This is a genomic window from Pseudomonas sp. PDM10 (assembly GCF_014852295.1).
Classification (GTDB): Bacteria; Pseudomonadota; Gammaproteobacteria; order Pseudomonadales; family Pseudomonadaceae; genus Aquipseudomonas.
Map to the genome: position 1 here is coordinate 1 of NZ_JACVBJ010000004.1, position 461,373 is coordinate 461,373.

A 461,373-nucleotide genomic window follows, 5' to 3' on the forward strand; every position below is an offset into this window, starting at 1 on the left:
GTCGCGTCATCGGGATTGGTGGCATCGGGATGCACCACGGCGCGCAGCTGGTCGAGGGTGACGTCACCGTTGGCGGCGACGCTGACCGTGAACACCAGCAGGTTGGTGGTGGCCGTACGGCCTTCGACTACACCGCCGTTGAGCGACAGGTTGACTGCCTCGCCGGTGGCCGTGTCGGTCAGCCCCGAAGCACCGGCCGTCATGCCCAGCGCATAGGTCAACGTGCCGGCGCCATCAGCGCCAAACGCCGAGCTGAAGTTGGCGGTAAAGCTCTGGGTGGCGTCGGTCGCCAGTACCGTTTCGTCTACCGTCAGTATGGGCTCGGTGCCGGTGGTGCTGATGCTCGGTCCATCGTCCTCGAACACCAGGTTCTGGCCGATGTTGAGGGTCGCCTGGGCACTGTCGCCGTCCTTGTCGGTGATGGTTGCTGTCAGGGTGACCAGATCGTCCGAGCTCAGGCTCGTCGCATCATCGGGATTGGTGGCATCGGGATGCACCACGGCGCGCAGCTGATCGAGGGTGACGTCACCGTTGGCGGCGACGCTGACCGTGAACACCAGCAGGTTGGTGGTGGCCGTACGGCCTTCGACTACACCGCCGTTGAGCGACAGGTTGACCGCTTCGCCGGTGGCCGTGTCGGTCAGTCCCGAAGCACCGGCCGTCATGCCCAGTGCATAGGTCAGGGTGCCGGCACCATCAGCGCCAAACGCCGAGCTGAAGTTGGCGGTAAAGCTCTGGGTGGCGTCGGTCGTCAACACCGTTTCGTCTACCGTCAGTATTGGCTCCGTGCCGGTGGCGCTGATGCTCGGGCCGTCGTCCTCGAATACCATCTTGGAGCCGATTTCGGCGATCGAAGTAGAAGCCTTGGTCAGCGTGAAGCCGCCGATATCAAAATCGGCGTGGTTATTGCCCCTGGCGTCGAGGGCCGCCCCGTTCTCGATGAGTACGCGGTTGTGATCCGAGGTTGTGGTGTATTCAATCTGGTAACCGGCCAAGACGCCTGTGATGGTTGCAACCCCGGCGGCAGAAAAGCTGATGGTAATCGCCGGATCATTCACTGTTCCGTCTGAATTCTCGATCACCAGCCCGGTGCTGTTGTTGATGACACGAACGTTGGTGATGGCAACCGGCGTATCGTTCGCATAGCCGTTGATGAAATTCACGCCAGGTTCAGCAGCAGTGCTGAATGCGCTGATTTTTACCACAGCACTCTTGCCGCTTTGCAGTTGCACGACGTCGAAATTGGCCGAGGTCGTATTGTAGACGGCGGTAAAGTCGATGTTGGACTCAACATCTGCTTCGGTCTGACTAAGGTTGGGAACGGTCACATCCTGCCTGGCGCCTGTGACGAACGAAAAGCGGATGCCTTCCTGTTCCGTAATCATCTGGTTGTTGGTGCCGATGGTGGTCGGGCCACCTCCCTGGCTGGTATTGATTGTGTCGCCAGTATTTATATTGGCACCGCTTGACTGGTCTGCGGGGTCTTTCCCGGTGGCGATGATGGTGGGATCCGTGATCCGCACGACACCACCGACAGTTTCAGTTGCCGGGTTCAATTTCGTGAACATCAGGAACAGGTTCTGACCGGAAGGGGCATTGGCCAGACTGAAATCCAGGTCCTGAGTGGCGCCGATGAAAACCTTATCCAGCAGATTGAGCGAATCATCGGGGTTAGTAGCATCTGGATGCTTGAGCGGTTGGTATTCCACTGTCCAGATCTTGCCGCCGGTGACCGGCGATCCGGTTTCTTCAATGTAGGCAGCGAACACGATCGCGCCATCTGCGCCCCCGGCTCGGCCCAGAAGGATGTTGTTGTTTGTGTCCGTATAGAGAAAGATGCTGGTGCCATCAAGGGTGTCCAGTCCGCTGTCCACGCCATTGAGGGGGGCGCCAGCGCTGTCGACGAAGCGGATATCGGTAATGCTTCCTCCGCCGGTGAAGGTGAACGCATTGGTGCCCGTGTTGCCCGCGGCACCGGTATAGCCACTCAGGGCCGCACCCGTTGCGGTACCGGCTCCAAGTGCGGTCAAGCGGGTAGAAAAGGATGCGGGCAGGGATGCCACCAGAATGTCGTTGTCGTCAGCGTCTCCTGCAGGGGTTGGCGTGGCGGTGGCGTTCTGTAACCCGGCCGTCTCGTCCAGTACAACGTCCTCGCCGGTGATTGCAATAGCCATGATTGTTCTCCCGAGCAATTGCGGTCATTGAGGTCTGATCATTGACCTCTACAACTATGACCAAGCGCCCGGAATTGCACATTGGCCGATACTCCCAAACGGGGTGGGAGTTTCGGCCTAGTGTCCTCGTCGGTAGTTTGTCGCAGGGTGCCCAGGTTGATGCGAGCGTGGGGATGTCCTATTGGAACTGCAAAAATGCGAGGGTGGTTTGTGCCACCCTCGCATCCTTTCACACGCGCGACGCCTCAGACGCTGCCAATAACGATGTCGCTAGTCAGAAGATCGACCCCCACCAAGGTGATGGTCGTGACCTGTCCGCCCGTTTCGGTAACCGTCACGATGCTGTCTGCGCCGCTTGTGTCGATCTGGACACCGGCGTTCTGATCGCCGTTGAGCACCAGCGTGTCTCGCAGATTTGCATCTGCATCGAAGCCGGTGACCTGGTACTGGTTCTCGGTGAATGACAAGTCGACGTTGAAGGCATCCCGCTCACCGCCCGTGCCTACCAGCGTGTAGTCGAAGGTGCCGGTCAAGTCGTTGGCGAACAGGTTGGCGTCGAACGTACTCGTCGCCGAGTCCCCATCCCTGTCCGTTACCGTCGCGTTGAACGACAGCTGGATATCGCTGGCCAGGCTCTCGGTCTCCTGAATGAACTGGATCACCGGGATCTTGATGTCGCCTCGGCCCATCGTGAGCTGAACAGCGTCGATCAGCAGCGAGCCTTCTTGCTCAATGAGGAAGGACACCTGTCCGCCTGCCTCTGGAGTCAGGGTATTCACCTCGGTGAGGTTCGAAGTCGAGCCGTCCTCGTAGTAGATCCTGTAGTACAGGTCCTCGGTCGCTGTGTTGTAACCCGCCACGGAGTTGTCGATGAAAACCTTCATTCCCGTCAGCAGGGTCTCGGGATTGATGACGAAACTTTCATCGGTAGCGCCGATTGCCACCAGATTGTCTCCCTGGAGGACGTTATTGGCGACGCCGATACCGGACGTGCTGACGTTCATGGCCCTGGGGTCGATGTACGAGGGCAGGGGGTTGGTTTGTAGCTGGGCTTCGGTGGGGTCGGATGCTCCAAGCCCAATACCGGTCAGGATGTCCGAAGTCGACGCAAGCGCCTTCGCGGAAAAGAACACAACCTCCTCGGAAGCCGAAGGAATAGTCGGGTCATTCGTCTTCGGAATTAACAAGGTGCGCACTGGGTCCGGACCGCCGGCAGCGAGAGAGCCATCGGCAGTGCTGAGCACGACCGTCGAACTGAAGCCTTGCACCAGATCCAGTGTATAGCTGCCATTGGCATAGGCGGTCAGCGTGTAGTCGACGCTGGTATCCGCGGTTGCGGCGTTGTTGTCGAAATCACCGGTCAACGTCCCTGCAAAATGGTACGCGCCATTGCCGTCCGGTGAGGGTGACTGCTCGGTGAGCGTGCCGGTCCCGGTGGTGGTCGTGTTGTCTGGCCTGACGAGGGTGAACTGGTCATTCACCAACGAGATATCCAGACCGTTCGCATCCAGTCCGTCGGCGCCGGCCGAATGACTCCAGTACCCGGTTTGTGGCAGAACGCTACCGGTGCCGATCAGGTTGCCAAAGGCGAGTGCAGGGCCGTCATCTTCGAAGATCATCTTGGAGCCGATTTCGGCGGTCGTAACAGCGGTTTGGAGCAGTGTGAAACCACCGATGTCAAAATCGGCGTGGGTATTGCCCTTGGCATCGAGGGCCGCTCCGTTCTCGATGAGCACGCGGTTGTGGTCAGCCGTTGTGGTGTATTCAATCTGGTAGCCGGCTTTAACGCCGGTGATGGTTGCAACCCCATTAACATCAAAACTGATGGTAATAGCGGGATCATTCACTGATCCGTCTGAATTCTCGACCACCAGCCCAGTGCTGATGTTGGTGACGACCACATTGGTAATAGCAACCGACGTATCGTTCGTATAGCCGTCGATGAAATTCACGCCAGATTCAGCAGTAGTGCTGAATGCGCTGATTTTTACCACCGCACTCTTGCCGCTTTGCAACTGTACGATGTCGAAATTGGCCTTCTTCGCATTGACGACGTCGGTAAAGTCGATGTTGGCTTCAACATCTGCTTCGGTTTGATCCAGGTTGGGAATGGTCACATCCTGCCTGGCGCCGGTGACGAACGAATAACGAATGCCTTCCTGTTCCGTAATCATCTGGCTGTTGGTGCCGAAGGTGGTCGGGCCACCTGCCTGGCTGGTGTTGATCGTGTCGCCAGTGTTTATATTGACGCCGTTTGACTGATTCGCCGGATCCTTGCCGGTGGCGATGATGGTGGGATCCGTGATCCGCAAAACACCACCGACATCGACAACTGTCGGGTTCTCCGTCGTGAACATCAGGAACAGGTTCTGACCGGAGGGCGCACCGGCCAGACTGAACTCCAGGTTCTGACTGGTTCCGACGAATACCTTATCCAGCAGATTGAGCGAATCATCGGGGTTCGTAGCATCTGGATGCTGGAGCGGTTGGTACTCCACGGTCCAGATCTTGCCGCCCGAAACCGGCGATCCGGTTTCTTCAATGTAGGCCGCGAACACGATCGCGCCAGTTGCGCTCCCGGCTCGGCCCAGAACGATATTGTTGTTCTCTGTATCGGTATAGAGAAGGATGCTGGTGCCATCAAGGGTAAACAGTCCACTGTCCGCGCCATCAAGCGGTGCGCCAGCGCTGTCGACGAAGCTGATATCGGTAATGCCGGACGCGTCGGTGAGAGTGAATGCATTGCTGCCAGTGTCGCCCACGGCGCCGGTGTAGCCACTCAAGGCCGCACCCGTTGCGGTACCTGCCGCAAGTGCGGTCAAACGGGTAGAGAAGTCCGAGGGCAGGGACACCACCAGAATGTCGTTGTCGTCAGCGTCTCCCGGTGGGGTTGGCGTGGCGGTGGCGTTCTGCAATCCGGCCGTTTCGTCCAGCGAAACGTTCACGCCGGTGATTCCAATAGCCATGATCTTTCTCCAGGGCAACTGCGGTCATCGAGGCCTGACCGTTGACCATTGCCCGCAACTATGGATAAGCGCTGGAGATTGCGCATCGGCCGATTCTCCCAAACGGGATGGGAGTTTCAGCCTAGTCGTCCCTGTCGATGGCCTGCCGCAGGGTGAGCAGGTTGAAGCGATCCGTGCGGATCGCCTATTGGAAGTGCAAAAAAAGCGAGGGTGGTTTGCGCCACCCTCGCATCCTTTCACGCGCTCGCTGTATCAGGCACTGCCATGAACAATGTCGGTACTCAGAAGATCGACCCCGACCAAGGTGATGGTCGTGATTTGTCCGCCAGTTTCGGCAATCGTCACGATGCTGTCTGCGCCGGAGATGTCGATCGATTGGACAACGGAGTTCTGATCGCCGTTGAGCACCAGGGTGTCTCGCAGGTTGGCGCCCGCATCGAAGCCGGTAACCTGGTATTGGTTCTCAGCGAATGACAAATCGACGTTGAAGGCATCACGTTCACCGCCCGTGCCTACCAGCGTGTAGTCGAAGAGGGCGTTGGCCGCGTCATTGGCGAACAGGTTGGCGTCAAACGAACTTGATGCCGAGTCCCCATCCTTGTCCGTCAGCGTCGCGTTGAACGTCAGCTTGACATCGCTGGCCAGGTTCTCGGTTTCCTGAATAAACTCGATCGTCGGGATCTTGATCACCCCCAGGCCCATCGTGAGTTGAACCGCATCAATGAGTTTCGGGTCCGCTGTATCGATGACGAAGGACGTCTTTCCTCCAGCCTCCGAGGTCAGATCAGCGGCAAGCACCTTCGTCTGAGCCGAAGTCGTGCCGTCATCGTAGAAGATCTTGTAGTACAGCTCCTCCGTTGCCGGGTTGTACCCCTGCACCGAGTTGTCGATGAAGACTTTCATGCCCGTCAACAAGGTCTCGGGATTGATGACGAAACTCTCGTCACCGGCATTGATGCCTGCCGTCCCGTTGCCATCCAGGTTGTTGTTGGCAATGCCGATGCCGGAGGTGCTGACGTTCATGTTCGCGGTGCCGATGAATGCAAACCCGCCGGCTTCTATTTGCGTTTCGGTGAGGTCGTGCGCTCCCAGTCCGATGGCGGAAAATATGTCACTTGAGCTAGTGGTCGCGTTAACACCAAAAAAGACAATCTCCTCAGATGGCGAAGGGATAGTCGGCGGATCCTGCGCCGGGATTAACAATGTGCGCACGGGATCCGGGCCGCCGGCACCGAGCGAGCCGTCGTTAGTGCTTTGGACGATCGTCGAACTGAAGCCTTGCACCAAATCCAGCGTATAGCTGCCATTGGCATAGGCTGTCAGCGTGTAGTCGACGCTGGTATTCGCCGTGGAGGTATTGTTGTCGAAATCGCCGGTCAACTGCCCTGCGAAGTGGTACGCGCCGTTGCCATCCGGAGAGGGCGACTGCTCGGTGAGCGTGGCGGTCCCGGTGGTGGTCGTGTTGTCTGGCCTTACGAGGGTGAACTGGCTATTCACCGAGATATCCAGACCAGCCGCACCCAACCCGTCGGCGCCGGCCGAATTATCCCAGAACCCGTATTGCGGCAGGACGCTACCGGTGCCGATCAGGTTGCCGAACGCAAGTGATGGGCCATCGTCCTCGAACACCAGGTTCTGGCCGATGTTGAGCGTCGCCTGGGCGCTGTCACCGTCTCTATCGGTCTTGGTTGCCGTCAGCGTTATCAGATTGTCCGCCGACAGAGTCTTCGAATCATCGGGATTGCTGGCGTCGGGATGCACCACCGCGCGGAGCTGGTCGAGCGTGACGTCGCCATTGGCGGCCACGGTGGCCGTGAACACCAGCAGGTTGGAGGTGGCCGTGCGGCCTTCCACCACGCCACCGTTGAGTGACAGGTTCACTGCCTGGCCCGAGGCCGTGTCCACCAGCCCGGAGGCACCCGCCACCACGCCCAGTGCATAGGTCAGCGTGCCGGCACCATCAGCGCCAAACGCCGAGCTGAAGTTGGCGGCAAAGTTCTTGGTGTCGTTGGTCGCCAGGACGGTCTCGTCCACCGTCAGCGTTGGCTCGGTGCCAGTGGTGCTGATGCTTGGCCCGTCGTCCTTGAACACCAGGTTCGACCCGATGTTGAGCGTCGTCTGGGCACTGTCGCCGTCCTTGTCGGTTATGGTCGCTGTCAGCGTCACCAGATTGTCCGCCGTCAGGCTCTTCGAATCATCGGGATTGGTGGTGTTGGGATGCACCACCGCGCGGAGCTGATCGAGCGTGACATCGCCATTGGCGGCCACGCTGACCGTGAACACCAACAGGTTGGTCGTGGCCGTACGGCCTTCCACCACTGTGCCGTTGAGCGACAGGTTCACTGCCTCATTCGTGGCCGTGTCCACCAGTCCGGAGGCACCCGCCACCACGCCCAGTGCATAGGTCAGCGTGCCGGCCCCATCGGCGCCAAACGATGAGTTGAAGTTGGCGGCAAAGTTCTGCGTGGCGTTGGTCGCCAGGACGGTCTCGTCCACCGTCAGTGTCGGCTCGGTACCGGTGGTGCTGACGCTCGGTCCGTCGTCCTTGAACACCAGGTTCTGGCCGATGTTGAGGGCCGCCTGGGCGCTGTCGCCATCCCCATCGGTCTTGGTCGCCGTCAGCGTCACTAGGTTGTCCGCCGTCAGGCTCTTCGAATCATCGGGATTGCTGGCATCGGGATGCACCACCGCGCGTATCTGGTCGAGCGTGACGTCGCCATTGGCGGCCACGCTGACCGTGAACACCAACAGGTTGGTCGTGGCCGTACGTCCTTCCACCACTGTGCCGTTGAGCGACAGGTTCACTGCCTCATTCGTGGCCGTGTCCACCAGCCCGGAGGCTCCCGCCACCACGCCGAGCGCATAGGTCAGCGTGCCCGCGCCATCGGCGCCAAACGCCGAGGTGAAGTTGGCGGCAAAGTTCTGCGTGGCATTGGTCGCCAGGACTGTCTCGTCCACTGTCAGCGTCGGCTCGGTGCCGGTGGTGCTGATGCTCGGCCCGTCGTCCTCGAACAGCATCTTGGAGCCGATTTCAGTTTTCGAAATAGAGGCTTGGACCAATGTGAAGCCACCCACATCAAAATCGGCGTGGTTATTACCCTTGGCGTCGAGGGCTGCCCCGTTCTCGACGAGCACGCGGTTGTGATCCGACGCTGTGGTGTATTCAATCTGGTACCCGGCCAAAACGCCGGTGATGGTAGCAACCCCACCGGATAAGGTGATACCAATGGCCGGATCATTCACCGATCCGTTTGAATTCTCGATCACCACCCCGGCGCTATTGAAGACGCGAACATTGGTGATGGCAATTGACGTATCACCCGCATAGCCGTTGATGAAGTTCACGCCAGGTTCAGCAGCGGTAGTGAATGCACTGACTTTTACCACGGCACTCTTGCCGCTTTGCAACTGCACGACGTCGAAACTGGCCATCTTCGCATTGAAGACGTCGGTAAAGTCGATGTTGGACTCAACATCTGCTTCGGTCGGACTCAGGTTGGGAATGGTCACATCCTGCCTGGCACCCGTGACGAATGAAAAACGGATGCCTTCCTGTTCCGTAATCATCTGGTTGTTGGTGCCGAAGGTGGTCGGGTTGGCCGCCTGGCTGGTGATGATCGTGTCGCCAGTGTTGATATTGGCGCCGCTTGACTCGTCTGCGGGGTCCTTACCGGTGGCTATGATGGTGGGATCCGTGATCCGCAAGACACCCGCGACATCGACCACTGTCGGGTTCGCCTTCGTGAACATCAGGAACAGGTTCGCACCGGAGGGCACACCGGCCAGACTGAACTCCAGGTCCTGACTGGCTCCGATGAACACCTTATTCAGCAGATTGAGCGAGTCATCGGCGTTCGTAGTATCTGGATGCTTAAGCGGTTGATACTCCACGGTCCAGATCTTGCCGCCCGAAACCGGCGATCCGGTTTCTTCGATATAGGCCGCGAACACGATCGCGCCGGTCGAGCCACCGGCTCGGCCCAGAACGATGTTGTCGTTGTCCGCATCCGTATAGAGAAAGATGCTGGTGCCATTGAGGGTATCCAGTCCACTGTCCAGGCCATTGAGCGGTGCACCAGTGCTGTCGACGAAGCTGATATTGGTAATGCTGGCTCCGGGGTCAGCGGTGACGGTGAACGCATTGCTGCCCGTGTTGCCCACGGCACCGGTATAGCCACTCAACGCTGCACCCGTTGCGGTACCGGCACCCAGTGCAGTCAAACGGGTAGAGAAGGTCGAGGGCAGGGAGGTCACCAGAATGTCGTTGTCGTCAGCGTCTCCCGCAGGGCTTGGCGTGGCGGCGGCGTTCTGCAACCCGGCCGTTTCGTCCAGCGTAACGTTCGCGCTGGTGGCCACGACGCTTAGACCGCTGTCCGTAAATGACGTTGTCGCCACTGTGTCGTCACTCGTACCGAACACACGATCGTCACCCGAAGAGGTTGCGGTGAGCAGAAACGTCGCACCAGCCGAGTCGTCTGGATTCACGTACCACGAGGTCGTGACGCTGCCGTTGACTTGGCCGTCAAGATCGCCGGCACCGCCGTCGGTCACATACCAGGGCTCGTGTCCCTCGCCGGTGTCGGTATCGAGCACGTCGTCGGGCGTACCCCATAGGTTATCCGCGCCGGCGCCGGTGGCGTGCTCCACTTCGAGCTTCACTGTGCTGCCGGCGGCGAAGCCGCTAGTGGTAATGGTGGCGGTGCTACCAGGCGCGTAGTCGCTCAGGTTGGTGGTGACGGTCGGAGTATATGGGGGGGCGTCGCTTGCGTTGACGTCATGGCTGATGGGTAACGGAACGGCACCGGTGTTATCGGCCTGGTTACTTGTTAGCGATGAGTTTTTCTTTTGATTAGCCATGATTTTCTCCAGAGCAACTAGTAGGGCCATCGAGGCCTGACCGTAGACTTTGTACTGCTATGGCTTGCAACTATGTGTAAGCGCCGGGGATTGCGCATCGGCCGATACTCCCAAGCGGGGTGGGAGTTTCAGACTACTTGGAAGAGGAGCAACGGGATGAGGACGTACTACCGGTGCTCAAAACCGCCCGGGCTTTAACCTCCAGTGCGTCCAGCAGAATTTGAGCCGGCTGAGGCGGCCGGGTCGGGGGCAGCTTTTTTTGACGGAGGTACACGACGTCCTGCTTGCCGAAGCGCTCGTCCATTTGCTGTGCAACATTCCCGCCCGTCACCCACATGCAAACCCCGCCCGTCGAACCGGCACTAACCCGTGGTTGCGCGGTCAGTAAATGGCGCCTGTAGCGACGAGGATCGTCTCTGATAGCGGCACATCAGGTTGCGTTTAGTGTTTTCTCTAAAGCCTTAGGGCAAAAAACCAGCGATGGATTGCGTCTTGGACCGACTATTTCTTTTGCGGGCGACACTCTATGGGTTTGCTTCTCGATCCGCGTCATGACATTGATGCCGCTTTATTAAGCTATCGCCGGGTGTTCTGGTCGCTGGCCCTGTTCAGTGGGGTGATCAACCTGCTGGTGCTGGTGCCGTCGCTCTACATGATGCAGGTGTACGACCGGGTCCTCACCAGTCGCAACGAAACCACCTTGTTCATGCTCACCTTGATCGCCTTGGGACTGTTCATGTTCAGCGCCCTGATCGAGTGGGTACGCGGTGAGGTGATGATTCGCATGAGCGCGGGTCTGGACGATGCCTTGGGCGAGCGGATTTTCGACGCCGCCTTCGCCCGCAGTCTGCGCGAGCACAACGCCAACCCGGCGCAGGTGCTCACCGATCTGGCGACGTTGCGGCAGTTGATCACCGGCCAGGGCCTGATCGCCTTGCTCGATGCGCCGTGGTTGCCAATTTTCCTGCTGGTGGCGTTCATCTTTCATCCTTGGTTCGGCGTGCTGACGCTGGTTCTGGCCCTGGTGCTGATCGGTCTGGCGCTGTGGGGCGAGTTGGCGACTCGCACGCGTTTGGGCGAAGCCAATCGCCTGGGCGTGCAGTCGTCGATCTATGTAAACAGCACGTTACACAATGCCGAAGTCATCCAGGCCCTGGGCATGCTCGGGCCGTTGCGCCAGCGTTGGAGCCTGCTGCAGCAACGCATCATTGCTGCCCAGGCCCATGCCAGCGACCGCGGCGCGCGTATCACTTCGATGACCCGTTTCGTGCGCATCTCCGGACAGTCTCTGGCTCTGGGCCTGGGGGCGTTGCTGGTGCTTGAAGGCCAATTGTCGGCGGGCATGATGATTGCGATGTCGCTGCTGCTGGGGCGTGCCCTGGCACCCGTGGAAATCGCCATTGGCTCGTGGAAGCAATTCAACTCCGGCCGCCAGAGCTACCAGCGCCTGAGCCAACTGCTGGCCGAGCATCCGCGCGAGCGTCTGCGAATGCCTTTGCCACCGCCCACCGGCGCAGTGCGTTTGGAGCAGTTGTATGTCGGCCCGCCCGGCGCCTCGCAACCGATCCTGCGTGGCATCAATTTCAGCCTGGCCAAAGGTGATGTGCTCGCCGTCGTCGGCCCCAGCGCCAGTGGTAAATCAACCCTGGCCAGGGCGATGGTCGGGGTATGGCCGGCGTTGGGCGGTTCGGTGCGCCTGGACGACGCCGAGATCAGTCAATGGTCCCACGACGCCCTGGGCCCGCACCTTGGATACCTGCCCCAGGACATCGAGCTGTTCGACGGCAGTGTGGCCGACAACATTGCCCGCTTCGGCGAGCAGGATGCCGACAAGATCATCGCCGCCGGGCGTCACGCCGGCATTCACGAGATGATCCTGAGGTTCCCCAAGGGTTACGACACACCTCTGGGCCCCGGCGGGCTTGGCTTGTCCGGTGGACAAAAGCAACGCCTCGGGCTGGCTCGTGCACTCTATGGGCGCCCGTCGCTGATTGTGCTCGATGAGCCCAACTCAAACCTCGATGAAGCCGGAGAGCTGGCACTGGTGCAGGCCATCAGTGCGATCAAGGCTGCTGGCAGCACCGTGGTGCTGATTACCCACCGGCCTAATGTGCTGGCCGTGGTCGATTACATCCTGGTGCTCAAGGACGGCACTCAACAAGCATTCGGTTCACGGGACCAGGTGCTCAAGGCATTGATGCCGGGGCCAAGACCGGCCGCGGTCAAGGAGACTGGCGAAGATGCATGATCTGACCCCTGAGCAGAGGCTGAGCGTGCGCAGCGCCACAACATTGCCCTGCGCCAGTACCGACGCCGGAGGCGCGGCACGCTATGGTGTGGGTTTCCTGGTCCTGACGCTGGGCGGCTTCCTGCTCTGGGCCTGCCTGGCGCCGCTCGACCAAGGGGTCGTGGGCAGCGGCACCGTGGTGGTGGCGGGCGAACGCAAGGCTGTGCAGTCGTTGGTCGGTGGGGTGGTGGAAAAGCTGCTGGTCAGCGATGGCGACCGCGTCAGCCAGGGGCAGTTGCTGGTGCAGCTCAATACGGTGCAGGCGCAATCGCAACGGGACGTGACCCTGGGCAAGTTGCTCAACGATCGCAGCGTCGAAGCGCGGTTGATTGCCGAGCGCCTGGGCTCGGCCGAGATCCAATGGCCCGCTGAACTGCTGGAACATGCCGATGAGCCGCGGGTCAAGGCCGCCATGGCCTTGCAGAGCCAGTTGTTTCTGACTCGCCGCGCAGAGCTGGGCAGCCGCTTGCAGATCATCGAACACGAAGCCGTGGCATTGCAGCAGCAATTGCTCGGCTACGAAGGCGTCAAGCGCAACTACGACACGCAGATGCGCTTCCAGCAGCAGGAGCTGGAAGGCCTGCGTGATTTGGCCCGTGAAGGCTACGTTCCGCGCAATAAACTTTTCGAGGCCGAACGCAACGCAGCGCAATTGGCCGGGCAGATTGCTTCCGGGGTGGGCGATGTGGGCAGGACCCGCCAGGCGATCAACGAAAGTCGCCTCAAGGCCTTGCAGGCGCAGCAGGAATTTCGCCGCGATGCCGAAACCCAGCTCAGCGAGGTTTCTGCCGAGGCGGCAGGTTATGCCGATCAGATTCGTGCCTTGCAGTTTGAAGTCGACAACGGTGCGATCCGTGCGCCGGTGTCCGGGCAGGTCATGGACGTGAGCCTTCATACGGTCGGGGGCGTTGCGCAGGCCGGCCAAACCCTGATGCAGGTGGTGCCACTGGATGCGCCGATGGCGATCACCGCGCGTTTCGAGCCGCTGATGGCCAATAAGTTGCGCCCGGGGCTGCCGGTGCATGTGCATTTCACCGCGCTGCAACGGGTGGATACGCCGACGGTCACCGGTACGGTGACTACGGTGTCGGCGGACCAGTTGATCAATGAACAGACGCACCAGCCGTACTTTTCCGCCAAGGTCGAAATCCCCGCTGACACCGTCGCCTCGCTCCAGGCCGCCGGCCTGCTAGTGCGCCCCGGCATGCTCGCCGATGTCACGGTGGTGACGGGGGAGCGCACCTTGATGAATTACCTGATGAAACCTTTGCGTGAACGCTTGCTTGCAGCCTTCAAAGAGGAATGAGCATGACCGACCGTTGTCGCTATCGCTCCCGTGCGTTGCTGGGTTTGTATATCAGTTGGGCCGCGATCAATCCCGTATGGGCCGCCGAAAAAGGCCTGAGCCTGACCGCGGCGTACGACGCCTCGCGCGCCAATGACCCGACCGTGCAATCAGCGACCCATGCCTTTGATGCTTCGAAGCAGGAGGAGGCGATTGGCCGCGGGGGCCTCTATCCGCAAGTGTCGTTGACGTCGCGCTACGGCTACGGTGGGCGTATCGATGGCGGCGACGACCGCAGCTACGTCAACAGTAATGATTACCAGGCAAACAACGTCACTCTGGCGGCGCAACAACCGCTCTATGACAAGGGACGCTGGGCGGCGTATCAGGAAGGCAAGGCGCGGGGGCAGTTGGGTAACCAGCTATTCGACGTTGCCGGCCAGACCCTGTACGACCGGGTCGCCAAAGGCTACTTCGACGTCGCTCGGGCTGAAAACGAGATCAAGTTGATCAACCAGCAAAAGGCTGCCATCAGTGGATTGGTGACGCAGAGCAAAAAGCTTTATCAGGGCGGCCAAGGTGCGATCACCGATATTGATGAGGCCCAGGCGCGGCTCGATCTCGTCGAAGCCCAGGAGACTGAAGCCCAGGCCCGCCGCGTGGCCGCGTTGCGGGCATTGTCCGGTCGCGCCAGCGTGCCCATCGATGACATCCAGCCGATGCGCGAAGAACTCGCCGCCGGTAGCCCGATCCCGCCGGAGCAGGATTTGCCGTACTGGACGGCGGTTGCCCGTGACGCCAGCCCCGAGCTGGCAGCCCGGCTGGCAGCGGTGAAAGTTGCCGAGGCGCAAGCCGACAGTCAGCGCGCCGGGCATTATCCGACCTTGTCGCTGACCACCCAGCTAACCCGCCGGGAAACCCGTCAGTACCAGGAACTCGATCCGCGCCAGGACAGCTATTACGTGGGGGTGCAGCTGGATATTCCGTTGTATCGCGGCGGGGCGGTACGCGCCTCGGTGGCGAAGGCCGAAGCGCAATTGGCCGGTGCCCAGTCCGACTACGATGTGCAGCGTCAACAGTTGGCCGAGGACATCGAAGCCGATTATCTGGGCGTCGTGGCCGGGTTCACCAAGAGCAAGGCGATGCAGCGGGCGGTGGAGTCCAATCAGCGGGCCCTGACCTCGACGGAAAAAGGCTTTCAGGGTGGAGTGCGTTCCACGGTGGATATTCTTGATGCACAGCAGCGGGTGTTCCAGGCCCGCCGCGACCTGCTCAACACCAAACTCGACATGCTGCAAAGCTATGTCAGCCTGCACACCCACACCGGCCAGATGAGCCGCGGCGTCCTGGAGCAGGTGCAGAACCTGTTCTGAGCCGCGGGGTCGCGACCAGGTTCAAGACTGATGCCTATGTGGCGAGCAGGCCCACACACATTTGATCTGTGGTTGTCCTCGATTTTTGTGGCACTGCCAGTCCCCTGTGGGAGTGAGCCTGCTCGCGATAGCGGTGGGTCAGCCTGCAGCAATGCTGAATGTGCCGCCGTCATCGCGAGCAGGCTCGCTCCCACATTTGATCTGCGGTTGTCTTGGATTTTTGTGGCACTGCAAGTCCCTTGTGGGAGTGAGCCTGCTCGCGATAGCGGTGGATCAGCTTGCATCAATGCTGAATGTGCCGCCGTCATCGCGAGCAGGCTCGCTCCCACAACGTCAGGCTGTAAAGTCGCTGGCGTGCAGCTCCTTGACGCCCACCAGTTCGAATTCGAACTCGGGGGTGGCGTCGGCGTTGACACTGCCGGAGAGAATGCCATCGGCAAAGCGCAGTTGGCCGGTGGCGTTGGCGGGGTCGAAGGCGTTGCTGCCGATGAACGTGAAGGCGTCGATATTGGCGGTCAGCGGGTTGGCGTCCAGGCCGGTGAAGTCCAGATGATCACCCTCGGTGGTCTTGAAACCGTTGACCACATCGCGCAAAGCCCCGACGCCCATGTCCGACAACGCACCAAACGCGTAAGTGTCCGCGCCAGTGCCGCCGGTGAGGTTGTCGGTGCCTGCACCGCCGATCAGCCGGTCATCGCCCGAACCACCCACCAACGTATCGTTGCCCGCACCACCGTTCAGAACGTTCGCGGCGCTGTTGCCCGACAGACTGTCGGCGTAGGCGCTTCCCGTCAGGTTTTCGAAAAATTTCAAGGTGTCGAGCCCGGAGCCCACGGTGTTTTGTTGCGCTGACGTCGAGAGGTTTACGGTAACCCCGGACAGGGCGCGTTCAAAAGACACTGTGTCGTTGCCATCGCGTCCGTCCAGCACGTTGTTGCCGGCTCCGGCGAACAGCGTGTTGTCCAGCGCGTTGCCCGTGCCATTGGCGGCGCCCGTGCTATCGATATACAGACGCTCGACGTTGTTGGCGAGAGTATGGGCCGCCAGGCTGCTGTGCACGCTGTCGATCCCTCCAGGCACTGCATTGCTGTTGGTCTCGATCACGATGTCGTCGGCGTTGTCGACATAGTAGGTGTCGTTGCCATCGCCGCCGCTCATGCTGTCGGCCCCTGCAGCACCATTGAGCACGTTATTGGCGGCATTGCCGGTGATGAAATTTTGCCGCTCATTGCCGGTACCGTTGATGTCCGACGTGCCGGTGAGCACCAGGTTCTCGAGATTGGCACCCAGGGTCCAGCTGACCGAGGCCTGCACCGTATCGATCTGCGAGGTCGAGGTGTTGGTTTCCACGACGCGGTCGGACGCGTTATCGACCACATAGATGTCGTTGCCATCGCCACCGGTCATGGTGTCGGCGCCCAGGTGACCATCGATCGTGTCGTTGCCCAAAGTGCCCACCAGGGTATCGGCCTGGTCGGTGCCGGAAATCATGTTATGAGCGTTGTCGAAAATGTCCTGCACGCTGTTGTTGTCGTTAGGGTTGCCCTGGAAGCCGAGATCACCGGCAATGTAGTCGGCCAGGCGCTGGCCGACGATCTCCGCTGACTCCTCGTGCAGGTGCCAGACGTCGTCGGGATACGCCTGCGGATCGACTTCGTGGCGCAAGGGGAGGTCGGTGTAGTCCACCGCCAGCTTGACGTCGGCACGCTCGGCAGCGATGGCTTCCTGGACGGCGCGGACATAGCCAACCCCCTCGACGATGGAGGCAATCTTCTCCTCCGAATAACCACGGATACGCGCCGCGTCCTGCTCGTAGTGACCGGTTTCCATCAGGTACACGCTGAAGCTGCCGAACTGGGTATGCAGGTAATCAAACACCTTCAGGGTCGCGGCCTTGTAGGCCGCTGCTGCCGCTGCTTTGTCCGTGGCGCGGCCGATCTCCTGGGCAGCTTCCTCGCCCTGGCCCCAAATGATGCCCATGGTGACGTTGTCTATGGATTGCAGTTCGGTGAGCTGGTCCCGCAGCAGCGTCACGGCGCGCAACAGCGCAGGCCCGGGTTGGTTGGTGTCGGTCAGCCACCAGCACAACTTGAGTTCCTCGGCGCTGAGTGTCGACAGGCCAGTGACCGTGCTGCCGCCCACCGCGATGTCGATGCCGTTGCCATCGGCGTCGTTGAACTGGCTGCGCACGTCATAGGTGGTGTAGCGGTCCAGGTCGTTGACCAGCATGGAGGTGCCGGACTGATTGTCGTCCTCCGTCATGCGCAGCAGGCGTGCGTTGGATTGGCCTAGGGTGGGCAGGTAGAGGATGTCCTGCTGGGCGCGCTCGCCGAACACGAAATCACTGGCGGTCAGGGTATTGAGGTAGTTGCCGCTGAGGGCGATTTCGAAGCGATTGCCATCGGCGTCGGTCTCGGCGGATTTGATGTAAGTCTTGTCGCCGGCCGCGTTGAGGGTCATGTACAACGTGCCATTGCTGCCATCGCCGAGGCCGAGAATGCCAAGGCCCGAGACATCGATCTTGTCGACGCCAACGGTGAAATCATAAATCGTGTCGGTGGCCGTGACACCGCCGGTGTCGTAGTCGCGGTAGCTGTCGAGTACGTTGGTGTAGCGGAAGGTGTCGGCACCGTCGCCACCGTACATCGAATCACGTCCGGCGCCGCCATCGACGATGTCCGCGCCGGTGCCGGCCTTGATGGTGTCGTTGCCACCGAGGCCGAGGATCAGGTCTGCACCCGCTGTGCCATTGAGGGTTTCGGCGTTGTTAGTGCCGGTGATGGTGTTGGCGGGCGCATCGGCCACCGCCAGGGCGAAGCTGTCACTGACCGATGCACCGGCCGGGTCCGTGGCTTTGACCAGCACGTTGTAATTGCCGGAGGCGGTGCTGGTCGGCGTACCGGTGAAGGTCAGGTTGGTGGCATTGAAGCTCAGCCAGGCGGGCAGGGCGCTGCCATCGGCCAGGGTCGCGGTGTAGCTGAGGCTGTCGTTATCCGGATCGGTAAAACTGGTGGCCGGCACCGCGTAGTTGAACGGGGTGTTTTCGGTCGCGTTCTGATCCAGCAACGCCGTTGCCACCACCGGCGCATGGTTGACCGTTGGCGACGTGGCGAAGACGAAATTGGCACTGGTCAGCTTGTTGAGGTAGTTGCCGTCCAGTGTCACTTCGAAGCGGTTGCCATTGGCGTCGGCGGTCAGGGACTTGATGTAAGTCTTGGTGCCGGTACTGTTGAGCACCACGTACACGGTGTTGTTCTTACCATCCCCCAGGCCGGTGAATCCAATGGCCGAGAGGTCGATCTTGTCGGCGGTGATATCGAAATCGGTGATCACGTCGCTAAGATTGGCACCGCCGGTGTTGTAGTTGCGGTAACTGTCCAGGCGATTGGAGAACGCAAAGATGTCCGCGCCAGTGCCGCCGGTGAGGGAGTCCATGCCGGCACCGCCGTCGAGCTTGTCGTCACCCGCGCCGCCATTGAGGCTGTCGTTGCCCGCCAGGCCGAGCAGGGTGTCGGCCGAGTCGCTACCCAAAAGCGAGTCGCTGCCGGTGGTGCCGGTGATCACACGATTGAAGATGAAATTGCTGGCGGTCAGGGTGCTGGCCAGGTTGCCCGAGAGAATCAACTCGAAGCGATTGCCGCTGGCGTCGGCATCGTAGTCCTTGATGTAGGTGCGGTCGTTGCTGGCGCTGTAGCTGACCTGCAGGGTGCCGCCACGGCCATTGCCCAGGCCGGTGAAACCGAGGCCGGCGAGGTCGATCTTGTCCTGGGTGACGTCGAAGTCGGTGATGGTGTCATCGAAGCTTGCGGTTGCGTTGCGGTAACTGTCGGACTGAGCGACGAACCGGAACGTATCGGCACCGGTACCGCCGGTGAGTTTGTCGATGCCCGCGCCGCCCACCAGAATGTCGCCACCAGCACCGCCATTGATGGTGTCGTTGCCGCCAACGCCATAGAAAATCTCGCTGGCGGCACCGCCCAGCAGGGTGTCGTTGCCAGCCGTACCTTGCACGGTGGTCATCGGCACCGTGGCACTGACGTAGCTGCCGTCGCCATAGACCAGCGTGGCACCGTTGCTGGTGTGGCTGATGGTGTTGCCGATGATGGCGTTGCGATCGGTGCCGTCTTCATTGCGCTCCGCAACACCGTAGGTCGACAGATTGCTGCCGGTGATGATGTTGCCCTGGATCGTGTTATCGCTGCCGTTGAAGTACTTGCCGGACACGCCCAGGGTGTCGTTGTAGGACTGGATGATGATTTCCGGTACGGGGTTGCCCAGGGAGTTGTTGCTGAGCGTGTTGTCGATGATCTCGACGTGGTTGCTGCCATAGATGCGGATCCCGGCGCTGGTGTTGTCGTGGATATCGACGCCGCTGACCGTCACCTCACTGGACATTTTGATCAGCACCCCTTCGGCGCCGTTGCCGTACACCTCGCCACCGGTGATGGTGATGTTGCTGGGGGAGGGAATATCCTCGCTGCCGCGCTGCACCACGATGCCATTGCCGCCGTTGTCGTAGGCGACGTTGTTGGTCATGGTGAAGTCGTGGGTGCTGGTAACGACGTTGAAACCGTGGCGGTCATTGTCGTAGGCGACGTTGTTTTCGAAGGTGCTGTCGCTGAGGAAGTCAGCAACGAAGCCGTCCAGGCCATTGCCGTGGGACACGCTGTTCTTGATGACCATGTTGACGGTCTGCTCGTGGGGGTCGAAACCGTACCCGGAGCAATCCTTGATCTCGACGCTGTCGAGAGTGACGTTGGAGTCGTAGCCTGCCTGGCCGGGAATGTAGCCGTTGAACCAACCGTCGATCTTGCCCGTAGTGTGATCACGGTTGCCGTCGATGGTGAGGTTGCTGACGCCAAAGTCATGGGTTTCCTCGCCATAGGCGGAGCGGATGACCCCCGTGATCTTGGTGTCGGAGCCGTCAGCCACTTTGACAGTGGTTGCGCCCATGCCATCGCCGTACAGGTAGACGTTGCTCTTGAGCATCAGGCAGCCGTCGGAGGGTTCCACACCTCCCGAAACGATATAAGTTCCGGTCGGCATATACACCTGCCCCCCACCTGCGGCTGCCGCTGCATCAATGGCACTTTGTATCGCCGCCGTGTCGTCGGTGATGCCATCTCCTTTGGCGCCAAAATTTTGTACGTTAAAAATCATGAGCTTATCTCCGTATCAGCCTAAAACCTCGAAAGATGCCAATATTCCATCGACAGCCACCGTGTTATGACCTAGCGGAGCGCAAAAGTTGTGACCGCACATCGGGGAGGTGTCAAAAAACCGAACAAACTGATCAGTGGTTATGCGGTATTTCGAGAAAACAACGTTCTGTTGACGCTCATTCAGCTAGCGAACAATCCCGCTCCCACAGGTTCCGCGATTACTGGCGTCGCGCTCGAAAGCCCGGCCGCCGCAAACAGAGTCAGAAAAAGTGGACTGAAGCTTCAGGGTTGGCTTGTCTCGCAAGACCCGACCGTTGAGCGGTTGAAGGCGATAGCGGGTCAAGGCATCGACAGTCGGGCCGATAAGGCCTGTAGTCGTTGTACCGCCTGGAAGCCCTATGAAAAGCAAGCCACTTGCCCGTCTGCCGCAGAAGCAAACCTCCAATCTTTCCCTGACCCGCATGTCTTTGATGGCCTTCTCTTGTCTGTTGTTATCGATCTTCCTGTTGGCCAGCACCTTGATTGTTTACATCGCCTTCGAGCAAAACCAGGACGCCGAGCGCCGCAGTCGCTTCTATGCGGAAAAGACCGTGCAGTCCCTGGAGAAGTCGGTTCTTTTGACGATCAAGGACTACGCATTCTGGGGCGATGCCTATGAGCACCTGCACAGGAAGGTGGATATCGACTGGGCATTTGTCCGCCAGAATGCCGGCTCGTCGCTGTTTAAGGACTTCGGGTTTGAGGGTGTGTTTGTGATCGATCCGACCGATCGTACGGTGTACTCGGTCATCAATGGGCAGCTGGTATCGGTCACCGCTGAAGACTGGCTGAAACAACCCATCACCGCGCTCATCGAACGTGCACGCATTGATGTCGAAGGCGAAACACCCATCAAGGCGTTTCTCGATGTTGACGGCACCCCGGTGTTGGTCGCTGCCGCGCCCCTGACGCCTGGCACCAACCTCCAGGTCGAAACGGATGACAGGCCAGCCTCAATACTGTTGTTCGTCTCCAGGCTCGATGCTGCCCGATTGAGCACCATGGCCAGTGATTTCGGGATTGCTCAATTGCGCGTGGCCCCAGGTGATAGTGCAGCGCTCGGCACATCGTTTTTGCGCCTGGGGGAAAGCGGTACGGCGGGCACCCTGCAGTGGACACCGGCGCAACCGGGGCATCGGTTGATGATCGTGGTGTTGCCGCTGATCGGTATCGCGGGGTTGATTATCGGACTGATGACCTGGCTTTTTCAGCGCCGTACCACGGCAGCTGCGCAAGTGATGGATGCCAGTTACACCTCCCTGCAGGTCAGTCGAACGGCGTTGGCGGCCAGTGAGGCGCGGTTTCGTGATGTCGCCGAGGCGTCCTCCGACTGGATTTGGGAAATCGATACCGGGTTGCGCTTCACCTACCTGTCAGAGCGTTTCGAAACCGTGACGGGACTGCGCAGGGCCGAGTGCCTTGGTCGTCCTATCGATGACTTGCTGGTGTCTGATCAGGGCCCACTTTCCCAGTGGTTGAAAAACCACTCGCGACGGGCCAACGCCATCTTGCAATGCAGTTATCTGTCAGGGGACGGGCAAGCCAGGATTTTCCGTCTTTCCGTGCGAGAAATGGAGGGGCTGGGCTATCGCGGCACGGCCAGCGATATCACCGAAGAAGTGGCGGCCCGCCGACGGATCGAATACCTGTCGCAACACGATGCGCTGACGGGCCTGGCGAATCGCGCCCGTATGCAGGAATTCCTCGATGGCAAACTCAAGGCTGCGCCGACCCTGAGTGATCCGTTGGTCATGCTCAGCGTCGACCTGGATCGCTTCAAACCGGTGAATGATTTGCTCGGGCATGCCGCAGGCGATCAGGTGCTCAACGAGGTCTCCAAAAGACTAGGGCAGTGCTTGCGCTCCGACGACCTGGTCGCGCGAATCGGTGGCGATGAGTTTGTGCTGGTGGTGGCGAATATGGTTTCTCAGGATGAGGTAGAGCACCTGTGCCAGCGCTTGATCGATTGCATCGAACAGCCGTTCCAGATTGATGAGCATGAGGTGTTTATCAGTGCCAGCATCGGCATTGCCATGGCACCGGCTGACGCCACCCTGGCCGACGAGTTGCTGCGCTATGCCGACATCGCGCTGTATGAAGCCAAGGATGCTGGACGCAACACCTGGCGTTTTTACGCGGGCGACATGAATGCTCGAATTCTCGATCGGCGTCAGTTGGAAAGCGATCTGCGTCACGCGATCAAACATGATGAGTTGCGTCTGCACTTTCAGCCGCGCTATCAGATTGCCGGCAGGGTCATGGCCGGTGCCGAAGCGCTGGTACGCTGGGAGCACCCGGTGAGAGGGCTGTTGTCGCCCGACGTTTTCATTCCCATTGCGGAAGAAACCGGGTTGATTCTGCCGCTGAGCAACTGGGTACTGGACACCGCTTGCAGGGCCGCGTCGACCTGGCCCGAAGAGCTCTTTGTCTCGGTGAACCTGTCGCCGACAGAGTTTCAGCGTGGGCAGTTGGTGTCCAGGGTTCAGGCGGTGTTAACGCAGACCGGTTTGAATCCAGCCCGGCTGGAATTGGAACTGACGGAGAATGTCATGCTCGACGACGCCAAGGGCGCACTGCAGATCATGCACGACTTGAAAGCCTTGGGTGTGCGCCTGGCAATGGACGATTTCGGCACTGGGTACTCGTCATTGAGCTACCTGCGTTCATTTCCTTTCGACGGGTTGAAGATCGATCGCAGCTTTATCTCCGGGCTGGCCGCCAGCGGTGACGATCAGTCGATTATCGAGGCCATCGTCGGGCTGGGCAGGGCACTGTCGCTGACAGTCACGGCGGAGGGGGTGGAAACGATCGAGCAACTTCAGGCCTTGCAGGATGCCCGGTGCGATGAGGTTCAAGGGTATTTCTTGAGCCGGCCTATGGATGCGCAGGCGATTGGACACTTGATTGGCGTCCACGCGAAGCATTCAGGGCTGCGAACGCTGGCCGAAAGCGCTTTCGCTGAAAGTTGACACGTCAGCGGCGCACGCTTTACTGCACCAGTTGCTCGACCAACTCTGGCGTCACGTAGTGCGGCCCGTCGAACAGGTAGAGCGGATATCCGTCATAGGCCGCCAGTTGCGGCTTGAGCTCGGCAGCGGTCGCAGAGCGGAAGCCGCCACCAAAGTTGGGGCGGAAGGCTTCAACGATGATCCGCACACGATCTTTGCCCAGGCGCTGGCTCAGCGCGTCGGCGTAGGTTCGCGCGACCGGTGCCGTGCGGGCGTACACGCCGACACCGTCCTGGAAGAACACGCCGATGTCATCCGGCAGCCATTGCTTGAGCCATTCGGCGGTGGCGACGGGGCCGATATTGGCACCGTCATAAACGCTGATCCACAACGGTCGCGGCAGCTTGGCCAGCAGCGCGGGCAGTTCTTTGGCACGGGTCCAGCTGGGGTCGACTTCAGCCGGGAAATACCAGCCGGTCACGTGTAACGGCGTAGGCAATTTGGCGATCCGTTCCGAGACGGCGGCCAGCTGTTCGATGTTGTCCCGTGAGCGGTTCTCGCTGAAATAACCCGCCAGTCCCAGGATCACATCCTGCGCCCAGGGTGCCTTGGCGATGCGCGCCCAATCGGGCAGCACCGGTACGGCGGGCAGGCCAGTACCGGGAACGAAGGCCTGATCGTCGACAACTGTCCATTGCACCAGCAGCTCACGCGCTCCCAGTTTTTCCCAGTGTCCGCTGATACCGACGGTCTTGTTGTCCGGCTGCCAGACGATGCCGACAAGCCCCGGGGCCAGGGCCTTGGTCTTCGTCACGTAGAGCATGCTGGTGCCTGCGCCGACGGTGACGGCAAACAACAGGGCCGCAACGGTCGCACGACTGGCGGTGTAGCCGAAAATGTTCACGGAAGTGCCTTTTGGAGACGTTGATGCCATTGGCTCAGCGAGGTGACGCCTTTGGCGTTCCAGTTGGCTGCTGCATCAGGGCCCAGGTGGAACTGGCCCTCGTTGAATTGCCAGACGATCACTTGCGGCTTGTGTTCGGCAAAATCCGCCGACTCCAAGTATTGCAGCAGCGTAGCCCACGGACCGACGTCGCCGGGGTTCCAGGTCAGTGCGACGGGACGGTCCAAGGCATTTGAGAGCTTCTGCGTAAACCCCAGGTAAGGCTGGACAAAGCTGTTGCCGATCACTTGGACCGGTGCCGGCGCATCGTCGATCAGCAAGTCGTTTTCGGCCTGATGGCGAACGGTGTAGATGTCGCGACCAATCGCCTTGCGCTTGATTGCGGGCAGAAAATTACTGGCCAGATCGCCGAACGCGCGTCTGTCGAACCATTGGCCCAGCGCCGCGCCACCACCGGGGTCACCTTGCAGGCGATAGCGCTCGGTAATCAGTTGCGCCGTGGCGTCTGCGGTGTTTTCGGCGCTCCAGGCTGTCCAGTGGTAGTCGGCGCGGTAAAACGCGGTCTGTTTGCCTTGCTCGGTCCGGTGCAGGATTGGCTTGATGTTCAGCGTGGTCAGGCCTGCTTGGGTCAAGTCGTTTTGCAGGTGGTCATAACGCTGCATCACGGCCACGCTCAAGGGTTGATCGACGGGCAGGCGCTGAGCATAAAACGGCGCTTTCATCGGCACCACCAGCACGACCAGCCCAATGTGTTCGCGTTGAAGTTGCTGCTGGAGTTCCCTGACCAGGGCAATGCTGCGGGCAGTACCGGTGTTGTCGACCTTGCTCAGGCTTTCCCAGGCCGGGAATAACCAGCCATCGTTGCCGGTGATCACCGCCGAGGCTGCTTGAACGCCGGTGCCTGACAGGCTCGACAGCAGGCCAGCGATCATGGTGGGCATCGACAATCGACGGATAAAACGTTCGGGTCTGGATTGAAGGTTCATGGGGCGGTCTGGTCGACAAGGCCAATTAGCCTTGGAGCCTGGCGGGAGCCGATCAGGAACAGGCTATAACGATCCCCGGCCTTGAAGGGCGCCAGCTTCAACGGCAGGCTCGCATTTTCATTGCAGCTGGCGACCAGCGTCGCCTGCACCGGGTTGATCGTGCGCTGGGCTTGTCCGTTGAACGGCAGCTGGTTGAACACAGGAGCACCGTTGGCGAGTTTGACCTCGGCCTTGTCGCAACCGTTGGCCAGGTTGTAGACATTCAGTTCGGCGCGCAGGTCTTTACCGCGCAGCGGCGGGTCGATGACCAGGCGTGGCGCCCGTGCCGGGTCGCTGTCGAGAATCAGCGTGACCCACGCATTTTTTGGTGCGCTGAGGCCTTTTATCTCGCGACCATTGACGGTCACGTGCAATGGCTGTCGCGAGTCCACGACCTGAAAGGGACTGGCCACTGCGGTCTGTGCGGCAAGGGCAAAACCCGGGCCTTGGCCCACCTGGACCTGCATGGCGGTATCACCGGGATTGACCACTCGCACCCAGGCGGAACCCTCGGGCAGTTTTGGCGCATACAGCTGGGCGATTTCAGGGGCGGCCTGTGCCCACATAGGGACCAGGCCAAGACCTAGCCACAAACACATTCGAACGTTCATGCAAGTCCTCAATAGGAATAAGTGAGGCGAGCGAACACGCCTTCAGCGCGATCATCGCCCAGCACCTTCACGCGGTACTGCAAAGAAAAGTCCACATAGGAGCGGGGGGCGTTGTACGCATCTTCGCGGAACCAGTATCGGACGTTGTTGCCGATACCAACGCCGCCGGCCTTGCCCGATGATGAGTCCGTGCTGCCGTCGGTGTCCGTCTTGCTGTTCATCTTGGAGTCGTAGTCGAACGCGGCCACGACGTGGGGGAAACTCACCCAGCGCGAGCCTGCGCCGCCGATGGCGTAGCTGCGACCCACCTGCCATTCGCTGTTGAAGTAGTCACGCGAGTCGTTGACATAATGACCGGCTTCAGCGAACAACTGCGAGGTCCACCAGCTGGAGGCATCCACCCGCAGATCGGTGCCGATGCTTGAGCCGTAGCCCAGACGCACCAGCCAGTCACCGTCGACGTCCGACGACCCCAAGGGGAATGTACGCTCGACGGCGGCCATCACGTTCAGCGATGTGAAGGGTTTGATCCGGACACCCACGGCGCCTTGCAGCGCATCGAAACCGGTATCCGAATCGCCGTTCTTGCTCCACAGCGTGTCGGTGATGCGTCCGTAGAGTTCGACAAAACGTGCGTTGCGATAGCCCAAGGGACGCCAGGAAAGCTCGGTGCTGTTTTGCAGGCTGTCATTGCTGTTGCTGCCGCCACTCGGGGCTGAGCTCAGGCCACTGCTCGAACTGTTGCCGCGATAACTGGTGGTGTTGGTCAATCCCCAGGTGCGCGACACATCGGCCACCGCGCGACGGGTGTCGAACAGCTGCTGCGGGGACATGTCGAGTTCACCGGCATTTTTTGCGTCGATGACTCGTTTGAAGTAGGTGACGGCTTGCTCGTCGTCATTGACCCGCATGGCGGTGTACGCCGCATCCTGCGTTGCTATCGGCGTGAGTCGGGTGTCGGCATCGGCCTTGCGGAAGGACGTGTGGGCACCGTCATCGTCGCCGGCCTGGACCGACAAATAAGCGATTTGCAGGTCGCTCATCGATTCCAGCTCGCCCGTGTCCCGCGCTTGTTGCAACCGTTCGCGCGCGGTTCGGCGCTGGCCGATGGCGGCATACAGACTGGCTTCTTCGTAGGCGGGAAGGCTGGCGAGTGCCAGTGCCTGGGTAAAGTCCTTGCGCGCCCCGGCATCGTCACCCGATTGCTGACGCAGACGGCCGCGCTGGGCGAGCAGACGAGCGTCATCGCCCGTGAACTTGAGACCTTCGCTGGCTGCCGCGATGGCTTCGGGCACACGTTTCTGATCACTCAGGGCGCTGACCAGCAGTCGGCGGTACGCCGGATTCTGTGGTGCGCGGACAATGGCTTGGTTGGCCAGAACCACCGCCGAAGCGGCGTCTTTGCGGGCCAGGGCCGCGTAGGCTTGGCCGGCCATGTCGGTTCCGCCATCACGCTGGTTGCCCGGCCAGATATCACAGACCAGGCCGAAAGCCGTTTCCTGACAGTTCAAGGCCGGAGCAGGGAAGTGGGCAATAACGTTCGCGCCGTTGTTTTGCTGCCGCAACGCCAAGCGGGCATTGGTGCGTCGGCGGGCCACTTCACCGCCTTCATCGTCGGCCAATGGCTGCAGATGATCGAGCGCTTGCTGAGGCTCGCCGTGGGCCAGTGCGGCATCGGCGGCGAAGAAGCGAATGTCGCGGTTTTCCGCTTCCAGCAAACCATCGATGGCCAGGGCATGCTTCAGGTCAGCCTCGGCCGCTTGGGTTTTACCCTGACGATCACGGGCGTAGCTGCGCAGAATCCACGGAGCGATTTCCCCATCGTCTTGCGCCAAAGCGCCTGACGCGGCCTGTTCGGCCCCAGGATAATCCTTGGCCGCGAGCAGGGCACTGATCAGCAGTTGCTGATTGGCGCCGATTTCCGGAGCCCAGGCGACGGTTTTTCTGGCCTGGTCCACGGCCAGGGACACCTGGCCTTGCTCCAGGGCACGATAACCCTCAACCGCCAGCGGAGCGGACAATTGACGACGAATCGCTTCGCGACGCATCAGCAAGGTATCGTCATCCGGGAACACCACAAGCGCCTGGGTGGTGGCTTGATCCGCTTCCTGCAAGTGCTGCTGGCGTTGCAAGGACTCGATCAGCAGCAATCGGTAATCCATGCGTTTGGGCGCTTGGGCGATGGCTTTGCGTGATGCCTGGGCAGCCGTGCCGAAGTCATCGCGATCGTAGGCCTTGAACGCCTGGGCCGCGGCGCCGAAGCCGGGGGCCTGACGCGACTGTGGGTAGCGTTTGGGATGATCACGCAGTTCCTTGTCGCGCTGAGCCAGCACAATCAAGGTGTTCAAACGGGTGATGTCAGCCCGCTGACGCAAGGCCTCGCGGGCCTTGGCGATGGCCAGGTCGTAATCTTTGCGCGCGTAGGCGCTGTAGGCCTCGTTGGCAGTGACATAGGCCGGGCCAGTCAATGGCAGCGGCAACGTCTCGGCAAGAGCAAGCCCAGGTAACAGGCTTAGCCCCGTGGCCATGAGGGTCAGGAAGGGGCGTTTCATGCCGGAAGCTCCGCAGGGTAGTGGCTGTGCTGACGCGCCACGGCCTTTTCGATGGTGGCGCGGGGCAGCACGCCGCTGTCGACCAGATAGTCGCCGATGCGTCCGTGACGCTGCGGGCGGTACTGCAACATGGTGCGATTGAATACGTCGCGATCCAGCAGGCCCATTTCGATCAACAAGTCACCCAGCAGTGGCGCGCGGGCATCCGGCACGGACTGGCCTTCGCGCACGTTCAGTTGACGTAACTGCGCGACGATTTCGCTTTCCCGGGCAATCAGCTGCACCGGTTCGCTGCCCAGTACCTCGCTGACTTGTTGCAGACCTTCGGCCGGCAGCGGGCTGGCCACGGCAAGTTGTGCTCGGCCGTCGGCATTCAAGCCGACCGGCACTACGCGCCAGCGCAGAGCGAATTCATCGTCCAGGGTAGGGGGCGACGCCTGTGCCTTGTTGGCCACATCGAACACCCGCGGCAGATCGTTCTGGAAGGCGATGGCTTCCGCCAGTGTCTCGTCGTCCAGCCAGCCATTGCTGAGCAAGATCCGTCCCAATGGCATGTGCCGGGTTTTCTGTTCGTGAAGAGCGCTTTGCAGGTCGGTTTCGTTGATCGCCTGCCAGGACAGCAACACGCTGCCCAACTTGCGCGGTGCGAAGGCAACCAGGTCGGTCGACGGGAAGTCGTGCATGGTTTTGTCCCACACCAGTTTGCGGTTCATTACCTTGCCGACGATGAACATGCGCCAGGCGCGTGATGCAGCCATGAAGTTGACAAAGTTGCCCACCACCATGCGCGGGATGGACAGCAATCCATGCTGCCAGCCGTACAACACGGTGGTGAAATAGCAGCGGTGCGCGATACGCCAGGCCAGCGCGATACCGTTCGCCAGCAGCAGGTATTTGATGAAGCCGTTGGTTTCAAACGGCGTCGGGAAGCTCACATCCCACAGGCCACTCTGGCGCAGGATAACCAGGCCCAGCAGCTGCACCAGAATCACGTAGGCGATGATGCTGACGAACGCCGTCACCACGCCCTTGCGGTCACGAAACAGCAGATAACGGTTGGCCAGCGAGCCGTTCCAGCCCATTTGCTCCCAGCCTTGCAGGCCGATGCCCAGCGTCCAGCGGGCTTTCTGGCGGAATGCGGTACGGAAAGTATCGGGAAAGAATTCCCGCACGCACAACGGCATCTTCAGGGTCGATTCGTAAGGTTTGCGAAACCAGGATTTACGCAGCACGCGAAACTGCACCGGGAAGCGCACGAAGATCGCGTTCATGCCGACCTTGGCCAGGCGTGCGCCGACGTCATAGTCCTCGGTGAGGCTGTCCGTGTTGAACGGCTGGTTCTGGGTTTCCCCGGCCAGCACTCGCAGGGCTCGGTGGGAAAAACAGGTGCCAACCCCGGCAGACGGCACCGTGTCGGTCATGCTTTCACGCACGACCAAGTCCTTGCCATGCCATTCGGCGAATTCGTCCATGTAGGTGCCCGCCACCCATTCGTACCAGTTGCGTTCCAGCGAAACCACGGGCAGCTGAATCATGTCCTTGCGCGGCAGCAAGTAATTGAACAACCGCAATTCCAGCGGGTGCAGTACGTCCTCGCTGTCGTGCAATACGACGCCGGCGAAGGTCATGCCGTGGGTTTTCTCGTGCAGGAAGATCGCCTGGATCACCCAGTTCAGGCAGTCGGCCTTGCAGGTCGGCCCAGCATGCGGGACTTCCACGCGATGCAGCTGCTTGTAGCGCCGACGCATGCGTTCCACTTCATCGATGGTGCGCTGGTCATTGATGTAGGTGCCGACGAAGACCACATAGTTCTGGTAATCCAGGGTCGACACCATGTTCTCGATCATCGGTGCGATGACGTCATATTCCAGCCAGGCCGGGACCATGATCGCCAACGGCTGTTCATCCCGGGCCATCAGTTGCTCGGCGGTCAGCGGCCGGTATTTGCGATCCACGGTGAACTTGCGAAACAGGCGGCGAGACCAGTACCACAGGTCAATGAACAAATCGTCCAGGCTGGAGATCAGGATCAGCACCGCGATCACGATGGTCGAGATTTCCAGGAAGCTGTAGTAGTGGGCCAGCCAATAGGGCCAATAAAGCGACGTCATCGGAAGGTTCCGTTACTGGCGATTGCGACGGGCGTTACGGCCGGCCAGCAACAGGATGAGGGCCAACAGGATTCCACCCGGGATCAGCCACAACAGCGACGGCTTGCGCCAGGCGTCCAGGCCCTTGGGTTCTTCGTTGTCGATCAGTTGGCTGCCACTTGGGTCCTGAGTGTCGAAGGTGGTCAGTGCACCGTTGTCACCGAGGATGGCCACGTCGCCGCGGGTCAGCAGAATCTGCCTGGCAAAACGGGGCGCGTCATTGCCCAGGGCGCGATAGACCAGACCGTGCTGGCCGCCGGCATCCACCACTTGCAACGAGGCCAGGTGGTTGAGGGGATGCACGTCCAGCAGCACCTGATCCTTGTGATTGATGCGCAGGCGACCCTGCTCATCGACCTGCACCGACTCTTTGCTGTCCTTGACCGGCAGCTCGAAGGCGAGGAAGGCTTTGTCCGGTGCGACCAAGGCTTTCGGGTCGGCACTGACGTTCAGTTGCGCCCGCAGCGGCGAAATACCAGCGGCGTCAGCCACCGAAATTACGTGTGGCAAGCTGCTCGCTGGATGATCGAGGTAGGCCTGTGGCACGAGAATTTGCGCGTCCATGGCAAAGCGCGCGGCCATGCCGGAGAAGTCATCACCCAGGGCCGTTTTATCCAACACGATGTGGCTGGTCGGCAGCACCGAGACCGGGAAGGCCTGTGGCGTTTCCAGGCAACGATCACTGACCGGCTGACGCTGGAACGACACGCGCAAAACGTTCTTCGAACCCAGGGCGTAACGAGGGATTCGTGCTTCGATGCGTTGCTGTTCACCGTTGGCCACGAGCTGTTGCGCGCCAATCAGGTAATCGTTGAGAAACAGCGAGGCCACCGGCGCGGTGTCCGAGGCACCGGGTGCGGCAGACACATCGACTACCGCCTTCACCGGCAGACGACCGTCGTAAGCCACGCTGCCTAGAGGGAACGAAGTGCTCCAGTCGGATTTGGCCAGCACGTCAATGGCGCCGGGGTTACCACCCAGGCGCGACAAGGCCACACGACCGTCGGCGCTCAAGGGCATTTGTGCTTCGCTGACGGTCAATTGGCGGCTGCGTGCCAGTGCGTTCCAGGCCGTGCTGAACAGGGCCAGCGCCTTACCGGTTGCTTGCGGCGCGATCATTAGCACCGGGCGGGTGCCCAGCAATGCCAGGCGCACGTTGTCAGTGCCGGTGGCGGCCAGACCTGCATTGATATGCCGCTCACGCCATTGCGTGAAGGCTTTGGCGGCTGTGGCGTCGAGGCCTTGAACCTGGCTCTGCAGCGCGTCCAGCGATTCGTTGACGGCTTTGAGCAGTTGCGGGTCGTTGATTGCCAGATCCGCCTGGACGCTCGGCGTTTGCCCCAACATCAACAGCGCACCGATTTGCGCCGGGTTGGCCAGCACGAGCGGGCCTTTGCCATTGAGGCTGGCGAACGCTGGAATAGCCAGCAGTTCGGCCGGGATGCGCAGGCTGGTCAGGTCGACTGTGTCCTGTACGGCGGGGAAGGGCAGAACGCGGCTGTGCTTGCCAATCCGCTCCAGCGCGACACCGAGACGCCAGGCCGCATCGTAGCTGTCGGCGGACAAGGTGCCCGGCGCGACCATGATTCCCGGCTTGCCGGGCAATGCCGTCCAGGCGGCGCCGACGTCCTGTAACTGGCTGGCGTCGTAGCTGTAATTGAGGCGGGTGTCCGGTTCGATACGCAATACATTGCCGATCGCGCGTTCGTCTTCGCACAGCACACGGGACACGATTGACGACCAGGCAACTCCGAGGCGCAACGAGCCGTTTTCGCGTGCTTTCTTATCCACGCCGAGCGTGACGCTGGCGTCACCCTGGGGTTCGCTGAGCCCTTGCGCGCGCACCGGATAACCGTCCAGCGACAACAGCAGCGTGTTGCGACCGCCCTCGCCATTGAGGTAGCTGGCGTCGAAATTCAGTGTGGCATCCGTCAGCGGCACGCCCGCCGGCACGGGCAGATACAGCTCGCGTCGGGCGTCGGTGGAGCCGAGGATGATCGGTGCATCGATCCCCAGATCGCTCAAGCGGATCTCACGCTCTTGTCGCGTGTCGGCGTTGAGTCGGTTGATCGCCTGGGTGAGCGGGCTGTCCGCGGCCAGGGCGAAAGTCGGCATGAGCGCGAGCAGGCTCACGCCACAGGCAAGGGCGCTGAGCGTGCCCGTATGGATGGCAACGGAAGACTTCATTCAGGTAGATCTCGAGCTGATAAGGGGAGGAGCGGTTTGGTTTATAAAGATGTGAAAGCCGGGAGACTTTTCTCGGGTACAGCTAGCCCTGACGGGTGGTGCTGGAACTTGGGCAATCGCACCCCAGTGACGACGAAATCATCGACCGAGCGCCCCATCAGGGCATCGACGATGCGCGCACTCGCCTTGCCATCGCCGTAAGGGTTGGCCGCCTGGGAGCATCGGCGCCACAGCAGGTCGTCATCGAACAGTGCATTGACGCCAGCAATGATCGAGTCCGGCGAGGTGCCGACCAGCCGAACGGTGCCCGCGGCGACAGCTTCGGGGCGTTCAGTCACATCGCGCATGACCAGCACCGGTTTGCCCAACGACGGCGCTTCTTCCTGCACGCCACCGGAGTCGGTGAGGATCACATGCGCACGTTGCATCAGGCGCACGAAGGCCAGGTAGTCCAGCGGCTTGATCAGGTGCACGTTGGGCAAATCGCCCAGCTGCTCGGTGACCGGGCCCATGACATTGGGGTTCAAGTGCACCGGATAGACGATCTGGATATCCGTGCGCCGGGCCAGATGGCTCAGGGCCTTGCAGATATCCAGGAAGCCTTCGCCGAAGTTTTCCCGGCGATGCCCGGTCACCAGCAGAACCTTGCGGCCGGCTTGCAGGAACGAGAACTGTTGGTCCAGGCTTGCCCGCAGGTCAGCGTCTTGCTCAATGCGCCGCGCCGTCATCTGCAAAGCGTCAATCACCGTATTGCCGGTCACGAAAGCGCGACCTTGAAGACGTTCGTCGAGCAGGTTCTGGCGTGATTCGTGGGTCGGTGCAAACAGCATGTCCGCACTGAGGTCGATGCAGCGGCGGTTCATTTCTTCCGGCCATGGGCTGTAGATATCGCCGGTTCGCAGTCCAGCTTCGACGTGACCAACCGGGATGCGTCGATGGAACGCAGCCATTGAGGCAACCATGGCCGAAGTGGTGTCGCCGTGCACCAGCACCCGGTCCGGGCGGGTCATTTCCAGCACGGGGTCAATCGCCCCGTAAAGCGCCGCGGTCAACGAGTTGAGCGATTGGTGCGGCGTCATCACATCGAGGGTGTAATCGGCCTTGAGGTCGAACAGATCCAGCACCTGCTTAAGCATGCTTTGATGTTGACCGGTGATGCATATCTGCGAATGAATGCCTGGTTCCGCAGCGAGGGCTTTGACTAAAGGCGCCATCTTGATGGCTTCTGGACGGGTACCAAAGATCGAAAGGATTTTAATCCTTGAATGATGGCGAGCGATGATGTCTTCCTTGCGCAGTTTTAGTGCGCAGCACAACAACGGCCCAAGTTTTATTGAACTTTAGCGCGCCATCGTTATTTGAATTGAGTAAAGACCGGGATAATCAGCGTGAGATCTGATGTTCACTTCATGTGAGGTGGTGCGCTGCCCAAGAACCCGGAACCGGCCGGATTATTAGCATTGATAGCGAATCTTTCAAAGCGTTATATGTGCAATTAGTTTTAATGATTAACGGTTGAAACTTTTATGTTTGTGATCGGTCTTGTTTAGTTTTTCCATGATTTCAAGAAGGTTTTTTCTGATTATTACTATTCATTTAACTCATTGTTTTCTATGACTATTATTTATTTTATCCCCGTTCGTCAACTTTAATGAATTATTCATTCATTATAACGGTCGCGATCAATGCGCTTGCGATCTGGCTTTCTAGCGTGAGGGTTATGATAGTCACTGAACTGACGCCTGTATATTGTCATGATGCAATAAGTGTTATTTCGGACTAATAAATGAACTTTTCCTCTGCCTTCAATTATTGATAAGCCCTGCGCCTATATTGGTCAGGCAGATAACTCGAAGAAGGGGATCTTTGAGGCAGGCATTTTGTACCGGGATTGCGCATGTGGCGCCGGGGCGAGGATGCCGGTTACCTCGGCGCAAGGGTAGATTGGGTATTCCCAACCACCGGAGGATGCGCAAGCAAGTCTGGTCCTGCTCTGGGGTGGGGAAGGGCAATAAAAGCATCTCAGCCTGCCGGCAGGCAGCATATGGGGCTGCTAGTGTTAAGTCCGCATGCCGTCAAAGTCTCTGCAGTCGGGTAGGCGTGAGCCGCAGTTTTGTTCGTGACCAAGCCCTGCCGCTGTTGGTCGTTGGCAGCGGTGTAATCCAAGATCTACCTGATCCATCGAATGGCACTTAATCGAGGAAAAAATCATGGCGAAGGTACTGGTTCTCTATTACTCAATGTACGGTCACCTCGAAACGATGGCTGGCGCAGTGGCCGAAGGCGCACGATCCGTCCCCGGCACCGACGTGACGCTCAAGCGTGTCGCCGAAACCATCCCGGCCCAACAGGCAGCAGCCATTGGCGTCAAACTTGACCAGAAGGCTCCGGTGGCGACACCTGACGAGCTGGGCAATTACGATGCCATCATCTTTGGTACACCGACGCGCTTTGGCAATATGGCGGGACAGATGCGCACGTTTCTCGACCAGACCGGCGGACTGTGGATGAGCGGCGCGCTGGTCGGGAAAATCGGCAGTGTCTTTGCGTCGACCGGCACCCAGCACGGTGGTCAGGAAACCACTATTACGTCGTTCCACAGCACACTTCTGCATCAGGGGATGGTCATCGTGGGTGTGCCTTATACCTGCGCAGGGCTGACCAACATGAGCGAGATCACCGGCGGTACGCCCTATGGCGCGACCACCCTGGCAGGCGCCGACGGTAAACGGCAACCGTCACAAAATGAACTGGATATTGCGCGTTTCCAAGGCAAACACGTCGCTGAGCTTGCAAAAAAGATCGCGGGTTAACGCAGCACGTCAATGGGCACATGCTGCAGGACAGGGGTCCAGCTTCGCTGGCCTGTGTAACGCCGTGGCGGAGTTTTCAGAGGAGCGACGCTCTAGCGAGGCCGCTCCTAATCCCGTTAGTCAAACTGACTCATTCGCCTTTTGCCTGACTGGGAAGGTTCGGTGGAGCAATCAGCCGGCAAGATACGTTAGAGTGTTCATCAATGTCTGTTCAGAAGGGCCCTCCACTCGATTCGCATAGTCGCGCCAAGCGGTTTCAGCGAACGTACCGGGCAAAAAAAACCGTATATCAATCGTTATGTGAAGAATGAATCCTCCGCTGTTTATTTCTCTAGATGGGCCCAAGGGAGCCGGCAAAACCACACTGTTGGAGGCCGTTACGAAAGCACTGAGGGCAGACAACAAAAAGGTGATCCGACTTTGCGAGAGAAAAAGCGATCCCTACAGGGGGGAAACAATGACCCTCGTTAACAAACTCGTCAGAAATCCCACCCGGGATTTGGAGTTGGAGGTTTGTGAGCGTTTTGCTGATAGCCGTACCTGGATTTCCCAGCACGTGCTGGCTAAACAGCCACCAGGCAGCATCATCCTGATCGATCGCTGGTACCCGTCTGATGCCGCGTTTCGCCGGATAGTCCCGTTTACTGAGATTCTACAGTTGAACATTGATCGGAACGTGCGAGTGCCAGACCTGCATGTCGGGGTTGTCACTAATCCTGAAATTTCATGGGCAAGGGCAGCGGCACGACGGCGTGGGTTGAGCAGTACGGTGATCCATAAGCTGGAAGAACATGTCGCATGTACCCAAGCGTTCGAGCAAGCGATTGCAGATCACGACTGGGTTTTATGCCGAAATGAAGGAACGATCGAAGACGCAACGATGCAGGTGATTTCTGAGATCTATAGAGTCCTTCGATGCGCCACAGCGGTCGCGGGCTGACGCTTTGATCTGGGTGCCTGTCATCGATTGCGGGAGATGTAATGCCAAGAGGAAAGCGGACAGGACCTATACGCAGCTATAGAGCAATACATGATTTAACATAATATACATTACACGTAACAAGATATTTCAAGATTAGCCCGGTTGTCGTCGTCACTTAAAAATCAGAAAAATCATCTTAAAAAAATATTCTCGAAAATTCATGGACCTAGGAAGTCACGAAAATGATTCTTCGTGGTTTCAGCATATGAAGTAATCGGTGCTGTCCCACTCAGTACATTGGACTTAACCCATGCACTACATCGATGAGTCCCATCTGACATTTTAGCTCTTCGCGGCCTCACGTGAGCATGCATGTCGTCGGAGCCCGCAGATCTCGGAAGAAATCGCGTGAAATTGCCCTAGATTCGCGTGATCGTGCACCGTATGCGAATTCGTCTGTTCGTTTGATATAAAAGGTCTTTTTGGTAACAGCTTGTTCGTTTACGGCATTGCTTACGCCACAGGTCCACATGCAAGCCTGCAAGCACGTCGCTGTGTGAAATCTGCAGCGTTCAGCGTGGAGTTGGGCACAGATTTCAAGGGCTGCCATGCGTCGTAAAGACAAACGCCGGTTGATTTACATGCAGATGCTGCAGGTTAGGTGGTGCCACCTTGCGATTGAAGCCTGTGGAGCTTTCCTCCCACCAAATACCCTGGAAGTTCGCCAGAATTTGGCTGGAAGAAAAGCTCAGTAAAATGCTAGTCCGGTACCATTGTTAACTACAATTTTGACTTGTTAACTACGGTGGTTAACAAGTCAAAAAACAAGTTTACAGAGTAATACTGAACCTGCGTGTTAGCCCTTGATTCTCCTGGCGCGCCTGGAAATTCAAAGCTCCGTAATGCTGTTCGAACTCCGGGGTTTGCCAGTCGAAATGTATACCCCTATTATCACTTGTGTTTCACTGTCAACAACGACCGTAATCATCGGATTCGGTAGGCGTTTTCTCGCCTTATCTACCAATATAACGTCGAGCTCAAACGTGCAAATTTCAACAGGCTTTTCCATTGCATGGCACCCTGTTAGATTAGGTTGGAGCTCATCAGAACGTCATGAAATGTTATGTCTGACGAGTATTTTGTGCTATTGAGGATAGTCTATGCACTACCAACCGCCAGAGGCACTTTAACAGTCTTTATATGGGGAACATTAACCAACTCAACTAAACATCTATTTAGTTGAGCTAAGTTTGGATTGGCTTTAATCGCATTAAAGCATTGTGCAACACCCAAAACCGCCCTCACCCTCCATATCCATCACTGAAATACCAAACGCCCGATGCGGTGCATCGGGCGTTTGGTTTAAACCGATGTAACACTAAATAATCAGCGCAGCGGCAGTCCCTTGGTTTCTGGCATGCGCAGATAGACCATAGCACTGATGGCGCTGATCACCGCTAGGTAAATCCAGAACAGGTGCCCATAGCCCCAACCGGCCATCGCGGCCATGAGATATGGCGCGGTTCCACCAAACAACGTCACAGACAACGCGTACGGCAAAGCGATACCGGTCACGCGAACTTCAGCCGGAAATTGTTCCGCCATGGTTACTGCAGAGGCTGCGCCGAAGCCTGTCATGATGACCATGGAGATGGTTTGCAGGATGGTCACTTCCGTCAGGCTGATGCCGACATGCAACAGACCGAAACTTGGCCACGCCCAGATTACCGAAGCGACGGCGAATGCGATCAGAACCGGTCGGCGACCGACTCGGTCAGCAAGTTTCCCGGCAAACGGCAACAGCACCAGTGACACCCCTACCGAGATCACGCCTGCAAGCAATGTGTCACGGATCGACATACCGGTGATTAGGTGGACTTGCGAGGGATAGCTCACCATCCATACATAGTTCAGCAAATTGCCAGCCATGGCGATGCCGATCACCCGCATCGCATCTTTCCTGTGGCTGAAAAACAGTTCACGCAAAGGTCGTTTCTTGACGTTGCTCGCGGCGCGTGCCTTAAAGATTTCAGTCTCGCGCACCGACAGACGGATCCACAGCGCGATCAGTCCCATCAGGGCGGCAATGATAAACGCAACGCGCCAGCCCCAGTCGTTTAACGCAGCGTCACTGCCCAGTGATGCCAGACCAAAGCCCAAGAGGAACGAGACCATGGTCCCTGCATTGATCGCGAACCATTGCCAGGAACCGGCGAATGCGCGGCGGTGTGCAGGTGCCGACTCGATGAGGAACGCCGAAGCGGAACCGAATTCACCGCCAGCAGAAAACCCCTGGACCAGGCGCGCGAAGACCAGAATGATCGGTGCGGCAATTCCGATGCTGTCATAGTTGGGGCAAAGGCCGATGACCAGCGAGGCCAGCGACATCAGCAGAATAGAAAGCGTCAAACCTTTCTTGCGACCGTAGCGGTCGGCTACTTGGCCGAGAACCGCACCACCGATAGGCCGCATAATGAAGCCGACGGCAAAGATCGCCAACACCGACAGCAAGCTGGTAAGACCATCTCCGGCCGGGAAGAACTGGCGGGCAAGGATGGAAGAAAACGTGGCGTAAATAACCCAGTCGGTGTATTCGACGATGGTGCCAAGCGTTGCGGCGACAATGGCCTTTTTTTCGCCATAGGTTAGTTGTCGGCCCTGAGCGTTTGCAGTGGCGCCTGATGCTGGCTGTGGCGTCAGTGCACTCATTAAACTATTGTCGTTATTCATTTCTATGGCTCCCGTGGGCGCTATTATTATTGACCTTTAGTCGCGGCCTTGTTACGGATTAATACTGCTATTTACACCTCTCCAAGTGAATCGAGATTTACGCCCTGTATCGTTGACTAATTCTCAATGCATAGGCGTCTATTCAATATTTCAGACTGTATTTAAGTCGATTGACCTTTGCTCAACCGCCAACGCCACAAAACTCAGTTGAGCAATATGCGGCCGCTGATGTAATAGGTATTCGTAATGGAGTTTTAAACAATAAAGACGAGCCTCACTGCAGTTTCAGAGGAGACACACAATGTTTGTAAAAGTTAACAGCTTCGTCGACGGCCGTTCCCTGGCGCCGACTGACGGGCAGTATGTCGACAAGATCGATCCGCGCACAGGTGCCAAGATCAGTGAAGTCGCCAGCAGCGGGCCGAAGGATGTGGCGCTGGCAATCGAGTCGGCAGCCTCGGCGCTGCAAAGCTGGCGCGACATGCGCCCCGCCGAACGAGGGCGCATCCTCAATGAATTCGGGCGCATCATCCGTCAAAGCGAAAATACGCTGGGCGTGCTGGAAAAGGCCGATACCGGCAAACCCGGAAGTGAGATGGCGGCGCTGATGGACCTGACCGCCCAGTACTTCGAGTTTTATGGTGGCATCGTCAACGTCATGGACGGGGATGTGATCAACCAAGGCCCCGACTATCACATCTATACACGCCGTGATCCCTTTGGCGTGATTGGCGTCATCCTGCCTTGGAATGCCCCGCTCCACCAGGCAGCGCGCGCTATCGCGCCCGCCCTCGCTACCGGCAATACCGTGGTGGCCAAACCCTCCGAACACACCTCTGCCTCGCTGGTGGAACTGGCGCGCATTGCCGTGCAAGCCGGAGTGCCTGCCGGTGTCTTCAACGTCATCGTGGGTAAAGGCAGCGTGATCGGCCCAGCCATGGCGCATAACCCACACATCCGCAAGATCTCTTTTACTGGCGGCCTGCGCGCTGGCCAGGAATTGGGACACATCGCCGCCGAACGCATCCTGCCGCTGACCCTCGAACTGGGCGGCAAATCTGCCAACATCGTGTTCGACGACGCCGACCTCGATGCGGCCGCCAAAGGCTCGACCAAGGCATTTACCTGGAACAGCGGCCAATGGTGCGCGGCAGGCACGCGGTTGCTGGTCCAGGAGAATATCCATGACCGCTTCGTCGACAAGCTGGTTGCCGAGGTGGGTGCCCTGCGCGTCGGACCGGAGGATGACTCGACGTCCGGGCCGATTACCACTCACGCGCAGTTCGAGAAGATCCAGAGCTACTTCGCCATCGCCGAGCGCGAGGGGCTGAAGCCGGCAATCGGCGGCAAGGTGGCCACGCGAGCGGGCTATGAAAACGGCTGGTATATCGAACCGACGGTCTACACCGGTGTAACCAACAATATGACCCTGGCGCGCGAGGAGATTTTTGGGCCTATCGTCTGTGTCATTCCCTTCAAGGATGAAGCCGATGCGCTACGGATCGCCAACGACAGCGAATTCGGCCTCGGTGCCGGCATCTGGAGCCGTGACATCGGCCGGGTGCATCGGGTTGCGGCGCAGCTGGAGGCAGGCCGAATTGTCGTCAACGAGTACAGCGGAGGTTTCGTCCAGACGCCTTGTGGTGGATTCAAGCAAAGTGGCTACGGTCGCGAGCAAGGCATCGACGCCCTCTCCCACTATACCCAGCTCAAATCTGTGATCATTCGCCTTTAAATCCCTTCCAAACAAAAAACAAAAGGGCGCAACCATTGGCTGTGCCCTTTTCGTTAACTGTTTACCAGATCGGCAGGGAGTAGCTGAGAATCAACCTGTTCTCGTCGATATCGCTGGCAAAGTTGCTGCGTGTGCTGGCGTTCTTCCATTTCACGGCAAGGTTTTTCAACGCACCACTCTGAATGACGTACGCCAGTTCTGTGTCCCGTTCCCACTCCTTTCCAGCCTGAGCCCGGTTGCGCACACTCACCTCGTCGCCCGACAGATAGCGGGTCATGAAGGTCAGGCCAGGAATGCCAAGCGCTGTGAAGTTGTAGTCGTAGCGCAGCTGCCAGGAACGCTCATCCTGATTGCCAAAATCATTGACTTGCACCAGGTTGATCAGATAAGCATCGGTGCCATTGAGGTTGGCGAAACCGGTAGCGCCGCTCATACGTTGATACCCCAGTCCCACTGAATGTCCGATCGCGCTGTAGGTGAACATCGCGCCAAGTGCGGAGTTTTCGACGTTACTGCCGCCCTCCTCGAGGCTACGCGCCCAGCGGATATCGGACGTGAGCGATTGTCGCTCGGTAAGCGTCAGCTTGTGGTTTAACGTCAGGTAATGCTGCTGGTAGATGCCATCCAGAACGCCGTAGTGGTAGGCAGTACTCAATGCCGGCGTCCAGCGATAGGTCACCCCTGCGAAATCGAAGCGCTCACTACTTGTCTTCCGGCCTGGCCGGATATTGCGTGCAGCGCCGTTGAACACCGTCATGGGCTCATTGTCGCTTGAGTTGCGCAGGTTGATACGGTCGAATCGCCCGAGATCGACGGTCGTATTGCTCAGGTCGGCACTGTTGAGCCAGGCACCACGAAAAGTCTGCGGCAACAAACGCGTGTCGTTGTACATCGCCACAGGCAGTTTGGGCATCAGGGTGCCGGCTTTCAGCGTGCTTTGCGCCATGCGTACCTTGGCAGTCAGCCCCAGCTTGCTGTATTCATCCTGAGCGCGACCATCGCGGTCGGTAACGAGCAGACCCGTGCCGGTCCGTGATGGGCCCGAGTCCAACTTGATGCCGAGCATGCCCAATGCATCCAAGCCAACGCCGATCGCTCCGGGCGTAAAGCCGGATTCATAACGCAGGACAAAACCCTGGGCCCACTCTTCTGCCTTGCTTTGCACCGCACCTGATTGGCGAAAGTCGCGATTGAAGTAGTAGTTGCGTAAATCCATGCTGGCTTTGCTGTCGGTGATGAAGTCCGCATAAGCCGGCGAATGCACAGTGCTGACTGCGCCGCACAATGCCAGTCCTGAGGCTCGGTTAAAATGCTTGCGATGGCGCGTTTTAGCGATCTTCATAAATGGATCTCTTATTGTTGTCGGAAGCCGCAACACGACCAGATGGCGCGTGCGCGCCGATCGTAGAAATCGCAGCCCCGCGACGACAATCGATTAAAACGGGCGCCTGCCTTGAGCTTTTATCAAACGTTCACTTTATTGTTGGGATGCGCCGGACAATTAAATACACTCCGCGTCCTCGTTTTTTCCAATACAGTAACTTCCAACAACAAGAGATGACTTCCATGGACCGACTGCCGCCACTGAATGCCATCCGCGCGTTTGAGTCCGTAGCGCGTCATTTGAGCATCACCCATGCCGCCGATGAGTTGAATGTCACGCCGGGTGCGGTCAGTCGGCAGATCCGCGCGCTCGAGGAGTTTCTCGGACTCGACCTGTTTGTCCGGGGGCACCGGCAAATCACCTTGACCCCCTCCGGCGAACAATATTTCCGTGCGGTGGCCAGGATGATCGAAGACTTGCGGGGTGCCACGAAGAAACTCATGTCTCCGCCCTTGCGTCGTCAAATCAAGGTGCGTGCCTACACCACGTTTGCCATGCAATGGTTGATACCCAGGCTGGCCAGCTTTCACGCCGAACATCCCAAGATCGAGGTGTTGTTGACCGCATCGCTCGATCCGGTCGACTTTTACAAGGAAGACATCGATGCCGCTATCCGTCTTGGTTCCGGCGAATGGCCCAATTGCAATTGTTACGTGTTGAGCGACAACCGCCTTGCACCAGTCTGCAGCCCTTTGCTTTTGCAACACGGCCCGGGCCTGAACACACCCGCCGACATCGCGCAATACACCATGCTGCATTCGATCGCCAGACCCGAGGACTGGCGCTACTGGCTGGAGGCATGCGGTGTTAGCCGAGGCGTGGATGCGCTTGCCGGCATGTCATATCAGAGCTCTTCGATGGTCTATGCCGCTGCCGCCGGTGGCCAGGGCATTGCCATGGCGCAGTTGTTCCTGGTCGAGAAAGAACTGCGGGACGGCACCCTGATCAGGCCTTTCGAGCAAATTGTCGACATGGGCGTGTACACCTATTATCTGCTCACGCCAAAGCACCGCGAAGAAAGCGATGACACGCGGGTTTTTCGCGAGTGGATCCTCGAACAGGCACGTTTGACCCGCGAAGGCGCTTGACTTTTTTTCAACCAAAACAGGCCAATAACTCCTTTGTCGCAGGGAAATCGGCGCACCTAGTATGGTGTCTTCCCAATAATAAGGTCGACACGCCATGAGCAATCTTCCTAAGCATTGCGACTCTGCATCGAACGAAACCATCGGTTTTATCGGGTTGGGCGCAATGGGTCAGAAAATGGCCCACCACCTGCTAGACAATGGCTATGGCCTAAGCCTCTTCGATCCCAACCCGCAAGTATTGGCACCCTTGCTCGCACGCGGAGCGCGCAACCACGCCAGCCCCCGCGAAGTCGCCGATCACGCCCAGATCGTACTGATTTGCGTGCCGACCCCGGATATCGTCGAGCACGTGGTGCTGGGCGACAACGGGGTCATCCACGGTGAACAGATGAAAATCCTGGTGGACCACTCCACCACCGGTCCGAGTATGGCCAGGCGCGTGGAGCAGGCGCTGCGTGAACGCGGTATCCAGGCATTGGACGCGCCCTTGGCCGGTGGCGTGACAGGCGCAGTCAATGGGACCCTGTCGGTGATGGTCGGGGGTGACAAGACCGCTTACCAACAGTGCGAGCCGGTGTTCGCCTGTTTCGGCAAAAAAGTCGAACATATCGGCACAACGCCAGGCCTGGGCCAGACCTTGAAACTGGTCAACAACATGATCGTTGGTGCCACTCTGGTGGCCACCAGCGAAGCACTGCTGTTCGGTATCAAGTCCGGGCTCGAACCTGGGCAGATGCTGGAGATGCTCAACGCAAGCACCGCCCGCAGCTTCAGCAGCGAACAGATACTGGCCGGTACCGTGATGCAGCGAGAATTCGATTTCGGCTTTCGCCTGGACCTGATGCGCAAGGATATACGGCTGTTCCTCGCCGAGTCGGAAAACGTCGGCACACCGGCCTTCACCTGCGCAGTGGTCAAGCAGTTCTTCGATCAGGCCATGAGCGAAGGTGACCCGGCCCGCGACATGACCCACGTAGTCAAAGTGCTCGAAAAAATGGCCGGCGCCACCATCGACGGGCATACCTCATCATAGCCTCACCCTCCTCCTTTTCTGGATGAAGGAAAGCTGTCTTCGCTGACTGGTTTCAAGGCGTAAAATAAACCAGGCGGAGCGGTAAGGCCGCCTGCGTGGGCGTCTCTCAATGCGTCCCTCTGCCGCTCCTGGTTTGATTTTTTCTCAATTCAACCGCGTTTTTATATCGTTTGTCGCCCATTGAGGCGTGCCCGAACATACCTCCAGACGTTCGCTATCGAGCGTCAATAAAAACAGGAGGTCACATGAACAGTCCGTCACCTATCTGGGCATCCACCACACCGCCCGGTCTTGCTGCCTCGCGACATCTTGGCACTGACGAAATCTTCTTTCCCGCGGTACCTGCCGATTCGCCCCTGGCCGATCAGTTCCAGGACACCACCCTGAGCGTGGAAGGCCGCGTGTACAGCTTCACCATCATGCACCCCAGCCCCAAGAGTGGGCTCAACCCCTTCGTTCTGGCCTACGTCGACCTGCCCGGTCCGGTCCGCCTGTTCGGCCGCCTCAATGGCAGCAGCGGCCGTCCGTTCATTGGCGAAAAATGCCGTGTGATTGCCGACGAGACTTTTGGCTACGTATTCGAATCCCTGGAGGTACGTCCATGACCCAGATGCATGTAATGGGCGCCGCAATGACGCCATTTGGCCGCCACGTGGGTGTGATGGCTCCGGAGCTTGCCCAGCGAGCGATTCTTGACGCGGTGGCCGACGCCGGCATTGCCCTGGCCGACATCCAGGCGGTTTATTGCGCCAATGTGTTGGGCGGGATGATTCTCGGCCAGGTGATCCTGCGTGACCTGGGCCTCAAGGGCATTCCGGTCTACAACATCGAAAACGCCTGCGCCAGCGGCGCCACGGCGGTCCACCTGGCTCGGCATGCACTGCTGGCCGGGCAATACGAGCGGGTTCTGGTGTTTGGCATCGAGCAATTGACCGCGCTGGGCGGCGGCACCATCCCCATGCAGCGCAACGATCGCATGACCGACCTGTACGCCACCGCCGGTATGGTGCTGCCTGCGGTGTACGCCATGCGTGCCACCCGTTTTATCCATGAGCGCGATGCCAAACCAGCCGACCTCGCGGCTATCGCCGTGAAAAACCGCCACCATGGTTCGCTCAATGAATATGCGCAGCAGCGTACCGAAGTCACCCTGGAACAGGTGCTGAGTTCGCGGATGATCGCCGACCCGCTGACCCTGTTGCAGTGCTGCCCGTCGCAAGTCGATGGCGCTGCCGCAATGGTGCTCGGAACGCAGCCTGGACCACAGGCCAAAGCCGTCAAAGTGCTGGGGTCGATCGTTGTCTCGGGCATGCGCGAAACCGGCGATGACGACATTCTCGATGCCGAAATCACCGCGCGGGCGGCACGCATGGCCTATGAGCAAGCCGGTGTGGCGCCCGCTGACATCGGCGTGGTCGAACTGCATGACGCCTTCACTATCGCCGAATTGCTCTATTACGAAGCCCTCGGCCTAGCGGCGCCGGGCGAAGCCGTGTCGCTGTTGCACTCGGGGGCTACGGCGCTTGGCGGCCGCGTACCAGTTAACCCAAGTGGCGGTCTGCTTGCCAAGGGGCATCCGCTGGGCGCTACCGGCGTCGCGCAAATGGTCGAGCTGACCTGGCAATTGCAAGGGCGCGCCGGCAGTCGTCAGGCTGGCACACCGAAGTTGGGCCTGGCGCAATGCACCGGTGGCGGTATTGCTGGCGTCGATCACGCCGCTTCTGCCGTCCACATTCTGGGAGTTTGAGATGAGCACTCGAAATTTCACTGCCACACAGGTCGCCGCGATCACCGGCGCCGCTCGCGGCATCGGCCTGGCTATCGCCGAACGACTGGCGCGTCAAGGCGTATTTGTCTATCTGTTGGACCGCGACGAAGCAGCACTCGCCGCAAGCGTTGAGGCCTTGACGGGGCATGGTTTGAAGGTCGCTGGCATTGCGCTGGACTTGACCGAAGGTGAGGCTGTCACTGCGGCGTTTGCACGGATCCACGAAGCCCACGGGTCGCTCGACTTTCTGGTCAATAACGCCGGTGTGGTCAGGGACAAGCGTTTCCTGAGCATGACCGAGCAGGACTGGGACCTGGTCGTCGATACCAACCTGCGTGCCCAATTTCTGTGCTGCAAGGCCGCCCTGCCGTTGATGCTGGAAAAAGGCTTCGGCCGTATCGTCAACATGTCCTCCAGGGCCTGGCTCGGCGGTTTCGGCCAGGCCAACTACTCGGCAGCCAAGGGCGGCGTGGTGAGCTTAACCCGCAGCCTGGCCATCGAGTTCGCCGCCAAGGGCATTACTGTCAACGCCATCGCGCCCGGCATTGTCGATACCCCGCTGTTCCAGAGCTTCGCCCCTGAGGTTCAGGCAAAACTCAAGGAAACCGTGCCGGTAAAGCGCATTGGCACCCCCGATGACATCGCCAACGCCGTGGAGTTTTTCCTCGACCCAGCCAGTTCCTATGTGACCGGACAAACCTTGTATGTCTGCGGCGGACGCAGTCTGTCGTCGGCCAGTGTCTGAGGTGAGCGCCATGTCAGTTTCAATGCAAATACAGGGAGCGATTGCGCTGATCACCCTTGATCGCCCGCAGGCCTTGAATGCCCTGGACCTGGACTCGCTCCAGGCCCTTCGCGAGCACCTGGAGCATGTGCGCGACAACCCTGCGCTGCGTGTCGCCGTTATCACCGGCGCCGGCGAGCGGGCGTTCTGCGTCGGTGCAGACCTTAAAAGTACCCGCTCTTCGTCCGCCTCATATGCCCAGGCGCTGTTCCTGGCCAATGAGCCTGCTGCCGATGCCGGTCTTTACATCCGCTTGATGGACCTCACCGACCTTGATCTGCACAAGCCACTGATTGCCGCTGTCAACGGTCACTGCCTGGGCGGTGGACTGGAGCTGGCATTGCAATGCGACCTGCGCATCTCCAGCAGCAGCGCCTCCTTCGGGCTGCCCGAGGCTGCCGTGGGCTCTATCCCTGCAGTAAGTGGTTTGCACCGGCTGATGCGGGCGATACCGGCGGCCCCTGCCATGCAGATGGCCTTGACCGGGCAACGTATCGATGCCCATCAGGCACTGACTATCGGCCTGATCTCCGAGCGGCTGGACAGCCACCAGGCATTGCTGGCGCGCGCCATGGAGCTCGCCGAACGTATTGCACAGCAGGCGCCCCTGGCCATACAGGCACTGCAAACCCTGTCACGCAGCACAGCGCACCTCAGCGACCGCGATGCCCAGCGTTTGACCGAGTTGTATTGGGGGGTACTGCGCGATACCGAAGATCGTATCGAGGGGCGTCAAGCCTTTGCCGAGAAACGTGTACCTCACTACAAGGGCCGCTAGATGGCCCAAGGAGCGATCATGCAATTGCACAATCCCTTTCTTCAGGGTCTGGGCGTCACGTTGGTCCGCTGGGTGCCGGGAGAGGCTGAATTCCAGCTGCACATCTCCGAGCAACATCTCAACCGCCAGGGCGCCTTGCACGGCGGGATGATCGCCACGTTGATGGACGCGGCTTGCGGCTATGCCGGCCTGCACACTGGCGAAGGCGAAGCAGAGATTCATGGACTCACCGCGATGTTGAACATTGCCTACCTGCAACCGGCATTCGAGGGGAGCGTTAGCGCATTGGGCCGGGTTCGCCGCGCCGGCAGGAGCCTCTACTTCGCCGAAGCCGAGCTGCTGTCCGACACCGGCGTACTTCTGGCCACCGCCCAAGGGACCTTCAAGAAACCCCGGGCGTCGATCCGCGGAGGTAATCATGTTACGTAACGCACTGGACGGCCTCACCGTCCTCGATTTCACCCAGATCGCCGCAGGCCCTACGGCGACCATGCTGCTGGCCGACATGGGGGCGCGGGTGATCAAGGTCGAACCCCGCGAAGGAGAGTTGGGGCGCACCCTAGGGCCGGCCTGGGTGGGCGAAGACAGCGCGCTTTACCACGCTTTCAACCGTGGCAAGCAATGCATCGGCCTGGACCTAAAGCATCCCGACAGCATCGAGGTCATCAAACGGCTGGTACTGCAAGCCGACGTGCTGATCGAAAGCATGCGCCCGGGCGTGATGACCCGGCTGGGCCTGGGTTATGAAACCCTGGCCGCGCTCAAGCCTGACCTGATCTATTGCTCAATCTCGGCCTACGGCCAGGAAGGTCCCTATTCGGACCGGGCGGGTGTCGACGGGATTCTACAAGCGGATTCCGGACTGATGAGCCTGATTGGCACGCCAGGCTCGGCCCCCTGCAAAGTGCAGGCTCCAGTGGTGGACGTAGTCACCGGTTACATGGCCTGCATGGCCGTATTGGCCAAGCTACACGCCCGTCAGCACGATGGGCTGGGCGGCCATCTGGATGTCAGCCTGATGAACTCGGCGCTGGCACTGCAACAGTCGTCCATCACCAGTTATCTGAGCGATGGTAAGTTGCCGACTCGCATCGGCAGCGGCGCACCCTACTCGGCTCCCAACGAAGCCTTCCAGACCGAGGATGGCTGGCTGATGGTTGCGGCCTACAACGGCAACCGCTGGCCGACATTGTGCAAGGTGCTGAACCACGAAGAATGGATTACCGACCCACGCTTCGTCAGCTCCGCGCAACGGGTCATCCACCGCGCCGAAATGTGCGCAGCACTGACGGACGTGTTCATGAGCAAGCCAACGGCTCATTGGCTGCAGGTATTGCATGAAGCGGACATTCTCTGCTCGAAGGTGGCCGACTACAGCGATCTGATGAAGCATCCGCAGCTCGCCAGCAATGGCATGCTGGTTGAGCTCAACCATCCTGTACATGGCGCCGTGCGCGTCCCGGGGTTTCCCATCAACAGCGTGCAGGCTGCGCAAACGCCCTATGCGCCAGCCCCGCAAAACGGTGAACATTCTCGCTCGGTGCTGCGCGACTTTGCGTTTTCCGAAGCGCAGATCGCCGCGCTGGAGGCATCGCAGGCGTTGCACTGTAGCGAACCCCTCTGATCGCCAGTGGCTAAACCCCGGGCCCTTTCTTCGCGATGCGCTGAAAGGGCCCGGGTTTTTTCTTTTCTGCAAAACACTCCGTTATTGAAACTCGCTGCACATGTCACGGGCTTCTTCACGGTTTACGATGCATCATGGCCGACCGCCACAAGTACTGCTCGGAAAGCTGGGCCTGGATGGCCATGATCGCGGGATCCGCTTGATCAACTAAGTACTCGTCGAAGCAGGATTTCGGGTCACGATGCTGCCACTGTTTCAGAGCCCCACTGAATTGCTGGCGTCCAAGGACGGCGCCGGGCCGATCGACCTGATCGGGTTTTCCAGCCTGGCGGGCGTGCACAACGAAATACTCTACGACCTACTCGAACATCTGTGTCGGCGGCGCATCGACGTCCCCGTGGTGCTGGGCGGGATCATTGCGCAATCGGGACATCGCCTCACTCACCAAGCAGGGTGTCAGTGCCGTCTTCGGTCCAGGGGTCGATGTGCTGCCTAACAGTTGATGAGCCTTGTCGAGCAACAATCAGTTCAAGCCAGCGAACCGAATGCGGAAAGGTTCAGCGACGCCGAAACAACGGCCGCGGCTCAATCACCGAACGCCCATACAGCACGCTCATACCAGCCAGTCCTTTAAGGGCATCTTCAGAGGATTTGTCTTCACGCACGGCAAAGCTGGTGAAACCGCACTGGCGCATGTGGCTGAGCTGATCGCGCAGCACATCGCCGATTGCGCGCAACTCGCCCTCCCAGCCCAGCCTCGTGCGCAGCAGATACGCCTGGCTGTAGCCGCGTCCGTCGCGAAAGCTGGGAAAATCCAGGGCGATAAGTGGCAATACATCCAGCCACATTTCAAGGCTTTCCAAATCGTCATCGGGGCCGAGCCACACGCCATCCACACTGATGTCCTGCAGCGTGTCCTTCTCCTGTATCTGGCGCCAACGCGCCAGTGGCAGGATCAGCGGGCCGGCCGGGAGTTCGCCCTCGATGTCGCGGATCAAGGTCCACTGGTCATCCAGAACATGGCGCGCACCGCCTTCGCACAACATCAGCAAGTTGTTCATGCCACGGCCTCCGCATGCTTGGGGTAGACCCGCTCCTTGAACGGCTCGATACCGATGCGGGAGAAGGTATCGATGAAGTTTTCATCGACTTCGCGATAGTCGACGAAGGTGTCGACGATGCGCTCGATAACATCCGGTATTTGCTCGGCGCTGAACGACGGACCGATCACTTTGCCCAATGCCGCGGCTTTGCCCTGGGCGCCACCCAGGGTGATCTGGTACCACTCCATGCCGTTTTTATCGACCCCAAGGATGCCTATATTGCCAATGTGGTGATGACCGCAGGCATTCATGCAGCCGGAAATGTTCAAGCTGAAATCACCCAGGTCATGCAGGAAGTCCAGATTGTTGAAACGCGCCTGGATCGCAGCGGTAATGGGTAGCGAACGAGCATTGGCCAAGGCGCAAAAATCGCCACCGGGGCAGGCAATGATGTCAGTCAACAAGCCGGCATTGGCGACCCCCAATCCCTGCTCGCAGGCCAGCGTCCACAGCGCGAGCAAATCGCTCTTGCGCACGTCCGGTAAAATCAGGTTCTGCTCATGAGAGATACGTATCTCACCGAAACCGAACAGCTCCGACCAGTCGGCCACCGCCTCCATCTGCACTGCCGTCAAGTCGCCAGGTGGTGTGTCCGCCCCGGGTTTTGTCGACAGCACGACACTCACGTAGCCGGGGACTTTATGCGCTTGGGTATTACGCGATACCCAGCGTGCAAAGTCCGGAAAAGCCATCAGATCACTGCCAAAACTCAGTTCGGTATCACTCCGCGATTGATACGCTGGGACGACAAAGGCACGGGCGACGCGCTGGTATTCGACTTCAGTCAGTTGCGCGGGACCATCCTTGATCTGCTGCCACTCCTGTTCGACTTCAGCAGCAAAGGCTTCGATGCCCAGTGACTTGACCAGGATCTTGATTCGCGCCTTGTACTTGTTGTCACGTCGTCCGTGGCGGTTGTAGACCCGTAGCACCGCTTCGACATAAGACAGCAAATGCTCCCAGGGCAGGTCCTCGCGGATCTGCTGCGACAAGATCGGAGTGCGCCCCAATCCACCGCCGACCATCACCCGCAAACGCATATGGCCTGCTTCGTCGGCATACAGGTACAGGCCGATGTCGTGCATCATGATCGCCGCACGATCCTGTTTTGCGGAACAGATGGCAATCTTGAACTTGCGCGGCAGGTACAGAAACTCCGGGTTGATCGTCGACCACTGCCGCAGGATTTCGGCCAAAGGTCGCGGATCCATCAGTTCATCGGCCGCGACGCCGGCAAAGGCTTCGGTGGTGATATTGCGCACGCAATTTCCCGAGGTCTGGATCGCATGCATGTCTACTTCTGCCAGATGCTGCAGAATCTCGGGTACCTGATGCAGCTCGATCCAGTTGTACTGCAGGTTTTGCCGGGTGGTGAAATGCCCATAGCCGCGATCATAGTCGCGAGCGATTCGCGCCAGGGTGCGCAACTGCCGCGCCGACAGAGTGCCGTAGGGAATTGCGACCCGCAGCATATAGGCATGCTTCTGCATATACAGACCGTTCTGCAGACGCAGCGGCAGAAACTCGTCTTCGCTCAACTCGCCCGCCTGATAGCGTTCGACCTGATCGCGAAACTGCTCTACGCGCTCCAGCACCAGTGCACGGTCGTAGTCGTCGTATTGATACATGCTCGGGTCCTCATCAGTGTTTGCCCTCTCACACGGGGCAACTTCGATGGGGCCAATATGCGCTTGCGCTGATATTCATAACAGAAGCAGATTATGCATAAAAAACCGGATCAGATCTGGCGCAATCCATCCGGTACTCGTGGCATATCTGATATCGTTTTCTTTAAAGATTGCTGTGTCTGTTTTGACGCGGAGCAACCGCCACATCCCCCTCCAATACTCAAATCAATATGAGATGGCTTTGAATTGCATTTCTAATGCCATCAATGAACCGTGCACTCCCGTAGATATACGAAAATTCGTAATCCCCGGCCGTCCAGGCGGTGATGAGTTTCCTCGTGTCATGCGTTGAAAACTGAGTCAGTACACAGTAAAGGATGTGCATTTTTACGGACGGCGTCCGCACTTTTCCAGGCTGGCGAGCGGGCCCGTCTTGCGACAAAAATGGGGTATCGAATGCCCGATCACTCTTTTTATGCCCTTCGAGTATGTCAGTGACAGGCCCGCACCGAAAACCAGCAGTGGGTGTTTCCGTTTTATTGGCCATCGCACAGATTATGGTCTGGGGTGGTTCATTCTTTTTAATGGCGATGCTGGCAGGGCCGGTGGTCAAGGACACGGGCTGGTCGCAGCAATGGGTGTACGGTTCACTTTCGCTAGGGATTCTGATCTCAGGGCTGCTGGCGCCGATGGTCGGCCGCGGGGTCGCCAGGACCGGTGGCCGACTGATTCTCGCAAGCAGTGGCCTCATCATCGCGCTGGGCCTGGTCTTGCTCGCCAGCGCACCCAACCTGCCCTGTTTTTTTCTGGCCTGGGTGGTGATCGGTGTCGGAATGGCTGCCGGACTCTACGACCCTTTGTTTGCCGCTCTGGGACAACTCTATGGAGACAACGCGCGCAGCGCGATCACCCGGATCACGCTGATTTCGGGGTTCTGTACCACCATAGTCTGGCCGCTGATTGCCATCCTCATCGAGCGCTTCGGCTGGCGTGAAACCTGTTTGGTGTACAGCACCGGACTTGCGCTGCTGGTACTGCCGATCTACCTGTGTGTGTTTCCCAAACACGTCCCCGCAATACAAACAACAACGGCTCACCCACGCATCGAACAAGCTCTATCGAACGTAGCGCAAGAAAAGATGTTCAAGCTACTGACGGCGGGTTTCATCCTGGCCTCCGTGATCATGACCGCGATTTCGGTACAACTGATCGCCGTGCTACAAGCGCAAGGCATCTCGCTCGCTGCAGCCCTGGGTATTGCCGCACTGCTCGGACCCAGCCAAGTGGGTGCCCGCGCTATCGATATATTCATCGGCAGGCAAACTCACCCGATCTGGAGCGCGTTAGGCTCTTCGGTTCTCGTCGCGCTTGGTCTGGGGTGCGTGATCCTGTCACCCAGGATGGCAGCATTGGGTATCGTGCTTTACGGCGCTGGCAGTGGCATTCGTTCCATCGTTCGCGGCACCTTGCCCCTGGCGCTGTTCGGTACACGTATCTACCCGATCATACTGGGCCGAATTGCTCGTCCCACATTGATTGCGCAAGCATTGACACCTTTGGCTGGGGGGTACTTGCAGGAGCGCTACGGCGCAACGGTGACCATGATGGTCCTCGGTGGCCTCGCGCTAATCAATGTCGTTCTCGTGCTGATGTTGTTGATTGAGGTTCGCAAAGCGCCGAAGCCGAACGAAACCAGCGCCTGATTGACGGATGACGTGGTCCATGGGGTTGTCAGCTTCGCAACCCCATGAACCTTGATGGCCCACTCATGGGAAGCGCGATCATCATCCCGCTTATATACCTTGGCCTCCGGACACTTCAATCCGCTGAGCGTTGACCCAGCGATTCTCCTCAGACAACAAACTCGCGATCATCGGTCCAATATCGTCCGGTAGCCCGGTGCGGCCGAGCGCGGTCATATCCGCGAACAATTTGTTGACCTCAGAATTGTCGCGGACGGCGCCGCCGCCAAAGTCAGTTTCGATTGCGCCTGGCGCCACAGTGTTGACCGCAATACCTCGGCCACCCAGTTCCTTGGCCATGTACACGGAAAGTACCTCGACCGCGCCCTTGACGGCTGCATAAGCGGCGTAGCCGGGAAAGGAAACCCGCGTCAACCCGGAGGATAGGTTAATGATACGGCCGCCATTGGCGATCATTGGCAGCAGCGCCTGAGTCAAAAAGAAAACGCCCTTGAAATGGACATTGACCAGCCCGTCGAACTGCTCCTCGGTGGTCTGTTCGATCAGAGCGTAATCACCTTGACCGGCGTTATTCACCAAATAATCGAATGTTTCGCGCTGCCAGATCTCGCGTAATGCCTTCTGAAGCTGCCCAGCGAATGGCGCGAAACCAGCAATTTTCCCGGTATCGAGTTGCAAGGCGATCGCCTTGCGCCCCAAGGCGTTGATGGTGGCGCCACTTCCCTTGCTGCTGCAGGCGCTGCGCCAAGGTCATCTCATCGGCCTTGAGCTGGGCGGCGAGGTCTGGGTTCATGTCGAATGGCAAATTCACGGTCATTTTCACATGGAACAGCATGATGCTCTCCTCAGGTTTGATGAACGGTAGGTGGCTAGTTGCTTTATCGCTTTAGAATGGTGTTTGACTCACACTAGCGTTGGCCATCAAGTGAGCGCACGACCGCGTCGCACGATATCAGTCGATGGGCGTCCCCCTGCTCTTGCGCATGTTGCTGGCCCCAATCCTGGAGCGACGAAATCAGAGGTTCAAGACTCAATCCCAATGGCGTCAACGAGTAATCAACGCGTTGCGGCTCTTCAAGAGAGGTTTTTCGCCAAACAATGCCGTGTTGTTCGAGCGCCTTGAGCTGCTGGATAAGGACTTTCTGCGAGATGCCGGTAATTTGAGTCTCTATCTCGCACGTTCGCTTGGGACCCTCCAGCAATACATGGATGATGACTGCTTTCCAGCGTCCTGAAATGATGCCAAGGGTTCGCTCGATGGGTAGGCGGGGAAGCATTTTTGTAAGGGTCATAGGGCGATTTAATCTTGCATACCAAAGGGTGTGTAGATAGGAGAATAAGCTCTAACTAATCTGGTTCTCCAGTCCACTTTGGAGATAATTCAGATGTCCTCCTTGTTCAAGGCCTATGCACTAGGTACCCGCAAGCTGCAAAACCGCATCGTCATGGCCCCGATGACCAGATCACGCACCTCCACCGGGGACGTCCCCAATGCGCTTATGGCGGCCTATTATGCGCAACGAGTGAGTGCTGGCCTGATCATTACGGAAGCTACCGATGTCTCGGCGTATAGCAAGGGCTACGCTTGCACTCCCGGCATTTATACAGCTGAGCAGACTCAAGGTTGGCGCCTAGTTACCGACCGAGTCCATCTCCATGGCGGTACGATCTTTCTGCAAATCTGGCACGTCGGCAGAATGGCCCACCACACAATGCTGCCTAACGGAGAGGCGCCGCGTGGTGCGACCGATGAGCGGGCAGCACAATCCGATGTATTCATCTACGACAGCACAGGTGCGGCGGTTTTCGTTCCCGCGGATACTCCGCGCAAGATTGAGACCGACGAGGTCGCAGGACTGCTCAATGAGTTTACGCTCGCCTTCAGAAACGCGAAGGCTGCCGAGTTTGATGGTGTGGAAATTCACGGCGCCAATGGTTATCTCTTCGATCAGTTCATGAACTCGACCCTAAACACGCGTACTGATCAATTCGGGGGGCAGACACCTCAAACGCGAACGCGTCTGCTGCTGGATGTGGTCGACATTGCGATTCGGGAACTAGGGGCCGATAAGGTTGGCGTTCGTGTCTCCCCATTTGGAAAGTTCAATAGCATGCCCTCTGATCCATTCGCAGAAGAAACTTTGCTTTACCTGAGCAGCGAGTTGAATCGCCGTGAAATTGCCTATCTGCATGTCGTCTACCAACCGTTACCTGCAGGCAACACTGTGGACAGCGAGTTCAACGAAATTAATCTCAGTGACGACTTGGTGCGCGAGGTGCGCAAAGCCTTTAAGGGAACATTGATCTGGTGTGGAGGATTTGACCAACAAGCGGCTCAGGCGGCAATGGATGACGGTTGGGCAGACCTGATAGCTTTCGGCAGACCTTTCATTGCCAATCCTGACTTGGTGGATCGTTTGAGAAACAATTGGCCGCTTGCCGAGGCTCCTCATTCCACCTTCTATACGCGCGACGGTGAGAAGGGCTATACCGACTTTCCATATTTCGAATAAGTCGTTACGCGTCCGCCAAATCACACCTTGGCTGCGAAGTCGGTAGTAGAAAGTATGGTTCAAAGAGCTGTTGGGGCCGCATCAGTGATCCCAGCAGCCACTTACCGACTATCCATTGGCATGATAGAGATGCCTTGAGCGAGATGAAGGCGTTCTTGTCGCATAAGCGCCCGCTTGAAAAGGCTAGAAATGGTGTCCTCTTTGCACTCAAAGCAGGCAGGAACCACAGCTTTTGCATCCCAAGATGATTCTAGGGAGCTTGAGCAAGGTAACGAGCAAAATTATAAATCACTGCTTTGGTTCAGTCGGCGTTAAATCACAGAGGTTCAGGCACTTGCGATCAGCGATAACAGGCGTGGCTCAATAAATGACTTCTTCTGCACTGCTTGGACTCCATTCTTGATCGAGACGATTTCGGCCATCAGCGACAAGGCTATTTCCGGCGGAGTATGACTACCAATATGTAAACCAACAGGCCCATGCAATCGAGCAATTTCATCCTCCGTCAACCCAAGCAACAGTAGGTTTTCTCGACGTTTGAGTGTGTTAACTCGAGAGCCAAGCGCGCCGATATAGAAAGCATCGGACTTCAGTGCTGTCAATAGTGCCATGTCATCCAACCTTGGATCATGGGTGAGCGCGACGATGGCAGTATGTGCATCAGGGACGATAGCTTGCACGGCATCGTCAGGCATTCCCGGAACAAAGCGGGCTCCTTCGTCCTCCCAGCCATAGGCGAACTCTTCTCGCGGATCGCAGATAAGGACGTCGAAATCCAGCATTCGAGCCATAGACGCCACATAGCGGGACAGTTGTCCAGCGCCAATCAATAGCAGACGCCAGCGCGGCCCATAAACAGTTTTCAGTCGTTTTCCGTCGAATTCAAGGAAATCATCGCGCGTCGCAGCACCCAACTTCGACTGACCTGTGCTTAGCGACAGTTCACGACTCACAATTTCGTGGTTTTCGCAGCACGCCAACAGTTCTTCGACCCAGGACGGATCAGTTATCCGTTCTTCGGTTAACCGTAACGTGCCTCCGCAGGGCAGTCCAAAACGGGCCGCTTCTTCCCTGCTCAATCCGTAGGTGATCAGTTGTACGGGAACATTGAGCACTTCATGATCCCGTTCTGACTGACGACGCGCGATCAAATCATCTTCAATGCACCCTCCCGACACTGACCCGATCACCATGCCATCTTCGCGCAAGGCTAACATCGCGCCTGGTGGACGGGGTGCACTTCCCCATGTCTGGATGACCGTATAGAGCCAGACAAGATGTCCGTCGCGCCGCCATTGCAGGACGTTTTTCAAGACGTTGAGATCGACGCTGTCCATGGGGCCTCCGGACATACTTGAAAGATAGAGACTTAATTCAGGGTGGGAATGTGGCTGAAAGCCCGCGCTGAGCACCCAGAAAAAACACTCGCTGCTGCATCACAGCAGCGGGTAGTTTTGCCGCTATTGCGGGCAGTCAAACACTAGTGCTTGCGGTATGCCCCAACGCGGCCAGCACTTTGGCCTCGGTGAAAGGTATTGACCGCAGACGCACTCCCGTGGCGTCGAATACCGCGTTACCGACTGCCGCACACACCACGGCCGCGGCAATTTCACCTACGCCCAGCGGAGGTTCCGTGGGACGTTCGATCAACTCAATTTCGATCTCCGGAACTTCCGGGAATGTGAGGATCGGATAGGACGCCCAGTCGCGGCTGGTCACGGTCGACTGATCGAACTTGAGTTCCTCTCGCAAGGTCCGGCTGAGGGTTTGCACGATGCAGCCTTCGATCTGGTTGCGGGTCCCGTCGGGATTGATCACCAGCCCACAGTCATGAGTGACGTAGAACTTGCGCGCAAGGATCTTGCCGGTTTTTCGGTTTACCTCAACGTCCGCCACCATGGCCACGTAGGTTTTCGACAAGTCGTATTTGACGTAGGCCAGTCCCCTCCCCCTTACCGTCTCGTCGGTACCGGCCGGGCGAGGATAAGCCCCTGCCTGCCACTTCGATATCGTTGCCAAACGTTGCAACACCTCGGCACCACGCAAGTCGGTGGGATCGATGCTTTTGAGACGGATCGTCATCGGATCAATTCCTTCAACTGCTGCAATTTCGTCGAGAAAACTTTCGTTGGCAAAAGTGTTCTGCATCCGTCCCGGGGAGCGAATCCATGCAGGACGAAACGGCGTATTGGCCAAGCGGTGACCTTGAGTGAGGATATTGGCGAACCGGTAAGGAATGCCTGAGTTTCCCATCACGCCGCCCGGTGAGATGAAGTCTTCATGGGGCATGTCGCTCAGGTCGGCAGCGATTAGCGCCACCGTACCCGGTTTGCCGTCCGGCACGAAGAAGTCGCTTTGCCACGCGGTCAAATGGTTGTCAGCGTCGAAACCGGCCTGCATATCGATGAGCGTCGGAGGCCCCTTCGGGTCCCACCCGTGTTCATCGGCACGCATCCACTGCACGCGCACCGGCTTGTTCATGATCTTCGCCAACAAAGCTGCATCTGCCGCGGCGTCCTCATGACCGTTGCGGCCATAACAACCGGCACCCTCCAGGTAAATTGCACGCACGTTTTTTGGATCAAGCTTGAACATCACCGCCAATTGCCGGCGCAAGGCATGGGTACCCTGTGATGCAGTCCAGCAAGTCAGATCACCGTCCTTGAACTGGGCGATGGCACACGAAGGGCCGATGGAGCCATGGGTATGAATGGCGAAATCATAGGTGGATTTCAGCGTGCGATGTGCGCTGCGCAAAGCCGCACCGGTGTCGCCCAACTTGCTGGAGACTTCGGTATTCGTCACGGGTGTAGCACGCACATGCTCCCAAAGCTTTTCCTGCTCGGGCAGTCCAGTCCAGTTCGTCCACGAAGCGCTGAGGGTTTTAGTCGCCTGTATCGCTGACCATTCCGTCTTGCCCACCACTGCCAGGAAATTTCCTTCGCGCACGACTTTCAATTGACCAGGAATGTCCTTGACCGACGCCTCATCAACGCTGATTAGCGTTGCCCCCATCGCTGGTGGCCGAATGACCCGGGCATGGAGCATCTCCGGCACCTTGAAATCCTGCATGTAGGTAAAGTCACCGGTGACTTTTGGTGGAATATCACGACGCGCCGCGGACTTACCGATGCTCCGGTATTGCATGGCATCTTTGAGCACCACGTTCGTCGCGATGGGCAAGTTCAACTGATCGCCGCCAACCAGTTCGCCATAGCTGAGGCCAGGTGCCCCAGGTGCGGTGGAGATCACGCCGTTGGTGACTTGCAAGTGATCAATGCCGACCTTCAAGCGCACGGCAGCTTTAGCTATCAATGCCTGACGGGCAGTCGCCGCAGCCTGGCGAATCTGCAACCCGCCATTGGTGATCGACATGCTGCCATATGTGGTGCCTTGATCCGGGGTCAATGCTGTATCACCCTGGATGATCGTGATCCGTTCAATCGCTACATCGAGTTCTTCGGCGGCCATTTGTGCCAGCGCGGTTTCAACGCCGGTACCCAGATCGACTTTGCCGGAGAAGACTGTGACCTGACCGGTTTTATCGATGGCTAAAAATCCGTCGACCTGATCGAGGTTAACGCTTTTTTCCTGAGTACCTGTTTGAGCAAGCAACTGAGCGGCTTGAGGTAGCAGGCTAAAGCCGACCACAACCGCCCCACCCTTGAGAAACCCTCGTCGACTGCTTGAGATATCAAACATGTTGGCCTCCCTGCATCGATTCGGAGGCGCGTTTTACCGCGCGCAAGATCCGCACATGAGTGCCGCACTTGCATAAGTTATTGGCCAGTTCCTGGCGGATTTGTTCGTCGCTCGGTGTCGGGTTACGACGCAGCAACGCCGCCGACTGCATGATCATGCCGTTGATGCAGTAGCCGCACTGCACTGCTTGTTCATCGATGAACGCTTGTTGCAGAGGATGCAAGGCGTCGCCTTCGGCCAAACCTTCAAGCGTAGTGACGCTGGAACCTACGACGGCGGATACAGGCATCAGGCAAGACCGCAACGCCTCTCCATTGAGCAATACCGTACAAGCACCACACTGGCCCAAGCCACAGCCGAACTTGGGGCCATGAAATCCAAGCTCATCGCGAAGAGCATATAGGAGTGGCATATTTGGATCATCAACTTCGACTGTAACTGTTTTTTGATTCACAACCAGCGATAGTGACTGACTCATGGTGCTCGCCTCTCTGCAAGAAAATGCCTGGTGACGTGCGCTCAATATACGCCTCACCCACCCAGCTGTTCACAACTTGTGTTTCAGCTGAAACCGATTAAGTTGCGATGATTTGTTCATTTGACCTCCTGTTGTATCCGCCAGCAGCAGATCGTTTCAGGAATGGTCGAACATCAAGCGTGACCGCTCAAACGATATGAAGAAAGGAGTCAGTTGACAAAATATCAACTCAATACTGAGGCGGATGAAAAAAGGCAGGAGTTGCCTCGCGCCTTTTTTTGTGGGAATGAACATCACTCGATCAAGCGACCCTCGCAGACATTGCCAAGCCGCCCAGCGCCAGCAGAGCACTACTGGCAATAAAACAGGCCAAGGCAGTCACTCCCATTTCCAAACCAAAAAATTCAATGAGATAACCCGTGGCCACTGGAATGATGCCGGCTGGTATGTAACCGCCGATATTGAATATCGCATTCGCTTCAGCTCGGCGATTGGCCGACACATTATCGGCAATCAGTGTCAACCCGCCTAATTGCCCCAGACCTTGACCCGCACCGGCAAACAAAGCGCCTACCAGAAGCCATGCAGCAGAGCCAAAGTGCAGCGCAAACCACAGACTCAGCATGCTTAAAATCGTCGAGAGGCCGCTGAGCAAAAACATTTTTTTAACGCTGAATGGCTTCATCGCAAATTGCACGAGCACCGCGGTAAGAAACATGAAAAACGCCATCACACCACTCAGGAGGGGTTGATTGGTATGTAAAAATGTCGCGAGCATCTTCGGTCCCAACGAAAGCACAAAAGACGTAGCTGTGATCCCAGGCCCGAAAAAGGTCACTCCCAGCAAGACAACGCCGATGCTCTGCTTTGGTATAGAGGGAAGCTTGGGACGGAACGTTCCTGTACCCAACTTGCGATGGGGTTGGCGAAGAACGGCGACCAGCGCGAGCAACAACAGCAGGATTTCAGTGCTGAAGACCAGGCGAATCGGATCCGCGCAGTAGTGGGCTATTACCCCCGCTAACAAAGGTCCCGAGCCCGCACCCGCGACCATGGCAACAGACGCCATTAACGACGCGAAATGCTTACGGTGGGACGAGGTCTGTTCAACTACATTGGCCATACCCGCAGAGACGACGATTCCTACTGATACGCCTGTCAGGAAGCGCGCAAGCATCAGGACGAAGACGCTTTGAGCCGCCTCAAATAACACTGCGGCTGCGATGGCTATCACAATGCATGGCAGCAACATTGCTTTGCGCCCATAGTGATCCGAAAGTTGTCCAGCAACAATTAACGTCATTAACAACCCGAGAATGTAACATCCGAAAATAACAGTCAGTATTCCCGAAGCAAATCCTAATTCATCCTGCCAAATTCCATATAACGGTGTTGCAGCATTGGAAAGTATAAATATTGCCGTGATTACCCAGGCGGCCCGCATGACGCCCAGTGTGTTGTCAGCTTTCACTTCGATATTCATCGTTAACACTCCGCATAAATTCCCGTAGTGGAGGGAGCATAAACAGTGCTCTTTGACTTACATATGCCCACGCGCGCGGAGTTCATGTGCAAATTTTCACAAGCGTGAGTGTTGAGTGTTGATAACGAACCTCAGCGAGGCCAAGCGAGTGGGATCTACTAAATGATTTCCCAAAGAAAAACCCCGGCAATAATGTCGCGGTTGTGGTTTCAGATGCTTATCCCCGCCCTTTTCCAGGCTCTTTTTCGTTCCGTAATCCACTGACGATTGGTTTTTTCTCAATCTTCCAACGCCATAAAATCAGTTGAACAAACCTCTGCTTGCTTCTGTAATGAAATTCACCCTGCCTGCATCGTCTGCCGCGTAACGACGATAAAGGTTGACCCGACACTGCTCGCTTGTCGCCTCGAATTGCGAGATTTCATTCAGAGAGAAACGACCATGTTTGAAAAAGTGAAGAGTTACGTCCACGGGAGATATGCGGAGCCGGTGGAAGGCGCGTATGTGGACAAAATCGATCCGCGCAGCGGGCTCAAACGCAGTGAAGTCGCCAACAGTGACGCACGCGATGTCGAGCTCGCTATCGAATCCGCATCCAGCGCATTGCAGGCATGGCGCGATATGCGCCCAGCTGACCGTGGTCGTCTACTCAACGACCTGGCTCGCATCATTCGGCGCAGTGAAAGCACCTTGGGCGCGCTGGAGAGTGCAGACACTGGCAAGCCGCGCAGTGAGATGTCAACGCTAATGGATCTCACCGCCCAATACTTCGAGTTCTATGGCGGCATCGTGAATGTGATGGATGGCGAAGTGATCAACCAAGGCCCGAATTACCATGTTTACACTCGGCGCGATCCATTCGGCGTTATCGGCGTAATTCTGCCGTGGAATGCCCCGCTCCACCAAGCTGCACGAGCAATCGCGCCAGCGTTGGCCACCGGCAATGTCGTCGTTGCGAAACCCTCCGAGCATACCTCCGCATCATTGGTAGAGTTGGCGCGCATTGCCGTGGAAGAAGCTGGAATACCCGCTGGCGTTTTCAACGTCATCGTTGGAAAAGGCAGCGTCATAGGGCCGGTCATGGCCCGTCATCCTGATATTCGCAAGATCTCCTTCACCGGTGGGTTGCGAGCAGGTCAGGAACTGGGGCATATCGCCGCAGAGCGCATTCTTCCACTGACCCTGGAATTGGGCGGCAAGTCAGCCAATATTGTCTTTGACGATGCTGACCTCGATGCTGCGGCAAGGGGTTCGACCACTGCCTTCACATGGAACAGTGGTCAATGGTGCGCGGCCGGCACGCGCCTGCTGGTACAGGAAAATATCTACGATCGTTTTGTGGAAAAGCTAGTCGCCGAAGTCGCAGTGCTGCGCGTCGGCCCGGAAGATGACGCCACTTCAGGCCCCATCACAACTCAGGCGCAATTCGAAAAAATCAAAAGCTATTTCGCCATCGCCGAACGCGAAGGTATGACGCTTGCTATCGGGGGCAAGGTGCTATCCCGGCCAGGACTGGATGAGGGGTGGTACATCGAACCTACGGTCTACACCCACGTCACTAACGATATGACGCTGGCTCGGGAAGAGATCTTCGGACCGATCGTGTGTGTCATACCGTTCAAGGATGAAGCCGACGCCTTGCGCATTGCCAATGATAGTGAGTTTGGATTGGGGGCCGGGATCTGGAGTCGGGACATCGGGCGCATCCATCGCGTGGCAGGCAGACTGGAAGCCGGGCGAATCGTGGTCAACGAGTACAGCGGCGGCTTCGTGCAGACGCCCTGTGGTGGTTTCAAACAAAGCGGATATGGGCGCGAACAGGGTGTTGATGCCCTGTCTCATTACACTCAATTGAAATCAGTGATTATCCGTTTGTAAGAACGGAGGTCGCTTAATCGCCCTCAGACAGACAGGAGATTCCCATGCTGTTTCACGTATACATCCAGATCAACATTCCACATGACGCGGACCAGGAAAAAATTCGAAACCTCAGCGCCCAGGAGGTCAAGCAGGCGCAAGAGCTTCAGCATCAAGGGAAGTGGCTACATCTATGGCGGGTCGCTGGGAAATGGGCAAACGTCAGTGTTTTCGATGTCGACAGTATCGACGAGCTTCACGCAATCCTGAGCGATCTGCCGCTGTTCCCCTTCATGGCGCTCGACATAACACCGTTGTGCAAACACCCTGCGGCCATAGGGTAAGGCAAAACCTCATTGGGAATTTTTGCTGAGGTGATAAGCAATCGTGCCGAATTCCCAGGCAAAGCGCACCTCCGCAAGATAGACCTTGTCAACGCCAGATAAGGAACCTGATCATGATAAAGAACCTGATTCCTGCCCTTTGCCTTGTCTGGCTGAGTGCTGTACTTGCGCCTGCATACGCAGCCAACGACAGTACGCTCGTCAGTACCGGTGAATACCTGGCGAGAGCCGGAGATTGCGCCGCCTGCCACACTGTTCCCGGAGGCAAGCCATTTGCCGGCGGGCTGAAAATGGTGACGCCCATGGGCGCCATTTACTCCACCAACATTACCCCTGATCGTGAATCCGGCATTGGTCGCTACAGCGAGGCCGAATTCATACGAGCGGTTCGCGAAGGCGTAGCCCAGGACGGCCATCGCCTTTATCCGGCCATGCCATTTCCTTCCTATGCGAAAATCAGCGACGAGGACATGCATACGCTCTATACCTGGTTCATGCAGGAAGTCCCCCCCGTCGCCCAGGCCAATACAGCGTCGGACATTCCCTGGCCGCTTAGCATTCGCTGGCCATTGATGTTCTGGAGTTGGACGTTTCTAGAGGATGAACGCTACACCGCCGTCCCGCAGCAGTCTTCAGAATGGAACCGCGGCGCTTATCTGGTCCAGTCCCTAGGGCATTGCGGTGCCTGTCACACGCCGAGAGGAATCGGTTTTCAGGAACTGGGGCTGGATCAAAACAGCCCTCGCTACCTGAGCGGTGCACAGGTCGACCATTGGTTCGCTTCCAATCTGACCGGCAATCACAACACGGGGCTAGGTCGCTGGGACATCCAGGACATTGAAAACTTCCTGCGCAGCGGCGCTAATCGGCACGCGACCTCGTTCGGCTCAATGACCGAGGTGGTCAACAATAGCAGCCAACACCTGACTGAACAGGATTTGCGTGCCGTCGCGGTGTACCTGAAATCCCTGCCCGGAGCCCGTGACGATGATGGAGCACCCTTTCAACCGGGAGCGGGCCTGGCAACCAGCCTCAGTGGCAATCGTGGCAGCCTGCTCTACGCTAACCATTGTCTTCAATGTCACGGTAGCAACGGCCAAGGTCGAGCGCCTTGGCTGGCACCGTTAGCGGGGAACCCCAATGTGCTGGAGCCGGATCCATCATCGTTGATCAACGTCACCCTTAATGGCACCCCCTTCATCGTGCTCCATGGCATCCCCTACCCCTTCCCCATGCCCGGTTTCCACGCCGCGCTGAACAATCAAGACGTGGCCGACGTGGTGACTTATCTGCGCACCGCGTGGCACAAGGAGGGTTCGAGCGTGACGGCTGAACAGGTGAAAAAAATCAGGGACGTGACGCAAGGGGTACATTGATCGCGATCCAGCCTACTGCGGCTCACGCGAGCAAGACGCGCGACTGCCTCTAGCGAGTGTTTTGCCGCAGCCAAGGCTAATGCCTAACCTGAACCAGTTTTCGACAGAGCATCGCCACGGGATCGGTGAGGGATCGATCCGTCACCGCCTCACTACCCATCGCAATGATGACCCCTGAAAGCATCGACAGCATGCACTGCGCGATCAGGTCGATATTGCACACTTGAAACAGTTCCTGCTCAATGCCGTGAGCAATAATCTCACTGAGTTCGCCCACATAACGTGCGTGAAGCTTGATCAGTTGGCACTGTGATGCTTCATCGATATGGCGCATTTCCCGCTCAACCAAACGCTCTTCACATCCGAACTCAATACTGCGGCGCAGATGAAACAGCACAAATGCATCGAACTGGTCCAGAACGCCTCCAAGTGCAGGTTTGAAGGCTTGCCAGGCGTCGAGCCGCTCCTGCAACACCGACGTCAGCACCTGTTCAAGCAACTCCCGCTTTCCGGGGAAATGGTAGTAAAGACTACCTGCATGCACCCCGAGCGTTCTGGCCAATGTGCGCATGGACATGGCGCTGTAGCCTTGTTCGAGCATCAATTGGGTGGCGACTCGCACGATTGCCGAGTCGCACAACACCGGCCGTTCTTTAAGGAGCGAATTCATTCGTCACACCGCCCATGCCCACTCGCTATGCATAGGCAGGCAACTTGCTCAATCCAAAAAGCACCTTGCGCAAGAGCCTTCGGCATCTGAAGCAAAATTTCCGGTTAATTTGCATGAGCCAGTACCTGACGAGCGCGCTGTAGCACTGGCGCGTCAACCATCTGTCCATCGAAGCGAAACGCTCCCCCTTCCTTTTCAGCCGCAGCAAGGACGTTACGTGCCCACTCCACCTCACGCGCCGCAGGGGCGTACACCGTTGCGACCACTGTCAGCTGAGCAGGATGTATGCACAGCAAACCATCAAACCCCATACCCCGTGCGCGATGTGCTGCCAGAGACAACCCGTGCAAATCACTGATATTGGCAAACACGGTGTCGATCGGCGGCGCCAGGCCCGCGCTCACGCTGTGCAACAGCAGTTGAAAACGAGCCTGATCCATGATCGTTGCGCTTTCTTCAGCGCCCTTCATACCCAAGTCCAGAGCCAGGTCCAGGCCCCCGAAACTCAAGCGCTCAACGCCTTTGGCCATTGCGATGCTCTGCAACGCAAGCAGGCCTCTGGCACTTTCAATCAGCGGCCACACGGGTTTGCTACAACGCAGGAGTGCCTCGACCTGAGCATCCGACTCGGCTTTGGGCAAGATCACACCGATAACACCAGGGTGCGCCGCGCAGAAGTCAATATCGGCGGCGTGCTCACAATGATCGGGCGCATTAATGCGCACCATCACTTGCGCTTGCGGATGACTACGCAGAAACGCTGCCAGATTGTGGCGAGCCTGTTGTTTGAGAGACTCCTCAACGGCGTCTTCAAAATCGACAATTACCCGGTCTGCGCCATAAGCCAGCGCCTTTGAAAACCGGTCCGGTCGACTCCCTGGAACAAACAACGCAGTGATCACCGACGGTAAGTTTCGTCCACTCATATCACTGCCCCCCGCTTCATTTGCGCAATAGATTCGGCCGTATAACCGAGCTCTTCAAGAATGGCTTCACTGTGCTCGCCCAGCGCGGGGACAGGGTCCATGCGAGGAGCGAACGCACTGTTGATGCCTGGAGGCAGCATTGCTGGAAGCAACCCTGCGGGGCTGTCAATCTGTACCCAGCGTTTGCGCGCTTTTAGTTGTGGATGGTTCCACAATCCGGCCATATCGTTGACGTTGGCGCTGGCAATCTGCGCGCGGTCCAGCCTCTCGACAATTTCCGCTGCCTTCAGATCGGCAAAGGTATCTACGATGATCTGCCGTAAAACCTTGCGATTGGTGGATCGCTGAACGTTGGCGGAAAAACGCTCGTCGAGTTTCAGGTAAGGCATCAGCAACACCTGGTCGCAGAAAGTTGCCCATTCGCGCTCATTTTGCAGACCGAGCATCACCGCTCCCCCGTCGCCAGCCGGGAACGGTCCGTAGGGGTAAATGGTGGCGTGAGAGGCGCCGGCACGCGGTGGCGGCTGAGCACCGTCGTAGGCGTAATACATTGGAAAGCCCATCCATTCAGCAAGACTTTCAAGCATGCTGACATCGACCCGACTGCCAAGCCCGGTGCGCCCGCGCAACAGCAACGCGGACAATATGCCGCTGTAGGCATACATACCGGCCGCGATGTCGGCGATCGAACACCCGGCCTTGGCCATCTCATCCTCGCCTGCCCCCCCTGTGACTGACAAGAAGCCGCTCTCGCTTTGAATCAACAAGTCATACGCTTTCTTGTCCGAGTAAGGCCCGCCCTCCCCGTACCCCGAGATGTCGCAGACGATAAGCCGCGGATACCTGTCGCGCAGCGCTTCAAACGACAACCCCATTCGCGCAGCCGCACCTGGTGCCAGGTTTTGCACCAGGACGTCGGCCTTGGCAAGTAAAGCGTCGAGTACACGGTCCGCCGCTTCTGCCTTGACGTCCAACGCGAGGCTTTCCTTCGAGCGATTGCTCCACACAAAATGTGATGCCAAACCGTTGGTTCGAGTGTCATACCCGCGAGCAAAATCGCCAACATCGGGTCTTTCAATTTTGATCACTCGCGCGCCCATATCCGCCAGTTGGCGCGTACAGAATGGCGCTGCAATAGCGTGTTCAAGGCTGACAACCGTGATCCCGTCCAACGGACACGTTGCGTTATTGTTTTGATTCATTAACGACTACTCCAACAGTGTCGACAGGTTGTCGGTGTACTGCAGCGCCCAGATACGTTCGATCAGCTGATTGATCTGGTCGGGTGTTCGTGCTTCAGAAAAGCTCAGCAATCTACGGAATTTTTCTTCCAGTTCGAGGCGAGACAGCGTGTTTCCCGGATCACCTTTAGGCTCATCGCATTTGCTGAGAAACACCCGGCCATCTGTTGTGGTGACTTGTACTCGACCGAGCCACTGCTGCGGGTAAGCGCGATCGACTTCCAGATCCAGTTCCATGCTGACGTTATTTGCAAAACTCGCGACATCCAGATCGGTCAGCGCTAGACGATCGAACTCAGTTAACCCTGCCTTTGCGTGAACGGCGATTAAACCCAAGACCGTTCCCATGGAAAATTTCGCCTGATGGACAGTCTTGGGCACTACTACGCGCCCCAGCACATCAATGGCCGCCTGATGGACGTGGGTGACCACCTTGGCAATGTTTTTATGGGTAAGCTCGTGTTCGCGCATCACGTTCTGCAGTGCGTCAGCAGCAGGATGGGTGTGCCGACATGAGGCGTGGAATTTGAAAGAGGTCTCAAGCAATGCCCATCGGCTACCAAGGCCGTTCGACAATTTGCCTGGATCGGCATCACTGGACATTCCAGCAGCCAAGCCTTGATCGCCTTCCAGAATATTGCGCGCTCCAGTAAGCCCGTCTTGAGTTAAATAGGCCGCGAGCAAACCATCTGCGGCAGCCTTAGCCGTGTGTAATTGCTTGGAGTCGGCGGCATCGCGCAAAAACTCCCAAAGCCCGGCCGCTTGAGTGCCGGCGGTACCCAGAAGATTTATAAATTGCTCCTGGTCGAATCCAAGCAACTTGCCCACCCCAACCGCCGACGCCAAGGTCCCGACAGTCGCTGTAGTGTGGAAAATACGATAATGCGAACGCCCTAGAAACTCACCAATGCGGATGCCTGCCTCATAGCCCGCAATCGACGCTAAAAGCAAGTCACGGCCCGACTTCCCATGCTCTTGCGCGGCGGCTAACACCGCCGGAAATACGACGGTTGCAGGGTGCAGTACCGAACTGTTGTGTAAATCGTCCTGCTCAACCAGATGCGACGAAGCGCCATTGACCAACGCCGCAAAGTACGCGGAAGTGCTGCGACCGTTGACGACGATTATGGCCTTGCCTTGCGTCGGTCCCATTGTTTCTGCGTAACGTTCAAACAGCGGGATCGGGTGCGCGCCCTGGCTCGCAAATGCACTGCCGAGCCAGTCAAGAAACAGTTCCTCTGTGCGGTTCAACACGTTGTCGGGGATGTGGGAGTAATTAAGATCAGCGAGAAAATTGGCTAATTGTTGTGTATGGCTCATGGGCTGACTCCCTTAAAAACTGCGAGGCAGTTCGAGCAAGTGCTCGGCTACGTACGACAAGATCAAGTTGGTGGAAATCGGGGCGACCTGATAAAGGCGTGTTTCGCGGAACTTGCGTTCAACGTCATACTCACAGGCAAAACCGAAGCCTCCGTGGGTTTGCAAGCAGGCATTGGCGGCTTCCCAAGAAGCTTTTGCAGCTAGATACTTGGCCATGTTGGCACTGGCACCGGCGTTAATGCCGCTGTCGTACTCTTCACAAGCACGCCAGCGCATGAGATCGGCCGCTTCGATTTCGATATGCGCTTCGGCAATCGGAAACTGGACACCTTGGTTTTGCCCGATCGGGCGCCCAAAAACCACGCGATCACGGGCATAAGCACTGGCTTTTTCAATAAACCAGCGGCCGTCTCCAATGCACTCTGCGGCGATCAACGTCCGTTCGGCATTAAGGCCGTCAAGGATGTACCTGAATCCTTTGCCCTCCTCCCCAATCAAGCTGTCGAGCGGCAATTCCAGATTGTCGAAAAACAACTCGTTGGTTTCATGATTGACCATGTTTGCTATCGGCTGGACAGTCAGGCCGTTTCCGATGGCTTCGCGTAGATCGACCAGGAAGATCGACATGCCTTCCGACTTCTTTTTCACTTCCGCCAGGGGCGTGGTCCGCGCCAGCAGGATCATCAGGTCGGAATGCTGGATGCGCGAGATCCAGACTTTCTGCCCATTGATTACATACTTGTCGCCCTTGCGAACGGCCGTCGTTTTGATCTTCGTGGTGTCTGTCCCCGTAGAGGGCTCAGTGACCCCCATGGATTGCAGCCGCAGTTCACCTGCAGCGATTTTGGGGAGGTAATAACTTTTCTGCTCTTCGCTACCGTGACGCAGGAGCGTAAACATGTTGTACATCTGCCCGTGCACGGTGCCGGAGTTACCGCCACAACGGTTGACCTCCTCGAGAATCACCGAGGCTTCGGCCAACCCCAGGCCAGATCCGCCATATTCCAAAGGAATCATTGCGGCCAACCATCCGGCGTCAGTCAGTGCTTTGACAAACGCTTCCGGGAAGCCCTTGCGCTCATCGACCTCACGCCAGTAAGCGCCGTCGAACTCCGCGCACAATGCCTGGACACCTTCCCGAATTGCGTTGAGTTCTTCATTTTTGTTTTGCATTGCAATCACTCTCAAAATGCCAGCAAGTGTGTTGGCTCACTCAGTCAAAAATCAGATCCGCGACCTGCGCGATCCCGCCTTCATTGCTCGCCCATAACTGCGCGTGGTTGGATTCAACTAGTGTTCCTCCAACTTCAAAGAGTTGGGGAGCGATCAATGGGCGTACGCCACGAAAGCTGAAGGTGCGCAGTTGCGCAGTGGGATGGGCGCGTAAAAATGCATGCAGATTCAGTGTGGCTATGAGTGGGCCGTGGACGACTTTTTCGGGATAGCCTTCAACGTCCACGACATAGGGAACGTCGTAATGAATACGGTGCGCGTTAAACGTGATGGCCGAATAACGGAACAACAGTACGGCGGTAGGAGAAACGGATTCATTCCACTGGGCTGCCGGCACTGCATTGCCGGGTGCCAGATTCGGTGCGCTGGCCTCGCGATACACAATGTCCTGTTCTTCGCGAATGCACAGGTGTCCGTTTTGGAAAAACTCGTGCCTTACCGTCACGAACAACAACTGGCCGCTGCGCCCGACTTTTTCTTCGATATGCGTGACGGTCGAGAGGCGGGACGCCTCAATACCGGCAAGCAGCGATTGAAAGAATTCGACGCGGCTGCCGGCCCACATTCGATTGCGATTGTCGGCAGGAGGCAGGAAACCGCCGCGGGCTGGATGTCCGTCTGCCCCCAGGCCAGACTCGGCCACGGGGTCCTGAAAAAAGCACCAGTGCCACAACGCTGGAAGCGGCGCGCCGGGCATTATCGGCTGCGCACCAAAAGTTGCCGCTACGCGCTTGATTTGTCCTGATCCCAGATCATCCACCGCCTGTTCAGTCTTGCCAAGCCAAGCGCTCAGGTCCTGATTACTCATGAAATGTGCGTCCTCGATTATTCGGTCGAGGCCGATAATGCGAGTGGCCTGGCGTTCTGTGAATCTACTTTTATTTAACCCGGCGTTAATACAAAATTAACGCTTCAGCTAGCAGGAAAGGGCTTTGCCGATGCACTTTGATTTGACCGATCTGCGGTTGTTCATACACATCGCAGAAGCCTCCAGTCTGACTCAGGGGGCGCGACGAGCCTTCATCTCGCCTGCCGCTGCAAGCGTGCGGATTAAGGCGCTGGAATCGCAGTTGAACAGCCACTTGTTGTATCGCGACAGCAAGGGTGTCGATCTGACGGACGCCGGGAAGAAGCTTTTGCAGCATGCGCGATTGATCATGCGTCAGGTCGGTTACTTGAAAACCGAGTTCGCCGAATTCGGCACCGATTCTTCCGGACACATTCGCATTTTCGCCAATACAACTGCTGTCACTGAGTTCCTTCCGGAACTGCTGGCAGGATTCCTCGCTGCACGCCCTGGTGTGACGGTTGATTTACGGGAGCGCCTATCGCGCGACATCATTCGAGGGGTACTTGATGGCTCAACGGATATCGGCATCATTGCCGGCTCTGTTGCGGCGAAAAACCTTCAAGTGTTGCACTTCAGTACAGACCGACTGGTGCTTGTGGTACCCAAAGAGCACGAGCTGACACAACGCAAGCACATAAAATTGCGTGACACTGTGGCGTTCCATCACGTCGGCTTGCAAGAAGGCAGCACGCTCCAGGCGTTTGTCCGTGACCAGGCCGAGTTGTTGGGTGAAACCCTGGTATGGCGAATTCAGTTGTCGAGCTTCGAGGCAGTTTGCCGAATGGTTGAGGCGGGTGTCGGCATTGGCGTCATACCGGAGTCGGCCGCCATCCGTAACAGTAAAACCATGAATCTGGCCATATTATCGTTGGACGAGCCTTGGGTCGTTCGCGAACGCAGCATCTTGGTTCGTGACATAGAAGCATTGCCCGGCTGTGTGAAGGCGTTGATCGCGCTATTGCAAGATCAGCATTGAAGGCGCCCTTCGCAGACGCGATCAAGAAGGATGAAATCTGGAATGTCAGGTCAGGCTAGTGCCAGACATTAGTCCTTCAGTCAGCAACGACACCAAAGGCTGGACTAAATGTTGAGTGCGAACATCATCTCCGATCACAGCCACTTCAGTGGTGGGCAGCGTTGGCAATTTTTCCGAGGGCTCGACGATTTTCATCCCTTCTTGCAGAAATGAAGTGCCAAGGGCGGTGATACCCAATCCGCCTGCTACGGCTGCTTGAACGCCAATAAGATTGCTGGCCAGACAGGCCGAAGTCCACTCGCGCCTTACCGAAGCCATCGCCTCGATCATGATCGCGCGGTACGCGCATGGCGGTCGCATCATCACCAGGCGCACCGGCCGCGATGCTTCAATTTCATAATCCTTTGCGGCAATCCAGACCAGTGGTTCACGCCAGATGATTCTGCCTCGTTGGGCCGTGGCGCTGATCTTGCGTTTAGCGATCACCACATCCAGCAGTCCTGCTTCGTGGTCCGCCAACAAGTCGTTGCTGAGGCCAGTGGTGAGTTCCAGCTGAATATCCGGATAGAGTTTGCTAAAGCGGGAGAGCAGTCGTGGCAACTGGGTAGGCACCAGGTTCTCAGAGATGCCGAGACGCAGGACATTCACCCCCTCTGGCTCCCTGATTTCACGGACGAAATTGTCAAAGTGCACCATCATTTTGCGTGCGCCAACCAGAAGACGTTCGCCCTCCGGGGTCAGGGTCAATGCACGACTGGTGCGCTCGAAAACGCGCATGCCAAGTACTTCTTCCAACCGGATGATTTTCTGACTCACCGCTGATTGCGATCGTGCAATCACCTCAGCCGCCGCCGTGAAGCTTCCCGTTTCTGCGACTGCGATAAACGCCCGAAGCAAATCGATATCAACGTCGCCCGCTTGCATGATGAATTCGCCTATCAACTAGATGCCATTAACTTTATGCGTTTGAATTATAGATAGCAAACTCCGAACATCGTGCTTGTGATCATCCCCCAGGGACGTTCACCGATTAATCCGGCGTCACCACTGAATGGGACGCGGAGCCAAAATTCCAGGAGATAGAAAATGCCTGACAATAAAGCTGTAGAAATTGTTGAACGCTTCTGGCGCGAAGTCTGGCAGGCGAAAGATCCGCAGGCCGCCGCGCGCTTTGTTGCTGAAGACTTTGTCATTACCTCTGGCGGGGTCGATGTCGTCGGCCGTGAAGCCTTTATTGAGTGGATCGGCGTCTTTCTGTCGAAGATCGAAGATTTCACATTTGGCAGCATCGAGACCTTCCAGAACAAAGAAGGTACTCGCGTGGCCTCACGGTGGAAACTAACCGGCAAGAACAAGGGCTTCATAGGTGCTCGCTCGTGTAGCACACCTTTCGAAATGCTCGGTACTGCGGTTTGGGAAGTACGCCCAGACGGTCTGCTGGCGCACAACTGGGTAGAGCGCAATTCGCTTGAGGTTCATCGCGACGTTATCGGTCTCTGAGGTCGAATCGCTGCCTCAACACTCGGCTTACCTCCCTCGGTTTCGTCCACGCAACGTACGGAGGGAGTCTTGATCAACGAGGTTATTGCAATGAAAAACCTGCTTCCATTGGCAGTTCTGGTGTTCTGTTCCACAGTCATGGCAGGTCAGTCAACAGATGAACGCCATGTAGAAATTGAACCGTATCGCTACGCAATGCACCTGGACATCGCCAGTGTGATTTCGATTACGACCCCAGCGGATAAGTGCAATGCCGCTCCCGTGACCATGATCTACCGCGACTCCAGTGGACACATCAAAGGGCTTGAATACCTTTCGTTGTCAACAGATTGCGACGCCTTCGGCGGTTAACGGTTACACCCGCGCATCAAACGACTTCGGCTCCTTACGCCTCACCGCTTGCATTATAAAAACAAGAGCAAGCCCCCTCTCCGCCCCTGCGAGTACAAACGAAATAGTTAAATCGCCGAGTAATCACTCGACGAATTATCTAACGAATCACATCGCGAGCAGGCAATGTCACACACTATTTTCTTCGCTTTATGCGGCAGGTACTCGCGCATCCAGCACAGGTTCCAGGCGAGGAGTTCGTACCATCAAGGTCATGATCAATATTCCGATCAACAACAGTCCGGTAACGGCGAACAACCCGTTCGCAAAACTGCCCGTAGCCGTCTTGATCGCGCCCATCATGTAAGGTCCGACAAAGCCACCCAGCATCCCGATCGTGTTCACATAAGCGATCCCCCCGGCGGTAGCGCCGGCCGGCAGATAGCTCATTGGCATTGCGAGGATGATCGGCATTGCAGAGAACACACCGAGCGCTGCCAGTGTCAGCCCGAAAATACTCAGGCCAAAATGGCCCTGAACAAATGGCAACATCCCAAAACCTACCGCCGCCAGCAATGAACACGCAGAAATATGAATACGCCGCTCGAGTCGCTGATCGGAATGTCGTGAAATCAGGATCATTCCGATCGTGGTGAAGGCGTAAGGCACGACGGCCCACATGCCGATCTGCGTCGCGGTGGTCAAGCCTGCTTCCCGCAACATCATAGGCATCCAGAAGTTGACGGCGTTGTGGCCACAAACGATGGTGAACCAGGTCAAGGCGATCAAGTGGATCGGAGGTTCTCGCAGAGCGGCCAGGAAACCTCTATCGACTGCCGGCTGGAAACTCGCCAAATGCCGTATTACTTTGGCCTTTTCGTCGGGTCTGAGCCACTTGCAGGTACTCGGGCCATCAGAGAGCAACGCCAGTGCGATGAGGCCCAGCACGATGGACGGAACTCCTTCTATGACAAACAGCCATTGCCAGCCTTGCAGCCCGGCAATCCCATGGAACGCATCCAGAATGACCCCTGACAACGGCGCCCCTGCCACGCCAGCGATAGCCGACCCGCAGAGAAAAATCGCGGCCATTTGAGCCCGTCGGGCCGGTGGAAACCAGAACGTCAAGTACAGCAATACCCCCGGAGCGAAGCCGGCCTCAAAAGCGCCGAGCAACAGGCGCATGAGATAGAACGAGGTGGGACTATGAACGAGCATGGTGCAACACGACACAAAACCCCAGCCGATCATGATTCGGGCGATAGTGACCCGGGCACCCAGACGTTTCATCAACAAATTGCTGGGTATCTCGCAGCACACGTAACCGAAGAAAAAGATACCCGCCCCTAGCCCGTAGACGGCGTCGGAGAAACTCAGGTCGGCTTTCATATGTAATGCAGCAAACCCGACGTTCACTCTGTCCAGATAGGCGAACACGTAACAGACGAACAGAAACGGCATGAGCCGCCAGGCAATTTTTCGGTAAACAGGATCGTTGTCATCGATCAACGCCATGGCGCCTTGAGCGACGGAGGATTGGAGTTGCATGGATCGAATCTCCTGCAAATATTGTTATTGGAAGTGCGCAAGAAAGATTTCATCGAGTCAAACTCGGGGCTGCGCTTTTAATACCCCGCGACATGGATTTCAAAAAGTAATGCTTGCTGCGCAAGCAGCATAAAAATTCACGCAAGTTAGAAAAACTGGTATCCGCGAACAATGCGAATTCGTAAATTCATTTAGAGTTCGCGGCGTACAGTTGATACGGATCAGGTGTCAACGAATGAAACGATCGGCATAGTCAGCGCCTAACCCGACACTTTCATAATGCTGACGGGCACTTTCCAGTTTCGTATAAACGTCTTCGTAATCCAGTGCATTACCGTAGGGATCTACATAGACATAGTTGCCGGTCACATGAAACAAGGTAATCATTTCGGTGACCTCTTCGGGCACTACCAGCGTATGGGTTTCTCCAGGTGGTTCAAACGCGTAGCTCCCTTCGGTGGCCACCCATTCGTGTTCGAGGTAATGCCAGTGGCCCCGTAAAGTAAACGCGTGCACCGGCCCACCATGGCGGTGGCGGGACAGTACACCTGAGCGCCGCACCCGGGTGAGGTTGACGAAGTAGCCGCCAGTCAGGCTAAGAATCAATGGCCGAAACCACACACCTTCGGCCTGGGGTACCCACTCGCGTTCATCGCAGTCGAGATTGAGCGCACCTGCCAGCAAAAAGTCGGCTGGCATACCGGCCGGCTGGTCGAATTGATAGGGCACCTTGGATCGATCACCACGATGAGAAGTCATCACAGGCCTTGCCAAACTTTGTTCTTGTACAGTCATTTTTATTCAACCTCACGGTCAGACATTTACCAGATTGCGATATCGCTATCGCAGACACCATCAAGTCGGCAGCAAACGTGCAACTTGATAACGATTGAGCGCACTTTCAATCAATGCAACTCAAACAACAGGGCAAGAAAGAGGGTCTTGCTAAAACGTGTTATGTAATCGTCCAGCACAAGCCTTTGACGCGGCTGCTGAGAAAGTCATTAAATACTTTGATTCGCGGACTTAAGTATTTACGGTTCGCGTAAATCAGACTGACTGATTCTTTTGTTCCGGTATAAAACTCGGACAGCACAGGGACGAGACGACCTTGACGAATATCCTCGCCAATATGAAATCCGGCTAACTTGACGACGCCCGCCCCTTGCAGCGCCAGATCTCGCAACAGGTCACCCTGGCTGAATGACGCGCGACTGCGGAACGGCACCTTGATCAAGCGACCGTTTTCCCGAAACGACCAGGCGCTCCACTGACTATCGAAACTGAACCCGAAGCACTGATGCTCCAGCAAGTCCTGCGGATGGAGCAGAGGCGCCTGACGGGCCAGGTATTCGGGTGAAGCGCACACAATCCATTCATTGTCATTCAGACGTTGGGCCACGCGGGAAGAGTCAGGCAGGAACCCACTGTGAATCGCCACATCCACGCCTTGCTCAAACAGGTCGATGTATTGCGGCCCCAGCTGAATGTCGAGATCAAGGAGCGGGTAAGTGGCAAGAAATTCAGGTAGCCACGGCATTATCTGATGCTTTGCGAACGTGGTCATCGTATGCACGCGTAGCATGCCACTGACCCTGGTGGGCAATCGCTCGGCCAGTGAGTCCGCCTCGCTCATGGCATCGACGACGGCCAGTGCACTTTTGAGGTACGCCGCGCCCTCCTCCGTCAGCAGCAGTGCCCGAGAACTTCGCACAAACAATCGCACCTGCAAGCGATCTTCCAGTCGTGAAATGAGCTTGCTGACGGCCGAGGGGGTCAGATGGCCGGCGCGGGCTGCCGCGGAAAAACTGCCATGTTCGGCTGCTCGGATGAAGGCGAGCATTTGGGAATAGTTGTCCAGACCTCTCCTCCTTTTCTTATTAGTATCGGCCACGGAGCCGACGGCTTTGGGAGCACATGGGTTTAAACTATTACATCTCTGAATCTATGGATACGCCGCGTTATTCACACCGGATGTGAATTTTGTTCACAACAAAAACCCATGGGTATCCATCAGCCAGTCGATTAGCTGTGATCAGTTTTATGCGTTTGCCAAGGGGCCGGGCCGCTCAAATACTCAAGCGGATTACAATAAGAGAGCCCCCCACATGGTTGATGCACTGCGTTCTCAAGACTCGCCTTACTCATTGTCATTCAGTCAGGACTGTATGGAGGGTCGCCTGGCCCCCTTTGCCGATCTAGCGGTCGAGCCTCTGGCCGTCCCGTCAGATCGCTCGGTGGTGCATGTCACCGATGAGCTCAATCGTTACATCGCCTTGATCGAACATCCTTATGGGCGGCTCAATCGGGTCATTGCGCAAATGGCTGGGTTGCTGATTCTCGGGCAAGCCAGCAATGGCTTTTCGACCTACGCGCAATTAGCCAACACCCCCGAGCAAGCGCTGATCGAAACCCTGGATCTGCTGGCCCACCTCAAGGTGCCAGTCACGGTGGCAGTGCATTTCAAACACCTCTCACTCGCGGCCAGCAACCTGCTGCATCTCTCTCGAGCCTTGCATCACAACATCACTAACGCTACTGCTTTCAAAACGCGCGCCCCCGAATGGCTGAGCGAACTCAACAAGGCCAACGCACTCTTGCGCTGCATCGCCATCCCGCACGCAGGGCTTATGCCGGTGGACCTGCAAAACACCTGTTTTTGTTGTTCGCAGCAGTGAAACCACAGTCAATCAAAGACCAATAAAAGAGGCTGTCATGTCCCCCTACTCGATCTGGATTCTCGAATACGCCCACATCCCTGATTTTCCAGTCAGCGGTATCAAATACGGCATCCATAACGAAGGTGTTCGAAAGTTGCCGTACTGCTACGTGCTGATCAAAGGAAATGGCCGGACCATTATGGTGGACATCGGTTACAACCATCGTGACTACGGTCAGGCCCTGGCTGGGCAGTTTGGCGTGACTAACTGGCATTCCGCGCGAGAGGTTCTGGCTCAGTGCGATGTGACGCCCGAAGACATCGATACCGTGTTTGTCACACACGCGCACTTTGACCATTTCGGTAACACCGATGCCTTCCCCAATGCGCGGTTCTACCTTCAGGAACGAGAACTGTCGAAATGGATCTGGGCCATGGCCCTGCCGGATCGACTGAACTGGACGCGCACGGGTCTTGATCCCTCGGATATTCTCCGTGCAGTGGAACTGGCCCGCCAAGGACGGCTGATTTGCGTAGATGGCGAAATGGAAGATGTAGCGCCTGGCATTGATCTACGCGTTGCATTCGACAGCCACACCTTCGGCTGCATGTGGGTACATGTGCGCAACGATCTGGCAGCGGTCGCTCATAACAGCTGGGTGTTGGCCGGAGACCTTGTGTACGTCTACGACAACATGGTGGCCAATCCGCAGATCATCAACAGTGATATCACTGGAACGCTAGACTACCGTCCCGTTGGCCTGGCGCAAAACAGCAACACCAACTTGGTGCTGGCGACCGAGGAAATGCTCAAAGCGGTCGACTATGAAGTCAAGCGAGTCATCCCTGTACACGAAGACCGTTTGAGTGAGGTTTTCCCTACCCGCGTGACGGACAAAAACCTGCGGATCATGCAAGTCTGTCTGGCAGAGGGTGAACAATCTCGCGTCTGATCACGCCGGCCTCATTACAGACAAAAGCCGTCTAAAAAGACGGCTTTTTTTATGTGTGTAGCGCTATTTCAACGCCAGGCTGTAGCTGAAAATCAAGCGATTTTCATCGGTGTTGCGCGTGTAATTGGAGCGCTGAGTCGCGTTCAGCCATTGCACTCCGACATTCTTCAGCGGACCGTCCTGCACGACATAGGTTATGTAGGTGTCGCGCTCCCACTCCTGGCCTTCCTGATTCATGTTCACCACCCTGGCTTGGTCACCCTGCACATAAACCGTGGTGAACGTCAGCCCAGGCATTCCCGCAGCGGCAAAGTTGTAGTCATAACGCGCGCGCCAGGAGCGTTCCCTGGCGCGGGAGAAGTTACTGACCTGCAACTCGGTGAACAGGTAACTGACCGTGCCGTCAATCAACGGATAGGCTGTATCGCCCCACTGTTTCTGATACCCGCCACTGACGGTATGACCGTCGATGGAATACCCGAAATTGGTGCTGAGCGCCTGGTTATCTACATGGCCTCCCAGTGCCGCGCCAGCGTCGCTGCCGTCAAAGTAGCGTAGCTCTCCCAATAGACGACCAGGGCCCAATGGCGTGTTGTATTTGAGGCCCACGAAACCTTGTTGGTAGATGTCCTGGAGTCGGCCGAAATGCAAACTCGCCAGCAGATCCCGGGTGATTTGATAGTCGGCCGCGGCAAACTTGAAATCGTCAGAGCGCGCCGCGCTGGAGTACTGTCCGGATTGGCTGGTGATTCCCATTTTTTCGAAATCGGTAGAGTCGCGTTGCTTCACTTGACTGATATGGCCCAGGTTCAACGTCAGGTTTTCGATGGCTTTGCTGGTCAGTTGCTGGCCTTCAAAAGTCTGGGGGAATAGACGACTGATATTTGGCTGTATCACCGCGATGCCTGCGGGTTGGAGGCTACCGACGAATAGTTCGTTGCTGTCAAAGAGGCGCGCCTTGGCCGTCAATCCCAACTTCGAATAGTCATCAGCAGCGCGTTTGGCGTAGGGCTTGCCTGGATGATCGGACACAGCCTGGCGCGCCAGTATGCCGGTACCCGAACGCTCAGGCGCCGAGTCAAGCTTGATGCCGAGCATGCCGATTGCGTCCAGTCCGAACCCGAGCGGCCCATCGGTATAACCGGATTGGTATTTCATAACAAAACCTTGCGCCCACTCCTGGGCCTTGGAGGGCCCCGTGCCGTCTCGGTAATCGCGATTGAAATAGTAGTTTTTGGTACTGAAATTCAAGCGGCTGTCTTTGAGAAAGTCGGCTTGGGCCAGGGCCGGAACCGCGGCCACTATGCCCGTCAAGCAGACAACATTCATTCTCGGAGTCATGTTTTGTATACCTGTTTTATTGTTATGGGTACGTCGTATATGAATAAACACACTCGGTTTTCAGACGTGCGAAACCGTCAGGCCAGATCTGAAGATCCGGCCTGTTCGCTTTAACAGAGGTCTTATTGCCTATCAGCGATGCCGAAAGACTGGCAATCGTTTCTCAACGAATGCGCGGGCACCTTCTTTCTGATCCTGGGTCGCGAACAACGAGTGAAACGTGCGACGTTCGAAACCGAGCCCTTCGCTCAATCCGGTTTCATACGCTCGATTCACACACTCTTTAAGGAGCAACAAACTCGGTAATGAACGCTCGGCAATTTTCTTCGCGATCGCACTGACTTCGTCCAGCAACTGCCCCGTGGGCACCACTCTCGATACCAGTCCAATAGCCTCGGCTTCTTCGGCACCGATTCGACGGCCCGTCAGGCACAGATCCATGGCTTTTGCTTTACCGACCCAGCGCGATAGACGTTGAGTTCCGCCCGCACCGGGTATCAACCCCAGAGATATCTCCGGCAACGCGAAACTTGCGTTGTCCGCGGCCACGATCAAGTCGCACATCATCGCCACTTCGCAGCCTCCGCCCAGCGCATAACCGGCCACTGCAGCGATCATGGGCTTACGGCAGCGGGCAATTCGGTCCCATTCGCCAAGAAAGTTATTGACGCTGGTTTGCGGGAATTCCTGATTGAGCGCTTCCAGAATATCTGCCCCCGCAGCGAAAGCCTTGGTGCTGCCGGTCAAGACAATGCAGCCGATGCTTTCGTCTTCTTCAAAACAATCCAGCGCCTGGGAAATTTCCAGAATCATCTGGGTGTTCAACGCGTTCATTGCCTCGGGACGGTCGAGCGTGATCCATCCGACGCGTTCGCTCCGTTTTACGCGCACGTAGTTAAAAAGGCCTAAGGCCACCCTGTCTCCCATTCCAGTCTCCTGCGTTGATCGGCTGCGTCAGCCGTGCTTATCGGGTACGTTCGAGAATGCTGACGTAATTGGCCACAGCGGCCCCGCCCATGTTGAAAATCCCCCCCAGCCGCGGTGTATCGGCCAGCTGCAGGCCCGGTGATTCGCCGGCCAGTTGCATGGCGGTCATGACATGCATGGACACCCCGGTCGCGCCGATTGGATGCCCTTTGGCTTTCAACCCACCGGACAGATTCACCGGTAATCGCCCATCCGGCTCTGTCCATCCTTCCAGAATGGCCCGGGCGCCCTGACCTGGCGGGGTGAGCCCCATCGCTTCATATTCGATCAGTTCGGCAATCGTGAAACAGTCATGGGTTTCAACGAAATCGAGGTCGTCGAGTGCCAGACCGGCCATGCCCAGCGCAGCTTGCCAGGCCTTGGCAGCGCCCTCGAAGCGGGTGATGTCTCGGCGACTGATCGGCAAGTAATCATTGACCTGTGCCAGCGCACGAATGCTGATCACCCGCTCTGTTCGTGCCGCCATGTCGTCGCTGACGAGCACCAACGCCGCAGCCCCGTCAGACACAAGCGAGCAGTCCGTGCGACGCAACGGAGCAACGACATATGGGTTGCCAGTGGACACCTGGTGACAGAAATCCACGTCCAGATTTTTACGCAAGTGAGCCAATGGATTGAGACTGCCATTGCGATGGTTTTTTGCCGCGATGTGGGCAAGTGCCAGGGATTGATTGCCATAGCGGGCGAAATACTGCTGGGCGATACCCGCGAACAACCCGACGAACGAGGCCTCGGGGCCGCCCTCCTGGGCTACGTAACTGGCCGAAACCAGTGCCTTGCGCACGACGTCTTCAGCGACCGCAGTCATTTTCTCGACGCCAACCACCAGAACCACCTTCGCCTGGCCGGACATGATCAGGCTGGATGCCTGTCTTACCGCTGCGGAACCCGTGGCGCAGGCATTTTCCACTCGTGTCGAAGGCTTGTAGCGCAAGCCGGGGTCGGCCTGCAGAACCAGGGACGCCGGAGATCCCTGAGGATCCAGCCCCTGGTTGAAGTGCCCTATGACAATCTCATCCACATCCAGAGCTTCAAGACCCGCATGTGCCAAAGCGTCCACAGTAACCCGCGTAATCAGCGATTCAAGCGTGTCATTCGCTAGCTTGCCGAAGGGGGTGTGAGCCCAACCTATGATATTGCCAACCATGTCAGGTTCTCCGTCAATCGTCATTTCAGTCCGACAATATTCTTAATCGGTATCGTGAATATGCGCAACAGGTGATTTTATCGCTTGACGTTCAATTTTCGGTCCGACAATAATTCTCCCAGGCTCAACATCTGGAAGACAGCAGTTATGGTCGAGATCGGATTTACTCCCACTGTCCGGCGTCAATATCCCGAGGGCGTTGCACTGAGGTCAGAGTTGGCAAGCCAGGCGCTGGACTGGCCAACCATCGAGCGTTATCTCGCTGGCCATCGTTTGCAGATGGATCCCGGGGTCGCCCCTCGACAATTGTCGGGCGGCCTGGCGAACCTGAATTTCCTGGTACGCATCAACCATAACTGGATGGTGCTGCGTCGCCCTCCAGCCGGTCCGTTACCGCCGGGCGCTAACGACATGCAGCGTGAGCACCGGATCCTTTCTCGACTCTGGAGAACATTCGCATTGGCTCCGCGCAGCCATCACTTCTGTTCTGATGCCGCCATCGCCGGTGCGCCGTTTCTTTTGATCGACTATCGCGCCGGACTTTCTTTGCGCGGGGACAGCATCCAGCCACTGCCTGCGACCGAAAACACAGGCCATCAACTGTCAAATATGCTGGTGGAAACGCTCGCGCAATTGCATGCGGTCGACCTCGCCAGTGTTGGGCTGGAAGCGCTCGGTCACCCGCAAGGCTTCTTCAGGCGTAATACACTTGGCTGGATCAAGCGCGCGCAATTGATTGCCAATGGCAGCTTGAGCTGCCCTGCCCAAACCCTCGCTCAATGGCTGACCGATGTCCCCGACCCTGCAGCGGGCAAACCGGTTTTGCTGCACAACGATTTCAAGCTGGACAACATTCTGATTGACCCGCAAACCCTGCAGCCCCGCGCCATCGTTGACTGGGACATGGGCACCCAGGGCGATGCGTTGTTCGACCTGGCCACGCTCCTGAGCTATTGGAGCGAACCGGACGATCCTTCCTGCATGCACCGTCTGGCGCAAATGCCGACGCTGCAACCGGGCTTTGCCAATCGCGAAGCAGTCGCTAATACCTACAGCGCGCTGACCGGACGCGGCCTGGAAGACTTGAAGCCCTACCGGGTCCTGACGATGTTCAAACTGGCCGTAGTGTTTCAACAATTGCACCGCCGCCACCTGCTCGGTGAAACCAAAGATCCGCGTTACGCCGACTTCGGCCAACTGGCCGAAGACCTCTTCGAATTCACCCTCACTATCGCCAACGATAAAATCCTCTGAGGACGTTGCTATGGACTTCACGCTGCCCGACTCACTCGTACAGTTGCGAGACAAGACCCGCACTTTCATTCGAAAGGTGGTCATCCCCTACGAGAAAGACCCGCGGCGCACTGCCCATGGGCCCAGCGACGAGTTGCGCGGTGAATTGATCGCGCATGCCCGCGAAACAGGCTTGCTAAGTCCCCATGTCGATACTGCTTTGGGTGGCCTTGGTTTGCCGCACATTGGTCGCGCCGTGATTTTCGAAGCGGCGGGTTACTCGATGCTGGGGCCTGTGGCGTTGAACTGTGCCGCACCCGATGAGGGCAACATGCATTTGATGCAAGCGGTCGCGTCCACCGAGCAAAAGGAACGCTGGCTAAAACCTTTGGCAGAAGGCAAAACACGTTCTTGCTTTTGTATGACCGAACCTTCACCGGGGGCTGGTTCTGACCCGACATTGCTCAAGACCACGGCAATCAACGACGGCGACGATTTCGTCATCAATGGCCGTAAATGGCTGATCACCGGTGCGGACGGTGCGGCGTTCACCATCATCATGGCCCGCACGATCGTGGACGACGTGGATGTCGGTGCCACCATGTTCCTGGCTGACCTGCCCAATCCGGGTTTTCGCATCGAACGCGCGCTGGACACGCTCGATTCATCGTTTACCGGCGGCCACGCTGAAGTCAGGCTGGAGAACATGCGGGTGTCCAAAGCGGACGTGCTTGGCGAAATCGGTGAAGGGTTTCGCTACGCACAGGTACGCCTGGTTCCGGCGCGCCTGACCCACTGCATGCGTTGGCTGGGAGCTGCGCAAAGGGCCCACGATATCGCTGTGGCCTATGCGCAGAAACGCGAGGCCTTTGGTCATCCTATCGTCGCTCACGAGGGTATCGGCTTCATGCTGGCCGATAACGAGATCGACTTGCACACCACCCGCTTGAGCATCTGGCACACAGCCTGGTTACTCGATACCGGCGAACGCGCCAGCGCGCAAAGCAGCATGGTCAAAGTGCATGCTTCGGAGGCCATCTGGCGAATCGTCGATCGTTGCGTACAAGTGCTCGGCGGTATGGGTGTCACCGCCGATACCGAAGTTGAGCGGATCTTTCGTGATGTCCGCGCATTCCGGATCTATGACGGTCCGTCCGAGGTGCATCGCTGGAGTATTGCTCGTCGTCTGGGGAGGACCGCTCAATGAACCAGGCCCTTCTTACCCCTGCGGCCGTGTTCACAGACCTCGCGGATAAAGTGGTGATCGTCACCGGCGGTGGCCGGGGACTGGGGCGCTCTATTGCCGATGGGTTCGCGAAGCAAGGTGCGACCGTGATTCTGGTGGGGCGTAATCTCGAGCAATTGAATATCGCCGCCAGCGAGATTCTTGAGGCCGGTGGCAAAGCCGCTGCATTTGTGGCTGACATCGCCGATGAAGACAGCGTGTCGACCCTGAGCAAATCAGTGTATGAAACGTACGGCAAGATCGACGTTCTGGTGAACAACGCGGGCATCAACCCTTGGTACAAGTCTGCGGAAAAAACCACCCTGCAGGAGTGGCGACAGATCCTCGACGTCAACCTTACGGGTGTGTTTCTTACGTGCAAGCACGTCGGGCAATTCATGCTCGACGCAGGTCAGGGTTCGATCATAAACATCACCTCAGTGGCGGGTCGTGTCGGCTTGGCTAAAACCACCGCCTATTGCGCTGCCAAGGGCGGGGTCGAAATGTTGACCCGCCAATTGGCCCTGGAGTGGGCACCTAAAGGCATACGAGTGAATGCCGTTGCACCCGGCTATTTCGCCACTGACCTGACTGAAGGCCTGCGCACCCATCCGGTGCTTGGGCGCCGGGTGTTGGATCGCACCCCCATGGGACGTTTCGGCGAGCCACAGGAAATTGTGGGCGCCAGTCTATTTCTGGCCTCTTCGGCAGCCGCCTATGTCACCGGTCATTCAATGGCCGTTGATGGCGGCTGGACGGCGTGCTGAGCGAGGAATCCACGATGAAACCTGAAGGTATGGCCCTCGAAGGGTTGAAGATTCTGGACCTGACCCGTTTGTTGCCGGGAGCGTTCTGCACGCAGATGCTGGCCGATCTTGGCGCCGATGTGATCAAGGTCGAACAGCCGCTGACCGGGGATTACAACCGTGCGTTCACGCCACTGAACAAAGTGGAATCCGGTTCCTTTCTGCTGCTCAACCGCAACAAGCTAAGCGTCACGCTCAACTTGAAAAGCGAACCGGGCAAACAGATCCTCCTCGACCTGGTGCGTGAGTCGGACATTTTGATCGAGGGTTTCCGTCCCGGGGTGATGCGCCGCCTGGGACTGTCCTACGAGACGTTAAGTGAGATCAATCCACGTCTGGTCTATTGCGCCATTTCCGGCTACGGCCAGGATGGTCCCGACCATCTGAAAGCCGGGCATGATCTCAACTACATGGCTGAGGCCGGTGCATTGCAGCTATTCGGTAGGGCCGGTGAAGGGCCCATCGTGCCAGGATTGTCGATCGCCGATGTGGGCGGCGGCTCACTGATGGCCACCACTGGCATTCTTGCGGCACTGCACGCCCGTCACCGTACAGGGAAGGGTCAACTGGTGGATGTGTCGATGCATGACGGGGCGATTTCCTGGCTGGCCCTGCATGCGGCCGACCTATTGTTCGCTGACATCGAGCCCAGAGGTGGCGAGCGCCCTTTTATCGGCCAGGCCCCTTGCTACAACGTCTACCTCTGCGCCGATGGCAAGTATTTCGCGCTGGGGCTGATAGAGCAGCATTTCTGGCTGCGTTTTTGCGAGCATCTGCAATTGGATCAACTCAAGGATGAACAATGGCCAACCGGCGACCGCTGCTTGTTGCAAAAGCAAGTGCTGGCCACTGTGTTCGCCACCCGGTCTCGTGATGCCTGGGTCGACACTTTCAAGGGTATCGACCTGCCTGTCGGGCCAGTGCTCGATATCGCCGAAGCCCTCGACGCACCGCAGGCGCGTCATAGACATATGCTCCAGCACATTGAACACCCTGTGGAAGGCTTGATCCCGCAGCTGGGATTTCCGGTCAAGTACTCGATGACACCCTGCTCCCTTAGAAGCCCGCCGCCACTGCTGGGTGAACACAATGAACGGGTACTTGGTGCGCTTGGCTACAGCAGCGTGCAACTTGATGAGTGGCGACGAACGCAGGTGATTTGATCCCGCTCAATGCTGCTGACGAACAAGAATAATGAAGCTCGAGGAGAACAATCATGGCCCGCAATATGGTTCATTACACCCAGACCTACCGGGACTTTCAATGGGCGCTGCCGTCGACTTTTAACTTCGGCACAGACGTTGTCGACCGCTACGCGCGTGAAGCCGATGGTCCCGCACTGATCTGGGCCAATGCTACAGGCGAGGAAATCCACCTCTCCTATTCCGACATGTCACGCCTCACCGACAGGTTCGCTTCGGTGCTGGCCAAACGCGGCATACGCCGAGGCGATCGGGTGTTGATCATGCTCCCGCGCATTCCGGACTGGCAGGTGGCGATGGTCGGCTGCCTGAAGTTGGGCGCGATTCCGATCCCTTCCGTTGAAATGCTCACCCGCAAGGACGTCAATTACCGCGTCCGTCACGCCGAGGTGCGCGCCGTGGTGGTCCGGGCCGAACATGCGGAAAAGTTCGTCGATGTGCTGAATGAAGTACCGGTCAGGTTATCGCTGGGAATCGCCCCGGGTTTCGAATCCTTTGAGAACGCGATGATCGAAGCCGACGGCGCTTTCGAAACCGCCGCATTGTCTTTGGACGATCCTGCCATTCTGTATTACACCAGTGGCTCCACCGGTGAGCCCAAAGGCGTGTTGCACCCCGCGCGCAGTCTGTATGCCTGGCGCGAAGCTGCGAAATACTGGCTCGACCTGGATCGCAGCGATGTGATCTGGTGCACCGCCGATGTCGGTTGGAGCAAGGCCGGTACGTCTATCCTGTTCGGCCCATGGAGCGCCGGGGCCTGCACCTTTTTCTACGACGGCCCGTTTGATCCCGCGCAGCGCCTGGCGTTACTGGCCAAGTACAACGTCAGCGTCTATTGCGCGCCCGGCACCGAGCTGTTTCGCGTGGTGGATGAAGATGTGGCCAGCTTCGACCTATCACGGCTGCGCCACACCGTATCGGCCGGCGAGCGACTCAACGCCTTTGTGGCAGAAAAGTGGCACAAAAAAACCGGCATCCAGGTCATGGAAGCGTTCGGCCAGACCGAAACGCTCATGACCCTGGCCAACTATGCCTGCATTCCGACCCGTGAAGGTTCGATGGGCTTGCCTTTGCCGGGCAGCGATGTCGACATCATTGACGCGCAAGGGCGACGACTGCCTAGGGGCAGCGAAGGCGATATCGCGGTGCGCGTCCCCAATCCGCTGCTGATGCTTGGCTATTACAAGGATGAAGCGCGTACCCGCGAGTCTTATATCGAGGCGGACGGCGAGCGTTGGTTTATCACGGGAGACATCGGAAGCCGAGACGCGGACGGATACTTCTTCTACAGTGGCCGGCGCGATGATGTCATCAATTCAGCGGGTTACCGCATCGGCCCAACCGAAGTTGAAAATGCCCTGCTCTCTCACCTGAGTGTCCTTGAATGCGCGGTCATTGGAACACCACATGAGGAACGGGGTGAAATCGTCAAGGCTTTCGTAATACTGCGTCCGGGTATAAAGCCGAGTGAGGAACTGGTCCGACATCTGAAAGAACACGTCAAACAGATGACCGCTCCCTATAAATATCCACGTGCCATTGAGTTCGTCGACGCGCTGCCCAAGACCCAGACAGGTAAGATCCAGCGCAGCGCACTCAGGGCACTTGAAAAAAAGAGACTCACCCTTGAAGAACAGTCCATCCATGGCACGTCCAGTTAATAGCGACCCGACAGAGTCCAGCTTCCGCATGGTGGCTCGAACGATCGAGCAGCGGATTATCTCCGGGGAAATTACGCCCGGGGACATCCTGCCGGCCGAATCCAGGCTTGCGGAACAGCTGGGCGTCAATCGTTCGACCATTCGCGAAGCCATCCGCGTGCTGGAACAGAACGGGTTCGTCAAAAGGGAACCGGGACGACGCAAGCTGATTACCTCGATTCCCCATTCGGGAGATATATCCCAGCGCCTCACCGCGACCATGGTGCTGAACCAGGTGACGTTTGAGGAATTGTGGGAAGCGATGTACGCCCTGGAGCCTGCTGCCGCAGCCGCCGCGGCGGTACGCGGCAACGACGAGGACTTCGCTGCCATCGAAGCCAATCTCGCCGCGACACGCCAGGCGTTGGAGGACAGCGCCAGCCTGGTGGAGTTGGACATCGAGTTTCACGAACTGGTCGCCACGGCCACTCGCAATCGTGCCATTCAAATGGCCCGTGCACCGTTGAGCACGCTGTTCTATCCGCCCTTTTACGCGGTGATGTCACGTCTTAATGCGGGCCAGCGGCTTTTGACCGCACATGAGCAGATATACAAGGCGATTCGTGCCCATGACGCAGCGAACGCCCGAGAGTGGATGGAAAAGCATATCCAGGATTTCGAGCGTGGGTACGAACTGGCGAATCTGAACATGGCCAGCCCGGTGCTGATGCCAGAACGATGAGGTCACCATGGATATAAAGCAGCCGCCCCTGAAGGCGCACGACGCGGAACTCAGTGCCCGGCAGGTCATTACGTCCCGTCGCTCCGTGCGCGCGTTTTTGCAAACCCCGGTGCGACGGGAAACAGTCGAGCAGGTGTTGGAACTCGCCGCGCGTGCACCGAGTGGTTCGAACGTCCAGCCGTGGCAGGTGTGGGTGCTGACCGATGCGCCGTTAATCAATCTCGGTCTTGAGCTGCAGTCGTTGGCACTTGCCGGCAGCGACGATCAAAAGGAAAAGCCACAAACTCATCACGTCCGTGAGCCCTATCGCTCCCGGCGGCGCAAAGTCGCGCGGGATCTTTACGAATCGCTCGACATCACCCGTGATGACACACAGGGAATGCTCAGGCAGACGTCGCGCAATTTCATTTTTTTCGACGCCCCGGTCGGTCTGTTTTTCACCATTGATCGAGACCTCGATAGCAACCGCTGGCTCGATTACGGCATGTTTTTACAGAACATCATGCTCGCGGCAAAAGCCTACGGGCTAGACACCTGCGCCCAGCAGGCCTTTGTGAAATACGAGGCCGTTATCGCCCGGCGCCTGGGCCTCGCCGACAGTCAGAAACTGGTCTGCGGCATGGCGCTCGGCTACGGCGATTTGACTGCCGCGGAAAACACATTTGTTGCCGAGCGTGCACCGTTGCAGGCATTCACGCAATTCGTCGACACCTTGTACTAAACCAACCCGGGAGCGAGTGGATGGATATCGTCAATAAAGTAGTGATTGTCGCGGGTGGCGGCTCAGGCCTTGGCCAAGCCACGGCCATGGACTTGGCCGAACGAGGAGCCAAAGTGGTGATCGTGGACCTCAACGAACAAGCCGTGAACCAAGTGGCCCACGCCGTCGATGGCATGGCGGTCGCTTGTGATGTGGCCGATGACGACGCTTCCCGTGCCGCCATGCGACGAATCATAGATACGGTGGGACTGCCCACGGTGTTGGTCAATTGCGCAGGTGTTGCGCCGTCTGCGCGGATCATTTCCAAAAAAGGTCCGGCGTCGTTGGGTGATTTTGAGCGTGTCATCCGCATTAACCTCTTGGGCACCTTTAACTGGTTACGTCTGGCGGCGGATGCCATGAAAGACAACATCCCCGATACTGACGGCGCACGCGGCGTCATCATCAATACCGCCTCGATTGCTGCCTACGAAGGCCAGATCGGCCAAAGTGCTTACGCCGCATCCAAAGGAGGTGTGGTGTCCCTGACCCTCCCGGCGGCCAGGGAGCTCGCCCGATATGGCATTCGTGTAACGGCCATTGCCCCAGGTTTGTTCGGCACGGCGATGCTTGAATCGATTGATGAAGAAATCAAAGATCGACTCATCGCTGACATTCCGTTTCCTCATCGCTTCGGAAAGCCCTCCGAATACTCCGCGATGGTCCGGGCAATTATCGAAAACCCGATGCTGAACGGCTCGGTGATACGGCTGGATGCCGCGTTGCGGATGCAAGCGCAGTAAGCCCTCGCACGCAACGTCATCACACGATGCGGATGGCGCTTAAACATCACATTAATCTGTTATTCGATAGCCACCTTTAAACACTCACAAGGCCGTGAACTTGAGAGTTCGACGCTTTAACTAGCGAAGGAGTTCGTGCACCCGAAAAACAGCAGCCATTGATTTAAACGATTATTAAACCAGCGTTAATGCTCTCTCGTTCCTCCAATAATAATTGCCGGAGACAAACTAATGCACCCTGAAAACGCCATCGGACACGCCGACCAACTAGATGCCACTTATCGAAAAATAACATGGCGCTTACTTCCCTATCTGTTTATCAGCTACGTATTTGCCTACCTTGATCGGGTCAATATAGGATTTGCCGCCGTACAAATGAAGGCCGACCTTAACTTCTCGGACGCGGTATATGGCCTGGGCGCGGGAATGTTCTTCGTCGGTTATTTCATGTGCGAGATACCCAGCAATCTGTTGATGAACAAAATAGGCGCACGTTTGACCATTGCCCGAATCATGATCTGTTGGGGACTGGTGTCCTGCTGCACAATGCTGGTGACCAGTTCGACATCGTTTTACCTGGTGCGATTGCTACTCGGGATCTTCGAGGCCGGGTTCGCGCCAGGAGTCCTGCTGTATCTCACGCTCTGGTATCCGCCTGCCCGCCGGGCGCAAATGGCTGCTATTTTCCTCAGCGGCGCTGCCATTGCAGGCGTTGTTGGGGCACCGATTTCCGGATGGATCCTCGACGCGATGGACGAAGCCGGCGGCCTGCACGGCTGGCAATGGTTATTCATGTTGGAAGGCGTGCCTTCGGTGTTGCTCGGCGTCTTGGCGTTGTTGTTATTACCTGATCGTCCTTCAGCCGCAACCTGGCTCTCTCAAGAAGAAAAAGCTCAGATCACCGCCAAGCTTGCTACACCGACATCGAAAGCGAGCCACGGCTTCATCGACGCGCTTCGCGATCCGGTGATCTATTACATTGCTATCGCGTGGTTTACCGTTATCTGCGGGATTTATTCGGTGTCGTTCTGGATGCCGATGCTCATGCAGGACGCCGGTATCAAGACCTCAACCGAAATCGGACTGTGGTCGGTCATTCCTTACGGAGCTACGGCCATCGGCATGGTGCTCGTTTCGCGACACTCGGACAAAGCCATGGAGCGTCGTTGGCATGCGGCTACCTGCGCTCTGTTAGGAGCGGTAGGGCTGGCTCTTTTACCATTCGTCCATGGCAGCTTTCTGTTGACGATGTTGTCGTTGACCCTAGCCAGCACCGCGGTGTTTTCGGCCATGCCGATCACATTGGCGATGCCCATGTGCTATTTGTCCAGCAAAGCTGCGCCGGGCGGCATCGCATTCGTCAACACCATTGGCCTGCTCGGCGGCGTGGTGAGTCCGTACATGCTTGGCTTGATCAAAACCAACACCGGCAGCCTGGATAACGGTCTGTTCGTCATCGCTGCGATGCTCCTGATCGGCGCCGTGTTATTGGTGGGTTTTGTACGTCTTGAACCGCGGATCACCGCCGTGGTGGCCTGAGAACTTCGCTGAATTCTGCGAAAAGATAACTGCATCGAAGGATGCAGTTGTCACGTTTAAACTCCCTTCTTTAATTTATCAATCAGCCCGGTGACTAGCTGCAATAAGAATTATGCGTTTGTCTGCCTGGGCCAAAAATCAAATACTTCATTTTACCCCTTATATTTTATGCTCGTGCAGGAGTATTCCGATGGGCTACACCATGACAGAGAAAATACTGGCCCGAACTGCGGGCCTGGCTACAGTCAATGCTGGTGATGAAGTTCAAGTAAAACCAGACTTCGTACTGGCATACGACTTCCCGGGTTACACTGATCGCTACTTCAAGGAAATGGAAAGCGAGTTCCAGGTCATACAAGTAAAAGAACCTGAGCGCTTTGGTGTTTTTATCGACCATATGGTTCCCGCTATTACGCCGGACGAAGAACAATTCCACAAAGAAACCCGCGACTGGGCGACTCGTAATGGAGTTGAAGTGTTCGAGCGTCGGGGTATCGGCCATCAGGTCGCGGCGGAAGTCGGTTATGCCGTACCGGGCGCGTTGGCGGTGCATTTCGACCCGCATATTTCACAACTGGGCACCTTCGGCACACTCGCCCTGGGTATTCACCGAAACATGCTGGAAGCCTATGTTCAGGACACCGTTTCCCTGCGTGTGCCCGAGACGGTACGTGTCGACTTCATCGGCCAATTGCAGCCAGGCGTAATGGCTCGCGATGTGCTCAACCATCTGGTCAAAACCCTGGGGCCCAGCGCGTGCCAGTTTTGCGTAATGGAACTGGCAGGGAGTGGGCTCGCCAGCCTGTCGGTGGAAGGCTTGCAGACCATCACCGGGCTGGCCATGTTCACCGGGGCGATTTCCGCGATCGTCGCACCGGATGCCGTGAGGCTCGATTACGCCCGTTCCAGGTCGCGCAAAGTGCTGGAACCGATCTACAGCGATGCGGATGCTCGCTACCGGGCGGTCCACACCATCGACCTTGGCACCATCGAACCCTTGATAGTAATTCCGCCAAGCTCCGCGGGTACCCGCGATCTGACTGACTATCTCGGCCTCGATGTGCATGTCGGCTACCTCGGTTCCTGTGCTTCTGGCCGTCTCGAAGACCTGCGCATTGCTGCGCAAATTCTCAAGGGCCGCACGCTGGCGCTCGGGTTTTCACTCTACGTGGTGCCCACCAGTCAACAGATCATGGCGGCCGCAGCTAAAGAAGGGTTGCTGACCACACTGGTCGAGGCCGGTGCATTCATCTCCTCGCCCAGTTGCGATTATTGCTACGGGCGCATCGGAACCATGAACGCAGGACAACGCGCAGTCTCCACCGGCACCTTGAATGTTCGCGGGCGGATGGGCAGCTCCGACTCCGAAATCTATCTGTGCAGCGCTGCTGCCGTGGCGGCGGCCGCCATTGAAGGCAAGGTTGCCGACCCTCGTCATTACCTTTGAGGATTCGTCATGAGTTTGGTCAATTTGCGCGGCCGCGTTGCCTATGTATTTGAAGTAGAAAACTTCGATATCGATCAAATCGTCGGCGTCAAAAACATCCGGATAAGCGATGCCGAGGTGTTGGCCAACGTGGCCATGAACGCTTACGACGAGCATTTTGCCGAGCGTGTGCGGCCGGGTGATCTATTAGTCGGCGCAGCCAATTTCGGCTACGGCCATCCGCACTATCCGCCAATGATAGCCATGCGCAAGCTGGGCATAACAGCCGTCATCGCAGAATCTTTTTCCCCGGGTTACTGGTGGGGCGAGATGGCCGAAGGCTTCGCACAAATCGAGTGCCCGGGTATCACCCGACTGGTGAGCCGCTGGGATGAAATAGAAGTGGATTGGAAAGAGCGCCGGGTCATCAATCTCAGTCGAGGCACTGAACTGACTTTCAAGCCATTCAGTGCCTCGGATTTATTGGTTCTCGAGGCTGGCGGGCTCATTCCTTACCTCAAGCTGAAACGTCAATGCCCCTAGCGCCGTCCCTTTTCAGGAGAGTTGAAATGCATGCAAAGAAAGGCTTTTACCCGCTGACCGAGGCCTTCAGCGGTCCAAAGGCGTTAGTGATACCTGGGGCCTATGATGCCTTGAGCGCCATGCTCGTCCAGGCGGCAGGTTACCCGGCAGTCTACGTTGGCAGCTATGCAACAGCCGCAGCCGGATTCGGACTTGCCGACGTCGGCGTGTTGACGCTCGAGGAATTGGCCCGTCATGCCAAGTCTGTCAGTAGCGCCGTCAGCGTTCCGGTGATTGCCGATGCCGAGGGCGGTTTTTTCGACCCTGCCAATATCTGGCGAACAGTACGGGCGTTTGAAGAGGCTGGCGTGTCGGCCATTCACATTGAAGATCATGCCGGTGGAAAACACACGGATCTGGAACAAAAACTGGTTCCACTTGAATTGATGCTACAGCGCCTGCAAGCAGCCTTGGATGCTCGACGCAACCCTGAGTTCTTGATCATTGCTCGAACTGACGCCATCTGGGCCACGCTTGACGTCGACGAATGCGTCGAACGTTTAAAAGCATTCGCCAGTATCGGAATCACCCACTTTTTTGCCAACGGTGCAGATCCTGCGACCCTGCGGGAAATCAAACAGAAAGTTCCCGGCAAGTACATCGTGATCAATCTACCCAGCGTTCGTCATCGTGATGAATGGGACGGCGCAGCGGATCTAGTTATCGATTACGGCTTCTGCCTGCTGGCAGTGACCAAGGCGCTTCAAGTTGCGCTGAAACAATACAAGAGCGATCCGGATGCGGATCGATCGGACCTTCTGCTCGAAGACTTCGAAACCTTCGAACGTCGTTTGGGATATGCCGATTTCACCGAACGCGCCCTGCGTTATACGAGCAATAAAAGCTGATTGCCCCTTACACCATCGAACTTGTCCCTTCCGATGGTCGACACTGTCGGAAGGGTTGGATTTTCCTCCCGGAGCGCTCATGAACCCGATGGCGTATCTAGTACTCTGCCTACAACTGTTGACACCGCCCCATGCTGCTCGTCCTCCGGAAATCGTGATGGATACGAGAACGATCCTGCCTTGGGCGGGCTTCGGTGATCCTCCAGATCCCCAGCACCCGGAGGCACGATAAACTTTGTTTCAGCCATCCACGCGGCTAGAAGCAAACGCCTCTGGCCTGCTCACACACGCCAGAGGATTTGGTGGTCTGGCCTACCCCGCCACTGAACGTCGTTTCCGTGAGGTGCCTTCAAGCGCTCCTTCGATAATGTGCTGCACCAGGTACTCTGCGTCCCGCGCTACACCCGAGAAACGTCCTGATCCCCAGGTGTACAACCACGGCAATCCAAGAAAGTACAAACCAGACTGTGCCGTGACTCCGCGTTGGTGCCCGGGATGGCCACGCCCATTGAAGACCGGTGCCTCGACCCAAGTGAAATCCGGACTGAAGCCTATACACCAGATGATGCTGGTGATGCCCTCGCTCACCAGGTCCAGTTCGCTACGCTCCTGCACGGGTACCCAACTCGGCTGGTAGTGCTCGCCGGGAGGCGCATCAATCCCGTGTTGCTCGATGTACTTGTCGATCGAGCCGTTGATCCGGTTGTACACCGCATCGGCGCTGTCCAGATTCTCGGTCAGGTTGTTGGCGAATTGCAGGCGCGTGCCTTGCAAGCCGTCGAGCCGACCGAACAGCTCCATGCCTTCGCGGGCAAAGTTGCGCAGGTCAATATCACGACCACCATCGCGACCGGTCACGTAGTGGTTGGTGTTGTCGCGCACGCCTTCACGCAACGGATGGGTATCAACGCCAATCTCGTAGTAACCCATTTCCGCCAGCCAATCGACTACGTCCTTGCCCCGGTAGAAACGTGCGCAACGTGGCGCATCACCGACAGCCAGATAGACTTTGCGCCCGGCCAGGTGCAAGTCCTCGGCGATTTGCGCACCCGACTGCCCGGAACCAACGACCAGCACATTGCCGACGGGCAAGGCCTGCGGATTGCGGTATTGCTCGGAGTGAAGCTGATGAATGCCCGCCGGCAAGCGTTCGGCCAGGCGCGGGATGATCGGTGTGTGATAACCGCCCGACGCGACAATCACCTGATCGGCGGTGAATTCGCCTTGCGAGGTATGCACCTCGAAACCACCTTGGGTTCGAGGCACTACGCGCTGGACCGTGACACCTTCACGGGCCGGAGCATTGACCGATTTGACGAATCCGGCCAAGTATTCGTTGATCTCGTCCTTCTTCATGAACCCATGAGGATCGCTGCCGTTGAAGCCGTCTGTGTAACTGTAGCCCGGCAATGCGCATTGCCAGTTGGGCGTCACCAGACTGAAGGCATCCCAGCGCTGATTGCGCCAGGTGTGGGTCAGGCTGTGTTTTTCCAGGACCAGATGATCGATGCCCTGCTGTTGCAGGTAGTAGCTGGCGGATAACCCGGCCTGACCGCCGCCGACGACGATCACGCTGTGGTGTGGAGTTTTGATTGAAGTGAGGTGGCTGGTCATGGGTGCTCCAGTACTGGGTAACGAAAAGGGTTAAGGGAAAAATCGATGAATCAGAATGAGCTCCAGCCCGCACCGATCACTTGGCCTGCGCCTTCGGTACGCATGCTCAGAATGTCCACCTGGCCATCGGCGAGGGCTGGATCGACCAGGTAACTGGCCTGGCCCTTGAGCGAACTCAAGGTGTCCATCGCCGAACTGCAATAGAAACCCTTGACCTGCTTGACCCGTTCCGAGGCATTGTCCAATGCGCTTTCGATGAGTTGCAGAAAGTCCGTCAGCGGGTAACTGGCGCCCTCCTCAAGGTATTGATAGATCACGGTCGAAGGCGAATAACCGGTCGCTTCCCGGCCATTGGGCCAGCGGATTTTGAAATTGACGGCGGGCATGTCAGTGCTCCTGTTGATTGAGTTTTAAAGGGGTCAGATCGAGATGGGGATAGCTGAATCCGGTAAACGGCTGCTCGCGCAGGTTCCAGAAGTCGCCGTGTTGTGCGCCGGACTGGACACGCAACGTGCCGCTGGCGTTGACCAGGCCAATGCGTTCGCAGCGCACGCCTTCAAAGGCAAAAGCGCTCTGCACCTGCGGCCAGTCACGCTCATCCAGCGTCATCAAAAAGCCATAGCTGGGAAACACCTGAAGCCAGCGAGCGAGGTCGGCATCCGCAGGACAGGGCAGTGCAGATAAATCGATGGTCGCGCCGCAGCCGGTGGTGTCCAGCAACATCAACAGGCTGCCGAGAATCCCGGCGTTGCTGATGTCTTTGGCCGCCTGCAGCAGCCCGGCTTCGGCCAGGCGCGGCAGCACTTCGAGCTTGCTGCGCAGGCGCTCGGCCGGTACGCCTTCGAAGGCCTTCCAGTACGTGCTGTCGGAATGCCAATGGCCGTCAAGGTCCACCGCCATGGCGATTACCTGACCGGGAGCGACATGCAGGGTCGACAGTAATTTTTTCGCGATGCCGGTAATCGCTACCGCCAGCGCAGCCGGATTGCCCGCCGTGAGGCTGGTGTGCCCACCGGCCAGCAACAATCCATACGCGTCGCAGGCCGCACGAATACCCGCCAACAGCGCTTTGGCGGCCGCATCATCGTGATGCCAATAAGCATTGACCACCGCCGTGGCGCGTCCCCCCATGGCGGTGATGTCGCTGACATTGGCCATGACCGCCGACCACCCGGCAAACCAGGGCGCCGCCTCGACGAAGGCCGGCAACATGCCTTCGATGGCCAGCAGCTGAAAATGCTCGCCACAGGCAATCGCTGCCGTGTCATCGCCGGGCAAGGCGTAAAGCTGTTCGCGGGTCAGCGCTTGCGCCGCACTGCCGATAACCGCCGCAGGTTGCTGGATAGCCTGTTTCGAGCGCATCGCTGGGGTGTTGCGCAAGGTCTCGAGCAGCGCGGGTAAATCAACGACGTCAGTCATGGCGAGCCACCTTCAGCGCACGTAACGACACCTGGCGCGGCATCAACGGGTAGCTCGGCAAATCCGCCTGCATCAGGCAATGCGGCTGGCCGAGCAATTCCAGTTGTTCGAGAGTTTGCCAGCTCAAGCCGTGAAAGTAGGTTTCGTTTTGCGTCTGTACAGTGGCGCGAAACACCTCGCAACCCAAGTCCTTGGCCCGAGACACCGCTTCATTGACCAGCGCCCTACCAATCATGCTGTGCCGCCGATACGCCGGCGCTACGCACAAGCGTCCGCCGTACCACAAACCCGGCTCTGGCTGATAGATGCGCACCGCACCGACCACCTGATCAGCGATGCCGCAATTGCCGGCCAAGGCGACGATGGCGATCGCCTGGAAATCATGGCTGTCTTTGTCCTGCACCAGCAGTTGTTGCTCATCGGAAAACACCGAGCGCCGCAGGGCGAAATAGGCCTGTTTCTCCCACTGTTCGCTGGCGGGTTTGACCAGCAATTCACCGGCACGGAACGGTTCGAACGTGCTGTCGACCAAAGCAAAGGCGAGATTCAGCATGGGTGTTCTCCGGCTTATTCGTAGCTTTTCAGGGCCGAGCACGCGCCACATTTGGCGCAACCGGCGTTGATCTGATCGGAGTGCAGACCGTGACGACGCAGGCTCGCGCCGATCTGCGGATAGAGCCGGGCCATCATCGCGCTGTCGGGTTTCGGGTGATGAGCCAACGGTGTGCCATCGATGGGTACGAACGGCACCACGAACGGGTACACACCCAGCGCGCATAAACGCTCGCTCATTTCACTGATCGCTGCTTCGCTGTCACCCAGGCCGGCGAGGATGTAAGTGCTGACCTGGCCCCGACCGAAGACTTCGACCGCCGCACTGAAGGCTTCGAAATAACGGCTCAACGGGACTTCGGCCTTGCCCGGCATGATCCGTTGGCGCACTTCATCGGTGACTGCTTCCAGGTGCATGCCGAGCGACACTACGCCGCTGTCGGCCAAGCGTTGGAACCAGCGATCGTCGTCCGGCGGCTCGCACTGGGCTTGAATCGGTAGAGCGACCACAGCGGTTACCGCCGCGGCGGATTCACACAAAATCGCCGCGCCACGGTCCGGGGTTTGTGGAGTGCCGGTGGTCATCACCATGTGCTTGACGCCGTCGAGTTCCACCGCGGCTTTTGCCACTTCGGCCAGTTGCTGCGGACGTTTTCGGGCAATGGTCTTACCCGCTGCCAGCGACTGGCCGATGGCGCAGAACTGGCAGGAACTGGCGCGGTCGTTGAAGCGGATGCAGTGCTGCAACACCGTGGTCGCGAGTACATCACTGCTGTGCAATGTGGCTATTTTCCAATAAGGGATACCGTCGGCAGTGCTCAAACCATAGAACTTCGGCACGCCTGGCATCTGCACTTGACCGACATGCAGGCCTTCGCGAAAGATCAGCGCCTGGCTGCCATCGGCGCTGGGTTGCGCTTGATAGGGTGAATCCTGCGAGGCCTGATTGAGGATCGGCACCATCATGGTCCGGCTGCCAAAACTCAGCGCCTTGTGATCCGACGGTCCCGCGCCACCTTGCCGGGACAAGCCGTTCTGCGCAGCCGGCCAACGCACGCCATGGCATTGCAGTTCAGCGAGCAATTCATTGGTTTGCATGGTCGGACTCCTCGTCGGCCACCGATGCAAAGTGGCCGCCGCGCTCATGGACATGCGCCGTGGGCGTGCGGTCGATCAACAGGCTGAGCAACTCTGGACGGCTGTAGTGCCCGACCGAATCCATCATGCGTTTTCGCTTGTCGATCAGTGCCAGATCAAGGTCGGCAATCACCACGCCTTCGCCGGAACGCAGCGGTTCTCCGAGCAATTTGCCTTCGGGAGAGACGATGGCGGTGAAGCAGCCACCCGAGATCGGGCCGAGGCCGCAACCGGTGTCCTGCATGATCTGGCCCTGCTGATCGGCATCCAGCCATGCGGTGGCGTTGACCACGAAACAGCCGGATTCCAGGGCGTGATGACGGATGGTGACTTCGATTTGCTCGGCAAAAATATCGCCCACCAAGGAGCCGGGAAACATCGCCGCGTGGATCTGCTCGCCGTCCGCCATCAAGGCGTAACGGGCCAGCGGGTTGTAATGCTCCCAGCAGGCCAGCGAGCCTATGCGCCCCACGGCACTGTCGATCGCGCGCAGTCCCGAACCATCGCCCTGACCCCAAACCATGCGTTCGTGGTAGGTCGGGGTGATCTTGCGTCGATGCTGAATCAGGCTGCCGTCGGCATCGAACAGTAATTGCGCGTTGTAGATCGTGCCGCCATCGCGTTCGTTGACGCCGATGGAAACGACCATCCCCGCTTGCTTGCAGGCCTCGCCAATCGCCAGGGTGGCGGCGGACGGAACCGTAACGGATTGATCCAGCAATTTGAGGTGCTGTGCGCCCATGGTGAACGCCGGCTGCACGAATGAGAAATAGGGGTAATAAGGCACCACCGTTTCCGGGAATACGGCGAACTGCACGCCTTGTCGACCGAGGGCGATGATCTGTTGGCAGATCTTGTCCACGGTGCCTTCGCGGCTGTAAAGCACCGGGCTTATCTGTACGGCGGCTGCGCGAATAATGGCCATGATGGGTCCTGAAGTCAGTAGTGTTCGGAAGGTGGACAGCGGTCCTGTGGGAGCTGGCTTGCCTGCGATTCAGGCGGCGCGGTGTATCAGCCACACCACCATCGCGAGCAAGCTCGCTCCCACAGGGAGTTCTGTGCTGTCAGGCCGTCCAGGTATCGATAATCATCGCGCCCTCACGGCGCATCAGCAGGCGCAGGTCCATTACGTCCAACGGATTGATCGGGCGGATGCCTTCGATCAGGGCTTTTTCGGTCTGCCCGTACAGGGCTTGCAGGGCGAAGCGGCAGGCGTAGACTTCACCGCCCTCTTCCATGAATTGAATGAGCTGCTTGTTGACCGCCAGGTGACCGGGGAAGGCTTCGGCACCCAGCGTCGGGAAACCGCGCTGCACACCCAGTTGCACACCCGGCCCGTACAGCAGAATCTTAGTTTCGAAGCCTTTGCGCAGCAGGCGTTTGGCCTGAAGCATATTGACCAGGCCAATGGAGCCCTCGAAGGCGATGGTGTGGAAGGTGATCAGGACTTTTTCGCCGGGCTCGGCCTTGATGTCTTCGAAGACTTTCTCTTCGTAATTGACCAGGAAGTCGCCGTCTTTGTAATGGGGGATGTCCACGGTTGGCATAGTGTCGCTCTCCAGTTGCTTCGTGCTTGAACGCCAGCCTGTGTTGGCTGCCGGGTTACAGGAGAGAGAGCGAATGCCGTGCCAGGAAATAAAATTATTTTCTGTGCAGTGGTAAGTGATTGATTAGGTTACGAATGATCATCTGATCCGGTTTTATATTGCGTATCTGATGCTATCGGTGAATCACGCATTCCCGTAGAAATACGAATATTCGTAGCAGCCAATCACGAGACTTCGTAGCCATGACTGAAACAGACTCTCTCAGCGGCTGGGCCGATCTGGCGTATTCGTCGCGGCACATGGTGTTCGAGCATTGCGCCGAGGCCATCGCGCTGCTCAACCCGTTTTCTGATCGGCTGGGTGACCTGAACATTGCTGCCTGTAAGTTGCTCGGCTACCCGCGTCAGGAGTTGCTGGAACTGCCGGTGAGCAAGCTGTTCGGCCATCAATTGGCCGACCTGATCGTGTTCACCCAGGCAGTGATGGACAAAGGTCGTGGCTGGACCGAAGAGTTGAGCTGCAACTGCAAAAGCGGCGAGCGCATCGAGCTCGAAATCTCCGCCACCACCTTGCAGATCAAGGGTGAGCAGCACTTGATTCTGGTGATGCGCGAGTTGAGTCATGAAAAGTACCAGCGCGACCAGGCGCATACCGAGCGCACCATGCGCGGCGGGCTGATCGAGTGGCGCAACATTCTCAACCTGTTTCAGGAAAGCGAGCGCGATAACCAACTGTTGCTCAGCTCCGTGGGCGACGGCATCTACAGCATCAACAGCGATGGCCTGGCCACCTTCGTCAACCCGGCCGGCGCGCGCATGCTGGGCTGGGAGCCGCAGGACATGATCGGCAAGAACATCCATCGCATCCACCACCATACTCACGCGGACGGCAGCCATTACCCGGTCGAAGAGTGTCCGATCTACAAAGCCGTGCGCGACGGCGTGGTTCACGAAGGACGTCAGGAGGTGTTCTGGCGCCGAGACGGCAGTTCGTTTCCGGTGGAATTCACCAGCACTCCGGTGATTTCCGACGGCCGAATCGTCGGTGCGGTGGTGGTGTTTCGCGACATCACCGAGCGGCGCAGCACCGAAACCCAACTGCAAAATGCCCTGGATGAACTCAAGGTCCTCAAGGAGCGGCTCGAAGAGCAAAACGCTTATTTGCAGGAAGAGATTCACATCGAGCACAACTTCCGCGAGATCGTCGGCCAGAGCGAGCCGATCAAAAAAATCATCAAACAGATCGACGTGGTCGCCCCCACCGATGCCAGCGTGTTGATCAACGGCGAGTCGGGTACGGGAAAGGAACTGATCGCTCGCGCCATCCATCAGGCCAGCCGTCGTAATGCCAGCCCGCTGATCCGGGTCAATTGCGCGGCGATTCCTGCCGAACTGTTCGAAAGCGAATTCTTCGGGCACATTCGCGGTGCCTTTACCGGCGCTGTGCGAGATCGCGTCGGGCGCTTTGAACTGGCCGACGGCGGTACGCTGTTTCTCGATGAAATCGGCGAAATCCCGCTGGAGCTGCAAAGTAAACTACTGCGGGTTTTGCAGGAAGGCCAGTTCGAACGGGTCGGAGAAGAACGCACCCGCAAGGTCGATGTGCGGATCATTGCCGCGACCAATCGCGATCTGCGCCAGGAAGTCGCTGCGAAGCATTTTCGTGAAGACTTGTATTTTCGGCTCAACGTTTTCCCGATCCAGTCTCCGGCGCTGCGTGAACGTCCGATTGATATTGCGCCCCTGGCTGCGCACTTTCTCAAGCAGACCGGCAAGCGCCTGAACATGCCAGGGCGGCGCCTGCGTAACAGCGACATCGAGCGGCTGCAAAGCTACTCCTGGCCGGGAAATATTCGCGAACTGCAAAACGTCATCGAGCGCGCCCTTATCACCTCCGTCGGGGCGGATCTGAACCTGGACTTGCCCGACGAACCTAAAACCACCGTCACCCAAAAGCCTTCCCCCTCGCCCCAGATCATGACTGACGCGCAGATTCGGGAACTGGAGCGCAACAACATGCAGGCCGCGCTCAAGGCCTCCGACGGCAAACTGTTTGGAAAAGGTGGCGCAGCCGAACTGCTGGGTCTGAAACCCACGACCTTGGCGTCGAGGTTCAAGCGGCTGGAAATCAAGTTGGAGAACTGATTCGATCGTGGGCATGGTTTGGCACTTGACCACGCAATCTCGTAAAAGCCTCTACGAAAATTCGTATTTCCACGTAATTACGTAATTTCTGCGACGCCATCAGCGATGCCCAGGCGTATCGGACACTAAAAAATAATATTTATTATCAAATAGTTAGCGATTAGCTTGAAACCATCAACGTGCTGGCACGACCTTCGCTTCTGAGTGCTGCAACCGATAAGCCAAACGGGCCATCGATAACAGCAGATCCAGGATGCCTACCATGCCGACAACCTCTGCTTTCACCGTCTCACGTTCAGAAACCTACCTGGCTTCGATGCCCAACCTGGCCTTCACCGGCCTGTCGGAAAATTGGTTATTGAAAGAATGCGGGCATCAACATTGGCTCGCACTGGCCCAACTGCATGATCGGCCTCTGCCTGACTTCGTCGATGAGCAAGGGCGCATCGCCTATGCCGCGTTCACCGCAGTCAAAACGTGGAATTTACAGCTGGAAGCCATCATCGAGAATCGCTCGTTCCAGATTCATACGCGGATCGGGCGCGGTGGACAGGCCCGGCATTACAGCGAACATGAGGTTAGACTGGGTGATCGCCTTGTGGGGCAACTGGCATTGCTGTCCACCTTTGTGAGCCGTCACGTACCGGGCGATAATCGCAGTGTCAGCAAAGCATGTTTGAACGGCACTCAAGTACCCGTGACCCCGCTACCTGAGGCGTTGCAAGCACTGCACGCCGACAATCGGCGAATACGCAGCGGCGACTGGCGCAGTCATTTCAGCATTGACCGTCAATCAACCGAGGCGCGCGTATTTGATTTTACGCCCTGTCCTGACATCGACTTCAACGGTGCCGACCTCCTGTACTTCGCCAACTTTCAGGCCATGGTCGAACGTGCGGAATGGGCCCTATTGGGACTGCGCCGCCCCGGCCACATTCGTCAACGCGAGCTGCACTTCTACGGCAACCTCAATATCAGCGACAGCATGCAGCTCAGACTGCACACCAGCCAGTCAGGTCATCGAGAATTGCACTGGTGTGAAGTGTATCGTCGCAGCGACCTCTTCAAGCTAGCTGACATTTTCACCCGCAAAATCCACCTCTCCGATTGCAGCCGACCATGAGCCATACTCCTCTCTGGCGGCCCGAAGGCCTGCGACTCAAGTCCGTGTACCACGGCAGTGACCTGGACGGTCTCGAGCACCTGCACAGCCTGCCCGGCAAAGCGCCTTTTGTGCGTGGCCCCTATTCGAGCATGTACCCGGAAAAACCTTGGACCGTGCGCCAGTACACCGGATTCGCGAGTGCCGACGCCAGCAATCAGCGTCTGCGGCAACGTTTGTCCGAGGGCGCAACGGGTATATCACTGGCCTTCGATCTGCCGACTCATCGCGGTTACGACTCAAGTGATCCGCAATGGCAGGCGGATGTCGGCAAGACTGGTGTCGCCATCGATAGCGTCGAGGACATGGCTGAACTGCTAGACGGCATCGCTCTGGACCAGGTGTCGGTGTCACTTACCATGAACGGCGCAGTGCTGCCGGTGTTGGCAGCGTTCATCGTTGCCGCAGAAGAATCCGGCGTCGCTGCGACTCAACTCAGCGGCACGATCCAGAACGATATTCTCAAAGAGTTCACGGTACGCAACACCTACATTTTTTCGCCACAACCCTCAATGCGCATAACCACGGACGTGATCGGCTACTTGAACGAACACGTGCCGCGGTTCAACCCGATTTCGGTGTCCGGCTATCACTTTCAGGAGGCCGGTGCGGATGCGGTGCTGGAGCTGGCATTGACCTTGGTCAACGCCAGAACCTATGCCGAGGAGGTGCAAAAAAGCGGGCTGGACCTGCAAAGATTCTGTGAACGAATCAGTTTCTTTTTCGGCATCGGCAACGACTTTTTCACCGAAATCGCCAAGTGTCGCGCGGCCCGTCTGCTCTGGTCCGAAATCACCCAGGCCCTGGACGTGCAGAGTGAAAAAGGCCGGGCACTTCGCATGCACTGCCAGACCTCAGGCTGGTCGCTGTGCGCTCAGGAACCGCTCAACAATGTCACGCGGACCACCGTCCAGGCCATGGCCGCGGTATTTGGTGGCACGCAGTCTCTACACACCAATGCCTGGGACGAAGCCTTGACATTGCCCAGTGAGGCGTCGTCCAGGTTGGCCAGCAATACCCAGCATATCCTGCAGCAGGAAACCGGGCTTTGTGATGTAGTCGATCCTTGGGCTGGGTCCTACATGATGGAATCACTGACAGCAAAAATAGCTTCGCTGGTTCGTCAACGAATCGCAGAGATTGATGCCCGGGGTGGAGTGCTGCAGTCGATAGAGTCCGGTTGGATCAGTCAGGCCATTCATTTGCAAGCCATGGCCACCCAGGCACGCCTTGACGGCGGGATTCAACGGCGCATTGCTTCTAGCGAACAAGTACAGACAACGCAAGAAGGAACGTCCGCCATTAACAGCCAGGCACTGCACGACCGTCAGTGCCAACGCCTGAGCCACTTGCGCCTTAGGCGCGACACTACTCGAGTTGAAGCCCTTCTGCATTCGATCACTGAGTGCGCACGCTCGGGCCAGGGCAATTTGCTGGAGGCGACCGTGGCGGCCATCAGAGCTCGGGCGACGTTGGGTGAATGCACCCAGGCACTGGAAATGGTCTGGCCACGATTTCGGCAGGACCTGAGCTTTCACCGCGGTCACTTTCGCCCCTCCGTGTGCAAACAACCTGGTTGGGCACGGGTCGCTGCGCGCATCTCGAACTTTGCCTCTCACCATGGGCGGCCGCCCAGGATTGTTCTGAGCAAGCTGGGTCAGGACGGGCATGACCGTGGGATTCGGCTAATGGCTGCGGCGCTTTCCGATGCAGGCTTACAGGTGCGTCTTCTGCCGCTGTTTCAAACGCCGATTCAATTACTGGAATCGCTGGAAGACAATAGCCCGGTGGACTTGATTGGGGTTTCCAGCCTGGCCGGGGCACATCACGAATTACTCACTGAACTGCTGAACCTGTTGAACGAACGCGAACTCGACGTTTCGGTGGTGGTGGGAGGAATCATTCCGGACGCCGACGCGCGACAGTTACTGCGCTTGGGAGTCAAAGCTTGTTTTGGTCCTGGCCAGGACGTGATTGAAATTATTGAACAGCTGGTCGATCTACTAGCGCCCCCACATTCGTAGCGCCTTACATAAACTTGACACCCCTTGGGCACCGCGTATTTACCCTACTCCGCAAGATTCAGCACGGGATAGCGAATGGCCGCTGACTCGTTTATTGACCTTAAACGATGAATACAAACTGCCAAGTCGACTGCGTCTCCACAGGAAACGCAAATACGCACTTTGAAAAATGAATGAATATGGAACTTCACTCATCACTGACAACAAGCGATCGGCGGCAACAAGTTAATCACTCAGCTTACAAGGTAATTGAGACTTGTTACATTGAGCATAAAAAAACTGTGTCAGCGCGACATCAACCAACCTCCTTATACAACTAATGACATGCTTTAATCATTATCTCGCATAACTTGGAGCTTAAAGATGGAGTCAAATAGAATGCATTGAGATTTTTCTCCCATTTGATAACGCGGATGCCATTATTGACCAAGCTACCGTTTTGATTTTTTTGCAATCGAGAATGGCAAAAAACTCAGTTGTCTGTATTGGGTGAGCTGGCTAACTTGGACGACAGATCACCGCCCGAGTTACTCCCTAAACTATTAGGAATATGAAAATGCGAATTGCCGTCCTTAATGATATTCACCATGCCTACGAAAATACCGCTGGTATCCGCCGATTGCGTGAGCACGCTCAGGTCGAAATCTTCACTGGACCTATTAGCGGGCCGAGCGATTTGAGAGGTTTTGATGCGGTCATTGCCAATCGTGAGCGGACCTTGTTCACTGCGGAGTTTTTGGAGCAATTGCCTGATCTTCGTATTATCGCTCAGACGGGCAATCATGCTTACCATATCGATCTGGAAGCCGCGCAAAAACTGGGTATCGTGATTGCCAAAGCGACTGGGGGGTTCTGCACCAGTGCGGGTGAATTCACCTTCGGATTGATGATGGCATTGATGAGAGAAATCCCATGGGTCGACAACGCGGTCAAAAATGGTGATTGGCCGACGCCCATGACGCGAGTTCTGCGCGGCAAAACGCTGGGCATTGTGGGTATGGGCAATATCGGTCGTTACGTAGCGCAGGTCGCCCAAGTGTTTGGCATGAATGTCGTCGCTTGGGGCCCCAGGCTTACGGAGGAAATCGCTACAGCGGTTGGAGCCAAGGCATTGGACCTGGATGAGTTGATGAAGCAGTCCGACATCGTTTCGGTTCATGCTACGTTGGCTGCAGAATCGAGAGGCCTGATTGACGCACGGCGTTTGGCCTTGATGAAACCATCAGCCTACATTGTCAATACCGCACGCGGCCCCATTATCGATGAAGCCGCGCTTGTGCACACTCTTGCAGAAGGTCGTATAGCTGGCGCAGCACTGGATGTATTCGATCAGGAACCCCTGCCTAAAGGGCATGCCTTGACTGGCCTCTCCAATGTAATCCTCACTTCCCATATCGGCTGGCCGACCGATGAGATGTATGCACAATTCGCTGACGCCGCTGCTGACGCTTTGCTTGGATGGAAGCAAGGCATTGATGTCCCGCGCTTCCTCCCTCACCACTAATTACTCGTCCTTCCCCGGGGCCGATCGGTCCCGGTCAACAACAAGAATAAAAGGAAGAGGTTTCGATGCTTACTATATTGATTTTATTAGCGATCCTGGCGTCCATCGGTATCGGCTATTGGCTAAACGTCAACACCGGACTCTTGGCGATTGTATTCGCCTATTTACTCAGCGTTTGCATACCCGGTACATCGCTGAACGATTTGGTCACACTCTGGCCTACAAAACTGTTCCTAATCATCTTTGGTGTCACGTTTTTCTTCGGATTTGCGATCGCAAACGGCACACTTGAGCAAATAGCAAACCGGGTCGTCTATGCGACACGCAACCGTCCTGCGATGATACCCTTTGCCTTATATGTACTGGTAATGCTGATTTCTGGCATGGGACCAGGACACTACGCAGTATTTGTTTTTCTCTCCCCCCTGGTTATGGCAGTCGCAAGCAAAACCGGCATGAGTCGACTGCTGGGTGCTGTGATCGTCGTATGCGGCGGAATGGCCACTACTTTCAATAGCATTAGCCTCGGTGGTCGAGTAACTCAAGGAATTTTTGAACAAATGGGCTTCAACACCCCCACTGCGGAACTCTTTACACACCAATTATTGTTGGATTCACTAATCGTACAAACTGTAATATTTGTTGCCGCCTATCTGTTGCTGCAAGGCTACAAAACCCGATGTTTGGTGGCGGATGCTCCGCCTCCATTAGATGCAGTGCAGCGTAAAACGGTCGTTCTTGTGCTATTCATATTGGGACTCGTCGTTATACCTAGCCTTTTGGCTGTAATTATCCCTGGACAAGGAATCCTCATAACTGTCAGATCAGCAGTAGATCCAACGTTCATCTCAATACTGGGTGTCGTCTTGGCGCTGATGTGCAAAATCGGAGATGAACGCATTGCCTTGGCCAAAGTGCCGTGGTCAATCATCATATTGCTGTGTGGAATGGGAATGCTCATCTCCGTAGCAACGAAGGCTGGCACCATCGACGTTTTATCTCAATGGTTGGGGTTACATGTCGGAAGTAACTCAGTGGTTTACGCCACCGGAATCTGCGCTGGGATCATGAGCTTTTTTTCAAGTACGCTTGGTGTAGTCATGCCAACGTTATATCCAATTGTACCGGGCCTGGCTGCACAGACGGGCGTGGGTCCAACAGTGCTATTTTCCGTCATTACTTCCTGTGCAATCATGACTGGGTTCTCGCCGTTTTCTTCTGCAGGCGCCATGGCACTGGCAGGTGTCCAGGAAGATGCCGAGCGCAGCAGACTCTTCTATCAACTCTTCATGGTTCCGCTGTTAGGCATAATAGTTGTATTCGCATTGGCATTTCTGAGAGTTCTGGGATAAGCAATACTATAACAGATACTTGGAGGCACGATGGTGATGGCCGGGCACGAGTGATGGTTCCTTTGTGCAAAAAAGCATAGAACGTGTGCAGGGATGGGGAATTTTCAGCATGTAGGTGTTTCATCAGAATGATCACAAGCCGATATGACGACGATCATAAAGGTGAACAATGTGACTTCTGGAGAAATATCATGAAATTTATAACCACCCTTGGCACTCTGGTGATTGCAACCGTTAGCGCTTTTGCTTACGCAGATCAGGACACCGTGCCCACCACCACCCCTTACAGCTATGCAATGAAGCTCGATGTGGCCAAGGTGATTGCCATGGATGAACCTGATTCCGCAACGTGCCAAGTGATCGAGGCGTATATGACCTACAGTACGACCGCAGGGAGTGTGCAACGAATCAGTTATCGAAAATTTGCCCAATCGTGCAACTTTCAGAACTGATGCTGTTTGTGAACCGCTCAATCGGCAGCCTAGCCGTGGCAATGTGGAGTTGTCACGTGCCAGGCAAGCACCATAATCCGGCAAAGGACGTACGTGATGTTTGATTGGGAAGATCTGCGCTACTTCTCGGTGTTTGCTCAAGAACAGTCGTTATCCGCAGCAGCACGCAGGTTAAAAGTTGATCACGCGACAGTAGCAAGGCGAATCAGTGCACTGGAATCGTCATTGAATCTTAAATTGGTAGACCGTCGGCCCAGGTCCTACGTGCTGACAGCGGACGGCGAACGAATTGCCATTTTGGGCAAACGCATGGAAGTCGAATCCTTTGCAGTGGAGCGCAGTGCATTAGCGGGTCAGGTCGGGGTTGTCGGAGAGGTGACAGTCAGCGCACCGCCTGCGTTGGCCTGTTCATTAATTGCTCCGCACCTAGGGAAACTTCGTCAGCAATATCCTCAACTTTCTCTGCAACTGCTAGGCAATTTAGGCAGCGCATCCCTCACTCGTCGGGAAGCGGACATCGCTGTTCGCTTGAGCCGCCCTACAGAGCCCGACTTCGTCGCGCGAAAAATCACAACCATTCCATTTGCCTTGTATGGCTCCGCCGATTATCTGGATCGGACACCCGCCGATCAGATGACCTTCATCGCCTATGACGAAAGCATGGAGCAAACCACTCAACAGCTATGGTTGATGAAACAGGCCGGTGATCGCCCAATTCTGCTACGCAGCAACGATCTGAACATTCAGGCAATGGCAGCGAAAGCAGGTGTCGGACTTGCAGCACTACCCTACTTTCTCGGCGAACAATATTCACTGCGGTCCACCGCCATTTTTGGGCCGGGACTAGAGCGCGAAGTATGGCTGGTGACTCATAGCGACATTCGTAATAGCGCACCAGTGCAGTCTGTGATGACCTTCCTGACCCAATGTCTAGCCCGGTAATACATCACTGTCTAGAGTATTTACACCGCCGATTAGCGACTTTAACTAATTCCTCGAGAGACGACTTCAACAGACAGTCTTTAGTCACCATGATCGAGAAGAGATGCCGTCATGAGTACTAAGACCTATCCCTCCCTAAGCCCCACAATCACTGCGTGAATCTACGTTGTGATTGCCTCGATCATCACTGGTGGCGGATTGGTTGAGATTCGGAAGCGAAGTCATTCCGACGATTTTGCCAGAGCAGCCTAAAAGCGACGATAGGCTCATCGGACAATTACACGGCCTGGGCTGGAACGGCGGTTGGCAAACAAATAAACACAGTGCAACTGCACCGCACGGAACACGGTGATCACCCGCCAGACCGGTTTCGGTACCGGCGCGTCTGTCCATCGTCCCGGTGGCGAGCCAGATGGAGTCGATGTAGATCATCGCTACTGGTCTCGACGAAAGGTCGCGCAGACAGCCGCGCTTTCGGTCGGCCAGTTCACTTTGACAGTGTCACGCTGGTGTGGGATTTCAACGCAGATATTCGGTGATGCAGCTTGCGAATTTGTTCCGGCTAACTGCATGGGGAACGGAATAAAAACAGTTTGCAGTTCCGTATTTTTTGCGCTTGCACTCGAATCCATTTGTGGACGAGGTTCGCGTTGAGGCTATCGCTCAGCACGACACCGGCAATCGAGACACCGGTCTGAGCGCACTCTCGGATAGAGTACCAGCTTAAAAGGCTAGAACTGGTGTCCACTTAAGTATAGATGCGCAGCTTGCGCTTTGTAGGGCTGGGTAGATGACTTGCCGGAAGGATACGGGACCTAATTTACCGATCCTTCCTGCATTCACACGTGTATGAAATTAAAGCAGTCGTGCCAAATCACATTTCGAAAATCACTGGCCTGCGTCGAAGAAAATTAAAGCGCTGCATTGGGTGTTCGTCCAAGTGTGCGTTCATATTCAATCTGTGCTGTCTGTTCTGAAAACTCTCCCGCCCATCTAGATACCACCACGGTAGCCACACTATTACCGATTGTATTGCAGATTGCATTCGCCATGGACATAAACCGATACACTCCAAAAATCAATGCGAGCCCCTCGACCGGCAACACCCCGATCGCACTCACCGTTGCCGCGAAAACGACAAAGCTGCCGCCATTGACTGTTGCTGCTCCTTTGGATGTCAGTAGCATAATCGCTAGAATCCCTAGTTGCTGGTCCCAGCTGAGTGGAACGCCATACGCATTGGCAATGAATAACATGCAAAGCGACATGTAAATAGAAGTGCCATCAAGATTAAACGCGTAGCCTGTTGGCAGCACCAAGCCAACGCTCTGCTTGGAGCAGCCAAATTTTTCAAGCTTTTGCAGAAGACGAGGTAGGGCACTTTCTGACGAGGCAGTGCCTAAAACGATTAGGATTTCGTCCTTGATGTACTTCAAGAATCGCCACAGGCTGAATCCGGACATACGGCATATCACACCTAAAATAACGAAGATAAAAAAGGCGACAATGACGTAGAACATAAGTACAAGATTTGCCAACGACATCAACACTGCACTGCCGTTACTCCCGACGGCGTAGGCAACGGAACCGAAGGCTCCGAGTGGAGCAAGTTTCATAATCAAGTTGATGAACTCAAAGAAGCATTCAGAGATCCGAGTTAATCCGTCGTCAATAAAGTTTCGACGTTCCGGCTTAAGAGCCAAAAGGGCGAAGCCAAATACGACAGAGATAACGAGCACCTGGAGCATTTGCCCACCTGAGAACGCCCCCACAAAATTATCTGGAAAAATTCCAAAAAAGAACTCCATGGTCGATGTGGGGGCATGGGCCTTGGCCACTGCCGAGTTGGCCGCCGCCGTTGCAGCGCTACTGGGGTGGGCGCCATGCATGTTGGCACCGATATCGAGCAGATTGCCCCACAGGAGTCCTATGGATAATGCGATCGTTGAAACAACTTCAAAATAAACTATCGCCCTCACGCCTACCTTACCGACTCGTTTAATATCTCCCGCGGAAGCGATACCCTGAACTACTGTAAAGAACACCAAAGGGGCCACGGCAGTCTTTATTAGCTTTAGAAAAATATCTCCAAAGATTTTGAACTTAGTCGCTAGTTCCGGTGAGAGGAACCCTAAAGCGATACCCAACCCCATGGCAGCGACAACCTGAAAAGTCAGGTTTTTGTAAATCGGTTTTCTTTTTTTTATGGTCATGCAAGTAGTCTCGTTATTTTTGTAGTTGGAAAGTTATAATTAATGGCAACAGATTAAGTCCTGATCTCTGATCTCGACGACCAAGGCAGAAATAGTCACGCAGCGACTCAATTACAAAGTTAACGCAAGCTGCAGACAATCGAGTTTTACGCATCACAAGGTTGAGGAAAAATCAATCTAGAGGAAGAGTGGTTTATAAAGAGGATATTTTAACTCGATCCTAGTCGGTTGAGATTTTTTCAAACGAATCAAGACTTTAATTCGCTTGAGCTTTCGTGAGCATTGCTGGATTCTTTCCTAGGGTAGTTCGCACTTATGATAATTGGCTCGAACGTATTAAAAGATTGCGGCGCATGATTCTGATTCGGAAGAAATTCGAATTCAGGGGCATTTAAGTAGCTTGCGCGTTTGATAATTTTGGTTTCGGCAAACTTCTGAAAAGCGGGAAATCACATTTCGGTTAGGGTATTATGGAAAATAAAAAAGAAAATATCACCTTTGAGTTGGCTTCTTTAGCAGTTAGCATCCGGTTAGAAAATATTCCCCCACACGTGCTGGGTATTGCTCGCCAAGCTGTACTTGACTGGCTGGGTGTGAGCATAGCCGGTGCCGATGAGTCAATTACAGATAAGCTTGTCGAGTTTATGGTGTCTGAAGGAGGTCTCCCTCGCTGCACTCTTATAGGCAGTCTGGATCGTCTTCCAGCCTCTGCGGCGGCCTCGATCAATGGCACGGCATCGCATGCGCTAGACTACGACGACGTAAATTTTTCCGTTCCTGGCCATGCCTCCGCGCCAGTGCTTGCAGCGGCGTTAGCGCTTGGCGAAGAAATCCATGCCAGCGGTGCACGCCTATTGGAGGCGTTTATTGCCGGTTACGAAATTTCCTGTCGAGTTGGCCAGTTGATTGCACCTAATCATTATTCGAGCGGCTTTCACGCGACAGCAACAATGGGCTGTTTCGGAGCTGCTGCGGCGGCTTCTCGTTTGCTAGGACTTGACGCGGACGCTACGTCACGGGCACTGGGAATTGCATCAACTCGTGCGGCAGGGTTGAAGGCAGCATTTGGATCTTCATGCAAGGCGCTGCAGGTTGGAGAGGCTGCACGTAGCGGTCTTGTAGCCGCGATGTTGGCTCAGAAAGGGGTAGATGTGCCGGAGGACATGATAGGTCATCGCCTTGGCTTCGCCCGGACGCACTCGTCCGATTGGGCTGAACTTTGCGCACTGAGGTCTCCTCGTTATGTAGCGGACTTCGCTGTGAAGACCACGGACGAAGCGCCTGTTTATGACTATCATCTGGAAACTAATCTTTTCAAATACCACAACTCATGTTACGAGACTCACTCAGCTATTGAAAGCGCACTCTACCTCGCTCGCACTGAGAATGTAGAGGCCTCCAATGTTGTTGCGCTAGATATTCGCGTGAACCCACATTGCGACGATATCTGTAATATTGCTTGTCCTTTAACGCCGCTGCAGGCCAAATTCAGCCTTAAACATACGGTGGCGATGGCCTTGCTCGGAAAAAACACAGCAGACCCAAGTGCTTTCAATGACGAAAACGTAGCAGATCCACAGATTCTGGCTTTGCAAGAATTGACACAAGTGATTTTCGATCCGGGATTGCGAGTACCGGAAAGCATAGTGCGCATCAAGTTGCGAGACGGACGTGAAGTAGAGCACAAACATGATTCGAGCCGTCCGGAAAATGACCTCAACGCGCAGAAAAAGCGGCTCACTAACAAGTTCCGGGCATTATGTGAAGGGCATCTTCCTTTATCAAAAATTGAAGAAATAGAACGGAATGTTTTTGAATTAGAGTCCCTAGTTAACATTTGCGAGTTAGTACGCCTAACGGCTAGAACTGCGCGTTAGCGCTAACATGATTGCCAAAGATGCAAGGAGGTATTGTCACAGAGGATACTCCCTGCAGGCAACGGGGCGATAAACAAAAAGAATTTCAAGAAAAAACACGCCTAAGAGCTAATGCCGGTTAGTTAAGCTGACTGGCATTTTTGTTTTTGATCGGATACTTCGGGGAGGGGGGAGCCGGAAAGCCCGAGGATAAAATGCGCTCTCCCCGGTGATGCGACAAGACATAGTGTGGGGCTGAGGCATGCAATTCGGCGAGATATTTGGGGATGCTCCCCGAGCGATCCGCAGAAACGCCGTTGATAATCCCCAGGATCGCCCAAGTACACGCAGTGAAACTCAGTTCACACGGATGGACGCCCGGAGCGTTTCAATCAGCTACTCCGATCCACAACAACTGACCGCGCTCCAGCTCTGCATGGTGGCGGCACCGGCCGTAAAGTACCGCCCCAAATCACCACTTCGCCCTCCGCAGGCACTAACGCTCGGCCCTTTTCACCCTTCTTTTTGGTTACACCTGAATCCTTGGTTTTTGACATACACAATCACTTGGAAAGATGCCTGCGACGGCGCAGTGAAGATATAAAAAAAAAGGGATCAGCAAGCGCGAGACACTGGCCTGCGCAGTACCGATGGGTACGGGGTAACTCCGCTGCAGATGCACTAGGACTCAGCTATAGATCTCTTTCCTAGCGCCAAGTCGACGCGCAATACTGGAGCCAAACCAAATCCTTGTAGTGCGGGGGGGCAGCAACTCAGGAGGGAGTTCCCGGACATGGCGGTCTTCGCTACGGATCGGCGCCGGTGACGCTTTGGTCCCACAAGTCGAAATCCCTCGCCTAGAAGCAATTGCATCACGTACGCGCGAAAATCAGAGGCACCTAGCCCGAGTTGAGCCCAATTTGTGAGCAGGCACAGCTGGCTGAGGAAGCTTGCACCGAGGGGGACGCTAATTGTTGTCGCCATTCACCCCAAACACCATCTCCACCGCCGTTTACTGACCGCTGCTGGTGTCTCAGCTGGTTTTCAGCGGCGCTTTGCGTGGACGTCTAGGGCGCTCTGCAGTAGTTGTACTCCGGTTGGCAATGCCCAATTGTTCGCCCAAGGTCTCTGCGCGGGCGTGCGCCGCAGCGGCTTGTTCGCGAACATTGGTCAACTCCGCTTCGGCGCGCTGCAGGCGCTGTTGTAGGACCTGGTACTGTCCAGCCGCGCCGGCGCCCGCCTGACGGTTCTGCTCCAATTGTTCGCGCAGGACATGGGCTTGAGCTTGGGCGGTGGCGCGCTGTTCGCAGACTTCGGACAGGTCTCGCTGGCTGGTGAGCAACGTCTGCTGCATGGCCTGCAAGCGGCCATTGGCCTCCTTAAGCTGAGCGCTCGCCGCTTTGCTTTCCTCGCGGGCCCGATCGACCTCGCGGTGCGCACGATCTTCGACGCCACGGACGTAGGTCTCCTGGGCAACGCGCTCCTGCTCGACCTTGAGCCGCTGCGCCTCAAGTTCCTGCTGCAATGTCTGGTTGTGCTGCTGAACTTCGCGGCGCTCGTGCAGCAAGCTTTCACGCTGCTGTTGCAGGTCCTCGATCTGCGTCTGACGCTGCGCCAACAGCAGTTCCAGGTCGGCCAGGCGCAACTCGGCTGACTGACGCCCAGCCAAGGACTCGGCCGCCTGCTGGCGATATTGCACCGCGTCCTGACGCGCCCGGTCTTCGACCGCCGCCACCCGTTCGCGTTCTGCGATCAACACCTGACGTTGTTCCGCTAGCGCCTGCTCGGCGACACCCTGCGCCAGGTGAATCGCCTGCTGCCACACCGCGACAAAGGCCTGCGACACCTCACCCGGCAGTGCCGGCAGGCGGGTCTCGCCATTCAGACGCTCGGCCAGGCGCGCCCACCATTGATCGAGCAAGCCGCCGACCCGCGCCGGACTGCCGCGCCCGAGCTCCAGGCGTACGCGTTCCACCGTCGGCCGCTCGCCGCGGGCCAACACCGCATCCGCGGCGGCAAATACGTCGTGTTCGGGTACCCCTACTGCCATGGCCCGCCTCCGGCTATATTAGGTCTGATAATAAAAGATTATCCGACGTTATTTTCTGAATAATGGATTTATCATACGTTGAACGTATTAAATATTACAGATCAACTGCCCTTGGTCGACGAAACCCCACTGGATCTGCTTGTTCTCGCCGAAAACTCCCAGCACGCCGCGGCGGCGTTTATCGCCGCCGGCACCGCGGCCAACACCGTGCGCAGCTATCGCAGTGCCCTCGCCTACTGGTCGGCCTGGCTGCAACTGCGTTACGGCCAAGTACTCGGCGATGCGCCACTCCCCGTCACCGTGGCCGTGCAGTTCGTCCTCGATCATTTGGCCCGGCCGTTGGCCAACGGCGACTGGGCGCACCTGTTGCCGCCGTCAATCGACGCGGCGCTGGTCACCGCCCGGGTCAAGACCCGGTTGGGCCCGCTGGCGTTCAACACGGTCAGCCACCGTCTGGCGGTGTTGGGCAAATGGCACCGGCTCAACGAGTGGGACAGCCCGACCGAAGCAACGGCGCTGAAGACCCTGCTGCGCGACGCGCGCAAAGCCCAGTCGCGCCAAGGACTCTCTGTGCGCAAGAAAAGTGCGATCGTGCTCGAGCCGCTGCAGGCGCTGCTCGCCACCTGCAGCGATGGCGTACGCGGGATTCGCGACCGCGCCCTGCTCCTGCTGGCCTGGAGCGGTGGCGGTCGGCGGCGTTCGGAAGTGGTCGGCCTGCAAGTGGGCGATGTGCGCCAACTGGATGCCGACACCTGGTTGTACGCTCTGGGCGTCACCAAGACCGACACTGGCGGCGTGCGTCGGGAGAAGCCGCTGCGTGGCCCCGCCGCGCATGCGCTGAGCGCTTGGCTGTCGGCGGCACCGGCCGAGTCCGGCCCGCTGTTTCGTCGGCTGTATAAAGGCAACAAGGTCGGGGCCACGGCCTTGTCGGCCGATCAAGTGGCGCGCATCGTTCAGCGCCGCGCCCAGCTCGCGGGGCTGGAGGGCGATTGGGCGGCGCACAGCTTGCGCTCGGGGTTCGTCACCGAGGCCGGGCGTCAGGGCGTGCCGCTCGGAGAGGTGATGGCCATGACCGAACACCGCAGCGTGACCACGGTGATGGGTTACTTCCAGGCGGGTTCGTTGCTCAGCAGCCGAGCCACGTCATTGCTGGTGGATAGCGAAGCGCTCACGCAAGCCGGTCCGCCGAAGGCTGAAACTTCCGAAACCGACTTAGGCGAAGAATGACACTCCTGGGATTCGGCGATATTACCGGACAGATGGTTTGTTACGCGTACTCCGCCCGGGCAGCTTTGCCATCAACGGGCACGGACATCAGCAGCTGCCACGCCGGGTTGGGCCGTGTGAGTCATTAAACCGCTACTGGTTAGAGCGGCTCGGTCTGGCCCCACGCCCTATCGCCTATCTGATTTAGTGCGGCCTCACTCTCGAGGGTGGCGGCTCGCGAACTCGCCACTCATATTGGAGCACGGGAGAACTCAGGCCGGCTGCGCTTCCCGCTGGACGACGTCCAGCAATGCCTCAAGTGTCTGACCTGGCTCAAGGGCCAGGAAACTCTCGGCAATCAACGTCAGCGGATGAATCTGCAGCACCGAGGCCAGTTCCACCACCTTCTCGAGTGTGGGGCATTTCTGACCCCGCTCCAGAGTACTGAGGTAGGTCCTGCTGCTCACGTCGGAAAAATCCTCCTGCGTCAGCTTGCGCTCCAGACGACGCGCTTTTAAAGCCGTTCCAAAGGCCTGTTTCAGTTCCATTTGCATCGCTCACAAAAGGAACGATGAAGCCTTTTTGAATACTTTAGGGCTACAATCTATAGGGTTCGTTTTGTGAGGGCATCATCATGTTTTTTACCCAGCCAGCTGCGGAACTCCGCTCTCCCGTGCCGTTTGATCTAAAAATCAAGCGCTGGAGCGTCATCGAACGGGATCTCAACGACCCGTGGTTTCATGTATGTATCAAGATGACGGAAGATGAAATGGAGTTCGGTCGCACTCTGCTGGTCTCCGACGTGACGTACCTGGAGCGAGTGCTCAATGAAGTCTCCCCCTTCGGTGCGGTGTGTTCGGTAATGGTCATGGTCCCACCGCATATGAATGCATCGTCACACTGGCGGATGGAGCAGGTACTGGCCATCGACACAGTGCCTGATGAGTCCTCTGGGCAAGCCCACGTTCGCCTGACCGTGGAGCATGGTAAAACCTACGATCTACTCAGTGGCAAGACTGCCGAGCAGACGGATGCGAGATCACAATGTATCTACTCCGCCTCACTGCTCAAATAGCCGCTCAAATAGCCGCTCACCGCGTAATACCAAGGAGGCACAGCACCGACAAGCGCCGATTTTCGACAAGGGCGCACCGCTTGAATGTTCGATTATGTCAGTCGAGTTATCGGCAATGGAGCCCGATCTTCGCTATCCACACTACAACCATCTTCAGGCAGAGTTTATGCCGTTTTATCGGAAGGTTACTGGTACCGAGAAGATGTCGGCTGGCGGAATCTCGGTCCGGACAGCATGGCGCGTCAACCGAGATGACGCAGGTTTTTGGTCGATGGTTCCGATAGCTCGCATCCGTCCCTCACGTCAACAATGGTCGATCGTTCGCAACCAGCACACTCACAACCGGCGAGAGGTATGAAAAAAGCGAGGGCACCATTCTCCTTAAGTTAGCGACAATGTGTACTACAGCGCGAACTCAAAGCTCATCAGCCAGCGGCGACAAATGGCGATGAACGTGCTTTTTTTATGAAATTGCCATACCAAAAGCGTAAAAAGGTCGCCGGATCGGGTACGTAGGTCCAGTATTCAACTGTTTCATACGCGCGAAAGTTACTCTGATCGCTAACATGCAATCTCGCCCAGCATCGCTTGTTCGTTTGACGAGATAACCAGGCGGGACAGACGTGTAAACAGGCCAGGTCAGAAGTCAATTGGTGATCAACGCCGGAGATACTGATGACCTCGACGCCTAAAACGAGACAAGCGTTGCCCGATAATGCAACTGAAAAACGATCTAACGCTTGATTACTACTCGTGCATTTCTCTTCGATACTGGTCCATATTCCGTAAAAATGCATTATCCAGAGAACCATTATTTGACGCGGCGTTGCCGGACGAACATGCCAACTCGGCATAACAAGATTAATTGGCCCCCCCTCACGAAATTTGTAGCTTAACGCTTCACACCATACCAAAAACGCCGCGGACACTGCGCAGGTACGCTGGCAATCGAGGCCATGCCGACGACGCCTGCTTAGGCTCATAAGGTATCTGAAGCAGGCGGCATGAGGTTTCACATACGCGTTATAGAGATAACGGCGTACGCATCGGTACAGCGCGAAGACGTCCCTCGCGCCAAACTCAAATTCAGCAGCATCGTGAGGACTATACGCTGCCAAGACAATCTCGAAAGGTGGGACAGCCCATGTCGAAATGGCGCCTGGAGCCGGGAATTCTCCTAGTTCGAGTGCGGTCAAAGTAAGACCGATGTTGATCATGTTCTCGTCATTATCAGAGCTCTCGTTTTTGACCCAAGCGACACTCAATAAAGAAATGGCATAGTTGACTAAAGGGTTCTTCATAGCGTTAGCAGCATTGAGCCATTTTTCAATCCTTAAGCCCAGCTCCTCATACTTTTTCCACTGCTCAGCAGTCACACCGCTTATACGTATAGATCCTGTAGAATCGAACAAAAAGTGATCACAATGCGTCTTCGCGCAGAAACCTTTCTCCCCACGGGCAAAAAGTAATCCTCGCGCCATGACACTACTACAATGCCTGCACGCCTCAAGTGGCTCACCATGCCAAGGACATCGTTTGATCATCTGAAGTAAAAAGAAAACCGAATGATATCCTGCAGCTATACATTTTGGACAGTGCCGGATAACCACCTGCGAAGTGCACGGCGTGCACTCAACCAGATTATCGATAAATGCACGTTTTATTGCAGGATACGGTAGAGAAAGTGCTGCCGCCATCTTCGAGTCGTCAATCTCGCAAGCCTTCCAATGCCGTGCAGAATTATTGCATTGTGGGGCTCTAGCGAGTTCGCGAAGTAGTATTTTTGGTGGCACCAGGTTTAACGCACTCGCTTTTAGCAACATCGCCCAAGATGACTCGAATGGGATGTAGTTGAATCGACCATAAGAAATATTCATATATCATTTTTCGCAGATTGACGCATCATCGCTACGAATTGTGCAATCAGACTAGCAGCCACCGCCTCTTTTACGATTCCTTCCGTCACTTTAAATTCCGAGCAGTCCATATGACGACACCTGATCAAAATCCTTTCAATGACGCGAAATATATGCTCAAGTGGTAGAATGCCAGGACCATCTTCTCTGGCAATGCTCATCAGCTCACTCCATATTTTCTTAGTGCAACTAGTCATTCGAAAATTTGCAGCAAAAGCTTTCGGCAAGAAAAACTCGGTATACGTACAACCGGAGTCTAGTGGAAATTCTTTATTTACGTCGTATTCATTAAGAATAGATTCCAAATCAGCCTCCGATACACAACCATCAAACCGAATCGGCTCACACAAAAAACGAGCGACTATATTGGTAGCTTTCACTTTAAATAAAAATACTATTTTCTGAAGTATTTGTTCTTGACCGAATCCCAACGTTGTCATGCTGACACCGTGGCCTTCTAAACGATTATGAATAACAAGCAGGTCAGCCCAACTGTCCGTTGATAGCAATTGATTTTCGTCAATGATCAGCACAAAATGACTACCACCCAAGGATTCCACCTTGATACGCACATGAACAATAAACCTTTCCAGTAAATCACTATGGTCTTTTGATCCGCTTGACAGACCCAGCCCCGCAATCAAGTCTCGAACTAAGTGCGCCGATTTATGCCCATCAGCAGAGTGATACAAAATATATTTGCTTGGAAACTCGATCGCTAGTAGATCTGTAATAGTTGTAGCACATTTGGTTTTACCCTTTCGAGGCGTCGCATACAAAAACGTACCCGTGTGCCTTGAGAATACTCTCTCACGAAGAATCGAATAGACCTTGGCGATCATCGGCGTAATTAAAATATATGCGGTACTTACAACCGGATGACTCTCTAAGCAGGCATCCCTATCAATGTTATCTTCATTAGAACTCACGACTTTAACCTTTTTTGTTTTAGCAGTTCGTTCAGATCTGGATTTTTCTTACCAATAATTAATGAGTCCGAAAACTCCAATGGCTTTCCTTCTAGATACGTTGCCTGTTCGCTACGAGGGATGGAAACTACCAACGGCAAACCCCCTTCATCCGCTACTCGCTTCGCTTCTGTTGCCGCGTCGGCGGGAATATCTATGGATTTCCTACTCTTCGAGGTGCTTAGAAAAGCTAGATAGACTAGAACCGGGTCTTGCTCAAAACTGACTTGCAAGGTTCTGTCCATCATCTTAGAGTTAATAGCTTTACGTGTTCGCATATCATGCTTAGTATCGGCCCATTTGCCCACAGCAATCAGATTGCCGAGTGAGAAACCTTCCATCGTGAATGCTGTTACCAACCTCAAGTCATTTTCATCAATATGTAGAACAATCTTTTCGCCAATCATAGCCCACGCTTCATGCAAGTAACCTGAGGTGTAATGCACTCTCAAAAACTGAACATAGGGGTGGCGACCACCATCTTTGTTGCCGCGTACAGTAACGATTTTCTTTAACTGCAATATCGTGACTCCCCTGCTATTACTAGCCGGCAGCGTTCTTATTAGGAAATGCTGTTGATCCTTCTCAAGCTTTCGCCTGATATATTCCAAAGGCGACAAGAAAAATAAGCCTTCACTGATTCTTGCGTTGTACTGTGCGACCTCAACATCAAGAAGATGAAGCAGGTGCTCCGCGAGAACTGGAGTTTGCGTGGCAATTTTTTCGCAATTATCTGCGCGGCCATTGTTCGGGCCATGCCCGATTGTGCTTAAAAGACGGCAGAATATATTGTTAGAGAGAAGGCCACCCAGATGTTCTACACATGGTCTTCTTTCAAAGTGTCCAGGAGGGCCGACTGTCCAAAAATAGCCCAACTCCTTTCTGGCTACATTCGTGATTTTCTCCGATAAATGCGCCAACGCCCCATCAAATTTGACGACTGTAAACAAAGCGCCTTTACATTCCGGAATGACCTCACTTGGTAATCCACTGCCTTCGGGATATATCAATCCTTTAATAACTGGCTCAGGCTTAGGCTGTCCTACGATCGAATAACGCATGACATCGACCACGTCGGTGGATGAAATCTCACTTCTGAAAACGCACTTGTAAGCTAATGTTGCTCCAGATGCGCAGTCACACATCAGAACAACCCATATCCTGCTGATTCTTATGTCGATATAGGTACCATTCGGAGCTTTCATTTGTACTGAGGAATGACAGTCAAATTTGTAAGCATCAATCTCAACAGCGTCGTAGGGTTCGGTGTAAATCAGTCCAGGCCGCTGGCCTTTTCCGACTGCCATGTGGGCCTTTGCCTCGCGCTCTCCTTCGTTGCACACGATGCGACCGAAGTTACCATCTCGAACATTTCTGATGTGATCGCCAATCGAATGCTGTCCCAAGCACTTTGTATTGAACGGCCATTCATTCTCTTTAATACCAAATTCCTTCAGCAGGTCAAGAAAGATCTTATGCAGTGTCTTAGACCTAATTCTGAATTCATTCTTAGTATCGGGGTCGTGATACGAAAGGATTTTTCTATTGAAACGTTCTTCTAATTTTGGATATTTATAAAAAACCGCGCCCAGCGCTCCTGCATACCCCCCCTGGGCTTCCGGAAGCTTTGGCCCCACAACCTTGGTTCTGCAGTAGTCTTTTATGTGCAAGTGCGGTAACAGCGCACGGCACCCCCACCAAACTCCATCCGGCGCCAACTGCATGCACCGCCCGGCATAATAATTTATGCATTGTCTACTTATTCCCGTCGCAACGACGATATCCTTAATAGGCACTCCCTCGCAATAGAACTTCATTGCTAGAAATTTTTCTTGATAATCTTCTAGCTCTTGATCTGTTAGCCCAATTAATTCTGGTTTCGACCAGTCATTAAAGGTGCCTAACGCAACCGCCCTCTTACTTATAGCTCCGACCCAATCGTTCGACTCGCCATTTTTCGTCGTCATGACCGGCACTTCCAAGGGGTGTAGCGCCCGAATGAGGATTTGCTCACCAGATCAATTTCAACTAATCCGGCGATGAAATGACGCACTAAAACTCCACATACTATAGGTGGCGCAATAAGCGGGGAGTATTTAAACAGTACCTGAACATCTCCCGCCCCAAGCGAAACTTCGATTGCACGTATAGTATTCGAGGCTGCCGTGCAGTCAAGTCTTCTGATTGCTGCTGCATATGCTAAGGCTTTCATAGTCTTGATAGCCAAAGGTGCCGACGCCAAAATCTCCGTCCGTGAAACGCGACAAGTGTTTTGTCCCTCGCTGTGTATTGCTTCGTGCTGATCCGAGAAAACAACCTCAGATAGGCTTCCTGATTCCTTTTGTACTAAAAAATCAAAACTATCCCCCCTTTCAGGCTGCTTGAATGTCACCACATCAAAATTAATCTCAATAAATACCAACCAATAAATTAAAGCTAAATCAGAGGGAAGCACAAGGTCTTTGTCTAGTTTGACGCTATACACATACCAAAGGTTGCTATTGCTATGGCCGCGCGCTCTTACCTCTTGAAGAATGCGTCTTCTATGCTCTTGTTTTAGAGAACGATGATCCACGCTCATGAGTTCATCTCTGTCTGCTGTACATTTTGAATGTACCTCAGAAAATATTCTCCGTTATATCAAATAGTCATATGTTGACTCCAACTAATTGCCAGATAGAAATGGTGCAGTACATTTACCCGCACCGCGCAACAACGTTGCCCGACTAATGATTCGCTTGCTGTTTATAGGTACGAGACTAGTATCGAATTGCCGCGCCAATTACCGTGAACTGCATACACATACCTGTGGAGTATTATCCGCTCTAGCCGTCTGGCATGAGGGCATTCCAACCCGCAACAACATTTCATGAGTCACCCCTTAAACAGCCGAGCTACACAATCGCTTTGATAGGACGTTGGTTGAAATGCAGATAAATCGAGTGGCCTTGGGGACTCAGTGTCAGTGCCTTTTTTTGAAATATGTAGTTGCAATGGCTTAAAGCCAAGTCAATACGCGTTCAGCCTTTGTTCGGTCTAACTCTGTGCAAGTCATGTCCAAAAAATTGTCGCTACCGCTTCGCAAAGAAAATACTTCCAGCGCTATCTTGGGAAAAACTTTAGTTCTCAGGCTAGAGGTAATTATTTTTCAAAACGACGTATGCTATGATTCCGAATTAAGCTAGTAGCTTGTATTTATTGCTATTTTATTTGCAAAGGAATGTAAGTACTTCAGTTCCGAGAACTTTTGAAGCATCAATTCACCTCAGCCCTCATTTGCCCGTCAGCCTCTCAAACAGCTGCGAATGTTCGGGAAATTGCTCGCTAAGCTTTTGCCGACTGCCCAACTCCATATCTGCAAAATCAAACCCTGGTGAAACCGCTTCACTGATCAAACCGTATCCCGCCAATCCATTTGTAAGCTGCGAAGCTTTCCAGACGCCGCCCGGCACATGCAGCTGCAGACATTGTCCGGCGATTATATCGCTGCCCATCACAACCGTTTTTAATGTGCCGTCCGGAAAAATCAGGCTGTACTGAATTGCATCTCCCACATGGTAGTAATGCACGATGTCCGATTGGTTCAAATGAAAATGACCTATTGGCGAATCCTTGGTCAGCAAGTAGTAAATGGATGTCATCAGGTAGCGCCGGCCACCAGTGGTCTCAACCATCGTGTGGTGATCGGTTTGAAAGGTTCTGCGGTAGAAACCGCCTTCCATGTGGGGTTCCAGGTTCAGTGCTGCGATTACAGCCTCAGCGTTGGGAATGTGTTTATCAAAGGTGTTGGTCGTCATGTTGATTGAGCCCTCCAGCCTTTGAAATAGCGAGCCGTTAATGCGCTATCTCTATTATGATTATGAAAACAATTAATAATAACTATGCTAAAGAGCTATTTAGTAGAGCTAGCTAATAGAGAGTGAGCATACGAGTACTCACTACCCTCGCCCGCTATTGTTGTTCACACTGCACGTGTGTTTGCGACCCTAGCCGTGCGAATAAACAAGGCGCGCACTTTCTCCCAGAAAAATAGATTTGATGGCGCTTAAAAAGCGTACCAGTCATGTGCCCATTTGGACGGCTATGCTCCAGTGAACTTTGTTGGTCGGGACATGCGTAATGCATCCAGGTACAACCCTGCTGAAGTGGCCAGGCCGGCTCGTGCTGCTCGGCGTACTCGGCCTCAGTGGCTGCGTACGACTTGGGCCGGACTTCCAGCCACCCGGCGAAGAATGGGTCAAACACTGGAACACCCCTGCCCTTGAGCAATCCAGCCAGCGGAGCCTGAACCCGGACATTCGTCAGTGGTGGCAAGTCTTTGCCGATCCGATCCTCAATCATTTGATTGCCCAGTCGGATGCAGGCAACTCCAGTCTCAAAATCGCCGGCCTGCGCGTCATGGAAGCCCGTGCCCAACTCGGCATTGCTCAAAGTGGTCTTTACCCGCAACTGCAGCAAGCCAGCGTCGACAGCCTTTACTTCAACCGCAGGCAATCCGGAGGGGCCAACCCGCAAGACAGCCATTTCTGGCAACACAGCGCGGGGTTCGACGTAGGTTGGGAGTTGGACTTCTGGGGCCGCTTCAGTCGCGCCATCGAGTCGTCCGATGCCAGCTACTTCGCCGCCCAAGCCAACTATGAAGACGTACTCGTACTGCTGCGTGCGCAAGTGGCCGATACTTATTTTTCGCTGCGCACCACCGAAGCTCGTTTGCGTGTCGCCCGGGAAAACGCCAAACAGCAAAAACGCAACTTCGAGATCACCGAAAAGCTCTTCAACAGTGGCCAGACTGCCGAACTCGACCTGCAACAAGCCAGAACCCAGTACCTGGGCACGTTGAGCACCATCCCCAATTTCGAAGACCAGTTGCAACGAACCCGCAATGCGTTGGCGGTGCTGATTGGCCAGCCGCCCGGCGCACTGCCACAACTGGTCGAGTACGAAGGATTGATCCCGCTGGTCGATCGTGCCGTGTTGCAAGATGTACCGGCCAACCTGCTCCTGCGTCGGCCCGACGTGCGCGCCGCCGAGCTTAACGTCGCCGCCCAGTCAGCGCTGATTGGCGTGGCCGAGAGCGACTTCTATCCGTCGCTGACCTTGCTGGGCAGCATCGTCTGGTCAACCGACACGCTCAGTGGCACACCCCGGAATCTGGATTTAATTGGCGGCCCCAGTCTGCGCTGGAATCTGTTCGATCACGGCCGGATCAGCAACAACGTGCGCGTGCAGGATACGCGGTTGCAGCAACTGATCGAGGCTTACCGCGACAAGGTTCGCCAGGCAGCACGCGAGGCAGACGATGCGGCCTATGGCCTGATCAAATCCCTGGAGCGCGAACGCATCCTGCGTGAGGCCGGAGTGGCGGCCAAGCGTTCGCTGGTGCTGGCCAGCGTGCAATATCGCGAAGGTTATTCGGACTTCCAGCGGGTCCTGGATGCGCAACGTGCCTTGCTCGAACAACAGGACAATTACCTGGTCGCCCGCAGCAATGCCGTCAGTAATGTCATTGCCTTGTACAGGGCCATGGGCGGTGGCTGGTACAGCGCCCAGCCGAGGGTTGCTCCGACCACCCGCCAACAGATGGAAAAACGCACCGACTGGGGCGATCTGCTGAAAGAACCCGCCACTGCACAGCCTGCCATTCCAATGTCTTACAAGGTAAAAGACCAATGAGTGAAACCGCCCCTTCCTCGTCCGCGCCCCCAGTCGCCCAAGCACCGGCGCCGACTGCCGACCCGGCGAAAAAAGGCATCAAATGGGTCCTGTTACTGATCCTCCTGAGCCTGACCTGGTACCTGTTGGCGGATCGTTTCACACCCTATACACAACAGGCCCGGGTGGGTGCCTTTGTGATTCCGGTTGCCTCGGAAGTGGCAGGCCGCGTGACGCGGGTGAACGTGCGCAATAACCAGGACGTCAAGGCCGGCGAAATTCTTTTCGAGGTGGACCCTCAGCCGTACCAGATTGCCGTCGACCGTGCGCGCGCCGACCTTGAATCGACCCGCCGACAGATCGGCGCAAGCACCGCCGGGATCGCATCGGCCCAAGCCAATCTGCGCGCAGCCCAGGCCAATGAACTCAAGGCGCGTCAGGACAATCAGCGTCTTGAGGGGTTGTATCGCGAAGACCCAGGCACCATTTCCGTACGACTGCTCGAAGTGTCTCGCGCCAACCGCGAACAGGCGGTCAGCCAAGTGGCCGCTGCCCGCGCCGAAGTGCAGCGCGCGCGAGAGCAGGAAGGTGGCAGCGAGGAAGACAACGCTTTGCTGCGCAGTGCCGCCACGGCGTTGTCCAAAGCTGAACTGGATCTGTCCAACACGCAGATCCGTGCTCGTTCGGCCGGACTGATTACGGATCTGCGTACTGACGCCGGGCAATTCGCCGCTGCCGGTAGCCCGGTCATGACCCTGATCGCCATTCATGATGTCTGGATCAGTGCGGACATGACCGAGAACAACCTCGGTCTGGTGAAGCTCGACACACCGGTGTCGATTGTTCTGGATGCTCTGCCGGGCGAGGTCTTCGAGGGGCGCGTGCGCAGCGTTGGTTACGGTGTCAGCGTGGGGCAGACACCCGCGCCTGGCACCTTGCCCAGCGTGCAGAACAGCCGCGACTGGTTGCGTCCGGCCCAGCGTTTCCCGGTCATTATCGAGTTTTCGCCAGACTCATTGAACACGTTGCGTGACAGTCGGGCGATTCGTGCCGGCGGGCAGGCCGAAGTCATGGTCTTCCCCTCCGAGGGCAATCCGCTGAACCCGCTCGGCCGCGTGTTTGTGGGGTTCATGAGCTGGTTGAGCTATGCCTATTAAAGGCATGTCTACTCGGCGCACGCCGCGGGATCAACGCGCACTGCGCCTGGCCACCGGTACAGCATTGTGCCTCACCGCCAGTTTCGGCCTGGGCTTGCCGATTCCCTTTCTTGCGCCGGTGCTTTGCCTGCTGTTGCTGGCTTCGGTCAATCGCCCGCTGCCGTTCAAGGCCGGACTGGTTCTCGCACTGGCCGCCCTGTTGACCACCGGCATCGGCCTACTATTGATCCCGGTCCTGCGTTATTACCCCATCAGCGGCGTGCTATTGATCAGCGTCGGTTTGTTCCTGGCCTTCCGCTTTGGCCTACGCGGCGGCAACACCTTGATCATGACCTTCCTGGTGATTGGCCTGACCATGATTTCCTCGGCCGGTATCGCCGAATTCGATCTGGCGGCGATGGTCATCGACGCACTGGTCAAGGGTTTGCTGCTCGCCGTTGTCGTCGTTGCGTTCAGTCATGGGTTATTCCCGGATCCACCCAACGCCCCTTCTCCGCCGCCTGCCCCACCTTTGCCGGCAGAAGAAGTCAGTCGGATTGCGCTGCGTGCAACCTTGATCGTATTACCGGCATTCCTGCTGGCGTTGATCGACCCTGCCGGTTACTTGCCGATCATCTTGAAGGCCGTCAGCCTGGGTCAGCAAAGCTCCACGACAAACGCCCGCATCGCCGGTCGCGAACTGCTCGGCTCGACCTTGCTCGCAGGCCTGTTGGCGATCCTCTTCTGGAGCGCCCTCAGTCTGTTTGTGCATCTGTGGATGTTCTTTCTGTGGATGTTGCTGTTCGGCCTGGTGCTGGCGCGCAAGCTATATGCCCTGAGCCCGACGCGGTTTACCCCGGGGTTTTGGCTCAATACCCTGATCACGCTGATCATCCTGTTGGGTCAGTCGGTACAGGACAGCGCAGCAGGCAAGGACGTTTACACAGCGTTCGCCATCCGCATGGGTTTGTTCATCCTCGTGACGTTGTATGCCTGCCTGATGGTTCATCTGCTCGAACAACGGCAGGAAAACGCTCAAGGATTAACCTGATACCCCTTCCCTTGCAGGCAACTGGTATAGGCCGTTGAACTGGTCGCCGCACTGGTTTTCTCTTGCGCCCGGCGTTCCTGACGCTGACGCGAACCTCCGACGACCGCGCCTGCTGCGGCGGTTTCCTTGGCGCGATTCTGACGATAGTCCTGCTTGCGGTCTTCATCGACCTGATCATAAAACTCGTCATGTTGACGTCCCCGCACCTGCGCCCCCGCAGCCCCTGCGGCAGCGCCCGCGGCGGCCCCCTTCAATCTTCCACCGGAAGGAGGCGGTGCAGTCGAGGTGCTCTGACTGGCCGCGATGTTATGGCAATCGGTGATGTCCGCCTGGGTTTGTTGCGAACTCTGCCCTTTCATCGGCACGACCGTTTCGGCCCATCCCTGGGTCCAGGAAACCGACAGTGCGATGCACAGGCTAATGAATGACAGCCTTTTCATGATGACCTCCGACAGGGCCCGGCACTTTGCAAGCACACTGGGTCGGTAGACAGATCGCTCAATACGTCACACCTCGTGATCCTGAGCGTGGTTCAGCATAAAAGATTGTAGATCACCCCTTCTCAACCACCCCCCTTCCCTATTCGTGGCCCGCCTCGCAGAACTATTTTTCGCGCCTGCACACGCCATGACCTAACCTGAATGGCTACAGCCGCTGGAGGCATGCCTATGCGTCCTGCATTGAAATTACTCTTATTCGTTGTGTTCGCGCTGATGGGGGCGAACATCGGCGAGCTGTCGGCGGATGAACTACCCAACACGTCTAGAAACGGTGAGGCCAGCGCCACCTCTACCGTGTCAAAAAGCGATCTGGAAGCACTGCAATTGAGGCTGGACAACCTTAAACAGCAGGTGTCACTGACCAGTAACTACACCCAGTTGATAGGCTTTCAGGACAACGTACAGTTGCTCTTCAGTGATGTGGACAAGTTGGCGGCGGTGTTACTTCCCGAGCAAGCGCAATTGCAAGCACAACTCAGTGTGCTCGGGACGTCATCCGCCACCAGCGTTGCCATGGAAAAGTCCGATCTGGTGAAACAGAGGTCCTATCTCAGCGCACAAAAAGACAAGGTGGATAACGATCTCAACATACTGCAGGCCATCAAAGAAGGTGCTGCTAACCTCATCACTCAGATTGCCAGCATTCGGCGTACCCAACTGGAAACCGAACTGGCCCAGCGCACCGCCAGCGTCCTCAACCCCCGGTTCTGGTTGCCGGTGTTTTCTCCACTGGAGGAGGATAAAAGCCGTCTGAGGTTTTTGATCGACCAGTCCAACAATGTCATCCAGTCCGTCTGGCAACCCGGCCGGCGTACCGCGACCGTCACGTTGTTATTATTGGCCCTGGCCTTCTGGACGCTGGGGCGACGACTGGCTGAACATGGTTTGACATGGATCTGTATCCATCGAGTACCCGAAGGTCGCCTGCGCAGAAGTTCATTGGCGATAGCGACGGTAGTTGCCACGATGTTGAGCGCAGGTTGTGCAATAGGGCTCATCTCCGCAGCGGCTAGCCGTCTTCAACCATTGCCGCAGCCCCTGCAAGGTTACTTCGACGATGTCGAGAAAGTCGCTTACGCCTGCGCCCTGATTATCGGTCTGAGTCGGGCCCTGTTGTCTAAACGCAATCCCTCATGGCGGTTACCTGGCATCGCCGATGAAGTAGCACTTGCAATAAACCCTTTTCCGGCGCTGCTGGCCGGATCAATGCTGATACTCATCTCGCTGATACAAGTCACCAATGCGACGGGTATGAGTACGCAAATGGTACTTTTCAGCCGGGGCGTGGTGTCACTCGTCGTCATCCTGATTATTGGTGCGCTATTGCTACGCGTCAGTAGAACCCGCCGAGCGATGGTCATTGCCGGGGAACACCCCGAGTCAGGTACTACGCTGGCGGGGGTCATTTATACCGGCCTCAGTATCGCCGTGTTGATCTCGATTTTTGGCCTGCTGGTCGGTTACATCTCCCTGGCCCGGTTCATCACTTACGAAGTTGTCTGGCTCTATATCGTTATTGCCAGCTTCTATTTGCTGATGCAGTTGTTCAGAGACTTGTGTGATTACCTGTTTTCGCCAAAACAACCAAGCGGCAAGGCGATCAAACAGCTGCTGGGCATCGGCGACGTTCGGCTTGAACAAATCGAGGTTGTTGTGGCGGGTATTGGCAGAGCGGCATTACTGCTCATTGCCGTGATTACAACGATTGTGGGGGGGATTGGAGCGACCTTTGGCCAACTGACTGACAGGGTTTCAGCGATCCTCGGCGGCGATGGCTTGCGCAAGCTGAACATCATTCCGGGCAATCTGTTGAATGCGGTCCTCGCGTTGTTGATCGGTATTTATCTGATTCGATCGCTGCGCAGATGGCTGGATAACGAGTTCCTGCCGAAAACCGACATGGACCCCGGCATGGGAGCGTCGCTGAGCACCCTGTTCAGTAATATCGGGTACGTACTGGTCATTCTGATGGCGTTGTCTTCATTGGGCGTCAAATGGACCAATCTGGCCTGGATCGTCAGTGCGTTGTCAGTGGGGATCGGCTTCGGTTTGCAGGAGATCGTCAAGAACTTCGTATCCGGGTTAATCCTGCTCACCGAGCGTCCGGTCAAGGTCGGCGACCTGATCAGCATCAGTGGGGTCGAAGGCGATATCCGGCGAATCAATGTCAGGGCCACGGAGATACAGCTCAGTGATCGCTCGATCGTGATCGTGCCCAACTCGCAGCTTATTTCCCAGAACCTGCGCAATATAACCATGGGCGGCAGCGCCCAAGGGGTGGCCACACTCGAACTGGTGTTCCCTCTGGATATTGACCCCGAGCAAGTCAAAACCCTGCTGTACACCACCTATTGCGAACATGAAACCATCCTCGACAAACCCTCCCCCGTTGTTCGATTCAGCAATCTGAGCCCTGAAGGCATCACATTGACCATCACCGGCTATGTCAGCAGCCCAAGGATTGTCAGTACGACCAAGAGCGATCTGCTCTTTGAAATCCTGAAGCGATTGGGTGCGGCCGGCATTGAATTAGCCAAGCCTGTTCCTCCTGCGTGATACCCATCAATAGTCTGCCTGGCGCCTGAATGTGCTCGTGATCACACGAGAGCGTTGTGAATTTGTGCGCCTCGGAGTGATACGTTTATTTTCACCGTATTGCATTATGAAATAATACATGTCATTTATAGCCACACAAAATCATCAGGACTGATCCACCGCGCCAGATCGGATGGCCTGTACCACCCCAACGCCCCTCCAAGGAGTCAACAATATGAACAAGACAGAACTTCTAGGTGCTCTGGCACTGTGCGCCGCAAGCTTGCTGGCACACGCCGACGAAGACAGCCTGCGCATCGGTATCGAAGCCGCCTACCCACCCTTCTCTTTCAAGACGCCGGAGGGCAACGTCAGTGGTTTCGATTACGACATCGGCAATGCCCTGTGCGAAGAAATGAAGGTCAAATGCGAGTGGGTCATCCAGGAATTCGACGGCATGATCCCATCGCTGAAAGTGCGCAAGATCGATGCCGTGCTGTCGTCGATGTCGATCACTGAAGACCGTATGAAGTCGGTCGACTTCAGCAAAAAGTACTACCACACGCCGGGCAAGTTCGCGATGAAGGCCGGCAACGTGATCAACGACCCGCAGGTTGATCTCAAGGGCAAAAAAGTCGGGGTGCAACGCTCATCGACCTACGACCGTTTTGCCACCGAGCAGCTTGAAAAAGCCGGGGTCGAAGTGGTGCGCTACGGCTCACAAAATGAAGCCTTCCTCGATCTGGCGTCGGGTCGACTGGACGCGACGCTCGCCGACATCGTCAACACCGATGAGAGCTTTATCAAAACGCCGGCAGGCAAAGGCTTCGCGCTGGTGGGACCGGACATCAGCGACCCGAAATATTTCGGCCGAGGCGCCGGGATTGCGGTGCGTAAAGGCGACAGCGTGAACGTCGCACGCCTGAGTACAGCGATCGACGCCATCCGCGCCAACGGCAAGTACCAGCAAGTGATGGCCAAGTACTTCGCGTTCGATATCTACGGCGAATAAGCCTTACCTGTAACCCTGTGGCGCCGGCCTCTTGCGGGCGCTTTTGGGCTTGTCTCGCGCGCCTTTTGGCGCTCGTTTGAGGACTTTCATCATGCTTCACGGCTACGGATCGAGCATTCTCGATGGCGCCTGGCTGACCATTAACCTGGCCTTGACCTCCATGAGCATGGCGATTGCCTTGGGTCTGATCGGCGCGGCCTTTCGATTGTCGCCGCTCAAATGGCTGGCGATGCTGGGCGAAGGGTACACCACCCTGATTCGCGGTATTCCTGACCTGGTGTTGATCCTGCTGATCTTCTACGGCGGCCAGGATCTGGTGAACCGCATCGCCCTGGCGCTCGGTTACACCCACTACATCGACATCAACCCCTTTATCGCCGGCGTCTGCACCATGGGCTTCATTTTTGGCGCCTATCTCTCGGAAACCTTTCGCGGCGCGTTCATGGCGATTCCTAAAGGTCAGGCCGAGGCCGCTGTGGCGTATGGCATGAGTGGTGGCCAGGTGTTCTGGCGGATTCTGGTGCCGCAGATGATTCGGTTCGCCATCCCGGGGTTCACCAACAACTGGCTCGTGCTGACCAAATCCACCGCGCTGATTTCGGTGATCGGCTTGCAGGACATGATGTTCAAAGCCAAGAACGCAGCGGACGCCACCCATGAGCCGTTTACGTTTTTCCTCGCGGTGGCGGCGCTTTATCTGATGCTGACCAGCGTGTCATTGCTGGTGCTGCGTTACCTGGAAAAACACTACTCGGTCGGCATCAAAGCCGCCGAATTGTGATTGGGAGCAACCCCATGATTCTCGACTACAACCTGATCTGGGAAAACCTGCCGCTGTATTTCAATGGCGCCTTGTTGACCCTCAAAGTCCTGCTGATTTCCCTGGCCTTCGGCCTGGTGCTGGCGATTCCGTTGGCTTTGATGCGGGTGTCCCGATCGCCCCTGATCAACGTCCCGGCCTGGCTCTACACCTACGTGATTCGCGGCACGCCGATGCTGGTGCAATTGTTCCTGATCTATTACGGCCTGGCGCAGTTCGCAGCGGTACGTGAAAGCGCGCTCTGGCCGTACCTGTCCAGCGCAACCTTTTGTGCCTGCCTGGCCTTTGCGATCAACACCAGTGCCTATAGCGCGGAACTGCTGGCTGGCAGTTTGAAGGCCACGGCCCACGGTGAGATCGAAGCCGCCAAGGCCATGGGCATGTCGCGCTTGACCCTGTACCGCCGCATTCTGCTGCCCTCGGCCTTGCGCCGGGCGTTGCCGCAGTACAGCAACGAAGTGCTGATGATGCTGCAAACCACCAGCCTGGCATCGATTGTCACCCTGGTGGACATCACCGGGGCCGCGCGTACGGTCAGTGCGCGGTTCTATCTGCCGTTCGAGGCGTTCATCACGGCCGGCCTCATTTACCTGGCCCTGACCTTCATTCTGGTTCGCCTGTTCAAGCTGGCCGAGCGTCGCTGGCTGGCGTACCTGGCACCGCGCAAGCACTAAGGAGCTGTTATGGAGCACATTGAATACCTGCTGCCGTGGAGTGCTTCGGGCACTGAACGGAAACTGTCGCTGTTTCGTTTTGGCAGCGGACCGCGCAAGGCCTACATTCAGGCGTCCCTGCACGCCGACGAGTTGCCGGGGATGCGCGTGGCCGTTGAACTCAAACAACGTCTGCGGGTGCTGGAAGAACAAGGTCGCCTCAACGGCGTGATCGAGTTAGTGCCGATGGCCAATCCGATTGGTATCGCCCAGATGTTCCAGGCGACCCATCAGGGGCGCTTCGAGTTTTCCAGCGGAAAGAATTTCAATCGGGACTTCCCGGAGCTGACCGAAGCCGTCGCGGCGCTGGTGAAAGACCACCTGGGCGACAATGCCGACGTCAACACTGCACAGATCCGTCGGGCCATGGCCGATGTCCTCGCCGACATGCCACCACCGATGTCGGAACTCGATGGCTTGCGCCGCCTGTTGCTGCAACATGCCTGTGACGCCGATGTAGTGCTGGACCTGCACTGCGATTTCGAGTCGATCATTCTGCTTTACGCCATGCCGCAAAATTGGCCGCGATTGCGTTCGTTGGCCGCTCGACTCGGTGCCGGCGCCGCGCTGCTGGCCGAGGGTGCGGGCGGCAGCGCCTTCGATGAGGCCTGTGCGATCCCTTGGTTGCGCTTGGCTGAGCTGTTTCCTGAAGCCAATGTTCCGCTGGCCTGCGTGGCCACCACCATTGAGTTGCGTGGCATGGCCGACACCGAACGCGAACAATGTGTCGATAGCGCCGAGGCCATTCTTGGCTATCTCGCCGAACAAGGCCTGATCAGCGGTGACTGGCCAGCAGCGCCACCGACCTGTTGTGAAGCGACGCCATTCGCCGGCGCACAGTACGCCTATGCGCCGCACCCGGGGGTGGTGAGTTTTCTGCAACCGCTGGGTGCCAGGGTCAGGGTGGGCGATCCGCTGTTCGAAGTGCTGGATCCGCTGACCGATCGCCACAGTATCGTGCGCGCCAGCACCGACGGCACCCTCTATGCCCGAGAACGCCTGCGCTTTGCCCAGCCCGGTTTGTGGCTGGCCAAAGTCGCCGGCACCCGTCTTATTCGCCAGGGTCGCTTGCTCAGCGACTGATTCCAGAGAATAAAAACCATGTACAAACTAGAAGTTCAGGATCTACACAAAAGCTATGGCAGCCACCACGTGCTCAAGGGCGTGTCCCTGGAAGCGAAGGCCGGTGATGTGATCAGCCTCATCGGCTCCAGCGGCTCGGGCAAAAGCACCTTCTTGCGCTGCATCAACCTGCTGGAGCAGCCCAACGCCGGCAACATCGTGCTCAACGGCGAACAATTGAAACTGGTGACCAACAAACTCGGCGGGCTCAAGGCCGCCGAACCCAAGCAGCTACAACGCATGCGTTCACGGCTGTCGATGGTGTTTCAGCACTTCAACCTGTGGTCGCATATGAGCGCCCTTGAAAACGTCATGGAAGCCCCGGTACATGTGCTTGGCATGGGCAAGAAAGAGGCCCGGGAAAAGGCCGAACACTACCTGAACAAAGTCGGCGTGGCGCACCGGATGGACGCCTGGCCAGCCCATATGTCCGGCGGCGAGCAGCAGCGTGTGGCGATTGCCCGGGCGCTGGCGATGGAGCCGGAAGTGATGTTGTTCGATGAGCCGACCTCGGCACTCGACCCCGAACTGGTCGGCGAAGTGCTCAAAGTCATGCAGGACCTCGCTCTCGAAGGCCGCACCATGGTAGTCGTGACCCATGAAATGGGTTTTGCCCGCGAGGTTTCCAATCAACTGGTGTTCCTGCACAAAGGGCAGGTCGAAGAACGTGGCGACCCGCGGGAAGTGCTGGTCAACCCGCAATCCGAACGCCTCCAGCAGTTTCTTGCCGGGAGCTTGAAGTAATCCGCCCAGCCAGCGCGTAACGCAGTCCATGTAGCAGCTGCGTTGTGGCGAGGGGATTCATCCCCGTTCGGCTGCGAAGCAGTCGTGAAACCTGAACGCACGATCTATCTGATGTACCACGTTGTCTGAATTCACGACTGCTGCGCAGCCGAACGGGGATGAATCCCCTCGCCACACTGCGTTACGGCTTAACTGACTGGTATTACCGACTCTTGGCAAGCGTTGCACACCAGCGGTCGGCTTCGGATACACTCCCGCCAGCTTTATCAACCCTCAGGAAATGTTGAGCCGGATATGCCGACCCCATCGAACAACACCACGGTCTATGCCGCACCGGTTATGCGCAAACTGGCGGAGATCGTTGGCGATTTGCAGCCGTCCCTGCGCAAGGTGGCGGACTTTATCCTGCGTCACCCGCTACGGGCGGCAACGCTGACCATCGAGGAAATGGCCCACGAAACATCCACCTCGCCGGCCGCGGTCAACCGCTTGGCCAAGGCCCTGAACCTGGGTGGCTACACCGGCATGAAAGCCGAACTCGTCGCGACATTGCAGCAAATGGTGTCGCCGGTCGACAAACTGCGCAACGAACTGGCACATCGTCCTGGCGGCGCGTTTGGCCTGCATGAGCAAATCCAGAGCGCCAGCAGCAACCTCGCGACAGCGGCGACCAACAACCACGCAGACACCTTTGAAGCGTTCGTGACCCGCCTGACCCAGGCGCGCAAAATCTACATCCTGGGTTTTGGCAACAGCGTGTACTTCGCCGGCCTCGCCGCCTCGACCCTGATGCCCTTCTGCGCCGACGCCACCGCGATCAGCATGGAGGGCGGCAACGAAAACGCCGCCTACCGTCTGGCCGCGATTACCGATCAGGATGTGTTGCTGGCGATCTCCCTGCCGCGCTATTCCCTCGACACCCTGCAACTCGCCCGTTTCGCCAATGAACGGGGTGCCACGGTATTGGCAATCACCGATTCACCCGCCTCGCCGCTCACCAGCATTGCCGAACACGTGCTGTTTGCTCCCGCCGACCATCCGGTATTGACCAGTTCCAACATCGCGGTGCTCGCCTTGATCGAAGGCTTGGTGGCGGGCGTGATGGCGCGCAATAAAGAAGCCGTCAAACTGGCGACCGAACTGACCGAAAGCGTGATGGCCTACCTGCACATGCCGGGTAACAGCAAATCGTCGAAAGCCACAAAGCCGCGCTGACGTATCCCCGACTTACCCGCGACCTGTTGCGCCACAGGGTGTGCGGGCGAGCGTCTGACTGGGAAGTTCGTTGAACAACGCGCGATAACTGCTGGAAAATCGCCCTAAATGCCAGAACGACCAGTGCATCGCCACTTCGGCAACGGTGGTGTCCATCGCTGTGCGGCTGAGCAACTCGCGGCGTGCGCCGTTGAGTCGGCGCAAGCGCAGCCAATGGGTCGGGGTCATCCCGGTATAAGCCTTGAACGCATGCTGCAACTGACGCAGTGAAACCCCGGCAATTTGCGAAAGCTCCAGCAGATTCAGGGTGTCTTCCGGGGCGTCCGCCGCCCACTCACCGATGCGTTTCATCACCGCACGCTCTTCGGCGCGGCGCTGTAACCCTCCGCGATCAAGGCAAACACACGCGTTGTCGAGGATGTACAGGCAGTCTTCGAGCAACTGCTGAGTCAACGCCTCCTTGCTCGGCGGATCGAGGGTCTGCGCCAGTCGGGTCAGCGTCCCGCTGAGCCAGCGACTGAACAATGCATTCTGCCCCGAGTTCAGCGGCGCCATGAACAGGCCTTCGAGCCTGTCCACGTTCAATCCGTGACGCTGCACGAACGCCGGACCGAACACCACGGCAATTTCCTGGTAGTTCTCCGGGGTGATCCAGATGTTGCGACTTTCGCCATTCAACACGTACAGCGCGTTGTCGCTGCGATCGAAACAGAACGCCAGCGAACCTTCGGGCGCGCTGAAATTCTGCTCGACCCGGGTGTTCATCTGTTCCTCGTAAATCTCCACACCTTGCAGGTCCAGGTAGCGCACGCGCCCGGCGAAATGCCCTGGTGACATTTGCTGGTAATGCTGCACCCAACCCGGTGTGGCGCGGATTTGCTCGGCGACATCGGCGGTGTCGAACGCTTGGACTTGCAGGGGGTTGCACGTTGTCATGGGTGACCTTACGCACTCGTTTGGTGCGTTTTGGTGCTGCTGAAAGTGGATAGATGGAACGTCAAGGCTCGCCCAAGATAGTCGTCAACGCGCCACAGGGGAAGTGTGTGGTGGATGAAACCAGCCTCCCCGGCGTTAATAAAACCAATAACGAGGTCTTTATGAATGTCCCTTTCGATCAGCTGCTCACGTGGCTGAAAGATCACAAGATTACCGAAGTCGAGTGTGTGGTCAGCGACTTGACCGGCATTGCACGCGGCAAAATTGCACCCACCAACAAGTTCCTGCATGAGCGAGGCATGCGCCTGCCGGAAAGTGTGCTTTTGCAAACGGTAACCGGGGACTTTGTCGACGACGACATCTACTACGACCTGCTCGACCCGGCCGACATCGACATGGTGTGCAAGCCCGTCTCCGACGCGGTGTACGTGATCCCATGGGCCATCGAGCCCACCGCCATCGTGATCCACGACACCTTCGACAAGTTCGGCAACCCGATCGAGCTGTCACCGCGCAACGTGCTGAAAAAAGTCCTGCAGCTGTACACCGACAAAGGCTGGCGGCCGATTGTCGCGCCGGAAATGGAGTTCTACCTGACCCAGCGCTGCGAAGACCCGGACTTGCCGCTCAAAGCCCCGCTGGGTCGTTCGGGCCGTGCGGAAAGTGGTCGTCAGTCGTTTTCCATCGACGCCGCCAACGAATTCGATCCGCTGTTTGAAGACGTGTACGACTGGTGTGAACTTCAGGGTCTGGACCTCGATACCCTGATCCACGAAGACGGCCCGGCGCAGATGGAAATCAACTTCCGGCATGGCGATGCACTGGATCTGGCCGACCAGATCACCGTGTTCAAGCGCACCCTGCGTGAAGCGGCGCTCAAGCACAACGTCACCGCGACCTTCATGGCCAAACCGATTGGCGATGAGCCCGGCAGCGCCATGCATATCCACCAAAGTGTGGTGGACATCGCCACCGGCCAGCCGATTTTTGCCGATGCCGACGGGAAAATGAGCGAGCTGTTCCTGCACCACATCGGCGGCCTGCAAAAGTACATCCCCAAAGTGCTGCCGATGTTCGCACCCAACGTCAATTCGTTCCGCCGCTTCCTGCCAGACACGTCGGCACCGGTGAACGTCGAATGGGGCGAAGAAAACCGTACCGTTGGCCTGCGTGTGCCGACCTCCACGCCGGACGCGATGCGCGTGGAAAACCGTTTGCCGGGCGCCGATGCCAACCCTTATCTGGCGATCGCCGCGAGCCTGTTGTGTGGGTATCTGGGCATGGTCGAGCGCATCGAGCCGAGCGCTGCTGTGCAAGGTCGTGCCTATGAGCGCCGCAATCTGCGCCTGCCGATCACCATCGAGGACGCCCTGACGCAAATGGAAGAATGCGACACCGTTTCGAGTTATCTGGGCAGCAAATTCGTTCGCGGTTATGTGGCGGTCAAGCGAGCGGAACACGAGAACTTCAAACGGGTGATCAGCTCGTGGGAGCGCGAGTTCCTGCTGCTCAGCGTCTGAGATCTGCGCTGCCCGTGAAGGCCTCATCGCGAGCAGGCTCACTCCCACAGGGAAACGCATTCCAAAGGTGGGAGCGAGCCTGCTCGCGATGGCGGCCGCAAGAACACCAAAGAAACTCCGGAAGAATCCAATAACTATAAGAGGTGTCGATATGCGTCTATTGAAATCCATGGTTCCGGTCGCGCTGGCCGTGTTGTTCAGCGCCGTTGCGCAGGCTCAGCCAACGGTCAGCGTCTACAACTGGACCGATTACATCGGCGAGACCACCCTAGCCGATTTCCAGGCGAAAAGCGGGATCAAGGTGATCTACGACGTGTTCGATTCCAACGAAACCCTGGAGGGCAAACTGCTCGCCGGCCGCACCGGGTATGACGTGGTGGTGCCGTCCAACCACTTCCTCGCTCGCCAGGTGAAAGCCGGAGCGTTCCTGAAGCTCGATCGTTCGCAGCTGCCCAACTTCAAGAACCTCGACCCGAAACTGCTGGCGCTGCTGGAGAAAAACGATCCGGGCAACGAACACTCGGTTCCGTACCTGTGGGGCACCAACGGCATCGGCTACAACGTCGACAAGGTCAAGCAAGTGCTGGGCATTGACCGCATCGATTCCTGGGCGGTGTTTTTCGAACCGGAGAATCTGAAGAAACTCAGCCAGTGCGGCGTGTCGATGATGGATTCGGCCGATGAAGTGTTCCCGGCCGTTCTCAATTACATGGGCATGGACCCGCGCAGCGAAAACCCTGAAGACTTCAAAAAAGCTGAAGCCAAGCTGTTGACCATTCGCCCTTACATCACCTATTTCCACTCCTCCAAGTACGTTTCGGACCTGGCCAACGGCGACATCTGCGTGGCGTTCGGTTACTCGGGTGACGTGTTCCAGGCCGCGAACCGGGCCAAGGAAGCCAAGAACGGCGTGAACATCGCCTACGCGATTCCCAAGGAAGGCAGTAACTTGTGGTTCGACCTGTTGGCGGTTCCCGCAGACGCCAGCAACCAGAAAGAGGCGCATGCTTTCATCAATTACCTGCTCGATCCGCACGTGATTGCCAAGGTCAGTGCGTCGGTCGGTTACGCCAACCCGAATCCGGCGTCCAAGCAAGACATGGACCCTGAACTGGTCAACAACCCTGAGGTTTATCCGCCTCAGGCAGTCCTCGACAAGCTCTACATTTCCACCACCCCGCCCCAGGCAATCATGCGGTTGATGACCCGTTCCTGGAGCAAAGTGAAGTCCAACCAATGAACCAGTACAGCGACGAACATGCTCGTTCCTATTACTCGGCGTCAGCCAACGGAACGGCACCCTACCCTACACTGGCCGAGGACCTTGAAGCCGATGTCTGTGTGATCGGCGGCGGCTTTACCGGCGTTAACACCGCGATCGAACTGGCGCAACGCGGGCTCTCGGTGATTCTGCTGGAGGGCCGTCGGATCGGCTGGGGTGCCAGCGGGCGCAACGGCGGGCAGTTGATACGCGGTATTGGCCATGACGTCAGCGGTTTCGCCCGTCATGTCGGTGAAGAAGGCGTGCGCTACCTTGAGCGTGCGGGCGTCGAGTCGGTAGCGCTCGTGGGCAACCGCATTCGTGAACACGGGATTGATTGCGACCTGCGCTGGGGGTTCTGTGAACTGGCCAATACTAAAGCGCAGTTCGCGGCGTTCAAGGCTGAGCAGCAAGGCCTTGCCGAATCGGGTTACGCCCACGAAACCCGACTCGTCGGGCCGGAGCAAATCCGTCAGCAGGTGGTGAACTCCGACGTGTATGCCGGTGGTCTCGTCGACATGGGCTCGGGTCACTTGCACCCGCTCAATCTGGTCCTTGGCGAAGCGCTATTGGCGCAATCCTTAGGGGTGCAGATCTTCGAGCAGAGCCCGGTGCTGGAGTTGATCCATGGCAGCACCGTGCAGGTTCGCTGTGCCGGCGGCACGGTGCGCGCCGGCAGTCTGGTGCTGGCGTGCAACGCTCACCTGGAAGAGCTCGAACCGAAACTGAGCGGAAAAGTCCTTCCGGCGGGCAGCTACATCATCGCCACCGAGCCGTTGATGCCCGAACAGGCCGCGCAATTGATCCCGCAGAACCTGGCGCTCTGCGACCAGAAAGTCGGCCTGGATTACTACCGGCTTTCGGCGGACCGACGCTTGCTGTTCGGCGGCGCTTGTCATTATTCCGGGCGTGATCCTGCGGACATCGAAGCTTACATGCGCCCGCACATGCTCAAGGTCTTCCCGCAACTGGCCAACGTGCGCATCGACTATCAATGGGGCGGCAAGATTGGCATTTCGGCCAATCGCTTCCCACAGGTCGGGCGCTTGAGCCAGCATCCGAACGTGTTCTACGCCCAGGGTTACTCCGGTCACGGCCTGAACGTGACCCACTGGTGCGCAAAGCTGCTGGGTGAAGCGATCCACGTCGGACACAGTCAGGGCTTTGACGTGTTCAGCGCCGTGCCGCACATGACCTTTCCCGGTGGGCCGATGCTGCGCTCTCCACTGCTGGCCCTCGGCATGTTCTGGTATCGATTGCGCGAACTGCTGGGGTGATCAGTAAGACGTTTGATCGTGAAGGGACGCTGAGCGTCCCGGGCGGCATTCCCACGCAGAGCGTGGGAACGATCTGTAACACCTCGTTCAGCCTTTAGATTTGCTCAATCGCTAGGCGCTTCTATATTGAGGGAGTGCTCTGACTTCCCTGCGTCCTGGCGAGTGCAGCCTATGGCTACGACTGACCCACTGATCATCTGCGAGCACTGCGACTGCGTGTATCAAAAAGTCACGCTCGCCAAACATCAAAAAACCCTCTGTACGCGCTGTGGCGGTGTGCTTCAGCGCTATAACGGCCTGACGGTGGAACAACGTCTGGCATTGACCTTCACCGCGTTGATGTTGTGGATTTTCGCCAACTTCTATCCCGTCATGAGCATCAGCCTCAAAGGCCTTAAAAACAGCGCAACGCTCTGGGATTCGGTGCTGGCCCTGAGTCTGGGGCCGATCACTTTCATCGCCATGGTGGCGGCGATCTCGATGATCATTGCGCCGATTTTCCAGCTATTGCTGCTTATCTGGGTCCTGAGCTTCGCCCTCGCCCACCAGCGCTCGCCCGGTTTCAGGTTCTGCATGCGCTGGCTGGAAACCCTCAGGCCCTGGAGCATGCTGGAGGTCTGTCTGCTGGGGGCGATGGTCGCGGTCATCAAACTCGCCGGATTGCTGGATGTACTGCCTGGCATCGGCCTGTTTGCCCTGGCCATTCTCAGTCTGATGATGATCCGCATCGCCGGGCGCGACATCCGTGATCTATGGGACATCTTATGAACAGGCCCCCGGTGGCGAGTGAACTCAACCTGTGCCTGTGTCATAGCTGCGGCCTGGCCTGTGACATGACCGATGAACCTCACGAATGCACACGGTGCGGCGCGCCGCTGCATCGGCGCAAAACCAACTCACTGGCCCGGACCTGGGCCTACATGTTCACTGCCCTGGCGTTTTACGTCCCGGCCAATCTGCTGCCAGTGATGAACACCAAGATGGTCGGCAACGGCGCCGATAGCACGATCATGAGCGGTGTAATTGAGTTCTGGCAGCACGGCGCCTGGGACATTGCCCTGATTATTTTCATCGCCAGCATCGCGGTGCCGGGCATCAAGTTCGTCGCCCTGACGCTGTTACTGGTGACCGTCCAGCGCGACAGCCAATGGGCGAGCAAACAGCGGTCAACGCTGTACCGTTTCGTCGAGCTCATCGGTTACTGGTCGATGCTCGATGTAATCGTGGTCGCCCTGGTGGCCTCACTGGTGAAGTTTCAAGCCCTGGCCGATATCGAACCGCGCCCGGGCATTCTGTTTTTTGGCCTGGTGGTGGTGTTTACCATGCTGTCGGCAATGAGTTTCGACCCACGCCTGATCTGGGATAAAGAAGAGCGGGATAACCCAAACGAGGAGGTCATGGATGAAGTCGCAAATCACTGACGGGCCGCAAGCCCCCGGTCAGGCCCCGGTCAAGACCCGCCGCTTCAGCGTTTCACTGGTGTGGATCGTGCCGATTGTCGCGGTGCTGGTGGGGATTTCCCTGGTCGTGCACACCATGCTGCAGGAAGGTCCGACCATTACCGTCACGTTCAAGACCGGTAGCGGCCTGACGGCCAACAAAACCGAAGTCAAATACCGCAACGTGGTGATCGGCCATGTTTCGGACGTGGAGTTGAGCAACGATCAGAAGAGCGTCGACGCCACCATCAAACTGTCCAAGCAGGCAGAAAGTTTCACCCGCGAAGATTCGCAATTCTGGGTGGTGCGTCCGCGTATTGGTGCCGGCGGGGTGTCGGGTATCGATACCCTGCTGTCCGGGGACTACATTGGCGCCGATATCGGCCAGGCCCACGCGCGTGCAAAAAACTTTATCGGCCTGGAAAATCCGCCACCGATTACCTATGGCGAGCCGGGCAAACGCTTCACCCTGAACACCCAGGACCTCGGTTCGCTGGATATCGGCTCTCCGGTTTACTACCGCAAGATTCCAGTGGGGCAAGTGGTGGCCTATGCCCTGGACGCCGACGGCAAAGGGGTCAACATCGAAGTGTTCATCCACTCGCCCAACGATGCCTACGTTACTGAAAATACCCGGTTCTGGAACGCCAGCGGAATCGACGTGAACGTCGGCGCCAACGGCTTTTCGCTGAAAACCGAGTCGCTGTCATCGATCCTGGTGGGCGGCATCGCCTTCCGCGCTCCGGATTACAGCCCCAATGATCAACCGGCGAAAGAGGACAAAGCCTTCGACCTGTTCGAAGACCAGTTAACTGCCCTCGCCCCGCCCAGCGGCAAGGGGCAATTCCTGACCTTGCGTTTCGATCAAGCCTTGCGCGGGCTCAAGGTCGGTGCGCCGGTGGAGTTCCTTGGCATCGAGTTCGGCAGAGTCGTGGCGGTCAATCTGGATTTTGACGCAAAAAAACGCAGCTTCCCCGTCAACGTCGGCATCATGATCTACCCGCAACGTCTCGGCCAGGCTCACACCAAAATGCTCAAGGCCTTGAATCATGACCCCAGCGACGAAGCCGCTGGCGTCCGGCTGATGGGCAGCTTTATCGAAAATGGTCTGCGAGCCCAGGCTCGGAGCGGCAATCTATTGACCGGCCAGCTTTACATTGCGCTCGACTTCTACCCCAAGGCGGAGAAAGTCGTATTCGACCCGAACGCCCGTCCAGTCGCTATCCCGACTATTCCAGGCAGCCTCGAGCAGTTGCAGGAAAAACTCGAGGGCATGGTCAACAAGATCAACCAGCTGCCCATCGAGCGCATTGCCGGCAACCTCGACAGCAACCTCGTCGAACTGCGCAAAAGCCTGGCGCAATTCAACGCCAAGACCCTGCCTGGCGTGCAGACCACCCTGGCGGATGTCAGCAAGACGCTGCAATCGGCCAGTTCGACCTTGGCCGAAGACTCGCCGCAACGCGAACAATTAGGTCAGACCCTCGACGAGCTCGGGCGTATGTCGCGCTCCTTGCGTGAACTCTCGGATTACCTGGGACGGCATCCGGAATCGCTGATTCGTGGCCGCCCCGACAATGCCGCGCCGATGGACCTGCAGGGGCCACCACGCAAATGACCACAGGAGCATCACCCATGGCTTTTTCGTTAAAGATCACCTTGGTCAGCGCATTGTTTTTGCTCACGGCTTGCCGCAGTGAGCCGATTCAATTCCACACCTTGACCCCGGCCCAACCGAGCAGCAATTCAAGGACCAGCACTGCGGATATCCAGATCGAGGGCCTCAGCGTCCCGCCGCAGGTCGACCGTCCGCAGATCGTTATTCGCCAGGGCAACAGCGGCCTGGCGATCCTCGAAACCCAATGGTGGGGGGCGAGCCTGTCGGATGAATTGCGCACTGCCCTGGTCGATCAACTGGTCAACAGCAATCCCCAGCGCAGGGTGTCGGTGCGGCTGGACGTGCAACGCTTTGATTCGATCCCCGGCCAATACGCGCTGATTGACGTCAAATGGCGCCTGCGCAATCTCGGCGAAAGCGATAACACGCTGATCACTTGCCGCAGCACGCTGCAGACACCGTCAGGGCCTTCCATCGATGAACTGGTGAGCGCCCAACAGAACAACGTCAAACGCCTGGCCGCGTTGATCAATCAGGCCGCTGCCGGTACATCAAGAGGTTGTCCGGCGGCGCAGTAAGCGCCGACCTCCCACCCGTCAAGTCAACCATGAAGCAACATCCGTGTGGCTGGCGGCTGGTGAGTTCCACTCGCCAATTCTGATGGGTGCAAATACGCTGGATCAACGAAAGGCCCAGGCCCAGCCCTTCGCCACGTTGCTCATCACCGCGCACAAACGGTTGAAACATTGCATGACGTTTTTCTTCCGCAATGCCTATGCCACTGTCTTCGACACTGAAACCGTGCTCGCGCAACGTCAGCCGAATGAAACCCCGATCGGTGTAGTGCCAGGCATTACGCAACAAGTTGCCCATGACCGATTGCAGGAACGTCAGGTTATGGCGTTCCGTTGAAACATGTTCGACGACGTAAATAAACTCGATGTCCTTTTCCCTGATCAGCGGCCTCCAGACATCCACCAGCGCGTCGGCGATGTCCTTCAGGGTGGCACTCACACCTGAACCGGAATCCTCCCGCGCACGCGCCAACATCAAAAACGTCTCGACCAATTGGCGCATTTCATGACTGGCACGGGCGATTCGCTGAACCTGCGCCGTGGAACGGTGGTCCAGCGAGGGATTGCCGAGTAGCAGTTCACAGGAGCTGGCCAGCACCATCAAAGGCGTGCGCAGTTCGTGACTGACATCGCTGGTAAAGAGTTTTTCCCGTCCCAGTGCAGCGCGCAAACGGCCCAGCGTCTGATCGAAGGAAAGCGCCAGTTCACCCACTTCGTCCTTTGCATAATCGGGATGTAGCGGTGGTGCCAGCTCCAGCAGTTGATCGCGATGCCGCACCTGACGCGCCAGACGAATCACAGGTGCGAGAACGCGTCGGGCCAGCAACCGGCCCATCAAAATCGCCAGCAAGACACTCAAGAAAACCCCGACAACCACCACCAGGAACAGCACATGTTCCCGTCGTTCGAGGCTTCGTTGGTCGCGCAACAAAACGTATTTTCGATCACCCACCAGGTTCACCATGGCGTAGTACTTCGAACCACCGTAGAGAATCTCCTGAAACCCCGGGGGCAGCGCCTCCAGCACCGAGTTCAGGGCCATGGGGGCCTTGGCTCCCTGGGCGAAAAACAGTTCATCTTTTTCGGGTTGATGGAGCCAGCTATCGGGGTTGTCCATCAACAGCAGGCGGTGCAGCCCTCCTCCCAGGGTCGCGGCCGAGAGCTTTCGTTCCACCACATGGACAGTCGCCACAATGCCAAACGCAAAAATCCCCGCGACCAGCGCGCTCATCAGGGCGAATACGATGACAATCCGTTTCGTCAGGCTTTGCTTCAAATCCATTCTGTTGTCAGGCTCCATTGTCGGGGTCTATTGCCGCAGAACCGGGGCTAAAACCAACGTCAGCCCACAGGCAAGGTATATAAGAGAAGCGTTTGCAACAACGCACTAATAATTAACTGCCCAGCCCTCTCGCAAAACTTTCACATTTCTTTCACCCCTCAGGCACCTGGGACCTTTTAGTTTGTCGTTGATTGCGTCATGACAACCAAAATAGCCGATCAACTTAAAAGTCTGATTGGAAGAAGCGCATTGAAAGTAGATGTTTATCGCGTACTCAGGGGTAAAAACATACGTGCCTAATTTACTATCGCGCAAGTTTCCGCAAAAACCAACGTGGCTATCGCGGCTGTTCGGGCTCACGGGGGTGATCGTCGTGTTGGTCACCCTTGCCGGGGTAACCGGTTTTGCCTTGTGGCCAAGATCTCCGGTCAACGTGGTCACTGCCGGAACCGCAACCAAAGCGGACCTGCTCCAGCGTTGGCAAGCCGGTGAGGTCATCGCGCTGGTACGCCATACCGAGCGATGCGACCGATCCACCAACCCATGCCTGGGCCCGGCTGACGGCATCACCCAAGCCGGCAGCGTTGCGGCCGAGGCGGTGGGCCAGGGTTTCCTGCGCCTGGGCGTGACGCAGACCGACGTCCTGAGTAGTCCGGTTACCCGTACAGTGCAAACCTCGCACTACATGTTCGGCAAAGACGCGATGACTCAGGACTGGCTGGCAACCTGCGGCAAGCCCCTGCGTAATGATGTGGTGGCGCGCAAGGTGGCCCACCGCAATCTGGTGTTGGTCACTCACAGCGGTTGTATTCACGAATTTGAAGCGCAGACCGGTTTCAAACACGTGAAGAAAAGTGAATATGGCAGTTCGTTGTTCGTGAGCATTAGTGCGGATGGAAAACTTCAGGTGCTCGGGATCGTCAATGCCAATGACTGGGATTCGCTGTTGAGCAAAGAACAGGTTAGCCAATAATCCTGCAGGCGCAGTCGAATACAGTGTTTGAGAACAAATCCCTTTAACTTAAAAAATTCAAAACCCATTGAGCCAACTTCCAAGTTCAGGTCGCGGTTGCGTCATGACATCGAAGAAGTTGCGCTCTTGCTGCATCGTTTCACGCGCCCGTTCATTTACAAACTTTACCAAGGTTTAGTCATGACACCCGATAACCTGCTTCCCCGTTCTGCTGGCCATTTGTCCCGAGCAGACGCCTCAGCCCGGTCGATCGCCGAGCGCTGGATGGTTCCGGGATTGCTGCTGGCCTTCCTGGTCTTTTATCTCCTGCCGCTGGTGACCCATGGCTTATGGACGCCTGATGAAACCCGTTATGGTCAGATCAGTCAGGAAATGCTGTTGAGCGGTAACTGGGTCGCTCCGCATTTCATGGGGATTCGTTATTTCGAGAAGCCGATTGCCGGTTACTGGATGATCGCCATCGGTCAGGCTGTATTTGGCGACACCTTGTTTGGGGTGCGTATCGCCTCGGCATTGAGCACCGGGCTGAGTATCTGGCTAACCTACCTGATTGCCCGTCGTCTCTGGAACGACCCGCGCAAAAGCTTCGCCTGCGCACTGTTGTACATGAGCTTCGGGTTGATCGCCGGTCAGGCCGGATACGCCAACCTCGATCCGCAATTCACGTTATGGGTCAACCTGAGTCTGGTTGCGCTGTGGTTTGCCATCGATAGCCAGGTTTCACGCGCTCGACTCGGCGCTTGGGCAGTGTTGGGCGTTGCCTGCGGTATGGGATTCATGACCAAGGGTTTTCTTGCCTGGTTGTTGCCCGTGTTGATCGCCCTGCCCTGGATGCTCTGGCAACGACGCTTGGGTGAGTTGTTACGTTACGGGCCTCTGGCAGTCGTCGTGGCCGCAGTGGTCTGCCTGCCGTGGGTACTCGCGATCCACCATCAGGAACCGGACTTCTGGCGGTTTTTCTTCTGGAACGAACACATTCGCCGTTTTGCTGCCGATGATGCGCAGCACGCTCGTCCCTGGTGGTTCTACGTGCCGCTAATGGTCGTGTCGAGTCTGCCTTGGGCAGCCTTGCTGCCAGCGACATTCGTCCAGGCCTGGCAGCACAAACGCCAGCCGGCGATCTGCTTTCTATTGCTCTGGCTGCTATTGCCACTGGGGTTCTTCAGCCTGAGCAGCGGCAAGCTGCCGACCTATATCATGCCGTGCCTTTTACCCCTGGCATTGCTGATGGGCCATGCTCTGACCGAGTTGTTGAACAAGGCACGCGGCCGGGCGATTCGTATCAACGGTGTGATCAATGTCGTCATGGCGACCACAGCCCTGATCGTTCTGCTTTATTTGCAGGCCACCAAAGAGCTCTACGAAAACACGGAAATGTTCAGCCTGTCGCTGGTGTTTTTCGTGCTGCTTGGCTGGATCATCGCTAACGCGCTGCAAGTCTTGCGTCCTTTGATGTTCTGGGCCATGCCGGCCCTGGGCATCTGGCTGCTGGTCGCCTTGCTGCCGGCGGCGATGCCCGGCCAGATCGTCGATAGCAAGATGCCCGATCAGTTCATTGCCGAGCATCTGGATGCCTTGAGCCAGACGACCTCGCTGCTCAGTAACGATTTGGGTGCGGCAGCGGCCTTGTCGTGGCGCCTGAAGCGGCCGCAGATCGCACTTTACAACACCGTCGGCGAGCTGAAGTACGGCCTCAACGATCCTGCGATGGAATCGAGAAAAGTGACCATGGACAATGTCGCTCAGTGGATGACCGAGGCCCGCAAAAAAGGCGCGGTCGGCGTGGTGATGCGAGTCAACAGTGTCCAGGAAGAGCAAGAAGTCGAGTTGTTGCCCATCGACGGCAAGCGTTATGAGCGCGGTAACCTGCACATTCTGATCTTCGCGCAGCGCCAACCCTGACATGTCGAAACACTCGGTGGCCACATCACCGTGCACAGCGCTCCAGGCAATGGCTCGCGAGTGACTGTCTCAGTCCCCGAGCCCAGACGCCAAATGACAGGAATTAACGATTAAATTGACGTTTTTTTCTCATTTCAGGCACTACATTCGCCGCGTCTCAAACATGCAAATGATTCCTATTGATCTACACTCATCGACGACGTACCTCGTCGATGCTGTCGAATCTGTGCGCACGATTAAAAAAACAGGAGCTGCCGACGCATGAATGCCCATTTACCTTCTTTCCTGAAAACCGCACTGCTGGCCACCGCTCTGCTGAGCGCTGGCCATGTGTATGCCGCGGATGCCGATGGCATCGTGGTCTACAACGCGCAGCACGAAAGCCTGACCAAATCCTGGATCGAGGGCTTTACCAAGGAAACCGGGATCAAGGTCACCGTTCGCAATGGCGACGACACCGAGATGGGCAATCAGATCGTGCAGGAAGGCCCGGCCTCCCCGGCCGATGTGTTCCTGACCGAAAACTCCCCGGCCATGGTGCTGGTCGACAACGCGGGGCTGTTTGCGCCGGTTGCGCCGGCCACCCTGGAGCAGGTCGGCAATGCTTACCGCCCGGCCCATGGCAAATGGGTGGGGATTGCTGCGCGCTCCACGGTGTTTGTCTATAACCCGAGCAAACTGCCCGAAGCCGAGCTGCCCAAGTCGCTGATGGACCTCGCCGGCCCGAACTGGAAAGGTCGCTGGGGCGCTTCGCCGGCCGGTGCCGACTTCCAGGCCATCGTCGCCGCCGTGCTGGAACTCAAAGGCGAAGCCGCCACCCTGGAATGGCTGAAAGGGATGAAAACCAACTACACGGCCTATCGTGGCAACAGCGCCGTGCTCAAAGCCGTCAACGCCGGGCAGATCGACAGCGGCGTGATTTACCACTATTACAGCTTCGGTGACCAGGCCAAGACCGGCGAAAACAGCAAGAACACCGCCCTGCACTACTTCAAGCACAAGGATCCGGGCGCGTTTGTCAGTGTCTCCGGTGGCGGCGTGCTGGCGTCCAGCAAACACAAGGAACAAGCCCAGGCGTTCCTCAAATGGATCACCGGCAAAGATGGCCAGGCCATCCTCAAAACCGGTAAATCGTTCGAATACGCCGTGGGCAAGAACGCTGAATCCAATCCAAAACTGGTGCCTTTGCAGCAACTCGACGCGCCGACAGTCGATGCTTCAAAACTCGACAGTAAAAAAGCCGTAGAGCTAATGACTCAGGCGGGACTGCTCTAATTGATGCCTGAAACCTTGCCAGCGGGTGTCGCCGAGGCGATACCCGCGAATTTGCGACGACGATCCCGCGGCCTCTTCGCGGGACGTGGTGGCGCGTGGGTGATCAGTTTGTCGGTGCTGGTTTCGCTGCTGTCGCTGCTGCCGATTGCCTTCGTCATCGGCGTATCGTTTCAGACAGGCTGGGCGACCCTTGTGCCACTGGTATTCCGGCCGCGGGTCGCTGAATTATTGGTCAACACCGTTTTACTGGTGGTGATCACGATTCCGTTGTGCGTCACGTTAGGCCTGTGTCTGGCCTGGCTGACAGAGCGCACCAACCTGCCGGGGCGGCGCTGGTGGTCGTTGTTGGCGACCGCGCCGCTGGCGGTGCCGGCGTTCGTCCACAGCTATGCGTGGGTCAGTCTGGTCCCACCGATTCACGGGCTGTTTGCCGGGGTGTTGGTCTCGGTCATCGCCTACTTCCCGTTCCTGTACTTGCCGATTGCTGCGACCCTGCGCAGGCTCGATCCGGCCATCGAAGACGTTGCCGAATCGCTGGGGCTCAAGCCTTGGGCGATATTTTTCCGCGTGGTGCTGCCGCAATTGCGCCTGGCCATCTGCGGCGGCGCGTTACTGGTGGGCCTGCACTTGCTGGCCGAATATGGCCTGTACGCGATGATCCGTTTCGACACCTTCACCACGGCCATCTTCGATCAGTTCAAGTCCACCTTCAACGGCCCCGCCGCCCATATGCTGGCCAGCGTGCTCGCCCTGTGTTGCCTGGTGATGCTGACCGCAGAATCGGCCGCTCGCGGCACGGCGCGTTACGCCCGGGTCGGCTCGGGAAGCGCTCGCGAACAGCGGGTGGTGCGCCTGAAACCCGCAACCACCTTCCTCGCCCTGACCGTACAGATTGCGACCTGCGCGCTGGCACTCGGCGTGCCACTCGTGACCTTAGGTAACTGGCTGATCGCCGGCGGTACGCAGGTCTGGCAGATGGACGAACTTCTGCCGGCGCTGGAGCAGACGCTGCTGCTCGGCGTTGCGGGTGCCGCCCTCACCACCTGCGCTGCCATTCCGATTGCCTGGCTGTCGATTCGCTCTCCGGGCCGGTTGCAACGTGTACTGGAAAGTTGCAACTACATCACCAGTTCGTTGCCCGGGATCGTCGTGGCGCTGGCATTGGTCACCGTCACCATCCATTTCGCCCGGCCGATTTACCAGACGACTGTGACGGTGTTGCTGGCGTATCTGCTGATGTTTTTGCCCCGCGCCCTGGTGAGTTTGCGCGCCGGTATCGCACAGGCGCCGGTGGAGCTGGAAAACATGGCCCGCAGCCTCGGCCGCTCCCCTGCCCGGGCATTGTGGCTGATCACCTTGCGTCTGGCCGCGCCCGGCGCTGCCGCTGGCGCCGCGCTGGTGTTTCTGGCGATCACCAATGAGTTGACCGCCACCTTGCTGCTCGCCCCCAACGGCACGCGCACCCTGGCCACCGGGTTCTGGGCCATGACCAGCGAAATCGACTACGCCGCCGCTGCGCCCTACGCCTTGCTGATGATCCTGCTGTCGCTTCCGTTAACCGGACTTCTTTATCACCAATCCAAACGAACGGCTGGCCGATGAACGCTCTTGAACTCCATTCCATTTCCAAGGCCTACGGCGCCCATCAAGCGCTGGAGAACATCAACCTGTCGGTGCCAACGGGCAGCCGAACGGTCATCGTCGGCCCGTCCGGCTCAGGAAAAACCACGCTGTTGCGGATGATCGCCGGCTTCGAATTCCCGGACACGGGCCGTCTTTCACTGAATGGCCAAACGCTCGTCGATGAGACACACGAGGTTCCGGCGCATCAGCGCCTGATTGGCTATGTTCCCCAGGACGGCGCCCTGTTCCCGCACATGACCGTGGCCGCGAACATCGGTTTCGGGCTTTCGATCAAGGGCAGTGCAAAACAGGAGCGAGTCGCGGAGTTGATGGACAGCGTGGCGCTGGATGCGAACATGGCCAACCGTTGGCCCCATGAACTGTCCGGCGGCCAGCAACAACGTGTGGCGCTGGCGCGGGCGTTGGCGCAACAGCCACGCTTGATGCTGCTGGACGAGCCGTTTTCGGCCCTCGACACCGGGCTTCGAGGCGCCATGCGCAAAATGGTCGCACGGCTGCTGAGCGACGCCGGCGTGACCACCATTCTGGTCACCCATGACCAGAGTGAAGCCTTGTCGTTTGCCGATCAGCTGGCGGTGATGCGCGACGGCAGGCTGGTGCAGTCGGGCCATCCGCTGGACCTTTACCGTTACCCCGAGGATGAACAAACCGCGCTGTTTCTGGGGGATGCCATCGTCATGCCCGCCAGAATCGAAGCCGGCTGGGCCCATTGCGATCTCGGTCGGATACCGGTGAACAACCACCGGGCCAACAAATCGGCGCAGATCATGCTGCGTCCCGAACAACTGCAACTGGTCAGCATTCAGCCCAGCCCCACCAAGGCTGCCGGGTGTCGCGCCGTCGTGACCGAGCGGGATTTCAGTGGCAATTCCTGCACCTTGACGGTGGAACTGGAGGCTTTGGCGTCCGGGCAACAGCCTGGTCGATCATTAATGGTGCGCAGTTCGGGCCTGTATGCACCACCCGCCGGCAGCGAGGTTCACGTCACGACAATCGGCCATGCCCACGTACTGAGCGAATCGTGAACCCCTCCCATCAAAGATCGAACCGGTCCACGGCCCGACGCCGCTCGTTGTCATCGCGCACATCGTAGTTGGCCGTGGTCTGGATGTTGCTGTGATGGGCGAGTTTCTGGGCGATCGACAAGTCGTACTCCTCAATCACTCGGGTAATGAACGAACGTCGAAAATCATGCGGCATGATTTTCACCCCGACCTGCGCGCCCCGCTGTCGGGCGATGTAATAGATCGCATGTTTGGTGATGCGCTCGCGGGTGACGTGACTGCCGCGGCGGATGCGATTGAACAGGAACGAATCGTCCGTTTCGCCCTCCTTCAGTAGCGAGCGCCGCAGCTCCAGCCAGTCATTGAGTTTGGCGAACGCCCAGGCCGGTGCGTACTTGATCAATTGCTTGTTGCCCTTGGCGGTCACACGAAGGCTGCGCTCGGCGAAATCGACCTGATTCAGGTCCAGGTTCACCGATTCCGATTTGCGCATGCCCGAGCCATACAAAATCCCGATGATCGCTGCATCCCTCAACCCTTGTGGCCGTGGATCGGCGGCGCAAACCGCCATCAATTCCTGGATCAGCGTACGCCTGAGGTTTCGCCCCTGGGACAATCGCGTGCCGGCAATCCCCTTGACCGAGCGCATTTTCAGCAAGTGTTCCTGACTGATCAGGCTCATGCGCCACGCTTCGTTCATCACCCCGCGCACCGCGTTGACGTACAGCGAAGAGGTGTTCGGCGCGTAGCCGTCGGTGCGCAAGGTGGCCACCAGTGCGATGACATCTTCGGGTTGCAGGTTGTGCCAGGGAATCTCCTCGACGTTCATGTCTTCGAAGCCCAGCCGGTCAGCGGCGTCCTGCAACACATAACGCATGGTCAGTTGGCTGGAAGGCGCCAGACGTGCCAGGTACAGGGTCAGCGGATTGGTCTTTGAAGGGATTGGGTCGGTAGCGGGTAAGTCAATCAAACGAAACGGCCTTAATGTGGAAACAGTTCATTAAACAACTAAGGATTGAAACATCCTTCATGTAAAGCGGGGCATTTCTGTAGGACTTTCTAGTGGAAATCTCGATGAACGGCACAAGCCTGAACAGTGGCTGTATGACATACAGATAAACGATTCGCCGACCGGGTTTTCATGTTCCTTTCACAAAATCGGGAATAATCTCAATGAATCCGGGGTGACCCTGCTTTTGGTCCCAACCTGCCGAGCATGGCAGCAAAAGTCAACTGATGTGCTTTCTCAGGCATTTGAAGTAACTGACTGATGCAGCTTTTGTTTTATCGTCTAAGCTTGCACTGGATCCAATTATTTTTTAGCCTCACAGGCTATTTGCTCTTCAGCCCCGAGGTGTCCATGAGTCAGGCTTTTCTCCCCTTCTCTCGCCCCAGTATCGGCGATGAAGAAATTGCCGCCGTAGAGCAAGTATTGCGCTCCGGCTGGATCACTACCGGGCGGAAGAACCAGGAACTGGAAGAGCAATTCGCCAACTACGTGGGATGCCGTCATGCCGTGGCACTGTCCTCCGCCACCGGCGGGATGCACATCACGTTACTGGCATTGGGCATTGGTCCTGGCGACGAGGTCATTACGCCGTCCCAGACGTGGGTATCCACCGCCAACATGATCTGCCTGCTGGGCGCGACACCGGTGTTCGTCGACGTTGATCGCGACACGCTGATGAGTGACCTGGCAAGCATCGAAGCCGCGATCACGCCGCGCACCAAAGCCATCATTCCGGTGCACTACGCCGGCGCCGCGTTCGATCTCGATCCGCTTTATGCGTTGGCCGACAAACACGGCATCCCGGTCATCGAAGACGCCGCCCACGCGGCGGGCACTTTCTACAAAGGTCGGCATGTCGGCGCGAAAGGCACGGCGATTTTCTCCTTCCACGCGATCAAGAACATGACCTGCGCCGAGGGCGCCATGTTCGTCAGTGACGATGAGGCCCTGGCCAGTCGTGTGCGCATGCTCAAGTTTCATGGTCTTGGCGTCGACGCCTATGACCGCATGACGCACGGCCGTAAACCTCAGGCCCAGGTCATGGAGCCCGGCTTCAAGTACAACCTGGCCGACATCAACGCCGCCATCGCCCTGGTGCAGCTGGAACGCCTGGACCAGATCAACGCCAAGCGTACCGAACTGGCCGGCGCCTACTTGCAACGCCTGGAAGGCTCAAAGGTGCAGCCATTGGCGATTCCGGCGTACCCGCAACAGCACGCCTGGCACCTGTTCATCCTGCGCATCGACACCGAGCGCTGCGGGCTGGACCGTGAAGCATTCATGAAGGCCCTGCAGGCACAGAACATCGGCACCGGCATTCACTTCATCGCCACTCACCTGCACACCTACTACCGCCAACGCTTCCCCAACATCTATTTGCCCAACACCGAATGGAACTCTGCACGGCTGTGCTCGATTCCATTGTTCCCCGACATGACCCTCGATGACGTCGATCGTGTGGTCGGCGCCATTGAAAACGTTATGGACTCAAGCCTGTGAAACCTTACCCAATCCGTTGCGTGTCGATTGTCATCCCGGTCTACAACGAGCAAGACAGCCTGCCCGAGTTGCTCCGGCGTACCGAAGCGGCCTGTCAGCAATTGCACCATGACTACGAGATTGTATTGGTCGATGACGGCAGCCGCGATGACTCGGCGCAGATCCTCGAAGCCGCCGCCAGTCGCGAGAACAGCCCGGTGGTGGCGGTCATTCTCAACCGCAACTACGGCCAGCACGCGGCAATCATGGCCGGTTTCGAGCAGTGCAAGGGCGATGTGGTCATCACCCTCGACGCCGACCTGCAAAACCCTCCCGAAGAAATCCCGCGGTTGGTGGCTCAGGCCGAGCTGGGTTATGACGTGGTCGCCACCGTGCGCAACAACCGCCAGGACTCAGCGCTACGCCGCTGGCCGTCGAAGCTGATCAACCTGGCCGTGCAGCGCTCCACCGGCGTCGCCATGACTGACTACGGCTGCATGCTCCGCGCTTACCGGCGAACCATCGTCGACGCCATGCTCGCCTGCCGTGAACGCAGCACCTTCATCCCGATCCTCGCCAACAGCTTCGCCCGGCACACCACGGAAATCCTCGTGCTCCACGCCGAGCGCGAACACGGGGAATCCAAGTACAGCCCGATGCGCCTGGTCAATCTGATGTTCGACCTGATCACCTGCATGACTACCACGCCCCTGCGTTTGCTGAGCATCGTCGGCTTCGGCATGGCGGCCCTCGGCGTGCTGTTTGCCAGTTTGCTGATCGTGCTGCGCCTGGCCTTCGGCGCCCATTGGGCCGGCGACGGGACCTTCGTACTGTTCGCCGTGCTGTTCATCTTCACCGGTGGCCAGTTCATCGGCATGGGCCTGTTGGGCGAGTACCTGGGCCGCATGTACAGCGACGTGCGCGCCCGCCCCCGGTTCTTTATCGAAAAGGTTCTGCGTGGTCAGCCTGCTGCCCCTGCTCCCGTTGTCACCGTTGACGGCCTCACTTCCACTTCTTCAGATCAGGTTCTCTCATGAGTGCAAAAGCTATTGTCTTCGCCTATCACGATATCGGCTGTGCCGGCATTGAAACCCTGCTCAGCTCGGGCTTTGAAATTGCCGCCGTGTTTACCCACGCCGATGATCCGAAGGAGAACGCGTTCTATGGCTCAGTTGCGCAACTGTGTGCCCGCAATGGCATCCCGGTGCACGCCCCCGAAGATGCCAACCACCCGCTGTGGATCGAGCGCATCAGCAAGCTCAACCCGGATTACCTGTTCTCGTTCTACTACCGCCACCTGCTGAGCGAACCGCTGCTGGCCACCCCCAGCAAAGGCGCCTTCAACCTGCACGGTTCGTTGCTGCCGCGCTACCGTGGACGCGCACCGGCCAACTGGGTGCTGGTCAACGGCGAAACGGAAACCGGCGTTACCTTGCATCGCATGGTCAAGCGTGCCGATGCCGGCGCCATCATTGCCCAGCAAAAGGTTGCCATCGACCGCAGCGACACCGCCTTGACCCTGCATGGGAAATTGCGCCTGGCCGCCACCGACTTGCTGCGTGACACCTTGCCAGCATTACTCGCCGGCAAAATCAGCGAAACCCCACAGGACGAATCCAAAGCCACTGTGTTTGGTCGTCGCACGCCAGCCGACGGCAAATTGGTCTGGAAGCGTCCCGCCGAAGAGCTGTTCAACCTGGTCCGTGCGGTCACCCAGCCGTATCCAGGCGCGTTCTGCGCCGTGGGCGAGCACAAGCTGATTGTCTGGAGCGCAGAAGTCGCCCAAGGCAATGAAGGTCAAGCGCCTGGTCGCGTCATCAGCGTCAACCCACTGCGAATCGCCTGCGGCGAAGATTCCCTGGTGATTACCGCCGGCCAGCGTAACGACAATGGCCTGTACCTGAGCGGCCCGCAACTGGCCAACGAGCTGGGTCTGGTGGACGGTTCCGTGCTGCGTGGCGCCGAGTCCGGTCGCGCCCCGCGTCGCACCCGCGTGCTGATCCTCGGCGTCAACGGTTTCATCGGCAATCACCTGTCCGAGCGCCTGCTGCGTGACGATAGATACGAAGTCTATGGCCTGGACATCGGCTCGGACGCCATCGACCGTCTGCGCAGTCACCCGAACTTCCATTTCGTCGAAGGCGACATCAGCATCCACTCCGAATGGATCGAATACCACATCAAGAAGTGCGACGTGGTCCTGCCACTGGTGGCGATCGCCACGCCGATCGAATACACCCGCAACCCGCTGCGGGTGTTCGAACTGGACTTTGAAGAGAACCTGAAACTGGTTCGCTACTGCGTCAAATACAACAAACGCGTGATCTTCCCGTCGACCTCCGAAGTCTATGGCATGTGCCAGGATCAGAACTTCGACGAAGACACCTCCAACCTGATCGTCGGTCCGATCAACAAGCAGCGCTGGATCTACTCGATCTCCAAGCAACTGCTCGACCGCGTGATCTGGGCCTATGGCCAGAAAGGCCTGAACTTCACGCTGTTCCGTCCCTTCAACTGGATGGGCCCACGCCTCGACCGCCTGGACTCGGCGCGTATCGGCAGTTCCCGGGCGATCACCCAGCTGATCCTCAACCTGGTGGAAGGCACACCGATTCGCTTGTTCGATGGCGGTGAGCAAAAACGCTGCTTCACCGACATTGCCGACGGCGTAGAAGCCCTGGCGCGGATCATCGACAACGACGCCTGCAACGGCCAGATCATCAACATCGGCAACCCGGACAACGAAGCCAGCATCCGCCAGTTGGGCGAAGAGCTGCTGCGTCAGTTCGAAGCCCACCCGTTGCGCGACAACTTCCCGCCGTTCGCCGGGTTCCGCGATGTCGAAAGCAAAGCGTTCTACGGCACCGGGTATCAGGACGTGTCGCACCGCAAACCGAGCATCGCCAACGCCAAGCGCCTGCTGGACTGGACGCCGACCGTGGAAATGAGTGAAACCATCGGCAACACGCTGGACTTCTTCTTGCGTGAAGCCATGCTCGAAATCGCGGACAAGCGTTAATGCAGGCAGGTCTTCGAATCGATGTCGACACGTACCGAGGCACCCGTGAGGGGGTGCCGCGGCTCCTGGAAATCCTCGATGAAGCGCAGGTCAAGGCGACGTTTTTTTTCAGCGTCGGGCCGGACAACATGGGGCGCCACTTATGGCGCCTGATCCGTCCGCAATTTCTCTGGAAAATGCTCCGTTCCAACGCGGCCGGCCTGTACGGCTGGGACATCTTGCTGGCCGGCACCGCGTGGCCCGGCAAACCGATCGGTCGTGATCTTGGGCATTTGATGCGTCAAACCGTGGCCGCCGGGCATGAAGTCGGCCTGCACGCCTGGGACCATCACGGCTGGCAGGCCAATGCCGGACGGTGGAGCGACAAGCAGCTGATCGAGCAACTTCGTCGGGGCGTGGACACGCTCTGCGATATCCTCGGGCAAAACGTCGAGTGCTCGGCATCCGCCGGGTGGCGGGCGGACGAGCGCGTGATCGAGGCCAAGCAAGCGTTCAGCTTTCGCTACAACAGCGATTGCCGGGGCCAGAGCCTGTTCCAGCCGAGATTGGCCGATGGTGGTTTGGGTGCGCCACAGATTCCGGTGGACCTGCCGACGTTCGATGAGGTAGTCGGCCCCCACGTGGCGGCCAAGGACTTCAACGCCTTCATTCTTGATCGCTTCAACCCCGAAAAACTCAACGTCTATACGATCCATGCCGAAGTAGAAGGGATTCTGATGGCCAACGATTTCCGCAAACTGCTCGCCGATGCGCGCCAGCGAGACATCCATTTTCAACCCTTGGGCGATCTGCTGCCCGAAACCCCCGACACCTTGCCGGTCGGCCGAGTGCTGCGCGGCACCCTCGAAGGTCGCGAAGGCTGGTTGGGAGTGCAAGGCGTATGAGCAAGCGCTGGGCATTGCCGTTGTTGCTGGGCATCTTCTTGCTGGCGTATCTGCTGCCGCTGGGCAGCCACGGCTTATGGATTCCCGACGAAACCCGCTACGCCCAGATCAGCCAGGACATGCTCCTGAGCGGTAACTGGGTGTCGCCGCATTTCATGAGTTTGCGTTATTTCGAAAAACCTGCGGCCGGTTACTGGATGATCGCCGCCAGCCAGGCACTGTTTGGCCAGAACCTGTTCGGCGTGCGGTTTGCCTCCGCCCTGAGCACCGGGCTGAGTGTGTTGCTGTGTTACCTCATCGCTCGCCGGATGTGGAACGATCCACGCAAGAGTTTTGCCTGTGCGCTGCTGTACATGAGCCTCACCGTCATCGCCGGCGCGGCGGGCTACGCCAATCTCGATCCGCAATTTACGTTCTGGGTCAATTTGAGTCTGGTCGCTTTGTGGTTTGCGCTGGACAGCGTCGACCGCACCCAACGCCTGATCAGTTGGGCCGGGTTAGGCCTGGCCTGCGGCATGGGGTTCATGACCAAGGGTTTCCTCGCCTGGTTGTTGCCGGTGTTGATCGCCCTGCCCTGGATGCTCTGGCAAAAACGCTGGCGTGAGCTGCTGATCTACGGGCCGTTGGCGATTGTCGTGGCCATCGCCGTCAGCTTGCCGTGGGCCTTGGCGGTGCATGGCCAAGAGTCCGATTACTGGCGGTTCTTCTTCTGGCACGAACACATCCGCCGCTTCGCCGGGGACGATGCCCAGCATGACGCCCCGTGGTGGTACTACTTGCCGTTGCTGGTGGCGTTCAGTCTGCCGTGGGCGGCGTTGTTGCCAGCGGCGTTGCGCCAGGCGTGGCAAACACGACGTCAGTCGAATATCGCTTTCCTGTTGTTGTGGCTGTTGATGCCGCTGCTGTTTTTCAGCCTCAGCAAAGGCAAATTGCCGAGCTACATCCTGCCGTGCCTGTTACCGCTGGCGTTGCTGCTGGGCCACTCTCTGGTGGACCGCTTGAAACTTGAGCAAGGCCGGATACTGGGCATCAATGGTTTGCTGAACCTGCTGCTGGGCGTGGCGATCCTGGTGGCCCTGGTCTACCTGCAACTGAAAAAGCCGCTCTACAACCATGAACTGCACAACCTGGTGCTGGTGTTCATCGGCCTGACCGGCTGGATCATGGCCAACCTGCTGCAAGCCTTCAGACCCTTGCAATGCTGGGCGGCGCCGGCCTTCGGCAGTCTGCTGCTGATCGGCTTGTTGCCGGCCGGGCTGCCCGAATCGGTGGTCGCCAACAAGATGCCCGACCAGTTCATCCTCGAACATACCGAGGAACTCGGCCAGACCGACCAGTTGCTGAGCAACGACCTCGGCGCCGCCGGGGCCCTGGCCTGGCGCCTGAAGCGCCCGGACGTGGCGTTGTACAACACGATAGGCGAATTGAAATATGGCCTCGCCTATCCTGACGGCGCACAGCAGCGAGTCGACCCGAACCAGGTTCAAGCATGGATGCGCGATGCCCGCCAGAGCGGTTCGGTCGGCGTGGTGATGCGCATCAAGGGTGACGACGAACTGCGCGAAATCGAACGGCTGCCCAAGGATGGCAAGCGCTATGAACAAGGCAACATTGTGATTCTGATTTTTCCTCAGGAGGCGTCATGAGCCTGGTACTGCTCTTGACCGCCTGCCTGCTGACCTGCCTGGGCCAGATCGCCCAAAAGTATGCTGTTGAAAGCTGGCGCGACAAGGCCTTGGGCTGGAACGAGAAACTGCGTTCACCGTGGCTGTGGCTGGCGCTCGCCGCGTTGGGATTGGGCTTGCTGGTATGGCTGCTGGTGTTGCAGCGCCTCGAAGTCGGCATCGCCTACCCGATGCTGAGCCTCAACTTCGTACTGATCACCCTGGTCGCCCGCTTCGTTTTCCACGAAACCATCGACCGTCGCCACTGGTTGGGTGTGGCGCTGGTGATCGGTGGCGTGGTGCTGCTGGGGCAACACACATGAACCTGCGTCGCGGAATTACCTTCGCACTGGGCAGCGTACTGCTGGTGAGTGCCGCGCAATTGGGCATGCGCTGGAGCATGAGCCGCCTGCCATCGCCCGAGCACTGGCTCACCACCAGCATCGATCTGAGCGCTGTCGCCGTGGTGCTGGTCGCCATTTTCGCTTACGCCCTGTCGATGCTCAGCTGGCTTGCCGCCCTGCGGGATTTACCGCTGGGCCGGGCTTATTCGCTGCTGAGTATCAGCTATGCGCTGGTGTACCTGCTGGCCGCCAGCCTGCCGCTGTTCAACGAAACATTCAGCCTTTCAAAAACCATCGGGGTGGCCTTGGTCATCCTCGGTGTCATTACCATTAACTCTCGGCCTGCTCGCACGCGCGAACTCAGGAGTGCCCCATGAAAATCAGTGTATTTGGTAGCGGTTACGTTGGTCTGGTGCAAGCCGCCGTCCTGGCAGAAGTTGGCCACGACGTGGTCTGCATGGACATTGACGAGAAAAAAATCGAGCTGTTGCAGCAAGGCCACGTGAGCATTTTCGAACCGGGGCTGGCCAGCCTGGTGCGTGAAAGCCTGGAAGCCAAACGTCTACAGTTCACCAGCGACGAAAAATTCGCGGTGCAGCATGGTCAGGTGTTGTTTATCGCGGTCGGCACACCGTCCCGGGACGATGGTTCGGCGGATCTGAGTTATGTGCTGTCGGTGGGAGAAGCCGTGGCGCGTCATCGTGAACAACCGGTGATTCTGGTGGAGAAATCCACGGTGCCGGTGGGCACGGGTGACACCTTGCGCGCGCACATCGACAAGTGCCTGATCAAGGTCGGCCGCTTGCTGCAGTTCGATATCGTCTCCAACCCGGAATTTTTGAAAGAAGGCTCGGCCGTGGCCGATTGCCGGCGTCCGGACCGGATCATCATCGGCTGCGAACGCGATGAAGTGCGTGACGTGATGCGTGACCTCTACGCGCCCTTCAACCGCAACCATGACCGGGTCATGTTCATGGACCTGCGCAGCGCCGAGCTGACCAAGTACGCCGCCAACTGCATGCTGGCGACCAAGATCAGCTTCATCAACCAGATCGCCGAACTGGCCGAACACCTGGGCGCCGACATCGAATCGGTGCGCCTGGGCATCGGCGCCGATTCGCGCATTGGCTACCATTTCATCTACCCCGGCTGCGGTTATGGCGGCTCGTGCTTTCCCAAGGACATGCGCGCGCTGATCCACAGCGCTGAAGAGGCGCATTGCTCCAACGATTTGCTGAAAGCGGTAGAAGCAATCAACGAGCGTCAGAAGCACAAGCTGTTCGAGCGCATCAACGCGTTCTACAAGGGGGATTTGCGCGGCAAGACCTTTGCCGTGTGGGGACTGGCGTTCAAACCGAACACCGACGACATGCGCGATGCACCGAGTCGGGTGCTGCTCGAATCACTGTGGGCCGCCGGAGCCAGCGTCCGCGCGTTCGACCCGGAAGCCATGCAGGAAACCCAGCAACTGTATCCCGATGAACCCAAGTTGATGCTCATGGGCACACCGGAATCGGTATTGTCCGGCGCTGACGCGTTGATCATCTGCACCGAATGGCAGCAGTTCAAGGCCCCGGATTTCAACCTGATCAAACAACGGCTCAACGCACCGATAATCTTCGACGGACGCAACCTCTACGACGCCGATCGCCTGGCTCGCGCCGGCTTCAAGTACTTCCCGATGGGCCGCGGTGAATCGCGCAATCTGCCGATTCCGCATCAGCAGTGGCCCGCTGCATCGGTCACCGCTTGATTGCGATGTCACCTGGTATCCGCCGACAGTCGCTAGGCCTGGGACTGTTGGCGCTGCTGCTGTTCAGCGCCGGGGTGTATCAGCAGGCGGTGATCGGCTTCGATTCGCGCTTCGTGTTATTCGCTCAGGAAATGCTGCGCCACGGGCCGTCCGTTTTTCCGACCACCTATGGCCAGCCGTATGCAGACTATTCGGCGCTTGTGACGCTGTTCACCTGGTTGCTGTCGCTGCCGTTCGGTCAGGTCAACAGCCTGAGTGCCTGGTTGCCGAGCGCCATTGCCGGGGCGTTGATCGTCACACTGATGTACCGGTTGCTGGCGCCCTACTCCCAGCGTTGGGCGTTGCTAAGCATCGCCTTGATGCTGCTGACCAACACGTTTGTCACCGAAGCCCGTGCCGTGTCCCTGGATTTGATGCTCGCGGCGGTGGCGTTTTCGGTGTTCTACCTGGGCTATGCCGCCGATCATTTCGCAGCAAAGCGCCGGTGGTGGCTGATCTTTGCCTTGTTGCTGCTGGGTTTCGGGATTCGCGGGCCGATCGGGCTGGTGATTCCCACGGGCATGCTGTGCAGCTATTTCTTGCTCAATCGACAATGGCCGCATTTTTTTGGTTTTGGCCTGATGGCGTCGGTGCTGCTGGGTTTGTGCATTGGCGTGCTGCTGTGGCTGGCGGAAACCGTCGGCGGCCCGGAGTTCATGCACGACGTGGTGCGCATGCAGTTCATGGGGCGCATGGACGGTAGCGAAGGCGTCAGCGGTTCGCTGTATTACTTCACCAGCTCGGTGGGCAACTATGCGCTCGCGTACCCATTGGCATTGCTGGTACTGGCCGCCGTCTGGCTGACAACTCCACGTCAGGCCGGTCCTGCATTGCGTCTGTTGCAGTACTGCACGGCAGCCGGCCTAATCGTGATGGTCGGGCTCTCGATCCCCCAGGCCAAAAAGGCCCGCTACCTGCTGCCGATGTTGCCCATGGCAGCGATCATTGCGGCGTATCCGTTTCAGGTGGCGCACGGTCGGGTATTCGCCTGGTTACGGGGGTTGATGCAAGGGGTGTGGTTGTTGATTCCCGCCCTGTTGGCCGTTGGATTGATGGTCGCTCACCGACGTTTTTCCGAGCAATTGCCGGCGCTGACTGCAATTCTGATCATTCTTGGCGTGCTGCAAGTCATTGCGCTGGCGGTGCTTTTGCGGCCCGGCTGGCGGGCTCAGACACTGGCCTGGTGCGCGGTCCTGGCGTTGTGGTCGGTCTACATTCTGGTATTCGAACCGGTCGAACGCCGACTCTACGACACCCGGGCTTTCAGCCGCGCGGCCTTCGCACTGGTCCAGAAAGACCCGGCGCCCCTGGTGCTGCACGCCATGGGTAAAGACGCCAAGGCGATCAAGTTCATGGTCAATATCGAGCAGGACTTACAGCCGGTTTTCACCGAATCGACCCAAGAGCTGGAAAACCTTCAGCGGCCAGCATGGTTGATGATGGATGAAAACGACTACCGCGCCCTGCAGGGCACGCCGTTGGGTGCGTTGCCGCCCGTGTTGAGCGGCAGTTTCGACAAAAACGATTACATCCTGCTGCATGTGAAACCGTAGTCAGGGGGATTGGATTGGGTACATATCCGTTTCTTCGGTAACGGATATACACCCAATCAAAGCAACCACTATGTAGGTCCACCTGAAACCCCGAGCATTACGGTGTACACCATGCTTTATGTAGCACCTGGCGAAGCCTGCATTCGAACGCACAGCAGTCGTAAGTTTTTCAGCGCAACAAGTTGCTGCAAGTCGCGATTAATCCGATCGATTCAGACCACGTTTCGCGTGTTGTCGACATCACACCGGCGCCTTCAAATCAACCCCCAACGCCTGGGCAAACGCCTTGACCAGCGGACTGCGCACGGTGTTGTGGCGAAGGATCAGATTGAACGGCGTGACGATGTGGATGAGGTCCGGACGCACCGCCCGAAACTGCCCCTGAGCGACCATCGATGCGGCGTAATGCTGTGGCAGAAAACCCACGAAACGCCCGGTCTTGATCAACAATGCCACCGCTTCGACCTGGCTGGCCGAGGCAGAAAAGCTGTCGTAGTGGGCAAAATTCAGTTTGTCGCGATGAATCGCGTAGCGGTGGTTGATGCACTGGTAATCCTTGAGCACATGACTGCCGATTTCTGCCTCCGGCACCGTGAATAACGGATGACCGACCCCGCAATAAACTTCGGAGCGTTCTTCATAAAGCGTGTAGTAATCAAACTCTTCGCGCTTCTGATAAACCGGCACGATCCCCGCCACTAACCGCCCCTCTACCACGCCTCTTTCCACTTCATCCAGCTGAGAGGCTTGAAGTTGAAATCTTACTTTCGGCGATGTTTCATTAATTGTTCTAAGCGCAGCAACTAACGGCGAATTAACATCGGAAATCGTATTATCAATAACCCCCACACCAAGGTCACCGATCAGTTCGTTTTGCGCTGAACTAAGGCGATCACGAAAGTTGTCGACCGAGGCAAATAAATCAATGGACGCCTGATACACCAGACGCCCCTCTTCGGTCAGGTGAAAACCCTCGCGACCGCGGGTGCACAGGCGCATGCCGATGCGGATCTCCAGGTCGGAGATCTGTTTGCTGATGGCTGCCAGTCCCACATTCAGCTCGTTCTGGGCGGCACTGAAGCCGCCGGCCTCGACCACGGCCTTGAATACTTTGAGCAGTTTGAAGTCCAGACCGCTGAGGGTCAGCGGTGCCCGATGACCCGTTTTCAGCGGCGGGTTTCCGGAATTGGAAAGTGGGGTTTCCATAATGCCTATTTACCTCTGGCGCCCTATTCAACAACCTGTGTCCAACAACAAAAACAGTGCTGGTAAATAATAATGACCACAGAAAACCAGGCTTGGCAACCGCTAATAAATCCCGCACATCAGTGCCAACTCACTGATTTCGAACTATTAAAAGCTGACACTTCGATCAGCTCTCGCAACGATGCAACTGCCCTCTTGAAAACTGCTTAAGCCGAACCACGCCCGAATCATTTCCGGCAGATGTTCCTGGCTCTGCACATCGATTTCAGTTCGCTTTACCGACGAGGAAAACAACAATGTCTCAAACCACCGACCGTCTCTGGGGTGCCCGCTTCAAAAGCGGCCCGTCCGAAGCCCTGGCGGCCTTGTCCCGTTGCCCCGAGCGCTACTTTCGCCTCACCCCGTACGACCTCGCCGGTTCCAAGGCGCATGCCCGTGAATTGCAGCGCGCCGGGCTGCTGAGCGAACAAGAAACCCTGACCATGCTCGACGCTCTGGAGCGCATCGGTGATGACTTCCGCGCCGGTAGCATCGCGCCGACCCTGGACGACGAAGACGTCCACACCTTTATCGAACGCCTGCTGACCGAACGCCTCGGGGCCCTAGGCGGCAAGCTGCGCGCCGGCCGTTCACGCAACGACCAGACCGCCAACGACCTGCGCCTGTTCCTGCGTGATCACGTCCGCACCCTGGCCGTTGAAGTCCTGGCCCTGCAACAAGCACTGGTGGATCAGGCCGAGCAGCACATCGAAAGCATCTGCCCGGGCTTCACTCACCTGCAGCAAGCCCAGCCGATCGTCTTCGCTCACCACTTATTGGCCCACGCCCAATCCATGTTGCGTGACGTGCAACGCCTGGTGGACTGGGACGTGCGCACTTCGCTGTCGCCACTCGGCGCGGCGGCCATGGCCGGTTCCGCCATCGCGCGCTTGCCTCAGCAATCTGCCAAGGAAATGGGTTACAGCGGCGTGTGTGAAAACTCCATCGACGCCGTGGCCAGCCGCGATCACGTTGCCGAGTTCCTGTTTATCGCCAGCATGCTCGGGATCAACATTTCCCGGCTCGCCGAAGAGTTCTGCCTGTGGTCGTCGCGGCAGTTTCGCTGGGTCGCGCTGGACGATGCCTACGCCACCGGTAGCTCGATCATGCCGCAGAAGAAAAACCCGGACATCGCTGAACTGGCCCGGGGCAAGGCGGGTCGGCTGATCGGCAACCTGACCGGCCTGCTTTCCACGCTGAAATCCCTGCCGCTGTCGTACAACCGCGACTTGAGCGAAGACAAAAACGGCGTGCTCGACAGTGTCGACACCCTGTTGCTGGTGCTGCCAGCCATGGCCGGGATGGTCGCGACCATGAAGGTCAACGTCGAAGAGTTGCGTCGTCAGGCGCCACTGGGTTTCACCCTCGCCACCGAAGTCGCCGACTGGCTGGCCATGCGCGGCGTGCCGTTCAAGGAAGCCCACGAAATCACCGGTGCGCTGGTCCAGGCCTGCGAGAAACACGACATCGAACTGTGGGAAGCATCGCCGGCGCTGTTGGCCGAGATTGACCCGCGCCTGACCGCGCAAGTGCGCGACAGCCTGACCCTCGAAGCCGCCATCGCCGCCCGCAGTGGCTGGGGCGGCACCGCGCCGCAACAGGTGCGCGAGCAGATCGGCCGCTTGAAAACCGCCCTCGCCGCCCAGCAAGCATGGACCGAAAATTATCAAGGTTTCCGGCTCTGAAGCAGAACACAAAACCTGTGGGAGCGAGCCTGCTCGCGATAGCGGTATGACATTCAACACCCCTGTGCCTGACCCGCCGCCATCGCGAGCAGGCTCACTCCCACAGGGATTGTGTGTGACCTGAAACACCCGTGTACGGAGAAACAACATGAGCCAGACTCAGGCAGAACGACTCCAGGCGGAGCGCAAACTGGCGGAAAACCAGTTCGATATCACCCAGTACCACCATGTGCCACGGCGTTACTACGGGCGGATTTTCTTCGCCACTGTGATTGTCATTGCGATTATCGGGCTGGTGCGGGCCTTCGCCGAAGGCAAGATCGAGTGGTCTTATATCGGCCAGTTCCTCACTTCCCAAGCGATCATGTGGGGCTTGCTCAACACCATCGTCATGGCGGTGCTGGCCATGGCCCTGGGCATCGTTTTCGGGGTGATCACCGCGATCATGCGCATGTCGGCCAACCCGATCCTGCGCTACGTGGCGGTGACCTACACCTGGCTGTTCCGCGGTACGCCGCTGATCCTGCAACTGCTGTTGTGGTTCAACCTGGCGCTGATCTTCCCCACCATCGGCATCCCCGGCCTGTTCGAAATGGACACCGTGAGCCTGATGACCCCGTTCGCGGCCGCCCTCCTCGGCTTGAGCATCAACCAGGGCGCCTACACCGCCGAAGTGGTGCGGGCCGGCCTGCTGTCGGTGGACACCGGCCAGTACGAAGCCGCCAAGTCGATCGGCATGCCGCGCCTGCAAGCGCTGCGCCGGATCATCCTGCCGCAAGCCATGCGGGTGATCATTCCGCCGGTCGGTAACGAGTTCATCGGCATGGTGAAAATGACCTCCCTGGCGAGCGTCATCCAGTACTCGGAACTGCTCTACAACGCCCAGAACATCTACTACGCCAACGCCCGGGTCATGGAGCTGCTGATCGTCGCCGGTATCTGGTACCTGGCCACGGTCACCGTCCTGTCCTTCGGTCAAAGCCGTCTGGAGCGTCGTTTCGCTCGCGGCGCCGGCAAGCGTTCTTGAGGAGCCCCACATGAGAAGCATCGTCAAGGCCGTGAGCCTGAACAAGTACTACGACCATTTCCACGCGCTCAAGGACATCAACATCGAAGTCGAGCAAGGCGAAGTGCTGTGCATCATCGGCCCGTCCGGCTCCGGCAAAAGCACCTTGCTGCGTTGCATCAACCAGCTGGAAAAAATCGACAAGGGCGGCCTCTGGGTCGACGGCGAACTGGTGGGTTACCGGATCGTCGGCAACAAGCTGCACGAACTCAACGAATCGCAGATCGCCCGTCAACGCCTGGCCACCGGCATGGTGTTCCAGCGCTTCAACCTGTTCCCGCACATGACTGTGCTGCAAAACATCATCGAAGGGCCGTGTCAGGTGCTCAAGCGTTCGCCCAAAGAGGCGCACGAAGAAGCCTTGGAATTGCTTGCTCGCGTCGGCCTGGCCGACAAGCGCAACAGCTACCCGATCGAACTCTCGGGGGGGCAGCAACAACGCGTCGCCATTGCCCGTGCACTGGCCATGCGGCCCAAGCTGATGCTGTTCGATGAACCCACTTCGGCACTCGACCCGGAACTGGTCGGTGAGGTGCTGTCGGTGATGCGTGACCTCGCGCAGACCGGCATGACCATGATCGTCGTCACCCATGAACTGGGCTTCGCTCGCGAAGTTTCCAACCGCATGGTGTTCATGGACGGCGGGCAGATCGTGGAGGCTGGAAGCCCCGAAGAAATACTAATAAGTCCGCAAAACCCACGCACCCAAAGCTTCATTTCTGCCGTTCGAACCTAAGCGTCCTTTGGCGCTCACAACACTCATAAGAGAACGACCATGAAGAACATAGTTATTCCAGCAGTACTTGCAGGCGTTATGGCTTGCGGCTTCACCTGGGCCGCCGAACTACCGGCCAGCATCAAAGCAAAAGGCGAGGTCGTGGTAGCGATCATGCCGAACTACCCGCCGATGGACTTCAAGGACCCGGCCACCAACACCCTCACGGGTCTCGACTATGACCTGGGCAATGCCCTCGCCGAACGTCTGGGCGTGAAGATCAAATGGCAGGAAACCGGTTTCGAGCAAATGATCAATGCGCTGACCACCGACCGCGTGGACATGGTGATGTCGGGCATGACCGACACCGCCGAACGTCAGGCCAGCGTGACCTTCGTCGACTACTTCACCAGCGGACCGCAGTTCTACACCTTGCAGAAGAACAAGGATTTCAACGAGATCATTGATTTGTGCGGCAAGAAAGTCGGCACCAGCCGCCGCACCACCTTCCCGGCGGAAATCGCTGAGTGGAGCAAGGCCAATTGCGAAGCCGCCGGCAAGCCTGCGATCAACGTGATCGGCACCGAAGGCTCGGCCGATGCCCGCGCGCAATTGCGTCAGAGCCGTATCGACGCCGCCATGCAGGGCAGCGAGACCTTGCCCTACCTGAAGACTCAGGAAAAGGACATGTACAAAACCGTGGGCCTGCCGATCTCCAAGCAGTTCACCGGACTGGGCGTGAGCAAGAAAAAGCCTGAGCTGAGTGAGGCGGTGAAAGTGGCGATGCAGAGCATGGTGGATGACGGCACTTACCAGACGATCCTGAAGAAATGGGACCTGGAGTTGGGTGCGATCAAGACTGTGACCATCAACGCCGGCAAGTAATCTGGTTCGAAATCGCCCCCTCACCCCAACCCTCTCCCCAGGGGGGAGAGGGGGAAAGGGAGCAGATCTTCATGTTTTTCAGAACCTGAGCTCGACTCAATATTTCAGGTCGCAGTAACTCGAGAGATCACCTCGGTCAGCTCCCTCTCCCCTCTGGGGAGAGGGTTGGGGTGAGGGGTCGATTTTGACCGCACCAACGATCAACAACCGGAGCGCCACACCCATGTCCTCCTCACCCCAACCCACCTGGCCCGACCAACACACAGCCTGCCTCGCCCTGGCTTTCGACCTCGACGGCCCGACCGGCGATGCCATGCTCAACGGCTCGATCTGGCGCAAGCCCGAGTACTTCGGTTTTGGTGGTTACGGCCCTTACCGCGCCTTGCCACGAATCCTCGATGTGCTCGATGAGTACCAAATCCCGACGACGTTCTTCGTCCCGGCCTGGGTCGTGGAGAACTGGCCGAAACAGTGCCAGGCGATTGTCGAGCGCGGGCATGAAGTGGCCTACCACGGCTACAAACACGAATCCTTTTACGCCCTGACGCTGGAACAGCAAAAGGACGTGATGAACAAATCCCGCGAGGTGTTCTGGAAGCACTTGAACATTCGCGCCGAAGGGTTTCGCACCCCGTCCGGCGACTGGCGGGCCGAAACCCCGGCGATGCTGGTGGACGCCGGCGTGACCTACTCCAGCAGCATGCGCGGTGATGACCGGCCGTACCTGGTGAAAGTGCCGGGCCACGAAACACCGCTGGTGGAAATCCCCGGTCGCTGGGAAATGGACGATTACGCCTCCCTCGCCTACACCCGCGCGCCGGACTTTCCTTCCGGGCTGGACCGCACCGCCAGCTACGCGCTGACCCTCGATAACTGGTGCCGCGAATACGACGGTGCGATGAACGAAGGGTTGTGCCTGACCACCCTGTTCCATCCCAAGATCACCGGCAAACCAGGACGCATCCTGCTGCTGGAAAAACTCTTCGAACACATGCGCCAGCGCGATGACGTGTGGTTCGCTACGTGCCGCGATGTCGCCCAGTGGTGGCTGAAGGAGCATCACCATGGCTGATTCCACTGTCTGGCCCAAAGGCTACCGCTGCGCCGTGGTACTGACCGTCGATTACAACGACATCCACGGCATTCTCACCCAGGCCCCGGAAGTCGCCGGGCGCGACAAGACGCTGTCGGTCTGGCGCTATGGCACCCAACGCGGCGTCGACCGTTTGCTCGGTTTGTTCGACGAACAGGGGGTTTCCAGCAGCTGGTTTATTCCCGGTATCGTCGCCGAGGAAAACCCCGAGCACATTCGGGCAATCCAGGCCGGTGGACATGAGATCGCCTGCGCTGGTTATCGCCATCAGCACTACGACAACCTGAGCCTCACCGAGCAAAGCGCCGAGATTGCCAAAGGCTGCGAGGCGTTGAGCGCGCTGACTGGCCAGCGCCCGACGGGCTTTCGCATCCCGGCCGGCAACGGTGCGCCGGGTTTCATCGGGGCGTTGAAGGATCAAGGCATTCGCTGGTCATCGTCGTGGCGCGGTGATGATTTGCCATTCGCTCATCCGACGGCACCCGACGTCATCGAGTTGCCGTTGCACTACGAACTGGAAGACGAACCCTACTTCGCTTTCAACCTGAGCCCGGCCGTGCCGCCGGCGCAATCGCGGATCGCTTCTTACAGCCACACCCTGGGCAACCTGCAAATGGACTTCGCCGGGTTTCACCGGTTTGGTTTGTGTTATGTGCTGCGGCTGCACCCGGAGATCATTGCTACGCCCGGGCGGATTGGCGTGTTGCGCGAGTTGCTGGAGGGGATTCAACAGCACGATGACGTGTGGGTTGCCACGGGTGCCGAGGTTGCTCAATGGTGGGCTGAATCGGCGCTGCCGGTGACCGAGGACCATCCAGCGGCCGTGTATGAGCGGCATTATCGGGATTACCTTTCATGAGTGAACGGATGCAGCGACTGGCGCAGTTCTGCGTCGACAGCCGATTCGAAGACTTGCCGCCCGCACTGGTGGCCCAAGCCAAGCGGCACATACTCGACACCTTCGGCGCGACCCTGGCCGGGGCTGGCAGCGAGGTAGCCAAGCAGGCACGGCAGGTCTTCGACGGAGAAACCGGGAGCACGCTGATCTGGGGCACCGATCAGCGCACCGGCGCGGCTCAGGCCGCCATGCTCAATGGTGTCGCCGCCCATGCCCTGGAACTGGACGACACCGGGGGCTGCGACCATTCCGGCGCGGTGGTGCTGCCGGCAGTCATGTCTGCGGTGTCGATGTCTGGAAAACCGGTGAATGGCCGGGAGTTGATCACCGCTGTGGTAATCGGCTACGAAATCGGCCGTCGGGTGCTCGAAGCCTGCGGCAGCTACTCAGCCCACAACGGCGCCGGCTGGCACTCCACCGCCACCTGCGGCGTGTTCGGTGCGGCGGCGGCCAGTGCGCGAATTCTCGGACTGGATATCGGGCAAACCGTCTCGGCGCTGGGCATTGCCGGCAGTTTCAGTGGGGGGTTATGGGCGTTTATCCACGACGGTTCGCAAAGTAAAAAACTTCACAGTGGTCGTGCCGCCGAGGGTGGATTGCTGGCGGCGCGTTTTGCCCAACGAGGCATCAGCGGGCCGACCCGATTATTCGATGATGTCTGGGGCGGATTTCTCAAGACGTTGGCAAGTGAGACTGCACAACCTGACGCGCTGGATGCCGACCTGGGCGTCGTGTGGAAACTCGCTCGCTGTTCGATCAAACCTCATGCCGCGTGCCGCGGAACGCATTCAGCCATTGATGCGCTGGGGCTGTTGCTGGATCAACTGCAGGTCAGCGCGGATCAGGTCGAGGACGTTCAGGTGTCGTTGTGCGGGTTTCTGCAGGACATGTGCGGCGGGCGCGACGTCGGTACGCTGGCGGCGGCGCAGATGAGCCTGCCGTATGCCCTCGCGGCCCGGCTGGTGCAGGGGCATTGCCGGTTGGAGGCGTACGACGATGAGCAACGGGGCGATCCAAGGATTGCTCACTGGATGTCGCGCATCCGCCTTGAAGTGGACCCGCAACTGTCAGAGGATGGCGAGCCAGTCGTCAGCGTGCGGACCGTGGACGGTCGGCAGGCGAGCCTGTGTGTCGACCCGCCACTGGGTGCGCCGGGCAATCCGTTGAGTGATGCGGCGCTGGAGGAGAAGTTTTTCAGCCTGGCGGTGCGGGTGATGCCGCGGGAGCAAGCGGCGGAACTGCTTGAGCAGTTGTGGCGGGTTGAAGAATTGGAATCCATTGAGTTGTCGATCGTTCCCACGCTCCGCGTGGGAATGCAGCCCGGGACGCTCCGCGTCCCTGCCGAAGCGGACGCAGAGCGTCCATTGAGGCATTCCCACGCAGAGCGTGGGAACGATCAGTCAGAGATCATTAAATAAGGATATTTGCACCACCGTGGCCACTTACTCACTCGTTATCCGCCGGTTGATGATCGTTTCGCTGACCATCGTCGTCAGCCGCGCCATCACCAGCCCGCTGCTGACGTTGTTCCTGAGCAACAAACTCGGCCTCAACCAACAGGATGTCGGCCTGCTGCTGGGCATCGCAGTGTTCATCGCCACCCTGCTCGCGCTCTACGGCGGTTACATCATCGACCGTCTCGAAAAGCGCCGCCTACTGATCCTGGCGATGCTCTCCAGCGCCATCGGCTTTGTGCTGCTGACCTTCGCCGACAACCTCTACCTGACCACCGCCACCCTGGTGATCACCGAAACCGCCTCGGCGCTGTTCCTGATCGGCTCGAAGGCGATTCTCAGCGAAAACCTGCCCATAGGCCAGCGCGCCAAGGCGTTTTCCCTGCGCTACACCTTGACCAACATCGGCTACGCCACCGGCCCGATGCTGGGCGTGGTGATTGCCGGGGTGTATCCGATTGCACCGTTCCTGATTGCCGGCGGCATCGCGTTCTTCAGTATTTTCCTGATGATCGGGATACCGAAGGACCCCGCCCAGACACCCGCAATCGGCCAGCCCCAGAGTTTTCTCAAGACCCTGGTCACCCTGAAGAACGACCGCACGCTGATCATGTTCACCTGCGGTTGCCTGCTCAGTACCGTGGTTCATGGCCGTTTCACCCTGTACCTGTCGCAATACCTGCTGGTGACCCACGACTCCAAACGGGCACTGGAAACCATGGCCGTCCTGCTCGCCTGCAATGCGATCAGCGTGATCCTGTTGCAATACCAGATCGGCCGTTTCCTCAAGCGCGAGCAATTGCGTTACTGGATCGCGGGCGGTACCAGCCTGTTCATTGTCGGATTGATCGGTTTCAGCCTGGCCGACAGCCTGGTGAGCTGGTGCGTGGCCATGTTCATCTTCACCCTCGGTGAAATGATCATTTACCCCGCCGAATTCCTCTTCGTCGACACCCTGGCCCCGGAAGAACTGCGCGGTAGTTATTACGGCGCGCAAAACCTCGCGGCCCTGGGCGGTGCCTTGAGCCCGGTGATTTGCGGTTTCCTGCTGATGCACACCCCGGCGCCAACGATGTTTTATGCCCTGAGCGCGCTGACCGCCATGGGCGGTTTCCTGTGTTTCATGAGCGGACGCCGGGTGGCTTTACAGCAAAATTAATGCACTAAAACTGCATTAATATGAATTTGTCAGCATCAGGAATGAACGGCACACTGTGCCCCGTTCCTCCCCCAATAGTTGGAACAACTTCAAGGGCTTTCTGGGTATCCCAGCTAAGCCTTTTTTTTGCCTAGATTTTTTTCAACGGATCGTCTGAATCATGTTCGCTCGCTGGTTTCCCGCCGCCATCAACACCCGCCCCTCCGAATGGAGCCGCGCCGCGATCGGCATGTCGTTGGGCACGATGTTCAGCGTCTGGCTCTGCAGCCAGGTATTCGGCATGCCAGTGGCGCAGCACCTGATCGGTCCGCTGGGTGCATCGGCCGTGCTGCTGTTCGCCGTGTCCTCCGGCGCCCTCGCCCAGCCCTGGTCGATTCTCGGCGGCTACCTCAGCGCTGGAGTGGTTTCGCTGCTGGTCGCTCACGTACTCGGGCGAACCCTTGGCAGCGCTTGCCTGGCGGCGGGCATGGCGCTGATTCTGATGTGCTGGCTGCGTTGCCTGCACCCACCGGCCGGGGCCTTGGCGTTGCTGTTGGTATTGGCAGACCCGGCGACCATTGCCCTCGACTGGAAAGCCCTCGGCCCGGTGATGCTCAGCGGATCGACCATGTTGCTCAGCGCCCTGGCCTACAACAACCTGACGCGCATTCGTTACCCAAAACGTCCCGCTGAACCGGCACCGATGATGCCCGCCCCCGACAGCCAGGCGATCACCGCCCAGGACCTGAAACTGGCCCTGGCGGACATGGAAGCCTTCTTCGACGTCACCCCGGAAGACCTTGAACAGTTGATCCATGCCAGTGAGCTGCATGCCAGGCGCCGCAGCATTGGTGAAGTCCTTCGAGGCAGAACCTGACAGCGCCGACGGTCCTTGTAGTTACCTTGTGGTGAGGGGATAAATCCCCTCGCCACAAGGCCGGTGCTAGGGGTCGCGTTCTGGCGAGGGATTGATCAGGCTGCGGACAATTGTCGGGCTGGCACCGCCAGACTCACTGCGCGCACCGATGACCCGGCACTCAACCCCAAACTCTTCGCAGTTGCTGCATCGACTATCAACGTCCCGGCAGCCACCCGTGCCGGTGCCGCGGTAATCCGGCACTCGGCAAATTGACGGTTATGAATCAGGTAAGTCGCCGCCTGCTCACCCGGTGTGCCAATGCTCAGTTGCAGCACCTGACTGTCGCGCACTGCGCGGATATCCCCGGTGGCGCATTCGATCAGCGGGCCGCCGTCGAAGATGTCGATGTAATCGCGGTGTTCGAATCCTTCAGCCTTGAGCATGCCCAGCGCCGGTTCGGTGTTGGGGTGAACCCGACCGATGACGGTTCTTGCTGCTTCCGGCAACAGGCAGGTCGGCAGCGGAAACTTGGGCATCAGCTCGGCGATGAACGTCTTGTTACCCAGCCCGGTCAGGTAGTCGGCATCGGCAAAGTCCATCTTGAAGAAGTGCCGACCCAGGCCTTCCCAGAACGGTGAAACGCCCTCCGCGTCCGAGTAACCGCGCATCTCGGCGATGACCTTCTCCCCGAAGTGCTGACGAAACTCCGCCAGAAACAGGAACCGCGCCTTGGACAGCAAGCGCCCGTTCAGGCCGCTGCGGTGATCGGCATGCAGGAACAGCGAACACAACTCCGAATGACCGGTCATGTCGTTACCGAGGAACAACGTCGGCAGCTGCTGATTGATCCCGAGGTTTTTCGAGGCCGCGACAAACAGGCCCAGTCGATAGTTGTACCAAGGCTCGCGCAGGCCGACGGCACCGGCCAGTGCGCAAATGCCGATGGCTTCATGCTGGTCATTCTCGAGCACAAACAGGTAATCGGCATCGGCACGCTCGGCTTCGCCTGCGAAGGTTTTCGCCGCCCATTCCAGACGCTGACGCAAACGCCCCGCGTCGGCCGGCAAGGTGGTCAAACCGGTTCCGGCGCTATGGGCCAGGGCTAACAGTGCCGGCAGGTCTGCCGGTGTGGCTGGACGAACGATCATCGCATTTGCTCCTGGGTAGCCAGATGTTTGGACAGAAAGACCTCGGCCAGCATGCAGCGCGCACTGCCGCCGCCGATGCGCTCGATGGTGTCGATGTTCACGGGGAGTGGCGTGGTGTGGGTTTCGATCAGGCGACGCTGCGCGGCATCCAGCGATTGCCAGGCCGTGCGCGACATCACCAGCAAGGGTTCGCCCGCAGCGTTGTGGACTTCCAGCATGTTGCCGGCGAAAGATTCCAGCTGGGCCCAGTTCAAGGCAATCACCTGCTTGCCGCTGTCTTCCAGGCGTTTACGCAGGGCCAGACGTTCGGCTGGGTGCGTGACCGACGCCAGGCATGCCACGGCCAGGCGCGTGCCGACACTCATCATCACGTTGGTGTGGTAAATCGCGACGCCCTGACGGTCCACCGCATTGAATGCACACAGCTCGTAACCCAAATGACTGACCACCTGGTCCAGGGCGCGGGCATGGGTGCGGGTGGAGTAACCGACGTAGCAAATCCGCTGCTGACGATCCAGCACCATGCTGCCGGTGCCTTCGAGGAACACTTCCTGCTGTTCGAGGCTGGAAAGGTCCAGCAACTGTTCCACCCGGTACTCGTCCCGCAGCCAGTCGAGCACGCCTTTGTCCCGTTCCAGGCGCCGGTTATGGCCCTGCATCGGGTACAGCACCAAGGTGCCGTCGGGATGGCTGCTCCACCAATTGTTGGGGAAGATCGAATCCGGGGTATGCGGCGCTTCGCGGTCGTTGTGCACCATGACCTCGACACCGTGGTGACGCAGCGCGGCAACGTAGCCATCGAACTCTTGCAGGGCCTTGAGCTGCACGTCTTCGCTGACGGCGGCCGGCTGCTGGAAACGGTTGTTCGCCGCCGTGTCCTGATTGAAGGAGAAACGTGTCGGGCGAATCATCAAAACGGTATTGGTGGTTTGCATGGGCACAGATTCAATGAGGGTTAAGAGGTACTCATTGTCTGTTTCGCAGGCTGGAAAACCCGGTTGATAAGTGGCTGCGGCGTGATGGAAACGGCTGAAAAACGTGTGTGGCCCAGCCGATTCGGCGGAGCTGGACACAAAAAAAATCGCAGCCCGGAGCTGCGATTTTTTTGTTCTGCCAAACCTATTCCATCGTGGTCTTGACCATCGCCAATTCCGGATGGCTGACCAACTTGTCGATGTGCAAATCCGGGTCATCGAACCAGACTTCGGTCAGCACCCGATAGTGCTCCATGTCCCGGCAACGCATGCGCAAGCTGTAGTCGAACGCACCGCTGATCAACCGACATTCCAGCACCTGCGGACAGGCGCGGACCTTGGCTTCGAACGCCTTTTGCGCCGCCCGCCCACTCTGGTTCGACAACGCAACCAGTACCAGCAACGACAAGCCTGGTGTCAGTTTCTTTTCATCGAGAATCGCGCCATACCCACGAATGACCCCGAGCTGTTCGAGCTTGCGCACCCGTTCCAGGCACGGCCTGGGCGTGAGGTGCACGCGCTCGGAAAGCTTTTGATAAGTGATGCGCCCTTCGTGGCGCAGCACTTCGATGATTGCCTGATCGATACGATCAAGCACGATCGACAGATCGCGGATATCCGCCATGTACGTCTTGCCTCACTTCAAACGACCCGATAGAAATTGCTGCAAACGTTCACTTTTTGGCTGGTCGAGGATCGTAGCGTCACCCTGCTCCTCGACCTTCCCTTGATGCAAGAACAACACCTGACTGGAAACCTGCCGGGCAAACCCCATCTCGTGGGTCACCATCAACATGGTACGGCCTTCTTCGGCCAGCGCCTGAATGACCTTCAGCACCTCACCCACCAATTCCGGATCGAGTGCCGAAGTCGGCTCGTCGAACAATAGAATCTCCGGTTCCACCGCCAGGGCACGCGCGATCGCCACCCGCTGTTGCTGCCCACCGGACAGAAACGCCGGGTATTGATCGGCCACTCGTTGCGCCAGACCGACCTTGTCCAGATAGGCCCGCGCACTCTCTTCGGCGGCCTTGCGGCTGATCCCCAGCACCCGACACGGCGCGAGCACGATGTTCTCCAGTACCGTCAGATGGCTCCACAGATTGAAATGCTGGAACACCATCGCCAGGCGCGTGCGCAAACGCTGCAATTGCGCCGGATGAGCGACACGCATGCCACCGGCACCCGGGCGCGTGATGACACGCTCGCCGTCCAGTTCAATGGCGCCTTCGTCCGCGCGCTCCAGAAAGTTGATGCAGCGCAGCATCGTGCTTTTACCCGAACCGCTGGCGCCGATCATGCTCACCACATCGCCTGCCCGTGCATTCAACGAGACGCCCTTGAGCACTTCGTTGTCACCAAAACGTTTATACAGATTTTCAACCGTGAGTTTGTACATGTCAGCACTCCTGGAGCGGCGCGCCTGGCGGCACCGCTCTGGACAGAAAATGGGATTCAGTGAGTCGGGCCGAGAAAACTCAGCCAGCGCTTCTCTGCCAGGCGGAAGGCGCCGACCAGGCCGAACGACAGCGCGAGGTACAGCAGGCCGGCAATGCCGAACGCCTGGAAGGTCATGAAGGTCGCGGCATTGGCGTCCCGGGCGATTTTGAGGATGTCGGGAATGGTGGCGGTGAACGCCACTGAGGTCGCGTGCAACATCAGGATCACTTCGTTGCTGTAATACGGCAGTGCCCGGCGCAACGCCGAAGGCAGAATCAGCCGCAGGTACAGGCGCCAACCGCTCAAGCCATAGGCGTGTGCGGCCTCGATTTCACCGTAGGGAATGCTGCGAATCGCCCCGGCGAAGATTTCCACGGTGTAGGCGCAAGTGTTGAGCGTGAACGCGAGCAAGGTGCAATTCATCGCATCGCGAAAAAAAGCTTCGAGCAGCGGTTGCGAGCGCACCACCGCGATGCCGTAGATCCCGCTGTAGCAAATCAGCAACTGGATATACAGCGGCGTGCCGCGAAACACATAAGTGAACAGCTGAACCGGCCAGCGCAGCAGGCCCCAGCGCGAGGTGCGCATGATCGCCAATGGCAGCGACAGGAAGAACCCCATCACAATGCTCGCCACCAGCAGCCACAAGGTCATGGCCAACCCGGTGAGGCTGTAGCCGTCGCTGAACAGAAAGGGTTTCCAGTATTCGGCAATCAACTCGATCATCGTGCCATCCCCCGCACACCCTGGTTATAGCGCCGTTCCAACACGCGCAAAACGTAGTTCGAAGCGCTGGTGATCAGCAAATACAGCGCCGCTGCCAGCAGCAGGAAATCGAGCATATTGAAGGTGCTTTTACCCGCTTCCTGCGCGACTTTGACCAGGTCCGACAAACCGATGATCGACACCAGCGCCGTGGCCTTGAGCAGCACCAGCCAGTTATTGCCCAGGCTCGGCAAAGCGAAACGCATCATCTGCGGGAACACCACAAAGCGGAATCGCTGCCAGCGGTTCAGACCAAAGCACGCGGCGGCCTCCTGCTGGCCGCGCGGCACGCTCAGAATCGCCCCGCGAAAGGTCTCGGTGAAATACGCGCCGTAGATAAACCCAAGGGTGATGACGCCGGCCACGAACGGATCGATTTCCATGTAGGGCCAGTCCATCGCCTCGGTCAGGCTGCTCAGCCAGCCTTGCAGGCTGTAGAAAATCAGCAGCATCAAAACCAGGTCCGGCACCCCGCGAATCAGTGTCGTGTAGAAGGTCGCCGGCAAGTTCAACAGTTTTAGCGGCGACAGTTTCGCCGCTGCGCCGAGCAGGCCCAGCGCCATACTCACCAGCAGAGAGAGCGCTGACAATTTCAGCGTGACCCAGGTGCCGTGCAGCAACAAAGGGCCATAGCCTTGCAGGGCCGAGAGATCGACCCCGATCAGATTCAGGAAGAAGTTCACGTCAATCACCTGTCTTGATGCGCCCGCGCTCAAGCGCTGCGCCTGTTACCAGACGCAGCCTTCGGGGCGCGAGGATCAGTAGTTGTAGAGGTCCAGATCGCCGAAGTGTTTCTGCTGGATCTGTGCGTAGATACCCTTGTCATGCAGGGCCTTGATGGCGGTATTGAGCATGCCTTTGAGTTCTTCGTTGTCCTTGCGCACGCCGATGGCGATGTCGGACGGGACCAACGGGTCGCTGATGCCTTCACTGTTCTTGAAGTCAGCGCCTTGCGGTGAGGTCAAAAAGCTCATTTGCGCCTGCATCTTGTCCTGGATCGAGGCGTCGAGACGGCCAAATACCAGGTCGGCGTAGACCTGATCCTGATTCTGATAGGCCCGCAGTTTCACGCCGCCGGGTGCCAGTTTGGCCTTGGCGTAGGTTTCCTGAATCGTGCCCTGCATGTAACCGATGGTCTTGCCCTGCAGCGACTCGGCGGTGGGCAACAGCCCGGAATCCTTGCGAGTGACGATGGCGGTCGGCCCGGCATACAGGCGATCGGTGAAGTCGATCTGTTTTTTGCGCGCATCGGTCACGGTCATCGACGATTCGATGGCATCGAACTTGCCCGCCTTGAGCGCCGGAATCAGCCCGTCGAAGTCATTGCTGACCCACACGCATTTCACCTTCAGTTCGGCGCAGATCGCGTTGCCCAAATCCACGCCAAAACCCTGCACGCCGCCATCGGCGGTGGTGGACTCAAAAGGCGGGTAGCTCGGGTTGACGCCGAATCGCAGCTCTTTCCATTCCTTGGCACTGGCGCCGGTGGTGCAGCACAGCAATGCGAGTACCGACAAGCTCAGCCATCTAGTCTTCATCTTCTTGAATCCCGATTTGTTTGGAATTATCGCGGCCAGGCTAACCAGGCCACCTTTATGGGCAGGAACAGAGAGTCGATGCGGCTAACACCGCAACAGCGTTCTTATTGTTTTGCACGGTGGGCCGCACTCAGCGGCACCCGGCCTGAAACCCTCGACACAGACGGCTTCAAACCCGAGGCCAGAATGCCAACAGATGAGCGGGTGCAGGTGTCGTACGGGCCGTTGCAGACACCCGGATTGCGCTGATAAGGCTGTTTTGACAGCCGAATCTGTCGTGAGCCCGGCCCGCGGCCGTTTTCGCAGAGGAATTCCACACCGGCATTACAAAAATGCAGGCAAGACCTGCACATATGCCGGTTGTACATCACAAATTTGCACTGTTACGATCCAGCATCGCTCGCGCGCGAGCTTCTCTATAAAGAACAATAAAAGCAGGGAGTTAGTGATGACTGCTCAGGTTTCTTCTCCGCGGACTTCGTCCATGGATGCCACGCAAAACGACGTGCTGGCCGAGGTCCGCAACCACATCGGTCACCTGACCCTCAATCGCCCCGCCGGCCTCAACGCCATTACCCTGGACATGGTGCGCAACCTGCAGCGTCAGCTCGACGCCTGGGCACAGGATCCGCACGTACACGCGGTGGTATTACGCGGCGCTGGCGAGAAGGCTTTCTGTGCCGGCGGTGATATTCGCTCGCTGTACGACAGCTTCAAGAACGGCGACACGCTGCACGAAGATTTCTTCGTTGAGGAATACGCCCTCGACCTCGCGATTCACCATTACCGCAAACCTGTACTCGCCCTGATGGACGGTTTTGTCCTGGGTGGCGGCATGGGCCTGGTACAAGGTGCTGACTTGCGGGTGGTCACCGAGAAAAGCCGTCTGGCGATGCCGGAAGTGGCGATCGGTTATTTCCCGGATGTCGGTGGCAGCCATTTCCTGCCGCGCGTTCCCGGTGAACTGGGGATTTACCTCGGCGTCAGCGGCGTACAGATCCGTGCGGCCGATGCGCTCTATTGCGGCCTGGCCGACTGGTACCTGGAAAGCGACAAACTGAGCACCCTCGACGAGCAACTCGATCAGCTCGAATGGCACGAAACGCCGTTGAAGGACCTTCAAGGTCTGCTGGCGAAACTTGCGGTGCAACAGCTACCCGACGCGCCATTGAGCGCGTTGCGCCCGGCCATCGATCACTTCTTCGCCCTGCCCGATGTGCCGAGTATTGTTGAGCAACTGCGTGAAGTAACGGTCGCCGACAGCCACGAATGGGCCACGACCACCGCCGACCTGCTGGAAAGCCGTTCACCGCTGGCCATGGGCGTGACCCTGGAAATGCTCCGTCGTGGTCGGCACCTGAGTCTGGAAGACTGCTTCGCCCTTGAGCTGCATCTGGACCGTCAGTGGTTCGAGCGCGGCGACCTGATCGAAGGCGTGCGCGCCTTGCTGATCGACAAAGACAAGAAACCGCGCTGGAACCCGCCGACCTTGCAGGCGCTGGACGCCGAGCACGTCGCGAGTTTCTTCAGCGGTTTTGACCAAAGCGGGAGCTGAGCCATGCACGATATCGAATTGAGCGAAGAGCAAGTCATGATCCGCGACATGGCCCGGGACTTTGCCCGCGGCGAAATCGCCCCCCACGCCCAGGCTTGGGAAAAGGCTGGCTGGATCGATGACGGTCTGGTGGCGAAGATGGGCGAACTAGGCCTGCTGGGCATGGTGGTGCCCGAGGAATGGGGCGGCACCTATGTCGACTACGTCGCCTACGCCTTGGCCGTGGAAGAGATTTCGGCCGGTGACGGCGCCACTGGCGCACTGATGAGCATTCACAACTCCGTAGGTTGCGGTCCGGTCCTCAACTACGGCACTGAAGAACAGAAACAGACCTGGCTGCCGGATCTGGCCAGCGGTCAGGCCATCGGCTGCTTCTGCCTGACCGAACCCCAGGCCGGCTCCGAAGCCCACAACCTGCGCACCCGCGCCGAACTGCGCGACGGCCAGTGGGTGATCAACGGCGCCAAGCAATTCGTCAGCAACGGCAAACGGGCAAAACTGGCCATCGTGTTTGCGGTGACCGATCCGGACCTGGGCAAGCGCGGCATCTCGGCGTTCCTGGTGCCGACCGATACCGCCGGTTTCATCGTTGATCGCACCGAACACAAAATGGGTATTCGAGCGTCCGATACCTGCGCAGTGACCCTGAGCAACTGCACGATCCCAGAAGCCAATCTACTGGGTGAGCGCGGCAAAGGACTGGCGATTGCCCTGTCGAACCTCGAAGGCGGCCGCATCGGTATTGCGGCGCAGGCGTTGGGCATTGCCCGCGCGGCGTTTGAAGCAGCGCTGGCCTACTCGCGGGATCGGGTGCAGTTCAACAAGCCGATCATCGAGCACCAGAGCATTGCCAACATGCTGGCCGACATGCACACCCGGTTGAACGCGGCACGACTGCTGATCCTGCATGCCGCGCGGTTGCGCAGTGCCGGCAAGCCGTGTCTGTCGGAGGCTTCACAGGCCAAATTGTTTGCGTCGGAGATGGCCGAGAAAGTGTGTTCGTCGGCGATGCAGATTCATGGCGGGTATGGGTATCTGGAGGATTACCCGGTGGAGCGTTACTACCGGGATGCGCGGATTACGCAGATTTATGAAGGGTCGAGCGAGATACAACGGATGGTGATTGCTCGGGAGTTGAAGCATTACTTAGTGTGATGGCTGGAATTGGGGGTGGTCTTGAAATCCACCCCTCACCCTAACCCTCTCCCCAGAGGGGCGAGGGGACTGACCGAGTTGTTTTGTAGAAATTCTGCGACCTGCAATTCCGAGCCGAACTCAAGTTTGAATAGCTTGAAAATCGGCTCCCTTTCCCCCTCTCCCCTCTGGGGAGAGGGCTGGGGTGAGGGGTGGATCTAAAAGCCACCCCGCAATATCACTTACCTTTGAACTCCGCCTCACGCTTGGCAATAAACGCCGCCATCCCTTCCTTCTGATCCTGCGTCGCAAACGCCGCATGGAACACCCGACGTTCAAAGCGCACACCTTCCGACAGGCTCACTTCAAACGCGCGGTTGACGCTTTCCTTGATCATCATTGCAATCGGCAACGACTTCTTGGCAATCAGCGCCGCGACTTTCAACGCTTCTTCCAGCAACTCATCAGCCGGAACAATCCGCGCGACAATCCCGCAACGCTCCGCTTCCACCGCATCGATCAAGCGACCGCTGAGGCACATTTCCATAGCCTTGGCCTTGCCCACCGCGCGGGTCAGGCGCTGGGTGCCGCCCATGCCCGGCAGTACGCCGAGGTTGATTTCCGGCTGACCGAACTTGGCGTTGTCGCCGGCCAGGATGAAGTCGCACATCAGCGCCAGTTCACACCCACCGCCTAAGGCGAAACCGTTGACGGCAGCAATGATCGGCTTGCGGCGGTTAGCCACGCGATCGCTGTCGCTGAACAGGTCGTCGAGGTAGATCTGCGGGTAGGTCAGCTCGGCCATTTCCTTGATGTCGGCGCCGGCCGCGAAGGCTTTTTTCGAGCCGGTGAGCACGATGCAGCCGATGTTCGAATCGGCTTCCAGGCCATCGAGGGCGTGGTTCAGCTCGCTGACGATCTGCGCGTTCAACGCATTCAACGCTTGCGGGCGGTTCAGGGTGATCAGGCCAACGCGACCGTGGGTTTCCAACAAAATCGTTTCGTAGTTCACAAGTAGCTTCCTTCTCAAAGATTGCGCGAAATAACCATGCGCTGAATATCGCTGGTGCCTTCGTAGATCTGGCAAACGCGCACGTCGCGGTAGATCCGCTCCAGCGGGAAATCGTTCAAGTAACCGTAACCACCGAGGGTTTGCAACGCCGAGGAGCAGACTTTTTCGGCCATTTCCGAGGCGAACAGCTTGGCCATGGACGCTTCGACCAAGGCCGGTTTACCGCTGTCACGCAGCGCCGCCGCGTAATGCACCATCTGCCGAGCCACAGCGATTTGGGTCGCCATGTCCGCCAGGCGGAACGCGACCGCTTGATGTTCGATGATCGGCTTGCCAAAGCTTTCACGCTCGCGGGCATAGTCGCGGGCTGCTTCGAACGCAGCGCGGGCCATGCCCACCGATTGCGAAGCGATGCCGACACGGCCGCCTTCGAGGTTGGCCAAGGCGATTCGATAACCTTCGCCCTCCTCGCCCAAGCGGTTGGCCACCGGCACCTTCACGTCTTCGAACAGGATCTGGCAGGTGTCGGAGGCGTGCTGGCCGAGTTTGTCTTCGACCCGTGCAACTTTGTAGCCCGGCGAATCGGTCGGCACGATCAGCGCCGTGATGCCACGCTTGCCGGCACTCGGGTCAGTCACGGCGAACACGATCACCACCCCGGCGTTCTGCCCGGAGGTGATGAACTGCTTGCAGCCGTTCAACACGTAGTGATCGCCTTCCAGACGGGCACGGGTTTTCAAGCCGCTGGCGTCGGAGCCGGCCTGCGGTTCGGTCAGGGCAAAAGCCCCGAGCATCGAGCCGCTGGCCAACGGTTTGAGGAAGCGTTCTTTCTGGTCGTCGTTGCCGTACTTGAGAATCGGCACGCAACCCACCGAGTTGTGCACGCTCATGATGGTCGAGCAGGCGCCGTCGCCGGCCGCGATTTCTTCCAGGGCCATGGCGTAGGCCAGGTAGCCGGTGTCGCAACCGCCCCACTCTTCCGGCACCAACATGCCGAAGAAGCCCAGTTCCGCCATCTCGCCGATGGCTTCCTTGGGGAAGCGATGCTCGCGGTCCCATTCGGCGGCGAACGGTTTCAGCCGTTCCTGGGCAAACTGCCGGGCCGCGTCGCTGATTTGCAGTTGTTCGTCATTGGGAATCATGGTGAATCCTTCAATCCAGTTACGACGCAGACCCTGTGGGAGCCAGCCTGCTGGCGATAGCATCGTGTCAGCCAATGTCTATTTTTATGACACACAGCCATCGCCAGCAGGCTGGCTCCCACAGGGGTGAGGTTGGCCTAGTAAAGGCATTCAACGGCCATGGCCGTGGCTTCACCGCCGCCGATGCAGATCGCTGCAACGCCGCGTTTCAGGCCTTTCTGGCGCAGGGCCGAGAGCAAGGTCACAAGGATCCGCGCGCCGGACGCACCGATCGGGTGACCGAGGGCGCAAGCGCCGCCGTGAACGTTGATCTTCTCGTGGGGGATTTCCAGTTTGGTCATGGTCACCAGACTGACCACGGCGAAAGCTTCGTTGACTTCGACCAGATCGACGTCGTCCAGGGACCAGCCGGTTTTTTTCATCAGCTTCTCGATCGCGCCCACCGGTGCCACCGGGAACAGGCCCGGAGTGTCGGCAAACGCCGCGTGGCCGTGAATCACTGCCAGTGGTTTCAGGCCGCGCTTTTCAGCTTCGGAACGGCGCATCAACACCAGTGCCGCAGCACCATCGGAGATCGAGCTGGAGTTCGCCGCCGTCACCGTGCCGCCGTCGCGGAACGCCGGTTTCAAGGAGGCGATCTTGTCCAGTTTGGCTTTCGGTGGCTGTTCGTCATTGCTGATCAGCACCTGCTCTTTGCCGACGGTCACGGTGAGCGGCACGATCTCGTCTTTGAAACTGCCGTCGTTGATCGCCTGCTGTGCGCGGGTGGTCGAGGCAATGGCAAACGCGTCCTGGGCTTCACGGGTGAAACCGTTGGTTTCAGCGCAATCCTCTGCGTAGGTGCCCATCAGGCGACCCTTGTCGTAAGCGTCTTCCAGGCCGTCGAGGAACATGTGGTCAAGGACGCGACCGTGGCCCATGCGGTAACCGCTACGGGCGCGGTCCAGCAGATACGGCGCGTTGGACATGCTTTCCATGCCGCCGGCGACAACCACATCGGCGCTGCCGGCCACCAGCATGTCGTGGGCCAGAATGGCCGCTTCCATGCCCGAACCGCACATTTTGTTCAGGGTGGTACAGCGGGTCGATTTATCCAGCCCTGCGCCCAATGCAGCCTGGCGCGCCGGGGCTTGGCCGAGACCGGCAGAGAGGACGCAACCGAACAGCACTTCTTCAACCGAGTCTGGCGCCACACCGGCGCGCTCGACGGCAGCGCGAATTGCCGCAGCACCGAGTTGCGGTGCAGTCAGGCTTTTCAGTTCGCCCTGAAAACCGCCCATCGGGGTGCGGACGGCGCTGACGATAACAATGGGATCGTTGGAAATAGTCATGACAAATCCTCCTTATTTGGCGGCCATGCGCAAGGCGCCGTCGAGACGGATCACCTCGCCATTAAGCATGCTGTTTTCAATGATATGCCTGACCAGCCCGGCATACTCGCTCGGTTTGCCCAAACGTGGCGGAAACGGCACGCCAGCCGCCAGGGAGGCGCGGACTTCCGGGGTCATGCCGGCCATCATCGGGGTTTCGAAAATGCCCGGGGCGATGGTCATCACGCGGATGCCAAAGCGCGCCAGTTCACGGGCGGCGGGCAAGGTCAGGCTGACGATCGCGCCTTTGGAGGCGGCATACGCGGCCTGGCCGATCTGGCCGTCATAGGCGGCAGCCGAGGCGGTGTTGATGATCACGCCGCGCTCGCCGTCAGCATCGGCTTCGGTTTCGGCAATCGCCGCAGCGGCCAGGCGCAGCATGTTGAAACTGCCGATCAGGTTGACGTTGATCACCTGGCTGAAATTGGCCAACAGGTGCGGGCCATTCTTGCCGAGGATCTTCTCACCGCGCACGATACCGGCGCAGTTGACCAGACCATTGAGGCCGCCGAAGGCTTTGACCGTCGCCTGCACAGCGGCTTCAGCCGCGGCTTCGTTGCTGATGTCCGCCACCACGCTTTGCGCGCCGAGACGTTCAGCCTGGGCCGCAACGGCTTCGGCGTTCATGTCCACCAGCATCACTTTGGCGCCGGCCGCGACCAGCATTTCAGCCGTGGCCGCACCGAGGCCCGACGCACCGCCGGTGACGAGAAAAACCTTGTTTTCGATCTGCATCATTGTTTCCTTGGATTCAAGCTGAAACGTTCTTCGCGGCGGCCTCTTGAGCCTTGGCGATTTCCTGGTTGCGCAAGATAAAGCGCTGCAATTTGCCGCTAGGGGTTTTCGGCAATTCGCTGACAAATTCGATTTCGCGCGGGTATGAGTGCGCGGCCAGTCGTTTGCGCACGTGTTGGCGCAATTCTTCGGCCAGTTCCGGTGCAGCGCGGTACTGCGGGCTGAGCACGACAAAGGCTTTGACCAGTTCGGTGCGTTCCGGATCGGGCTTGCCGACCACCGCCGCTTCGACCACTGCCGGGTGTTCGATCAATGCGCTTTCCACGTCGAACGGGCCGACCCGGTAGCCGGAGGTGGTGATCACGTCGTCGCTGCGACCGACGAAGCTGATGCTGCCGTCCGGGTTCCACTCGACGGTGTCGCCGCTCAGGTAATAGTTGCCGACGAAGGCCTTGGTCGGTGCGCCTTCGTAACCGGCAAACCAGCACATTGGCGACTGGGTACGATCGATGGCCAGAATGCCCGGCTGACCGACGCCGAGTTCTTTGTACTCGTCATCCAGCACCACGATGCGGTGGCCCGGCGAGGCGAAACCGGCGGCGCCCATGTGGATCGGATGCTCCAGGCCATGGTGATTGCACAGCACCATGCCGAGTTCGGTCTGGCCATAGTGGTCGTGGATGACCACGCCGAGGTTGTCGGCGAACCAGCGAATCACCTCCGGGTTCAGCGGCTCGCCGGCGCTGCTGACGATGCGCAGCTTGCCCTTGATCGAGCGGGCGAACTCGTCGCCACCCGCGATCAACAGGCGATAGGCCGTCGGCGAACCGGTGAGGTTGGTGATCCCGTATTTGTTGATCACCCGGCAGGTGCTTTCGAGGGAGAACGGGCCATCGTAAAAGGTGATCGGATGCCCCATGGCCATCGGCCCGGTAACACCGAAATAGATGCCGTAGGCCCAACCCGGATCGGCGAGGTTCCAGAAGGCGTCTTCAGGGCGCAAGTCCACGGCGTCACGGGTGTAGCTCTGGAAGGCGACGATGGCCTTGAGCGGAACGGACAGCGCTTTCGATGGGCCGGTGGTGCCCGAGGTGAACATCAGCAGGAACGGGTCTTCACCCGTCAGCAAGACCGGCTCGCACTCAGCAGAAAAATTGGCCAGTTCGGCCCAGAAGCTGTAATCGCCGCGGACGATGCCTTGGCCTTTGGGACCGGCGACGGTGACGATGGTCGGGCAGTCGGCGACTTCCGAGAGTTTGGAGCGATTGCCCGCGTCGGTGACCACCACTTTGGCGCCCGAGGAGCTGAGGCGGTGTTCGATGGCTTTCGGGCCGAATGCCGTGAACAGTGGCTGGTAGACCGCGCCGATGCGCCAGGTGGCGAATACGGTGATCAACAGTTCGATGTTACGTGGCAGGAGACCGGCCACCTTGTCGCCTTTTTTCACGCCCTGGGTCAGCAGGAAATTGGCGAAACGCGCGGCTTTGTCCTGCAAGTCGCTGAAGGTGTAGGTCGCGCTGGCGCCATCGCGACCTTCCCAGAACAGCGCGATACGCCCCGGCAAGGCATGCCGGTCGCAACACTCGACACAGGCGTTGAGGGCAGACAAATCGCCCGCGAGTGCGGCGTCGACGGTGTGCTGATAATTGAACTGTGATGTAGCAGACAAGTAATCGCGCATTGCCAGAAACCCTTTGTATTTTTATTAGGCTGGGGGAACCTCGATTAACAAGGAAATACTCGCTCTGCGCGGGGCGCGGGACAATGGTCAAAGCTATCAAGTTGCGTGACTGGTTTGGCCAAGATTGGAGAGATACGGCGCCTGCCAGGGCCTCATCGCGAGCAGGCTCGCTCCCACAGGGAATTGTTGGTGTGGCATAGAGAGTGCTCACACCACAGAACTACTGTGGGAGCGAGCCTGCTCGCGATAGCGTCAGACCAGACACCACAGGCTTCGGATCAGTCAGCCTCATTGAGGATCAGGCTGCGGTAATGCCCCGGATTTGACCCGGACCACTTGCGAAACGCCTTGTAGAACGAGCTGGTATCGGCAAAGCCCAAACGCGCGGCGATCTCGGCAAAGCTGATGGTCGGTTCTGCCAGCCAGACAATCGCCAACTCCTTGCGCACGCTGTCCTTGAGCCCTTGGTAAGTCTGCCCCTCTTCGGCCAGGCGTCGACGCAGGGTGGAAGCCGACATGCACAGCTGTTGCGCCAGGGGTTCGGTTTCCGGCCAGTGTTCGGCAGGCAGTTGCCGCAAATCGTGCTTGATCCGGCTGGCTAGGCTCTGCGGGTCGCGGTACTTGACCAGAATATTGGCCGGCGCATGGGCCAGGAAACGCTTGAGCTCTTCCGGGCTGCGCTTGATCGGCAAGTCCAGGCACTCGGCGGAGAAAATCATCCGCGTGCGCGGCCGGTCGAAACGCAGGTTCTCGGAGAACATCACCTGATAGTCATCGCAGAAGTCAGGCTGCGGGCAGCGCAACTCGATGGCCAGGATCGGAATCCGCCGCCCCGCCAGCCAGCAGGCGACGCCGTGAACGATCATCCAGTAGGTGAAATACGTGAAGGCGCGGCGCGGGTCCTGGTCGTCTTCGAGCAGGACAATTTCCGCCAGGCTTTGCTGACGAACCAGTTGCGCGGGCAGGTGTTCGAGCATCAACGACAAAAAGCTCAAACCCGAGGTCAGGCCGGCGGCCAGGCTCGGCTGGACCATGGAGCAGCGACAGAGAAACTCAAGACTGCCGGATTTGAGCTTGCGCGGGTCCATGCCAAAAAACTCATCGTCCCCACGTCGTGCCAGTAAACGCCACAGACGCGCATAAGCGGTGGCCGGGACGCGGGCATCGCTGCTGTCGAGCAGTGCCGGATCGATGCCGACTTTGCTCAACACCTCATCGGTGGTCGCTCCGGGGGCGCAACTTTGCAGCAGTGCTTCACGCACCAGTTGAATGGAGATGGTGTCTTTTTCCGACATTGACCGTGGCGAGCCTTGTTATTTGAGTGCCGGCATCTTAGCGCAGAACCCTGTGGGAGCGAGCCTGCTCGCGAAGGGGCCGTACCAGTCAGTATTGATGTCGCCTGACACGCCGCTTTCGCGAGCAGGCTCGCTCCCACAGGGGGTTGTGTCGATCACAAATCCAATATGGGAGCGACGGTGCGGCGATCCGACCTGCTCGCGAAGGCATTTTGGCGGGCGACGCACCTACCCCGCACATGCTCACAAAATCCGATAGAGCAATCGCTCGATCCGCACCCGACTCACGCGCTTGAGAAACTTGGCCACCCCCGCCGGGTATTCCAGCAGCGTTTCCAGTTCCTGGTAACGCTCGATGCGGCGGGTGTTCTCGAAAATCTCCGCCAGCTCTTTACGGCGCGGCTCCAACAACTCGCCTTTCGGATCATCGATCAGCAAGGCGTTTTCCAGATCGAGACGGAACGCCCGCGGATTGAGATTGTTGCCGGTCAGCAAAGTGTAGCGCTGGTCGACCCACATGCCCTTGAGGTGATAGGTGTTGTCGCCGTCACGCCACAGATGCAGGTTCAACTGGCCGTTGTCGATGCTGCGATGATGACGCTTGGCGAAGCGCCGCAGGCTGATCTCGTAAAGGTACGGCAGCGCCGAAATCACCTTGAACGGCTCGCTCGGCGGGATGTAGAAGTCGTTGGCCGTCTTGTCGCCGACGATGATGTCGATCTTCACGCCCCGCGCCAGTGCTCGATTGACTTCCCGGGTCACGGGCAGCGGCAGGTTGAAGTAGGGCGTGCAGATGGTCAGGTGATCCTGAGCGCTGGCGATCAATTCGCAAATCACTCGGCTCAACGGGTTGTTCTTGCCGACACCGAGCAATGGGCTGACCGACAAACCGCTCTTTTCCATGGTGCCTGTCGTGGTGTCGTACGCCGCGTGCTTGAGGCGGCTGCGCAAGTCGCCGATGTCATTGCGCAGGCTGCGGGTGGTCGGCAGGTTCGGCAAATCGAGGCGATGCACCGCTTTAGAGGCGATCAGACCGTGCTGGATCAGGTGCTGCATCGAATCGGCCAGGGCGCTGTTATTTAGCAGGTGATAACGGTCGTAGCGGTACTTGTCGAATTTGTGCAGGTAAACGTTGTTCAGGCTCGCGCCGCTGTAGATCACGCAATCGTCGATCACAAAGCCTTTCAAATGCAGCACGCCGAACAGTTCTCGGGTCTGCACGGGAACGCCATACACCGGCACTTCACTGGCATGAGTGCGGGTGGTTTCCTGATACCAGGCCGAGTTGCCCGGCTGCTTGCCGGCGCCGATCAAGCCGCGCTGGGCGCGCAGCCAGTCAACCACCACCACCACGTCCAGTTCCGGACGCGCCAGTTTGGCCGCGTGCAAGGCATCGAGAATTTCCTGGCCGGCTTCATCCTGTTGCAGATAAAGCGCAACGATATAGATGCGCCGGGTCGCGCTGGCGATTTTTTCCAGCAGGCACCGGCGAAACTCGGCAGCGCCGGAAAGGATGGTGACGGCATCGGCGGTCAGCGGAAAACTGCGCAGTTTGGGCAGCAGAGAGCGTTTGAAAAGCGACGGCATAGGGCTCGCAAAAAGGTCGAATCCGAAGAACCCGAGAGCTTACACCATGGATTGCCTTGGGTCTTGTGAGTGTCTGTAAAGGCCCCTTCGCGAGCAGGCTCGCTCCCACATTGAAATGCATTCCCCTGTGGGAGCGAGCCTGCTCGCGAAGACGATTTTTCAGTCAGCAAAAATATCTGCTTGACCAAGGAGAACGATCGTTCTACTGTTCGCCACATGAACGAAATAACCAGCAACGACACACGCGACATCATTCTGGACGTCACCGAAAAGTTGATCTACAAAAGTGGCATCGCTGCCACCGGGATGGATCTTCTGGTGAAAACCGCCGGCGTCTCCAGAAAGAGTATTTACCGCTACTTCGCCAACAAGGAGGAGCTCACCGTCGCGGCCCTGCAACGCCGTGATGTGCGCTGGATGCACTGGTACAGAAGCGAAGTCGACCAGGCCGAAACGCCGGCCGACCGCTTGCTCAACCTGTTTACCGTACTCAAGGCCTGGTTCGCCTCGGAAGGCTTCCGTGGCTGTGCATTCATTAACACCAGCGGCGAAACCGGCGACCCGCAAGACCCGGTTCGCCTGGTCGCCAAAGACCACAAACAAAAGCTGCTCGACTACGTGTGCGAGCTCTGCACCGAACATGGCGCCACAGACCCGGAGACGCTGGCCAAACAGCTGCTGATCCTGATCGACGGTGCCATTACCGTGGCGCTTGTCATGGGTGATCACAGTGCCGCCGATAATGCGCAATGCATGGCGCGAAAGTTATTGGACCTGTAACACTTTAACCAAGCCCGACAACTTGCTAGAACTTTACTTTGATAGGGAGACTATTAATGTCTAATGCCGAAGTTCGTCCGCCATTGCCGCCATTCACCCGTGAATCGGCCATCGAAAAAGTACGCCTGGCCGAAGATGGCTGGAACTCCCGCGACCCGGAACGGGTGTCGCTGGCCTACACCCTGGACACCAAATGGCGCAACCGCGCCGAGTTCGCCAACAACCGCGAAGAAGCCAAAGGTTTCCTGACACGTAAATGGGCCAAGGAACTGGATTACCGCCTGATCAAAGAACTTTGGGCCTTTACCGGCAACCGCATCGCCGTGCGTTATGCCTACGAATGGCACGACGACTCGGGCAACTGGTTCCGCTCGTATGGCAACGAAAACTGGGAATTCGACGAGAACGGTTTGATGGCCAATCGGTTTGCCTGCATCAACGACATGCCGATCAAGGAAAGCGACCGCAAGTTCCATTGGCCGCTGGGCCGTCGGCCTGACGATCACCCAAGCTTGTCCGACCTGGGTCTGTAAACCAACAACGATCGTTCCCACGCTCCCGCGTGGGAATGCCTCACCGGACGCTCCGCGTCCGCTTCAGGGACGCGGAGCGTCCCGGGCTGCATTCCCACGCAGTGGTGGGAACGATCATGGGTGTTCAGGCTACTGCCGCCTGCTGCCTGGCCGCTGCCTTTGCTTCCAGTTCACGCACCAACGGCAACACCCGCTTGCCGAAATACTCCACTTCTTCCTGGAAGTGCAGAAACCCCGCCAACACCAGGTCCACGCCCACCGCTTTCAACGCAACGATCCGCTCGGCAATCTGCTGCGGCGTGCCGATCAGGTTGGTCTTGAAGCCGTCGTTGTACTGCACCAGATCCTCGAATGTCGACTTGGCCCAGTTGCCCTCGCCCTCAGGTGACGCCCTGCCCGCCTGCTTCGCCGCATCGCCAAACGCATTCACCGCCTCCGGGTCCGCCTGATCGATGATTTGCGCCAGCACGGCTCGGGCTTCTTCTTCGGTGTCGCGGGCTATGACAAACGCGTTCACGCCGACTTTCACCGAATGATTGTTCGCCGCCGCCTTGGCGCGGATGTCATCGACCTGGGCCTTGATGCCTTCCGGGGTGTTGCCGTTGGTGAAGTACCAGTCCGACACCCGTGCCGCCATGTCCCGAGCTGCGCGGGAACTGCCACCCTGGAAGATTTCCGGTTGACCCAGCGGTTTCGGTTTGAGGCTGTAGTTGTCGAAGCGGTAGAAGTCGCCGCGAAAGGTAAAATTGTCCTGGCTCCAGATGCCCTTCAGCGAGCGGATGAATTCTTCGGAGCGGCGATAACGCTCGTCGTGTTCCAGCCAGTGTTCGCCAATCGCCTGGAATTCACCCTTGAACCAGCCACTGACAATGTTCACCGCCACCCGGCCGTTAGTCAGCTGGTCGATGGTTGCCAATTGCTTGGCCGCCAGCGCCGGTTGCCAAGGGCCCGGCAGGATTGCGGCAATCACTTTCAGTTGGGTGGTGGCGGCCAGCAGCGCGTGGCTGAAGGCGACGGATTCGTGCTGGTACTCGGCACCGTAACCGGCGGTGAAGCGGATCTGCGTCAGGGCGTATTCAAACCCCGCCTCTTCGGCCAGTTGTGCCAGTTTGCGGTTGTAGTCGATGCCCCAGTGGGTGCGTTGCTCGATCTTGCTGACCACCAGCCCGCCGCTGACGTTCGGTACCCAGTAGGCAAATTTGACGGCTTGCTGACTCATTGGCATGTCCTCGGATTTCAGGGAAGTCCTGAGGTCAGAGCAGCAACCGTGCCAGCGCCAATCTTGAGGTTTGCCAAGTACTGTGACGAGGGGGTTTACCCCCGTTGGGCTGCGAAGCGGCCCCAAAAAATGGGACTGCTGCGCAGTCCAACGGGGGTAAACCCCCTCGCCACAAAGTGTGGTGTGTCTGGGGCAATTTGCTGATGCACTGTTGGTCCAGCAACAATTCACTGCGTACCGACATCCAGTTTCTCCAGCAAATACTGGCTCGCGAGCTTCGGCATGGACCCTGCAATTGCCCCTGGCAGACGCAACACTTTCCACTGCCGATCTAAGGAGCTGTCCCATGACCGAACACCAGGTAATCAATCCGCTGTCCACTGGCACCGACTACGAAGCGCTGGCCGCAAGGTTCCGGCCGATTTTCCAACGCATCGCCGCCGGTGCCGTTGAGCGCGAACAGTCCCGCAGCCTTCCATACGAACCGATTCAGTGGCTCAAGGACGCCGGATTCGGCGCCGTACGGGTGCCGGTTGAATACGGTGGTCGCGGCGCCTCCCTGCCGCAGTTGTTCGAGCTGCTGATCGAATTGGCCGAAGCCGATTCGAACGTTCCCCAGGCACTGCGCGGGCATTTCGCTTTCGCGGAGGATCGCTTGAACTCGCCACCTGGGCCGGCCCGGGATCGGTGGTTCAAACGCTTCGTCGACGGTGACATCGCCGGCAATGCCTGGACCGAAATCGGCAGCGTGGCGATTGGCGATGTCATCACCAAAGTTTCGCCTTACGGCGAGAAGTGGAGGCTCAACGGCGAGAAGTTCTACAGCACCGGCAGCCTGTTTTCCGACTGGATCGACGTGTACGCGCAACGCAGCGACACTGGCGGCGATGTAATTGCGGCGGTCCGGACCCGCCAGCAGGGCATCGTGCAGAGCGACGATTGGGACGGCTTCGGCCAGCGCACCACCGGCAGCGGCACCTCACGGTTTATCGATGCCGAGGTGGAGGCCGAGAACATCATCGACTTCGCCACCCGTTTCAAATACCAGACCGCGTTTTATCAGTTGGTGCTGCTGGCGACCCTGGCCGGGATCGGTCGTGCGGCGTTGCGCGATGTGGCTCATCAGGTACGTGAACGCAAACGCATCTACAGCCATGGCAATGCGCAGCAAGTCAGCCAGGATTCGCAGGTGCAGCAAGTGGTCGGTGAGATTGCGGCACTGGTGTATGCGGCCGAGGCCAGCGCCTTGAGGGCTGCACAACCGGCGCAGCGGGCTTATCTGGCGCGATTCTCGGGTGATGAAGCCTTGGAACAAGCAGCGAATGTCGCGGCGGAAATCGAATCGGCCAAGGCGCAGGTGGTGGTGTCGGAGTTGATCCAGCGAGCGACCACAGCGCTGTTCAATGCACTGGGGGCTTCGGATACTCGGGTGGGTAAATCGCTGGACCGGCACTGGCGCAATGCGCGGACGGTGTCGTCGCACAATCCGGTGATCTACAAGGCACGGATTGTCGGGGACTGGGCGATCAACGGGACCGAGCCGCCGTTTGTGTGGCAGATCGGCAATGGGCCACAGCCAAAGTGATGTGTTATTTGGGCTGACGCCATCGCGAGCAGGCTCGCTCCCACATTGATTTGTGCAACGCCGCAAATCCCCTGTGGGAGTGAGCCTGCTCGCGATGAGGCCAGAGCGGTCGCCGCAGAAGTTGGATCTAGGTAAGATATCGGCCCTTCCCCGCAGCCCTGCCACATTGATTTGTGCAACGCCGCACATCCCTTGTGGGAGTGAGCCTGCTCGCGATGAGGCCAGAGCGGTCGCCGCAGAAGTTGGATCTAGGTAAGATATCGGCCCTTCCCCGCAGCCCTGTCCTGCACCCCGCCGAATAAGCCGATTCCATGCCTTTCGAACTCAGTGTTGACCTCACCACCCTGGCCATTCTGGCCCTCGTCGCTTTCATTGCCGGTTTCATCGACGCCATTGCCGGCGGCGGCGGTCTGTTGACCACACCGGCGCTGCTGACCGCAGGCCTGCCACCGCATCTGGTGCTGGGCACCAACAAGCTCAGTTCGACGTTCGGCTCGGCCACCGCCAGTTTCACCTTCTACCGACGCAAGCTGTTCCATCCAAGGCAGTGGATGCACGCCATTGTCGGCACGCTGGTGGGCGCGCTGACCGGTGCCGTGGTCGCTCACTACCTGCCGGCGGAATGGCTGAACAAGATGCTCCCGGTGATCGTTTTCGCCTGCGGCGTCTATCTGTTGTTTGGCGGCACGCCGAAAGCACCGCTGGACAGCGATGCACCGATCAAGAAAAAGTGGCAATCGACCCAAGGCTTCGGCCTGGGTTTTTACGACGGCGTGGCCGGTCCCGGCACGGGCGCATTCTGGACCGTCAGCACGATGCTGATGTACCCCATCGACCTGGTGAAGGCCAGCGGCGTGGCGCGCAGCATGAACTTCGTCAGCAACATTGCGGCACTGTCGGTGTTCGTGTTTTCCGGGCAAGTGGACTGGATCATCGGCCTGAGCATGGGCCTGTCGGTGATGATCGGGGCGTTCTTCGGGGCTCGCACCGCCATCAGCGGCGGTGCGAAGTTCATTCGCCCGGTGTTCATCACTGTGGTGCTGGGCTTGACCGTGCGGTTAGCCTGGCAACACTGGTTCAGCGTGGCCTAAGCGCCGCGCCACATAGACGTCGATCAGGTAACGGGCAATCGAGCGTGACGCCGGCAACGGCGGCAGCTCATGAACGTTGAACCACTGGGCGTCTTCGATCTCGTCTTCCTGACACACGATCTCGCCACCGGCGTATTCGGCATGGAAACCCAACATCATCGAATGCGGGAACGGCCAGCACTGGCTGCCCATGTACTGGATGTTCTTGACCTCGATCTGCACTTCTTCGCGGACTTCGCGAATCAGGCAGTCTTCGGCCGATTCGCCCGGCTCGGCAAACCCTGCCAGCGTGCTGTAGACCCCGGTGACGAAACGCGGCGAACGCGCCAGCAGGACTTCATCGCCCCGGGTCACCAGCACGATCATGCTCGGCGAAATCCGCGGGTAGCTGCGTAAATCACACGGCTCACAATACATCGCCCGTTCCCGGGTCACTTGGGTCATCGCCTGCCCGCAGTTACCGCAAAAGCGGTGTTCGCGGGCCCAGGTGCCGATTTGCGCGGCATAACCGAGCATCTTGTAAACCGTATGGTCGCCTTCGAGCATGAACGCCCGCAGACCTTTCCAGTTGCAGCCCGGCACCTCGCTGTGACTGCGCAGCTCCAATAAATAGACCGGTTCGCCGTCCAGGTGACCAATGCCATGTTCGGCGAGGATCGACAGGTCCTGACGCTTGAGCCATTCGCGGGGGAACAGCGCGCCATTGTCATCGAACAGAAAGCCTTCGGGGCTACGCGCCACGGCCCAGCCGCCGGGTTGGTCGGTGTCCAGTACTGCAGTGGTCCAGCGTGAAGTCATTTTTAATCAGTCCAGAAATTCGGGTTTCTGTTTGCTCATATGGGCGGCCATGGCCACGCGCAGATCGGTGGATTGCAGCATGGCGGCGTTCCAGGTGGCGACGTATTCGAGGCCGTCATCGATGCGATGGTCGCGCATGTAGCTGATCATCTCTTTGGTGCCGGTGATCGCAATCGGCGACTTGCTGGCGATCTCGCGGGCTATGCCCATGACACCGTCGAGCAGGCTGGCGGTGTCGCTGTAAACACGATTGACCAGGCCCATGCCACGCGCGTCCTCGGCACCGAACGTGCGACCAGTGTAAGCCAGTTCACGCAGCATGCCGTCACCGATGATCCGCGGCAAGCGTTGCAAAGTGCCAACATCGGCCGCCATGCCGATGTCGATTTCCTTGATCGAGAATTGTGCATCTTCGGCGGCGTAACGCATGTCGCAAGCCGCAATCAGGTCGATGGCGCCACCCAGGCAATAACCCTGAATCGCCGCCAGCACTGGCTTGCGACAATTGTCGACGGCATTGAAAGACGCTTGCAGGGCGAGGATCTTACGGCGCAGCAGGCGCGCGTTGCGGCCCACGTCCTTGCCCAGTTCATTGGCCACACCAGCCAGCATCATCAGGTCGATGCCGGAAGAAAAATGCTTGCCCGCACCACTGAGGACCACCACCCGGACTTCGTCGGTGTCATCAATCCACTGGAAAATCTCGATGATCTCGCTCCAGAACGCGGCGTTCATCGAATTGATCTTTTCCGGCCGGTTGATCTGCACATGGGCGATCTTATCGGCCAGTTCGACGGTGAACGCAGTGTACTGAGACATGGCAGTGATCCTTTTACCGGGCAGAAAATGAGGCCCGGACTATAACAAGGCAACATGGCCGGCTGTAAGGCAGTGGTTCGGCCAAAGACGGGACTTGTCAGCTACGCACCACAACAGTGCGCGAACATGGCTGTGTCTCGCACACTCATGTGACATTCCGAATATTTTTTGTGGCAGAACTGCAAAAAAACATGCCCTTCGTCGGTGCGTTTCTCCCTCCAAGCGGTACGTCCGTACCTCTTTAAACCGATTGTCGAACAATTTTGCCATATGGGCTCCCCCGCTCTAAGTTCTGGCCTAGACTCAGTTCCGCGGGGCAAAACCGGTCGGTCACAAAGCGGAAAAAAAGTCGAAACTTTTGCCGGTCGTGACGGGTCAGCTTAAAAGGAGGTGCGTTGCGACTGGTGCAATCCTTGCAACGATCTCTCCAGCCATTCTGCTTCATCGCATTGGCAGCGCTTGCTCACCGATGCGTAGCGCGTTTGCGCCTGGCCACAGGAATTGGCCACGAAATACCGTTTGTGCCAGACCTAAGAATTAGATCAACAACACGGGAGATTCATATGATCAGTGCGGCTTTAGATATTCAGGGAGAACGTGCTCATCAGCAAGTCGGCGAAACGAGCGCCGTGAGTGCCCCCAGTCACCAATCGATCAGCGTCCCCGGCACCAAGACGCTGGCACCGGTGGCCAGTCAGAATCCCAACAAGAAGAAAGTGCTGTTCGTCACCTCGGAGATCGCCGATCTGGTGAAAACCGGTGGTCTGGGCGACGTTTCCGCAGCGCTGCCGCGAGCCATGGCTCATTTGCATGATGTGCGAGTGTTGATCCCCGGTTACCCGCAAGTGCTGCACAGCGAAAATCCGATTCATATCATTGGCGAGCTCGGTGGTCACGCCGCGTTGCCTCCCTGCAAGATCGGGCGCATGGACATGCCCGACGGTCTGGTCATTTACGTATTAATCTGCCCCGAACTCTACGAGCGCGAGGGTTCGCCTTACGGCGCCAACAACGGCCGCGACTGGCCGGACAACCACATTCGTTTCGCCCGTCTGGGCCTGGCCGCCGCCGATATCGCCGCCAACCTTGCACAAATTCACTGGTGCCCGGACCTGGTGCACGCCCATGACTGGCCTGCCGGTCTGGCACCCGCTTACATGCACTGGCGTGGACAGCGCACCCCGACGCTGTTCACCATTCATAACCTCGCCTATCAGGGCGTGACCAGTCTTGGGTCGTGCCCGGAACTGGGTATTCCCATGCATGCCTTGCAACAGGAAGGCATGGAGTTCTACGGCAAGATGTCGTTCCTCAAGGCCGGCATGGCTTATTCGAGCCACATCACCACCGTCAGCGCCACCTATGCCCAGGAAATCACCACCCCGGCCTTCGGCTGCGGTCTCGACGGTTTTCTTGCCGCCAAGACCCAGCAAGGTCTGCTCAGCGGTATTCCCAATGGCATCGATGAAAGCTGGGACGCGGCCACCGACCCGCACCTGTTCTGCCCCTTCAAAATTGGCGATTGGGAAGGCAAAGCGGTCAACGCCGCCCACGTGCGTGAGCTGTTTGGCCTGGACGATAGCGAAGGTCCGCTGTTCGCTGTGGTGTCGCGACTGGTCTATCAGAAAGGCCTGGACCTGACCGAAGCCGTCTCCGACTACATCGTCAAATCTGGCGGGCAGATCGCGATCATCGGTCGTGGCGAGCCGGAAGAAGAACAAGCGATGCGTGAACTGGCCCTGCGTTTTCCAGGCCAGGTCGGCGTGCGCATCGGTTTCAACGAAACCGACGCCCGTCGCATGTTCGCCGGCAGTGATTTCCTGCTGATGCCTTCGCGTTACGAGCCTTGCGGCCTGAGCCAGATGTACGCCCAGCGCTTCGGCTCGTTGCCGGTGGCACGCAACACCGGGGGTTTGGCCGACACCATTGAAAACGGCGTGACCGGTTTCTTGTTCGACGAATCCACGGCTGAAAGTTACGAGGAAGCCCTGAGCCGGGCCTTCAAGGTTTTTGCCTTCCCCGACCTGCTCAATGCCATGCGCTGCCGAGCCATGGCCGCGCCTTTCAACTGGTGCAAGGCAGTCGAACCGTACGCCGAACTCTACGAAAAACTGGTGACCAAGGCGCTGGGCAAATCGGGCAAACATTAAGAGGTTTTCAAAGATGCCGTTACGGACCCTTGAGACCTGGCCCCACGGCGCAATCATGCTGGACGCAGAACACACGCGTTTTGCCTTGTGGGCGCCAGATGCGTTTTACGTCAGTGTCGAACTGGAAGATGGACAGTCCTTGCCACTCCTGCCCCAGGCAGATGGTTGGTTCGTGATCAATACCCGCTGCCCCGCCGGCACGCGTTACCGCTACAACATCGACGGCGAACTGGAGGTGCCCGACCCGGCCTCCCGCGCGCAGGCCGGTGATATCGACCGCCACAGCGTGGTGGTCGACCCACTTGCCTATCAATGGCAACACAGCGCCTGGCTCGGGCGGCCGTGGAATGAGGCGGTGATCTACGAATTGCACGTCGGTGCGCTCGGCGGCTTCAGCGAAGTCGAGCAGCACCTGGCACGCCTCGTGGAACTGGGCATCAGCGCGATCGAACTGATGCCGCTGGCGCAGTTCCCCGGTGATCGCAATTGGGGTTACGACGGGGTTCTGCCCTACGCGCCCCAAGCCTCCTACGGCACTCCCGAACAACTCAAACACCTGATCGACACCGCCCACGGCCATGGCCTGGCGGTGATTCTCGACGTGGTTTACAACCACTTCGGCCCGGACGGCAATTACCTGCATCGCTACGCCAAGGGCTTCTTCCGCGAAGACAAGCACACCCCGTGGGGTGCGGCGATCGACTTCCGGCGGCGCGAGGTGCGGGACTTCTTCATCGACAATGCGTTGATGTGGTTGCTGGAGTACCGCTTCGATGGCTTGCGCCTGGACGCGGTTCACGCCATCGAAGACCCGGACTTTCTTCGGGAACTGGCGCAAAAGGTTCGCCAGCAAACCGATCCGGCCAGGCATGTGTGGCTGACCGTTGAAAACGAACACAACCAGGCCAGCCTGCTCGAAGAAGGCTTCGACGCGCAGTGGAACGACGACGGCCACAACGCCTTGCACGTGCTGCTGACCGGCGAAACCGACGCCTATTACGCCGACTACGCGCAAAACCCCACCGAGCAACTGGCACGTTGCCTGAGCCAGGGCTTCGTGTTTCAGGGCCACGTAACCCGTCACGGTACAACCCGCGGTGAGCCCAGCGGTCATTTGCCGCCGAGTGCTTTCGTGCTGTTCCTGCAAAATCACGACCAGATCGGCAACCGCGCCTTGGGCGAACGATTACATCAATTGGCCAACCCCGATGCGCTCAAGGCAGCCACCGCATTACTGCTGTTGTCACCGATGATCCCGCTGATGTTCATGGGCGACGAGTTCGCCGCCGAACAACCGTTCCTGTTCTTCACCAGCCATCACGGAGAACTCGCGGAGTTGGTCCGCGAGGGACGCCGTAACGAGTTTGCAGCGTTCAGCGCGTTTGCTGATCCGCACACACGCGAGCAGATTCCCGACCCCAACGCGCGCCAGACCTTTGAGGCTTCACGCCCCGAGCTGACATCAACCCGACAATCCGCCATGCACGACCTGTATCGCCAACTGTTGCAGATCCGCCATCAGCAGATCATCCCCCGCCTGCCCGGTGCGCAAGCATTGGGCGCCGAGGTGCTGGCCACAGGCGCGGTAACGGCGCGCTGGCGACTGGGCGATGGCAGTCAGCTGCGTATTGACCTGAACCTCAGCGACACGCCTGTGGTCCACTCCCCACAGGCCGACGCTTCGTTGTTGTTCGAATACCCGCCACAGTCAGCCGGCCTGTTGGATCAGGGCACGCTTGCCCCGTATTGCGCGCTAGTCAACCTCACGGCCGCAGCCCCTTTGCTACCCCCGGATGGAGAGCGCCAATGAGCGATGCGCAACTGGAAATACTGGCCAGCCGAGCAGGCCTGGCAGTCGACTGGATCGACGCCAACGGCCGCCCACAGAAAGTCGCTCCATCAGTGTTACGCAACGTCCTTACCGGACTCGGCCACCCGGCCGGCAGCGCTCAGGAAATCGACGCCAGCCTGCAAGAACTGCAGCAGGTGCAACAAACCCGACACCTGCCGCCGCTGCTGACCGCAGACTTCGGTGTCGGCCTCAGCCTGGCGCATTACTTTGAGCCCGAAACGCCGTGCGAGATCCACCTTGAAGATGGCTCGCGACTTCATTTAAAACTGGATGCCGAGGCGGTCCTGCCCGGTCTGATCCCGGTCGGTTATCAACACGTCAGCATCGACGGGCAGGCATTTACGCTGGCCGTTGCACCGGCTCGCTGCTACAGCGTCGGCGATGCCGTCGACAGCCCGATCCCCCGCGCCTGGGGCCTGAGCGTGCAGCTGTACTCGCTGCGTCGACCGGGCGATGGCGGTTTCGGCGATACCCAGGCGCTGGAAGACCTGGCCCGGGTGGCCGGCGAACGCGGTGCCGAGGCGTTGGCGATCAGTCCGCTGCATGCCATGTTCGGCAGCGACACCCAGCGTTACAGCCCGTATTCGCCTTCCAGCCGTTTGTTTCTCAACAGCCTGTACGCCGCACCGGGCGCCATCCTGGGTGATCGAGCATTGCGCACCGCGATTGATGCAACCGGCCTGGCGGCAGAACTCAAGCACCTTGAAGCCTCGCCGTTGATTGATTGGCCGGTGGCGGCCGAAGCCAAACATCGTCTGTTGCAAGCGCTGTACGAAGGCTTTGTCCAGGGCGAACACCCGTTGCATGCCGACTTCAGCAGCTTCCGCCACGCCGCGGGCGAAGCCCTGGAAAACCACTGCCGCTTTGAAGCCATTCAAGAAGCCCGCGCCGCCAAAGGTGAAAGTCTCGACTGGCGGCATTGGCCCGAGCAATGGCAAAACCCGCGCAGCGCGGCTCTCGCCGAATTCGCCGAAGAGAACGCCGGACGCATCGGCTTCTTCGCCTTCTGCCAATGGCTGATCACACGCTGTCTGGAACGCGCCCAAACCGCCGCCCGCAGCGCTGGCATGAGCATTGGCCTGATCGCCGATCTGGCGGTGGGTGCCGATGGCGGTGGCAGTCAGGCCTGGAGTCGTCAGGACGAGTTGCTCGCTTCGCTGACCGTGGGTGCACCACCGGACATTCTCAACCGCACCGGTCAGGGCTGGGGGATTTCCGCGTTCTCGCCCGAAGGTCTGGTACGCAATGGCTTTCGTGCCTTCATCGAAATGCTCCGCGCCAATTTTGCCCACGCCGGTGGCCTGCGCATCGATCACGTCATGGGCCTGCAACGGCTGTGGGTGATCCCTAATGACGCGTCACCCGCCGACGGCGCCTACCTTTATTACCCGGTGGACGACCTGCTGCGTTTGCTGACCCTCGAGTCTCATCGCCATCAGGCCATCGTCCTCGGTGAAGACCTCGGCACCGTGGCTGACGGTCTGCGAGAAAAGCTCATCGCCCGCTCGATCCTGGGTATGCGCGTGCTGCTGTTCGAACAGGACAACGCGCACTTCAAGCCGATTCTCGACTGGCCGGACAACGCCCTCGCGACCACCAGCACCCATGACCTGCCGACGCTCAATGGCTGGTGGCATGGCCGCGATATCGACTGGAACGCCCGACTGGGCCTGGTCGACGCCCCGGGTGAAATCGAATGGCGCCACCACCGCGAACGCGAGCGTGAAGGCCTGCGCCGGGTGTTGAGCGAGGACCCGCAGAACTTTCGCGACGAGTCCCATGAAACCGATCAGGTGCTCGACGCCGCGATACGTTTCCTCGGTCATACCCGTGCGCCCCTGGTGTTGCTGCCGCTGGAAGATGCCCTGGGCATCGAGCAGCAGGCCAATCTGCCCGGCACCACCGACACGCATCCCAACTGGTCCCGACGCCTGCCCGGCGACAGTGAAGCCTTGCTCGATGACCCGGACGCCGCCCGACGCCTGGAACTGCTCGCCTGTGCGCGGCTTCAGGCGGCCGAGCGTGACCAATGAAGCAAACGCTTATCCAACCGCTGCGGGCGACCCTGCGGCTGCAGTTCCATAAAGACTTCACGCTGGACGATGCGGTGCCGCTGGTGCCGTACTTCGCCAGCCTCGGCATCAGCCACGTCTATGCGTCACCGCTGCTGAGCGCCCGCGCCGGTTCCATGCACGGTTACGACGTCGTGGACCCGACCACGGTCAATCCGGAGTTGGGCGGCGAAGCGGCACTGCGGCGTTTGGTCAGCGCATTGCGCGAGCTGAACATGGGGCTGATCCTCGACATCGTCTCCAACCACATGGCCGTCGGCGGTGGCGATAATCCCTGGTGGCAGGATTTGCTGGAATGGGGACGCCTGAGCCCTTACGGCGAGTTCTTCGATATCCAGTGGCATTCGCCCGACCCGTTAATGGAAGGTCAGTTGTTGCTGCCCTTCCTCGGCAGCGACTACGGCATCGCCTTGCAGGACGGCACCCTGCCCCTGCGTTTCGATGCGCAAAAGGGCGCGTTTTATGTCGAGCACTATGAGCATCACTTCCCGATCTGCCCGACGAGTTACGGCGAACTGCTCAGGACCGATGACCCACTGAGCGCCGAATCGCTCAAGTCGCTGGCAGACCGTTTCAGCACCTTGAGCTACCAGACCGACGCCCACAGCCTGGCGATACCGCTGAAAACAGAGTTGCGTGAACGGGCCAGCGATCCGGCGATTCTGCAGGCCATCCAGCAAAACCTCAGCGCTTACGACTCGCTCACTGCCGAAGGTTTCCAGCGCCTGCACCAGTTGCTTGAACGCCAAAGCTATCGCCTGGCCAGTTGGCGCACGGCGGCAGATGACATCAACTGGCGGCGTTTTTTCGATGTCAACGAACTGGGCGGCCTGCGGGTCGAACGCCCCGCCGTGTTCGAAGCCACCCATGCAAAAATCTTCGAGCTGGTGGCCGAAGGGCTGGTTGACGGTCTGCGCATCGACCACATCGACGGTCTCGCCGACCCTCGGGGCTACTGCCGCAAATTGCGGCGGCGAGTCGACAGCCTGTCGCCGGATCGGCACCTGCCGATCTACGTCGAGAAGATCCTCGGCGAAGGTGAAACCCTGCACCGTGACTGGTCGGTGGATGGCACCACGGGTTACGAGTTCATGAATCAACTGTCGCTGCTGCAACACGCTCCGGAAGGCGCCGACACGTTGGCCGAACTGTGGAATCGCTACAGCGAACGGCCCGCCGATTTCCGTCAGGAAGCACAACTGGCCCGCCAGCAGATCCTCAACGGCTCCCTCGCCGGAGACTTCGAAAGCGTCGCCCAGGCCCTGTTGCAAGTGGCCCGGGATGACCTGATGACCCGCGACCTGACCCTCGGTGCGATTCGTCGAGCGTTGCAGGAACTGATCGTGCATTTCCCGGTGTACCGCACCTACATCAGCCCCCGTGGGCGTACGGCTGAAGACGATGTGTTTTTCCAGCAAGCCATGAACGGTGCGAGGCTTACCCTCGGCGAGGCCGACTGGCCGGTGCTCGATTGCCTGGCCCGCTGGCTGGGCGGTGAATCATGGCGCAAACGCCCGCTGGGCCGGCCGCGCAAGATGCTCAAGCATGCCTGTGTGCGTTTTCAGCAACTGACGTCGCCGGCGGCGGCGAAGGCCGTGGAAGACACCGCGTTCTATCGTTCGGCGACATTGTTGTCGCGCAATGACGTGGGCTTCAACACCGAACAGTTCAGCGCGCCGGTAGCCGACTTCCATGCAGCTTGCGTCAACCGTCTCGACGAGTTTCCCGATAATTTGCTGGCCACCGCGACCCACGACCACAAACGCGGCGAAGACACCCGCGCGCGCCTGGCGGTGCTGAGCGAGCGCAGTGCCTGGTACGCCGACCAAGTGCCGCTCTGGCAGGCCCTCGCCCGCCCCCTGCGCGACGACGAGCAGATGCCGACGGCGGGCGATGAGTTGATCCTCTATCAAGCGATCCTCGGCAGCTGGCCGCTCGATTTGCACAGTGACGATCAAGCAGCGCTGGAGAACTACACTCAACGGGTGTGGCAGTGGCAACAGAAAGCCTTGCGCGAAGCCAAGTTGCAAAGCAGCTGGAGCGCGCCGAACGAGGCTTACGAACACGCAGTTCACCAATTCCTGCAACGTCTGCTTCTGAGCCCCGAAGGTGAACCGTTGCGCGCGGCCCTCGGCAAGGCAGCCAAGAGCATCGCCGTCCCCGGCGCACTCAACGGATTGGCGCAAACCTTGCTGCGCATGACCGTGCCGGGGGTGCCGGATCTTTATCAGGGCAACGAGTACTGGGACTTCTCGCTGGTCGATCCGGACAACCGCCGGCCGGTGGATTACGCCAGCCGTCAGCAGACGATGCAGACGCCCTTGGCACTGCCCGGGCTGTTGGCTGACTGGCGCGACGGGCGTATTAAACAAACGCTGATCGCTCATGTGTTGAACCTGCGGCTCGAGCACACCGAGCTGTTTCGGCGAGGGACGTATCAGGCCCTTGAAGTCGTCGGCAGCCAGGCTCACAGGGTGCTCGCATTTGCGCGCTCGCTGGAAGGAAAACGCGCCATCGTGATCGTGCCGATACGCTGCGCCGAACTGCTGAAAAACAGTGCCGAACCCCTGATTGACGCGCCGCTGTGGGGCGATACACGGATCAAATTACCGTTCACCGCCCCTGATGAACATTTGAAGGGACTTTTTTCAAGCACAACAGTCACACACCAAAGGGAGCTGAACATCAGCGACGGGCTGGGGGATTTCCCGGTCAATCTATTTATCCAAACTACCCACACTTGAGTTCAGTTCAGGAGCATTTCGATGAGTACTAACGATAAACGCATCCGCGAATTCGCCTATCAGATCTGGGAATCGGAAGGAAAACCCGAGGGCCAGGACGCTCGCCACTGGGAGATGGCCCGCAAACTGGCTGAAGCCGAAGCGCTGGCACCGAGCAAATCGCCAAAAGCCGCTGCCAGCAAAACCGCCGCCACCAAGGCCCCTGCCAGCAAAGCCAATGGCAAGGCGGCGGAACCAAAAACCAAAGCCAAGCCCGCCGCTGCCTCCAAGGTCATCCCGCCGGGCGAGAAAGCCAGCGAGAAAAAGCCTCGAGCAGCGCGTAAGCCGCCCGCTGTCTGACGCCTTTCACCTTTGTCCTGATTGACCTCGTGGCGAGCCTTCTCGCCACCGAGGGCTCGCTCGCCCTCAAAAAAAACCAGAGCCAAGAATTGTCCCCCCTTTGCAGGAGCACCTATGACCAGTCCGAAGAAAGCCGCGCCAGAACCTCAACTAGAGGCCTCGCGAATCCGTGAAGGCTTGCCCTTCCCGCTGGGCGCGACCTGGGATGGCCTAGGGGTCAACTTCGCCTTGTTTTCCGCCAATGCCACCAAGGTCGAGCTGTGCATCTTCGATGATGCCGGCGAGGTCGAACTGGAACGCATCGAACTGCCGGAATACACCGACGAGATCTACCACGGCTACCTGCCCGACGCGCATCCGGGGATGATCTACGGCTACCGTGTCTACGGCCCGTACGACCCGGCGAACGGTCATCGCTTCAACCCCAACAAACTGCTGATCGACCCCTACGCCAAACAACTGGTCGGCCAGTTGAAATGGTCCGAAGCGCTGTTCGGCTACACCATCGGCCACCCCGACGCCGACCTCAGTTTCGATGAGCGCGACAGCGCGCCGTTCGTGCCCAAGTGCAAGGTGATCGACCCCGCCCACACCTGGGGGCACGACCATCGGGTCAGCGTGCCGTGGGACAAGACCATCATTTATGAGACTCACGTGCGCGGTATCAGCATGCGTCACCCCTCCGTCCCCGAGAATGTGCGCGGCACCTTCGCCGGGTTGATGGTCGATGATGTGCTGGAACACATCCGCAAGCTCGGCGTGTCGACCGTGGAATTGCTGCCGATTCATGCCTTCGTCAACGACCAGCATCTGTTGCACAAAGGCATGACCAATTACTGGGGCTACAACAGCATCGCGTTCTTCGCCCCCGACCCGCGGTACCTGGCCAGCGGCAAGATCGCCGAGTTCAAGGAGATGGTTGCACACCTGCACGAAGCCAATCTTGAAGTGATCCTCGACGTGGTCTACAACCACACCGCCGAGGGCAACGAACAAGGCCCGACCCTGTCCATGCGCGGCATCGACAACGCCTCTTACTACCGCTTGATGCCCGACGACAAGCGCTTCTACATCAACGATTCCGGTACCGGCAACACCCTGGACCTGAGTCACCCGTGCGTGCTGCAAATGGTCACCGACTCCCTGCGCTACTGGGCCTCGGAAATGCACGTGGACGGTTTCCGTTTCGACCTGGCGACCATTCTCGGGCGCTACCACGATGGCTTCGACGAACGTCACAGCTTCCTTGTGGCCTGCCGCCAGGACCCGGTGCTGCGCCAGGTGAAAATGATTGCAGAAGCCTGGGATTGCGGCCCCGGCGGCTATCAGGTCGGTAACTTTCCGCCCGGCTGGGTCGAGTGGAATGACAAATTCCGCGACACCGTGCGTGCGTTCTGGAAAGGCGACGACGGCCAACTGGCGGACTTCGCCAGTCGCATGACCGCCTCCGGCGAGATGTTCAATCAGCGTGGCCGACGGCCGTACGCCTCAGTGAACTTCGTTACCGCCCATGACGGTTTCACCCTGAACGACCTGGTGTCGTACAACGACAAACACAACGAAGCCAACGACGAGAACAATCAGGACGGCAGCAACAACAACCTGTCCTGGAACCACGGCGTCGAAGGCCCGACCGACGATCCCGAGATCAATGAGCTGCGTCAGCGCCAAATGCGCAATTTCTTTGCCACGCTGCTGCTGTCCCAAGGCACGCCGATGCTGGTGGCCGGCGACGAATTCGCCCGCACCCAGGAAGGCAACAACAACGCCTATTGCCAGGACAGCGAGATCGGTTGGGTCAATTGGGACCTGAGCGAAGACGGCAAGGCCCTGCTCAAGTTCGTCAAACGACTGATCAAGTTGCGCCTGGCCTACCCGATCCTGCGTCGCGGCCGGTTCCTGGTGGGCAATTACAACGAGGACATCGGCGTCAAGGATGTCACCTGGCTCGCGCCGGATGGCAGCGAAATGTCCATCGAACAATGGGAGGAAGGCCATGGCCGCTGCCTCGGCATGCTGATGGATGGCCGTGCTCAAGAAACCGGCATTCGCCGCAAAGGTGCTGACGCCACCTTGCTGTTGGTGGTCAACGCGCATCACGACATCGTCAATTTCCTGCTTCCGGAAGTGCCTGATGGCAGTTTCTGGACCTGCATGATCGACACCAATCAACCGTCGATTCGCGGGCAGGAACGCTTCGAGTTCGGGCACGAATATTCGGTCACTGGCCGTTCGCTGCTGCTGTTCGAATTGCAGCGCGAGGAAGAAGAGTGAAATGGACCTTCAGGGATTAGCTGCCGCCCGGATGAAAAAACATGCCGAATGGAACATCGGGGCGACGAATAGCGTGACATGAGCAATACTCTGTTCGCGGCAATCCAGGGTTTGGAGCGCCGCACATTGCTATCAACGAGAACAAGGACGTAGCCATGAAATCCGTCACCATCAGTGAAAGCAGCCTACCCGTACAAATCTGGAACAGCGCTCCGCAACTGGACAACATTCCTGTCATCAGTACTCAGACCCTGGTCCCCGCCGGCGCACGCGCTGTAGTGATTGCCCCACACCCTGGCGATGAAGTCGTGACCTGCGGCGGCCTGCTGCAGTTGCTCAGCGCCCTGGGACATCCCCTGCAATTAATCTCGATGACCGACGGCAGCGCCAGCCATCCGGGCTCGCAACAGTGGTCGGAGAAACGCTTGAGCGTGTTCCGCCCCCAGGAAAGCCTCGAAGCCTTGCGCCGGCTCGGGCTGCCGATGCACAGCCTCAAATGGATTCGCGGTGGCTTCACCGATAACGCGCTGGCTGAACGGGAATTTCAGATGACTCAATTCATTGCCCGTTATTTACGCCCCGGGGATGTGGTGTTCAGCACCTGGCGCGAGGATGGCATTGTCGACCATGACGCCGTCGGCCGGGCCAGCGTCAAGGCCGCGGCCATGGTCGGGGCGGCGTTCAACGAAGTACCGGTCTGGGCCTGGCACTGGCCAACGCGTGATCGAGGGCTCATCCCGTGGCATCGCGCACGCAAGGTTCGCCTGGACACCTGGACCGTCGCGCGCAAAAGCCACGCCACCCACGCCTATGCCAGCCAGCTCGACGGCGAGCCGGCCATCGGCCTCGCCCCGCTGCTGCCCCCGGTGCTTCTGGAACGGATACGGTTGCCGTACGAAATTGTCTTCATCTGACGCAGCGCTGGCAGCAGCCTGTAGCAGCTGTCGCAAGTTCGACAGCTGCTACATTTTGGTGTGAAGGCTGCTTACGACGAATCACTCTGAACTGCCCGCCGCTGTATCAGTCGCATACATAACCCGTCCTGATTCAGAGGAGTGAACGTGACCAGTGATTCCAAGTGGCAGGCCGTCGAATCATCTCCGTTGAACACGCCCCCGGCGATTCATCGGCTGAGAGTGCTGACGGTCAACACCCACAAGGGTTTTACCGCACTCAACCGACGTTTCATTCTCCCGGAACTGCGTGAAGCGGTACGCAGCACGTCGGCGGACCTGGTGTTTCTGCAGGAAGTCGTCGGTGAACACGACCGCCATTCCACTCGCTACAACGATTGGCCGCAGACCTCACAATACGAGTTCCTGGCCGACAGCATGTGGAGCGACTTCGCCTACGGTCGTAACGCGGTCTACCCCAATGGTCACCACGGCAATGCCCTGTAATCGAAGTACCCGATCCGCGAACACCGTAACCTCGACGTCTCGATCACCGGCCCAGAACGCCGCGGCCTGCTGCATTGCGTACTGGATGTGCCGGGGCACACTGAAGTGCATGCGATCTGCGTGCACTTGAGTCTGTTGGAAAGCCATCGACAGTTGCAGCTCCAGCTACTGTGCCAACTGCTCGAATCCTTGCCCGATGATGCACCGGTGATTATCGCCGGCGACTTCAACGACTGGCAGCTGCAAGGCAATACCGCCCTCGCCCGACGCGACTATCTGCATGAAGCCTTCGAGCGTCACCTCGGTCGCCCGGCAAAGACCTATCCGGCGCGCTTTCCGCTGCTGCGTCTGGATCGGATTTATCTGCGCAATGCCAGCAGTCATGAGCCGCGAATACTGGGGCACAAGCCCTGGACGCATTTGTCGGATCACTTGCCGTTGGCGGTGGAAGTGCATCTTTGAAACGTCCGCCGGCCTGCAAATATGGGTGTCAGAGTGAGTGGGCAGACCGGTAGCCCACTATCAAAAACGCTCTGGGACGCGGATTTTTTGACGATTTTCCGAACAAACAAGAACTTAGATGTGCGGCGAAAATCAATCACTTGCAAGCCCTAAAATACAGCTACCATTTATCGGCCATTTTCTTGACGCAATGTCAAGGGTCTTCTTAGCTACACATTACTACCCCCGGAAATACACCAGGGGCAAACCCCAAGACACCCGCAAAATCGGGCGGCCAAAGGCTTGCCCCACTACATTCGGTCGCCCCTCATTCGGGTAGGAGAGAGACGCCAGAGCGAGATACCGCATGCGATTGCAAGGCAGACCTCCATGAAAACTTCATTCACCCAACAAGAGATCAAAGTAACTTTTTGCACTGTCTCGAGCTCACTTCTTCTGTGCTCGTCCATGGAAGCACTGGCAGGGCCGGCAGAGAATGAAACCACGCCTTGGTACCGTCACGATGTTCCGGTCATGACCTTACCCTCCGTCACTTTCACCGCCCCCTACTCCGGCCACTTCAGCGCCGCCTCCGATACACGAAGTTCACACCTGACCATCGAGGGTGCGACACCTTCGGCCTGGGATCAGATGTATGGACTGGCTTCGCGGCAGGCGCAAACCGATGTTCTGGCTCAGGGGTTTGCCGTCCCTGGCAGTAGCGAATTCAAAGGTCCGGCGATCCTGACGCTGCAAAGCGATAGCGGTCATATCCAACGGCTCGGGCTGGTCGGCGGCATGACTCAGTTACAAAGCAATAGCAACGGACTGCTGACCGGTCGCGCCCTTGCTGACCCCAGCCACGACACCCTCAACCTCGAAGGCCAGAGCCTCGGCGCTTACTGGAGTTTGACCGGGCCCCAAGGCTGGCACGTGGACTTGACGGCCAGCGGCGGCCGGGTCAACGGCTATACCCGCAATGACCAGGGCGCCCGACTGGCGACCGAGGGCAACGCGGTGACGCTGTCGGTGGAAGGTGGTTTCCCCATTGGTCTGAGCGATAACTGGGTCGTTGAACCCCAGGCGCAATTAATCAATCAACGCATTACCCTGGACACCCCGTATGCCGGCTCAAGCAATGCCTCGTCCGGCGATCTGACGTCCTGGAGCGGCCGGGTCGGTGCGCGGTTGAAAGGTAGTTACGACATCAACGGCCTGGGGGTCGAACCCTATGTGCGAACCAACGTGTGGCATACGGTGTACACCAGCGATACCGTGAACCTCGATCAGGTCGAGAAGATCAGCAGCAGCCGCTACTCATCGACCGTCGAAGTGGGTTTGGGCCTGGTGGCCAGAGTGACGCCCACCGTGAGTCTTTACGTCAGCGCCGACTACAGCAGTGATGTGGATGGCAATGATTTGAACGGGTTGATTGGGAGTTTGGGTGTGCGGATGCGGTGGTGAGTGTCTGACTTGATCGTTCCCACGCTCTGCGTGGGAATGCAGCCCGGGACGCTCTGCGTCCCAAGAGCCGAACGCGGAGCGTCCGTTGAGGCATTCCCACGCGGAGCGTGGGAACGATCAGGTTCAGAAGCCTAACCCTCCGGACGCAGCATCAACACCGCCAGCGGCGGCAGGTTCAATACCAACGAGAGTGCCTGGCCATGGCTCGGCTCATCCTCGGTAAACGCCCCGCCGCTGTTGCCATAGTTCGAACCGGCGTAAGTGGCCGCATCGCTGTTGATCACCTCGGTCCAACGCCCGGCAAACGGTACGCCAATGCGATAACCCTCACGCGGCACCGGGGTGAAGTTAGCCACCACCAACACCGGCCGCCCCTCCCTGCTCCAGCGCATGAAGGCGTAAACGCTGTTGACGGCATCATCACCAATCAACCACTGGAAGCCTTGCGGCGCGTCGTCCTGATCATGCAGCGCCGGTTCTTCGCGATACAGCCGATTAAGATCGCCGACGAGTTTCTGCACACCTTTGTGTTCCGAGTACTGCAGCAAGTACCAGTCGAGTTGCTGATCGTGGTTCCACTCACGCCACTGACCAAACTCGCAGCCCATGAACAACAGCTTCTTGCCCGGATGTGCCCACATGAAACTGAGGTAGGCGCGCAGGTTGGCGAATTTCTGCCAGCGATCGCCCGGCATCTTGTCGATCAGCGAGTGTTTGCCGTGTACCACCTCGTCGTGGGAAATCGGCAGGATAAAGCGCTCTGACCAGGCATACACCAGGCCAAAACTCAGTTCGTTGTGGTGATGGGCACGGTACACCGGGTCCTGCTGGATGTAGTGCAGCGAATCGTGCATCCAGCCCATGTTCCACTTGTAGTCGAAGCCCAGCCCACCCTGTTGCGTGCCCTGGCTGACACCCGGCCATGCGGTGGACTCTTCGGCAATCACCAGCGCACCGGGGGCTTCGAGGTCGACCACGTCATTGAGATGGCGCAGGAAGTCGATGGCTTCGAGGTTTTCCCGACCGCCGTGACGGTTTGGCACCCATTCGCCGGCCTTGCGCGAGTAATCGCGATACAGCATCGAAGCCACGGCATCGACCCGCAGGCCGTCGACATGGAAATGTTTGAGCCAGTGCAGCGCCGAGGCCAGCATGTAGCCGTGCACTTCGGTGCGACCCAGGTTGTAGATCAGCGTGTCCCAGTCCTGATGGAAGCCTTCCTGCGGGTTGCCGTATTCGTACAGCGCAGTGCCGTCGAATTGCGCCAGACCGTGAGTATCGGTCGGGAAATGGGCTGGCACCCAATCGAGGATCACGCCGATATCAGCCTGGTGGCAGGCATTGACGAACGCGGCGAAGTCATCCGGCGAGCCGTAGCGGGCGCTCGGGGCGAATTGCGACAACAGCTGATAGCCCCAGGAGCCGCCGAACGGGTGCTCCATGATCGGCATCAGCTCGATGTGGGTAAAACCCAGTTCCTTCACGTAAGGAATCAGCCGCTCGGCCAACTCATGCCAGGTGTACAGGCGCGCAACTTCGCCCAGATCATCCAGCTCACATTGCCAGGAGCCGGCATGCAATTCGTAGATCGACAGCGGCGCACTCACCCGATGACGGTCGCCCCGGGATTGCATCCACTCGTGGTCCTGCCAATCGATGTTCAGCGGCGAAGCGACTTTTGACGCGGTGTCCGGCGGCAGCGAGGTGGCCAGTGCCATCGGGTCGGCCTTGAGTGGCAGAATGCCGTGGCTACCGAGGATTTCGTATTTGTACGTTTCCCCCGCTTGCATGCGCGGGACGAAAATTTCCCATACGCCGGTAGGATGACGCAGGCGCATCGGGTGCCGGCGACCGTCCCAGTTGTTGAAGTCACCCACCACCGACACCCTTCTGGCGTTCGGTGCCCACACGGCGAAACGCACGCCATCGACACCGTCGACCGTTTTCAGCTGCGCGCCCAGGCAAGCGCTGAGATCGCGGTGATTACCTTCGGCGAACAGGTACAAGTCCATCTCGCCGAGCAACGGGCCAAAGCTGTAAGGGTCTTCGCAAACCTGTTCGCCGCCGGCCCACCGGGTTCGCAGCAGATACGGCTGCGCCCGATCGAAGTGCCCGACGAACAGGCCCGGCGTCTGGGTAGCCTCAAGGTTGCCGAGTTCTTCCCCGGAGTCCTTGGCCAGTACCTGCACGCTCAAGGCGTCCGGCAAATAGGCCCGAATGAATTGCCCGCCGGCACCATCGCCGTGGGGGCCAAGAATTGCAAAGGGGTCGTGATGTTCGGCGCGTACCAGTGCGTCGATGTCCCGCGATCTGGGCAGCAACGCTTCTTTAGCGTGACCCTGTTCCTTGTTCGAGAAACTCATGACTACTCTCCACCAAGATCGGAAAAGGGTTTAAGCCCACTCAATAACCCATACAAGCCGTGCAACGGCACGGGCAACCATGTGGGGCGATTTTCTGCCTCGTAGGCCACTTCATACGCTGCCTTCTCCAGGCCGAATAACGCCAACGCGGCGTCCTCGCCTTCCGGATCTTGCCATGCATGAGCAAGACTAGCTGCCGCCAACCGATAAGCGTCGACAAATGCGTGTCTTGCTTCATTCAAATAGCGATCGGCGACACGTTGACGAGCGGCTTTGGCATCGGCCGTGTTGTCGACGTTGTGCACATTGATCGCCATCGCCGCAGCGTAGTCAAAGGAGCGCAATACGCCACTGACATCTTTGTACGGGCTGTGTTTGCCCCGTCGTTCGTGCAGCGGCCGCGCCGGCTCGCCTTCGAAGTCGATCAGGTAGGCGTCGCCCTTGATCACCAGCACCTGGCCCAGGTGCAAGTCGCCGTGGACGCGAATGCGCAGACCCCCAACGGCTTTTTTGCCCAGTTCCTGAACATGGCTGAGGATGGCTTTTTTGTTGTCCAGTAAATGAGTGACCAAGGCTTTGTCTGTCGGGTTCAATTCGCTTTGATGCTGTTTGAGCAACTTCAGCGCGTGCTCCAGTTGCGCCGCCACGTCCTTGGCGCAGGCCAGGGCATCTTTCTGGGTGGTGACCTTCGGGGCGAAGTCCGGGTTGTCGCTGGGCGCCGCCAGCACCTGATGCATTTCACCCAGACGCTGACCGAGCATGCCGGCGAAGTCTCTCAGTTCACCCAAGGCGTTGTAGTGTTGCTCCTGCTCGGACATGGCGTCGGCCAGCTCGTCGCGCAACGCCCGTTCGAGGTTGTTCTGGGTCCATTCCCAGGCGTCGCCCTGATTGCTCAAGTAGCCTTGGGCAATCATCAGCAGACTTTCCTCACCCGCCGGATCACGGCGAACCACCGAACCCAGCAACGGCGAGATATTGCGGAAACCGGCATGAGTCAGGTACGCGCTCATTTCCAGTTCCGGGTGCACGCCGGACGCGACCTTGCGGATCAGTTTCAGCACCAGGCTGTTGCCGATCACCACCGAACTGTTGGACTGCTCGGCGGACAGGTAACGCACTTCCGATTCCCCGGTCAGGCCGAGTTTCGCCAGTTCCCACGTCGGCTCAAAGCAGATATCGCCCGCACTGGATGGCACTACGGTATTACTTTGCATGCCCTGCAATACCGCATGCACAAAGGTATCGAGGCTGAAGGCATCGGTGATCAAGCCGACCTGACGCACGCGCCGGACCCGAGACAAGGCCAGTTGCTGAGGCAACGCGGCACCCACCTGATCTTCGGAGATAAAACCGAACGGCAGCTGATAGCGGCTGGTCTGGCCGCCACTGGTGACGTCGATTTCACTCAACAGCACCGGATGTTGTGGATCGCCGAAGCGCACGCCGTAAGCGATGTTGACCTGTTCGATGGCCGCGTCCTTGCCGGCAAACCAGCGGCGGTTCTGTAGCCAGCTCGGCAAGATGCCCTGCTCCAGCGTGTTGCGGGACGGCGCTTCGAGCAGTTCCTCCATGCGCTTCTTCAGCACCAGCGTGGTGAAGTCCGGCAGGCTTTGCGCCGGTTCCACGTGCCAGCTTGGCATCTGGTTTTCTGCTGCCAGGCCGAACCAGTAGAAGCCGTAAGGCGCCAGGGTCAGCAGGAAATTCAACTGGCCGATCGGCGGGAAGGCGTTACCGCCAAGCATTTCCACCGGCACCATGCCGGCATAAGCGGATAAATCCAGCTCCGCCGCTTGCGCACTGCGCGATACGTTGGCCACGCACAGAATGATTTCGTACTTTCCATCCGGCCCGGTGAATTCGCGGGTGTAGGCCAGGATCCTGCGGTTAGTCGGCGAAAGCATTTTCAGGGTGCCGCGACCGAAGGCCTTGGACTGCTTGCGCACGGCAAGCATGCGCCGAGTCCAGTTGAGCAACGAATGCGGATCGCCGGCCTGGGTTTCAACGTTGACCGACAGGTAACCGTATTGCGGGTCCATGATCGGTGGCAGCACCAGGCTGGCCGGGTCGGCACGGGAGAAACCGCCGTTACGGTCAATCGACCACTGCATGGGCGTGCGCACGCCGTCACGGTCGCCGAGGTAGATGTTGTCACCCATGCCGATTTCATCGCCGTAATACAGGGTCGGCGTGCCGGGCATCGACAGCAGCAAACTGTTCAGCAACTCCACACGACGACGGTCGCGTTCCATCAACGGCGCCAAGCGACGGCGAATCCCCAGGTTGATCCGCGCCCGACGGTCGGCCGCGTAGTAATTCCACAGATAATCGCGCTCCTTGTCGGTGACCATTTCCAGGGTCAGCTCATCGTGGTTGCGCAGGAAAATCGCCCACTGACAGTTGGCCGGGATCTCCGGGGTCTGACGCAGGATGTCGGTGATCGGAAAACGGTCCTCCTGGGCCAGCGCCATGTACATGCGCGGCATCAGCGGGAAGTGGAACGCCATGTGGCATTCGTCGCCGTTCAGGCCTTTGGCGTCGGTGTCGCCGAAGTACAGTTGTGTGTCTTCCGGCCATTGGTTGGCCTCGGCCAGCAACATGCGGTCCGGGTAATTGGCGTCGATTTCGGCACGGATCTGCTTGAGGACGTCGTGGGTCTCGGGCAGGTTTTCGTTGTTGGTGCCGTCGCGTTCGATCAGGTACGGGATCGCGTCCAGACGCAGACCGTCGATGCCCATGTCCAGCCAGTAGCGCATCACCGACAGCACAGCTTTCATGACTTGCGGGTTATCGAAGTTCAGGTCTGGCTGGTGGGAATAGAACCGGTGCCAGAAGTACTGGCCGGCCACCGGGTCCCAGGTCCAGTTGGACTTTTCGGTGTCGAGAAAGATGATGCGGGTGCCGTCGTACTTATGATCGTCATCCGACCAGACGTAGAAATCCCGTGCCGCCGAGCCTTTCTTGGCCTTGCGCGCACGCTGAAACCAGGCGTGCTGGTCCGAGGTGTGGTTGATGACCAGTTCGGTAATTACCCGCAGGCCACGTTTGTGGGCTTCAGAAATGAAACGCTTGGCGTCGGCCATGGTGCCGTAGTCGGAATGCACACCACGGTATTCGGCAATGTCGTAGCCGTCATCACGCCGTGGCGAGGGATAGAACGGCAACAGCCAGATGGTGTTGACGCCCAGATCGGCAATGTAATCGAGTTTGGCGATAAGACCGGGAAAGTCGCCGATCCCGTCATTGTTGGAGTCGAAAAAAGACTTAACGTGAACCTGGTAAATCACCGCATCCTTGTACCAGAGCGGGTCTTTGATAAAGGTGGCTGCCTTGGGTTTCTTCGCCATTTGAAACTCCTGTTGAATTCAGTGAAGCCCTTGAGCCGAACGCCTACGTGTGGTGAAGGGGGCTTTTTGTGGCGAGGGGATTTATCCCCGTTGGGCCGCGAAGCGGCCCCCAATCCGCCCAGACACCGCATTAACAAGATTAAAAGTGTGCGACTGCTTCGCAGCCGAACGGGGATAAATCCCCTCGCCACAAGTCAAGAGGTTGTGATCCGCCAGATCCCGAACGGTTGATGCGCCGGGTCGATCCGCATGAATTGGTACTTGCCGTGCCAGGTCCAGCGATGACCGCTCATCAAGTCTTCGCCCTGGGTGCTGGCGTCGTCGGGCAAGCCCATTTCCCACAGCGGCAATTCGAAGTTCGCTTCCTGGACGTTATGCGGATCAAGGCTGACGGCCACCAGAATGAAATTGCTGCCATCGGCGCTGCGTTTGCCAAAATACAGAATGTTGTCGTTCCAGGCGTTGTAGACCTTCAGGCCCAGATGCGTCTGCAGCGCCGGGTTCTGCCGGCGGATGCGGTTGAGCTGGGCGATCTCGGCAATGATGTTGCCCGGCGCATTGAAGTCCCGAGGGCGGATTTCGTACTTCTCGGAGTTGAGGTATTCCTCCTTGCCCGGCACCGGTGCCGCTTCGCACAGTTCGAAGCCTGAATACATGCCCCACAGACCAGAGCCCATGGTGGCCAGTGCCGCGCGGATCAGAAAACCGGCGCGCCCCGACTCATGCAAAAACGCCGGGTTGATGTCCGGTGTGTTGACGAAGAAGTTCGGCCGGAAGCATTCGCGCCACGGTGACTCGTTGAGTTCGGTGAAGTAGGTGGCCAGCTCGGACTTGTTGTTGCGCCAGGTGAAGTAGGTGTAGCTCTGGGAGTAACCGACCTTGCCCAGCCGCGCCATCATTGCCGGGGTGGTAAAGGCTTCGGCCAGGAAGATCACCTCGGGGTACAGCGCCCGCACATCAGCGATCAGCCATTGCCAGAACGGCAGCGGTTTGGTGTGAGGGTTGTCGACGCGAAACAGCTTCACCCCCTCCTCGACCCAACCCACCACGATGTCGCGCAATTCGACCCACAGACTCGGAATCGCATCGGTGGCATAGAAATCGACATTGACGATGTCCTGGTATTTCTTCGGCGGGTTCTCGGCGTATTTGATCGTGCCGTCGGGGCGCCAGTTGAACCAGCCCGGATGCTGTTGCAGCCACGGGTGATCCTGAGAACACTGAATCGCAAAATCGAGGGCGATTTCCAGTCCATGGTCTGCGGCCCTCGCGACAAGTCGGCGGAAGTCTTCGCGCGTGCCCAGCTGCGAATGAATGGCTTCATGCCCACCCTCTTCGCTGCCAATGGCATACGGACTGCCCGGATCGTCCGGGCCGGCGGTCAGGGAATTGTTCGGGCCTTTGCGGTAGCTGAGACCAATCGGGTGGATCGGCGGGAAGTACAGCACATCGAAACCCATGTCCTGGATCATCGGCAGCCGCGAATGTACATCGTTGAAGGTACCATGACGGGCCGGATCATCAGTGATCGAACGCGGAAACAATTCATACCAACTGGCGAACTGCGCCAGGTCCCGCTCGACGTCGAGCGGGTACTCAGGGCTGATGCTCAAATAGGGACGATGATCGGCCTGCGTCATCAGCTCAGCGCTACGCTGGTGCAGAAACAGCTCGACCTGCTCGATTTCGAGCAACCCCGACAATTCATGGTGCAACGCCGTCAGTTGCTCGCTCAGCTGTCCTTCGGTGCGTTCGGCGGCTTGCTGGACCAGCGTTCGCCCCTCCTGCAACTCCAGGCTGATCGGCACCCTGGCCGCATGTTTTTTCTCCAGCTCGTAACAGAAGCTGGCGAACTGATCGATCCAGGCTTCGATGCAAAACACATAACGGCCCTGACGCGCGACCCGGAACTGGCCCTGCCAACCGTTATTGCCCAGCTCGGCCATGACTTCGCTTTGCCAGGTTTCCTCTCCCTCGGCGTGCCAGCGCACTCGCACGGCCAATTTGTCGTGACCGTCGGCAAACACTTTGCTGGTCACCACCACGTCCTGACCCATCACGGCTTTGACGGCGAACTGTCCGCCATCGAGGGTCGGCATGGTGTTTTCGATGGCGATCCGCGGCAGCAGTAAAGCCTGCGACAGCGGCATATGAGGGTTGTAGTTCAGCTCTGTCGGTTTTTCAGCAGTCATCGAGCATCTCTCCTTTACGCCCCATGGACGCTCTTGTGTCTGTGGCTTGTAACAGGATAGCCATCCCGCAGGATCGTCCGCCCCGGAATGAACTCACTTAGGTTCCGAGCGACAGGCGCCGGTAAAAGTTCACGAGGATTTGCCCGGGCCTTCGAAGGAATCAATTCCTGTACGCAGTGGTCAACACACTTAAGCACGACTTACGCCATGTGCCACCGGAGGTTGAATTTATGAGCATTCCGATCCCTGCCGAAACGCCTGATCCAAACATCGACAGCCCGACCATTCCGCCGACCGAGCCTGAACCTGTGCCTGAGCAAGACCCGCCCGGCACCACCCCGCCACCGCGCGAAGACCCGCCAGCGACGATACCGCCGGTGGTTGTCACACCCGAGTAGTGATCGTTCCCATGCTCCGCGTGGGAATGCAGCCCGGGACGCTCCGCGTCCCTGCCGAAGCGGACGCGGAGCGTCCATTGAGGCATTCCCACGCAGAGCGTGGGAACGATCATTCACGGACTTTGATCCTTGTCCTTGTCGATCATCCGCACAACGGCGGGCATCACGCTGAGAATCGCCAACGCCAGCAACGTACTGAGCACCGCCGTCGCCTCTCGCCCCAACCCGGCCGAGACGCCAATGGCGGCGGTCATCCACAACCCGGCGGCGGTGGTCAGGCCTTTGACGTGCCCCTCGTCGCCCTCGTTGTTTTTCAGAATAGTCCCTGCGCCAAGAAAGCCGATCCCGGCGATCACACCCTGCACCACCCGGCTCATGGCATCGGCTTGCGAGCCGGACATTTGCGGCACCAGCACGAACAGCGCGGCGCCGAGGGCCACCAGCATGTGGGTGCGAACCCCGGCGGCCTTGCCCTTGTGCTCGCGTTCGAAGCCGAGAATCCCGCCCAACACCGCCGCCATCAGCAAGCGCACGGTAATGCGCGTCAGTTGTGAAGCGTCGCCAACGTCGGCGAACTCCGCTTGCAGGGTCACCCAAACCTCATGCCACCAGGCGTTCATGGTGTTGTCCTTGTCAGGGGTCGTTTCAGGGTGGACCGCGTCGACCATTAATCGGTTGCACAGAACGATGATCCTCGGCTGCGCCCTAACGCTTTAGATCCCGCAGAAAAAAGGACACCTCCATGACTGTGCGCATCGAAAACCAGACCTGCTTCTTCATTACCGCGAACGGCGAAGAAATTCGTTTGTGTCCCGACGTCACCATCATTACCGACCCGGAAAAAGCCATGTCGGCGGTGGAGCTCAATGATCGGCGCTTCTACATTACCGAAGCAGAAGCCGACGCATTGACCGTAGCAGGCGCAGTCGACGGGCGTAAGCATTTGAAGGCCACCGACAGTGGTTCGGTGATTTGACTGATCAGCATCAATACCACCCGCAGACGCTTGATATAGGTGTCTGCGTCCTGCTGTAGCGGGTGCATCAACTTGTCGCAGGCAGCGGATCAATGGCCATCTGATCCGCTTTTTATTGCAATAGGTGAGTCTGTTATGCAAACAGATCGCCGCTCATAGTGCTCAGGCCTGATGGAGGCTGATGAGCGAAAGACCATGAGCGATAGAATCCCCGTCCGAATTGTTGAAAGTGCCCCGTCCGTTCAAAGCTATGAGCCTTCGCGTCCAAAGATGAAGGCCAAGTCCAGCGACAACCTGATCCACACCCGCAGCTTCACCGGTTTATTCCGCACCCTGCGCATGAGCGGCGCGGGGTTTCTGTTTTTGCTGTTCTTCGGCACGGTGTGGTTGAACTGGGGCGGTCGCCAGGCGGTGCTCTGGGACCTTTCCGAAAGCAAATTCCACATCTTCGGCGCGACCTTCTGGCCGCAGGATTTCATCCTGCTGTCGGCGCTGCTGATCATTGCCGCGTTCGGCCTGTTTGCGATTACCGTGTTCGCCGGGCGAGTCTGGTGCGGTTACACCTGCCCACAGAGTTCCTGGACCTGGATCTTCATGTGGTGCGAGAAGCTCACCGAAGGCGAACGCAACCAGCGGATCAAGCTGCAAGCCGCGCCCTGGGGCCTGAACAAACTGGTCCGGCGCTCGGCCAAGCACACCTTGTGGCTGGCCATCAGCCTGTTGACCGGCCTGACCTTTGTCGGCTACTTCACCCCGATCCGCCCGCTGGCCGAAGAACTGCTGACCTTGCAGATGGGCGGCGTCAGCCTGTTCTGGGTGCTGTTCTTTACCGGCGCGACTTACATCAACGCCGGTTGGTTGCGTGAAGCGGTGTGCATGCACATGTGTCCGTATGCGCGGTTCCAGAGCGTGATGTTCGACAAAGACACCCTGACCATCTCCTACGACGTGGCCCGTGGCGAAAACCGTGGCCCGCGCAAACGTGACGTGGCACCGGCAGAAGTCGGTCTCGGTGATTGCATCGACTGCCAGGTGTGTGTACAGGTCTGCCCGACCGGCATCGACATCCGCGACGGTTTGCAGATGGAATGCATCGGCTGCGCCGCGTGCATCGACGCCTGTGATTCGATCATGGACAAAATGGGCTACGCCCGCGGGCTGATCAGCTATACCTCCGAGCATCAATTGCAGGGTGGCAAGACTCATTTGTTGCGCCCGCGATTGATCGGCTACACCGCGGTCCTTCTGGTGATGATCGGTGCGCTTGCCCTGGCGCTGGTGGAGCGGCCGATGGTCTCGCTGGACGTGAGCAAGGACCGTGGCCTGTTCCGCGAGAACAGTCAGGGGCAGATCGAAAATATCTACAGCCTGAAAGTCATCAACAAGACCCAGCAACGTCAGGATTACCGTCTGACCCTGGTCGATGGCGACGGCTTCCAGTTGCAAGGCAAGACCGAACTGAGCCTGGCACCGGGCGAGATTGTGGATGTGCCGGTGTCGGTGGCGATGACCACGGAACGGCCGAGCAGCAGTTCGCAGACGATCAGCTTCAAGATTGTCGACAGTGATGAGCCAGGGATTTATAGCGTGGCGAAGAGCCGGTTTGTTGCGCCGATGAACCGTTGATCCCTTAGACTGCGGTGCCCTGTGGAAAGCAGGCTCCCTGTGGTTAGGGGGCTCTTGTGGCGAGGGGATTTATCCCCGTTGGGCTGCGAAGCGGCCCCAAAATTTTACGGCTGCTGCGCAACCGAACGGGGATAAATCCCCTCGCCACAAGAGCGCCCTCGCCACAACAGCTAATTGAACCCATTCGATTGCGGGACTTAGATGAAACGCTACGAAAAATTCGCCGACGACATCGCTGAACTGATCCGCTCCGGCGTTCTCGGCCCCGGCCAGCGTGTGCCATCGGTGCGCTACGCCAGCCAGACTTACGGGGTCAGCCCGTCCACGGTGTTCCAGGCCTATTACCTGCTCGAACGCCGCGGCCTGATCCGCGCTCGTCCACGTTCCGGCTACTTCGTCAACGCACACGCGCCAAGCCCGTTCTCGGAGCCGGTGATCAGCAGCCAGGTCAACGAGTCCACCGAAGTCGACGTCAGCGAACTGGTGTTCTCGGTCCTCGACTCGATCAAGGACCCGAACACCGTGCCCTTCGGTTCGGCCTTCCCCAGCCCGACCCTGTTCCCACTGCAGCGCCTGTCCCGCTCCCTGGCCAGCGCCGCGCGCGAGATGGACCCGCGCATGGTCGTCACCGACATGTCGCCGGGCAACCCGCAACTGCGTCGACAAATCGCCCTGCGCTACATGGTCGGCGGGTTGATGCTGCCCATGGAAGAACTGCTGATCACCAACGGCGCGCTGGAAGCGCTGAACCTGTGCCTGCAAGCGGTCACCGAGCCCGGCGATCTGGTGGCCATCGAAGCCCCGGCGTTCTATGCGTGCCTGCAGATCCTCGAGCGGCTCAAGCTCAAAGCCGTGGAAATCCCGGTGCATCCGCGCGATGGCATCGACCTTGGCGTACTCGCGCAAACCCTGGCACGGCACCCGATCAAGGCTGTCTGGTGCATGACCAGCTTCCAGAACCCGATGGGCGCGACAATGCCCGAGGCGAAGAAGCAGGAACTGGTTGAGCTATTGCGCAGCCATCAGGTGCCGCTGATCGAAGACGACGTCTACGCCGAACTGTATTACGGCCAACAGGCGCCGAAACCGGCCAAGGCTTTTGATACCGAAGGGCTGGTGATGCACTGCGGTTCGTTCGCCAAAAGCCTGGCCCCCGGCTACCGCATCGGCTGGGTTGCCGCCGGGCGTTATGCGCAGAAGATCGAACGGCTGAAACTCATGACGTCGCTGTGTGCGTCGATGCCGGCCCAGGCGGCCATCGCCGATTACCTGCAACACGGCGGCTACGACCGGCATTTGCGAAAACTGCGCTACGCCCTGGAAGAACAGCAAAGCGCCATGCTCGCCGCCATCGCGCGCTACTTCCCGGCGCAGACTCGCGTCAGCCAACCGGCCGGCGGCTACTTTTTGTGGCTGGAATTGCCACCGCAGATGGATTCGCTGAAGTTGTTTCAGATGGCGTTGGCGCAAGGGATCAGCATTGCGCCCGGGCCGATTTTCTCACCGACCCAGCGCTTCAGGAATTGTATCCGCCTGAACTACGGCAGCCCCTGGGATGAGACGGCCGAGAAGGCGATGGAGACGTTGGGGCGGATTGTGCGGTCGTTCTGAATGATCGTTCCCACGCTCTGCGTGGGAATGCCTCTAGGGACGCTCCGCGTTCCAGCTCTCGAAAGGGACGCAGAGCGTCCCGGGCTGCATTCCCACGCAGAGCGTGGGAACGATCAGGGTTAACGCCCACCACCAAGGTCGACGAACGTCCCGGTCGCATAGGAAGCCTTGTCCGACAGCAACCACACAATCGCCTCAGCCACTTCTTCCGGACGCCCGCCCCGAGCCATCGGGATCGCCGACTCCAGCTTGCTGACCCGATCCGGGTCACCGCTCAACGCATGGAAATCGGTGTAGATGTAACCCGGGCGCACGGCGTTGACGCGGATGCCTTCGCCAGCCACTTCCTTGGACAGGCCGATGGTGAACGTATCCAGCGCACCTTTGGAGGCGGCGTAGTCGACGTATTCATTGGGCGCGCCCAGGCGTGAGGCCACCGAGGACACGTTAACGATGCTGCCACCCTGCCCGCCATGCTTGGGCGACATGCGCAGGATCGCGTGTTTCGCGCAGAGGATCGGCGCCAGGACGTTGGTCCTGAGGATCTTGAGAATACGGAACTCAGACATTTCATCGATCCGGGACTTCTGTCCGACGGTGCCGGCGTTGTTCACCAGTGCCGTGACCCGGCCCAACTCCGTGTCCACGCGATGGAACAGCGCGATCACTTCATCTTCGATGCTGACGTCAGCGCGCACCGCGATGGCTTGGGCGCCGAGGGCGCGGACTTGCTCCAGCACCGTTTGCGCAGCGGATTCGTCGGCCAGGTAGTTGATGCAGATCTTATAGCCTTGTTCGGCGGCCAACAGGGCTGTGGCGGCGCCGATACCACGGCTGCCGCCAGTGATGACGATGACTTTGTCCATGCGAAATTTCCCCCATACCAAGCGTTAGCGGTCGGGGCCAAGAATAACCGTCATCGCTGGCTTTTGCATGGGCTCACATCAATCACATCGTTCTCAACTCACCGCCAATTGCTCTGCACGCAGAATATCCACCATGAAGCGTTCAGCCGGCAGCGGGTGCCCGAGCAGGTAACCCTGAAGCGAATCACAACCGAGTTGCGTCAGGAAGTCTTGCTGCGAGTCGGTTTCCACCCCTTCGGCGACGATCCGCAACCCCAGTGCCTGGCCGAGGGCAACGATGGCGGAAACGATGGCGGCGTCATCGCTGTCACGCTCCAGATCGCGGACAAAACCACGATCGATCTTCAGTTCGTTGGCGGGCAAGCGCTTGAGGTACATCAAGCTCGAATAGCCGGTGCCAAAGTCGTCGATCGACAGGTCGACACCCATTGTCGACAGTTCCTGAAGCACCGTCATGCTCGCATCGGCATCGCTCATGGCGGTAGTTTCGGTGATCTCGAGGGTCAGGCTGTTGGCCGGCAAATGGTGAGTGGCCAAGGCTTTGGCGACGCTCTGGACCAGGCCTGCGTGGCAGAACTGCAGGGCTGAAAGGTTCACCGCGATGCGCCAGTCGGTGTACCCGAGCACGTACCACTCGCGCATCTGGCGGCAGGCTTCGTTGAGCACCCATTCGCCAATCGGAATGATCAGCCCGGTCTTTTCCGCCAGTTCGATGAACTTGTCCGGGAGCAACATGCCCTGGGTCGGATGCTCCCAGCGCAGCAATGCCTCGGCACCGACCGGCCGGCCATTGTTGGCATCGAACTTGGGTTGGTAATAGAGACTGAATTGCTGCTGATCGAGGGCGATACGCAAGTCCTGCAGCAATTGCAGCTGTTTACGCGCGTTGCTGTTCATCGAGGCATCGAAGAAGCTATAGCCGTTTTTCCCGGCGCCCTTGGCGTGATACATCGCCGCGTCGGCGTTCATCAGCAACTCTTCGGCGGTTTCACCGTTACCGGGATAAATCGCGATGCCGACACTGGCAGAAATCTGCAAGTCATGTTCGGCGACCCGGAACGAACGCGCGATCAGCCCGACCTGGCGGGCTGCCAGGCTCAATGCGTCATTCTGTTCGCCGAGCTGCACCAGTAAAACGAACTCATCACCGCCGATCCGCGCCAGGGTGTCATGGCTGCGCAAATCCTCGCGCAAGCGCAGACCGACTTCACGCAACAACAGATCGCCCATATGGTGACCGAAGGCATCGTTGACGGGTTTGAAACCGTCCAGATCGATGAACATCAACGCGAAACAACCGCCCTGCTCCTGCACCATGGACATCGCCTGATCGATACGGTCAGCCAGCAACACGCGATTCGGCAGGCCGGTCAGGGTGTCATGCAAGGCCAGTTGAGTCAGTTCGCGGTTGGCCTCGGTCAATGAGTGGGCAAGGCTTGCGGTGCGGGCCTCAAGGCGCGCATCGAGGATCGAAGTCAACAAGGCAAGGCTCAACACTGCCAGGGTGGTGATCAGCACCAGATTGTCCAGGCCCTTGCCGTTCAGGCCGCTGACGGCCGCGCCACAGAAGCTGCCCTCCGGGAAACGTGCCGCCGCCATGCCGGTGTAATGCATGCCGACGATCGCGAACCCCATGATCACCGCCGCACCGCCACGGATCAGGCCGACATAAGGCGTGTGCTGGCGCAGGCGGAAAGCGATCCATAACGCGGCGCCCGAGGCGACTACGGCGATCAGCAGCGAGGCGCCGAACAGCGTCGGATCGTAATCGATACCCGGCTGCATGCGCATGGCGGCCATGCCGGTGTAGTGCATCGCGCTGATCCCGGAACCCATGACCAGCGCGCCGAATGCCAATTGCCAGGCTGGCAATTGTGGCTGGCTGACCAGCCACAGGGCAAAGCCGCAGGACAGGATGCCAGTCAGCAGTGACAGCAACGTGATGCCGACGTCGTAACCGAGGTCGATGGGCAATTTGAACGCGAGCATGCCGATGAAATGCATCGACCACACGCCAACCCCCATGGCAAAGGCGCCGCCCGCCGTCCATAGATGCACGGCCCGGCCCTTGGCCGTGGCGATGCGTTCGGTCAGGTCGAGCGCGGTATAGGAGGCGAGAATCGCCACAAAAAGCGAGATGATGACCAGCGTGGGGGAATAGCTACCGATAAGCATGAGACTACTCGCGACAGCCCCTCCGTACTGCTTCCATTCTCGGGGGGGCAAATCGGGCGATTGTACTGATTGCGCAAAAGAACGCACTGACAAAATAATCAAATGGCCATCAAGCCGATGAAACGCTTGTTTGACACCTCGCGACGGCCACGACCTGTGGTGAGGGGATTTATCCCCGTTCGGCTGCGAAGCAGTCGTGAGATCAGACTATGCGGTGTTTCAGGTAGACCGCAGATACAGGTTTTACGACGGCTTTGCCGCCGAACGGGGCGGTGCGACGTTTCGCTAAATCCCCTCACCACAGGTCGCAGCCCCTACTCTTTTTCGCTTACTTGCAATGCCCCATCCCAGCCACCGCCCAATGCCGCGATCAACTGCACGCTGGCAATCAACCGGCTCTGCAACAGGCTAAGCACGCTGCGTTCATTGTTCAACGCTGTGGCCTGAACGACCACCACGCCCAGATAAGCGATCACACCGGCCTTGTACTGGTTCTGGGTCAGGCGCAAGGATTCACGCGCCGCGTCCAGTGCTTCCTGGCGCACGCCCGCTTCGTCTTCCAGAACCTTGAGCTGCACCAGATAGTTTTCCACTTCACGGAAGCCATCGAGCACGGTCTGGCGGTACTTGGCCACGGTTTCGTCGTACGCCGCTTCGCTGCGGTCGACTTCCGCAGAGCGCTGGCCGCCGTCGAACAAGGTCATGGCCAATTGCGGTCCGACCGACCAGAAGCGGTTTGGCAAGCTGATCCAGTTGGCATAGGTGCTGCTGCTATAGCCACCGTTCAGACTCAAGGTGAAGTCCGGGTAATAGGCCGCCTTGGCCACACCGATGTTGGCATTGGCCGCCATCACCGAGCGTTCGGCGGAGGCGATGTCCGGGCGGCGCTCGAGCAATTGCGAAGGCAGGCTCAGCGGTATCTCGGGCAACGCGGGAATGTCTTTGGTTTCAGCGAGGCTGAACTCGGCCGGCGGTAGCCCGATCAGTACGGCGATGGCATTCTCGAATTGAGCACGCTGCCAGATCAGATCGACCCTGTCAGCCTGGGTGCTTTTGAGCTGAGTCTGGGCCTGCGCCACCGCGTCCTTGCCGGAGACACCCGCGCGGTACTGGTTTTCAGTCATTGTCAGCGAGCGCTGATAGGCCTCGACCGTCGCTTCCAGCAGGCGTTTCTGCTCGTCGATCACCCGCAATTGCAGGTAGTTCTGCACCAGTTCCGACTGCTGGCTCAAGCGCATCGCCGCCAGATCGGCATAACTCGCCTCGGCGTTGGCGGTGTCGGCTTCAAGGCCTCGGCGCAACTTGCCCCAAACGTCGGCCTCCCAACTGACGCCGGCCTGTGCGGTGTAAGTGTCGCGAATCCCGCTGGAAGAACTGGTCAGGCTCGAACTGCTGCTGCCGGTGCCCTGGCTGGAGCGGTTTTTCCCGACGGTCAGGTCCACGGTCGGGAAAAACGCGCCACGGGCACTGCGCACCAAGGCCTGGGCCTGACGGTACTGGGCTTCGGACTGCGCGACGGTCTGGTTGGCACTGTTTAGCTTTTCGATCAGGCCATTGAGCTGCTGATCGCCATACAACTCCCACCAGGCGCCACGGGCCAGGGAATCGCTGGGATTGGCCTGACGCCAGCCTGCCGCTTCCTTGTATTGCGCCGGCGCAGCCGCTTGCGGGCGCTGGTAATCCGGGCCGATGGCGCAGGCGCTGAGCATCGCCACGCACAGCGCCAGGCTCAACAAACGCGAGCCTCGGGCTGTTACCAGCGGTGCAGCCAGAGTGATAAGCGAACGGTCAGTCATAGCGGAGTTTCCAGAGCAGCATCGGTACGCACCCCACGCCAGTGGTTGAAGCGATGGCGCAGTTTGTCGAGATAGAGGTAAACCACCGGGGTGGTGTAAAGGGTCAGCACCTGGCTGAAAACCAGTCCGCCAATGATCGTCAGGCCCAGTGGCTGACGCATTTCCGCACCTTCGGCACGGCTCAGCAGCAACGGCAACGCGCCGAGGATCGCCGCCAGGGTGGTCATCAGAATCGGCCGCAGACGTTGCAGGCAAGCGCTGCGAATAGATTCCAGCGGCGCCATGCCCTGATGCCGTTCCAGCTGCAAGGCCAGGTCGATCATCAGAATGGCGTTTTTCTTCACCACGCCGATCAGCAGGAACAGCCCAAGCAACGAAATCAGGCTGAACTCACCACCCAGCGCGTAAATCGACAGCAACGCGCCAACCCCGGCCGATGGCAAGGTCGAAAGAATGGTCAGCGGATGGATGTAGCTTTCATACAGCACACCGAGCACCAGATACACCGCCACCAGCGCTCCGAGAATCATCCACGGCTGGCTCTTCTGGGTCGCGGCAAAGGCGTCGGCAGTGCCGGCCATTTTCACGATCACGTCTTCCGGCATACCCAGTCTGGCGATAGCCCGCTCGATGGCCGCCGTGCCCTGCTCCACCGCCACGCCTTCGGCCATGTCGAAGGAAATGCTCTCGGAGGCGAATTGGCCTTCATGGCTGACGCGGTCGTCTTCCAGGCTGTTTTCGTAATGAGCGATGGTCGAGAGCGGAATCCGCGCACCGTCAGCGGTGATCACCTGAACCTGTTTGAGGGTGATCGGGTCCTGGGCATATTTCGGATTGACCTCCATGACCACCTGATACTGGTTAAGGCTGTCGTAAATCGTCGAAATCTGCCGCTGGCTATAGGCGTTGTTCAGCACCGCGGTGACCATGTCCATGTCGACGCCCAGGCGTTTGGCCTGATCGCGGTCGACGATCAGGGTCACCTGTTGGGCGCCGCGCCCTTCACGGGCGTCAATCGCGGTCAGTTCCGGCAAAGCCTTGAGTGCGGTAACAACTTTCGGATACCACTCGCGCAACTCGCCAAGGTCGGCGCTTTGCAGGATGTAGGAATACTGGGACGTGGTCTGTTCACGACCGCCCCCAAACTGCAGGTCCTGATCGGCCATCAGCATCAGCTGTGCACCGGCGACCTTGGGCATTTCCTTGCGCAGGCGCTCAATGACCTTTTGCGCAGAAATGTTGCGTTCCTTGATCGGTTTCAGCCGCACCAGCATGAAGGCGTTGTTGGTGCCGTTGGTGCCGCCGATGAAGCCGGCAACGCTTTGCACCGCGTCATCCTTGAGCACGGCGCGGCGGAAGGTTTCCATTTTTGGCTGCATCACATTGAATGACAATCCGTCGTCACCGCGCACGAAACCGATCAGTTGGCCGGTGTCCTGCTGAGGCATAAATGTTTTAGGAACAACGACATACAGCGCAATGTTAACGCCGACTGTCACGATCAGGCTAAGCAACGTCAACCGGCGGTGACGCAGCACCCAGTCAAGGCTTGTGGCGTATTTGCCGACCATCCACTCGTTGGCGCGCTGGCTCCAGCGCTGCAAACGGTTTTCCTCACCCGGCGTATGCGGCTTGAGCCAGCGGGCGCAGAGCATCGGCGTCAGCGTCAAGGAGACCACCAGCGACACCACGATGGACGCCGCCAACGTGATGGAAAACTCGCGAAACAGGCTTTCGACAATCCCGCCCATAAACAGGATCGACAGGAACACCGCCACCAGCGAGGCGTTCATCGACAGCAAGGTGAAGCCGACTTCCTGCGCCCCGAGGTACGCGGCCTTCATCGGCGGTACGCCTTTGTCGATGTGCCGGGAAATGTTCTCCAGCACCACAATGGCATCGTCCACCACCAGCCCGGTGGCCAGAATCAGCGCCATCAGCGACAGGTTGTTCAGGGAGAATCCGTATAGGTACATCACCGCAAAGGTGCCGACCAGCGACACAGGCACCGCAAGGGTCGGAATCAACGAGGCGCGGAAGTTACCGAGGAACAGGAACACCACCAGAATCACCAGCGCCACGGCAATCAGCAGGGTCATTTCCGCTTCGTGCAAGGTCGCCTTGATCACCGGCGACCGGTCCATCGCCACGTTCAGCTTCACGCTGGCCGGCAAAACGGCCTGCAACGCTGGCAGTTGAGCCTTGATTTCGTTGACCGTCTCGATGATGTTGGCGCCGGCCTGGCGGTTGATCACCAGCAGTACCGCCGCGTCGTTGTTGAAGAAGCCGCTGTTGTAGCGGTCTTCGACGCCGTCGCTGACCTTGGCCACGTCCTTCAGGCGCAGGGCCGCGCCGTCCGCGTAGTGGATGATCAGCGACTCGTAATCCTTGGCTTTCTCAAGTTGATCGTTGGCCTGAACCTGCCACAGCCTCTGGGCATCTTCGACCGAGCCTTTGGGCCTGCGCACGTTGGCGTTGGCGATGGTGTTGCGCACATCGTCCAGCGCCACGCCGTACTGGTTGAGCGCCTGCGGTTCGAGTTCGATGCGCACCGCCGGCAGGGAACTGCCGCCAATCTGCACTTCGCCGACGCCCTGCACCTGAGACAAGCTCTGGGACAGAATCGTCGAGGCCAAATCGTAGAGCTGGCCTTTTTCCAGTACATCGGAGGTCAGCGACAGCACCATGATCGGCGCCTGGGACGGGTTGACCTTCTTGTAGGTCGGCATGCTGCGCATCCCGCTCGGCAGCAAATTGCGCGAAGCGTTGATCGCCGCCTGCACTTCCCGCGCCGCGCCGTTGATGTCGCGGTCCAGGTCGAACTGCAAAATCACCCGGGTCGAGCCCTGACTGGAGCGGCTGCTCATGGTGTTGACCCCGGCGATGGCGCCGAAGGAGCGTTCCAGTGGAGTGGCCACCGTCGAGGCCATGACTTCCGGGCTCGCACCGGGCAGACTCGCCTGGACCACGATCACCGGGAAGTCCATCTGCGGCAGCGGCGATACCGGCAACAAGCCGAAGCTCACACCGCCCAGCAGCAGAATCGCCAGGCTCAGCAACATCGTTGCGACCGGGCGCTTGATGAAGGGTCCGGACAGGTTCATGGCTGTTCTGCCGCTTCCACGGCTTCAGGCTTGCGACCCCAGCGCCGACCGAGGCGGTCGAAGTACAGGTAGATGACCGGAGTGGTAAACAGCGTCAGCACCTGACTCACCAACAAGCCACCCACCATCACCAGACCCAACGGTTGACGCAGTTCCGCGCCGGAACCAGTCGCCAGCATCAGTGGCACCGCGCCGAACAACGCGGCCAGCGTGGTCATCAGAATCGGCCGGAAACGCAGCAGCGCCGCCTGATAGATCGCTGTTTCCGGGTCCATGCCCTGATTGCGCTCAGCGTCGAGGGCGAAGTCGATCATCATGATCGCGTTCTTTTTCACGATACCGATCAACAAAATGATGCCGATGATCGCGATCATGCCCAGATCATTGCCGCTCAACAGCAACGCCAACAAGGCGCCGACCGCCGCCGAGGGCAAGGTCGAGAGAATGGTGATCGGGTGGATGTAGCTCTCGTAGAGCACGCCGAGCACGATGTACATGGTGACCACCGCCGCCAGAATCAGCAGCAAGGTGCTCGACAGCGACGCCTGGAATGCCTCGGCCGCGCCCTGGAACTGGGTCTGCACGCCAATCGGCATGCCGATGTCCTTCTGCACCTGGTCGATGATCTCCACCGCATGCCCCAGCGCCACGCCGGGCGCGAGGTTGAAGGACATCATCACCGCCGGAAACTGCCCGATATGAGTGATCGCCAGTTGGGCCTGACGCTCCTCCATGTGCGCCAGACTGGACAGGCGCACTTGCCCGCCATCGGTGGTTTTCACGTGAATCTGGTTCAGCGCCTCCGGGCCGATCCTCTCGCCCGACTGCGATTGCAGCACCACGCGGTACTGGCTGGCCTGGGTGTAGATGGTGGAAATCTGTCGCTGACCGAAGGCGTCGTACAGCGCATCAGTGATGTTCGACACCGACACACCGACCCGCGACGCCGCATCGCGGTCAATCACCAGATAGACCTGTAGGCCTTTGTCCTGCAAATCGCTGGCAACGTCGGTCAGCTCCGGCCGTTGGGCCAGTGCGTCCACCAGACGACCGCTCCACAGAGTGAGCAACTCCGAGTCCGGCGACGACATGCTGAACTGATATTGAGTCCGGCTGACGCGGTCTTCGATGGTCAGGTCCTGCACCGGTTGCATGAACAGGCGAATGCCGGTGAGTTTGTCCAGTTCCGGTTGCAGGCGTGCAATCACCTCGGTGGCGCTCAGGTCGCGATTGCTGTGGGATTTGAGGTTGATCAGCAGACGGCCGCTGTTCAGTGTCGAGTTGTCACCGTCGATGCCGATGTAGGACGACAGGCTCTCCACCGCCGGATCCGCCAGGATCACTTTGGCCAGTTCCTGCTGACGTTCGCTCATGGCTGCAAAGGAAATCGACTGCGGCGCTTCGGAAATACCCTGGATCACCCCGGTGTCCTGCACCGGGAAAAAGCCCTTGGGCACCACCATGTAAAGGAACACGGTCAACGCCAGAGTGCCGATGGCCACCATCAGGGTCAGCGGTTGATGCTTGAGAACCCACTTTAACTTGCGCCCGTAAGCCGCGATCATCCAATCAATTGTGGCGCCGCTGGCCCGGTAGAAACGGCCCTGCTCTTCTTCCTTCGGCTCACGTTTGAGCAAACGCGCGCACATCATCGGCGTCAGGGTCAGGGAGACGACAAGGGAAATCAGGATCGCCACCGCCAGGGTGATGGCAAATTCGCGGAACAGCCGCCCCACTACGTCGGCCATGAACAGCAGCGGGATCAGTACGGCGATCAGCGACAGGGTCAGGGAGATCAGGGTGAAGCCGATCTGCTTGGCGCCCTTGAGCGCCGCATTCAGGGGGCTGTCGCCCTCTTCGATAAATCGGGAAATGTTCTCCAGCATGACGATCGCATCGTCCACCACGAAACCGGTGGCGATGGTCAGTGCCATCAGGGTCAGGTTGTTGACCGAGAAGCCCGCGAGGTACATCACGCCGAAGGTGCCGATCAATGACAGTGGCACGGCCACTGACGGAATGATCGTGGCGCTGGCCCGACGCAGGAACAGGAAGGTCACCATCACGACCAGCGCAATGGCGATCAACAATTCGTGCTGCACGTCGGTGACCGAGGCGCGAATGGTCTGGGTGCGGTCGGTCAGCACGGTCACTTCGAGACCGGCCGGCAGGTTGTCAGTGATGCTCGGCAGCAGGGCTTTGATCCGGTCAACCACTTCGATGACGTTGGCGCCAGGCTGACGCTGGATGTTCAGCAGCACGGCCTGGTTTTCATTGGCCCACGCCGCCAGACGTTCGTTTTCCGCGCCATCGACGATCTCTGCCACATCCTTGAGCCGCAACGGTGCGCCGTTGGCGTAGGCGAGGATCAGGTTGGCGTAGTCCTTGGGCGAGGTCAGTTGATCGTTTGCATCGAGCATCGACACCCGGGTCGGGCCGTCGAAATTGCCCTTGGGCTGGTTGACGTTGGACGCACCGATCAAGGTGCGTACGTCCGACAGGTTCAAGCCATTGGCCGCCAGCGCCTCGGGATTGACCTTGATCCGCACCGCCTGACGCTGGCCGCCGGCGATGCTGACCATGCCGACGCCGCTGATCTGGGCAATTTTCTGCGCCATGCGCGTGTCGACCAAGTCATTGAGCTTGGGCAGCAGCATGGTCTTGGAGGTGATGGCCAGGGTCAGCACCGGGGTGTCCGCCGGGTTGACCTTGTTGTACACCGGCGGCGCCGGCAGGTCCTTGGGCAGCAAATTGGTCGCAGCGTTGATCGCCGCCTGCACCTGCTGCTCGGCGACGTCCATGTTGATGTCGAGGCTGAAACGCAGGGTCAGCACTGAAGCGCCGCCGGAACTGGTCGAGGCCATCTGGGTCAGGCCGGGCATCTGCCCGAATTGACGCTCAAGGGGCGCCGTCACGGCGCTGGTCATCACATCCGGGCTGGCACCGGGATACAGCGTCATGACGCGGATGGTCGGGTAATCGACCTGAGGCAATGCCGACACCGGCAACAGCCGATAGGCGATCACGCCGGCCAGGATAATGGCCAGCATGCTCAGGGTCGTGGCGACCGGGCGAAGGATGAACAGCCGCGAGATGTTCATGCGCCGCCCTTTTTCGCCTTGTCGGTGGTCGTCGCGTCAGGCGTCGAAGCGGCCGATTTGCCTTGCAGGTGCCCGGTCGGGGTGGTCGGTACATCCTTGGTGTCGTTGACCACTTCCACTTCGCTGCCTTCCTTCAAGCGGTCGGTGCCTTCAAGGACCACGCGATCCCCAGGGGCCAGGCCTTCGGTAACCACGGTGTTTTCACCATCACTGGCGCCGACTTTCAACTGACGAATCGCGACTTTCTTGTCACCGTCCAGGGCGTAGACAAACGTGCCGTTGGTGCCGAACTGAATCGCTGCCGAAGGTGCGAGCACCACGTCTTTGAGGGTGTCGGCCAGCAGGTGGACGTTGACGAACTGGTTCGGGAACAGCGCCTGATCGCGGTTTTCGTAACGCGCCTTGAATTTCAGGGTGCCGGTGGTGACGTCGATCTGGTTGTCCAGGCTCTGCAAGACGCCAGTGGCCTGCAACTTGGTGTCGCCACGGTCCCAGGCTTCGGCGGGCAGTTTGGCACCGGTGCGATAACGGGCCAGCACGGTCTCCAGGCTGTTTTCCGGCAAGGTGAAGGCAACGCTGATCGGTTGGGTCTGGGTGATGATCACCAGGGCGGTGGTGTCGTTGGCTGCCACCAGGTTGCCGACATCCAGCTGACGCAAGCCCACACGCCCGGCAATCGGGGCGCGGATTTTGGTGAATTCCAGATTGAGCTTGGCGTCGTTGACTGCCGCCTGATTGGTTTTGACTGTGCCCTGATACTGACCCACCAGCGCTTCGGCGGTGTCCAGGGTCTGTTTGGCGATACTGTCTTCGCGATACAGGCCGCGATAGCGTTCCACATCGACCTGGGCGTTTTTCAGTTGTGCCTGGTTCTGCAGCAAGGTGCCTTCGGCCTGAAGCAAGGCGTTCTGGTAAGGACGCGGGTCGATTTCAGCCAGCAGATCGCCAGCCTTGACCATCTGCCCTTCCTCGAATGAAATCTTCATCAGCTCACCACCGACGCGGCTGCGCACATTAATGGTGTTCAGCGCCGTCACGGTGCCCAGCGCCTTGTAGTACAGCGGGAAGTCGCCCTTGACCGCCGGCGCGACACGCACTGGAACCGGCCCGGTCGCCCCGCCGAAACCCGGGCGCATCCCCCCCGACTTGCCGGTATGCCCGGCAACAGCTTTTTGCCCTGCGCCCTCTTTTTGGGCAGTGCCAGCGGGCCAGAACTTCCAGCACAGGCCAGCGATGACCAACAGGACAAGCAGGCCGAACAGCCAGCGACGGGGACTACGGGAAACGGAGGATTGCATGGAATGATCAACCATTGGGCGCGTGGGCTTCTTCTACAGGAGGCTGAACGATAAGCACTGGCGGGCATTAAGCAAAGCGGCTTTACCGGCAATTTACCTTCGGCTTACGTAACAGGATGTTTTGCCAAGACACTGAATCACAAATGAAAACGGCCTGGACAGTGCCAGGCCGTTAACAATTGTAAAACTAGACTTACTTCAGAACAGCAAGTGCCGCTTCGTAGTTCGGTTCTTCAGCGATTTCCTTGACCAGTTCGCTGTGCAGAACGTTGTCGTTTTCGTCCAGAACCACGACGGCACGGGCGGTCAGGCCTTTGAGCGGGCCGTCAGCGATGGCAACGCCATAGTTCTCGATGAACTCGGCACCGCGCAGGGTCGACAGGTTCTGTACGTTTTCCAGGCCTTCGGCGCCGCAGAAGCGCGCTTGAGCGAACGGCAGGTCAGCGGAGATGCACAGTACGACCGTGTTGGCGACATCGCTGGCCTGGGCGTTGAACTTGCGAACCGACGTCGCGCAGGTTGGGGTATCGACGCTTGGGAAGATGTTCAGCACTTTGCGCTTGCCGGCGAAGCTCGCCAGGGTCACGTCGGACAGATTGCCGGCAACCAGGGAAAAGGCTGGCGCCTTGGAACCGGCTTGTGGCAGTTGGCCGTTGACTTGAACCGGGGAGCCTTTAAGAGTGACTTGAGCCATGAACGGAGTCCTTCTGAACGTTGTTGTAGAGAATTTTGAAGAGGCCGAAGTTAACCACGAAATGGCCCGACGACCTATGCCCAGATACAAATTGTGAAGTGTCGCCCTCTAAACTGGATACAACTCCAACAATCAACACAATTCCCTTGTGGGAGCGGGCTTGCTCCGGGCGGCGTTCCGACGAATACAGTGTGCCAGTCAAAGCAGATGTCGACTGACACGACGCCTTCGCGAGCAAGCCCGCTCCCACAGGGTCGGTGTACAGCGTACCGCCCTCGCCAGCCGCAACCAGGCGTTCATGACGAAAGGCAGCCAGCGTTGTCGATTCAGGCGACGGCCATTCGACTAGTCTGTGAGTCACTCACATCCAGCGGAGATAAGACCATGCGATTCATGATCATTGTGAAAGCCAGCCCCGACTCCGAGGCCGGTGTGATGCCCAGCAAAGAACTGATGACTGCGATGGGCAACTACAACGAGGAATTGACCAAGGCCGGCATCCTCATCGACTGCGATGGCCTGCAGCCCAGTAGCAAAGGCGCCCGTGTACGTTTCTCGGGTGACCAGCGCACGGTGATCGATGGCCCGTTCGCCGAAACCAAGGAGCTGATCGCCGGCTATTGGTTATGGGAGGTAAAGTCGAAAGAGGAAGCCATCGAATGGGTCAAGCGCTGCCCGAACCCGATGCCGGGGACAGAGGCCGAGATCGAAATTCGCCCGGTGTACTCGGCCGAGGATTTCGGTTCCGAGTTCACGCCTGAGCTGCGTGAGCAGGAAGAGCGAATTCGGGCGCAGGCGAAGAAGAGCTGAGTAGGTGATCCCTGTGGAAGCGGGCTTGCTCGCGAAGGCGTTGTTTCAGCCTACATATCTATTGGCTGGGCAATCGCTTTCGCAGGCATGCTTGCGATACATGTCTGCGATATAAATTCAACCCTCAACATGACCTGGCTGTCGACTCATCATTGACAGTCATTGCAATTCGCTTATTTCCAATCATTCTAAACAACTGTCAAGAATGACAGTTACGCGAAAAGAATTTCTTTTTTTTAATGAGCGTTCCCCCGTTTGCCGGAGAGACATATCCAATGTTTAGCTCATCGATCTTCTTTTCTGAAAGTCCACGTGCGGTGCCTCGCGACTGTGCCAGTACTTGGTATGTAACCTCACCCGGCAAAGAGTTAAAGGAAATTCAGGTCCAAGTACAAGTACAAAACCAACCCACACAAAATATCGCCGTCAGCGTGACGTTACCATCTGGCTTTCACTACGCCGACGGCACCTATGGCAAACAGGTATTCCATCCTGACGCGAACGGAAAAATAAACCTTCAAGGTTTGACGTGTGAAGCAGCTGTTTCCAATGGCCAATACTGGTTGCTCGCCGAGCATTCGGATGGCCAGGCATGGGCTGAAATTATCGTTCAAGCGGATACGATTCCTACTCCGGGGCAGGCTTACGAGACTGTTTTCAATTCGGACGGGAGTCGCGCGTATGTCAACTCTGCTATAGATAGCGATTTCACTATTTCGATCATAGATACAAAAAGCCAAACAATTATTGCCAGCCTTGACGACGTAGACAGCCCAAGTGGAATCGCTCTAAGCCCGGACGAAAACCATCTCTATATTTGTCATTATTTTCCTAACACACTTTCAGTGGTAGACACTCGAACACTATCGACTGTAGGAGTACTCCCGCTAGGAGTTTATCCGTCGAATATTTTTCTGCATCCGAATAACGCCCTTGCTTATATAAAAGGAGAAAATAGGATCCTGGTTGTCGATTTGGACAGACTTAGAGTCGTTACCACGATCAATACCGGCAATGTAAATGGCCTTGTATTTGGTCCCAACTCGAAGGCCTACGCCCTCGTTTTTGACGCACCTTTTGTTGAAAGCGTTGTTAAAGTCCTTGACACCCGCGACCACCTTGTCACCAGAACCCTTCCCCTTGGCGGAGTCGCCTCCAGGATCGGCATCAGTACAGATAGCCTTAGCGTTTATGTACCTATTTTTACTAGGGGACCATTTGATCCAGGCTCCTGGATTGCCGTCATCGACACATTGGTGGATGGGTTCCGGAATAATATTGAACATGGGGAAGTCGGCTTGGTAGAATTTGGCGTCAGCCCGGACGGGAAGCGACTCTATACTGCCAATTCGACCCCATTCGTCTTTAGCATTGATCTTCAGAGCTTGGCAGTGAAAAGTATTCCATTAGGTAACAACATCAGACCCTATTATCTTTCCGTGAGCCCTGACAATACTTGGATCTATGGCGGGGATCTTGGCAACGATAGATTGTTTGCACTGAACGTAAAAGAATAACTTAATAGGATATATTCGGCGCCCCCCATCTTTTTCCCACAGGGTAATTAAGCGCTGCACAGCAGCGCTTAATTCGCTCTGAATTGATCACCATAGATGAACTGCTGTGTGTGTGCAGATAACTAAATCGAGATTCGCCGGGTGTATTCCGCCGAAGATTTCGGTGTCGGGTTCATGCAGGAGTTGCCGGAACAGTAATCGCGAGTGCGGGCGCAGTCGAAAAAGAACTGAACAGTTCGAACAGAGGATCTACCTGATTAGATGATCAATTCTTCCTTAAGAAGCGCTGTCGATTCAGGTGATGGCCATTCGCAGCCACAAAACCGGTAAAGGCGTTTTAACTGACAAATCGAATCCGACGGTGTGAGGTGGCTGCTCCACCCAACGGGGACCACGAATCCCTCCCTTCGACTGGCGAACACCGCGTTAACTGCTAGCTTCAACAGACGTGCCCTACAGGCTTGAAAGGAAGGAGATTACGCAGTAATGGTCGAGAAGTGCCGGGTCGTCCAATGAGCCACTAATGAATGGGGGAAACGGAGAATCAGCACTCGCCCTATCCAAACGGCGCTACAGTACCGGTGAAATAACAGGCAACAGTTCACGCTGTTCACCGGGATCAACGTCATCTTCGGCAAATGAGGACTTTGATATGCACATTGCAATTCGCGCAGCCGGTTTCAGCCTGATGACGATGTTCGTAAGTTGCGGCGTCGGTGCCCAGGAGCTTGATACGCGGATCGCCAAGATCGCGATGGAACACGAAATGCCAGCCCATGAATCGATCGCCAGGCTATGCCGAACTGGACTGCCAACAGGCGATTCGACGATGGGCCTCTCAGCCTCAACACATCATTTAGACTTGAGCTTCAAATACGACTGATGCAGATCTGAGACCCAGCCATCGATCACACCCTTCACGTCATCAGCCTTCATGACCTGAGACTCGTTTTCCAAGGGTTTGCCTCACCCTCGGCGTTTTGCTATTGGCCATAGCGGGCATCGGCTGGTTTCTGTTCAGCAGCAAACCGGCCCCCGTGAGCTAGCCCCACGGCCCAGCCTCCAACCACCTGGAATGGACGGCAAAAAAAGGCGATCTGGTCCATGCCGGTTTTGCCGTCGACCTGAAGGACAAGAGCGCCACTGTCGAAATCGAAACCTGCGCCCGCTGCCACTCGCGCCGCGCGCCACTGGGCGACGGCTTCACCGCCGACAAGCGTCTGATGGATGACTACCTGCCGTGCCCCCTGACCCGCGAGTTGTACAGCGGCAAGGTCGATGAAGCCTGCCAAGAGCTGGAACGGCTGCTGAAAGTGCACCCGGCCAATCGCAATGCCCGGTTGTCGTTGATCCAGTACTACCTGGATAACGGGCAGGAACCCAAGGCGCAGGTGCTGTTGCAGGGCTGGAAGAAAATGAACAGGGGGGATCCGGCGTTGAAGTGATCTGGAGTACATCCTTGAGATCCACCCCCTCACCCCAACCCTCTCCCCACGGGGGCGAGGGGAAAGGGAGCCGATCTTCAAGCCTTTCAAAACCGGAGATCGACTCGAAATTTCAGGTCGATATAACTCGAAAAAACTCCTCGGCCAGTCCCCTCTACCCCTTGGGGCGGTCCGACGTTTCGGGAGGGTTAGGGTGAGGGGTGGATCTAAATAACACCGCACATCCTCACCAGGACGATCCACTCTTGGCCGCCAACTCCCGCCGACTATTCGCCCGCATCGCCTTGATCAACGACACCGTGCCCACCAGCAAAATCGCCGCACCGAACAGGAAGTCAATGTTGTACAGCTGAAAGTCCTGCAACGGCCCCACCAGAAACACCCGGATCGCCCCGATACTCACCAGCGTGGCCAGAAAATCAATGCCTGGCTCGTCGCGATAAAACACGTGCATCAACGGCAGGCAAATGACCAGCAGCAACAGCAAGACAATCACCTTGAACGAGCCCTTGCGCTCGACGCTGAACGCGCATTCATTGGCGGCGTAAGGTTTGTAATCCTCGTCGCGCACCAGCGAGTTTTTCTCATTGATGTACTCGACCCGGTTGTACTTTTGAATAGGCGTAAAGGTGTTCGACATCTCCATCACCGTGGTGATGTGGCGGAAGCGCAAGTCGATGCGCTCATTGCCCTTGAGGTAATACAGCACCGGTTTATAGCCATAGCGGTAGGTGTCGAAGGGAAACTCGGTGGCGCGCCCCTGCACGCCAATCGGGCGTGGCTCGAGCTCCGCGTAGGCGCTTTTGTTGTCTGAGGCGAGGTTACGGCTCAGGGGTTTGATCCTGACCTGTTCGAGGAAAATCGGCGTGGCGCCGTAGGACCATTGCAGCGGTTCCAGGCGCAAGCGCAGCTCGTTACGGCCCAGGTCGTAGCGGTTGAAGGTGCGTTCGGAAACAATCACCGCGCCGCTGAGCATGAACTCGCCACGCAGGTTGTTGGTGATGCGCAGGGTCAGCTGATCCTTGCCCAGCGACAGCGCATCGGCAGCCGGTGGCGTGCCGCACCAGGCGTAACTGTCGAACGCGCCACCCAACTGCCCGCCGCGGTTTTCCTGAAACACATAAAAGTAACCGCCCCATAGAGTCAACATCAGAAGTAACGCGGTTAACCCTAAAATCTTCTTGCCCACACTCAAACCAGACTCCTTTCGGTACGACTTCCTTATGAGATGCGGACTCTACCAAAGTGACATCATCGACCCAAGCGAAACCCTCAACGTCGCCTGAACAACGGCCGCGGTTCAATCACCGAACGCCCATACAGCACGCTCATCCCCGCCAGGCCCTTGAGCGCATCTTCGGCGGACTTGTCCTCACGCACCGCAAAGCTGTCGAACCCGCATTGACGCATGTGGCTGAGTTGATCGCGCAGTACGTCGCCGACCGCGCGTAACTCGCCCGTCCAGCCCAATCGAGTGCGCAGCAAGTACGCCTGGCTGTAACCGCGACCATCACGGAAACTCGGAAAATCCAGGGCAATCAGCGGCAGGTGTGAAAACCACGGTTTGAGGCTTTCCACCTCATCGTCCGGCCCCAACCACACGCCCTTTTGCGGTGGCCCTTCAAGCCAACGGGCCAACGGCAGAATCACCGCACCCGCCGGCCATTCATCGTTGACATTCCTGACCAGGGTCCAGGGATCATCAGCGACAATCCGCGCCACACCCTCCTCCAGCCGCAGCAAATTGTTCATGCCGACACCTCCAGCAGCTTCGGATAGACCTGCTCTTTGAACGGTTCCAGACCGATGCGCTGCAAGGTGTCGACAAACACTTCCTCACTCTCGCGGTAATTGACGAACGTGGCGATGATTTGCTCGATCACCTCGGGCACTTCGGCGGCGCTAAAAGACGGGCCGATGACTTTGCCCAATGCGCTGTTCTTGCCCTGAGCACCGCCGAGGGTGATCTGGTACCACTCGCTGCCGTTCTTATCGACCCCCAGAATGCCTATGTTGCCGATGTGGTGGTGGCCGCAGGCGTTCATGCAGCCAGAGATGTTCAGGCTGATGTCGCCCAGATCATGCAGATAGTCGAGGTCTTCGAAGCGTGCCTGTATGGCTTGCGCGATGGGGATTGACTTGGCATTGGCCAGCGCGCAGAAGTCGCCGCCGGGGCAGGCGATGATGTCGGTCAGCAAGCCGATATTGGCGCAGCCCAGGCCCTGTTCGCAGGCCAGGCACCAGAGCGAGTAGAGATCAGCCTTGGGCACGTCGGGCAACACAATGTTCTGTTCATGGGCGATGCGAATTTCGCCAAAACCGAACTGCTCGGACCAACGGGCAACCGCCTCCATTTGCTCGGCCGTGACATCACCCGGCGGCGAGGCAATACCCGGTTTGGTCGACAGCACCACGCTGGCATAGCCCGGCACTTTGTGCGGCTGAACGTTGCGCGACACCCAGCGGGCGAAGGCCGGGTTTTCGGAAAGGCGTGTGCCGAAATCAAGGTCGGTGTCCGCCAGAGCGCGATAGTCCGGCGGCACAAAAGCACTGGCCACGCGCTCATACTCGACATCGGTCAACTGCGCCGGGCCGTCCTTGAGGTACTGCCATTCCTCCTCCACTTCCCGGGCAAAGGCTTCGATGCCCAGCGCCTTGACCAGAATCTTGATCCGCGCTTTGTACTTATTGTCGCGCCGACCGTGGCGGTTGTAGACCCGCAGCACCGCCTCGACGTAGGACAGCAGGTGCTGCCACGGCAACCCTTCGCGAATCTGTAAACCAAGGATCGGCGTGCGCCCCAACCCGCCGCCGACGATGACCCGCAGCAACATCTGTCCGTCGGGTCCCGGGTAAAGATAGAGGCCGATGTCATGCATCATGATCGCCGCCCGGTCCTGCTCCGCCGAGCAGATAGCGATCTTGAACTTGCGTGGCAGGAACAGGAATTCCGGGTTGATGGTCGACCACTGCCGGAGGATTTCCGCCAGCGGTCGCGGGTCGATCATTTCATCCGCAGCCACCCCGGCAAAGGCTTCGGTGGTGATGTTGCGCACGCAGTTGCCGGAGGTCTGGATCGCGTGCATTTCCACTTGCGCCAGGCGTTCGAGGATGTCCGGCACCTGGGCCAGTTCGATCCAGTTGAACTGCATGTTCTGCCGCGTGGTGAAGTGGCCGTAGCCACGGTCGTAATCCCGGGCGATGCTCGCCAGCGTGCGCATTTGCGGCGCGCTTAACGTGCCGTAAGGAATCGCCACGCGCAGCATGTAGGCGTGTTTTTGCATGTACAGACCGTTTTGCAAACGCAGCGGCAGGAATTCTTCTTCGCTCAACTCCTGCGCCATGAAGCGTTCGACCTGATCGCGAAACTGCGCGACCCGCTCAAAGACCAGGGCCCGGTCATAGTCATCGTACTGATACATGTGGCTACCTCATCAGGATTGATCGGGCTCTGCACAACCCCTGTGGGAGCGACCTGTGGCGAGGGGATTTATCCCCGTTGGGTCGCGAAGCGGCCCCGCGTCCGTCCAGACAGATCCTTTTGTCCGGATTGACGACTGCTTCGCAGCCGAACGGGGCGGTGCGACGTTTCGCTAAATCCCCTCACCACAGGTCGCTCCCACAGGGATTTGGGTGAGTTAGAAGCTCTATGGCCCGTTTTCTTGAGGTGACTATGGACCTGCGGCGCAATGCGTTACAGATTCAGTTGGACGCTAAAAAACCGTATCAGGTTGTGGCAGATGGCCGCAGGGTTACCTTAAGTCTGATCCGCATAAATGATGTTTTCCTGAGCCTGTTTTGTTTTTCGCAAGGTTTCTACAGTGCACGACATGCCAGTCCGGGTGGCCTGGCAAGACTTTGCAACCGTGGAAGCATTGACCATGAGCACAGCAACAATCGGACAGGCCTACAACTACAAGGTCGTCCGCCAATTCGTCGTGGCAACCGTGGTTTGGGGTGTCGTGGGGATGGCGATGGGGGTGTGGATCGCCTCGCAACTGGTGTGGCCGCAGATGAACCTCGACCTGCCATGGACCACCTTCGGCCGCTTGCGCCCATTGCACACCAGCCTGGTGATTTTCGGCTTTGCCGGCAGCGCGCAATTCGCCGCCAGTTACTACGCGGTACAGCGTACCTGCCAAGTGCGGCTGTTTTCGGACAAGCTTGCGGCATTCACTTTCTGGGGCTGGCAATCGGTGATTGTGGTGATGCTGATCACCCTGCCCCTGGGCTACACCACCACCAAGGAATACGCCGAGATCGAGTTCTCCGGCGCGGTGTGGATGACCGTGGTCTGGGTCGCGTATGCCATCGTCTTTTTCACCACCGTGGTGCAGCGCAAGACCAAGCACATCTACGTCGGCAACTGGTTCTTCGGCGCGTTTATCGTGGTGATCGCCATGTTGCACGTGGTCAATCACCTGGCGATTCCGGTGGACTGGTTCAAGTCCTATCCGGTGTATTCCGGGGCGACCGACGCCATGGTGCAGTGGTGGTACGGGCACAACGCGGTGGGTTTCTTCCTGACCACCGGGTTCCTGGGGATGATGTATTACTTCGTGCCGAAACAGGTTGGGCGGCCGGTGTATTCCTATCGCTTGTCGATTGTGCACTTCTGGGCGCTGATCACCCTGTACATCTGGGCCGGCCCGCATCACTTGCACTACACCGCGCTGCCGGACTGGGCGCAGTCGCTCGGCATGGCGATGTCGCTGATCCTGCTGGCACCGAGCTGGGGCGGGATGATCAACGGCATGATGACGCTCTCGGGGGCCTGGCATAAATTGCGCACCGACCCGATCCTGCGCTTTCTGGTGCTGTCCCTGGCCTTCTACGGCATGTCGACCTTCGAAGGGCCGATGATGGCGATCAAGACGGTCAACGCCCTCTCCCACTACACCGACTGGACCATCGGCCACGTCCACGCTGGCGCTCTGGGTTGGGTGGCGATGATCACCTTCGGCTCGCTGTACCACATGATTCCGAAAATCTTCGGTCGCACGCAGATGCACAGCATCGGCCTGATCAACGCGCACTTCTGGCTCGCGACCATCGGCACCGTGCTGTACATCGCCTCGATGTGGGTCAACGGCATCACCCAGGGTTTGATGTGGCGTGCGATCAACGATGACGGCACGCTGACCTACTCCTTCGTCGAAGCCTTGCAGGCCAGCCATCCAGGGTTCGTGGTGCGCTTCGTCGGCGGTGTGTTCTTCCTCAGCGGCATGTTGTTGATGGCTTATAACGTCTGGCGCACGGTGCGGGTTTCGGACATCGAAATGGCCCACCGCGAAGCGCAGATTGCCTGAGGCGAGGGGCTTGAGATGATTGAGGTCGTGCTGAATGTGTTGGGGGTCGTGGGGCTTTGGCTGACGGTTGAATACTGCCTGAAACACCAGACGATAGAGAGTCTGGATGAAGCCAGTTTGATTCCGTTTGCCGATGACCCGGGGGTGGCGCGGCGGGTGGAGTTGGCGACGGGTAAGAGCGTTAAGGCTGTGGCGCCGGAAGAAGCAAAACCAGGCTGGGGGGATTTGGAGGTTTGAGGGGAGTCAGCTAAGGCCACCCCTCACCCTAACCCTCCCGAAACGTCGGACCGCCCCAGGGGGTAGAGGGGACTGACCGAGGTGTTGATTCGAGTTGCATCGACCTGACAGACCGAGTCGAACTTAACTTTTGAAAGCCACGGAGATCTGCACCCTTTCCCCCTCTCCCCTCTGGGGAGAGGGATGGGCGGGCGGCGTTCCGATGAGGGGTGGTTCTTGACTTTAGCCACGCTCGCGGGGAATCAGGCTCTGCAACTGCTGCGCCAGAAAATTCGCATCGAATGCAAAGGTATCCGGGTCTTTCAAGCCATTGGTCTTGCGCCATTGCCAGCTGCTGGACGGTGGCAGGCACACCAGCGAAATGCTGCCGTACCGCGCCGCTGTCAAGCCCATCACAGCCAGCGAAATCTGACCGCCGGCACCCATCACATCGGGCACAAACTCCACCGGCTTACCGGCGATCACAATGGACAGCTTCTCGGTCTTGAAGGTCGACGTTTCGACCGGCACGCTCGGTCCCGAGGCGACATAGGCCTCGCGGCTCACCTCCAGCAGATTCGGCGCCTGGACCGGTTCCAGCCATTGCTGGATCTGATCGAACAGTTCACCAATGCGCGTCGCCCACACGGCCGATTGCGACTCGAACAGTTGCTTCTTGTGCGCTTCGCTTTCTGCGTAATGGCGAAGCATCTCACCCAGTTGCTGTACGTCGTCCATTGCGGTGTTCCTTTGATGAAGCGGTGCTGCGGTTTTTAAGCATGGCAGATTGAGCACAGGACTGTTCAATTAAAACGGCGACTGATGCGTGAGTGGCCGGGGAAATTACGACAAACGGTACCGAAAAACACAATTTATGCAGCTTTACCTGTCATATCTGACAGTAGCCAACTCGCTTGAGCGAGTGTTTGATAGAACCGCCACCTAAATAACCGGGATGGTGAAAGTTACGCTCAAGGAGGCAGGTGATGGAGTATCAAACCAACAGCAATGTTCTGGTCCTTTTTCTGGTGAAAATCCCAGGGTGGAAAACGCCAGTCATTCATGACTCCAATCCGCATGGGGGCATCCCACTTTCCCTCTTTGAAGAACATCTTGAGGGACTCTTATGCCTTATTGACCCTTGGCTCAATAAGGCTGTAGACGAACGCGTTAATCTGTTCGTGGACGGCAGAGCAACCCCCGTGACTGGCAAAACCATTGGGCCAGACGAGGAAGACGTTCGTGTTCGACTGTATATCCCCAAAGGCATACTTCACGACGGTGTCAACGAGATCTTCTACCAAGTATTGAGGGTAGGTCAGACAACACCCGAAGAGTCGCTGAAATTAAAAGTTCTCTACCATACCCTTGCACCAGGAGAACCCGGCCATGCAATGAGCAAAGTTCAGGTCTCTGCCGATGTGCAGACCAACGGCGTGGGTAAAGCCCAGGCGGAGCGCGGTGTCGTGGTCGGGTTTGATTATCCCAATAGACGCGCCCATGACGATATTCGCCTGACCGTTGGCACAACCTATGTTGATCATAAAGTTTCTCCCGGGGAAGCCCTTCCAGGCAGTCCGGTTGTAACCGAGACGCTCTTCACCCCCACGTTCGAAAAAACCGGCGACAACCCGCGCACCCCCTTCTGGTACAGGGTCACTGATCAACTAGGTAATTCATCCGGCGCGTCCGCGAGTATCGAGGTAGACGTACACCTGAAAGAAGAACAACTCGATCTTAAGCCACCCAAAGTGCTGGAAGCCAAGGAACAGAACGGTACTGTATTAAACTTCGAAAAAGACTTTTACGAAGCCACGTCCGCCACCGTCGAAGTCGCTTTTACCGGGTCCGCCCGCGGACAAACCGTCAAAGTCTATTGGCTCGGGCGAAACTCGACGTATGGCAGCGAGATACAAACTGTCTCCGTTGCAGGCCAGACCCTGAAATTCCTGGTGCCCAGGCTGGAAGTTGTCGATTGTATTGGTACTGGTGCGCAGGTCAGCTACACAGTCAGGCTGCCAGGTACGACCAAGGATTTGCCTTCTGAAGATTTACGCATCAGGGTCACCCCCCAAAAGCATCACCTTCCAGAACCCACGCTTTCCTCAGACAAATTGAACATCAGGGCGTATTACCCCACATTGGATGGCGATTACAAAGTGCGTCTTGCAGTGTTTGGCAAAGTCACTCGCTACAGTGAAGAGTTCAACATTATCCAGCCGTCTTACACCAATATAGCGGTTCCCCAGTCGTGGCTGACTGAAAATCGTGGCCTCCCGGTCATGTTCAACTGCACGCTTAAAAAGACCGACACCAATGAGCCGCTTATTTTCTCATGGTGCTTAAGGATTACTTTATAACCGCCACGTATGCAGATCCGCTTTAGTTAAACAGCGCAAACAAACAAACGCACTATTGAAGCCGCGCCACTTCGACGTCGGCTTCCACAAGGGGATTGTCATGTTTAAAACAATCGGGTTTCTTTTATTCGCTTTAATAGCTGGCTGCAGCCAGCTCGATCGACATTCAGAAAATGAAATCGGCGCCTTCAACAACGCCAGTACGCAAAGTGGCATCACTGTCGCAGCACAACTTAATACGCTTTACGGCAGGAAATTTGCCAACTGCAATAATTCGAATTCACAACCTGCATTTCTTTGTTCGGGCGTCACACTCAGAGTTACGGTTAAGGACCCAGCCAACCAATATAAAGTATGGGACCCGAGCCCCACGTCGATAAAAAGTGGTGGTGTTTCGTTCTCTTACCTAAGAGCGGATACCAACTTTGGACGACTGGCCTGGGGCTACGGTAATGGTTTTATCCTGTACCCCATCTTTGAAGCACCCGCCGACAAGATCGACCTGGACTACCTGTGCTCGTATCCCATGGACGGATGGACCTGGCATCGAAGCCAAACGTCAGTCTGTGTTCCCCATCGCGATTACCCCGTTCAAAGTCAACTTTGCCACAACGCGGGCGTGACCACTGCAGAACAATGGCTGGCTGTATGGAACATATCGGGCGGCAACCCGAACCTACGACAATGCGGTTTCGACATTACCGATGACCGCAACGCCCTGGCAGCACCGGCGTTTTATCAATCCCTTCGAGCAAAGAGCCTGCTGGGTGCTACGGGGTTTAACGGGCATAACGAAACCATTATCAAGACCTGGACTCCCGGTCGCCCCAATACATTTCCGATCATGGCATTCTTTTACATTTACGGCGGTACCGACACGAAACCGCTCGCCGATGCGCAGTACAACCAACGGGACTTCTACAACTCGACCAATCCCAAAATCGTGGTACCGATCATTCGCCTGACACCCGCGAATAGCCCCACTGGCGTTGCTACTTTTACATTCGTCGCCGCAGATCAAGTGGTGACTCAATGAACACTCTAACGTCGCGCTCTTTTCGTACGGGACTGAACGTTATCCGTCATACCCTGTCAGGCGTTGGGTTGATGTCGACTTTGAGTGCATCCCTGTATGCGCAAAATAGAACTGACCCGCCTGACAGTTACATCCTTACCGTGGAGCGCTGTGTGAAATACGTGGAAGGTGCACAGTGGATTTATCGGGACTATGAGTGGTCATTTTCTATTACGCCCACACCCTGTGCGAGGCGGACACCGCCAGAAGGGACGCCCTACCTGTGGGACGAACTCTCCCGCGACTATTCCAACAGCCGCTATTGGAAAAACACCCATGGCATGCGCCATCAATTGATTTGTCATCTGGCGATAGCAAGAGACAAACCGCAATGGAACCTGGAGCCGTGGCGACCTGATGTAGGGTATGAGAAGACGTTGGCCGCCGGATGCAACCATGTCACCCCCTTGCCTGAAAAGGCACCATGACACTTCCCGGAAAGATGAGCGCTACAGTTTATTTTTCACTGGCATCTGCCCTTGAACACATCGAAACTCCCAAGCCAAGCCTGTCAATGCAGGCCATAGCTTGAGGAAAACCAATGCGCACCATCGGCCTTATCGGCGGCATGAGCTGGGAGTCCAGCGCCGAGTATTACCGTCTCATCAACCAGCAGGTGCGCGACCGGTTCGGGCCCTTGCGTTCGGCGAAATTGCTGATGTACAGCGTCGACTTTGGCCCTGTCGAACAGGCCCAGCATGCCGGGCGCTGGGACGAAGCGGCGGCGATTCTAGTGGATGCGGCGCAGCGATTGCAGGCGGGCGGCGCCGATTGCGTGGTGCTGTGCACCAACACCATGCACAAAGTGGCCGGGCAGATTCAGGCAGCGATCAGTATTCCGTTCCTGCACATCGCCGACCCGGTGGGTCAGGCTGCCGTCGAGGCTGGTGCGCTGAAGGTCGGATTGCTCGGCACAGCGTTCACCATGGAGCAGGACTTCCTCAAGGAACGCCTGACCTCGATGGGGCTGACCGTGCTGGTGCCGGAGGCCGATGAACGTCAGGCCGTCCACCGGATCATCTATGACGAGTTGTGCGTCGGGGTGGTCAGCGAGGCGTCACGCAAGGTGTATCAGCAGGTCATCGAATCACTGATCCGACGTGGCGCCCAGGCAATCATCCTCGGTTGCACGGAAATCGGCCTGCTGATCAAACCCGAGCACAGCGCCCTGCCCTTGCTCGACACCACCGAACTGCATGCACAGGCAGCGGTGGCGTTCGCGTTGGGTGAGTGATTCAACCGGCCTTGGGCGGGCGACGCAGCCGCGCCATGCTCAAGGCATCCACCAGCACGCCGTCACGCACGGCGTAGTCGCGAAACAGCCCTTCGGTGTCGAAGCCGAACTTGCGATACAGCCCGATGGCGGCTTCGTTGTCGGCGTAGACCGAAAGCTCGAGCCGTTGCAGGTTCATCCAGTTGTCGGCGATGTCCAACGCCGCCGCCAACAGCTTCGAGCCGACGCCCTTGCCCTGCCAGGCTGTCGCTACGCCCATGCCGAGATTGCCGGCATGGCTGCGGCGGATCCGCGAAAACTGCTCCAGGCCAATATTGCCGATGACCGCCCCTTGATGCAGCGCCACCAGCTGCACCACACGTTCATTGTCCGGCGCCAGGCGTTTGCGCCAGACCTCGGTGGACTGAAACGGCATTTGCAGCACCTGACGGGCAATGGCCGGGTCGTTGTAGAGCGCGGTAATGCCGTCGATGTGGGAGTCGTTGAAACGTTCGAGGGTGATGACAGCGTCAGTGGCGGGCATGGGTGATTCATCCTTGAGACAGACATGGCCGCCCACTCTATACCGCCTACTTCCAATATGGCGAGAATCCATGTGGGAGCGAGCCTGCTCGCGATGGGGCCATCACATTCAACATTGATGTCGACTGTCCAGCCGCTATCGCGAGCAGGCTCGCTCCCACATTTTGGATGGCGGTCACCCCTCGAACCACTCTCGGCGCTCGTTGAAGGTGTTCTGGATCAGCTCAACAATCATCTGCACCTGCGCTGAACCCTCGGACTCGGCATTAACCGCCATCCACACCTGACGCTGCATCGGTTGGCTGAACAGTCCCGGCAACTCAATAAGGCCGCGATCGAAGCGGCTGATGTATCCGGGCAGCAGCCCAATGCAGGCACTGCAACGGATCATCTCCAGCATCAGCGAATAGGAATGCAACTGCACCACCCCGGCCAGGCGCTGGTCCACGAGGGTATTCCACGGCCGGAAACAGTCGACCTGACGGTCATGCTGCCATTGCACCAACAGGAAATCCGCTAGGTCATCGAGGCTGTCTGGCCGCGACGCGACCCGTGAATACCGTTTGGCGATGTGAGGCAGGTAGTCGAGCCGTGCCAGACGCCGGAGCTCGCTGACCGCAAAACTCGGGCCGGGCAGCGGTGATTCGGTGCCGGCCAGCCACAGCACCACATCGGCGCTGACCGCTTGCAGGGACAGTTCACTGTCCAGGGTGATGATGTCCAGGCGCACGCTGGCGTTGCGCCGCAACAAGGCAACCAGATCGCGACCGAGAATGTCATGCAGGATCGATTCGGCGACGGCCAGGCGAATCAACGGCTGTTCGATCACCGGCAAGTCGCGCTCGTGGGCTAAAGCAATCAACTGCGATTGCAGCTGCAATCCGTCACGACTGAGGGCAACGCCATTCTCTGAGTGGCTGAACAGCGAACACTGCAGTTGCGATTCAAGCTGCGCCAGTTGTTTACGCAGTTGGGTGGCCTTGATATTGAGACTGCGGGCCGCCTGAATGAAACAGCCGCAACGGGCACTGACCCGAAAAGACTGCGCCAGTACCGGATCGATCTCTGCCGCCAGTGCGCGCCAGGATGAGGTTTTTTCTACGGGCAAGCGGTACTCGGCAACTCGCTGACGCGCTGTGGTTTCCATGAATCGCATCGCTGACTCCCTGTCGATCTGTCCTTGAGAGCCTCATCCTGCGCAGGGTTTATGAACCTGACGTGACACTCGGAGCGGAAAATCGATTCAGCCTCCAGGGGTTTGTCGAAAACTCACCGCCAGTCGATTCCAGCTGTTGATCGTGGTAACGGCGATGGTCAGGTCGACCATCTCGCCTTCGTTGAACTGCTCCCGGGCCTGCGTATAAACGTCGTCCGGCACATGGCTTTCAGAGAGCAACGTGACGGCTTCGGTCCAGGCCAGCGCCGCGCGCTCTCGCGCATTGAAGAAGCCGCTGTCGCGCCAGACCACGATCGAATACAAGCGACGGTCAGTCTCGCCGAGTCGCCGGGCATCCACCGAGTGCATGTCGGTGCAGAAAGCGCAGCCATTGAGTTGCGAGGCTCGGATCTTGATCAAGTGCAGCAAGGCCGGCTCGATGCTGAGGTTGCTGGTCAACGCCTCCATGGCAATCATCGCTTTCATCGCCTTGGGCGATGCGCTGTAGTAATCCAGGCGGGCGTTCATGGCGTGACCTCGTGGATCGAATGTGTGCCCCCTCAAGGTAGGCGTTGATACGCAGGTGTTACAGATCCAATTCTGCGAAATACCCGTGGACCACTCAGGCACCAGACCAATCGGAGGTTTTTCGCCCACGCAACTTTTGCGCAGGCGCTCATGCGGGTAATCTGGCCCGACGCACACGCGCCTCAATCGCCCCAGGAGCTTCGCCGGTATGGAACTTCACGTTGTCATCAACGGCCGCAAGGACCTGGCAGGCCAGTTGTACAACCAACTGCGCAGCGCCATCGAATCCGGCCGTCTGGCAGCCGGGACGCAACTGCCGCCCAGTCGTTTACTGGCTGAACAATTGGGCATTTCGCGCAAGACCATTTCCGACACCTACACGCAACTGACCTACGAAAACTTCCTCACCGGAGTCATCGGCAAAGGCACCTACGTCAACGCCCGACCGGCGAAAATCACCCGTAAGCAGAGCCATTCGGAGTTGGCCAGTGCCGAGGTCATCGAGTCCTGGCGCAACTTGCCAGTGTTTCTGCGCCATCCGACGCTGGAAGGCTCGTTGCGTTACGACTTCATCGGCGGCGCCACCAGCAAGGGCCAGTTCCCCCAGGATGACTGGCGGCGCTGCACCGCTCACGCCTTGCGCCAGATCGCTGCGTCCAAGGGCTTCTACAGTTTGCCCGAAGGCCTGCCGGCGTTACGCAATGCGATTGCCCGGCACATCGCGTTTTCCCGCGGGGTCAATTGCCAGGACGAAGACGTGGTGGTGTGCAACGGTGCGCAACAGGCGCTGGACCTGATCTCCCGGGTGCTCACGCGGCCCGGCAGCATCGTCGCCATGGAAGACCCCGGTTACCCGCCCGCACGCCTGTTGTTCGGTACCCACGGCGCCACGGTGATCGGCGTCCCGGTGGACGCCGAAGGCATTCAAGTAGACAAGATCCCCCTTGGCACCCGCCTGATCTACGTCACCCCGTCGCACCAGTTTCCGCTCGGCATGCCGATGAGCCAGGCGCGCCGGGTCGCGCTGCTGGAGCGGGCCCATGAGTTGGGCGCGATCATCATCGAGGACGATTACGACAGCGAATTCCGCTACGAAGGCCGGCCCACCGATTCGCTGCAAAGCATGGATGAACGCGGCATCGTCGCTTACGTCGGGACCTTTTCGAAAACCCTGCTACCGGAGCTGCGCCTGGGTTATGCGATCCTGCCGCCGGCAATTCTCGAAGCGGTCATTCGCGCCAAGCAGCTCACCGACCTGCACACGTCCACCCTGCCCCAATGGGCGCTGGCCAAGTTCATCGCCGAAGGTTGTCTGCTCAAGCATATCCGGCGCTGCCATACGATCTATGCCGGACGCCGTGAGCGGATCCTTGAGCGCATGGCCGGCGATCTGTCACCGTGGCTCGAGGCGGTTCCGACCACCGCCGGGTTCCACATGGTGGTTATGTGCAAAGTGTCTATCGATATTCCATTGGTGATCGAGCTGGCAAAAAAGGTCGAAGTCGGGGTGTATCCCATCGACAGTTTTTTCTATCAGCAAGCGCCGCAGTCCGGGCTGTTCCTCGGTTTTGGCGCCATCGAAACCCTGGACATCGACATCGCCCTGGACCGCCTGCGGGACATTTTGCAGCATGTCGCCTGACGAATTGGTCTGCGTTTTTATCCCGCGATTGGCTATTGGTGGTCCGGGAATGCAGGCCTATCCTGCATAAACGTTATCCCTCAATGAGCAGGATTCGTCCGGCCTGATTCAGGAGTGTGAGCAATGTCCAACGAAGTGATCAATACCGTTAAGGTGCAGGCCGCCGCCGGCCGCTCGGACGAACTGGGTAAGCAACTGCAAAAAATCGTCGACACCCTGCGCGAATTACCGGGCTGCGATTCCTATATGGTCGACCGCTGCCCCGAGGACGGCAACCGTTGGACGGTCAGTGCCCGCTGGCAATCGGAAGCGGCCATGCACATGCATTTTAACTGCCCTGAAGTACAAGGCTTTATCAGCCTGATCGACAGCCGCCTGGCCAACAGCGTCGACTTCAACAGCTTTCCTATCGTTTAAAAATTAGGTCGCCGCCTTCGGCTACTCCTACAGGGCTATGGGTACCTCTGTAGAAGTAGCTGGAGGCGGCGATCTTGTTTTTTCAACGCGCAGGATTGGTCCCCTCGCCTTCACGAAAATTGGCTGTTTGATTGGCCTTGGCCGAGACTTACTGTGGTCCCTGACTCTAACCACAGCAGGTGATAACCCATGAATGCCTTACGCTACTGTGCTGCGCCCCTCGCCGCCCTGGCCCTGACCTTTTGCGCCGCGACATACGCTCACGAAGCCGCCCCTTCGGAAAAGGTCACGGTGTTGCAGGACCAGATGTTGAAAAACGCACCGGGCAAAAAAGCGCTGATGATCGAAGTCGATTACAAACCCGGCCAATCATCCATCGCCCACAAGCACGACGGCACGGCCATGGCTTACGTCATTTCGGGAGAAATCATTTCCCAGGTCAAAGGCGAAAAGCCGATCACTTACAAGGCCGGTGAATACTGGTATGAGCCAGCCGGCTCGGAGCATTTGGTCTCGAAAAATGCCAGTGCCACCAAACCCGCCAAACTGTTGGTATTTATGGTGTTAGCGCCCGACGAAAAAGTATTGATCCCTTTGGAAAACTGATAGCTGTTGCGCCAGCCATAAATAAACAGGCTCGAATTAACAATTCGGGCCTGTTTATTTCCCGGCGCAATTAACCGGGATCTTTTAAACCAAACAAAAACTAGTGATCACCTGACAAGTGTAGTGATTGGCCATTTCATTCAGTGTCGACAGGTTTAGTCTGGAATCTCCGCCGACTGTGTCCGGCCTATTAACGTTCCGACTCAAGTTGTTTCACGGGAGAAACACCATGAAACTTGCACTTGTCAGTACCTTGACGATAACGATTCTTTTAACGGGTTGTTCAATACCCACTGCACCGAAAGCTGTTTCTTCGCTCGACGGCATTTTCACCGGACCGGTCGGCCGCAGCAGCGCCACGCATGTCACCCATGGCAGCAACGTGTCCCTGGGCATCGTGTACAGCCGCAACACGCAGACCAACCGCGACTACCTTCAGGATTACCAGGCCAACGCCGGCACCGGTTTCGGCCAGAGCCTGCTGGTGCAGTCGATTCACGATGCCTACGTCGCCACCTCCAAACCGGACCTGGCGGTGGACTGGGTCAAAGCATCCTTGCAACGTCAGTTTGGCTCGGTGACGGTGTATCCGGACATGCAAAGTCTCAAGGCCGCTAAACCGGACGTGGTCGCCATTGTCGACACGCGCAGTCAATTGATGACCTCGCGCAGTTCGGACATCAGCGCAAATGTCAGCGCAGCGTTCTACGATGCAAACTTCAACTACATTGGCACTGCGCAAGGTCATGACGCTAAAGAACTGAGTCCGTTATGGGCGGACTATAAACGCAGCGAAGAGATAGTTGCCGATATAAACGAACAACAGAATGTGCAAGTCAGGGCCTTGCAGAAGTTTGACCAGTCGCTCAGTAATTTATTGACCAGGCCGACAGATAAAGTATCGATGATCGATAACACAACAGGTCAGAAGTTGTATTAAGGCGAATGACCCCATCGCGAGCAGGCTCGCTCCCACATTAGTTCTGTGTACGACGCAAACCAATGTGGGAGTGAGCCTGCTCGCGATGAGGCCCGACCAGACGGTACAAAATCTTCAAGCAAAAAAAACCCCGTCTCTCTCAAGACGGGGCTTCTTCATTCAGCGCCTGATCAGGCCGCCGGCTCCAACTCAGCGCTGGCAATGCTAGCGGCAGTGACGGGCACTACCGCTTGACCGCTCAACGCCAGATCCAGCAACTCACGGTTGGCCACCGCATACATGGCGTAATCAGTGCCGCTGGCGGCACGGATTTCTACCAGCATGGCGCGCCAGCGTTCGATCATGCCTTCGTGCTCTTCCATCCAAAGTTCCAGACGGGTTTCCACGTCCTGGGTGCCGTCGCCCTGTTGCAGGACGGAGATGGTGATCGCACGTTGTTGCCAGTCGACGTCATCGCGGAACGCTTCACGGGCCAGGGCCTGCCAGTTGTTTTCAACCGGCAGAGCGCTGATCTGTTGCAGGTACCAGGTGATGTCCAGCGCGCTGCCCACGGCGAAGTATGCCTTCGCCACGTCGGCGGCGTTCTGACCGGTCACGTCGGACGCTTCGATGATCGGCAGCAAGGTGTACAGGTGAGTGGTGCCTGCAACCATGCGCGCCAGCAACTCAGGAACGCCAGCCGCAACGTACGCCTGATAACGGGTCTGCCAGCCTTCGCGGGTCGGGCCTTCCAGCAGTTCGTCGAGCTTGAGGCCCAGCGCTGCCAGATGTGGACCGAAGTGCGCGACGTCACGGGCAGCATTCTGCTCGTTACGACGGCTGCGCAGGAACCAGCGCGTAGCGCGACGGCCCAGACGCATCAGCTCATCCATCAGCTCCAGTTGCACGTCAGCGGAAACCTGGTAGTCCAGTGCTTCGATCTGACGGAACCAGTGCGGGAGATGGAAGATGTCGCGCACGATCACGTAAGCACCGGCCACGTTCGCCGGGCTCATGCCGGTCGACTCTTTGAGTCGTTGAACGAAGGTGATGCCCATGTGGTTGACCAGATCGTTGGCGATCTGGGTGCTGACGATCTCACGCTTCAGACGGTGACGGCGCATGGCGTCGGAGAACTTGCTCACCAGGGTCGGCGGGAAAGCGGTTTCCATGTCGCGCGTCAGGTAATCGTCGTCCGGCACCTGGGAGTTGAGCAGCGCTTCCTTGAGGTCGATCTTACTGTAGGAGATCAGCACCGACAGCTCTGCACGGGTCAGGCCATGGCCTTCCGCGAGACGCTCGTTGATCGCTTCTTCAGACGGCAGGAACTCGATGGCGCGATCCAGCTTGCCGCGGCCTTCCAGATCGTTCATCAGACGCTTGTATTCGGCAATCCGCACGAAGGCACGGCGTGCCGCCAGGGACAGTGCCTGAGTCTGCTTGTAGTTGTTGCCCAGCACCAGGTTGCCGACTTCGTCGGTCATGCTCGCCAGCAACTGGTTACGTTGCTTGTCGGTCATGTCACCGGCATGAACCACTTCGTTCAGCAGGATCTTGATGTTCACTTCGTGGTCGGAGCAGTCCACACCACCGGCGTTGTCGATGAAGTCGGTGTTGGAACCGCCGCCATTGAGGCCGAATTCGACACGACCCAGCTGGGTCATACCGAGGTTACCGCCCTCGCCCACGACTTTGCAGCGCAGTTCGTTGCCGTTCACGCGCAGCGCATCGTTGGCCTTGTCGCCGACATCGGCGTGGCTTTCGCTGCTGGCTTTGACGTAAGTACCGATACCGCCGTTCCACAACAGATCCACCGGTGCCTTGAGCAAGGCGTTCAGCAGTTCGGTCGGGGTCAGCTTGTCAGCCTGAATGTCGAAGCGCTCTTTCATCTGCGGGGAAATCGCGATGCTTTTCGCGCTACGGGAGAAGATCCCGCCGCCTTCGGACATGATGCTGGTGTCGTAATCCGACCAGGCCGAACGCGGCAGGTCGAACAGGCGCTGACGCTCGGCGAAGCTGTTGGCCGGCTCCGGGTTCGGGTCGATGAAGATGTGCAGGTGGTTGAACGCTGCGACCAGTTGCAGCTTGTCGGACATCAACAAGCCGTTACCGAACACGTCACCGGCCATGTCGCCGACGCCGACGACCGTGATGTTGTCTTCCTGAACATTGATGCCGCGTTCGCGGAAGTGACGTTGCACGCCAACCCACGCGCCCTTGGCGGTGATGCCCATTTTCTTGTGGTCGTAACCGGCCGAGCCGCCCGATGCGAACGCATCGCCGAGCCAGAAGCCGTAGTCGATGGCGATGCCGTTGGCGATGTCGGAGAAGGTTGCAGTGCCCTTGTCCGCAGCGACCACCAGGTACGGGTCATCGTCGTCATGACGCACGACGTTGGCCGGCGGTACCAGCGCGCCGTCTTTCAGGTTGTCGGTGATGTCCAACAGGCCCGAGATGAAGATGCGGTAGCAGGCGATGCCCTCGGCCGCGATCTCGTCCCGACCGCCACCCAGTGGCAGGCGACGCGGCAGGAAGCCGCCCTTGGCGCCCACCGGCACGATGACCGAGTTCTTCACTTGCTGGGCTTTTACCAGGCCCAGGACTTCGGTGCGGTAGTCTTCTTCACGATCAGACCAGCGCAGACCACCGCGAGCAACGTTGCCGAAGCGCAGGTGCACGCCTTCGACACGTGGCGAGTAAACGAAGATTTCGAACTTCGGTACTGGCTTCGGCAGCTCTGGAATCTGGTGCGGGTTGAACTTGAAGCTGAAGTAGGACTTGTTCTGACCGTGCGCGTCGGTCTGGTAGAAGTTGGTCCGCAGGGTGGCCTTGATCAGGTCCAGGTAGCGACGCAGGATACGGTCTTCGTTCAGTACCTGAACGTCGTCCAGGGCGCTGAGAATCGCGTGTTCCAGGCGTTGCTGCTTGTCTTCCAGATCGTCGCCGGTCAGCTTGCGCGCCAGGTAGAAACGGGTTTTGAACAACCGGGTCAACTCGCGAGCGATGTCGGTGTGATTGTTCAGGGTGCTGGCGATGTAACCCAGGTCGAAGCCCAGGCGAATCTGCTTCATGTAACGGGCGTAGGCACGCAGTAACGCGACATCGCGCCATGGCAGGCCGGCAGTCAGCACCAGGCGGTTGAACGCATCGTTCTCGGCATCGCCGCGCACGATGTGGACGAAAGCGTCCTGCAAGGTGTCGTTGAGTTGCTGGATGTCGAGTTCCAGGCCTTCAGCGGCGGTGAACGCGAAATCGTGAATCCAGAACTCGCGGCCATTGTTGTGACGCAGGCGATACGGGAATTCACCCAGCACGCGCAGGCCGAGGTTTTCCAGGATCGGCAACACGTCTGACAACGCCAGCGGGGTATCGGCGTGATACAGCTTGCAGTGCAGCTCGCGCTGACCGGAGACCTGACCCAGTGGCTGATAGAAGCTCATCACCAGCGGATTGGATTCTTTCAGGCTCAGCAGGTGCTGCATGTCGACCACAGCCGAATGCGCGGCGAAACGCTCGCGGTAACCGGCCGGGAAGCCTTTCGGGAAGTCGGCCAACACGTTGGTGCCGTGGGCTTCGCCGAAGCTTTCGACCACCAGGCTCGCGTAGTCGTCCTGCCAGCTGCGGCAGGCTTGCACGACTTCTTTTTCCAGCAGAACCGGGTCGATGTCCAGACGGTTCTTCGGATCGACGCGCAAAATCAGTTGCACGCGGGCCAGCACGGACTCGGAGAAGAAGGTCCAGAACTCGCAGTCCGAGGCTTTCAGGCGATCCATCAGCACTTGCTGGATCTTCTGGCGCACTTCGGTGGAGTAGATATCGCGCGGCACGTACGCCAGGCAGTAGCAGAAACGACCATACGGGTCTTTGCGCAGGAACACGCGAATCTTGTTACGTTCCTGGATCTGCACGATCGACATCACGGTGGCAAACAGTTCGTCGACCGGGGTCTGGAACAGGTCGTCACGCGGCAGCACTTCAACCACCTGCGCCAGTTCCTTGCCCAGGTGAGCCTTGGCCTGGAAGCCGGAACGGCGTTCGATTTCTTCGACCTTGCGGCGGATGTACGGGATGACCCGCACGCTCTCGCCATACACCGAAGAGGTGTACAGGCCCATGAAACGGCATTCCTTGATCACGTTGCCGTCGGCATCGATTTCACGGATCGACACGTAATCCGGGTAAGCCGGACGGTGTACACGGCTTGGGTGCGCAGCCTTGGCGAATGACAGCAGGGTCGGTTCGCGCAGGTAGTTTACGGCGTAGTCTTCGATGCGCAGGTCATCGTAGGTCAGGCCGGTACGCAGCAGTTTGGTCAGGCCGAGGAACGAGTCCTGGTCGTAGACGATGTGGCCGCCGTCGGCTTCATCGCGCACCACGAATTCTTCATAGCCCAGGAACGTGAAGTGGTTGCCCACCAGCCATTCCAGGAAGCTTTTGATTTCGCCTTTTTCTTCAGGGTCGACCGCGAACTGGCTGTTGTCCAGGCCGGTCAGGATTTCCTGAACCTTGGCTTTCATCGGCTCGAAATCGGCAACCGCAACGCGGACTTCACCGAGAACCTGTTCCAGTTCCTTGCTCAGGACATTCAGTTCGGCCGAGTTGGCGCAACGGTCGATTTCCAGGTACATCAGCGATTCTTGAAGAATGCCTTCGCCCTGGGTGCCTTTCGGCAGGATTTCCAGCAACTCGCCCTTGCTGCCGCGACGTACGCTCAGCACAGTGGTTTGCAGGGTATGGATGCTGTAGCCGCGACGGTTCAGCTCGGTGCGTACCGAGTCCACCAGAAATGGCAGGTCGTGGTGCAGCACTTCGACCGCGGTGTGGGTCGACTGCCAGCCGTGGCGTTCGTAATCGGGGTTGTAGACGCGCACTTGCGGTTGCGCGTGATCGAAGCGCTCAAGCAGGCGCCACGCAGAAAGGGTGCAGCCGGCGAGGTCGGACAACCGACGCTGGGTCAGCTCGTCCAGGGAAATGATGCCGAAAAATTGTTCCGCGAACAGCGCCACTTGTGGCAGTGCCTGTTCACTGATGTGCTGGGCCAGTGCCGCTTGCAGTTGGTGCTGGAAGTCGGCTTTGCTGGCTGCGGTGAAGAACGCCATCTGTGGTACTCCGCTTGGGCTTGTTATTGATGGAAGCGTCGCGTGCAAACCCCTTTCGGGGCAATCCGTCACCCTGTTCCTGATTCTCGGGCAGAGGAAACAGGATGACAGGTGGGTGAAGCTGGACGAGACACTCAGGTCACATTCACCTTCCATGAATGGGCATCTGCAAAAACGACTGGGCAAGGTGCAGCGCAATGCCTTTACAGGTGCTCATCCGTTGCGCAGCTTAACCAGTGCGGCAAGCCCCGTGCTTGCAGCGCTGCGACATATTCGGTCATCGGTACGCAGCTTGCGCCTTGTGCATCGAACAACACTAGCAGCCGCACGGCAAAACGGGGGGTTTAAGCCCGGTTTTACGGCACATCCGTACCAGAAATGACCAGCAACACCCCAGATGTTCACGACACATCCTCAGACACTCAGGCGAGCAGAAATTCCCCAGGGCTGGCAGAATCGCCCTTTGTTCGTCTTCACAACGCTCGTCGAGCCAGGAATTCCCCATGCAAATGACCACCGCCCTCTTGATCGTCAACCCGTGCGACGACGAAGAAGACAACATGGCCATGCTCTGCTGCCACAGCGATCAGGGCGATATGTTCCTGATGACCCGCTACCCGGACGAGGACGCGCTGGACATCAGCCTTGGCGACGAGCCTTCGACGCTGGACGGCGTAAAAGTCACCCTCAGCCCTACCCGCCTGCTGATCGAAATCGCTGCCGCTGACGCCGATGCGCTCAACGGTGATGATTCGCTGGAAATCATTCACAGCACTGATGCGAGCGATTTGGCTGAAGTGGAAGAAACACTGCAGAACATTCTCAAGGGCACTGGCACCTACATAAGTCAGCTCTGAGTCTCAGAATTTCGGGTGCCTGAACCGGCCTCATCGCGAGCAGGCTCGCTCCCACAGGGGGTCTCCTGCGGATGCAAAAATTTGCGTCCAGCACAATTCCAATGTGGGAGCAGAATTTCCTCAGGGGTACTGGCACCTAAGTAAGTCAGCTCTGAGCCTCAGAATTTCGGGTGCCTGAACCGGCCTCATCGCGAGCAGGCTCGCTCCCACAGGGGGTCTCCTGCGGATGCAAAATTTGCGTCCAGCACAATTCCAATGTGGGAGCGGGCTTGCTCGCGAAGAGGCCCGAAAGAACACCATCACCCTCTGAGTCCTACAAAATTCAAACAATCTCGCCAATCAATTCCTGCACTTTGCACAAAATGCCGTTAGTCGCCGCCCCCCGCGATAGATTAAAGTAACGCCCCCAGCCCTGGCGTTATTCGAACGTCTTCGGTCACCCTTTCCAGGAACAGTCATCGATGGAACATCGTGAAGCGCTGCTAGCGCTGCGAACCTTTCTTTCAACGCAGATTCTCGGCCAGGAAAAACTCATCGAGCGCTTGCTCATCGCCTTGCTCGCCGACGGCCACATGCTGGTCGAGGGCGCTCCGGGCCTGGCCAAGACCAAGGCCATCAAAGAACTTGCCGAAGGCATCGAAGCACAGTTCCATCGCATCCAGTTCACCCCCGACCTGTTGCCGGCCGACATCACCGGCACGGAAATCTATCGCCCGGAAACCGGCAGTTTCGTGTTCCAGCAAGGCCCGATCTTCCACAACCTGGTGCTGGCGGACGAAATCAACCGCGCCCCGGCCAAGGTTCAATCGGCCCTGCTCGAAGCCATGGGCGAGCGCCAGGTCAGCGTCGGGCGCAGCACCTACGAGCTGTCGCCGCTGTTTCTGGTAATGGCCACACAAAACCCGATCGAGCAGGAAGGCACCTATCCATTGCCCGAAGCGCAACTCGACCGCTTCCTGATGCACGTGAAAATCGGCTTCCCGGACGCCGCCGTCGAACGTCGGATCCTGCAACAGGCCCGTGGCGAAGCGCTGAACGGCGAAACCAAGCCCGAGCGCCGGGTCAGCCAGCAGGCGATTTTTGCCGCACGCAAGGAAATCCTTGGCTTGTACATGGCCGATGCCGTGGAGGAATACCTGGTGCAACTGGTCATGGCCACGCGCACCCCGGCCAAGTTCGACCCGGAGATGGCCGAGTGGATCGCCTATGGCGCCAGCCCGCGCGGCTCGATTGCCCTCGACCGTTGCGCCCGGGCCCACGCCTGGCTGGCCGGTCGCGACTTCGTCAGCCCGGAAGACATTCAAGCCGTGCTGTTCGACGTACTGCGCCACCGCATCATTCTTTCCTTTGAAGCCGAAGCCGCGGGCATCGACCAGGACCGGGTGGTCCAGCGGATTCTCGACGTCGTAGCCGTCGCTTGACCCCGATGAACGTCACCCTGCCGCCCGAGCCGGGCATCCGTGTCAGCCTCGCCGAACTGATCGAGATGCGTCATCGCGTGCGTGAAGTGCAACTGTTTTCCACACCGAGCCAGCGCAGCCCGCTGATCGGCCTGCACCACTCCAAACTGCGCGGGCGCGGGGTGGACTTCGATCAGGTGCGGGTCTATCAGGCCGGCGATGACGTGCGCAGCATCGATTGGCGCGTCACCGCCCGCACCCAGGAACCCCATACCAAGCTGTTCCATGAAGAGCGCGAGCGGCCGATTTTCATCATGGTCGAGCAAAGCCGCCGACTGTTTTTCGGCTCGGGGCTGATGTTCAAATCGGTGCTCGCCGCCCAGGCCGCGAGCCTGATCGGCTGGGCCGCACTGGGTCATAACGATCGGGTCGGCGGACTGGTGTTCGGCAACAACGAGCACTATGAAATCAAGCCACGACGCAGCAAACAGAGCCTGCTGCAATTGCTCAACCGGCTGGTGCGGGTCAATCAGTCGCTGCACACGGAAAACGAGCCGGACCGGGACGCCTTCAACATTGCCTTGCGTCGCGCCCGGGAAGTACTGCGCCCCGGCAGCCTGGTGATCATCATCTGCGACGAACGCACCCTGACCGAGGGCGCCGAACAACAGCTGAGCCTGTTGTCGCGGCATTGCGATCTATTGCTGCTGCCGGTATCCGATCCGCTGGATCACGCCCTGCCCGCCGCCGGGCTTTTACGTTTTGCCGAACGCGGTGCGCAACTGGAACTCGACACCCTGAATTTCGAGCTGCGCCAGACCTATCGCGCCCAGGCCGAAGCGCGCCTCGCTCGCTGGGAATTGCTCGCGCAGAAGCTGCGGGTATTGCTGATGCCCCTGAGCACCCAGAGCGAGATGGTCGAACAATTGCGCGAATACCTGAACCCGCAGAAACCGGGGAAAGGCCGATGAGCAGCCTCGATCAACTGCAACCGCTGATCTCCCCGCCACCCATCGAATTCTGGCCACCGGCACCGGGCTGGTGGCTGTTGCTGGTGTTAGTGCCGTTCATTGGTTTCGGTCTGTGGAAGGCCAGGCACTTCTTTGCGAACAAACGCCCGATCGTGCGCGCCGAACAACCGCTGGACCCGGTGCGCCTCGCCGCGCTGGCAGAACTCGCGCGGATGCCCAAACCCTACGACGGCGCGCCGGCCGGTGCCTGGTTGCAGCAACTCAACGGTTTGCTCAAACGCCTGTGCCGCAACCATTACCCCTACAGCCAGAGCCACACCCTCAATGGGCGCAAATGGCTGGCATTCCTCGACAATCGCTGCCCGGCCGCCGGCCTGACCCGCTGGATGGTGCTGGTCGAAGGCGCCTACAAACCCGAATGCAAACTCGACGACAAGGCCATCGCCGGCCTGACTCAAGCGGTCGACACCTGGATTCGTAAACATGTTTGAGTTCGCCTGGCCGTGGGTCTTTGCCCTGTTGCCGCTGCCCTGGCTGATGCGCGTCGTGCTGCCTGTCGCCGACAGTGGCGAGCCGGCGCTCAAAGTCAGCTTCCTCGGCGACCTCGAAGGCCTGGTCCGCCGCCGCGCCCGGGCCAACCTGCCGGCCTGGCGCCAACAGGCACCGTTCATTCTGCTGTGGCTGTTGCTACTGATCGCGGCGGCGCGCCCGCAATGGCTTGGCGAACCGCTGCCCATCGCCGCCAGCGGTCGCGATCTGCTGGTAGCGGTCGACGTGTCCGGCTCGATGGATTTCCCCGACATGCAGTGGCAGGACGAAGAAGTCAGTCGACTCACCCTGGTTCAGCACTTGCTCGGTGACTTCCTTGAAAGTCGCGATGGCGATCGCGTCGGCCTGATCCTGTTCGGCAGCCAGGCGTATCTGCAAGCACCGCTGACGTTCGACCGGCACACGGTGCGCGTGTGGCTTGACGAGGCGCGGATCGGCATCGCCGGCAAGAACACCGCCATCGGCGATGCCATCGGCCTGGCCCTCAAACGCCTGCGCCAACGCCCGGCACAAAGTCGCGTACTGATTCTGGTCACTGACGGCGCCAACAACGGTGGCCAAATCGACCCGCTCACGGCTGCGCGGCTGGCGGCTAGCGAAGGCGTGAAAATCTACCCGATCGGCATCGGCGCCGATCCGGAGCAAAGCGGCACTTTGGGTTTCCTGGGGGTCAACCCGAGCCTCGACCTCGACGAACCCTCCTTGATGGCGATCGCCGAAGCCACGGGCGGCCAGTATTTTCGCGCCCATGATGGCAAGGAACTGCAAGCGATCAAGGACACCCTCGACCAACTGGAACCGGTGACGCAGCAACCGACTCAGGCCCGCCCGGCTCAGGCGTTGTACCACTGGCCTTTGGCGCTGGCGTTGCTGTTGAGCATGCTGCTGGTGGTTCGCGAGCGCTGGCCTGACAACCCATTGCGGCGACTGTTCACCAAGGACCTTCTGCAAACTCAACTGCCCGACTGGCGCCAGCGGCTTAAACGCCTGCGTCTGCGGAGGCGCCGATGAGTGCACTCTGGCCGTACTTGTTCCGCCCCTGGTGGTTGCTGTTGTTGCCATTGCTGGGCTGGTTGCTCTGGCAACTCTGGCATCGGCAGAAACGCGCCGGGCGCTGGCAGATGATTCTGCCACCGGCCTTCCATGCCGCGCTGCTCAGTGGTGGCAGCGGTCGCGACAGCAAATTGCCGTGGGTCATCCTTGGATGTGCCTGGGTGCTGACTGTTCTGGCGCTGCTTGGGCCGAGCTGGGAACGTGTCGAGCAAGCCAGCCAGAAACCCGCCGACCCACTGGTCGTGGTCCTTGAGCTGACCCCGGAAATGCTCGCCACCGACGTACCGCCCAGCCGGCTGGAACAGGCTCGGCGCAAGCTGTTCGACCTGCTGGAGAACCGCAGCGATGCCCAGACCGCGATCGTCGTCTACGCCGGCAGCGCTCACACGTTGGTGCCGCTATCTGATGACCTGTCGACCAGCCGTAATCTATTGGATGCCCTCAAGCCTTCGCTGATGCCCCAAGTGGGGCATCGCGCCGACCTGGCGGTGACCAAGGCCCTTGCCCTGCTGAAACAGGGCGCCCTCGGCGACGGGCGGATCCTGCTGATCGGTTCGACCTTGACCGAACTGGAACGCCAGGGGATTGAGCAGGCGCTGGACGGCAAATCGACACAATTTCTGATGCTCGGTATCGGCACTGCCGAAGGCGCGCCAATCACCCAGGAGGACGGCAGTTTTCTGAAGGACGACCAAGGCGCGATTCTGGTGCCACATCTGGACGAGCCAAGCCTGAAAGCCTTTGCCAACGACCTGGGCGGAAGCTATCGCCACGCGCGCCTGGACGATGCCGACTTGCGCGCACTCGGCTTGCTCGAGGGACCACGCGCGCTGCGCAACGACGGCCATACCCTGCGCCTCGATACGTGGGCCGATCAGGGTTACTGGCTGTTGTTGCCGTTGCTGCTGCTGGCGGCGTGCGCCGGTCGTCGCGGCTGGCTGTTCTGCTTGCCACTGCTGTTTTTGCTGCCACAACCGAGTTATGCCTTCGACTTCAACGATTTGTGGCTGCGGTCCGACCAACAGGGTCTGATCCTGCTCAAGCAAAAGCGCCCGGCCGAGGCGGCGCAGCATTTCGAAGATCGACAATGGCAAGGTGTCGCGCTCTATGAGGCAGGCGACTACAGCGGCGCCGCCCAGCGGTTCGCCGAAGGCAGCGACGCCCACGCCCACTACAATCGTGGCAACGCCCTGGCCAAAAGCGGCGAGCTGGAAGCCGCGCTGGATGCCTACGATCAGGCACTGGAACGCCAACCGGATTTGCGTCCGGCCCTGACCAACAAAGCGCTGGTGGAAACTCTGCTCAAGCAGAAAAACACTCCACCGCCCGTTGATCAGGACAAAAACGCCGGCAACGAGACCGAGCCCCCCACGCAAGAACCGCCGCCGGGCGCGGCCACGCAACCGGCGGATAAGGGCGAACCGAAAAGCGACGGCCAACCAACCACGACGGACTCTGACCAACAGAGCAAAGCGCCGTCGAAACCCGGCACCAATGAAGTCCCGGGCAGTGAACTGGGGGATGAAGACAGCACCCGACCACCGATGCGCCCGGCCAACGACAGCATCGACGGCGAACAGCGCCAGGCGCTGGAGCAATGGCTGCGCAAGATCCCGGATGACCCGGGTGAATTGCTCAGGCGCAAATTCTGGTATGAACAGCAACAACATCAGGATCAGGGAAAAACTCGATGACCCGCTTCACCACTTTCTTGCTCGCACTGCTGATCTGCACTGTTCAGGCCCAGGCTGCGGGGCTGGTCGCCAGTGTGGATCGCAGTCGCCTGAACAGCGGCGAAACGATTGAACTGACCCTGGAATCCAACGACGTGACGCAGTTCGGCAGGCCCGACCTGACACCACTGGAGCCGCTGTTCGACGTGCGCGGCACCCGTCAGGTCAACCAGTTGACCACCCTGAACGGCGACAACCGGGCGACCACCCGCTGGATCATCACCCTGCTGCCTCGGCAAAACGGCAGCGTGGTGATTCCGTCACTGCAACTGGGTGACGTGCAGAGCCAGCCGATCACCGTGCAAGTGGTCGAGACCGAAACCCAGGACAGCCCGACCCAACGGGACCCGGTGTTCATCGACGCCAGCCTCGATCAAAACAGCGTGTACGTACAAGCCCAGGCGATCCTGACCTTGCGCATCTACCATTCGGTGTCGCTGTACGACGACAGCAGCCTGCCCCCTTTGCAAATCCCCGATGTGCGCATCGAGCAACTGGGCGAAGCACGCACCTATGAGAAAGACATCAATGGCCTGCGCCACGGCGTGATCGAAATGCGCTACGCGATCTACCCGCAACACAGCGGTGAGCTGGTCATTCCACCGCAGGTATTCAATGCCGCACTGGTGGACGCACAACCCGCCAAGGACTCAGCCGCGCAGGCACCGAAATCCGGCAAATTGATGCGGGTCAGCTCCGCCGAGATTCTGCTGACGGTCAAGGCCAAACCCATCACCTACCCGGCCGACGTGCCGTGGCTGCCGGCCCGTAGCCTCAGCCTGAGCGAAAGCTGGAACCCGGAACCGGATCATGCGCAGGTGGGTGATTCGTTGACCCGCAGCCTGACGGTAAAGGCTGAGGGGCTGGACAGTTCGCAACTGCCACCGCTGCCCGCCACCGACGTCAACGGCTTGCGGCGCTACCCGGATCAACCGGTGCTGGGTAACCAGAACAGCGAACGAGGCCTGATCGGCAGTCGCGAAGACCGTGAAGCCCTCGTCCCGACGCGCAGTGGCGCAATCGAATTGCCAGCGGTTGAAGTGATCTGGTGGAACACCTTCGAGGACCACCTGGATCACAGCAGCCTGCCGGCCCAAACCCTGCCAGTGGCGAACAACCCGAGCCTGATAGTCGACACCCCGGCCGGCATGCCTCAAGTCTTTTCCGCAGCCGACAACGAAGCCCTCTGGTGGTGGAAACTCAGCACCCTGATCCTGGCCTGCACCACCCTGCTGGGCTTCGGTCTCTGGTGGCGCGCCCGCTGGCAACCGGCGATCCTGCGTGCGGCGCAGACCGGCCCGAGCCCGCGCACGGTGCTCGACGATCTCAAACGCGCCTGTCAGGCCAACGACTCCCACGCCACCCGCCAGGCCCTCGACGCCTGGGCCCGACAACAACCGGAAACCCTGGCCGATATGGCGGCGCGCTTTGTGCCGTTGTCCGACGCCCTCGACGGCTTGAACGGCGCGCTCTACAGCGAAACCGGCCAGCATTGGCAAGGTGAAGACCTGTGGCGGGCGATCAAGGCGATTCCGATTGCCGAGCGGGTTCAGGATCCGGTGGGCGACAGTGGATTGCCGCCGCTTTATCCGAAGTAAAATCACTATCACTTGAGGGAAGGGGCTTTTGTGGCGAGGGGGCTTGCCCCCGTTCGGCCGCGAAGCGGTCGTAAATCCAGGTAATGTGATGTATCTGAAGAAACGGAGGGGCCGCTTCGCGACCCAACGGGGGCAAGCCCCCTCGCCACAAAAGCCCCGCCACTACAGCAAGGTCAGTACATAGCCACATCCAACGTGTTTGCCAGTAAACTCCCTCCCCTTTAGCCGCCATCATTTTCCTCGCGGCCATCACCTTATTTCCTACGGAGTTCACCTTGCGTCTGTTTCACACCTCCGACTGGCACCTTGGGCAAAACCTGCACGGCCAGGAACGCGATTTCGAACACGCCTGCTTTCTCGAATGGCTGCTGCGCCAGCTGAAGCTGGACCAACCAGACGTGCTGCTGATCGCCGGCGATATCTTCGACACGGTCAACCCGCCGGTCAAAGCCCAGGAACGCCTCTACGACTTCATCGTCAGCGCCCATGAACAGCAGCCGAAGCTGACCATCGTGATGATCGCCGGCAACCACGATTCCGGCTCACGGATCGAACTGCCCGCGCCGTTGATGCGGCGTTTGCGCACGCATGCGCTGGGTCGTGTGCTGTGGCTGGATGATGGCCAACTCGACGCTGAGCGCCTGCTGCTGCCATTGCCGGATGCCAAAGGCAAAACCGTCGCCTGGTGCCTGGCGCTGCCGTTCCTGCGCCCCGCCGAAGTAACCGGCGCGCACCTGGGCGACAACTACCTGCGCGGTATCGGTCAGGTTCACGAATGGCTGATCGAAGCGGCCAATGCCAAGCGCAAACCGGGTCAGGCGCTGATCGCCATCAGCCACGCGCACATGGCCGGCGGTTCGGTGTCGGAAGACTCCGAGCGCAGCCTGATCATCGGCAACGCCGAAGCGCTGCCCGCCAGCCTGTTCGGGCCGAGCATCAGTTACGTCGCCCTCGGTCACTTGCACAAGCCGCAGAAGGTCAATGGTGAAGAGCGCATCCGCTACAGCGGCTCGCCGATTCCGTTGTCGTTCTCCGAGATTGGCTATCAGCACCAGATTCTCGACATCACACTGAAAGGCGAAACCCTGGTCAGCGTCGAACCCAAACTGATCCCCCGTGCGGTGAATCTGCAACGCATCGGTCCCGCGCCATTGGCGGAAATCCTCCTGCAACTGGCTGACTTGCCGAACATCGACCTACTGGCCGATATCCAGCGCCAGCCATGGCTGGAAGTTCGGGTGCGCCTCGACGAGCCGCAACCCGACTTGCGTTATCAAGTGGAAACCGCCCTGCAAGGCAAAGCCGTGCGGCTGGTGCGGATCGCCGCTGAATATGCCGGCAATGGCAGCCGCGATGGCGTGGATGACGGCACGGCCTTGATCGAACTCGACCAGCTCTCGCCTCAGGAACTGTTCAGCCGCGCCTGGCAGGACAATTACGGCAGCGAGGTCGACGAGCAAACCCTCAAGGACTTCGCCGAGTTGTTGCAAGACGTGCAGATGGAGAGCGAACAACCATGAAGATCCTCGCGATCCGCCTGAAAAACCTCGCCTCACTGGCCGGGCCTTTTGAAATCGACTTTACCGCTGAGCCGCTGGCCAGCGCTGGTCTGTTCGCGATCACCGGGCCGACCGGCGCCGGTAAAAGCACCTTGCTCGACGCCTTGTGCCTGGCGCTGTTCGGTGCTGTGCCTCGGCTGAGCAATGCCCAGGTGTCTGCCAAAGCGCCAGACGCCGACGGCGAGATCAGCACTGGCGACCCCCGCACATTGCTGCGTCGCGGCACGGGTGAAGGGTATGCCGAAGTCGATTTCGTTGGCATCGATGGCCGTCGCTACCGCGCTCGCTGGGAAGCTAATCGCGCCCGGGAGAAGGCCGGCGGCAAGCTGCAAGCCAGCCGTCAGAGTTTGCGCGACATCGATCTGGATCAACTGCTGGCCAGTCAGAAAGTTGAATTCAAAACCCAGCTCGAATCCGTTCTGGGCCTGAACTTTGAGCAATTCACCCGCGCGGTGCTGCTGGCCCAGAGTGAATTCAGTGCGTTCCTCAAGGCCAACGACAACGAACGTAGCGAACTGCTGGAAAAACTCACCGACACCGCGCTGTATACGCGCCTCGGTCGCCGGGCGTTCGACAAAACCAAAGAGGCTCGCGAAACCCACAAGCTGTTGCAGGACCAGGCCACCGGCGTGACGCCGCTGTCGCCCGAAGCGCGCGCGGAACTCGATGAACGCTTCAACGAGGCTCAGCAACAACTCAAGACCCAGCAAGCGCAACTCAAGCAATTGGAGCTGCAACACACCTGGCTCAAGGACTTGCGTCAATTGCAGGACGAACAACAGAGCGCCACCGAGCAGCTGCAATCGGCCCGGCAGCACTGGGAAGGTCTGGCCAGCGAACGTTTGAAGCTGACTCGCCTGGAGCAACTGGCCCCGCAACGGCACCAGTTCGCCCGCAAGACTGAACTCATCGCCCAGCTCACACCGCTGGCCGCGCAGATTCAGCAACACACCCAACAGCAAACCGAGCTGAACGAGCGCCAGACGCAACTCGAACACAGCCTGAGCGCTGCGCAGGCCGCACTCGTCGAAGCCCAAGGCCAACACACCTCCAGCGCTCCGCTGCTGCGTCAGGCCTTCGAAGAGCAAAGCACCCTCGCCCGTCTGGTCAAGGACGCCAGCCTCAGTGCCGAGCTCAAGCAGCAGACGGAACTGGCCTGCACTCAGGGCCAAAACGCGATCCAAGGCTTGCTCGACCAACAGAAACAGGTCGCCGAACGTTTGCAGCGGATTGCCGGGGAGCTTAAACAAAGCACCCCTCTAGCACCCTTGAGCGATGCCTGGAACGCCTACCGTGATCGCCTGCAACAGTTGATGCTGATCGGCAATCGCCTGAACAAGGGCCAGGCCGAACTGGCCGCCCTGGAACAAAGCGCCGCTCGCGCCGCCGAGGACCTGTCCACTCAGCGCCAGAGCCTTGAAGTGCTGTACAAGGAAGCCGGCGCCGAACCGGAAGCGGTGGCCGAGCAGATCCGGATTCTCGGGAGTCTGTTGCAAGACAACCGCAAGCAGCAGCGAGCCTTTGAGGAGCTGACACGCCTGTGGGCCAGTCAGCAGGAACTGGACAAGCGCGCGTCCGAACTCCAGCAGCGCCAGCTCACCGCTCAGCAAGAACGAGAACGTCTGACCCAGGACGGCGTGAAAGCCAAGAACGAATTGGTCATTGCCGAACAGACCCTGAGCGTCACCCGCGAACTGCTGGAGCGCCAGCGCCTGGCCCGCAGCGCCAGTGTCGAAGAACTGCGCGAGCAGTTGCAGGACGATCAGCCGTGCCCGGTCTGTGGCAGCCCCGACCATCCCTATCATCAGCCCGAAGCCCTGCTGCAGAGCCTTGGCCGGCATGATGAAAGCGAACAGGCCAACGCCCAGAAAGCCGTCGACCTGCTGAAAGAAAAGCTCACTGACCTGCGCGCTGAAGTGGGCGGCGTGATTGCTCAGCAAAAGGAGTTGCTGCAACAGCAAGAACACCTCGCGACGCAGCAACAGAGCCTGGCACCGAGCCTTGAAGCCCATCCGTTGTCTGCGCAATTGCTCACGCAGGATGCGGCTAAACGCGATGCCTGGTTGGTGCAGCAAAATAACCAGTTGAACCAAAGCATCACTCAGGACGAACAACGGCAAACCGCCCTGCTCACCCTGCAGCAAGACGCCGCGCGCCTTCAACAGCAACTGCGTAGCGCTGAAGCGGCGAGCCAGCAAGCTGCCCAGCACCTGGCCAACCAGCAACGTGAGTTGAGCAGTGATCGCCAGCGTCTGGACGAGGAGTTGAGGGCGTTCAGCACCCTGCTCCCGGCCGATACGCTGCAAGCGCTGCGCAACGAGCCGGCCGCGACCTTCATGCAGTTGGACCGGCAGATCAGCCAGCGCCTGGAACAACTCGATCAGCAACGCGATGAACTCAGCGAACAGCAACAACGGCAGCAAACGCTGGAGAAAGAACAGGACCGCCAACTCACTCGCCTCCAGCAGTTGGAAACGGCCCGCCAGCAATTCACCGCCCTCGCCGACCAGCAACAGGCCTGCCAGCAAAAACTCACGCAATTGCTCGGCGAACACGCCAGCGCCGAGCAGTGGCAGCAGCAACTGGATCAAGCCGTCGAACAGGCGCGCAATGCCGAAGCCACGGCCAATCAGGAACTGCAAACCGTGCGTACGCGGCTGGTGCAGCTGGGCGCCGAACTCAAGGCTCAGCAAGAACGTTCGCAGGCACTGGACACCGAAGATCGCGAGCTGAGCGGCAAGATTGCCGACTGGCGCGCATTGCATCCGGAGCTGGATGACGGTGGTCTGGAAGATCTGCTGAGTGTCGACGACCAGCAGCTCAGCGAACTGCGCCGGCAATTGCAGCAAAGCGAAAAAGCCATCGAACAGACCAAGGTCCTGTTACAGGAACGCGATCAGCGTCTGCTCAATCACCAGGCACAGCACAACGGCAATCTCGACTTCGAACAGCTGGCCACGGCGCTTGCCGAATTGCAAAACCAGTTCACCACCAGCGAACACCGTTGCGCCGAACTGCGCGCCGAACAGGCCGAGGATCAGCGCCGGCAAAACGCCAATCAGGCCCTCGCGCAGCAGATTGCCGACGCCTATACCGAATACCAACGCTGGGCACGTTTGAATGCCCTGATCGGTTCGGCCACGGGCGACACCTTCCGCAAGATCGCCCAAGCCTACAACCTCGACCTGCTGGTGCATCACGCCAACGTTCAGTTGCGGCAACTGGTGCGGCGCTATCGCCTCAAACGTGGCGGCAGCATGCTCGGGTTGTTGGTGATGGACACCGAGATGGGTGATGAACTGCGTTCGGTGCATTCGTTGTCCGGCGGCGAGACGTTCCTGGTGTCACTGGCCCTGGCGCTCGGTTTGGCGTCCATGGCATCGAGCACGTTGAAAATCGAATCGTTGTTCATCGACGAAGGCTTCGGCAGCCTCGATCCGGAATCCCTGCAACTGGCCATGGATGCTCTCGACGGCTTGCAAGCCCAGGGACGAAAAGTCGCGGTGATTTCACACGTACAGGAAATGCACGAACGGATTCCGGTGCAGATTCAGGTCCGCCGTCAGGGCAACGGCCTGAGTACGCTGGAGGTGAAATGAATACGCTGTACTCCTTCCGCCGCTGCCCCTACGCGATGCGGGCGCGCATGGCCCTGCGCTATTCAGGGGTTGCGGTGAATATTGTCGAGGTCAGTCTGAAGGCCAAACCTGCCGAAATGCTTGCGCTGTCGAGCAAAGGCACGGTGCCGGTGCTGAACGTCGACGGTCAGGTGATCGATGAAAGCCTGGCGATCATGCACTGGGCCCTGGCGCAGAATGATCCGCAGGATTGGTTGCTCAAGGATGATCCTGCCGGGCAGCAACTCATTGCCGGGTTGATCGAAGAAAACGATCAAGTGTTCAAAGTGCACCTGAATCGCTACAAGTACGCCGAGCGATACCCCGAGCAGCCAATGACGGTTTATCGAGCTGAGGGCGAGGTGTTTTTGCGCAGGCTCGATGAGTTGCTGGAGGGACGCGACTTCTTGCTGGCCGAGCATCCGAGCCTGGCGGATGTGGCGCTGATGCCGTTCGTGCGGCAGTTCGCCCATGTCGATCGCGAGTGGTTTGGGCAGACGCCCTATCGCCGTTTGCAGGCCTGGTTGCAGCGGTTTCTGGAGTCGGAGCTTTTCATCGGAGTAATGGCAAAGTAGCGGTCCATTGTGGCCGCTGGCATTCACGCCAATACCGAGCACATCTCCAATACCGAGCAATCCACGTGGAACGGCCCGAAGAAGTCGTTCTGGCGTTCGATTGGCGGATTCCCGGCCAGCAGCCCCAAGGCCTTCGCGGTTTCAATGTTACGAGCAAGGTTGTGATTGGCTTCGATAGTCCGTGCCACCGACCCCGCCGAGCCCTGTCCGATCCCCAGCAAGGAAGATCCATTGGTCATGAACGCCAGGAAGGCGATGACCCAAAGTCTGTGCCCTTTCATTCCCCGGCGACTCCCGCGAGTTCAGCCTGATCGACCATCGCGGTTTGCGAACGGTGTTCAAACTGGATGCCGGGATGAGCGACTTGAATCGGTGCTTCAAGCGGTTGGCGCGATTGTGGCGAGAGGCTGACAACCAGCACCAGGACCACGTAAAGAGCGATAGCCAGGTAGGCGCCGTGTTTGGCAGAAGTGATGATTGCGCTGGCCATGATGTTCTCCGCAGGCATGTTTCGATGCCCACAGAATCGATCAAAAAACCGGTGGTAACCACTCAGGATTACCCATAGTAACCATCAGCTTCGTTAATCATTGAACCAAACTATCTCAGTCTTCAATAAAACTTATCAAGCGCTCGCGGGCCGCATCCGGCTCGTCTGGAACGGGCTGGGCAGCCGAAAGAATGGGAGTGGAATAGAGAAACAGAAGAACCACGGCCAGACGCATTGCCATGCTGTCGATCCTTATCATGAGAAGGAGTCAAAAAATCAGCGTCAAATTTAAACGTGTGGCCATGTGATATCAAGCATTACATTGATGGCAATATAATGCTGTCGTAAACGCGTTATGCAGGAGCGACATCACTCAGGTTTCTCAAAGCTTTTCAGCTCGATCCACTCAAGTGACTTCGCTCCTGCATAAAAGGTGCAGGGTTCAAATTTCAGCCTTGGGTCTTGTGATCCAGAGCCGCGTAAAAGTTGGCGCTCTGTTGCAGGTATTTCTGGGTGTAGCTTTGGGCGTGGGATTTTTTGTCGCTGATTTCAACGTTGGCGCTGGCTGGCAACGCAACGGTGGCAGAGATTGCGGAAGCGGCGATTACAGAGAAGAGATTGAAGTTCATGGCGGTGTTCCTCGGATTCGGTTGGCTTGCTTGCCCGGTGGGGCCGTGAAGCAAACTTAACCTTCGAGGTTGGCGCCTTGAAATCTTTTGTAGCATTAGCAGATATCAGCGTCATTAATAGAAGGATGCAGGCCCCATCAACCGGGGCCTGCGGCTTATTGACGCACCATGAACTTGAGGTCGCTCGGGGCATCGATCGGCAGTTTTTGCACGGTTTTACCCAGCAGGCCTGTCTTCGAATCGCGCTCGACGACGACAATCTGGTTGCTTTTCTGATTGGCGATCAACAAGAACTTGCCACTCGGATCGAGGCTGAACTCGCGCGGGTGATCACCGTCTACGGAACGGCGCTGCAGTTCCTTGAGGTGCCCGGTCGCAGGATCGATGGCGAACACCAGCAACTGATTGGCGGTCCCACGGTTGCTGACGTAGAGGAACTTGCCATCGCTTGACGCGTGAAGTGCAGCGGCTGCCTTGTCCGAAACGGGTTGCCCCGCCGCCAGCTCAACCATCTGAGTTTGCTTGAGTTGGCCATCCTTGTAATCGAACACCGCAACCTGCGCGCTCATTTCCATGGTCAGCCATGCGTGTTTGCCATCGGCGCTAAACAGCAAATGACGCGGACCGCTGCCGGGTGGCAACTGGACAGACGCCGGTGTAGCGGCGGTCAAGGGCAGTTCCGGGTTAGCCGTGGGGTCGAAGCGGTAGGCAAAGATCTTGTCAGCGCCCAGGTCATTGGAGAACACATACTGGCCGTCCGGCGAGGACACCGTGGAATGCACGTGTGCCGACATCTGCCGTTCAGGATTGACCCGGCTCGATGGATGGCTGCTCATCTGCACCACGGGTTTGAGTTTGCCATCGGCGTCCACCGGCAACACCGCCAGGGTGCCGCCCGGATCTTCAGACACCGAATAGTTGCTAACAAACAGGTGACTGGCTTCAGCGCTGAGGCCCGAATGCGTCGGCTCGTTGCCCAGGCTCTGCACCTGATTGATCAGGCTCAGTTCATGGGTTTTCGGATCGATCGCATAACTGCTGACGCGCCCTACCGGATCGGTCTGTCCCGGGCCGTTTTCGTTGACCACGAACAGCTGACGCTGATCCTTGGACAGGGTCAGCCAGGATGGGTTTTCGCTCTTGATCACTTGCAACGGCTTGGCGTCGATCTGCCCGGTAGCGCTGTCGAAGTTCAGGCGATAAATCCCCTGGCTCTGACCGGCGGTGTAGGAACCGACCAGCAACTGATAGTCGTCGGCCGACGCAACCTGAAAACCCATCGCGCCGACGCTGCCGGCCATCAACAATGGCCAGAGCTTACGCATCCTCATTCGCTTCTTCCTCGTCGTCATCACCGCGGAACGCGGTCATGCACACCAACCGGTGCTCGCCGGAACTGCCGGTGATCAGCCAGCTTTGCAGGTCTGGATCGAAGGTCGCGGCCTCGACCTCGGCCGGGGTGAATTCCCAGTGCTTGGACACACGACCGTCCAGGCATTCGATGTGCAGGTTATCGTCTTCATCGAGGGAGAATTCGAAGGCATGCAGCCCGTCGATTTCCACCATATCGCAGTGTTCGAGGGTGGCGAGCAAGGTGTCGGTTGGGGCGGTCATGGCAGTCAATCTTTGAATGGGAAAGACGCAATGATAGCTCAATGCAGGAGCAACTCCGTGTCGGTCACTAAACTCACACACAACCCCGAACAAATGTGGGAGCGAGCCTGCTCGCGAAAGCGGTGTATCAGCCAAGGTTGATATCGACTGACACTCCGCATTCGCGAGCAGGCTCGCTCCCACTGGGGGTTGTGCTTGGCGATTACAGCGCGTCGCGGGACGGCTGCCCGTCCACCAACCGCTGAATACGCAGCGGATTGCCATTCTTCAAGGCCTCCGGCAGCAAGCTGTCGGGGTAGTTCTGGAAGCACACCGGACGCAGGAAACGGTCGATGGCCAAGGTACCCACCGAGGTGCCGCGCGCATCGGAAGTGGCCGGATACGGACCGCCGTGGACCATTGAATCGCAGACTTCCACGCCAGTCGGATAGCCGTTGAGCAGGATCCGTCCGACCTTCTGTTCCAGCAGCGGCGTCAGCTCAGCGAACTGCTCGAAGTCTGCCGGCTCGCCAATGATCGTTGCCGTCAGTTGACCATGCAGGCCGTTCAACGCGGCGCTGAGTTGCGCCTGATCGGCGACCTCGACGAACACCGTGGTCGGGCCGAACACTTCTTCCTGCAGCACTTCGTCGCCCTTGATCAACAGGCTGACATCGGCCTTGAACAACTGCGGTTGCGCCTGATTGTCCTGTTGCGCACTGCCGGCCAGGTGCTCGATCCCCGGATGAGCGAGGAGTTTTTGCAGGCCTTTGCCATAGCTGCTCAAGGTCCCGGCATTGAGCATGGTTTGCGCCGGTTGATCGCCGATCAGCCCCGCCACCTGTTGCACGAATGTGGTGAATTGCGGCGAACGAATACCAATCACCAAGCCGGGATTGGTGCAGAACTGACCGCAACCCTGGACCACCGAAGCAGTCAGGTCACGAGCGACCGATTCGGCGCGAACGTGCAGCGCCTGCGGCAACACGATTACCGGGTTGATGCTCGACATCTCGGCGAACACCGGAATGGGCTGCGCACGGGCTGCGGCCATGTCACACAACGCACGGCCGCCCTTGAGCGAGCCGGTAAAGCCAACCGCCTGAATCGCCGGATGCTTGACCAGCGCTTCGCCAACCCCACCGCCGTAGATCATGTTGAACACGCCGGCCGGCATGCCGGTTTTCTCAGCGGCGCGGGTGATCGCGTCGGCCACGAACTCGGCTGTGGCCATGTGACCGCTGTGGGCCTTGAAAACTACCGGGCAACCGGCGGCCAACGCCGACGCGGTGTCACCGCCAGCCGTAGAGAACGCCAACGGAAAGTTACTGGCACCAAACACGGCCACCGGTCCGAGGCCGATGCGGTACTGACGCAAGTCCGGACGCGGTAAAGGTTTGCGATCAGGCAACGCCAGATCGATCCGCGCACCGTAGAAATCACCGCGACGCAGCACCTTGGCGAACAGACGCATCTGGCCGCTGGTGCGACCGCGTTCGCCTTGAATCCGAGCGGCGGGCAGCGCGGTTTCGCGGCAGACCAGCGCCACAAAGTCATCGCCCAGCGCGTCCAGTTCATCGGCAATCGCGTCGAGAAATTGCGCCCGACGTTCGGCGCTCAGGTTGCGATAGGCCGGGTAAGCCGCGGCGGCAGCCTTGGCGGCGGCGTCGACTTCTTCCGGCGTCGCCTGGGAGAAATCGAACGGCAACGCTTCGCCCGTGCTGGCGTCGATGCTCTGTAGATTGAGTTGACCGGCCGCACTGCGCTGACCGCCGATGTAGTTGTGACCAAGAATTCGGGTCATGCCTATCTCCTTAAAGGGTGCCAACAGTGCCGGGCTCGAACGCTGCTTCAACCGGTGCAATCCCGTTGATCAACGGTGCACCGAACTCGGCCTGGCTGATCTCGAACACGTCACCCGGCTGGGTGCGAATGCCATCGGCAAAGGACAGGGTCGCGGTGCCGAAGAAGTGAATGTGTACATCGCCCGGGCGCAGGAACTGGCTGTACTTGAAATGGTGGTACTCGAGGTTTTCCAGGCTGTGACACATGTTGGCCTCGCCACTGAGAAACTCGTTCTGCCACAGCACTTCGCCGTCGCGCAGGATGCGGCTGGTGCCCGCCAGATGCTTCGGCAGTTCACCGACCCGAAGTTCCGGGCCATAACTGCAACTGCGCAATTTGGAGTGGGCCAGGTACAGGTAATTCTTGCGTTCCATCACGTGATCGGAGAACTCGTTGCCCACGGCAAAACCGAGTCGATACGGTTTGCCGTCGTGGCCGATGACGTAGAGCCCGCTGAGTTCCGGCTCCTCCCCGGCGTCTTCGGCGAACGGTGGCAACGGGAACGGTTGGCCCGGACGCACGACGATGCTGCCGTCGCCCTTGTAGAACCATTCCGGTTGTACACCGGCCTGCCCCGCTACCGGTTTGCCTCCCTCCACGCCCCATTTGAAGATGCGCATGGTGTCGGTCATCGCGGCTTCGTCGCCGACTTGCTGATGCATCTTGTCCCGGGCCGACGCACTGCCCAAATGGGTCAGGCCTGTGCCGCTGACCAGCATGTGTGCCGGGTCCGGGTGATCCAGCGGCGGCAGGATTCGCAACTTGGCCAGCAGTTCGGCATAGTCATGGCTGATGCCCAGGCCCAGGGTTTTCACCTGTTGCTCAAGATTGACGCCGGCCTCGATCGCGGCCAACGCCAGATCGCGAACGGTGCGCGCGTCCTGCACTTCGCGCACCAGACCGTCCTCGACCACGCCCACCCGGCGCTCGCCGTTACTCAATTCGAACTGAACTAAACGCATGAATCTTCTCCTGTGAACAATCTTGAAGTTGGCATCGCACCCTGTGGGAGCGGGCTTGCTCGCGAAGAGGCCGTCACATCCGACATCACCGGCGACTGACACTCCGTCTTCGCGAGCAAGCCCGCTCCCACAGTTGATAGGTGTGAATCCTTAGGTGCGGGTAGCACCCCGGGCGCTGGCAGCGAACTGATCGGCCGGCAGCACGTGCTTGCGTTCCAACAGGCGATAGACCACACCGGTCAACACCAGCCCGAACACCATCACACCCGAAAGGAAATACAGGCCCGAAGCCAGGTTGCCGGTGTATTCCTTCAGCGCGCCGATCACGAACGGACCGATGTAGCCACCCAGGTTGCCCACCGAATTGATCAAAGCGATTCCGGCCGCGGCACTGGCGCCGGCAAAAAAACGGCCCGGCAAGGTCCAGAACACTGCTGTGCAGGAAAACAGCGCGAAGGCCACCAGGCACAACGCCGCCAATTGCAGCACCGGCACGGTCAGCCAGGCGCTGAGGAACAGGCCGATGGCGCCCAACACGTAAAGCACCGCCAAGTGGCCGTAGCGATCATTCAAGCGGTCGGAACTGCGCGGAATGATCAGCAACCCGATGATCCCGAAGATGTACGGCACCGACGACACGAAACCGGTCACCAGATCCGTGCCACCGAACTGCTTGATCAGGGTCGGCAGCCACAAACCCAGGCCGTAGATACTCAGGGTCACCGGCAGATAGAACAGCGCCAGCAGCAAGACACGTTTGTCCTTGAGGGCGTGCAACGGATTGCCGTGGCGGGTCTGGCCGTATTCCTCGAGATCCTTTTTCAGTTCGCCGGTCAGCCAGTCCTTTTCAGCCTGGTCCATCCACTTCACCTGTTTCGGACCGTCCGGCAGCCAACGCAGCACCGGCCAGGTCAACAGGATCGCCGGGGTGCCGATGACCATGAACAGCCACTGCCAGCCATGCAGGCCAAGTACGCCGTCCATGCCGAGCAGACCACCGGACACCGGGCCGGTGATCAACATGGCGATGGGTTGGGAAAGAATGAACAACCCGAGGATCTTGCCGCGATGGCGCACCGGAAACCATTGGGTGATGTAGTAGAGAACGCCGGGGAAGAACCCGGCTTCCGCCGCGCCGAGCAGAAAACGCATCACATAGAAACTGTGCGGCCCCTGGACGAAGGCCATACCGATGGTGATGGCGCCCCAGGTGACCATGATCCGCGCGAACCAACGCCGCGCGCCAAAGCGTTCGAGCATCAGGTTGCTGGGGATTTCCAGCAGGAAATAACCAATGAAAAACAGCCCGGCACCCAGCCCGTAAGCGGCGTCACCGATGCCGAGGTCGGCGCCCATGTGCAATTTGGCGAAGCCTACGGCGGAGCGATCCACATAGGCGATCAGGTACAGCAGGATCAGGAAGGGGATCAGTTTTAGCGTAATGCGACGAATAAGCCGCAGTTCCTGGCTCATGAGATCGGTCTCCGATTGTTGTTGTTATAGAACCTCGGGGGACGCCTCTCGTGGAAAACCGCCAGGGCAATCCCTCCGTTGAAATTGACTATATAGTAATACTATTTACGTAACAACACTTCCAAATAGCCGAATTTGCGCTTATGTTACGCCTCATCTCGAACAATATAGTCATACAATAAGAGAACCGATCATGTCTGATAAGAAACCCACCCTGCGCTCCGCCCAATGGTTTGGCACCGCCGACAAGAACGGCTTCATGTACCGCAGCTGGATGAAGAATCAGGGCATCGCCGACCACCAGTTCCACGGCAAGCCGATCATCGGCATCTGCAACACCTGGTCGGAACTGACCCCGTGCAACGCGCATTTCCGCCAGATTGCGGAGCACGTCAAACGCGGGGTGATCGAGGCTGGGGGCTTTCCCGTGGAATTCCCGGTGTTCTCCAACGGCGAGTCGAACCTGCGCCCGACCGCCATGCTCACCCGCAACCTGGCGAGCATGGACGTCGAAGAAGCGATTCGCGGCAACCCGATTGACGGTGTTGTGCTGCTGACCGGCTGCGACAAAACCACCCCGGCATTGTTGATGGGCGCGGCCAGTTGCGACGTGCCGGCGATCGTCGTCACCGGTGGGCCGATGCTCAACGGCAAACACAAGGGCCAGGACATCGGCTCGGGCACCGTGGTCTGGCAGCTCAGCGAGCAAGTGAAAGCGGGCACCATCACCATTGACGATTTCCTTGCGGCCGAGGGTGGCATGTCCCGTTCGGCCGGCACGTGCAACACCATGGGCACCGCGTCGACCATGGCCTGCATGGCTGAAGCACTGGGCACTTCCCTGCCCCACAACGCGGCGATTCCAGCGGTCGATGCGCGTCGTTATGTGCTGGCGCACATGTCCGGCATGCGCGCGGTGGAGATGGTTCGCGAAGACTTGAAGCTGTCGAAAATCCTCACCAAAGAAGCCTTCGAAAACGCCATTCGTGTGAACGCTGCCATTGGTGGTTCGACCAACGCCGTGATCCATTTGAAAGCCATTGCCGGGCGCATCGGTGTCGAGCTGGATCTGGACGACTGGACCCGCATCGGTCGGGGCATGCCGACCATCGTCGACCTGCAACCGTCCGGGCGTTTCCTGATGGAAGAGTTCTACTACGCCGGTGGCCTGCCAGCGGTACTGCGTCGCCTGGGTGAAGCCAACCTGATTCCGAATCCGAATGCTTTGACCGTCAATGGCAAGACCCTCGGTGAGAACACCAAGGACGCGCCGATTTATGGCCAGGACGAAGTGATCCGCACCCTCGACAACCCGATCCGCGCCGACGGCGGCATCTGTGTGTTGCGCGGCAACCTCGCACCACTGGGTGCGGTGCTCAAGCCTTCAGCCGCCAGCGCCGAACTGATGCAACATCGCGGGCGTGCGGTGGTGTTCGAAAACTTCGACATGTATAAGGCGCGGATCAACGATCCGGAGCTGGAGGTGGATGCCAACTCGATTCTGGTGATGAAGAACTGCGGTCCGAAGGGTTATCCGGGCATGGCCGAGGTTGGCAACATGGGCTTGCCGGCCAAGTTACTGGCCCAGGGTGTGACGGACATGGTGCGCATTTCCGATGCGCGCATGAGCGGCACGGCGTACGGCACTGTCGTTCTGCACGTGGCCCCGGAAGCGGCCGCTGGCGGACCTTTGGCGACGGTGAAAGAAGGTGACTGGATCGAACTCGATTGCGCCAACGGTCGTCTGCACCTGGACATTCCGGACGCCGAACTGGCGGCGCGCATGGCCGATCTGCAACCGCCGCAGCAATTGATCGTGGGCGGTTATCGTCAGCTGTACATCGATCATGTCCTGCAGGCGGATCAGGGTTGCGATTTCGACTTCCTCGTTGGCTGTCGTGGCTCTGAAGTCCCGCGCCACTCTCACTAACAGCATCAATCCCCTGTGGGAGCGAGCCTGCTCGCGATGACGGACTGACAGCCAACTTAAATGTTGAATGTTCAACCGCTATCGCGAGCAGGCTCGCTCCCACAATGGCTCTGCGCCTGCATCAAATCTTGCGCTAGCGACCTTCATCCGCCGCGCCTGTTATCATGCGCGGCCCCCCACCCCACAGGATCGCGCCGTTCCCCATGGATTACCGCAAACCTTCCGACCGCAAAAGCATGCACTCGCGCATCGTCCAGGAACTGGGCATGCAGATCGTTTCCGGACGTTTCAAGCCGTGTGACAAACTGCCCGCCGAGGCCTTGTTATGCGAAGAGTACGCGGTCAGTCGGCCAGTCCTGCGCGAAGCCACCCGGGTTTTGGTCGCCAAGGGTCTGGTGTATTCCCGTCCGCGAGTGGGCACGGTGGTCAAGCAGCGCAAGGAATGGCACATGCTCGATCCGGATGTGCTGCACTGGCTGATGCAAAGCAGCCCGCAAAATGAATTCTTCGACCTGTTGACCAGTGTGCGCAGCATCATCGAACCCGCCGCGGCCGCCCTCGCCGCGCAGTTCGCCACGGACGCGGACATCGCCTCCATCGGTGAAGCCTACCAACGCATGGAAGCGGCGCCGACACCGGAAGCGCTGCTGCAACCGGACCTGGATTTCCATAGCCGGATTGCCGATGCGACCCATAACGACTTGCTGGCCAACCTGTGCAACATGCTATCGGTGGCGATTGCCGAAGCCTTGAAGCATTCCAACCAGCGACCGAATCTGCATGAACTGGCGTTGCCCCGGCACAAGGCGATTCTGACGGCGATCGAGAACCGGGATGCACTGGGTGCGCGGCATGCGACGTTGGTGCAGCTGGATGATGCGCGTAGTGCGTTGAATGCGGTGCTGGGCGCTGATCCCGAGTAATCAGCAGTCAGGGGCTCTACCCTGTTCAACCAATGAGGGTGCGGTATCCGGCTACCGCACCCGGCAATCGCCTGTTCCGTAGGCTCATGATTCCAATCATGCAAAGGATTGCATCATGCCTACAGCTCTATCGCCGGACACCACGGCGTATACCGACGTCACAGCCCGCGCGGTCAGTGCACAGTTCGGCACTCGTCCGACATTACGCTCGGTAACCGCCCACCTGCTCCAGAGCAGCCTGCTGGAAAAATATCCGTCACTGGATTTCGATCCCGAGCGCACTCGTCTCGCACAGCCGTTCCCCGGGGGCGGCTGGACGCTCACCCTGCTGCTCGACGTGGCGCTCAACTACCTGGCGAGCGGCACTGCACCGCGGCTGGACGAACAGTACGGTCGCCAGTGTTTTCTAACCAACAAAGCGCCCGTGCGCCTGTCGGTCGATAGCACCCGCCGTCGCGAACCTGATATGCAAATTATCGCGGGCATCATGGCTGAATTGACCGCCACTGTTCATATCGGCTTCCAGGAAGACCTCAGTGCCTATTGGAACGCAGCGACCGACAATAGCGTCAGTCGCTGGCAATGGATTGCTGATTTGCTGGCCGGCGTGCTGAAAACCTCCTCTGTTCGCCACTCGTCAACCAACAGCCTGCAAGCCGACCTCCTCACCGAGCTCTGCAACAACCCCGATAAACAGCAGCGCCTTGAGGCTCCCGGGTCCAAAGGCAGGATCCACGCCTGCTTCATCGAAACCACGTTGAGCAAAGATCAGCTGTCGGTCAGCCTGCAAACTCCTGACATTTTGCTGATCTGCGGTGAAACCCGTCTGCTGTGCAGCGTGTCCGGTGACATCGAATCATTTCCGTCCCTTGAGGCGTTCGGGCGGGCCTGGTGCACACGGTTTGAACCGGGCCTGATGGCCGATGCCATTGCCTGGAAACGTTACGAACCTGACGGCAACCTTTTCGACACCCAGGCAGCCCTGCTGCTGAACCAACAGCTCGATGACCTGGCCGCGCTGACGCTGCCGGCACGCACTAGCCTGGACGACCTGGAAAAACGCTACGAGGCCATCACCGATCCGGCCACGCGATTCATTGGCGCCCAGGCGAGCATTGGAACAGACCTCACTCACCTTCCCCTGATACAGAAAACGATTCCCCAGTGGTTGCAAAAGGCCGAAGCTACCGACCGCATGGCCTATCGCAAACAGGTGCTGGCCCTCGCAAGCCTCAAGCAACAGGCGGCAGGCCGCTCGTTTCAGACGGGTATCGACGACCTTCATACCTTCGCCAAAAAAGCCCTGCGTCAACAGATGAGCGAAGATCGACCCACCGCCCCCAACTATGACGCCGATCAGCTGGAGCTCACCTTCCATGTACCCGTCGGCGACTTGGGCAGCGGTTATATTCACCGGACCAAAATGTCGTTGACCCAACTGGCAATCAATAACCTGGCCAGTAGACCCAATGGCCGAATAACCATCCGTCACACCGCAGGCCTGGTGATCCAAGACTGGGTCACAGAGGCTTATCTGTTGGATCTGGTCAACCGGGTGAATGTTGGCAAACAGTACCCTGAGTTAATTCAGGCCCAATTGCTTGACTACACCCCGCAAGCGCGGGAACGCCAGCGACTGTTCGGCCTGGAGCTTGCCGTTCACTTGCCGATGTTGGCCCTGGAACAGGCGATCAAGGCTGAACAAGGCTTCACTCGTCAGGGCTATCGCTACGTCGAAGCATTGATGCACGGCACCACGGCTGAGCGATTCGTGGACGAGCAGGAAATTGTCCTGCGCCCCCTGGCTTTCCAAAGAAAGCCACAGGCCGAATGCGACGTGGTCAGCAACATGTTCATCATCGAGCCCCGTGATCTGCACGCCGATGGTCCGCACATCCTCTACCGGCCGCTGTATGTTCCCGCGCTCCAGCAATTCCCGACCCGCCAAGCCCTGTGGCGCGCCATTGCGCAACCGGGTCAATTGCAGAGCAGCGTACTGACGTGGCTGACGGACCGTGCACGACCTGTCTACGACAACAACGGATTCAACGAACCACACATTATTCACCTCCACATTGGCGATGATTTCGTACCACTTCAAAAGCCGAAACCGGCGATTCTGGCAGGCAACGAAGCCGCCGCCGACTGGATCGCGGCGCTGGAACACGGTCGGTTGCTAATGCAATTGTTCGATAGTAATGCCCGTGCATTGGTCGAACTGGCTGACCGGCAATCGGTGTCCAATGCCGAGAGCCGCTGGGCGATCATCCTCGAAGGTGGCTGGCTGCTGTTCAACAACCTGCTTTTACCCCTGGCGCGCGGCCCCGCCATGCTGGTGGGCTGGATGCTGCAAATTACCCATAGCCTGATCCAGGACCTGCCAGCGCTGGACAGCGATGACGCCATGTCGCGGGAGCAAGCCTGGGTCGATGTGTTGCTTAACATTGGGCTGTTACTGCTGCATGCGCCACTTCGCGAAGCCACCCCCAACGCACTCCCCCCCAACGCTGCCCCAGAGTTTGCGCAGGTGTTGGCCCCATTGCGTCAGCCCACCGCGCACCCCTTCGATACAACCAGGGCTGAAATCACCGAGGCTTCGCCGGGATTACCCTCCGAGCCACCGGGCAGTGGCAACACCCTGCTGGACTTCAACCTGTCTACCGCTCGCGATTCAGCCTCGGCCCGATTGTTCGAAAAACTCAAGGCCGTGCGGGTTCCGTGGCCGGCTAAGCTGCCAGACCCGATTGCCTCCGGCCCATTCAAAGGGCTGTACCGAATCAACGACAAATGGCACGCCACCGTCGCAGCCCTGTTTTTTCGCGTGAGCATCGTACCGGGATTTGGCGAGGTCTATCTGGTACACCCTGAACATCCTGATCATCCCGGTTTCAAACTGAAGTCCGATGGCCAAGGCAGATGGACCCTGGACCAAGGGCTGAAACTGCTCGGCGGTGGCCGCAAAAAAAGAATTGATGCGTTGCGCGAGCAACAACAACAGCGAATCGGGGAGCTGGAGCAGCAGTTTCAGGACTTTCTCGATCAGCAGGATCGCACGGTAAGACGCGTCGACATTGCCGACAACCTGGCACAGTTGAAACTCAAGAGCCCTTCCAGCACTGAGCAAGAGCGCTCCACTTTCCGCCAGCGGTACGTCCAGGAGCTGGACATCCAGACTCAAAGCTACGTAACGCTAATCGCCGGCATCAAGGAAAAAAGCGCCTTGACGGGCCTACCTGTCGACGAAAAAATGCGCAGCGTATTGCTGGGCAACATCATCAAAAATGAACGTAAACGGATTGTCATGGCTGACCATGATCGTGAAGCCGCCAACGCGAACTCCTCTGAGTTCAGCACCGCGGGGCGACTTTATGAGGCGCTGATTACCGGGGACGAAGGACTCTGGGATCGCTACCTCGACTTTGTACGCACAACCAGCGAAATCAATGAAGTCATGATCAAGTCCTATGAAGAAGTGGACAAGCGGCTGCAAGAACTTGAACAGATCCCCCAGCTGGGTACGCAAGCGCTGGAAGAGTTGAACAAGGGTCGACCGGAAAACGAGCTGACAGCCCTAAGGGTCAAGATTTTTCAACTGATTACCCTGCGAATCCTCAGCGTCCAGACACTCCTGAGCGACACCACCACCGCCCTGGAAGCAGCCATCGACCCCTTGGTGATGCTGTCCCGGTCCCATGCGGAATTACAGTCTGCCCATGTTTATGAATCCTCGGACCGCATCGCTGTGCTCGACAACCTGGTCGACCGCTACAACAAGGCGCAGGACGCCCTGGGGAGTATCGAAATCTTCAGCGCCGATGAGTTGCATATGCCGGCGTTCAACCGCTTGCGCGAGATCATCGAGCAATTGCGCGTCGATGCCGAGCAGCGCCTGGCCGATGAACTTCAAAGGTCGTCACCCGCACAGGCGCAATCATCCACGCAAGAAGCGGGTACTTCGAAAGGAACAGCCGGTGGCAGGAAGCCTTCCACGGCCAGCCGGAAAAAGGTGATCAAAACGTCCAAAGGTATGTTGATTGGCGACGTTCGCCCGAACACCGACAATCAGGGCGGCGAAATCGTTGACATAAAAGGGCCTATGGAAGACAGCCCCTTGACGTCTTTCCGTGAAGACTCGCCCGATGTCTGGGTCGAAATGGTTGCAGCCAAAACACCGGAACCCAAAGCCACCTCCCGCCCCTACCCGCAACTCAAGGGCGACGCCCGCAAAGCGTTGGCGAAAGTCGATGAGCAGGTCAGGAAGATCGAGGGCTACGCACAACGTGCAAGCTCACCCAAGGAAATCGAAGAGCAGTTGCAGCGTGAAGGGCAAAAGCTCATGCATTTCGCCGACAAACTGGAAAACCATGAGCACGCCCCGTCAACCGGCGAAAAAGACGCCACACTTCTCACCGAACTGCGGGACAAGGCCCGGGTTCTGGAGAACAAGGCGACGGAACTGCGCACCCGCATGACGTTGTACCAGGCTCCCACCAGCGAGGGGCTGGAATACCTGCAACATCACAACCAACTTTACGCGCGAATCATTGGCGCACGGGTTCAGCTGAAAACCGGGCGCAAGGATTTCGTGCAGGAGTACGTCTTGCTCAACCGTGAAAACCAACCCTGGTGGTATGGTCATTTTCACTACGCAAAGGCCAACGATGCCAAGGCGAACTACACCCAGGCACACTTGAAAACCAGGGAGCAACGCTACGAAACCTATGAATCGGCCTTGGCGAAGGCCAAGGACCCGAAACAAAAGATCGAAATACATCATGGATTCATCACTAAATCCTTGGCCGAGCAAAGTTTTCTACCCTTGGAACCACGCTGATCCGCGTTTGGCACCCATAAAAAAGCCGCAACCCTGAGGTTGCGGCTTTTCTATTACAGCCTGGAATCAGTGAGCGAACAGCGAGTTGCCTTTCTGCCCCGCCAGTTTCTCCGGCTTGATCAGGAAGCGTGCCAGCGCCGGCAACAGCCACAGCGCGCCGAACATGTTCCAGAGCAGCATGAAGGTCAGCATCAGACCCATGTCAGCCTGGAACTTGATGGCCGAGAAGATCCAGGTGCACACGCCGATCGCCAGGCACAGGCCGGTGAACAGCACGGCTTTACCGGTGGACTTCAGCGTCTGGTAGTACGCCTCTTGCAACGGCAGACCCGCACGGAGGAAGCTTTCCAGGCGGCTGTAGATGTAGATCCCGTAGTCCACGCCAATCCCCACCCCGAGTGCCACGACAGGCAAGGTCGCGACTTTCACGCCGATGCCCATGAAGGCCATGAGGGCGTTACCGAGTACCGAAGTCAGGACTAGCGGCAGCACGATACACAACGTCGCCGCCCATGAACGGAAGGTGATCATGCACATGGTCGCCACGCAGATGTACACCAGGATCAGGATGGTCAGCTCTGACTCCTTGATCACCTCGTTGGTGGCCGCTTCGATCCCGGCGTTACCGGCGGCGAGGATGAATTCCAGGCCTTCCTTGTTGTTCTCCTTGGCGAAGTCCTGCACTGCATGCACGGCGCGATCCAGCGTGGCAGCCTTGTGATCGTTGAGGAACACCAGTACCGGCGCCAGGGAGCAACTGTTGTTGTACAGACCATCAGCCCGAGCGATCGAGTTGTTCAGCACGTCCGGGTTACGCGACAGGGTTTCCCATTTCAGGTTGCCTTCGTTCATGCCCTTGATCATCTGCTTGGACACGGTCACCAGCGAGATCGCCGACTGCACGCCCTCGGTGTTCTGCATCTTCCACATCAGCTCGTCGATCGGCGCCATGGCTTCGTAGCGCGAGCAGCCTTCGGACCTGGTCTTGACCATCACCACCAACACGTCGGAACTGGTGGAGTAATTGCTGATGATGAAGTTGTTGTCCTTGTTGTAGCGCGAGTCCGGACGCAGTTCCGGAGCGCCCTGATCCAGGTCACCGATTTTCAGGTTCTGGCTGTACCAGAGGCCGCCGCTGAAGGCCAACAAGGCCAGGACAACCGACACCGGCGCCACTTTCGGGCTGGCAAAATTCGACAGCAGACGCCAGAACGGGTGTTCGCGGTGCGCGTCTTTCTTGCTGCGTTCGACCGCGCGTTTGCTGATGCCAACGTAGGAAATCGCCACCGGCAGCAGGATCAGGTTGGTGAACACGATGACCGCCACGCCGATAGACGCGCCGATGGCCAGTTCACGAATCACGCCGATGTCGATGATCAGCAGCGTGATGAAACCCACCGCATCCGCGAGGATCGCGATCATCCCCGGCAGGAACAGCTGACGGAACGTGCGCCGCGCCGCAGTCAAGGCGTTGTCTGCCTCGCTGGACTGCAAGGCAATACCGTTGATCTTTTGCACACCATGGGAAATACCAATGGCGAAGATCAGGAACGGCACCAGCATCGAGTAGGGATCGAGCCCGAAACCAAAGAAGTGCATCAAACCGAGCTGCCAGACCACCGCCACCAGCGTGGTGCTCAACACCGCCACGGTGCTGCGCATGCAGTTGGTGAACCAGTAGAGCAGGATCAACGTGATGATGAAGGCGATGCCGAAGAACATCACCACCATGACCAACCCATCGATCAGGTCGCCGACTTTCTTGGCGAAACCGACGATGTGAATCTTCACGTTAGGGTTCTGGGCTTCGAACTTGTTGCGGATCTTGTCTTCGAGTTCGTGAGAGAACTTGCGATAGTCCAGCGCCAGCAACTTGCCTTGGTCCTGCGGGTCCGGGTAGGACTCCAGCAGCGGGATATCGACAATGCTCGACTTGAAGTCGTTGGCCACCAGACGCCCGACCTGACCGGACTTGAGCACGTTATTGCGCAACAGGTCGAGGCTTTGCTGGGAGCCGTTGTAGCTCTGCGGAATCACTTCACCACCGGCGAAGCCCTCCTCTGTCACTTCGGTCCAGCGTACGCTCGGGCTCCACAGCGACTTGAGACCGGAACGGTCAACCCCGGAAATGTAGAACACCTCGTCATTGATCTGACGCAGAGTCTCCATGTACTCCTTGGAGAAGATGTCGCCATCAGTGGCTTCCACCGAGATGCGCACCGTGTTGCCCAGGTTCGCCAGATCGTTGCGATGCTCCATCATCTTTTGAATGAACGGATGCTCGAGCGGGATCATTTTTTCGAAACTGGTGGACGGCCGGATCAGCGTCGCTTGCCAGAACAGGAAGATACTGACCAGCAGGCAGATGACAATCACTGCCGGGCGGTTGTTGAAAATCAGGCGTTCGAGAAACGTCGCCTTGTCATGATGATGAGTGCTCAAGGATGTCATAGACCCGCCTTCTTATTATTTGCCCGGCTCATTTGGACGACCCATTTTTTCCGTTCTCTGCGCCGGTTGGCGAGGTGACGCGAACGCCACCCTGTCCTGCCAGAATCAGATTGCCGTTGCCCGCTGCGGTGACTGCCGAAACGGAAATGCGATCCGGACGGTTGAACACGCTGAAGGTTTCGCCGTTGTCGTTGCTGCGGATCACCGAGCCACCGTTGCCGACGATCACGATGGAGCCGTCGTCGAGCAGCGTCGCGCCGGACAGACCGAATTCCAGCGCACCGCGAGCGGCCTTGAGCTCAATCGGCTCCCAGGTCGTACCGAAATCGGTGGAGCGAAACAGATTGCCCCGCAGCCCGTAGGCCAGCAGCGTATTGCCTTGAGCGGTGCCGATCACGCCAAACAGTGAGCCCTCATAGGGACCTTCAAGCTTCTCCCAGGTCTGGCCCCAGTCGGCGGAGCGGAACATGCTGCCCTGCTCGCCGACAATGAACAGCCCGGAATCCTTGACCGCGGCGATGGCGTTGAGGTGGTACTGGTCTTCGTTATCCAGACGATCGCTGACATCTTCCCAGTTCTTGCCGCCGTCGGTGGTGGCCAGCAACGCGCCGTAAGCGCCTACGGCAAAGCCGCTGTTGACGTCCTGGAACCAGACGTCGAGCAGCGGAGATTCGCGTTTCAAATCTTCGAATTGCTTGGTCCAGGTAACGCCGCCGTCCTCGCTCGCGAGGATCTGCGCATCATGGCCGACGGCCCAACCGTGTTTGTCGTCGACGAAATACACCGACGTCAGCAGTTGCCGCGTCGGCACCTTGGCTTGGGTCCAGGTCGCGCCCTGGTCATCCGAATATAAAATGTGCCCGCGATCACCGACCGCCACCAGGCGCTTGCCGGCGTGCACGACGTCGAGCATCAGGCTCTTGCTGGCTTTGGCGGATTCAACGGAATAAACAATGTCGGATGCTGGCGCAGCAGCGGCCAGCACAGGTGCCGACAGCACGGCACAGCCCAACAGCGAGAGCGCTGTAGCCAGCAACGCGAATTTGCGTAATGCCGGCGGGCGGCAGATACCCACACCCATGACAGGCTCACTCATAGACCTTCCCCCATTATTATTGTTAGGTCGTTCAACCTTTCTGGGCGCCATAAGGGATGCTCTTTGGGATTGCTTTTTCTGGAGCATAGTCCTGAAATACGCAATCTAGAGCCCCTTCGGAAGCTGGCTTATCCTATCGGGGTTTGGAAAGGTCTGACAATCGACGCCACGTTATGTTTTGTTAACCCGGGGGATATGGGTGGGTGCTGAATGATTCGGTATCAGATGGGGTGATTGGGTTTTGGGTTTGGGGTACATATCCGTTGCTGCGGTAACGGCTGATTACGGTTTCGCTTTTACAGCGACTCACTTTTCCAAACGCCGGAATGCCGGCCCAGCGAAAAGTAAGCAAAAGGCTTCGCCCCGGCGTACGGCACTTCGCTAAAGCTCAGTGTTCCCTCGCTACGGTGTCCATAAGGGGGCATCGCCTACGGCCTGCTTCGCGACGACCTCCTCTCGATGTGTGCGGCTTCGCCGCACGGCGCTACGCGCCTACCCCCTGATGAACACCTCCGCTCGGCCTGCCGAAGGGGCGAAAGATCAAGATCAAGATCAACTTCAAAAGCCAAAGCCAAAGCTAACGGCAACGGCAACGGCAACGGCAACGGCAAGATCAACAGCTTCGCGAGCAAGCCCGCTCCCACAGGGGATCGGCGTACGCCTTTCGCTTCTCACCACTCAACAGGCCGAGCGTTAGCTCGCCTGCAGCTCTTGATCTTGATTCACCCGCCCCTTCGGGAGGCTGAGTGGAGGTGTTCATCTGGGGGGTAGGCGCGCAGCGCCGTTCGACGCAGTCGAACACATCGAGAGGAGGTCGAAGCGAAGCCGACCGGAGGCGATGCCCCCAGATGAATACCGGAACGAAGGAACGCCGAGCCTAAGCGAGGGCCGGACGCTCGGGGCGAGCCTTTTTTTGCTTACTTTTTTTTGGCGTTTGAAAAAAAAGTGAGTCGCCGTAAGGGCGAAACCCTAAGTGGCCGTTACCGCAGGAATGGATATATACACCATCAAAAATCCCGGTCGGCTGTCAGGCCGCCATCGCGAGCAAGCTCAGCTCCTACAGGATTCAGGCGAACCACTGCAGGAGCGAACCCAAAGTCAGGCCAGACTTTTGCTGACCACCTCGAACACATCGCTCGACAACTGACCCGAAGCGCGAATCCGCTCCAGCTCACCTTTCATCAACGCCTGACGCGCCTCGTCATACTTGCGCCAGCGAGTCAGAGGCGCCAACTGCCGAGAAGCGATCTGCGGATTAAACCCGTTCAACTCGATCACCAGATCCGCGAGGAACCGATAACCCGAACCATCCGCCGCATGGAAATTAATCAGGTTCTGCCCGGCAAACGCGCCGACCAGCGCCCGCACCTTGTTCGGGTTCTTGATATTGAACGCCGGATGCTGCATCAACGCCTTGACCCGCTCCAGACCACCAGGCAACACGCTGCCCGCCTGGACGCTGAACCACTGATCCATCACCAACGGGTTGTCCTTGAAATGCTCGGCAAAACTGGCCAGGGCCTTGGCTTTCTCGTCTTCGAACGACGAATTGACCAGCACCGCCAACGCCGTCAGGCGCTCGGTCATGTTGTCGCTGGCCTCGAACTGCTCAAGCGTCGCCGCCAACACCTCCGGTTTACCGCTAAGCATCAGGTACGACAGCGCAATGTTCTGCAACGCGCGACGAGCGAAATGCTCGGCTTCGGCTACATACGGGGTTTTCTTCGACAGATCGCGATTGGCCTGGTAACGCAGCCACAGCGCCTCGAACAAACTTTCTGCCAATTGCTTGCGAGCAAACTCGCGAGCAATGTGAATGGCGTCAACGTCAGCCACTTCGCTGATCTCGGTCAGATACGCTTCGCCCGGCAGCGAGAGCATTTCCGCGACCATCGCCTGATCCAGCGTCTCGTCCGACAACACGGTATGCAAGGCCGAAACCAGGCGCTGATCCAGCACCAGTTTCTCGCCCTTTTGCTGCTGGGCAATCAGCTCTTGCAGCACCTGAACCGACAATTGCTGACCCGCATCCCAGCGGTTGAAACCGTCGCTGTCGTGTTGCATCAGGAACATCAGCTGATCGCGGTTGTACGGGAAGCTCAGTTTCACCGGCGCCGAGAAGCCACGCAGCAACGAAGGCAATGGCTGTTGCGCGATGTCGATGAAGGTGAATGTCTGCTCGGCTTCGGTCACCGAAATGACCCGTGAAGTGCCCTGAGCGCTGGCCTCACCTGTAAGACGCAACGCAATGGCCGCGCCTTTTGAGTCCAGCAGGCCCAATTCGACCGGGATCACGAACGGCAACTTCTCAACCTTGTCCGGGGTTGCCGGGCAGCTCTGGCGGAACGTCAGGCTGTAGGTTTTCGCCACCGCGTCGTAGGACTCGCTGACCGCCAAACGCGGTGTGCCGGCCTGGCTGTACCAGCGTTTGAACTGGGTCAGGTCGACACCGTTGGCGTCTTCCATGGCTTTAATGAAGTCGTCGCAAGTCACGGCCTGGCCGTCATGGCGCTCGAAGTACAGGTCGCTGCCTTTGCGGAAGCCTTCGGCGCCGAGCAAGGTATGGATCATGCCGACCACTTCCGAACCCTTTTCGTACACGGTCAGGGTGTAGAAGTTGGAAATCTCGATGAAGCTGTCCGGGCGTACGGCGTGAGCCATGGGACCGGCGTCTTCGGCGAACTGGTGGGTGCGCAGGTACGCCACGTCCTGGATGCGCTTGACCGTGGCCGAGTTCATGTCGGCGGAGAAGCCCGAATCGCGGAACACGGTGAAGCCTTCCTTCAGCGACAACTGGAACCAGTCGCGGCAGGTCACGCGGTTGCCCGACCAGTTGTGGAAGTACTCGTGGGCAACGATCGCTTCGACCCGCTGGTGCGCGGCGTCGGTCGCGGTTTCAGCACGGGCCAGCACAGCGCTCGAGTTGAAGATGTTGAGGCCCTTGTTCTCCATGGCACCCATGTTGAAGTCGTTGACCGCGACGATCATGAAGATGTCCAGGTCGTACTCGCGACCGTAGACCTCTTCGTCCCAGCGCATGGACTTCTTCAGGCTGTTCATGGCGTGCTGGCACTTGTCGATGTTTTCCGGCTCGACATAAATGCGCAGCGCTACGGAGCGATCGGTCATGGTGGTGAAGGTGTCTTCGACGCACCACAAATCACCGGCCACCAGCGCGAACAGGTAGGCAGGTTTCTTGAACGGATCTTCCCAGGTCGCCCAGTGCCGGCCGTCTTCGCCGGGACCTGAGGCAATCGGGTTGCCGTTGGACAGCAATACCGGATAGCTGTGCTGCTCGGCAACCACCGTGGTGGTGAACGTGCTCATCACGTCCGGACGGTCGAGGTAATAGGTGATCTTGCGGAAGCCTTCGGCCTCGCACTGGGTGCAGAACATCGTGCCGGATTTGTACAGGCCTTCCAGCGCGGTGTTGGTTTCCGGGTGGATCCTGACGCTGGTGTCGACCGTGAAGGTGGTGCTGGTCGGGTGCAGGGTCAGGTGGTTTTCCGTCAACTGATAGTCGGCGGCGGTCAACTCGATGTCGGCCAGGTTGACCGACAGCAATTCAAGCTGTTGGCCATCCAGCACCAGCGGCGGCAGGCCCGGGCCACGCTCGGGATTGCGGCGCATCACCAGTTGCGCATGGACCAGGCTGTGGTCCTCGTACAACTCGAAGGTCAGGTGCGTCTCGTCGATCAGGTACTCGGGCGCCTGATAGTCCTTCAGGTAGATCATCTTCGGTTGTTCGGTGCGCATGCTGGAGTCCTTACTGATGCACGGCGAGCTGGTAGGCCGTGTATTTACGAATATTGATTACGCCGGTGTCGAAAATCAGGTACTGGCCCTTTATTCCCAACAGCGTGCCTTCGGCGATCGGATTCTTGTCCAGGTTGAAGCTGACGATCTTGGCCGGATATTGCTCGACCGGATAGCGGATTTCGAGCGTTTCTACATCGGCAATAGTCTGGATCGCCTGTAGGCCAAATCGTTCCTGCAAACTTTGCAGCCCTTCGGCGCAACTGTCGAACAGCTGATCACGAACCTGCGCCAGGTCGACCGACACCGCATCGCCCTTGAGTAACGCACGCCAGTTGGTCTTGTCTGCCACCTGACTGCGGAACAGGTCTTCGACGAAGCCCGACTGCTGACGGGTCGAGACACGCATGATTGGCAAGGCCTGACGGGCGCCCTGATCGATCCAGCGGGTCGGCAGCTGGGTGGCGCGGGTAATTCCGACCTTCACCCCCGAAGAGTTGGACAGATAGACAATGTGATCCGTCATGCAGAACTTCTCGCCCCACTCCGGCTCACGGCAGGTGCCAGCGTCATAGTGGCAACGCTCCGGGCTCATGATGCAGATGTCGCACTGGGCCAGTTTGGTCATGCACGGGTAGCAGTAACCCTGACTGAAACTGGTTTTGGTCTTGCGTCCACAATGGGTGCAATGAATCGCCCCCAGGTATTCCAGGCGCACCGTGGTGCCGATCAATGGATTGACCGGGACCTCGACGTCATCCAGACGAAACGCGTACTGCACGTTCGGCCCGTCAAGGCGCGCCGACATTTTGCTGATTGCACCGCGACCAATCTCGATCAATGGACGGCATCCGATTTGAACAGGATATTCGGCACTTCGATCGACTTGGAGCCGCACTCCTGCACGCCCATGTAACCGGTGCGCTGGTCTTCGGGCAGGTTCTGGATTTCCCAGGCGATCATCGCTTGCAGCGACAGTTCGCGTTGTTCGGCGGTGAGTTTGCCACCGTCGGACCATTTACCGATTTCCACCGCCAATTTCAGGCTCTGGTAGATATCAGGGGTGATGTTGTTGATCATTTCGTTAAAAGAGGACATCAAGGGCTCCGCGCTCTTTATTGATATAACTGGTTAGACGGCCAGTTTACGGCGGTTGTACAAACCACCCAACAAGCCGGTCAAGCATCCGACGAGCAACCCGCCGACGTGGGCCGCGTTGGCAATTTCACCGAAGCCGATCATTGAGACCAGCCCGGACAGGCATAGGAGCAGCCACACCAGCATCATCACCAACACGCCGCGCGGCAGGCGATAAGCCGGGTTTGGCGACAACAGCTGAAAGATCCAGCAATGCCCGAGCAGGCCGTACAGCACGCCGGACAACCCGCCAAACAGCGTCGGACCACTGAAAACAAACTGGGCGTAGTTCGAGACCAGGCCGAACAGCAAGGTCAGGCCGATCAGGTTGATGCTGCCCTGGCGCGACTCGATGCGTCGCCCCAGTTCCCAATACCACATGCCGTTCATGGCCAGGTGCAGGATGCCGAAGTGGATCAGCATTGGTGTCACCAGACGCCACCATTGCCCCGCCGCCAGGCTGTCAGCCAATGGCACAAAGTGGATGTACTCGCCGACAACGCGAAAATCGAGGAAGGTCAGCCAGCGCATCGTGTCGAGGTTTTCGCCCAGCAGCGTCACCGCGCCGACAAACAGGCTCAGCAGCAACACGAACGCTGTCGCCTTGGCGTGGCGCAATTGCTCCACGAAACCTGGGCGCTTTATGGTTTGCGCCACCGGAATGTCCAGCTGTTGATCAGGATCACCGGCCGGGAAACGTTCGTACAACACACGCACGTCTTCGCTGATGCTGGCCGGCACCCACAGCACTTGCTCGCCCGCCTCTTCGCTGACCCGATGCGGCACCTGCATGCGCTGCAACAGTTTGACGAACCCGCTCAAGTCCACCGCCAGCGGCAGCCGTAAAACAGCAACGGCACTCATCGCAGCACCTCCGGCCGCTCGACATCGACCCAGACAAATTTATGCGGGTCGAGGCGAATTTCCTGGTCCAGACGATAGGCAACCAATTTGCCGTAAAGCACCGCGCTGTAGTCCAGACAGGCCAGGTTCGGCCGGATCGGCGCCGGTTTGCCGCTGCGCCAGTAATGGCCCACGAACAACAATGGCTCATCGACGCCATAGCGCAGCAAGGTGTTTTTTTCAGTGGACGACAGCGGCGTCCGGGCCACGGGTTCGGGCAAGGCGTCGGGCTGGAACACAATGTCTCCGTAGGTTTGCGGGTCGTCTTCCCAAAACTTGGTGCGAAAGAACGAACGCGTCAGGCCATCGCCACTGGTCATTGTCAGACCATGAGGCAAGCGCATGTCAGTGCCGCGCAGCAGGCGGTCGAACACGGTGCAGGCGAAACTGCCCGGTACGGCCGAGGCCTGGAGGAAATGTTCATCGACGCAACCGTTGGGGAATAGCGCGCGCAAGGGTTCGATCAGGCCCGCATCCCAGCAGGCATGCACCACGCGGAAACGCCCGGCATCGACGAACAATGGCATCTCATAGAACCATTGCAGGAAGTCATGCCAGTCCGCCGGATGGTCTTCGAATTGGGTCAGCGTTTCGTTCAGCAAACGGGCATGGCGCGGGGTGTGTTCGCGCACGAACTGCTTGCCGCTGCCCGGAGGCGCCGGCGTGCTCCAGCCGAGGGCGTTGAATTCATGGTTGCCCATGATGCACAGCGCCTGACCCGCTTCGACCATGTCGTGAACGATGTGCAGCGCTTCACGAATCCGCGGGCCGCGGTCGATGATGTCGCCGACGAACACCGCCATGCGCGACGGATGCCGCCAGACGCCAGCGTGTTTTCGGTAACCGAGCAGGTCAAGCAAGTGCTCAAGGGTCAGAGCGCAACCGTGCACGTCACCGATCAGGTCGTAGCTTCGCGCGGGATCGAGCATCAGTCGCCTCCACCACCCAACTTGCTGCCCCAGCCGAGTTTGGTCCGGCAGACTTCATAATAGTTGTGGTCTAGTGGGTGAATCAGCCGCAGCTTCTGGGCTTTCTTGCTGATGGTGATGGTGTCACCCGGCGCGCAGGTGAAATGGTTTTGCCCGTCACAGGAGACTTGCGGGTAAATCTGCATATCTTTGGACACGACGATTTTCAGCTCACTGTTGCCATCGACCACAATCGGCCTGCCCGACAAGGTATGGGGGTACATCGGCACAATCACAATAGCGTCGAGCTTGGGATGCATGATCGGCCCGCCCGCCGACAGCGCGTAGGCGGTCGAACCGGTCGGCGTGGCGACGATCAGGCCGTCGGCCTTCTGGCTGCAGACGAACTGGCCGTCGATGTACAACTCGAACTCGATCATCCGCGTCGATTTGCCGGGGTGCAGCACCACGTCGTTCAGCGCGTCGCCCTGACCGATGGCCTCGGCGTGACGACGAACTTCGGCTTGCAGCAGGAAGCGGTTCTCGACCAGATAGTGGCCGTCGAGCACTTCGGCGACTTTGACTTCCAGCTCATCGGGGCGAATATCGGTCAGGAAACCCAGGCTGCCACGGTTGATGCCGAGCACCGGAATATTGTGTCGGGCCAGCGCACGAGCGGCGCCCAACAGGCTACCGTCACCACCGACCACAATCACCATGTCACATACTTCGCCGAGCATCTTGCGCGACGAGGTTTGCAAGCCATGACCCGGCAAGACTTCAGCGATGGTGTCTTCGAGGATCACGTGCAGGTGACGATCGAGCAGAAACCGTTTCAGTCGGCGGACGGTATCCAGCACCTGCGAACTGCCCAGGCGACCGATGATGCCGATATTACGAAATTGCTCCATGAGGTTCCTGCGCGACGGCGAAAAACACGATTATGGGCGAAAGCGCGGGATAGACAAAATCCTTTCAGCCACAACGGTGTACTCACGATTGAGGCTATGCTCGCAAGATGATCCTATTTCCAGATTTGCTGCAGTTGCCCCACCAGTTGCGCCACCCCGAAGTGCGCGACCTGGCGTGGGTCATCCTCGCGCCGCCGATGCTCGGCGTCACGACGTGGCCGCAGCGTCACCCGCTGACCGGCAGTGACTGGGTGCAGGCACCGGAACGGCTCGAATTGTGGTTGCGGCAATTGGATCGTGACAGTTATGACTTGCTGCACTGGCTGGCGCAGGCTCGAACCCGGCGATTGGGCTTGTACTACGAACGCCTCTGGCAATACGCCGTGCAGCACGCACCGGGTATCGACCTGATTGCCGCCAACATGCCGATCCGCCGCGAAGGCCACACGCTGGGCGAGCTGGACATGCTGCTGCGCGATCGTGACGGCGTGCATCATCTGGAACTGGCGATCAAACTTTACCTTGGCCCACAAAATGGCGACGGACACGACACGGCGCAGTGGCTCGGCCCCGGTTGCCACGATCGGCTGGACCGCAAACTGGCCCATCTGACGCAGCATCAATTACCGATTTCGGCGCGCCCGGAGAGCCGCGAAGTATTGGCAGCGCTGGATATCCAGCAGTTCAGTGCACATTTGTGGCTGGGTGGCTATTTGCTGTATCCGTGGCCGGGACAGGCCGAGCCACCGAATGGTGCACATCCCCAACATTTACGCGGTAGCTGGCTGCACCAGAAGGACTGGGCAGACTTTGTCGTGCAACGCCCATTCGGTCGCTGGCAACCCCTGCCCCGCCATGCGTGGCTAGCGCCGGCTCACTATCCGGCGGAGCAGACCTGGAGCACTGAACAGCTGAATGCCTGGCTCAGCGATCTGGAGCCATTGGCCCCGGCGCAGTTGCTGGTGCGACTCACAGAAAACGCCCAGGGTGATTGGGAAGAAGCCGAGCGGCTGTTTCTGGTGGCGGATCTTTGGCCTAACGTTCCTGGCAGTGGCTGAGTTTTGTAGCGTCTGGGCTGGCCCTATCGCGAGCAGGCTCGCTCCCACATTTGATCTTCTTGTGCCGAAGATTCCTGTGGGAGCGAGCCTGCTCGCGAAAGGGCCAACTCGGTTCAGATGGATAACCGCAAAGCCAGCGCCGCTAACGTCACCAGCAAAACTGGCGCCGTCAGCACAATCCCGACCTTGAAGTAATACCCCCAGCCAATCCGGATACTCTTGCGCTCCAGCACATGCAACCACAGCAGGGTCGCCAGGCTGCCAATCGGCGTAATCTTGGGCCCCAGGTCGCTGCCGATGACGTTGGCGTAGATCATCGCTTCCTTCACCACCCCGGTCGCCTGGCTGGCATCGATCGACAGCAATCCAATCAGCACCGTTGGCAGATTGTTCATCATCGACGACAGCAGCGCCGTCAGCACGCCCGTGCCCATGGCCGCGCCCCACACGCCGTAACCGGCAAAACCATCCAGCCAACCGGCCAGATACCCCGTGAGCCCCGCGTTGCGCAGGCCATACACCACCAGGTACATGCCCAGCGAGAAAATCACGATATGCCAGGGCGCTTCTTTAATGACTTTGCGCGTGGAAATCTTGTGACCACGGGCGGCAATGGCCAGCAGCAACACCGCGCACACCGCAGAAATGGCACTGATCGGAATCCCCAGCGGTTCCAGCGCGAAGCAGCCGAGCAGCAGAATCACCAACACGGCCCAACCGGCATAAAACGTGGCGTGGTCGTGAATCGCTGAAGCCGGATGCGCCAGTTGCTCGGGGTCGTAGTCCTTGGGAATGTCACGACGGAAAAACCACATCAGCATCGCCAGGGTCGCCGCGACACTCACCAGGTTGACCGGGATCATCACAGCCGCGTAACGGTTGAAACTGATGTGGAAGAAGTCAGCGGAAACGATGTTCACCAAATTCGACACCACCAACGGCAAACTCGCCGTGTCCGCGATGAAACCGGCGCCCATGACGAACGCCAGTGTCGCCGCCGGAGAAAAACGCAACGCCAGCAGCATGGAAATCACGATGGGTGTGAGAATCAGCGCTGCCCCGTCGTTGGCGAACAACGCCGACACCAACGCACCGAGCAGCACCATATAAGCAAACAGCTTGCGTCCGCTGCCCCGCCCCCAACGGGCCACATGCAACGCCGCCCAGGCAAAGAACCCCGCCTCGTCCAGCAGCAGACTAATGACAATCAGCGCGACAAAGGTTCCGGTGGCGTTCCAGATAATCTGCCACACCAGCGGGATGTCGCTGAGGTGTACGACCCCGAAAATCAGCGCAAGGACCGCGCCGAATACCGCACTCCAGCCAACGCCAAGGCCTTTTGGCTGCCAGATCACCAAGGTGATGGTCAGCAGGAAAATCAACGATGCGATCAGCATGCAGTGCAGCCTTGTCGGAAAACAAACCGCGATTCAGCCGCAACACACGAGCGGAGTAAAGCCCAAATTTGCTCCCCTGCGCCTAAACGCACCAGGGGCGAGTAGCAGCTGCTACGACAGATCGGTGCGCAATGATTTGTAGCCGAACCCTTGTAGGAGCAAAGCTTGCTCGCGATGGCGGTGTTTCGGCCGGCATTGATCCGACTGACACTCCGCCATCGCGAGCAAGCTTTGCTCCTACGCAGGATTTGTCATTCCTTCTTATGTTGTTCGACCCAAAGACCATAAGCATTGATGAATTTTTGCAAAAACGGTTTGAGCGACTCGGACAGGTTACCCGCCTCATCGAACGCTGTACCGGCACCGCTCAGATAGGCTTCCGGTTGCTGCATGCACGGCACATCCAGAAACACCATGGACTGGCGCAGGTGATGGTTGGCGCCAAAACCACCGATAGCGCCCGGCGAAGCACTGATCACTGCTCCAGGTTTTCCACTCCAGACACTCTTGCCATAGGGACGCGAACCCACATCGATCGCGTTCTTCATCGGCGCAGGCACCGAACGGTTGTATTCGGGGGTCACGAACAGCACCGCGTCGGATGAGCTCACTTGTTGCCGGAAAGTGCTGTAGGCTGCCGGCGGTGAAGCACCATCGATGTCCTCGTTGTAGAGCGGCAGATCGCCGATTTCGACGATAACCAGTTTGAGATTGGCAGGCGCCAGCTTGGCCAGGGCCAGGGCCACCTTGCGATTGATCGATTCCTTTCTCAAGCTGCCGACCAGTACAGCGATCGTATAGACGTTGCTCATGGAAGATTCTCGACTGTCCGATGGAAAGAGCTTGTAGTTATAGATGACGATTCAACCCGTGGGCGACTGAAAAAACGCCGCCCCTGACTATTTTTTTCCTGTAGGAAAACTTACCTCGCCCAACCACGGTCTACAGAGCCGCAAATTGAGTGATTTATCCCCAGAGGTTCTAAGCAGATGGCAGCAGTACTCGTCGGTCAGTTCCATGCAAGAGACGCGGAAGGCCGCGTTTATTCCGTGCATGAGTTCCAGGAATCCACCCCGTCGGCAGACGGTCTCACTGGCTCGGTGCCTGTCACCACCTACAAATTGGCCATTGGCGATCGCGTCAAAAAGCTCGATGACAACCAATTTCTGCTGGTGCAATCGGACGTGACCATCGTGCGCGAGCCCGACACCTATGTCGGCAGCCGGCCGGAAACCACCATCGCTTCATAACCCCGTGTTATGAGCAGAAGTCATATGCGCGCACTTGAGTTAGGATTCAGCCACTGACTCCCTCACCTGCTGAACATGGACTTCACGCATGCGTTTACGTCATATCGAAGTGATCCAGGCGCTCCTGCAGACCGGTCACCTGGGCACCGCCGCCGAATGGCTGCAGTTGCCTGTGGCTGAAGTCGAAGGGATTCTGCGCGACGCCGAGGATCAGTTGGGTTTCATGCTGTTTTCCAGCGTGCGTGGACGCTTGCAGGCCACGCGCGAGGCGAGGGAGTTGCAGGTCCAGATTGCCCACGTCTATGAAGCGCTCGAACCGGTTCAGCGGTTGGCCAACAGCCTCAGGCAATATCAGGCTCCGCCCTTGCGGATCGTCTGCACGCCGCCCCTGGCACAGCAGCTATTGCCACAGAGCATTGCCGCCCTGCGCCGACGCCTTCCTGACGCGCCTTGCACCCTTCTGAGTCAACCTACCCGCGAGATCGTCAGAAACCTGCTGCTGCGTGAAAGCGATCTGGGCCTGAGCCTGCATGACCCCGATCACGCCGACATTCATTGCCAGGTGATCGCCCAAGGCAAACTTCAGCTGCTGGCCCCCCACGGCTGGTTGCAACCCAAACAAAAGTACATCTCGCTGCAAGACCTGGCCGGCCAATCGATGGTGGGCCTGGAAGGTCATGATCCGCTGAGCCCGGCACTGGAAAACAAGCTGCATGCCCTGCGCCCTGCCCCGGTCATTCAAACCCGGGTACAGACTCACCAGATGATGCGCAGCATGGTCGAGGCCGGTGAAGGTCTGGCCATCGTCGACCCTTTCACCGCCCTCGGGGCGAAATCGGCCGGGCTGGATGCCTGCCCGCTGGCGCCGGCCGTGCCGATCAGCCTGTATGCCTTGACCCTCAAGAATGGCGAGCCATCGCCAGCGGTTCAGGCATTGCTGGGCATCATCACGGAACAAGCCGTGGCGATGTTGGCGAACTAAGCGGGGTTTCCAGCGGATTATCGAACAATCGATACCAGAACAGCGCCACTTCGGCGGTGTTCGGATCGATCCCGCGATAGCGCAGGTGATCGATTCCGCCCAAGACGTAACCGCGGCGCTCATAAAGCCGGCAGGCCCCCAGGTTGTTGTTCTGGGTTTCGAGCATGATGCCCGGCAGTTTCTTTTTGCGACTCCAGAACTGCGCCACATCCAGCAACGCCTTGGCCACACCATGACGGCGCGCCGGCGCATGCACCGCCAACTCGTCGATATGGGCAAAGCCGTTCCAGTTGGTGCTGACCACCAGGTGACCCACGGGTTCATCATCGAGATAAGCCATGAAAATAGCGCTGTCAGCGGCATCACGGAAGCTGCTGAATTCCTCGGGATCAATGCCGTAGCACTTGCGATAGGGCGTGATCGGCGTCACCAGCCACTGTTCCACCGGTTTACCGATTTCGGCGGCGCCGTAGTCTGCGACTTCAAAACTGAAATCACTGCCCCAGATGTAGGCTGCAAAACCATCGTCGGCAACGCGTACCGACAGCCCTGGGTATTTCGGATTCATGATCGGTTGCATACTGGGAAAGGTCCTCATTCCTTGATGCAATCAACGGTATACAGCCGTCCATTGCCCTCGTCTTCGTGTTGCAATCCGTGTACATCAGCGACAAACCCCGGGAAGCTGCTATCGAACGTGCGGGCAAACGCCAGGTAATCGATGATCGAGCGTGTCGACTCGGTAAAACGCTCGCCGGGCATGATCAACGGAATCCCCGGCGGATACGGCACCAGCATCACCGCGGCGATCCGCCCATCCAGAGCATCGATTGATACTGCTTCCACCTCGCCACGCACTAATTGATCATAGGCGTCAGACGGCTTCATGGCGATTTCCGGCAGCACTGTGTACATGCGTTTCAGGTGTTTGGCCGTGGCATTGCTGCGATAGCAGGCGTGCAGTTGATCGCACAAATCGCGCAACCCCATGCCCTGATAGCGCGTGACATTCTCTTGTGCCACGCACGGCAGGCACGTCGCGAGGCTGACATTGGCATCGTAGCTGCGCTTGAACTCCAGCAACTCGGTCAGCAGCGTGCTCCATTTGCCCTTGGTGATGCCCATGGAGAACAACACCAGGAACGAATACAGGCCGGTCTTTTCAACGACCAACCCACGTTCCCAAAGGAATTTGCTGACCACCGCCGCCGGAATCCCGCGCTGGCTAAGGGCGCCGCCTGCCGTCAGGCCCGGCATCACCAACGTGACCTTGATCGGATCAAGCAGCACGTAGTCGTCGGTCACGCCGCCAAAGCCATGCCAGTCGGCGTCGGGTTGTAGCAGCCAGTCGTCGGTGATCACGCGGTCGATGCCTTCCACCGACGGCGGCTGCCAGATGGAAAACCACCAATCGTCAGCGGCGATGTGCTGACGCAAATTGGCCAGCGCCCGGCGGAAACTCAGCGCCTCGTCAAACATTTCCTGCAACAGCGATCGCCCGGCCGGGCCTTCCATCATGGCCGACGCCACATCCAGCGAAGCGATGATGCTGTACTGCGGCGAGGTCGAGATGTGCATCATGAACGCTTCATTGAAGCGATCCCGATCCAGTTGCCGCGCGCCGCCGTCCTGGACGTGAATCATCGACGCCTGGCTGAACGCCGCCAGCAGTTTGTGGGTGGAATGGGTGGTGAACACCAGGGGGCCGCCTTCACTGCGGGAAGTGCCCATGCCGTAACGTCCGGCAAAGAACTCGTGAAACGCCGCGTAGGCGTACCAGGCCTCATCGAAGTGCAAGACCTCGACACTGTCGCCCAGTTGCTGCTTGATCAGCTCAGCGTTGTAGCAGAGGCCGTCGTACGTCGAATTGGTCACCACCGCCAACTTGACCTTGGGCGCCCGGCCCTTGGTCAGCGGGCTGGCGTCGATCTTGGCCTGAATCGATTCGCGACTGAATTCGCTCAATGGAATCGGGCCGATGATCCCCAGCTCATTGCGCTCCGGGCACAGGTACAGCGGAATGGCGCCGGTCATGATGATCGAGTGCAATATCGACTTGTGGCAGTTGCGATCCACCAACACCAAGTCATCGCGAGCGACCATCGAATGCCAGACGATTTTGTTGGCGGTCGAGGTGCCATTGATCACAAAGAAAGTGTGATCGGCGCCGAAATTGCGGGCCGCACGGGCCTCGGCTTCTGCCAGCGGACCGGTGTGGTCGAGCAAAGAACCGAGTTCCGGCACCGACACCGACAAATCGGATCGCAGGGTATTTTCCCCAAAGAACTGATGAAACGCCTGACCCACCGGGCTCTTGTGGTACGCCACACCGCCGCCATGGCCGGGTGTGTGCCAGGAATAATTGGAGTCGGCCGTGTGCTGCACCAGCGCTTTGAAAAACGGCGGGAGCAGACCATCCAGATATTTGCGTGCCGCTCGAGCGACCTGCCTGGCCAGAAAAGGCACAGTGTCTTCGAACAGATAAAGAATCCCGCGCAGCTGATTGAGTTCAGCCATGGCGTCGGCCGGAGCGTTCTCCAGGGTCACCTGCTCACCCAGCGCGAAGATCGGCAGGCCGGGCGCACGCACCCGCGCCAGGCCAATCAGCTCGGCCATGTTGTGCAATAGATGAGAGTGGGTGCTGGCGTCTTCGGCCGCAATCAACATGCAGGAAAGACCGTGATGGGTCGAAGCGACCAGTCGCCCTTCGGTGTAATTCACCGCCGAGACAATGCTGAAGCCTTCCTGCTCCAGCTCCCGGGCAATGCCACGCACGCGATCACCGGCGACGGTGTCGGCCTTGATGTCGCGATGGACGATCAGGACCGGGAATTTCAAATCTTTATACATGGGGCTCAGTGTCCTGAGGCGGCAGACCGTGGTCCGCCAATCACCTCAGGGTAGAGGGTTCGAGCGCATGTGGCGAGTGTGATGCACTGAAATGGGTCATCAGGCGCGTTACGCTTGATCAAGATCAAAAATCGCAGCGCTACGCCTGAGCCTTGGCTTCAGCCAGTTGCTGCCAGAGCGATGGAGCGCCGGCGGATTTGGCGATGACTTCCAGGCGCGCCATGTGCTGGGCCAGGTCATCCTCGCTGGCACGGATGATACGCGTCGGTTGACGATCGACCGGCAGGCGGCGGATCTCGGTGGCGGAGTTGTCCGCACCTTCCCCGGAACCATTGCCATCGGAAGCATTACCGGCCAGGGACAGGCTGGTCTGGCCGCCCGTCATGGTCAGGTAAACGTCAGCGAGGATCTCGGAGTCGAGCAAGGCACCGTGCAGTTCACGACCGGAGTTGTCGACGCCATAGCGTTTGCACAAGGCGTCGAGGCTGTTGCGCTGCCCCGGGTGACGTTCCCGGGCCATCATCAGGGTGTCGAGGATCGAGCAGTGCTGCGTGATGTCCGCACGATCGTGCTGGCCCATCAGGGCGAATTCGTTGTTGATGAAGCCAACGTCGAACGCCGCGTTATGGATGATCAGCTGCGCACCCTTGATGAATTCAAAGAACTCATCGGCCACTTCGGTGAAGCGCGGCTTGCCGACCAAAAATTCGTTGGTGATGCCGTGGACGCCAATGGCGCCTTCATCACTCTCGCGGTCCGGTTGCAGGTAAACGTGGAAATGCCGGCCCGTCAGGCGCCGACCGATCAACTCGACACAACCGATTTCGATAATCCGGTGGCCGTCGGTCACCGGCATGCCGGTGGTTTCGGTATCGAGTACAACGGATCTGGTGGCCATCAGTGCTCAGCTCTCAACGGGTCATTCGTGCAAAAGCGGCGATGTTAACACGCTCGCCGGGGTCTTTCAGGTACACAGTGTTGCACCCATCGCGAGCAAGCTCGCTCCCACTGATCGTTCCCACGCTCTGCGTGGGAATGCCTCAAGGGACGCTCCGCGTTCCAATGGGACGCAGAGCGTCCCGGGCTGCATTCCCACGCAGAGCGTGGGAACGATCAGTGTCGGGTTTACGCCTGCTTGTACCCGCGCACTTCATCCACGCCACGATTGGCCAGTTGGTCGGCGCGTTCGTTGCCGTGATGGCCAATGTGCCCGCGCACCCATTTCCAGGTGACGTTGTGGCGATTGACCTGCTCATCCAGCAACTTCCACAGATCAGCGTTTTTCACCGGTTCTTTCGCAGCGGTTTTCCAGCCGCGCTTCTTCCAGTTGTCCATCCACTCGTTGATGCCTTTCATCACATACTGCGAGTCGGTGACCAGCAGCACGTCGCAGGAGCGCTTGAGTTCTTCAAGGCCACGGATCGCGCCCATCAGCTCCATGCGGTTGTTGGTGGTGTTGGCTTCGCCGCCCCACAGTTCTTTTTCAACGCCCTTGCACACCAGCAAAGCGCCCCAGCCGCCAGGGCCAGGGTTGCCTTTACAGGCGCCGTCGGTGAAGAGTTCTACGCTATCGCTCATGCCAATCTATCCAGAAAATGCGGTGGCTCGCCGATCAGTGATCGACGATGCCCGAGGCCGGGGCAAACCCGGCCGGGAAAATAAAAAGTGTCTTACGGATCGATGCGGCGACGATTGACCTTGGCCATCGGCAATGGAATCAGCTTGCCCATCGGTTCGCGCCGCTCCTGACGGACGGGACGCAGGCCCACCACGATCTTGCGCGCAACCAATAAATAGAAGCCGCCACCCGAGAGTTGCCAGTCACCGGCCTTGCGCTCCCAACCGGCCAGACGAGCCTGCCAGGCGGGTGACGCAAGCGGCGGACGATAGCACCCGAAGCGGCGTTTCTCCAGCGCGAAGCCCAGCAGGTTCAGCCAGTCACCGACTCGCGAGGGGGAGATGCAGCGAGCCTTGCGCAAGGCGTCGTGAGCAAAAACGTGACGCAAGCCCCAGGTGCTCCAGGGGTTGATCCCGACGATCAGCAGATGCCCGCCAGGCCGCACGCTGCTCGCCGCTTCGCGCAGCAGACCGTGGGGCGATAGACAGAAATCCAGCCCATGCTGCAACACCACCACATCGGCGGCATGCTCGCTCAAAGGCCAAGCCTGCTCTTCGCAGACGATCTCGACACCCGGCAACGGCGCGCCGAGTCGCACATTGCGCTGCACTTGCGGCGCCGACGGCGGCGTCTGGGCCGACGGACCGTAATGCACCAGGTAGCCACCGAAGAACCGCCCCAACTCGTCTTCGAGCATGCGACGTTCTTCGTCCAGCAAAAATTGCCCGATAGGGCCGGACAGCCATTCACGGGCCGCGCTGATCAATGTCAGCCATTCAGGATCAGCCTGAGCGAACGCTTTATCGGTCATTGCATTCTCCAACGCGCCAGGAAGTTCTAAGATGCGCCATTGTTTTCCGCTTGGCGAATCCGACGATGATACAGATCAGTGCCCTGCCCGCCTTCACCGACAACTACATCTGGTTATTACAAGACCACCGCACCCAGCGCTGCGCAGTGGTCGATCCGGGCGATGCCGCGCCAGTACAGGCCTGGCTCGCCGCGCATCCGGGTTGGGTGTTGAGTGATATTTTGATCACTCACCATCATCATGACCACGTCGGCGGCGTCGAGCAGCTTAAAAAAGCGACAGACGCGACAGTCTATGGCCCGGCCAGTGAAAGCATCCCGGCGCGGGACGTGGCACTCAAGGACAATGACCGCATCAGCGTGCTGGGCTGGGATTTCGATGTCATCAATGTACCGGGCCATACCCTCGGACACATTGCCTTTTATCACCAGGGCCATTTGTTTTGTGGCGACACCCTGTTCGCCGCCGGTTGCGGGCGCTTGTTCGAAGGCACGCCGCAGCAGATGCATGCCTCACTGAGCCGCCTGGCCGCGCTGCCTGAAGATACGCTGGTCTACTGCACTCACGAATACACGCTGAGCAACCTGAAGTTTGCCATAGCGGTCGAACCGGGCAATCCGGACACCGCCGCACGTCTGGAAAAAGTCACCGCGCAACGTGAAGCCGGAATCATGACGCTGCCCTCTACTCTGGCGCTTGAAAAGCTTACCAACCCGTTTTTGCGCGTCGACGAAACATCCGTTAAAGAAAAAGTGGACGAACGGAATGGAACCCAAAACCGGGCTCCGAGTGCGGTTTTTGCTGCTCTTCGTGCTTGGAAAGATAAGTTCTAAGTAGCCATCACGTTGATACAAAAATTCTGAATGGTTGACCGCAGGGGGTGCGCTTTCTAGAATCGCCCGACATTTTTGCCCGGAACTTACTTCCAGCCAATGTCGTCATCTATTCGTAAAGCCATCAATTCAGACGCATTGACCCGCTTGGCTCAAGCCATTGCGGTGGCTGTGTCCGCCACTCTGGCGGGCTGCTCAAGCCATGTGCCGCAGACCGACGCGGCACACACTCCGAACATCGCCGCCCGGGCCAAGCAGAAACCAATCTGGCTCAGCGAAAAACCGACTCCACAAATTCCACAAGATGTCTGGGAGCGCATGCGCCAGGGCTTCCAGTTGCAGGACAACCTGGGCGTCAACCCGCGCATCGAGCAACAGCGCCTGTGGTTCGCCAGCAACCCGTCCTTCCTCGAAAACGCCGGCGAACGCGGCAGCCTCTACATTCACTACATCGTCGAACGCCTTGAAGAACGCAACATGCCGCTGGAACTGGCGCTGCTGCCAGTGATTGAAAGCGCCTACAACCCGATGGCCTATTCCCGGTCCGACGCGGTTGGCTTGTGGCAATTCATCCCTTCCACCGGGCGTTACTTCAACCTGCGTCAAACCCGATTTTATGATGGCCGTCGCGATATCACCGCCTCGACCACCGCGGCCATGGATTACCTGACCCGCCTGCACGACATGTTCAACGGCGACTGGCTGCTGGCCCTGGCGGCGTACAACGCCGGCGAAGGCACGGTCAGCCGGGCCATCGAGCGCAACGAAAAGCTCGGCTTGCCGACCGATTACTGGAACCTGCCGCTGCCGGCCGAAACCCAGGCCTACGTGCCGAAGCTGCTGGCCTTGTCGCAAGTGGTGCTGGCACCTGAAGCCTACGGCGTGAACCTGAACCCGATCGCCAACGAACCGTACTTCCAGGTCGTCGAAATCAACCAGCGCATGGACCTGTCCAAAGTCGCCGCGGTGGCTAACATCGACGAAGACGAACTGTTCCAGCTCAACCCGGCCTTCAAGCAGCGCACCACCATCGATGGCCCACAGCATTTGCTGGTGCCAACGTCCAAGGCGCAATTGCTGACTGCCAGCCTGTCGACCATGCGTCCTGAAGAGTTGATCAGCAAGAAGTCGCTCAAGCCGGTATTCGAAGGCTCGGACGACTCCGAAATCGCCGGCCTCAAACGCGCCTACCGCGTCAAACGCGGCGACAACCTGGCCGCCATCGCCAAGGCCAACAAGGTCGACGTCAAGGACCTGCAGCGCTGGAACAAGATGACCGGCAAGAATCTCAAGGCCGGCCAGACACTGGTCATGCAGGACACCACCAAGCGCAGCAGCGGTCGGGTCAACACCGTCGTGGCGGCGAACAGCAAAGCAAACAGTAAAGCTGACCAACAGAAGCCGCAGACCCAGTACAAGGTCCAGCAAGGCGATTCGCTGTACATGGTGGCCAAGCGTTTCAACGTTGAAATGCAGCACCTCAAGCGCTGGAACCCACGTGTTGGCCAGGCGCTGAAGCCTGGCCAGATGCTGACGGTGGCTTCCCCACGCTAAAATGAGCCCCTGATTTCAGGGGCTTTTTTTCGCCCTGCAGAGTTTGCGAAGAACCTTGTAGCCGCAGGCGAAGTGTGGCGAGGGGATTTATCCCCGTCGGGCTGCGAAGCGGCCCCGCCAGTTCATTCGCAACACGCACTTACAGGATTAACGACTGCTGCGCAGCCGAACGGGGATAAATCCCCTCGCCACACTTCGCCTGCTGCTAAAGGGTGTGCTTGCGCAATTAACCCCGCATTAAGTCCCGTCTTTTTCCTGTCGATACAAGCTGTTACTGTACGGGCCACAAAGCCCAAGCCGCCTGGATCGGATCCCTGACTTGAAGTGTCCCCTCCTCCTGTTCCTGATCAGCCTGGCCTTGAGCTCCCCCGCAAGCGCGACGATCAGCGAAAGCCATGGTTATGCGCAGTTCGGCACGCTCAAGTACCCGGCCAGATTTACCCACTTCGACTGGGTCAACCCGCAAGCGCCCAAGGGCGGTACGTTGCGGGTGATGGCGTTTGGCACCTTCGATACGCTTAACCCCTACACGTTCAAGGGTTCAAGCCCGGTTTCCACGCCGAATTTCCTGCAATACGGCATCAACGAGCTCAATGAACCGCTGATGGTCGGCACCGGCCAGTACGCGCCGTCCGGCGATGAACCCACCTCAAGCTATGGCCTGATCGCCCAATCCGTGGAATACAGCGAAGATCGCAGCTGGGTGGTGTTCAATCTGCGCCCCGAAGCGCGTTTCCACGATGGCACGCCGATTACCGCCTATGACGTGGCGTTTTCCTACCGTTTGCTGCTTAAGGAAGGCCATCCGCAATACCGCACCAACCTTCAGGAAGTGTCGCGGGTCGACATCCTCAATCCGCAGCGCATCCGCTTCGTCTTCAAGCGCGCCGGCAATCCGTTGCTGATCCTGCGCCTGGGCGAATTGCCGGTGCTGCCCCAGCATTACTGGAAAGGTCGCGACTTCAAGGCCACCACTTTCGAACCGCCGCTGGGCAGCGGGCCGTATCGCATCACCTCGGTAGAGCCGGGGCGGCGGATCATTTTCGAACGGGTCAAGGATTACTGGGGCAAGGATCTGCCGGTCAATCGCGGCAAATACAACTTCGACCGCATGGAAGTCGAGTTCTACCGCGACAGCGACGTCGCGTTCGAAGCCTTCAAGGCCGGCGAATTCGACATCTATATCGAGCACCAGGCAAAGAACTGGGAAAACGGCTACAGCTTCCCGGCGGTGCGACGCGGCGACGTCATCAAGGCGCAAATCCCGCATCAGATCCCTACCCAGAGCCAGGGTCTGTTCATGAACACCCGGCGCCCGGCCTTCTCCGAGACCAAAGTCCGTGAAGCGCTGGGCCTGATGTTCGACTTCGAGTGGACCAACCGCACCCTGTTCAGCGGTGCTTACAAGCGCGCCATGAGCTACTACCCCAACAGTGAGTTCTCCGCGACCGGCCTTCCGGTCGGCCATGAATGGCTGATGCTGACGCCGTATCGCGAGCAGTTGCCCGCCAAGCTCTTCACCGAGCCGTTCAGCCTGCCGCAGACCCAAGGGCGCGGCATCCCCCGGGAAACCATGCGCAAGGCCCTGGGTCTGCTTGCGGAGGCCGGCTGGAAACTCAATGGCCAACACGTACAGAACGCAGCCGGGCAACCGTTGCGTTTGGAGATTCTGCTGGTCAACCCGAACCTGGAGCGCATCCTTCAGCCTTACGTCGAGAACCTCGCCAGCATCGGCATCGACGCTCGGCTGCGCACGGTCGATCGCGCCCAGTACAAGCAACGCCTCGATCAGTTCGATTTCGACATGATCCTGATGACCCTCAACCAGACGCTCAGTCCGGGCCTGGAACAATGGCAGTACTTCCATTCCAGCCAGGTCGGGGTCAAGGGCAGCAAAAACTACGCCGGTATTGCCAATCCGGTGGTCGATCATTTACTCGAACAATTGCTCGCCGCCCAGACCCGCGATGAACAGATCGCCGCCGGCAAGGCCCTGGACCGGGTGTTGCTGTGGCAGCACTACATCATTCCCAACTGGTACCTCAATTATCACCGCCTGGCCTACCGCAACCGGTTCGCCTTCGTCACCACGCCGCCCTACACATTGGGCCTGAGCGCATGGTGGCTGAAATCTTCGGAGAAAGATCGATGAAACCCGTACGCACCCTGCTCTGGCAGGCCAGCGGTCTGTTGTTCGCCGGGCTGGCCTGTGCCGCCCCGCAACATGCCCTGACCCTGTACAACGAGCCGCCAAAATACCCGGCCGATTTCAAACATTTCGATTACGTAAATCCCGACGCACCCAAGGGCGGGATCTTCCGTCAGGCCGGTTTCGGTGGCTTTGACAGCCTCAATCCCTTCATCAACAAGGGTGTCGCCGCCGACGACATCAGCATGATCTACGACACCCTGGCCAAACAGGGCCTGGATGAACCGTTCACCGAGTACGGCCTGGTGGCCGGCAAGATTGAAAAAGCCCCGGACAACAGCTGGGTGCGTTTCTACCTGCGCCCCGAAGCGCGCTTCCACGACGGGCATCCGATGCGCGCCGAGGACGTGGTGTTCAGTTTCCAGACCCTGATCAAGGACGGCGCGCCGCTGTACCGCGGTTACTACAGCGATGTCGAGGAAGTGGTCGCTGAAGATCCGCTGACGGTGCTGTTCAAGTTCAAACACAACAACAACCGTGAGCTGCCGCTGATCCTCGGCCAGTTGCCGGTACTGCCCAAGCATTGGTGGGCGACGCGCGATTTCACCAAGGGCAACCTGGAAATGCCGTTGGGCAGCGGTCCGTACAAGGTCAGCGAAGTCAAGGCCGGGCGTTCGGTGCGCTATGAGCGGGTCAAGGATTACTGGGGCAAGGACCTGCCGGCCAACCGCGGCTTCTACAACTTCGACGTGATGACCACCGACTACTACCGCGACAACACCGTGGCCCTGGAAGCACTCAAGGCCGGGCAGTTCGATTACTGGCTCGAGATGGCCGCAAAGAACTGGGCCAATGCCTACAACATCCCGGCCGTCACCGAGGGCCGGTTGATCAAGGAACAGATCCCCAACGGCAACCCCACCGGCATGCAAGGCTTTGTCTTCAACCTGCGCCGCCCGGTGTTCCAGGACGTGCGCGTGCGCCAGGCCCTGACCCTGTTGCTGGATTTCGAATGGACCAACAAGCAACTGTTCAACGGCGCCTACGCGCGCACCCGCAGTTATTTCGAGAATTCGGAAATGGCTGCCAGCGGCCTGCCGGACGCCGATCAACTGGCGATCCTCGACCCGTTCCGCGGCAAGATTCCCGAGCAGGTGTTCAGCGAGGCGTTCCAGAATCCGGTGACCGACGCCAGCGGGATGATCCGCACCCAGCAGCGCAAAGCCTATCAACTGCTGCAAGAGGCGGGCTGGCGGATCGTCGATGACAAGATGGTCGACGCCAATGGCAAACCGGTGACCATCGAGTTCCTGTTGGCCCAGACCGAATTCGAACGGGTGCTGCTGCCGTTCAAGCGCAACCTGAGCGACTTGGGCATCGACCTGGTGATTCGTCGGGTCGACGTCTCGCAGTACATCAACCGCGTGCGTTCCCGGGACTTCGATATGATCGTCGGCAGCTTCCCTCAGTCCAATTCACCGGGCAACGAGCAACGCGAGTTCTGGATGTCCGCCGCCGCCGACAAACCCGGCAGCCGCAATTCCATGGGCCTCAAAGACCCGGTGGTGGACCAATTGGTCGAGCAACTGATCAACGCCGATTCGCGCAAAAGCCTGGTGGCCCACGCCCGCGCACTGGACCGCGTGCTGCAATGGGGCTATTACGTGATCCCCAACTGGCACATCAAGACCTGGCGCGTGGCGTACTGGAACCATATCGGCCACCCGAAAATCTCCCCCAAGTACGACATCGGCATCAATACCTGGTGGGTCAAGCCCGATGCCAAACCTGCGGTAGAAGTCGAAACCAAACTGCAAGCCGACCCTGCGGGCACGGAGTAATCAGATGCTGGCGTATATTTTTCGGCGACTGCTGCTGATCATCCCGACCTTGCTCGGCATTTTGCTGATCAACTTTGTGATCATCCAGGCCGCTCCCGGCGGGCCGGTAGAGCAGATGATCGCCAAGCTCGAAGGCTTCGAAGGCGCCACCAGCCGGATCGCCGGCGGTGGTGCCGAAGTCTCGGTGGCGGGCTCCGCCTATCGCGGCGCCCAGGGCCTGGACCCTGCGCTGGTCAAGGAAATCGAGCACATGTACGGCTTCGACAAATCGGCGCCGGAACGCTTGTGGATCATGATCAAGAACTACGCGACGCTGGATTTCGGCGACAGCTTCTTCCGCGACGCCAAGGTCATCGACCTGATCAAGGAAAAGATGCCGGTGTCGATCTCCCTCGGGCTCTGGAGCACGCTGATCATGTACCTGGTGTCGATCCCGCTGGGGATCGCCAAGGCCACGCGACACGGCAGCCACTTCGACGTCTGGACCAGTTCGGCGATCATCGTCGGTTACGCGATCCCGGCGTTCCTTTTCGCCATCTTGCTGATCGTGGTGTTCGCCGGCGGCAGTTATTTCGACTGGTTCCCGCTCAGGGGGCTGACCTCCAACAACTTCGATGAGTTGAGCATGGGCGGCAAGGTACTCGATTACTTCTGGCACCTGGCATTGCCGGTGACGGCGCTGGTGATCGGCAACTTCGCGACCATGACCCTGCTGACCAAGAACAGCTTTCTCGACGAAATCAACAAACAATACGTGGTCACCGCCAAGGCCAAGGGCCTGACCAATCACCGCGTGCTCTACGGCCATGTATTCCGCAACGCCATGCTGCTGGTGATCGCCGGGTTCCCGTCGGCGTTTATCGGGATCTTCTTCACCGGTTCGTTGCTGGTGGAAGTGATCTTCTCCCTCGACGGCATGGGGCTGATGAGTTTCGAGGCGGCGATCAACCGCGATTACCCGGTGGTCTTCGGCACGCTGTTCATCTTCACCCTATTGGGATTGGTGGTGAAACTGATCGGCGACCTTACGTACACCTTTGTCGATCCGCGCATCGACTTCGAAAGCCGGGAGCATTGAGATGAACCTGTCCCCTCTCAACCGCCGACGTTTCGAACTGTTCAAGGCCAACAAGCGTGGCTGGTGGTCGCTGTGGCTGTTTCTGCTGCTGTTCGGGTTGAGCCTCGGTGCCGAACTGATCGCCAACGACAAACCGCTGGTGGTGCACTACGACAATGGCTGGTACTTCCCGGCGCTCAAGCGTTACCCGGAAACCACCTTCGGCGGCGAATTCCCGCTGGAAGCCAACTACAAGAGCCCGTACATCCGCGAATTGCTCAAGGCAAAAGACGCTTGGGTGCTGTGGGCGCCGATTCCCTACAGCTATCAAAGCATCAACTACGACCTGAAAGTCCCGGCCCCGGCGCCACCCTCTGTCGACAACCTGCTGGGCACCGATGATCAGGGCCGCGACGTGTTGGCGCGGGTGATTTACGGCTTCCGGATTTCGGTGCTGTTCGCCCTGACCCTGACCATTCTCAGCTCGATCATCGGCGTAATTGCCGGGGCCTTGCAGGGTTTCTACGGCGGCTGGGTGGATTTGGCCGGGCAGCGTTTTCTGGAGATCTGGTCCGGGCTGCCGGTGCTGTACCTGCTGATCATTCTCGCCAGTTTCGTCCAGCCGAATTTCTGGTGGCTGCTGGGGATCATGCTGCTGTTCTCGTGGATGAGCCTGGTGGACGTGGTCCGCGCCGAATTCCTGCGAGGACGTAATCTGGAATACGTGCGCGCGGCCCGGGCGTTGGGCATGCAGAATGGTGCGATCATGTTCCGCCACATTTTGCCCAACGCCATGGTCTCGACCATGACTTTCATGCCGTTCATTCTGACCGGCGCCATCGGCACCCTGACCGCTCTCGACTTTCTGGGTTTCGGTCTGCCGCCTGGCGCGCCGTCCCTCGGTGAGCTGGTGGCCCAGGGCAAATCCAACCTGCAAGCGCCGTGGCTCGGTATGAGCGCGTTTGCCGTGCTGGCGTTGATGTTGAGTTTGCTGGTGTTCATCGGCGAGTCTGCTCGCGATGCCTTCGACCCGAGGAAGTGAAATGAATCAGGACAATCTGATCGAAGTGCGCGACCTGGCCGTCGAATTTGTCGTCGGCGAGCGCGTTCAACGGGTGGTCGAAGGCGTGAGCTTCGATATCAAGCGCGGTGAAACCCTGGCGCTGGTGGGGGAAAGCGGCTCCGGCAAATCGGTGACCGCCCACTCGATCCTGCGGCTGCTGCCCTACCCGCTCGCCCGGCATCCGTCCGGGACCATCGAGTACTCCGGGCAAAACCTGCTGAGCCTGAAAGAGAAAACCATCCGCCACATCCGCGGCAACCGGATCGCGATGATCTTCCAGGAACCGATGACCTCGCTAAACCCGCTGCACTCGATCGAGAAGCAGATCAACGAAGTGTTGGGCATCCACAAAGGCCTGATCGGCAAAGTCGCGACCAAGCGCACGCTGGAGCTGCTGGAAATGGTCGGCATCCCGGAGCCCGAGAAGCGTCTCAAGGCCCTGCCCCATGAATTGTCTGGCGGCCAGCGGCAGCGGGTGATGATTGCCATGGCCCTGGCCAACGAGCCGGAACTGCTGATCGCCGACGAGCCAACCACCGCGCTGGACGTCACCGTACAGCTGAAAATCCTCGAATTGCTCAAGGAATTACAGGCCCGGCTGGGCATGGCGCTATTACTGATCAGTCACGATTTGAACCTTGTGCGAAGAATTGCGCATCGCGTATGTGTCATGCAGCGCGGTTGCATCGTCGAACAGGCATCGTGCGAAGAGTTGTTCCGCGCACCGCAGCATCCGTACACTCGGGAACTGCTGGCAGCGGAGCCCAGCGGCAAGCCAGCGACCAATGTGATCGGCCCGCCCTTGCTGCAAGTCGAGGACCTGAAAGTCTGGTTCCCGATCAAGAAAGGCTTTCTGAAAAAGACCGTCGACCACATCAAAGCGGTGGACGGAATCAATTTCAGCCTGCCCCAGGGCCAGACCCTGGGGATTGTGGGAGAAAGCGGTTCGGGCAAGTCGACACTGGGTTTGGCGATTTTGCGGCTGATTGGCAGCAAAGGCGCCATCCGTTTTGAAGGCAAGCAGCTAGACTGCCTGACGCAGCAACAGGTTCGACCGCTGCGGCGGGAGATGCAGGTGGTGTTTCAGGACCCGTTCGGCAGCCTGAGCCCACGGATGTGCGTGAGCCAGATCGTCGGCGAAGGCCTGCGGATCCACAAGATGGGCACCGAGGCGGAACAGGAACTGGCGATTATTGCGGCACTCAAGGAGGTAGGTCTGGACCCGGAAACCCGGCACCGCTACCCCCACGAATTTTCCGGCGGGCAACGGCAGAGAATCGCCATTGCCCGGGCATTAGTGCTAAAACCGGCGTTGATTCTGCTGGACGAGCCGACATCGGCCCTCGACCGGACAGTGCAACGCCAAGTGGTGGAGCTTTTGCGTTCGCTGCAAACCAAGTACAACCTGACGTATCTGTTTATCAGCCATGACCTGGCTGTCGTCAAAGCGCTGAGCCACCAGCTGATGGTGGTCAAGCAAGGCCAAGTGGTCGAACAGGGAGACGCGCAAAGTATTTTTGCGTCGCCCAAACATCCGTATACACAGCAGTTGCTGGAAGCCGCTTTCCTGGCCCCAGCCACTGCGCAATAACCTGAAAGAGAGGAGCAACACATGGGTTTTCTCGCCGGTAAGCGCGTACTGATCGTCGGTGTCGCCAGCAAGCTGTCCATCGCATCCGGCATCGCTGCCGCCATGCATCGCGAGGGCGCTGAGCTTGCCTTCACTTATCAGAACGACAAACTCAAGGGTCGTGTCGAAGAGTTCGCACAAAGCTGGGGCTCCAACCCTGAGCTGTGCTTCCCGTGCGACGTGGCCAGCGATGAAGAAATCGCCAAGGTCTTCGTTGAGCTGGGCAAGAAGTGGGACGGCCTGGACTGCATCGTGCACTCCGTCGGCTTTGCCCCGGGCGACCAACTGGATGGCGACTTCACCGAAGCCACCACCCGTGAAGGTTTCCGCATCGCTCACGACATCAGCGCCTACAGTTTCGTGGCCCTGGCCAAAGCCGGTCGCGAGATGATGAAAGGCCGCAACGGCAGCCTGCTGACCCTGTCGTACCTGGGCGCCGAGCGCACCATGCCGAACTACAACGTGATGGGCATGGCCAAGGCTTCCCTGGAAGCTGGCGTTCGTTACCTGGCCGGCTCCCTGGGCCCGGACGGCACCCGCGTCAACTGCGTATCGGCTGGCCCGATCCGCACCCTGGCCGCTTCCGGCATCAAGAACTTCCGCAAGATGCTGGCTGCCAACGAAGCGCAAACTCCGCTGCGTCGTAACGTCACCATCGACGAAGTCGGCAACGCCGGCGCCTTCCTGTGCTCGGACCTGGCGTCCGGCATCAGCGGCGAAATCATGTACGTGGACGGTGGTTTCAACACCACGGCCATGGGCAGCCTCGAAGAGTAATCTTCGGTCAGCCAAATAAAAAACCCGCCTCTTCAGGCGGGTTTTTTGTGCCCGTAATTTCAGGACTGATGCAATCCCCTGTGGGAGCGAGCCTGCTCGCGATAGCGGACTAACATTTAAAATTGATGTCGACTGACACTCCGCTATCGCGAGCAGGCTCGCTCCCACAGGGGTTGGTGTTTACTCGGCAATTGGTGTTAAACACTGGGCAAACAGCTGCTGGATCGGCTGTGTGCGCTGGCTGTAGCGCTGCAACAGGACGATCTCGCGGAAGAACGTCCGCTCGCCCAACGGGATGATCCGGACCTTCGCGCCATGCTCAAGCCAGAGCCCCGCCTCGGGTAGCAGCGACACTCCCAACCCGCATTCAACCATCTTCACGATGGCTTCCAGCTCATCCAGCTCCAAAGCCACCTGCACATCAATCTGCTGCTCACGCAAAAAACGAGTCACCAGTCTTCCACCGAACGAATTGCGGTCGTAACGCACATGCGGATGGCTCGCGAGGATCTGCAACGGCTCATCGCCTTCAAGGTCCGCCGGCACGATCAATACAAACGGTTCCTTGCGGATGACCTGCGCTGACAGTTCCTTGGGCAACTCGAACGGCGGTTTGATCAGGATCGCCAGATCCACCTCACCGGTGTCCACCTGGCTCAACAAGTTCAGAGACACGCCGGGCACCAATTTCGGTTCCAACAACGGTGCCTGTTGCCTCAGCCGCAGCAACGCCTGGGGCAGCAGTCCGGTCTGGGCCGTGGCCACCGCGCCTATTTTCAACTCGCCGCGATACTCACTGACATCATCGCTGACCGCCATGCGGCTGAAGGTCTCAAGGATCTCCCGCGCCATCGGCAACGCGCGCTGGCCCGCCGCATTGAGAATCGCCTGACGTCCGGTGCGGTCGAACAAGCGAATACCCAGGGCCTGCTCCAGATTGCGCATCTGCGCGCTGACCGCCGACTGCGTCAGCCCGACGTGCATCCCGGCCGCCGCGAACGTGCCATAGCGCGTGACGGCAATGAAGGTTTTCAATTCGCGCAACATAGACGTTCTCGATTGATCGAAATAATTTGAGCTCGACGCAAAAACTATCGTCTTTCAATCAAAAAGCACAGCGCTAAACTCAGGCTGAATCCAGACAGCCGAGGCACATCCGATGCAACTCTCCCCTTTCCACTTGGCCATCCCGGTCTACGATCTGACTGCCGCACGCAATTTCTATGGCGAGGTGTTCGGCCTGGAAGAAGGTCGCTCAAGCGATCATTGGGTCGATTTCAATTTTTTCGGCCATCAGTTGGTCATTCACCTGGCGCCGAAAAACACCTCTCAAGAAGCCGCTCACACCAATGCCGTCGACGGCCACAACGTGCCAGTGCCGCATTTTGGTGTGGTCTTGGGGATGGACGAATGGGAAGCACTGGCCAAACGCCTGAAAGCCCTCGATACCCGATTCGTCATCGAACCGGGCATTCGCTTTCAGGGATTGGTGGGTGAGCAAGCCACGATGTTTCTCTTCGACCCTTGCGGCAATGCGCTGGAGTTCAAGGCGTTCAAGGACATCACTCAGTTGTTCGCCAAATGATCCGCCCCGTCCCGGATGCCACGGCCCTCAGTCAGTCCGTGATCAAGGGTGAGACGTCCGCCGCCGCCATCGCCGAAACGGTCCTTGAGCGCATTCAGGCGCTGGAGCCGGACATCCAGGCCTTCGTCTCGTTCGAAGCCCGAAAAGTACGCACCGATGCTGCGTTGCACAACAATCGTGGCTTGCTGGCCGGGGTCCCGGTGGGGGTGAAGGATGTCTTCGACAGTGCCGACCATCCGACCCAATTCAACTCGCCCATCTATGCCGGTCATCAACCGGCCCGGGATGCCCATGTGGTGACCCTGCTGCGCCAGGCTGGCGCGCTGATCATGGGCAAGACCCACACCACTGAATTTGCGTACATGCACACCGGCCCGACCCGCAACCCGCATGACCCGGACCGCACGCCGGGCAGCTCCAGCGCCGGTTCGGCGGCCGGGATGGCAGCGGATTTCTTTGCGGTGGCGCTGGGCACCCAGACGGCCGGTTCACTGCTTAAACCGGCGTCCTATTGCGGTCTGTTCGCGTTCAAACCGTCGTTTGGGCTGGTCTCGCTGGAAGGCGTAAAGCCGCTGGCGCCGAGCTTCGACACCGTAGGCTGGTACGGTCGCTCGGTGCGGGATCTGCACTTGGTGGCGCGGGTGTTGATTCCAGGTTTTGCAGTGCCTGAGGTTGAACCACGCCCTCTGCAATTGGGCTTCTATCGCACAGCGCGCTGGGATCAGGTCGACCCCGAGGTGGCCAACGCCCTGGAACAGGCCGTGGAGCACTTGCGCAGCGCTGGCCATCAGGTCGACGACGTGCAACTGCCGGATGAATTTGCCGGGGTATTCGACGATCACCTGTTAATCAACGACTGCGAAGGCGCCCGCTCTCTGGCGAAGGAGTTTCAGGGACACCGCGCACTGTTAAGCCCTTCGACCCTGGCAATGTTCGACAGGGCGGCGGCGACCACCTGGGAACAGGAGTCCGCTGCCAAGGCCCGGTTGGCGGCGCTTGCACCGCGCCTGAATGAACGGTGCCAGCCCTACGACGCGATGCTCGGCCCCTGCTGCGGGATGGTTGCGCCCGTGGGCCTGGAAAGCACCGGGCCCTCGGATTTCATCAAGTTCTGGGGGGCGTTTGGCTGGCCGCAGGTGAATATCCCGCTGGTTCGCACAGAAGGATCGATGCCGATCGGTTTACAGATGATCGGTCGGTTCCGAAATGACGGTTCGTTGCTACGGGTGGCCGAACGGGTCGCTGCCGATTTGCTCACTGACCGCGGCCAGTAAGCCCTCGGCCGTCTCGTGAAGCGCAGGATGAAACTCGATCTGATCGACGCTGTAGTGGATGTCATAACCGCGATGCACCGTGGCATTGCGCTCTTTGAGTATTTCTTCAAGTCGCGCCCTGATCGCGGGTATTTCCACAACGCTTGAGCCGGTCAGCAACGCGACGAATTTGTCGCTGCCCCACCGGCCGATCACATCGCTCTCGCGAAAGGCAATGCGCAGCACATCGGCGAAGGTTTTCAGGGCGTTGTCGCCCTCGGCGCGACCGTAGAGATAGTTGATGTGTTTGAAGTCATCAATATTGAAGAGCAGCAGCGTCGCTGGCTTTTTCAGCTGTTGGCAGACATCCAGCCCTTGTTGGGCCAGCGCTGTAAAACCGTGTCGGTTGGAGAGCAGAGTCAACTCGTCCATGCTCGCCATTTGCACGCCCATCAGCTCCTCCTCGGCCTTGCGGGCCAAGTCACGCAGCAGCTCGCGCTCCTGCAGTGGCGTGCGCAACGGGTCGGCGCACGCGCCTGGTTTTACCGGTTTGCCTGGGATCAGCATTTCTCACTCCATTGGCGGGTATATTTCTTAGAGTCGTCCATACCCGCTTTGACTCCCTGTTAACGGACCGCCGGTCAGCTACCCGCGCCCGGACATGGCCCTCCCGCGTCAGCCCAAAGCTTGAACTGGGTGACGAAAATGTCGTGCGGCACCGGCACCGGCGCCCTTCCCTGGCCCGGATTCCAGCCCCAGAGCACCAATTTATCGTCGCTGACATGCTTGATCAGCGCGGCGAAATCGCGGTCACCGTTGCTGGAACGGTCCTTGATCATTGCGCACAATTTATCGGCCGGCAGACCGATCCAGGCCATTTTGTGCGCGGCTGGCGGTAAGCTCCAATGCGGCGCCCCTGGCGGTGCGTGAGCGCCGTAACTGGCCGGCGGATTACGCTCGGCGTGGCAGGTAGCACAGGGCAAACCCGCCGCGCCCTTGCCGTCCATGCCCCGCACGACGTTCATGGCGTGAGGGATCCCGGCGTCGAACTGCAACGGCGAATCGCCGGGGATATGGCAGTTCTGGCAGCGTGGGCTCTGGAAGACCTTTTGCACGGTATCGAACGCCTTGATCGCTTCCTTATCGTCAGCGAACAGGTCTTCGGCGTAGCCGATCAGGCCGATCAACACCACCGCGCCAAGCATCAGATGTCGTCTCATCTCACACCCCCGACAGTTGCAGCGGCAGTTCCCGCAAGCGTTGGCCGGTCAGGGCGAACACCGCGTTGGCCACTGCCGGCGCCGTGGGCGGCACACCGGCCTCACCGATGCCGCCGGGTTTGTCGCTGCTGGGGACGATATGCACCTCTACCACCGGCATCTCGTTGAGCCGCAGCACTTGATAGTCATGGTAATTGGATTGCACCACCTGCCCGTTCTTGAAAGTCAGTTTGCTGTGCAAGGTAAATCCGAGGCCGAAGGTAATGGCCGACTCCATTTGCGCCGCGATGCTCATCGGGTTGACCGCAATGCCGCAATCCACCGCACAAACCACCCGATGCACGCGAATCGCCAGGTTGTCCTGGGACACCTCAGCCACGTGGGCAACATAGCTGCCGAAAGACTCATGCACCGCGATACCCAACGCATGGCCGTCCGGCAGTGGCGCCTTCCAGTTGGCTTTCTCGACGGCCAGGTTCAGCACGCCAAGATGCCGCGGATGGTCCTTGAGCAAGGTTCGTCGGTATTCGACCGGATCCTTGCCGGCCGCCTCTGCCAGTTCGTCGATCAGCGACTCCATCACGAACGCGGTGTGGGTGTGCCCCACCGAACGCAGCCAGAGCACGCGGATGCCGGTTTGCGGCGAATGCAGATCAACCTGATGATTCGCCAACCCTTCAAGGTACGGACTGTCGGCGACCCCTTCGACAGAGGTCTTGTCGATGCCATTCTTGACCATGGTCGCCTCGAATGACGTGCCCGCCATGATCGACTGCCCGACCATCACATGCTTCCAGGCGATCGGCAGGCCGCCGGCATCGAGGCCGATGCGGGCCTGATGGAGGAACGCCGAGCGGTAGTAACCACCGCGAATGTCATCCTCCCGGGACCAGACGGTTTTTACCGGTGCACCCGCGGCCTTGGCGACTTCCACGGCTTCGGCGACAAAGTCCGAGGTCGGATTGGCCCGGCGACCAAAACCGCCGCCGAGAAACTCGGTATGAATCTCCACCTGCTCGGGTTTGAGCCCGGTGATTTTCCCGGCGACCATTTGATCCAGCGTCTGGAACTGGGTGCCGGTCCAGATTTCGCATTTGTCCTGGGTGATTTTCACTGTGCAGTTGAGCGGTTCCATCGGCGCGTGGGCCAGGTACGGCACGCTGTATTCGACATCAATGGTCTTCGCCGCTTTACCCAGACCCGCCGCGACATCACCGGCCTGACTGGCCGAAGCGCCAGGGGTGGCGGCGAGCTTGCGGAAGCTTTCCAGCAGCGCCTGGCTGTCGAGCCCGGTGTTCGGCCCCAGGTCCCAATCGACCTTCAACGCATCGCGCCCCAGCTTCGCCGCCCAGTAATGATCGGCAATCACCGCCACCCCGGTGGGCACCTGCACCACTTTGTGCACGCCCGGAATCGCCAGCGCTTCGGCGCCTTCGAAGGATTTGACGCTGCCACCGAATACCGGCGAACGCGCGACCATGGCGGTCATCAGGCCGTCGAACTGCACGTCCATGCCGAACTTGGCACGGCCGGTGATTTTCTCCGGGGTGTCCAGGCGCTTGGTCGGTTTGCCGATGATTTTCCAGTCCTTGGACTCCTTGAGCTTGATCGACGCCGGATCCGGCACCGGCAGTTTGCCGGCGTCATCGGCCAGTTCACCGTAGGTAGCGCGTTGGTCACCGGCAATCACCACACCCGACTCAGTGCGAATCCCGGAGGGCGCGACGTTGAAGCGTTTGGCCGCCGCGTCGATCAACATCAAACGCGCCGCGGCACCGGCCTGACGGTAGCGATCGAACTCCATCCAGGTCGAGGTAGACCCGCCAGTGATTTGCATCCCGCCAAACCCGGCCAGGCCATACTCTGCGGCCGAAGCCGGTGCATGTTCGACGCGGATCTTCGACCAGTCGGCGTCCAGTTCTTCGGCGATCAGCATGGTCAGGCCGGTCCAGATGCCCTGGCCCATTTCCGAATGGCCGAGCAGCATGGTGACGCTGTCGTCATTGCCGATCCGTAAAAACGCATTGGGCGCGAATACATTGCCTTGATTCTCGGCGCCCATGGCAAAGCGATGGCCACCGGGGATGACAAACGCCACCACCAGACCACCGCCCAGCACCGCGCTGCCCTTGAGGAAACCGCGGCGTGACAGAGGATTGAGGCTGTTCATTGTTCGGACTCCTGTCAACGTGGCATCAACCGATCTCGGCGGCGCGTTTGACCGCTGCGCGGATCCGCGGGTAGGTGCCGCAGCGACAGATGTTGCCGGAGAGCGCCTGATCGATGTCGCTGTCGGTGGGCTTGGGAATTTTCGCCAGCAACGCGGCGGCCGACATGATCTGCCCGGACTGGCAATAGCCGCACTGCACCACATCGAGTTCGGCCCAGGCTTGTTGCACCGGGTGCGAACCGTCGCTGGACAGGCCTTCGATGGTGAGGATTTTTTGCCCATTGGCCACGGCTGTGGCGGGGGTGACGCAAGAGCGTAGCGGCGCGCCGTCGACGTGCACGGTACAGGCGCCACACTGGGCCATGCCGCAACCGAATTTGGTGCCGGTCAGGTGCGCGACATCGCGCAGGACCCACAGGAGCGGCATGTCTGCGGGGACATCCAGCACCTGGTCCTTGCCATTGATGTTGAGGGTCAGCATTGCGAATTTCCTCAGATTCACGGTGTTCTGAAAGGGCTCTCTCCGGCCTCCGCCGTTACGCCCTTTGTAGGAGCCGAGCTTGCTCGCGATGAACGATAACGCGGTGTGCCAGACCTGACGCCATCGCGAGCAAGCTCGGCTCCTACAAGGGCAGGGTTATCCCTACAGCTAAGCGCAAATTGCCGGGCGAGACCGGTTCATCGACCACCGGTCACACAAAGAAGACTGAAGTAACTCGGTTGGGGGCTTAGAAGTCGGTGGACACCGACAGCTCACGCCACGTCTGCAACTCCTCAGCGACGAAGGTGTTCTTGGCTTCAATCGCTGCAACACAGTCGCTGCCCAGCGGTAAGCGCAGCGGGGCTTTTTGCGCTTGCACCAGGGTGATCATGGCCTGGGCGAGCTTGTCCGGATCGCCAGGCTGATTCAGGGTCACGGCCTTGGCAATTTTGCGCACCTCACCCGCCGTGCTGTCGTAGTCAGCGATCGAAGCCGGGGATTCGACCAGCGAATTACCTTCGAGGAACTCAGTCCGGAAGTAGCCGGGCTCGACAATGGTCACGTTGATGCCGAACGGTGCCAGCTCGGCGTGCAGCGCCTCGCTCAAGCCTTCGACGGCAAATTTGGTCGAGCAATAGACGCCAAAGCCCGGCCCCGACCTGTAGCCGCCCACCGATGAGAGATTGATCACATGTCCACGGCGAGCGACGCGCATGTGCGGCAGGACGGCGCGCGTGACATTCAGCAAGCCGAAGACGTTGGTTTCGTACACGCGGCGCACTTCATCGGCGCTGGCTTCTTCCACCGCGCCGAGCACGCCGAAACCGGCGTTGTTGACCAGCACGTCAATGCGCCCGAAGTGCTCGATGGCCGCGTTGGCGACCGCAATACCCTGGGCTTCGTTGGTCACATCAAGGGTGGCGGCCAGCAAACCTGGCCGCTCGCCAAAACGCTGGGTGATGCTGTTGGCGTCACGAGCGGTGGCGACCACGGCGTCGCCATTGGCCAGCGCGGCGGCAGCAATCTTGGCGCCGATACCGCGAGAAGCACCGGTGATGAGCCAGACACGTTTGAAATGTTGGGAAGTGATCATGATCGCGAATCCTTGTAGTCAGTTGGGGTAAGCACAAGGTACGCAGGAACATTGGTCGGAAAAATGCCCTCGTGTTACAAGCACTATGAAACGCTCTTTCATAATGGCGCCGATATGAATCACGACCCTTTCGACGGTTTGACCGAGTTTCTCGCGGTCGCCGAGCACAAAAGCTTCACCCTGGCCGCGACTCGGCTAGCCGTTACGCCCACCGCCGTCAGCCATGCGATCAAGCTCTTGGAACGACGCACCGGCGTGCTGCTGTTTCAGCGCACCACACGCCGAGTGGCGCTGACCGAAGCCGGCGCCAGTCTGTTTGCCCGCTTGCGTCCGGCGGCCAGTGAAATCGATGAAGCCCTGGCGGTGCTCAGCGGTTTCCGCGATCAGCCCATGGGCACGCTGCGACTCACGGCCCCACGATTGTCCGGGGCCTTGTTGATGGAGCCGCTGATTCCGCTATTCCGCGAGGCCTACCCGCAAGTCACCCTCGATATTTCCCTGGACGACGCCACGGTCGACCTGATGGCCGGCGGCTTCGATGCCGGGATTCGCCTGGGAGAGTCGATAGAAAAAGACATGGTCGCGGTGCGCCTGACACCTGACCTGCAATGGTCGGTGGTGGGCTCCCCGGCGTACTTCGCCAAGGCCGGAAAACCGGTCAGCCCGGAAGACCTGACCCGACACGAATGCATCGGCTTTCGCTTCTCGACTTCCGGCAACGCGCACCGCTGGGAGTTTCGCCGCGAGGGTCGGGACTTCACCGTGGGCGCCGAGGGCGGCGTAATCGTCAATGACCGCCGGTTGTTGGTGGCGGCCGCTCGCAGCGGTTCGGGCCTGGCCTACGCCTGTGATCTGGAGATTGCCGAAGAGTTGGCGGATGGACGCCTGGAGCGGGTGCTGCAACCCTTCGTGCCACTCAGTTCGGCGTTATACCTGTACTTCCCCAGCCGTACCCAGACGCAGCCAAAACTGCGGGCCTTTATTGATTTGGCCACCTGTTGGATCGCTGAAAAAGGAGGCCTGGGCCGCAGCTGAACCGTCGCCTTCAGGCCCCACGACGCCGACCAGACCTTTGTCCAGCCGACGTTGCGCCGGAAGACGACACCATCAAGGTTGTTTCACGTAAGCCGCGCTGTACTTCTGATACTCACCAAAACCGGTCACTTCCGCGGCGCCGTTGAGCAATTGCAGGCGAAACAGCGGGTCGCCCTCGGGGTCCAGCGCTATGACGAGGTTGCCGGCGAGCAACGGGTACTGATGATGGACTTCAACGGGCGGATCCTTGAGCTGAAAAATGCTCAGGTTGATGTCTGCCATCTCGGGGCCGTTATCGATCGCCGGCACTACTTTGAGGGTCAGCTCGCCGACACGCCGATCCTGGACATTACTCACGAGGTAGCGCCCTTCTCGCTGACTGTCTGCTACCCGCTCAAGTTTTTGCGCGGCCACCTTGAACGCGGTCGGCCTGACATTGATGCTCAATTGGCGGGAGCCGTTGATCCACGTGCCGGTCTGGCTGCCCTGCTCGTTCGGCGTGCCTTCGACGAACCAGTTGCCGATCATCTGACCGTCGTCGTCCAGTTCACGCAGAACGATTCCGCCCTCTTCATAGGTATTGCCCACCAGCCGGATCGGTTGGCCGCTGCCGGTCTTGCTGTAGCGAACTTCCCCGACGTAGACATCACCCTGACGTTGCCACCACAGCTCAACGGGGATCTTGTTATCAAGGGTGCCGCGCAACATGACCGGCGCTTCACCGACGGGCCCCTCGAGTCGACGACGCTCCGTCCATTGGCCGGACTTCAGTTCACGATTGGTGACGTCCACATAGCCATAGGGCATGAACGGGCTGGCTTGCGAGGGCTTTTGCACCACCTCGGTTTTCTCGGCCACCTTCACAGGACGGTTGTCCTGTATCTGCCAGGTCGCGCTCTGGCGCCAGCAGCAGCCGCTTTTGGACTGGGTATGCAGGCTTTTGGTGACAGGATCGATGCCGAACATGCCCAGATTTTCGTCACGGGTCAGAGCGGAGAAAGAGGTGCTCAACACGAGCGTCGGACTCTGGGGATCGAACAGATAGATGTCGTAGGAAGGGCCGCCATAGCCTGCATTATTGCCGTTGCGTACGGCCAGATCTTGTTGCCCGTCGAAATTGAAATCGCCGAACAACAGCAGATTTTGATCGGCATACGCCAAGTTCCGGTCGAACTCCGAAGCTTTTCGGCCTGGCTTGAACAGGGCGAACGCTTCGGCTGACTCGATGCGCTGCACCACCTGCCCACCGGCCCTTTTGCGCAACGTAATCAGCGCAGGAGCGCCGTCGAAAGTCTGGGTGGGCGGCTGTGCAAACTGCACGTCGATGACGTATTTCTTCGCGGGGTCCGTGAGGTGATACGTCAACGGCCCAGCGTTTACAGCAGCGGCAGCCAGCAGACAGGAAACAGCCAGTAATCGAGAGGTAACCATGAGGCAGAGCGTCCTTGCGGCAAACCAGGTCGGCAAGTCTAGCGGCTATCGGGTCATGCCGACATGTTTGATTCCATTGCCCAGGGAAACTCTTTCAACTTGTCGATCTACGGTACGGCCAGACGACCCGAGGCTGACTACGCTGAAAGTCCAGCCTGAGTAATCCGTAGAGGAGCTAAACCATGCACCGCGTTCAAAAACTCACGCCCTGCCTGTGGTTCGACGATCAAGCCGAGGAGGCCGCGAAGTTCTACTGTGCGATCTTCGATCATTCGAAAATCAGCGCCACCACCCACTACGGCAAGGCCGGTCAGGAGATTCACGGCAGGCCCGAAGGTTCGGTGATGACGGTCAGTTTCGAGCTGGACGGACAGAGTTTTACCGGCCTCAACGGCGGTCCGATATTCAAGTTCAATGAAGCGGTTTCATTTCAGGTCAATTGCCATACTCAGGAAGAAGTCGACCACTTCTGGGGGCGCCTGTCCGCGGGTGGTCCCGTTGAGGCCCAGCAATGCGGCTGGCTCAAGGACAAATTCGGCGTGTCGTGGCAGATCGTACCGGTGGCCCTGATGGACATGATGAAAGACCCTGACACGGCAAAATCCCAACGCGCCATGGCGGCGATGTTGCAGATGAAAAAACTCGATATCGCAGCGTTGCAACGAGCCTTTGACGGCGAGAGCTAATACACTTCGACGCTGACCTGCCGAGGACGCTGACCATGAAGCCCGCCGTTGCCAAAGACGCTGACAAAGCCCCGCGCTTCTGGCGCGACGACGCCCTGCCCTTCATCGAAGCCCGTTCCATCGCCGACGGCCGCGAGGTCTGTTACACCCGGCATTCTCACGAGCACTTTTCCATCGGTGCGATCACGGCCGGGCGCAGTACCTACCTCCACGAGCAATCGCAATTCCAGGTCAGTGCCGGCACCGTGGTGCTGATGAATCCCGGTGATGTCCACGCCTGCAATCCCATCGATGACCAACCGTGGTCGTACCTGATGCTGTACGTCGAGACGCCGTGGCTGACCGACTTGCAGCATCAGCTCGGCTTCAGCCAGGACTTGGCGTTCCGCCGTTTTTCCATCACCCACACTCACGACAGTGATCTGTATGCCGGTCTGAAAAGTGTGTACGACGTGTTGGTCGATGCGCAGCAAGACGTGTTGCACAAGCAAAGCGCGGCGGTGGAGTTTTTCACCGATGTGCAACAGCGCCTCAACCCTGGTGACCAACCGCTGCGCGAGCCCAATTTCAAACTGGAACGGGCCGCCGAGTACATCCGCGACAACTGCACGCAACTGCTCAAGCTCGAAGACATTTGCGAGGCGGCTCAACTATCGCCGTCCTACCTGATCCGTGCGTTCAAGCAGCATTACGGCATGACGCCCCACGCCTTTCTGGTCAACCGGCGTATCCAGTTCGCCCGCGATCAACTGCGCAGCGGCAAGTTGATCGCCGATGTCGCGCTCGAAGCCGGGTTTGCTGATCAGGCGCATTTTCAGCGTGCGTTCAAACAACATCTGGCGGCGACACCGGGACAGTATCGCGGCTGACTCCAACGACGCGATCCCTGTGCTTAAGGTATCAACAGGTACACCGCACTCACCGCCAGCAACAACGCCATACTCCGATTGAACAGACGCATGCCCGCCGGGTTACTCAGATAGCAGCGTAAAAACGTCCCGGCATAGGCCCAGCAGCCGACGGACAGGTAGCAAATCACCAGATACACCGCCGCAAACTGCCAGACCAGCCGCGCCTCGCCATCCGCCACAAAAGCGCCCATCCCGGCCACGCAGGCCAGCCAGGCTTTCGGGTTGAGCCATTGCATGACCGCGCCGTACAACATAGACGGCGCACGGCCTGACTCCTTCGCCTGCAGATCTCCCTTGTCGGCGGCTAACTTGAAGGCCATGTACAACAGGAATGCCACCCCCGCCCATTGCACCCCCAGCGTCAGCGCTGGCCAGCGCTGCAACACCTCATGCAGCCCTAATCCCATCAACACCAACAACACGACGAAACCCAGCGTCGCCCCGGCCACATGCCGTTGACTGGCGCGGAAACCAAACTGCGCGCCGGAACTCAACGCTACGATGTTCACCGGCCCTGGCGTTATCGAGGCCACCAGTGCAAACGCCGCCATCGAGATAATCAGACTCATCACAGACCTTCTTCAATTCAGTTGAACGAGGCCTCAAGGTAAAGAGCGACCTGAGGGCTGTATTGAACAAAACACCCCTCAGCTGTACCGCGACCGCCGTCCACCACTGTATGGGTCAAGCCACCCCGGGCCTGTGATAAAAATACCGTTCCCGCTTTTGGAGCCCCGCCATGGACCTCGCGACCCTCACCCTGTTTCTTCCCGCCTGCTTCGCCCTGAACATGGCGCCCGGGCCGAACAACCTGTTGTCGGTCAGCAACTCGACCCGCTACGGCTATCGCATCGCCTGTGTCGCCGGGATCGGTCGGCTGTTCGCCTTCGCCGGCATGATCGCCCTCGCGTCGGCGGGGCTGGCGGTGGTGCTGCAAACGTCGGAATTGTTGTTCTACGGGATCAAGATTCTGGGGGCGGCGTACCTGCTCTACCTCGCCTGGCAATTGTGGCGCGCCGATCCCGGGACGGAAAACGTGGTGGCAGGCGCGCCGGTGGGGATGTTGGCGTTGGCGCGCCAGGAATTCCTGGTGGCGGCCGGCAATCCGAAAGCGATCCTGATCTTTACCGCGTTCCTGCCGCAGTTCGTCGACTCGACCCAAGCCGTATCGCCGCAATTCGCCGTGTTGGGCGCGTTGTTCCTGGTGCTGGAATGGATCGCCATCGGTGCCTACGCCTACATGGGCCTGCACATGCGCCGCTGGTTCGCCGAACCCCGGGGCAAGCGGATGTTCAATCGTTGCTGCGCGGGATTGTTGTCAGCGGCGGCTTCGGTGTTGCTAATGGCGCGCCGTGCCTGAACTCTATCTATAAACTGTGGGAGCGAGCCTGCTCGCGATAGCGGTCTGTCAGTCAACATCATTATTGAATGTAAAGCCGCTATCGCGAGCAGGCTCGCTCCCACAGTAGAATGTTGTTGGCCACGAAACTTGTGCAGTACTTGGCCACTCCCCAACTCACCACAGGCCCTCAATGAACCTGAACATCGTCTACGCCCTTGGCGCTGCCGCTCTTTTTGGCGCGAGTACGCCATTGGCCAAGTTGCTGGGCCTGAACCTTTCGCCGATCCTGCTGGCCGGCTTGTTGTACCTGGGCAGCGGCCTGGGCCTGACAATCGTCAGGCTTTTGCGTGACCGAGGCTGGCAGCCCAGCGGGTTGAAATCGTCGGAGTGGCCATGGCTGATCGGTGCCATCGCTTTTGGCGGCGTGCTCGGGCCGGTGGCGCTGATGTTCGGTTTGACCCTGACCGCCGGCGCCACGGCCTCGCTGATGCTCAACCTCGAATCGGTATTGACCGCCGTGCTGGCCTGGGTGGTATTCAAGGAGAACGCTGACCGGCGCATCGTCGCCGGAATGCTGGCAATTGTCGCCGGCGGCTTGCTGCTGGCCTGGCCCCAGAACCCGGCGCAATCACAGGGCTGGATCGGACCGTTGGCGGTAGCGCTGGCCTGCGTGTGCTGGGCGATCGATAACAACCTGACGCGCAAGGTATCGGCTTCGGATGCGCTGTTTATTGCCGGCATCAAGGGGTTGGTCGCTGGGGTGGTGAACTGTTCTCTGGCGCTGCTGCTCGGCGCAACACTGCCGCACATGACGGTGCTGGGGCCTACGTTGATCGTGGGTTTCCTGGGGTATGGCATCAGCCTGGTGTTGTTCGTTCTGGCACTCCGGGGCCTGGGCACTGCTCGTACCGGCGCCTACTTTTCCACGGCACCTTTCCTCGGCGCGGCAATCGCCATCCTGCTGCTGAACGAACCCGTCACGCTGACATTTTGGGCCGCTTCGCTGTTGATGGGCCTTGGGGTATGGATTCACCTCAAGGAAAGTCATGCCCATGAGCATCAACATGAGGCGCTCAAGCATGCTCATCGCCACGTGCATGACGAGCATCATCAACATGAACATTCATTCCAGTGGGACGGGACCGAACCCCACAGTCACGAACATCAACACACGCCGCTGCGCCACAGTCATCCACATTTTCCGGACATCCATCACCGACATAAGCATTAGGCAGCCCTCATGACGAATGGCTGGAATTCTCTGTCGATTTTCCGGTGGAGGCGCTGGGCGACGCGGCTTATGCTCGGCCCATGAACCTACAAAACGCTTTGCTTCCGCCCCACGCCGAGATGGTTCGCGCCATGCTCGAACGAGACACCGCCTACGAGGGGGTGTTCTTTACCGCGGTCAAAACCACCGGCATCTTCTGTCGCCCCAGTTGCACGGCGCGCAAGCCGAAACCGGAGAACGTCGAGTTCTTCGCCCATGCCGATGAGTGCATGTCCGCGGGCTATCGCGCCTGTCTGCGCTGCAAACCGCTGGACGCGGCGGCCATCGCGCCGGACTGGGTGCAGAAGCTGCTCAAATCGGTGGATGCCGACCCCGAGCAGCGCTGGACCGATGCGCAGCTGCTGGCCGAAGGCATCGAACCGCTGAAACTGCGCCGCTGGTTCAAGCAGCATTTCGGCATGACCTTTCACGCCTGGCTGCGCACCCGACGCCTCGGCATGGCGTTGGGCGGGATCAAACAGGGCGATTCCATCGACAACGCGGCGTTCGATTCGGGCTACGAGTCCCTGAGCGGGTTTCGCGATGCGTTTCAAAAGTCCTTCAACATCACGCCCGGCCGCGCCGCCAACAGCGAGCCGCTGCTGTTCACTCGCCTGACCACACCGCTGGGGCCGATGATCGCCATGGCCGAACGACGCGGGCTGGTGCTGCTGGAGTTTCTTGATCGGCCAGCGCTGACCAAGGAAGTGGAAGAATTGCAGAATCGATACGGCTATGCCGTCGCGCCAGGACATAACGCGCATTTGCAGCAGATTGAAGCCGAACTGACGCAGTATTTCGCCGGCAAACTCACTGACTTCAAGGTTCCACTACACTTGCCTGGCAGCGATTTCGCCCGACAGGTCTGGGCCGAACTGGCGAAGATCCCGTACGGCCAGACCAGCACTTACGGCGCCATTGCGGCGCTATTGGGCAAACCCGGCGCCAGTCGCGCCGTGGGCCTGGCCAACGGACATAACCGTCTCTCGATTGTCGTGCCCTGTCACCGGGTGATCGGCACCGACGGCTCGTTGACCGGCTATGGTGGAGGACAACCGCGCAAGGCGTTCTTGCTCAGGCTGGAAAAAGCGGCGGTGCAGATCACGCAACCACTCGCATTCTGATCATTTGCAGGTTTCTCAAAAAGTCATAAGGAAGGACATTCGATGGACACGCCATTTCACCAACTGCACCACGACGGCTTGCTGATCCTCACCAATGTCGCCGATGCCGCCGGGGGGCGCATCGTGGAACAGTTGGGCTGTAAAGCTGTCGCCACCAGCAGCGCGGCAGTCGCCTGGGCTCACGGTTATCCGGACGGCAACGCCCTGCCCCTTGAGCGCCTGGTATCGACGGTCGAGTCCATCGCCCGGGTGATCTCGGTGCCGTTGACCGTGGATATCGAGGCCGGCTATTCCGATGACCTGACGCGGGTGGCCCAAGTGATTGATGCGGTCATCGCAGCCGGCGCGGTGGGGATCAACATCGAGGACGGTGCTTCCCCGCCCGAGCTGTTGGTGCGCAAGATCGAAGTCGCTCGTCAGGTGGCCGAACGTCGCGGCGTGAAGCTGTTCATCAATGCCCGCACCGATGTGTACCTCAAGAGTCTGGTGCCCGCCGAAGATCGCGTGGCCGAGACGCTCAAGCGCGCCGCGTTGTATCAGGCGGCCGGTGCCGATGGTTTGTTCGCGGCTGGCGTCACGGCTGAGTACGAGATCGCTGCGCTGTGCCAAGGCACTCCGTTGCCGTTGAACGTCCTCGGGCTCCCCGGCTTGCCATCGCCTGAAGAGCTGAAAGCCCTCGGCGTACGCCGTTTGAGTGCAGGCTCGCGCATTGCTGAGTTTCTGTATGGCGCCATGGGCGCACTGGCCAAGAGCTTTCTGGAAACAGGGACACTCGACAGCCGTGACCTGAAGGCCCTCACCTATGGTGAAGTGAACGCCCTGTTGGCGCCGTCCGGGAAAGCTTGAGCCCATGCCCGACGCCTATCTGCCCGCCACTGAGTTTCTATCGTCCATCGATGAGGACTGGCGTCGCCACATCGCCGCCGTCGGCCCTTGCCTGCATCAGCCCCATGCGGCTCGCGATCCTTATGAGTCGCTGGTGCGGGCGATTGCCTACCAGCAACTGCATGCGAAGGCCGGGGATGCGATTGTCGGTCGATTGATCGCGTTGTTTGGGACGGGTACGTTCCCGAGGTCTGAACAAGTTGTCGCGACCGGGTTCGATCAACTACGCAGTTGCGGGTTTTCCGCCAGCAAGATCGCGACCATTCAGGGCATTGCCCAAGCGGCGCTGGACGGTGTGGTGCCGGATTACGCCACGGCACTGGCCATGGAGGATGAGGCGCTGATCGAGCGGTTGATTACCTTGCGTGGGGTTGGGCGCTGGACGGTTGAGATGTTGCTGATCTACAGCCTGGAACGGCCGGATATTTTGCCCGCCGATGATTTTGGGGTGCGTGAGGGGTATCGGCGGATGAAGGGGCTGGAGGTGCCGCCGACGCGCAAGCAGATGATTGAGATCGGGTTGGCGTGGAGTCCTTATCGGACGGTGGCTGTCTGGTATTTGTGGCGGATGACCGGCAAGTAGACCGCGTTATCGTTCATCGCGAGCAGGCTCGCTCCCACATTGGATTTGTGAACTCCCGGGATCCCCTGTGGGAGCGAGCCTGCTCGCGAAGGCGTCAGCACATTCAACACATCATCCCAGGCCAGTCATAACCCCGACTTCAACCGACTGAACGCCCGAATCAAAGCCCGGTTAAATTCCTTGCCATTGTCATTCTTGCTATACAACGAAGCCCTCACCTCAGCCGACGGATACGTCCCCGGGTCATTGCGAATCGCCGGATCAATCAAGCCGTCCGCCGCCGTAATCGCATTGGCGTAGTGGATGGTGTCCGTGATGGGCGCAATCACCTCCGGCGTCATCAGATAATCCATCAACGCCAGCCCCGCCTGAGGATGAGGCGCATCCTTGGGAATGACCATCGCGTCGAACCAGATCAACGTGCCCTCCTTCGGTATCCGATAACTCAGCTTGAACGGCTTGTTCGCAGCCTCGGCCTGTCCCGCGGCGATGGCCACATTGCCGTTCCACGACATCGCGACGCAGGTGTTGCCGTTGGCGAGGTCACTGATGTTCAGGTCATTGTCGAAGTAGCGAATATAGGGCCGAATCTTCGCCAGTTGCTGTTCGGCCCGTTTCAGGTCATCGAGGTTCTGGCGGTTGATGTCCAGGCCCATGTACTTCATGACTGCGGCGAACACTTCGTTGGGATCATTGAGCAAACTCACCCCGCAATCGGCAAATTTTGACACCACTGCCGGGTCGAACAGCATGGCCCAACTGTCCCGTGGTGCGTCGGGCAGGCGCTGCATGATCGCCTCTTCCTGGTAGCCGACGCCGGTGGTGCCCCAGGCGTAGATCCCGGCGTAGCGATTGCCCGGATCGAACACCGCCATGTGCTGGCGGAACTCGTCACCCACGCCGGCAAAATGCGGCAGCTGTTGCGGGTTTATCATTTGAATCGCACCACTCTGGATCGCCCGGGACAAATGCTGACCGGCGGTCAGCACCAGGTCATAGCCGCTGCGCCCCGTGAGCAGTTTGGTCTCTACGGTTTCCAGGGAGTCGAAGTGGTCGGCCACCACGTGGATGCCGGTTTTCTTCTCGAAATTGCTCAGGGTGTCCGGGGCCAGGTACTCGCCCCAGATGTACAGATTGACCACCGGTTTGGCGGTATCGGCGGCCTGTACACACAGGGGTGCGAGCACCAGCAGTAATGCTTGAGTCAGTTTGTGCAGGCCCATTTTCAAACTCCCTTTTTGTTGCAGGCACTGCCGGCGTACTGCGGCATGGTGATGCACGCGACATTGCCGCCGCCGAGGAGGATTTCCCTGGAGTTTTCGATACCGACGATTTTGTGTTGCGGGAACAGTTCGGCGAGGGTTGCCTGTGCGGCCTGATCGTTGCGATCGCCAAACAGCGGCACCACGATTGAGGTGTTGCCGGCGTAGTAGTTGATGTACGACGCGCAGATTTTGGTCCCGGCCTGACGGGTGTGCGTACTGTCTTGCTGATCCAGGCCTTCGGCTTCTTCAGCGGTCCATTCCAGCACATCCGGTTGCGGCAGCTTGTGCACTTTCAGCTCGCGGCCACGGCTGTCGCGGGTGCTGCGCAGAATGTCGTAGGCCTCCTGGTAGATTTCCCATTGCGGGTCATCGCGATTGTCGGTCCATTGCAGCACCACTTCACCGGGGCGCACGAAGCAGGCGAGATCGTCGACATGGCCGTCGGTTTCGTCGAATTTGCAGCCCCGTGGCAGCCAGATGATTTGCTCGGCGCCGAGGTAATCGGTCAATCGCCGGGTGACTTCTTCCTTGCCCAGGTGCTGGTTGCGATTGCGGTTGAGCAGGCATTGCTCGGTGGTGAGAATGCTGCCCTGGCCGTCGCTCTGGATACCACCCAGTTCGGCAATCAGCGGCGCGCGGTAGCGGTCGAACCGTTCGATTTCGAGGATTTTACTGGCGATCTGATCGTCCTTGTCCCACGGGTAGTACAAGCCGCCGTCGAGGCCGCCGTATGCGTTGAACTCGAAGTCCACGCCCCGCACTTCACCGCTGTCGTCATTAACCACAAAGCATGGGCCACTGTCGCGGAACCAGGTGTCATTGCAGGTCATTTCCACCACCCGCACTTGAGGCGGCAATTGGCGGCGAGCGGTGGCGAACTGCGCGGCAGAGGCGCACACGGTGACCGGCTCACTTTGGGCAATGGCGGTGACGATCTGTACCCAGACTTTCTGCGCAGGTTTGGCGCCGTTGCGCCAGACGTCGGTGCGCTCTGGCCAGCCGAGCCAGCAACCGGACTTGGTTTCGAATTCGCCGGGCAAACGGAAACCATCGAGTTTGGGGGTGGAGTCGAGCAGAAGTGCCATGGTCAAACCTCATCAGCGGGGATTGGAATGACCACAGGCTAAGGTCGCCGGCGCCCTCCTCGCCAACGATGATTATTTCGGAATACTTGAATTCAACTCATCAATCGATCAGTTGATCGTTGAACCATTCCAGCATCTGCGCCACTGCCGGGCGCTCCAGCCTCACTCGCTCACACACCAGCGCATATTGGCCGAGCGCAGTCATGCTGGAGGTGAACGGCCGGACCAGACGACCGCTGAGCAAATCCTCCTGCGCGGTCAAGTTATCGCCCATGGCCACACCCTGGCCTTGAGCCGCCGCTTCCAGCGCCAAACCGGCGTGGGCGAAATACAACTGCCGTTCGGGGCGCTGATCGCCGGCATGGCTGGTGAGCCAGGCGGTCCAGGTCTTGCCGTCCTGATCGTCGTGCAGCAGGCAGTGACGCGCCAGATCCCTGGGGGTTTTCAAGGTGCCCTGGTTGAACAGTCCGGGGCTGCACACCGGGAAGAACTGCAAGGCCGGCAAGGGCCGGACAAAGTACGCGCTGCTGTCCACCGGGCCGGTGCCGTAAGTGATCGCCAGGTCGATGTCTTCGCCCGGCGCCGTGCCATCGATCGGTTGCTCGTAGAGGTGCAAGGTGATGTGCGGATAGCGCGCGTAAAAATCCGTCAGGCGACTCATCAACCACTTTTGCGCCAGCTCGGCGGTGACTGCCAGACGCAACACCGCCAGCGATGACGGGTCACGCAGTTCATCGCAGGCATCGCCGATCAGTTCGAAAGCCTGCTGCAAGCTTTGCATCAGGCGCCCGGCCGCCATCGTCGGGCGAATCTGCCGGCCTTCACGGATGAACAACGTCACGCCCAAATGCTCTTCGAGCTGGCGAATCTGATGGCTGACCGCGCTGTCGGTGACGCACAACTCCGCCGCTGCCCGGCCGAAATGGGCGTGACGGGCGGCGCATTCGAAGGTTCGCAGTGCGGCCAGAGAAGGCAGTCGTCGCATGGCAAAGGCTCCAATAGGAAGGCGCCCATGCTGCCCCGGCCATGGGTGGGCGTCCAGCGGGACCACGTTATCGTTCATCGCGAGCAGGCTCGCTCCCACAGGGGAATGCATTTCAAATGTGGGAGCGAGCCTGCTCGCGATGGGGCCTGCACAGCCACCGCATATCCGACGCCATCACACTCACTTATGGGCAATGACTTCCCCCCAAACCCGACGCAGGTTACCCGGCGATGCGATTCTCGTACCGGTGGAGGGGCGCTGAAGGTCTAGGCTGTCTTGGGTAAGTTCCAGACCTGTCGGAGGTTCCCATGCAGCTCGAAGGTTCCTGCCATTGCGGCGCGGTGTCGTTCAGCTTGACCAGCGCCCACCCCTACCCGTATCAGCGTTGTTATTGTTCGATCTGTCGCAAGACTCAGGGCGGTGGCGGCTACGCGATCAACTTGGGTGGTGATGCCGACAGCCTTAAGGTACGCGGTCGCAAGCACATCGCGATTTATCACGCACGACTCAAGGACGAAGGTGATAAACGCGCCCACAGCAGCACCGCCGAGCGGCATTTCTGTTCGCTGTGCGGTTCAGGCTTGTGGCTGTTCAGCCCCGAATGGCCGGAGCTGATTCACCCGTTTGCCTCTGCCATCGACACCCCGCTGCCGGTGCCACCGGAGCACACGCACTTGATGCTCGGTTCCAAGGCACCGTGGGTGGAAGTCGAGGCGCATCCTGGGGATCAGCAGTTCGACGTCTATCCCGAAGAATCCATCGCCGAGTGGCATGAGCGCCTGGGTTTGAGCCGCTAAGCCGGTTCACAGTCTTTGACATTTCGACGGTGCTGGCCGTGCAGTATCTGGCCAACAATGCGGCGGACAGCGGCGGATGAAGGCTTCACTGGCTGGGCAGGTGGTGTACACCTTTTGACGTTGCGGTATTGCTGATGGCCTCTTCGCGGGCAAGCCCACTCCCACAGGGGTTTGTGCCGGTCGCATAATTTGAGTACGACTCGAAAGCGTCAGGCGGCCGCTGGCACACCGCTGTGGAAACGAAACTCCACATCCGGTGACTCGATCAGCTCTTGCTCGGCGGCGCGGACCTTGTCGATCACCTGGGCGATGTCCTTGGCGTCACCGTACTGGTAGGCCAGTTTCAGGTAACCCTGGAAATGCCGGGCCTCGCTCTTCAGCAGGCCGAAATAGAACTTGCCCAGCTCTTCGTCCAGATGCGGCACCAGCGCTTCAAAACGCTCGCAGCTACGGGCTTCGATAAAGGCGCCGACCACCAGGGTGTCCACCAGTTTGACCGGCTCGTGGCTGCGCACCACTTTGCGCAGTCCCGAGGCGTAGCGCCCGGCGGACAGCTGACGCAGTTCGATCTTGCGCTTTTTCATCAGGCGCATGACCTGTTCGTGGTGCACCAGCTCTTCCCGGGCCAGACGCGACATCAGGTTGATCAGATCGACGTGAGAGTGGTACTTGGCGATCAGGCTCAACGCGGTACTGGCGGCCTTGAATTCACAGTTTTTGTGATCGATCAGCAGGGTTTCCTGATCAGCCAGCGCGGCCTGAACCCAGCCATCGGGGGTGCGGCAGCCGAGGAACTCGTGAATTTCGGGAAGGATCATGGGGCTCACGGATAAGAGGTTCAAAATCGAAGGGCGCCGATTATACCGGCCTGCCGGCAGACCACCAGTCGCGACCGTTGATATACATCAAGTCCCGAATGGCCAGCCAGCAACTATAGTTGTCCAACGCAGTATTTTTTACTTCATGGAGATCCCGATCATGCAAGCCATTCGCAGCATTCTGGTGGTCCTCGAACCCGAACACTCGGAAAGCCTGGCGCTCAAACGGGCCAAGCTGATTGCCGGCGTGACCCAGGCTCATCTGCATCTGCTGGTCTGCGACCGCAAGCATGACCACAGCGGCATGTTGGGCGTGCTCAAGGCCGCGCTGATCGAGGACGGCTACAGCGTCACCACCGAGCAGGCCTGGAACGAAAGCCTGCACGAAACCATTGTCGATGTGCAGCAAGCTGAAGGCTGTGGACTGGTGATCAAGCAGCATTACCCCGACAGTCCGCTGAAAAAAGCCCTGCTGACCCCGGCGGACTGGAAACTGCTGCGTTACTGCCCGACGCCGGTGCTGCTGGTCAAAACCTCGAAACCGTGGACTGGCGGGGTCATTCTGGCGGCAATCGATGTCGGTAATACCGATGCCGAACACCGCACCTTGCACGCTTGCATCGTCGATCACGGTTACGACATCGCCAGCCTGGCCAAGGCCCATTTGCACGTGGTCAGCGCCCATCCGTCGCCGATGCTGTCGGCGGCCGACCCGACGTTGCAACTCAGCGAAACCATCGAGGCGCGCTATCGCGAACAGTGCAAATCGTTTCAGGCCGAGTTCGACATTGATGACGAGCACCTGCATATCGAGGAAGGTCCGGCGGATGTGTTGATTCCGTTCATGGCCCACAAGCTGCAGGCGGCGGTGACGGTAATCGGTACCGTGGCTCGGTCCGGGTTGTCAGGGGCGTTGATCGGGAACACGGCGGAGGTGGTGCTGGATGCGGTGGAAAGCGATGTGCTGGTGCTGAAGCCGGATACGATCATGGATCATCTGGAGGAGATCGTTACGCAGCATTGAGATTTGCAGCACCCTTGTGGCGAGAGGATTTATCGAAACGTCGCACCGCCCCGTTCGGCGACACAGTCGTCGCAAAACCGGCGCACACGGTATATCCGACTCATCTGGGTCGCCTGGTTTTGGGGTCGCTTCGCAACCCAACGGGGATAAATCCCCTCGCCACAGGTTATTGTGTTCAGCCGCCGAAGGCGTCTTTGAGGAAACCGGGGGCAATGTAGCGCTGGTAATGCGCCTCGGAGAGCAAAAAGAACTCCCGATCAATGGCATCCCGCAGTTCCGGCAGGTTCCAGTCGCGAAACTCCGGCATCAGCACCATCCCGTAGGCTTCCAGGTTATTGATGACCCGCGCGCCCCGGGCGATCAACTGGTACGCCCAGCAATATTCCGACTGATGCGGCACAAAGCGGATCTTGCGCTGCTCCAGCTGCAGGCGCAGGCGCTGGGGATCGAAAACTTCAAGCTTGCTGGCCATCACCTGGGACAGCAGCAGCTCAAGACGCAGCCACACCGCGCGTTTTTCCTCCTCGTTGTAACCATTCCAGTTGATCACTTCATGGTGGAAACGCTTGCAGCCACGGCACACCAAATCACCGTAAACAGTGGAGCAGAGGCCGACGCAGGGGGTCTTGATGGTCTGATTGGGCATAGGTTGGGAGAGCACGGAAAAGCAGAACAGGTCGGCATGTTAGCCCTTTGTCTAACATTGATCACCCCTCAAAGTTAAAGGCCTAACTTACCTTTAAATTTTTTTTGCCGTAGAATCAGCCAGCCTTTTAAGGCGCCAATGTCCGTTAGAAGCTGTTTTCAAAGCGTCACGAGCACAGTCGTTCCTTCAGAGCGGTGTTGGCGAAGGGTTTTTCCAGCGGGGAAAAGCCCAACGCCAACCCTCATCAGCTCCCCGTTCTGCAGGCGTAAAACTTTGAAAGCAGCTTCTGTAAGGAATTGTCGGTAATTCTGGCTTAGTGGCCCACAACGCCATGCAGCGCATGAGTACGGCAATTTCGGGATGAGCGTCCCGGACACCCATTTGGGACCACTGATGAGGGTAATAACTGTGCTTGAAGCCTACCGCAAACATATCGAAGAGCGTGCAGCACTGGGTATCGTTCCCCAGCCGCTAAACGCCGAACAAACTGCAGGCCTGGTCGAGCTGCTGAAGAATCCCCCGGCTGGCGAAGAAGCTTTCCTCGTTGACCTGATCACTAATCGCATTCCGCCAGGTGTGGACGAAGCAGCCTATGTAAAGGCCGGTTTCCTGTCTGCCCTCGCCAAAGGCGAAGCAAAATCCCCTCTGATCGACAAGAAACGCGCTGTTGAACTGCTCGGCACCATGCAGGGCGGCTACAACATCGTGACGCTGGTCAATCTGCTGGACGACGCCGAACTGGCGCCAGTCGCTGCCGAAGAACTCAAGCACACCCTGCTGATGTTCGATGCTTTCCACGACGTCGCTGAAAAAGCCAAGAACGGCAACGTTCACGCTAAAGGCGTGCTGCAATCCTGGGCTGACGGCGAGTGGTTCAAAAACCGCCCTGTCCTGGCCGACAAGATCAGCCTGCGCGTGTTCAAGGTCACCGGCGAAACCAACACCGACGACCTGTCCCCTGCTCCAGACGCCTGGTCCCGCCCGGACATCCCGCTGCACGCCCTCGCCATGCTGAAAATGGCCCGTGAAGGCATCGTGCCTGACGCCCAGGGCGTCACCGGTCCGATGAAGCAGATCGAAGAAATGCGCAACGCCGGCTTCCCGATCGCCTACGTCGGTGACGTGGTCGGTACCGGTTCTTCGCGTAAATCCGCCACCAACTCGGTGCTGTGGTTCTTCGGCGACGACGTTCCTTTCGTACCGAACAAGCGTGCCGGCGGTTTCTGCTTCGGCAGCAAAATCGCTCCGATCTTCTACAACACCATGGAAGATGCTGGCGCACTGCCAATCGAATTCGACGTCACCAACATGCACATGGGCGACGTGATCGACCTGTACCCGCATGCTGGCAAAGTCTGCAAGCACGGCACTGACGAAGTCCTGACCACCTTCGAAATGAAGACCCCGGTGCTGTTGGACGAAGTTCGTGCCGGCGGCCGTATCCCGCTGATCATCGGTCGCGGCCTGACCGACAAGGCCCGTGCCGAACTGGGCCTGGGCCCTACCGACCTGTTCAAACTGCCTGAAGCACCTGTCGACACCGGCAAAGGCTTCACCCTGGCGCAGAAAATGGTCGGCAAGGCGTGCGGTCTGCCAGAAGGCAAAGGCGTTCGTCCTGGCACCTACTGCGAACCGAAAATGACCACCGTGGGTTCTCAGGACACCACCGGTCCGATGACCCGTGATGAACTGAAAGACCTGGCGTGCCTGGGCTTCTCGACCGATCTGGTGATGCAGTCCTTCTGCCACACCGCGGCTTACCCTAAGCCGATCGACGTGACCACCCACCACACCCTGCCAGACTTCATCATGACCCGCGGCGGCGTTTCCCTGCGTCCGGGCGACGGCATCATCCACAGCTGGCTGAACCGTATGCTGCTGCCGGACACCGTCGGTACCGGTGGTGACTCGCACACCCGTTTCCCGATGGGCATTTCGTTCCCGGCCGGTTCCGGTCTGGTAGCGTTTGCCGCAGCCACTGGCGTTATGCCGCTGGACATGCCGGAATCGATCCTGGTGCGCTTCAAAGGCAAAATGCAACCGGGCGTCACCCTGCGTGACCTGGTTCACGCCATTCCTTACTTCGCGATTCAGGCTGGCCTGCTGACTGTCGAGAAGAAAGGCAAGAAGAACGCCTTCTCCGGCCGCATTCTGGAAATCGAAGGCCTGGACAACCTGAGCATCGAGCAAGCGTTCGAGCTGTCCGACGCCTCGGCCGAACGTTCGGCTGCCGGTTGCACCATCAAGCTGTCGAAAGAGTCCATCACCGAGTACCTGAGCTCCAACGTCACCCTGCTGCGCTGGATGATCGGCGAAGGCTACGGCGATGCGCGCACCCTGGAACGTCGTGCTCAAGCGATGGAAGCCTGGATCGCCAACCCTGAGTTGATGGTTGCCGATGCTGACGCCGAATACGCTGAAATCATCGAAATCGACCTGGCCGACATCAAAGAGCCTGTGCTCTGCGCGCCGAACGATCCGGACGACGCCCGTCTGCTGTCCAGCGTTGCTGGCGAGAAGATCGACGAAGTGTTCATCGGTTCGTGCATGACCAACATCGGTCACTTCCGCGCTGCCGGCAAGTTGCTGGATCAGGTCAAAGGTCAGCTGCCAACCCGTCTGTGGCTGTCGCCGCCGACCAAAATGGACGCTCACCAGCTGACCGAAGAAGGCTACTACGGCATCTACGGCAAGGCCGGCGCGCGCATGGAAATGCCGGGCTGCTCGCTGTGCATGGGTAACCAGGCACGTGTAGAGCCGAACTCGACTGTTGTGTCGACGTCGACCCGTAACTTCCCGAACCGTCTGGGTGACGGCGCGAACGTCTACCTGGCTTCGGCCGAGCTGGCGTCTGTTGCTTCCATCCTGGGTCGCCTGCCGACCGTCGAGGAGTACATGGAATACGCTGGCAAGATCGACAGCATGGCGGCCGATGTTTACCGCTACCTGTCCTTCGACCAGATCGCCGAGTTCCGTGAAGCTGCTGCGAACGCCAACATCCCGGTCGTTCAAGCCTAACGCTGCAACGCAATAAAAAACGCCGCCCATCGTGAGATGAGCGGCGTTTTTTTATGCCTGCGTGAAGAGCAATGTCGAATCGTCACACCGCCGCTCCCAGAGGTTATGCGGATGACTTGAGTGCTTGTTGCACTGCAACGTCGACGCTCAAATCACTGAAGATCACCTGTGCTCGCTCCTGCGCCGACAACTTCGACAGTACGGCCTGAGCCTGATTCTTGAGCCGCGCCAAAATCAGCAGTTTGTCCTCAGCCCGCACCTGCAAAAAGAACGCCTCCAGCGCCTCAATGCTGGTGCCATCCAGGTCGGGCGTCTCTTCCAGACTGAGAATAATCGTATGAACCGGCGTTAACGCGTGGCGGGCCAGATGCAATGCACCGCCGAGAATGCGCTCCACGTTCGCGAAAAATAACGCTTCGCTCGGCCTGACGATCAGCACACCGGGGATCTCGCGGGCCTGAGGGTGGCGCTGCAGATCTACAAAATCATGACCGCTGCCTATCCGCCCCAGCACCTGAACATCCGCCGATGACATCTGTTTCAACATCAGCACCACACTGATCACCACCGCCACCAACAAACCGTCCAGTACTCCCAGCACCAGCACCGCCGCCACGGCACAGATCACCAGCAGACGGTCACGGCGCCAAATGAAATAACGGCCCAAGGGCTGCAGGCTCAAGCCGCGCGCCAACGCATAAATGACGATGGCCGCCAGCACCGGCTCGGGGGTCAGGGCGATCCAGGGCAACACCGTCAAGACAATGAGCAACACCACCCCCGCCGCGACTGCACCCGCCAGACGCGATCCAGCACCCGCCGCCTCATTGGCCGCAGTCGCCGAGTAACCGGCGCCCGCCGGCATGCCATGAAACAGGCCCGACAGCAGATTGGCCGCGCCGAGTGCCAGCAGATCGCGGTTCGAGGACACACGGTCGCCGTGCTTTAGCGCAAACGAGGTGATCGATCCGTAAGACTCGGCATACAAAATCATCAACATGGCGAACGCCAATTCGCCCAGGCGCAGCCAGTCGGTAAACGGCAGCACGGGAAGACGAGGCACTTCCAGGCTCAGATCAATCACGCCGATCAGTTTCACCCCATAGGCTGGCAAGTTCAGCCATTGGCCGGCCGCGATGCCGAGCGCCACCACCAGCAAACCTCCCGGCAAACGCCTGACCCGCGCGCACAGCCACAGCACCAGCAAGGACACCGCCGCCACGAGGGCGCCGACCCGGTTCCATTGCGGTAATTGCTCAAACAGCTGCGGCAGGAAACGGATCAGGTTGCCATTGCTAACGTGCACATCGACGATGCTCGCTACTTGCTTGAGGATGATCGTCACCGCCAGGCCGAATGCAAAGCCTCGCAGCACCGGTTTGGCAATAAACGACGTCACGCTGCCGAGTTTGAACAACCCGGCCAGCAGGAAAAATCCGCCCGTCACCAGCACCAGACCGATCGCCAGGGTCATGCGCAGGCCCGAGTCACCATTGGCCAACGTGGCTGTGGCGGCGGCGAGTACCGCCGCCGAAGAGGATGTCGCGGAAACGATGGCAAAGCGACTGGTACCGAACAGCCCGTAGCACAGCAAACCGGCAAATAACGCAATGACACCCGCCTGTGGCGGCAACGCGGCAATGCTTGAATAGGCGACCGCCTCGGGCAACAACAACCCGGCAATCGACAACCCGGCCAAAACGTCCAGCCAGCGGTTTGGCCTGTCGGCACGGGGTTGCGCCGATGCGCCGTGGGCACCTGCCATAAAGCGTCTCCAGAGAAAGGGGCAATCCTGCGGCAAACGGTCTACGACGCGCTGATGCAGCCGCAAGCTTAGCCGCTAATCCCATGGGACGTGTGCGCTGGATCAGGGGCGTGCGTTCTCCAACGCAAAAAAAACGCCGTCCATCGTGAGATGAGCGGCGTTTTTCATGCCTGCAAGGTTTGCACTAACCCCCTGTGGGAGCGGCGTGTCAGCCAGTGGTTGGCTGGCCTGTGATTCAAGCAGTCAGCGAATAGATCAACGCCGAAATTGCCACCAGGCCCACCGCCGTCACGAAGACGTTGGAAGCCTGACCGCGATAACGCGCCATGGCCGGAACCTTGCGGATCGCGTACATCGGCATCAGGAACAGGATCGCGGCGATGATCGGGCCACCGAGGGTTTCGATCATCCCCAGAATGCTCGGGTTCAGCGTGGCAACGATCCAGCAGACCACCAGCATGAAGGCGGCAGTCATGCGATCCAGGGTCTTCGGTGCCGGGCGCTTGCCACTCTTCACGATCAGACCTTTAAGACCTTCGCTAGCGCCGATGTAGTGGCCCAGGAACGACTTGGAAATGGCCACGAAGGCAATCAACGGCGCCGCGAAGGCGATGGTCGGGTTGCTGAAGTGGTTGGCCAGGTACGACAGGATCGACAGGTTCTGCGCCTTGGCTTCAGCCAATTGCGCCGGCGACAGGGTCAGCACGCAACTGAACACGAAGAACAGCACCATCACCACCATCAAGGCGTGGGCGCGCGACAGGATCTGCGAGCTACGCTCTTCGGCGTGATCGCCATAACGACGCTTCTGGTCCACCGCAAACGCCGAGATGATCGGCGAATGGTTGAACGAGAACACCATCACCGGAATCGCCAGCCATAGCGTGTGCAGCAGAGCCGACGGTTCTGGCAGCGTCGATGCGGTGGCGAGGATGCCGCCGTTCCAGTGGGGAATCAGGAACACCGCGAGGAATAGCAGCGCAACAATGAACGGATAAACCATCAGGCTCATGGCCTTGACGATCGCCTGCTCGCCGCAACGTACCACCGCCAACAGGCCGAGGATCAGCACCAGCGACAGCACGGCGCGCGGTGGCGGCATGATGTGCAGTTGATGCTCGAGGAAACTGCCCACGGTGTTGGTCAGGGCCACGCTATAGATCAGCAGGATCGGGAAGATCGCGAAGAAGTACAGCAAGGTGATCAGCGCGCCAGCCTTGATCCCGAAGTGCTCTTCCACGACTTCAGTGATGTCCGCGCCTTCGCGTCCGGACAACACAAAACGGGTCAGGCCACGGTGTGCGTAAAACGTCATGGGGAACGCCAACACCGCCAGGACCAGCAACGGCCAGAAGCCGCCCAGACCCGCGTTGATCGGCAAAAACAACGTGCCAGCCCCGATGGCCGTGCCAAACAGGCCCAGCATCCAGGTGGTGTCATGGCGATTCCAGCTCTCAAGCGTCGCTGGTGTAGCCGATACATAGCGTTCGTCGACGCTATTGGCCTGATCATTCATCCGGTGGGATCTCCGCATTCCGGTCAGTTGCTACCCGGTCAGGACGAGTCGGAAAAATCCGACAGGCAGCGCCCTGGCCGAAACAGGGGCGCGATTGTCCGGGATTAATGAGCAGAAGCAAAGACTTAGCTGAGGAGTGGTTGTGCGGATCAGATCCATCGGCACACTTTATTAAATAGATGTTTTAAAAAATCTATTCAATAAAAGAATGCCGTCATGTAATTTCGATGCTCACTGCTGACCGTCAGCCCTTACTTGCGGAGCCCTCTCATGCCACTCGTTCGCGTCGACATCAAGAAGCATCAAGACCCGACTTACGCCAAACGTGTCGGGCAATTGATCTACGCCGCCATGCACAGCGCCATTGGCGTGCCGCAGAACGATAACTTCCAGATTCTTGCCGAGCACGACGAACAGCATTTCATTTTTGATCCCGGTTACCTGGGCATCAATCGCACCGACAATCTGGTGGTGATTCAGATCACCTTGAGTGAAGGCCGCACCATCGAGCAAAAGAAACTCCTCTACAAAACCATCGCCGAGAGCCTTAACGCGGAACTGGCGGTGCGCCTGGAAGATGTATTCATCAATTTGGTGGAGGTCAAGAAAGAGAACTGGTCGTTTGGCAATGGCATAGCCCAGTACGCCAGCTGATTTCTACCTTTTATATACCTGTGAGCCGCCAATGCCCCGAGTCTCCCGCAAACAAGCCGAACTCAACCGCGAGATCATCGTCGAGGCCGCCACCCGTCTGTTTCGCGAACGCGGCCTGCACGGGATCAGTGTCGTCGATGTGATGGCCGCCGCCGGCCTCACCCATGGCGGGTTCTATGGTCACTTCGAATCCAGGGAAGCGCTGGCAAAAGAGGCGTGCAGCCGGGCGTTCACCCAATCGTTGGAACGCTGGAAGCAGAAAATAGAAGACAACGACGACAGTCTCTCGGCCCGCGAGAGCATCATCGCGCCCTACCTGTCCGCGGCCAATCGCGATAATCCGGGCGAAAGCTGCCCGGTGACCGCGTTTGCCGGCGACATGTGCCATGAAACCGCAGAAAGCGGTTTGCACCAGGCCTACACCCAAGGCCTGGAGGCATTGTTGCAGATGCTGGCACCGCTGATGGGCACGGATCAGCCCGACACCAATCGGCAAAAAGCGTTGGTGGACTATTCGCTGATGGTCGGCGCCCTGACCCTGGCCCGCGCCACCCGGGGTGACGCCTTGTCCGATGAAATTCTCGACGCAGCCCGGACGGTTCTCACCTCGGACACGGCCGTTGACACACCCGCGACGCCGACTGCATGATCGGCCTCATGAATATTCCTGCGCTGAACCTCACCCGCACCACCACGACCGCTTCCGGCGGGTCGTGCGGTGGCTGGCTGAGATAAACACAGCGCAGTGAACCCAAGGCCCCGCCAGCAATGGACCGGGGCCTTGTCGTTTCTCCCGTCCGTTCGGCAATTTTCGTATGACACCCAAGGAGAAACACCCATGTCATCAGCACTGTTGATCATCGATATGCAGGTCGGTCTGTTCCACGGCCCGGAAAAACCCTACGACGGTGAACGGGTACTGGCGAACATCCAGCAACTCATTCGTCAGGCCAGGGAGCGCAGCGTGCCGATCTTCGCGGTGCGCCATACCGGCCCCCAAGGTTCGCCCATCGAAGTCGGTAGCCCCTTCTGGCAGCTATTGCCCGCACTGGATCTGGATGCCGGCGCCGATATCCTGTTCGACAAAACCCGACCCAATGCCTTTTACGACACTGCGCTGGCGGAGCAACTGCGGGCTAGCGGGATCAATGAGGTGTTCATCGCCGGCATGAAAACCCAATATTGCATCGACAGCACCTGCCGGGCGGCGGCCGAACTGGGGTTCAAACCCATACTCGTGGCCGACGCGCATACCTGCATGGACACACCGGCGCTGCCGGCCCGGTCGATCATCGAGCACCATAACGCAACGCTGAACGGTGCCTTCGCAAAGGTGTTGAACACCGTGGATATGTAAGCGCTGCGGAAACGCTCCTACACTGAGGTCGAAGGCCATAAGCCTGCTATCGTTGGTAGATGCCAAACCGTCGCGGAATCAGCCATTTGAAGCAACGTTTTCAAGCCACTTTCGAGCCCCGACTTTCCGATGTCCACAGGAGCCCAGCATGCCTGCAACCGTTCTGGTACTGGTTGAAACCATCAATGAGTACCTGCCGATTCTCGAACATCAGGGGTTTCACCTGATTCTGGCTCCGACACCCGCCGAGCGCGCCGACGCCATCACACGGCATGGCGCCCGGATCGATGCGGTGCTGACCCGCGGCCCATTGGGCCTGTATGCCGACGAAATCACCGCCCTGCCCAATCTCAAGATCATCTGCGTGATCGGCGCGGGCTACGAACACGTCGATCTGCAAGCTGCCGCCAACCGGGGCATTACGGTCACCAATGGCGCCGGCGTCAATGCCTCTTCAGTCGCCGACCATGCCATGGCGATGCTGCTGTCGCTGGTGCGTGACATTCCCCGTTGCGATGCCGCCGTGCGCCGGGGTGAGTGGCCGAAAATCATGCGCCCTTCCCTCGCTGGCAAACACCTGGGTGTCCTGGGGCTCGGTGCGGTCGGCATGGCCATCGCCAAACGCGCCGCTCACGGCTTCGACATGACGATCAGTTACCACAACCGCCAGCATCGCAGCGATGTGCCGTACAGCTTCCGCTCGACGCCCACCGAACTGGCACGGGAATCAGACTTTTTGGTCGTCGCCACCCCCGGCGGGCTGGGCACCAAACACTTGATCAACCGACAGGTACTCGACGCCTTGGGCCCCCAGGGCTTCATCGTCAACATCGCCCGAGCCAGCGTGATCGTCACCGCCGACCTGATCAGCTCGCTTGAGCAGCGACGCATTGCCGGCGCCGCACTGGATGTGTTCGATGCCGAACCTCATGTGCCGGACGCACTCAAGGCGTTGACCAACGTGATCCTGACGCCCCATGTCGCGGGGCTGTCCCCGGAGGCAACGCAAGGGACTGTTGAACTGGTCGGGAAAAACCTGGTGGCGTTCTTTTCCGGTCAGCAGGTATTGACGCCCATTGCCTTGCCCACACCGATCATGGCCATGCCAATTCGCTGATCAAAGGACGCCCAACAGCGTCCACAGGCGCCGGGATTCGGCATCGGCCGAGATCAGTTCGCCCAACAGTTCGCTTAGAGGCTTGTTGCCCCACTCCACCCCGCGCTTGATCAAGTACGGGACAGGGCTGTGGGGTTCGGTGCGCGCCAGGTACTCGGCAATCAATAGCAATTGTCGATACGCCTCGTCGCGACTCGCCGGTTCGCGAAACACCTGAGGCACCGATGTCGCTTGCGGCAAATCGACAGGTCCGGACGCCGCCACGGGTGGCGCCCCGACAGGTACCTCGGTTGACTGTCGTGGGTGCATGGCAATGAACTCCTGGACCAGCGTCAATAGCGCCTCGATCACGTCCTGCAAGGCTTTGAAGCCCGGGGCCTGAGTACCGAGATAGGCATCACTCCAGCCTTCCAGCCGTTGCAGATGTTGCAGGCTCATCAGCAGACAGCCCTGGCTGTGCAACCAGAATGACAGGGGCGTTGCACGAATCTGTTCGGTAAGTTTTTTTTGTTCGCTGCGCGCAGTTTCCGCCGAGGCTTTCGCCGCCTTGCTGTCATTGACCAGCACCTGTTGCACCTGCAAACGCCGCCAGGCATCCAGACACAAGCCATCGAATTCGCTGTTACGCGGATCGAGCAACGGCACTCGGGTCAGTAGCACTTCACTGTAGCGCCGGGACAGCCATTCAAGCGGTATTACCCGCCATGACTGATCACCGTCCTCAGCCTGAGGATGAAGATGCTCGGGATAGCGTTCGCATAACCCTGCAACCAGCGCGAGACTGCCCGGCAACCCTTCCAGCCCGTCCTGATGCAACCAGGCCTCACCGAGCCAGGCGCTGAGCATCAGGTCCTTGCTGCGTTCCAACAGCAAGGTCGTGGTCAGTTTTTCCAGTTCCGGCCATTGCGCCCGTTTGATCGACGACTGCCAGACGCCCGTCGGCAGGCTCGTGTCGTCCTCGCGGCGCAGTTCACGCGCCTGGTCGAATTCACGTTCATAGCGCAAATCCTGACCGCAAGGTGCCTCCTCGCTGATCGGCTCAAGCAACCGGACAATCAGTTCCGGTAACGGTTTTGAAGGCAGGCTCACAGTCCCTCCTCATTGTTCACCAGATTCGCGGTCACCCCTGTCACCATGAACGGCGAACGCGGCGCTCGGGTGGGCAGCGGCTGAATGGATAGCGGCAGCTTCGAGCCCTGGGTCATCAGCGACAGGCGGACAAACATCAGGGTCTGCTCAGCAGTGGCGGTCTGCGCCGTTACCGGCAAGCGCAACGTCAGCGGAAAATCGGTGTAATCCATATTCGGCTGGCGCTGCACCGACTGGTGCGAACGGATCAATCGCAGCAATGACCACGGCCCGCCGTACTCCCAACCGGCTTCAAGATCGCGCACGACCAGGCTTGGCTGCAACGGATCGTTGGCCGGGCGCTGGTAGCCGTTTCTGGCCCAGCGCAAGGTCAGCCGGACGGGTTGGCCGACCATCCAGCGCAGGTTCGGCTGGGCCTCGCCGGGGTAGCTGATCTGTTGATTGCCGGCATCCAGCCCCCAGGCAATCACTTGATCGGCACCGCGCTCCTCCTCTCGATCGGTGCGCCAGCGCACGTCCATTTCAACGCCGAGGATGCCGCTCTTGTCCCGCACAAATAGCGGGCTCAGCCAGGTACTGGCCTGCTTCAAACGGTTGAGAAAATCCTCGGCGGCCAGGCGCTCCGGCGTCTGACTGAGCTGCAATCCGGCCTGGGCCACGGGCAAACGCTTGTCGATCAGTTCGAGGAAATGCTGAACCCGCGCAGGGTCCGCGTCGGAAGCCTGAATGCCCTTGGCAAACGGAAAGCGCTCGGCCAGGTACTGGTTGAAATAGTTGGCCACGTCGTTCCACGCCGCCGATGCCTGCCGCTGTTGCAGGTACTGACAGCGTTGCATGGCGCTTTGCTGCAGTTCCAGGGCGCGCATGGCCAACGTCCCGCGCCCGCCGGACAGGCTGACGGTTTGCAGCACCTGGACGCAGGACGTGGCATCCATTTCGATGAAGTCGCGGCTCACCAACTGCTCGATCTGGGCCGGCGAACTGGCGGGGTTCTGGTCCTTGTACTTGAGCAGTTCATCGTTGAGTGCGCTGAATTGTGTCACCCGCTCGTAGTCCAGCGCCGAGAGATTCTGCTGCTGGGTTTTCAACCACTCCAGCGCCGAGGTGCGCCGTTCGGTGATGCCCAGCATGGTATTGAATTGCTGTTTGAGACTCAGCTTCAAATCCTGCACATCGCTGGCGCCATACAGTTGCAGACCGAGGTTTTTAGAGCCGTCCCACTGGCTGATTTCAGTGCGCTCGCTGAAGAGCGGCTGGGCGACGATTTCACCCAGGCCGTCGACCACCTGGTTCAGTGCGCGTCGGTTCAAGGCGCTTTGCAAGCGCGTCGCCAGGTCGCTGCGGCGTAACTCGACAAAGGCTTTCTGCAAGGCCACCGCCTGAGGCGCCTGTACATTGAACACCCCGTCGGCAGGAGACTGGTCATTGTGCTCCTTGAGGCTCAACCACATGGCCTTGGCCGCCGCGCCTTCGGCGGCTTGCAACAATGCACCGCGATAATCCGGCGGGATACGCGGCAGTTCTTCGGCGGCGTAACGCTTGTAACTGGCGAAATAGTTCAGCGCGCCGTTGAGGTCATCGCCATCGACATTCTGGCCCTGCATGTCGCTGGCATCCGACTGATCCGCACGCAAGGCAATGGCCACGAAGTCGCGTTTGAACAGGGCCTGCACCGCGTTGTTCAACTGGCTGACATGCTCTTGTAACGTCAGTTGCCCGCTACCTTGTTGCACCAGCAAGTTGCCTCTGGTCCCTGCCTGAGCGATCCACTGATCGCGAAAACTCTGCTGCAACTTCGACGCTTGCTGATCCAGTTGTTGTTCGACCTGCGGACCGAGCAAGATGCTCTGGCGCACCTTGTCCATCATCTCGCGATAGCCAGGTACCAGATCCTGGCCTTTGCCGCGGCTCCATGCCGAGTTGGTCAGGCCGATCAGCGCTTGCAGGTCGTCGATCAGCGCCCGCAGGTCCTCAAGCTCAGTCAGGGAATTGCCACTGCCGGCCTCGAGCCGCTCCAGGTGCAACTTGAGATAACCGGCCTGGCGTACGAAGTTGTCCGCGAGAAAGTACTGGTCAAGCCAGCGTTCCATGAGCCCGGAAAAGTTTTCCTCTATCGTCGAGCGCTCCATGGCCAGGTCCAGCGGTTTGAAGTCGCCGCCATCGGTATCGAGCAACACCCGGTTGTAAAAACCGGCATGGCGCAACGTGCCGACATTGAGGTTCAGGGACAACGCGTTGTTGCTCAACAATGCCAGGTCTTCAAGCGGCGCCTTGGGGTTGTTCAGCGCCTGATTGAACCATTGATTCTGTTGCTCAAGACGTACCGCGCGCGCCACCAGATCTTTGGCCTTGGCATAGTTCTGCCATTGGGCCGGGTCTTCGCTTTCGACGTTGCCACGTCGCTCCGTATTGCGGATGGCCTTGAGTTGCACCAGCTCCGCGTTCAGCAGGCTGTGCAATGGCTGCAACAAATGGCTCTGGGCGGTCAAGCGCAGTTGATTCTCCAGTTGCATGTCCAGGGATGAGAACCAGGAGGTGGGAAACACCACGCGAGTAAAACTCCACTGCGGGGCCTTCTCCAGAACTCGCCAGAAACCCTGGACGTTGCGCCGGGTCGACTCCAGTCGATGGGACTCATCCGTAACCGCCACGTAATTCTTCTGCGCGCCTTGCAGCAGGCGCGACAGTTCATGAGCCTCCTTGACCGAGTCCTGCCAGACCCACAGCATGCTCACGGCCCAGACCACACCGACCACCAGCGCCACCACACCGGTCAATCGCTGCCAACGCTGACGCAGGCGCAACAGTCGGGGCACGACCTGGGCCACCCCCCGTTCGGCGACCACTCGCCGTTGCCACAATTGCCGGGCAAACGTACTTTGCTGCAACCCGGTGTCGTAGGCCGAAAATCCGTTGAGAGCGTCCTGCGCAGGCTGGTTGGCGGTGAAATAAACCCCTCGAAAACGCGGCGCCTCACCTTGGGCATTGCCCTGAAAAACCGGTTCCAGCAGGGTTTGCAGGTTGCGCCTCAAGGCTTCAAGACGTTCCGGCAAACCAAATAGCTCGCCACTCAAATGGCCGGACAAGGCACCGATTTCGATGATTGACTCCGATAAGGCGCGGTTAACCTGGTCCAGCGCCTGATCACTCCATTGCGCTTGCCAGGTCGCATCGGGGCCATGGGGTGAGGACCAGCCCAACACCTGCTCGCGGGTTTCGACCGGCAGTGCTGTGATCAACTCTTGAAAACCCGGCAGCTCTTCCATGCCGGTAATGACCACGTACACCGGCAGGCTCAGGCCGAACCGTTGCAATAGATCGATGAACCGTCGGCGAGCCGCCAGGCCCAGGGTCGCGGCCTGTTCGGTGTTGCCCAGGCGACTGACCGGCACGGTCCAGATCACCCCGTCCAGTGGCCGTCTGCTACGCAAGCGCAAGATCAACCCCAACAAGCGCCACCAGCCGCCCCGTTGCAGGTTCATGCCTTCATCCGGCAAAAACAGCGCCTGTGGCACCACCAATACCGCGCCTTCGGAGTCCGACCACCAGCGCCCGAACCAGGCTGGTTTGTCCGTCGGTTGCAGGTGCCACTGACTGCATAACTGTGTGCCCTGGGTTTCGTTGCCGAGCATCAGCAACCATGGAATCTGGTAGCGGTCCTGAGCGCCCTGCTCCTGCTCCATGTGCCGCACCGAGGCATAAAAACTGCGGATCGCCGCTCCGCTCTGGGTGCGCAACCACCAGAGCGCCACCCCGATAATGCTCAGCACCAATAGCACGGCGATGACCAGGCCGATAATCTCCAGGGTGCTCATGAGTCTTGCTCCGAGGTGGCAACCGAATCGATCATTTGCAAAACCGGTTCGAGCTCCTGGCGAATATCCCGCCAGAACAACTGGCCGAGTCCGGTCAGCAACAGGATCATGGCGAGTATCCCCAGGCCCAGGCGAAAGCCATCGGGCAACGACTGACGCACGGGCAACTGCACTGGCGGCACGGCCGAAGGTTGCGCGAGCCTGGCGCTGACATCGACATAATCCGCTTCGTGCTGCCAGGCAAAGGTGAACAGCGCCAGGCGTAATTTTTCATGTTGAGCCTGACTCTGCTCGCCCCGCAGCCGCCCCTCAAACCCTAATACCAGGCACTGCAAATAGACATTGGCGAGGTCGCGGGTGGTGGGAATCTGCTCGTCCAGCAACGTCTTGATGGCCAACGGCAGCCTCTCACCGGCCTGACGGCTGGCGTACATCCTCGACTCCAGGGGTTTTTCCTGCCAGGCGGACTGGCCCGGCCACGGGGTAAACAACAGGGTTTCATCGATCAGCGCGACAAAGGCATAGACCAGCGCCTTGACCTGTTCGGTCGCGGCGTCGCCGACCCGAGCGAATGCCGTTCGCCACAGCCGCTGGGAAATTTGCGTAGACAGTTCGACCACGGCCTCCACCAGCGCCTCGTCGTCATTGTCCTTGGGTAACTGGTTCCATTCCTCGGACCATTGCAGCCAGGCCTCGCGAAAGGCACTGCTCAGCGGTGCTTCGTGGAGGCCCCATGTACCCGTCCCGGCATTCCCCTCAGACATATGACGCCCCTTCCTTGATCAAGCACTTTCGCTCGCCTGGGTCACAAACAACACCACTTGCCATGGGCTGCTCGCCGGTTTTGAGGCCGGCGCAGCAATCAGCAACGGCAACTGCCCGTCGAACCATTGGCCTTCGGCCGTCACCACAAACAACCGCGTATCGTCGCCGACGCTGTAGGCCACTTGCTCGTTACGGCTCATGGTCTGATGGGACAAGCCGCTCATGCGCTGGCGACTGAGCAACGGGATGTGCGGCTGCGACGCGATGATCGCGCCGCTCAGCCATTCGCTGGCGGCTTGCTCGCCCACACCGTTGGGCATGCGCAAACCGATGACCAGGCGCTGGCTTGGCTGATCGTCGGGCAGTTGAATCGAGAAGCTCTGTTCATTGCGCGAAAACGGCAGGCTGCGATAGCCGGCGCGAATCAATTCGAGGGTTTTCTCCAGCCAGTCGAGGACCGCTTCATAGCCGCGTTGCAGCTCCAGAAAATCCAGCGGTGCAAACGGCGGCACTCCGGCCAACGGGTCCAATGCAGACCAGGCGCCAGCCAGTCCGAGCAACAGGCCATACAGGGTTTGCGGGTTGGCTTGACGGCTGCTCAACGCGCCTTCGACTTCCGGCAGCCGGGCCCAGAGTGCGGTCAACTGGCGACGAATTTCCATCGCGTCGTCCTGATTGCCGGCCTGCTGCGCCTGACGCAAACGCCCGGCGAGGAACATGCATTTCTCCCGCGCCCGGGCACACAAACCGGCCACCCGACGGCCGATGACGGACTCCGGCAACAGGCTGGGGGTGGGTGGTGTGTAAGGCAACGGGATAAAACCGCCACCCTCCTTGCGGATTTTCAGCAGCGGCAGGCAGATGGAGTCGGCCTTGTTCAACTGCGTGCACAATCGCGGATTCGGACGCCACACGGTGATCGATTCGGGGGACTCGCCGCTGGTTAAATCCGGCAACGCATCGCCGACCACTGATTGCAGTCGGCCCTTGAGCGGCAGCAACTGCCCGGCACGCCACAACGGGCTGACCGCCAGAAAAACCGTCACCGTGGCGTCGTCGGTGGCGTTGATGGTTTCGCTGACGTCGAGCTCCAGTGTCGGCCCCACACCGGCTTGCAGATTGACCGGCAAACCGTCGGGCATTGTCCCTTGCAGATGGAGCAACCGCACTAGCCCGGCACTCAGTGCGCCGGGGTCGATTTCGACCCGACTCACGCCCCAGAACCATGGATTACACGCCTGGGCAAAATGCGCCACCAGCGCCTCGGCCCGTAGCCCTTGTAACTGAAAATGCTGGGGCAATAACTGCATGCCCTCGTGCCAGCAAACTGCGTCAGGTAACAGGCTCATACGATTCCTTTCGACGTCTAAGTGTCGCCGCGCACATGGGCGTTCTTGCGATGTATTCAGTTCGGGCTGTCGCCAACCAACGTCATCTCGCGACTGTCGAACTTGAGCCAGACATTGCTCTGGTCATCCAGCCGCAACCGGTGTGCTCCGGGAGTGTTATAGCTGGCGAAGACCAAAAGTCCAGCCGCCCGCTTGCCCCCCAGCGGGAAGGGTTGTTTATCGATGAATTGACCGGGGACCAGCTCAAGCCCCCAGACCGTCATCAGCTGCCGGTAGTCGCGTTGATACTGCTCACGCTCGGAGAACCACTGCCGCGCGGTGATACCCGACAGTTGTTTGAGCAAATCCTTGTCGTTCACCGCAATAAAATCCACGGCAATCGGGGTGTCGTCGTTGGCCTTCGGAGCAACGTCGAGCGTCAGGTTGTCGAGGTCCACACGAGGTCCGAACAACGAACAGCTGGTGAGGGTCAGGAACAAGACCAAAGCAAAAAAACGTGCAGGCAAAATGAATGTTCCTTTTCTCGAGACAGTCCAAAAATGTTTTCGCTTGCTTTTTTATAGACCTGTTCTAGCTTCTTGGGTAGTTCGGCCCACACGGCGAACGTGGAAGGTTTGTCAAAGGAACGACAGGTCCATCTGCCACCCTTTCTAACCTACGGTCCAGCAAGGGAAAGCGATGAACGGGCCTCCCGATGCATTGCGCCCGCTCATGCATCGGAGTCAGCCAACATGGCAGAAAGTACTCAGCACAAGCTCGACAGGGTCCGCCCGCCCAGGGTGCAAATCACTTACGACGTCGAAATCGGCAACGCCATCGAGAAAAAAGAGCTGCCGTTGGTCGTCGGCATTCTCGCCGACCTTTCCGGCAAGCCCCTCGAGCCACTCGCGAAACTGAATGAACGGCGCTTCACCGAAATCGACCGCGACAACTTCAACGAAGTGCTCGCCTCGATCGCGCCCCGCGCCACCTTGCAGGTCACCAACACCCTCAGCGGCGACGACAGCAAGCTCAACATCGAGCTCAACTTCAAACACATCGACGACTTCGACCCGGTCAAGGTGGTCGAGCAAGTGACCCCGCTACGGCGCCTGTTCGAAGCCCGCCAGCGTCTGCGTGACCTGTTGACCAAGCTCGATGGCAACGATGACCTGGACAAGCTGTTGCGCGATGTCATCGCCAATACCGAGGGCCTGCAAGAGATCAAGTCTGCGCGTCCGGAAACCGCTGCCGCTGCTCCCGCAGGCGACACCGAAGCCCCGGCAGAACCGCAAGCCTGATCACTCATTCACTTAGGGAGATGTCGCCATGCCCGCTTCAGCCGCCGCCAAAACCAGTGAAAGCACCACGCAAAGTCTGTCCCTGCTAGACCGCATCATCGCCGAAGGCCGCATGGCCCATGACGACAGCCAACAGGATTACGCCCGCGACATGCTCGCGGAATTCGCCACCCAGGTTCTCGACGAAGGCATGGCCATCGACAAGGACACCGTGGCGATGATCAACGACCGTATCAGCCAGATCGACGAGCTGATCAGCGCCCAGCTCAACGAGGTGTTGCACCATCCAGACCTGCAAAAACTCGAGGCCTCCTGGCGTGGCCTGCACCTGCTGGTGCAGAACACCGAAACCAGTTCCCGGCTGAAGCTGCGCCTGCTCAACGTGACGCAGAAAGAGCTGCAAAACGATCTGGAAAAAGCCGTCGAGTTCGATCAGAGCGCGCTGTTCAAAAAAATCTACGAAGAAGAATATGGCACCTTCGGTGGCCACCCGTTCAGCTTGCTGGTGGGTGATTACACCTTTGGCCGGCACCCGCAGGACATTGGCCTGCTGGAAAAACTGTCGAACGTCGCCGCTGCCGCCCATGCACCGTTCATTGCTGCCGCCAGCCCGAGGTTGTTCGACATGAACAGCTTCACCGAACTGGCCGTGCCACGCGATCTGTCGAAAGTCTTCGAGAGTCAGGAGCTGATCAAATGGCGCTCCTTCCGCGAAAGCGAAGATTCGCGCTACGTCTCGCTGGTGCTGCCGCATTTCCTGCTGCGCCTGCCTTACGGCCCGGAAACCTCGCCGGTGGAAGGCATCAATTACGTCGAAGACGTCAACGGCAGCGACCACGGCAAGTACCTGTGGGGTAACGCCGCCTGGGCCTTGTCGCAACGCATCACCGAGGCCTTCGCCAAGTACGGCTGGTGCGCGGCAATTCGCGGTGCCGAAGGCGGTGGCGCGGTCGAAGGCCTGCCGGCCCATACCTTCCGCACCAGTTCAGGTGACTTGTCACTCAAATGTCCGACCGAAGTGGCGATCACCGACCGCCGGGAAAAAGAGCTCAACGACCTCGGCTTCATCGCCCTGTGCCACAAGAAAAACAGCGACGTGGCGGTGTTCTTCGGTGGCCAGACCACCAACAAGTCCAAGCTTTACAACACCAACGAGGCCAACGCCAACGCACGGATTTCCGCGATGTTGCCGTACGTGCTCGCCGCCTCGCGTTTCGCGCACTACTTGAAGGTGATCATGCGCGACAAGGTCGGCAGCTTCATGACCCGCGACAACGTGCAGACCTACCTCAACAACTGGATCGCCGACTACGTGCTGATCAACGACAACGCGCCGCAAGAGATCAAGGCGCAGTACCCGTTGCGTGAAGCCCGGGTAGATGTGACCGAGGTTGCCGGAAAACCGGGCGCCTACAGGGCCACGGTGTTCCTGCGGCCGCACTTCCAGCTCGAAGAGCTGACTGCGTCGATCCGCCTGGTCGCCACCCTGCCGCCACCGGTAGCCGCCTGACCTGCCTCTCTCCCGCCGGCCAACCCGGCGGGAGTTCTCCGTTTATCTAGCGCGATAACCTTCAGGAGTTTCATGCGATGGATGCAATCATTCTCGACCTCGGCGGCGACATCAAAGGCGACAGTCTGCTCGAGGGCTACGCGGACAAAATCGAAGTCATGTCCTACAGCCACAACGTGGCCATGCAGGTAACCAACGACGTCAGCAACTCGGAACGGACCTCCGGCAAGCCACACATCGGCGAGTTCACCCTGACCAAATTCGTCGACAGCTCCACCCCATCCCTCAACGAGTATTGCTGCGCCGGCAAACCGATCCCTGAAGCCAAGATCACCATCGGCCGCAACGCCGCCGAAGGCAGTGGGAAGCTGATGCCGTTCATCATTTACACCCTGACTAATGTCGTGCTGTCGAACGTCAGTGTCAGCGGCGGTACGGGTGGTAAACCGGTGGAAACCCTTTCCCTGAACTTCACCAAGATCAAATGGGAACTCACTGCCCAGAAAGACGACGGTACCAAGGAAGGTACGGCCGCCTCGACCTGGGACATGGCTGCCAACAAGCTCGTCAAGTAAGCGGACGCGTCGGCCATGGCAGGCACCGGCATGCTCCCTCCTTTGTTCGAGCGACTCGCCTCAAGCGAGGTCGACACTGTGCAGGTGTTCGACCGCCAGGGGTTGCTCGACTCGGTCCGCACGGAGTTGCTGCGCTTGTTCAACACCCGGCGCGGCCGACGCCCGCTGACCTCCCCACCGAGCATTCTCGACTACGGCATCGCTGACTGGACTGCATTGCAACAGCAGCGCAGCGATGACCGCCGTCAGTTGGCGCGGGAAGTGCGCGAGGCCATCAACCATTTCGAACCGCGCCTGCGCCTGGGCGAGGTTCAGGTCGATCCGGTGCCCGGTCATCCGCAGCAACTGTGCATTCGCCTGGTCGGTGAGTTGCGCAGTGGCCAGCAGCACTGGCCCGTGGCATTTGTCATCGAGAGGGCCAGCGATGGCCTTGAGGTGCGTCATGAGCGACTCGATTGACCCGCAACTGCTCGACTACTACCAGCGCGAACTGACCTGGCTGCGCCACGCCGGCAGCATTTTCGCCGAGCGTTATCCCAAGGTCGCCCGGCGCCTGGAACTGTCACCCGGCGAATGCCCCGACCCGCATGTCGAACGGCTGCTGGAAGGTTTTGCGCTGCTGGCGGCGCGCCTGCAACGGCGGCTCGATGACGACTACGCCGAATTCAGCGACGCCTTGCTGGAACAACTTTACCCCTTGGCCATGCGCCCGCTGCCGTCCTGCGCGATCGTGCAGTTCGAACCGGACCCGAGCAAAGGCAATCTGGCTGGCGGCTATCCATTGCCACGGGACACACCGTTATTTGTCACAACCAGCAAGGGCGAAAGCATCCACTTTCGCACCAGTGCAGCCGTTCGATTGTGGCCGGTGGAAATCAACGAAGCGATGCTGCTTGGCAGCGACGAAGCTCAAGCCCTGACCGGTGTGCCCCAGGCCCGTTCGGCGTTGCGCCTGAGTCTGCGTTGCCTGGGTGAAAGCCAATGGTCGGAGCTGAGCATCCAGCATCTGCGCATCCACCTGGCCGCGTCCCCGGTGATTAATGCCTGCCTGTATGACTTGCTCGGCGCCCACGCCGTGAAGGTGTTGGCCGGGCCGGCGGGAAGCGTGCCTTCGGTGTTGGCAGGGCTGCCTGAGATCGTCGGGTTTGCCAGCGACGAAGTCCTGCTGCCCGACGAGGACGGCGTGCATCCCGGCATGCGCCTGCTCGCCGAGTACTTTGCCTTCCCGGACAAATTCAACTTCTTTGACCTGCCACTGGCCGGCGCCAGCAGCGACAGCCAGACGCTGTTTCTGTACATCGTCTTCGACCGCCCGCCGACCAGTCGCATGCACCTTCAGGCCAGCGACATCGCCCTCGGTTGCGCGCCGGTGATCAACCTGTTCCCGCGCACCTCCGAACCCCTGCGTCCAGATGGCACCCGCAGCGAGTACCGCCTGGTGGCCGACAGTCACCGGGAGAACAGCGTCGAGATCCATAGCATCCGCGCGGTGCGCGCCACCACCCGCCAAGGCGTGCAAAGGGTGCCGGCCTATTACGGCAGCCAGCATGTTGGCGGCGATAAACAGTGCTACTGGCATGCACGACGGGTCAGCGGCATGACCCCGAATCGGCTGGGCACCGACGTATTGGTGAGTCTGGTGGACACCCGGCTCGACCCGCTTTCCGAGGCCGTCGAATACAGCCTCACCGCCGAGTTGCTGTGCACCAATCGACACTTGGCCCAGAGCCTTGCGGCAGGTACGCCGTTGGGTTTTGAGCGACCGGGGCCGGTGGCCTGGGCACGCCTGCGCAACCCGCCGAGCCCGCAAAGTTTGCCGCGACTGGAGGGTGAATCGCGCTGGCGGCTGGTGTCGCAACTGACCCTCAATCATTTGTCGCTGGTCGAAGGACCGCAGGCGCTGGATGCGCTCAAGGAAATTCTCCAGCTGCACAACCTGCGTGACGAGGCCAGCGCCTTGCGGCAGATCGAGGGTTTGCTGAGCCTTGGCTGCGAGCGAGTGATCGGCCATGTCGGCGAAGACGCCTGGCGCGGTTGGCGCAATGGGTTGGAAGTGAGTTTGCAACTTGATTCGCAGCATTTTGTCGGCAGCAGCGCGGTGTTGTTTTCGGGCGTGCTGGCGCAATTCTTTTCACTGTATGCCACGGCCAATCGCTTCGTGCGCACGGTCCTGGTCCAGTCAGACAAGGAGGTGAAAACATGGCAACCCCAAGCCGGCATGCCGCTCTCCCTCTAAACCTGAGTGAAAAACTACGACGCGATCCGCAAGCGTTTGAACTGTTGCAGGCGCTCTTGCTGCTGGAGCGTGAACATCCGCAAGCCGAATCCCTCGGTAGCGGCACCTCACCCCAGGCGGAAGCCATTCGCCTGCGCGGGCCGTTGACGCCGTTGTTTGCCGCCAGCGAAATCGAAAGCCTGACCCAGCAACCCGGCGAGCAACCGACCCTCAGCACACCGGTGTTCGGCCTCGGTGGCCCTGACGGTCCCCTGCCCTACGCCTATCAGGAATGGCTGCAACAACGGGCTCGAGCCAAGGATCATGCACCGGCCGAGTTCCTCGACCTGTTCCAGCATCGCTTGCTGAGCCTGTTGTACAAGGTGATGCGCAAACACCGGATTGCCGTGGGGTTCACCGTCCCCGGCGCCTCGGCGGTTCAGGCTCAGTTGAGGGCGCTGACCGGGTTGTTGCCCAAATCCTTGCAAGAACGCCAAGCCGTGCCCGACTCTGCCGTGCTGGCGTGTAGCGCGCTGTTCGCCGACGGGCGCCGCTCCCTCGCGGGTTTCGCTGCCATCGTGCGCGAACACTTCGAACTGCCGGTGGAACTCAGCGCCTACGAAGGCGCCTGGCGCGAGATCCCGCCCGCCAGCCGCAGCCGCATGATCCCGGGCGGGCGCAACCTGCAACTGGGCCGCACAGCCGTGGCCGGCACTCGGGTCTGGGATGAGCATGCCGGCTATCGCCTGACCCTTGGCCCGTTGACCTCGGCCCAGGCTGCGCGATTTTTACCGGATGGCGAATCGCACCCGGCGCTGGCCAGCCTTAGCGCGCTGTATTTCGGCCCGGATCTGGATTGCACTCTGGTGTTGCTGGTGCGCGGCGCAGGCCCGATGAAACTCGGTCGCGAGGCGCCGCCGCTGCTCAGCTGGAACGGCGGTTTGCAACGTCAGACCAGCCTTGCCGTGCAACGCATCGAAACCCGTCTTCGTCAGCTGGAGATTACCTGAACATGGAACTGGCCAGTCTGATCGGACGCCTCAACCCGGACAATCGCCGCGCCCTGGAACGGGCAGCGCAACGCTGTCTGCAACGGGGTCATCACTATGTCGAAATCGAGCATTTGTTGCTGGAGTTGCTGGACATCGAGGGCGGTGACTTTGCCTATCTGCTGCCACGCTTCGGCCTGGAGCGCGACGCCCTGACCGCAGAAATCAACAAGGCCCTGGAGTTGTTCAAATCCGGCAGCACCCGCACTCCGGCGCTGTCGACGCACACCACCGGGCTGCTGGAAGATGCGGTGGTCCAGGCCAGCGTACTGGGGTTGGACAGCATTCGCTCGGGCTTGTTGCTACTCGCTTTGATCGACCGCGATGAACGCCGCAGCCTGCTGCTCAACAGTGCTTCATCGCTGTTGAAGATTCCCCGGGAGGCGTTGCGCAGCAACCTGCTGGAATGGACCGAAAGCTCTCGCGAGCACGTCGGCGGCACGCGTCCTGTCGTGGCTGGCCATTCAGCGCCAAAACAGGATTCAGTACTCGATCAGTACACTCAGGACCTGACTGCCGATGCCCACGCCGGGCGTATCGACCCTATCGTCGGGCGTGATGGCGAGATCCGTCAATGCATCGACATCTTGCTGCGGCGTCGGCAGAACAACCCGATCCTGGTGGGTGCTCCGGGTGTCGGTAAAACCGCCGTGGTCGAAGGCCTGGCCCTGCGCATCGCCGCCGCAGACGTGCCGCCGTCGTTGCAGGAAGTCAGCCTGCGGGTACTCGACCTCGGGCTGTTGCAGGCCGGTGCCGGGGTCAAGGGCGAGTTCGAACAGCGACTCAAAGGCGTGATCGACGCCGTGCGTAGCGCGGAAAAACCGATCATTTTGTTTATCGACGAAGCCCACACCCTGATCGGCGCCGGTGGCGCAGAAGGTGGCAGCGACGCGGCCAACCTGCTGAAACCGGCTCTGGCCCGCGGCGAGTTGCGCACCCTGGCCGCCACCACGTGGCTGGAGTACAAAAAATACTTCGAAAAAGACCCGGCCCTCGCCCGGCGTTTTCAGCTGGTACAAGTCGAGGAACCGGATGAAATCACCGCCGTGGAAATGCTCCGTGGCGTTGCCGCCAAACTGGAGCAGCATCACGGTGTGCAAGTGCTGGACGCCGCGATTCATGAAGCGGTGAAACTGTCCCATCGCTACATTTCCGGACGCCAGTTGCCAGACAAGGCCATCAGCGTGCTCGACACCGCGTGCGCCCGGGTTGCCCTTGGCCAGCACGACGTGCCGCCGCCGTTGGAAAGCCTGCGTCATCGCCAGAACAGCCTCAAGGATGAAGTCGAACGCCTGCGTCGTGAACAAGCCACCGGGCTCGATCACCGTGAACGCATCACCCTGCTGGAAACCGAATCCGTCGCCAATGTGCAGGCCATTCGCGAACTGGAAGTGCGCTGGAATGAAGAACGGGTCGCCGTGCGCGAACTGCTGGAAACCCGCCGCGAGTTGCTCGCCTTGAGCGAACGCGCCGACAGCGACAAACCGGACGAAGGCACCGACAGCCGCATCGATCATCTGGCCGCCGAACTGGTGCGGCTGGAAGCCGGACTCGATGCGATTCGCCAGGACGACCCACTGGTGCCGGAACAGGTCGACACCAAAACCGTTGCCGCCGTGATCGCCGGCTGGACCGGCATCCCGGTGGGCAAAATGCTCGCCGACGAAGCTCACGCCGTGCGCACCCTCGGCCAGCGTATGGGCCAACGGGTGATGGGCCAAAGCATCGCGCTGGGCACCATCGCCCAGCGCTTGCAAGCCTACCGCGCCGGCCTCACCGACCCGCAGAAACCGGTCGGCGTGTTCCTGCTGGTCGGCCCCACGGGCGTCGGCAAAACCGAAACCGCTTACGCCTTGGCCGATGCGTTATATGGCGGCGAACGCAACCTGATCAGCATCAACCTTTCCGAGTACCAGGAAGCCCACACCGTCAGCCAACTCAAAGGCGCCCCACCCGGCTACGTCGGTTATGGCAGCGGTGGCGTGCTGACCGAAGCGGTGCGGCGCAAACCCTATTCGGTGGTGCTGCTCGACGAAATCGAAAAGGCCCACCCGGATGTACTCGAAGCCTTCTACAACGTCTTCGACAAAGGCGTCATGGAAGACGGAACCGGGTTGGTGGTGGATTTCAAAAACACCGTGATGCTCGCCACCAGTAACGTTGGGGCTGAGTTGTTGCTTGATACGCCGGTGGCGCAACTGGGTACCGATGCGTTTAACGAAGCGCTGCATAAAGTGCTGCTGCAAGCGTTTCGACCGGCGTTTCTCGCTCGCATGACGGTGGTGGCGTATCGACCGCTGGATGAGGCGACGCTGGAAGGAATTGTGTTGGCGAAGCTGGAGAAATTGCGTGGCCGGTATAAAGCGGCGACGGGCAAACAGTTCGAGTTTGATGCCGGGATTGTGCAGGCGGTGTTGGCCAAGTGCAGTGCCGCGGGTGCACGGGATGTTGAAAATGTGTTGATGACCCAGGTGACGGGGAAGTTGGCGGAGTGGGTGTTGGAGTGAACACTGGCGCAGACACACTGGAAAAAAGGAGCATCCCATGCCGTTAGGTCACTGGGGGAAAAATCTAAAAAGAAAAAATTTCAGCGAAGTAACCTATCTCGGCGTTTATTCCTTGCTGATGTTTTGGTGCATGAAAAATGACAATTACAGTTTTGACAGCGTTGAAACCAAAGCGGACTTTGCTGCACTGAAAGATCCGGAGCGCAAGCTTCTGGAAACCGAATACCTGGCGCAAACCATGGGCAATTGCGGCGCGCTGGCTAACTATTTCCTGGAATACGGTGAAAAGCTGGCCTCTGTCAAAACCTCGCTCAAACATATTACCGACACGTTCGAGAGCAACCCATGCGGTGTTTTCCGGGTTTCCGTCGGCCAGTCACATACCTTTATAGGCATCAAAAGCACCGATCCTTCTTGCCCTATAGAACTGCTTCAAGCCTGGGAAAACGAATACACGATTGATGACTGGCTGAGCCGCAATGACAACGTGTTTGCTGTGCCGGAGTTTCTTGAATTGCTGGAAAATCTTTCTGACGTGGCTACTTATAAGGCAGCGTCTGACAGGCTGTTTAAAACAAAAAATAAAGGCGGCGTCACCCACCAAGTAAAAATCACGTCATTTGCCTTCAAAAAATTTGAAACTGTCGAGGCATTGAATGGTTTTTTCACGCTGGAAACCACACCACCAGATCATGTAGCGCTAAAAGCGGGCAAGTATGAATGGGATGCCTGATGACGGGTGCGGATGTAAAAAGTCGAGTGACCGAACATGGGCTCAACCTCAATGACGTGGATGATGAAAGGAAGCAATCATGCCTAACCTGCTCGATGAAGCCGCACAAACTGCCCTGGCCATCCTGTACACCTACCATCATGTCGATGTCCGGGTCGAGGCCCCTACCAAAGCGACTGTCCAGGCAACTGCGGATCAATTGCGAGCCAATCATCAAGGGGCCGGCAAACCCAATGCTCCGAAAGCCCTGGCAATGGCCCAGGCCAGCGCTGTCGCGACCATCAAACACGAAATCACCACATTGAAACGCGATCGAGGGGATGCGGTGGTGGCTCATGTATCCGACAACTTGCTGCTTTACAAAGGATCGGAAATTGATCTTGATACGGTTGCCATCACCGCACAGGGCACCACCCTCTACATGGCCTGCAACTTCAAAGTTCGCAGAAACAGACCCTCAGACCAACTCGGTTCGATAGGCAACTTCGACTATTTCAGGTTCAACAAAGTTGATCCGGCGGTGTTTGGCTCCATTGCCGGTGACATCTGGAAAATGCTGGACGAACAACCGAGAGAACCCATGGGCGAGTCCCGGGCAAGGCACATGACCTCCATTGAGTTCATCAGCACCATAGAGGACGCTACCGATGCTTATCAGTCAGCCGCCCCTCACGCTGAAATGCAGATAATCAGTTACCTTTACCGGCAGAACCTGAGCTTCATGGACTTGTACATGGGCGTCTCAAAACAGTGTTGTAAAAAATGCGCCATTATCCTCGACGCCTTGACCGTTAAGTACAATGCCCAACACGACAACACCGTAAAAAACTGGTTTCACCCCAAAGCGCTCAGCACCACCAGTGTTATGGCGGCACCGCGCTGGACCTGATGCCCGGCGCGAAATCCGACATGCACGTTAGATCAACAAGCTCTATAAGAAGGAGCGTTGCATGTATTCAATCATGATCTGGAACGCCCAGCACTTTGATCATCAGAAGGCAAAGCTTTCCAGTGCCTACACCGACAAGAAAAAGTTTCTTGATTATTACATCGCACAGAAAAAGCCCGACATTATTGCCCTGCTCGAAGTTGGAAAGACCGGAACAGTCAACGAGAGCCTCATCAGCGACTTGATGGACAGTTACACACCCGTCGCCTTGCTGGAACAGGAAGGTGGAAAAAAGAAACATACGACACTGGGCTCAATGGTGCTGATTCGTAATGCTATCGCCTCGGAGTTCGACGATGTGACTGGGCGCTACATTCTTTCACATACGGAACAACGAGCGCCGCTGATCATTCGGCACAAGAAGACCACTTATGGCTTTGCTTTTTATCACGCCAACGCCTCCTTCATGGCACCCGGAAATATTGTTGACACGGTGGGTTTCATCGAAAGCAATGCGGAAAATCTTGGAATAAAGGAATTGCTGTTTTTTGGCGGCGATTTAAATGTGATTGCTTCAGAGGCATCAAACGACATACTCGGCATGACCAAATTATTGCCAAGTGGCGCCGGATTCACTCACGTGAGTGTGCGTAACGTCACGCTGCAAAAAGCAACTAACGAACTTCGAGACCTGCACGAAAGAGGGCTATATAGAAACAATACGCCACAGGTGTACTTGCAAGAATACATGATAAATCAGGGCATCGAAAAATGTGAACTGCAACCGATCCTGTTATTGCTTGATTATGCCTATGTGCGTCATCCGGACGCCTGGAAAGCCGTGTGCGAAGGCAGTTTGCATGTTGACAGCGACAGCGACGGCAATGCAGTTGATGTCGTGCCACTTTGCGTGGGCCAACCGATCCGAAGCGACCATTTCCCGGTGTTGTTCACCCTCAACGCCTCACTCGGATGAGTGCCCGCCGATTGTGTAGCCAGGACAGCGATGTCACGGCATGAACCTCACAATAAAGAACACTTAATCAAGGAGCACGGAATGAACACACTATCGGCGACTAACCCATCTCACCTGTGTATCCTCAGTTCGGTGCTGACCGTCATTGGCAAGAACATAGACTCCACGGGAGAGGAAATTACCGAGATCCAGGCCTATACGAGCACCCGCGGCAATATCATCTACGTGAGCGGTAACCCAGGCGAATCAAAATACGTGCACCTGGCCTGCTGCGTATTGCTGGACACAATAAAATCTGGCCCCGTGAATGTTAAAACAATCATGGAAGCGACACGCTTGCTGCATATTATGTTTTCAAGAGACACCGACAAAGCCATCTCTAAAATCCCCAGATACAGCGAAGAAAATAAATGGCTGCAATCCTCACGTAATGGCAACCTCAATGGCGACTGGACGACCCCTCAAGATATAAAGGCAATAAAAGCCCGATTGATGCCAGGGTCCGTAGCCCCACCTAAAAAGCCCGGCAAAGCAAAAGGCGCGCCCGCCACTGATACACCGGATGAAAATACGCTTGTGATCAAACTCACGGAAGGCCAAATAGCGGGCGTCATGGCAACCCTCGATAAGTTATCTGATAAAAACTACCCCATTGAACCGATCAAGAAACTCACAACGTTAAAAAAAATCATCACCAACGATGAGTCCGAATCACTTGTCTGCATCTCCAGCACCGCCTCCCATGCAGAGATAACGCTAATGATGGCGGCCATCACAGGCAAGGGCTATGACCTGTCCATAAAGGGCAACCTTGGAGGCAAGAAAAGACCCTGTGTGGCCTGTGAAAGTTGGTTCTCGGAATTCACCGCCGCCACCGGACACGTTTTCAACCCCACCCTGGCCGATGAGCGAGACTTCAGCACGGTCGATTCGGACAATCGCTCACAGGGTTCAGCCCATGACAACTGGGAACCGCCGACCTTTGCCAATCCAGGGAACGACACTGCTTTTAACGCGCTAAAACTTCAATTCGCGACTATTGCTCTAAAGTCAGGGAAGCCGATGTTGGGTTTCAATTAAATCAAAGACTACCAGTGAGCCTGATTAATGCCCCGTACCACCGACAGCAACACCACCCTTTCTCTCACCGCCACCTCGCTGTCGGCGCTTTACCCTGAATCGCTGTCCGGTGAAGAAGCGCTCAATTCACTCGGCTCGCAAACCCTCAACGGCCTCAACGACGGCGCCTCCCTCGCCCTGACCACCGCCGTCGCCACTCACGTCACCACCACCCTGCACAATGATGCTCTGCTCCGCCCGTTCGATGCATTGGTCTCTGAAATCCGCCAGCTCCCCGCCGATGCCACCGCCGAACGTTATCAACTGGTGTTAAGACCATGGCTCTGGTGGCTGACCCTGGCCAGCAACAACCGTGTGTTTCAGAACCTTGCGACCTCGGACATCGTCACCACGATTTTCAAGGCCCATGGTTTTACCGATTTCAAACTGTCCCTGACCGGCAGCTACACCCCGCGCGAGTATTGCGTGCAGTACGGCGAGACCGATTTCGCCTTCGTTTCGCGGTTGCTGGAAGAGGAAGGGATTTTCTGGTTTTTCACCCACGAGGATGGCAAGCACACGCTGGTGCTCGGGGACAGCAACGACGCTTTCCCGCAGATTCCCAACGGGCCGAAGATCACCTATCTCGGTCAGCAACTGGGCGAGCGCGAACTGCACGGCATCCGCTCCGGCCAGGTGTGCATGCAAGCCGTCGCCGGGGTGTATCGGGCGACGGATTATGAGTTCACCACGCCGACCACGTCGCTCTACGGCCAGGCTGAAGCGGTGACCGGACCGCTTTCGATGTACGAGCATCCGGGTGGCTATAACGCCAAGGCTCGCGGCGATGCGCTGACCAAGCAGCGGGTCGATGGGTTGCGCAGTCAGGAGAAGCGTTTTGTCGGTGAAAGCGACTGCCGTTGGCTGGTGCCGGGGCACTGGTTCACCCTTGCTGGGCATGACGACGCGACGTTGAACATCGATTGGGTGGTGACAGCAGTTACCCACGAAGCCAGTCACGAGGATTATCGCAATCGCTTCGAAGCCATACCTAAAGCCACGCCGTTTCGCCCGGCGCGAACCACGCCCAAACCACGGATGCATACGCAAACCGCTATCGTCGTCGGCAAGTCCGGCGAAGAAATCTGGACCGACGAATACGGCCGCATCAAGTTGCAGTTCCCTTGGGACCGCGATGGCAAGAACGATGAAACCAGTTCCTGCTGGGTCCGGGTGGTGCTGCCCTGGAGCGGCAAGGGCTTCGGCATGCAGTTCGTGCCGCGCATCGGCCAGGAAGTGATCGTGACCTTTATCGATGGCGACCCGGACCGGCCGCTGGTGACCGGTTGCGTCTACAACGGTGACAACGCCCTGCCCTATGCGTTGCCGGCGAACCAGACCCAGTCCGGGATCAAGACCCAATCGTCCAAGGGTGGCGGTGGATTCAACGAGTTGCGCTTCGAGGACAAGAAGGACGCCGAAGAGGTTTTTCTCCAGGCGCAGAAGGATTTCAAGATCAACGTACTCAACGACACCGCCGCCACCGTCGGCCACGACGAAACCCTGACGGTGCAGAACGCCCGCACCCGCACGGTGAAAGAAGGCGACGAGACCGTGACCCTGGAGAAAGGCAAGCGCAGCGTGACGATCCAGACCGGCAGCGACAGCCTCGACGTGAAGGACAGCCGCACGGTCACGGTCGGTGCCGACCAGACTCACAGTACCGGCGGCAATTACGCACACAAGGTCACTGGCGATTACAGCCTGACCGTGGACGGCAATCTGACGATCAAGGTGACCGGAACCCTCACGTTGCAAAGTGGCGGCAGTTTTTCAATCAAGAGCGGTGCGGATCTGGCGGCCGAGGCCAGCACGTCAGTCAGTCAAAAGGCTGGAACGTCATTGAGCAATACGGCCGGGACCACGCTGACCAACAAGGCCGGCACCACGCTGACCAACGACGCCGGGGTCAGCCTGATGAACAAGGGCGGTGCCGAGCAGACGGTGGACGGTGGCGGCATGCTGACGATCAAGGGCGGCTTGGTGAAGGTCAACTAGGAGGGTTACGACGATGTCATCCAGCAAAGTGGATCTGGACCGTGGTGACAGTCACATGGACGGCCGCCTGATCGATGACCAACTGGAAGGGCCGCTGCATATCAAGGAAGCCGGTCGGCCCCAGGCGGATCTGAATTACAGCCAGGGTGAATTGCAGGGCACGAGTTTGCTGTATCACCCCAACGGCAAGGTGTCGGCGCAATTGCCCTATGTGCGTGACAAACTGCAGGGGGTCGCCAGTTTTTATGCGCCCCAGGGTTGGCTGCAGCGCAAGGCCAGTTACCGCCGGGGCTTGCTGCATGGGGAGGCCAGTAATTACTTCCCCGACGGGCAACTGGCTGAGGCCGAGTGCTACCGCGACGGTGTACGCGATGGGCGTTATCAGCGTTTTCATCCCAACGGTAAAACCGCGGTCGATGCGCGTTATCTCAATGGACAGTTGGTGGAGCCGGAACAGGGTTTTGCCAGCGATGGGCGACCGCTGGATGCCGAGGGCAAGCCGATTTCTCGGGTGCGCTGGTGGGTTCGACGATGGACGGATCCGGCGCAGGCTTGAGGTTTGGGTTGGATGTGATGGCCTCATCGCGGGCAAGCCTTGCTCCTACAGATTGTGTGTTGCGCACAACATTTGTGATCACACATCACCTGTAGGAGCAAGGCTTGCCCGCGATGAGGCCCGTCGACACCACATCAATTTTCAGGGAATCAGCATCTGCATCTGCCCCGGCATGGCGATTTTGATCACCCCCGCCCAGTTGCACATCAAGATGCTGTTGGCATCCAGGGCCGGCATGTTGCCCAACAAAACCGTTGGCGCACCGGGAAGCCACGGGGAGGCGGTGGCCGGGATGCAGGGCATCGGCGTCAATACGCCAAGCGCTGCGGCGGTGGCGGCCGCGACCATCGGGTTGGCCATGCTCATGCACGTGCCGAACGGCATGACGTTGACCAGCGGGATGTGATCCATGATGTTCGCCGCCGGCATGCCTGCGGTCAGCATGCGATTCACCGGCAGTACGTTGAGCACGGCTGGCGCCGCGCCGAAGCTGCACTGCAGGGTTGCGGTGGCACAGACTTGCGGACAACCCATTTCAAACCTCCTTCCTGGAAGTACCCTCCCCTGAACCATAGTCCGCCGAGGCTGCTTTCGCACATCAGGAACGTTGATTATCCAGCAACACGCTAACCTATAAGACCGTGCCACGCTTGTGGCTCCCCCCGGCGCACCATTAGATTAGCCAATGATGTCTGGCCTCCAAAATAAGCAGAAGGGATAAGCATGGCGCTTACTGACCAGTCCACCCGTATCCGCACCGGCGAAGAGCTCGATGCCAGCCTGATCGATCCGTACCTCAAGGCCCACATTCCGGGCCTGAGTGGTTTGCCGCAGATCAGCCAGTTCCCGGGCGGTGCGTCGAACCTCACCTACTTGCTCGAATACCCCGAACAGGAGTTTGTCCTGCGTCGCCCGCCGTTTGGCCGCAAGGCCAAGTCCGCCCACGACATGGGCCGCGAATTTCGCATCCTCAATCAGCTCCGGGACGGCTTTCCGTACTGCCCGAAAGCCTACGTGCATTGCACCGATGAATCGGTGATCGGCGCCGAGTTCTATGTGATGGAGCGGGTCAAGGGGATCATCCTGCGCTCCGAACTGCCCCCGGAACTGGGTCTGGATTCGGCGAAAACCGAAACGCTGTGCAAGAGCTTCATCGACAAGTTCGTCGAACTGCACCGGGTTGACTACAACGCCTATGGCTTGGGTGACCTCGGCAAACCCGAAGGTTATGTCGCGCGGCAGATCAAAGGCTGGAGCGATCGCTACGAGAAAGCCCTGACCCCGGACGCGCCAAAATGGGAAGCGGTCAAAGCCTGGCTCAACGACAAGATGCCGGCCGATCACCCCACCTCCAGCATCGTCCACAACGACTACCGCTTCGACAATGTGATCCTCGACCCGAACAACCCGATGGACATCATCGGCGTGCTCGACTGGGAACTGACCACCCTCGGCGACCCGCTGATGGACCTGGGCAACACCCTCGCCTACTGGATCGAAGCCGACGACCCGGCACCGGTGCAATTGATGCGCCGCCAACCGAGCCACGCCCCGGGGATGCTGACCCGCCGTGAGTTCGTCGATTACTACGCCGAGCGTTCAGGCATCCAGATCGACAACTTCGACTTCTACTACACCTACGGCCTGTTCCGCCTGGCCGGCATCGTGCAGCAGATTTACTACCGCTTCTTCCATGGTCAGACTCAGGACAAACGCTTCGCACAGTTCATTCACATGAACAAACTGCTGGAGCAGATGAGCCTGCAAGTCATTTCGAAATCCAGCCTCTGATCACGCCACTGGCCCCCAATAACAAGGAAAAACCATGTCCAAGACTCAGTTGTTCGACCTCGACGGCAAAATCGCATTCGTGTCTGGCGCCAGCCGTGGTATCGGTGAAGCCATCGCCAAACTGCTGGCCCAGCAAGGCGCCCACGTCATCGTCTCGAGCCGCAAACTCGACGGCTGCCAGCACGTGGCCGACGCGATCATCGCCGCCGGCGGCAAAGCCACGGCGGTGGCTTGCCACATTGGTGAAATGGAACAGATCAGCCAAGTCTTCGCCGGCATCCGCGAACAGTTCGGGCGCCTGGACATCCTGGTCAACAACGCGGCGACCAACCCACAGTTCTGCAACGTACTGGACACCGACCTCAGCGCGTTCCAGAAAACCGTCGACGTGAATATCCGCGGCTACTTCTTCATGTCTGTGGAAGCCGGCAAGCTGATGCGCGAAAACGGCGGCGGCAGCATCATCAACGTCGCCTCGATCAACGGCATCTCGCCGGGGATCTTCCAGGGCATCTACTCGGTGACCAAAGCGGCGGTCATCAACATGACCAAAGTATTCGCCAAGGAATGCGCGCAGTTCGGCATCCGCTGCAACGCCCTGCTGCCGGGCCTGACCGACACCAAATTTGCTTCGGCGCTGGTAAAAAACGAGGCTATTTTGAACACCGCATTGCAACAGATTCCACTCAAGCGTGTGGCGGACCCGAGTGAGATGGCGGGAGCGGTGTTGTATCTGGCCAGTGATGCGTCGAGTTACACCACTGGGGTTTCGTTGAATGTGGATGGTGGGTTCTTGTCCTGATCCGATTTACCGGATGAACAAAAGACAGCCTTCGGGCTGCCTTCTTTTTTTGCGCTAATGATCGTTCACAGAGCGTGGGAACGAACACGCGAAAGAATATTAATTCCACCATTTGCAAATAAGGAATATTTATTCCATAAATAACCCCTCCTGAAAACAAAATCCCAAAAGGACCCCGGCTATGCGCGAACTCGGTATCGGACTCATCGGCACAGGTTTCATGGGCCGCGCCCATGCCTTGGCGTTTCGCAACGTCAGTGCGGTTTTCGAACTGCCCCTCAAGCTCAAACTCGCCGCCCTGGCCGACGCCGATCCGCAGCGTGCCCGCCACTGCGCCGACGCCTGGGGTTTCGACATCGCGCATAGCGACTGGCAGCAACTGATCGATGACCCCAAGGTCAATCTGATCGCCATCACCACACCCAACCACCTGCATTACCCCATGGCCATGGCCGCCCTCGCCGCCGGCAAGCCGGTGTATTGCGAAAAGCCGTTGGCGGTGAATCTGGAACAGGCCGACGCCATGCGTCTGGCGGCCAAAGCGGCGGGCGTGGTGACGCGGGTGGGTTACAACTATCAGCACAACCCGATGATCGGGCTGGCTCGGGAGCTGATTGAAAACGGCGACTTGGGTCAGATCATCAGTTTCCAGGGCGAATTCAGCGAAGACTTCATGGCCGATCCCGCGTCGCCCTGGTCGTGGCGTTGCGATGCCGATCATGCCGGTGGCGCACTGGCCGATCTGGGCAGTCACTTGTTGGCCATGGCCCGCTATCTGGTGGGCGATGTCGAGGCAGTGAGCGCCGACACCCAGACCGTGCACCGGCAACGTCCCGCCACGGCGGGCAGCCCGGAACAACGCAGTATCGCGGTCGACGATCAGGTCCACGCCTTGTTGCGATTTGCCAACGGCGCCCGTGGCACGTTCAGCAGCAGTTGGCTCAAGCACGGCTACAAGAATCACCTGAGTTTTGAAATCAGCGGCACCCGAGGGACGTTGGTGTTCGATCAGGAGCGCCTGAATGAACTGCGTCTGTTTCGTGCCGGCCAGGACGGTTTCCAACGCTTGCTGGCAGGGCCGAATCTACCGGGTTATGCGGCGTTCAGTCCGGCGGCAGGGCATCAGTTGGGTTACAACGAACTCAAGACGCTGGAAGTCCATGATCTGGTGATGGCGCTGGCAGGCTTGTCTCAGGGTGGAACGGATTTCGAACAGGCGTGGGAAGTCGAACGCCTGGCGACGGCGATCCGGTTGGCAGCGCGGGAGTCGCGTTGGGTTAGGATCGAGGAAGTCTGAGCGAAACGCGCGGATACCCGCCAGCAGCACAGTGCCGCTGGCGGTTCAACGTGAACCGATGGAGGCTTATTGAGTGACGCAACGAGTGAGCGTCGTTTCCCGGGTCACCTGCCCCTCAGCCCTCACATCGCCTTGTACATCAGTATTTTCAGTGGTTTGGCAGGTGCGCACAGGGGGTGGAGGCGGTGCAGCGGGAGGTGGCGGCGGAGGACTCGCACACCCCCCGAGAATCGCCATGCAGAGTGCGAACGACAGTGTTGTAAAAGTGCGTTTCCCAAGACTTTTCATAGATTGACCCGCGGTAAGTGATCGACATATTCCGCGACCCAACGTTCTCACCGCGTATCCGCGGACCGGTCACAGAAAAATACTCTCGTATTCCTTGTACGACCGTCGGCAAAACCTGACAGTTCCTAAGATGTCTCGCGACAACGCAACGTGTTGCTCTCAAGTTCATAACGCAGCTCTTCGATCAACGCTGCCACCGCCTCCGGCGTTCTGAGGTTGGCCACGCTCAACCCACTGACCACCAGATCCACCTGCCCCGACACCGGATGATAGAGCTTCACCGTCAGTGAATGTTCACCCGTAACCTTGCACTCACAGGCCAACGGCGAAAAGCTCCGCTCCAGTTGCATACGCAATTGCGTCACATAATTCATCTGGCAGTTCCTGTCGCTGCTTTGAAAGGACGCGATACCCGAAGACCTGTATCGCACCCTTACAGCCTAAGAACTGCCGCCCCCGTCCAGAACATCAATTTGCACCCCATCGAGTAGTGCATTTGCACCTAACGCTGAGCCTTGGGCCGCCACTCGCTGGAGAACAAACCGCGCTCGCGAGCCCAGACAATCGCCTCGCTGCGACTGTGAACATCGAGCTTGGAATACACCGTCGAGACATGGTTGCGCACCGTATTCGGTGCAAGTTTGAGCCGTGCAGCGATTTCCTTGTCGGCCAGGCCTTCGCAAATCAGGCCAAGCACATCACGCTCGCGGGCAGTCAGGTCGGTGAAAGACACACTAGGCAACAGCGGCGAGTTGACGTTTTTCACGTTAGCGAGTTTCTCGATGAGCGTGCGGCTGAACCAGGAGGCGTCTTTCATGACCTCTTCGATCGCCGACACCAACTCCAGCTCCGTGCGTTTACGTTCGGTGATGTCCATAAACACCAGCAGGTAGCAGGGCCGGTCCTGAATGTTCACGGTGTCGGCCGAGACCGCACAATCGATCAGCCCGGCGCCTTTCTTGCGTACCCGGACATCGACACGATCCACGCTTCCGTTTTTTTCCAGCGCCGTAAACAGTCGCGCGCGGGCACCTGTGTCATCAATAAAATCGATCTGCGTTACCGATTTACCAAGCACTTCCTCACTGGAATACGCGAGCGTATCGAGGAAGGCTTCATTGACGTCCATCACCACCTGATCGACGGCGTTGCACACCAGGATCGGCACAGGGGTCAGTCGAAAAGCCTTGGCAAAACGTTCCTCGCTCTGGCGCAGGGCGACTTCGGCTTTATGCCGAGGCTCGATGTCGACGAAGGAAAACAGCATGCAGGCTTCGTCGTTCAGTTCAAGGGGCTGGCCAGCGACGATCACCTGTTTGCTGCCACCTTCGGCTAACTGCAACTGCGCCTGCATTTGCGGAATGGTCACCCCTTCGCGCAACCGCTGCTTGGCCAGGTCTCTGTTTTCGGCGCCCTCCAGCACGTCCAGTTCATAGGTCGAACGGCCGATCACCTGATCACGGGTATAGCCGGTCATCTCCAGGAAGCCCGGGTTGACCTTGATGTAGCGTAAATCGCTGAGGCGACAGATCACCGCCGGGGCCGGGTTGGCATTGAAGGTTTTTTCGAAACGCTGTTCGGCGCTGGCCCACTCCGTGACATCGTTCATGATCAGCACCAGCGACTCCGGCTTGCCAGCACTGTCGGCCAACACCATGCTGCGCACGCTGTGAACCCAGGTGCGCTCTTCGTCGTCGGCAGGCGTCACCTCAACCAACACATCACTGAAGGACTCGCCTCGGGCGACGCGGCTGATCGGATAATTGTCGGTCTGAACCGGGTGATTATTGCGATAACGCAAGGCGAAGCGCTTGGCGTACTCCCTGGCATCCGCCCCCAGCTCGCTGAGTTGCCCGACGCCGTGCATGGCCAACGCGGCGTCATTGGCCCAGAGAAGGGTCTGGTCGAGCTCCAGCAGAATCACCCCATCGGACAGGCCGGCGATGATCTGCTGCAACTGACGGCGATTGGTTTCGGTGGTCAGGACGTCCTGGCTCATTGGATCTCCACGCGTACGGCGGCGCATTCATGCGCCGCCCTGTGAAGATTACGACCGCGAGGGGGTGGGATAGTGCAAATGGCTCACCTGCGGGATCTTGCGAACGCGATCCCTGTGACGAGGACGGCAAATTTCCGGAGGTGAGATCTTTGTGCTCGCCTATACTCAAAAGGGTAAATAGTTCTGCTGGGCGCGATTGGAAAGCTATTGATAAATATGGAAATTTAAAGGCTTGGGTATCCTTGGAGATTGCTGGTTAAAGAATATTTCTCTGTGATGATTTGGTGTCGTGAGGATTTGATATGAACGTCTTGTTGAAAGAACTTCAGGCCTATCATCATGAGGTGGCTATAAAAATTACTCGGATCAAAGAGTTGCTGAGAAAGATGAAGCATGAACCCGATGGTGCTGATGACTGCAAGCTGTTGTTCAAGATGCTGGAAACCTTGCATGGTGATGCAGAGCGACACCACCACGAAAATGAAGAACTTATTCGGCTGGCCTTGCTAGCGACTGAGGCACCGATCCACCAACGGGTCAAGGATATCGAGCGAGATCACCAAGCATTTGGACGCATTGCCGGACAGCTGAAGACATTGGAGGACACAACTCTGGAAACGAGAGTAATTGCTGACACTGTCGAGGATTTCATCAAAAAATATTTCGATCATATGGACTCGGAGGAAAATATTTTCTTTCCGGTGGCAGATAAGTGGCTGTCAGACGATCAGTGGCAGGAAATAACGCGTCAATGGCATTAATTGGAGCTCACCGTATACCGTCAATATTGCAAATCCCTTCGCTCTGGGGCACAACGCTGCTGCACTGAGTCACTGCACATCCAACAAATCCTGCAACCCCGCCAACTTCTCCGGGTTACGCATGATGAAAATCCGGCTCGCCCTCCCCGCTTCGTCAAACCCAAAGGTTATCGACGCAGTAATGACCCCATCCGCCTTGATGATCACGCCTTGAGCACCGTTGATTTCGCTGGGCAGCCATTCGCAAGTCTGCCAATAGACGTGCAACGACTGGCCAATGAAATCCAGCACGCTGGACATGCCAGACAACGTTTCGCGGATCGCCGAGGCCTTGCCGCCGCTGTCGGCGCAGAGTTCGACGTCTTCGCTCAGCATCGCCATCAGAGCGTTGGTCGAGCCGCTGGCGATGGCGCTATGGAAAGCGCTGAGCAACTGGTCCTGACGCGCCGGTTCCGGCTGAAAGCGCGTTTGCCCGCTGCCGAGGCTGGCCTTGGCTCGGGACACCAGTTTGCGGCAGGCAGCCTCTTGAACCCCGACCGCATCCGCGACTTGCGCGTAATCCATGTCGAAAATTTCGTAGAGCAGGTACGCCGCACGCTCCTTGGGGGTTAACCGCTCCAACAGCAACAGGAACGCGGTGGACAGCGACGAGGCCAGTTCATGCCGGTGTTCGGGTGAATCGTGATGGGTGGTGTGAATCGGTTCCGGCAGCCAGGTGCCGATGTAATCAACCCGCGACGTGTGAGCAGAGCGCAGCAAATCGATGCAGTGCCGGGTGCACGCCGTGGTCAGCCAGGCGGCCGGCGTGGCAATGGCGGCGCGGTCGGCCTCCAGCCATTTGATGAACAGCTCTTGCACGACATCCTCGGCTTCGGCGCGGGAGCCGAGGATGCGATACGCCAGACCGAGCAAAAAGGGCCGGCGCTGCTCGAACACAGCGGCGGCGTTTTCAGCGGAGTTCATCAATCAGTGCCTCGACACCTGCAAACGGTTCCACAGGTTGATCATGCCGATCTCGGCCGTCAAGGCGCCGATTTGCGCGTCATTGAAGTGGTCGCGCAAGTCACCGCGCAGGCTGGCGTAGTCGGTCTTTTCATCGAGCACGGTCAGGGCTTCGGTCCAGGCCAGGGCGGCGCGCTCGGCGGCGCTGAAATCACTGACGTGGCGCCAGACGATCAGGCGGTCCAGCCGTTCGTTGGTTTCATTGGCCTCACGGGCTTCGCGGGTGTGCATTTTCACGCAGAAACCGCACTGGTTAATCTGCGAGGCACGCAGGTGCAGCAAGTGTTTGAGGATGGGGTCCAGATCGTGGCTGTCGAGGGTGACATGGACCTGGGTCAGGCTTTCGAACACCTGAGGAATCGATTGCAGCAGGTTGACCGGTTGGGTGTTGGACGACATCGTGTTGCTCCACTGTTTGGGGGGATTCAACGAGATGACGATCCAGCGTTATGGTTTGTGACGCGCCGATAAAAACTTTGATCTTTTGGTCGTAGCGCCTTCTCGCGGCGGCTGCCCTAAGCTCAGGTAAAAGAGTGATTTAATGTTGTCCCTTACCTGCCTGGAGAGTTGCCATGATGCTCGATACGCTGCATTTCACACCTTGGTCCGCGTTGGCAGGCGGGGCGTTGATCGGCGTGGCGGCCAGCGTGATGGTCATGGCCAATGGACGGGTCGCCGGGATTAGTGGATTGCTCGGCAGTCTGCTATCGCCAGGTGATTCGGGACGGGGCGAAAAAGCCTTGTTCATCCTCGGACTACTGGCGGCGCCCCTGTTGTGGGCGCTGTTTCAGGTGTGGCCGACCATTGAATTCAAGTCCGGCATCGTCGGGTTGATCATCGCCGGACTGTGCGTCGGCATCGGCACCCGTTATGGCTCTGGTTGCACCAGTGGCCACGGGGTGTGCGGTATCTCGCGGCTGTCACCACGCTCCATCGTCGCAACGTTGAGCTTCATGTTCGCGGGCTTTGTGACCGTGTTTGTGCTGCGCCATCTACTGGGGTTTTGAACATGAAAAAACTCACGGCTTTCCTCGCCGGCCTGTTGTTCGGCATCGGCCTGCTGTTGGCCGGCATGGCCAATCCGGCCAAAGTACTGGGATTTCTCGATATCGCCGGTCTGTGGGATCCCTCCCTGGCGTTGGTGATGATCGGGGCGATTACCGTGGCCTGGGTGCCGTTTCACTGGGCCATGAAACAATCCAAGTCATTGCTGGGGGAGCCTATGCAGTTGCCGGTCAGTCGTGAACTGGATCGACGCTTGATCGGCGGCAGTTTGCTGTTCGGGGTCGGTTGGGGCATTGCGGGCATCTGCCCCGGGCCGGCGCTGGTGCTGTTGCCGACGGGGCATTGGCAGGCGTGGGTGTTTGCGATTGCCATGCTGGCGGGGATGTTGCTATTCAGCCTGTTGCAAGCGCGTCGTTAAATCGCCTCGCCAGGTTTACCTCTAGAAGTCGTAGCCTTCGGCGGCGCACTCATTGCCGAAGGCTACGGTTTTTTGCGTTTCAGGCCGCCAATTCTCCGCTGGCAATCGCCGCCGACGCCGCCAGCATCGCCCGCAACAACACCGCACACCCGGCCGCCAGGTCATCCGGCGCGGCGTTTTCGATTTCGTTGTGGCTGATGCCGCCTTCGCACGGTACGAAGATCATCCCGGCCGGGCCGAGTTCGGCGAGGAAGATTGCGTCGTGCCCTGCTCCGCTGACGATGTCCATGTGCGACAGGCCCAACCCTTGAGCGGCACCGCGTACCGCTTCGACGCAACCCTTGTCGAAGTACAGCGGCGGGAAGTCCGCAGTGGGTGTGAGTTCGAAGGTCAGGCCGTGTTCCTCGCAGGTGGTTTCGATGACTTCGCGGACTTCGGCGATCATCGAGTCCAGCCGCGCCGGTTCCAGATGCCGGAAGTCCAGGGTCATGCGCACTTCGCCGGGGATGACGTTGCGCGAGCCGGGATAGGCTTGCAGACAGCCGACGGTGCCGCAGGCGTGGGGTTGATGGCCGAGGGCGGCGCGGTTGACTGCACCGACGATCACCGCGGCGCCGACCAGGGCGTCCTTGCGCAGGTGCATCGGTGTCGGGCCGGCGTGGGCTTCGACGCCGCGCAGTTTCAGGTCGAACCATTTCTGCCCGAGGGCGCCCATCACCACACCGATGGTTTTGTGTTCGTCTTCAAGGATCGGGCCTTGTTCGATATGGGCCTCAAAATAGGCGCCGACCGCATGCCCGCTGACCTTGCGCTCGCCAGCATAGCCAATGGCGTTCAAGGCTTCACCGACGGTGACGCCCTCGGCATCGACCTTGGCCAGGGTTTCTTCGAGGGTGAATTTTTCTGCGAATACACCGGAGCCCATCATGCACGGAGCGAAGCGTGAGCCTTCCTCGTTGGTCCAGACCACGACTTCCAGCGGCGCTTCGGTTTCCACGCCGAGGTCATTGAGGGTACGCAGCACTTCGACGCCGGCCAGTACGCCGAAGCAGCCGTCGAACTTGCCGCCGGTGGGTTGGGTGTCGATGTGGCTGCCGGTCATCACTGGTGGCAGGTTTGGGTTGCGGCCGGGGCGGCGGGCGAAGATGTTGCCGACGGCGTCGATGCTGACGGTGCAGCCGGCCTCCTCGCACCAGTTGACGAAAATGTCCCGGGCCTGGCGGTCGAGGTCGGTCAGGGCCAGGCGACAGACGCCGCCCTTGACCGTGGCACCGAGCTTGGCCAGATCCATGAGCGACTGCCACAAACGGTCGCGGTTGATGTGCTGATGGGTGGACTGCAGAACGTCTACGGCAGCGTTCATGATGATCTCCTCAGGCAGTTGTTATAGGTTTCTTCAGGCATTTGCTGGGTGTATTCGAGGCCGCCATCGCGAGCAGGCTCGCTCCCACAGGGGAATGCATTCCAAATGTGGGAGCGAGCCTGCTCGCGATGGCGGCCATCCGTCACACCGCAGTTTTCACAGCAATCGGACTCGGCCGCATCACACTCAACCCGTAATAAATCAGCCCACCCAGCACCGAGCCGGTGAACCAGCCATAGTCGTAGAACCAACTGAATGCATTGCTGCCGAGCGACAGCAGCGTCAGCGCCACCGGCACGCCGAACGCGATAAACCCTAACCAGTTCCACGCAGGGTAAACGTCATCGCGATAGAGGCCGGCCAAGTCCAGTTGCTGTTTCTTGATCAGGAAATAGTCCACCACCATGATCCCGGCGATCGGGCCCAACAGGCTCGAATAGCCCAGCAACCAGTTGGAATACACCGTCTCCAGGCTTAAATCCGAGACGATCAAACCGAGCTTCTTCAACAGCTCATGGGCCATCAGCGCCAAGCCGACCAGGCCGGTGAGCATCACCGCTGTGGTGCGGTTGATGAGCTTGGGGGCGACGTTCTGGAAATCGTTGGTCGGCGAAACGATGTTGGCCGCCGTGTTGGTCGACAGCGTGGCGATGATGATCAGCGCCATGGCCAGTGCGACCCAGACCGGGCTCTGGATATGGCCAATCAGAGTGACTGGATCGGAGACGGTGACGCCCACCAGTTTTACCGAGGCGGCGGTCATCACCACGCCGAGGGAGGCGAACAGAAACATGGTCAGGGGCAAGCCGATAATCTGCCCGACGATCTGATCCTTCTGGCTTTTCGCATAGCGGCTGAAATCCGGAATGTTCAGGGACAAGGTGGCCCAGAACCCGACCATGGCGGTCAGCCCGGCGGCAAAGTAACTGACCACGCTCGCGCCTTCCGGACGTTTGGCCGGGATCGCCAGCAACTCGGTCATCGACACGTTCGGCATCGCCCATACCAACAGGCCCACGCCCACCAATATCAACAACGGCGCCGAGAGGGTTTCCAGCCATTTGATCGAATCCGCACCGCGTATCACCACCCACAGGTTCAAGGCCCAGAACATCATGAACCCGATCACTTCGCCGGTACCGCCGAGGGATTTCCAACCGTCGAACACCGAGCCGAGAAACAGGTGAATGGCCAGCCCGCCAAACATCGTCTGAATGCCGAACCAGCCACACGCCACCAGCGCCCGGATCAGGCACGGAATGTTGGAGCCGAGGATGCCGAAGGACGAACGCAACAACACCGGAAACGGAATGCCGTATTTGGTGCCGGGAAAGGCGTTCAGGGTCAACGGGATCAGGACGATGATATTGGCGAACAGAATCGCCAGCAGCGCTTCACCGACGCTCAGGCCAAAATACGCGGTGAGCACGCCGCCGAGGGTGTAGGTCGGCACGCAGACCGCCATGCCAATCCATAGCGCGGTGATGTGCCATTTGTTCCAGGTGCGTTCGCGCACCTTGGTCGGTGCCATGTCGTGGTTGAAACGGGGGCTATCGAGGACATCACTGCCGGCTTCGAGCTCAAACAAGCCGTCGCGCTCGGTCACTTGCGATCTGATCTGTTGCATGGCCGCTCCACTGTTCTTTGAATTATTTTTTGCTCATCAGGGGCTGGCGGCATCAATTAACGTGCCGGTTGCCCCGTTTGCGCATCGGGCAGTTCCATAAAAACTTTGTAACCAACTGATGTTTATCAGTTTTATTTAAATAGCCGATGAGTCATCGGTTACTTGCTTGTTCACTCAGGCCAAATGCCAGGCAAGTTGTCCGAACAGTCAGGACTCAATCTGGTGCACACCACTTTTTTTTCAACATCGCGCATCAACCATAGACCATCCTCAAGCGGCTGATTTCACATAAGAAATCTCGCCTATTTTTACAACCTGTCAAGTGCGTCAAAATGGTGAGAGGCCTCACCATTTTGGTGATCTAATGATTTAATTGTTAATTATCAGTTACTTAAAACAGATATAAGCTTATAAAAAATATTCTTGCTCAATCCTCAAACTCAGACTAGCGTTTATTCCTGACAGCGCTGACAGGAATACACCTGTTTGCGCAGGCTTCATATAAAACATTTAGAACCGGCAAAAGTCGGTCATTGCCTGCGAGGAACTCGGAATGTCTCTGTTGATCCGTGGCGCCACCGTTATTACCCATGATGAAAGTTATCGCGCCGACGTCTATTGCGCCGACGGCGTGATCAAAGCCATCGGCGAAAATCTTGATGTTCCGGCGGGTGCCGAAGTGCTCGACGGCAGCGGCCAATACCTGATGCCCGGCGGCATCGATCCGCACACGCACATGCAACTGCCCTTCATGGGCACGGTGGCCAGTGAAGACTTCTTCAGTGGCACCGCGGCAGGACTTGCCGGTGGCACGACGTCGATCATCGACTTTGTGATTCCCAATCCGCAGCAATCCTTGATGGAAGCCTTTCACCAGTGGCGCGGCTGGGCCGAGAAGTCGGCGTCGGATTACGGATTCCACGTCGCGATCACCTGGTGGAGCGAACAGGTGCGCGAGGAAATGGCCGAGCTGGTCAGCCAGCACGGGGTCAACAGCTTCAAGCACTTCATGGCCTACAAGAACGCGATCATGGCCGCCGACGACACCCTGGTAGCGAGTTTCGAGCGCTGCCTGGAGTTGGGCGCGGTGCCGACCGTGCATGCGGAAAACGGTGAGCTGGTCTATCACCTGCAACGCAAGTTGATGGCCCAAGGCATGACCGGCCCGGAAGCGCATCCGTTGTCGCGCCCTTCGCAGGTTGAAGGTGAAGCGGCCAGTCGGGCGATCCGCATCGCCGAAACCCTGGGCACGCCGCTGTACCTGGTGCACGTCTCGACCAAGGAAGCCCTGGACGAAATCACCTACGCCCGCAGCAAGGGCCAACAAGTCTACGGCGAAGTCCTGGCCGGGCATTTGCTGCTGGACGACAGCGTCTACCAACACCCGGACTGGCAGACCGCCGCCGGTTACGTGATGAGCCCGCCCTTCCGTCCGCGCGGCCATCAGGAGGCGCTTTGGCACGGTTTGCAATCGGGCAACCTGCACACCACCGCCACCGACCACTGCTGCTTCTGTGCCGAGCAAAAAGCCGCCGGCCGCGACGACTTCAGCAAGATCCCCAACGGCACGGCCGGTATCGAAGACCGCATGGCAGTGCTCTGGGATGAAGGGGTGAACACCGGGCGTTTGTCGATGCAGCACTTCGTGGCGCTCACCTCCACCAACACCGCGAAAATCTTCAACCTCTACCCGCGCAAAGGCGCGATTCGCGTGGGTGCGGATGCGGACCTGGTGCTGTGGGATCCGGAAGGTACGCGGACGATTTCAGCACAGACTCACCATCAGCAGGTCGACTTCAACATCTTCGAAGGCAAGACCGTGCGCGGTGTGCCGAGCCACACCGTCAGCCAGGGCCGGGTGGTGTGGGCCGATGGTGATTTGCGTGCCGAGCGTGGTGCCGGGCGGTATGTCGAGCGGCCGGCGTATCCGGCGGTGTTTGATTTGCTGAGCAAGCGGGCTGAGTTGAACAGGCCGACAGCGGTGAAACGCTGAAAGCGGCCTTCGGCCTATCGCGAGCAGGCTCGCTCCCACATTTGAAACGCGTTCCCCTGTGGGAGCGAGCCTGCTCGCGAAGAGGCCGGCAGCGACAACACAAAACCACTGCCCACCAGAGGCAGACACCTCAATAACCGTGAGGCCAACACCGTGATCAAGACCCTGAACCACCTCCCGCATCCGCACGAGAATGCGGCCGCCCTCGCCGGCCATTTCACCGATCTGGCGCCACCGCTCAACGACCGCCAGGCCCATCTGGAAGCCTCGCGCTGTCTGTATTGCTACGACGCGCCGTGCGTGAATGCCTGTCCAAGCGAGATCGACATTCCGTCGTTCATCCGCAATATCCATCAGGAAAACGTTCAGGGCGCCGCGCAGAAAATACTCTCGGCGAACATCCTCGGCGGCAGTTGCGCCCGGGTGTGCCCGACGGAAGTGCTTTGCCAGCAAGCCTGCGTGCGCAACAACGACCATGAATGCGCACCGGTGCTGATCGGCCTGTTGCAGCGTTACGCCGTCGACAACGCACACTTCAGCGAACACCCCTTCACCCGTGCTGCCTCAACCGGAAAGCGCATCGCCGTGGTCGGCGCCGGTCCGGCCGGGTTGTCCTGCGCTCACCGCAGTGCCATGCACGGTCATGACGTGGTGATTTTCGAGGCGCGGGAAAAGGCTGGCGGCCTCAACGAATATGGGATCGCCAAGTACAAACTGGTGGACGATTACGCGCAGAAGGAACTTGAATTTCTATTGGAAATCGGCGGAATCGAAATCCGCCACGGGCAGAAACTTGGAGAGAACCTGACCCTCAGCGATCTGCATCAGCAGTTCGATGCGGTGTTCCTTGGGCTGGGCCTGGCCGCCAGCAAACAGCTGGGGCTAGCCCATGAAGATGCACCGGGCCTGCTCGCCGCTACTGACTACATCCGCGAACTGCGTCAGGCTGATGACCTGACCCAACTCCCCCTCGCTGACCGTTGTATCGTTTTGGGCGCCGGCAACACCGCCATCGACATGGCCGTGCAAATGGCTCGCCTCGGAGCACGCGACGTCAATCTGGTGTACCGCCGCGGTGTCGATGAAATGGGCGCCACCGGTCACGAACAGGACATCGCCAAGGCCAATCAGGTGCGCCTGTTGACGTGGGCTCAACCTGAAGAAGTGCTACTCGATGATCAAGGCCAAGTACGCGGCATGCGCTTCGCCCGTACAGGGTTAGTCGAAGGTCGCCTGCAAACCACCGGCGAAACCTTCGAACTGGCCGCAGACGCCATCTTCAAAGCCATCGGCCAGGCCTTCGACGCCAGCGCCCTCGCCGACCCACTGGCCCGGGAACTCAAGCGTCAAGGCGAGCGGATTCAAGTGGACGAAAACCTGCGCACCAGCATCCCCGGCGTGTACGCCGGCGGCGACTGCACCAGTCTCGATCAGGACCTCACCGTGCAGGCCGTGCAGCACGGCAAACGGGCCGCCGAGGCGATCAACGCCCAACTCATGCTCAACGTGGAGGCTGCGTAAATGGCCGATCTCTCGATTGTCTTCGCAGGCATCAAAGCCCCCAATCCGTTCTGGCTGGCCTCCGCGCCACCGACCGACAAAGCCTACAACGTGGTTCGCGCCTTCGAGGCCGGCTGGGGTGGCGTGGTCTGGAAAACCCTGGGTGAAGACCCGGCGGCGGTCAACGTGTCGTCGCGTTACTCGGCGCACTTCGGTGCCAACCGCGAAGTGGTGGGTTTCAACAACATCGAGCTGATCACCGATCGTTCGCTGGAGATCAACCTGCGGGAAATCACTCAGGTCAAAAAGGACTGGCCGGACCGCGCGCTGATCGTGTCGCTGATGGTGCCCTGCGTCGAAGAATCCTGGAAAAGCATCCTGCCCCTGGTGGAAGCCACCGGCGCCGATGGCATCGAGCTGAACTTCGGTTGCCCGCACGGTATGCCGGAGCGCGGCATGGGTGCGGCGGTCGGCCAGGTGCCGGAGTATGTCGAGCAGGTCACCCGTTGGTGCAAGACGTATTGCTCGCTGCCGGTGATCGTCAAGCTCACACCGAACATCACCGACATTCGCGTCGCCGCCCGCGCAGCCCATCGCGGTGGTGCGGATGCGGTGTCGTTGATCAACACGATCAACTCGATCACCAGCGTCAACCTGGAGCGCATGGTCGCCAATCCCGCCGTGGGCAGTCAAAGCACCCACGGCGGTTATTGCGGTTCGGCGGTGAAGCCGATTGCGCTGAACATGGTCGCCGAAATCGCCCGCGATCCACAGACGCAAGGCCTGCCGATCTCCGGCATTGGCGGCATCAGCAGCTGGCGCGACGCGGCGGAATTCATCGCGCTGGGCAGCGGCTCGGTGCAGGTGTGCACGGCGGCGATGCTGCATGGCTTCCGAATAGTCGAGGAGATGAAGGACGGGTTGTCACGCTGGATGGACAGTCAGGGCTACGCCAGCGTGTCTGATTTTTCCGGGCGGGCGGTGGGCAACACCACGGACTGGAAGTACCTGGACATTAACTATCAGGTGATTGCCAAAATTGACCAGGAGGCCTGCATTGGTTGCGGTCGTTGCCACATTGCTTGCGAAGACACTTCGCACCAGGCGGTTGCCAGCCTCAAGCAGGCGGACGGGACGCATAAGTATGAAGTGATTGATGGTGAGTGCGTGGGGTGCAATCTGTGCCAGATCACGTGCCCGGTGCAGGATTGTATTGAGATGGTGCCGATCGAGAACGGGAAGCCGTTTCTGGATTGGAATCATGATCCGAGGAATCCGTATCACGTGACAGTCTGAACGGACGCCATCGCGAGCAGGCTCACTCCCACATTGGAATGCATTTCAAATGTGGGAGCGAGCCTGCTCGCGATGAGGGCGGCAGCTGCTCCGCAAGCTTCAAGGTTCTAATCCAATCCCCCGCAAGATCACACTCGTCACCGTCTGCACCGCCCGCTCGAACTGCATGTCCGACAACGGTTGATGGTCATTCAGAATATTCACCTGATGATCAAAGTCGGCGTAGTGCTGGGTCGACGCCCAGATCATGTACAGCAGGCTCGAAGGTTCCACCGGCAGGATGCGTTTGTCATCCACCCACTGGCGAATTTTCGCTTCTTTCATCTTGGCCCAGTCGTACAGACTGACGTCCAGTTTCTCGCCCAGGGTCGGCGCGCCGTGGATGATTTCGTTGGCCCAGACTTTGGAGCCGTAAGGCCGGCTGCGGGAGTGGTTCATCTTGGCGCGGATGTAGCTGCTGAGCACCACGCGCGGGTCGTCGAACATCTCGAAGCACAGCGCGTCCTGTTTCCACACTTCCAGCAAACCCAACAGCACGGCGCTGTACAGCTCACTCTTGGTACTGAAGTAGTAATGGAGGTTGGAGCGCGGCAGTTGCACTTCGGCGGCGATGTCGGCCATGGCGGTGCCGCCGAAACCTTTTTCGGCGAAAACCTTTTCGGCTCCCAACAGAATTTTCTCGACGTTACTGCGACGAATCTCGATCTTGTGATTGCCCATGAGGGCTCCCTGACAACAGCGTTGCTCAAGACTAGCATCCGCTCTACCTCGCGGCGACAAGGGAAAACGAAACTTCGTACAGCCAGCTTCTCGCAGGTAGACTGAGCGCCTTTTCGAACCCGCCTCAGAGGTGTTCCACGATGCTGCTCAAGAAAACCCTGACCACCGTCGCCCTGCTCGGCTCGCTGTTCGTCGCTTCATCGGTATTTGCTCACGCCCATCTGAAAGCCCAGACCCCGGCCGCCGACAGCACGGTGGGCGCACCGTCGGAACTGCGCCTGGTGTTTTCCGAAGGCGTTGAAGCAACCTTTTCCAAAGTCACGATCAGCAAGGACGGCAGCAACGTGCCGGTGAAGAGCCTCGCCACCGAAGGCAGCGACAAGAAAACCCTGGTCGTCACCCCGGCCGCACCATTGGCAGCGGGTGCCTACAAAGTCGAATGGCACGCGGTGTCGGTCGATACCCACAAAAGCGAAGGCGCCTATAGCTTCAAGGTTGGCCAGTAATTCATGACGAGCGCGCTGGTGCTGTGCCGTTTTCTGCATTTCACCGTCGTGCTGATGTTGTTCGGGGCGTGGGTGTTCAGGCCTCTGCTGGTCAATGGCGACGCTGGACATCTGGATCAGCGACTGACGAAAACAACCCGCTGGCTGGCGGCGGTGGCGTTGGTCACTGGCGTTAGCTGGTTGCTGCTGATCACCGCCAGCATGGCCGGTTCGTGGGAAGCGGCATTCGATCCGACGACCCTGCGACTGGTGCTGGGCAATACATTTTTCGGCCAGGTCTGGCGCTGGCATTTGCTGCTCAATGCGTTGTTGGTCGCGCTGCTGATGACACCCTTGCGTGCAAACCTGCCCCTGCGAATCGGCCTCGCCAGCCTGCTGCTGGCCACCCTCGCCCCGGTCGGCCACGGGGCCATGCTCGATGGCCTCAACGGCCAATTGTTGATCCTCAATCAAATCATTCACCTGACCTGCGTCGGCGCCTGGCTCGGCGGTTTGATGGTGTTGGTGATGATCCTGCGGCAGCCGACAGTGCATTCCATCAAGGCGACCTTGCAACGCTTCAGCGGCATGGGTTACGTCTTGGTGGCGGGGTTGGTGATGACCGGTTTGATCAACGTGCGGGTACTCACCGGGCAGTTCTGGCCGACGCCGTTGCTGTCCGGGTTTGCGCTGATACTGTTGATCAAGGTTGTGCTGGTCGCCGCGATGCTGGGATTGGCGTTGTTCAATCGGCTGCGGATCAACGATTGCGAACAGCGTCCGACTGCTCTGAAAAGCAGCGTCATCTTCGAATGGTTGCTTGGGATGGGAGCGGTGGCAGCGGTTTCACTTCTGGGCACCATGCCCCCGATGATCGTGAGCTAAACACAAAACCTGTGGGAGCGAGCCTGCTCGCGATGACGGTCTGACATTCACTGCAGCGGTGTCTGTTCTACCGTCATCGCGAGCAGGCTCGCTCCCACAGAGGTTCTTCGACATGCCATAAAATCGAGCCAGGTCATCGTACAACTTCTGATTGACATTCCCCGTAACACTTGCAAATAATCGGCCCCGATGTTGTACGACGACGTATAACAAAAAATAAAAACAACAAGAAACACGGGAGCATCACTGTGAGCAAGCTCGTCCGCAATTCCTCCGCCTGCACCCCTCGCCCAACCTTCGCACGCCGTCACACCCTGAGCCTGATCGGTTGCAGCAGCCTGTTCCTCGCCCTGCCCATGACCAGCCATGCCGAAGGTTTTGTCGATGACGCCAAAGCCACGCTGAACCTGCGCAACTTCTACATCAACCGCAACTTCACGAACCCGGCCTACCCGCAGGGCAAGGCTGAAGAGTGGACCCAAAGCTTCATCCTCGATGCCAAATCCGGATTCACCCAGGGTCCCGTCGGTTTCGGTATGGATGTGCTGGGCCTGTACTCGGAAAAACTCGACGGTGGCAAAGGCACGCGCGGCACCTCGTTGCTGCCGATTCATGACGATGGCCGCCCTGCCGACAACTTCGGGCGCCTGGGTGTGGCGCTGAAAGGTAAAGTTTCGAAAACCGAATTGAAGGTCGGCGAATGGATGCCGGTGTTGCCGATCCTGCGCTCCGACGACGGCCGCTCCCTGCCACAAACCTTTCGCGGTGGTCAGGTGACGTCCACCGAGATCAGTGGCCTGACGCTCTACGGCGGCCAGTTCCGCGCCAACAGCCCGCGCAACGATGCGAGCATGGAAGACATGTTCATGAACGGCAAATCCGCTGCCTTCACCTCGGACCGTTTCAACTTTGGCGGCGGTGAATATGCGTTCAACGACAAGCGCACCCAGGTCGGCGTCTGGTACGCGCAACTCAGCGACATTTATCAGCAGCAGTATTTCAACCTGAGCCACAGCCAGCCCATCGGCGACTGGACCCTCGGCGCCAACCTTGGTTACTTCATCGGCAAGGAAGACGGCAGCGCCCTGGCCGGCGACCTCGACAACAAAACCGCGTTCGCCATGCTCTCGGCCAAATATGGCGGCAACACCTTCTTTGTCGGCCTGCAAAAACTCACCGGCGACGATGTCTGGATGCGGGTCAACGGCACCAGCGGCGGCACCCTGGCCAACGACAGCTACAACTCCAGCTACGACAACGCCAAGGAACGATCCTGGCAACTGCGCCACGACTACAATTTTGTGGCGCTCGGCATTCCCGGCCTGACGATGATGAACCGCTACATCAGCGGCGATAACGTGCACACAGGCACCATCACCGACGGCAAGGAATGGGGCCGCGAGTCAGAACTGGCTTACACCGTGCAGAGCGGCGTGCTGAAGAACCTCAACGTCAAATGGCGTAACGCGTCGATCCGCAAGGACTTCAGCACCAACGAATTCGACGAAAACCGCATTATCATCAACTACCCGATTTCGTTGCTCTAAAGGCGAACATCTTTTGCAAGGCTGACTCAACCACTGTGGCTAGGGGGTAAGGGATGACCCTCCGTCAATTTCAACCGATGCCGCGTTGACAACGGCCTTAGACCCTAACGATACTCCAGCCTAGTCGTACGACAACCTACAACAAATTCAATAACAATGAATGCTTGTTCAGAGAACTTCCATGACCATCACAACTAACGCCCGCGCTCCTTTCAATCGTCTCCTCCTGACCGGTGCCGCCGGTGGTCTCGGCAAAGTCCTGCGCGAACGCCTGCGGCCCTACGCCAATGTGATTCGCCTGTCGGACATCGCTGACATCGCCCCGGCCATCGATGACCGTGAAGAAGTCGTGCCCTGCGACCTGGCAGACAAGCAAGCAGTCCATCAGCTGGTTGAAGGCGTAGACGCGATCCTGCACTTCGGTGGCGTCTCAACTGAGCACTCGTTCGAAGAGATTCTCGGCGCCAATATCTGCGGCGTGTTCCACATTTATGAAGCCGCTCGCCGCCATGGTGTGAAGCGGGTGATTTTCGCCAGTTCCAACCACGTGATCGGCTTCTATAAGCAGGATGAAGTCATCGACGCCCACTCCCCTCGCCGCCCGGATAGCTACTACGGCTTGTCCAAGTCCTATGGCGAAGACATGGCCAGTTTCTACTTCGATCGCTACGGCATCGAAACCGTCAGCGTGCGCATCGGCTCCTCGTTCGCGGAACCGCTGAACCGCCGAATGATGAGTACCTGGTTGAGCTTCGGCGATCTGACTCAATTGCTCGAATGTGCGCTGTACGCCCCTGATGTCGGTCACACCGTGGTCTACGGCATGTCTGACAACAAGAACGTCTGGTGGGACAACCGTTTCGCCACCTGCCTGGGTTATGAACCTCAGGACAGCTCCGAAGTGTTCCGCGAAAAAGTCGAAGCCCAACCGATGCCAGCCGCTGATGACCCGGCACGGGTCTACCAGGGGGGTGCGTTTGTCGCGTCCGGCCCGTTCGGCGACTGAACCCGCGTACCTCACTTGATCCCGACAACAAAAACCCGAGGGGATGAGCTGTCATGCAAGCCGAATTGATTGTCGATGCCCGCAACGCAGTCGGTGAATGCCCGGTCTGGGTGCCAGAGGAAAACGCCCTGTATTGGGTCGATATTCCTGCCGGTGGACTTCAGCGCTGGAGCGCCGAAACCGGCCATGTCCACGCCTGGAGAGCACCGCAGATGCTCGCCTGCATTGCACGTCACCGCGACGGCGGCTGGGTTGCCGGGATGGAAAGCGGGTTCTTTCATCTGCACCCGCATAACGATGGCAGCCTCGACAGCAATCTTCTGGCTCCGGTCGAACACGCCCGCACAGACATGCGTCTGAACGACGGTCGCTGTGATCGTCAGGGGCGTTTCTGGGCTGGCAGTATGGTGCTGAACATGGGCGCCAACGCTGCCGACGGCACCCTTTATCGCTACAGCGCCGGGCAACGCGGGCCACTCGAGGCGCAGCTCAGCGGGTTTATCGTGCCCAACGGCCTGGGTTTCAGCCCGGATGGGCGGACGATGTACCTGTCTGACTCTCATCCTCTGATCCAGCAAATCTGGGCCTTTGATTACGACACTGACAGCGGCACGCCGTCCAACCGGCGGCTGTTTGTCGACATGCATCAGTTCCCTGGTCGTCCCGATGGCGCCGCGGTCGATGCCGAAGGCGGCTACTGGATTTGCGCCAATGACGCCGGGCTGATTCACCGCTTCACCCCCGACGGCCGACTGGACCGTTCCCTCGCCGTACCGGTGAAAAAACCGAGCATGTGCGCCTTCGGCGGCAGTCGCCTGGACACCCTGTTCGTGACCTCGATCCGCCCCGGCGACGACCATGACGAGCTGTCACTGGCCGGCGGTGTGTTCGCCCTCGATCCCGGGGTGAAGGGTTTGCCTGAGCCGTTGTTCAAGGGATGAACCCCGTGTAGCAGCTGCCCTGTGGTGAGGGGATTTATCCCCTCACCACAGGGCAGCAGGGCCCAGCGGTGTTCTTACATTAGAGTTCAATTGAATGATGCCAATGTTGCTGAACCTCGAAGACGAACTGACCCACCTCACCCTCGCCCCCGAACTCGGTGGCAGCATCGTCAACTGGAGTGTACGCGGCACGGGTCTGCCGCTGTTGCGCCACAGTGACGCTCACGCACTAAACACGGGTCTACCGGGCAAACTCGGCTGCTTTCCCTTGGCACCGTGGTCGAACCGAATTTCAGAAGGCGGTTTTGAATGCCCCGAGGGCTGGCTGGCACTGACACCCAACAGCCTCACCGATCCCCTGCCGATTCACGGCAGTGCCTGGCAACAGCCGTGGCAGGTGGTTTCGCAGACGCGTGATGAAGTCGTCCTGCAACTCGACAGCACCACGCCCTTCGTCTATCGCGCCCGGCAACGATTCCATCTGAGCGGCGGCAAACTGAGCATTGATCTTAAGGTCACTCATCTGGCCGAAAGTCCTGCCTGGCATGGGCTCGGTTTACACCCTTACTTTCCGCGTACCACGGGCACCCAGTTGCAGGCGCAAGCCCGGCAGGTCTGGTTGTGTGACGGGACCAAACTGCCGACACACCTCAGTGCGGTGCCGGCCGAATGGGATTTCCAGTCACTCAAGACGTTGCCCGGCACATTGGTCGACAACGGCTTCTGCCAATGGGACGGCCATTGCCTGATCCGCCAGCCAGCGTTGGGTTATGAGCTGGAATGCCGGGCCACCGGCAGCGATTACTTCCTGCTCTACTGCCCGGTGGGCCTGGATTTTTTCTGTATCGAACCGGTGAGCCATCCGGTCAACGCGCATCACCTGCCCGGTCGACCGGGGTTGCGACTGCTGGAGCAAGGCGAGTCAGTAGAGCTCGGTTTCAGCCTGCACTATCGCTACCCCAGCAACTGACTCAGCACCGCGCGCAACTTGCCGGGTTTCACCGGTTTGTTCAGCAGCGGTGCGTCGAGTCGCTGCAATGAGCGCCGACACTGATCCGTGCGATCGGCAGTGATGATCACTGCCGGAATCGCCTGGTGGTAATGCTCGCGCAAATGCCTGACCACGTCACAGCCCACCACCCCGTGATCGAGGTGGTAGTCCGCCAGAATCAGTTCCGGCGGTCGTCCCTGCAAGGCGGCCAGTGCAGAGAATTCATCCGTGGCCGTCACCACTTCGCAGCCCCATTGCCCGAGCAGCGCGCTCATGCTTTCGAGGATGCTCACTTCGTTGTCCAGCACCAGCAAACGCCGGCCCGGCAATGGATTGCCGGTGCCGGGTTGTGGTGCCGCCAGGCTGATCGGTAGCGGAACCTCATGGGAAATCGGCACGTCGATGCTGAACATCGAACCGCGTCCTGGCAGCGAATGAACCCCGACTTTATAGCCGAGGATCTTGGCGATGCGTTCAACGATGGCCAGCCCCAGGCCCACACCCTTGCGGTCGGCGGCGCGGCCGACGTCCAGTTGGTTGAACTCGAGGAAGATCGAATCCAGTCGGTCCGCCGCGATCCCGCGTCCGGTGTCCCAGACTTCCAGGCGCAGCATTTCACCCCGGCGTCTGGCTCCCAGCAGGATGCTGCCCTCGTCGGTGTAGCGGCAGGCATTGCTGAGGAAGTTGCGCAGGATCCGCGTCATCAGGCGCAGGTCGGTGCTGATGGCGTAATCGCCCATATGCACCCGCAGGTTCAACCCTGCGGCCTGGGCCACTGACTGGAACTCCGAGACCAACGGCGCGAGCAATTCGTCGAGGCGGTACAGCGCAATGTCCGGTTTGACCGCTGCCTGATCGAGCCGGGAAATATCCAGCAAATCGGTGAGCAGATCCTCCGCCCCTTCCAGCGCCTGGTGCGTCCGCTCCACCAGCACCTGTTCGACGTCGGGAAGCTTGCGTTCGCGCAGAGTCGAGATCAGCAAACGCGCGGCATTGAGCGGTTGCAGCAGGTCATGACTGGCGGCGGCGAGGTATTTGTCCTTGCTGCGATTGGCGGCTTCGGCGGCATCCCGGGCATCGCGCAAGGCTTGGGCAATCTGTTTACGCTGGGTGATCTGCTGTTGCAGATTACGGTTGGCTTCCAGCAATTCGTCGGTGCGCGCGGTGACCCGCTGCTCCAGTTCATCATTGAGTTGTTGCAGACGCTGCTGGGCGAGTTTGCGTTCGGTGATGTCGGCGACAAAACCTTCCACCAGACCTTCCTGATCAGGTTTGAGCAACAGGTTCATCAACACGTCGACGCTGCTGCCATCCTTGCGCCGCAATTGGGTTTCGTAGCCAAGCAGACTGCGCTCGCGCTTGAGCATTTCACCGATGTTTTCCAGCTCTTGCGCGCCGTTGACAAACAGATTGCTCGCCAGATCGGCCAGGGAAAACAGCACTTCCTGGGGATTGTCGTAGCCGAGCATCCGCGCCAGTGCCGGGTTGGCGGCACGCATGCCTTCCAGCAGGCTGGCCTGAAAGATCCCGTGGACCGCGTTTTCGAACAGCCATTTATAGCGATTGCGCTCGGCTTCCAGCTCGTCGAGGCGCGCGGCCAGTTCCGGGTAATGACTCTTGCGCGCCGAATGGCTGCCTAATCCCAGTAACCCCGCCAGCGCCCGTTGCTGTTCGTCAGAGGGCTTCGCCATAGACGACCTCGACATCACGCTGACTGGACTCGCGCGGGTTGGTCAGGATGCACGGGTCGTGCATGGCGTGTTGCGACAGGAACGGAATGTCCGCCGTGCTGACCCCGTGCAGTCCCAACGTTTCGTGGAAGCCGATGGCGTGTTTGAGCGCGATCAGGTGTTCCACCAGACGCCCGCAAATCTGCCGGTGATTCAAGCCACGGCAATCGATGCCAAAGGTCTCGGCGATCACCTTGAAGCGCTCCGGTGCGGAGCTGTAGTTGAACGCCACCACGTGCTCCACCAGCACCGCGTTGCACAAGCCATGGGGCAAATCGAGGAAGCCACCGAGGCTGTGGGACATCGCGTGCACCGCGCCGAGGATCGCGTTGGAGAACGCCAGCCCGGCCTGCATGCTGCCCAGCATGATTTTCTCGCGCAAGGCGATGTCGTGCGGGTTGGCGATCATCTGCACCAGGTTGCCGTTGATCAGGCGCATCGCCTCCAGTGCATGGGGGTCGGTCAACGGCCCGTGACCGGTGGAGACAAATGCTTCGATGGCATGCACCAACGCATCGATGCCGGTACAGGCCGACAGGAACGGGTCCATGCTCAGGGTGGTTTCCGGGTCGATCAGCGACACGTCCGGGACCACCGCCTTACTGACGATGGAGAACTTCATGCGTTCTTGCTGGTTGGAGATGATCACGAACTGCGAGACATCGGCCGAGGTCCCGGCGGTGGTCGGAATCAGGATCAGCGGCGGACTGGGGACGCGGATGGTGTCCACGCCTTCGAATTCGAGAATGCTGCGCCCATGGGCGACGACAATGCCGATGCCTTTACCGCAATCCATCGGGCTGCCACCACCGACGGCCACGATCACATCGCAATGATTTTCCCGGTACAGATCGGCACCGAGCATCACTTCTTCGACCCGAGGGTTGGGCGAGACCGCGCTGTACAGGACGTACTCGATGCCCTGGGCTTGCAGGCTGGCCTCGACATCGGCGACCCAACCGGCGGCAATCACACCGGGATCGCTGACCAGCAGCACCTTGCGGGCACCAAAGGTTTTGGCGCAATTGCCGACGTTGTGCCGGCAGCCGGCACCAAAGATGATTTCAGGCGAAACGAATTTACGCAGTTGACTGAGACTCTGGCTCATTGGAAAGCCTGTTTTTATTGTTTTGGAAGGTAATGTCCACACTAAAGCATCCGGCGGTGAATGCAATCAGACCAATGGGTAGCACGGCTGGTGTACTCAGACTCTGAACTCACCGGAGATTCCCTGTGGGAACGAACTGTGGCGAGGGGATTTATCCCCGCTGGACTGCGAAGCAGGCCCAAGATTTTGGGGCGGCTGCGCCACCCAACGGGGATAAATCCCCTCGCCACAGTTCGCTCCCACAGGGGGATCTGTGTCAGCTCTCGATTTATCCGCGGTAGATCAGTCGCGAAGCCTTCTCGTTACGCAACGTCAGGTGTTCCATGCCCTGCCCCGGTGCGTCGGCTTCCTCGCGAGCCTTGAGAATCACACCGTGGTGCGGGGATTTGCTGCACACCGGGTCCGCGTTGGCGGCGTCGCCGGTCAGCATGAAGGCCTGGCAGCGGCAGCCGCCCAGGTCCTTGTGCTTTTCATCGCAGGAGCGGCACGGTTCCTTCATCCAGTCATCGCCACGAAAGCGATTGAAACCGAAAGAATCAGTCCAGATGTGCTCGATGCTGTGCTCGCGCACATTGGGAAACTGCACCGGCAACTGTCGGGCGCTGTGGCAAGGCAACGCCGTACCGTCGGGGGTGATGTCGAGAAACAGATTGGCCCAGCCGTTCATGCAGGTCTTGGGGCGTTCTTCGTAGTAGTCCGGGGTGACGAAGATCAGCTTGCACGGATGACCCTGCGCTTCAAGACGCTCGCGGTATTCGTTAGTGATGCGCTCGGCACGCTGCAGTTGTTCACGCGTGGGCAACAGGCCGACGCGGTTGAGCTCAGCCCAACCGTAGAACTGGCACGTCGCCAATTCGACGAAATCCGCTTCCAGCTCCAGGCACAAGTCGATGATCTGCGCGATCTGGTCGATGTTGTGCCGATGGGTGACGAAGTTCAGCACCATCGGGTAGCCCTGGGCTTTTACCGCACGGGCCATGGCGAGTTTCTGGGCAAAGGCCTTGCGCGAACCGGCGAGCATGTTGTTCACCGCTTCGTCGGCGGCCTGGAAGCTGATCTGGATATGGTCCAGCCCCGCGACCTTGAAATCGCGCACTTTCTGCTCGGTCAGGCCAATGCCCGAGGTGATCAGGTTGGTGTAGTAACCCATGTCCCGGGCGGCCTTGATCAGTTCGGCCAGGTCCTGGCGAACCAACGGCTCGCCGCCGGAAAAGCCCAGTTGCGCGGCGCCCATCTCCCGGGCTTCACGGAACACCCGGATCCACTCTTCGGTGCTCAACTCTTCGCCTGACTGGGCAAAGTCCAGCGGGTTGGAGCAATACGGGCATTGCAACGGGCAACGGTAGGTCAGCTCCGCCAACAGCCACAGCGGCGGCCCCGGACGCGAGTCACTCGATCCAGAATTGAGCATGGGCCACCTCCAGAAATGCCAGCACATCTTCGTCGATCCCCGGTACGCCGGGGAAACTCTCAGACAGTCGATCAATGATCGCCGCGACGCTGCGCTGGCCGTCCACCAGATCGAGGATCTGCCCGGCACTGGTGTTGAGTTTGATCATGCCTTCGGGGTACAGCAGCACGTGACAGTCCTGACGCGGTTCCCATTGCAGGCGAAACCCCTGACGCAGCGACGGCGATTGTTCGCGGTTGATCAGGCTCACAGGGCAATCCCCCGGTGCCAGACCTGCTCCGTGGTGACGCTGTGATACGGCGGGCGCTCCAGCTCGTAGGCCATGCTCATGGCGTCGAGCATGCTCCACAGCACGTCGAGCTTGAATTGCAGGATTTCCAGCATGCGTTGCTGGCCTTCGACCGTGACGTAGTGCGCGAGCGTGATGCGCAAGCCGTGCTCGACATCCCGTCGCGCCTGACTCAGGCGTGTACGGAAATAGTCGTAACCGCCGACGTCGATCCACGGGTAATGGGTCGGCCAGGCGTCGAGTCGCGATTGGTGGATTTGTGGTGCAAACAGCTCGGTCAGCGAACTGCTGGCGGCTTCCTGCCAACAGGCCCGACGGGCGAAATTGACGTAGGCGTCGACGGCGAAACGTACACCGGGCAGCACCAGTTCCTGGGAGAGGATCTGCTCGCGATCCAGTCCCACCGCTTCGCCCAGCCGCAGCCAGGCTTCGATGCCGCCCTCGCTGCCGGGGGCACCGTCGTGGTCGAGAATTCGCTGCAGCCATTCCCGGCGCACGTCGCGGTCCGGGCAGTTGGCGAGAATCGCCGCGTCCTTCAGGGGGATGTTCACCTGGTAATAGAAGCGATTGGCGACCCAGCCTTGAATCTGCTCGCGGGTTGATCGGCCGGCGTACATGGCTTGGTGGAATGGATGATGAATGTGGTAGTAGGCGCCTTTGGCGCGCAGGGCTGCTTCGAATTCGGGGGGGGACATTGGGGTGTCAGTCATTGCGGTTCTCCGGGAATCTGCGGTGTCTGGTCTGGCCTCATCGCGAGCAGGCTCGCTCCCACAGGGAATATTGGGTGTACACAAAATCTGTGTTCACACCGATCAACTGTGGGAGCGGGCTCGCTCGCGAAGGGGCCCTCCGCTACAGCTCAATACTCATGCCGTCATAGGCCACTTCGATCCCGCGCCGCTCCAGCAGCGCCCGCTCGGCGGAGTCTTCATCGAGGATCGGGTTGGTGTTGTTGATGTGGATCAGCACCTTGCGCTGGCGGGTGAAGCCTTCAAGGATGTCGAGCATGCCACCGGGGCCGCTTTGCGACAGGTGTCCCATTTCACTGCCCAGGTTCTGGCCGACGTCGCAGACTCGCATCTCGTCGTCGCGCCACAAGGTGCCGTCCAGCAACAGGCAATCGGCGCGTTGCATCCAGCTCAGAACCTCGTCGTCGACTTGGCCCAGACCCGGCGCGTAGAACAGCGAAGCACCGCTGCGCCGGTCTTCGATAAACAACCCGATGGTGTCGCCCGGCTGCGGATTGCCGCGATTGGGCGAGTACGGCGGTGCGTTGCTGACCAAGGGGATCGCGCGAAATCTCAGGTGCGCGCACGCCGGAATGCTGAAGGGCTCGCGGTCCAGTCCGACCGGTTGCCACTGCAACCCGCCGTTCCAGTGCTTGAGCATGGTGAACAACGGGAAGCCGCTGCTCAGGTCTTGATGGACCCGTTCGGTGCACCAGACCTGATGCGGGCAGCCTTCGCGCAGAGTCAGCAGGCCGGTGCAATGGTCGATCTGGCTGTCCAGCAGGACGATGCCGGCAATCGCGGTATCACGCACCCGGCGCGCCGGTTGCAGCGGCGCGAAACTCTCGAGTTGCGCGCGAATGTCCGGTGAAGCATTGCACAGCACCCAATCCACACCGTTGTCGCTCAGGGCAATCGAGGACTGGGTCCGGCGTTGGGCCCGCAGGCTGCCATTGCGCATCGCGGCGCACTGGCGGCAGTTGCAATTCCATTGCGGAAAACCACCGCCAGCGGCGGATCCGAGAACGCGAATGTGCATGGGCAATGCTCCAGAAGGCAGGCCCGGCCAACGCAACAGCTGGCCGGGTGAACAATCAGCGGTTGGCGAAATACATCGTCACTTCGAAGCCAATGCGCAGATCGGTAAACGCGGGTTTAGTCCACATGGGTCAATCCTCTTCTTGTGCCGGACGATTCCGGTAAAGCCATTAATGCACGGGGCGCCAGGCACCCGAATGCTACTTTCGAACGAGGTGGCGGCGTGCATTGGTAGGGGGTGTTGCGCGGTTTTGCAGTACACATAAAACCAATGTGGGAGCGAGCCTGCTCGCGAATGCGGCATGACATTCAACATCAATGTTGAATGTGCTGGCCTCTTCGCGAGCAGGCTCGCTCCCACAGGGATTGCGGCGTGCTTATCGGGTTAGAAGAACCCCATCGGATTGATGTCGTAGCTCACCAGCAGGTTTTTGGTCTGCTGATAGTGGTCGAGCATCATCTTGTGGTTTTCACGGCCGACACCGGACTTCTTGTAGCCACCGAACGCGGCGTGGGCCGGGTACAGGTGGTAGCAGTTGGTCCAGACACGCCCGGCCTTGATCGCCCGGCCCATGCGGTAGGCACGGTTGATGTCGCGGGTCCACAGACCGGCGCCGAGGCCGAACTCGCTGTCGTTGGCAATCGCCAGGGCTTCGGCTTCGTCCTTGAAGGTGGTGATACCCACCACCGGGCCGAAGATTTCTTCCTGGAACACACGCATTTTGTTGTGGCCCTTGAGCAGGGTCGGCTGGATGTAATAACCCGTCGACAAATCGCCCTCAAGACGCTCGGCCGCGCCGCCGGTGAGCAGCTCGGCGCCCTCTTCCTGGGCGATTTTCAGGTACGAGAGGATCTTGTCGTATTGCTGCTCGGACGCCTGGGCGCCGACCATGGTTTCGGTGTCCAGCGGGTTGCCGCGCTTGATCTTGACGATCTTCTGCATCACCACTTTCATGAAGTCGTCGTAGATCGACTCCTGCACCAGCGCTCGTGATGGACAGGTGCAGACTTCGCCCTGGTTGAAGAACGCCAGCACCAAACCTTCAGCGGCCTTCTCGATGAATTGCGGCTCGGCTTGCATGATGTCTTCGAAGAAGATGTTCGGCGACTTGCCGCCCAGTTCGACAGTGCTCGGAATGATGTTCTCGGCCGCACATTTCATGATGTGCGCGCCAATCGGGGTGGAGCCGGTGAAGGCAATCTTGGCGATGCGCTTGCTGGTGGCCAGCGCCTCACCAGCTTCACGACCGAAGCCCTGAACGATGTTCAGCACGCCAGGTGGCAGCAAATCGGCGATCAGTTCAGCGAAGACCATGATCGACAGCGGCGTCTGCTCGGCGGGTTTGAGTACCACGCAGTTACCGGCAGCCAGGGCCGGGGCGAGTTTCCAGGCGGCCATCAGCAGCGGGAAGTTCCACGGGATGATCTGTCCGACCACGCCCAACGGCTCGTGGAAATGATAGGCGGTGGTCAGCTCGTTGATCTCGGCGGCACCGCCCTCTTGAGCGCGGATGCAACCGGCAAAATAACGGAAATGGTCGGCGGCCAGCGGCACGTCGGCATTCAGGGTTTCGCGCACGGCTTTGCCGTTGTCCCAGGACTCGGTGACGGCGAGGATTTCCAGGTTCTGCTCGATGCGGTCGGCGATTTTCAGCAGCACCAGTGAGCGGTCTTGCGCCGAGGTCTTGCCCCAGGCGTCAGCGGCGGCATGCGCGGCGTCGAGGGCTTTTTCGATGTCCGCGGCGTTGGAGCGCGGGAATTCGGCGATGACTTCACCGGTGACCGGCGAGGAGTTGGTGAAGTACTCACCATTGACCGGGGCGACGAACTCGCCGCCGATGAAATTGCCGTAGCGCGGTTTAAACGTAACGATGGCGCCAGGTGTACCAGGTTGTGCGTAGATCATGGTGGGCCTCTGTCTGGGTCGATGCCTGTCGGGCAAACAGGCGATGAACCGATAGTAGAGAGCCCTGCGCGTCAGACGTATGCGCCGTTGGCAGGAGGACTCTCGTTATTTGGTAGTAGAAAACGCCTCGGTTCTTGATCGTTCCCACGCTCCGCGTGGGAATGCAGCCAGGGACGCTCTGCGTCCCAGAGCGGACGCGGAGCGTCCGGTGAGGCATTCCCACGCAGAGCGTGGGAACGATCAGTGGCAGGTATCAGTGCTTGGCCACCAGGTCTTTCGGCAGCTTGAACGTCCAGAGCATGCCGCCCTGGTTGAAGTCCTTGATGCGCTTGGCCACTTCGCCGCCCCACAGCGGTACGGCACCACCCCAACCGGACAGCACCGAGACGTACTGTTCGCCGTCCATTTCCCAAGTTACAGGGGAGCCGAGTACGCCGGAGCCGGTCTGGAATTCCCAGACTTTCTCGCCGGTCTTGGCATTGAACGCCTGCAGGAAACCTTCCGGCGTGCCGGTGAACACCAGGTTGCCCTTGGTGGTCAGTACCCCGCCCCACAGCGGCGCGTAGTTTTTGTGGCGCCAGACTTCCTTGCCGGTTTTCGGGTCGATGGCGCGAAGCACGCCGATGTAGTCTTCATTCAACGGTTTGATGGTGAAACCGGCACCGAGGAACGCCGCGCCTTTCTTGTAGGCGATGCCTTCGTTCCAGATGTCCATGCCCCATTCGTTGGACGGCACGTAGAACAGTCCGGTGTCCTTGTTGTAGGCCATCGGCATCCAGTTTTTCGCGCCGAGGAACGCTGGGGCTACGAATACCGAACTGCCTTTGGCTTCGGTGCCGGGTGCGCCTGGACGGCTGGCTTCGTTGTAGATCGGCCGGCCGTCTTTATCCAGGCCGGTGGCCCAGGTGATCTTGTCCACGAACGGGAAGCCGCGAATGAATTTGCCGTTGGTACGATCCAGCACGTAGAAAAAGCCGTTACGGTCAGCGGTCGCCGCGGCTTTGATCTCTTTGCCGCCTTCGGTGTAGTTGAACGAGATCAACTCGTTTACGCCGTCATAGTCCCAGCCGTCGTGAGGCGTACTCTGGAAGTGCCATTTGATGGTGCCGTCATCCGGGTTCAGCGCCAGACGCGACGACGAGTAGAGGTTGTCGCCAGGACGCAGGTGCGAGTTCCACGGCGCCGGGTTGCCAGTGCCGAACAGCAGCAGATTGGTTTCCGGGTCGTAGTAACCGCCCAGCCAAGGCGCCGCGCCGCCGGTTTTCCAGAGGTCGCCGGGCCAGGTCTTGCCGGCTTCACCGCCGGAGATGCCGTTCTCTACCGCTTTGCCGTCCTTGTAGGTGTAGCCCATGTGGCCTTCGACGGTGGGACGGGTCCACAGCAGGTCGCCGTTTTTCGGGTCGTAGGCTTCGATTTTGCCCACCACCCCGAACTCGCCACCGGCGACACCGGTGATCAGTTTGCCGTTGATCACCAACGGCGCGGCGCTGATGGAATAGCCTTCCTTGTGGTCCGCGACTTTCTTGCTCCAGACGACTTTGCCGGTGTCCTTGTTCAAGGCCACAAGCTTGGCGTCGAGGGTGCCGAAGATCACCAGATCGCCGTACAGCGCGACACCCCGGTTGATCACGTCGCAGCAAGGGCGGATGTCATCGGGCAGGCGCGCATCGTATTGCCAGAGCTTCTTGCCGGTGCGCGCATCCACCGCAAACACCCGCGAGTAGGAACCGGTCATGTACATCACACCGTCCTTGATCATCGGCTGTGCTTGCTGACCGCGTTGTTTTTCACCGCCGAAGGAGAATGCCCAGACCGGCCGCAAATCCTTCACGTTGTTGACGTTGAGCGTGTCCAGCGGGCTGTAGCGTTGACCCTGGACGCCCAGACCGTTGGTGACGATCTGCTCCGGGTTCTTGGGGTCCTGGAGGATGTCTTTATCAGTGACGCCGGCCAATGCCGAGCCAGACAACAGCATGGCACTGAGCAGCACACTCAAGACGAAGGGTTGGCGACGTGCGGGTTGGGTCATGACGGCTACCTCTGCAGTTTTTTGTTATACCCGGTAAATTTTCCCGGTCTGGTGCAGATTCTTGGGCGCCGCCGCCCTTGGAACAATTGCCCGCAGTGCTGAGATTGCTAGTTCCTTAGTACCGGGTCGGATTATACGAACACCGGATATGTTGATCGACACCAGTCCCCTGTGGGAGCGAGCCTGCTCGCGATGAGGCCCTCACATTCAGCATTGATGTCGGCTGATACACCGCCATCGCGAGCAGGCTCGCTCCCACAGGGGGGCAGTGTCGATCATTTGTTCGCGGCGGAATCGACTCGGGTCATCTGCCCGCGCTCGTAGCGCGGATACAGGTGGCTGACGCTGCGGATCAGCTCGTAACGACTCAGGCTGATCCCGGCAAACCGTTCGGGAATGGGGCTGCGGATCATCTCGGCCATATCACTGCCATTGGCGGCGCCATCGCGCATGAGCCGGTCGAGCCAGCTCAGGTAGTCGCGCATTTGCTCGAACGGCTGTTGATCGCTGGCCACCGGTCCATGGCCGGGCACGATCAGCGTCCACGGCAAGCCTTGAAGGGTGGCGATGTCCGCCAGCCAAACCGACAGCCCCGGACTGTTGGGCGTGGTCAGCGCCCGTTGGTAAAACACCAGGTCCCCGGCAAACAGCACGCCGGTTTTCTGGTCGAGAATAGCCAGATCCGCGCCCGTGTGCCCACCCAGGCCCAACAGACGCAGATCGTGATTCCCAAAACTTCGCACGCCGGGCGTCAGCGTCCGGGTCGGCAACACCACTTCGGTGCCGCGCATCCAGTCGCCCACCAGGCGATACATGTTTTCGGCCATGGCATCGCCCTGCTGATGCAACAGTTCGGTGGTGCCGGCCAACGCGCCGATCGGCACGTCAGTGAAGGCCTGGTTGCCGAGTACATGATCAGGATGATGATGGGTCAGCAGCACCTCGATCACTGGTTTGTCGGTGATCGCGGCAATGGCTCTGCGCATCGCTTCGCCGTAGCGTTTCGACGGCCCGGTATCGATCACCACCACACCCTGCTCGGTGACGATGAACGCGGTGTTGACGATGTTGCCGCCGTTGGCCTTGGCGAAATTATCGGTGCTGCCTTCCAGCAGCCAGGTGTCTTCGGCGATCTGCCGGGGCTTGAGTGAGTAGTCGAGATCGGCCAGAACCGGCAGACTCAGGCTCATGAACAACAGCAGCATCCAGCGCATCACGCGCTCCTTTGGGTCAGGGTATGGCCGCATCGAATTGATTGCCGCTGTTGTCGCGCAGCATCAGGCGCGTCTGCCCTGCCCCTTCGATATCGAAGGCCAGGTTGGGGTTTTCACTGACGGCGGGAAACAACTCCAGACGGGCCAGCAGCTGATCGTTCTGATCCCGCAGTTCGGCATGGTTGATGAAGAACTCCGGGATGCCGCTGACCATGCCGTTGTCCATCGGATGCGCCACCTGCAAGCGCACACGGCTGAATTCACCACGGGGATAACGACCGCCCAGCACTTCGCCGATGTGGTCTTCCCAGCCCGGTTGAGTGCGCACCACACTCGGCGCCGTGCAACCACCGCCCGCCGCATCGATCAGGGTCGAGCCGACATGCCACAACCCATCACGGGTCAGCACTGCCGCGCGCAATGGCGTTGCCTGTTCGATACGGATGCGGATCGACAGCCACGGCAGCACGCGGTCCAGCGGTTGGAAATCGACGATTTTCGGCAAAGGGTTGAGTTCGGCCCAGGCGAGGATTTTCACCACTTCGCCCTTGAACGATCGCGCATCGATTTCCAGCGGCACTTGCCGGGCGTCTTCGGCGAACGGTGGTGCCAGCAGCTTGACCCGCTCGTCGAACACGAACGGCGCATCGCCGAGCATTTGCTTGTGATAGAAGGCCCACATCACCGACGGCACCGGGTCTTTGCCCGGGTCGATGTCCACCGCGTGCGCGGCGATGGGTAACCAACAGGCCAACAGACAACCCGCTCGCCAGTTCACTGATGATACATCTCGGGCACGTCATAGCGCAGGCCGTAATGGCCATAAATGGTTTTGACTGCGCCTTCGCGAATCAAGGTTTCCAGCGCCTCTTCCACGGCATAGGCCAGTTGACGGTTGCTTTCGTGCACCGCCATGCCGATCTCCCAAAGCTGCTTGCCCATGTTCGGGTAGGCGTTCTCCGCCAGCGCCACTTGCGGGTCGTTGGCTTCATGAACCTGCCAGTCGATCTCGCCGCGCATGGCCATGACGGCGTCGACTTCACCGGCTTTCATGGCCGCGAAAGCCTGGGGCACGCCAGGATAGTGGTGGGTTTTGCCGGCAAGCATGCCGTTGAACACCGAGGTCAGGTAGAACGACGGCACGCTGTCGACTTCGACGCCGATCGGGTGGTGCTCGAACACCGCGACGCTACCGACTTTGTCCAGCCGGCGGCGGTCATAGGCAACCTGCCATTGTTCGTTCTGGTACGGCCCGAACATCACCACATGGCCGTTTTCCAGCTCACCCAGTTCATTGCGCTTCTGCGCGTAATCGCGGTCGTACGGCACGCGCATCATCAGGTCAGCCAGTTGCAGGTCGTGCAATTGACTGGCGCGCCAGATGTAATCGCGCAGGTCGTCATCGAGCTTCTCGCCGGCCGGCGCCCAAATCAACGTCAGGTGCACGCCGAGTGCCTTGGCCAATGCCTCGGCGAGTTCGACATCAACGCCCCGGGCCTGGCCGGCGTCTTCAAAACTGTAGGGGGCGAAGTCCTTGTAGACCGCCACTTTGAGCTCCCTGGCGGCGATCATTTCGTCATAGGTACGGACCTGCGCCTGCACTGCCTGGCAGTACAGCAACACAGCACTGATCAACACAGCGAGCAGGCGCATGGATTACTCCTCGACGTGAACGCTGTCCAGATAAGTGCGTACCGCCCACAAGGCTTCCTGGCTCAGGTAGTCGGCCATCTTCGGCATGTAGACCCGGCCGTCACGCACGGCGCCATGGCGCACGCGTTCGACGAACCACTCATCACCGGCATCAGCGACATCGAGCATGCGCAAATCAGGGGCGATGCCACCGGACTTGGCTTCCAGGCCATGACAGGCCGCACAGTTCTGGTTGTAAGCCGAGGAGCCGATTTCCAGGGCTTTGTCATGTTCCGGCGAGGTGCGGTAAGGGTTCACCGATGCCCAACCATCAGCGTCGACGGGTACGCCGGCGTCCTTGATTGGAGTCAGGCCCGGGGTTTCCACTGCTTGCGGGACCACGTTGCCGTGGGCCCAGACCGAACCTGCGCTGATAAAGCCGGCCAGCAGACCGGCAACGAGTAAGGCGTTGCGTTTTGTTGTCATTGTTATGCCCTCTTGATTGCACGCAAAACCTCTTTGAAGAGGCTATGGCACCCATCTTAGGAAGGGCTTCGCACAAGCCCCATGCTGCTTTGGTGGTCGCGGTCTAGTTCCTTGGTAGTAGGGCTTGTGGCCGTACGGAAAGTATTCCCGGCAACAAGCGATTGTTCAGGATGCGAACATGGAGGGTTGCAGCGGTTACCCGACGACTTGGGACAAGTGTGCCTGGTGCCCCACCACTGATCGTTCCCACGCTCTGGTGGGAATGCCTCAACGGACGCTCCGCGTTCGGCTCTGGAAGGGACGCAGAGCGTCCCGGGCTGCATTCCCACGCAGAGCGTGGGAACGATCATCGACCCGCAGGCGCGGGCAAGACCAGCAATGGCGCGGGACGCGGGCCGTGGAGCTTGTCGACGCCGATCAGGGTCAGGATCAGTAGCAACGGCAAGAGCAGCGCTTTGAGAATACGCATGATCAATCGCCTCCCGTGTGATGGCCGTTATTGCCCATGCTAAAACCGCGCCACCCCGGGCGAGTTACTACCTTGGTACTGGCTCACTGGTACTTTCTGCATATTTCCTTCTGCCTCACAGCGTTCCTATGCTGGCGCTACCTGTAATGGAGTGCCTTATGCGCCAGCTTGCCCCTTACGCCCTGATCTATCTGTTGGCGATTGCCTGCGCCGCCGGGTTGGCGACCCAGAGCCAGGCTGCGGACACGCCGTTGCAGGTGCAGATCGGCTACCTGGGCTATCGCCCTGATCCGGGCCCGTTGCTGTCGAACGTGATTCCCGAGCCGGTCGATGCCGGGTTGCGTGGCGCCGAACTGGCAATCACTGACAGCAACAGCACCGGGCGTTTCCTCAACCAGAGCTACACCCTGGTCAGCGCCAACGTCGACAATCCGGATGCCCTGGTCGAAGCGGCCAAGGCTCAACATGAACAAGGTCTGCGCCTGTTTGTCGTCAACGCACCGGCCGCCAGCCTGCGCCGGCTCGCCGCTGTGCTGCCCGACAGCTTGCTGTTCAACGCCGGCAGCCCCGACGACAGCCTGCGCACCACCGACTGCCTGCCGAACGTGCTGCACAGCCTGCCGAGCCGGGCGATGCTCGCCGATGCGCTGGCGCAATTTCTGGTGCTGCGCAAATGGCAACGGGCGCTGCTGATCGTCGGCCCGACGCCGGACGATCAAGCCTATGCGGCCGCCCTGCGCCGCGCCGCCAAACGCTTTGGCCTGAAACTGGTCGCGGAAAAAGCCTGGAGTTTCGACAACGATCAGCGCCGCAGCGCCCAGGCCGACATGCCGCTGTTCACCCAGACCGCCGAGTACGACGTGGTGCTGGTGGCGGATGAACGGGGCGATTTCGGCGAATACGTGCCCTACCAGACCTGGTACCCACGGCCGGTCGCCGGCACTCAGGGGCTGACCCCGGTGGGCTGGCACAAAACCGTGGAAACCTACGGCGCCGCCCAGTTGCAGAAACGCTTCGAAGCCCTGACCGGGCGCTGGATGAATGACCGCGATTTCGCGGCCTGGATCGCCGTGCGCAGCATCGCCAGTGCCGTGAGCAAACTGCGTCAGGTCGATCCGGTGGCAATCCGTACGCTTGAGATCAGCGATCAATTGCCGCTGGACGGTTTCAAGGGTCGCAAGCTCAGTTATCGGCCGTGGAACGGCCAGTTGCGCCAACCCGTTCCCATCGTGCAGCCCCGGGCGCTGGTCAGCACGTCGCCGCAAGATGGCTTCCTGCATCCCTTCAACGAAATGGACAGCCTCGGCTACGACAAGGCCGAAGTCACCTGCCGTTTTCCCTGACCCGATAATTAAAACAACAAGGAATCTGCCATGCGCCGCACCCTGCTCTGCCGCTCCCTGCTTTTCTGGGCCCTGCTGCTTGCCGCCGGACACGCCGCGGCCAGCACCGCTTGGGTCTCCAACGAAAAGGACGACAGCCTGAGCCTGATCGACCTTCAGACCCTGCAAGTCACCGACACCCTGCCCGTCGGCCAGCGCCCGCGCGGTCTGCTGCTGTCCCACGACAACAAGCTGCTGTACATCTGCGCCAGCGACTCGGACCGGGTCCAGGTGATGGACGTGGCCACGCGCAAGATCATCAAGGAACTGCCCTCGGGCAAAGATCCTGAACAATTCGCCCTGCACCCGAATAATCGCTGGCTGTACGTTTCCAACGAAGACGATGCGCTGGTGACGGTGATCGACACCGAAACCTCCAAGGTGCTGAGCCAGATCAACGTCGGCGTCGAACCCGAAGGCATGGCCGTCAGCCCCGACGGCAAGTGGGCGGTGAACACCAGCGAAACCACCAACATGCTGCACTGGATCGACACCAGCACCCAGACCCTGGCCGACAGCACCCTGGTGGATCAGCGGCCGCGCTTCGTCGAGTTCACACCCGATGGCTCGAAGCTCTGGGCTTCGGCGGAAATCGGCGGCACCGTGACGATTCTCGACGTCGACACCCGCAAGGTCCTCAAGACTTTGACCTTCCAGATCAAGGGCGTACACCCGGACAAAGTCCAGCCGGTGGGGATCAAACTCAGCGCTGACGGCAAGTACGGTTTCGTCGCCCTCGGCCCGGCCAATCATGTGGCGGTGATCGACGCCAAGACTTTCGAAATCCTTGATTACCTGCTGGTCGGCCGGCGTGTCTGGCAGATGTCGTTTACCCCGGATCAAAAGCAATTGCTCGCTACCAACGGTGTCAGCGGCGACGTGTCGGTAATCGATGTCGACAGCCTCAAGGTGACCAAGTCGATCAAGGTCGGGCGTTATCCGTGGGGCGTGGTGGTGACCCCATGAACGCACTCGAAGTCAGCGAACTGAGTTTCGCTTATGGTGCAAAAGAGGCGTTGCGTCAGGTGAGTTTCAGCCTGGCACCTGGCCGTTTCGCTGCATTGCTGGGGCCGAATGGCGCGGGCAAATCGACACTGATCGCCCTGCTCACCCGGCTCTACGATTTGCAGCGCGGTGACATCCGCGTCGGTGGCTGTTCGTTGCGCAACGCAGCGCGTCCGGCACTCAAGCAACTGGGTGTGGTGTTTCAGCAAAGCACGCTGGACCTGGACCTCAGCGTCGAGCAAAACCTGCGTTATCACGCCGCGCTGCATGGGATGTCGCGGCGTCAGACCGGCCTTCGGGTCGACGCCGAACTGGCCCGTCAGGCCTTGACCGAACGCCGTCGCGAGCGGGTTCGCGAACTCAACGGCGGCCATCGTCGCCGTGTGGAGATCGCCCGCGCCTTGCTGCATGAGCCACGCCTGCTGCTGCTCGACGAGGCTAGCGTCGGCCTCGACCCGGCCAGTCGGCTGGCGCTCAATCAACACATCCGCAGCCTGTGCCGCGAGCAGAACATCAGTGTGCTCTGGACCACCCATTTGCTGGATGAAGTGCAGCCCAGCGATGACTTGCTGATTCTCCATCAGGGCCGGTTGGTGGCCAGCGGACAGGCCGACGCGCTGAGTCTGGAACACGGCGGCGACCTCGGTTCGGCCTTCGCTCGACTGACCACTTCAGGAGCCGTCCAATGAATGCCTACTGGCAATGTTTCAGCGGCATCGTGCTGCGCGAATGGCTGCGTTTTGTCTTGCAGCGCACGCGGTTTCTCAGTGCGCTGGTGCGGCCGCTGCTGTGGCTGCTGGTGTTTGCCGCCGGTTTTCGCGCGGCACTCGGGATCGCGATCATCGAGCCCTACGACACCTACATTCCCTACGAGGTCTACATCATCCCTGGGCTGGCCTGCATGATCCTGCTGTTCAACGGCATGCAAGGTTCGCTGTCGATGGTCTACGACCGGGAAATGGGCAGCATGCGCGTGCTGCTGACCAGCCCCCTGCCCCGGACCTTCCTGCTGTGCAGCAAACTGTTGGCCACCTCGCTGATCTCGCTGTTGCAGGTGTACGCCTTTCTGGCGATTGCCTGGGTGTACGGCGTGCAGCCACCGGCCATGGGGCTGTTGATCGCCTTGCCGGCGTTGCTGCTGGTGGCGTTGATGCTCAGCGCGCTGGGTTTGTTGCTGTCCAACGCGATCCGTCAGCTGGAGAACTTTGCCGGGGTGATGAATTTCGTGATCTTCCCGCTGTTTTTCCTGTCCTCGGCGCTGTATCCGCTGTGGAAGATGCGCGAGTCCAGCGAGTGGTTGTACTGGTTGTGCGCGTTGAACCCGTTCACCCATGCGGTGGAACTGGTGCGGTTTGCCTTGTATGAACGGTTCAATCCGTTGGCGCTGGCGGTGTGTGTGGGGCTGACGCTGGTATTCGCGCTGCTCGCCGTACTCACCTTCAACCCGCAACACGCCGCCCTGCGAAAAACCAACTAACACCACAAATCCCCCTGTGGGAGCGGGCTGTGGCGAGGGGATTTATCCCCGTTGGGTCGCGAAGCGGCCCTGAACCTGTGATTACGGTGTTTCAGAAAAACCGTATTCACCGGGATTGCGACTGCTTCGCAGCCGAACGGGGATAAATCCCCTCGCCACACAGGCTCGCTCCCACAGGAGATCTCTGTTCAATTGGGTGAAAATTACTACTTTAGTACTGGTTTTCCTGTCTATCGTCGCATTCCAATCGCACCGAGACTGGCATGTAATGGGTTCATAACTATAAGGATTGAACCCCATGCCGCGTGCCCGACGTCGTCTGCTGCGCCCTTCTCTCGCTGCGCTATCGCTGAGCCTGTTGCTGGGCGTCGCGCAGGCCGACACACCGCTGTTTTCCGCCGACGGCTATCGCATCGGCCTGTACCGCAGCCCGACCCCGAATCAAGTACAGGGCGCCGGCATCATCGATACCGCCGCCCTGCAAACCCTGCTGACCCAGACACCGCGTCCGGTACTGATCGACGTCTACCGCCGGCAATGGCTGCAAGGACGCTTCATCGAGGACCAGCCCCACGAAAACCTCCCCGGCAGCCATTGGCTGGCCAATACCGGCGACGGTGACCTGACACCCGACTGGCAGGACTATTTTGCGCGTAAGCTGAATACATTGACCGCAGGTGATCTCGCGCAACCGCTGGTCTTCTACTGCCGCTCCGATTGCTGGCTGAGCTGGAACGCCGTGAAGCGCGCCGCCGCCATGGGCTATAAGACTCTGTATTGGTATCGCGACGGCCTGGACGCCTGGCAGGCCGCCAACCTGCCCGTAACGCCCGCCCAGCCAGAGCCCTTCCCCTGACCTTTACGCGTGCGAGTTGTTGCCACACCCTAATCACAATAATGAGGTGAAAGGCTATGTACAAAATTCTGATTGCCGACGATCACCCGCTGTTTCGCGAAGCCATTCATAACGTCATCAGCGATGGTTTTCCGGGCAGCGAGGTGATGGAAACCGCCGACCTGGACAGCGCCCTGGTGCTGACGCAGGAACATGATGACCTGGACCTGATCCTGCTCGACCTGAACATGCCCGGCATGCACGGCCTCAATGGCCTGATCAACCTGCGCAACGAGGCGCCGACCATTCCGGTGGTGATCGTCTCGGCCGAACAGGACAAACAAGTCGTGCTGCAAGCCATCACTTATGGCGCGGTGGGTTTCATCACAAAATCCTCGCCACGGGTGCAGATGACCGAAGCCATCCAGCAAATCCTCAACGGCAATGTCTACTTGCCGCCGGACATCATCCGCACGCAAAAAAGCGGTACAAGGCGCATGAACGATGCCCCGAGCTTTCCGCCGGAACTGCTCCAGGCCTTGACCCGCAAGCAGTTGCTGGTGCTCGAACGCATGACCAAGGGCGAGTCGAACAAACAGATCGCCTACACCCTGGAAATCGCCGAAACCACCGTCAAGGCCCACGTCTCGGCGATCCTGCGCAAACTCAATGTGCACAACCGTGTGCAGGCGATCTTGAGTGCCGGGGATATTGATTTCGGATCTTACTTACGCCGCTGAAGGCTGATGATAATCGTTCCCACGCTCCGCGTGGGAATGCCTCAACGGACGCTCTGCGTTCGGCTCTGGAAGGGACGCAGAGCGTCCCGGGCTGCATTCCCACGCGGAGCGTGGGAACGATCATCTCAAGGCCTGCCGAGCAAATGACTCATCGCGGTCTTGAGCTTCATCGGCCGCACCGGTTTGTGCATCAGGGTGTGGCCCAGTTCGCGGATCTGTTGTTTGAGTTCGTTGCTGTAGTTGGCGGTGATCATCATCGCCGGAATCGCCGAGCCGCGACGGGCGTTGATCCGGGCCACGGCATCGACGCCGTTCTGATCGTCATTGAGGTGATAGTCGGCGATCAGCAAGTCCGCCTCTTCGTGATAGTTGTCCACTTGCCGCGCCAGGTCCTCCTCGGACAGTGCCGTGACCACCAGACACCCCCACCCTTCGAGCAACGTGCGCATGCCGGCGCAAATGGCTGCGTCATTGTCCAGCACCCACACCCGCGCCCCACGCAGACGCTCGAGCATCGGCTCACTCATCAACAGGCTCGGCAACGCCTTGGGGGCCGTGGCGCTGAGCGGCACTTCAACCGAGAACATCGAGCCTTTGCCCGGCCATGAACGCACATGAATGCGATGACCGAGAATCCCGGCAATCTTTTCCACGATCGCCAGACCCAGGCCCAAACCGCGATCCTGATCGGGACGCTGCACGTCGCCGCGTTTGAATTCCTGAAAAATCTCCTCGAGGCGGTTTTCGTCAATGCCCATGCCGCTGTCCCAGACCTCGATCGACAGGCGCTGGTGTTGACGCCGGCAACCGAGCACCACACGACCGCTGTAGGTGTAGCGAATGGCGTTGCTCAACAGATTTCGAAGAATCCGCGCCAGCAACTGAATGTCGCTGCGCACCAATGCCGAACAGGGGATGAAATGCAGCTCCAGGCCTTCACTGCGAGCCACCTGGGTGTACTCGGCCGCAAGGTTTTCCAGCAATTCGCTCAGGGCAAACGGCGCAATGTCGGCCTTGATCACCCCGGCATCCAGCTTGGAAATGTCGACCAGCGTACCCAGCAGGTTCTCCACGTCTTCCAGGGAATTGCTGACATTGCGCACCAAAATGGCATTGGCCACCGGCTCCCGCCGTTCGAGCAACGCGCTGGTAAACAGCCGCGCAGCATTGAGCGGTTGCAGCAGGTCATGACTGACGGCAGCGAGAAACTTGGTCTTCGACAGGTTGGCCTGTTCGGCCTCGAGCTTGGCTTCACGCAGGCGAGATTCCGCCCGCCGACGCTCGTCGATCTCGCGCAGCAACTGGTCATTGAGCGTGGTCAGTTCCGCCGTGCGTTCGCGCACCCGCAACTCAAGATTCTGATAGGCCTGGTGCAGCGCTTCGGCGGTGCGGCGGCGTTCGGTGATGTCGCGGATCAACACGAAAATCCCCACCACTTCCCCGGTGGCCAGGCGATTGGGCACGTAGGAGCGCAGCATGTAGCGCTCCTGATTGTTGATGTTGGTTTCAGCGACCTCGAACGTCACGCTCTCACCGGCCAAGGCCCGGGCCACGTAGGCTTCCAGGCGCTGGTAATGCTGTTCGCTGTGGACTTCGCGCAGGCTCTGCCCAAGCATCACGCCCCGAGGCCAGCAGTACCATTCTTCATACACCTTGTTGGTGAACTCGTAGACCAGATCGGCATTGAGGTAGGCAATCAGCGCCGGCACATGGTCGGTAATCAGGCGAATCCAGCGCTCGCTTTCGCTCAGCGCTTCGGCGTGTTGGTAGCGTTCGGTGATGTCGGTGAAGGTGTTGACGAAACCGCCAGTGGGCAACGGATGGGTGCGGATTTCCAGCACCCGGCCATCGTAGAGGCGCTGCTCGCATTCCTGCACGTGGCGCCCGTTCAGATCCCGACTGGCCGGGGTCAGCAGGTTCAACTCGCTGTCGCCGATCACTTCGGCAAACGGACGATGGGCCGCCACCGGGGCCAGGCCGCTGAGTTCGAGGAAACGCCGGTTCCACAACTCCAGAATGCCCTCGGCGTTGACCATGGCCACGCCTTGGGACAGGTTGTCGACCGCCCGTTGCAACAAATGGGATTTCTGCGCCACCGCCTGCTCGCGGCGCACGGTTTCGCTGAGTTTGACGTCAGTAATGTCGGTGAACAGGATCACCCGCCCGCCTTCCTGGGTCGGGCGTTCGCTGACTTGCAACCAGCGACCGTCCTGCAGGCGATAGAGCAGGTTTTCGTCGGCATGCCCGCGCGGCTCTTCAGTGAACAGCCCGGTGGCGGACATCAGTCGCTTGACCTCGCCCAGGCGCATGCCGGCGTTGATCCGCACCCGGCTATTTCCCCAGAACGCCTTGAAACGGCTGTTGAACAAGACGATTCGCTGGTCCGCGTCGAACAGCACAAACGCATCGGAAATGCTCTCGATGGCATCGATCAAATGCTGATGCGCGGTTTCCGCCCGCAGGCGTGCCTCGCTGAGCAAGTGATTGCCTGACTTGAGTTCAGCCATGGCCTGGTTCAAGGCGTCGGTGCGTTCACGCACCTGCTCGGCCAGCACCACCGAATGCTGGAACGCCGCGTACGGGTCATTGCCGCGGGTGATGCCGGACTCGATCCGCTCGATCAGCGCGCCATTGATGCGCTGCAGTTTGTGGTTGTCGCGCTGCAGGCTGGCGATCTGGGCCTGAAGCTCAACGGTGTCCAGGGGACCGGCCTCGGGCAATGGCAACCCCGGTGAAGGTCTGGTTGATGTGCATGCCATTGAACTGTTCTCCGTAGGTGTTGAAACCCATCACCCGTTGGTCACGCAAAAACGTTCCGATCTGCTCCAGACGGCCGCTGTCTTCCAGTTCCAGACGCCTGAGAAAGCAGTCGCAGCCGATGGTCAGCAACAGATCGCCGAGGCGCTCCTGCAAGCCTTCGAACAGGGTTTGCAGATTCGGCAGCATCGGGCCGGGCGTCATGACGGTGAGGACGATGCCGTTTTCCACCGCACAGTAGAAACTCAGGCTCAGGTCCGGGTGAACCTGCTGGATCGCCCGCACGTAATATTGATCGTTGATCCGTACGGCCAAGGGGTGCGCAGCGAAGATCCGGTGATCGAGCTCCGCCACCGGCACACCGATGTGCCGGGCGTACTCCTCGGCGGCCGGCTCGGCATTCAGTTCAAAAACCCGACGCGAGGCGCTGTCGGCCCCGGTGACCACCAGTTTTTCTGCTCGGGGCAGGATGTGGTGGGTGGTGAAAACTTCAAAGTCGAGCCAGGTATTGACCAACACCACCACGGCCGCGCCGCTGTGGAACTCGCCATTGAAATAGACGTGAGTGTGGGTCAGGTAATTATCGTCGCCGGCCGAACCGCCGAAATGCGGGATATCGCCCAACGCGGCACTCAGGGCCGCGAGGACCATTTCTTCACGGCTGGACAAGCCATCGAGCAAGGTCAGCGCAAAGCTGTTGCCCTTGATCGGCGCCAGGGTGTTGCTGCGACAGCCACTGACCAGGCGCTCGACCATTTGCTGGGCGTCGATCAGGCTGAAGCGCTCCATCTCGCAGATCAGTTCGGCGTCGATGGAGAAGTGCCGGTGGTCGAAGCCGACCGCGGTCACGCAGTTGCGGCCGTAGCCCAAGGGCGTGATTTCCCCGGCGCTGGTGCAACCCACCAGGCGAATGCCGCCGAAGCTTTGTTGCAAGGCCTGGCCCAGCGCCTGCAAGTCGTACTCGGCGGAACAGAAGAACAGCACGAAACCCAGGTGCGGATGCAACAGTTGTCGCGCCAGCTCCTGCGCCACTTGCTGGGCATCGGTGGCCTGGGACATTGCACTGACCACACCTTCACTCTGGACCTGCTGCATCTTCGCCTCCCGCAGGTGCGCATGTATGAGGTTCGAGTGTACGAAGCCTGTGAGCTGCGACGTATGCTACTTGGGTAGCGGGTAGCCGCTTCGATGGGATGAGAGTCGGCGGATTGACTGCCTGATGGCTGACGCTTTGTGGCGAGGGGACTTGTCCCCGTTGGACTGCGCAGCAGTCCCCATCGGTCGATGCGCGACCAACATCGGGGCCGCTTCGCGACCCAACGGGGACAAGTCCCCTCACCACAGGTAAGCGGCGTCGCTACAGGGTTACCAGGTCAGCACCGCCCCCACCGCAAAGGTGTCGGTGTCTTCGTCCTGGGCATTGGTGTCGTGGCCGTTGATTGCGAACTGGTTGTACTCGGCCACCAGCTTGAGGTTGTCGTTGACGTCATGGAACAGCGCAATGCCGCGCGTTTCGTAGTCCGCGCCGCTGCCGACCACGCCATTGCCGTCATCGTTGGTCTTGCCGTAAGACAAGGCCAAGCGGTTCTTGCCCAGTTTGTAGGAACCCTGCAGCAGGTAACCGTCACTGTCGACGTTGCGCAGAACCGGCTCGCCGGCGTTGTTGGTGAAGAACGGGTTGATGCCCTTGGCCTGGAAGCCGGAGCCGGTGAGGGACAAGCCGCCCATTTTCGCCTGCACGCCATAGCCGACGCCTTTGGAGGTGACGGACTGGACGGTGGAATCGGTGTTGTCCGACGTCTGGTAGCTGCCGTTGACCCAGCTGTAAATCTTCGCCCCGGCGAGGTCGAACTGATAGGTGATCTCGCTCTCGGTCCGCGGGTTCTCCTGGTAAGCCTTGCCTGTCGGACTGCTGTCGTTGGTGTCCACCGGGTCCATGATCCCCACGGCCACCCGCAAACCCTCCATCACCGGCGTGCGGTAGGTGATCTGTGACGTCGGGAACGGGTACGGATAACCCGTGCCGATGTTGCCGAACGACACCCCGCCACCGTCCACCAGCCCCAGGGTATCGCTGACCTGGCCGTAACCGGCGAGCATTTCATCCAGCAGAATGTTGGAACGGGCGAACAGGCCAAAGTCCTTGCCGATCAGCACTTCGCCCCACTCCGGGTTGGCCACCGTGCCGTAGAACTGCCGCACATCGATGGCGGTGTCGGTGCCGTTGGTTTCGCTGTCGTTGATGGTCACCCAGAAGGAGGACCGGGCGCCGAGCTTGAGGTCGTCGACCTGCTTGCTCATGTTGAAGCCCAGATAGTTGGGCAGAAACCCCATCTTCACCCGCGCCTGTCGCCGGTCGAACTGGTCGCCGGCACGGTCCACTTTGCTGTTCACATAGAAGGCGTTGATGTAGCCGTCGGTAGAAAACGTGGTCTGGTCCTTGTCGTACAGCACGATCTCGGCTTGGGCCATCGAGCTCAAACCGAGGGTCGACAGGCTGGCGATGAAGGCAGGCAAGAAACGATGCTTGATGTTCTTATTGTTGTGCATGACGCGCTCCGCAGCGGGGGACTGGATGTCGGAGGCGATTATCGAAAGCTGACCGGCGGCGTCATACGCTGCCTTGGAGGCGGTTTTGAAATGCTTTGGAGTGGCCGGTGATGCGCGACAAGTTCGGTGTAAGACCGTCCGTCGACGAGGCCCGGAACTTAAGGCGTACGCCTGTGGAACGGACTGGCGTCCACAGGAACCGGTACTGGCTAGACGGCCGCTCTAAACAGCATGTAAGCGGCGACCACGACACAGATGCTGGCGAAGCCGATCTGCAAACCCCGGGCCGGTACTCGCGCGCAAAGTCTGCGGCCAATGATCATGCCGACGATGCTCGAGACGATAAACGCCACGCCCAAACCGTCGATTCGCACCCCGGCCTGAAACGCGCCGATCACGCCGATGGCGGAAATCAGGCTGATGACCATCAACGAAGTGGCGACGATTCCACGCATCTGCACGTCAGTCAGCTGCTTGAACGCCGGGACGATCAGGAAGCCGCCACCGACCCCGAGCAGCCCGGAGACCACACCGGTCACCGCGCCCAATGCCGCGAGGGTCGCGGTGCACTTGGCGGTCCAGGAAAAGCGCCCGGTCTGCTGATCGAGCATGCAGTTCTTCTGGCCCCAGTTGGCGTGGCCGTGGTCGCTTGGACCTTCGTCCTGGCGCTCACGACGCAGCATCCGCCAGGCCACCATGACCATCAGCAGGCTGAACAGGATCATCAGGATTTTTTCCGGCAACTGATGGGCGAAGTAGATGCCGATCGGCGAAAAAATCGCCCCCAGCAGGGCGATCAGCAGCGCGGCGCGGTAGCGCACCAGGCCATGGCGCAACCCGTCAATGGCGCCGACAGCCGCCGCACTGCCCACCGCGAACAATGCGACCGGCGCGGCTTGCGTCATGGTCCAGCCCAACCCCAATACCAGCGCCGGCACCGCAAGAATGCCGCCACCGGCCCCGGTCAAACCGAGTACCAACCCCATCACCACGCCAAAAAAACTCGCCAGCAACATAAAACACTCGTGATCTGCGAAAAAAGCCGGGAACGCCCGGTATCGATGACTGACAGGATAGAGCCCGCGCAGTTTTTTTCATTAATTGAATTGATGCGGGCTGGTCAGCGCAGGGAAAATGAAACTACCCTCATGGCTTGTCCTAAAAGAAAACGGCCACCATGCCCGCCTTGATTGAAGCTTTTTTAGACCCTGCCTCGTCGACCTACAGCTACGTCATCTACGAGCACGATGGCGGGCACTGCGCCATCGTCGACCCGGTGCTCGACTACGACCCCGCCGCCGGGCGAACCGCCACCACCCAGGCCGACAAGATCATCGCCTTCGTTCGCCAACATCAGCTGCAGGTGCAATGGCTGCTGGAAACCCACGCCCATGCCGATCACCTGTCCGCTGCGCCTTATCTGCGGCGGGAACTGGGCGGAAAGATTGCGATTGGTCAGTCGATCAGCAAGGTTCAAGGGGTGTTCAAGACCCTGTTCAATCTTGAACCGGAGTTCTGTATCGATGGTTCGCAGTTCGATCACCTGTTCGCGCCGGATGAATCGTTCCGGATCGGCAATCTCAAGGCCACGGCCCTGCATGTGCCCGGCCACACGCCAGCCGACATGGCTTATCTGATCGACAGCGATGTGATTCTGGTGGGCGATACGCTGTTCATGCCGGACGTGGGCACCGCACGCTGCGACTTTCCCGGCGGCAATGCCAACCAGATGTTTGCCTCGATTCACAAGCTGCTGGCGTTCCCTGCCGGCGTTCGACTGTATGTCTGCCACGACTACCCGCCCGAGGGTCGTAAACCGCAGTGCATGAGTACGGTGGGCGAACAGCGCAAGAGCAACATTCACATTCATGACGGCATCGACGAAACCGCGTTCGTCGCCATGCGCACCCGGCGCGATGCGGGGTTGGGCATGCCGACGCTGTTGCTGCCGGCGATCCAGGTGAATGTGCGGGCGGGGAATTTGCCGCCGGCCGAGGGCAATGGCGTTACTTACTTGAAGATCCCCCTGAATAAACTCTGAGTTCGATCGTTCCCCCGCTCCGTAGCAGCTGTCGTTGTGGCGAGGGGATTTATCCCCGTTCGGCTGCGAAGCAGTCGTAAAAACTGAGCGCACGGTCTATTTGATGCACCGCGTTGTCTGAATTCACGACTGCTTCGCAGCCGAACGGGGCGGTGCGACGTTTCGCTAAATCCCCTCGCCACAACGACAGCTGCGACAGGGGATTTGCGTTTAGTTGTTGAGGGTCAATCCGTTGGCCGGCAACGGCAGCGCGGTTTTATAGCGCACTTGCTTGAGCGCAAAGCTCGAACGGATGTTGGCGACGCCGGGGACTTTGGTGAGGAAGTCCATCATGAAACGCTCCAGCGACTGAATGGTCGGCACCAGCACCCGAATCAAATAGTCCGGGTCGCCGGCCATCAAATAGCACTCCATGACTTCCGGGCGATCCGAGATCGCCTCCTCGAAATGCTGCAACGCCTCCTCCACCTGTTTTTCCAGGCTCACATGAATGAACACATTCACATGCAGCCCCAGCAAATCGGCATCCAGCAGCGTCACTTGCTCGCGAATCAAGCCCAATTCTTCCATCGCCTTGACCCGGTTGAAGCACGGGGTTGGCGACAGGTTGACCGAGCGTGCGAGGTCGGCGTTGGTGATGCGCGCGTTCTCCTGAAGGCTGTTCAAAATGCCGATATCGGTACGGTCCAGTTTGCGCATGAGACAAAACCACCTGTTTTTTATGTTTATGCAGATTTTTTATCCTCAAATGATCGCCAGCGCAACGAAACAGAGAGAAATATTCTTCTTGGCCCGGCCTATGATTGTTGTAGGACAAGAATTCTTTCACCGAAGAATGACGGTCAGCTCACTACAAAAAATTCACAAGATCGAGCGTAGAAGCCATGAACCAAGCGTACGAACCGCTGCATCTGCACGTTCCCGAACCATCGGGCCGTCCTGGCTGCAAAACCGACTTCTCCTACCTGCGTCTGACCGACGCCGGTACGGTGCGCAAACCCCCAATCGACGTTGAACCGGCCGACACCGCTGATCTGGCCAAGGGCCTGATTCGCGTGCTCGATGACGAGGGCAATGCCCTCGGTCCATGGGCTGAAGGCGTGCCGTCCGAGATCCTGCGCAAAGGCATGCGCGCCATGCTCAAGACGCGGATTTATGACAACCGCATGGTGGTCGCCCAGCGTCAGAAAAAAATGTCGTTCTACATGCAGAGCCTTGGCGAAGAAGCCATCGGCAGCGGCCAGGCCCTGGCGTTGAACGTCGATGACATGTGCTTCCCGACGTACCGCCAGCAAAGCATCCTGATGGCGCGCGAAGTGCCGCTGGTGGACCTGATCTGCCAACTGCTGTCCAACGAGCGTGATCCGCTCAAGGGACGTCAGCTGCCGATCATGTATTCGGTCAAAGACTATGGCTTCTTCACCATTTCCGGCAACCTCGCCACCCAGTTCGTCCAGGCAGTAGGCTGGGGCATGGCCTCGGCGATCAAGGGCGACACCAAAATCGCCTCGGCCTGGATCGGCGACGGCGCCACCGCTGAATCCGACTTCCACACCGCCCTCACCTTCGCCCACGTTTACCGTGCGCCAGTGATCCTCAACGTGGTCAACAACCAGTGGGCAATCTCCACGTTCCAGGCGATTGCCGGCGGTGAAGCCACTACGTTTGCCGGCCGTGGCGTCGGTTGCGGCATTGCCTCCCTGCGGGTCGATGGCAACGATTTCGTCGCGGTCTACGCCGCCTCTGCCTGGGCCGCCGAACGCGCCCGCCGCAACCTCGGCCCGACCATGATCGAATGGGTTACCTACCGCGCCGGTCCGCACTCGACTTCTGATGATCCGTCCAAATACCGTCCTGCTGACGACTGGAGCTACTTCCCGTTGGGCGACCCGATTGCGCGTCTGAAGCAGCACCTAGTGAAAATCGGTCACTGGTCCGAAGAGGAACACGTCGCCGTCAGCGCCGAACTGGAAGCCGAAGTGATCGCCGCGCAGAAAGAAGCCGAGCAGTACGGCACCCTCGCCGGCGGCCAGATTCCGAGCGCCGCAACCATGTTCGAAGACGTCTACAAAGAGATGCCGGAGCACTTGAAGCGCCAGCGTCAAGAGTTGGGGATCTGACATGAACGATCACAACAACAAAATCGAGTTGGAAACCGCCATGACCACGACCACCATGACCATGATCCAGGCCCTGCGCTCGGCCATGGATGTGATGCTTGAGCGTGACGACAATGTCGTGGTGTTCGGTCAGGACGTGGGCTACTTCGGCGGCGTGTTCCGTTGCACCGAAGGCCTGCAGAACAAGTACGGCACCTCCCGGGTGTTCGATGCGCCGATCTCCGAAAGCGGCATCGTCGGCGTCGCCGTCGGTATGGGCGCCTACGGTCTGCGGCCAGTGGCCGAGATTCAGTTCGCCGATTACGTTTACCCGGCGTCGGACCAGATCATTTCCGAAGCCGCCCGCCTGCGTTATCGCTCGGCCGGCGAGTTCACCGCGCCGATGACCCTGCGCATGCCTTGCGGCGGCGGCATCTACGGCGGCCAGACTCACAGCCAAAGTATTGAAGCGATGTTCACCCAGGTCTGCGGTTTGCGCACGGTCATGCCGTCCAACCCTTACGACGCCAAAGGTTTGTTGATCGCCTCCATCGAAAACGATGACCCGGTGATCTTCCTTGAGCCAAAACGCCTGTACAACGGCCCGTTCGACGGTCACCACGAACGCCCGGTGACCCCGTGGTCGAAACACCCGGCCGCACAAGTGCCGGACGGTTACTACACCGTGCCGCTGGACGTCGCCGCAATCACCCGTCCGGGCAAGGACGTGACCATCCTGACGTACGGCACCACGGTTTATGTGTCGCAAGTGGCGGCTGAAGAAACCGGCATCGACGCTGAAGTCATCGACCTGCGCAGCTTGTGGCCGCTCGACCTAGAGACCATCGTCAAGTCGGTGAAGAAAACCGGCCGTTGCGTGATCGTTCACGAAGCGACCCGCACCTGCGGTTTCGGCGCCGAACTGGTCGCCTTGGTGCAAGAACACTGCTTCCACTACCTGGAAGCGCCTATCGAGCGCGTCACCGGTTGGGACACTCCCTACCCGCACGCACAAGAGTGGGCGTATTTCCCTGGTCCGTCCCGAGTGGGCGCGGCTTTGCATCGGGTTATGGAGGTCTGAATGGGCACGCACGTTATTAAAATGCCGGACATTGGTGAAGGCATTGCAGAAGTTGAACTGTCTCAGTGGCACGTCAAAGTCGGCGACATGGTCGTCGAAGATCAGGTACTGGCCGATGTCATGACCGACAAGGCAATGGTCGACATCCCGTCGCCGGTGAACGGCAAGGTGATTGCGCTGGGCGGACAGCCTGGCGAAGTCATGGCGGTTGGCAGCATCCTGATCAGCATTGAAGTCGAAGGCGCGGGCAACGTTAAAGAGTCGGCTCAGCCTGCACCTGTTAAAGAAGCTCCGGTGGCGGCGCCGAAAGTTGCCGCTACTGTTGAAAGCAAACCGGTCGCCGCTGCAGCGCCGCGAGCGGCCGTATGCCAAGGCCCAATGGTCGCTCGCGAAGCTGATGAACGTCCGCTGGCCTCCCCGGCCGTGCGCAAACATGCGCTGGACCTCGGCATCCAGTTGCGTCTGGTGCGTGGCACCGGCCCCGCCGGCCGGGTGTTGCACGAAGACCTCGAGTCTTATCTGGCCCAGGGTCAGCAGCCGCAATCCACCGCTGCCGCTGCTTACGCCCAGCGCAATGACGAAGAGCAAATCCCGGTCATCGGCATGCGCCGCAAGATCGCCCAGCGCATGCAGGACGCCACTCAGCGCGCCGCTCACTTCAGTTACGTCGAAGAAATCGACGTCACCGCCGTGGAAGAACTGCGCGCTCATCTGAACGAAAAACACGGCGCGACCCGCGGCAAGCTGACCTTGCTGCCGTTCCTGGTCCGCGCCCTGGTTGTTGCCCTGCGCGACTTCCCGCAGATCAACGCCCGTTACGACGACGAAGCCCAGGTCATCACCCGCCTCGGCGCCGTGCACGTGGGCATCGCCACCCAAGCCGAGATCGGTTTGATGGTGCCGGTGGTCCGTCACGCCGAAACCCGCAGCTTGTGGGACAGCGCCCAGGAAATTTCTCGCCTCGCTACCGCTGCCCGCAATGGCAAGGCCAGCCGCGATGAGTTGTCCGGTTCGACCATCACCCTGACCAGCCTCGGCGCCTTGGGCGGTATCGTCAGCACCCCGGTGCTGAACCTGCCGGAAGTGGCGATCGTGGGCGTCAACAAAATCGTCGAACGCCCGATGGTCGTCAAAGGCCAGATCGTGATTCGCAAGATGATGAACCTCTCCAGCTCCTTCGATCACCGCGTGGTCGATGGCATGGACGCGGCGCAATTCATCCAGGCCATCCGTGGCTTGCTCGAACAACCCGCCACCTTGTTTGTGGAGTAAGACATGCAGAATTTGAGCACCACGCTGCTGATCATCGGCGGCGGCCCTGGCGGTTATGTGACGGCGATTCGTGCCGGCCAGCTGGGCATCTCGACCATTCTGGTGGAAGGCGAATCACTGGGCGGCACGTGCCTGAACATCGGCTGCATTCCGTCCAAGGCGTTGATCCATGTCGCCGAACAGTTTCACCAGACCCAGCATCACAGCCAACATTCGGCGTTGGGCATCAACGTGTCGGCGCCGACCCTCGATATCAGCAAGAGTGTCGAGTGGAAGGACGGCATCGTTGATCGCTTGACCACCGGCGTTTCGGCGTTGCTAAAAAAGAACAAAATCCAGGTTATTCAAGGTTTTGCGAAAGTCATTGATGGTAAAACCGTAGAAGTCGGCGACACGCGCATTCAGTGCGAGCACCTGGTGCTGGCCACCGGCTCGAAAAGCGTGAACCTGCCGATGCTGCCGATTGGCGGCCCGATCATCTCCTCCACCGAAGCCCTGGCGCCGACATCCGTGCCGAAACGGCTGATCGTGGTCGGGGGCGGTTACATCGGTCTGGAGCTGGGGATTGCCTATCGCAAGCTCGGTGCCGAGGTCAGCGTGGTCGAGGCTCAGGATCGCATCCTGCCGGCCTACGACGCCGAACTGACGCAGCCCGTACATGACGAGCTGAAAAAATTAGGCATGAAGCTTTACTTGAAGCACAGCGTCCAAGGCTTTGATTCTGTTAGCAATACACTTCAAGTTCTTGACCCGAATGGCGACACCTTGAACCTGGAAACCGATCAGGTACTGGTGGCCGTCGGCCGCAAACCGAACACCCAGGGCTGGAACCTCGAAGGTTTGAACCTGGACATGAACGGCTCGGCGATCAAAATCGACAACCGCTGCCAGACCAGCATGCGCAACGTGTATGCCATTGGCGACGTGAGCGGCGAACCGATGCTCGCGCACCGGGCCATGGCTCAGGGTGAGATGGTGGCCGAACTGATCAGCGGTAAATCCCGCGAGTTCAACCCGACCGCCATCGCCGCCGTGTGCTTTACCGACCCGGAACTGGTGGTGGTCGGCAAGACCCCGGACGACGTCAAGGCGGCGGGTCTGGACTGCATCGTTTCCAGCTTCCCGTTTGCGGCCAATGGTCGGGCGATGACGCTGGAATCGAAAAGCGGTTTCGTACGGGTCGTAGCGCGACGTGACAATCATGTGATTGTTGGCTGGCAGGCGGTCGGTGTGGGCGTGTCGGAATTGTCGACGGCGTTCGGTCAAAGCCTGGAAATGGGCGCCCGGCTGGAAGACATTGCCGGCACCATCCACGCGCATCCAACGCTCGGCGAAGCGGTACAGGAAGCGGCGTTGCGAGCTCTTGGTCACGCGCTGCACCTGTAACCGCCTCACCTGATCGTTCCCACGCTCCGCGTGGGAATGCCTCAACGGACGCTCCGCGTCCGCTTTAGGGACGCGGAGCGTCCCGGGCTGCATTCCCACGCAGAGCGTGGGAACGATCATAGGAACGAATTGCGGGCTGCGAAACAGGCCCGGAATGAAGTATTGTTGTCCCCATCCAGAAAAACGTCAGAAGCCTTGAACCGTTTCGGCGGTTGTTAAGCGATAGAGGGTGTCATGGGTAACGAAAGCATCAATTGGGACAAGTTGGGTTTTGACTACATCAAGACAGACAAGCGCTATCTGTCGCACTGGCGTAATGGCGAGTGGGACAAAGGCACCCTGACCGAAGACAATGTGCTGCACATCAGCGAAGGTTCCACTGCCCTTCACTATGGCCAGCAGTGCTTCGAAGGGCTGAAGGCCTATCGTTGCAAGGACGGTTCGATCAACCTGTTCCGCCCGGACCAGAACGCCGCCCGCATGCAACGCAGCTGCGCGCGCCTGCTGATGCCACAGGTGTCCACCGAGCAGTTCGTCGAAGCCTGCAAGGAAGTGGTCCGCGCCAACGAGCGTTTCATCCCGCCTTACGGTACCGGCGGCGCGCTGTACCTGCGTCCGTTCGTGATCGGCGTGGGCGACAACATCGGCGTGCGTACCGCGCCCGAGTTCATCTTCTCGATCTTCGCGATCCCGGTCGGTGCCTACTTCAAGGGCGGCCTGACCCCGCACAACTTCCTGATCTCCAGCTACGACCGCGCCGCCCCACAAGGCACCGGTGCAGCCAAGGTCGGTGGTAACTACGCGGCCAGCCTGATGCCAGGTTCCCAGGCCAAGAAAGCCCACTTCGCCGACTGCATTTACCTGGACCCGATGACCCACACGAAAATCGAAGAAGTCGGCTCGGCCAACTTCTTCGGGATCACCCACGACAACAAGTTCGTCACCCCGAACTCGCCGTCCGTCCTGCCGGGCATCACCCGTCTGTCGTTGATCGAGCTGGCCAAAACGCGTCTGGGCCTGGAAGTGGTCGAAGGCGACGTGTTCATCGACAAGCTGTCCGACTTCAAGGAAGCCGGTGCTTGCGGTACTGCCGCGGTGATCACCCCGATCGGCGGCATCAGCTACAAAGACAAACTGCACGTGTTCCACAGCGAAACCGAAGTCGGCCCGGTTACCCAGAAGCTCTACAAAGAGCTGACCGGTGTACAGACCGGCGACATCGAAGCGCCAGCGGGCTGGATCGTCAAGGTTTGATTTGACGGGGCTTGATCCCAAGCGGCACATAACCCATCCATCGCTGTGGCGATGGGTGGGTTTTTTATTGCGTTAATGGCACGGGCTGGAACCTTGCAGTTCTCGTATGCGTTCAAGCATGTTTTCTGGGCAATGTTGCTTTAGGGATTCCACGTCAATCGGCTTTGGTGGTGAAGCTAAAAACCGAGCAATGGCCTCCTTGTCAAACTCTTCAAAAATATAGAAGCGGCTAGGATCATAAAAGTACAAATCCTTGACGCCTTTATTAGTAGTAATTAGTTTTTTGTCAAAAAAGGCCGCCTCTAAGGCTCGAAGCGTGAGGCCAGATTGCCCGGGCTGATTGATCTCTATCAGCACGTCAGCATCAATTACCTTCTGAAGGTTTTCCTCATACGGCAATACTGAATCAGTATGATATTTCGATAGCGGGATGGATGACTCATCCTTCACGATTTGAAATTTAATGCCACAACCCAAGCTCTCAAGATCATTAGCCATACTTTCTATCAGGTGAGCGCGACCTTTATCCCTACCAAGAAAAAAACAAGTGATACGGGGGGATTGCTCCAGCCTTTCGGTATTCAGCTTTCTTGCTGCTTCTGCATTGAAAGGAAAGAACTGCTCCAGGTAATCGATACCAAACAAACGGCACTGGTCCGGGTCGAAGCTATAGATTTTGTCGAAAAGTTTTCTCATTTCATCGACAAAGGCCGCATCCACCAGATCTCTGATCAGAAGAACCTTTAAGCCTCTGAAAGTGCTGATAACACTAGGGTTTAATCCGCGTCTAACTTGCCCCTCATTACAGATCAGTATGTCTTTGGTACTTACAGATTTACTCGCATTGACCCACCTCCCTAGCCAGGCTGTTGACATAGTTAGCGGGATTTTTTTTTGAAGTGATCTTAGAGTGCGGTTGATTCTTTTGGCGTAAGCCGGAATGTGGAACATATGAACATCATGCTTTTCAGCAAGACCATCGATCATAATCTGCTCATATCGAGCTTTCCAGCCTAAAAAAAACACTCTCATATCATAGTTCTCAGGTGCATAGCACATTGCCATTTAGCAAGTAGTTTGACACAACACCCTCCAATTGGTGAAACCGGTTCACCACGCAAGTATTCGATAACATCAAGAACCTGCTGGTGTGTATTCATCCTGAGCAATGCGGGCAAACAACCACTCCACAAACACCCGAGTCTGCGCCGTCACGTCCGGCGCGACACCGTAGTAATAACGCGGCAATGGCATTCGCAACTCGGGCAACGGGCAAATCAGGCGACCGCTCGAGAGGTGGGTGCCCAGCAAAGAGGTCGGGCACAAGGCAATGCCCTGACCTTCCACGGCGGCCTCAAGCACCCGGTGCATGTGGTCAAACTGCCGGGTGACCTGAGTGGCTGACTGGCCTTGAGCAAAATGCAGGGCCCAGTTGTGCCAATCTTCGCGACGCGCCTTGGCGGTCAATAACGTGTGCCGGCTCAGGGACGTGAGGTCTTCAAGGGCCAGGCGCTCGATCAGCGAGGGTGCCGCGACCAGCAACAGTTCGTCTTCGAAGAGGACTCGCGCCTCAATCGCCGGCGCCCAATCGTCACGACCACGGCGAATGACGATGTCGAACCCGTCGCGCGCATGATCGGGTGCCTGGGTTTGGGTCATCACTTGCGGTTTGATGTCCGGGTGCTGCGCAATGAAATCTTCCAGTCTGGGCGCTAGCCAAAGCATCGCAAAGGATGGGCGGACATTGATCTTCACGGTCGGCAGCGACGCATGTTGCTTGAGCGCAGCCGCGGCGTTGGCGATCTGCGTCAACCCGGCACTCACCTGCTCATAAAAGCGCTGACCGGCCGGCGTCAACACCGATTGACGGACACGCCGCTCAAACAGCAGCACACCCAGGTGCTCCTCAAGCAATTTGATGTGCCGGCTGACGGCACTGTGACTGACATGCAGCTCCTCGGCCGCCAGGCTGAAACTTTGATGGCGAGCAGCAACGGCGAAGGCGCGAACAGCATTAAGCGGCGGTAGTGGATTGATCATGTGTCTAATTTAGTCACATATGCAGCGCAATTAAAGCGTTTGTCACGCCTACGTCGTCACGCCAATCTGCTCGTACGCAGCCAGCGCCACCTGACGGAACAAGATATGAACAGCTACGGACTCTTTCTATTGTTTGCCACCCTGACCATTTTGAGTCCGGGGCCTGGCGTGGTCCTGACCCTGTCCAACGCGGTGCGCCACGGCTGGACCGGGGCCGTGCCGGGCATTCTGGGGATCGCGTCGGGTGCGTTTATCGTCGCCGCCATCAGCGCCACCAGTGTCGGCCTGATCCTCAGCACCTCCGCCAACGCCTTTACCGCGTTGAAATATGCAGGGGCCGCCTATTTGTTGTACCTGGGTTACAAAAGTTGGCGCTCGGCGGGTATCAATACGCTGCTTGAAACGCGCCCCTCAAGCCCGGGCTACCGCTTCCTCGAAGCGGCTTCGATCCAGTTTTTGAACCCCAAGGCGGTGTTTTTCTTTCTGGCGGTGTTCCCGCAATTCATCGACACCTCAGCGCACTTCTCCACCCAGTTTTTCAAACTGGTCGCTTCCTATGGCGTACTGGTGATCCTCGTGCATGGCAGCTATGCCTTGCTCGCCAATGCCGCCAAAGGCTGGTTGTCGAGCCCGAAGGGTTCCTGGCTGGCGGCGAAGGTCTCGGGTGTGACCTTCGCCGGTTTCGGCGTGCTGATGGCCTCGGCCAGTCGCTAAGGCGCAAAACCGGCGTTCGCGCGACGCCGGGGCTCGGCGAATGCGGGTTGTGCTGTCGATACCTGAATCGGCAGTTCAACAGCGAACCGGATGCTGAGTTCCTTGCGCCCCGTCGCCGTCAACGTCAGCGCGCGGCTGTCCAGGTCTTGAGTCACCCATTTGCGCGTGATCGCCGTTTTCAACAACGCCGCCCCCAACGAACCACCCAGATGCGGGCGGCGCATGCTCCAGTCCAGGCACGGGCAGGCAAAATGGCGGCGCATCGCGGTTAAATCCTTGACCTCGATACCCAACCCTTCAAACAACACCTCACCGCTGTCGCTCAGCTGATAGACCTGTTCATCGGTTTCCAGCAGCCACCCCGCTTCGATCATCCGGTCATGCAGCAGCACCGCCAGCGTGCCGGCCATATGGTCGTAGCACGTGCGGGCGAATTGCAGGCGATCCGGGGTGCGCGAATTGAAGGTCGGCGCAGCGTTCTGGCCGATCACCATCAACGCTTCCAGCGCCTGGGCGACGCGCCTGTCCGTCAGGCTGTAATAGCGATGTCGGCCCTGTACGTGCAGCCGCACCAGCGCCAACTCCTTGAGTTTGGCCAGGTGCGCGCTGGCGGTGGAGGCGCTGACTTCGGCAATCGCCGCCAACTCGGTGCTGGTGCGGGCGTGGCCGTCCATCAGCGAACAGAGGATTTTCGTCCGGGCCGGTTCCGCGATGGCCGCGGCCACGTGAGAGACGCCGATGTCGTGCTGTTCTACGTTCATATTTCGCTCCCGGACGAATCAAGGCCATTTCGAACTGGAGATAGTAGCAACACTTTTCCAACCACAAACAAGGCTGCGACCCATGGACCCGATCATCGCTGCGACTCATGCCGATCCTTATCCCTATTACGCGCAACTGCGTGCGGAGGGGGGGTTGGTTTTTCACCAAGGACTGAACGTGTGGGTGGCGAGTAGCGCCCGAGCCGTTGCCGCCGTGCTGGCGCATCCTGACTGCCATGTTCGGCCGTCACAGGAACCGGTGCCCAAGGCGATTGTTGGCGGGATGGCCGGCAAGGTCTTCGGTCAGTTGATGCGGATGAATGAGGGCGAACGGCAGCGCTGCCCGAGGTCGGCGATTCAGCCAGGGTTGGCGTCGATTGATGCCGATGAAGTCAATGCGCTGGTTGGCGCTCGCCTGATCACTGCGGGCGCTGATGGGTTGTGCAAGGCGATGTTTCGCGGGCCGGTGTGCGTGGTGGCTGCATTGCTGGGGTTCTCGCCGGCTCAGGGCCGGGCTATCAGCGAGCTGACCGGGGACTTCGTCGCGTGCCTGTCGCCCCTAGGCGATCAGGCACAACGGGATGCGGCGCACGTTGCGGCGGAACACTTGAGCGGCTATTTCGTTGAGTTGCTGGATGACCCGAACAATCAGAGAACCCTGCTCGCCGGGGTCCGCCAGCGCTTCGCGGCAACCTCCAGCGACGCTGAAACATTGATCGCCAACCTGATCGGACTGTTTTCACAGACCTATGAAGCCACCGCCGGGCTGATCGGCAATGCGCTGTTGGCGTTGATTCGAAACCCGTCGCTGCACAGCGAATCGACACCGGTTGACGACTTGATCGCTGAAGTTCAGCGCTTCGATCCGTCGGTGCAGAACACCCGCCGGTTTGTCGCTGCGCCTTGTGAAATCGAAGGGGTAAGCCTGAACCCCGGCGACGTGATTCTGGTGCTGCTGGCTTCGGCCAATCGTGATCCGCAGCTCAATGACCATCCCGACGTCTTTCTTCTTGATCGTCCAGACCGGCGTAGTTTCACCTTTGGGGCTGGACGGCATCAATGTCCGGGGCAGTTGTTGGCGTTGAGTATTGCCAGCGCTACATTGAAGGAGATTCTGACGATGAAGCCTGCTTTGGATCGCCTGACCTGGGATTACCGGCCTTCGCTAAACGGGCGTATTCCGCTGTTTAGCGATTTGCCGTAAGTCCGTGTCAACTGATTGTTCCCACGCTCTGCGCGCCCTCCCACGCAAAGGCGTTGGTTTTTGATGCGCCGTAACCTATCGAAACCCGCCTGAAAAATCCGCCTCCGCAACGGTCACGCCAGTCGCTGCGCAACAAAATCGATAAAGGCTTTCAACTTCGGCAGTGACTTTCGCGAGCGTGGATACACCATCTGTACCGGCTTGGGTGGCGGCGCATAGGCGTCCAGGATCCGCACGAGTTCGCCTTTGGCCAACGCGGCCGACACCAGGAAATCGGGCTGCATCAAAATCCCCTCTCCGGCCACGGCCGCCTGCAGCAGCACTTGACCGTCATTGCTTTTCAGCACCGCTCCTTCGGGCCAGGGCACCTCACTGGCGCCGTTTTGCAAAGGCCAGGCGAAACGATTGTTCCAGGACGTGTGAGTGAGGATTCGGTGTCGGTGCAGGTCTTCCGGGGACTGAGGTTCCTGCCATTTCTCCAGGTACCGGGGCGCTGCGCAGATCACCATTTGATACGGTGGCAATGGCTTGGCCAGCAGATTCACGCCGATCAGTTCGGAGATCCTGAACGCCAGATCGAATGAGGTCTCGTACAGATCCACCACTTCGTTGCTCAGAATCAGCTCGACCTGGATCTGCGGATAACACTGCATGAACGCCGACACCAGAGGACCGACCAAAGACACGCCGAGGGTCATCGGTGCGGTGATTCGCAACAAGCCACTGGGCTCCGGGTTCGACGCCTCCACCCGGCTGAATGCGTACTTCACCTGCTCCAGCGCCCGTTTGGCTTCTTCATAAAACAACCGCCCTTCCCCGGTGATGGATTGCCGCCGGGTGGTGCGTTGAATGAGCTGGGTGTTGAGGGTTTTCTCCAGGCTCTGGATATGCCGTCCAACCATGACAGCCGACATTCCGATGTCACTGGCCGCATCGGCAAAGCTGCCCGCCTCGACCACGGCGACGAAAACTTCCATTTGCCTGAGTTTGCTCATGACCATGCCTTGTGAAGGGAGAAAACGGAACGCTTGATTAAATACATCAGGTTAAAGGAGTAATAACCGGCAATGCGTTTATCACGAGGGCCGTTCTCCCTACAGTCACATGATTAAAGGTGAACAACGAGGCCACATTGATGCAAACCCTACTGGACACGTCACTGAGTTCTTTTGCGCGGGCCAACCTCCTGCAAGGCCCCACGCCCATTCAGCGCGCCGAACGCCTCGAACACCTGCTGGGCTTGAAGCCACAGGGAATCGGCCTGTTTCTCAAACGCGACGATCATATGCTGATTGGCGGCGGCGGTAACAAACTGCGCAAACTCGAGTTCCACATCGGCGCAGCGCTGGCGGCCGGAGTCGACACGGTGATCACTGTGGGCGGCATTCAGTCCAACCATGCGCGCCTGACCGCCGCGGTGTGTGCTCGCCTGGGCCTTGCCTGTGAACTGATCCTGACCCGCGCGGTACCCAAAAACGATGTGGATTACGAACTCAACGGCAATGTTCTGCTCGACCAGTTGTTCGGCGCTCAGCTGCAGGTGCTTGCCGGGGGCAGCAACTCACTCGCCGTCGCCGAAACACGGGCCACGCAACTTCGGGATTCGGGGCGCAACGTGCTGGTGATTCCCACCGGTGGCTCAACGCCGCTGGGCAGTCTCGGTTATGCGCGCTGCGCGGCGGAGATCGCACAGCAAGAGACGGAACTCGGCCTCACCTTCAATCAGGTCGTGGTGCCCAACGGCAGCGCCGGCACCCACGCCGGGCTCGCGGCCGGCTTCCAGTTGCTGGGCCGAGGCACCTCGATCGTCAAGTCCTATTCGGTGTTGTCCGATCGAGACACGTCAGCGGCCAGAACCCGGCAATTGACCCAGGACGTACTGGCGCTGTTGGGCAGTAGCGCCGTCGTTCAAGCTGAAGAGATCGCCATCGACGGCAGTCAGTTGGGCGACGGTTACGGTCTGCCAACGCCAGCCATGCAGGAAGCAGTGCGCCTGATGGCTCGCGCCGAAGGCCTGTTGATCGACCCGGTGTACTCCGGCAAAGCGTTTGCCGGACTGTTGGCGGATCTCAGGCACGGACGTTACCGTTCCGGGGACAATGTGCTGTTCGTGATGACCGGCGGAACACCGGGTTTGTATGCCTACCGGGAGACCTTTCAGTCTTAGCGGTTAATCATCCCGCGTCAGCACTTCCAGCAATTCATAGAGTTTCAGACCCGTCCTACATCTATCAAATGTCCTTTGATATAGCGTCCGCATCGTTTTCAAAAGATGAAACAAGGACGCTCATGTCTCGCAAAACAGGCATACCCAGGATTCAAAACCCACCGTCCGGCGACGGGCACCACGTCACCAGCCGCTACATGAGCGCCACCGAAAGGACGACTACCACGGACATGTCAGAGCATGGAATAAACTCCATCAAGATATGAAAAATGTATTAATCAAGGCAAAAAAAGCCGACACCAAGGGAAACATCCTGGGAGCTAAACAGTGAGTCTTATCTACCACGATCCGTCGATTAGCCATGACGAAGCAGTCGGTCTCTTTGATAGCGGCTTGGAAAAGAACATTGTCACTGCGCTGATTTCCATCGGATTAAATGAGCAAGACAGTGCCTGGGCTCAGACCATTTGCCTGAAACATCTCGAGAGTGGCACTCAGTCGGTGGCTGCGGCAGCAATCACCGCACTCGGCCATGTAGCCCGCAGATTCAGTGAGCTTGAAATGCAAACCGTGATGCCCGCCCTTGATTCCGTAAAAGGAAAATTCCCTGCACTTGAAGCCACAGTTGCTGACACGCTCGACGATATTGAAATGTTCACCTGACTCGCTAAATCAAAACCAGAAATCACTCTCCCAACACATAAAAACCCCACCATTTCTTCTAACAGAGATGGCGGGGTTCGCCATTTCAGCCCACACCCAACAAATCAATCATCCCGCGTGAGCACTTCCAGCAACTCAATCTCGAAAATCAGGTTCGAGTTCGGCGTGATCTTGCCCATGGTCCGTTCACCGTAGGCCAGATGCGCCGGTACCAGCAACTTGCGCTTGCCGCCGACCTGCATGCCCATAATCCCTTGATCCCAACCCTTGATCACCCGCCCCGTGCCAATCACGCACTGGAAAGGTTTACCCCGGCTGTAGGAAGAATCGAATTCAGTCCCGTCTTCCAGCCAGCCGCGGTATTGGGCGGTAATCAGCGCGCCTTTGACGGCGGCTTTGCCGTCGCCCGGCTCAAGGTCAATGATTTGCAACTCGTCGTTCATGATTCCTACTCGGTCACTGTCGCCCAGTGATTGGGGCGCGGACGGAGGTTTTCGCAGAAACCGGCGCGCAAGGCAATCCACGGAACCGAAAGACCGTCATCCGGCTCACATGAATAACGACTTCGTATTCAGGAAAGGATGCTCTGATGACCGACTCATCACCGCCGTATAGTTTCATCCCGCCCTATATCCTCAACCGAATTGCGACACGGCTGGTCTGAATTGGGCGTCGACCTGACGCCGGAGGAACAATGAAAACCTTGCCAACACTGGACGATAACGCGGTGGTCTGCGTCTCCCGCCAGGGCGGCTTAGCGGCAATCCACACCTTGACCCGCCCCCGAGAGATCGAATTCGCCCAATGCGATGCCGACCAACGTACCCGCATTTGTTCGTTGCTCGAGGGTTGCCTGCTGATGACCAGTTCATCCGCCAGCCGGGGCGATCAGCGCTTCTATCAAATCGAAGTGCGCTACCGCAGCAGCGAACAGGACGACCGGATGGTGATGAAGGTGCCTGAAGATCAGGCGCCTGGGGAATTGGTGCATCTGTGGGACAAAGGTGAACTGCTATAAGTTGGGCGCCCCTCGCAATAGAGGCTGATGATCGAGGGCCGTGTGAACTAACATAGGCACACCTTTCCCGATACGGCTGATACGCCACGATGGCGAAACCTGAATGAATCTGGTCTGGACCAGCGCCGCCCTCGGCTCAGTGATGCTAGCCCTGATCGTCGCGTTGATCGGTCGCGAGCGCTCGCTGCAAAAGCAGCTGGCCGAGTATCGCGTGCTGATCACCAGCCTGACTGACGGACAAAACATCCGTCAGGACGGTGACGCCGAACGCTTCAAGCGCAGCCAGTACTTCGCCCGTATCGGCACGTGGGACTGGGACGTCGACACCGACAAGCTCTACTGGTCGGACGCGATCTACGGCATGTTCGGCTTCAAGATCGACGAAGTAACGCCTTCCTACGCGCTGTTTTGCTCATGTGTTCACCCGGACGACCGGGCCAGGGTCCGGGCCGGGGAATTGCGTTGCCTGGCAACCGGCGACAACCATGACGAGGAATATCGGGTGGTCTGGCCCGACGGCACGATCCGCTGGCTTCGGGAAACCGGGAATGTGGTCAAGAACGACCACGATGCAACGATCAAGATGATGGGCGTGGTACGCGATATCACCGAGGAAAAAGCCTCCGCCAGCTACCTGCAACACCTGGCCCACTTCGACCCGCTGACCGGTCTGCCCAATCGTCTGGTGCTCGAGGAGCGTCTGTCCGAAGCACTGGAACAGGCGCGCATCAGCGCTACAAGGGTTGCGCTGGTGTTTGTCGACCTCAATGGTTTCAAGGCCATCAACGACCATTACGGCCATGCCGCCGGCGACCGGGTACTGATCACCACCGCCACCCGACTGAAGAAAATCCTGCGTTCAACCGATACCGTCGCCCGGATCGGTGGCGACGAGTTTGTAGTCATCCTTCAAGGCCTGCCCCAGGGCAACAGCCTGCAAGACGAAGCTCGCAGCATCTGCCAGAAAATCTTCGTCGAACTGTCACCACCGGTGACCATCGGTAATGATCAACGACACATCGGCACTAGCCTTGGGGTCGCGGTATTCCCGGACCATGCGCCGAGCATGGACCGGTTGATTCATATTGCGGACCTGGCGATGTATGAGGCGAAGCGCAGTGGGAATAATCAGTATCGGTTGGGCACTGAAACCCCCGCACGCGCTCACAGCGAATAGCCCTTCGACGGTTTAACGCTCCACCGGCGAATCATTCCTTATGGAGTGCATTGATCCGTTTCACACATCAATGCATGCCAACAATGCAATTAACATATCGATCCCCCTGCTCCACTATCCGCCTCAATAAGAACCGTGCGCTGCGTCCAGGCGGTGCACGTCATAAAAGCGGTGGAGTACACGTCTATGACAGCATCAACCCAACGGCCCGCGACTTCCGGTCGCTCCCGGGCCAGTGCGATTTTCCGGGTCACCTCAGGCAACTTCCTCGAACAATTCGACTTCTTCCTGTTCGGCTTTTACGCCACGCAGATCGCTGCCGTGTTCTTCCCGGCCAGCAGCGAGTTCGCCTCGCTGATGATGACCTTCGCGGTGTTCGGCGCAGGCTTTCTGATGCGACCGTTGGGCGCCGTGGTACTGGGCGCCTACATCGATGATGTGGGTCGGCGCAAAGGGTTGATCGTCACTTTGTCGATCATGGCCAGCGGCACGATTTTGATTGTGCTGGTGCCCGGCTATGAAACCATCGGGTTGTTCGCCCCGGCCATCGTGTTGATCGGCCGCTTGCTGCAAGGCTTCTCGGCTGGCGCAGAAATGGGTGGCGTCTCGGTGTACCTCTCGGAGATCGCCACGCCCGGCAACAAAGGCTTCTTCACCAGTTGGCAGTCGGCCAGCCAGCAAGTGGCGATCATTGTCGCGGCGGCGTTGGGCTATGGCCTGAACCAATGGATGGCGCCAGCGATGATTGCCGACTGGGGCTGGCGAATTCCGTTTTTCGTCGGTTGCATGATCGTGCCGTTCATTTTTTTCCTGCGCCGCAACCTTGAGGAAACCGAAGCGTTCGCCGCCCGAAAACACCGCCCGAGCATGGGCGATGTGTTCCGCACGCTGGCGCAGAACTGGGTGATCGTGTTCGCCGGGATGATGATGGTCGCCCTGACCACCACCGCGTTTTACCTGATCACCGTATACGCACCGACCTTCGGCAAGACCGTGCTGCACCTGAGCACGTCTGATGCGCTGCTGGTGACCTTGCTGGTGGGCGTTTCGAACTTCTTCTGGCTGCCGGTGGGTGGCGCACTGTCCGACCGCATCGGTCGTCGTCCGGTGCTGATTGCCATGGCCCTGCTGACCTTGGCCACGGCGTATCCGGCACTGACGTATCTGGTGCAGGCGCCGAGCTTCATCAACATGCTGTTGGTGCTGCTGTGGTTGTCGTTCATTTACGGTTTGTACAACGGCGCGATGATTGCCGCGCTGACAGAAATCATGCCGGTTGAAGTTCGGGTTGCCGGTTTCTCCCTGGCTTATAGCCTGGCCACGGCGGTATTCGGTGGTTTCACCCCGGCGATATCGACCTTCCTCATCCAGTACACCGGCGACAAGGCTGCGCCCGGTTACTGGATGAGTTTCGCCGCGCTCTGTGCCCTGTGCGCGACGCTGTATCTCTATCGCCGTTCGACCGGTCGCCTGCAATCGGCGATGTCCTGAAGCCTTCCAGAGCACATGACCATGAAGAAGCTATTCAATTTTGCTGCCCTGACGTTGCTGGTCAGCCTGGGGCTGAGCACCGTCACCCAGGCCGAAGAGATCCGCGTGATGACCTCCGGCGGTTTCACCGCAGCCTACAAAATCCTCGGCCCGAAATTCGCCGCCTCCACAGGGAACACACTGGACACCGCCCTCGGCCCTTCGATGGGCAAGGCGCCGGAAGCGATTCCCAATCGTCTGGCTCGCGGTGAAAAGGCCGACGTGGTCATCATGGTCGGCTACGCCCTCGATGACCTGATCAAGCAAGGCAAAGTCGATCCCGCCTCACGGGTCGAGCTGGCGGACTCGCGGATCGGCCTGGTGGTACGTGAAGGCGCGCCGAAACCGGACATCAGCTCTGTCGACGGCCTGAAAAAGACCTTGCTCGACGCGAAGTCCGTGGCCTATTCCGACAGCGCCAGTGGCGTATACATCGAGGAGCAATTGTTCAAACGGCTGGGCATTGAAGACCAACTCAAACCCAAGTCGACGATGGTCCCGAAAATCCCGGTGGGTTCGGTGGTTGCCACCGGTGACTATCAACTGGGCTTTCAGCAGGTCAGCGAGTTGCTGCCGGTGCCGGGGGTGAGTTTTGTGGCGAAGATTCCGGAATCGGTGCAGTCGGTGACGCGTTTCGCCGCCGGCATTCCGGTGGGGGCGCAACACCCGGCGCAAGCCAAGGCATTGCTGGAATACCTGGCCTCCACCGCCGCTCAACCGGATGTGAAAGCCACCGGGCTGGACTCAGTCAGCCGCTGACCTGGACTTTCATTTCCACCACCAGCCGTTCCAGTTCCAGTGCCGCCGGGGTCAAGGTGCGACCCCGGCGCTTGATCAAACCGACACTGCGCATCACCTGCGGATCGGTCAGCGGCACCCGTGTCAGGATCGGGTGATCCGCCGCCGGCATCGCCATCAACGGCACCGCTGCCACGCCCAACCCCGCTTCGACCAAACCGATCATCGTCGTCACATGCCGGGTTTCGCAGATGCTTGACCGCTGCGGCACGATGCCCGTGAGCGCCTGATCCAGCAGAAAGCGATTGCCGGACGTCTTGTCCAGCGAGATGTAGTCCTGCTGATAAAACTCATCCCACGTCACGCTGGCGCGTGCGGCCAACGGATGATCGCGCCGGCACGCCACCACATAACCTTCCTGTACCAGCGGCTCGGGCGGTGTGTCAGCCAACATCATTGTATGTTCATGGCTGACGCATGAAGCATCACCCTTTATCCTTGTCCCCCCGCCGTACCGAGTGAATGGAGTTTTTGTCATGCCCCATGAAGGCAACCTGTTGCAAGCCGCTGTCGTGTTTCTGTTCGCGGCGGTGCTCACCGTTCCCTTGGCCAAGCGCCTGCAACTGGGGGCGGTACTGGGTTATCTGTTTGCAGGGGTGATCATCGGGCCGTCGGTGTTGGGCCTGATTGGCAATCCGCAAAGCGTCAGCCACATTTCCGAACTCGGGGTGGTGTTGCTGCTGTTCATCATTGGTCTTGAACTGTCGCCGCGACGTTTGTGGGTGATGCGCAGATCGGTGTTCGGCGTCGGCCTGGCGCAAGTGCTGCTGACGGGCTCGGTGATTGGTGTGCTGGCGTTGTTCGTGTTCGGCCAACCGTTGAACAGCGCGATCGTGCTGGGCTTGGGCCTGGCGCTGTCGTCCACGGCGTTCGGTCTGCAAAGCCTGGCCGAGCGCAAGGAACTGACCAGTCCCCACGGGCGTTTGGCATTCGCGATTCTGTTGTTCCAGGACATCGCCGCTATCCCGTTGATCGCCATGGTGCCGTTGCTGGCGGGCGGCGATCACACCAGCAGCGCAGGTGAAGGCCTCAATCACGGCTTGCGCGTGCTGGGCAGCATCGCGGTGATGGTGATCGGTGGGCGATACCTGTTGCGGCCGGTGTTCCGGGTGGTGGCCAAGACCGGTTTACCGGAAGTCTCCACGGCCACCGCGTTGCTGGTGGTGATGGGCACGGCGTGGCTGATGGATCTGGTCGGCGTGTCGATGGCGCTGGGGGCGTTCCTCGCCGGGTTGCTGCTGGCAGACTCCGAATACCGCCACGAACTGGAAGCGCAAATCGAGCCGTTCAAGGGATTGTTGCTGGGGCTGTTTTTCATCAGTGTCGGCATGGGCGCCAACCTGAGCCTGCTCCTGAGCGCGCCGATCACGGTGCTGGGCCTGACCCTGTTGCTGATCGCAATCAAACTGCCGCTGCTGTTTATTGTCGGTCGGCTGGCGGGTGGTCTGGGCAAGGTCAGTGCGATTCGCCTCGGCATCGTGCTCGCGGCCGGTGGTGAATTTGCGTTTGTGGTGTTCAAGATCGGCCGCGACCAGGGCCTGTTCGAACCAAACCTGTACGACTTGCTGGTGCTGACCATCACCTTGTCCATGGCGGTGACGCCACTGCTGTTGCTGGTGTGCGCGCGACTGGTCAGGCCAAAGGTTCAACCGGTGGTGGTGCCGGAGAAATTCCGCGAGATCGATACCGACACACCGCGCGTGGTGATCGCCGGCATGGGCCGCATGGGGCAGATCGTTGCGCGGATTTTGCGCGCGCAGAACATCAAGTTCGTCGCCCTCGACACCTCGGTGGAAACCATCGAACTGTCGCGCAGCTTCGGCGGTGTGCCGGTGTTCTACGGCGACCCGATGCGCCCGGAGATCCTCAGTGCGGCCAAGGTCGAGCAGGCGGAATACTTTGTCATCGCCACCGACGACCCGGACACCAACATCAAGACTGCCGAACTGGTGCATAAACTCTACCCGCACATCAAAATCATCGCCCGGGCGCGTAACCGTCAGCATGTGCATCGCTTGGTGGACCTTGGCGCCGAGGCCATTCGGGAAACCTATTACTCGAGTCTGGAAATGAGCCGGCGCACGCTGGTCGGCCTGGGGCTGACCCAGGCCCAGGCCGATGCGCGGATCAAACGCTTCAAGCATCACGACGAACAGGTGCTGGAGGCCCAGCATGCGGTTTATGACGATGCGGCGAAGGTCTTGCAGACGGCACAGGAAGCCCGGGCGGAACTGGCGAGATTGTTTGAGTCGGATCAGTTGGAAGAACAATCAGGCAAGGCATAACTGATCGCCCCCACGCTCCCCCCACAGCTGATCGTTCCCACGCTCTGCGTGAGAATGCCGCCCGGGACGCTCCGCGTCCCTTCGCAAGTCGTGACGCAGAGCGTCACAGGATGCATTCCCACGCAGAGCGTGGGAACGATCGACATAAGGAATCCACAATGGCTGCTGACCAACCCGCCCCCGCCCTGAAAGAAATCTTCAACGCCGACCGCCTCAAGCACATCGCCACCGAGATGACCGCCGTCTACCCCGCGTTCAACGCCAAGGCCTTCCTGAAACTGGCCAACGACGGGCTAGGCGAATTATCCATCATGCAGCGCATGGCCCGGGTCAGCGAGTGCCTGCACACCGTCCTGCCGTTGAACTATGAAGAAACGCTAGAGGTGCTGCGCGCCCTCGCTCCTCGCCTGAACAGCGGTTTCGTCAGCATCTCATTGCCGCATTACGTCGCGACGTACGGCGGACATGCCTTCGAGCAGTCCATGGAGGCGCTGAAATACTTCACCACCTTCGGCTCCTCGGAGTTCGCGATCCGCTACTTCCTGCGCAGCGACATCGAACGCTCCCTGGCGGTCATGCACGAGTGGTCCCTGGACCAAAACGAACACGTCCGCCGCCTGGCCAGCGAAGGCAGCCGACCGCGCCTGCCATGGTCGTTTCGACTGGAACAGATTCAGGCTGACCCAACATTGGCGGCGGTGATCCTCGACAACCTCAAGGCCGACGACAGTCTCTACGTGCGCAAGTCCGTGGCCAACCACCTCAACGACATCACCAAGGATCATCCCGAATGGGTGCTGGACCTGATCGAAGGCTGGTCGCTGGACAACAAACACACGGCATGGATCGCCAAACACGCCCTGCGCAGCCTGATCAAACAAGGCAATCAACGCGCGTTGGCGATCATTGGCGCGGGCGGCAAGCCTGAGGTCGAGATCATAGATGTGAAGGTGCAACCGGCGGTGATTCGTCTGGGTGAAAAAATCACCCTGTCCTTCGCCGTGAAATCCACGGTCCAGGACAGTCAGCGACTGGTGATCGACTACGCAATCGATTACGTAAAAGCCAGCGGCAGCACGTCAGCGAAGGTATTCAAGCTCAAGGCGCTGACACTTCCCGGCAAGGCGACCGAATCCATCGTCCGGGGTCAGCACATCAAGGAACTTACCACCCGCCGGCATTACGCGGGTCATCACGCCGTGCACATTCTGGTGAACGGCGAGCGCCTGGCCAGCACCGGGTTCGAGATTATCGCTGACGCTGATTGACCGTATTAGCGGATCGACCAGGCAGCATGCGCGTCAGGGTGTTGTCACGGACCCAATAGTGATGGAACAACCCCGCCGCCGCGTGCAAGCCGATCAGCCAGTAACCGGCGCTGCCGAGCAATTCGTGCCAATGCTTGAACTGCTTGGCCAGATCCGGATCGACCGCCACCAGCGAAGGCAGGAAGAACTCGAAATAAGGCATCGGCTTGCCACCTGCCGACAGCATCAGCCAGGCCAATAATGGCGTGGCAATCATCAGCCCATACAATGCCAGGTGCATCAGGTGCGAAACGCCTGTCTGCCAGACGGGTAACGCCGGCGTGATGGGCGGACGCGGGGCGAGCCGCCCGAGCAAGCGCACCCAGACCAACACAAAAATGCTGAACCCGAACAAGCCGTGCAGCCCCAGGAACAGGCTCTTCAACGCATGCCCGCGGGGCAACAGCCCTTTGATTTCGATGCAGGCATACACGCCAACAAACAGCGCAAGCATCAGCCAGTGCAAAGTGATCGAGAGTTTTCCATACCGGTGAGCGAGTGCATCGCGGGTCATAACAAGCCTCGTGAATATCATTGTGACTGGCGACTCATTCGCGCAGCCCGGGGCGACACCCTGCCCGCCCAGTCTTAAGACAATCTGAAGACAGGCACGACCGATCTTTTGGCCTCCTTCAGACTTCGTTAAGAAATGCCTCCGATACTCCTTCCACACTGACCTGTGGAGGCGTTTTCCAATGCCCGATTTTAACTGGAACATCCCTCTGCCCCTGCATTTCGGCCAAGCCGAAACCCCGCAGATGAGTTTGGCCAGAGCCCTGCCGGACGAGCCCCTGCGCCCCGTCTTCGAAGCCTTTATCCAGCAACGCTTCCGTAAGGCCCACGGTGCCGACATCCGTCATTTCATGCCGGAGCTGTTCGGCATGAATAACGCGTCAGGTGAACTGTGTGCAGTGGCCGGCGTGCGTCTGGCGAATAGCGAACCACTGTTTCTGGAACGTTACCTGGACGAACCGATCGATCCGCTGATCAGTGTCGCGGCCGATTGTGCAGTAGACCGCGCGGGTATCGTCGAGGTGGGCAACCTGGCCGCCACCGACACCGGCAGTGCGCGAATGAGCATCATCGCCATCACCTACCTGCTGGCCATGGGCGGCCTGGAATGGGTGACGTTCACTGGCAACATCGGCCTGGTGAATAGCTTCCACCGTCTGGGCTTGAAACCCGTGACCTTGTGCGCCGCCGATCCTGCGCGGCTGGGCGACGACCGCCATAGCTGGGGCAGTTACTACGAGAGCAAGCCCTGGGTGCACGTTGGCAACATCCGCGCCGGCTTCATCCATTTGCGCAATATCGGGATGTTCAATCGCCTGGGGCTGCCATCGTCCATCGAGGAATCCAGCCATGTCGCCTGAAATGGAGCGTTTCAAACAGACCCTGCGCAGCCATGCCGAACGCAAGTCCAATGCCATCGCCCTGTGGGGCGATCACCAGAAACTGGACTACGCCACGCTGTACGCAGAAGTGATGTATCGCCAGCAGCGTCTGCGCGATGAAAGCGTCAAGGTGGTTGCACTGGCGCTGGACAACGGCGTCGAAGCCATGCTCTGGGACCTGGCCGTGCTGTTTGAAGGTTTGACCTGCCTGACGTTGCCACCTTTTTTCAGCCCGGCTCAACGCAAACATTGCCTGAAGCAAAGCCAGGCCGCCCTGGTGATTGCCGAGCCAGCACTGGAAGGCGAATTGCAAACGGCCGGTTATGAGAAAGCCGGCGAGTTCTGGCGCCGTACCTTCAGCGGCCCAAGTCGGATGCCCGAAGGTACCGCCAAACTGACCTTTACCTCGGGCACCACCGGCACCCCCAAAGGCGTCTGCCTGAGCGCCGAAAGCATTCTGCGGGTCGCCCGCGAACTGGATCAGGCCAGCAAGCCCACCGATCCACAGCACCACCTCGCACTTTTGCCGCTGGCGATCCTGCTGGAAAATATTGGCTGCTATGCGGCGCTGTACGCCGGCGCAACGCTGAGCCTGCCCAGCCAGAAAACCCTGGGTATTCAGGGTGCCAGTAGTGTGGATGTGCCGCGGCTGCTCGGATGCCTGGCCACCCGTGCCCCCGAGAGTTTGATCCTGGTGCCGCAGTTGCTGTTGATGCTGGTCAGCGCCGCCGAGCAAAAAGCCTTCAGCCCCCACGCGTTGCGTTTTGCCGCGGTGGGTGGCGCACGGGTTAGCGAAGAATTACTGCTCCGTGCGCAACGGATCGGCCTACCGGTTTACGAAGGCTACGGACTGTCCGAGTGCGCGTCGGTGGTGTGCCTCAATCGGCCAGAAGCGCGCCGCCCTGGCAGTGTCGGCCGGCCCCTGCCCCACGTGGACATTCGCCTGGCCGACGACGGCGAAGTGCTGATCAAAGGATCGACCTTGCTCGGTTATCTCGGTGAAGCGCCGCACACCGATGAATGGTGGCCCAGCGGCGATCTTGGCGAGTTCGACCCCGAAGGTTTTCTCTACCTCAAGGGGCGCAAGAAACATCAATTCGTCACCAGTTACGGCCGCAATGTGAACCCGGAATGGGTCGAGGCCGAATTGACCCAACGCCGTCATATCGCCCAGGCCTTTGTCTACGGCGAAGCCATGCCGAGCAACCACGCGCTGCTCTGGCCCCATCGCCCCGATTGCACCGACGCAGAACTGGCCGCCGCCGTGGCCCAAGCCAACGAAGCCTTGCCCGATTACGCCCAGGTCCATCTGTGGACACGCCTGGATCAACCATTCACATCCGACAACGGTCTGCTGACCGCCAATGGCCGACCACGCCGGGACGCCATCGTCGAGCGTTACCGCTCGCAACTGACTGAAGCTGTCTTTTCAGAGGAATCTGCGTCATGAGCTTTTTCGACACATTGCAAGAAGCCACCCAGCAAGAACGCCACGAGCTGTTCAATCTGCCCATCATTCGCGACGCCCTCGAGGGCAAGGTCAGCCTGGAAAGCTACCGGGCCTTCCTGGCGCAAGCCTATTACCACGTGCGCCACACCGTACCGCTGATGATGGCGTGCGGTGCCCGTTTGCCGTCGCGCCTGGAATGGCTGCGTAAAGCGGTGTGCGAGTACATCGAGGACGAATACGGCCACGAACAATGGGTCCTCGACGACATCCAAGCCTGCGGCGGCGACAAAGAGGCCGTGCGCGACGGTCGTCCGTCCTTGCCGATCGAATTGATGGTCAGCTTCCTCTACGACCTGATTGCCCGGGACAACCCGGTCGGCCTGTTCGGCATGGTCAACGTGCTTGAAGGCACCAGCATCGCCCTGGCCACTCATGCCGCCGACAGCATTCGCGAACGCCTGGACCTGCCGCAAAGCGCTTTCAGTTACCTCAGCTCCCATGGTTCGCTGGATATCGAGCACATGCACACCTATCGCCGACTGATGAACACCCTCGATGATCCGGCCGACCAGGCGGCTGTGATTCACGCCTCCAAGGTGGTGTACACGCTTTACACCGACATGTTCCGCGGTTTGCCACGCGATGGGGAGAACCTGCATGCGCCTGTCTGAGGCTCGCGTGGTACTGACCGGCGCCAGCGGCGGTATCGGGTTGGCGATCACTACCGCCCTGTGCGCCAGTGGCGCCCGGGTATTGGCCGTGGCTCGGCATCGGGAACCGTTGGCACCTTTGCTCGAACGCTATCCGCAGCAGTT

At 58.9% G+C, this 461,373-nt stretch carries 380 protein-coding genes and 7 pseudogenes (1 of these 387 only partly in view); 217 read left to right on the top strand and 170 right to left on the bottom strand.

Translation table 11 applies throughout. The annotated features are described in order from the left end of the window. The 3 genes from IB252_RS14650 to IB252_RS14660 all read right to left on the bottom strand — a co-directional run. Positions 1-2,174, bottom strand: a 2,174-nt coding sequence (locus tag IB252_RS14650; protein WP_225607452.1) for a DUF5801 repeats-in-toxin domain-containing protein, incomplete at its 3' end; no start/stop codon positions are given. A gap of 245 nt (positions 2,175-2,419) precedes the next feature. After that, positions 2,420-5,140, bottom strand: a complete 2,721-nt coding sequence (locus IB252_RS14655) for a DUF5801 repeats-in-toxin domain-containing protein (protein ID WP_192409306.1) — start codon at positions 5,138-5,140, stop codon at positions 2,420-2,422. A gap of 252 nt (positions 5,141-5,392) precedes the next feature. Beyond that, entirely contained in the window at positions 5,393-9,997 is a 4,605-nt protein-coding gene (locus IB252_RS14660) for a DUF5801 repeats-in-toxin domain-containing protein (protein ID WP_192409307.1), read from the bottom strand. 526 nt (positions 9,998-10,523) lie between these two features. Between IB252_RS14660 and IB252_RS14665 the strand changes: the two genes are divergently transcribed. From IB252_RS14665 to IB252_RS14675, 3 genes are read left to right on the top strand one after another with little or no spacing between them, the layout of a single operon-like run. Further along, positions 10,524-12,245, top strand: a complete 1,722-nt coding sequence (locus IB252_RS14665; protein ID WP_192409308.1) for a type I secretion system permease/ATPase — start codon at positions 10,524-10,526, stop codon at positions 12,243-12,245. After that, complete coding sequence (locus tag IB252_RS14670) at positions 12,238-13,590, top strand: HlyD family type I secretion periplasmic adaptor subunit (RefSeq protein ID WP_192409309.1); 1,353 nt, start codon at positions 12,238-12,240, stop codon at positions 13,588-13,590. Before IB252_RS14665 ends, IB252_RS14670 begins: the two co-directional genes overlap by 8 nt. A gap of 2 nt (positions 13,591-13,592) precedes the next feature. Next, positions 13,593-14,942 (top strand): TolC family outer membrane protein, encoded by a 1,350-nt coding sequence (locus tag IB252_RS14675; protein ID WP_192409310.1) that lies wholly within the window; start codon positions 13,593-13,595, stop codon positions 14,940-14,942. A gap of 333 nt (positions 14,943-15,275) precedes the next feature. Here the strand turns inward: IB252_RS14675 and IB252_RS14680 are convergent, their stop codons facing one another. Further along, a complete protein-coding gene (locus tag IB252_RS14680) occupies positions 15,276-20,102 on the bottom strand; it encodes a glycosyl hydrolase family 28-related protein (RefSeq protein WP_192409311.1) in 4,827 nt (1,608 codons plus the stop codon). 400 nt (positions 20,103-20,502) lie between these two features. Between IB252_RS14680 and IB252_RS14685 the strand changes: the two genes are divergently transcribed. Beyond that, positions 20,503-23,112, top strand: a complete 2,610-nt coding sequence (locus tag IB252_RS14685) for an EAL domain-containing protein (protein ID WP_192409312.1) — start codon at positions 20,503-20,505, stop codon at positions 23,110-23,112. Positions 23,113-23,131: 19 nt separating this feature from the next. On the opposite strand, the gene IB252_RS14690 is transcribed toward IB252_RS14685, so the two are convergent. From IB252_RS14690 to wecB, 7 genes are read right to left on the bottom strand one after another with little or no spacing between them, the layout of a single operon-like run. Further along, positions 23,132-23,995, bottom strand: coding sequence for a hypothetical protein (locus IB252_RS14690; protein WP_412548170.1), 864 nt, complete (start codon positions 23,993-23,995; stop codon positions 23,132-23,134). After that, positions 23,992-24,981: an alginate O-acetyltransferase AlgX-related protein gene (locus IB252_RS14695; protein WP_192409314.1), complete on the bottom strand. Its 990-nt coding sequence runs from the start codon at positions 24,979-24,981 to the stop codon at positions 23,992-23,994. The genes IB252_RS14690 and IB252_RS14695 overlap by 4 nt, the downstream gene beginning before the upstream one ends. Continuing rightward, positions 24,978-25,631, bottom strand: a complete 654-nt coding sequence (locus tag IB252_RS14700; protein WP_192409315.1) for an alginate O-acetyltransferase AlgF — start codon at positions 25,629-25,631, stop codon at positions 24,978-24,980. The genes IB252_RS14695 and IB252_RS14700 overlap by 4 nt, the downstream gene beginning before the upstream one ends. Positions 25,632-25,639: 8 nt before the next feature. Further along, entirely contained in the window at positions 25,640-28,183 is a 2,544-nt protein-coding gene (locus IB252_RS14705; protein WP_192409316.1) for a bacteriophage N4 adsorption protein A, read from the bottom strand. Continuing rightward, entirely contained in the window at positions 28,180-30,294 is a 2,115-nt protein-coding gene (locus tag IB252_RS14710; RefSeq protein ID WP_192409317.1) for a glycosyl transferase family protein, read from the bottom strand. The genes IB252_RS14705 and IB252_RS14710 overlap by 4 nt, the downstream gene beginning before the upstream one ends. Positions 30,295-30,306: 12 nt before the next feature. Further along, on the bottom strand, positions 30,307-32,520 hold the full coding sequence (locus IB252_RS14715; RefSeq protein WP_192409318.1) for a hypothetical protein: 2,214 nt from the start codon (positions 32,518-32,520) through the stop codon (positions 30,307-30,309). Between the two features lie 41 nt (positions 32,521-32,561). Then, positions 32,562-33,800, bottom strand: a complete 1,239-nt coding sequence (wecB, locus tag IB252_RS14720; protein WP_192409732.1) for a non-hydrolyzing UDP-N-acetylglucosamine 2-epimerase — start codon at positions 33,798-33,800, stop codon at positions 32,562-32,564. Between the two features lie 930 nt (positions 33,801-34,730). Between wecB and wrbA the strand changes: the two genes are divergently transcribed. Both wrbA and IB252_RS14730 read left to right on the top strand, forming a co-directional pair. Continuing rightward, entirely contained in the window at positions 34,731-35,333 is a 603-nt protein-coding gene (gene wrbA, locus IB252_RS14725) for an NAD(P)H:quinone oxidoreductase (protein ID WP_192409319.1), read from the top strand. Positions 35,334-35,640: 307 nt separating this feature from the next. After that, positions 35,641-36,273: a dTMP kinase gene (locus IB252_RS14730; protein WP_192409320.1), complete on the top strand. Its 633-nt coding sequence runs from the start codon at positions 35,641-35,643 to the stop codon at positions 36,271-36,273. A gap of 1,368 nt (positions 36,274-37,641) precedes the next feature. Here IB252_RS14730 and IB252_RS14735 read toward each other — a convergent pair. Then, positions 37,642-38,985 carry an MFS transporter gene (locus IB252_RS14735; RefSeq protein WP_192409321.1) on the bottom strand — a complete coding sequence of 448 codons (1,344 nt, stop codon included), beginning with the start codon at positions 38,983-38,985 and terminating at the stop codon, positions 37,642-37,644. 301 nt (positions 38,986-39,286) lie between these two features. On the opposite strand from IB252_RS14735, the gene IB252_RS14740 reads away from it, so the two are divergent. Further along, positions 39,287-40,720: an aldehyde dehydrogenase family protein gene (locus IB252_RS14740; protein ID WP_192409322.1), complete on the top strand. Its 1,434-nt coding sequence runs from the start codon at positions 39,287-39,289 to the stop codon at positions 40,718-40,720. Positions 40,721-40,781: 61 nt separating this feature from the next. On the opposite strand, the gene IB252_RS14745 is transcribed toward IB252_RS14740, so the two are convergent. Continuing rightward, positions 40,782-42,062 (bottom strand): OprD family porin, encoded by a 1,281-nt coding sequence (locus IB252_RS14745; RefSeq protein ID WP_192409323.1) that lies wholly within the window; start codon positions 42,060-42,062, stop codon positions 40,782-40,784. A gap of 224 nt (positions 42,063-42,286) precedes the next feature. On the opposite strand from IB252_RS14745, the gene gcvA reads away from it, so the two are divergent. The 9 genes and pseudogenes from gcvA to IB252_RS14790 form a co-directional block, all read left to right on the top strand. Further along, positions 42,287-43,192 carry a transcriptional regulator GcvA gene (gcvA, locus tag IB252_RS14750; RefSeq protein WP_192409733.1) on the top strand — a complete coding sequence of 302 codons (906 nt, stop codon included), beginning with the start codon at positions 42,287-42,289 and terminating at the stop codon, positions 43,190-43,192. A 94-nt stretch (positions 43,193-43,286) separates the two neighbouring features. After that, the gene (locus IB252_RS14755) at positions 43,287-44,225 is read left to right on the top strand and encodes an NAD(P)-dependent oxidoreductase (protein WP_192409324.1); all 939 of its coding nucleotides are present in this window, start codon (positions 43,287-43,289) and stop codon (positions 44,223-44,225) included. A gap of 245 nt (positions 44,226-44,470) precedes the next feature. Further along, positions 44,471-44,830 carry an OB-fold domain-containing protein gene (locus tag IB252_RS14760; RefSeq protein ID WP_007980448.1) on the top strand — a complete coding sequence of 120 codons (360 nt, stop codon included), beginning with the start codon at positions 44,471-44,473 and terminating at the stop codon, positions 44,828-44,830. Beyond that, complete coding sequence (locus IB252_RS14765) at positions 44,827-45,972, top strand: thiolase family protein (RefSeq protein WP_077183510.1); 1,146 nt, start codon at positions 44,827-44,829, stop codon at positions 45,970-45,972. Before IB252_RS14760 ends, IB252_RS14765 begins: the two co-directional genes overlap by 4 nt. 1 nt (position 45,973) lies before the next feature. Beyond that, positions 45,974-46,738, top strand: a complete 765-nt coding sequence (locus IB252_RS14770) for an SDR family NAD(P)-dependent oxidoreductase (RefSeq protein ID WP_007980446.1) — start codon at positions 45,974-45,976, stop codon at positions 46,736-46,738. 10 nt (positions 46,739-46,748) lie between these two features. Further along, positions 46,749-47,555 (top strand): enoyl-CoA hydratase/isomerase family protein, encoded by an 807-nt coding sequence (locus IB252_RS14775; protein ID WP_007980445.1) that lies wholly within the window; start codon positions 46,749-46,751, stop codon positions 47,553-47,555. An 18-nt stretch (positions 47,556-47,573) separates the two neighbouring features. Then, a complete protein-coding gene (locus IB252_RS14780; RefSeq protein ID WP_007980444.1) occupies positions 47,574-47,984 on the top strand; it encodes a PaaI family thioesterase in 411 nt (136 codons plus the stop codon). After that, positions 47,974-49,179, top strand: coding sequence for a CaiB/BaiF CoA transferase family protein (locus IB252_RS14785; RefSeq protein ID WP_192409325.1), 1,206 nt, complete (start codon positions 47,974-47,976; stop codon positions 49,177-49,179). Before IB252_RS14780 ends, IB252_RS14785 begins: the two co-directional genes overlap by 11 nt. 226 nt (positions 49,180-49,405) lie before the next feature. After that, positions 49,406-49,675 (top strand): annotated as a pseudogene (locus tag IB252_RS14790) (cobalamin-dependent protein); the annotation flags it as partial. Positions 49,676-49,736: 61 nt separating this feature from the next. Here the strand turns inward: IB252_RS14790 and IB252_RS14795 are convergent. Both IB252_RS14795 and IB252_RS14800 read right to left on the bottom strand, forming a co-directional pair. Further along, positions 49,737-50,240: a DUF934 domain-containing protein gene (locus tag IB252_RS14795; RefSeq protein ID WP_192409327.1), complete on the bottom strand. Its 504-nt coding sequence runs from the start codon at positions 50,238-50,240 to the stop codon at positions 49,737-49,739. After that, a complete protein-coding gene (locus IB252_RS14800) occupies positions 50,237-51,910 on the bottom strand; it encodes a nitrite/sulfite reductase (protein WP_192409328.1) in 1,674 nt (557 codons plus the stop codon). The genes IB252_RS14795 and IB252_RS14800 overlap by 4 nt, the downstream gene beginning before the upstream one ends. Before the next feature lie 545 nt (positions 51,911-52,455). On the opposite strand from IB252_RS14800, the gene IB252_RS14805 reads away from it, so the two are divergent. Next, the gene (locus tag IB252_RS14805; RefSeq protein WP_412548173.1) at positions 52,456-53,613 is read left to right on the top strand and encodes an MFS transporter; all 1,158 of its coding nucleotides are present in this window, start codon (positions 52,456-52,458) and stop codon (positions 53,611-53,613) included. Positions 53,614-53,703: 90 nt separating this feature from the next. Here IB252_RS14805 and IB252_RS14810 read toward each other — a convergent pair. From IB252_RS14810 to IB252_RS14820, 3 genes and pseudogenes are all read right to left on the bottom strand, one after another. Beyond that, a pseudogene (locus IB252_RS14810) lies at positions 53,704-54,327 on the bottom strand (SDR family oxidoreductase); the annotation flags it as partial. Next, positions 54,311-54,448: pseudogene (locus IB252_RS14815) on the bottom strand (muconolactone Delta-isomerase family protein); the annotation flags it as partial. The pseudogenes IB252_RS14815 and IB252_RS14810, both read right to left, overlap by 17 nt. A gap of 73 nt (positions 54,449-54,521) precedes the next feature. Beyond that, positions 54,522-54,905, bottom strand: coding sequence for a winged helix-turn-helix transcriptional regulator (locus tag IB252_RS14820; protein ID WP_192409329.1), 384 nt, complete (start codon positions 54,903-54,905; stop codon positions 54,522-54,524). 93 nt (positions 54,906-54,998) lie between these two features. Between IB252_RS14820 and IB252_RS14825 the strand changes: the two genes are divergently transcribed. Continuing rightward, the gene (locus tag IB252_RS14825) at positions 54,999-56,126 is read left to right on the top strand and encodes an alkene reductase (RefSeq protein ID WP_192409330.1); all 1,128 of its coding nucleotides are present in this window, start codon (positions 54,999-55,001) and stop codon (positions 56,124-56,126) included. A 326-nt stretch (positions 56,127-56,452) separates the two neighbouring features. Here the strand turns inward: IB252_RS14825 and IB252_RS14830 are convergent, their stop codons facing one another. The 4 genes from IB252_RS14830 to IB252_RS14845 all read right to left on the bottom strand — a co-directional run bounded on the left by IB252_RS14830 (position 56,453) and on the right by IB252_RS14845 (position 61,789). Next, a complete protein-coding gene (locus IB252_RS14830) occupies positions 56,453-57,463 on the bottom strand; it encodes an XdhC family protein (RefSeq protein ID WP_192409331.1) in 1,011 nt (336 codons plus the stop codon). A 136-nt stretch (positions 57,464-57,599) separates the two neighbouring features. Continuing rightward, positions 57,600-59,828 (bottom strand): xanthine dehydrogenase family protein molybdopterin-binding subunit, encoded by a 2,229-nt coding sequence (locus IB252_RS14835; RefSeq protein WP_192409332.1) that lies wholly within the window; start codon positions 59,826-59,828, stop codon positions 57,600-57,602. Further along, entirely contained in the window at positions 59,821-60,306 is a 486-nt protein-coding gene (locus IB252_RS14840) for a (2Fe-2S)-binding protein (protein WP_007969958.1), read from the bottom strand. Before IB252_RS14840 ends, IB252_RS14835 begins: the two co-directional genes overlap by 8 nt. Positions 60,307-60,607: 301 nt before the next feature. Further along, positions 60,608-61,789, bottom strand: coding sequence for an MFS transporter (locus IB252_RS14845; RefSeq protein ID WP_192409333.1), 1,182 nt, complete (start codon positions 61,787-61,789; stop codon positions 60,608-60,610). Between the two features lie 441 nt (positions 61,790-62,230). Between IB252_RS14845 and IB252_RS14850 the strand changes: the two genes are divergently transcribed. From IB252_RS14850 to IB252_RS14860, 3 genes are all read left to right on the top strand, one after another. Beyond that, positions 62,231-63,667, top strand: coding sequence for an aldehyde dehydrogenase family protein (locus IB252_RS14850; protein WP_192409334.1), 1,437 nt, complete (start codon positions 62,231-62,233; stop codon positions 63,665-63,667). A gap of 44 nt (positions 63,668-63,711) precedes the next feature. Beyond that, positions 63,712-63,990, top strand: coding sequence for a muconolactone Delta-isomerase (locus IB252_RS14855; protein ID WP_192409335.1), 279 nt, complete (start codon positions 63,712-63,714; stop codon positions 63,988-63,990). Between the two features lie 113 nt (positions 63,991-64,103). Continuing rightward, on the top strand, positions 64,104-65,366 hold the full coding sequence (locus IB252_RS14860) for a c-type cytochrome (RefSeq protein WP_192409336.1): 1,263 nt from the start codon (positions 64,104-64,106) through the stop codon (positions 65,364-65,366). 76 nt (positions 65,367-65,442) lie between these two features. Here IB252_RS14860 and IB252_RS14865 read toward each other — a convergent pair whose 3' ends face one another. From IB252_RS14865 to IB252_RS14890, 6 genes are all read right to left on the bottom strand, one after another. Further along, positions 65,443-66,036, bottom strand: a complete 594-nt coding sequence (locus tag IB252_RS14865) for a TetR/AcrR family transcriptional regulator (protein WP_192409337.1) — start codon at positions 66,034-66,036, stop codon at positions 65,443-65,445. A gap of 104 nt (positions 66,037-66,140) precedes the next feature. Continuing rightward, positions 66,141-66,962, bottom strand: coding sequence for an HpcH/HpaI aldolase/citrate lyase family protein (locus IB252_RS14870; protein WP_192409338.1), 822 nt, complete (start codon positions 66,960-66,962; stop codon positions 66,141-66,143). Beyond that, positions 66,959-68,164, bottom strand: coding sequence for a CaiB/BaiF CoA transferase family protein (locus IB252_RS14875; RefSeq protein ID WP_192409339.1), 1,206 nt, complete (start codon positions 68,162-68,164; stop codon positions 66,959-66,961). Before IB252_RS14875 ends, IB252_RS14870 begins: the two co-directional genes overlap by 4 nt. 6 nt (positions 68,165-68,170) lie before the next feature. Then, positions 68,171-69,523: an MmgE/PrpD family protein gene (locus IB252_RS14880; RefSeq protein ID WP_192409340.1), complete on the bottom strand. Its 1,353-nt coding sequence runs from the start codon at positions 69,521-69,523 to the stop codon at positions 68,171-68,173. A gap of 12 nt (positions 69,524-69,535) precedes the next feature. Continuing rightward, positions 69,536-70,696, bottom strand: a complete 1,161-nt coding sequence (locus IB252_RS14885; RefSeq protein WP_121101135.1) for an acyl-CoA dehydrogenase family protein — start codon at positions 70,694-70,696, stop codon at positions 69,536-69,538. 40 nt (positions 70,697-70,736) lie between these two features. Then, positions 70,737-71,564, bottom strand: a complete 828-nt coding sequence (locus tag IB252_RS14890) for a MaoC family dehydratase N-terminal domain-containing protein (protein WP_192409341.1) — start codon at positions 71,562-71,564, stop codon at positions 70,737-70,739. A gap of 130 nt (positions 71,565-71,694) precedes the next feature. Between IB252_RS14890 and IB252_RS14895 the strand changes: the two genes are divergently transcribed. Beyond that, positions 71,695-72,582 (top strand): LysR substrate-binding domain-containing protein, encoded by an 888-nt coding sequence (locus IB252_RS14895; protein ID WP_192409342.1) that lies wholly within the window; start codon positions 71,695-71,697, stop codon positions 72,580-72,582. A gap of 45 nt (positions 72,583-72,627) precedes the next feature. Here IB252_RS14895 and IB252_RS14900 read toward each other — a convergent pair whose 3' ends face one another. Continuing rightward, a complete protein-coding gene (locus IB252_RS14900) occupies positions 72,628-73,506 on the bottom strand; it encodes a LysR substrate-binding domain-containing protein (RefSeq protein ID WP_192409343.1) in 879 nt (292 codons plus the stop codon). A gap of 162 nt (positions 73,507-73,668) precedes the next feature. Between IB252_RS14900 and IB252_RS14905 the strand changes: the two genes are divergently transcribed. Both IB252_RS14905 and IB252_RS14910 read left to right on the top strand, forming a co-directional pair. Then, complete coding sequence (locus tag IB252_RS14905) at positions 73,669-74,082, top strand: ester cyclase (RefSeq protein ID WP_008018018.1); 414 nt, start codon at positions 73,669-73,671, stop codon at positions 74,080-74,082. A 69-nt stretch (positions 74,083-74,151) separates the two neighbouring features. After that, positions 74,152-74,433: a DUF2790 domain-containing protein gene (locus IB252_RS14910; RefSeq protein WP_082240474.1), complete on the top strand. Its 282-nt coding sequence runs from the start codon at positions 74,152-74,154 to the stop codon at positions 74,431-74,433. Between the two features lie 189 nt (positions 74,434-74,622). On the opposite strand, the gene IB252_RS14915 is transcribed toward IB252_RS14910, so the two are convergent. The 3 genes from IB252_RS14915 to IB252_RS14925 all read right to left on the bottom strand — a co-directional run bounded on the left by IB252_RS14915 (position 74,623) and on the right by IB252_RS14925 (position 77,803). Continuing rightward, entirely contained in the window at positions 74,623-75,927 is a 1,305-nt protein-coding gene (locus IB252_RS14915; protein ID WP_225607455.1) for an MFS transporter, read from the bottom strand. Positions 75,928-76,188: 261 nt separating this feature from the next. Further along, positions 76,189-76,755: a 2,4'-dihydroxyacetophenone dioxygenase family protein gene (locus tag IB252_RS14920; RefSeq protein ID WP_225607456.1), complete on the bottom strand. Its 567-nt coding sequence runs from the start codon at positions 76,753-76,755 to the stop codon at positions 76,189-76,191. 160 nt (positions 76,756-76,915) lie between these two features. After that, complete coding sequence (locus IB252_RS14925) at positions 76,916-77,803, bottom strand: LysR family transcriptional regulator (protein WP_192409344.1); 888 nt, start codon at positions 77,801-77,803, stop codon at positions 76,916-76,918. A gap of 265 nt (positions 77,804-78,068) precedes the next feature. On the opposite strand from IB252_RS14925, the gene IB252_RS14930 reads away from it, so the two are divergent. Both IB252_RS14930 and IB252_RS14935 read left to right on the top strand, forming a co-directional pair. Then, entirely contained in the window at positions 78,069-78,638 is a 570-nt protein-coding gene (locus tag IB252_RS14930) for a hypothetical protein (RefSeq protein ID WP_192409345.1), read from the top strand. A gap of 37 nt (positions 78,639-78,675) precedes the next feature. Then, positions 78,676-79,572: an N-acyl homoserine lactonase family protein gene (locus IB252_RS14935; protein WP_192409346.1), complete on the top strand. Its 897-nt coding sequence runs from the start codon at positions 78,676-78,678 to the stop codon at positions 79,570-79,572. Between the two features lie 63 nt (positions 79,573-79,635). Here IB252_RS14935 and IB252_RS14940 read toward each other — a convergent pair whose 3' ends face one another. From IB252_RS14940 to IB252_RS14950, 3 genes are all read right to left on the bottom strand, one after another. Continuing rightward, positions 79,636-80,913: an OprD family porin gene (locus IB252_RS14940; protein WP_192409736.1), complete on the bottom strand. Its 1,278-nt coding sequence runs from the start codon at positions 80,911-80,913 to the stop codon at positions 79,636-79,638. Positions 80,914-81,045: 132 nt separating this feature from the next. After that, positions 81,046-81,840, bottom strand: a complete 795-nt coding sequence (locus tag IB252_RS14945) for an enoyl-CoA hydratase-related protein (protein ID WP_192409347.1) — start codon at positions 81,838-81,840, stop codon at positions 81,046-81,048. Positions 81,841-81,877: 37 nt separating this feature from the next. After that, complete coding sequence (locus tag IB252_RS14950) at positions 81,878-83,047, bottom strand: acetyl-CoA acetyltransferase (protein ID WP_192409348.1); 1,170 nt, start codon at positions 83,045-83,047, stop codon at positions 81,878-81,880. Positions 83,048-83,194: 147 nt separating this feature from the next. Here IB252_RS14950 and IB252_RS14955 point away from each other — a divergent pair, with 147 nt between their 5' ends. From IB252_RS14955 to IB252_RS15010, 12 genes are all read left to right on the top strand, one after another. After that, positions 83,195-84,301 (top strand): phosphotransferase family protein, encoded by a 1,107-nt coding sequence (locus tag IB252_RS14955; protein ID WP_192409349.1) that lies wholly within the window; start codon positions 83,195-83,197, stop codon positions 84,299-84,301. Between the two features lie 10 nt (positions 84,302-84,311). Beyond that, on the top strand, positions 84,312-85,487 hold the full coding sequence (locus tag IB252_RS14960; protein WP_192409350.1) for an acyl-CoA dehydrogenase family protein: 1,176 nt from the start codon (positions 84,312-84,314) through the stop codon (positions 85,485-85,487). Further along, entirely contained in the window at positions 85,484-86,272 is a 789-nt protein-coding gene (locus IB252_RS14965) for an SDR family NAD(P)-dependent oxidoreductase (RefSeq protein WP_192409351.1), read from the top strand. Before IB252_RS14960 ends, IB252_RS14965 begins: the two co-directional genes overlap by 4 nt. A 14-nt stretch (positions 86,273-86,286) precedes the next feature. After that, positions 86,287-87,474 carry a CaiB/BaiF CoA transferase family protein gene (locus tag IB252_RS14970; RefSeq protein ID WP_192409352.1) on the top strand — a complete coding sequence of 396 codons (1,188 nt, stop codon included), beginning with the start codon at positions 86,287-86,289 and terminating at the stop codon, positions 87,472-87,474. A 53-nt stretch (positions 87,475-87,527) separates the two neighbouring features. Next, complete coding sequence (locus IB252_RS14975) at positions 87,528-89,174, top strand: acyl-CoA synthetase (RefSeq protein WP_192409353.1); 1,647 nt, start codon at positions 87,528-87,530, stop codon at positions 89,172-89,174. Continuing rightward, a complete protein-coding gene (locus IB252_RS14980) occupies positions 89,158-89,895 on the top strand; it encodes a FadR/GntR family transcriptional regulator (RefSeq protein WP_043302335.1) in 738 nt (245 codons plus the stop codon). The genes IB252_RS14975 and IB252_RS14980 overlap by 17 nt, the downstream gene beginning before the upstream one ends. A 7-nt stretch (positions 89,896-89,902) precedes the next feature. Then, positions 89,903-90,616 (top strand): nitroreductase, encoded by a 714-nt coding sequence (locus tag IB252_RS14985; RefSeq protein WP_192409354.1) that lies wholly within the window; start codon positions 89,903-89,905, stop codon positions 90,614-90,616. A gap of 20 nt (positions 90,617-90,636) precedes the next feature. Beyond that, positions 90,637-91,398, top strand: coding sequence for an SDR family NAD(P)-dependent oxidoreductase (locus tag IB252_RS14990; RefSeq protein WP_192409355.1), 762 nt, complete (start codon positions 90,637-90,639; stop codon positions 91,396-91,398). 231 nt (positions 91,399-91,629) lie between these two features. Next, positions 91,630-92,937 (top strand): MFS transporter, encoded by a 1,308-nt coding sequence (locus IB252_RS14995; protein ID WP_192409356.1) that lies wholly within the window; start codon positions 91,630-91,632, stop codon positions 92,935-92,937. A gap of 190 nt (positions 92,938-93,127) precedes the next feature. Further along, entirely contained in the window at positions 93,128-94,384 is a 1,257-nt protein-coding gene (locus tag IB252_RS15000; RefSeq protein ID WP_192409357.1) for a 3-isopropylmalate dehydratase large subunit, read from the top strand. A 9-nt stretch (positions 94,385-94,393) separates the two neighbouring features. After that, positions 94,394-94,906 (top strand): 3-isopropylmalate dehydratase, encoded by a 513-nt coding sequence (locus IB252_RS15005; protein ID WP_192409358.1) that lies wholly within the window; start codon positions 94,394-94,396, stop codon positions 94,904-94,906. Positions 94,907-94,932: 26 nt separating this feature from the next. Continuing rightward, a complete protein-coding gene (locus tag IB252_RS15010; protein ID WP_192409359.1) occupies positions 94,933-95,793 on the top strand; it encodes an isocitrate lyase/PEP mutase family protein in 861 nt (286 codons plus the stop codon). A 312-nt stretch (positions 95,794-96,105) separates the two neighbouring features. On the opposite strand, the gene IB252_RS15015 is transcribed toward IB252_RS15010, so the two are convergent. From IB252_RS15015 to IB252_RS15045, 7 genes are all read right to left on the bottom strand, one after another. Further along, positions 96,106-97,407 carry an MSMEG_0569 family flavin-dependent oxidoreductase gene (locus IB252_RS15015; RefSeq protein WP_007969965.1) on the bottom strand — a complete coding sequence of 434 codons (1,302 nt, stop codon included), beginning with the start codon at positions 97,405-97,407 and terminating at the stop codon, positions 96,106-96,108. Positions 97,408-97,457: 50 nt separating this feature from the next. Next, positions 97,458-97,793, bottom strand: a complete 336-nt coding sequence (locus tag IB252_RS15020; protein WP_192409360.1) for an MSMEG_0570 family nitrogen starvation response protein — start codon at positions 97,791-97,793, stop codon at positions 97,458-97,460. Between the two features lies 1 nt (position 97,794). After that, positions 97,795-98,826, bottom strand: a complete 1,032-nt coding sequence (locus IB252_RS15025; protein WP_192409361.1) for a sll0787 family AIR synthase-like protein — start codon at positions 98,824-98,826, stop codon at positions 97,795-97,797. Then, positions 98,819-99,379: an MSMEG_0567/Sll0786 family nitrogen starvation N-acetyltransferase gene (locus tag IB252_RS15030; protein WP_077183594.1), complete on the bottom strand. Its 561-nt coding sequence runs from the start codon at positions 99,377-99,379 to the stop codon at positions 98,819-98,821. Before IB252_RS15030 ends, IB252_RS15025 begins: the two co-directional genes overlap by 8 nt. A 14-nt stretch (positions 99,380-99,393) precedes the next feature. Continuing rightward, on the bottom strand, positions 99,394-100,476 hold the full coding sequence (locus IB252_RS15035) for an MSMEG_0568 family radical SAM protein (protein WP_192409362.1): 1,083 nt from the start codon (positions 100,474-100,476) through the stop codon (positions 99,394-99,396). After that, the gene (locus tag IB252_RS15040) at positions 100,463-101,440 is read right to left on the bottom strand and encodes a Nit6803 family nitrilase (protein WP_192409363.1); all 978 of its coding nucleotides are present in this window, start codon (positions 101,438-101,440) and stop codon (positions 100,463-100,465) included. The genes IB252_RS15035 and IB252_RS15040 overlap by 14 nt, the downstream gene beginning before the upstream one ends. Positions 101,441-101,579: 139 nt before the next feature. Next, a complete protein-coding gene (locus tag IB252_RS15045; protein ID WP_007969977.1) occupies positions 101,580-102,062 on the bottom strand; it encodes an MSMEG_0572/Sll0783 family nitrogen starvation response protein in 483 nt (160 codons plus the stop codon). Positions 102,063-102,304: 242 nt separating this feature from the next. Here IB252_RS15045 and IB252_RS15050 point away from each other — a divergent pair, with 242 nt between their 5' ends. From IB252_RS15050 to IB252_RS15080, 7 genes are all read left to right on the top strand, one after another. Then, positions 102,305-104,206, top strand: coding sequence for a sigma 54-interacting transcriptional regulator (locus IB252_RS15050; RefSeq protein WP_192409364.1), 1,902 nt, complete (start codon positions 102,305-102,307; stop codon positions 104,204-104,206). Positions 104,207-104,459: 253 nt separating this feature from the next. Further along, positions 104,460-105,329 (top strand): Pnap_2097 family protein, encoded by an 870-nt coding sequence (locus tag IB252_RS15055; protein ID WP_225607457.1) that lies wholly within the window; start codon positions 104,460-104,462, stop codon positions 105,327-105,329. Beyond that, positions 105,326-107,392: a methylmalonyl-CoA mutase gene (scpA, locus tag IB252_RS15060; protein ID WP_192409365.1), complete on the top strand. Its 2,067-nt coding sequence runs from the start codon at positions 105,326-105,328 to the stop codon at positions 107,390-107,392. The genes IB252_RS15055 and scpA overlap by 4 nt, the downstream gene beginning before the upstream one ends. A 556-nt stretch (positions 107,393-107,948) precedes the next feature. After that, positions 107,949-108,896: a D-2-hydroxyacid dehydrogenase family protein gene (locus IB252_RS15065; RefSeq protein ID WP_192409366.1), complete on the top strand. Its 948-nt coding sequence runs from the start codon at positions 107,949-107,951 to the stop codon at positions 108,894-108,896. Positions 108,897-108,961: 65 nt separating this feature from the next. Further along, entirely contained in the window at positions 108,962-110,248 is a 1,287-nt protein-coding gene (locus IB252_RS15070; protein ID WP_192409367.1) for an SLC13 family permease, read from the top strand. Between the two features lie 191 nt (positions 110,249-110,439). Beyond that, positions 110,440-110,700, top strand: coding sequence for a DUF2790 domain-containing protein (locus tag IB252_RS15075; protein ID WP_192409368.1), 261 nt, complete (start codon positions 110,440-110,442; stop codon positions 110,698-110,700). 96 nt (positions 110,701-110,796) lie between these two features. Beyond that, positions 110,797-111,642 carry a LysR family transcriptional regulator gene (locus tag IB252_RS15080; protein WP_007969985.1) on the top strand — a complete coding sequence of 282 codons (846 nt, stop codon included), beginning with the start codon at positions 110,797-110,799 and terminating at the stop codon, positions 111,640-111,642. Between the two features lie 911 nt (positions 111,643-112,553). Here the strand turns inward: IB252_RS15080 and IB252_RS15085 are convergent. Next, the gene (locus IB252_RS15085) at positions 112,554-113,855 is read right to left on the bottom strand and encodes a cation:dicarboxylate symporter family transporter (protein ID WP_192409369.1); all 1,302 of its coding nucleotides are present in this window, start codon (positions 113,853-113,855) and stop codon (positions 112,554-112,556) included. 470 nt (positions 113,856-114,325) lie between these two features. Here IB252_RS15085 and IB252_RS15090 point away from each other — a divergent pair, with 470 nt between their 5' ends. Next, entirely contained in the window at positions 114,326-115,732 is a 1,407-nt protein-coding gene (locus IB252_RS15090) for an MmgE/PrpD family protein (protein ID WP_192409370.1), read from the top strand. A gap of 1,012 nt (positions 115,733-116,744) precedes the next feature. Here IB252_RS15090 and IB252_RS15095 read toward each other — a convergent pair. Beyond that, the gene (locus IB252_RS15095; protein ID WP_192409371.1) at positions 116,745-117,761 is read right to left on the bottom strand and encodes a DNA-binding protein; all 1,017 of its coding nucleotides are present in this window, start codon (positions 117,759-117,761) and stop codon (positions 116,745-116,747) included. 78 nt (positions 117,762-117,839) lie between these two features. Between IB252_RS15095 and IB252_RS15100 the strand changes: the two genes are divergently transcribed. After that, positions 117,840-118,988 carry a site-specific integrase gene (locus IB252_RS15100; protein WP_192409372.1) on the top strand — a complete coding sequence of 383 codons (1,149 nt, stop codon included), beginning with the start codon at positions 117,840-117,842 and terminating at the stop codon, positions 118,986-118,988. Positions 118,989-119,239: 251 nt separating this feature from the next. On the opposite strand, the gene IB252_RS15105 is transcribed toward IB252_RS15100, so the two are convergent. Beyond that, positions 119,240-119,515 (bottom strand): helix-turn-helix domain-containing protein, encoded by a 276-nt coding sequence (locus IB252_RS15105; protein ID WP_192409373.1) that lies wholly within the window; start codon positions 119,513-119,515, stop codon positions 119,240-119,242. An 86-nt stretch (positions 119,516-119,601) separates the two neighbouring features. On the opposite strand from IB252_RS15105, the gene IB252_RS15110 reads away from it, so the two are divergent. Next, positions 119,602-120,042 carry a hypothetical protein gene (locus IB252_RS15110; RefSeq protein ID WP_192409374.1) on the top strand — a complete coding sequence of 147 codons (441 nt, stop codon included), beginning with the start codon at positions 119,602-119,604 and terminating at the stop codon, positions 120,040-120,042. Between the two features lie 425 nt (positions 120,043-120,467). Here the strand turns inward: IB252_RS15110 and IB252_RS15115 are convergent, their stop codons facing one another. The 5 genes from IB252_RS15115 to IB252_RS15135 all read right to left on the bottom strand — a co-directional run bounded on the left by IB252_RS15115 (position 120,468) and on the right by IB252_RS15135 (position 126,723). Beyond that, on the bottom strand, positions 120,468-121,919 hold the full coding sequence (locus IB252_RS15115) for a hypothetical protein (RefSeq protein ID WP_192409375.1): 1,452 nt from the start codon (positions 121,917-121,919) through the stop codon (positions 120,468-120,470). After that, complete coding sequence (locus IB252_RS15120; RefSeq protein WP_318652727.1) at positions 121,916-122,887, bottom strand: ATP-binding protein; 972 nt, start codon at positions 122,885-122,887, stop codon at positions 121,916-121,918. The genes IB252_RS15115 and IB252_RS15120 overlap by 4 nt, the downstream gene beginning before the upstream one ends. Further along, on the bottom strand, positions 122,884-124,893 hold the full coding sequence (locus IB252_RS15125) for a hypothetical protein (RefSeq protein WP_192409376.1): 2,010 nt from the start codon (positions 124,891-124,893) through the stop codon (positions 122,884-122,886). Before IB252_RS15125 ends, IB252_RS15120 begins: the two co-directional genes overlap by 4 nt. Then, the gene (locus IB252_RS15130) at positions 124,890-125,507 is read right to left on the bottom strand and encodes a hypothetical protein (RefSeq protein WP_192409377.1); all 618 of its coding nucleotides are present in this window, start codon (positions 125,505-125,507) and stop codon (positions 124,890-124,892) included. Before IB252_RS15130 ends, IB252_RS15125 begins: the two co-directional genes overlap by 4 nt. 691 nt (positions 125,508-126,198) lie before the next feature. Beyond that, positions 126,199-126,723 carry a cupin domain-containing protein gene (locus tag IB252_RS15135; RefSeq protein WP_111451655.1) on the bottom strand — a complete coding sequence of 175 codons (525 nt, stop codon included), beginning with the start codon at positions 126,721-126,723 and terminating at the stop codon, positions 126,199-126,201. Positions 126,724-127,045: 322 nt separating this feature from the next. On the opposite strand from IB252_RS15135, the gene IB252_RS15140 reads away from it, so the two are divergent. The 3 genes from IB252_RS15140 to IB252_RS15150 are packed head-to-tail and all read left to right on the top strand — an operon-like array spanning position 127,046 to position 130,765. After that, complete coding sequence (locus tag IB252_RS15140; RefSeq protein ID WP_192409378.1) at positions 127,046-128,599, top strand: efflux transporter outer membrane subunit; 1,554 nt, start codon at positions 127,046-127,048, stop codon at positions 128,597-128,599. Continuing rightward, positions 128,596-129,735 (top strand): HlyD family secretion protein, encoded by a 1,140-nt coding sequence (locus IB252_RS15145; RefSeq protein WP_192409379.1) that lies wholly within the window; start codon positions 128,596-128,598, stop codon positions 129,733-129,735. The genes IB252_RS15140 and IB252_RS15145 overlap by 4 nt, the downstream gene beginning before the upstream one ends. 4 nt (positions 129,736-129,739) lie before the next feature. Beyond that, complete coding sequence (locus tag IB252_RS15150; protein ID WP_192409739.1) at positions 129,740-130,765, top strand: DUF2955 domain-containing protein; 1,026 nt, start codon at positions 129,740-129,742, stop codon at positions 130,763-130,765. Here the strand turns inward: IB252_RS15150 and IB252_RS15155 are convergent. Then, positions 130,750-131,205, bottom strand: coding sequence for a YMGG-like glycine zipper-containing protein (locus tag IB252_RS15155; protein WP_111451651.1), 456 nt, complete (start codon positions 131,203-131,205; stop codon positions 130,750-130,752). The genes IB252_RS15150 and IB252_RS15155 overlap by 16 nt on opposite strands. Before the next feature lie 228 nt (positions 131,206-131,433). Between IB252_RS15155 and IB252_RS15160 the strand changes: the two genes are divergently transcribed. From IB252_RS15160 to IB252_RS15190, 7 genes are all read left to right on the top strand, one after another. After that, positions 131,434-133,821 (top strand): DUF3772 domain-containing protein, encoded by a 2,388-nt coding sequence (locus IB252_RS15160; protein WP_192409380.1) that lies wholly within the window; start codon positions 131,434-131,436, stop codon positions 133,819-133,821. A gap of 214 nt (positions 133,822-134,035) precedes the next feature. Further along, positions 134,036-134,812 (top strand): ABC transporter substrate-binding protein, encoded by a 777-nt coding sequence (locus IB252_RS15165; RefSeq protein ID WP_192409381.1) that lies wholly within the window; start codon positions 134,036-134,038, stop codon positions 134,810-134,812. 91 nt (positions 134,813-134,903) lie between these two features. Continuing rightward, positions 134,904-135,593 carry an ABC transporter permease gene (locus IB252_RS15170; RefSeq protein ID WP_192409382.1) on the top strand — a complete coding sequence of 230 codons (690 nt, stop codon included), beginning with the start codon at positions 134,904-134,906 and terminating at the stop codon, positions 135,591-135,593. 14 nt (positions 135,594-135,607) lie between these two features. After that, positions 135,608-136,306, top strand: a complete 699-nt coding sequence (locus tag IB252_RS15175; protein WP_111451647.1) for an ABC transporter permease — start codon at positions 135,608-135,610, stop codon at positions 136,304-136,306. A 9-nt stretch (positions 136,307-136,315) separates the two neighbouring features. Next, positions 136,316-137,428, top strand: a complete 1,113-nt coding sequence (locus IB252_RS15180; RefSeq protein ID WP_192409383.1) for a succinylglutamate desuccinylase/aspartoacylase family protein — start codon at positions 136,316-136,318, stop codon at positions 137,426-137,428. 18 nt (positions 137,429-137,446) lie between these two features. Further along, a complete protein-coding gene (locus IB252_RS15185; protein WP_111451645.1) occupies positions 137,447-138,211 on the top strand; it encodes an ABC transporter ATP-binding protein in 765 nt (254 codons plus the stop codon). A gap of 294 nt (positions 138,212-138,505) precedes the next feature. Next, positions 138,506-139,426 (top strand): MurR/RpiR family transcriptional regulator, encoded by a 921-nt coding sequence (locus tag IB252_RS15190; protein WP_111451644.1) that lies wholly within the window; start codon positions 138,506-138,508, stop codon positions 139,424-139,426. 12 nt (positions 139,427-139,438) lie between these two features. Here IB252_RS15190 and IB252_RS15195 read toward each other — a convergent pair whose 3' ends face one another. After that, positions 139,439-140,362, bottom strand: coding sequence for a helix-turn-helix domain-containing protein (locus tag IB252_RS15195; protein WP_192409384.1), 924 nt, complete (start codon positions 140,360-140,362; stop codon positions 139,439-139,441). A 161-nt stretch (positions 140,363-140,523) separates the two neighbouring features. Here IB252_RS15195 and IB252_RS15200 point away from each other — a divergent pair, with 161 nt between their 5' ends. The 7 genes from IB252_RS15200 to IB252_RS15230 all read left to right on the top strand — a co-directional run bounded on the left by IB252_RS15200 (position 140,524) and on the right by IB252_RS15230 (position 148,055). After that, positions 140,524-141,882 carry a glutamine synthetase family protein gene (locus IB252_RS15200; RefSeq protein WP_111451642.1) on the top strand — a complete coding sequence of 453 codons (1,359 nt, stop codon included), beginning with the start codon at positions 140,524-140,526 and terminating at the stop codon, positions 141,880-141,882. A 151-nt stretch (positions 141,883-142,033) separates the two neighbouring features. Continuing rightward, positions 142,034-143,122: a polyamine ABC transporter substrate-binding protein gene (locus IB252_RS15205; protein WP_111451641.1), complete on the top strand. Its 1,089-nt coding sequence runs from the start codon at positions 142,034-142,036 to the stop codon at positions 143,120-143,122. Next, on the top strand, positions 143,119-144,420 hold the full coding sequence (locus tag IB252_RS15210; protein WP_192409385.1) for an NAD(P)/FAD-dependent oxidoreductase: 1,302 nt from the start codon (positions 143,119-143,121) through the stop codon (positions 144,418-144,420). The genes IB252_RS15205 and IB252_RS15210 overlap by 4 nt, the downstream gene beginning before the upstream one ends. 171 nt (positions 144,421-144,591) lie before the next feature. Further along, complete coding sequence (locus IB252_RS15215) at positions 144,592-145,188, top strand: paraquat-inducible protein A (RefSeq protein WP_192409386.1); 597 nt, start codon at positions 144,592-144,594, stop codon at positions 145,186-145,188. Next, positions 145,185-145,841, top strand: coding sequence for a paraquat-inducible protein A (locus IB252_RS15220; protein ID WP_192409387.1), 657 nt, complete (start codon positions 145,185-145,187; stop codon positions 145,839-145,841). The genes IB252_RS15215 and IB252_RS15220 overlap by 4 nt, the downstream gene beginning before the upstream one ends. Next, on the top strand, positions 145,822-147,477 hold the full coding sequence (locus tag IB252_RS15225; protein ID WP_192409388.1) for an intermembrane transport protein PqiB: 1,656 nt from the start codon (positions 145,822-145,824) through the stop codon (positions 147,475-147,477). Before IB252_RS15220 ends, IB252_RS15225 begins: the two co-directional genes overlap by 20 nt. Positions 147,478-147,494: 17 nt before the next feature. Continuing rightward, on the top strand, positions 147,495-148,055 hold the full coding sequence (locus IB252_RS15230) for a membrane integrity-associated transporter subunit PqiC (RefSeq protein WP_192409389.1): 561 nt from the start codon (positions 147,495-147,497) through the stop codon (positions 148,053-148,055). Here IB252_RS15230 and IB252_RS15235 read toward each other — a convergent pair. Next, positions 148,006-149,334, bottom strand: a complete 1,329-nt coding sequence (locus IB252_RS15235; protein ID WP_192409390.1) for a sensor histidine kinase — start codon at positions 149,332-149,334, stop codon at positions 148,006-148,008. The two genes, IB252_RS15230 and IB252_RS15235, sit on opposite strands and share 50 nt — an antisense overlap. Positions 149,335-149,626: 292 nt before the next feature. On the opposite strand from IB252_RS15235, the gene IB252_RS15240 reads away from it, so the two are divergent. The 5 genes from IB252_RS15240 to IB252_RS15260 all read left to right on the top strand — a co-directional run bounded on the left by IB252_RS15240 (position 149,627) and on the right by IB252_RS15260 (position 156,153). Further along, positions 149,627-150,307: a histidine phosphatase family protein gene (locus IB252_RS15240; RefSeq protein ID WP_412548171.1), complete on the top strand. Its 681-nt coding sequence runs from the start codon at positions 149,627-149,629 to the stop codon at positions 150,305-150,307. Between the two features lie 180 nt (positions 150,308-150,487). Next, positions 150,488-152,209, top strand: a complete 1,722-nt coding sequence (gene arnT, locus IB252_RS15245; RefSeq protein WP_192409392.1) for a lipid IV(A) 4-amino-4-deoxy-L-arabinosyltransferase — start codon at positions 150,488-150,490, stop codon at positions 152,207-152,209. Between the two features lie 261 nt (positions 152,210-152,470). Further along, a complete protein-coding gene (locus IB252_RS15250; RefSeq protein ID WP_192409393.1) occupies positions 152,471-153,484 on the top strand; it encodes an iron ABC transporter substrate-binding protein in 1,014 nt (337 codons plus the stop codon). 3 nt (positions 153,485-153,487) lie between these two features. Then, the gene (locus IB252_RS15255; protein ID WP_192409394.1) at positions 153,488-155,086 is read left to right on the top strand and encodes an ABC transporter permease; all 1,599 of its coding nucleotides are present in this window, start codon (positions 153,488-153,490) and stop codon (positions 155,084-155,086) included. After that, positions 155,083-156,153 carry an ABC transporter ATP-binding protein gene (locus IB252_RS15260; RefSeq protein ID WP_111451630.1) on the top strand — a complete coding sequence of 357 codons (1,071 nt, stop codon included), beginning with the start codon at positions 155,083-155,085 and terminating at the stop codon, positions 156,151-156,153. Before IB252_RS15255 ends, IB252_RS15260 begins: the two co-directional genes overlap by 4 nt. A 10-nt stretch (positions 156,154-156,163) precedes the next feature. On the opposite strand, the gene xerC is transcribed toward IB252_RS15260, so the two are convergent. Beyond that, the gene (xerC, locus tag IB252_RS15265; protein ID WP_371922180.1) at positions 156,164-157,102 is read right to left on the bottom strand and encodes a tyrosine recombinase XerC; all 939 of its coding nucleotides are present in this window, start codon (positions 157,100-157,102) and stop codon (positions 156,164-156,166) included. A 390-nt stretch (positions 157,103-157,492) separates the two neighbouring features. Here xerC and arnB point away from each other — a divergent pair, with 390 nt between their 5' ends. From arnB to IB252_RS15310, 9 genes are read left to right on the top strand one after another with little or no spacing between them, the layout of a single operon-like run. Next, a complete protein-coding gene (gene arnB, locus IB252_RS15270) occupies positions 157,493-158,641 on the top strand; it encodes a UDP-4-amino-4-deoxy-L-arabinose aminotransferase (RefSeq protein ID WP_192409395.1) in 1,149 nt (382 codons plus the stop codon). Further along, positions 158,638-159,657 carry an undecaprenyl-phosphate 4-deoxy-4-formamido-L-arabinose transferase gene (arnC, locus tag IB252_RS15275; RefSeq protein ID WP_192409396.1) on the top strand — a complete coding sequence of 340 codons (1,020 nt, stop codon included), beginning with the start codon at positions 158,638-158,640 and terminating at the stop codon, positions 159,655-159,657. Before arnB ends, arnC begins: the two co-directional genes overlap by 4 nt. Further along, the gene (gene arnA / locus IB252_RS15280; RefSeq protein WP_192409397.1) at positions 159,654-161,639 is read left to right on the top strand and encodes a bifunctional UDP-4-amino-4-deoxy-L-arabinose formyltransferase/UDP-glucuronic acid oxidase ArnA; all 1,986 of its coding nucleotides are present in this window, start codon (positions 159,654-159,656) and stop codon (positions 161,637-161,639) included. The genes arnC and arnA overlap by 4 nt, the downstream gene beginning before the upstream one ends. Then, positions 161,639-162,523: a 4-deoxy-4-formamido-L-arabinose-phosphoundecaprenol deformylase gene (arnD, locus tag IB252_RS15285; protein ID WP_111451627.1), complete on the top strand. Its 885-nt coding sequence runs from the start codon at positions 161,639-161,641 to the stop codon at positions 162,521-162,523. The genes arnA and arnD overlap by 1 nt, the downstream gene beginning before the upstream one ends. Continuing rightward, positions 162,520-164,169, top strand: coding sequence for a lipid IV(A) 4-amino-4-deoxy-L-arabinosyltransferase (gene arnT, locus IB252_RS15290; protein ID WP_192409398.1), 1,650 nt, complete (start codon positions 162,520-162,522; stop codon positions 164,167-164,169). The genes arnD and arnT (IB252_RS15290) overlap by 4 nt, the downstream gene beginning before the upstream one ends. After that, the gene (gene arnE / locus IB252_RS15295; protein WP_192409399.1) at positions 164,166-164,510 is read left to right on the top strand and encodes a 4-amino-4-deoxy-L-arabinose-phosphoundecaprenol flippase subunit ArnE; all 345 of its coding nucleotides are present in this window, start codon (positions 164,166-164,168) and stop codon (positions 164,508-164,510) included. Before arnT (IB252_RS15290) ends, arnE begins: the two co-directional genes overlap by 4 nt. After that, positions 164,507-164,908, top strand: a complete 402-nt coding sequence (arnF, locus tag IB252_RS15300; protein WP_111451624.1) for a 4-amino-4-deoxy-L-arabinose-phosphoundecaprenol flippase subunit ArnF — start codon at positions 164,507-164,509, stop codon at positions 164,906-164,908. The genes arnE and arnF overlap by 4 nt, the downstream gene beginning before the upstream one ends. Beyond that, positions 164,905-166,284 (top strand): UDP-glucose dehydrogenase family protein, encoded by a 1,380-nt coding sequence (locus IB252_RS15305; protein WP_192409400.1) that lies wholly within the window; start codon positions 164,905-164,907, stop codon positions 166,282-166,284. The genes arnF and IB252_RS15305 overlap by 4 nt, the downstream gene beginning before the upstream one ends. Positions 166,285-166,289: 5 nt before the next feature. Then, a complete protein-coding gene (locus tag IB252_RS15310) occupies positions 166,290-167,876 on the top strand; it encodes an ArnT family glycosyltransferase (RefSeq protein ID WP_192409401.1) in 1,587 nt (528 codons plus the stop codon). Between the two features lie 240 nt (positions 167,877-168,116). On the opposite strand, the gene IB252_RS15315 is transcribed toward IB252_RS15310, so the two are convergent. After that, entirely contained in the window at positions 168,117-169,082 is a 966-nt protein-coding gene (locus IB252_RS15315; RefSeq protein WP_192409402.1) for a LysR family transcriptional regulator, read from the bottom strand. 296 nt (positions 169,083-169,378) lie between these two features. Between IB252_RS15315 and argH the strand changes: the two genes are divergently transcribed. The 9 genes from argH to IB252_RS15360 all read left to right on the top strand — a co-directional run bounded on the left by argH (position 169,379) and on the right by IB252_RS15360 (position 178,932). After that, positions 169,379-170,806, top strand: a complete 1,428-nt coding sequence (argH, locus tag IB252_RS15320; protein ID WP_192409403.1) for an argininosuccinate lyase — start codon at positions 169,379-169,381, stop codon at positions 170,804-170,806. A gap of 148 nt (positions 170,807-170,954) precedes the next feature. Beyond that, positions 170,955-171,833, top strand: a complete 879-nt coding sequence (locus tag IB252_RS15325; protein ID WP_111451620.1) for an amino acid ABC transporter permease — start codon at positions 170,955-170,957, stop codon at positions 171,831-171,833. A gap of 10 nt (positions 171,834-171,843) precedes the next feature. Beyond that, positions 171,844-172,608, top strand: coding sequence for an amino acid ABC transporter ATP-binding protein (locus IB252_RS15330; protein WP_111451619.1), 765 nt, complete (start codon positions 171,844-171,846; stop codon positions 172,606-172,608). A gap of 39 nt (positions 172,609-172,647) precedes the next feature. Beyond that, on the top strand, positions 172,648-173,472 hold the full coding sequence (locus tag IB252_RS15335) for an ABC transporter substrate-binding protein (RefSeq protein WP_111451618.1): 825 nt from the start codon (positions 172,648-172,650) through the stop codon (positions 173,470-173,472). A gap of 223 nt (positions 173,473-173,695) precedes the next feature. Beyond that, the gene (locus IB252_RS15340; RefSeq protein WP_192409404.1) at positions 173,696-174,544 is read left to right on the top strand and encodes a polysaccharide deacetylase family protein; all 849 of its coding nucleotides are present in this window, start codon (positions 173,696-173,698) and stop codon (positions 174,542-174,544) included. Then, positions 174,537-175,424: a polysaccharide deacetylase family protein gene (locus IB252_RS15345; RefSeq protein ID WP_192409405.1), complete on the top strand. Its 888-nt coding sequence runs from the start codon at positions 174,537-174,539 to the stop codon at positions 175,422-175,424. The genes IB252_RS15340 and IB252_RS15345 overlap by 8 nt, the downstream gene beginning before the upstream one ends. Next, positions 175,421-176,881, top strand: a complete 1,461-nt coding sequence (locus tag IB252_RS15350; RefSeq protein ID WP_225607459.1) for an MmgE/PrpD family protein — start codon at positions 175,421-175,423, stop codon at positions 176,879-176,881. The genes IB252_RS15345 and IB252_RS15350 overlap by 4 nt, the downstream gene beginning before the upstream one ends. Positions 176,882-176,897: 16 nt before the next feature. Then, the gene (locus IB252_RS15355) at positions 176,898-178,076 is read left to right on the top strand and encodes an MFS transporter (protein WP_192409406.1); all 1,179 of its coding nucleotides are present in this window, start codon (positions 176,898-176,900) and stop codon (positions 178,074-178,076) included. Positions 178,077-178,236: 160 nt separating this feature from the next. Next, a complete protein-coding gene (locus IB252_RS15360) occupies positions 178,237-178,932 on the top strand; it encodes an HPP family protein (RefSeq protein WP_192409407.1) in 696 nt (231 codons plus the stop codon). A 95-nt stretch (positions 178,933-179,027) separates the two neighbouring features. Here IB252_RS15360 and astA read toward each other — a convergent pair whose 3' ends face one another. The 7 genes from astA to IB252_RS15395 all read right to left on the bottom strand — a co-directional run bounded on the left by astA (position 179,028) and on the right by IB252_RS15395 (position 184,779). Beyond that, the gene (gene astA, locus IB252_RS15365; RefSeq protein ID WP_192409408.1) at positions 179,028-180,062 is read right to left on the bottom strand and encodes an arginine N-succinyltransferase; all 1,035 of its coding nucleotides are present in this window, start codon (positions 180,060-180,062) and stop codon (positions 179,028-179,030) included. Beyond that, entirely contained in the window at positions 180,059-180,997 is a 939-nt protein-coding gene (ctlX, locus tag IB252_RS15370; protein WP_192409409.1) for a citrulline utilization hydrolase CtlX, read from the bottom strand. Before ctlX ends, astA begins: the two co-directional genes overlap by 4 nt. 184 nt (positions 180,998-181,181) lie before the next feature. Further along, positions 181,182-181,661, bottom strand: coding sequence for an Lrp/AsnC family transcriptional regulator (locus IB252_RS15375; protein WP_007974731.1), 480 nt, complete (start codon positions 181,659-181,661; stop codon positions 181,182-181,184). A 12-nt stretch (positions 181,662-181,673) separates the two neighbouring features. Continuing rightward, on the bottom strand, positions 181,674-182,435 hold the full coding sequence (locus IB252_RS15380; RefSeq protein ID WP_074876725.1) for an ABC transporter ATP-binding protein: 762 nt from the start codon (positions 182,433-182,435) through the stop codon (positions 181,674-181,676). A gap of 56 nt (positions 182,436-182,491) precedes the next feature. Beyond that, entirely contained in the window at positions 182,492-183,202 is a 711-nt protein-coding gene (locus IB252_RS15385; RefSeq protein ID WP_008155279.1) for an ABC transporter permease, read from the bottom strand. Then, positions 183,199-183,924, bottom strand: coding sequence for an ABC transporter permease (locus IB252_RS15390; protein WP_111451609.1), 726 nt, complete (start codon positions 183,922-183,924; stop codon positions 183,199-183,201). The genes IB252_RS15385 and IB252_RS15390 overlap by 4 nt, the downstream gene beginning before the upstream one ends. A 75-nt stretch (positions 183,925-183,999) precedes the next feature. Further along, a complete protein-coding gene (locus IB252_RS15395; protein ID WP_111451608.1) occupies positions 184,000-184,779 on the bottom strand; it encodes a transporter substrate-binding domain-containing protein in 780 nt (259 codons plus the stop codon). Between the two features lie 448 nt (positions 184,780-185,227). Between IB252_RS15395 and IB252_RS15400 the strand changes: the two genes are divergently transcribed. Continuing rightward, a complete protein-coding gene (locus IB252_RS15400; RefSeq protein WP_192409410.1) occupies positions 185,228-186,334 on the top strand; it encodes an enoyl-CoA hydratase/isomerase family protein in 1,107 nt (368 codons plus the stop codon). Positions 186,335-186,337: 3 nt separating this feature from the next. After that, positions 186,338-187,489: an acyl-CoA dehydrogenase family protein gene (locus tag IB252_RS15405; RefSeq protein WP_129443945.1), complete on the top strand. Its 1,152-nt coding sequence runs from the start codon at positions 186,338-186,340 to the stop codon at positions 187,487-187,489. Between the two features lie 217 nt (positions 187,490-187,706). Here IB252_RS15405 and IB252_RS15410 read toward each other — a convergent pair whose 3' ends face one another. From IB252_RS15410 to pssA, 7 genes are all read right to left on the bottom strand, one after another. Then, entirely contained in the window at positions 187,707-188,480 is a 774-nt protein-coding gene (locus tag IB252_RS15410; RefSeq protein WP_076031060.1) for an enoyl-CoA hydratase, read from the bottom strand. A 14-nt stretch (positions 188,481-188,494) separates the two neighbouring features. Beyond that, on the bottom strand, positions 188,495-189,622 hold the full coding sequence (locus IB252_RS15415; protein WP_074876733.1) for an acyl-CoA dehydrogenase: 1,128 nt from the start codon (positions 189,620-189,622) through the stop codon (positions 188,495-188,497). A 137-nt stretch (positions 189,623-189,759) separates the two neighbouring features. Then, complete coding sequence (locus tag IB252_RS15420; RefSeq protein WP_192409411.1) at positions 189,760-190,953, bottom strand: acetyl-CoA C-acyltransferase; 1,194 nt, start codon at positions 190,951-190,953, stop codon at positions 189,760-189,762. 12 nt (positions 190,954-190,965) lie between these two features. Then, complete coding sequence (locus tag IB252_RS15425; RefSeq protein ID WP_074876737.1) at positions 190,966-191,727, bottom strand: SDR family NAD(P)-dependent oxidoreductase; 762 nt, start codon at positions 191,725-191,727, stop codon at positions 190,966-190,968. 16 nt (positions 191,728-191,743) lie between these two features. After that, a complete protein-coding gene (locus IB252_RS15430; protein WP_192409412.1) occupies positions 191,744-193,408 on the bottom strand; it encodes an AMP-binding protein in 1,665 nt (554 codons plus the stop codon). A gap of 278 nt (positions 193,409-193,686) precedes the next feature. Further along, on the bottom strand, positions 193,687-194,703 hold the full coding sequence (locus tag IB252_RS15435; protein WP_192409413.1) for an AraC family transcriptional regulator: 1,017 nt from the start codon (positions 194,701-194,703) through the stop codon (positions 193,687-193,689). 243 nt (positions 194,704-194,946) lie between these two features. After that, on the bottom strand, positions 194,947-196,290 hold the full coding sequence (pssA, locus tag IB252_RS15440; protein WP_192409414.1) for a CDP-diacylglycerol--serine O-phosphatidyltransferase: 1,344 nt from the start codon (positions 196,288-196,290) through the stop codon (positions 194,947-194,949). A 216-nt stretch (positions 196,291-196,506) separates the two neighbouring features. Here pssA and IB252_RS15445 point away from each other — a divergent pair, with 216 nt between their 5' ends. After that, positions 196,507-197,070, top strand: coding sequence for a TetR/AcrR family transcriptional regulator (locus IB252_RS15445; protein WP_046046979.1), 564 nt, complete (start codon positions 196,507-196,509; stop codon positions 197,068-197,070). A gap of 56 nt (positions 197,071-197,126) precedes the next feature. Continuing rightward, entirely contained in the window at positions 197,127-197,603 is a 477-nt protein-coding gene (locus tag IB252_RS15450) for a DUF1348 family protein (RefSeq protein ID WP_192409415.1), read from the top strand. A 124-nt stretch (positions 197,604-197,727) separates the two neighbouring features. Here IB252_RS15450 and sfnG read toward each other — a convergent pair whose 3' ends face one another. Continuing rightward, positions 197,728-198,822: a dimethylsulfone monooxygenase SfnG gene (gene sfnG, locus IB252_RS15455; RefSeq protein ID WP_411740348.1), complete on the bottom strand. Its 1,095-nt coding sequence runs from the start codon at positions 198,820-198,822 to the stop codon at positions 197,728-197,730. Between the two features lie 346 nt (positions 198,823-199,168). Here sfnG and IB252_RS15460 point away from each other — a divergent pair, with 346 nt between their 5' ends. Beyond that, a complete protein-coding gene (locus IB252_RS15460) occupies positions 199,169-200,407 on the top strand; it encodes an acyl-CoA dehydrogenase family protein (protein WP_192409417.1) in 1,239 nt (412 codons plus the stop codon). A gap of 311 nt (positions 200,408-200,718) precedes the next feature. After that, on the top strand, positions 200,719-201,498 hold the full coding sequence (locus IB252_RS15465) for a TSUP family transporter (protein WP_192409418.1): 780 nt from the start codon (positions 200,719-200,721) through the stop codon (positions 201,496-201,498). Here IB252_RS15465 and nudC read toward each other — a convergent pair. Both nudC and IB252_RS15475 read right to left on the bottom strand, forming a co-directional pair. Then, entirely contained in the window at positions 201,466-202,296 is an 831-nt protein-coding gene (gene nudC / locus IB252_RS15470) for an NAD(+) diphosphatase (RefSeq protein ID WP_008152717.1), read from the bottom strand. The genes IB252_RS15465 and nudC overlap by 33 nt on opposite strands. Positions 202,297-202,302: 6 nt before the next feature. After that, a complete protein-coding gene (locus tag IB252_RS15475) occupies positions 202,303-203,115 on the bottom strand; it encodes a crotonase/enoyl-CoA hydratase family protein (protein ID WP_192409419.1) in 813 nt (270 codons plus the stop codon). Positions 203,116-203,678: 563 nt separating this feature from the next. Between IB252_RS15475 and glgA the strand changes: the two genes are divergently transcribed. From glgA to IB252_RS15520, 9 genes and pseudogenes are all read left to right on the top strand, one after another. Next, positions 203,679-205,265, top strand: a complete 1,587-nt coding sequence (gene glgA / locus IB252_RS15480) for a glycogen synthase GlgA (RefSeq protein ID WP_111451593.1) — start codon at positions 203,679-203,681, stop codon at positions 205,263-205,265. A 13-nt stretch (positions 205,266-205,278) separates the two neighbouring features. After that, a complete protein-coding gene (gene treZ / locus IB252_RS15485; RefSeq protein WP_111451592.1) occupies positions 205,279-207,075 on the top strand; it encodes a malto-oligosyltrehalose trehalohydrolase in 1,797 nt (598 codons plus the stop codon). Beyond that, positions 207,072-209,150, top strand: coding sequence for a 4-alpha-glucanotransferase (malQ, locus tag IB252_RS15490; protein WP_111451591.1), 2,079 nt, complete (start codon positions 207,072-207,074; stop codon positions 209,148-209,150). The genes treZ and malQ overlap by 4 nt, the downstream gene beginning before the upstream one ends. Next, positions 209,147-211,933, top strand: coding sequence for a malto-oligosyltrehalose synthase (locus IB252_RS15495; RefSeq protein ID WP_192409420.1), 2,787 nt, complete (start codon positions 209,147-209,149; stop codon positions 211,931-211,933). Before malQ ends, IB252_RS15495 begins: the two co-directional genes overlap by 4 nt. 21 nt (positions 211,934-211,954) lie before the next feature. Then, positions 211,955-212,272: a DUF2934 domain-containing protein gene (locus tag IB252_RS15500; RefSeq protein ID WP_192409421.1), complete on the top strand. Its 318-nt coding sequence runs from the start codon at positions 211,955-211,957 to the stop codon at positions 212,270-212,272. A gap of 114 nt (positions 212,273-212,386) precedes the next feature. Next, positions 212,387-214,546, top strand: a complete 2,160-nt coding sequence (gene glgX / locus IB252_RS15505) for a glycogen debranching protein GlgX (RefSeq protein ID WP_192409422.1) — start codon at positions 212,387-212,389, stop codon at positions 214,544-214,546. Between the two features lie 155 nt (positions 214,547-214,701). Then, positions 214,702-215,460, top strand: coding sequence for a PIG-L deacetylase family protein (locus IB252_RS15510; RefSeq protein WP_192409423.1), 759 nt, complete (start codon positions 214,702-214,704; stop codon positions 215,458-215,460). Positions 215,461-215,607: 147 nt separating this feature from the next. Then, positions 215,608-216,408 (top strand): annotated as a pseudogene (locus IB252_RS15515) (endonuclease/exonuclease/phosphatase family protein). A gap of 369 nt (positions 216,409-216,777) precedes the next feature. Further along, positions 216,778-217,851: an autotransporter outer membrane beta-barrel domain-containing protein gene (locus tag IB252_RS15520; RefSeq protein ID WP_192409424.1), complete on the top strand. Its 1,074-nt coding sequence runs from the start codon at positions 216,778-216,780 to the stop codon at positions 217,849-217,851. A gap of 131 nt (positions 217,852-217,982) precedes the next feature. Here the strand turns inward: IB252_RS15520 and glgB are convergent, their stop codons facing one another. The 3 genes from glgB to IB252_RS15535 all read right to left on the bottom strand — a co-directional run bounded on the left by glgB (position 217,983) and on the right by IB252_RS15535 (position 225,750). After that, positions 217,983-220,214 carry a 1,4-alpha-glucan branching protein GlgB gene (gene glgB / locus IB252_RS15525; RefSeq protein WP_192409425.1) on the bottom strand — a complete coding sequence of 744 codons (2,232 nt, stop codon included), beginning with the start codon at positions 220,212-220,214 and terminating at the stop codon, positions 217,983-217,985. Between the two features lie 2 nt (positions 220,215-220,216). Further along, on the bottom strand, positions 220,217-223,558 hold the full coding sequence (treS, locus tag IB252_RS15530; protein ID WP_192409426.1) for a maltose alpha-D-glucosyltransferase: 3,342 nt from the start codon (positions 223,556-223,558) through the stop codon (positions 220,217-220,219). Between the two features lie 194 nt (positions 223,559-223,752). Next, positions 223,753-225,750 (bottom strand): alpha-1,4-glucan--maltose-1-phosphate maltosyltransferase, encoded by a 1,998-nt coding sequence (locus IB252_RS15535; protein ID WP_192409427.1) that lies wholly within the window; start codon positions 225,748-225,750, stop codon positions 223,753-223,755. Positions 225,751-225,980: 230 nt separating this feature from the next. Between IB252_RS15535 and IB252_RS15540 the strand changes: the two genes are divergently transcribed. Next, entirely contained in the window at positions 225,981-226,148 is a 168-nt protein-coding gene (locus tag IB252_RS15540) for a hypothetical protein (protein WP_192409428.1), read from the top strand. Between the two features lie 113 nt (positions 226,149-226,261). Here IB252_RS15540 and IB252_RS15545 read toward each other — a convergent pair whose 3' ends face one another. After that, positions 226,262-226,768, bottom strand: coding sequence for an MgtC/SapB family protein (locus IB252_RS15545; protein WP_192409429.1), 507 nt, complete (start codon positions 226,766-226,768; stop codon positions 226,262-226,264). Positions 226,769-226,890: 122 nt separating this feature from the next. Here IB252_RS15545 and IB252_RS15550 point away from each other — a divergent pair, with 122 nt between their 5' ends. The 3 genes from IB252_RS15550 (at position 226,891) to mapR (ending at position 230,361) form a co-directional block, all read left to right on the top strand. Then, entirely contained in the window at positions 226,891-227,124 is a 234-nt protein-coding gene (locus tag IB252_RS15550) for a DUF3203 family protein (protein WP_111451581.1), read from the top strand. A 195-nt stretch (positions 227,125-227,319) separates the two neighbouring features. After that, positions 227,320-228,750 carry a cytochrome c oxidase accessory protein CcoG gene (gene ccoG, locus IB252_RS15555; RefSeq protein WP_192409430.1) on the top strand — a complete coding sequence of 477 codons (1,431 nt, stop codon included), beginning with the start codon at positions 227,320-227,322 and terminating at the stop codon, positions 228,748-228,750. A gap of 201 nt (positions 228,751-228,951) precedes the next feature. Next, a complete protein-coding gene (mapR, locus tag IB252_RS15560; RefSeq protein ID WP_076031034.1) occupies positions 228,952-230,361 on the top strand; it encodes a GntR family transcriptional regulator MpaR in 1,410 nt (469 codons plus the stop codon). Between the two features lie 119 nt (positions 230,362-230,480). Here mapR and IB252_RS15565 read toward each other — a convergent pair whose 3' ends face one another. The 7 genes from IB252_RS15565 to tpx all read right to left on the bottom strand — a co-directional run bounded on the left by IB252_RS15565 (position 230,481) and on the right by tpx (position 243,395). Continuing rightward, the gene (locus IB252_RS15565; RefSeq protein ID WP_008150878.1) at positions 230,481-231,227 is read right to left on the bottom strand and encodes an SDR family oxidoreductase; all 747 of its coding nucleotides are present in this window, start codon (positions 231,225-231,227) and stop codon (positions 230,481-230,483) included. A gap of 93 nt (positions 231,228-231,320) precedes the next feature. After that, positions 231,321-233,402 carry a putative bifunctional diguanylate cyclase/phosphodiesterase gene (locus IB252_RS15570; RefSeq protein ID WP_192409431.1) on the bottom strand — a complete coding sequence of 694 codons (2,082 nt, stop codon included), beginning with the start codon at positions 233,400-233,402 and terminating at the stop codon, positions 231,321-231,323. Positions 233,403-233,716: 314 nt separating this feature from the next. Then, positions 233,717-235,198: an efflux transporter outer membrane subunit gene (locus tag IB252_RS15575; RefSeq protein WP_192409432.1), complete on the bottom strand. Its 1,482-nt coding sequence runs from the start codon at positions 235,196-235,198 to the stop codon at positions 233,717-233,719. After that, positions 235,195-238,302 carry an efflux RND transporter permease subunit gene (locus IB252_RS15580; RefSeq protein ID WP_192409433.1) on the bottom strand — a complete coding sequence of 1,036 codons (3,108 nt, stop codon included), beginning with the start codon at positions 238,300-238,302 and terminating at the stop codon, positions 235,195-235,197. Before IB252_RS15580 ends, IB252_RS15575 begins: the two co-directional genes overlap by 4 nt. Then, positions 238,299-241,403, bottom strand: a complete 3,105-nt coding sequence (locus tag IB252_RS15585; protein ID WP_192409434.1) for an MdtB/MuxB family multidrug efflux RND transporter permease subunit — start codon at positions 241,401-241,403, stop codon at positions 238,299-238,301. Before IB252_RS15585 ends, IB252_RS15580 begins: the two co-directional genes overlap by 4 nt. After that, complete coding sequence (locus IB252_RS15590) at positions 241,400-242,716, bottom strand: MdtA/MuxA family multidrug efflux RND transporter periplasmic adaptor subunit (protein WP_192409435.1); 1,317 nt, start codon at positions 242,714-242,716, stop codon at positions 241,400-241,402. The genes IB252_RS15585 and IB252_RS15590 overlap by 4 nt, the downstream gene beginning before the upstream one ends. A gap of 178 nt (positions 242,717-242,894) precedes the next feature. Next, on the bottom strand, positions 242,895-243,395 hold the full coding sequence (tpx, locus tag IB252_RS15595) for a thiol peroxidase (RefSeq protein ID WP_008150862.1): 501 nt from the start codon (positions 243,393-243,395) through the stop codon (positions 242,895-242,897). 384 nt (positions 243,396-243,779) lie between these two features. Between tpx and IB252_RS15600 the strand changes: the two genes are divergently transcribed. The 3 genes from IB252_RS15600 (at position 243,780) to IB252_RS15610 (ending at position 246,605) form a co-directional block, all read left to right on the top strand. After that, entirely contained in the window at positions 243,780-244,205 is a 426-nt protein-coding gene (locus IB252_RS15600; protein ID WP_192409436.1) for a YciI family protein, read from the top strand. 239 nt (positions 244,206-244,444) lie between these two features. After that, positions 244,445-245,722 (top strand): YncE family protein, encoded by a 1,278-nt coding sequence (locus IB252_RS15605; RefSeq protein WP_192409437.1) that lies wholly within the window; start codon positions 244,445-244,447, stop codon positions 245,720-245,722. A gap of 652 nt (positions 245,723-246,374) precedes the next feature. Next, positions 246,375-246,605 carry a hypothetical protein gene (locus IB252_RS15610; RefSeq protein WP_225607460.1) on the top strand — a complete coding sequence of 77 codons (231 nt, stop codon included), beginning with the start codon at positions 246,375-246,377 and terminating at the stop codon, positions 246,603-246,605. Here IB252_RS15610 and IB252_RS30150 read toward each other — a convergent pair. Beyond that, positions 246,575-246,688: pseudogene (locus IB252_RS30150) on the bottom strand (DUF3313 domain-containing protein); the annotation flags it as partial. The gene IB252_RS15610 and the pseudogene IB252_RS30150 overlap by 31 nt on opposite strands. A gap of 83 nt (positions 246,689-246,771) precedes the next feature. Between IB252_RS30150 and IB252_RS30155 the strand changes: the two are divergent. Both IB252_RS30155 and IB252_RS15615 read left to right on the top strand, forming a co-directional pair. Continuing rightward, a pseudogene (locus tag IB252_RS30155) lies at positions 246,772-247,005 on the top strand (hypothetical protein); the annotation flags it as partial. A gap of 30 nt (positions 247,006-247,035) precedes the next feature. Beyond that, complete coding sequence (locus tag IB252_RS15615) at positions 247,036-247,167, top strand: hypothetical protein (RefSeq protein WP_318652729.1); 132 nt, start codon at positions 247,036-247,038, stop codon at positions 247,165-247,167. 226 nt (positions 247,168-247,393) lie between these two features. Here IB252_RS15615 and IB252_RS15620 read toward each other — a convergent pair whose 3' ends face one another. From IB252_RS15620 to IB252_RS15630, 3 genes are all read right to left on the bottom strand, one after another. Continuing rightward, entirely contained in the window at positions 247,394-248,362 is a 969-nt protein-coding gene (locus IB252_RS15620) for a hypothetical protein (protein WP_192409439.1), read from the bottom strand. Between the two features lie 77 nt (positions 248,363-248,439). Beyond that, a complete protein-coding gene (locus tag IB252_RS15625; RefSeq protein ID WP_192409440.1) occupies positions 248,440-248,919 on the bottom strand; it encodes a DUF934 domain-containing protein in 480 nt (159 codons plus the stop codon). After that, positions 248,916-250,589: a nitrite/sulfite reductase gene (locus tag IB252_RS15630; protein ID WP_192409441.1), complete on the bottom strand. Its 1,674-nt coding sequence runs from the start codon at positions 250,587-250,589 to the stop codon at positions 248,916-248,918. Before IB252_RS15630 ends, IB252_RS15625 begins: the two co-directional genes overlap by 4 nt. 459 nt (positions 250,590-251,048) lie before the next feature. On the opposite strand from IB252_RS15630, the gene ccoN reads away from it, so the two are divergent. Then, positions 251,049-252,476, top strand: a complete 1,428-nt coding sequence (gene ccoN, locus IB252_RS15635) for a cytochrome-c oxidase, cbb3-type subunit I (protein WP_192409442.1) — start codon at positions 251,049-251,051, stop codon at positions 252,474-252,476. A 15-nt stretch (positions 252,477-252,491) separates the two neighbouring features. Next, a complete protein-coding gene (locus IB252_RS15640) occupies positions 252,492-252,713 on the top strand; it encodes a cbb3-type cytochrome c oxidase subunit 3 (protein WP_192409443.1) in 222 nt (73 codons plus the stop codon). A gap of 222 nt (positions 252,714-252,935) precedes the next feature. On the opposite strand, the gene IB252_RS15645 is transcribed toward IB252_RS15640, so the two are convergent. Continuing rightward, positions 252,936-253,430, bottom strand: a complete 495-nt coding sequence (locus IB252_RS15645; protein ID WP_192409444.1) for a hypothetical protein — start codon at positions 253,428-253,430, stop codon at positions 252,936-252,938. A gap of 248 nt (positions 253,431-253,678) precedes the next feature. Here IB252_RS15645 and IB252_RS15650 point away from each other — a divergent pair, with 248 nt between their 5' ends. The 4 genes from IB252_RS15650 (at position 253,679) to IB252_RS15665 (ending at position 257,361) form a co-directional block, all read left to right on the top strand. Next, positions 253,679-255,052, top strand: a complete 1,374-nt coding sequence (locus IB252_RS15650; protein WP_225607461.1) for a hypothetical protein — start codon at positions 253,679-253,681, stop codon at positions 255,050-255,052. A 100-nt stretch (positions 255,053-255,152) separates the two neighbouring features. Further along, on the top strand, positions 255,153-256,088 hold the full coding sequence (locus tag IB252_RS15655; RefSeq protein ID WP_192409445.1) for a halovibrin HvnC: 936 nt from the start codon (positions 255,153-255,155) through the stop codon (positions 256,086-256,088). Positions 256,089-256,240: 152 nt separating this feature from the next. Continuing rightward, positions 256,241-256,555, top strand: a complete 315-nt coding sequence (locus IB252_RS15660; protein WP_192409446.1) for a DUF2599 domain-containing protein — start codon at positions 256,241-256,243, stop codon at positions 256,553-256,555. Between the two features lie 113 nt (positions 256,556-256,668). Further along, positions 256,669-257,361 (top strand): aspartate/glutamate racemase family protein, encoded by a 693-nt coding sequence (locus tag IB252_RS15665; protein ID WP_192409447.1) that lies wholly within the window; start codon positions 256,669-256,671, stop codon positions 257,359-257,361. A gap of 1 nt (position 257,362) precedes the next feature. Here IB252_RS15665 and IB252_RS15670 read toward each other — a convergent pair whose 3' ends face one another. The 3 genes from IB252_RS15670 to IB252_RS15680 all read right to left on the bottom strand — a co-directional run bounded on the left by IB252_RS15670 (position 257,363) and on the right by IB252_RS15680 (position 259,567). Then, the gene (locus IB252_RS15670; protein ID WP_192409448.1) at positions 257,363-257,884 is read right to left on the bottom strand and encodes a GNAT family N-acetyltransferase; all 522 of its coding nucleotides are present in this window, start codon (positions 257,882-257,884) and stop codon (positions 257,363-257,365) included. A 174-nt stretch (positions 257,885-258,058) separates the two neighbouring features. Then, the gene (locus IB252_RS15675) at positions 258,059-259,039 is read right to left on the bottom strand and encodes a LysR family transcriptional regulator (protein ID WP_192409449.1); all 981 of its coding nucleotides are present in this window, start codon (positions 259,037-259,039) and stop codon (positions 258,059-258,061) included. Positions 259,040-259,126: 87 nt separating this feature from the next. Further along, the gene (locus IB252_RS15680) at positions 259,127-259,567 is read right to left on the bottom strand and encodes a carboxymuconolactone decarboxylase family protein (RefSeq protein WP_008150813.1); all 441 of its coding nucleotides are present in this window, start codon (positions 259,565-259,567) and stop codon (positions 259,127-259,129) included. A 208-nt stretch (positions 259,568-259,775) separates the two neighbouring features. On the opposite strand from IB252_RS15680, the gene IB252_RS15685 reads away from it, so the two are divergent. The 4 genes from IB252_RS15685 to IB252_RS15700 all read left to right on the top strand — a co-directional run bounded on the left by IB252_RS15685 (position 259,776) and on the right by IB252_RS15700 (position 263,172). Beyond that, a complete protein-coding gene (locus IB252_RS15685; RefSeq protein ID WP_192409450.1) occupies positions 259,776-261,209 on the top strand; it encodes a PLP-dependent aminotransferase family protein in 1,434 nt (477 codons plus the stop codon). Positions 261,210-261,332: 123 nt separating this feature from the next. After that, on the top strand, positions 261,333-261,626 hold the full coding sequence (locus IB252_RS15690; protein ID WP_192409451.1) for a putative quinol monooxygenase: 294 nt from the start codon (positions 261,333-261,335) through the stop codon (positions 261,624-261,626). 189 nt (positions 261,627-261,815) lie between these two features. Further along, positions 261,816-262,232: a cupin domain-containing protein gene (locus IB252_RS15695; RefSeq protein WP_111451560.1), complete on the top strand. Its 417-nt coding sequence runs from the start codon at positions 261,816-261,818 to the stop codon at positions 262,230-262,232. A 229-nt stretch (positions 262,233-262,461) separates the two neighbouring features. Then, positions 262,462-263,172 carry an ATPase gene (locus tag IB252_RS15700; RefSeq protein ID WP_192409452.1) on the top strand — a complete coding sequence of 237 codons (711 nt, stop codon included), beginning with the start codon at positions 262,462-262,464 and terminating at the stop codon, positions 263,170-263,172. Positions 263,173-263,342: 170 nt separating this feature from the next. On the opposite strand, the gene IB252_RS15705 is transcribed toward IB252_RS15700, so the two are convergent. Beyond that, complete coding sequence (locus tag IB252_RS15705) at positions 263,343-268,250, bottom strand: NAD-glutamate dehydrogenase (protein ID WP_192409453.1); 4,908 nt, start codon at positions 268,248-268,250, stop codon at positions 263,343-263,345. A 503-nt stretch (positions 268,251-268,753) separates the two neighbouring features. On the opposite strand from IB252_RS15705, the gene IB252_RS15710 reads away from it, so the two are divergent. The 10 genes from IB252_RS15710 (at position 268,754) to IB252_RS15755 (ending at position 282,162) form a co-directional block, all read left to right on the top strand. Then, positions 268,754-269,107: a hypothetical protein gene (locus tag IB252_RS15710; RefSeq protein ID WP_074876853.1), complete on the top strand. Its 354-nt coding sequence runs from the start codon at positions 268,754-268,756 to the stop codon at positions 269,105-269,107. 461 nt (positions 269,108-269,568) lie between these two features. Further along, entirely contained in the window at positions 269,569-270,528 is a 960-nt protein-coding gene (locus tag IB252_RS15715; RefSeq protein ID WP_008150800.1) for an AAA family ATPase, read from the top strand. A 5-nt stretch (positions 270,529-270,533) separates the two neighbouring features. After that, complete coding sequence (locus tag IB252_RS15720; RefSeq protein WP_192409454.1) at positions 270,534-271,478, top strand: DUF58 domain-containing protein; 945 nt, start codon at positions 270,534-270,536, stop codon at positions 271,476-271,478. Continuing rightward, positions 271,475-271,969, top strand: coding sequence for a DUF4381 domain-containing protein (locus tag IB252_RS15725; protein WP_192409455.1), 495 nt, complete (start codon positions 271,475-271,477; stop codon positions 271,967-271,969). The genes IB252_RS15720 and IB252_RS15725 overlap by 4 nt, the downstream gene beginning before the upstream one ends. Next, complete coding sequence (locus IB252_RS15730) at positions 271,962-273,038, top strand: vWA domain-containing protein (protein WP_111451556.1); 1,077 nt, start codon at positions 271,962-271,964, stop codon at positions 273,036-273,038. The genes IB252_RS15725 and IB252_RS15730 overlap by 8 nt, the downstream gene beginning before the upstream one ends. Beyond that, positions 273,035-274,774 carry a tetratricopeptide repeat protein gene (locus tag IB252_RS15735; RefSeq protein ID WP_192409456.1) on the top strand — a complete coding sequence of 580 codons (1,740 nt, stop codon included), beginning with the start codon at positions 273,035-273,037 and terminating at the stop codon, positions 274,772-274,774. The genes IB252_RS15730 and IB252_RS15735 overlap by 4 nt, the downstream gene beginning before the upstream one ends. Next, positions 274,771-276,411 (top strand): BatD family protein, encoded by a 1,641-nt coding sequence (locus tag IB252_RS15740; protein ID WP_192409457.1) that lies wholly within the window; start codon positions 274,771-274,773, stop codon positions 276,409-276,411. The genes IB252_RS15735 and IB252_RS15740 overlap by 4 nt, the downstream gene beginning before the upstream one ends. A 275-nt stretch (positions 276,412-276,686) precedes the next feature. Continuing rightward, positions 276,687-277,931, top strand: coding sequence for an exonuclease SbcCD subunit D C-terminal domain-containing protein (locus tag IB252_RS15745; protein WP_192409458.1), 1,245 nt, complete (start codon positions 276,687-276,689; stop codon positions 277,929-277,931). After that, the gene (locus tag IB252_RS15750; RefSeq protein WP_192409459.1) at positions 277,928-281,569 is read left to right on the top strand and encodes an AAA family ATPase; all 3,642 of its coding nucleotides are present in this window, start codon (positions 277,928-277,930) and stop codon (positions 281,567-281,569) included. Before IB252_RS15745 ends, IB252_RS15750 begins: the two co-directional genes overlap by 4 nt. Beyond that, positions 281,566-282,162 carry a glutathione S-transferase gene (locus IB252_RS15755; protein ID WP_192409460.1) on the top strand — a complete coding sequence of 199 codons (597 nt, stop codon included), beginning with the start codon at positions 281,566-281,568 and terminating at the stop codon, positions 282,160-282,162. The genes IB252_RS15750 and IB252_RS15755 overlap by 4 nt, the downstream gene beginning before the upstream one ends. Before the next feature lie 23 nt (positions 282,163-282,185). Here IB252_RS15755 and IB252_RS15760 read toward each other — a convergent pair whose 3' ends face one another. The 9 genes from IB252_RS15760 to IB252_RS15795 form a co-directional block, all read right to left on the bottom strand. Then, entirely contained in the window at positions 282,186-282,443 is a 258-nt protein-coding gene (locus IB252_RS15760) for a hypothetical protein (protein ID WP_192409461.1), read from the bottom strand. Beyond that, the gene (locus IB252_RS15765; protein WP_008157051.1) at positions 282,440-282,652 is read right to left on the bottom strand and encodes a hypothetical protein; all 213 of its coding nucleotides are present in this window, start codon (positions 282,650-282,652) and stop codon (positions 282,440-282,442) included. Before IB252_RS15765 ends, IB252_RS15760 begins: the two co-directional genes overlap by 4 nt. A 115-nt stretch (positions 282,653-282,767) precedes the next feature. Then, positions 282,768-282,893: a hypothetical protein gene (locus IB252_RS30370; protein ID WP_256596898.1), complete on the bottom strand. Its 126-nt coding sequence runs from the start codon at positions 282,891-282,893 to the stop codon at positions 282,768-282,770. Positions 282,894-283,101: 208 nt separating this feature from the next. Then, positions 283,102-283,281 carry a hypothetical protein gene (locus IB252_RS15770; protein ID WP_192409462.1) on the bottom strand — a complete coding sequence of 60 codons (180 nt, stop codon included), beginning with the start codon at positions 283,279-283,281 and terminating at the stop codon, positions 283,102-283,104. Between the two features lie 155 nt (positions 283,282-283,436). Further along, on the bottom strand, positions 283,437-284,606 hold the full coding sequence (locus IB252_RS15775) for a lactonase family protein (protein ID WP_192409741.1): 1,170 nt from the start codon (positions 284,604-284,606) through the stop codon (positions 283,437-283,439). Beyond that, positions 284,599-284,895 carry a DUF5629 family protein gene (locus tag IB252_RS15780; RefSeq protein WP_134097098.1) on the bottom strand — a complete coding sequence of 99 codons (297 nt, stop codon included), beginning with the start codon at positions 284,893-284,895 and terminating at the stop codon, positions 284,599-284,601. Before IB252_RS15780 ends, IB252_RS15775 begins: the two co-directional genes overlap by 8 nt. A 202-nt stretch (positions 284,896-285,097) precedes the next feature. Beyond that, positions 285,098-286,678, bottom strand: coding sequence for an aldehyde dehydrogenase (NADP(+)) (locus IB252_RS15785; RefSeq protein ID WP_192409463.1), 1,581 nt, complete (start codon positions 286,676-286,678; stop codon positions 285,098-285,100). Between the two features lie 10 nt (positions 286,679-286,688). Beyond that, entirely contained in the window at positions 286,689-287,681 is a 993-nt protein-coding gene (gene araD1, locus IB252_RS15790; RefSeq protein WP_192409464.1) for an AraD1 family protein, read from the bottom strand. Positions 287,682-287,831: 150 nt separating this feature from the next. After that, a complete protein-coding gene (locus tag IB252_RS15795; RefSeq protein ID WP_111452703.1) occupies positions 287,832-289,154 on the bottom strand; it encodes an MFS transporter in 1,323 nt (440 codons plus the stop codon). A 193-nt stretch (positions 289,155-289,347) separates the two neighbouring features. On the opposite strand from IB252_RS15795, the gene IB252_RS15800 reads away from it, so the two are divergent. The 3 genes from IB252_RS15800 to IB252_RS15810 all read left to right on the top strand — a co-directional run bounded on the left by IB252_RS15800 (position 289,348) and on the right by IB252_RS15810 (position 296,841). Next, positions 289,348-291,084: an IlvD/Edd family dehydratase gene (locus IB252_RS15800; protein WP_150657573.1), complete on the top strand. Its 1,737-nt coding sequence runs from the start codon at positions 289,348-289,350 to the stop codon at positions 291,082-291,084. A 203-nt stretch (positions 291,085-291,287) separates the two neighbouring features. Continuing rightward, complete coding sequence (locus tag IB252_RS15805; RefSeq protein ID WP_156886757.1) at positions 291,288-292,007, top strand: FadR/GntR family transcriptional regulator; 720 nt, start codon at positions 291,288-291,290, stop codon at positions 292,005-292,007. A gap of 115 nt (positions 292,008-292,122) precedes the next feature. After that, the gene (locus IB252_RS15810) at positions 292,123-296,841 is read left to right on the top strand and encodes a hypothetical protein (RefSeq protein ID WP_192409465.1); all 4,719 of its coding nucleotides are present in this window, start codon (positions 292,123-292,125) and stop codon (positions 296,839-296,841) included. A 66-nt stretch (positions 296,842-296,907) separates the two neighbouring features. Here IB252_RS15810 and IB252_RS15815 read toward each other — a convergent pair whose 3' ends face one another. The 8 genes from IB252_RS15815 to IB252_RS15850 form a co-directional block, all read right to left on the bottom strand. Beyond that, positions 296,908-299,292, bottom strand: a complete 2,385-nt coding sequence (locus IB252_RS15815) for an efflux RND transporter permease subunit (protein WP_192409466.1) — start codon at positions 299,290-299,292, stop codon at positions 296,908-296,910. Positions 299,293-299,320: 28 nt separating this feature from the next. Beyond that, entirely contained in the window at positions 299,321-300,388 is a 1,068-nt protein-coding gene (locus IB252_RS15820; protein ID WP_192409467.1) for a WD40/YVTN/BNR-like repeat-containing protein, read from the bottom strand. Positions 300,389-301,486: 1,098 nt separating this feature from the next. Beyond that, entirely contained in the window at positions 301,487-304,144 is a 2,658-nt protein-coding gene (pepN, locus tag IB252_RS15825) for an aminopeptidase N (RefSeq protein WP_192409468.1), read from the bottom strand. A 10-nt stretch (positions 304,145-304,154) separates the two neighbouring features. Further along, positions 304,155-304,985: a DUF2797 domain-containing protein gene (locus tag IB252_RS15830; RefSeq protein WP_102614773.1), complete on the bottom strand. Its 831-nt coding sequence runs from the start codon at positions 304,983-304,985 to the stop codon at positions 304,155-304,157. Then, the gene (locus IB252_RS15835) at positions 304,982-305,242 is read right to left on the bottom strand and encodes a YeaC family protein (RefSeq protein WP_008152127.1); all 261 of its coding nucleotides are present in this window, start codon (positions 305,240-305,242) and stop codon (positions 304,982-304,984) included. The genes IB252_RS15830 and IB252_RS15835 overlap by 4 nt, the downstream gene beginning before the upstream one ends. A gap of 33 nt (positions 305,243-305,275) precedes the next feature. Then, a complete protein-coding gene (locus IB252_RS15840) occupies positions 305,276-306,145 on the bottom strand; it encodes a rhomboid family intramembrane serine protease (protein ID WP_111452311.1) in 870 nt (289 codons plus the stop codon). Then, positions 306,142-307,116: a metallophosphoesterase gene (locus tag IB252_RS15845; RefSeq protein WP_192409742.1), complete on the bottom strand. Its 975-nt coding sequence runs from the start codon at positions 307,114-307,116 to the stop codon at positions 306,142-306,144. Before IB252_RS15845 ends, IB252_RS15840 begins: the two co-directional genes overlap by 4 nt. Next, complete coding sequence (locus IB252_RS15850) at positions 307,113-308,003, bottom strand: NAD(+) kinase (RefSeq protein ID WP_007906781.1); 891 nt, start codon at positions 308,001-308,003, stop codon at positions 307,113-307,115. The genes IB252_RS15845 and IB252_RS15850 overlap by 4 nt, the downstream gene beginning before the upstream one ends. Before the next feature lie 107 nt (positions 308,004-308,110). Here IB252_RS15850 and IB252_RS15855 point away from each other — a divergent pair, with 107 nt between their 5' ends. Continuing rightward, complete coding sequence (locus tag IB252_RS15855; protein WP_192409469.1) at positions 308,111-309,061, top strand: DUF1853 family protein; 951 nt, start codon at positions 308,111-308,113, stop codon at positions 309,059-309,061. 113 nt (positions 309,062-309,174) lie between these two features. Here IB252_RS15855 and IB252_RS15860 read toward each other — a convergent pair whose 3' ends face one another. Both IB252_RS15860 and IB252_RS15865 read right to left on the bottom strand, forming a co-directional pair. Next, entirely contained in the window at positions 309,175-310,458 is a 1,284-nt protein-coding gene (locus IB252_RS15860) for an arsenic transporter (protein WP_192409470.1), read from the bottom strand. 251 nt (positions 310,459-310,709) lie between these two features. After that, positions 310,710-311,270: an NADPH-dependent FMN reductase gene (locus tag IB252_RS15865; RefSeq protein ID WP_192409471.1), complete on the bottom strand. Its 561-nt coding sequence runs from the start codon at positions 311,268-311,270 to the stop codon at positions 310,710-310,712. Between the two features lie 177 nt (positions 311,271-311,447). Here IB252_RS15865 and IB252_RS15870 point away from each other — a divergent pair, with 177 nt between their 5' ends. Further along, on the top strand, positions 311,448-311,708 hold the full coding sequence (locus IB252_RS15870; protein WP_008152110.1) for a hypothetical protein: 261 nt from the start codon (positions 311,448-311,450) through the stop codon (positions 311,706-311,708). Between the two features lie 88 nt (positions 311,709-311,796). Beyond that, a complete protein-coding gene (locus tag IB252_RS15875; protein WP_111452306.1) occupies positions 311,797-312,690 on the top strand; it encodes a LysR family transcriptional regulator in 894 nt (297 codons plus the stop codon). Here IB252_RS15875 and IB252_RS15880 read toward each other — a convergent pair. The 5 genes from IB252_RS15880 to IB252_RS15900 all read right to left on the bottom strand — a co-directional run bounded on the left by IB252_RS15880 (position 312,656) and on the right by IB252_RS15900 (position 317,969). After that, positions 312,656-313,270 (bottom strand): GNAT family N-acetyltransferase, encoded by a 615-nt coding sequence (locus tag IB252_RS15880; protein WP_192409472.1) that lies wholly within the window; start codon positions 313,268-313,270, stop codon positions 312,656-312,658. The two genes, IB252_RS15875 and IB252_RS15880, sit on opposite strands and share 35 nt — an antisense overlap. A gap of 14 nt (positions 313,271-313,284) precedes the next feature. Next, on the bottom strand, positions 313,285-315,540 hold the full coding sequence (locus IB252_RS15885) for an Orn/Lys/Arg decarboxylase N-terminal domain-containing protein (RefSeq protein ID WP_192409473.1): 2,256 nt from the start codon (positions 315,538-315,540) through the stop codon (positions 313,285-313,287). Between the two features lie 139 nt (positions 315,541-315,679). Further along, entirely contained in the window at positions 315,680-316,438 is a 759-nt protein-coding gene (dnaQ, locus tag IB252_RS15890; protein ID WP_074876294.1) for a DNA polymerase III subunit epsilon, read from the bottom strand. Positions 316,439-316,665: 227 nt separating this feature from the next. Further along, positions 316,666-317,118, bottom strand: a complete 453-nt coding sequence (gene rnhA / locus IB252_RS15895; protein WP_008028618.1) for a ribonuclease HI — start codon at positions 317,116-317,118, stop codon at positions 316,666-316,668. 92 nt (positions 317,119-317,210) lie between these two features. Further along, positions 317,211-317,969: a methyltransferase domain-containing protein gene (locus IB252_RS15900; protein ID WP_008152097.1), complete on the bottom strand. Its 759-nt coding sequence runs from the start codon at positions 317,967-317,969 to the stop codon at positions 317,211-317,213. 65 nt (positions 317,970-318,034) lie between these two features. On the opposite strand from IB252_RS15900, the gene gloB reads away from it, so the two are divergent. The 8 genes from gloB to fabI all read left to right on the top strand — a co-directional run bounded on the left by gloB (position 318,035) and on the right by fabI (position 328,873). Then, on the top strand, positions 318,035-318,802 hold the full coding sequence (gene gloB / locus IB252_RS15905) for a hydroxyacylglutathione hydrolase (RefSeq protein WP_192409474.1): 768 nt from the start codon (positions 318,035-318,037) through the stop codon (positions 318,800-318,802). A gap of 99 nt (positions 318,803-318,901) precedes the next feature. Further along, positions 318,902-320,356, top strand: a complete 1,455-nt coding sequence (locus IB252_RS15910) for a transglycosylase SLT domain-containing protein (RefSeq protein WP_111452301.1) — start codon at positions 318,902-318,904, stop codon at positions 320,354-320,356. A 319-nt stretch (positions 320,357-320,675) separates the two neighbouring features. Continuing rightward, positions 320,676-322,508, top strand: coding sequence for an extracellular solute-binding protein (locus IB252_RS15915; protein ID WP_192409475.1), 1,833 nt, complete (start codon positions 320,676-320,678; stop codon positions 322,506-322,508). After that, positions 322,505-324,346: an extracellular solute-binding protein gene (locus IB252_RS15920; protein WP_192409476.1), complete on the top strand. Its 1,842-nt coding sequence runs from the start codon at positions 322,505-322,507 to the stop codon at positions 324,344-324,346. The genes IB252_RS15915 and IB252_RS15920 overlap by 4 nt, the downstream gene beginning before the upstream one ends. A gap of 4 nt (positions 324,347-324,350) precedes the next feature. After that, complete coding sequence (locus IB252_RS15925) at positions 324,351-325,424, top strand: microcin C ABC transporter permease YejB (RefSeq protein WP_008152088.1); 1,074 nt, start codon at positions 324,351-324,353, stop codon at positions 325,422-325,424. Between the two features lies 1 nt (position 325,425). Then, positions 325,426-326,445, top strand: a complete 1,020-nt coding sequence (locus tag IB252_RS15930; protein WP_008152087.1) for an ABC transporter permease — start codon at positions 325,426-325,428, stop codon at positions 326,443-326,445. 1 nt (position 326,446) lies between these two features. After that, positions 326,447-328,057, top strand: coding sequence for an ABC transporter ATP-binding protein (locus IB252_RS15935; protein WP_192409477.1), 1,611 nt, complete (start codon positions 326,447-326,449; stop codon positions 328,055-328,057). Positions 328,058-328,078: 21 nt separating this feature from the next. Beyond that, positions 328,079-328,873: an enoyl-ACP reductase FabI gene (gene fabI, locus IB252_RS15940; RefSeq protein ID WP_111452297.1), complete on the top strand. Its 795-nt coding sequence runs from the start codon at positions 328,079-328,081 to the stop codon at positions 328,871-328,873. 180 nt (positions 328,874-329,053) lie between these two features. Here fabI and IB252_RS15945 read toward each other — a convergent pair whose 3' ends face one another. Beyond that, the gene (locus tag IB252_RS15945) at positions 329,054-329,920 is read right to left on the bottom strand and encodes a LysR family transcriptional regulator (RefSeq protein WP_192409478.1); all 867 of its coding nucleotides are present in this window, start codon (positions 329,918-329,920) and stop codon (positions 329,054-329,056) included. 112 nt (positions 329,921-330,032) lie between these two features. On the opposite strand from IB252_RS15945, the gene IB252_RS15950 reads away from it, so the two are divergent. Continuing rightward, the gene (locus tag IB252_RS15950) at positions 330,033-330,458 is read left to right on the top strand and encodes a VOC family protein (RefSeq protein ID WP_192409479.1); all 426 of its coding nucleotides are present in this window, start codon (positions 330,033-330,035) and stop codon (positions 330,456-330,458) included. After that, a complete protein-coding gene (locus IB252_RS15955; protein ID WP_192409480.1) occupies positions 330,455-331,732 on the top strand; it encodes an amidase in 1,278 nt (425 codons plus the stop codon). The genes IB252_RS15950 and IB252_RS15955 overlap by 4 nt, the downstream gene beginning before the upstream one ends. Here the strand turns inward: IB252_RS15955 and IB252_RS15960 are convergent. The 5 genes from IB252_RS15960 to IB252_RS15980 form a co-directional block, all read right to left on the bottom strand. Next, a complete protein-coding gene (locus tag IB252_RS15960) occupies positions 331,679-332,278 on the bottom strand; it encodes a GGDEF domain-containing protein (protein ID WP_192409481.1) in 600 nt (199 codons plus the stop codon). The genes IB252_RS15955 and IB252_RS15960 overlap by 54 nt on opposite strands. A gap of 74 nt (positions 332,279-332,352) precedes the next feature. Continuing rightward, entirely contained in the window at positions 332,353-332,931 is a 579-nt protein-coding gene (locus IB252_RS15965) for a hypothetical protein (protein ID WP_192409482.1), read from the bottom strand. Position 332,932: 1 nt separating this feature from the next. Then, entirely contained in the window at positions 332,933-335,101 is a 2,169-nt protein-coding gene (locus IB252_RS15970; RefSeq protein ID WP_192409483.1) for a xanthine dehydrogenase family protein molybdopterin-binding subunit, read from the bottom strand. A 25-nt stretch (positions 335,102-335,126) separates the two neighbouring features. Further along, complete coding sequence (locus IB252_RS15975) at positions 335,127-335,582, bottom strand: (2Fe-2S)-binding protein (protein WP_192409484.1); 456 nt, start codon at positions 335,580-335,582, stop codon at positions 335,127-335,129. Between the two features lie 247 nt (positions 335,583-335,829). After that, positions 335,830-336,675, bottom strand: coding sequence for an oxidoreductase (locus IB252_RS15980; RefSeq protein WP_192409485.1), 846 nt, complete (start codon positions 336,673-336,675; stop codon positions 335,830-335,832). Positions 336,676-336,789: 114 nt separating this feature from the next. On the opposite strand from IB252_RS15980, the gene IB252_RS15985 reads away from it, so the two are divergent. Then, positions 336,790-337,710, top strand: a complete 921-nt coding sequence (locus IB252_RS15985; RefSeq protein ID WP_192409486.1) for a LysR family transcriptional regulator — start codon at positions 336,790-336,792, stop codon at positions 337,708-337,710. A gap of 72 nt (positions 337,711-337,782) precedes the next feature. Here IB252_RS15985 and IB252_RS15990 read toward each other — a convergent pair whose 3' ends face one another. Next, entirely contained in the window at positions 337,783-339,141 is a 1,359-nt protein-coding gene (locus IB252_RS15990) for an XAC2610-related protein (protein WP_192409487.1), read from the bottom strand. Between the two features lie 182 nt (positions 339,142-339,323). Between IB252_RS15990 and IB252_RS15995 the strand changes: the two genes are divergently transcribed. Further along, positions 339,324-339,827, top strand: a complete 504-nt coding sequence (locus IB252_RS15995) for a VOC family protein (RefSeq protein ID WP_111452287.1) — start codon at positions 339,324-339,326, stop codon at positions 339,825-339,827. A gap of 35 nt (positions 339,828-339,862) precedes the next feature. Further along, positions 339,863-340,696 (top strand): AraC family transcriptional regulator, encoded by an 834-nt coding sequence (locus IB252_RS16000; RefSeq protein WP_192409488.1) that lies wholly within the window; start codon positions 339,863-339,865, stop codon positions 340,694-340,696. A 23-nt stretch (positions 340,697-340,719) separates the two neighbouring features. Here the strand turns inward: IB252_RS16000 and IB252_RS16005 are convergent, their stop codons facing one another. Continuing rightward, positions 340,720-341,307: a LysE family translocator gene (locus tag IB252_RS16005; RefSeq protein ID WP_192409489.1), complete on the bottom strand. Its 588-nt coding sequence runs from the start codon at positions 341,305-341,307 to the stop codon at positions 340,720-340,722. A 170-nt stretch (positions 341,308-341,477) separates the two neighbouring features. Here IB252_RS16005 and IB252_RS16010 point away from each other — a divergent pair, with 170 nt between their 5' ends. The 5 genes from IB252_RS16010 (at position 341,478) to IB252_RS16030 (ending at position 345,942) form a co-directional block, all read left to right on the top strand. Next, the gene (locus IB252_RS16010) at positions 341,478-342,098 is read left to right on the top strand and encodes a LysE family translocator (RefSeq protein WP_192409490.1); all 621 of its coding nucleotides are present in this window, start codon (positions 341,478-341,480) and stop codon (positions 342,096-342,098) included. Between the two features lie 172 nt (positions 342,099-342,270). Continuing rightward, positions 342,271-343,311, top strand: coding sequence for a DMT family transporter (locus IB252_RS16015; RefSeq protein ID WP_192409491.1), 1,041 nt, complete (start codon positions 342,271-342,273; stop codon positions 343,309-343,311). Positions 343,312-343,391: 80 nt separating this feature from the next. Further along, positions 343,392-344,474 carry a bifunctional transcriptional activator/DNA repair enzyme AdaA gene (locus IB252_RS16020; protein WP_192409492.1) on the top strand — a complete coding sequence of 361 codons (1,083 nt, stop codon included), beginning with the start codon at positions 343,392-343,394 and terminating at the stop codon, positions 344,472-344,474. 42 nt (positions 344,475-344,516) lie between these two features. Beyond that, positions 344,517-345,320 carry an isocitrate lyase/PEP mutase family protein gene (locus tag IB252_RS16025; protein WP_192409493.1) on the top strand — a complete coding sequence of 268 codons (804 nt, stop codon included), beginning with the start codon at positions 344,517-344,519 and terminating at the stop codon, positions 345,318-345,320. A gap of 4 nt (positions 345,321-345,324) precedes the next feature. Further along, positions 345,325-345,942, top strand: a complete 618-nt coding sequence (locus IB252_RS16030) for a DNA-3-methyladenine glycosylase family protein (RefSeq protein WP_192409494.1) — start codon at positions 345,325-345,327, stop codon at positions 345,940-345,942. A gap of 125 nt (positions 345,943-346,067) precedes the next feature. Here IB252_RS16030 and IB252_RS16035 read toward each other — a convergent pair whose 3' ends face one another. From IB252_RS16035 to IB252_RS16045, 3 genes are all read right to left on the bottom strand, one after another. Then, positions 346,068-347,165, bottom strand: a complete 1,098-nt coding sequence (locus IB252_RS16035) for an extracellular solute-binding protein (protein WP_192409495.1) — start codon at positions 347,163-347,165, stop codon at positions 346,068-346,070. A gap of 2 nt (positions 347,166-347,167) precedes the next feature. Then, positions 347,168-348,292, bottom strand: a complete 1,125-nt coding sequence (gene aguA / locus IB252_RS16040) for an agmatine deiminase (protein WP_192409496.1) — start codon at positions 348,290-348,292, stop codon at positions 347,168-347,170. A gap of 100 nt (positions 348,293-348,392) precedes the next feature. Beyond that, positions 348,393-349,277 (bottom strand): LysR substrate-binding domain-containing protein, encoded by an 885-nt coding sequence (locus IB252_RS16045; protein WP_192409497.1) that lies wholly within the window; start codon positions 349,275-349,277, stop codon positions 348,393-348,395. Positions 349,278-349,585: 308 nt separating this feature from the next. Between IB252_RS16045 and IB252_RS16050 the strand changes: the two genes are divergently transcribed. After that, on the top strand, positions 349,586-350,074 hold the full coding sequence (locus tag IB252_RS16050; protein ID WP_192409498.1) for a GFA family protein: 489 nt from the start codon (positions 349,586-349,588) through the stop codon (positions 350,072-350,074). A 209-nt stretch (positions 350,075-350,283) separates the two neighbouring features. Here the strand turns inward: IB252_RS16050 and IB252_RS16055 are convergent, their stop codons facing one another. After that, on the bottom strand, positions 350,284-350,892 hold the full coding sequence (locus IB252_RS16055) for a tRNA-(ms[2]io[6]A)-hydroxylase (RefSeq protein WP_046032069.1): 609 nt from the start codon (positions 350,890-350,892) through the stop codon (positions 350,284-350,286). Positions 350,893-351,052: 160 nt separating this feature from the next. Here IB252_RS16055 and IB252_RS16060 point away from each other — a divergent pair, with 160 nt between their 5' ends. Continuing rightward, positions 351,053-351,916: a universal stress protein gene (locus IB252_RS16060; protein ID WP_192409499.1), complete on the top strand. Its 864-nt coding sequence runs from the start codon at positions 351,053-351,055 to the stop codon at positions 351,914-351,916. 175 nt (positions 351,917-352,091) lie between these two features. On the opposite strand, the gene IB252_RS16065 is transcribed toward IB252_RS16060, so the two are convergent. Further along, entirely contained in the window at positions 352,092-352,562 is a 471-nt protein-coding gene (locus tag IB252_RS16065; protein WP_008149863.1) for a DUF1289 domain-containing protein, read from the bottom strand. A 408-nt stretch (positions 352,563-352,970) separates the two neighbouring features. Here IB252_RS16065 and acnB point away from each other — a divergent pair, with 408 nt between their 5' ends. Further along, positions 352,971-355,580 (top strand): bifunctional aconitate hydratase 2/2-methylisocitrate dehydratase, encoded by a 2,610-nt coding sequence (gene acnB / locus IB252_RS16070; protein WP_111452277.1) that lies wholly within the window; start codon positions 352,971-352,973, stop codon positions 355,578-355,580. Between the two features lie 103 nt (positions 355,581-355,683). Here the strand turns inward: acnB and IB252_RS16075 are convergent, their stop codons facing one another. Continuing rightward, positions 355,684-357,345, bottom strand: coding sequence for a SulP family inorganic anion transporter (locus tag IB252_RS16075; protein ID WP_192409500.1), 1,662 nt, complete (start codon positions 357,343-357,345; stop codon positions 355,684-355,686). 235 nt (positions 357,346-357,580) lie between these two features. After that, the gene (locus tag IB252_RS16080) at positions 357,581-358,861 is read right to left on the bottom strand and encodes a serine/threonine transporter (RefSeq protein WP_008149861.1); all 1,281 of its coding nucleotides are present in this window, start codon (positions 358,859-358,861) and stop codon (positions 357,581-357,583) included. Positions 358,862-359,131: 270 nt separating this feature from the next. Between IB252_RS16080 and IB252_RS16085 the strand changes: the two genes are divergently transcribed. From IB252_RS16085 to IB252_RS16100, 4 genes are all read left to right on the top strand, one after another. Continuing rightward, complete coding sequence (locus tag IB252_RS16085; RefSeq protein WP_111452275.1) at positions 359,132-359,515, top strand: tautomerase family protein; 384 nt, start codon at positions 359,132-359,134, stop codon at positions 359,513-359,515. Positions 359,516-359,546: 31 nt separating this feature from the next. After that, a complete protein-coding gene (locus tag IB252_RS16090; protein ID WP_192409501.1) occupies positions 359,547-360,164 on the top strand; it encodes a TetR/AcrR family transcriptional regulator in 618 nt (205 codons plus the stop codon). Positions 360,165-360,353: 189 nt separating this feature from the next. Further along, positions 360,354-360,872 (top strand): cysteine hydrolase family protein, encoded by a 519-nt coding sequence (locus tag IB252_RS16095; RefSeq protein WP_111452273.1) that lies wholly within the window; start codon positions 360,354-360,356, stop codon positions 360,870-360,872. Positions 360,873-361,020: 148 nt separating this feature from the next. Further along, positions 361,021-361,989 carry a 2-hydroxyacid dehydrogenase gene (locus IB252_RS16100; protein WP_111452272.1) on the top strand — a complete coding sequence of 323 codons (969 nt, stop codon included), beginning with the start codon at positions 361,021-361,023 and terminating at the stop codon, positions 361,987-361,989. Here IB252_RS16100 and tssA read toward each other — a convergent pair whose 3' ends face one another. The 5 genes from tssA to IB252_RS16125 are packed head-to-tail and all read right to left on the bottom strand — an operon-like array spanning position 361,990 to position 369,513. Beyond that, a complete protein-coding gene (gene tssA, locus IB252_RS16105; RefSeq protein WP_192409502.1) occupies positions 361,990-363,078 on the bottom strand; it encodes a type VI secretion system protein TssA in 1,089 nt (362 codons plus the stop codon). Next, positions 363,075-366,893: a type VI secretion system protein gene (locus tag IB252_RS16110; protein ID WP_192409503.1), complete on the bottom strand. Its 3,819-nt coding sequence runs from the start codon at positions 366,891-366,893 to the stop codon at positions 363,075-363,077. Before IB252_RS16110 ends, tssA begins: the two co-directional genes overlap by 4 nt. After that, the gene (locus IB252_RS16115) at positions 366,890-367,657 is read right to left on the bottom strand and encodes a DotU family type IV/VI secretion system protein (protein WP_192409504.1); all 768 of its coding nucleotides are present in this window, start codon (positions 367,655-367,657) and stop codon (positions 366,890-366,892) included. The genes IB252_RS16110 and IB252_RS16115 overlap by 4 nt, the downstream gene beginning before the upstream one ends. Before the next feature lie 18 nt (positions 367,658-367,675). Continuing rightward, positions 367,676-369,007 (bottom strand): type VI secretion system baseplate subunit TssK, encoded by a 1,332-nt coding sequence (tssK, locus tag IB252_RS16120; RefSeq protein WP_192409505.1) that lies wholly within the window; start codon positions 369,005-369,007, stop codon positions 367,676-367,678. Between the two features lie 56 nt (positions 369,008-369,063). After that, positions 369,064-369,513, bottom strand: a complete 450-nt coding sequence (locus IB252_RS16125) for a type VI secretion protein (protein ID WP_192409506.1) — start codon at positions 369,511-369,513, stop codon at positions 369,064-369,066. Between the two features lie 225 nt (positions 369,514-369,738). On the opposite strand from IB252_RS16125, the gene tssB reads away from it, so the two are divergent. From tssB to IB252_RS16190, 13 genes are all read left to right on the top strand, one after another. Then, positions 369,739-370,287, top strand: coding sequence for a type VI secretion system contractile sheath small subunit (gene tssB / locus IB252_RS16130; RefSeq protein ID WP_008149836.1), 549 nt, complete (start codon positions 369,739-369,741; stop codon positions 370,285-370,287). A 28-nt stretch (positions 370,288-370,315) separates the two neighbouring features. Next, the gene (gene tssC / locus IB252_RS16135) at positions 370,316-371,797 is read left to right on the top strand and encodes a type VI secretion system contractile sheath large subunit (RefSeq protein ID WP_111452266.1); all 1,482 of its coding nucleotides are present in this window, start codon (positions 370,316-370,318) and stop codon (positions 371,795-371,797) included. Between the two features lie 77 nt (positions 371,798-371,874). Beyond that, complete coding sequence (locus IB252_RS16140) at positions 371,875-372,372, top strand: Hcp family type VI secretion system effector (protein WP_111452265.1); 498 nt, start codon at positions 371,875-371,877, stop codon at positions 372,370-372,372. 15 nt (positions 372,373-372,387) lie between these two features. Beyond that, the gene (gene tssE, locus IB252_RS16145; protein ID WP_192409507.1) at positions 372,388-372,831 is read left to right on the top strand and encodes a type VI secretion system baseplate subunit TssE; all 444 of its coding nucleotides are present in this window, start codon (positions 372,388-372,390) and stop codon (positions 372,829-372,831) included. After that, on the top strand, positions 372,815-374,608 hold the full coding sequence (gene tssF / locus IB252_RS16150; protein ID WP_192409508.1) for a type VI secretion system baseplate subunit TssF: 1,794 nt from the start codon (positions 372,815-372,817) through the stop codon (positions 374,606-374,608). Before tssE ends, tssF begins: the two co-directional genes overlap by 17 nt. Continuing rightward, entirely contained in the window at positions 374,572-375,597 is a 1,026-nt protein-coding gene (gene tssG / locus IB252_RS16155; RefSeq protein ID WP_192409509.1) for a type VI secretion system baseplate subunit TssG, read from the top strand. Before tssF ends, tssG begins: the two co-directional genes overlap by 37 nt. 2 nt (positions 375,598-375,599) lie before the next feature. Next, positions 375,600-378,143: a type VI secretion system ATPase TssH gene (gene tssH / locus IB252_RS16160; protein ID WP_192409510.1), complete on the top strand. Its 2,544-nt coding sequence runs from the start codon at positions 375,600-375,602 to the stop codon at positions 378,141-378,143. A gap of 37 nt (positions 378,144-378,180) precedes the next feature. Then, positions 378,181-378,876, top strand: coding sequence for a hypothetical protein (locus IB252_RS16165; RefSeq protein WP_192409511.1), 696 nt, complete (start codon positions 378,181-378,183; stop codon positions 378,874-378,876). A 79-nt stretch (positions 378,877-378,955) separates the two neighbouring features. Beyond that, positions 378,956-379,765, top strand: a complete 810-nt coding sequence (locus tag IB252_RS16170) for a hypothetical protein (RefSeq protein ID WP_192409512.1) — start codon at positions 378,956-378,958, stop codon at positions 379,763-379,765. A gap of 61 nt (positions 379,766-379,826) precedes the next feature. Next, positions 379,827-380,741 carry an endonuclease/exonuclease/phosphatase family protein gene (locus tag IB252_RS16175; RefSeq protein ID WP_192409513.1) on the top strand — a complete coding sequence of 305 codons (915 nt, stop codon included), beginning with the start codon at positions 379,827-379,829 and terminating at the stop codon, positions 380,739-380,741. An 81-nt stretch (positions 380,742-380,822) separates the two neighbouring features. Continuing rightward, positions 380,823-381,821 carry a hypothetical protein gene (locus tag IB252_RS16180; protein ID WP_192409514.1) on the top strand — a complete coding sequence of 333 codons (999 nt, stop codon included), beginning with the start codon at positions 380,823-380,825 and terminating at the stop codon, positions 381,819-381,821. A gap of 27 nt (positions 381,822-381,848) precedes the next feature. Further along, entirely contained in the window at positions 381,849-383,858 is a 2,010-nt protein-coding gene (gene tssI, locus IB252_RS16185; protein WP_192409515.1) for a type VI secretion system tip protein VgrG, read from the top strand. Positions 383,859-383,871: 13 nt separating this feature from the next. Further along, positions 383,872-384,414 carry a toxin-antitoxin system YwqK family antitoxin gene (locus IB252_RS16190; RefSeq protein ID WP_192409516.1) on the top strand — a complete coding sequence of 181 codons (543 nt, stop codon included), beginning with the start codon at positions 383,872-383,874 and terminating at the stop codon, positions 384,412-384,414. Positions 384,415-384,555: 141 nt separating this feature from the next. Here the strand turns inward: IB252_RS16190 and IB252_RS16195 are convergent, their stop codons facing one another. Continuing rightward, positions 384,556-384,948: a DUF4280 domain-containing protein gene (locus IB252_RS16195; protein WP_192409517.1), complete on the bottom strand. Its 393-nt coding sequence runs from the start codon at positions 384,946-384,948 to the stop codon at positions 384,556-384,558. Between the two features lie 189 nt (positions 384,949-385,137). Between IB252_RS16195 and IB252_RS16200 the strand changes: the two genes are divergently transcribed. The 3 genes from IB252_RS16200 (at position 385,138) to IB252_RS16210 (ending at position 388,304) form a co-directional block, all read left to right on the top strand. Next, on the top strand, positions 385,138-386,205 hold the full coding sequence (locus tag IB252_RS16200) for a phosphotransferase family protein (protein ID WP_192409518.1): 1,068 nt from the start codon (positions 385,138-385,140) through the stop codon (positions 386,203-386,205). Between the two features lie 34 nt (positions 386,206-386,239). Continuing rightward, entirely contained in the window at positions 386,240-387,007 is a 768-nt protein-coding gene (locus IB252_RS16205; RefSeq protein ID WP_008149805.1) for an SDR family oxidoreductase, read from the top strand. 181 nt (positions 387,008-387,188) lie between these two features. Then, entirely contained in the window at positions 387,189-388,304 is a 1,116-nt protein-coding gene (locus tag IB252_RS16210; protein WP_192409519.1) for a Gfo/Idh/MocA family protein, read from the top strand. Between the two features lie 413 nt (positions 388,305-388,717). On the opposite strand, the gene IB252_RS16215 is transcribed toward IB252_RS16210, so the two are convergent. Both IB252_RS16215 and IB252_RS16220 read right to left on the bottom strand, forming a co-directional pair. After that, positions 388,718-388,966: a DUF1652 domain-containing protein gene (locus IB252_RS16215; protein ID WP_192409520.1), complete on the bottom strand. Its 249-nt coding sequence runs from the start codon at positions 388,964-388,966 to the stop codon at positions 388,718-388,720. A 128-nt stretch (positions 388,967-389,094) separates the two neighbouring features. Continuing rightward, on the bottom strand, positions 389,095-390,591 hold the full coding sequence (locus IB252_RS16220) for a helix-turn-helix transcriptional regulator (protein ID WP_111452250.1): 1,497 nt from the start codon (positions 390,589-390,591) through the stop codon (positions 389,095-389,097). 302 nt (positions 390,592-390,893) lie between these two features. Here IB252_RS16220 and IB252_RS16225 point away from each other — a divergent pair, with 302 nt between their 5' ends. Then, complete coding sequence (locus tag IB252_RS16225) at positions 390,894-391,352, top strand: hemerythrin domain-containing protein (RefSeq protein WP_111452249.1); 459 nt, start codon at positions 390,894-390,896, stop codon at positions 391,350-391,352. A gap of 69 nt (positions 391,353-391,421) precedes the next feature. Here the strand turns inward: IB252_RS16225 and sigJ are convergent, their stop codons facing one another. Then, a complete protein-coding gene (sigJ, locus tag IB252_RS16230; RefSeq protein WP_192409521.1) occupies positions 391,422-392,315 on the bottom strand; it encodes an RNA polymerase sigma factor SigJ in 894 nt (297 codons plus the stop codon). Between the two features lie 3 nt (positions 392,316-392,318). Then, the gene (locus IB252_RS16235) at positions 392,319-392,753 is read right to left on the bottom strand and encodes a carboxymuconolactone decarboxylase family protein (RefSeq protein ID WP_192409522.1); all 435 of its coding nucleotides are present in this window, start codon (positions 392,751-392,753) and stop codon (positions 392,319-392,321) included. A gap of 173 nt (positions 392,754-392,926) precedes the next feature. Between IB252_RS16235 and IB252_RS16240 the strand changes: the two genes are divergently transcribed. Then, positions 392,927-393,361 (top strand): YeeE/YedE family protein, encoded by a 435-nt coding sequence (locus IB252_RS16240; RefSeq protein WP_111452246.1) that lies wholly within the window; start codon positions 392,927-392,929, stop codon positions 393,359-393,361. A gap of 2 nt (positions 393,362-393,363) precedes the next feature. After that, positions 393,364-393,777 (top strand): DUF6691 family protein, encoded by a 414-nt coding sequence (locus IB252_RS16245; protein ID WP_192409523.1) that lies wholly within the window; start codon positions 393,364-393,366, stop codon positions 393,775-393,777. 79 nt (positions 393,778-393,856) lie between these two features. On the opposite strand, the gene IB252_RS16250 is transcribed toward IB252_RS16245, so the two are convergent. Both IB252_RS16250 and IB252_RS16255 read right to left on the bottom strand, forming a co-directional pair. Next, positions 393,857-395,140, bottom strand: a complete 1,284-nt coding sequence (locus IB252_RS16250) for a Zn-dependent hydrolase (RefSeq protein WP_111452244.1) — start codon at positions 395,138-395,140, stop codon at positions 393,857-393,859. A gap of 142 nt (positions 395,141-395,282) precedes the next feature. Next, the gene (locus tag IB252_RS16255; protein WP_192409524.1) at positions 395,283-396,767 is read right to left on the bottom strand and encodes an NCS1 family nucleobase:cation symporter-1; all 1,485 of its coding nucleotides are present in this window, start codon (positions 396,765-396,767) and stop codon (positions 395,283-395,285) included. Between the two features lie 553 nt (positions 396,768-397,320). Here IB252_RS16255 and hydA point away from each other — a divergent pair. The 3 genes from hydA (at position 397,321) to preA (ending at position 401,556) form a co-directional block, all read left to right on the top strand. Continuing rightward, positions 397,321-398,760, top strand: a complete 1,440-nt coding sequence (gene hydA, locus IB252_RS16260) for a dihydropyrimidinase (protein WP_111452241.1) — start codon at positions 397,321-397,323, stop codon at positions 398,758-398,760. Positions 398,761-398,913: 153 nt separating this feature from the next. Beyond that, entirely contained in the window at positions 398,914-400,281 is a 1,368-nt protein-coding gene (locus IB252_RS16265; protein ID WP_192409525.1) for an NAD(P)-dependent oxidoreductase, read from the top strand. Further along, positions 400,282-401,556, top strand: a complete 1,275-nt coding sequence (gene preA / locus IB252_RS16270) for an NAD-dependent dihydropyrimidine dehydrogenase subunit PreA (RefSeq protein WP_192409526.1) — start codon at positions 400,282-400,284, stop codon at positions 401,554-401,556. Between the two features lie 99 nt (positions 401,557-401,655). On the opposite strand, the gene IB252_RS16275 is transcribed toward preA, so the two are convergent. Beyond that, a complete protein-coding gene (locus IB252_RS16275) occupies positions 401,656-402,276 on the bottom strand; it encodes a TetR/AcrR family transcriptional regulator (protein WP_008149783.1) in 621 nt (206 codons plus the stop codon). 140 nt (positions 402,277-402,416) lie between these two features. On the opposite strand from IB252_RS16275, the gene copC reads away from it, so the two are divergent. The 6 genes from copC to IB252_RS16305 all read left to right on the top strand — a co-directional run bounded on the left by copC (position 402,417) and on the right by IB252_RS16305 (position 408,110). Then, the gene (gene copC / locus IB252_RS16280; RefSeq protein WP_111452237.1) at positions 402,417-402,782 is read left to right on the top strand and encodes a copper homeostasis periplasmic binding protein CopC; all 366 of its coding nucleotides are present in this window, start codon (positions 402,417-402,419) and stop codon (positions 402,780-402,782) included. Positions 402,783-402,785: 3 nt separating this feature from the next. Beyond that, complete coding sequence (gene copD / locus IB252_RS16285; protein WP_192409527.1) at positions 402,786-403,646, top strand: copper homeostasis membrane protein CopD; 861 nt, start codon at positions 402,786-402,788, stop codon at positions 403,644-403,646. Positions 403,647-403,894: 248 nt separating this feature from the next. Continuing rightward, positions 403,895-405,193 (top strand): OprD family porin, encoded by a 1,299-nt coding sequence (locus tag IB252_RS16290; protein ID WP_192409528.1) that lies wholly within the window; start codon positions 403,895-403,897, stop codon positions 405,191-405,193. A 181-nt stretch (positions 405,194-405,374) separates the two neighbouring features. Then, on the top strand, positions 405,375-406,199 hold the full coding sequence (locus tag IB252_RS16295; RefSeq protein ID WP_111452234.1) for an NAD-dependent epimerase/dehydratase family protein: 825 nt from the start codon (positions 405,375-405,377) through the stop codon (positions 406,197-406,199). 53 nt (positions 406,200-406,252) lie between these two features. Next, positions 406,253-407,140: an SMP-30/gluconolactonase/LRE family protein gene (locus tag IB252_RS16300; protein WP_192409529.1), complete on the top strand. Its 888-nt coding sequence runs from the start codon at positions 406,253-406,255 to the stop codon at positions 407,138-407,140. A 94-nt stretch (positions 407,141-407,234) separates the two neighbouring features. Continuing rightward, on the top strand, positions 407,235-408,110 hold the full coding sequence (locus IB252_RS16305; protein ID WP_192409530.1) for an aldose 1-epimerase: 876 nt from the start codon (positions 407,235-407,237) through the stop codon (positions 408,108-408,110). Here IB252_RS16305 and IB252_RS16310 read toward each other — a convergent pair. The 14 genes from IB252_RS16310 to IB252_RS30375 form a co-directional block, all read right to left on the bottom strand. After that, positions 408,095-409,822, bottom strand: a complete 1,728-nt coding sequence (locus IB252_RS16310; protein ID WP_111452231.1) for a NahK/ErcS family hybrid sensor histidine kinase/response regulator — start codon at positions 409,820-409,822, stop codon at positions 408,095-408,097. The two genes, IB252_RS16305 and IB252_RS16310, sit on opposite strands and share 16 nt — an antisense overlap. Beyond that, a complete protein-coding gene (ercA, locus tag IB252_RS16315; protein WP_074876193.1) occupies positions 409,806-410,969 on the bottom strand; it encodes an alcohol dehydrogenase-like regulatory protein ErcA in 1,164 nt (387 codons plus the stop codon). The genes IB252_RS16310 and ercA overlap by 17 nt, the downstream gene beginning before the upstream one ends. Before the next feature lie 268 nt (positions 410,970-411,237). Beyond that, positions 411,238-412,380: a pyrroloquinoline quinone biosynthesis protein PqqE gene (pqqE, locus tag IB252_RS16320; protein ID WP_192409531.1), complete on the bottom strand. Its 1,143-nt coding sequence runs from the start codon at positions 412,378-412,380 to the stop codon at positions 411,238-411,240. Further along, a complete protein-coding gene (pqqD, locus tag IB252_RS16325; protein ID WP_046048900.1) occupies positions 412,358-412,630 on the bottom strand; it encodes a pyrroloquinoline quinone biosynthesis peptide chaperone PqqD in 273 nt (90 codons plus the stop codon). The genes pqqE and pqqD overlap by 23 nt, the downstream gene beginning before the upstream one ends. Next, positions 412,627-413,379, bottom strand: coding sequence for a pyrroloquinoline-quinone synthase PqqC (pqqC, locus tag IB252_RS16330; RefSeq protein ID WP_192409532.1), 753 nt, complete (start codon positions 413,377-413,379; stop codon positions 412,627-412,629). The genes pqqD and pqqC overlap by 4 nt, the downstream gene beginning before the upstream one ends. Before the next feature lie 142 nt (positions 413,380-413,521). Beyond that, positions 413,522-414,436 carry a pyrroloquinoline quinone biosynthesis protein PqqB gene (gene pqqB, locus IB252_RS16335; RefSeq protein ID WP_192409533.1) on the bottom strand — a complete coding sequence of 305 codons (915 nt, stop codon included), beginning with the start codon at positions 414,434-414,436 and terminating at the stop codon, positions 413,522-413,524. Positions 414,437-414,491: 55 nt separating this feature from the next. Continuing rightward, on the bottom strand, positions 414,492-414,563 hold the full coding sequence (pqqA, locus tag IB252_RS16340; protein WP_003253598.1) for a pyrroloquinoline quinone precursor peptide PqqA: 72 nt from the start codon (positions 414,561-414,563) through the stop codon (positions 414,492-414,494). Positions 414,564-414,820: 257 nt separating this feature from the next. Continuing rightward, a complete protein-coding gene (locus IB252_RS16345) occupies positions 414,821-416,341 on the bottom strand; it encodes an aldehyde dehydrogenase family protein (protein ID WP_008149755.1) in 1,521 nt (506 codons plus the stop codon). Positions 416,342-416,594: 253 nt separating this feature from the next. Next, entirely contained in the window at positions 416,595-418,370 is a 1,776-nt protein-coding gene (locus tag IB252_RS16350) for a PQQ-dependent methanol/ethanol family dehydrogenase (protein ID WP_111452224.1), read from the bottom strand. A 275-nt stretch (positions 418,371-418,645) separates the two neighbouring features. Beyond that, positions 418,646-419,584, bottom strand: a complete 939-nt coding sequence (locus IB252_RS16355; RefSeq protein ID WP_192409534.1) for a quinoprotein relay system zinc metallohydrolase 1 — start codon at positions 419,582-419,584, stop codon at positions 418,646-418,648. Positions 419,585-419,600: 16 nt separating this feature from the next. Continuing rightward, a complete protein-coding gene (locus IB252_RS16360) occupies positions 419,601-420,362 on the bottom strand; it encodes a quinoprotein dehydrogenase-associated SoxYZ-like carrier (RefSeq protein ID WP_192409535.1) in 762 nt (253 codons plus the stop codon). Beyond that, complete coding sequence (locus IB252_RS16365; RefSeq protein WP_192409536.1) at positions 420,359-421,237, bottom strand: substrate-binding periplasmic protein; 879 nt, start codon at positions 421,235-421,237, stop codon at positions 420,359-420,361. Before IB252_RS16365 ends, IB252_RS16360 begins: the two co-directional genes overlap by 4 nt. A gap of 3 nt (positions 421,238-421,240) precedes the next feature. Next, on the bottom strand, positions 421,241-421,702 hold the full coding sequence (gene pedF / locus IB252_RS16370; protein ID WP_192409537.1) for a cytochrome c-550 PedF: 462 nt from the start codon (positions 421,700-421,702) through the stop codon (positions 421,241-421,243). Between the two features lie 346 nt (positions 421,703-422,048). Continuing rightward, positions 422,049-422,171 (bottom strand): hypothetical protein, encoded by a 123-nt coding sequence (locus IB252_RS30375; RefSeq protein WP_256365221.1) that lies wholly within the window; start codon positions 422,169-422,171, stop codon positions 422,049-422,051. Positions 422,172-422,329: 158 nt separating this feature from the next. Between IB252_RS30375 and IB252_RS16375 the strand changes: the two genes are divergently transcribed. The 6 genes from IB252_RS16375 to IB252_RS16400 all read left to right on the top strand — a co-directional run bounded on the left by IB252_RS16375 (position 422,330) and on the right by IB252_RS16400 (position 427,610). Further along, on the top strand, positions 422,330-423,514 hold the full coding sequence (locus IB252_RS16375; protein WP_192409538.1) for an ABC transporter substrate-binding protein: 1,185 nt from the start codon (positions 422,330-422,332) through the stop codon (positions 423,512-423,514). A gap of 30 nt (positions 423,515-423,544) precedes the next feature. Next, the gene (locus IB252_RS16380; protein ID WP_192409539.1) at positions 423,545-424,519 is read left to right on the top strand and encodes a YVTN family beta-propeller repeat protein; all 975 of its coding nucleotides are present in this window, start codon (positions 423,545-423,547) and stop codon (positions 424,517-424,519) included. Continuing rightward, complete coding sequence (locus tag IB252_RS16385; RefSeq protein WP_192409540.1) at positions 424,516-425,247, top strand: ABC transporter ATP-binding protein; 732 nt, start codon at positions 424,516-424,518, stop codon at positions 425,245-425,247. Before IB252_RS16380 ends, IB252_RS16385 begins: the two co-directional genes overlap by 4 nt. Beyond that, the gene (locus tag IB252_RS16390) at positions 425,244-426,035 is read left to right on the top strand and encodes an ABC transporter permease (protein WP_008149735.1); all 792 of its coding nucleotides are present in this window, start codon (positions 425,244-425,246) and stop codon (positions 426,033-426,035) included. The genes IB252_RS16385 and IB252_RS16390 overlap by 4 nt, the downstream gene beginning before the upstream one ends. A 298-nt stretch (positions 426,036-426,333) precedes the next feature. Further along, positions 426,334-426,891: a PQQ-dependent catabolism-associated CXXCW motif protein gene (locus IB252_RS16395; RefSeq protein ID WP_192409541.1), complete on the top strand. Its 558-nt coding sequence runs from the start codon at positions 426,334-426,336 to the stop codon at positions 426,889-426,891. 56 nt (positions 426,892-426,947) lie between these two features. Next, on the top strand, positions 426,948-427,610 hold the full coding sequence (locus IB252_RS16400; protein ID WP_074876021.1) for a response regulator transcription factor: 663 nt from the start codon (positions 426,948-426,950) through the stop codon (positions 427,608-427,610). A gap of 125 nt (positions 427,611-427,735) precedes the next feature. On the opposite strand, the gene nahK is transcribed toward IB252_RS16400, so the two are convergent. The 4 genes from nahK to IB252_RS16420 all read right to left on the bottom strand — a co-directional run bounded on the left by nahK (position 427,736) and on the right by IB252_RS16420 (position 433,933). Beyond that, positions 427,736-430,330: a hybrid sensor histidine kinase/response regulator NahK/ErcS' gene (gene nahK / locus IB252_RS16405; protein ID WP_192409743.1), complete on the bottom strand. Its 2,595-nt coding sequence runs from the start codon at positions 430,328-430,330 to the stop codon at positions 427,736-427,738. Further along, a complete protein-coding gene (gene nosP, locus IB252_RS16410; RefSeq protein ID WP_192409542.1) occupies positions 430,299-431,462 on the bottom strand; it encodes a nitric oxide-sensing protein NosP in 1,164 nt (387 codons plus the stop codon). Before nosP ends, nahK begins: the two co-directional genes overlap by 32 nt. Before the next feature lie 270 nt (positions 431,463-431,732). Continuing rightward, complete coding sequence (locus IB252_RS16415; protein WP_111452210.1) at positions 431,733-432,917, bottom strand: porin; 1,185 nt, start codon at positions 432,915-432,917, stop codon at positions 431,733-431,735. Positions 432,918-433,126: 209 nt separating this feature from the next. Then, entirely contained in the window at positions 433,127-433,933 is an 807-nt protein-coding gene (locus IB252_RS16420) for a sulfite exporter TauE/SafE family protein (protein ID WP_192409543.1), read from the bottom strand. 161 nt (positions 433,934-434,094) lie between these two features. Here IB252_RS16420 and IB252_RS16425 point away from each other — a divergent pair, with 161 nt between their 5' ends. Next, complete coding sequence (locus IB252_RS16425; protein ID WP_192409544.1) at positions 434,095-434,958, top strand: MBL fold metallo-hydrolase; 864 nt, start codon at positions 434,095-434,097, stop codon at positions 434,956-434,958. Positions 434,959-435,168: 210 nt separating this feature from the next. On the opposite strand, the gene bkdR is transcribed toward IB252_RS16425, so the two are convergent. Beyond that, entirely contained in the window at positions 435,169-435,657 is a 489-nt protein-coding gene (bkdR, locus tag IB252_RS16430; protein ID WP_008005367.1) for a Bkd operon transcriptional regulator BkdR, read from the bottom strand. 185 nt (positions 435,658-435,842) lie between these two features. Between bkdR and IB252_RS16435 the strand changes: the two genes are divergently transcribed. The 5 genes from IB252_RS16435 (at position 435,843) to IB252_RS16455 (ending at position 442,050) form a co-directional block, all read left to right on the top strand. Continuing rightward, positions 435,843-437,078: a 3-methyl-2-oxobutanoate dehydrogenase (2-methylpropanoyl-transferring) subunit alpha gene (locus IB252_RS16435; RefSeq protein ID WP_192409545.1), complete on the top strand. Its 1,236-nt coding sequence runs from the start codon at positions 435,843-435,845 to the stop codon at positions 437,076-437,078. A gap of 1 nt (position 437,079) precedes the next feature. Beyond that, positions 437,080-438,138 carry an alpha-ketoacid dehydrogenase subunit beta gene (locus tag IB252_RS16440; RefSeq protein WP_008149725.1) on the top strand — a complete coding sequence of 353 codons (1,059 nt, stop codon included), beginning with the start codon at positions 437,080-437,082 and terminating at the stop codon, positions 438,136-438,138. After that, the gene (locus IB252_RS16445) at positions 438,139-439,410 is read left to right on the top strand and encodes a dihydrolipoamide acetyltransferase family protein (RefSeq protein WP_192409546.1); all 1,272 of its coding nucleotides are present in this window, start codon (positions 438,139-438,141) and stop codon (positions 439,408-439,410) included. Between the two features lie 3 nt (positions 439,411-439,413). Further along, positions 439,414-440,796 carry a dihydrolipoyl dehydrogenase gene (gene lpdA / locus IB252_RS16450; protein WP_192409547.1) on the top strand — a complete coding sequence of 461 codons (1,383 nt, stop codon included), beginning with the start codon at positions 439,414-439,416 and terminating at the stop codon, positions 440,794-440,796. 234 nt (positions 440,797-441,030) lie between these two features. Then, positions 441,031-442,050, top strand: coding sequence for a branched-chain amino acid aminotransferase (locus IB252_RS16455; RefSeq protein ID WP_192409548.1), 1,020 nt, complete (start codon positions 441,031-441,033; stop codon positions 442,048-442,050). Positions 442,051-442,122: 72 nt separating this feature from the next. Here the strand turns inward: IB252_RS16455 and IB252_RS16460 are convergent, their stop codons facing one another. Both IB252_RS16460 and IB252_RS16465 read right to left on the bottom strand, forming a co-directional pair. Then, positions 442,123-443,037 carry a hypothetical protein gene (locus IB252_RS16460; protein WP_192409549.1) on the bottom strand — a complete coding sequence of 305 codons (915 nt, stop codon included), beginning with the start codon at positions 443,035-443,037 and terminating at the stop codon, positions 442,123-442,125. Positions 443,038-443,184: 147 nt separating this feature from the next. After that, entirely contained in the window at positions 443,185-444,090 is a 906-nt protein-coding gene (locus tag IB252_RS16465; RefSeq protein ID WP_192409550.1) for a LysR substrate-binding domain-containing protein, read from the bottom strand. Positions 444,091-444,195: 105 nt separating this feature from the next. On the opposite strand from IB252_RS16465, the gene IB252_RS16470 reads away from it, so the two are divergent. Next, complete coding sequence (locus IB252_RS16470) at positions 444,196-444,804, top strand: LysE family translocator (RefSeq protein WP_111452203.1); 609 nt, start codon at positions 444,196-444,198, stop codon at positions 444,802-444,804. On the opposite strand, the gene IB252_RS16475 is transcribed toward IB252_RS16470, so the two are convergent. Further along, complete coding sequence (locus IB252_RS16475) at positions 444,801-445,565, bottom strand: ArsR/SmtB family transcription factor (RefSeq protein ID WP_192409551.1); 765 nt, start codon at positions 445,563-445,565, stop codon at positions 444,801-444,803. The genes IB252_RS16470 and IB252_RS16475 overlap by 4 nt on opposite strands. An 82-nt stretch (positions 445,566-445,647) precedes the next feature. On the opposite strand from IB252_RS16475, the gene IB252_RS16480 reads away from it, so the two are divergent. After that, on the top strand, positions 445,648-446,769 hold the full coding sequence (locus tag IB252_RS16480) for a cytochrome P450 (RefSeq protein WP_192409552.1): 1,122 nt from the start codon (positions 445,648-445,650) through the stop codon (positions 446,767-446,769). A 113-nt stretch (positions 446,770-446,882) separates the two neighbouring features. Here the strand turns inward: IB252_RS16480 and IB252_RS16485 are convergent, their stop codons facing one another. Continuing rightward, positions 446,883-447,764: a LysR substrate-binding domain-containing protein gene (locus IB252_RS16485; RefSeq protein WP_192409553.1), complete on the bottom strand. Its 882-nt coding sequence runs from the start codon at positions 447,762-447,764 to the stop codon at positions 446,883-446,885. A 140-nt stretch (positions 447,765-447,904) separates the two neighbouring features. Between IB252_RS16485 and IB252_RS16490 the strand changes: the two genes are divergently transcribed. After that, complete coding sequence (locus IB252_RS16490; RefSeq protein WP_192409554.1) at positions 447,905-448,936, top strand: D-cysteine desulfhydrase family protein; 1,032 nt, start codon at positions 447,905-447,907, stop codon at positions 448,934-448,936. 327 nt (positions 448,937-449,263) lie between these two features. Then, complete coding sequence (locus IB252_RS16495) at positions 449,264-449,599, top strand: hypothetical protein (RefSeq protein ID WP_192409555.1); 336 nt, start codon at positions 449,264-449,266, stop codon at positions 449,597-449,599. Positions 449,600-449,703: 104 nt separating this feature from the next. Here IB252_RS16495 and IB252_RS16500 read toward each other — a convergent pair whose 3' ends face one another. Continuing rightward, positions 449,704-450,042, bottom strand: coding sequence for an FKBP-type peptidyl-prolyl cis-trans isomerase (locus IB252_RS16500; RefSeq protein WP_192409556.1), 339 nt, complete (start codon positions 450,040-450,042; stop codon positions 449,704-449,706). Positions 450,043-450,293: 251 nt separating this feature from the next. Here IB252_RS16500 and IB252_RS16505 point away from each other — a divergent pair, with 251 nt between their 5' ends. The 4 genes from IB252_RS16505 (at position 450,294) to IB252_RS16520 (ending at position 454,083) form a co-directional block, all read left to right on the top strand. Continuing rightward, the gene (locus tag IB252_RS16505; RefSeq protein WP_192409557.1) at positions 450,294-450,617 is read left to right on the top strand and encodes a protealysin inhibitor emfourin; all 324 of its coding nucleotides are present in this window, start codon (positions 450,294-450,296) and stop codon (positions 450,615-450,617) included. A gap of 103 nt (positions 450,618-450,720) precedes the next feature. Further along, positions 450,721-451,794, top strand: a complete 1,074-nt coding sequence (locus IB252_RS16510) for a sensor domain-containing diguanylate cyclase (RefSeq protein ID WP_192409558.1) — start codon at positions 450,721-450,723, stop codon at positions 451,792-451,794. A 186-nt stretch (positions 451,795-451,980) separates the two neighbouring features. Then, positions 451,981-453,285 (top strand): MFS transporter, encoded by a 1,305-nt coding sequence (locus tag IB252_RS16515; protein WP_192409559.1) that lies wholly within the window; start codon positions 451,981-451,983, stop codon positions 453,283-453,285. A 21-nt stretch (positions 453,286-453,306) separates the two neighbouring features. Further along, the gene (locus IB252_RS16520; protein ID WP_192409560.1) at positions 453,307-454,083 is read left to right on the top strand and encodes a substrate-binding domain-containing protein; all 777 of its coding nucleotides are present in this window, start codon (positions 453,307-453,309) and stop codon (positions 454,081-454,083) included. Here IB252_RS16520 and IB252_RS16525 read toward each other — a convergent pair. After that, positions 454,073-454,510 (bottom strand): annotated as a pseudogene (locus IB252_RS16525) (LysR substrate-binding domain-containing protein); the annotation flags it as partial. The gene IB252_RS16520 and the pseudogene IB252_RS16525 sit on opposite strands and share 11 nt — an antisense overlap. Positions 454,511-454,598: 88 nt before the next feature. Between IB252_RS16525 and IB252_RS16530 the strand changes: the two are divergent. Both IB252_RS16530 and IB252_RS16535 read left to right on the top strand, forming a co-directional pair. Continuing rightward, on the top strand, positions 454,599-456,407 hold the full coding sequence (locus IB252_RS16530; protein WP_192409561.1) for a monovalent cation:proton antiporter-2 (CPA2) family protein: 1,809 nt from the start codon (positions 454,599-454,601) through the stop codon (positions 456,405-456,407). A gap of 158 nt (positions 456,408-456,565) precedes the next feature. Beyond that, entirely contained in the window at positions 456,566-457,675 is a 1,110-nt protein-coding gene (locus IB252_RS16535) for a DNA alkylation repair protein (protein WP_192409562.1), read from the top strand. Here the strand turns inward: IB252_RS16535 and IB252_RS16540 are convergent. Beyond that, positions 457,656-458,228 (bottom strand): cytochrome b, encoded by a 573-nt coding sequence (locus IB252_RS16540; RefSeq protein WP_111452540.1) that lies wholly within the window; start codon positions 458,226-458,228, stop codon positions 457,656-457,658. The two genes, IB252_RS16535 and IB252_RS16540, sit on opposite strands and share 20 nt — an antisense overlap. Before the next feature lie 181 nt (positions 458,229-458,409). Between IB252_RS16540 and IB252_RS16545 the strand changes: the two genes are divergently transcribed. The 4 genes in view from IB252_RS16545 to IB252_RS16560 are tightly spaced (each overlapping or abutting the next) and all read left to right on the top strand, a layout consistent with a single transcriptional unit that may run on beyond the window. Further along, positions 458,410-459,087: a thermostable hemolysin gene (locus tag IB252_RS16545; RefSeq protein ID WP_111452539.1), complete on the top strand. Its 678-nt coding sequence runs from the start codon at positions 458,410-458,412 to the stop codon at positions 459,085-459,087. Further along, complete coding sequence (locus tag IB252_RS16550; protein WP_192409563.1) at positions 459,077-460,558, top strand: AMP-binding protein; 1,482 nt, start codon at positions 459,077-459,079, stop codon at positions 460,556-460,558. Before IB252_RS16545 ends, IB252_RS16550 begins: the two co-directional genes overlap by 11 nt. After that, positions 460,555-461,229 carry a TenA family transcriptional regulator gene (locus IB252_RS16555; protein WP_192409564.1) on the top strand — a complete coding sequence of 225 codons (675 nt, stop codon included), beginning with the start codon at positions 460,555-460,557 and terminating at the stop codon, positions 461,227-461,229. Before IB252_RS16550 ends, IB252_RS16555 begins: the two co-directional genes overlap by 4 nt. After that, a protein-coding gene (locus tag IB252_RS16560) for an SDR family oxidoreductase (protein ID WP_111452536.1) crosses the window boundary here: on the top strand, positions 461,216-461,373 show its beginning. The gene runs 652 nt beyond the window's last position; 158 of the gene's 810 nt are visible here — the first part of the coding sequence; its start codon is at positions 461,216-461,218; its stop codon lies off the right edge, out of view. Before IB252_RS16555 ends, IB252_RS16560 begins: the two co-directional genes overlap by 14 nt.

Bases quoted from the DNA above. Each gene is read 5' to 3' on its own strand.
- IB252_RS14655 (WP_192409306.1), bottom strand. From the start codon at position 5,140: ATGGCTATTGGAATCACCGGCGTGAACGTTTCGCTGGACGAAACGGCC.
- IB252_RS14660 (WP_192409307.1), bottom strand. From the start codon at position 9,997: ATGGCTAATCAAAAGAAAAACTCATCGCTAACAAGTAACCAGGCCGAT.
- IB252_RS14665 (WP_192409308.1), top strand. From the start codon at position 10,524: ATGGGTTTGCTTCTCGATCCGCGTCATGACATTGATGCCGCTTTATTA.
- IB252_RS14670 (WP_192409309.1), top strand. From the start codon at position 12,238: ATGCATGATCTGACCCCTGAGCAGAGGCTGAGCGTGCGCAGCGCCACA.
- IB252_RS14675 (WP_192409310.1), top strand. From the start codon at position 13,593: ATGACCGACCGTTGTCGCTATCGCTCCCGTGCGTTGCTGGGTTTGTAT.
- IB252_RS14680 (WP_192409311.1), bottom strand. From the start codon at position 20,102: ATGATTTTTAACGTACAAAATTTTGGCGCCAAAGGAGATGGCATCACC.
- IB252_RS14685 (WP_192409312.1), top strand. From the start codon at position 20,503: ATGAAAAGCAAGCCACTTGCCCGTCTGCCGCAGAAGCAAACCTCCAAT.
- IB252_RS14695 (WP_192409314.1), bottom strand. From the start codon at position 24,981: ATGAACCTTCAATCCAGACCCGAACGTTTTATCCGTCGATTGTCGATG.
- IB252_RS14700 (WP_192409315.1), bottom strand. From the start codon at position 25,631: ATGAACGTTCGAATGTGTTTGTGGCTAGGTCTTGGCCTGGTCCCTATG.
- IB252_RS14705 (WP_192409316.1), bottom strand. From the start codon at position 28,183: ATGAAACGCCCCTTCCTGACCCTCATGGCCACGGGGCTAAGCCTGTTA.
- IB252_RS14710 (WP_192409317.1), bottom strand. From the start codon at position 30,294: ATGACGTCGCTTTATTGGCCCTATTGGCTGGCCCACTACTACAGCTTC.
- IB252_RS14715 (WP_192409318.1), bottom strand. From the start codon at position 32,520: ATGAAGTCTTCCGTTGCCATCCATACGGGCACGCTCAGCGCCCTTGCC.
- wrbA (WP_192409319.1), top strand. From the start codon at position 34,731: ATGGCGAAGGTACTGGTTCTCTATTACTCAATGTACGGTCACCTCGAA.
- IB252_RS14730 (WP_192409320.1), top strand. From the start codon at position 35,641: ATGAATCCTCCGCTGTTTATTTCTCTAGATGGGCCCAAGGGAGCCGGC.
- IB252_RS14735 (WP_192409321.1), bottom strand. From the start codon at position 38,985: ATGAATAACGACAATAGTTTAATGAGTGCACTGACGCCACAGCCAGCA.
- IB252_RS14740 (WP_192409322.1), top strand. From the start codon at position 39,287: ATGTTTGTAAAAGTTAACAGCTTCGTCGACGGCCGTTCCCTGGCGCCG.
- IB252_RS14745 (WP_192409323.1), bottom strand. From the start codon at position 42,062: ATGAAGATCGCTAAAACGCGCCATCGCAAGCATTTTAACCGAGCCTCA.
- gcvA (WP_192409733.1), top strand. From the start codon at position 42,287: ATGGACCGACTGCCGCCACTGAATGCCATCCGCGCGTTTGAGTCCGTA.
- IB252_RS14755 (WP_192409324.1), top strand. From the start codon at position 43,287: ATGAGCAATCTTCCTAAGCATTGCGACTCTGCATCGAACGAAACCATC.
- IB252_RS14760 (WP_007980448.1), top strand. From the start codon at position 44,471: ATGAACAGTCCGTCACCTATCTGGGCATCCACCACACCGCCCGGTCTT.
- IB252_RS14765 (WP_077183510.1), top strand. From the start codon at position 44,827: ATGACCCAGATGCATGTAATGGGCGCCGCAATGACGCCATTTGGCCGC.
- IB252_RS14770 (WP_007980446.1), top strand. From the start codon at position 45,974: ATGAGCACTCGAAATTTCACTGCCACACAGGTCGCCGCGATCACCGGC.
- IB252_RS14775 (WP_007980445.1), top strand. From the start codon at position 46,749: ATGTCAGTTTCAATGCAAATACAGGGAGCGATTGCGCTGATCACCCTT.
- IB252_RS14780 (WP_007980444.1), top strand. From the start codon at position 47,574: ATGCAATTGCACAATCCCTTTCTTCAGGGTCTGGGCGTCACGTTGGTC.
- IB252_RS14785 (WP_192409325.1), top strand. From the start codon at position 47,974: ATGTTACGTAACGCACTGGACGGCCTCACCGTCCTCGATTTCACCCAG.
- IB252_RS14795 (WP_192409327.1), bottom strand. From the start codon at position 50,240: ATGAACAACTTGCTGATGTTGTGCGAAGGCGGTGCGCGCCATGTTCTG.
- IB252_RS14800 (WP_192409328.1), bottom strand. From the start codon at position 51,910: ATGTATCAATACGACGACTACGACCGTGCACTGGTGCTGGAGCGCGTA.
- IB252_RS14820 (WP_192409329.1), bottom strand. From the start codon at position 54,905: ATGACCCTTACAAAAATGCTTCCCCGCCTACCCATCGAGCGAACCCTT.
- IB252_RS14825 (WP_192409330.1), top strand. From the start codon at position 54,999: ATGTCCTCCTTGTTCAAGGCCTATGCACTAGGTACCCGCAAGCTGCAA.
- IB252_RS14830 (WP_192409331.1), bottom strand. From the start codon at position 57,463: ATGGACAGCGTCGATCTCAACGTCTTGAAAAACGTCCTGCAATGGCGG.
- IB252_RS14835 (WP_192409332.1), bottom strand. From the start codon at position 59,828: ATGTTTGATATCTCAAGCAGTCGACGAGGGTTTCTCAAGGGTGGGGCG.
- IB252_RS14840 (WP_007969958.1), bottom strand. From the start codon at position 60,306: ATGAGTCAGTCACTATCGCTGGTTGTGAATCAAAAAACAGTTACAGTC.
- IB252_RS14845 (WP_192409333.1), bottom strand. From the start codon at position 61,789: ATGAATATCGAAGTGAAAGCTGACAACACACTGGGCGTCATGCGGGCC.
- IB252_RS14850 (WP_192409334.1), top strand. From the start codon at position 62,231: ATGTTTGAAAAAGTGAAGAGTTACGTCCACGGGAGATATGCGGAGCCG.
- IB252_RS14855 (WP_192409335.1), top strand. From the start codon at position 63,712: ATGCTGTTTCACGTATACATCCAGATCAACATTCCACATGACGCGGAC.
- IB252_RS14860 (WP_192409336.1), top strand. From the start codon at position 64,104: ATGATAAAGAACCTGATTCCTGCCCTTTGCCTTGTCTGGCTGAGTGCT.
- IB252_RS14865 (WP_192409337.1), bottom strand. From the start codon at position 66,036: ATGAATTCGCTCCTTAAAGAACGGCCGGTGTTGTGCGACTCGGCAATC.
- IB252_RS14870 (WP_192409338.1), bottom strand. From the start codon at position 66,962: ATGAGTGGACGAAACTTACCGTCGGTGATCACTGCGTTGTTTGTTCCA.
- IB252_RS14875 (WP_192409339.1), bottom strand. From the start codon at position 68,164: ATGAATCAAAACAATAACGCAACGTGTCCGTTGGACGGGATCACGGTT.
- IB252_RS14880 (WP_192409340.1), bottom strand. From the start codon at position 69,523: ATGAGCCATACACAACAATTAGCCAATTTTCTCGCTGATCTTAATTAC.
- IB252_RS14885 (WP_121101135.1), bottom strand. From the start codon at position 70,696: ATGCAAAACAAAAATGAAGAACTCAACGCAATTCGGGAAGGTGTCCAG.
- IB252_RS14890 (WP_192409341.1), bottom strand. From the start codon at position 71,564: ATGAGTAATCAGGACCTGAGCGCTTGGCTTGGCAAGACTGAACAGGCG.
- IB252_RS14895 (WP_192409342.1), top strand. From the start codon at position 71,695: ATGCACTTTGATTTGACCGATCTGCGGTTGTTCATACACATCGCAGAA.
- IB252_RS14900 (WP_192409343.1), bottom strand. From the start codon at position 73,506: ATGCAAGCGGGCGACGTTGATATCGATTTGCTTCGGGCGTTTATCGCA.
- IB252_RS14905 (WP_008018018.1), top strand. From the start codon at position 73,669: ATGCCTGACAATAAAGCTGTAGAAATTGTTGAACGCTTCTGGCGCGAA.
- IB252_RS14915 (WP_225607455.1), bottom strand. From the start codon at position 75,927: ATGGCGTTGATCGATGACAACGATCCTGTTTACCGAAAAATTGCCTGG.
- IB252_RS14920 (WP_225607456.1), bottom strand. From the start codon at position 76,755: ATGACTGTACAAGAACAAAGTTTGGCAAGGCCTGTGATGACTTCTCAT.
- IB252_RS14925 (WP_192409344.1), bottom strand. From the start codon at position 77,803: ATGCTCGCCTTCATCCGAGCAGCCGAACATGGCAGTTTTTCCGCGGCA.
- IB252_RS14930 (WP_192409345.1), top strand. From the start codon at position 78,069: ATGGTTGATGCACTGCGTTCTCAAGACTCGCCTTACTCATTGTCATTC.
- IB252_RS14935 (WP_192409346.1), top strand. From the start codon at position 78,676: ATGTCCCCCTACTCGATCTGGATTCTCGAATACGCCCACATCCCTGAT.
- IB252_RS14940 (WP_192409736.1), bottom strand. From the start codon at position 80,913: ATGACTCCGAGAATGAATGTTGTCTGCTTGACGGGCATAGTGGCCGCG.
- IB252_RS14945 (WP_192409347.1), bottom strand. From the start codon at position 81,840: ATGGGAGACAGGGTGGCCTTAGGCCTTTTTAACTACGTGCGCGTAAAA.
- IB252_RS14950 (WP_192409348.1), bottom strand. From the start codon at position 83,047: ATGGTTGGCAATATCATAGGTTGGGCTCACACCCCCTTCGGCAAGCTA.
- IB252_RS14955 (WP_192409349.1), top strand. From the start codon at position 83,195: ATGGTCGAGATCGGATTTACTCCCACTGTCCGGCGTCAATATCCCGAG.
- IB252_RS14960 (WP_192409350.1), top strand. From the start codon at position 84,312: ATGGACTTCACGCTGCCCGACTCACTCGTACAGTTGCGAGACAAGACC.
- IB252_RS14965 (WP_192409351.1), top strand. From the start codon at position 85,484: ATGAACCAGGCCCTTCTTACCCCTGCGGCCGTGTTCACAGACCTCGCG.
- IB252_RS14970 (WP_192409352.1), top strand. From the start codon at position 86,287: ATGAAACCTGAAGGTATGGCCCTCGAAGGGTTGAAGATTCTGGACCTG.
- IB252_RS14975 (WP_192409353.1), top strand. From the start codon at position 87,528: ATGGCCCGCAATATGGTTCATTACACCCAGACCTACCGGGACTTTCAA.
- IB252_RS14980 (WP_043302335.1), top strand. From the start codon at position 89,158: ATGGCACGTCCAGTTAATAGCGACCCGACAGAGTCCAGCTTCCGCATG.
- IB252_RS14985 (WP_192409354.1), top strand. From the start codon at position 89,903: ATGGATATAAAGCAGCCGCCCCTGAAGGCGCACGACGCGGAACTCAGT.
- IB252_RS14990 (WP_192409355.1), top strand. From the start codon at position 90,637: ATGGATATCGTCAATAAAGTAGTGATTGTCGCGGGTGGCGGCTCAGGC.
- IB252_RS14995 (WP_192409356.1), top strand. From the start codon at position 91,630: ATGCACCCTGAAAACGCCATCGGACACGCCGACCAACTAGATGCCACT.
- IB252_RS15000 (WP_192409357.1), top strand. From the start codon at position 93,128: ATGGGCTACACCATGACAGAGAAAATACTGGCCCGAACTGCGGGCCTG.
- IB252_RS15005 (WP_192409358.1), top strand. From the start codon at position 94,394: ATGAGTTTGGTCAATTTGCGCGGCCGCGTTGCCTATGTATTTGAAGTA.
- IB252_RS15010 (WP_192409359.1), top strand. From the start codon at position 94,933: ATGCATGCAAAGAAAGGCTTTTACCCGCTGACCGAGGCCTTCAGCGGT.
- IB252_RS15015 (WP_007969965.1), bottom strand. From the start codon at position 97,407: ATGACCAGCCACCTCACTTCAATCAAAACTCCACACCACAGCGTGATC.
- IB252_RS15020 (WP_192409360.1), bottom strand. From the start codon at position 97,793: ATGCCCGCCGTCAATTTCAAAATCCGCTGGCCCAATGGCCGGGAAGCG.
- IB252_RS15025 (WP_192409361.1), bottom strand. From the start codon at position 98,826: ATGACTGACGTCGTTGATTTACCCGCGCTGCTCGAGACCTTGCGCAAC.
- IB252_RS15030 (WP_077183594.1), bottom strand. From the start codon at position 99,379: ATGCTGAATCTCGCCTTTGCTTTGGTCGACAGCACGTTCGAACCGTTC.
- IB252_RS15035 (WP_192409362.1), bottom strand. From the start codon at position 100,476: ATGCAAACCAATGAATTGCTCGCTGAACTGCAATGCCATGGCGTGCGT.
- IB252_RS15040 (WP_192409363.1), bottom strand. From the start codon at position 101,440: ATGGCCATTATTCGCGCAGCCGCCGTACAGATAAGCCCGGTGCTTTAC.
- IB252_RS15045 (WP_007969977.1), bottom strand. From the start codon at position 102,062: ATGCCAACCGTGGACATCCCCCATTACAAAGACGGCGACTTCCTGGTC.
- IB252_RS15050 (WP_192409364.1), top strand. From the start codon at position 102,305: ATGACTGAAACAGACTCTCTCAGCGGCTGGGCCGATCTGGCGTATTCG.
- IB252_RS15055 (WP_225607457.1), top strand. From the start codon at position 104,460: ATGCCTACCATGCCGACAACCTCTGCTTTCACCGTCTCACGTTCAGAA.
- scpA (WP_192409365.1), top strand. From the start codon at position 105,326: ATGAGCCATACTCCTCTCTGGCGGCCCGAAGGCCTGCGACTCAAGTCC.
- IB252_RS15065 (WP_192409366.1), top strand. From the start codon at position 107,949: ATGCGAATTGCCGTCCTTAATGATATTCACCATGCCTACGAAAATACC.
- IB252_RS15070 (WP_192409367.1), top strand. From the start codon at position 108,962: ATGCTTACTATATTGATTTTATTAGCGATCCTGGCGTCCATCGGTATC.
- IB252_RS15075 (WP_192409368.1), top strand. From the start codon at position 110,440: ATGAAATTTATAACCACCCTTGGCACTCTGGTGATTGCAACCGTTAGC.
- IB252_RS15080 (WP_007969985.1), top strand. From the start codon at position 110,797: ATGTTTGATTGGGAAGATCTGCGCTACTTCTCGGTGTTTGCTCAAGAA.
- IB252_RS15085 (WP_192409369.1), bottom strand. From the start codon at position 113,855: ATGACCATAAAAAAAAGAAAACCGATTTACAAAAACCTGACTTTTCAG.
- IB252_RS15090 (WP_192409370.1), top strand. From the start codon at position 114,326: ATGGAAAATAAAAAAGAAAATATCACCTTTGAGTTGGCTTCTTTAGCA.
- IB252_RS15095 (WP_192409371.1), bottom strand. From the start codon at position 117,761: ATGGCAGTAGGGGTACCCGAACACGACGTATTTGCCGCCGCGGATGCG.
- IB252_RS15105 (WP_192409373.1), bottom strand. From the start codon at position 119,515: ATGGAACTGAAACAGGCCTTTGGAACGGCTTTAAAAGCGCGTCGTCTG.
- IB252_RS15110 (WP_192409374.1), top strand. From the start codon at position 119,602: ATGTTTTTTACCCAGCCAGCTGCGGAACTCCGCTCTCCCGTGCCGTTT.
- IB252_RS15115 (WP_192409375.1), bottom strand. From the start codon at position 121,919: ATGAATATTTCTTATGGTCGATTCAACTACATCCCATTCGAGTCATCT.
- IB252_RS15125 (WP_192409376.1), bottom strand. From the start codon at position 124,893: ATGACGACGAAAAATGGCGAGTCGAACGATTGGGTCGGAGCTATAAGT.
- IB252_RS15130 (WP_192409377.1), bottom strand. From the start codon at position 125,507: ATGAGCGTGGATCATCGTTCTCTAAAACAAGAGCATAGAAGACGCATT.
- IB252_RS15135 (WP_111451655.1), bottom strand. From the start codon at position 126,723: ATGACGACCAACACCTTTGATAAACACATTCCCAACGCTGAGGCTGTA.
- IB252_RS15140 (WP_192409378.1), top strand. From the start codon at position 127,046: ATGCATCCAGGTACAACCCTGCTGAAGTGGCCAGGCCGGCTCGTGCTG.
- IB252_RS15145 (WP_192409379.1), top strand. From the start codon at position 128,596: ATGAGTGAAACCGCCCCTTCCTCGTCCGCGCCCCCAGTCGCCCAAGCA.
- IB252_RS15150 (WP_192409739.1), top strand. From the start codon at position 129,740: ATGTCTACTCGGCGCACGCCGCGGGATCAACGCGCACTGCGCCTGGCC.
- IB252_RS15155 (WP_111451651.1), bottom strand. From the start codon at position 131,205: ATGAAAAGGCTGTCATTCATTAGCCTGTGCATCGCACTGTCGGTTTCC.
- IB252_RS15160 (WP_192409380.1), top strand. From the start codon at position 131,434: ATGCGTCCTGCATTGAAATTACTCTTATTCGTTGTGTTCGCGCTGATG.
- IB252_RS15165 (WP_192409381.1), top strand. From the start codon at position 134,036: ATGAACAAGACAGAACTTCTAGGTGCTCTGGCACTGTGCGCCGCAAGC.
- IB252_RS15170 (WP_192409382.1), top strand. From the start codon at position 134,904: ATGCTTCACGGCTACGGATCGAGCATTCTCGATGGCGCCTGGCTGACC.
- IB252_RS15175 (WP_111451647.1), top strand. From the start codon at position 135,608: ATGATTCTCGACTACAACCTGATCTGGGAAAACCTGCCGCTGTATTTC.
- IB252_RS15180 (WP_192409383.1), top strand. From the start codon at position 136,316: ATGGAGCACATTGAATACCTGCTGCCGTGGAGTGCTTCGGGCACTGAA.
- IB252_RS15185 (WP_111451645.1), top strand. From the start codon at position 137,447: ATGTACAAACTAGAAGTTCAGGATCTACACAAAAGCTATGGCAGCCAC.
- IB252_RS15190 (WP_111451644.1), top strand. From the start codon at position 138,506: ATGCCGACCCCATCGAACAACACCACGGTCTATGCCGCACCGGTTATG.
- IB252_RS15195 (WP_192409384.1), bottom strand. From the start codon at position 140,362: ATGACAACGTGCAACCCCCTGCAAGTCCAAGCGTTCGACACCGCCGAT.
- IB252_RS15200 (WP_111451642.1), top strand. From the start codon at position 140,524: ATGAATGTCCCTTTCGATCAGCTGCTCACGTGGCTGAAAGATCACAAG.
- IB252_RS15205 (WP_111451641.1), top strand. From the start codon at position 142,034: ATGCGTCTATTGAAATCCATGGTTCCGGTCGCGCTGGCCGTGTTGTTC.
- IB252_RS15210 (WP_192409385.1), top strand. From the start codon at position 143,119: ATGAACCAGTACAGCGACGAACATGCTCGTTCCTATTACTCGGCGTCA.
- IB252_RS15215 (WP_192409386.1), top strand. From the start codon at position 144,592: ATGGCTACGACTGACCCACTGATCATCTGCGAGCACTGCGACTGCGTG.
- IB252_RS15220 (WP_192409387.1), top strand. From the start codon at position 145,185: ATGAACAGGCCCCCGGTGGCGAGTGAACTCAACCTGTGCCTGTGTCAT.
- IB252_RS15225 (WP_192409388.1), top strand. From the start codon at position 145,822: ATGAAGTCGCAAATCACTGACGGGCCGCAAGCCCCCGGTCAGGCCCCG.
- IB252_RS15230 (WP_192409389.1), top strand. From the start codon at position 147,495: ATGGCTTTTTCGTTAAAGATCACCTTGGTCAGCGCATTGTTTTTGCTC.
- IB252_RS15235 (WP_192409390.1), bottom strand. From the start codon at position 149,334: ATGGATTTGAAGCAAAGCCTGACGAAACGGATTGTCATCGTATTCGCC.
- arnT (WP_192409392.1), top strand. From the start codon at position 150,488: ATGACACCCGATAACCTGCTTCCCCGTTCTGCTGGCCATTTGTCCCGA.
- IB252_RS15250 (WP_192409393.1), top strand. From the start codon at position 152,471: ATGAATGCCCATTTACCTTCTTTCCTGAAAACCGCACTGCTGGCCACC.
- IB252_RS15255 (WP_192409394.1), top strand. From the start codon at position 153,488: ATGCCTGAAACCTTGCCAGCGGGTGTCGCCGAGGCGATACCCGCGAAT.
- IB252_RS15260 (WP_111451630.1), top strand. From the start codon at position 155,083: ATGAACGCTCTTGAACTCCATTCCATTTCCAAGGCCTACGGCGCCCAT.
- arnB (WP_192409395.1), top strand. From the start codon at position 157,493: ATGAGTCAGGCTTTTCTCCCCTTCTCTCGCCCCAGTATCGGCGATGAA.
- arnA (WP_192409397.1), top strand. From the start codon at position 159,654: ATGAGTGCAAAAGCTATTGTCTTCGCCTATCACGATATCGGCTGTGCC.
- arnD (WP_111451627.1), top strand. From the start codon at position 161,639: ATGCAGGCAGGTCTTCGAATCGATGTCGACACGTACCGAGGCACCCGT.
- arnT (WP_192409398.1), top strand. From the start codon at position 162,520: ATGAGCAAGCGCTGGGCATTGCCGTTGTTGCTGGGCATCTTCTTGCTG.
- arnE (WP_192409399.1), top strand. From the start codon at position 164,166: ATGAGCCTGGTACTGCTCTTGACCGCCTGCCTGCTGACCTGCCTGGGC.
- arnF (WP_111451624.1), top strand. From the start codon at position 164,507: ATGAACCTGCGTCGCGGAATTACCTTCGCACTGGGCAGCGTACTGCTG.
- IB252_RS15305 (WP_192409400.1), top strand. From the start codon at position 164,905: ATGAAAATCAGTGTATTTGGTAGCGGTTACGTTGGTCTGGTGCAAGCC.
- IB252_RS15310 (WP_192409401.1), top strand. From the start codon at position 166,290: ATGTCACCTGGTATCCGCCGACAGTCGCTAGGCCTGGGACTGTTGGCG.
- IB252_RS15315 (WP_192409402.1), bottom strand. From the start codon at position 169,082: ATGGAAACCCCACTTTCCAATTCCGGAAACCCGCCGCTGAAAACGGGT.
- argH (WP_192409403.1), top strand. From the start codon at position 169,379: ATGTCTCAAACCACCGACCGTCTCTGGGGTGCCCGCTTCAAAAGCGGC.
- IB252_RS15325 (WP_111451620.1), top strand. From the start codon at position 170,955: ATGAGCCAGACTCAGGCAGAACGACTCCAGGCGGAGCGCAAACTGGCG.
- IB252_RS15330 (WP_111451619.1), top strand. From the start codon at position 171,844: ATGAGAAGCATCGTCAAGGCCGTGAGCCTGAACAAGTACTACGACCAT.
- IB252_RS15335 (WP_111451618.1), top strand. From the start codon at position 172,648: ATGAAGAACATAGTTATTCCAGCAGTACTTGCAGGCGTTATGGCTTGC.
- IB252_RS15340 (WP_192409404.1), top strand. From the start codon at position 173,696: ATGTCCTCCTCACCCCAACCCACCTGGCCCGACCAACACACAGCCTGC.
- IB252_RS15345 (WP_192409405.1), top strand. From the start codon at position 174,537: ATGGCTGATTCCACTGTCTGGCCCAAAGGCTACCGCTGCGCCGTGGTA.
- IB252_RS15350 (WP_225607459.1), top strand. From the start codon at position 175,421: ATGAGTGAACGGATGCAGCGACTGGCGCAGTTCTGCGTCGACAGCCGA.
- IB252_RS15360 (WP_192409407.1), top strand. From the start codon at position 178,237: ATGTTCGCTCGCTGGTTTCCCGCCGCCATCAACACCCGCCCCTCCGAA.
- astA (WP_192409408.1), bottom strand. From the start codon at position 180,062: ATGATCGTTCGTCCAGCCACACCGGCAGACCTGCCGGCACTGTTAGCC.
- ctlX (WP_192409409.1), bottom strand. From the start codon at position 180,997: ATGCAAACCACCAATACCGTTTTGATGATTCGCCCGACACGTTTCTCC.
- IB252_RS15375 (WP_007974731.1), bottom strand. From the start codon at position 181,661: ATGGCGGATATCCGCGATCTGTCGATCGTGCTTGATCGTATCGATCAG.
- IB252_RS15380 (WP_074876725.1), bottom strand. From the start codon at position 182,435: ATGTACAAACTCACGGTTGAAAATCTGTATAAACGTTTTGGTGACAAC.
- IB252_RS15385 (WP_008155279.1), bottom strand. From the start codon at position 183,202: ATGATCGAGTTGATTGCCGAATACTGGAAACCCTTTCTGTTCAGCGAC.
- IB252_RS15395 (WP_111451608.1), bottom strand. From the start codon at position 184,779: ATGAAGACTAGATGGCTGAGCTTGTCGGTACTCGCATTGCTGTGCTGC.
- IB252_RS15400 (WP_192409410.1), top strand. From the start codon at position 185,228: ATGACTGCTCAGGTTTCTTCTCCGCGGACTTCGTCCATGGATGCCACG.
- IB252_RS15405 (WP_129443945.1), top strand. From the start codon at position 186,338: ATGCACGATATCGAATTGAGCGAAGAGCAAGTCATGATCCGCGACATG.
- IB252_RS15415 (WP_074876733.1), bottom strand. From the start codon at position 189,622: ATGATTCCCAATGACGAACAACTGCAAATCAGCGACGCGGCCCGGCAG.
- IB252_RS15420 (WP_192409411.1), bottom strand. From the start codon at position 190,953: ATGACTATTTCCAACGATCCCATTGTTATCGTCAGCGCCGTCCGCACC.
- IB252_RS15425 (WP_074876737.1), bottom strand. From the start codon at position 191,727: ATGCAGATCGAAAACAAGGTTTTTCTCGTCACCGGCGGTGCGTCGGGC.
- IB252_RS15430 (WP_192409412.1), bottom strand. From the start codon at position 193,408: ATGCGCGATTACTTGTCTGCTACATCACAGTTCAATTATCAGCACACC.
- IB252_RS15435 (WP_192409413.1), bottom strand. From the start codon at position 194,703: ATGTCGGAAAAAGACACCATCTCCATTCAACTGGTGCGTGAAGCACTG.
- pssA (WP_192409414.1), bottom strand. From the start codon at position 196,290: ATGCCGTCGCTTTTCAAACGCTCTCTGCTGCCCAAACTGCGCAGTTTT.
- IB252_RS15445 (WP_046046979.1), top strand. From the start codon at position 196,507: ATGAACGAAATAACCAGCAACGACACACGCGACATCATTCTGGACGTC.
- IB252_RS15450 (WP_192409415.1), top strand. From the start codon at position 197,127: ATGTCTAATGCCGAAGTTCGTCCGCCATTGCCGCCATTCACCCGTGAA.
- sfnG (WP_411740348.1), bottom strand. From the start codon at position 198,822: ATGAGTCAGCAAGCCGTCAAATTTGCCTACTGGGTACCGAACGTCAGC.
- IB252_RS15460 (WP_192409417.1), top strand. From the start codon at position 199,169: ATGACCGAACACCAGGTAATCAATCCGCTGTCCACTGGCACCGACTAC.
- IB252_RS15465 (WP_192409418.1), top strand. From the start codon at position 200,719: ATGCCTTTCGAACTCAGTGTTGACCTCACCACCCTGGCCATTCTGGCC.
- nudC (WP_008152717.1), bottom strand. From the start codon at position 202,296: ATGACTTCACGCTGGACCACTGCAGTACTGGACACCGACCAACCCGGC.
- IB252_RS15475 (WP_192409419.1), bottom strand. From the start codon at position 203,115: ATGTCTCAGTACACTGCGTTCACCGTCGAACTGGCCGATAAGATCGCC.
- glgA (WP_111451593.1), top strand. From the start codon at position 203,679: ATGATCAGTGCGGCTTTAGATATTCAGGGAGAACGTGCTCATCAGCAA.
- treZ (WP_111451592.1), top strand. From the start codon at position 205,279: ATGCCGTTACGGACCCTTGAGACCTGGCCCCACGGCGCAATCATGCTG.
- malQ (WP_111451591.1), top strand. From the start codon at position 207,072: ATGAGCGATGCGCAACTGGAAATACTGGCCAGCCGAGCAGGCCTGGCA.
- IB252_RS15495 (WP_192409420.1), top strand. From the start codon at position 209,147: ATGAAGCAAACGCTTATCCAACCGCTGCGGGCGACCCTGCGGCTGCAG.
- IB252_RS15500 (WP_192409421.1), top strand. From the start codon at position 211,955: ATGAGTACTAACGATAAACGCATCCGCGAATTCGCCTATCAGATCTGG.
- glgX (WP_192409422.1), top strand. From the start codon at position 212,387: ATGACCAGTCCGAAGAAAGCCGCGCCAGAACCTCAACTAGAGGCCTCG.
- IB252_RS15510 (WP_192409423.1), top strand. From the start codon at position 214,702: ATGAAATCCGTCACCATCAGTGAAAGCAGCCTACCCGTACAAATCTGG.
- IB252_RS15520 (WP_192409424.1), top strand. From the start codon at position 216,778: ATGAAAACTTCATTCACCCAACAAGAGATCAAAGTAACTTTTTGCACT.
- glgB (WP_192409425.1), bottom strand. From the start codon at position 220,214: ATGAGTTTCTCGAACAAGGAACAGGGTCACGCTAAAGAAGCGTTGCTG.
- treS (WP_192409426.1), bottom strand. From the start codon at position 223,558: ATGGCGAAGAAACCCAAGGCAGCCACCTTTATCAAAGACCCGCTCTGG.
- IB252_RS15535 (WP_192409427.1), bottom strand. From the start codon at position 225,750: ATGACTGCTGAAAAACCGACAGAGCTGAACTACAACCCTCATATGCCG.
- IB252_RS15540 (WP_192409428.1), top strand. From the start codon at position 225,981: ATGAGCATTCCGATCCCTGCCGAAACGCCTGATCCAAACATCGACAGC.
- IB252_RS15545 (WP_192409429.1), bottom strand. From the start codon at position 226,768: ATGAACGCCTGGTGGCATGAGGTTTGGGTGACCCTGCAAGCGGAGTTC.
- IB252_RS15550 (WP_111451581.1), top strand. From the start codon at position 226,891: ATGACTGTGCGCATCGAAAACCAGACCTGCTTCTTCATTACCGCGAAC.
- ccoG (WP_192409430.1), top strand. From the start codon at position 227,320: ATGAGCGATAGAATCCCCGTCCGAATTGTTGAAAGTGCCCCGTCCGTT.
- mapR (WP_076031034.1), top strand. From the start codon at position 228,952: ATGAAACGCTACGAAAAATTCGCCGACGACATCGCTGAACTGATCCGC.
- IB252_RS15565 (WP_008150878.1), bottom strand. From the start codon at position 231,227: ATGGACAAAGTCATCGTCATCACTGGCGGCAGCCGTGGTATCGGCGCC.
- IB252_RS15570 (WP_192409431.1), bottom strand. From the start codon at position 233,402: ATGCTTATCGGTAGCTATTCCCCCACGCTGGTCATCATCTCGCTTTTT.
- IB252_RS15575 (WP_192409432.1), bottom strand. From the start codon at position 235,198: ATGACTGACCGTTCGCTTATCACTCTGGCTGCACCGCTGGTAACAGCC.
- IB252_RS15580 (WP_192409433.1), bottom strand. From the start codon at position 238,302: ATGAACCTGTCCGGACCCTTCATCAAGCGCCCGGTCGCAACGATGTTG.
- IB252_RS15585 (WP_192409434.1), bottom strand. From the start codon at position 241,403: ATGAACATCTCGCGGCTGTTCATCCTTCGCCCGGTCGCCACGACCCTG.
- IB252_RS15590 (WP_192409435.1), bottom strand. From the start codon at position 242,716: ATGGTTGATCATTCCATGCAATCCTCCGTTTCCCGTAGTCCCCGTCGC.
- tpx (WP_008150862.1), bottom strand. From the start codon at position 243,395: ATGGCTCAAGTCACTCTTAAAGGCTCCCCGGTTCAAGTCAACGGCCAA.
- IB252_RS15600 (WP_192409436.1), top strand. From the start codon at position 243,780: ATGCGATTCATGATCATTGTGAAAGCCAGCCCCGACTCCGAGGCCGGT.
- IB252_RS15605 (WP_192409437.1), top strand. From the start codon at position 244,445: ATGAGCGTTCCCCCGTTTGCCGGAGAGACATATCCAATGTTTAGCTCA.
- IB252_RS15610 (WP_225607460.1), top strand. From the start codon at position 246,375: ATGCACATTGCAATTCGCGCAGCCGGTTTCAGCCTGATGACGATGTTC.
- IB252_RS15625 (WP_192409440.1), bottom strand. From the start codon at position 248,919: ATGAACAATTTGCTGCGGCTGGAGGAGGGTGTGGCGCGGATTGTCGCT.
- IB252_RS15630 (WP_192409441.1), bottom strand. From the start codon at position 250,589: ATGTATCAGTACGATGACTATGACCGGGCCCTGGTCTTTGAGCGGGTC.
- ccoN (WP_192409442.1), top strand. From the start codon at position 251,049: ATGAGCACAGCAACAATCGGACAGGCCTACAACTACAAGGTCGTCCGC.
- IB252_RS15640 (WP_192409443.1), top strand. From the start codon at position 252,492: ATGATTGAGGTCGTGCTGAATGTGTTGGGGGTCGTGGGGCTTTGGCTG.
- IB252_RS15645 (WP_192409444.1), bottom strand. From the start codon at position 253,430: ATGGACGACGTACAGCAACTGGGTGAGATGCTTCGCCATTACGCAGAA.
- IB252_RS15650 (WP_225607461.1), top strand. From the start codon at position 253,679: ATGGAGTATCAAACCAACAGCAATGTTCTGGTCCTTTTTCTGGTGAAA.
- IB252_RS15655 (WP_192409445.1), top strand. From the start codon at position 255,153: ATGTTTAAAACAATCGGGTTTCTTTTATTCGCTTTAATAGCTGGCTGC.
- IB252_RS15665 (WP_192409447.1), top strand. From the start codon at position 256,669: ATGCGCACCATCGGCCTTATCGGCGGCATGAGCTGGGAGTCCAGCGCC.
- IB252_RS15670 (WP_192409448.1), bottom strand. From the start codon at position 257,884: ATGCCCGCCACTGACGCTGTCATCACCCTCGAACGTTTCAACGACTCC.
- IB252_RS15675 (WP_192409449.1), bottom strand. From the start codon at position 259,039: ATGCGATTCATGGAAACCACAGCGCGTCAGCGAGTTGCCGAGTACCGC.
- IB252_RS15680 (WP_008150813.1), bottom strand. From the start codon at position 259,567: ATGAACGCCCGCCTGGATTACTACAGCGCATCGCCCAAGGCGATGAAA.
- IB252_RS15685 (WP_192409450.1), top strand. From the start codon at position 259,776: ATGGAACTTCACGTTGTCATCAACGGCCGCAAGGACCTGGCAGGCCAG.
- IB252_RS15690 (WP_192409451.1), top strand. From the start codon at position 261,333: ATGTCCAACGAAGTGATCAATACCGTTAAGGTGCAGGCCGCCGCCGGC.
- IB252_RS15695 (WP_111451560.1), top strand. From the start codon at position 261,816: ATGAATGCCTTACGCTACTGTGCTGCGCCCCTCGCCGCCCTGGCCCTG.
- IB252_RS15700 (WP_192409452.1), top strand. From the start codon at position 262,462: ATGAAACTTGCACTTGTCAGTACCTTGACGATAACGATTCTTTTAACG.
- IB252_RS15705 (WP_192409453.1), bottom strand. From the start codon at position 268,250: ATGGCGTTCTTCACCGCAGCCAGCAAAGCCGACTTCCAGCACCAACTG.
- IB252_RS15710 (WP_074876853.1), top strand. From the start codon at position 268,754: ATGCAAATGACCACCGCCCTCTTGATCGTCAACCCGTGCGACGACGAA.
- IB252_RS15715 (WP_008150800.1), top strand. From the start codon at position 269,569: ATGGAACATCGTGAAGCGCTGCTAGCGCTGCGAACCTTTCTTTCAACG.
- IB252_RS15720 (WP_192409454.1), top strand. From the start codon at position 270,534: ATGAACGTCACCCTGCCGCCCGAGCCGGGCATCCGTGTCAGCCTCGCC.
- IB252_RS15725 (WP_192409455.1), top strand. From the start codon at position 271,475: ATGAGCAGCCTCGATCAACTGCAACCGCTGATCTCCCCGCCACCCATC.
- IB252_RS15730 (WP_111451556.1), top strand. From the start codon at position 271,962: ATGTTTGAGTTCGCCTGGCCGTGGGTCTTTGCCCTGTTGCCGCTGCCC.
- IB252_RS15735 (WP_192409456.1), top strand. From the start codon at position 273,035: ATGAGTGCACTCTGGCCGTACTTGTTCCGCCCCTGGTGGTTGCTGTTG.
- IB252_RS15740 (WP_192409457.1), top strand. From the start codon at position 274,771: ATGACCCGCTTCACCACTTTCTTGCTCGCACTGCTGATCTGCACTGTT.
- IB252_RS15750 (WP_192409459.1), top strand. From the start codon at position 277,928: ATGAAGATCCTCGCGATCCGCCTGAAAAACCTCGCCTCACTGGCCGGG.
- IB252_RS15755 (WP_192409460.1), top strand. From the start codon at position 281,566: ATGAATACGCTGTACTCCTTCCGCCGCTGCCCCTACGCGATGCGGGCG.
- IB252_RS15760 (WP_192409461.1), bottom strand. From the start codon at position 282,443: ATGAAAGGGCACAGACTTTGGGTCATCGCCTTCCTGGCGTTCATGACC.
- IB252_RS15765 (WP_008157051.1), bottom strand. From the start codon at position 282,652: ATGGCCAGCGCAATCATCACTTCTGCCAAACACGGCGCCTACCTGGCT.
- IB252_RS30370 (WP_256596898.1), bottom strand. From the start codon at position 282,893: ATGGCAATGCGTCTGGCCGTGGTTCTTCTGTTTCTCTATTCCACTCCC.
- IB252_RS15770 (WP_192409462.1), bottom strand. From the start codon at position 283,281: ATGAACTTCAATCTCTTCTCTGTAATCGCCGCTTCCGCAATCTCTGCC.
- IB252_RS15775 (WP_192409741.1), bottom strand. From the start codon at position 284,606: ATGCGTAAGCTCTGGCCATTGTTGATGGCCGGCAGCGTCGGCGCGATG.
- IB252_RS15780 (WP_134097098.1), bottom strand. From the start codon at position 284,895: ATGACCGCCCCAACCGACACCTTGCTCGCCACCCTCGAACACTGCGAT.
- IB252_RS15785 (WP_192409463.1), bottom strand. From the start codon at position 286,678: ATGACCCGAATTCTTGGTCACAACTACATCGGCGGTCAGCGCAGTGCG.
- araD1 (WP_192409464.1), bottom strand. From the start codon at position 287,681: ATGCGTTTAGTTCAGTTCGAATTGAGTAACGGCGAGCGCCGGGTGGGC.
- IB252_RS15795 (WP_111452703.1), bottom strand. From the start codon at position 289,154: ATGAGCCAGGAACTGCGGCTTATTCGTCGCATTACGCTAAAACTGATC.
- IB252_RS15800 (WP_150657573.1), top strand. From the start codon at position 289,348: ATGTCTGATAAGAAACCCACCCTGCGCTCCGCCCAATGGTTTGGCACC.
- IB252_RS15805 (WP_156886757.1), top strand. From the start codon at position 291,288: ATGGATTACCGCAAACCTTCCGACCGCAAAAGCATGCACTCGCGCATC.
- IB252_RS15810 (WP_192409465.1), top strand. From the start codon at position 292,123: ATGCCTACAGCTCTATCGCCGGACACCACGGCGTATACCGACGTCACA.
- IB252_RS15815 (WP_192409466.1), bottom strand. From the start codon at position 299,292: ATGACATCCTTGAGCACTCATCATCATGACAAGGCGACGTTTCTCGAA.
- IB252_RS15820 (WP_192409467.1), bottom strand. From the start codon at position 300,388: ATGAGTGAGCCTGTCATGGGTGTGGGTATCTGCCGCCCGCCGGCATTA.
- pepN (WP_192409468.1), bottom strand. From the start codon at position 304,144: ATGCGCACCGAACAACCGAAGATGATCTACCTGAAGGACTATCAGGCG.
- IB252_RS15835 (WP_008152127.1), bottom strand. From the start codon at position 305,242: ATGTCCTCTTTTAACGAAATGATCAACAACATCACCCCTGATATCTAC.
- IB252_RS15840 (WP_111452311.1), bottom strand. From the start codon at position 306,145: ATGAGTGCCGTTGCTGTTTTACGGCTGCCGCTGGCGGTGGACTTGAGC.
- IB252_RS15850 (WP_007906781.1), bottom strand. From the start codon at position 308,003: ATGGAGCAATTTCGTAATATCGGCATCATCGGTCGCCTGGGCAGTTCG.
- IB252_RS15855 (WP_192409469.1), top strand. From the start codon at position 308,111: ATGATCCTATTTCCAGATTTGCTGCAGTTGCCCCACCAGTTGCGCCAC.
- IB252_RS15860 (WP_192409470.1), bottom strand. From the start codon at position 310,458: ATGCTGATCGCATCGTTGATTTTCCTGCTGACCATCACCTTGGTGATC.
- IB252_RS15865 (WP_192409471.1), bottom strand. From the start codon at position 311,270: ATGAGCAACGTCTATACGATCGCTGTACTGGTCGGCAGCTTGAGAAAG.
- IB252_RS15870 (WP_008152110.1), top strand. From the start codon at position 311,448: ATGGCAGCAGTACTCGTCGGTCAGTTCCATGCAAGAGACGCGGAAGGC.
- IB252_RS15875 (WP_111452306.1), top strand. From the start codon at position 311,797: ATGCGTTTACGTCATATCGAAGTGATCCAGGCGCTCCTGCAGACCGGT.
- IB252_RS15880 (WP_192409472.1), bottom strand. From the start codon at position 313,270: ATGCAACCGATCATGAATCCGAAATACCCAGGGCTGTCGGTACGCGTT.
- IB252_RS15885 (WP_192409473.1), bottom strand. From the start codon at position 315,540: ATGTATAAAGATTTGAAATTCCCGGTCCTGATCGTCCATCGCGACATC.
- dnaQ (WP_074876294.1), bottom strand. From the start codon at position 316,438: ATGGCCACCAGATCCGTTGTACTCGATACCGAAACCACCGGCATGCCG.
- rnhA (WP_008028618.1), bottom strand. From the start codon at position 317,118: ATGAGCGATAGCGTAGAACTCTTCACCGACGGCGCCTGTAAAGGCAAC.
- IB252_RS15900 (WP_008152097.1), bottom strand. From the start codon at position 317,969: ATGACCGATAAAGCGTTCGCTCAGGCTGATCCTGAATGGCTGACATTG.
- gloB (WP_192409474.1), top strand. From the start codon at position 318,035: ATGATACAGATCAGTGCCCTGCCCGCCTTCACCGACAACTACATCTGG.
- IB252_RS15910 (WP_111452301.1), top strand. From the start codon at position 318,902: ATGTCGTCATCTATTCGTAAAGCCATCAATTCAGACGCATTGACCCGC.
- IB252_RS15920 (WP_192409476.1), top strand. From the start codon at position 322,505: ATGAAACCCGTACGCACCCTGCTCTGGCAGGCCAGCGGTCTGTTGTTC.
- IB252_RS15925 (WP_008152088.1), top strand. From the start codon at position 324,351: ATGCTGGCGTATATTTTTCGGCGACTGCTGCTGATCATCCCGACCTTG.
- IB252_RS15930 (WP_008152087.1), top strand. From the start codon at position 325,426: ATGAACCTGTCCCCTCTCAACCGCCGACGTTTCGAACTGTTCAAGGCC.
- IB252_RS15935 (WP_192409477.1), top strand. From the start codon at position 326,447: ATGAATCAGGACAATCTGATCGAAGTGCGCGACCTGGCCGTCGAATTT.
- fabI (WP_111452297.1), top strand. From the start codon at position 328,079: ATGGGTTTTCTCGCCGGTAAGCGCGTACTGATCGTCGGTGTCGCCAGC.
- IB252_RS15945 (WP_192409478.1), bottom strand. From the start codon at position 329,920: ATGTTGCGCGAATTGAAAACCTTCATTGCCGTCACGCGCTATGGCACG.
- IB252_RS15950 (WP_192409479.1), top strand. From the start codon at position 330,033: ATGCAACTCTCCCCTTTCCACTTGGCCATCCCGGTCTACGATCTGACT.
- IB252_RS15955 (WP_192409480.1), top strand. From the start codon at position 330,455: ATGATCCGCCCCGTCCCGGATGCCACGGCCCTCAGTCAGTCCGTGATC.
- IB252_RS15960 (WP_192409481.1), bottom strand. From the start codon at position 332,278: ATGCTGATCCCAGGCAAACCGGTAAAACCAGGCGCGTGCGCCGACCCG.
- IB252_RS15965 (WP_192409482.1), bottom strand. From the start codon at position 332,931: ATGAGACGACATCTGATGCTTGGCGCGGTGGTGTTGATCGGCCTGATC.
- IB252_RS15970 (WP_192409483.1), bottom strand. From the start codon at position 335,101: ATGAACAGCCTCAATCCTCTGTCACGCCGCGGTTTCCTCAAGGGCAGC.
- IB252_RS15975 (WP_192409484.1), bottom strand. From the start codon at position 335,582: ATGCTGACCCTCAACATCAATGGCAAGGACCAGGTGCTGGATGTCCCC.
- IB252_RS15980 (WP_192409485.1), bottom strand. From the start codon at position 336,675: ATGATCACTTCCCAACATTTCAAACGTGTCTGGCTCATCACCGGTGCT.
- IB252_RS15985 (WP_192409486.1), top strand. From the start codon at position 336,790: ATGAATCACGACCCTTTCGACGGTTTGACCGAGTTTCTCGCGGTCGCC.
- IB252_RS15990 (WP_192409487.1), bottom strand. From the start codon at position 339,141: ATGGTTACCTCTCGATTACTGGCTGTTTCCTGTCTGCTGGCTGCCGCT.
- IB252_RS15995 (WP_111452287.1), top strand. From the start codon at position 339,324: ATGCACCGCGTTCAAAAACTCACGCCCTGCCTGTGGTTCGACGATCAA.
- IB252_RS16000 (WP_192409488.1), top strand. From the start codon at position 339,863: ATGAAGCCCGCCGTTGCCAAAGACGCTGACAAAGCCCCGCGCTTCTGG.
- IB252_RS16005 (WP_192409489.1), bottom strand. From the start codon at position 341,307: ATGAGTCTGATTATCTCGATGGCGGCGTTTGCACTGGTGGCCTCGATA.
- IB252_RS16010 (WP_192409490.1), top strand. From the start codon at position 341,478: ATGGACCTCGCGACCCTCACCCTGTTTCTTCCCGCCTGCTTCGCCCTG.
- IB252_RS16015 (WP_192409491.1), top strand. From the start codon at position 342,271: ATGAACCTGAACATCGTCTACGCCCTTGGCGCTGCCGCTCTTTTTGGC.
- IB252_RS16020 (WP_192409492.1), top strand. From the start codon at position 343,392: ATGAACCTACAAAACGCTTTGCTTCCGCCCCACGCCGAGATGGTTCGC.
- IB252_RS16025 (WP_192409493.1), top strand. From the start codon at position 344,517: ATGGACACGCCATTTCACCAACTGCACCACGACGGCTTGCTGATCCTC.
- IB252_RS16030 (WP_192409494.1), top strand. From the start codon at position 345,325: ATGCCCGACGCCTATCTGCCCGCCACTGAGTTTCTATCGTCCATCGAT.
- IB252_RS16035 (WP_192409495.1), bottom strand. From the start codon at position 347,165: ATGGGCCTGCACAAACTGACTCAAGCATTACTGCTGGTGCTCGCACCC.
- aguA (WP_192409496.1), bottom strand. From the start codon at position 348,292: ATGGCACTTCTGCTCGACTCCACCCCCAAACTCGATGGTTTCCGTTTG.
- IB252_RS16045 (WP_192409497.1), bottom strand. From the start codon at position 349,277: ATGCGACGACTGCCTTCTCTGGCCGCACTGCGAACCTTCGAATGCGCC.
- IB252_RS16050 (WP_192409498.1), top strand. From the start codon at position 349,586: ATGCAGCTCGAAGGTTCCTGCCATTGCGGCGCGGTGTCGTTCAGCTTG.
- IB252_RS16055 (WP_046032069.1), bottom strand. From the start codon at position 350,892: ATGATCCTTCCCGAAATTCACGAGTTCCTCGGCTGCCGCACCCCCGAT.
- IB252_RS16060 (WP_192409499.1), top strand. From the start codon at position 351,053: ATGCAAGCCATTCGCAGCATTCTGGTGGTCCTCGAACCCGAACACTCG.
- IB252_RS16065 (WP_008149863.1), bottom strand. From the start codon at position 352,562: ATGCCCAATCAGACCATCAAGACCCCCTGCGTCGGCCTCTGCTCCACT.
- IB252_RS16075 (WP_192409500.1), bottom strand. From the start codon at position 357,345: ATGGCAGGTGCCCACGGCGCATCGGCGCAACCCCGTGCCGACAGGCCA.
- IB252_RS16080 (WP_008149861.1), bottom strand. From the start codon at position 358,861: ATGAATGATCAGGCCAATAGCGTCGACGAACGCTATGTATCGGCTACA.
- IB252_RS16085 (WP_111452275.1), top strand. From the start codon at position 359,132: ATGCCACTCGTTCGCGTCGACATCAAGAAGCATCAAGACCCGACTTAC.
- IB252_RS16090 (WP_192409501.1), top strand. From the start codon at position 359,547: ATGCCCCGAGTCTCCCGCAAACAAGCCGAACTCAACCGCGAGATCATC.
- IB252_RS16095 (WP_111452273.1), top strand. From the start codon at position 360,354: ATGTCATCAGCACTGTTGATCATCGATATGCAGGTCGGTCTGTTCCAC.
- IB252_RS16100 (WP_111452272.1), top strand. From the start codon at position 361,021: ATGCCTGCAACCGTTCTGGTACTGGTTGAAACCATCAATGAGTACCTG.
- IB252_RS16110 (WP_192409503.1), bottom strand. From the start codon at position 366,893: ATGAGCACCCTGGAGATTATCGGCCTGGTCATCGCCGTGCTATTGGTG.
- IB252_RS16115 (WP_192409504.1), bottom strand. From the start codon at position 367,657: ATGTCTGAGGGGAATGCCGGGACGGGTACATGGGGCCTCCACGAAGCA.
- tssK (WP_192409505.1), bottom strand. From the start codon at position 369,007: ATGAGCCTGTTACCTGACGCAGTTTGCTGGCACGAGGGCATGCAGTTA.
- tssB (WP_008149836.1), top strand. From the start codon at position 369,739: ATGGCAGAAAGTACTCAGCACAAGCTCGACAGGGTCCGCCCGCCCAGG.
- tssC (WP_111452266.1), top strand. From the start codon at position 370,316: ATGCCCGCTTCAGCCGCCGCCAAAACCAGTGAAAGCACCACGCAAAGT.
- IB252_RS16140 (WP_111452265.1), top strand. From the start codon at position 371,875: ATGGATGCAATCATTCTCGACCTCGGCGGCGACATCAAAGGCGACAGT.
- tssE (WP_192409507.1), top strand. From the start codon at position 372,388: ATGGCAGGCACCGGCATGCTCCCTCCTTTGTTCGAGCGACTCGCCTCA.
- tssF (WP_192409508.1), top strand. From the start codon at position 372,815: ATGAGCGACTCGATTGACCCGCAACTGCTCGACTACTACCAGCGCGAA.
- tssG (WP_192409509.1), top strand. From the start codon at position 374,572: ATGGCAACCCCAAGCCGGCATGCCGCTCTCCCTCTAAACCTGAGTGAA.
- tssH (WP_192409510.1), top strand. From the start codon at position 375,600: ATGGAACTGGCCAGTCTGATCGGACGCCTCAACCCGGACAATCGCCGC.
- IB252_RS16165 (WP_192409511.1), top strand. From the start codon at position 378,181: ATGCCGTTAGGTCACTGGGGGAAAAATCTAAAAAGAAAAAATTTCAGC.
- IB252_RS16170 (WP_192409512.1), top strand. From the start codon at position 378,956: ATGCCTAACCTGCTCGATGAAGCCGCACAAACTGCCCTGGCCATCCTG.
- IB252_RS16175 (WP_192409513.1), top strand. From the start codon at position 379,827: ATGTATTCAATCATGATCTGGAACGCCCAGCACTTTGATCATCAGAAG.
- IB252_RS16180 (WP_192409514.1), top strand. From the start codon at position 380,823: ATGAACACACTATCGGCGACTAACCCATCTCACCTGTGTATCCTCAGT.
- tssI (WP_192409515.1), top strand. From the start codon at position 381,849: ATGCCCCGTACCACCGACAGCAACACCACCCTTTCTCTCACCGCCACC.
- IB252_RS16190 (WP_192409516.1), top strand. From the start codon at position 383,872: ATGTCATCCAGCAAAGTGGATCTGGACCGTGGTGACAGTCACATGGAC.
- IB252_RS16195 (WP_192409517.1), bottom strand. From the start codon at position 384,948: ATGGGTTGTCCGCAAGTCTGTGCCACCGCAACCCTGCAGTGCAGCTTC.
- IB252_RS16200 (WP_192409518.1), top strand. From the start codon at position 385,138: ATGGCGCTTACTGACCAGTCCACCCGTATCCGCACCGGCGAAGAGCTC.
- IB252_RS16205 (WP_008149805.1), top strand. From the start codon at position 386,240: ATGTCCAAGACTCAGTTGTTCGACCTCGACGGCAAAATCGCATTCGTG.
- IB252_RS16210 (WP_192409519.1), top strand. From the start codon at position 387,189: ATGCGCGAACTCGGTATCGGACTCATCGGCACAGGTTTCATGGGCCGC.
- IB252_RS16215 (WP_192409520.1), bottom strand. From the start codon at position 388,966: ATGAATTATGTGACGCAATTGCGTATGCAACTGGAGCGGAGCTTTTCG.
- IB252_RS16220 (WP_111452250.1), bottom strand. From the start codon at position 390,591: ATGAGCCAGGACGTCCTGACCACCGAAACCAATCGCCGTCAGTTGCAG.
- IB252_RS16225 (WP_111452249.1), top strand. From the start codon at position 390,894: ATGAACGTCTTGTTGAAAGAACTTCAGGCCTATCATCATGAGGTGGCT.
- sigJ (WP_192409521.1), bottom strand. From the start codon at position 392,315: ATGAACTCCGCTGAAAACGCCGCCGCTGTGTTCGAGCAGCGCCGGCCC.
- IB252_RS16235 (WP_192409522.1), bottom strand. From the start codon at position 392,753: ATGTCGTCCAACACCCAACCGGTCAACCTGCTGCAATCGATTCCTCAG.
- IB252_RS16240 (WP_111452246.1), top strand. From the start codon at position 392,927: ATGATGCTCGATACGCTGCATTTCACACCTTGGTCCGCGTTGGCAGGC.
- IB252_RS16245 (WP_192409523.1), top strand. From the start codon at position 393,364: ATGAAAAAACTCACGGCTTTCCTCGCCGGCCTGTTGTTCGGCATCGGC.
- IB252_RS16250 (WP_111452244.1), bottom strand. From the start codon at position 395,140: ATGAACGCTGCCGTAGACGTTCTGCAGTCCACCCATCAGCACATCAAC.
- IB252_RS16255 (WP_192409524.1), bottom strand. From the start codon at position 396,767: ATGCAACAGATCAGATCGCAAGTGACCGAGCGCGACGGCTTGTTTGAG.
- hydA (WP_111452241.1), top strand. From the start codon at position 397,321: ATGTCTCTGTTGATCCGTGGCGCCACCGTTATTACCCATGATGAAAGT.
- preA (WP_192409526.1), top strand. From the start codon at position 400,282: ATGGCCGATCTCTCGATTGTCTTCGCAGGCATCAAAGCCCCCAATCCG.
- IB252_RS16275 (WP_008149783.1), bottom strand. From the start codon at position 402,276: ATGGGCAATCACAAGATCGAGATTCGTCGCAGTAACGTCGAGAAAATT.
- copC (WP_111452237.1), top strand. From the start codon at position 402,417: ATGCTGCTCAAGAAAACCCTGACCACCGTCGCCCTGCTCGGCTCGCTG.
- copD (WP_192409527.1), top strand. From the start codon at position 402,786: ATGACGAGCGCGCTGGTGCTGTGCCGTTTTCTGCATTTCACCGTCGTG.
- IB252_RS16295 (WP_111452234.1), top strand. From the start codon at position 405,375: ATGACCATCACAACTAACGCCCGCGCTCCTTTCAATCGTCTCCTCCTG.
- IB252_RS16300 (WP_192409529.1), top strand. From the start codon at position 406,253: ATGCAAGCCGAATTGATTGTCGATGCCCGCAACGCAGTCGGTGAATGC.
- IB252_RS16305 (WP_192409530.1), top strand. From the start codon at position 407,235: ATGATGCCAATGTTGCTGAACCTCGAAGACGAACTGACCCACCTCACC.
- IB252_RS16310 (WP_111452231.1), bottom strand. From the start codon at position 409,822: ATGGCGAAGCCCTCTGACGAACAGCAACGGGCGCTGGCGGGGTTACTG.
- ercA (WP_074876193.1), bottom strand. From the start codon at position 410,969: ATGAGCCAGAGTCTCAGTCAACTGCGTAAATTCGTTTCGCCTGAAATC.
- pqqE (WP_192409531.1), bottom strand. From the start codon at position 412,380: ATGCTCAATTCTGGATCGAGTGACTCGCGTCCGGGGCCGCCGCTGTGG.
- pqqC (WP_192409532.1), bottom strand. From the start codon at position 413,379: ATGACTGACACCCCAATGTCCCCCCCCGAATTCGAAGCAGCCCTGCGC.
- pqqB (WP_192409533.1), bottom strand. From the start codon at position 414,436: ATGCACATTCGCGTTCTCGGATCCGCCGCTGGCGGTGGTTTTCCGCAA.
- IB252_RS16345 (WP_008149755.1), bottom strand. From the start codon at position 416,341: ATGATCTACGCACAACCTGGTACACCTGGCGCCATCGTTACGTTTAAA.
- IB252_RS16350 (WP_111452224.1), bottom strand. From the start codon at position 418,370: ATGACCCAACCCGCACGTCGCCAACCCTTCGTCTTGAGTGTGCTGCTC.
- IB252_RS16355 (WP_192409534.1), bottom strand. From the start codon at position 419,584: ATGCGCTGGATGCTGCTGTTGTTCATGAGCCTGAGTCTGCCGGTTCTG.
- IB252_RS16365 (WP_192409536.1), bottom strand. From the start codon at position 421,237: ATGCGCCTGCTCGCTGTGTTGATCAGTGCTGTGTTGCTGTACTGCCAG.
- pedF (WP_192409537.1), bottom strand. From the start codon at position 421,702: ATGACAACAAAACGCAACGCCTTACTCGTTGCCGGTCTGCTGGCCGGC.
- IB252_RS30375 (WP_256365221.1), bottom strand. From the start codon at position 422,171: ATGCGTATTCTCAAAGCGCTGCTCTTGCCGTTGCTACTGATCCTGACC.
- IB252_RS16375 (WP_192409538.1), top strand. From the start codon at position 422,330: ATGCGCCAGCTTGCCCCTTACGCCCTGATCTATCTGTTGGCGATTGCC.
- IB252_RS16380 (WP_192409539.1), top strand. From the start codon at position 423,545: ATGCGCCGCACCCTGCTCTGCCGCTCCCTGCTTTTCTGGGCCCTGCTG.
- IB252_RS16385 (WP_192409540.1), top strand. From the start codon at position 424,516: ATGAACGCACTCGAAGTCAGCGAACTGAGTTTCGCTTATGGTGCAAAA.
- IB252_RS16390 (WP_008149735.1), top strand. From the start codon at position 425,244: ATGAATGCCTACTGGCAATGTTTCAGCGGCATCGTGCTGCGCGAATGG.
- IB252_RS16395 (WP_192409541.1), top strand. From the start codon at position 426,334: ATGCCGCGTGCCCGACGTCGTCTGCTGCGCCCTTCTCTCGCTGCGCTA.
- IB252_RS16400 (WP_074876021.1), top strand. From the start codon at position 426,948: ATGTACAAAATTCTGATTGCCGACGATCACCCGCTGTTTCGCGAAGCC.
- nosP (WP_192409542.1), bottom strand. From the start codon at position 431,462: ATGCAGCAGGTCCAGAGTGAAGGTGTGGTCAGTGCAATGTCCCAGGCC.
- IB252_RS16415 (WP_111452210.1), bottom strand. From the start codon at position 432,917: ATGCACAACAATAAGAACATCAAGCATCGTTTCTTGCCTGCCTTCATC.
- IB252_RS16420 (WP_192409543.1), bottom strand. From the start codon at position 433,933: ATGTTGCTGGCGAGTTTTTTTGGCGTGGTGATGGGGTTGGTACTCGGT.
- IB252_RS16425 (WP_192409544.1), top strand. From the start codon at position 434,095: ATGCCCGCCTTGATTGAAGCTTTTTTAGACCCTGCCTCGTCGACCTAC.
- bkdR (WP_008005367.1), bottom strand. From the start codon at position 435,657: ATGCGCAAACTGGACCGTACCGATATCGGCATTTTGAACAGCCTTCAG.
- IB252_RS16435 (WP_192409545.1), top strand. From the start codon at position 435,843: ATGAACCAAGCGTACGAACCGCTGCATCTGCACGTTCCCGAACCATCG.
- IB252_RS16440 (WP_008149725.1), top strand. From the start codon at position 437,080: ATGAACGATCACAACAACAAAATCGAGTTGGAAACCGCCATGACCACG.
- IB252_RS16445 (WP_192409546.1), top strand. From the start codon at position 438,139: ATGGGCACGCACGTTATTAAAATGCCGGACATTGGTGAAGGCATTGCA.
- lpdA (WP_192409547.1), top strand. From the start codon at position 439,414: ATGCAGAATTTGAGCACCACGCTGCTGATCATCGGCGGCGGCCCTGGC.
- IB252_RS16455 (WP_192409548.1), top strand. From the start codon at position 441,031: ATGGGTAACGAAAGCATCAATTGGGACAAGTTGGGTTTTGACTACATC.
- IB252_RS16460 (WP_192409549.1), bottom strand. From the start codon at position 443,037: ATGATCGATGGTCTTGCTGAAAAGCATGATGTTCATATGTTCCACATT.
- IB252_RS16465 (WP_192409550.1), bottom strand. From the start codon at position 444,090: ATGATCAATCCACTACCGCCGCTTAATGCTGTTCGCGCCTTCGCCGTT.
- IB252_RS16470 (WP_111452203.1), top strand. From the start codon at position 444,196: ATGAACAGCTACGGACTCTTTCTATTGTTTGCCACCCTGACCATTTTG.
- IB252_RS16475 (WP_192409551.1), bottom strand. From the start codon at position 445,565: ATGAACGTAGAACAGCACGACATCGGCGTCTCTCACGTGGCCGCGGCC.
- IB252_RS16480 (WP_192409552.1), top strand. From the start codon at position 445,648: ATGGACCCGATCATCGCTGCGACTCATGCCGATCCTTATCCCTATTAC.
- IB252_RS16485 (WP_192409553.1), bottom strand. From the start codon at position 447,764: ATGAGCAAACTCAGGCAAATGGAAGTTTTCGTCGCCGTGGTCGAGGCG.
- IB252_RS16490 (WP_192409554.1), top strand. From the start codon at position 447,905: ATGCAAACCCTACTGGACACGTCACTGAGTTCTTTTGCGCGGGCCAAC.
- IB252_RS16500 (WP_192409556.1), bottom strand. From the start codon at position 450,042: ATGAACGACGAGTTGCAAATCATTGACCTTGAGCCGGGCGACGGCAAA.
- IB252_RS16505 (WP_192409557.1), top strand. From the start codon at position 450,294: ATGAAAACCTTGCCAACACTGGACGATAACGCGGTGGTCTGCGTCTCC.
- IB252_RS16510 (WP_192409558.1), top strand. From the start codon at position 450,721: ATGAATCTGGTCTGGACCAGCGCCGCCCTCGGCTCAGTGATGCTAGCC.
- IB252_RS16515 (WP_192409559.1), top strand. From the start codon at position 451,981: ATGACAGCATCAACCCAACGGCCCGCGACTTCCGGTCGCTCCCGGGCC.
- IB252_RS16520 (WP_192409560.1), top strand. From the start codon at position 453,307: ATGAAGAAGCTATTCAATTTTGCTGCCCTGACGTTGCTGGTCAGCCTG.
- IB252_RS16530 (WP_192409561.1), top strand. From the start codon at position 454,599: ATGCCCCATGAAGGCAACCTGTTGCAAGCCGCTGTCGTGTTTCTGTTC.
- IB252_RS16535 (WP_192409562.1), top strand. From the start codon at position 456,566: ATGGCTGCTGACCAACCCGCCCCCGCCCTGAAAGAAATCTTCAACGCC.
- IB252_RS16540 (WP_111452540.1), bottom strand. From the start codon at position 458,228: ATGACCCGCGATGCACTCGCTCACCGGTATGGAAAACTCTCGATCACT.
- IB252_RS16545 (WP_111452539.1), top strand. From the start codon at position 458,410: ATGCCCGATTTTAACTGGAACATCCCTCTGCCCCTGCATTTCGGCCAA.
- IB252_RS16550 (WP_192409563.1), top strand. From the start codon at position 459,077: ATGTCGCCTGAAATGGAGCGTTTCAAACAGACCCTGCGCAGCCATGCC.
- IB252_RS16555 (WP_192409564.1), top strand. From the start codon at position 460,555: ATGAGCTTTTTCGACACATTGCAAGAAGCCACCCAGCAAGAACGCCAC.